The organism is Halarcobacter bivalviorum (assembly GCF_003346815.1).
Taxonomy (GTDB): Bacteria; Campylobacterota; Campylobacteria; order Campylobacterales; family Arcobacteraceae; genus Halarcobacter; species Halarcobacter bivalviorum.
The window spans coordinates 2076175-2537547 of record NZ_CP031217.1 but is presented as its reverse complement, the minus strand read 5'-3'; the positions used below and the strand labels follow the sequence as shown (position 1 = coordinate 2537547).

At 28.0% G+C, this 461373-nt stretch carries 437 protein-coding genes, 3 tRNA genes and 1 riboswitch (2 of these 441 cut by a window edge); of the genes, 286 read left to right on the top strand and 154 right to left on the bottom strand.

The annotated features are described in order from the left end of the window. The 8 genes from ABIV_RS12770 to ABIV_RS12735 form a co-directional block, all read left to right on the top strand. A protein-coding gene (locus ABIV_RS12770; protein ID WP_162918022.1) for an ABC transporter substrate-binding protein crosses the window boundary here: on the top strand, nucleotides 1–71 show its final stretch. 1579 nt of this gene lie to the left of the window's left edge; only the last 71 of its 1650 coding nucleotides appear in the window; the start codon falls outside the window, past its left edge; its stop codon occupies nucleotides 69–71. A gap of 5 nt (nucleotides 72–76) precedes the next feature. Further along, entirely contained in the window at nucleotides 77–1750 is a 1674-nt protein-coding gene (locus tag ABIV_RS12765) for a sensor histidine kinase (RefSeq protein WP_114840257.1), read from the top strand. Nucleotides 1751–1839: 89 nt separating this feature from the next. Next, nucleotides 1840–2703, top strand: a complete 864-nt coding sequence (locus ABIV_RS12760; RefSeq protein WP_114840256.1) for a menaquinone biosynthesis family protein — start codon at nucleotides 1840–1842, stop codon at nucleotides 2701–2703. Continuing rightward, nucleotides 2703–3503: a UDP-N-acetylmuramate dehydrogenase gene (locus tag ABIV_RS12755; RefSeq protein WP_114840255.1), complete on the top strand. Its 801-nt coding sequence runs from the start codon at nucleotides 2703–2705 to the stop codon at nucleotides 3501–3503. The genes ABIV_RS12760 and ABIV_RS12755 overlap by 1 nt, the downstream gene beginning before the upstream one ends. 67 nt (nucleotides 3504–3570) lie before the next feature. Then, complete coding sequence (topA, locus tag ABIV_RS12750; RefSeq protein ID WP_114840254.1) at nucleotides 3571–5925, top strand: type I DNA topoisomerase; 2355 nt, start codon at nucleotides 3571–3573, stop codon at nucleotides 5923–5925. Then, nucleotides 5926–6444: a metallophosphoesterase family protein gene (locus ABIV_RS12745; protein ID WP_114840253.1), complete on the top strand. Its 519-nt coding sequence runs from the start codon at nucleotides 5926–5928 to the stop codon at nucleotides 6442–6444. Continuing rightward, on the top strand, nucleotides 6431–7282 hold the full coding sequence (locus ABIV_RS12740; protein ID WP_114840252.1) for a biotin synthase: 852 nt from the start codon (nucleotides 6431–6433) through the stop codon (nucleotides 7280–7282). Before ABIV_RS12745 ends, ABIV_RS12740 begins: the two co-directional genes overlap by 14 nt. Nucleotides 7283–7296: 14 nt before the next feature. Beyond that, a complete protein-coding gene (locus tag ABIV_RS12735) occupies nucleotides 7297–8460 on the top strand; it encodes a cation:proton antiporter (RefSeq protein ID WP_114840251.1) in 1164 nt (387 codons plus the stop codon). A gap of 14 nt (nucleotides 8461–8474) precedes the next feature. On the opposite strand, the gene ABIV_RS12730 is transcribed toward ABIV_RS12735, so the two are convergent. The 5 genes from ABIV_RS12730 to ABIV_RS12710 all read right to left on the bottom strand — a co-directional run bounded on the left by ABIV_RS12730 (nucleotide 8475) and on the right by ABIV_RS12710 (nucleotide 12186). Next, a complete protein-coding gene (locus ABIV_RS12730; protein WP_114840250.1) occupies nucleotides 8475–9170 on the bottom strand; it encodes an AMIN domain-containing protein in 696 nt (231 codons plus the stop codon). Next, nucleotides 9167–9409 (bottom strand): septum formation initiator, encoded by a 243-nt coding sequence (locus ABIV_RS12725; protein WP_114840249.1) that lies wholly within the window; start codon nucleotides 9407–9409, stop codon nucleotides 9167–9169. Before ABIV_RS12725 ends, ABIV_RS12730 begins: the two co-directional genes overlap by 4 nt. Nucleotides 9410–9412: 3 nt before the next feature. Beyond that, nucleotides 9413–10687, bottom strand: a complete 1275-nt coding sequence (gene eno, locus ABIV_RS12720) for a phosphopyruvate hydratase (RefSeq protein ID WP_114840248.1) — start codon at nucleotides 10685–10687, stop codon at nucleotides 9413–9415. 162 nt (nucleotides 10688–10849) lie between these two features. Further along, nucleotides 10850–11887 (bottom strand): recombinase RecA, encoded by a 1038-nt coding sequence (recA, locus tag ABIV_RS12715; RefSeq protein WP_114840247.1) that lies wholly within the window; start codon nucleotides 11885–11887, stop codon nucleotides 10850–10852. Nucleotides 11888–11982: 95 nt separating this feature from the next. Continuing rightward, nucleotides 11983–12186: a hypothetical protein gene (locus tag ABIV_RS12710; RefSeq protein ID WP_114840246.1), complete on the bottom strand. Its 204-nt coding sequence runs from the start codon at nucleotides 12184–12186 to the stop codon at nucleotides 11983–11985. An 88-nt stretch (nucleotides 12187–12274) separates the two neighbouring features. On the opposite strand from ABIV_RS12710, the gene ABIV_RS12705 reads away from it, so the two are divergent. From ABIV_RS12705 to ABIV_RS12590, 24 genes are read left to right on the top strand one after another with little or no spacing between them, the layout of a single operon-like run. Continuing rightward, the gene (locus ABIV_RS12705; RefSeq protein WP_114840245.1) at nucleotides 12275–13462 is read left to right on the top strand and encodes a UDP-N-acetylglucosamine 4,6-dehydratase; all 1188 of its coding nucleotides are present in this window, start codon (nucleotides 12275–12277) and stop codon (nucleotides 13460–13462) included. Nucleotide 13463: 1 nt separating this feature from the next. Then, on the top strand, nucleotides 13464–14600 hold the full coding sequence (locus ABIV_RS12700; protein WP_114840244.1) for a LegC family aminotransferase: 1137 nt from the start codon (nucleotides 13464–13466) through the stop codon (nucleotides 14598–14600). Further along, the gene (locus ABIV_RS12695) at nucleotides 14597–15175 is read left to right on the top strand and encodes a NeuD/PglB/VioB family sugar acetyltransferase (protein ID WP_114840243.1); all 579 of its coding nucleotides are present in this window, start codon (nucleotides 14597–14599) and stop codon (nucleotides 15173–15175) included. Before ABIV_RS12700 ends, ABIV_RS12695 begins: the two co-directional genes overlap by 4 nt. Next, nucleotides 15172–16170 (top strand): N-acetylneuraminate synthase, encoded by a 999-nt coding sequence (neuB, locus tag ABIV_RS12690; RefSeq protein WP_114840242.1) that lies wholly within the window; start codon nucleotides 15172–15174, stop codon nucleotides 16168–16170. Before ABIV_RS12695 ends, neuB begins: the two co-directional genes overlap by 4 nt. Next, nucleotides 16167–17327 (top strand): UDP-N-acetylglucosamine 2-epimerase, encoded by a 1161-nt coding sequence (gene neuC / locus ABIV_RS12685; RefSeq protein WP_114840241.1) that lies wholly within the window; start codon nucleotides 16167–16169, stop codon nucleotides 17325–17327. The genes neuB and neuC overlap by 4 nt, the downstream gene beginning before the upstream one ends. After that, nucleotides 17324–18205 (top strand): formyltransferase family protein, encoded by an 882-nt coding sequence (locus tag ABIV_RS12680; protein ID WP_114840240.1) that lies wholly within the window; start codon nucleotides 17324–17326, stop codon nucleotides 18203–18205. Before neuC ends, ABIV_RS12680 begins: the two co-directional genes overlap by 4 nt. Next, nucleotides 18202–18861: a PIG-L deacetylase family protein gene (locus ABIV_RS12675; RefSeq protein ID WP_114840239.1), complete on the top strand. Its 660-nt coding sequence runs from the start codon at nucleotides 18202–18204 to the stop codon at nucleotides 18859–18861. Before ABIV_RS12680 ends, ABIV_RS12675 begins: the two co-directional genes overlap by 4 nt. After that, entirely contained in the window at nucleotides 18858–19910 is a 1053-nt protein-coding gene (locus ABIV_RS12670) for a nucleotidyltransferase family protein (RefSeq protein ID WP_114840238.1), read from the top strand. Before ABIV_RS12675 ends, ABIV_RS12670 begins: the two co-directional genes overlap by 4 nt. Next, the gene (locus tag ABIV_RS12665) at nucleotides 19903–20598 is read left to right on the top strand and encodes an acylneuraminate cytidylyltransferase family protein (protein ID WP_205526935.1); all 696 of its coding nucleotides are present in this window, start codon (nucleotides 19903–19905) and stop codon (nucleotides 20596–20598) included. Before ABIV_RS12670 ends, ABIV_RS12665 begins: the two co-directional genes overlap by 8 nt. Before the next feature lies 1 nt (nucleotide 20599). Then, nucleotides 20600–22396 carry a glycosyltransferase gene (locus tag ABIV_RS12660; protein ID WP_114840237.1) on the top strand — a complete coding sequence of 599 codons (1797 nt, stop codon included), beginning with the start codon at nucleotides 20600–20602 and terminating at the stop codon, nucleotides 22394–22396. Next, nucleotides 22386–23309, top strand: coding sequence for a class I SAM-dependent methyltransferase (locus ABIV_RS12655; RefSeq protein ID WP_114840236.1), 924 nt, complete (start codon nucleotides 22386–22388; stop codon nucleotides 23307–23309). The genes ABIV_RS12660 and ABIV_RS12655 overlap by 11 nt, the downstream gene beginning before the upstream one ends. After that, the gene (locus ABIV_RS12650; protein ID WP_114840235.1) at nucleotides 23306–24367 is read left to right on the top strand and encodes a glycosyltransferase family protein; all 1062 of its coding nucleotides are present in this window, start codon (nucleotides 23306–23308) and stop codon (nucleotides 24365–24367) included. Before ABIV_RS12655 ends, ABIV_RS12650 begins: the two co-directional genes overlap by 4 nt. Then, nucleotides 24360–25040: a TylF/MycF/NovP-related O-methyltransferase gene (locus tag ABIV_RS12645; RefSeq protein ID WP_114840234.1), complete on the top strand. Its 681-nt coding sequence runs from the start codon at nucleotides 24360–24362 to the stop codon at nucleotides 25038–25040. The genes ABIV_RS12650 and ABIV_RS12645 overlap by 8 nt, the downstream gene beginning before the upstream one ends. Then, nucleotides 25037–26197, top strand: coding sequence for a class I SAM-dependent methyltransferase (locus ABIV_RS12640; RefSeq protein ID WP_114840233.1), 1161 nt, complete (start codon nucleotides 25037–25039; stop codon nucleotides 26195–26197). The genes ABIV_RS12645 and ABIV_RS12640 overlap by 4 nt, the downstream gene beginning before the upstream one ends. Next, nucleotides 26181–26876 carry a class I SAM-dependent methyltransferase gene (locus ABIV_RS12635; RefSeq protein ID WP_114840232.1) on the top strand — a complete coding sequence of 232 codons (696 nt, stop codon included), beginning with the start codon at nucleotides 26181–26183 and terminating at the stop codon, nucleotides 26874–26876. Before ABIV_RS12640 ends, ABIV_RS12635 begins: the two co-directional genes overlap by 17 nt. Beyond that, the gene (locus ABIV_RS12630) at nucleotides 26873–28231 is read left to right on the top strand and encodes a polysaccharide deacetylase family protein (RefSeq protein ID WP_114840231.1); all 1359 of its coding nucleotides are present in this window, start codon (nucleotides 26873–26875) and stop codon (nucleotides 28229–28231) included. The genes ABIV_RS12635 and ABIV_RS12630 overlap by 4 nt, the downstream gene beginning before the upstream one ends. Beyond that, nucleotides 28231–30123: a methyltransferase domain-containing protein gene (locus ABIV_RS12625; RefSeq protein ID WP_114840230.1), complete on the top strand. Its 1893-nt coding sequence runs from the start codon at nucleotides 28231–28233 to the stop codon at nucleotides 30121–30123. The genes ABIV_RS12630 and ABIV_RS12625 overlap by 1 nt, the downstream gene beginning before the upstream one ends. Before the next feature lie 19 nt (nucleotides 30124–30142). After that, a complete protein-coding gene (locus ABIV_RS12620) occupies nucleotides 30143–30871 on the top strand; it encodes a methyltransferase domain-containing protein (protein ID WP_114840229.1) in 729 nt (242 codons plus the stop codon). A 1-nt stretch (nucleotide 30872) separates the two neighbouring features. After that, a complete protein-coding gene (locus ABIV_RS12615; RefSeq protein ID WP_162918021.1) occupies nucleotides 30873–32006 on the top strand; it encodes a glycosyltransferase in 1134 nt (377 codons plus the stop codon). A 5-nt stretch (nucleotides 32007–32011) separates the two neighbouring features. Beyond that, nucleotides 32012–33028, top strand: a complete 1017-nt coding sequence (galE, locus tag ABIV_RS12610) for a UDP-glucose 4-epimerase GalE (RefSeq protein ID WP_114840227.1) — start codon at nucleotides 32012–32014, stop codon at nucleotides 33026–33028. Between the two features lie 8 nt (nucleotides 33029–33036). Continuing rightward, nucleotides 33037–34785 (top strand): asparagine synthase (glutamine-hydrolyzing), encoded by a 1749-nt coding sequence (asnB, locus tag ABIV_RS12605; protein ID WP_114840226.1) that lies wholly within the window; start codon nucleotides 33037–33039, stop codon nucleotides 34783–34785. A gap of 8 nt (nucleotides 34786–34793) precedes the next feature. Then, nucleotides 34794–35474 carry an O-methyltransferase gene (locus ABIV_RS12600; RefSeq protein ID WP_114840225.1) on the top strand — a complete coding sequence of 227 codons (681 nt, stop codon included), beginning with the start codon at nucleotides 34794–34796 and terminating at the stop codon, nucleotides 35472–35474. Nucleotides 35475–35476: 2 nt separating this feature from the next. Beyond that, nucleotides 35477–36538, top strand: a complete 1062-nt coding sequence (locus tag ABIV_RS12595; RefSeq protein WP_114840224.1) for a DUF354 domain-containing protein — start codon at nucleotides 35477–35479, stop codon at nucleotides 36536–36538. A 15-nt stretch (nucleotides 36539–36553) separates the two neighbouring features. Continuing rightward, nucleotides 36554–38587 (top strand): motility associated factor glycosyltransferase family protein, encoded by a 2034-nt coding sequence (locus ABIV_RS12590; RefSeq protein ID WP_114840223.1) that lies wholly within the window; start codon nucleotides 36554–36556, stop codon nucleotides 38585–38587. Between the two features lie 49 nt (nucleotides 38588–38636). On the opposite strand, the gene ABIV_RS12585 is transcribed toward ABIV_RS12590, so the two are convergent. From ABIV_RS12585 to trmA, 3 genes are all read right to left on the bottom strand, one after another. Beyond that, nucleotides 38637–39533: a flagellin N-terminal helical domain-containing protein gene (locus ABIV_RS12585; protein ID WP_114840222.1), complete on the bottom strand. Its 897-nt coding sequence runs from the start codon at nucleotides 39531–39533 to the stop codon at nucleotides 38637–38639. Between the two features lie 282 nt (nucleotides 39534–39815). Beyond that, the gene (locus tag ABIV_RS12580; protein ID WP_114840221.1) at nucleotides 39816–40712 is read right to left on the bottom strand and encodes a flagellin N-terminal helical domain-containing protein; all 897 of its coding nucleotides are present in this window, start codon (nucleotides 40710–40712) and stop codon (nucleotides 39816–39818) included. Nucleotides 40713–40761: 49 nt separating this feature from the next. Then, entirely contained in the window at nucleotides 40762–41883 is a 1122-nt protein-coding gene (gene trmA, locus ABIV_RS12575) for a tRNA (uridine(54)-C5)-methyltransferase TrmA (protein ID WP_114840220.1), read from the bottom strand. Nucleotides 41884–41962: 79 nt separating this feature from the next. Here trmA and ABIV_RS12570 point away from each other — a divergent pair, with 79 nt between their 5' ends. The 10 genes from ABIV_RS12570 (at nucleotide 41963) to ABIV_RS12525 (ending at nucleotide 54520) form a co-directional block, all read left to right on the top strand. Continuing rightward, nucleotides 41963–43486, top strand: coding sequence for a helicase-related protein (locus ABIV_RS12570; protein ID WP_114840219.1), 1524 nt, complete (start codon nucleotides 41963–41965; stop codon nucleotides 43484–43486). Between the two features lie 61 nt (nucleotides 43487–43547). Then, on the top strand, nucleotides 43548–45488 hold the full coding sequence (locus ABIV_RS12565; protein ID WP_205526934.1) for an ankyrin repeat domain-containing protein: 1941 nt from the start codon (nucleotides 43548–43550) through the stop codon (nucleotides 45486–45488). Nucleotides 45489–45494: 6 nt separating this feature from the next. Next, nucleotides 45495–46790: a bifunctional UDP-N-acetylglucosamine diphosphorylase/glucosamine-1-phosphate N-acetyltransferase GlmU gene (gene glmU, locus ABIV_RS12560; protein WP_114840218.1), complete on the top strand. Its 1296-nt coding sequence runs from the start codon at nucleotides 45495–45497 to the stop codon at nucleotides 46788–46790. Nucleotides 46791–46795: 5 nt separating this feature from the next. Next, nucleotides 46796–48016 carry a bifunctional phosphopantothenoylcysteine decarboxylase/phosphopantothenate--cysteine ligase CoaBC gene (coaBC, locus tag ABIV_RS12555; protein ID WP_114840217.1) on the top strand — a complete coding sequence of 407 codons (1221 nt, stop codon included), beginning with the start codon at nucleotides 46796–46798 and terminating at the stop codon, nucleotides 48014–48016. Next, nucleotides 48009–48701: a di-trans,poly-cis-decaprenylcistransferase gene (locus ABIV_RS12550; protein ID WP_162918020.1), complete on the top strand. Its 693-nt coding sequence runs from the start codon at nucleotides 48009–48011 to the stop codon at nucleotides 48699–48701. The genes coaBC and ABIV_RS12550 overlap by 8 nt, the downstream gene beginning before the upstream one ends. Then, nucleotides 48688–49446: a prepilin peptidase gene (locus ABIV_RS12545; protein ID WP_114840215.1), complete on the top strand. Its 759-nt coding sequence runs from the start codon at nucleotides 48688–48690 to the stop codon at nucleotides 49444–49446. Before ABIV_RS12550 ends, ABIV_RS12545 begins: the two co-directional genes overlap by 14 nt. Then, nucleotides 49443–50459 (top strand): LptF/LptG family permease, encoded by a 1017-nt coding sequence (locus ABIV_RS12540; protein WP_114840214.1) that lies wholly within the window; start codon nucleotides 49443–49445, stop codon nucleotides 50457–50459. Before ABIV_RS12545 ends, ABIV_RS12540 begins: the two co-directional genes overlap by 4 nt. A gap of 1 nt (nucleotide 50460) precedes the next feature. After that, a complete protein-coding gene (truA, locus tag ABIV_RS12535; RefSeq protein WP_114840213.1) occupies nucleotides 50461–51183 on the top strand; it encodes a tRNA pseudouridine(38-40) synthase TruA in 723 nt (240 codons plus the stop codon). Next, a complete protein-coding gene (locus ABIV_RS12530; protein WP_114840212.1) occupies nucleotides 51183–53762 on the top strand; it encodes a PAS domain-containing protein in 2580 nt (859 codons plus the stop codon). The genes truA and ABIV_RS12530 overlap by 1 nt, the downstream gene beginning before the upstream one ends. 38 nt (nucleotides 53763–53800) lie before the next feature. Beyond that, complete coding sequence (locus ABIV_RS12525; RefSeq protein ID WP_114840211.1) at nucleotides 53801–54520, top strand: response regulator transcription factor; 720 nt, start codon at nucleotides 53801–53803, stop codon at nucleotides 54518–54520. Nucleotides 54521–54532: 12 nt separating this feature from the next. Here the strand turns inward: ABIV_RS12525 and ABIV_RS12520 are convergent, their stop codons facing one another. After that, nucleotides 54533–55483 carry a TAXI family TRAP transporter solute-binding subunit gene (locus ABIV_RS12520; RefSeq protein WP_114840210.1) on the bottom strand — a complete coding sequence of 317 codons (951 nt, stop codon included), beginning with the start codon at nucleotides 55481–55483 and terminating at the stop codon, nucleotides 54533–54535. A 195-nt stretch (nucleotides 55484–55678) separates the two neighbouring features. Here ABIV_RS12520 and ABIV_RS12515 point away from each other — a divergent pair, with 195 nt between their 5' ends. The 5 genes from ABIV_RS12515 (at nucleotide 55679) to mltA (ending at nucleotide 60510) form a co-directional block, all read left to right on the top strand. After that, on the top strand, nucleotides 55679–56470 hold the full coding sequence (locus tag ABIV_RS12515) for a heat-shock protein (RefSeq protein ID WP_114840209.1): 792 nt from the start codon (nucleotides 55679–55681) through the stop codon (nucleotides 56468–56470). Between the two features lie 10 nt (nucleotides 56471–56480). Beyond that, nucleotides 56481–57065 (top strand): nucleotide exchange factor GrpE, encoded by a 585-nt coding sequence (gene grpE / locus ABIV_RS12510; RefSeq protein ID WP_114840208.1) that lies wholly within the window; start codon nucleotides 56481–56483, stop codon nucleotides 57063–57065. 77 nt (nucleotides 57066–57142) lie between these two features. Further along, the gene (gene dnaK, locus ABIV_RS12505; protein WP_114840207.1) at nucleotides 57143–59035 is read left to right on the top strand and encodes a molecular chaperone DnaK; all 1893 of its coding nucleotides are present in this window, start codon (nucleotides 57143–57145) and stop codon (nucleotides 59033–59035) included. A gap of 10 nt (nucleotides 59036–59045) precedes the next feature. Next, complete coding sequence (locus tag ABIV_RS12500) at nucleotides 59046–59348, top strand: hypothetical protein (RefSeq protein ID WP_114840206.1); 303 nt, start codon at nucleotides 59046–59048, stop codon at nucleotides 59346–59348. A gap of 52 nt (nucleotides 59349–59400) precedes the next feature. Next, nucleotides 59401–60510, top strand: coding sequence for a murein transglycosylase A (gene mltA, locus ABIV_RS12495; protein ID WP_114840205.1), 1110 nt, complete (start codon nucleotides 59401–59403; stop codon nucleotides 60508–60510). A 19-nt stretch (nucleotides 60511–60529) separates the two neighbouring features. On the opposite strand, the gene ABIV_RS12490 is transcribed toward mltA, so the two are convergent. Next, a complete protein-coding gene (locus tag ABIV_RS12490) occupies nucleotides 60530–60769 on the bottom strand; it encodes a hypothetical protein (RefSeq protein WP_114840204.1) in 240 nt (79 codons plus the stop codon). 147 nt (nucleotides 60770–60916) lie between these two features. Here ABIV_RS12490 and ABIV_RS12485 point away from each other — a divergent pair, with 147 nt between their 5' ends. The 3 genes from ABIV_RS12485 to ABIV_RS12475 are packed head-to-tail and all read left to right on the top strand — an operon-like array spanning nucleotide 60917 to nucleotide 64489. Then, a complete protein-coding gene (locus ABIV_RS12485) occupies nucleotides 60917–61726 on the top strand; it encodes a phosphatidylserine decarboxylase (RefSeq protein ID WP_114840203.1) in 810 nt (269 codons plus the stop codon). 4 nt (nucleotides 61727–61730) lie between these two features. Further along, nucleotides 61731–64205: an EAL domain-containing protein gene (locus ABIV_RS12480; RefSeq protein WP_114840202.1), complete on the top strand. Its 2475-nt coding sequence runs from the start codon at nucleotides 61731–61733 to the stop codon at nucleotides 64203–64205. A 53-nt stretch (nucleotides 64206–64258) separates the two neighbouring features. Further along, nucleotides 64259–64489: a hypothetical protein gene (locus tag ABIV_RS12475; protein WP_114840201.1), complete on the top strand. Its 231-nt coding sequence runs from the start codon at nucleotides 64259–64261 to the stop codon at nucleotides 64487–64489. An 11-nt stretch (nucleotides 64490–64500) separates the two neighbouring features. On the opposite strand, the gene ABIV_RS12470 is transcribed toward ABIV_RS12475, so the two are convergent. After that, a complete protein-coding gene (locus ABIV_RS12470; protein WP_114840200.1) occupies nucleotides 64501–64857 on the bottom strand; it encodes a rhodanese-like domain-containing protein in 357 nt (118 codons plus the stop codon). A 175-nt stretch (nucleotides 64858–65032) separates the two neighbouring features. Here ABIV_RS12470 and dsbD point away from each other — a divergent pair, with 175 nt between their 5' ends. The 9 genes from dsbD to ABIV_RS12425 all read left to right on the top strand — a co-directional run bounded on the left by dsbD (nucleotide 65033) and on the right by ABIV_RS12425 (nucleotide 73301). Beyond that, nucleotides 65033–66793, top strand: a complete 1761-nt coding sequence (gene dsbD / locus ABIV_RS12465; RefSeq protein ID WP_114840199.1) for a protein-disulfide reductase DsbD — start codon at nucleotides 65033–65035, stop codon at nucleotides 66791–66793. Between the two features lie 61 nt (nucleotides 66794–66854). Then, the gene (locus tag ABIV_RS12460; RefSeq protein WP_205526933.1) at nucleotides 66855–67454 is read left to right on the top strand and encodes a MarC family protein; all 600 of its coding nucleotides are present in this window, start codon (nucleotides 66855–66857) and stop codon (nucleotides 67452–67454) included. Continuing rightward, complete coding sequence (locus ABIV_RS12455) at nucleotides 67455–68393, top strand: aminotransferase class I/II-fold pyridoxal phosphate-dependent enzyme (protein WP_114840197.1); 939 nt, start codon at nucleotides 67455–67457, stop codon at nucleotides 68391–68393. It begins immediately after the preceding gene. Further along, nucleotides 68383–68988, top strand: a complete 606-nt coding sequence (locus tag ABIV_RS12450; RefSeq protein ID WP_114840196.1) for a transglutaminase-like domain-containing protein — start codon at nucleotides 68383–68385, stop codon at nucleotides 68986–68988. Before ABIV_RS12455 ends, ABIV_RS12450 begins: the two co-directional genes overlap by 11 nt. A gap of 11 nt (nucleotides 68989–68999) precedes the next feature. After that, on the top strand, nucleotides 69000–70193 hold the full coding sequence (locus ABIV_RS12445) for an McrC family protein (RefSeq protein WP_114840195.1): 1194 nt from the start codon (nucleotides 69000–69002) through the stop codon (nucleotides 70191–70193). After that, nucleotides 70177–71733, top strand: a complete 1557-nt coding sequence (locus tag ABIV_RS12440) for an McrB family protein (RefSeq protein WP_114840194.1) — start codon at nucleotides 70177–70179, stop codon at nucleotides 71731–71733. The genes ABIV_RS12445 and ABIV_RS12440 overlap by 17 nt, the downstream gene beginning before the upstream one ends. Next, nucleotides 71734–72183 carry a D-aminoacyl-tRNA deacylase gene (gene dtd, locus ABIV_RS12435; RefSeq protein ID WP_114840193.1) on the top strand — a complete coding sequence of 150 codons (450 nt, stop codon included), beginning with the start codon at nucleotides 71734–71736 and terminating at the stop codon, nucleotides 72181–72183. After that, nucleotides 72180–72866: an SDR family oxidoreductase gene (locus ABIV_RS12430; RefSeq protein WP_114840192.1), complete on the top strand. Its 687-nt coding sequence runs from the start codon at nucleotides 72180–72182 to the stop codon at nucleotides 72864–72866. The genes dtd and ABIV_RS12430 overlap by 4 nt, the downstream gene beginning before the upstream one ends. Nucleotides 72867–72875: 9 nt before the next feature. Continuing rightward, nucleotides 72876–73301 carry a hypothetical protein gene (locus ABIV_RS12425; protein WP_114840191.1) on the top strand — a complete coding sequence of 142 codons (426 nt, stop codon included), beginning with the start codon at nucleotides 72876–72878 and terminating at the stop codon, nucleotides 73299–73301. Here the strand turns inward: ABIV_RS12425 and ABIV_RS12420 are convergent. The 4 genes from ABIV_RS12420 to ilvD all read right to left on the bottom strand — a co-directional run bounded on the left by ABIV_RS12420 (nucleotide 73285) and on the right by ilvD (nucleotide 78430). Further along, complete coding sequence (locus tag ABIV_RS12420; RefSeq protein WP_114840190.1) at nucleotides 73285–74505, bottom strand: ArsS family sensor histidine kinase; 1221 nt, start codon at nucleotides 74503–74505, stop codon at nucleotides 73285–73287. The genes ABIV_RS12425 and ABIV_RS12420 overlap by 17 nt on opposite strands. Then, nucleotides 74502–75176, bottom strand: coding sequence for a response regulator transcription factor (locus tag ABIV_RS12415; protein WP_228254362.1), 675 nt, complete (start codon nucleotides 75174–75176; stop codon nucleotides 74502–74504). The genes ABIV_RS12420 and ABIV_RS12415 overlap by 4 nt, the downstream gene beginning before the upstream one ends. A 10-nt stretch (nucleotides 75177–75186) precedes the next feature. Further along, on the bottom strand, nucleotides 75187–76605 hold the full coding sequence (locus tag ABIV_RS12410; protein WP_114840188.1) for a Do family serine endopeptidase: 1419 nt from the start codon (nucleotides 76603–76605) through the stop codon (nucleotides 75187–75189). A gap of 136 nt (nucleotides 76606–76741) precedes the next feature. Continuing rightward, entirely contained in the window at nucleotides 76742–78430 is a 1689-nt protein-coding gene (ilvD, locus tag ABIV_RS12405; RefSeq protein ID WP_114840187.1) for a dihydroxy-acid dehydratase, read from the bottom strand. Between the two features lie 203 nt (nucleotides 78431–78633). Between ilvD and ABIV_RS12400 the strand changes: the two genes are divergently transcribed. From ABIV_RS12400 to ABIV_RS12385, 4 genes are all read left to right on the top strand, one after another. Beyond that, a tRNA-Leu gene (locus tag ABIV_RS12400) sits at nucleotides 78634–78720 on the top strand. A 40-nt stretch (nucleotides 78721–78760) separates the two neighbouring features. Next, a tRNA-Ser gene (locus tag ABIV_RS12395) sits at nucleotides 78761–78849 on the top strand. Between the two features lie 256 nt (nucleotides 78850–79105). Then, a complete protein-coding gene (locus ABIV_RS12390) occupies nucleotides 79106–79960 on the top strand; it encodes a DMT family transporter (RefSeq protein ID WP_114840186.1) in 855 nt (284 codons plus the stop codon). A gap of 42 nt (nucleotides 79961–80002) precedes the next feature. Next, nucleotides 80003–80078, top strand: a tRNA-Cys gene (locus ABIV_RS12385). Nucleotides 80079–80090: 12 nt separating this feature from the next. Here the strand turns inward: ABIV_RS12385 and ABIV_RS12380 are convergent. The 4 genes from ABIV_RS12380 to ABIV_RS12365 all read right to left on the bottom strand — a co-directional run bounded on the left by ABIV_RS12380 (nucleotide 80091) and on the right by ABIV_RS12365 (nucleotide 84248). After that, on the bottom strand, nucleotides 80091–81203 hold the full coding sequence (locus tag ABIV_RS12380; protein ID WP_114840185.1) for a hybrid sensor histidine kinase/response regulator: 1113 nt from the start codon (nucleotides 81201–81203) through the stop codon (nucleotides 80091–80093). Between the two features lie 11 nt (nucleotides 81204–81214). Next, nucleotides 81215–81745: an Hpt domain-containing protein gene (locus ABIV_RS12375; protein ID WP_114840184.1), complete on the bottom strand. Its 531-nt coding sequence runs from the start codon at nucleotides 81743–81745 to the stop codon at nucleotides 81215–81217. Between the two features lie 191 nt (nucleotides 81746–81936). Then, a complete protein-coding gene (locus ABIV_RS12370; RefSeq protein ID WP_114840183.1) occupies nucleotides 81937–82245 on the bottom strand; it encodes a hypothetical protein in 309 nt (102 codons plus the stop codon). A 5-nt stretch (nucleotides 82246–82250) separates the two neighbouring features. Beyond that, nucleotides 82251–84248 carry a transporter substrate-binding domain-containing protein gene (locus ABIV_RS12365; RefSeq protein ID WP_114840182.1) on the bottom strand — a complete coding sequence of 666 codons (1998 nt, stop codon included), beginning with the start codon at nucleotides 84246–84248 and terminating at the stop codon, nucleotides 82251–82253. A gap of 175 nt (nucleotides 84249–84423) precedes the next feature. Between ABIV_RS12365 and ABIV_RS12360 the strand changes: the two genes are divergently transcribed. The 15 genes from ABIV_RS12360 to ABIV_RS12280 all read left to right on the top strand — a co-directional run bounded on the left by ABIV_RS12360 (nucleotide 84424) and on the right by ABIV_RS12280 (nucleotide 114116). Continuing rightward, complete coding sequence (locus ABIV_RS12360; protein WP_114840181.1) at nucleotides 84424–86967, top strand: PAS domain-containing protein; 2544 nt, start codon at nucleotides 84424–84426, stop codon at nucleotides 86965–86967. Further along, nucleotides 86960–88060: a response regulator gene (locus ABIV_RS12355; RefSeq protein ID WP_114840180.1), complete on the top strand. Its 1101-nt coding sequence runs from the start codon at nucleotides 86960–86962 to the stop codon at nucleotides 88058–88060. Before ABIV_RS12360 ends, ABIV_RS12355 begins: the two co-directional genes overlap by 8 nt. A gap of 106 nt (nucleotides 88061–88166) precedes the next feature. Next, nucleotides 88167–89444 (top strand): ankyrin repeat domain-containing protein, encoded by a 1278-nt coding sequence (locus ABIV_RS12350; protein WP_114840179.1) that lies wholly within the window; start codon nucleotides 88167–88169, stop codon nucleotides 89442–89444. A gap of 19 nt (nucleotides 89445–89463) precedes the next feature. Further along, the gene (locus tag ABIV_RS12345; RefSeq protein WP_228254306.1) at nucleotides 89464–91674 is read left to right on the top strand and encodes a glycoside hydrolase family protein; all 2211 of its coding nucleotides are present in this window, start codon (nucleotides 89464–89466) and stop codon (nucleotides 91672–91674) included. A gap of 13 nt (nucleotides 91675–91687) precedes the next feature. Beyond that, nucleotides 91688–94801: a Mur ligase family protein gene (locus tag ABIV_RS12340; protein ID WP_114840178.1), complete on the top strand. Its 3114-nt coding sequence runs from the start codon at nucleotides 91688–91690 to the stop codon at nucleotides 94799–94801. Then, nucleotides 94802–97975 carry a hypothetical protein gene (locus ABIV_RS12335; protein ID WP_114840177.1) on the top strand — a complete coding sequence of 1058 codons (3174 nt, stop codon included), beginning with the start codon at nucleotides 94802–94804 and terminating at the stop codon, nucleotides 97973–97975. Between the two features lies 1 nt (nucleotide 97976). Then, a complete protein-coding gene (locus ABIV_RS12330) occupies nucleotides 97977–100364 on the top strand; it encodes a Mur ligase family protein (protein ID WP_114840176.1) in 2388 nt (795 codons plus the stop codon). A gap of 4 nt (nucleotides 100365–100368) precedes the next feature. Then, nucleotides 100369–101550: a hypothetical protein gene (locus ABIV_RS12325; RefSeq protein ID WP_114840175.1), complete on the top strand. Its 1182-nt coding sequence runs from the start codon at nucleotides 100369–100371 to the stop codon at nucleotides 101548–101550. A 1-nt stretch (nucleotide 101551) separates the two neighbouring features. Then, on the top strand, nucleotides 101552–102046 hold the full coding sequence (locus ABIV_RS12320) for a phosphotransferase-like protein (protein ID WP_114840174.1): 495 nt from the start codon (nucleotides 101552–101554) through the stop codon (nucleotides 102044–102046). Then, nucleotides 102039–103184 carry a hypothetical protein gene (locus ABIV_RS12315; protein WP_114840173.1) on the top strand — a complete coding sequence of 382 codons (1146 nt, stop codon included), beginning with the start codon at nucleotides 102039–102041 and terminating at the stop codon, nucleotides 103182–103184. The genes ABIV_RS12320 and ABIV_RS12315 overlap by 8 nt, the downstream gene beginning before the upstream one ends. After that, complete coding sequence (locus ABIV_RS12310; protein WP_114840172.1) at nucleotides 103177–104574, top strand: hypothetical protein; 1398 nt, start codon at nucleotides 103177–103179, stop codon at nucleotides 104572–104574. Before ABIV_RS12315 ends, ABIV_RS12310 begins: the two co-directional genes overlap by 8 nt. Before the next feature lie 30 nt (nucleotides 104575–104604). Further along, entirely contained in the window at nucleotides 104605–105687 is a 1083-nt protein-coding gene (locus ABIV_RS12305) for a pyridoxal-phosphate-dependent aminotransferase family protein (protein WP_114840171.1), read from the top strand. A gap of 1 nt (nucleotide 105688) precedes the next feature. Continuing rightward, the gene (locus ABIV_RS12300; RefSeq protein WP_114840170.1) at nucleotides 105689–106393 is read left to right on the top strand and encodes a phosphocholine cytidylyltransferase family protein; all 705 of its coding nucleotides are present in this window, start codon (nucleotides 105689–105691) and stop codon (nucleotides 106391–106393) included. Between the two features lie 79 nt (nucleotides 106394–106472). Beyond that, complete coding sequence (locus tag ABIV_RS13660) at nucleotides 106473–113267, top strand: DUF4114 domain-containing protein (RefSeq protein WP_205526932.1); 6795 nt, start codon at nucleotides 106473–106475, stop codon at nucleotides 113265–113267. 45 nt (nucleotides 113268–113312) lie between these two features. Next, nucleotides 113313–114116 carry a sensor histidine kinase gene (locus tag ABIV_RS12280; protein WP_205526931.1) on the top strand — a complete coding sequence of 268 codons (804 nt, stop codon included), beginning with the start codon at nucleotides 113313–113315 and terminating at the stop codon, nucleotides 114114–114116. On the opposite strand, the gene ABIV_RS12275 is transcribed toward ABIV_RS12280, so the two are convergent. After that, the gene (locus ABIV_RS12275) at nucleotides 114113–114799 is read right to left on the bottom strand and encodes a response regulator transcription factor (protein WP_114840169.1); all 687 of its coding nucleotides are present in this window, start codon (nucleotides 114797–114799) and stop codon (nucleotides 114113–114115) included. The two genes, ABIV_RS12280 and ABIV_RS12275, sit on opposite strands and share 4 nt — an antisense overlap. 119 nt (nucleotides 114800–114918) lie before the next feature. On the opposite strand from ABIV_RS12275, the gene ABIV_RS12270 reads away from it, so the two are divergent. From ABIV_RS12270 to tkt, 6 genes are all read left to right on the top strand, one after another. Next, nucleotides 114919–116715, top strand: a complete 1797-nt coding sequence (locus tag ABIV_RS12270) for a TolC family protein (RefSeq protein ID WP_114840168.1) — start codon at nucleotides 114919–114921, stop codon at nucleotides 116713–116715. Nucleotides 116716–116735: 20 nt separating this feature from the next. Beyond that, nucleotides 116736–118883, top strand: coding sequence for a type I secretion system permease/ATPase (locus ABIV_RS12265; protein WP_114840167.1), 2148 nt, complete (start codon nucleotides 116736–116738; stop codon nucleotides 118881–118883). Then, entirely contained in the window at nucleotides 118876–120219 is a 1344-nt protein-coding gene (locus tag ABIV_RS12260; RefSeq protein ID WP_114840166.1) for an HlyD family type I secretion periplasmic adaptor subunit, read from the top strand. The genes ABIV_RS12265 and ABIV_RS12260 overlap by 8 nt, the downstream gene beginning before the upstream one ends. A gap of 10 nt (nucleotides 120220–120229) precedes the next feature. Continuing rightward, on the top strand, nucleotides 120230–121564 hold the full coding sequence (locus ABIV_RS12255; protein ID WP_114840165.1) for an ankyrin repeat domain-containing protein: 1335 nt from the start codon (nucleotides 120230–120232) through the stop codon (nucleotides 121562–121564). A 10-nt stretch (nucleotides 121565–121574) separates the two neighbouring features. Beyond that, nucleotides 121575–122330 (top strand): WG repeat-containing protein, encoded by a 756-nt coding sequence (locus ABIV_RS12250; protein WP_114840164.1) that lies wholly within the window; start codon nucleotides 121575–121577, stop codon nucleotides 122328–122330. Nucleotides 122331–122446: 116 nt separating this feature from the next. Beyond that, nucleotides 122447–124357, top strand: coding sequence for a transketolase (gene tkt, locus ABIV_RS12245; protein ID WP_114840163.1), 1911 nt, complete (start codon nucleotides 122447–122449; stop codon nucleotides 124355–124357). A gap of 90 nt (nucleotides 124358–124447) precedes the next feature. Here the strand turns inward: tkt and ABIV_RS12240 are convergent, their stop codons facing one another. Further along, on the bottom strand, nucleotides 124448–126889 hold the full coding sequence (locus tag ABIV_RS12240; protein ID WP_114840162.1) for a transporter substrate-binding domain-containing diguanylate cyclase: 2442 nt from the start codon (nucleotides 126887–126889) through the stop codon (nucleotides 124448–124450). Nucleotides 126890–127066: 177 nt separating this feature from the next. On the opposite strand from ABIV_RS12240, the gene ABIV_RS12235 reads away from it, so the two are divergent. The 9 genes from ABIV_RS12235 to ABIV_RS12195 all read left to right on the top strand — a co-directional run bounded on the left by ABIV_RS12235 (nucleotide 127067) and on the right by ABIV_RS12195 (nucleotide 136390). Next, a complete protein-coding gene (locus tag ABIV_RS12235; protein WP_162918018.1) occupies nucleotides 127067–127897 on the top strand; it encodes an AraC family transcriptional regulator in 831 nt (276 codons plus the stop codon). 112 nt (nucleotides 127898–128009) lie between these two features. After that, entirely contained in the window at nucleotides 128010–128312 is a 303-nt protein-coding gene (locus tag ABIV_RS12230; RefSeq protein WP_114840160.1) for an ArsR/SmtB family transcription factor, read from the top strand. A 3-nt stretch (nucleotides 128313–128315) separates the two neighbouring features. Then, a complete protein-coding gene (locus ABIV_RS12225; protein WP_114840159.1) occupies nucleotides 128316–128672 on the top strand; it encodes a gamma-glutamylcyclotransferase family protein in 357 nt (118 codons plus the stop codon). A gap of 68 nt (nucleotides 128673–128740) precedes the next feature. Then, a complete protein-coding gene (locus ABIV_RS12220; protein WP_114840158.1) occupies nucleotides 128741–129994 on the top strand; it encodes an arsenic transporter in 1254 nt (417 codons plus the stop codon). 242 nt (nucleotides 129995–130236) lie between these two features. Continuing rightward, nucleotides 130237–130638 carry an arsenate reductase ArsC gene (locus ABIV_RS12215; RefSeq protein WP_205526930.1) on the top strand — a complete coding sequence of 134 codons (402 nt, stop codon included), beginning with the start codon at nucleotides 130237–130239 and terminating at the stop codon, nucleotides 130636–130638. Between the two features lies 1 nt (nucleotide 130639). Beyond that, nucleotides 130640–131602, top strand: coding sequence for a permease (locus ABIV_RS12210; RefSeq protein ID WP_114840156.1), 963 nt, complete (start codon nucleotides 130640–130642; stop codon nucleotides 131600–131602). Between the two features lie 88 nt (nucleotides 131603–131690). Beyond that, a complete protein-coding gene (locus tag ABIV_RS12205; RefSeq protein ID WP_114840155.1) occupies nucleotides 131691–131921 on the top strand; it encodes a thioredoxin family protein in 231 nt (76 codons plus the stop codon). A gap of 58 nt (nucleotides 131922–131979) precedes the next feature. Beyond that, nucleotides 131980–132873 (top strand): EamA family transporter RarD, encoded by an 894-nt coding sequence (gene rarD, locus ABIV_RS12200; protein ID WP_114840154.1) that lies wholly within the window; start codon nucleotides 131980–131982, stop codon nucleotides 132871–132873. Nucleotides 132874–132892: 19 nt separating this feature from the next. After that, nucleotides 132893–136390: an acyl-[ACP]--phospholipid O-acyltransferase gene (locus tag ABIV_RS12195; RefSeq protein ID WP_420093563.1), complete on the top strand. Its 3498-nt coding sequence runs from the start codon at nucleotides 132893–132895 to the stop codon at nucleotides 136388–136390. 8 nt (nucleotides 136391–136398) lie between these two features. On the opposite strand, the gene ABIV_RS12190 is transcribed toward ABIV_RS12195, so the two are convergent. The 3 genes from ABIV_RS12190 to ABIV_RS12180 are packed head-to-tail and all read right to left on the bottom strand — an operon-like array spanning nucleotide 136399 to nucleotide 140560. Beyond that, complete coding sequence (locus tag ABIV_RS12190; RefSeq protein ID WP_114840152.1) at nucleotides 136399–138936, bottom strand: [protein-PII] uridylyltransferase family protein; 2538 nt, start codon at nucleotides 138934–138936, stop codon at nucleotides 136399–136401. Next, the gene (locus tag ABIV_RS12185) at nucleotides 138929–139687 is read right to left on the bottom strand and encodes a sigma 54-interacting transcriptional regulator (RefSeq protein ID WP_114840151.1); all 759 of its coding nucleotides are present in this window, start codon (nucleotides 139685–139687) and stop codon (nucleotides 138929–138931) included. Before ABIV_RS12185 ends, ABIV_RS12190 begins: the two co-directional genes overlap by 8 nt. 9 nt (nucleotides 139688–139696) lie before the next feature. Next, a complete protein-coding gene (locus ABIV_RS12180) occupies nucleotides 139697–140560 on the bottom strand; it encodes a hypothetical protein (protein ID WP_114840150.1) in 864 nt (287 codons plus the stop codon). Nucleotides 140561–140839: 279 nt separating this feature from the next. On the opposite strand from ABIV_RS12180, the gene amt reads away from it, so the two are divergent. The 5 genes from amt (at nucleotide 140840) to pyrC (ending at nucleotide 145279) form a co-directional block, all read left to right on the top strand. After that, on the top strand, nucleotides 140840–142054 hold the full coding sequence (gene amt / locus ABIV_RS12175) for an ammonium transporter (protein ID WP_114840149.1): 1215 nt from the start codon (nucleotides 140840–140842) through the stop codon (nucleotides 142052–142054). A 132-nt stretch (nucleotides 142055–142186) separates the two neighbouring features. Next, entirely contained in the window at nucleotides 142187–142525 is a 339-nt protein-coding gene (locus ABIV_RS12170; protein WP_114840148.1) for a P-II family nitrogen regulator, read from the top strand. A gap of 136 nt (nucleotides 142526–142661) precedes the next feature. After that, nucleotides 142662–143849 (top strand): ammonium transporter family protein, encoded by a 1188-nt coding sequence (locus ABIV_RS12165; RefSeq protein WP_114840147.1) that lies wholly within the window; start codon nucleotides 142662–142664, stop codon nucleotides 143847–143849. 61 nt (nucleotides 143850–143910) lie between these two features. Next, a complete protein-coding gene (locus ABIV_RS12160) occupies nucleotides 143911–144249 on the top strand; it encodes a P-II family nitrogen regulator (RefSeq protein WP_114840146.1) in 339 nt (112 codons plus the stop codon). A gap of 1 nt (nucleotide 144250) precedes the next feature. Next, complete coding sequence (gene pyrC, locus ABIV_RS12155; protein WP_114840522.1) at nucleotides 144251–145279, top strand: dihydroorotase; 1029 nt, start codon at nucleotides 144251–144253, stop codon at nucleotides 145277–145279. 5 nt (nucleotides 145280–145284) lie between these two features. Here pyrC and fliM read toward each other — a convergent pair whose 3' ends face one another. Next, complete coding sequence (gene fliM / locus ABIV_RS12150) at nucleotides 145285–146385, bottom strand: flagellar motor switch protein FliM (protein WP_114840145.1); 1101 nt, start codon at nucleotides 146383–146385, stop codon at nucleotides 145285–145287. A gap of 1 nt (nucleotide 146386) precedes the next feature. Beyond that, complete coding sequence (locus ABIV_RS12145; protein WP_228254305.1) at nucleotides 146387–147445, bottom strand: flagellar basal body P-ring protein FlgI; 1059 nt, start codon at nucleotides 147443–147445, stop codon at nucleotides 146387–146389. Nucleotides 147446–147531: 86 nt separating this feature from the next. Between ABIV_RS12145 and ABIV_RS12140 the strand changes: the two genes are divergently transcribed. The 11 genes from ABIV_RS12140 (at nucleotide 147532) to ABIV_RS12090 (ending at nucleotide 156105) form a co-directional block, all read left to right on the top strand. Then, entirely contained in the window at nucleotides 147532–148755 is a 1224-nt protein-coding gene (locus tag ABIV_RS12140; RefSeq protein ID WP_114840143.1) for a hypothetical protein, read from the top strand. 1 nt (nucleotide 148756) lies between these two features. Beyond that, on the top strand, nucleotides 148757–149017 hold the full coding sequence (locus tag ABIV_RS12135) for a flagellar biosynthetic protein FliQ (RefSeq protein ID WP_114840142.1): 261 nt from the start codon (nucleotides 148757–148759) through the stop codon (nucleotides 149015–149017). A gap of 3 nt (nucleotides 149018–149020) precedes the next feature. Beyond that, complete coding sequence (locus tag ABIV_RS12130) at nucleotides 149021–149425, top strand: hypothetical protein (RefSeq protein WP_114840141.1); 405 nt, start codon at nucleotides 149021–149023, stop codon at nucleotides 149423–149425. Between the two features lie 9 nt (nucleotides 149426–149434). Next, nucleotides 149435–149932, top strand: coding sequence for a MotE family protein (locus ABIV_RS12125; protein ID WP_228254304.1), 498 nt, complete (start codon nucleotides 149435–149437; stop codon nucleotides 149930–149932). A 2-nt stretch (nucleotides 149933–149934) separates the two neighbouring features. After that, on the top strand, nucleotides 149935–150459 hold the full coding sequence (locus ABIV_RS12120) for a flagellar basal body-associated FliL family protein (RefSeq protein WP_114840140.1): 525 nt from the start codon (nucleotides 149935–149937) through the stop codon (nucleotides 150457–150459). A gap of 1 nt (nucleotide 150460) precedes the next feature. After that, entirely contained in the window at nucleotides 150461–150892 is a 432-nt protein-coding gene (locus ABIV_RS12115) for a hypothetical protein (RefSeq protein ID WP_114840139.1), read from the top strand. After that, nucleotides 150879–151589 (top strand): flagellar basal body L-ring protein FlgH, encoded by a 711-nt coding sequence (locus tag ABIV_RS12110; protein WP_228254303.1) that lies wholly within the window; start codon nucleotides 150879–150881, stop codon nucleotides 151587–151589. Before ABIV_RS12115 ends, ABIV_RS12110 begins: the two co-directional genes overlap by 14 nt. Before the next feature lie 58 nt (nucleotides 151590–151647). Continuing rightward, nucleotides 151648–153792: a FlgK family flagellar hook-associated protein gene (locus ABIV_RS12105; protein ID WP_114840137.1), complete on the top strand. Its 2145-nt coding sequence runs from the start codon at nucleotides 151648–151650 to the stop codon at nucleotides 153790–153792. Nucleotides 153793–153803: 11 nt separating this feature from the next. Then, entirely contained in the window at nucleotides 153804–155435 is a 1632-nt protein-coding gene (gene fliD / locus ABIV_RS12100; protein ID WP_114840136.1) for a flagellar filament capping protein FliD, read from the top strand. 71 nt (nucleotides 155436–155506) lie between these two features. Then, nucleotides 155507–155866: a flagellar export chaperone FliS gene (fliS, locus tag ABIV_RS12095; RefSeq protein ID WP_114840135.1), complete on the top strand. Its 360-nt coding sequence runs from the start codon at nucleotides 155507–155509 to the stop codon at nucleotides 155864–155866. Then, complete coding sequence (locus ABIV_RS12090) at nucleotides 155842–156105, top strand: hypothetical protein (protein WP_114840134.1); 264 nt, start codon at nucleotides 155842–155844, stop codon at nucleotides 156103–156105. The genes fliS and ABIV_RS12090 overlap by 25 nt, the downstream gene beginning before the upstream one ends. Here ABIV_RS12090 and tilS read toward each other — a convergent pair. Next, nucleotides 156098–157087, bottom strand: a complete 990-nt coding sequence (tilS, locus tag ABIV_RS12085; RefSeq protein WP_114840133.1) for a tRNA lysidine(34) synthetase TilS — start codon at nucleotides 157085–157087, stop codon at nucleotides 156098–156100. The two genes, ABIV_RS12090 and tilS, sit on opposite strands and share 8 nt — an antisense overlap. Before the next feature lies 1 nt (nucleotide 157088). After that, on the bottom strand, nucleotides 157089–158441 hold the full coding sequence (gene rimO, locus ABIV_RS12080; protein WP_114840132.1) for a 30S ribosomal protein S12 methylthiotransferase RimO: 1353 nt from the start codon (nucleotides 158439–158441) through the stop codon (nucleotides 157089–157091). Between the two features lie 156 nt (nucleotides 158442–158597). On the opposite strand from rimO, the gene ABIV_RS12075 reads away from it, so the two are divergent. Further along, complete coding sequence (locus ABIV_RS12075; RefSeq protein ID WP_114840131.1) at nucleotides 158598–159032, top strand: META domain-containing protein; 435 nt, start codon at nucleotides 158598–158600, stop codon at nucleotides 159030–159032. A 19-nt stretch (nucleotides 159033–159051) separates the two neighbouring features. On the opposite strand, the gene panC is transcribed toward ABIV_RS12075, so the two are convergent. Together panC and ABIV_RS12065 are read right to left on the bottom strand one after the other, a co-directional pair. Continuing rightward, nucleotides 159052–159873, bottom strand: coding sequence for a pantoate--beta-alanine ligase (gene panC, locus ABIV_RS12070; protein ID WP_114840130.1), 822 nt, complete (start codon nucleotides 159871–159873; stop codon nucleotides 159052–159054). Between the two features lie 19 nt (nucleotides 159874–159892). After that, complete coding sequence (locus ABIV_RS12065) at nucleotides 159893–160852, bottom strand: ABC transporter permease (protein WP_114840129.1); 960 nt, start codon at nucleotides 160850–160852, stop codon at nucleotides 159893–159895. A 30-nt stretch (nucleotides 160853–160882) separates the two neighbouring features. Here ABIV_RS12065 and acpS point away from each other — a divergent pair, with 30 nt between their 5' ends. Next, nucleotides 160883–161233: a holo-ACP synthase gene (gene acpS, locus ABIV_RS12060; protein ID WP_114840128.1), complete on the top strand. Its 351-nt coding sequence runs from the start codon at nucleotides 160883–160885 to the stop codon at nucleotides 161231–161233. Next, a complete protein-coding gene (locus ABIV_RS13810) occupies nucleotides 161211–162338 on the top strand; it encodes an HD domain-containing phosphohydrolase (RefSeq protein ID WP_162918017.1) in 1128 nt (375 codons plus the stop codon). The genes acpS and ABIV_RS13810 overlap by 23 nt, the downstream gene beginning before the upstream one ends. Nucleotides 162339–162360: 22 nt before the next feature. Here the strand turns inward: ABIV_RS13810 and ABIV_RS12050 are convergent, their stop codons facing one another. From ABIV_RS12050 to ruvX, 3 genes are read right to left on the bottom strand one after another with little or no spacing between them, the layout of a single operon-like run. Next, the gene (locus ABIV_RS12050; protein ID WP_114840126.1) at nucleotides 162361–163224 is read right to left on the bottom strand and encodes a methyl-accepting chemotaxis protein; all 864 of its coding nucleotides are present in this window, start codon (nucleotides 163222–163224) and stop codon (nucleotides 162361–162363) included. Then, a complete protein-coding gene (nrtS, locus tag ABIV_RS12045) occupies nucleotides 163206–163598 on the bottom strand; it encodes a nitrate/nitrite transporter NrtS (RefSeq protein WP_114840125.1) in 393 nt (130 codons plus the stop codon). The genes ABIV_RS12050 and nrtS overlap by 19 nt, the downstream gene beginning before the upstream one ends. 49 nt (nucleotides 163599–163647) lie before the next feature. Then, nucleotides 163648–164028, bottom strand: a complete 381-nt coding sequence (gene ruvX / locus ABIV_RS12040; RefSeq protein WP_114840124.1) for a Holliday junction resolvase RuvX — start codon at nucleotides 164026–164028, stop codon at nucleotides 163648–163650. Between the two features lie 66 nt (nucleotides 164029–164094). Here ruvX and serB point away from each other — a divergent pair, with 66 nt between their 5' ends. The 4 genes from serB to ABIV_RS12020 all read left to right on the top strand — a co-directional run bounded on the left by serB (nucleotide 164095) and on the right by ABIV_RS12020 (nucleotide 168169). Beyond that, nucleotides 164095–164715, top strand: coding sequence for a phosphoserine phosphatase SerB (serB, locus tag ABIV_RS12035; RefSeq protein ID WP_114840123.1), 621 nt, complete (start codon nucleotides 164095–164097; stop codon nucleotides 164713–164715). A 129-nt stretch (nucleotides 164716–164844) separates the two neighbouring features. Beyond that, a complete protein-coding gene (locus ABIV_RS12030) occupies nucleotides 164845–165846 on the top strand; it encodes a transaldolase (RefSeq protein WP_114840122.1) in 1002 nt (333 codons plus the stop codon). A gap of 97 nt (nucleotides 165847–165943) precedes the next feature. Beyond that, nucleotides 165944–167296 carry a class II 3-deoxy-7-phosphoheptulonate synthase gene (locus ABIV_RS12025; protein WP_114840121.1) on the top strand — a complete coding sequence of 451 codons (1353 nt, stop codon included), beginning with the start codon at nucleotides 165944–165946 and terminating at the stop codon, nucleotides 167294–167296. 90 nt (nucleotides 167297–167386) lie between these two features. Further along, complete coding sequence (locus ABIV_RS12020; protein WP_114840120.1) at nucleotides 167387–168169, top strand: hypothetical protein; 783 nt, start codon at nucleotides 167387–167389, stop codon at nucleotides 168167–168169. Nucleotides 168170–168182: 13 nt separating this feature from the next. Here ABIV_RS12020 and ABIV_RS12015 read toward each other — a convergent pair whose 3' ends face one another. Together ABIV_RS12015 and gatC are read right to left on the bottom strand one after the other, a co-directional pair. Further along, nucleotides 168183–168524 (bottom strand): arsenate reductase family protein, encoded by a 342-nt coding sequence (locus ABIV_RS12015; RefSeq protein WP_114840119.1) that lies wholly within the window; start codon nucleotides 168522–168524, stop codon nucleotides 168183–168185. A 15-nt stretch (nucleotides 168525–168539) separates the two neighbouring features. Further along, nucleotides 168540–168830: an Asp-tRNA(Asn)/Glu-tRNA(Gln) amidotransferase subunit GatC gene (gene gatC, locus ABIV_RS12010; protein ID WP_114840118.1), complete on the bottom strand. Its 291-nt coding sequence runs from the start codon at nucleotides 168828–168830 to the stop codon at nucleotides 168540–168542. 168 nt (nucleotides 168831–168998) lie between these two features. After that, nucleotides 168999–169079: riboswitch (cyclic di-GMP riboswitch) on the top strand. Between the two features lie 70 nt (nucleotides 169080–169149). On the opposite strand from gatC, the gene ABIV_RS12005 reads away from it, so the two are divergent. The 10 genes from ABIV_RS12005 to ABIV_RS11960 are packed head-to-tail and all read left to right on the top strand — an operon-like array spanning nucleotide 169150 to nucleotide 178993. Next, on the top strand, nucleotides 169150–169347 hold the full coding sequence (locus ABIV_RS12005; RefSeq protein WP_114840117.1) for a hypothetical protein: 198 nt from the start codon (nucleotides 169150–169152) through the stop codon (nucleotides 169345–169347). Between the two features lie 54 nt (nucleotides 169348–169401). Continuing rightward, the gene (locus ABIV_RS12000) at nucleotides 169402–169839 is read left to right on the top strand and encodes a prepilin peptidase (protein ID WP_114840116.1); all 438 of its coding nucleotides are present in this window, start codon (nucleotides 169402–169404) and stop codon (nucleotides 169837–169839) included. A gap of 9 nt (nucleotides 169840–169848) precedes the next feature. After that, entirely contained in the window at nucleotides 169849–170892 is a 1044-nt protein-coding gene (locus ABIV_RS11995; protein ID WP_114840115.1) for a hypothetical protein, read from the top strand. An 11-nt stretch (nucleotides 170893–170903) separates the two neighbouring features. Continuing rightward, nucleotides 170904–172493, top strand: coding sequence for a CpaE/TadZ family protein (locus ABIV_RS11990; RefSeq protein ID WP_114840114.1), 1590 nt, complete (start codon nucleotides 170904–170906; stop codon nucleotides 172491–172493). Further along, complete coding sequence (locus ABIV_RS11985) at nucleotides 172493–174082, top strand: TadA family conjugal transfer-associated ATPase (protein ID WP_114840113.1); 1590 nt, start codon at nucleotides 172493–172495, stop codon at nucleotides 174080–174082. Before ABIV_RS11990 ends, ABIV_RS11985 begins: the two co-directional genes overlap by 1 nt. Before the next feature lies 1 nt (nucleotide 174083). Next, on the top strand, nucleotides 174084–175010 hold the full coding sequence (locus ABIV_RS11980; protein ID WP_114840112.1) for a type II secretion system F family protein: 927 nt from the start codon (nucleotides 174084–174086) through the stop codon (nucleotides 175008–175010). Beyond that, the gene (locus ABIV_RS11975) at nucleotides 175010–175849 is read left to right on the top strand and encodes a type II secretion system F family protein (protein ID WP_162918016.1); all 840 of its coding nucleotides are present in this window, start codon (nucleotides 175010–175012) and stop codon (nucleotides 175847–175849) included. The genes ABIV_RS11980 and ABIV_RS11975 overlap by 1 nt, the downstream gene beginning before the upstream one ends. Before the next feature lie 10 nt (nucleotides 175850–175859). Continuing rightward, the gene (locus tag ABIV_RS11970; protein ID WP_114840110.1) at nucleotides 175860–177014 is read left to right on the top strand and encodes a hypothetical protein; all 1155 of its coding nucleotides are present in this window, start codon (nucleotides 175860–175862) and stop codon (nucleotides 177012–177014) included. Next, nucleotides 177011–177442, top strand: coding sequence for a Tad domain-containing protein (locus ABIV_RS11965; protein ID WP_114840109.1), 432 nt, complete (start codon nucleotides 177011–177013; stop codon nucleotides 177440–177442). The genes ABIV_RS11970 and ABIV_RS11965 overlap by 4 nt, the downstream gene beginning before the upstream one ends. A gap of 9 nt (nucleotides 177443–177451) precedes the next feature. Beyond that, complete coding sequence (locus ABIV_RS11960; RefSeq protein WP_114840108.1) at nucleotides 177452–178993, top strand: type II and III secretion system protein family protein; 1542 nt, start codon at nucleotides 177452–177454, stop codon at nucleotides 178991–178993. Nucleotides 178994–179073: 80 nt separating this feature from the next. Here ABIV_RS11960 and tgt read toward each other — a convergent pair whose 3' ends face one another. Next, nucleotides 179074–180198 (bottom strand): tRNA guanosine(34) transglycosylase Tgt, encoded by a 1125-nt coding sequence (gene tgt, locus ABIV_RS11955; RefSeq protein ID WP_114840107.1) that lies wholly within the window; start codon nucleotides 180196–180198, stop codon nucleotides 179074–179076. An 83-nt stretch (nucleotides 180199–180281) separates the two neighbouring features. Between tgt and ABIV_RS11950 the strand changes: the two genes are divergently transcribed. From ABIV_RS11950 to nhaA, 5 genes are all read left to right on the top strand, one after another. Then, nucleotides 180282–181709, top strand: coding sequence for a COG3400 family protein (locus ABIV_RS11950; protein WP_114840106.1), 1428 nt, complete (start codon nucleotides 180282–180284; stop codon nucleotides 181707–181709). An 8-nt stretch (nucleotides 181710–181717) separates the two neighbouring features. Continuing rightward, the gene (locus tag ABIV_RS11945; protein ID WP_114840105.1) at nucleotides 181718–182848 is read left to right on the top strand and encodes a succinyldiaminopimelate transaminase; all 1131 of its coding nucleotides are present in this window, start codon (nucleotides 181718–181720) and stop codon (nucleotides 182846–182848) included. Next, a complete protein-coding gene (locus tag ABIV_RS11940; protein WP_114840104.1) occupies nucleotides 182841–183422 on the top strand; it encodes a hypothetical protein in 582 nt (193 codons plus the stop codon). Before ABIV_RS11945 ends, ABIV_RS11940 begins: the two co-directional genes overlap by 8 nt. After that, nucleotides 183422–184729 carry a UDP-N-acetylmuramate--L-alanine ligase gene (gene murC / locus ABIV_RS11935; RefSeq protein WP_114840103.1) on the top strand — a complete coding sequence of 436 codons (1308 nt, stop codon included), beginning with the start codon at nucleotides 183422–183424 and terminating at the stop codon, nucleotides 184727–184729. The genes ABIV_RS11940 and murC overlap by 1 nt, the downstream gene beginning before the upstream one ends. 85 nt (nucleotides 184730–184814) lie before the next feature. Further along, complete coding sequence (nhaA, locus tag ABIV_RS11930; protein ID WP_114840102.1) at nucleotides 184815–186005, top strand: Na+/H+ antiporter NhaA; 1191 nt, start codon at nucleotides 184815–184817, stop codon at nucleotides 186003–186005. Here nhaA and ABIV_RS11925 read toward each other — a convergent pair. Then, the gene (locus ABIV_RS11925; RefSeq protein WP_114840101.1) at nucleotides 186002–186772 is read right to left on the bottom strand and encodes a DNA-processing protein DprA; all 771 of its coding nucleotides are present in this window, start codon (nucleotides 186770–186772) and stop codon (nucleotides 186002–186004) included. The genes nhaA and ABIV_RS11925 overlap by 4 nt on opposite strands. Nucleotides 186773–186990: 218 nt before the next feature. Between ABIV_RS11925 and ABIV_RS11920 the strand changes: the two genes are divergently transcribed. Genes ABIV_RS11920 through ABIV_RS11910 form a run of 3 tightly spaced genes read left to right on the top strand, consistent with a single transcriptional unit; the run spans nucleotide 186991 to nucleotide 188878 of the window. Beyond that, nucleotides 186991–187626: a hypothetical protein gene (locus tag ABIV_RS11920; protein WP_114840100.1), complete on the top strand. Its 636-nt coding sequence runs from the start codon at nucleotides 186991–186993 to the stop codon at nucleotides 187624–187626. A 2-nt stretch (nucleotides 187627–187628) separates the two neighbouring features. After that, complete coding sequence (locus ABIV_RS11915; RefSeq protein ID WP_114840099.1) at nucleotides 187629–188255, top strand: hypothetical protein; 627 nt, start codon at nucleotides 187629–187631, stop codon at nucleotides 188253–188255. A gap of 2 nt (nucleotides 188256–188257) precedes the next feature. After that, nucleotides 188258–188878 (top strand): hypothetical protein, encoded by a 621-nt coding sequence (locus ABIV_RS11910; RefSeq protein ID WP_114840098.1) that lies wholly within the window; start codon nucleotides 188258–188260, stop codon nucleotides 188876–188878. A gap of 84 nt (nucleotides 188879–188962) precedes the next feature. Here the strand turns inward: ABIV_RS11910 and ABIV_RS11905 are convergent, their stop codons facing one another. From ABIV_RS11905 to ABIV_RS11890, 4 genes are read right to left on the bottom strand one after another with little or no spacing between them, the layout of a single operon-like run. Beyond that, nucleotides 188963–190045, bottom strand: coding sequence for a divergent polysaccharide deacetylase family protein (locus ABIV_RS11905; protein ID WP_114840097.1), 1083 nt, complete (start codon nucleotides 190043–190045; stop codon nucleotides 188963–188965). Between the two features lie 50 nt (nucleotides 190046–190095). Beyond that, nucleotides 190096–191118 (bottom strand): ketol-acid reductoisomerase, encoded by a 1023-nt coding sequence (ilvC, locus tag ABIV_RS11900; RefSeq protein ID WP_114840096.1) that lies wholly within the window; start codon nucleotides 191116–191118, stop codon nucleotides 190096–190098. A gap of 47 nt (nucleotides 191119–191165) precedes the next feature. Further along, the gene (locus tag ABIV_RS11895; RefSeq protein WP_114840095.1) at nucleotides 191166–193187 is read right to left on the bottom strand and encodes a sensor histidine kinase; all 2022 of its coding nucleotides are present in this window, start codon (nucleotides 193185–193187) and stop codon (nucleotides 191166–191168) included. 9 nt (nucleotides 193188–193196) lie between these two features. Next, nucleotides 193197–193955, bottom strand: a complete 759-nt coding sequence (locus ABIV_RS11890; protein ID WP_114840094.1) for a substrate-binding domain-containing protein — start codon at nucleotides 193953–193955, stop codon at nucleotides 193197–193199. Nucleotides 193956–194031: 76 nt separating this feature from the next. Between ABIV_RS11890 and ABIV_RS11885 the strand changes: the two genes are divergently transcribed. Then, complete coding sequence (locus ABIV_RS11885; protein WP_228254302.1) at nucleotides 194032–195885, top strand: RNB domain-containing ribonuclease; 1854 nt, start codon at nucleotides 194032–194034, stop codon at nucleotides 195883–195885. Next, nucleotides 195885–196487 carry a methyltransferase domain-containing protein gene (locus ABIV_RS11880; protein WP_114840092.1) on the top strand — a complete coding sequence of 201 codons (603 nt, stop codon included), beginning with the start codon at nucleotides 195885–195887 and terminating at the stop codon, nucleotides 196485–196487. Before ABIV_RS11885 ends, ABIV_RS11880 begins: the two co-directional genes overlap by 1 nt. On the opposite strand, the gene ABIV_RS11875 is transcribed toward ABIV_RS11880, so the two are convergent. Then, nucleotides 196484–196822: a DsrE family protein gene (locus tag ABIV_RS11875; protein ID WP_114840091.1), complete on the bottom strand. Its 339-nt coding sequence runs from the start codon at nucleotides 196820–196822 to the stop codon at nucleotides 196484–196486. The genes ABIV_RS11880 and ABIV_RS11875 overlap by 4 nt on opposite strands. A 20-nt stretch (nucleotides 196823–196842) precedes the next feature. Then, nucleotides 196843–197241 carry a DUF2721 domain-containing protein gene (locus ABIV_RS11870; protein WP_114840090.1) on the bottom strand — a complete coding sequence of 133 codons (399 nt, stop codon included), beginning with the start codon at nucleotides 197239–197241 and terminating at the stop codon, nucleotides 196843–196845. Between the two features lie 119 nt (nucleotides 197242–197360). On the opposite strand from ABIV_RS11870, the gene holA reads away from it, so the two are divergent. From holA to ABIV_RS11835, 7 genes are all read left to right on the top strand, one after another. Next, entirely contained in the window at nucleotides 197361–198341 is a 981-nt protein-coding gene (gene holA, locus ABIV_RS11865; RefSeq protein ID WP_114840089.1) for a DNA polymerase III subunit delta, read from the top strand. 73 nt (nucleotides 198342–198414) lie between these two features. Continuing rightward, nucleotides 198415–198768 carry a 30S ribosomal protein S6 gene (gene rpsF, locus ABIV_RS11860; protein WP_114840088.1) on the top strand — a complete coding sequence of 118 codons (354 nt, stop codon included), beginning with the start codon at nucleotides 198415–198417 and terminating at the stop codon, nucleotides 198766–198768. Between the two features lie 22 nt (nucleotides 198769–198790). Continuing rightward, on the top strand, nucleotides 198791–199321 hold the full coding sequence (locus ABIV_RS11855) for a single-stranded DNA-binding protein (RefSeq protein WP_114840087.1): 531 nt from the start codon (nucleotides 198791–198793) through the stop codon (nucleotides 199319–199321). A gap of 16 nt (nucleotides 199322–199337) precedes the next feature. After that, the gene (rpsR, locus tag ABIV_RS11850) at nucleotides 199338–199595 is read left to right on the top strand and encodes a 30S ribosomal protein S18 (protein ID WP_114840086.1); all 258 of its coding nucleotides are present in this window, start codon (nucleotides 199338–199340) and stop codon (nucleotides 199593–199595) included. 153 nt (nucleotides 199596–199748) lie between these two features. Continuing rightward, the gene (locus tag ABIV_RS11845) at nucleotides 199749–200756 is read left to right on the top strand and encodes a Fe(3+) ABC transporter substrate-binding protein (protein WP_114840085.1); all 1008 of its coding nucleotides are present in this window, start codon (nucleotides 199749–199751) and stop codon (nucleotides 200754–200756) included. Between the two features lie 16 nt (nucleotides 200757–200772). Further along, on the top strand, nucleotides 200773–202353 hold the full coding sequence (locus tag ABIV_RS11840; protein WP_114840084.1) for an ABC transporter permease: 1581 nt from the start codon (nucleotides 200773–200775) through the stop codon (nucleotides 202351–202353). Between the two features lie 6 nt (nucleotides 202354–202359). After that, complete coding sequence (locus ABIV_RS11835) at nucleotides 202360–203364, top strand: ABC transporter ATP-binding protein (RefSeq protein WP_114840083.1); 1005 nt, start codon at nucleotides 202360–202362, stop codon at nucleotides 203362–203364. 25 nt (nucleotides 203365–203389) lie between these two features. On the opposite strand, the gene ABIV_RS11830 is transcribed toward ABIV_RS11835, so the two are convergent. The 3 genes from ABIV_RS11830 to nusA form a co-directional block, all read right to left on the bottom strand. Beyond that, nucleotides 203390–205081: an L-lactate permease gene (locus tag ABIV_RS11830; RefSeq protein WP_114840082.1), complete on the bottom strand. Its 1692-nt coding sequence runs from the start codon at nucleotides 205079–205081 to the stop codon at nucleotides 203390–203392. A 140-nt stretch (nucleotides 205082–205221) separates the two neighbouring features. Then, nucleotides 205222–206622, bottom strand: a complete 1401-nt coding sequence (cysS, locus tag ABIV_RS11825; protein WP_410471242.1) for a cysteine--tRNA ligase — start codon at nucleotides 206620–206622, stop codon at nucleotides 205222–205224. Continuing rightward, nucleotides 206622–207785, bottom strand: coding sequence for a transcription termination factor NusA (nusA, locus tag ABIV_RS11820; protein WP_114840080.1), 1164 nt, complete (start codon nucleotides 207783–207785; stop codon nucleotides 206622–206624). The genes cysS and nusA overlap by 1 nt, the downstream gene beginning before the upstream one ends. A 150-nt stretch (nucleotides 207786–207935) precedes the next feature. Here nusA and ABIV_RS11815 point away from each other — a divergent pair, with 150 nt between their 5' ends. The 4 genes from ABIV_RS11815 to ABIV_RS11800 are packed head-to-tail and all read left to right on the top strand — an operon-like array spanning nucleotide 207936 to nucleotide 211732. Beyond that, a complete protein-coding gene (locus ABIV_RS11815; RefSeq protein ID WP_114840079.1) occupies nucleotides 207936–208178 on the top strand; it encodes an HP0268 family nuclease in 243 nt (80 codons plus the stop codon). 23 nt (nucleotides 208179–208201) lie between these two features. After that, entirely contained in the window at nucleotides 208202–209515 is a 1314-nt protein-coding gene (miaB, locus tag ABIV_RS11810) for a tRNA (N6-isopentenyl adenosine(37)-C2)-methylthiotransferase MiaB (protein ID WP_114840078.1), read from the top strand. Beyond that, nucleotides 209516–210130 (top strand): lysophospholipid acyltransferase family protein, encoded by a 615-nt coding sequence (locus ABIV_RS11805; RefSeq protein WP_114840077.1) that lies wholly within the window; start codon nucleotides 209516–209518, stop codon nucleotides 210128–210130. 15 nt (nucleotides 210131–210145) lie between these two features. Further along, on the top strand, nucleotides 210146–211732 hold the full coding sequence (locus ABIV_RS11800; RefSeq protein ID WP_114840076.1) for a hypothetical protein: 1587 nt from the start codon (nucleotides 210146–210148) through the stop codon (nucleotides 211730–211732). Here ABIV_RS11800 and ABIV_RS11795 read toward each other — a convergent pair whose 3' ends face one another. Further along, nucleotides 211733–212836 (bottom strand): sensor histidine kinase, encoded by a 1104-nt coding sequence (locus ABIV_RS11795; protein ID WP_114840075.1) that lies wholly within the window; start codon nucleotides 212834–212836, stop codon nucleotides 211733–211735. 121 nt (nucleotides 212837–212957) lie between these two features. On the opposite strand from ABIV_RS11795, the gene ABIV_RS11790 reads away from it, so the two are divergent. Continuing rightward, complete coding sequence (locus ABIV_RS11790; RefSeq protein WP_162918014.1) at nucleotides 212958–214826, top strand: sensor histidine kinase; 1869 nt, start codon at nucleotides 212958–212960, stop codon at nucleotides 214824–214826. 23 nt (nucleotides 214827–214849) lie between these two features. Then, the gene (locus ABIV_RS11785) at nucleotides 214850–216127 is read left to right on the top strand and encodes a response regulator (RefSeq protein ID WP_162918013.1); all 1278 of its coding nucleotides are present in this window, start codon (nucleotides 214850–214852) and stop codon (nucleotides 216125–216127) included. Nucleotides 216128–216137: 10 nt separating this feature from the next. Here the strand turns inward: ABIV_RS11785 and mqnE are convergent, their stop codons facing one another. From mqnE to ABIV_RS11755, 6 genes are all read right to left on the bottom strand, one after another. Continuing rightward, nucleotides 216138–217199, bottom strand: coding sequence for an aminofutalosine synthase MqnE (gene mqnE, locus ABIV_RS11780; RefSeq protein WP_114840072.1), 1062 nt, complete (start codon nucleotides 217197–217199; stop codon nucleotides 216138–216140). Between the two features lie 16 nt (nucleotides 217200–217215). After that, entirely contained in the window at nucleotides 217216–217539 is a 324-nt protein-coding gene (locus tag ABIV_RS11775) for a hypothetical protein (protein ID WP_114840071.1), read from the bottom strand. Further along, nucleotides 217529–218179 (bottom strand): carbonic anhydrase, encoded by a 651-nt coding sequence (locus ABIV_RS11770; RefSeq protein ID WP_114840070.1) that lies wholly within the window; start codon nucleotides 218177–218179, stop codon nucleotides 217529–217531. The genes ABIV_RS11775 and ABIV_RS11770 overlap by 11 nt, the downstream gene beginning before the upstream one ends. Nucleotide 218180: 1 nt before the next feature. Then, on the bottom strand, nucleotides 218181–218423 hold the full coding sequence (locus ABIV_RS11765; RefSeq protein WP_114840069.1) for a hypothetical protein: 243 nt from the start codon (nucleotides 218421–218423) through the stop codon (nucleotides 218181–218183). Further along, nucleotides 218420–219514: an aminotransferase class I/II-fold pyridoxal phosphate-dependent enzyme gene (locus ABIV_RS11760; protein WP_114840068.1), complete on the bottom strand. Its 1095-nt coding sequence runs from the start codon at nucleotides 219512–219514 to the stop codon at nucleotides 218420–218422. Before ABIV_RS11760 ends, ABIV_RS11765 begins: the two co-directional genes overlap by 4 nt. Before the next feature lie 179 nt (nucleotides 219515–219693). Next, the gene (locus ABIV_RS11755; RefSeq protein WP_114840067.1) at nucleotides 219694–221301 is read right to left on the bottom strand and encodes a cation:proton antiporter domain-containing protein; all 1608 of its coding nucleotides are present in this window, start codon (nucleotides 221299–221301) and stop codon (nucleotides 219694–219696) included. A 162-nt stretch (nucleotides 221302–221463) separates the two neighbouring features. Here ABIV_RS11755 and ABIV_RS11750 point away from each other — a divergent pair, with 162 nt between their 5' ends. The 14 genes from ABIV_RS11750 to ABIV_RS11685 all read left to right on the top strand — a co-directional run bounded on the left by ABIV_RS11750 (nucleotide 221464) and on the right by ABIV_RS11685 (nucleotide 234210). Beyond that, entirely contained in the window at nucleotides 221464–222147 is a 684-nt protein-coding gene (locus ABIV_RS11750; RefSeq protein WP_114840066.1) for a DUF502 domain-containing protein, read from the top strand. A gap of 1 nt (nucleotide 222148) precedes the next feature. Beyond that, the gene (locus tag ABIV_RS11745; protein WP_114840065.1) at nucleotides 222149–223186 is read left to right on the top strand and encodes an AI-2E family transporter; all 1038 of its coding nucleotides are present in this window, start codon (nucleotides 222149–222151) and stop codon (nucleotides 223184–223186) included. Between the two features lie 2 nt (nucleotides 223187–223188). Then, nucleotides 223189–224166 (top strand): 6-phosphofructokinase, encoded by a 978-nt coding sequence (locus ABIV_RS11740; protein ID WP_114840064.1) that lies wholly within the window; start codon nucleotides 223189–223191, stop codon nucleotides 224164–224166. 67 nt (nucleotides 224167–224233) lie between these two features. Further along, nucleotides 224234–225076: a class 1 fructose-bisphosphatase gene (locus ABIV_RS11735; RefSeq protein ID WP_114840063.1), complete on the top strand. Its 843-nt coding sequence runs from the start codon at nucleotides 224234–224236 to the stop codon at nucleotides 225074–225076. Between the two features lie 137 nt (nucleotides 225077–225213). After that, nucleotides 225214–225996 carry a TOBE domain-containing protein gene (locus tag ABIV_RS11730; RefSeq protein ID WP_114840062.1) on the top strand — a complete coding sequence of 261 codons (783 nt, stop codon included), beginning with the start codon at nucleotides 225214–225216 and terminating at the stop codon, nucleotides 225994–225996. A gap of 1 nt (nucleotide 225997) precedes the next feature. Continuing rightward, nucleotides 225998–226744: a molybdate ABC transporter substrate-binding protein gene (gene modA / locus ABIV_RS11725; protein ID WP_114840061.1), complete on the top strand. Its 747-nt coding sequence runs from the start codon at nucleotides 225998–226000 to the stop codon at nucleotides 226742–226744. Continuing rightward, on the top strand, nucleotides 226741–227142 hold the full coding sequence (locus ABIV_RS11720; RefSeq protein ID WP_114840060.1) for a TOBE domain-containing protein: 402 nt from the start codon (nucleotides 226741–226743) through the stop codon (nucleotides 227140–227142). The genes modA (ABIV_RS11725) and ABIV_RS11720 overlap by 4 nt, the downstream gene beginning before the upstream one ends. Then, nucleotides 227135–227836 (top strand): molybdate ABC transporter permease subunit, encoded by a 702-nt coding sequence (modB, locus tag ABIV_RS11715; RefSeq protein WP_114840059.1) that lies wholly within the window; start codon nucleotides 227135–227137, stop codon nucleotides 227834–227836. Before ABIV_RS11720 ends, modB (ABIV_RS11715) begins: the two co-directional genes overlap by 8 nt. Next, a complete protein-coding gene (locus tag ABIV_RS11710) occupies nucleotides 227833–228684 on the top strand; it encodes an ABC transporter ATP-binding protein (RefSeq protein ID WP_114840058.1) in 852 nt (283 codons plus the stop codon). The genes modB (ABIV_RS11715) and ABIV_RS11710 overlap by 4 nt, the downstream gene beginning before the upstream one ends. 9 nt (nucleotides 228685–228693) lie before the next feature. After that, nucleotides 228694–229398, top strand: coding sequence for a molybdate ABC transporter substrate-binding protein (gene modA, locus ABIV_RS11705; RefSeq protein WP_114840057.1), 705 nt, complete (start codon nucleotides 228694–228696; stop codon nucleotides 229396–229398). Beyond that, nucleotides 229395–230078 carry a molybdate ABC transporter permease subunit gene (modB, locus tag ABIV_RS11700; protein ID WP_114840056.1) on the top strand — a complete coding sequence of 228 codons (684 nt, stop codon included), beginning with the start codon at nucleotides 229395–229397 and terminating at the stop codon, nucleotides 230076–230078. The genes modA (ABIV_RS11705) and modB (ABIV_RS11700) overlap by 4 nt, the downstream gene beginning before the upstream one ends. Nucleotides 230079–230086: 8 nt before the next feature. Beyond that, nucleotides 230087–230938 (top strand): ModD protein, encoded by an 852-nt coding sequence (gene modD, locus ABIV_RS11695; protein WP_114840055.1) that lies wholly within the window; start codon nucleotides 230087–230089, stop codon nucleotides 230936–230938. Between the two features lie 108 nt (nucleotides 230939–231046). Beyond that, entirely contained in the window at nucleotides 231047–231403 is a 357-nt protein-coding gene (locus tag ABIV_RS11690; protein WP_114840054.1) for a DUF2237 family protein, read from the top strand. Between the two features lie 23 nt (nucleotides 231404–231426). Continuing rightward, the gene (locus ABIV_RS11685) at nucleotides 231427–234210 is read left to right on the top strand and encodes a DUF3427 domain-containing protein (protein WP_114840053.1); all 2784 of its coding nucleotides are present in this window, start codon (nucleotides 231427–231429) and stop codon (nucleotides 234208–234210) included. Here ABIV_RS11685 and ABIV_RS11680 read toward each other — a convergent pair. The 3 genes from ABIV_RS11680 to ABIV_RS11670 form a co-directional block, all read right to left on the bottom strand. After that, nucleotides 234194–235582 (bottom strand): sensor histidine kinase, encoded by a 1389-nt coding sequence (locus ABIV_RS11680; RefSeq protein WP_114840052.1) that lies wholly within the window; start codon nucleotides 235580–235582, stop codon nucleotides 234194–234196. The two genes, ABIV_RS11685 and ABIV_RS11680, sit on opposite strands and share 17 nt — an antisense overlap. Nucleotides 235583–235971: 389 nt before the next feature. Further along, nucleotides 235972–236469, bottom strand: coding sequence for a nucleoside 2-deoxyribosyltransferase (locus ABIV_RS11675; protein WP_114840051.1), 498 nt, complete (start codon nucleotides 236467–236469; stop codon nucleotides 235972–235974). Beyond that, nucleotides 236466–236807 (bottom strand): nucleotide pyrophosphohydrolase, encoded by a 342-nt coding sequence (locus tag ABIV_RS11670; protein WP_228254301.1) that lies wholly within the window; start codon nucleotides 236805–236807, stop codon nucleotides 236466–236468. Before ABIV_RS11670 ends, ABIV_RS11675 begins: the two co-directional genes overlap by 4 nt. A gap of 68 nt (nucleotides 236808–236875) precedes the next feature. Between ABIV_RS11670 and ABIV_RS11665 the strand changes: the two genes are divergently transcribed. After that, entirely contained in the window at nucleotides 236876–237877 is a 1002-nt protein-coding gene (locus ABIV_RS11665) for a tRNA pseudouridine(13) synthase TruD (RefSeq protein WP_114840049.1), read from the top strand. A gap of 33 nt (nucleotides 237878–237910) precedes the next feature. Here ABIV_RS11665 and ABIV_RS11660 read toward each other — a convergent pair whose 3' ends face one another. Next, nucleotides 237911–238888, bottom strand: coding sequence for a hypothetical protein (locus ABIV_RS11660; RefSeq protein WP_114840048.1), 978 nt, complete (start codon nucleotides 238886–238888; stop codon nucleotides 237911–237913). A gap of 9 nt (nucleotides 238889–238897) precedes the next feature. Further along, entirely contained in the window at nucleotides 238898–239479 is a 582-nt protein-coding gene (locus ABIV_RS11655) for a tetratricopeptide repeat protein (RefSeq protein ID WP_114840047.1), read from the bottom strand. A 112-nt stretch (nucleotides 239480–239591) separates the two neighbouring features. On the opposite strand from ABIV_RS11655, the gene ABIV_RS11650 reads away from it, so the two are divergent. From ABIV_RS11650 to argS, 9 genes are all read left to right on the top strand, one after another. Then, nucleotides 239592–240884, top strand: coding sequence for a S41 family peptidase (locus ABIV_RS11650; RefSeq protein ID WP_114840046.1), 1293 nt, complete (start codon nucleotides 239592–239594; stop codon nucleotides 240882–240884). A gap of 14 nt (nucleotides 240885–240898) precedes the next feature. Further along, on the top strand, nucleotides 240899–241612 hold the full coding sequence (gene purC / locus ABIV_RS11645; RefSeq protein WP_114840045.1) for a phosphoribosylaminoimidazolesuccinocarboxamide synthase: 714 nt from the start codon (nucleotides 240899–240901) through the stop codon (nucleotides 241610–241612). A gap of 16 nt (nucleotides 241613–241628) precedes the next feature. After that, entirely contained in the window at nucleotides 241629–241874 is a 246-nt protein-coding gene (purS, locus tag ABIV_RS11640) for a phosphoribosylformylglycinamidine synthase subunit PurS (RefSeq protein ID WP_114840044.1), read from the top strand. 4 nt (nucleotides 241875–241878) lie between these two features. Continuing rightward, a complete protein-coding gene (purQ, locus tag ABIV_RS11635) occupies nucleotides 241879–242550 on the top strand; it encodes a phosphoribosylformylglycinamidine synthase I (RefSeq protein ID WP_114840043.1) in 672 nt (223 codons plus the stop codon). Then, nucleotides 242550–243746 (top strand): hypothetical protein, encoded by a 1197-nt coding sequence (locus ABIV_RS11630; RefSeq protein WP_114840042.1) that lies wholly within the window; start codon nucleotides 242550–242552, stop codon nucleotides 243744–243746. The genes purQ and ABIV_RS11630 overlap by 1 nt, the downstream gene beginning before the upstream one ends. Then, nucleotides 243730–244419 (top strand): lysophospholipid acyltransferase family protein, encoded by a 690-nt coding sequence (locus ABIV_RS11625; protein WP_114840041.1) that lies wholly within the window; start codon nucleotides 243730–243732, stop codon nucleotides 244417–244419. Before ABIV_RS11630 ends, ABIV_RS11625 begins: the two co-directional genes overlap by 17 nt. Beyond that, the gene (crcB, locus tag ABIV_RS11620; RefSeq protein WP_114840040.1) at nucleotides 244409–244795 is read left to right on the top strand and encodes a fluoride efflux transporter CrcB; all 387 of its coding nucleotides are present in this window, start codon (nucleotides 244409–244411) and stop codon (nucleotides 244793–244795) included. Before ABIV_RS11625 ends, crcB begins: the two co-directional genes overlap by 11 nt. 71 nt (nucleotides 244796–244866) lie before the next feature. Beyond that, on the top strand, nucleotides 244867–245097 hold the full coding sequence (gene tatA / locus ABIV_RS11615; RefSeq protein WP_114840039.1) for a twin-arginine translocase TatA/TatE family subunit: 231 nt from the start codon (nucleotides 244867–244869) through the stop codon (nucleotides 245095–245097). Nucleotides 245098–245109: 12 nt separating this feature from the next. After that, the gene (gene argS / locus ABIV_RS11610) at nucleotides 245110–246699 is read left to right on the top strand and encodes an arginine--tRNA ligase (protein WP_114840038.1); all 1590 of its coding nucleotides are present in this window, start codon (nucleotides 245110–245112) and stop codon (nucleotides 246697–246699) included. Nucleotides 246700–246869: 170 nt separating this feature from the next. Here the strand turns inward: argS and rsfS are convergent, their stop codons facing one another. Both rsfS and nadD read right to left on the bottom strand, forming a co-directional pair. Beyond that, complete coding sequence (rsfS, locus tag ABIV_RS11605) at nucleotides 246870–247196, bottom strand: ribosome silencing factor (RefSeq protein ID WP_114840037.1); 327 nt, start codon at nucleotides 247194–247196, stop codon at nucleotides 246870–246872. Beyond that, nucleotides 247193–247744, bottom strand: a complete 552-nt coding sequence (gene nadD / locus ABIV_RS11600) for a nicotinate (nicotinamide) nucleotide adenylyltransferase (RefSeq protein ID WP_114840036.1) — start codon at nucleotides 247742–247744, stop codon at nucleotides 247193–247195. Before nadD ends, rsfS begins: the two co-directional genes overlap by 4 nt. Before the next feature lie 90 nt (nucleotides 247745–247834). On the opposite strand from nadD, the gene gap reads away from it, so the two are divergent. From gap to dxs, 8 genes are all read left to right on the top strand, one after another. Next, nucleotides 247835–248833: a type I glyceraldehyde-3-phosphate dehydrogenase gene (gap, locus tag ABIV_RS11595; RefSeq protein WP_114840035.1), complete on the top strand. Its 999-nt coding sequence runs from the start codon at nucleotides 247835–247837 to the stop codon at nucleotides 248831–248833. 8 nt (nucleotides 248834–248841) lie between these two features. Next, a complete protein-coding gene (locus tag ABIV_RS11590) occupies nucleotides 248842–250038 on the top strand; it encodes a phosphoglycerate kinase (protein ID WP_114840034.1) in 1197 nt (398 codons plus the stop codon). Nucleotides 250039–250128: 90 nt separating this feature from the next. Beyond that, a complete protein-coding gene (locus ABIV_RS11585) occupies nucleotides 250129–250839 on the top strand; it encodes a triose-phosphate isomerase (protein WP_114840033.1) in 711 nt (236 codons plus the stop codon). Next, entirely contained in the window at nucleotides 250839–251666 is an 828-nt protein-coding gene (gene fabI / locus ABIV_RS11580) for an enoyl-ACP reductase FabI (protein WP_114840032.1), read from the top strand. Before ABIV_RS11585 ends, fabI begins: the two co-directional genes overlap by 1 nt. A 214-nt stretch (nucleotides 251667–251880) precedes the next feature. Continuing rightward, nucleotides 251881–253089 (top strand): diaminopimelate decarboxylase, encoded by a 1209-nt coding sequence (gene lysA / locus ABIV_RS11575; protein WP_114840031.1) that lies wholly within the window; start codon nucleotides 251881–251883, stop codon nucleotides 253087–253089. A 9-nt stretch (nucleotides 253090–253098) separates the two neighbouring features. Further along, nucleotides 253099–254166 (top strand): chorismate mutase, encoded by a 1068-nt coding sequence (gene pheA / locus ABIV_RS11570; RefSeq protein WP_114840030.1) that lies wholly within the window; start codon nucleotides 253099–253101, stop codon nucleotides 254164–254166. An 83-nt stretch (nucleotides 254167–254249) separates the two neighbouring features. After that, a complete protein-coding gene (gene hisC / locus ABIV_RS11565; protein WP_114840029.1) occupies nucleotides 254250–255371 on the top strand; it encodes a histidinol-phosphate transaminase in 1122 nt (373 codons plus the stop codon). Nucleotides 255372–255377: 6 nt separating this feature from the next. Further along, nucleotides 255378–257180 (top strand): 1-deoxy-D-xylulose-5-phosphate synthase, encoded by a 1803-nt coding sequence (gene dxs, locus ABIV_RS11560; protein ID WP_114840028.1) that lies wholly within the window; start codon nucleotides 255378–255380, stop codon nucleotides 257178–257180. Nucleotides 257181–257325: 145 nt separating this feature from the next. Here the strand turns inward: dxs and maf are convergent, their stop codons facing one another. Then, nucleotides 257326–257874 carry a septum formation inhibitor Maf gene (gene maf / locus ABIV_RS11555; RefSeq protein WP_114840027.1) on the bottom strand — a complete coding sequence of 183 codons (549 nt, stop codon included), beginning with the start codon at nucleotides 257872–257874 and terminating at the stop codon, nucleotides 257326–257328. An 88-nt stretch (nucleotides 257875–257962) separates the two neighbouring features. Between maf and ABIV_RS11550 the strand changes: the two genes are divergently transcribed. Genes ABIV_RS11550 through ABIV_RS11540 form a run of 3 tightly spaced genes read left to right on the top strand, consistent with a single transcriptional unit; the run spans nucleotide 257963 to nucleotide 261110 of the window. Next, the gene (locus ABIV_RS11550) at nucleotides 257963–258910 is read left to right on the top strand and encodes a ketopantoate reductase family protein (protein ID WP_114840026.1); all 948 of its coding nucleotides are present in this window, start codon (nucleotides 257963–257965) and stop codon (nucleotides 258908–258910) included. Continuing rightward, nucleotides 258910–260184 carry a tellurium resistance protein TerC gene (locus ABIV_RS11545; protein ID WP_114840025.1) on the top strand — a complete coding sequence of 425 codons (1275 nt, stop codon included), beginning with the start codon at nucleotides 258910–258912 and terminating at the stop codon, nucleotides 260182–260184. Before ABIV_RS11550 ends, ABIV_RS11545 begins: the two co-directional genes overlap by 1 nt. Beyond that, nucleotides 260184–261110 carry an AEC family transporter gene (locus tag ABIV_RS11540; protein ID WP_114840024.1) on the top strand — a complete coding sequence of 309 codons (927 nt, stop codon included), beginning with the start codon at nucleotides 260184–260186 and terminating at the stop codon, nucleotides 261108–261110. Before ABIV_RS11545 ends, ABIV_RS11540 begins: the two co-directional genes overlap by 1 nt. Nucleotides 261111–261119: 9 nt before the next feature. Here ABIV_RS11540 and ABIV_RS11535 read toward each other — a convergent pair whose 3' ends face one another. Genes ABIV_RS11535 through alaS form a run of 3 tightly spaced genes read right to left on the bottom strand, consistent with a single transcriptional unit; the run spans nucleotide 261120 to nucleotide 264669 of the window. Next, nucleotides 261120–261620, bottom strand: a complete 501-nt coding sequence (locus ABIV_RS11535; RefSeq protein ID WP_114840023.1) for an NlpC/P60 family protein — start codon at nucleotides 261618–261620, stop codon at nucleotides 261120–261122. After that, on the bottom strand, nucleotides 261621–262100 hold the full coding sequence (locus ABIV_RS11530; protein WP_114840022.1) for a hypothetical protein: 480 nt from the start codon (nucleotides 262098–262100) through the stop codon (nucleotides 261621–261623). 1 nt (nucleotide 262101) lies between these two features. Next, complete coding sequence (gene alaS, locus ABIV_RS11525) at nucleotides 262102–264669, bottom strand: alanine--tRNA ligase (protein WP_114840021.1); 2568 nt, start codon at nucleotides 264667–264669, stop codon at nucleotides 262102–262104. Nucleotides 264670–264786: 117 nt separating this feature from the next. On the opposite strand from alaS, the gene trxA (ABIV_RS11520) reads away from it, so the two are divergent. Further along, nucleotides 264787–265104 (top strand): thioredoxin, encoded by a 318-nt coding sequence (gene trxA, locus ABIV_RS11520; protein WP_114840020.1) that lies wholly within the window; start codon nucleotides 264787–264789, stop codon nucleotides 265102–265104. A gap of 24 nt (nucleotides 265105–265128) precedes the next feature. Here trxA (ABIV_RS11520) and ABIV_RS11515 read toward each other — a convergent pair whose 3' ends face one another. Both ABIV_RS11515 and ABIV_RS11510 read right to left on the bottom strand, forming a co-directional pair. Further along, nucleotides 265129–265743, bottom strand: coding sequence for a hypothetical protein (locus ABIV_RS11515; RefSeq protein WP_114840019.1), 615 nt, complete (start codon nucleotides 265741–265743; stop codon nucleotides 265129–265131). Between the two features lie 54 nt (nucleotides 265744–265797). Beyond that, on the bottom strand, nucleotides 265798–267138 hold the full coding sequence (locus ABIV_RS11510; RefSeq protein WP_114840018.1) for an alanine/glycine:cation symporter family protein: 1341 nt from the start codon (nucleotides 267136–267138) through the stop codon (nucleotides 265798–265800). A 252-nt stretch (nucleotides 267139–267390) separates the two neighbouring features. Here ABIV_RS11510 and trxB point away from each other — a divergent pair, with 252 nt between their 5' ends. From trxB to mnmL, 5 genes are all read left to right on the top strand, one after another. Further along, a complete protein-coding gene (gene trxB, locus ABIV_RS11505) occupies nucleotides 267391–268320 on the top strand; it encodes a thioredoxin-disulfide reductase (RefSeq protein ID WP_114840017.1) in 930 nt (309 codons plus the stop codon). 4 nt (nucleotides 268321–268324) lie between these two features. Next, a complete protein-coding gene (trxA, locus tag ABIV_RS11500) occupies nucleotides 268325–268642 on the top strand; it encodes a thioredoxin (RefSeq protein WP_114840016.1) in 318 nt (105 codons plus the stop codon). 183 nt (nucleotides 268643–268825) lie between these two features. Beyond that, nucleotides 268826–269599, top strand: a complete 774-nt coding sequence (gene dapB, locus ABIV_RS11495) for a 4-hydroxy-tetrahydrodipicolinate reductase (protein WP_114840015.1) — start codon at nucleotides 268826–268828, stop codon at nucleotides 269597–269599. A gap of 83 nt (nucleotides 269600–269682) precedes the next feature. Further along, nucleotides 269683–271032 (top strand): amidophosphoribosyltransferase, encoded by a 1350-nt coding sequence (gene purF / locus ABIV_RS11490; protein WP_114840014.1) that lies wholly within the window; start codon nucleotides 269683–269685, stop codon nucleotides 271030–271032. After that, the gene (gene mnmL, locus ABIV_RS11485; RefSeq protein WP_114840013.1) at nucleotides 271007–272011 is read left to right on the top strand and encodes a tRNA modification radical SAM protein MnmL/YtqA; all 1005 of its coding nucleotides are present in this window, start codon (nucleotides 271007–271009) and stop codon (nucleotides 272009–272011) included. Before purF ends, mnmL begins: the two co-directional genes overlap by 26 nt. Before the next feature lie 27 nt (nucleotides 272012–272038). Here mnmL and ABIV_RS11480 read toward each other — a convergent pair whose 3' ends face one another. Then, nucleotides 272039–272938 carry a LysR family transcriptional regulator gene (locus tag ABIV_RS11480; protein WP_114840012.1) on the bottom strand — a complete coding sequence of 300 codons (900 nt, stop codon included), beginning with the start codon at nucleotides 272936–272938 and terminating at the stop codon, nucleotides 272039–272041. A gap of 173 nt (nucleotides 272939–273111) precedes the next feature. Between ABIV_RS11480 and ABIV_RS11475 the strand changes: the two genes are divergently transcribed. From ABIV_RS11475 to ABIV_RS11420, 12 genes are all read left to right on the top strand, one after another. After that, nucleotides 273112–275166 carry an ATP-dependent helicase gene (locus ABIV_RS11475; protein ID WP_114840011.1) on the top strand — a complete coding sequence of 685 codons (2055 nt, stop codon included), beginning with the start codon at nucleotides 273112–273114 and terminating at the stop codon, nucleotides 275164–275166. A 12-nt stretch (nucleotides 275167–275178) separates the two neighbouring features. Then, nucleotides 275179–276027, top strand: coding sequence for a tRNA pseudouridine(55) synthase TruB (gene truB / locus ABIV_RS11470; protein WP_114840010.1), 849 nt, complete (start codon nucleotides 275179–275181; stop codon nucleotides 276025–276027). Then, the gene (locus tag ABIV_RS11465; RefSeq protein WP_205526929.1) at nucleotides 276024–276800 is read left to right on the top strand and encodes a 4-(cytidine 5'-diphospho)-2-C-methyl-D-erythritol kinase; all 777 of its coding nucleotides are present in this window, start codon (nucleotides 276024–276026) and stop codon (nucleotides 276798–276800) included. The genes truB and ABIV_RS11465 overlap by 4 nt, the downstream gene beginning before the upstream one ends. After that, the gene (smpB, locus tag ABIV_RS11460; RefSeq protein WP_114840009.1) at nucleotides 276787–277257 is read left to right on the top strand and encodes an SsrA-binding protein SmpB; all 471 of its coding nucleotides are present in this window, start codon (nucleotides 276787–276789) and stop codon (nucleotides 277255–277257) included. Before ABIV_RS11465 ends, smpB begins: the two co-directional genes overlap by 14 nt. Nucleotides 277258–277425: 168 nt before the next feature. Next, nucleotides 277426–278892: a cytochrome-c oxidase, cbb3-type subunit I gene (ccoN, locus tag ABIV_RS11455; RefSeq protein ID WP_114840008.1), complete on the top strand. Its 1467-nt coding sequence runs from the start codon at nucleotides 277426–277428 to the stop codon at nucleotides 278890–278892. 16 nt (nucleotides 278893–278908) lie between these two features. Then, nucleotides 278909–279592 (top strand): cytochrome-c oxidase, cbb3-type subunit II, encoded by a 684-nt coding sequence (ccoO, locus tag ABIV_RS11450; RefSeq protein WP_114840007.1) that lies wholly within the window; start codon nucleotides 278909–278911, stop codon nucleotides 279590–279592. A gap of 9 nt (nucleotides 279593–279601) precedes the next feature. Further along, nucleotides 279602–279826, top strand: a complete 225-nt coding sequence (locus ABIV_RS11445) for a cytochrome c oxidase, cbb3-type, CcoQ subunit (protein ID WP_114840006.1) — start codon at nucleotides 279602–279604, stop codon at nucleotides 279824–279826. A gap of 1 nt (nucleotide 279827) precedes the next feature. Continuing rightward, the gene (locus ABIV_RS11440) at nucleotides 279828–280721 is read left to right on the top strand and encodes a c-type cytochrome (RefSeq protein ID WP_114840005.1); all 894 of its coding nucleotides are present in this window, start codon (nucleotides 279828–279830) and stop codon (nucleotides 280719–280721) included. A gap of 1 nt (nucleotide 280722) precedes the next feature. Continuing rightward, nucleotides 280723–280968, top strand: a complete 246-nt coding sequence (locus ABIV_RS11435; protein ID WP_114840004.1) for a DUF4006 family protein — start codon at nucleotides 280723–280725, stop codon at nucleotides 280966–280968. Between the two features lie 104 nt (nucleotides 280969–281072). Beyond that, entirely contained in the window at nucleotides 281073–281699 is a 627-nt protein-coding gene (locus ABIV_RS11430; protein ID WP_114840003.1) for a hypothetical protein, read from the top strand. 11 nt (nucleotides 281700–281710) lie between these two features. Further along, a complete protein-coding gene (locus ABIV_RS11425; RefSeq protein ID WP_114840002.1) occupies nucleotides 281711–282280 on the top strand; it encodes a FixH family protein in 570 nt (189 codons plus the stop codon). Then, the gene (locus ABIV_RS11420) at nucleotides 282264–284615 is read left to right on the top strand and encodes a PD-(D/E)XK nuclease family protein (RefSeq protein ID WP_114840001.1); all 2352 of its coding nucleotides are present in this window, start codon (nucleotides 282264–282266) and stop codon (nucleotides 284613–284615) included. The genes ABIV_RS11425 and ABIV_RS11420 overlap by 17 nt, the downstream gene beginning before the upstream one ends. A gap of 138 nt (nucleotides 284616–284753) precedes the next feature. Here ABIV_RS11420 and ABIV_RS11415 read toward each other — a convergent pair whose 3' ends face one another. The 6 genes from ABIV_RS11415 to plsY form a co-directional block, all read right to left on the bottom strand. After that, nucleotides 284754–285899: a porin gene (locus tag ABIV_RS11415; protein ID WP_114840000.1), complete on the bottom strand. Its 1146-nt coding sequence runs from the start codon at nucleotides 285897–285899 to the stop codon at nucleotides 284754–284756. Nucleotides 285900–285983: 84 nt separating this feature from the next. After that, nucleotides 285984–287078, bottom strand: a complete 1095-nt coding sequence (gene prfB / locus ABIV_RS11410) for a peptide chain release factor 2 (RefSeq protein ID WP_114839999.1) — start codon at nucleotides 287076–287078, stop codon at nucleotides 285984–285986. Nucleotides 287079–287081: 3 nt separating this feature from the next. Beyond that, entirely contained in the window at nucleotides 287082–287729 is a 648-nt protein-coding gene (locus tag ABIV_RS11405; protein ID WP_114839998.1) for a c-type cytochrome, read from the bottom strand. A gap of 120 nt (nucleotides 287730–287849) precedes the next feature. Continuing rightward, entirely contained in the window at nucleotides 287850–289070 is a 1221-nt protein-coding gene (locus tag ABIV_RS11400) for a major outer membrane protein (protein WP_114839997.1), read from the bottom strand. A 223-nt stretch (nucleotides 289071–289293) separates the two neighbouring features. After that, nucleotides 289294–289608, bottom strand: a complete 315-nt coding sequence (locus tag ABIV_RS11395) for a dihydroneopterin aldolase (protein WP_114839996.1) — start codon at nucleotides 289606–289608, stop codon at nucleotides 289294–289296. 25 nt (nucleotides 289609–289633) lie between these two features. Then, nucleotides 289634–290257, bottom strand: coding sequence for a glycerol-3-phosphate 1-O-acyltransferase PlsY (gene plsY, locus ABIV_RS11390; RefSeq protein WP_114839995.1), 624 nt, complete (start codon nucleotides 290255–290257; stop codon nucleotides 289634–289636). A gap of 156 nt (nucleotides 290258–290413) precedes the next feature. Between plsY and nadA the strand changes: the two genes are divergently transcribed. The 12 genes from nadA (at nucleotide 290414) to ribD (ending at nucleotide 301689) form a co-directional block, all read left to right on the top strand. Next, a complete protein-coding gene (gene nadA / locus ABIV_RS11385) occupies nucleotides 290414–291403 on the top strand; it encodes a quinolinate synthase NadA (protein WP_114840519.1) in 990 nt (329 codons plus the stop codon). Then, on the top strand, nucleotides 291400–292221 hold the full coding sequence (nadC, locus tag ABIV_RS11380; RefSeq protein WP_114839994.1) for a carboxylating nicotinate-nucleotide diphosphorylase: 822 nt from the start codon (nucleotides 291400–291402) through the stop codon (nucleotides 292219–292221). The genes nadA and nadC overlap by 4 nt, the downstream gene beginning before the upstream one ends. 38 nt (nucleotides 292222–292259) lie before the next feature. Next, on the top strand, nucleotides 292260–293249 hold the full coding sequence (locus ABIV_RS11375; RefSeq protein WP_114839993.1) for a DHH family phosphoesterase: 990 nt from the start codon (nucleotides 292260–292262) through the stop codon (nucleotides 293247–293249). Then, nucleotides 293230–294603, top strand: a complete 1374-nt coding sequence (locus tag ABIV_RS11370; protein WP_114839992.1) for a M23 family metallopeptidase — start codon at nucleotides 293230–293232, stop codon at nucleotides 294601–294603. The genes ABIV_RS11375 and ABIV_RS11370 overlap by 20 nt, the downstream gene beginning before the upstream one ends. Continuing rightward, a complete protein-coding gene (gene lpxC, locus ABIV_RS11365) occupies nucleotides 294600–295505 on the top strand; it encodes a UDP-3-O-acyl-N-acetylglucosamine deacetylase (protein ID WP_114839991.1) in 906 nt (301 codons plus the stop codon). Before ABIV_RS11370 ends, lpxC begins: the two co-directional genes overlap by 4 nt. Next, nucleotides 295502–295954 carry a hypothetical protein gene (locus ABIV_RS11360; protein WP_114839990.1) on the top strand — a complete coding sequence of 151 codons (453 nt, stop codon included), beginning with the start codon at nucleotides 295502–295504 and terminating at the stop codon, nucleotides 295952–295954. The genes lpxC and ABIV_RS11360 overlap by 4 nt, the downstream gene beginning before the upstream one ends. Before the next feature lie 11 nt (nucleotides 295955–295965). Then, on the top strand, nucleotides 295966–296847 hold the full coding sequence (thrB, locus tag ABIV_RS11355) for a homoserine kinase (RefSeq protein WP_114839989.1): 882 nt from the start codon (nucleotides 295966–295968) through the stop codon (nucleotides 296845–296847). Nucleotides 296848–296890: 43 nt separating this feature from the next. Continuing rightward, nucleotides 296891–297160 carry a DUF448 domain-containing protein gene (locus ABIV_RS11350; RefSeq protein ID WP_205526984.1) on the top strand — a complete coding sequence of 90 codons (270 nt, stop codon included), beginning with the start codon at nucleotides 296891–296893 and terminating at the stop codon, nucleotides 297158–297160. Then, entirely contained in the window at nucleotides 297150–299813 is a 2664-nt protein-coding gene (gene infB / locus ABIV_RS11345) for a translation initiation factor IF-2 (RefSeq protein ID WP_114839987.1), read from the top strand. Before ABIV_RS11350 ends, infB begins: the two co-directional genes overlap by 11 nt. A 9-nt stretch (nucleotides 299814–299822) precedes the next feature. Further along, nucleotides 299823–300182: a 30S ribosome-binding factor RbfA gene (gene rbfA / locus ABIV_RS11340; protein WP_114839986.1), complete on the top strand. Its 360-nt coding sequence runs from the start codon at nucleotides 299823–299825 to the stop codon at nucleotides 300180–300182. Further along, the gene (gene rimP / locus ABIV_RS11335; RefSeq protein ID WP_114839985.1) at nucleotides 300179–300607 is read left to right on the top strand and encodes a ribosome maturation factor RimP; all 429 of its coding nucleotides are present in this window, start codon (nucleotides 300179–300181) and stop codon (nucleotides 300605–300607) included. Before rbfA ends, rimP begins: the two co-directional genes overlap by 4 nt. A 74-nt stretch (nucleotides 300608–300681) precedes the next feature. Beyond that, nucleotides 300682–301689 carry a bifunctional diaminohydroxyphosphoribosylaminopyrimidine deaminase/5-amino-6-(5-phosphoribosylamino)uracil reductase RibD gene (gene ribD, locus ABIV_RS11330; RefSeq protein ID WP_114839984.1) on the top strand — a complete coding sequence of 336 codons (1008 nt, stop codon included), beginning with the start codon at nucleotides 300682–300684 and terminating at the stop codon, nucleotides 301687–301689. 358 nt (nucleotides 301690–302047) lie between these two features. On the opposite strand, the gene efp is transcribed toward ribD, so the two are convergent. From efp to pheS, 7 genes are all read right to left on the bottom strand, one after another. Next, a complete protein-coding gene (gene efp / locus ABIV_RS11325) occupies nucleotides 302048–302611 on the bottom strand; it encodes an elongation factor P (RefSeq protein WP_114839983.1) in 564 nt (187 codons plus the stop codon). 12 nt (nucleotides 302612–302623) lie between these two features. Next, nucleotides 302624–304210 (bottom strand): phosphoglycerate dehydrogenase, encoded by a 1587-nt coding sequence (serA, locus tag ABIV_RS11320; protein WP_114839982.1) that lies wholly within the window; start codon nucleotides 304208–304210, stop codon nucleotides 302624–302626. Nucleotides 304211–304222: 12 nt separating this feature from the next. After that, complete coding sequence (locus ABIV_RS11315; protein WP_114839981.1) at nucleotides 304223–305875, bottom strand: 30S ribosomal protein S1; 1653 nt, start codon at nucleotides 305873–305875, stop codon at nucleotides 304223–304225. A gap of 71 nt (nucleotides 305876–305946) precedes the next feature. After that, nucleotides 305947–306780: a 4-hydroxy-3-methylbut-2-enyl diphosphate reductase gene (locus tag ABIV_RS11310; RefSeq protein ID WP_114839980.1), complete on the bottom strand. Its 834-nt coding sequence runs from the start codon at nucleotides 306778–306780 to the stop codon at nucleotides 305947–305949. A 59-nt stretch (nucleotides 306781–306839) separates the two neighbouring features. Then, nucleotides 306840–308117, bottom strand: a complete 1278-nt coding sequence (aroA, locus tag ABIV_RS11305; RefSeq protein ID WP_114839979.1) for a 3-phosphoshikimate 1-carboxyvinyltransferase — start codon at nucleotides 308115–308117, stop codon at nucleotides 306840–306842. Nucleotides 308118–308127: 10 nt separating this feature from the next. After that, nucleotides 308128–310449, bottom strand: coding sequence for a phenylalanine--tRNA ligase subunit beta (gene pheT, locus ABIV_RS11300; protein ID WP_114839978.1), 2322 nt, complete (start codon nucleotides 310447–310449; stop codon nucleotides 308128–308130). Further along, complete coding sequence (pheS, locus tag ABIV_RS11295) at nucleotides 310446–311438, bottom strand: phenylalanine--tRNA ligase subunit alpha (protein WP_114839977.1); 993 nt, start codon at nucleotides 311436–311438, stop codon at nucleotides 310446–310448. Before pheS ends, pheT begins: the two co-directional genes overlap by 4 nt. Nucleotides 311439–311536: 98 nt before the next feature. Between pheS and ABIV_RS11290 the strand changes: the two genes are divergently transcribed. Next, nucleotides 311537–311869, top strand: coding sequence for a histidine triad nucleotide-binding protein (locus ABIV_RS11290; RefSeq protein WP_114839976.1), 333 nt, complete (start codon nucleotides 311537–311539; stop codon nucleotides 311867–311869). Nucleotides 311870–311905: 36 nt separating this feature from the next. On the opposite strand, the gene accA is transcribed toward ABIV_RS11290, so the two are convergent. From accA to ABIV_RS11250, 8 genes are all read right to left on the bottom strand, one after another. Next, nucleotides 311906–312844: an acetyl-CoA carboxylase carboxyl transferase subunit alpha gene (gene accA / locus ABIV_RS11285; protein WP_114839975.1), complete on the bottom strand. Its 939-nt coding sequence runs from the start codon at nucleotides 312842–312844 to the stop codon at nucleotides 311906–311908. Nucleotides 312845–312882: 38 nt separating this feature from the next. Beyond that, complete coding sequence (locus ABIV_RS11280; protein ID WP_114839974.1) at nucleotides 312883–314142, bottom strand: beta-ketoacyl-ACP synthase II; 1260 nt, start codon at nucleotides 314140–314142, stop codon at nucleotides 312883–312885. Nucleotides 314143–314278: 136 nt separating this feature from the next. After that, complete coding sequence (gene acpP, locus ABIV_RS11275) at nucleotides 314279–314509, bottom strand: acyl carrier protein (RefSeq protein ID WP_114839973.1); 231 nt, start codon at nucleotides 314507–314509, stop codon at nucleotides 314279–314281. A gap of 62 nt (nucleotides 314510–314571) precedes the next feature. Then, nucleotides 314572–315315: a 3-oxoacyl-ACP reductase FabG gene (fabG, locus tag ABIV_RS11270; RefSeq protein WP_114839972.1), complete on the bottom strand. Its 744-nt coding sequence runs from the start codon at nucleotides 315313–315315 to the stop codon at nucleotides 314572–314574. A 107-nt stretch (nucleotides 315316–315422) separates the two neighbouring features. Beyond that, nucleotides 315423–316178, bottom strand: coding sequence for a 7-carboxy-7-deazaguanine synthase QueE (locus ABIV_RS11265; RefSeq protein WP_228254300.1), 756 nt, complete (start codon nucleotides 316176–316178; stop codon nucleotides 315423–315425). Beyond that, complete coding sequence (locus ABIV_RS11260) at nucleotides 316165–316698, bottom strand: 6-carboxytetrahydropterin synthase (protein ID WP_114839971.1); 534 nt, start codon at nucleotides 316696–316698, stop codon at nucleotides 316165–316167. The genes ABIV_RS11265 and ABIV_RS11260 overlap by 14 nt, the downstream gene beginning before the upstream one ends. A 3-nt stretch (nucleotides 316699–316701) precedes the next feature. Next, nucleotides 316702–317379, bottom strand: coding sequence for a 7-cyano-7-deazaguanine synthase QueC (gene queC / locus ABIV_RS11255; RefSeq protein WP_114839970.1), 678 nt, complete (start codon nucleotides 317377–317379; stop codon nucleotides 316702–316704). Then, nucleotides 317372–318598: a molybdopterin molybdotransferase MoeA gene (locus tag ABIV_RS11250; RefSeq protein ID WP_114839969.1), complete on the bottom strand. Its 1227-nt coding sequence runs from the start codon at nucleotides 318596–318598 to the stop codon at nucleotides 317372–317374. Before ABIV_RS11250 ends, queC begins: the two co-directional genes overlap by 8 nt. Before the next feature lie 72 nt (nucleotides 318599–318670). Between ABIV_RS11250 and ABIV_RS11245 the strand changes: the two genes are divergently transcribed. After that, nucleotides 318671–319075: a hypothetical protein gene (locus ABIV_RS11245; RefSeq protein ID WP_114839968.1), complete on the top strand. Its 405-nt coding sequence runs from the start codon at nucleotides 318671–318673 to the stop codon at nucleotides 319073–319075. Between the two features lies 1 nt (nucleotide 319076). Continuing rightward, complete coding sequence (locus ABIV_RS11240) at nucleotides 319077–319748, top strand: 16S rRNA (uracil(1498)-N(3))-methyltransferase (protein WP_114839967.1); 672 nt, start codon at nucleotides 319077–319079, stop codon at nucleotides 319746–319748. A gap of 42 nt (nucleotides 319749–319790) precedes the next feature. On the opposite strand, the gene ABIV_RS11235 is transcribed toward ABIV_RS11240, so the two are convergent. The 7 genes from ABIV_RS11235 to ABIV_RS11205 form a co-directional block, all read right to left on the bottom strand. Beyond that, nucleotides 319791–320186: a hypothetical protein gene (locus ABIV_RS11235; protein WP_114839966.1), complete on the bottom strand. Its 396-nt coding sequence runs from the start codon at nucleotides 320184–320186 to the stop codon at nucleotides 319791–319793. Nucleotides 320187–320226: 40 nt separating this feature from the next. Further along, on the bottom strand, nucleotides 320227–321111 hold the full coding sequence (locus ABIV_RS11230) for a c-type cytochrome (protein WP_114839965.1): 885 nt from the start codon (nucleotides 321109–321111) through the stop codon (nucleotides 320227–320229). After that, complete coding sequence (locus ABIV_RS11225) at nucleotides 321111–322358, bottom strand: cytochrome b (protein WP_114839964.1); 1248 nt, start codon at nucleotides 322356–322358, stop codon at nucleotides 321111–321113. Before ABIV_RS11225 ends, ABIV_RS11230 begins: the two co-directional genes overlap by 1 nt. Nucleotides 322359–322368: 10 nt before the next feature. After that, complete coding sequence (locus tag ABIV_RS11220; protein WP_114839963.1) at nucleotides 322369–322872, bottom strand: Rieske 2Fe-2S domain-containing protein; 504 nt, start codon at nucleotides 322870–322872, stop codon at nucleotides 322369–322371. Between the two features lie 148 nt (nucleotides 322873–323020). Continuing rightward, nucleotides 323021–324496, bottom strand: coding sequence for a threonine synthase (gene thrC, locus ABIV_RS11215; protein ID WP_114839962.1), 1476 nt, complete (start codon nucleotides 324494–324496; stop codon nucleotides 323021–323023). A gap of 4 nt (nucleotides 324497–324500) precedes the next feature. Further along, on the bottom strand, nucleotides 324501–325406 hold the full coding sequence (gene argB, locus ABIV_RS11210; RefSeq protein ID WP_114839961.1) for an acetylglutamate kinase: 906 nt from the start codon (nucleotides 325404–325406) through the stop codon (nucleotides 324501–324503). Between the two features lie 68 nt (nucleotides 325407–325474). Further along, entirely contained in the window at nucleotides 325475–327298 is a 1824-nt protein-coding gene (locus ABIV_RS11205) for a GGDEF domain-containing protein (protein ID WP_114839960.1), read from the bottom strand. 111 nt (nucleotides 327299–327409) lie between these two features. On the opposite strand from ABIV_RS11205, the gene ABIV_RS11200 reads away from it, so the two are divergent. Continuing rightward, complete coding sequence (locus ABIV_RS11200) at nucleotides 327410–330139, top strand: RecB-like helicase (RefSeq protein ID WP_114840517.1); 2730 nt, start codon at nucleotides 327410–327412, stop codon at nucleotides 330137–330139. On the opposite strand, the gene ABIV_RS11195 is transcribed toward ABIV_RS11200, so the two are convergent. From ABIV_RS11195 to ABIV_RS11175, 5 genes are all read right to left on the bottom strand, one after another. Next, nucleotides 330136–330702, bottom strand: coding sequence for a thiamine phosphate synthase (locus tag ABIV_RS11195; protein WP_228254299.1), 567 nt, complete (start codon nucleotides 330700–330702; stop codon nucleotides 330136–330138). The two genes, ABIV_RS11200 and ABIV_RS11195, sit on opposite strands and share 4 nt — an antisense overlap. Before the next feature lie 75 nt (nucleotides 330703–330777). Then, entirely contained in the window at nucleotides 330778–331464 is a 687-nt protein-coding gene (locus tag ABIV_RS11190; protein WP_114839959.1) for a F0F1 ATP synthase subunit A, read from the bottom strand. An 88-nt stretch (nucleotides 331465–331552) separates the two neighbouring features. Continuing rightward, nucleotides 331553–332758, bottom strand: coding sequence for a threonine ammonia-lyase (gene ilvA / locus ABIV_RS11185; RefSeq protein WP_114840515.1), 1206 nt, complete (start codon nucleotides 332756–332758; stop codon nucleotides 331553–331555). 97 nt (nucleotides 332759–332855) lie between these two features. Next, the gene (metE, locus tag ABIV_RS11180) at nucleotides 332856–335132 is read right to left on the bottom strand and encodes a 5-methyltetrahydropteroyltriglutamate--homocysteine S-methyltransferase (RefSeq protein ID WP_114839958.1); all 2277 of its coding nucleotides are present in this window, start codon (nucleotides 335130–335132) and stop codon (nucleotides 332856–332858) included. A 102-nt stretch (nucleotides 335133–335234) separates the two neighbouring features. Continuing rightward, entirely contained in the window at nucleotides 335235–335600 is a 366-nt protein-coding gene (locus ABIV_RS11175; RefSeq protein WP_114839957.1) for a hypothetical protein, read from the bottom strand. Between the two features lie 127 nt (nucleotides 335601–335727). Between ABIV_RS11175 and trmD the strand changes: the two genes are divergently transcribed. The 4 genes from trmD to ABIV_RS11155 are packed head-to-tail and all read left to right on the top strand — an operon-like array spanning nucleotide 335728 to nucleotide 338639. Next, entirely contained in the window at nucleotides 335728–336417 is a 690-nt protein-coding gene (trmD, locus tag ABIV_RS11170; protein WP_114839956.1) for a tRNA (guanosine(37)-N1)-methyltransferase TrmD, read from the top strand. A 54-nt stretch (nucleotides 336418–336471) separates the two neighbouring features. Continuing rightward, nucleotides 336472–336828, top strand: a complete 357-nt coding sequence (rplS, locus tag ABIV_RS11165) for a 50S ribosomal protein L19 (RefSeq protein WP_114839955.1) — start codon at nucleotides 336472–336474, stop codon at nucleotides 336826–336828. A 33-nt stretch (nucleotides 336829–336861) separates the two neighbouring features. Further along, nucleotides 336862–337398 (top strand): nucleoside phosphorylase-I family protein, encoded by a 537-nt coding sequence (locus tag ABIV_RS11160; protein WP_114839954.1) that lies wholly within the window; start codon nucleotides 336862–336864, stop codon nucleotides 337396–337398. After that, complete coding sequence (locus ABIV_RS11155) at nucleotides 337395–338639, top strand: SPL family radical SAM protein (RefSeq protein ID WP_114839953.1); 1245 nt, start codon at nucleotides 337395–337397, stop codon at nucleotides 338637–338639. Before ABIV_RS11160 ends, ABIV_RS11155 begins: the two co-directional genes overlap by 4 nt. Nucleotides 338640–338641: 2 nt before the next feature. On the opposite strand, the gene ABIV_RS11150 is transcribed toward ABIV_RS11155, so the two are convergent. Together ABIV_RS11150 and ABIV_RS11145 are read right to left on the bottom strand one after the other, a co-directional pair. Continuing rightward, a complete protein-coding gene (locus tag ABIV_RS11150) occupies nucleotides 338642–340378 on the bottom strand; it encodes an ABC-F family ATP-binding cassette domain-containing protein (protein WP_114839952.1) in 1737 nt (578 codons plus the stop codon). A 110-nt stretch (nucleotides 340379–340488) separates the two neighbouring features. Continuing rightward, nucleotides 340489–340854 carry a hypothetical protein gene (locus ABIV_RS11145; protein ID WP_114839951.1) on the bottom strand — a complete coding sequence of 122 codons (366 nt, stop codon included), beginning with the start codon at nucleotides 340852–340854 and terminating at the stop codon, nucleotides 340489–340491. A gap of 125 nt (nucleotides 340855–340979) precedes the next feature. Between ABIV_RS11145 and ABIV_RS11140 the strand changes: the two genes are divergently transcribed. The 4 genes from ABIV_RS11140 to ABIV_RS11125 are packed head-to-tail and all read left to right on the top strand — an operon-like array spanning nucleotide 340980 to nucleotide 343846. Further along, the gene (locus ABIV_RS11140) at nucleotides 340980–341582 is read left to right on the top strand and encodes a DedA family protein (protein ID WP_114839950.1); all 603 of its coding nucleotides are present in this window, start codon (nucleotides 340980–340982) and stop codon (nucleotides 341580–341582) included. Then, entirely contained in the window at nucleotides 341570–342202 is a 633-nt protein-coding gene (locus ABIV_RS11135; protein WP_228254298.1) for an SDR family oxidoreductase, read from the top strand. Before ABIV_RS11140 ends, ABIV_RS11135 begins: the two co-directional genes overlap by 13 nt. Before the next feature lie 47 nt (nucleotides 342203–342249). Then, nucleotides 342250–343080, top strand: coding sequence for a hypothetical protein (locus ABIV_RS11130; protein WP_114839948.1), 831 nt, complete (start codon nucleotides 342250–342252; stop codon nucleotides 343078–343080). A 1-nt stretch (nucleotide 343081) separates the two neighbouring features. Next, nucleotides 343082–343846, top strand: a complete 765-nt coding sequence (locus ABIV_RS11125) for an ATP-binding protein (RefSeq protein ID WP_162918012.1) — start codon at nucleotides 343082–343084, stop codon at nucleotides 343844–343846. Here the strand turns inward: ABIV_RS11125 and ABIV_RS11120 are convergent. The 3 genes from ABIV_RS11120 to ABIV_RS11110 are packed head-to-tail and all read right to left on the bottom strand — an operon-like array spanning nucleotide 343843 to nucleotide 345825. Beyond that, on the bottom strand, nucleotides 343843–344310 hold the full coding sequence (locus ABIV_RS11120) for a threonine/serine exporter family protein (RefSeq protein WP_114839947.1): 468 nt from the start codon (nucleotides 344308–344310) through the stop codon (nucleotides 343843–343845). The genes ABIV_RS11125 and ABIV_RS11120 overlap by 4 nt on opposite strands. Beyond that, nucleotides 344310–345089: a threonine/serine exporter family protein gene (locus tag ABIV_RS11115; protein WP_114839946.1), complete on the bottom strand. Its 780-nt coding sequence runs from the start codon at nucleotides 345087–345089 to the stop codon at nucleotides 344310–344312. The genes ABIV_RS11120 and ABIV_RS11115 overlap by 1 nt, the downstream gene beginning before the upstream one ends. Then, nucleotides 345082–345825, bottom strand: a complete 744-nt coding sequence (locus ABIV_RS11110; protein ID WP_114839945.1) for an SdiA-regulated domain-containing protein — start codon at nucleotides 345823–345825, stop codon at nucleotides 345082–345084. Before ABIV_RS11110 ends, ABIV_RS11115 begins: the two co-directional genes overlap by 8 nt. A gap of 209 nt (nucleotides 345826–346034) precedes the next feature. Here ABIV_RS11110 and ABIV_RS11105 point away from each other — a divergent pair, with 209 nt between their 5' ends. Further along, a complete protein-coding gene (locus ABIV_RS11105) occupies nucleotides 346035–346268 on the top strand; it encodes a hypothetical protein (protein ID WP_114839944.1) in 234 nt (77 codons plus the stop codon). Nucleotides 346269–346273: 5 nt separating this feature from the next. Further along, nucleotides 346274–346450, top strand: coding sequence for a hypothetical protein (locus ABIV_RS13640; RefSeq protein WP_162918011.1), 177 nt, complete (start codon nucleotides 346274–346276; stop codon nucleotides 346448–346450). A gap of 13 nt (nucleotides 346451–346463) precedes the next feature. Here ABIV_RS13640 and gshB read toward each other — a convergent pair whose 3' ends face one another. Both gshB and ABIV_RS11095 read right to left on the bottom strand, forming a co-directional pair. Continuing rightward, the gene (gshB, locus tag ABIV_RS11100; RefSeq protein WP_114839943.1) at nucleotides 346464–347495 is read right to left on the bottom strand and encodes a glutathione synthase; all 1032 of its coding nucleotides are present in this window, start codon (nucleotides 347493–347495) and stop codon (nucleotides 346464–346466) included. Between the two features lie 67 nt (nucleotides 347496–347562). Further along, nucleotides 347563–350334 carry a transporter substrate-binding domain-containing protein gene (locus tag ABIV_RS11095; RefSeq protein WP_114839942.1) on the bottom strand — a complete coding sequence of 924 codons (2772 nt, stop codon included), beginning with the start codon at nucleotides 350332–350334 and terminating at the stop codon, nucleotides 347563–347565. 223 nt (nucleotides 350335–350557) lie between these two features. Between ABIV_RS11095 and ABIV_RS11090 the strand changes: the two genes are divergently transcribed. The 4 genes from ABIV_RS11090 to ABIV_RS11075 are packed head-to-tail and all read left to right on the top strand — an operon-like array spanning nucleotide 350558 to nucleotide 352784. Then, nucleotides 350558–350890, top strand: coding sequence for a hypothetical protein (locus ABIV_RS11090; RefSeq protein WP_114839941.1), 333 nt, complete (start codon nucleotides 350558–350560; stop codon nucleotides 350888–350890). Beyond that, on the top strand, nucleotides 350877–351503 hold the full coding sequence (locus ABIV_RS11085) for a type III pantothenate kinase (RefSeq protein WP_114839940.1): 627 nt from the start codon (nucleotides 350877–350879) through the stop codon (nucleotides 351501–351503). Before ABIV_RS11090 ends, ABIV_RS11085 begins: the two co-directional genes overlap by 14 nt. Then, nucleotides 351481–352098 carry an ATP phosphoribosyltransferase gene (gene hisG, locus ABIV_RS11080; RefSeq protein ID WP_114839939.1) on the top strand — a complete coding sequence of 206 codons (618 nt, stop codon included), beginning with the start codon at nucleotides 351481–351483 and terminating at the stop codon, nucleotides 352096–352098. The genes ABIV_RS11085 and hisG overlap by 23 nt, the downstream gene beginning before the upstream one ends. Then, on the top strand, nucleotides 352089–352784 hold the full coding sequence (locus tag ABIV_RS11075) for a class I SAM-dependent DNA methyltransferase (protein ID WP_114839938.1): 696 nt from the start codon (nucleotides 352089–352091) through the stop codon (nucleotides 352782–352784). Before hisG ends, ABIV_RS11075 begins: the two co-directional genes overlap by 10 nt. Nucleotides 352785–352788: 4 nt before the next feature. Here ABIV_RS11075 and ABIV_RS11070 read toward each other — a convergent pair whose 3' ends face one another. From ABIV_RS11070 to ABIV_RS11030, 9 genes are all read right to left on the bottom strand, one after another. Then, entirely contained in the window at nucleotides 352789–354132 is a 1344-nt protein-coding gene (locus ABIV_RS11070) for a diguanylate cyclase (protein WP_114839937.1), read from the bottom strand. Between the two features lie 9 nt (nucleotides 354133–354141). Further along, complete coding sequence (trpS, locus tag ABIV_RS11065) at nucleotides 354142–355104, bottom strand: tryptophan--tRNA ligase (protein ID WP_114839936.1); 963 nt, start codon at nucleotides 355102–355104, stop codon at nucleotides 354142–354144. A 54-nt stretch (nucleotides 355105–355158) separates the two neighbouring features. Then, nucleotides 355159–356436: a TAXI family TRAP transporter solute-binding subunit gene (locus ABIV_RS11060; protein WP_114839935.1), complete on the bottom strand. Its 1278-nt coding sequence runs from the start codon at nucleotides 356434–356436 to the stop codon at nucleotides 355159–355161. 71 nt (nucleotides 356437–356507) lie between these two features. Continuing rightward, a complete protein-coding gene (locus ABIV_RS11055; protein WP_114839934.1) occupies nucleotides 356508–357059 on the bottom strand; it encodes a manganese efflux pump MntP in 552 nt (183 codons plus the stop codon). Between the two features lies 1 nt (nucleotide 357060). After that, nucleotides 357061–358227 carry an MFS transporter gene (locus tag ABIV_RS11050; RefSeq protein ID WP_114839933.1) on the bottom strand — a complete coding sequence of 389 codons (1167 nt, stop codon included), beginning with the start codon at nucleotides 358225–358227 and terminating at the stop codon, nucleotides 357061–357063. Then, nucleotides 358224–359435 (bottom strand): MFS transporter, encoded by a 1212-nt coding sequence (locus ABIV_RS11045; RefSeq protein WP_114839932.1) that lies wholly within the window; start codon nucleotides 359433–359435, stop codon nucleotides 358224–358226. The genes ABIV_RS11050 and ABIV_RS11045 overlap by 4 nt, the downstream gene beginning before the upstream one ends. Next, nucleotides 359432–361210 (bottom strand): ABC transporter ATP-binding protein, encoded by a 1779-nt coding sequence (locus tag ABIV_RS11040; RefSeq protein WP_114839931.1) that lies wholly within the window; start codon nucleotides 361208–361210, stop codon nucleotides 359432–359434. The genes ABIV_RS11045 and ABIV_RS11040 overlap by 4 nt, the downstream gene beginning before the upstream one ends. After that, nucleotides 361203–362993 (bottom strand): ABC transporter ATP-binding protein, encoded by a 1791-nt coding sequence (locus tag ABIV_RS11035; protein ID WP_114839930.1) that lies wholly within the window; start codon nucleotides 362991–362993, stop codon nucleotides 361203–361205. Before ABIV_RS11035 ends, ABIV_RS11040 begins: the two co-directional genes overlap by 8 nt. A gap of 97 nt (nucleotides 362994–363090) precedes the next feature. Then, complete coding sequence (locus ABIV_RS11030) at nucleotides 363091–365178, bottom strand: TonB-dependent receptor (protein WP_162918010.1); 2088 nt, start codon at nucleotides 365176–365178, stop codon at nucleotides 363091–363093. A 120-nt stretch (nucleotides 365179–365298) separates the two neighbouring features. On the opposite strand from ABIV_RS11030, the gene ABIV_RS11025 reads away from it, so the two are divergent. Then, complete coding sequence (locus tag ABIV_RS11025; protein ID WP_162918009.1) at nucleotides 365299–366276, top strand: helix-turn-helix domain-containing protein; 978 nt, start codon at nucleotides 365299–365301, stop codon at nucleotides 366274–366276. Nucleotides 366277–366303: 27 nt separating this feature from the next. On the opposite strand, the gene ABIV_RS11020 is transcribed toward ABIV_RS11025, so the two are convergent. Next, complete coding sequence (locus ABIV_RS11020; protein ID WP_114839927.1) at nucleotides 366304–368103, bottom strand: HD domain-containing phosphohydrolase; 1800 nt, start codon at nucleotides 368101–368103, stop codon at nucleotides 366304–366306. 170 nt (nucleotides 368104–368273) lie between these two features. Between ABIV_RS11020 and ABIV_RS11015 the strand changes: the two genes are divergently transcribed. Further along, entirely contained in the window at nucleotides 368274–370343 is a 2070-nt protein-coding gene (locus ABIV_RS11015) for a PAS domain-containing sensor histidine kinase (RefSeq protein WP_114839926.1), read from the top strand. Here ABIV_RS11015 and ABIV_RS11010 read toward each other — a convergent pair. From ABIV_RS11010 to ABIV_RS10980, 7 genes are all read right to left on the bottom strand, one after another. After that, nucleotides 370340–371515, bottom strand: a complete 1176-nt coding sequence (locus tag ABIV_RS11010) for a tetratricopeptide repeat protein (RefSeq protein WP_114839925.1) — start codon at nucleotides 371513–371515, stop codon at nucleotides 370340–370342. The genes ABIV_RS11015 and ABIV_RS11010 overlap by 4 nt on opposite strands. Next, on the bottom strand, nucleotides 371512–372138 hold the full coding sequence (locus tag ABIV_RS11005; protein WP_114839924.1) for an energy transducer TonB: 627 nt from the start codon (nucleotides 372136–372138) through the stop codon (nucleotides 371512–371514). The genes ABIV_RS11010 and ABIV_RS11005 overlap by 4 nt, the downstream gene beginning before the upstream one ends. Before the next feature lies 1 nt (nucleotide 372139). Beyond that, a complete protein-coding gene (locus ABIV_RS11000) occupies nucleotides 372140–372544 on the bottom strand; it encodes an ExbD/TolR family protein (RefSeq protein WP_114839923.1) in 405 nt (134 codons plus the stop codon). A gap of 1 nt (nucleotide 372545) precedes the next feature. After that, nucleotides 372546–373064 carry a MotA/TolQ/ExbB proton channel family protein gene (locus tag ABIV_RS10995; RefSeq protein WP_114839922.1) on the bottom strand — a complete coding sequence of 173 codons (519 nt, stop codon included), beginning with the start codon at nucleotides 373062–373064 and terminating at the stop codon, nucleotides 372546–372548. A 1-nt stretch (nucleotide 373065) separates the two neighbouring features. After that, nucleotides 373066–374382 (bottom strand): MotA/TolQ/ExbB proton channel family protein, encoded by a 1317-nt coding sequence (locus ABIV_RS10990; protein WP_114839921.1) that lies wholly within the window; start codon nucleotides 374380–374382, stop codon nucleotides 373066–373068. Beyond that, nucleotides 374382–375128 (bottom strand): DUF3450 domain-containing protein, encoded by a 747-nt coding sequence (locus ABIV_RS10985; protein ID WP_114839920.1) that lies wholly within the window; start codon nucleotides 375126–375128, stop codon nucleotides 374382–374384. The genes ABIV_RS10990 and ABIV_RS10985 overlap by 1 nt, the downstream gene beginning before the upstream one ends. A 93-nt stretch (nucleotides 375129–375221) precedes the next feature. Next, complete coding sequence (locus ABIV_RS10980; protein ID WP_114839919.1) at nucleotides 375222–375788, bottom strand: hypothetical protein; 567 nt, start codon at nucleotides 375786–375788, stop codon at nucleotides 375222–375224. Nucleotides 375789–375958: 170 nt separating this feature from the next. Here ABIV_RS10980 and ABIV_RS10975 point away from each other — a divergent pair, with 170 nt between their 5' ends. The 3 genes from ABIV_RS10975 (at nucleotide 375959) to ABIV_RS10965 (ending at nucleotide 380545) form a co-directional block, all read left to right on the top strand. Next, a complete protein-coding gene (locus ABIV_RS10975) occupies nucleotides 375959–378061 on the top strand; it encodes a TonB-dependent siderophore receptor (protein WP_114839918.1) in 2103 nt (700 codons plus the stop codon). 94 nt (nucleotides 378062–378155) lie between these two features. Continuing rightward, entirely contained in the window at nucleotides 378156–378839 is a 684-nt protein-coding gene (locus ABIV_RS10970; RefSeq protein ID WP_114839917.1) for a response regulator transcription factor, read from the top strand. Beyond that, nucleotides 378836–380545, top strand: a complete 1710-nt coding sequence (locus tag ABIV_RS10965; protein ID WP_114839916.1) for a sensor histidine kinase — start codon at nucleotides 378836–378838, stop codon at nucleotides 380543–380545. Before ABIV_RS10970 ends, ABIV_RS10965 begins: the two co-directional genes overlap by 4 nt. A gap of 14 nt (nucleotides 380546–380559) precedes the next feature. Here ABIV_RS10965 and ABIV_RS10960 read toward each other — a convergent pair whose 3' ends face one another. From ABIV_RS10960 to ABIV_RS10935, 6 genes are all read right to left on the bottom strand, one after another. Beyond that, nucleotides 380560–381045 carry a hypothetical protein gene (locus tag ABIV_RS10960; RefSeq protein ID WP_228254297.1) on the bottom strand — a complete coding sequence of 162 codons (486 nt, stop codon included), beginning with the start codon at nucleotides 381043–381045 and terminating at the stop codon, nucleotides 380560–380562. Beyond that, on the bottom strand, nucleotides 381045–382610 hold the full coding sequence (locus tag ABIV_RS10955; RefSeq protein WP_114839915.1) for a PepSY-associated TM helix domain-containing protein: 1566 nt from the start codon (nucleotides 382608–382610) through the stop codon (nucleotides 381045–381047). Before ABIV_RS10955 ends, ABIV_RS10960 begins: the two co-directional genes overlap by 1 nt. Nucleotides 382611–382613: 3 nt before the next feature. After that, nucleotides 382614–382934 carry a hypothetical protein gene (locus tag ABIV_RS10950; RefSeq protein ID WP_114839914.1) on the bottom strand — a complete coding sequence of 107 codons (321 nt, stop codon included), beginning with the start codon at nucleotides 382932–382934 and terminating at the stop codon, nucleotides 382614–382616. Nucleotides 382935–383064: 130 nt separating this feature from the next. Continuing rightward, the gene (locus tag ABIV_RS10945; protein WP_114839913.1) at nucleotides 383065–385359 is read right to left on the bottom strand and encodes a TonB-dependent siderophore receptor; all 2295 of its coding nucleotides are present in this window, start codon (nucleotides 385357–385359) and stop codon (nucleotides 383065–383067) included. A 90-nt stretch (nucleotides 385360–385449) separates the two neighbouring features. Next, on the bottom strand, nucleotides 385450–386415 hold the full coding sequence (locus ABIV_RS10940) for a FecR family protein (RefSeq protein ID WP_114839912.1): 966 nt from the start codon (nucleotides 386413–386415) through the stop codon (nucleotides 385450–385452). 9 nt (nucleotides 386416–386424) lie between these two features. Then, nucleotides 386425–386892, bottom strand: a complete 468-nt coding sequence (locus tag ABIV_RS10935; RefSeq protein WP_114839911.1) for an RNA polymerase sigma factor — start codon at nucleotides 386890–386892, stop codon at nucleotides 386425–386427. Between the two features lie 155 nt (nucleotides 386893–387047). Between ABIV_RS10935 and serS the strand changes: the two genes are divergently transcribed. Next, entirely contained in the window at nucleotides 387048–388286 is a 1239-nt protein-coding gene (gene serS, locus ABIV_RS10930) for a serine--tRNA ligase (protein ID WP_114839910.1), read from the top strand. A gap of 6 nt (nucleotides 388287–388292) precedes the next feature. Here the strand turns inward: serS and ABIV_RS10925 are convergent, their stop codons facing one another. The 3 genes from ABIV_RS10925 to ABIV_RS10915 all read right to left on the bottom strand — a co-directional run bounded on the left by ABIV_RS10925 (nucleotide 388293) and on the right by ABIV_RS10915 (nucleotide 391107). Further along, the gene (locus tag ABIV_RS10925; protein ID WP_205526928.1) at nucleotides 388293–388637 is read right to left on the bottom strand and encodes a c-type cytochrome; all 345 of its coding nucleotides are present in this window, start codon (nucleotides 388635–388637) and stop codon (nucleotides 388293–388295) included. Between the two features lie 8 nt (nucleotides 388638–388645). Beyond that, entirely contained in the window at nucleotides 388646–390637 is a 1992-nt protein-coding gene (locus tag ABIV_RS10920) for an EAL domain-containing response regulator (RefSeq protein ID WP_114839909.1), read from the bottom strand. Between the two features lie 95 nt (nucleotides 390638–390732). Continuing rightward, nucleotides 390733–391107, bottom strand: coding sequence for a hypothetical protein (locus ABIV_RS10915; protein ID WP_114839908.1), 375 nt, complete (start codon nucleotides 391105–391107; stop codon nucleotides 390733–390735). 87 nt (nucleotides 391108–391194) lie between these two features. On the opposite strand from ABIV_RS10915, the gene ABIV_RS10910 reads away from it, so the two are divergent. The 3 genes from ABIV_RS10910 to ABIV_RS10900 all read left to right on the top strand — a co-directional run bounded on the left by ABIV_RS10910 (nucleotide 391195) and on the right by ABIV_RS10900 (nucleotide 393538). Then, nucleotides 391195–392157, top strand: coding sequence for a glycosyl transferase (locus tag ABIV_RS10910; protein WP_114839907.1), 963 nt, complete (start codon nucleotides 391195–391197; stop codon nucleotides 392155–392157). Nucleotides 392158–392253: 96 nt separating this feature from the next. Continuing rightward, nucleotides 392254–392865, top strand: coding sequence for a LysE family translocator (locus ABIV_RS10905; protein ID WP_228254296.1), 612 nt, complete (start codon nucleotides 392254–392256; stop codon nucleotides 392863–392865). A 13-nt stretch (nucleotides 392866–392878) separates the two neighbouring features. Next, a complete protein-coding gene (locus ABIV_RS10900; RefSeq protein ID WP_114839905.1) occupies nucleotides 392879–393538 on the top strand; it encodes a VTT domain-containing protein in 660 nt (219 codons plus the stop codon). A 44-nt stretch (nucleotides 393539–393582) separates the two neighbouring features. Here the strand turns inward: ABIV_RS10900 and ABIV_RS10895 are convergent, their stop codons facing one another. The 4 genes from ABIV_RS10895 to ABIV_RS10880 all read right to left on the bottom strand — a co-directional run bounded on the left by ABIV_RS10895 (nucleotide 393583) and on the right by ABIV_RS10880 (nucleotide 397693). Further along, nucleotides 393583–394329 carry an amino acid ABC transporter ATP-binding protein gene (locus tag ABIV_RS10895; RefSeq protein ID WP_114839904.1) on the bottom strand — a complete coding sequence of 249 codons (747 nt, stop codon included), beginning with the start codon at nucleotides 394327–394329 and terminating at the stop codon, nucleotides 393583–393585. Nucleotides 394330–394338: 9 nt separating this feature from the next. Continuing rightward, a complete protein-coding gene (locus ABIV_RS10890; RefSeq protein ID WP_114839903.1) occupies nucleotides 394339–395418 on the bottom strand; it encodes an amino acid ABC transporter permease in 1080 nt (359 codons plus the stop codon). Further along, nucleotides 395418–396602 (bottom strand): amino acid ABC transporter permease, encoded by a 1185-nt coding sequence (locus ABIV_RS10885; protein WP_114839902.1) that lies wholly within the window; start codon nucleotides 396600–396602, stop codon nucleotides 395418–395420. The genes ABIV_RS10890 and ABIV_RS10885 overlap by 1 nt, the downstream gene beginning before the upstream one ends. A 74-nt stretch (nucleotides 396603–396676) precedes the next feature. Then, nucleotides 396677–397693, bottom strand: a complete 1017-nt coding sequence (locus ABIV_RS10880; RefSeq protein ID WP_114839901.1) for an amino acid ABC transporter substrate-binding protein — start codon at nucleotides 397691–397693, stop codon at nucleotides 396677–396679. A gap of 244 nt (nucleotides 397694–397937) precedes the next feature. Between ABIV_RS10880 and moaA the strand changes: the two genes are divergently transcribed. After that, nucleotides 397938–398906, top strand: a complete 969-nt coding sequence (gene moaA, locus ABIV_RS10875; protein WP_114839900.1) for a GTP 3',8-cyclase MoaA — start codon at nucleotides 397938–397940, stop codon at nucleotides 398904–398906. Nucleotides 398907–398910: 4 nt separating this feature from the next. Here the strand turns inward: moaA and ABIV_RS10870 are convergent, their stop codons facing one another. Next, nucleotides 398911–399735 (bottom strand): hypothetical protein, encoded by an 825-nt coding sequence (locus tag ABIV_RS10870; RefSeq protein ID WP_114839899.1) that lies wholly within the window; start codon nucleotides 399733–399735, stop codon nucleotides 398911–398913. Between the two features lie 169 nt (nucleotides 399736–399904). Here ABIV_RS10870 and rpsO point away from each other — a divergent pair, with 169 nt between their 5' ends. From rpsO to ABIV_RS10855, 3 genes are all read left to right on the top strand, one after another. After that, the gene (gene rpsO, locus ABIV_RS10865) at nucleotides 399905–400177 is read left to right on the top strand and encodes a 30S ribosomal protein S15 (RefSeq protein ID WP_114839898.1); all 273 of its coding nucleotides are present in this window, start codon (nucleotides 399905–399907) and stop codon (nucleotides 400175–400177) included. A gap of 149 nt (nucleotides 400178–400326) precedes the next feature. Beyond that, entirely contained in the window at nucleotides 400327–400728 is a 402-nt protein-coding gene (locus ABIV_RS10860) for an RrF2 family transcriptional regulator (RefSeq protein ID WP_114839897.1), read from the top strand. Next, nucleotides 400725–401777 (top strand): DHH family phosphoesterase, encoded by a 1053-nt coding sequence (locus ABIV_RS10855; protein WP_114839896.1) that lies wholly within the window; start codon nucleotides 400725–400727, stop codon nucleotides 401775–401777. The genes ABIV_RS10860 and ABIV_RS10855 overlap by 4 nt, the downstream gene beginning before the upstream one ends. Here ABIV_RS10855 and ABIV_RS10850 read toward each other — a convergent pair. After that, nucleotides 401774–402637, bottom strand: a complete 864-nt coding sequence (locus tag ABIV_RS10850; RefSeq protein WP_114839895.1) for an AraC family transcriptional regulator — start codon at nucleotides 402635–402637, stop codon at nucleotides 401774–401776. The two genes, ABIV_RS10855 and ABIV_RS10850, sit on opposite strands and share 4 nt — an antisense overlap. A 126-nt stretch (nucleotides 402638–402763) precedes the next feature. On the opposite strand from ABIV_RS10850, the gene ABIV_RS10845 reads away from it, so the two are divergent. The 4 genes from ABIV_RS10845 (at nucleotide 402764) to ABIV_RS10830 (ending at nucleotide 406728) form a co-directional block, all read left to right on the top strand. Next, nucleotides 402764–403009 carry an OadG family protein gene (locus ABIV_RS10845; RefSeq protein WP_114839134.1) on the top strand — a complete coding sequence of 82 codons (246 nt, stop codon included), beginning with the start codon at nucleotides 402764–402766 and terminating at the stop codon, nucleotides 403007–403009. Nucleotides 403010–403014: 5 nt separating this feature from the next. After that, entirely contained in the window at nucleotides 403015–404820 is a 1806-nt protein-coding gene (locus ABIV_RS10840; protein ID WP_114839133.1) for a biotin/lipoyl-containing protein, read from the top strand. A gap of 26 nt (nucleotides 404821–404846) precedes the next feature. Next, complete coding sequence (locus ABIV_RS10835; RefSeq protein ID WP_114839132.1) at nucleotides 404847–406163, top strand: sodium ion-translocating decarboxylase subunit beta; 1317 nt, start codon at nucleotides 404847–404849, stop codon at nucleotides 406161–406163. 133 nt (nucleotides 406164–406296) lie between these two features. Then, a complete protein-coding gene (locus ABIV_RS10830; protein ID WP_114839894.1) occupies nucleotides 406297–406728 on the top strand; it encodes a CoA-binding protein in 432 nt (143 codons plus the stop codon). 2 nt (nucleotides 406729–406730) lie between these two features. On the opposite strand, the gene ABIV_RS10825 is transcribed toward ABIV_RS10830, so the two are convergent. Both ABIV_RS10825 and hsrA read right to left on the bottom strand, forming a co-directional pair. After that, entirely contained in the window at nucleotides 406731–408023 is a 1293-nt protein-coding gene (locus ABIV_RS10825) for a sensor histidine kinase (RefSeq protein ID WP_114839893.1), read from the bottom strand. Nucleotides 408024–408049: 26 nt separating this feature from the next. After that, entirely contained in the window at nucleotides 408050–408730 is a 681-nt protein-coding gene (hsrA, locus tag ABIV_RS10820; protein ID WP_114839892.1) for a homeostatic response regulator transcription factor HsrA, read from the bottom strand. Between the two features lie 189 nt (nucleotides 408731–408919). Here hsrA and ABIV_RS10815 point away from each other — a divergent pair, with 189 nt between their 5' ends. Beyond that, the gene (locus tag ABIV_RS10815; protein WP_114839891.1) at nucleotides 408920–409750 is read left to right on the top strand and encodes a peptidylprolyl isomerase; all 831 of its coding nucleotides are present in this window, start codon (nucleotides 408920–408922) and stop codon (nucleotides 409748–409750) included. Nucleotides 409751–409761: 11 nt separating this feature from the next. Further along, nucleotides 409762–410829, top strand: a complete 1068-nt coding sequence (gene fbaA, locus ABIV_RS10810; protein ID WP_114839890.1) for a class II fructose-bisphosphate aldolase — start codon at nucleotides 409762–409764, stop codon at nucleotides 410827–410829. 40 nt (nucleotides 410830–410869) lie between these two features. On the opposite strand, the gene ABIV_RS10805 is transcribed toward fbaA, so the two are convergent. Both ABIV_RS10805 and ABIV_RS10800 read right to left on the bottom strand, forming a co-directional pair. Further along, the gene (locus tag ABIV_RS10805) at nucleotides 410870–411529 is read right to left on the bottom strand and encodes a response regulator transcription factor (protein WP_114839889.1); all 660 of its coding nucleotides are present in this window, start codon (nucleotides 411527–411529) and stop codon (nucleotides 410870–410872) included. Continuing rightward, the gene (locus tag ABIV_RS10800; protein ID WP_162918008.1) at nucleotides 411510–413438 is read right to left on the bottom strand and encodes an FIST N-terminal domain-containing protein; all 1929 of its coding nucleotides are present in this window, start codon (nucleotides 413436–413438) and stop codon (nucleotides 411510–411512) included. Before ABIV_RS10800 ends, ABIV_RS10805 begins: the two co-directional genes overlap by 20 nt. Nucleotides 413439–413642: 204 nt before the next feature. Here ABIV_RS10800 and ABIV_RS10795 point away from each other — a divergent pair, with 204 nt between their 5' ends. After that, a complete protein-coding gene (locus tag ABIV_RS10795; protein ID WP_114839888.1) occupies nucleotides 413643–415139 on the top strand; it encodes an aldehyde dehydrogenase family protein in 1497 nt (498 codons plus the stop codon). A 41-nt stretch (nucleotides 415140–415180) separates the two neighbouring features. Next, a complete protein-coding gene (locus ABIV_RS10790; RefSeq protein WP_114839887.1) occupies nucleotides 415181–415549 on the top strand; it encodes a DUF779 domain-containing protein in 369 nt (122 codons plus the stop codon). Here the strand turns inward: ABIV_RS10790 and ABIV_RS10785 are convergent. Together ABIV_RS10785 and ABIV_RS10780 are read right to left on the bottom strand one after the other, a co-directional pair. Next, complete coding sequence (locus ABIV_RS10785; RefSeq protein WP_114839886.1) at nucleotides 415546–415944, bottom strand: ExbD/TolR family protein; 399 nt, start codon at nucleotides 415942–415944, stop codon at nucleotides 415546–415548. The genes ABIV_RS10790 and ABIV_RS10785 overlap by 4 nt on opposite strands. After that, entirely contained in the window at nucleotides 415941–416420 is a 480-nt protein-coding gene (locus ABIV_RS10780) for a MotA/TolQ/ExbB proton channel family protein (RefSeq protein WP_114839885.1), read from the bottom strand. The genes ABIV_RS10785 and ABIV_RS10780 overlap by 4 nt, the downstream gene beginning before the upstream one ends. Before the next feature lie 48 nt (nucleotides 416421–416468). Between ABIV_RS10780 and ABIV_RS10775 the strand changes: the two genes are divergently transcribed. The 9 genes from ABIV_RS10775 (at nucleotide 416469) to ABIV_RS10735 (ending at nucleotide 425666) form a co-directional block, all read left to right on the top strand. Continuing rightward, nucleotides 416469–417341 carry a 1-aminocyclopropane-1-carboxylate deaminase/D-cysteine desulfhydrase gene (locus tag ABIV_RS10775; RefSeq protein WP_114839884.1) on the top strand — a complete coding sequence of 291 codons (873 nt, stop codon included), beginning with the start codon at nucleotides 416469–416471 and terminating at the stop codon, nucleotides 417339–417341. Nucleotides 417342–417431: 90 nt separating this feature from the next. Beyond that, nucleotides 417432–417956 carry a shikimate kinase gene (locus ABIV_RS10770; protein ID WP_474509139.1) on the top strand — a complete coding sequence of 175 codons (525 nt, stop codon included), beginning with the start codon at nucleotides 417432–417434 and terminating at the stop codon, nucleotides 417954–417956. Further along, nucleotides 417943–419238, top strand: a complete 1296-nt coding sequence (gene hisD, locus ABIV_RS10765; protein ID WP_114839882.1) for a histidinol dehydrogenase — start codon at nucleotides 417943–417945, stop codon at nucleotides 419236–419238. The genes ABIV_RS10770 and hisD overlap by 14 nt, the downstream gene beginning before the upstream one ends. A 1-nt stretch (nucleotide 419239) precedes the next feature. Beyond that, the gene (locus ABIV_RS10760) at nucleotides 419240–419536 is read left to right on the top strand and encodes a DUF2018 family protein (RefSeq protein WP_114839881.1); all 297 of its coding nucleotides are present in this window, start codon (nucleotides 419240–419242) and stop codon (nucleotides 419534–419536) included. Between the two features lie 8 nt (nucleotides 419537–419544). Further along, complete coding sequence (locus ABIV_RS10755; RefSeq protein WP_114839880.1) at nucleotides 419545–420441, top strand: polyprenyl synthetase family protein; 897 nt, start codon at nucleotides 419545–419547, stop codon at nucleotides 420439–420441. Nucleotides 420442–420444: 3 nt separating this feature from the next. Further along, the gene (hemA, locus tag ABIV_RS10750; RefSeq protein ID WP_114839879.1) at nucleotides 420445–421737 is read left to right on the top strand and encodes a glutamyl-tRNA reductase; all 1293 of its coding nucleotides are present in this window, start codon (nucleotides 420445–420447) and stop codon (nucleotides 421735–421737) included. Between the two features lie 10 nt (nucleotides 421738–421747). Next, on the top strand, nucleotides 421748–423472 hold the full coding sequence (locus ABIV_RS10745) for a proline--tRNA ligase (RefSeq protein WP_114839878.1): 1725 nt from the start codon (nucleotides 421748–421750) through the stop codon (nucleotides 423470–423472). Nucleotides 423473–423481: 9 nt separating this feature from the next. Beyond that, the gene (locus ABIV_RS10740) at nucleotides 423482–424297 is read left to right on the top strand and encodes a mechanosensitive ion channel family protein (RefSeq protein WP_114839877.1); all 816 of its coding nucleotides are present in this window, start codon (nucleotides 423482–423484) and stop codon (nucleotides 424295–424297) included. Then, nucleotides 424275–425666, top strand: coding sequence for a CCA tRNA nucleotidyltransferase (locus ABIV_RS10735; protein WP_114839876.1), 1392 nt, complete (start codon nucleotides 424275–424277; stop codon nucleotides 425664–425666). The genes ABIV_RS10740 and ABIV_RS10735 overlap by 23 nt, the downstream gene beginning before the upstream one ends. Here the strand turns inward: ABIV_RS10735 and ABIV_RS10730 are convergent. Then, a complete protein-coding gene (locus ABIV_RS10730; RefSeq protein ID WP_114839875.1) occupies nucleotides 425656–426888 on the bottom strand; it encodes an apolipoprotein N-acyltransferase in 1233 nt (410 codons plus the stop codon). The two genes, ABIV_RS10735 and ABIV_RS10730, sit on opposite strands and share 11 nt — an antisense overlap. Before the next feature lie 28 nt (nucleotides 426889–426916). Here ABIV_RS10730 and yajC point away from each other — a divergent pair, with 28 nt between their 5' ends. From yajC to ABIV_RS10665, 13 genes are all read left to right on the top strand, one after another. Then, nucleotides 426917–427189: a preprotein translocase subunit YajC gene (gene yajC / locus ABIV_RS10725; RefSeq protein ID WP_114839874.1), complete on the top strand. Its 273-nt coding sequence runs from the start codon at nucleotides 426917–426919 to the stop codon at nucleotides 427187–427189. Nucleotides 427190–427262: 73 nt separating this feature from the next. Next, nucleotides 427263–428831: a protein translocase subunit SecD gene (gene secD, locus ABIV_RS10720; RefSeq protein ID WP_114839873.1), complete on the top strand. Its 1569-nt coding sequence runs from the start codon at nucleotides 427263–427265 to the stop codon at nucleotides 428829–428831. Continuing rightward, nucleotides 428831–429799, top strand: a complete 969-nt coding sequence (gene secF, locus ABIV_RS10715; RefSeq protein WP_114839872.1) for a protein translocase subunit SecF — start codon at nucleotides 428831–428833, stop codon at nucleotides 429797–429799. Before secD ends, secF begins: the two co-directional genes overlap by 1 nt. 396 nt (nucleotides 429800–430195) lie before the next feature. Continuing rightward, a complete protein-coding gene (locus ABIV_RS10710; protein WP_114839871.1) occupies nucleotides 430196–431815 on the top strand; it encodes a leucine-rich repeat domain-containing protein in 1620 nt (539 codons plus the stop codon). 130 nt (nucleotides 431816–431945) lie between these two features. Beyond that, nucleotides 431946–432437 carry a hypothetical protein gene (locus ABIV_RS10705; RefSeq protein ID WP_114839870.1) on the top strand — a complete coding sequence of 164 codons (492 nt, stop codon included), beginning with the start codon at nucleotides 431946–431948 and terminating at the stop codon, nucleotides 432435–432437. 82 nt (nucleotides 432438–432519) lie between these two features. After that, complete coding sequence (locus ABIV_RS10700) at nucleotides 432520–432864, top strand: DUF6394 family protein (protein ID WP_114839869.1); 345 nt, start codon at nucleotides 432520–432522, stop codon at nucleotides 432862–432864. Then, nucleotides 432864–435329, top strand: a complete 2466-nt coding sequence (leuS, locus tag ABIV_RS10695; RefSeq protein ID WP_114839868.1) for a leucine--tRNA ligase — start codon at nucleotides 432864–432866, stop codon at nucleotides 435327–435329. The genes ABIV_RS10700 and leuS overlap by 1 nt, the downstream gene beginning before the upstream one ends. 1 nt (nucleotide 435330) lies before the next feature. Continuing rightward, on the top strand, nucleotides 435331–435840 hold the full coding sequence (lptE, locus tag ABIV_RS10690) for an LPS assembly lipoprotein LptE (RefSeq protein WP_114839867.1): 510 nt from the start codon (nucleotides 435331–435333) through the stop codon (nucleotides 435838–435840). Further along, a complete protein-coding gene (locus ABIV_RS10685) occupies nucleotides 435841–437010 on the top strand; it encodes a bifunctional folylpolyglutamate synthase/dihydrofolate synthase (RefSeq protein ID WP_114839866.1) in 1170 nt (389 codons plus the stop codon). Next, nucleotides 437000–437941 carry a M23 family metallopeptidase gene (locus ABIV_RS10680; protein ID WP_114839865.1) on the top strand — a complete coding sequence of 314 codons (942 nt, stop codon included), beginning with the start codon at nucleotides 437000–437002 and terminating at the stop codon, nucleotides 437939–437941. The genes ABIV_RS10685 and ABIV_RS10680 overlap by 11 nt, the downstream gene beginning before the upstream one ends. Further along, the gene (locus tag ABIV_RS10675; protein ID WP_114839864.1) at nucleotides 437887–438324 is read left to right on the top strand and encodes a bactofilin family protein; all 438 of its coding nucleotides are present in this window, start codon (nucleotides 437887–437889) and stop codon (nucleotides 438322–438324) included. Before ABIV_RS10680 ends, ABIV_RS10675 begins: the two co-directional genes overlap by 55 nt. After that, entirely contained in the window at nucleotides 438314–440428 is a 2115-nt protein-coding gene (locus tag ABIV_RS10670) for a DEAD/DEAH box helicase (RefSeq protein ID WP_114839863.1), read from the top strand. Before ABIV_RS10675 ends, ABIV_RS10670 begins: the two co-directional genes overlap by 11 nt. 12 nt (nucleotides 440429–440440) lie before the next feature. After that, complete coding sequence (locus ABIV_RS10665) at nucleotides 440441–442078, top strand: cation:proton antiporter (RefSeq protein WP_114839862.1); 1638 nt, start codon at nucleotides 440441–440443, stop codon at nucleotides 442076–442078. A 25-nt stretch (nucleotides 442079–442103) separates the two neighbouring features. On the opposite strand, the gene ABIV_RS10660 is transcribed toward ABIV_RS10665, so the two are convergent. The 5 genes from ABIV_RS10660 to ABIV_RS10640 form a co-directional block, all read right to left on the bottom strand. Beyond that, entirely contained in the window at nucleotides 442104–442916 is an 813-nt protein-coding gene (locus ABIV_RS10660; RefSeq protein ID WP_114839861.1) for a DUF4198 domain-containing protein, read from the bottom strand. Nucleotides 442917–442926: 10 nt separating this feature from the next. After that, nucleotides 442927–443250, bottom strand: a complete 324-nt coding sequence (locus ABIV_RS10655) for a DUF3325 domain-containing protein (protein WP_114839860.1) — start codon at nucleotides 443248–443250, stop codon at nucleotides 442927–442929. Further along, complete coding sequence (locus tag ABIV_RS10650; protein WP_114839859.1) at nucleotides 443247–444953, bottom strand: PepSY-associated TM helix domain-containing protein; 1707 nt, start codon at nucleotides 444951–444953, stop codon at nucleotides 443247–443249. Before ABIV_RS10650 ends, ABIV_RS10655 begins: the two co-directional genes overlap by 4 nt. A 2-nt stretch (nucleotides 444954–444955) precedes the next feature. Next, the gene (locus ABIV_RS10645) at nucleotides 444956–445219 is read right to left on the bottom strand and encodes a hypothetical protein (RefSeq protein ID WP_114839858.1); all 264 of its coding nucleotides are present in this window, start codon (nucleotides 445217–445219) and stop codon (nucleotides 444956–444958) included. A gap of 105 nt (nucleotides 445220–445324) precedes the next feature. Continuing rightward, nucleotides 445325–447559: a TonB-dependent receptor domain-containing protein gene (locus ABIV_RS10640; protein WP_114839857.1), complete on the bottom strand. Its 2235-nt coding sequence runs from the start codon at nucleotides 447557–447559 to the stop codon at nucleotides 445325–445327. A gap of 165 nt (nucleotides 447560–447724) precedes the next feature. Between ABIV_RS10640 and ABIV_RS10635 the strand changes: the two genes are divergently transcribed. Together ABIV_RS10635 and ABIV_RS10630 are read left to right on the top strand one after the other, a co-directional pair. Continuing rightward, nucleotides 447725–448459 (top strand): response regulator, encoded by a 735-nt coding sequence (locus ABIV_RS10635; RefSeq protein WP_114839856.1) that lies wholly within the window; start codon nucleotides 447725–447727, stop codon nucleotides 448457–448459. Next, the gene (locus tag ABIV_RS10630) at nucleotides 448443–450281 is read left to right on the top strand and encodes a sensor histidine kinase (protein ID WP_228254295.1); all 1839 of its coding nucleotides are present in this window, start codon (nucleotides 448443–448445) and stop codon (nucleotides 450279–450281) included. The genes ABIV_RS10635 and ABIV_RS10630 overlap by 17 nt, the downstream gene beginning before the upstream one ends. Before the next feature lie 13 nt (nucleotides 450282–450294). Here the strand turns inward: ABIV_RS10630 and olsF are convergent, their stop codons facing one another. Further along, a complete protein-coding gene (olsF, locus tag ABIV_RS10625; RefSeq protein WP_114839855.1) occupies nucleotides 450295–452001 on the bottom strand; it encodes a bifunctional ornithine lipid synthase OlsF in 1707 nt (568 codons plus the stop codon). 127 nt (nucleotides 452002–452128) lie between these two features. Between olsF and ABIV_RS10620 the strand changes: the two genes are divergently transcribed. After that, nucleotides 452129–452836: a DUF445 family protein gene (locus ABIV_RS10620; RefSeq protein ID WP_114839854.1), complete on the top strand. Its 708-nt coding sequence runs from the start codon at nucleotides 452129–452131 to the stop codon at nucleotides 452834–452836. Nucleotides 452837–453295: 459 nt separating this feature from the next. Here the strand turns inward: ABIV_RS10620 and ABIV_RS10610 are convergent, their stop codons facing one another. Next, nucleotides 453296–453976, bottom strand: coding sequence for an NYN domain-containing protein (locus tag ABIV_RS10610; RefSeq protein ID WP_114839853.1), 681 nt, complete (start codon nucleotides 453974–453976; stop codon nucleotides 453296–453298). Continuing rightward, on the bottom strand, nucleotides 453973–455745 hold the full coding sequence (locus ABIV_RS10605) for a hypothetical protein (protein WP_114839852.1): 1773 nt from the start codon (nucleotides 455743–455745) through the stop codon (nucleotides 453973–453975). Before ABIV_RS10605 ends, ABIV_RS10610 begins: the two co-directional genes overlap by 4 nt. 338 nt (nucleotides 455746–456083) lie before the next feature. On the opposite strand from ABIV_RS10605, the gene ABIV_RS10600 reads away from it, so the two are divergent. From ABIV_RS10600 to ABIV_RS10565, 8 genes are all read left to right on the top strand, one after another. Next, the gene (locus ABIV_RS10600; RefSeq protein WP_114839851.1) at nucleotides 456084–456266 is read left to right on the top strand and encodes a hypothetical protein; all 183 of its coding nucleotides are present in this window, start codon (nucleotides 456084–456086) and stop codon (nucleotides 456264–456266) included. A 145-nt stretch (nucleotides 456267–456411) separates the two neighbouring features. Further along, nucleotides 456412–457221: a DUF932 domain-containing protein gene (locus ABIV_RS10595; RefSeq protein WP_114839850.1), complete on the top strand. Its 810-nt coding sequence runs from the start codon at nucleotides 456412–456414 to the stop codon at nucleotides 457219–457221. 8 nt (nucleotides 457222–457229) lie between these two features. Beyond that, nucleotides 457230–457820: a siphovirus Gp157 family protein gene (locus ABIV_RS10590; RefSeq protein ID WP_114839849.1), complete on the top strand. Its 591-nt coding sequence runs from the start codon at nucleotides 457230–457232 to the stop codon at nucleotides 457818–457820. A 9-nt stretch (nucleotides 457821–457829) separates the two neighbouring features. After that, nucleotides 457830–458051 (top strand): polysaccharide deacetylase family protein, encoded by a 222-nt coding sequence (locus tag ABIV_RS10585; RefSeq protein ID WP_114839848.1) that lies wholly within the window; start codon nucleotides 457830–457832, stop codon nucleotides 458049–458051. Further along, a complete protein-coding gene (locus tag ABIV_RS10580; RefSeq protein WP_114839847.1) occupies nucleotides 458051–458452 on the top strand; it encodes a TerB family tellurite resistance protein in 402 nt (133 codons plus the stop codon). The genes ABIV_RS10585 and ABIV_RS10580 overlap by 1 nt, the downstream gene beginning before the upstream one ends. Before the next feature lie 451 nt (nucleotides 458453–458903). Further along, nucleotides 458904–460115 carry an ABC-three component system protein gene (locus tag ABIV_RS10575; protein WP_114839846.1) on the top strand — a complete coding sequence of 404 codons (1212 nt, stop codon included), beginning with the start codon at nucleotides 458904–458906 and terminating at the stop codon, nucleotides 460113–460115. Continuing rightward, complete coding sequence (locus ABIV_RS10570; protein WP_114839845.1) at nucleotides 460108–460614, top strand: ABC-three component system middle component 4; 507 nt, start codon at nucleotides 460108–460110, stop codon at nucleotides 460612–460614. Before ABIV_RS10575 ends, ABIV_RS10570 begins: the two co-directional genes overlap by 8 nt. A gap of 43 nt (nucleotides 460615–460657) precedes the next feature. Continuing rightward, nucleotides 460658–461373, top strand: partial view of an AAA family ATPase gene (locus ABIV_RS10565; RefSeq protein WP_162918007.1) — the 5' end (the start) only. 1231 nt of this gene lie beyond the right edge of the window; the window shows 716 of its 1947 coding nt (coding positions 1–716); its start codon is at nucleotides 460658–460660; its stop codon lies beyond the right edge, outside the window.

The window sequence follows — 461373 nt, the reverse complement described above, 5'->3', positions numbered from 1 at the left end:
GGTCGGTAAGAGGAAAAAAAGAGTATAAAAAAGAGCTTCAAGAAGCAGTTAAACCAGAAAGAATAAAGTAGCTATCATGAACTTAATAAAAAATATGAATATCAAATCAAAGTTAGGAATACTATTTAGTATTCTTTGTATTTCAATCGCAATTTTAGCCTATAAGGCTGTAAATATTAGTGAGGATAATATTGAAACTTTAAAAGTAGTCCATAGTAAGTCTCAAGCAATTTTATCTTTACAAAATAAAATTATTACTCCTTTATATAGTTTAAGACAACTAAATCAATCTTTAGTTATGGCTCCAAATAAAGAGATTAGAAAAGAGATTGAAAAAGATTTAAATAAGATTATAGAGAAGTTAGATATAGATTTTGAAAATGTAAAAGTTTATAGTCCTATGCTTTTTGAAATGTGGCAAAGTTATAAAGAGCATATTTTTCAAACAAAAAAATATTTAGAAGAGGAGTTTGAAGAGGGAGCTTATATAAATGTAACAACGGTAAGTAAAAAACAATTTGATATTTTGGTAGAGAGACTTTTCTTTTTACAAAAACAATCTTTAAATAATGCTACTGTAGCTTATAGTGAAGCAGTAAAAAAATCAAAAGAGATAAAACTAGAAGTCTTTATAAGTATTGCTTTAATTCTTTGTTTTGCAGTTGTGATTGGTTGGTTTGTATCAAATAATATTTTAACTTCAATTTATAAAGTTCAAAATGGTTTAAATGATTTCTTTAAATATTTAAATGACAAAACAACAAAAGTCTCTAAAATAGAGATAGATGGACGAGATGAATTTAGGCAAATGGCTGCAATTATTAATAAAAATGTGGCTTATATTAGAATAAATGTAGAACAAAATGAGGCTTTAATTAAAAATGCCACAAGAGTTCTAGAAAATATTGAGAGTGGAAATTTAGGGACAAGACTTACTCAAAATACAAATAATGTTTCATTAAATGAACTTAAAAATATGATTAATAATATGATTGGAAACTTAGAAGAGAAGATTCAAAAAGAGATTAATCAAAGATTACAACAAGAGCAAATACTTATTCAACAAAGTAAATTAGCCGCAATGGGAGAGATGATAGGAAATATTGCCCATCAATGGCGACAACCATTAGCACAGATTTCAGCAATACACATGAATATGAAAGTAACTTATGATTTTGAAAAGTTTACAAAAGAGTATTTAGATACAAAAATAAAAGAGGCTAATAAATTAACTTCTTATATGTCTCAAACAATAGATGACTTTCAAAACTTCTTTAAACCACAAGGAGAAAAGGAGTTGTTTTCTATAGAAAAAGCTTGTAGAGAAGCTTATTTTATTGTGGAGTCTTCTTTAAAATATCATGGAATAGATTTAAGTTTTGATGTAAAAGAAGATAGTGAGGTCTTAGGTTATAAAAATGAGTTTTCACAAGTTATTTTAAATTTGATTAGTAATGCAAAAGATATTATCTTAGAGAGGAAAACTAAAAATCCTCAAATAAATATAGAGATAAAAGCAGGAGAACATTATGCTCTTGTAAAAGTAGAAGATAATGCAGGGGGAGTAAAAGAGAATATTATAGATAAAATTTTTGACCCTTATTTTACTACAAGACATAAAACTCAAGGTACAGGAATAGGTCTTTATATGGCTAAAAATATTATTGAAAGAAATATGCATGGGTTTATAAATGTTAAAAATAGTGAACAAGGAGCAATCTTTATTGTAAAAGTATCAAAAAAAGCTTAGAGATTTTTTCTTAAAAGAGATGTTAAATGAAAAAGTAATCCATAACTTGATACAATCCCTTAGAAAATGAAAATAATTAAGGAAAAGTTTTGAAAGAAATAAGTGTTGCACACTCTCCTGATGCTGATGATATTTTTATGTATTATGCTATAAAGTTTGGTTGGGTTAGTCCTAAAGATGCGGTTTTTAAAAATATTGCAGCTGATATTGAAACCCTAAATCAAGCAACTTTAAAAGGCGAGTATGATATTTGTGCTATTTCATTTGCTCTTTATCCTTTTGTTAAAGATGATTATGCACTATTAAAAACTGCCGTATCTTTTGGTGAAGGTTACGGTCCAAAGTTGGTTAAGAAAAAGAATCAAAAATTAAAAAGAAATTTCAAAGTAGCTCTTAGTGGTGAGTTTACTACAAATGCACTTCTATTTAAAATAGCTTATCCAGAAGCAAGAATTACTTATATGAACTTCTTAGATATAGAGCAAGCAGTACTAGATGGAACTGTAGATGCTGGTGTTTTAATCCATGAATCAATTCTTACTTTTGATGAGAATCTAGAAGTTGAACGTGAGATGTGGGATATTTGGGAAGAGTTAAGTGGTGGTGGTTTACCATTACCTCTTGGTGGAATGTGTTTAAGACGTTCACTTCCTCTTCATAGTGCAATTGATTATGAAAATACTTTAATCAAAGCAGTTGATGTTGCAAATAAAAATAGAAATGTTTTAGCTCCTATGTTATTAGAAAAAGGTCTTATTCGAGTAGATGCTGATACTTTAGATAACTATTTAGACCTTTATGCAAATGATAATTCAGTACAATTAAGTGAACTTCAATATGAGGCTTTAGATAAACTATATGAGTTAGGGTATAAGCATGGTTTTTATACAAGCCTAATAAGAGCAAAAGATTTTTTAATTCCAAGTGAATATGAGGAATTAAGAGCTAATTAATGAACGAAGAAAAAGAAGAATACAAAAACTATTTTAAAGAAGTTGATTTCTCAAAATATTCCTCAATTCATATTGGACCTAAAGCAGAAGTTTTAGTAATAAATGAGATTGGCGAATATACTGATTATACTATCTTAGGAAGAGCAAATAATGTTCTTATTTCAAATACTCATCCAAACTTTGCAGTTTTGGGTGAGGCTTTTGATTATATAAAATTAGAAGATAACCTTTTATATGTAGGTTGTGCTACAAAATCTGGAAAATTACTTTCATATGCAAAAAAGAATGATTTAGCAAATTTAGAGTTTTTGGGAAAACTTCCTGGAAGTCTTGGTGGTTTAGTTAAAATGAATGCAGGACTTAAGCAGTGGGAGATTTTTAATTATATTCATTCTATAAAAACAAAAGATGGTTATATAAAAAAAGAGGATATTGAGTATTCATATAGAGAGACTAAAATTAATACAATAGTTTATGAAGTAGTATTTAATGTAGAGTATGGTTTCTCAAAAGAGCAAGCAGAACTTTTTAAACAAATGAGAGATAATCAACCACAAGTTCCTAGTGCAGGAAGTTGTTTTAAAAATCCTAAAGATGATTTTGCAGGAAGATTGATAGAAGAGGTGGGTTTAAAAGGTTTTAAAAAAGGTGAAATGGGCTTTAGTGAAAAGCACTCTAACTTTTTGGTTAATTATGGAAATGGTTCTTATGAAGATGCAATCTATTTAATTAACTTAGCAAAAAAAAGAATAAAAGATGAGTTTAATATAGAAATCCAAGAAGAAATAATTATCTATTAAGCTTAATAGAATTTTCATTTTTTTATGTTAGAATTCAAAGCTTAAATTTAGTGTAAGGTATGGTTTGGTGAAAAATTTAGTAATAGTAGAGTCTCCCGCAAAAGCAAAAACAATCTCAAAGTTTTTAGGAAAAGATTTCAAAGTAATGGCTTCAATGGGGCATGTTAGAGATCTTCCAAAGTCAAAGTTAGGATTTGATCCTGAGAATAATTTTGAACCAAAATATTTGGTTTCAGCAGATAAGAAAAAAGTTATTAGTGACTTAAAAAAAGAGATTACTAAAGATACAACAATCTACCTAGCAGCCGATGAAGATAGAGAGGGAGAAGCTATCGCATGGCATTTAATTCCTGCACTAAAAATTGAAAAAAACCCTTTAAAAAGAATTGTTTTTCACGAAATTACAAAAGATGCAATTTTAGAAGCTATCAATAATCCAAGAGAAGTAAATCAACATCTTGTAGATGCTCAACAAGCAAGAAGAATACTTGATAGAGCAGTTGGTTATGAACTTTCTCCACTACTTTGGAAAAAAGTAAGATATGGTCTTAGTGCAGGTAGAGTTCAATCTGTTGCAGTAAGAATTATAGTTGATAGAGAGAATGAAATAAGAGAGTTTATCCCTGAAGAGTATTGGAGAATTAAATCTAATTTTGTAAATCCAGAACTTGAAGCATTATTAGCAAAAGTTGATGGGAAAACAATTAAAGTAAGAAATGAGCAAGAAGCAAAAGAGATTGAAGCTTCAGCAAATGCTTCAAATTTTGTATTAGCTGATATTGAAGAGAAAGAGTCTCAACGAAATCCAGCAGCTCCTTTTACAACTTCAACCTTGCAACAAGAAGCAAGTAGAAAAATTGGACTTTCAGTTAAACAAACAATGGTTATTGCACAACAACTTTATGAAGGAAATGTTGGTAATATTCCAAATCACTCTGGAGGTTTAATTACTTATATGAGAACAGACTCATTAAACCTTTCAAAAGTTGCAACAAGTGCAGCAAAAGAGGTTATTGAAGCTGAATATGGAAAAGAATATGCGTTAGCAAAACCTAGAGTTTATAAATCTAAAGCAAAAGGAGCACAAGAGGCTCACGAAGCTATTAGACCTGTTAATATGGCATTAAAACCAAGTGATATTAAACCCTATGTTGAAAATGCACAATATAGACTTTATAGTCTTATTTGGAAAAGAACACTTGCAACTCAAATGGCAGCAGCAACTATTGCAAATACTACATATAAAATTATTGCAGGAAAAGATTCTGAATTAGAGTTTCAAGCAAAAGGACAAAGAATTGTATTTGCAGGATTTATGAAAGCATATACAGAAGGAAGTGATAATCCAGAAACTGCTTTAGATAGTACTGAAAAGATTCTTCCTACTATTAAAAAAGATACAGTTTTAGACTTAGAGACTTTAGATTTAGAGCAGAACTTTACTAAACCTCCAGCAAGATATACTGAGGCTTCTTTAGTTAAAAAATTAGAGAGTGAAGGAATAGGAAGACCATCTACTTATGCTCCAACTATTTCTACTATTCAACAAAGAGAGTATGTAGTAAAAACAGAAGATAAAAAACTAGCTCCAACTCCAACAGGAGAGATTGTAAATAGCTTTTTAGTTGACCATTTCCCAGGAATTGTTGATTTAGGTTTTACTGCACGAGTAGAAGAAGAGTTTGATGATATTGCAGAGGGTAAAATTGCATGGCAACAAGTTATGCATGAATTTTATGGTGGATTCAAAAAAACAATTGATGAAAAAGAGCAGAGTGTAAGTAAAGAGGACTATCTTCAAATTAGAGAAATAGGAATTGACCCTCAAAGTAAAAAACCAGTTAGTGCAAGAGTTGGAAGATATGGTCCATTTGTTCAAATTGGAACTAAAGATGATGAAGAAAAACCAAAATTTGTAGCTATTCCAGATCATTTAAATATGGATACTATTACACTTGATGAAGCACTATTTTTATTTACTCTTCCAAGAGTTGTAGGTCATACTCAAGAAGGAGATGAAATAAAGGCAAATATTGGTAGATTTGGACCTTACTTACAAGTTAAAACTAAATATTACTCTTTAAAAACAGATGACCCTTATACAATTGAAGAAGCAAGAGCAAAAGAGGTTATTAAAGAGCTTGATGAAGCAAAAGCAAAAGCATTAATTAAAGAGTTTCCTGAAGAAAAAATCCAAATTTTAACAGGACAATATGGTCCTTATATTAAAAAAGGAAGAAAAAACTTCAAAATTCCAAAAGGTGTAGAGGCTGAAGATTTAACTTTAGAGCAAACAGTAGAGATTATTGAAAAAGACCCAAAATCAAAAACTACTGCTAAAAAAACTACAGCAAAAAAGACAACTACAAGAAAAAAAGCTACAACAACTAAAAAGAGCACTACTAAAAAAACAACAAAATAGATGAAAATAGGAATCTTATCGGATAGTCACTATAAAAGTGACTATACCAAAGAAGTAATAGAGTTTTTAAAGCAAAAAGAGTGTGAATATTTAATTCATGCAGGAGACTTATGTATTGAAGAAAACTTGAAACTTTTGGAGCAATCAAAACTTAAATATATATCAGTTTTTGGGAATAATGATGCCTCTTTATTATCTTTTGCTAATAAATATAATATAAAACAAGAGCCATATCTTTTTAAGATAGAAGATATAAAATTCAAGTTAATGCATTTACCTTTTTATTTAAATGCAAATGATAGTGATATTATTATTTTTGGTCATACTCATATGTTTGAGACAGAATATAATAATGGAACACTATTTATAAACCCCGGTGAGGTTTGTGCTAGAGAGAAACCTTTAATAGAGTGTGTGATGTTAGAAATTAATGAAAATGAGTATATAATCAACTATTACTCTAAAGATATAAATAAAAACAGTTTTTTAGAAAAAGAGATAAAATATGAGCGAAAATAAAGAGATTTTTTTATGTGCTATTTGTAATATTGAAAGTGGTACATGTAATGAAGATTGTAAGTTTTGTACACAAAGTGTAAAGTATAAAGCTGATATTCAAAGATATAAGAAAAAAGCAATTGAACAAATTGTAGAAGAAGCAAAAAGAGCAAGAGCAAATAATGCAAATGGTTTTTGTCTTGTAACGGCAGGAAAAGGTCTAAATGACAAAAGATTAGAATTTGTTTGTGAAGCAGCAAGAGCAGTTAAAAAAGAGAACTTAGGTTTAATCTTAATTGCATGTAATGGTACAGCTTCTGTTGAGCAGCTACAAACACTAAAAGAAGCAGGTGTTGATGCATATAATCATAACCTTGAAACAGCAAGAGACTTTTATCCTGAGATTGTTACAACTCACACTTGGGATGAAAGATACCAAACATGTAAAAATGTAAAAGAGGTTGGATTAAGACTTGTATGTGGAGGAATTTTTGGTTTAGGAGAAACACAAGAGCAAAGAGTTTCAATGCTTGAGTCAATTGCTTCTTTAGAGCCTATGAATGTACCATTAAACTTCTTCCATCCAAATTCTGCTTTACCAATAGTTGAAAACTCTGTAACAAGAGAAGAGGCTTTTGAATTAATTTCTTTAGCTAGAAAGATGGTTCCAAATGCAATGAAAATTATGGTTGCAGGTGGAAGAGAACTAATGTTTGGAGAGGAGCAATATAAAATCTTTGAAAAGGGTGCTAATGCTTTTGTTATTGGAGATTATTTAACAACAGCAGGTAGAACTCCAGCTGAAGATATTGCTGAGCTTGAAAGACAAGGTATTAAAGTTATTAGAGAAAGAAACTAAAATTAGGGTAATTAATGAGTGAAGAAATTTTAATAATAATATCAATCTCCCTAATAATCTTTACTTCACCATTAATTTCGAAGATTTTAAAACTTCCAACTATTACAGTAGAGATTATTCTTGGTGCAGTTGCTGGATATTTTGCTCTTATTGCAGAACACTCTATTTTAGAGCTTGTTGCTGAGTTAGGATTTCTTTATTTGATGTTCCTTGCTGGACTTGAAGTTGATTTAAAGAAGATTATAAATACCTCTGCAACAATACTAAAAAAATCACTTATGTATAATGTGATTTTGTTTTCACTAGCTGCTGTTATTAGCTTCTATTTAGATATTGGATATATATTTATAGTAATCTTACCTCTTATTTCCATTGGTGTATTAGCTGCTTTAAAAAAAGAGTATGGCGATGTTGATTGGATTAAACTTTCAATTACAGTTGGTCTTATAGGTGAGATTGTATCTATCTTTGCACTTACAACAGTTGCTGCTGCATTAGAGTTTGGTATTAACTCAGAGTTTTATAAAACAATGATTCTATTTACAATCTTTTTAGTAGCAATGCTTGTTTTATATAAATTATTTCATAATCTTGTTTGGTGGTATCCTGAAATTAAAACTTATTTAATGCCAGAAAGAGACCATCAAGAACAAGATATTCGTGTATCAATGGCAATCTTTTTCTTAATGATTTCTGTAATGCTTTATTTACACTTAGAAGTAGCATTTGGAGCATTCATTGCAGGTACATTTATTACCACTTTCTTTGATGAGCATAATAAAGGTTTATCTCATAAATTAGAACACTTTGGATTTGGGTGGTTAGTTCCAATCTTCTTTATCTATATTGGTTCTTCATTTGATTTAACATCATTGACTGAAGATGGTTTAGTTAAAACTGCCTTTTTAATTGCAATAGCTATGATAATTATTAGATTTATTGCTTCATTGCTGTTTGTAAAAGAGATGGGATGGAATAAGTTTTATATGATAGGGCTTTCACACTCTATGCCATTAACACTTTTAATTGCAGTAGCAACGATTGCTTATCATAATCATTCTATTACACAGTTTTATTATTATGCTTTTATTCTATCAGCTATTATGGAAGTATTAATTGTAATGGTAGCAATTAGGGTTTTATCAAATTTTATTAAGCCAACAAAAAAAGTGGCTTAATAAAAAAGTAGTTTTTAGTTATCGTATAACTTTACGATAGTTACTTTATTGTCGTTATAAGATACTTCGTAGTTTTCTGGAAGTTGAGCTAATTCAATTACAATTCTAAAGTAGTTATCTTTTTTATGATTCCCTACTGCAATTTTTGGGAAGTTTGTTGATTCTAAATCTTCTCTTACTGTATAGAAATTTTTCTTAGCAGTATAATCTAAAATAATTTTCTTTTTACCTGGTAGTGTAAGTTTTTTAGAAACTTTGTAATCTGAGTAGATATCAATCTTATCATTATCATATTCAACTTTTACAAAAGGTAAAATCTCTTTTTCGTATGATACATCAAGTCTAGGTTTTACATATACAACTTGCTCAATCTCTTTAGGTTTCTCTTCAACAGCTTTTTTAACAATCTCTTTTGTTTTGTTTTCTGTCTCTTTCTTTGCCTTTTCTATTAACTTTTTAACTTTCTCTTCTGTTAATACAGGTTTTACTTCTTTTGGTTTCTCTTCAACAGCAGGATTATTCATCTTCTCATACACATCATTGATGTAAGATTGCTCCCTTTGATACTCAATTGCATAATCTTCATCCATCTCATTAAGTTCAACCATTCTTGCTGCTTCTTCTTCATAAGCAGCAGTTGGTTGAAAAGGATTTTCTCTAGCAAATAAAGCTACTTGTAAAAGTAGTAACAAGGTTAATAAAGTTTTCATTCTTCTGGCTCCAAATTTTTAAGTTCAAAATACTCTTTTTGTAAATGAGCATTGTCAAGCTGTAATCTTTTTATTTCGCTTTGAAGATACTCTTTTTTATTTTTTAAAGAGGTATAAACCTCTAAAGAGTTATCTCCAAAAAGAATATTTGCTACATGATAACTAAGAAGCATCGTTATAGCAATAGAACCTATTGCTATTAACGAAAATTTCTTTACTTCATGAAGGTTTTCTCTCATAAATTATTTAGAAAAAGGTTGCTTCCCTAAGTATTCAGCATAACCAATTTCTGCACCAATTTCTAATAATCTATTATATTTAGCGATTCTATCAGATCTAGCAGTAGAACCTGTTTTGATTTGACCACAATTTAACGCAACTGCAAAATCAGCAATAAATGCATCTTCTGATTCACCAGATCTATGAGACATTACACAATTATAGTTATTTCTTTGTGCTAATCTAATTGTTAACATAGTTTCTGAAACTGAACCAATTTGATTTGGCTTAATTAAAATAGCGTTACCAATTCCTTTTTGGATACCTTCAGCTAAAATATTTGCATTTGTAACGAATAAATCATCTCCAACTAATTGTACTTTATTTCCAATTCTGTCAGTTAAGATTTTCCATCCATCCCAATCATCTTCTGATAAACCATCTTCAATTGATACGATTGGATATTTGTTACATAACTCTTCATAATAAGAAACTAACTCTTCAGATGTTAATTCTCTATTTTCACCTTTAAGAACATATTTACCTTCTTCATTGATTAATTCAGAAGCTGCAACATCTAATGCGATTGCAATTTGTTCACCAGCTTTATATCCAGCTTTTTCAATAGCTTCCATAATAACTGTAATAGGTTCTTCATTTGATTTTAAGTTTGGTGCAAATCCACCCTCATCACCAACTGCAGTTGATTCACCCATAGTATCAATAACTTTTTTTAAGTGTTGGTAAATCTCTGCAACTGCTCTTAATCCTTCATTGAAATCATCAAATCCAACTGGCATAACCATATACTCTTGGAAATCAACAGAATTATTTGCATGTTCTCCACCATTAATGATGTTAAACATAGGAACAGGCATAACCATTGCATTTGCTCCACCTAAGTATCTGTATAAAGGAATATTTAAAGAAGCTGCTGCTGCTCTAGCAACTGCCATAGATACACCAAGTACTGCATTTGCACCTAGGTTTGAATAGTTGTGTGTACCATCAATATCTTTCATAGTAGCATCAACTTCTGCTTGATTATAAGGACTTAATCCAATTAACTCATTTGCAATAACTGTGTTTACATTTTCTACAGCTTTAAGAACACCTTTTCCTAAAAATCTATCATCACCATCTCTTAATTCTAAGGCTTCTCTTTTCCCTGTACTTGCTCCACTTGGAACAATAGCACTCTCTTTAGTACCATCACTTAATACAACTGTTGCTCTAACAGTTGGATTACCTCTTGAGTCTAAAACTTCATCTGCATAAACATTATCAATAAATACCATTTAGGTCTCCTAAATTTATTAAATCTAAATATTATACAAAAAATTTTATTTTGTGTTGCTTTGATAAATAATAATGATAAAAAAATATATTTTGAAGTAGGGGATATAGTCAGTTTAATTGAGAGAAAAGTACTTCAAAATAGCTTTGAAGTACTCTTGTTTTTATTCGTCATCTTCATCTAATTCAGGTTCACCTTGAATTAAAGTATCATTAACTCCCATAGCTGCAAGGATTTTATCTTCAATCTCTTTTGCAATTTCAGGATTGTCTTTTAAGAATACTTTTGAGTTCTCTTTTCCTTGACCAATTTTAGTATTGTCATAGCTAAACCAAGCACCTGCTTTATCTACAATATCAAGTTTTACACCATAATCAATAAGTTCTCCTGTTTTAGAGATACCTTCTCCAAACATAATATCAAATTCTGCTTGTTTAAATGGAGGTGCTACTTTATTTTTTACAACTTTAACTTTTACTCTATTTCCAATAGAGTTCTCTGCTTGTTTTAAAGTTGCAATTCTTCTAATATCAAGTCTTACAGAAGAGTAAAATTTAAGAGCATTTCCACCTGTTGTAGTCTCTGGGCTTCCATATCCTGTCATACCAATTTTCATTCTGATTTGGTTAATAAAAATTACTGTACAGTTCATTTTATTTAATAGACCAGTTATTTTTCTAAGTGCTTTAGACATAAGTCTAGCTTGAACACCAACTTGTTGGTCATCCATATCACCATCAATCTCTACTTTAGGAGTAAGTGCTGCAACAGAGTCAACTACTACAAGATTTACAGCTCCTGATCTAATAACTGTTTCTAAAATCTCTAAAGCTTGCTCTCCATAATCTGGTTGAGAAACAAGTAAGTTATCAATATCAACTCCTAGATTTTTTGCATAAATTGTATCAAGAGCATGTTCTGCATCAATAAAAGCACAAACTCCACCAGCTTTTTGACATTCTGCAATTGCATGTAAAGTTAGAGTTGTTTTACCAGATGATTCTGGTCCATAAATCTCAATTACTCTACCTTTTGGAAGTCCTCCTACACCTAAAGCTAAATCAAGTCCTAATGAACCAGTAGAAATAGCCTCAACAGGAACAACTTCTTTATCCCCTAGTCTAATAAGAGTCCCTTTCCCAAAAGTTTTATCAATTTGTTTAATCGCTAATTCAAGTGATTTTTTTTGATTTTCATCCATTTTTTTTCCTAAATTGTTGGTCTCTGTTTTAATTATGTTGGAATTTTAACACAATTTTTTTAAAGTTATAAATTTTATTGCAATTTGTAATATTACTAATCTTCTTTTTTATCTTCTTGAGTTATTTTTTCAATTGTCTCAATTGTTTTAATGTGAGAAGTAACTCTTTTTTTCATATTATATTTCTTAATATGCTTTGCTAAGATTTTGGTGTATTTTTTGTAGTTCCTACTTCCTTTTTCAAAGGTAGCAAGTTTCTTTTGTATTTTTAAAATATCATCTGGAATATTATTTGCCATTCTTCACCTATAAATATTATTATAATAAATTATTGCATATCTACTCTTAAAAATTAAAGATAAATAATAATTTAGGTATATTGTTAAAATGAATAAATTAAGTTTAATTGGCAGAACAAAAGAATTATTTATTGATGATATAGGTAATTATAATAATAAACTAATAACAATTGTTAAAAACTCATCTTTTCTTGTAATTGGTGGTGCTGGCTCAATTGGACAAGCCGTAACAAAAGAGATATTTAAACGAAATCCTAAAAAACTGCATGTTGTAGATATAAGTGAAAATAACATGGTAGAGCTAGTTCGAGATATAAGAAGTAGTTTTGGATATATTGATGGAGAGTTTGCCACTTTTGCACTTGATATAGGAAGTATTGAATATGATGCTTTTATAAAAAATGATGGGCAGTATGATTATGTATTAAATTTGTCGGCACTAAAGCATGTAAGAAGTGAAAAAGATCCCTTTACTCTTATGCGAATGTGTGAAACAAATATTTTTAATACGGATAAAACCCTTCAACAATCAATTGAAAATGGAACTAAAAAATATTTTTGTGTAAGTACAGATAAAGCTGCAAATCCAGTAAACATGATGGGTGCAAGTAAACGAATAATGGAAATGTTTGTAATGAGAAAATCAAAACAAATAGATGTTTCGATGGCAAGATTTGCAAATGTGGCTTTTAGTGATGGAAGTTTGCTTCATGGTTTTAATCAAAGAATAGAGAAAAATCAACCAATAGTTGCACCAAATGATATAAAAAGATATTTTGTAACTCCTCAAGAAAGTGGGGAACTTTGTCTTATGTCATGTATTTTTGGTGAAAATAGAGATATTTTCTTTCCAAAATTAAGTGAAAGCTTGCATTTAATAACTTTCTCTGAGATTGCAGTCAAATATTTAAATAATCTTGGGTATGAACCTTATCTTTGTAAAGACGAAGAAGAGGCTAGAAGCTTGGCAAAAACTCTACCTTCTCAAGGTAAATGGCCATGTCTTTTTACTCCTAGTGATACAACAGGAGAGAAAGATTTTGAAGAGTTTTTTACAGACAAAGAAGTTTTAGATATGAGTAAGTTTGATAACTTAGGAATTATTAAAAATGAAGCAATTTATGATGAAAAACTTTTAAATGAGTTTGAAAAAAATATAAATAAGTTCAAAGAAAATTTAAGTTGGACAAAAGAGGATATAGTTAAAGAGTTTTTTAAACTTATCCCAGATTTCGGGCATAAAGAGATTGGAAAATATTTAGATTCAAAGATGTAAAATGAAAGATATAGTAGATTTTATAAAAAATATATTTAACACAGATGACTTTATACCTTTACATGAACCAAAATTTATTGGTAATGAAAAGAAATATTTAAATGAGTGTATTGATTCTACCTTTGTATCTAGTGTTGGAAAGTTTGTAGATAAATTTGAAAAAGATTTTGCTTCTTATGTAGGGAGTAAATATGCAATAGCAACAGTAAATGGAACAGCAGCTTTACATATTTCTTTAATATTAGCAGGTGTAAAAGATGATGATGAAGTAATTACTCAACCTCTTACTTTTATAGCTACTTGTAATGCTATTAGTTATTGTAAAGCAAAGCCTATTTTTATTGATGTAGATATAGATACTATGGGTATGTCTCCTACTTCTTTAAAAGAGTTTTTGGAAAAAAACTGTGAAATAATTGATGATAAATGTATAAATAAAACTACCAAAAAAGTTATCAAGGCTTGTGTTCCAATGCACACTTTTGGACATCCTTGTAAAATAGATGAAATCAAAAATATCTGTGAAAAGTGGAAAATATCTTTAGTTGAAGATGCTGCAGAGAGTTTAGGTTCTTATTATAAAGGGAAACATACAGGAACATTTGGAAAGATTTCAGCTTTTTCTTTTAATGGAAATAAAATAATTACATCAGGTGGTGGTGGAGTAATAGTTACAGATGATGAAGCTTTAGCAAAAAGAGCCAAACATATTACAACAACAGCAAAAATACCTCACTCTTATGAATATGTACATGATGAAGTAGGATATAACTATAGACTTCCTAATTTAAATGCTGCATTATTAGTTGCTCAAATGGAAAACCTTGATAAATTTTTATCTTCTAAAAAAGATTTAGCAACAATATATAAAGAGTATTTTTCAAGTATAAATATTGATTTTGTAGAAGAACCAAATGATTGTAGTTCAAATTATTGGCTTCAAGCAATAAAGTTAGAGAATAAAAAACAAAGAGATGAGTTTTTAGAATTTTCTAATAGTAATAAAGTTATGACAAGACCTATTTGGAGGCTTTGTAGTGAGCTTGAAATGTTTGAGAAGTGTCAAAAAGATGAATTGAAAAATGCAAAATATTTGGAAGAGAGAGTTGTAAATATTCCAAGTTCGGTGAGACTATGAAAAAAGAAAAGATAATTTTAATTGGTGGCGGTGGTCATTGCCATAGTGTTATTGATGTAATTGAACAAGAAAATAAGTATGAAATAATTGGAATTGTAGATATAAAAGAGAATATTGGTAAAAAAGTTTTAAATTATGAGGTTATAGCTTGTGATGATGATTTAGAAGAACTTTTTAAAGAGTGTCACAATGCAGTTATTACAATAGGACATATAGAGTCAAATAGTATAAGAATTAAGATATTTCATAGACTAAAAGAAATAGGATTTAAGCTACCTGTTATAATCTCTTCTTTAGCTTATGTTTCAAAGTATTCAACAATTGATGAAGGTAGTGTGATTATGCATCATGCAATTATTAATTCTAATACAAAAATTGGTAAAAATTGTATTATTAATACAAAAGCACTTATTGAACATGATGTAATAATAGAAGATAATTGCCATATCTCAACTGCAAGTATACTAAATGGGCAAGTTTATGTAAAAGAGAATACTTTTTTTGGAAGTAATGCTGTTTCTAAACAAGGTATTATAGTAGAAGGTTTTATAAAAGCAGGGAGTTTAGTAAAATGAATAAAGTATTTATAATTGCTGAAGCTGGTGTAAATCATAATGGTAAAAAAGAACTTGCAAAAAAGCTTATTGATGTTGCAAGTGAAGCAGGGGCTGATGCTGTTAAGTTTCAAACTTTTAAAACAGAAAATTTAGTTTCAAAGAATGCACAAAAAGCAGAGTATCAAAAACAGACTACCAATAAAGAAGAGTCTCAATTTGAAATGATCAAAAAATTAGAACTTGATGTTGATACTCATAAAGAACTTATCTCTTATGCTCAAGAAAAAAATATTATGTTTTTATCTACTCCTTTTGATCATGATAGTATAGAGCTTTTAGATGATTTAGGACTTGAAATATTTAAAATTCCAAGTGGAGAGATAACAAATCTTCCATACTTAAGACAAATAGGTAAGCTAAATAAGAAGGTTATTCTTTCAACTGGAATGGCTGATATTGGGGAAATTGAGGATGCTTTAGATATTTTAATCTCTTATGGCACTAAAAAAGAGAATATAATAGTTTTACATGCAAATACAGAATATCCAACTCCTATGGAAGATGTTAATTTAAAGGCTATGGTAACTATTGGAAATACTTTTGATATTAAGTTTGGTTATAGTGATCATACTTTAGGAATTGAAGTACCTACTGCAGCAGTAGCTATGGGAGCTTATTGTATTGAGAAACATTTTACATTAGATAAAACAATGGAAGGGCCAGACCATAAAGCTTCTTTAGAACCAGATGAGTTAAAAGCCATGGTAAGGGCAATTAGAAATATAGAAAAAGCTTTAGGAAGTACTTTAAAAAAACCATCAAAGAGTGAAGCTAAAAATAAAGAGATAGTAAGAAAAAGTATAGTTGCAAAAACTGAAATAAAAGTAGGGGAAGTTTTTACTGAAGATAAACTTGCTATTAAAAGACCAGGAAATGGAATTAGTCCTATGCAGTGGGATGAAATTATAGGTACATTTGCACAAAAAGACTATAAAGAAGATGAGTTAATATGAAAATATGTATTGTAACAGGAACAAGAGCTGAGTATGGCTTACTTTATTGGCTTATGAAAGAGATAGAAGCAGATAAAGATTTAGAGCTTCAAGTTATTGTTACAGGAATGCATTTAAGTTCAGAATTTGGATTAACTTTTAAAGAAATAGAGCAAGAGTTTAAAATAGATAGAAAAATTGAAATGCTCTTATCTTCTGATACGCATATAGGTATTTGTAAATCAATGGGCTTAGCTCAAATATCTTTTGCTGAAGCTTATGGAGAATTAAAGCCTAATTTAGTAGTTGTTTTAGGAGATAGATATGAGATTTTTAGTGCAGTAAGTAGTGCAATGATATCAAATATTCCTATTGCTCATATTCATGGGGGAGAAACAACTGAAGGCTTAATAGATGAATCAATTCGGCATAGTATTACAAAAATGAGCCAGCTTCATTTTACATCAATAGAGGAATATAGAAAAAGAGTAGTTCAATTAGGAGAAGACCCAAGTAGAGTCTTTACTGTAGGTGGACTAGGAATAGAAAATATTAAAAGACTAAAACTTTTATCAAGAGAAGAGTTTGAAAAATCTATTGATTTTAACTTAAATAAGAAAAATATACTTGTAACTTTTCATCCAGTTACTTTAGAAAAAGCAACTGCTAAAAAACAGTTTCAAGAACTTCTGTTTGCAATTGATGAACTAGAAGAAACAAATATTATATTTACAAAAGCAAATAGTGATACAGATGGAAGAGTTATTAATCAAATGATTGATGAATATGTTTCAAAGAACTCTGAAAAAGCAGTATGTTTTACTTCTTTAGGTCAATTAAGATATTTAAGTGCTTTACAATATATTGATGCAGTAGTTGGAAATAGTTCAAGTGGTCTTCTTGAAGCTCCTAGTTTTAAAATAGGAACAATAAATATTGGAGATAGGCAAAAAGGAAGAATCTCTTCTGAAAGTGTAATTAATTGTAAAGAGACAAAAGAAGAGATAAATAAAGCATTTAAACAACTATATTCAAAAGAGTTTAAAAAATTATTAGAAAAAGTACAAAACCCTTATGGAGATGGATGTTCAAGTCAAAAGATAGTAAAGATTTTAAAGAGTATAAAATATGATAATCTTTTAAAGAAATCTTTTTATGATATAGGATTTACTTTATGAAAATTGTTTTTATTGGAACAGTTGAATTTTCAAAGAAAGCACTTCAGAAGCTTGTAGATATTGATGTTGAGCTTGTAGGAGTATGTACTAAGGAAAAATCAAGTTTTAATAGTGATTTTGCAGATTTAACACCTATTTGTAAAGAGAATAAAATACCTTTTAATTTTGTAGAGGATATTAATTCAAAAGAGAGTATTAACTGGATTAAAGATTTAAATCCAGATATTATATTTTGTTTTGGTTGGTCAAGTTTAATCAAAAATGAATTGTTATCTTTAGCTCCTATGGGAGTAGTTGGATATCATCCTGCAAAATTACCTCAAAATAGAGGAAGACATCCAATTATTTGGGCTTTAGCTTTAGGTTTAAAAAGAAGTGCTTCTACATTTTTCTTTATGGATGAAAAAGCAGATAGTGGAGATATTATTTCTCAAAAAGAGTTTGAAATATTAGATAGTGATGATGCAAAAACTCTTTATGATAAAATTATACAACTTTCACTTATCCAAATAGAGGAGTTTGTTCCTCAATTGAAAGATAATACGTATACTAGAATAAAGCAAGACCAAGCTCTTTCAAATATTTGGAGAAAGAGAAATAAAGCAGATGGTAAAATTGATTTTCGTATGAGTAGTAAAGCTATTTATAATTTAGTACGAGCTTTAACTAAACCTTATGTTGGAGCACACATAGAGTATAAGGAAAACGATATTTCTATTTGGAAAGTTAAAATAATTGAAAATAATGATACTAATATAGAGAGTGGAAAAGTAATAGAATCTAATGAAGAAAAGCTTATTGTAAAAACTTATGATGCAGCTATTGAAATTTTGGAACATGAATTTAAAGAAGTTCCTAAAGTAGGAGAATATTTATGAAAAATAGAGTTCTAGTCGTAGCAGTTCATCCTGATGATGAAACTTTAGGATGTGGAGGAACCTTACTAAAACATAAAGCAAATAAAGATGAAACTCATTGGTTAATTTGTACTACTCTTGATAAAGAGAATAGCTATTATAAAAAAAGAGAAATAGAGCTTATCAAAGTATCAGAAATGTATAATTTCGATAAGGTACATAATTTAGAACTTAAAACTATGCAAGTAGATGAATATAGTATGAGTGAATTAATAAGCAAAATTTCAAAAGTAATAAATGAAGTTAAACCAAATATAATTTATTTACCTTTTAAAGGAGATGTTCATAGTGATCATAGAAAAATATTTGAAGCAGCTTTTTCTTGTACAAAATCATTTAGATATCCATTTGTAAAAAAAATATATATGATGGAAACATTAAGTGAAACAGAATTTGCTCCAAGTGTAAAGGAAGATAGTTTTACTCCTAATGTTTTTGTAGATATAAGTGATTATTTTGAAACTAAAATTGAGATTATGAAAATCTTTAAGAGTGAAATAGAAGAACATCCTTTTCCACGAAGTGAAAGAAATCTTAGAGCTTTGGCTACTTTAAGAGGTGCAACTTCTGGGTGTGAATATGCTGAAAGCTTTGTATTGTTGAAGGAAATATTATGAAAAAAATAGAGAATTTAAAGCTAAGTGTTAATGCTTCAATAAAAGAGGCTTTAGAGATTATTGATACAGGAGCTATTAGAATTGCTATTGTAGTTGATGATAATGAAAAAGTACTTGGAACAATAACTGATGGAGATATAAGAAGAGGTTTTTTAAGAGGACTAGATTTAACTTCTTCTATAAAAGATTTATACTTTAAAAAACCTACTTTGGCAAATATAAATGATTCAAAAGAGTCTATTATTCAAAAAGCTTTATCAAAAAAGCTTTATCAGATTCCTATTGTTGATGATAAGGGTAGATTAGTAGATATTGAAGATTTAGCAAGTCTTATTAGAGTAACAAAAAGAAGAAATAGAGTAATCTTAATGGCAGGTGGACTAGGAACAAGACTTAGACCTTTAACAGAAGGAATTCCTAAACCTCTTTTAAAAGTGGGAAATAAACCAATACTTGAAACAATTATTGAAAACTTTGCAAAATATGGTTTTGTAAATATTACAATAAGTGTAAATTATAAAGCAGATATGATAAAAGAATATTTTGGAGATGGTTCTAATTTTGGAGTAAATATTGATTATATAGAAGAGACAAAAAGATTAGGAACAGCAGGTGCTTTAAGTCTATTAAAAGAGAAACCTATTGAACCTTTTTTTGTAATGAATGCAGATTTACTTACAAATATTAACTTTACACACCTTTTAGATTTTCATTCTTTTGAAAATGCAATAGCAACAATGTGTGTACGAGAGTATAATTACCAAGTTCCTTATGGTGTTATTGAAACTGATGAAAGTAAAATAATCTCAATTAAAGAAAAACCCATAGAAAAGTTTTTTGTAAATGCAGGAATATATGCTTTATCTCCTCAAGTTTTTGAATATATCCCAAATAATGAATTTTTTGATATGCCAACACTATTTGAAAAATTAATAGAAAAAGAACTTAAAACAATTTCATTCCCTTTACATGAATATTGGTTAGATATTGGAAGAATGAGTGATTTTGAACAAGCTCAAAGTGAGTATTTTAGAGTATTTGATGAATAAAAAATCATTTCTTAGTATTATTCCTGCAAGAGGAGGAAGCAAAAGACTTCCAAGAAAAAATATATTGAAAATTCTTGATAAACCATTAATTGCATATAGTATAGAAGCAGGATTAAATAGTAAATATATTGATAAATTAATTGTTTCTAGTGATGACGATGAAATACTTTCAATATCAAAAGATTATGGGGCAGAGATAATAAAAAGACCTGCAAATCTAGCAGAAGATACAACTACTACATTTGATACATTAAAACATGTTGTTGAAAATATATCTGAAGAATATGAATATATTGTTTTATTGCAAGCAACAAGTCCTCTTCGAAAATCATCACATATTGATGAAGCAATAAAACTTTTAGAAGAAAAAAAAGCTGATGCAATAATAAGTGTGTGTGAAATGGAACATAGTCCTTTATGGAGTAATACTTTACCTAGTGATAATAATATGAAACTCTTTTTAAAAGATGAAATAAAAAATAAAAGAAGTCAAGATTTAGAGAAATATTATAGATTAAATGGAGCAATATATATTTGCCGTACAGATAAATTCTTGGAGAATAAGGGATTTTTTCTAGAAGAGAATATATATGCTTATATAATGGATCGAAAAGATTCAATAGATATAGATGAAGAAATAGATTTTATTATAGCAAGTGAATTTATAAAAAAATCTATAAGGAGTTAAGGTGGAAGATTTAAATAATATTGCAGAAGAAGTAATTACTTTAGCTATTAATAATATAGAAAATAAAAATTTTGAAGATGAAGTAATTGTTGGACTTTATTATATTTGTAAATATATAGAAAATGGCCATTCTCTTTCATCAGAAAATATAATACTTCTAAAAAAAGCTATTTCATTATTAAGTGATAATTTAAAAGATATTAGGTTTGCTATTGTTTTATATCTTCTTCAGACTATAGAAGCTCAAAAAGAGACTAAAGAGATTAAAAGTAAATTTTTTGAAAGCTATTATAACTTTGATAATTTTCAAAATATTTTAGATAATAAAGATTTTATCTTATTAATATTCCCTCAAGAAAAGCTTGAAGAGTATTTAGAATGTTTTAATTTAGAGTTTCTTAATGATAAGAGTTTTTGGAATAAAACAGTTACTGAAAAACAACAAGTTATTTTCAAATTTCATTACATAACAATGTTGATTTATGAAAAGAATAAAGAGTCATTTCATAAAATGTTTGACTATTTATTTAAAATATTTGAAACAGCAATAGAGAAAAAAGACGATGAACTTGTTTTTTATTTATACTCTCCGCTATCATTTTCTTATAATGGTGTTTCTACAAGCTTTGAAGAGTGTTCATATTTTAATAATTTAGTAGAAAAAAAACTTGAATCTTATATTAAAAATCATTTAATACAAAAATATGAAATAAAACCAAATAGAAAAAAAAGTAATAATAAAAAATTAAAAATTGCCTTTATTCAAGAGAGATTGATAGAATATTCAATTTATCAAGTTTTATATAGATTGTTAAAGAGTTTAGTAAATACAGAAGTAGAGATTATTGTTTTTGATTTAAATTTTAAAGAATTGGGAGGCTCTTTTCCTGAAAAGCAAAATGAGTTGAAACTTTTAGGTTGTAAAGTAATAGATTGCAATAAAGAGTTTGCTCAAAATGATTCTGTATTTTATTCAACTGTTCAAAAAAGTTTAAAACTTCGTGAATACATAATAGCAGAAGATATTGATGTTTTAATAGGAATGAATGCTAGACCAGAATATAACTTTTTATTTACTACTAGAACAGCTCCTTTACAAATTTATTGGAGTCATGGAAATCATGCTTATAATATAGAGGAAATAGATAAAAAGATAACTCATTGTATTTTTGAAAAAGAGTTAGATTTTGAACAAATTACTATTCCTTTAGATAAAAAAAATAATTCCTCATTTGATAATATAAAGATAAAAGAGATTAGAGAATGTTTTCCTTTAAATACCTTTATCTTGGGCTCAATAGGAAGATTAGTAAAGATTGATAATTATGATTATCTTGAAACAATAGCTAAAATTATGCACAATAATCCTAATACAATTTTTATTGCTTGTGGAAGTGGAGATCAAAAAGGTATTCAAGAAAAGATAGAAGAACTAGGAATAAAAGATAGATTTTATTTTGTAGGGTATGTTGATCCGCATCTTTATGGTAGTGTTATTGATTTATATTTAGACTCTTTCCCTTTTAGAGGAGGAGAATCTTTTCAAGAATATATTGCAAAACAGAAGCCTTTTGTTTGTTATGTACCTCATTCTACAAAGGAACAATTAGATTCAATTGTTAATGAAGCTAGAAAATATTTTTATCCTAATACTTTAGAAAAGTATGTTGAATATGTATCTTTATTAATTAAAGACATAAAGCTAAGAGAAAGTGCAATATTAAGTTTTTATTCAAAAGAAAAAGAAGATGAAAGCAATTTTCTCAATATAATAAAAAAGGGAACTAATGGGATATAGTTGTGAAGTAATAAAGTTCTTTAATGGTAGCAAAGATATTTTAATTCACTGTGATAGTGTGATTGAACTTGGATCTCAAGATATTGATTGTTTGGAAATAAATGAATTAACAAATTTGAATATAGAATTAAGTGAGAAAAGAAGAAATTCTGCTAAAAAAATTTATGAAAAATTAGGCTTTTCTGAGTATGAATGTATTGATATTGATAAAGAACACAATGCTCATGATTTTGATTTAAATTATAATATACAAGAGAAATATTCCTTTTATAAACAGTTTGATTTAGTAACTAATTGCGGAACAAGTGAACATATTTTTTCACAAAATATAGTATTTGAAAATTTACATAATTTATGTAAAGAAGGTGGTTTATTAATTAATATTTTACCAATTGATAAATGGAAAAATCATTCATTCTTTAATTACCATGAAAGATTCTTTTTTGAATTAGCTGCTGCAAATAATTATGAATTATTGAAGTTTGAATATATTATAAAAAAAGATAAAAATGTATTAGCAGGTGTGATTTATAGAAAAACTAATAAGAAATTTATATTACCAAATCAAGGAGATATATATAGATATAGAGATAAATCTATTATTGCAATAAACTCTATTTTAGAATATTTTTTAGGAAAAAACATAAAAAATATAGCAATTTTTGGATCAGAGAAAGAAGGAAATAGGGTTTATAATTTTTTAAAAGAGTCTTATATAAATGTTAAATATTTTATAGATGATTTTAAAAATGATGAGCTTATTGAGGGAATAAAGATTTTAAATTATAAAACATTTATCAAAAATCAAGATGTCGATATTATCATAAAAGGTCCTTTACAAAAAGGTGAAATTGCAGGGAGAGAGAGTCTAAAGATAGAAGTAAAAACACTTCCTCTCTTTTTATTTGAATGAAAATAGGTATTTTTTCTCCATATTCTATAAATCCTATTCATCCACGATTAGAGTTATTATATAATACTCTATCAGAAGTAGAAGAATATGATGTAGATATCATCTCAAGAGATATAAAAAACATTAGATTGAAAACAAAAATTAATAATTTTTTTACTTTAGGGTTTTATGACCTTTTTAGTTTTTCTAAAATTCCTAAGATTTTTAAATATGATATTATTTATGTCCAAGACATGTTATATTTATGGATAGTGTTCTTTGCAAAACTTTGTGGTAAAAAAGTTATTTATGAAACATTAGACAATAATGTTCATTTAAATTATTATCATTTAGCACAGAGAGTTACTTTTTTTAAAAGATTGCCTATTTTATTAAATATTTTTTCTTTTCTTGAAAGAATGATAGTTTTTAATTTTACTGATAAAATAATTGTAAATTCTGATGCTTTGAATGAGTATTTTAAAAATAAAACAGAAGTAATATATTATGCATCTCCTTTGGAAAAAATGAAACAGAGAAATGATTCAAATAAGGATATTGCTTTTTTATATTTAGGCTGGTTTACTCCAATGAAAGGTTCTAAAGAAATTTTAGATTTAGTTGAAAAATATCCATTATATAACTTTTATATATATGGAACAATTAGTGATAGAGAATTAAGAGAAAGAGTTTTTTCAAATAAAAATATTATTCATAAAATGAGAATGAATTCTACTGAATTAAATCTAGAAATAAAAAAATTATTAGATAAATATTATTTGCTAGGGTTTTCTCTTACAAAGTCAATAAATTTAAGTAATGCAATGCAAGAAATAAATAAAGATATGGATTATATGGCATTAGGAATTCCTATTATAGGTAATAGAAGAATTCCTACAAAAGAAAAAATAGAAAAAGGCTGTGGAATATATTTAGAAAATCTAGAAGAAATTTTAAATTATCAGAATATAAGAAAAAAGATTTCAGAAGATTCAATTAAATATTATTATAAAAAATATTCAATTAGTATTTATCAAAATAAAATACTTAATATTGTAAAGGATATAGTAAATGTATAGTGCAGAGTTTACTGAAAGAGAAAAAGAATTATGTAATTTTGTAAAACCTTATACAATGACAAGTCAATATAAATTATATACAATGATACATTCAATAGAATATATTATTAAAAATAATATAAAAGGTGCCATTGTAGAGTGTGGTGTCTGGAAAGCTGGAAATATGATGCTGGCGGCTAAAGTTCTTAAAGAATTAGGTGATGAAACTAGAGACTTATATCTTTTTGATACTTTTGAAGGGATGAGTGAGCCTACTTGTACAGACGTAGGAATAGATGGACTTAATGCAATAGAACAATTTGAAAAAATGAAAGAAAAGAATAGCAGTAGTTGGTGTTATAGTTCATTAGAAGAAGTAAAAGAAAATATGTCTAAAATTGGTTATGATAAAAATAAAATTCATTATATTAAAGGAAAAGTAGAAGACACAATACCTAATGTATTACCTGATGCTATTTCTTTATTAAGACTAGATACTGATTGGTATGAGTCTACAAAACATGAATTGACATATTTATATCCAAAACTAACTCAAAAGGGTATATTACTTGTTGATGATTATGGGTATTGGCAAGGTTCTAAAAAAGCAGTTGATGAATATATTGAAGAAGAAAAATTGTCTATTTTTTTAAATAGAATTGATTTATTAGGTAGATTAGCAGTAAAAATATGAAATGTCCAATATGTAATAGCAAAAAAATAGATAAATATAAAAAATTACCAACTATTTACACTCATGACAAATTAATAAAAAATATAAAATATGGTTTTTGTAATAAGTGTACTATTATTTTTAATAGAGATATTTTTACCAATAAGGAAAAATATCAAAGATTATTTTTTAAATATATACAAAAAGAGCTTTTCCTAGATAATAATTCTAAGATAGAGTTGAATAATCGTTTAGATGACTATATAAGTATAGCTAAAACTATTGATAGTAATGAGATAAATTCTATTCTAGATATTGGATGTAGAGATGGAAAACTTTTGCATGAATTAGGAAATATTCTAAATACTAATGAGTTAGTAGGAGTAGATTTTAAAGTACATAAAGATTATTCTAATATTAAATATTTTGAAGGAGATTTTTTAGATTTTAATATTACTCAAAAGTTTGATTTAGTGATTTCAACTCATGTAATTGAGCATTTATTATATCCTTTGAAGTTTTTCAAGAAAGTAGATTTATTATTGGAAAATAGTAAGTATTTATTGTTATCTTTCCCTGATGCTTTTTATGAATTTTCAAATAATATTTTTGGTACTGAGACATTAAATATTGACCATAAATTACATTTTTCACTTGAAACTATGAAATATTTATGCAATAAATTTGGTTATGATATTCTTTTTTATAATAGTAGCTTCTATAAGTCTGAGTATAAATATTCAGTATCTCTTAATATTTTGATAAAAAAGGAAAAAAGAAAAAAGAAGTTTTTTTTAAAAACTAAACCAATTAAGTCAGCATTTTTTAAATATCACAATACATATCTAAATTATCTATCATATATAAAAAATTTATCTAAAGAAGGGGAAATTTATCTATATGGCTCAGGACAAGCAGGACAACTATTTAATAAACTATTTAGTAACCATAAAATAACTTTGGCAGGAATAATTGATGATTTTAGTGAAGAGCCTGGTAGGATAAGTTTTGAAGATTTTAAAAATAGAAAATCAGATAAACAAGCTTTTTTACTTATTACTATTTTAAAAAAAAATATATTTGAAAAAATAGTAGATAAAGTTATTAAAGAAGAGTTAGAAAATATAAAAGTAATTGATCTATTTTGGGGAGTTCCTTTTTATGTACAAGAACATTAAAACAATCTATGAAAAAGAACTTTCTAACTTTAATGTATCTGCTTTAGACCCTCAATATATTTTTTTAAATTATTTTTTACCAAGTGAAAAAGAGATAAATATTTTAGATGCTGGATGTGGTAGTGGTAAATATATTGATAATTTATATAAGTCTGGATATTTAAATTCGTATGCAGTAGATTTATTTGAAGAACTTAAATTAGAGCATGGTTTTTATTATAAAAAAGAATCAATTGATAAAATGACTTTTAATAATGATTTCTTTGATTTTATTTACTCTTTTTCTGTTATCTATTATCTTAAAGATATAGACCAAGGAATAAAAGAGTTCCATCGAATATTAAAGAAAAATGGTATTTTAATGATAACTGCTCATACAAAATATTCTTTTTTTACTTTAGAAAGAGTTTTAAAAGGTAAAAAATTAAAACATCTGGAGGGGGTTAATTTTTATAGTGCCAACTATTATAAAAAACTTCTTGAAGAAAATGGATTTGAAATAGTGCATATGGATGGGTTTAATACTTCTTATTTTCTTTATCCCTGGTATAGAAAGTTTGCTAATAGATTTAAGTTGAATTTGCCAAAGATTCCTTCAACTGTAACTAAAAATCATTTTTTATCTTTAGTTCGTTCTGAACTCTCTTATCATAGTGTTATTGTAGCAAAGAAAAAATGATAAAAATAGTAGCTCCTAATACTCATAAAGAAGAAATTAGATATTTGTGTGAAACTATTTTTAAAGACTTTTTAGGGATAGAGTATAACTTATTTTTTGAAAAAAGAGGAAACTATAAAATTTCTTTTAATGATAAGTACTTTATTTTAGAGAATGTTTTATTTAAAAACTATGAAAGTTATTTAGTCTCTGAATCTATTCCTAAAGAAATTGATTATATTGAAGAAACACCTATAATATACGGGAAAAACTATTGGGAAATAATTTCTGATAACAATATAATTGAAGAAAAGAATTGTTATAAGAAAATAAAAGTAGGAATTAATGAAAATATATATTGTGGGTTAGATATATTTGGAAGTATCTTTTTTATGCTAAGTCGATTTGAAGAGTTTTTAATCTCTTCTTATGATCAATTTAATCGAGTAACGAGTCAAAATATGCTTTCAATAAAGTTTGGTTTTGAAAAAAAAGCTGTAGTTCATGAATATTTAGAGATATTATGGAATTTAATATTAAATTTAGATTCTTCTTTTTCAAAAAAAGATCACAAGTTTAAATTTATTCCTACCCATGATATTGATCATTTATATTTTTGGAAAGATTATAATTTTTTTATAACTCGATTAAAAAAATGTTTATTTAAATATAAGAATTTCAAACAAGCATATAAAGAAATATGTTCTTATTTTTTAGTAAGAATAAAATTAAAAAAAGACCCATACGATAAAATTGATTATTTTATTAATAAGTCAGAAGAAATAGGAGTTAAATCAATTTTTTATTTTCTTGTTGGGCAACATTGTGACAAAGATGCAGATTTTGACTTGAAAAAGTTAAAAAGATATTTAGAAAAAATAAAAGAAAAAGGGCATGTTATTGGACTACATCCTAGCTTTTTAAGCTGTGAAGATATTAATATTTTAAAAAATGATAAAGAGATTCTTGAAAATATTAGCCAAAACAAAATTACTTTTTCACGACAGCATTATCTAAGATTTAATGTACCTCATACATTTATTGATTTAGAATCAATTGGTATTTTAAATGATAGCTCTTTTGGTTTTACTGATAGAGTTGGATTTAGAACAGGATGTTGTTATTCATATAAAATATTTGATTTTATAAATAAAAAAACTTTGAATCTATATGAACATCCTTTAATTGTAATGGATGGGGTTATTATAGAAATGAATAAAGAGAAGGCAAAAAAAGAGATATTTGAAGTTATGGATGAAGTAAAAAAATATAATGGACAAATGGTAATTCTTTGGCATAATAGCTCTTTTGAAGTAGATAAGTGGGAAAAGTTTCAAGAGCTTTATAGTGAGATAATAGAAGAGGTAAAAAAATAATGAAAATAGCATATATCTCATTTATGCCAAATCCTATTAATGGAGTAGAAAAGAAAATTATACAAATGGTAAAAGCTTCAAAAGATTATGATATAGATTTTTATATATTAAATAATAATCTTGATAATGTAGAAGACAATTTAATATACAAAAAATTTGATATATTTAATATTCCTTTTTCTCTTAAGTTACAACAACAACTTTTTACGCATCTTTTAATTTCTAAAAATGTAGATTTTAATAAATATGAATATATTGTTTTAAGATATGTAGGAGCTTGTTCTCTAGGGAGTTCTTATTTTTTTTATAAATATGGAAATAAAATTTTTTCCGAACACCATACAAATGAAGATATTGAATACAAAGAATATAGAAAAGGTTTTATAAACTGGATTAAATTTGGACTTGAAAGTTATTGTTCTAAAAGAAATTTAAAATATGTAAAAGGAATTATTGGAGTAACTAAAGAAATTGTAGATATTGAACTAAAAAAAAGTGGAAAAAAATCTTCTTTTACTTTTTCAAATGGAATAAATAATGAAATAATTCCTTTTACTCCTGCAAAAGAATTTGATAATAAAGTATTAAAAGTAATCTTTATCGCAAGTAATGAAGCTTCTTGGCATGGATTAGATAAACTAGTATTAGCAATAAGAGAATATAAAGGTACTGTAAAAATAGAACTTCATATTGTTGGAGGTTTTGATACAACAAGATATGAAGATATTAATATTATCTCACATGGATTTTTACAAGGTAAAGAATTAGATAATCTCTTTATGAAAATGAATATAGGAGTATCTTCTTTAGGTTTAGAAAGACTAGGTTTAAAAAGTGCTTCAGTTTTAAAAAGTAGAGAATATATGAGTAGAGGAATACCTTTTATATATTCTTATATAGATGAAGATTTTTTAGATAGTGATTTAGCTTTATATTTAAATAAAGTTGATATTCAAAGCATAATAAATTATTTAAATAATATTACAGAAGAGCATTTTCAAAAGATGAGAGACTTTTCTTCTTCAAATCTAGATTGGAAACATAAAATAAAAGATTTACATCATTATATTCAAAAACATGAGTGTAGTTTTCAAAATATAATTTTAGATTTTGCTTGTGAAAGATTTATAAATAGAGGAATTTTTAAAGGTTCTTCTATTTTAGAGTTAGGTTTTGGGGAAGGTAATGATTTAATAGAGCTTCATCAAAATGGATTTATTACATATGGAGTTGAAGTCTTAGATTTTAAATATAAAGAGACAGAAAGAAAGTTAAAAGAATTAGGTATTGATGCAGAAAAACTTCAATTAGCAAATTCAAAAAAATTTATATTAAATAATAGTAACAATTCAATAAATGCAGTATTTTCAAATCAAGTTTTTGAACATATTGAAGATATGGAACAAGTTGCTTCTGAATTAAATAGAGTGATGAAGTTAAATGGACTTATATACAGTGAATATGCAGCAACATATCCTTTTATTGATTCTCATACAGGATTGCCTCCTTTACATTTATTAAAAAATAAGAAAGTGATTTATATTTGTTTTTTAATTTTAAAAAAATTAAAAAGATGGGATAGAAAAAATTTTACAAAAGTTTACTTATATTATCGACGTTATTTATATTATCGTAGTTATAAAGAAGTAAATAGTATTTTTAAAAAATATGGTTTTTATGTATCTGACATTACTTATAAACGAAGAGAACATCGTTTACAAAAAGATGGAATAGGTACGTTTATTGAGTTAATAAAGTATAAAATATTTAAGAAGACAGGTAGTTCGCAATCGTTAGGAATAGTTGTTAAAATATATTTAAAAATACATGCTTTTTTATATAAATATACTAAGAATAGAGTTGTATTAATAGAAAAGATAAAAGAATTATAATATTTAAGTGGAGTAAACCTTGGTTAAGTTAGAAATACTAGAAGAACAAATACAAAAATATATGAAAAAGTATGAAACAAAAAGTTATTATGTTGAATATCTAAGAACTAAAAAATTTGGTTATCAAAAAATATTAGAAAACTTTTCAGGAGAAAATGTATTAGAACTAGGAAGTGATGGTGCAGCAACAAGTTCTATTTTAGTGAGATGGTCAAAGAGATTAACAATAGTAGATATGATTGATAAATTTACTTCTTTGATAAAAGAAGATTCTCTTTTAAAAGAAGCTATATTTATAAAGTCAAAATGGGAAGAGTTTATCCCTCAAGAACAATTTACAGATATTATTTTAACAGATTCTTTAGAGCATGTAGATAATCCTGTAGAGATTCTTACTTTAATTAAACAATGGCTTACAAAAGATGGGAAGATACATATAATTGTTCCAAATGCTCTTTCTTTTCATAGACTTATTGGTGTTGAAATGGGCTATTTAAATACACCTTATGATTTTAATGAGAATGATATAAGAGCAGAACATAAACGAGTTTATGATTATGATACTCTTATTCAAGATATAAAAGCTGCTAACTTAGTTGTTTCAAAACTAGAAGGTATACAATTAAAGTTTCTAACTGATACTCAATTAAGTACTTTACCTAATGAATATAAAGAAGCTTTAAATAAAATATCATCTATTGCTAATAAAAACTGTGCAGAACTTTATGCCTGCTGTCAAAAAAGTTAGTATGAAAACTCTTGCAATAATAACCCATAATATGTCTTTTGGTGGAGTGCAAAGAGTTGTAAAAAACCATATTGAGTACTTTAAAGATAACTATAAAATCACATTAATACTTTTTGAAAAGAAGATAGATTTTAAACTTCCTGAAGAGATTGAAATAATATTTTTAGATGAAAGAGTATTTGATTATAAAAAACTAATTCAAGAAAATAAAAATACTATTGTAAGTTTTGGAAAAGAGTTATTTGACTTTAGAGTTAATTCTTTAGTTTCTATTTTAAAAGATAAACAATTTGACACTATTATTTCCCATGAAGATTATAATAATCTTATTGCAACAAAAACAGTAGAAATTTTGAATTACAAAACAAATTTAATTTTAACTTCTCATATACAACAAGACTCTTATAAAAGAAATCTTATTCATCTATTAGATGCAGATTTTTATTATCAATCAATACCTATTTATTATAGAAATTATAAAATTATAACTGTAAGTAAAGGTGTTCATGATTATTTTTATAATAATTATAATTTAGAAACCTATTGTATTGAAAATGGAGTTAATATAAAAGAGGCACGAAAACAAGCAGAAGAAGAGTGCCAAGAGAAAAATTTTATTTTATGCATAGGAAGGATTGAATTTGTTCAAAAAGGACAAGATGATTTATTAAAAGCTTTTAAGCTAATATCTAAAGAAACTGATGTTCCATTACTTTTTATTGGGGATGGGAAAGATAAAGAAAAATTGGAAAAGATGATTTTAGAGTTTAATTTAATGAATCAAGTTAAAATCTTGACATTTGAAAAAAATCCATTTAAATATATGAAAAATGCAAGAGTTGTTGCCTTTCCTTCATATTATGAAGGTTTACCAAATACAATTTTAGAGTCATTAGCTGTAAGTGCTGCATTAGTAAGTTATGACTTTGAACCTTCGAGTAATGAATTATCAAAAGATGGTTATTATTTCCCTTTAGTAAAAAGAGGTGATATACAGACTTTAGGTAGTAAGCTTTTGGAAGTTATCACTAATAATAGTCTTGAAGAAAAAATGAGGCTTTTATCTTTTGAAAGAGCTATGGACTATAGTTTGGATAATATGTTAAATAAGTGGAATATTGTTATAGAAAAGTAGGATAAATGAATATTTTAGTAACAGGTGGAATAGGTTATATAGGAAGTCATGTAGTAAAGCAACTTTCAGAGAATAAAGATTTAAAAATAGTAGTTATAGATGATTTGATTAACAATAACTTTTCTACAGTTAATACTTTAGAAAAACTATTTTTAAAAGAGAATTTTGAGTTTATAAAACTTAATTTAAATGATTTTGAAGAGGTGGAAAAAATCTTTAAAAAGTATTCCTTCTTTGCTATTTTCCATTTTGCTGCATATACACAAGTTATTGAATCGATGAAAGAGCCTATAAAATATTATGAGAATAATACTTTGAATACTTTGAATTTAGTAAAACTAAGTTTAAAATATAAAGTAAATAAATTTATCTTTAGTTCAACTGCTGCTGTTTATGGAAATGTACATAAACAATTAATAGAAGAGAATGAAGTTTGTAATCCAATTAATGTTTATGGAAAGAGTAAATTATTAAGTGAAGAGATAATAAGAGATAGTGCAAAAGCTAATAAAGATTTTAAATTTATTATTCTTAGATATTTTAATGTAGCAGGGGCTAGTTTAGATAATAGTCTGGGTGAAATTCATGAACCAGAAACACATTTGATTCCCTTAGTGGCACAAACTGTTTTAGGAAAAAGAGAGAAAGTTCAAATTTATGGGGATACATATCCTACCGAAGATGGTACTTGTATAAGAGATTATATTCATATAGAAGATCTTGCCTCTGCACATATTCAAGCCTTAGAATATTTAAAAGAAGGAAATGATAGTGATATTTTCAATTGTGGATATGGGTATGGTTTTAGTGTAAAACAAATTATTGAAATGATGCAAAAAGTTAGTAATGTGAGATTTAATATAGAAGTAGTTGAAAAAAGAGAGGGTGAGCCTACAGTTTTAGTAGCAAATAGTAATAAAATTAAAAATAAATTTGCATGGAGTCCTAAATATAATGATTTAGAGCTAATCTGTAAAACAGCTTTAAATTGGGAAAAGAAACTTATGAGTATTTCTAAATAGGAAGTTTTATGTGTGGAATAGTAGGTTGTAATTTTAATACAGATAAATTTATAAAAGCAGTTGAATTAATAAATCATCGTGGTCCAGATAATTTAGGTTATGTTAATTTTGAAAATTTTTCTTTTGGACATACAAGACTTGCAATAATAGATTTAAATGAAGAGGCAAATCAACCAATGTCTTTTGATGATTTAATTATTACTTTTAACGGAGAAATTTATAATTATCAAGAACTTATAAAAGAAGAGAATTTAAATTGTATTACAAAATCAGATACAGAGGTTATAATTCGTCTTTATCAAAAATATGAGAGAGCATTTTTAAATAAATTAGAAGGAATGTTTTCTTTTTGTATTTTTGATAAAAAGAAAAAATCTTTTTTTTGTGCTAGAGATAGGTTTGGAAAAAAACCTTTTTATTTCTACTTCAAAGAAAAAAAATTTATTTATGCAAGTGAAATTAAATCTATTTTAAAACTTTTAGATTCTACTCCTATTTTTAATCAAAATGCATTTTCCGAATATCTTACTTTTTCTACACCTATTAATGGAAATACTTTCTATGAAGGAATAGAAAAACTTGAAGCTGGCTATTTTATATATTTAGACTCTACTACATTTATAAAAGAAAAATATTATGATATTGATAAGATAGAAGTATCAGAACAAAATGAAAAAGACATTGTAGATAAAATAGAAGACTTACTTATTAATTCTGTTAAACAAAGATTAGTTTCTGATGTAGAAGTAGCAACTTTACTTTCGGGAGGATTAGACTCTTCTTTAGTCTCTGCTTTGTATTCAAAATATAGTGATAAAAAAATAAATACTTTTTGTATAGGATATGATGAACATACCCACTATAGTGAGTTACCTTTTGCTAAACTAGTATCAAAACATATAAATTCAAATCACCATGAACTGATTATAGGAAGAAAAGATTTTATTGAGACTATAGATAAAATGTTAGACTTTGTAGATGAACCTTTTGCAGATAGTGCAGCAATTCCTACTTATTTAATAAGTCAGTATATAAACAAACAAGGAATAAAGGTTGCTTTATCAGGAGAAGGAAGTGATGAGAGCTTTTTAGGGTATGATAACTATTTTAAAGTGTTAGAATATTATAAAAATTTTGAGAAACCACAAGAGTTTGAATTTACAAAAGAATGGGAATATAATAAGCGAGCCTATTTTAATGAACCTATATATAGAATGTGTGGTGAAACTTTTTCTGAGGAACAGAAAAAAAGACTTTTATCTACTTATCAAGAAAAAAATCTAATAGAAAAATATAAAGTTGATTATGATCCAACCAGATGGTTAACTTATATAGATTTTAAAATTTGGATTGCTGAGGTTTTAATGACAAAAATTGACAGAATGTCAATGGCTAACTCTTTAGAATTAAGAGCACCTTTTTTAGACCATAAATTAGTAGAATATCTTCTAGGTGTAGATGAAAAAATTAAAAAGGGTAATACAAATAAGTATTTACTTAAAATAGTTGCTTCAAAATACTTACCTAAAGAGATAGTTCATAGACAAAAAAAAGGTTTTTCCTTCCCCTTTATTGAGTGGTTGCATGAAGAGTATAAAGAAGAGATTTTAGATACTATTTTAAAGGTTAATGAGAAAGAAGAGATTTTCAATAAAGACTTTGTAAAATTTATATATAATGAATCAAAAGAAAATAAATTTAAACAATATTTATGGAATTTATATATTTTTGCAAGATGGTTTAACAAGCACTATTAAGGGAGTAAATGCAATTATCAAAAGAAGATTTAACTATATTTAATGAGATAGAAAAAATAAGAGAAGAGATAAAAGCTCAAAGATTACCTATAATTCTTAAAGATTATGGTGCTGGAGACCCTGAAGATAATAGAGATGAAAAGCAGATGTATGAAGGTGTTGAAAAGAGTACAAATTCTTTTGATTTATGTTCTATTGGATTAAAAAATGAGTGGGCACAAAAACTTTATTTTTTAGTAAAAGAAAATAAACCAAAAAGACTTTTAGAGCTTGGAACTTGTTGTGGTTTTTCTAGTATTTATATGTCAAAAGCAAATAAAAATTCAACTATTTTTACTGTTGAAGGTGATTGTAATGTTGCTAAGCTTGCTTCAAATAATATTAAAAAAGCCAACTGTTCAAATATAAAACAATATATAGGAAAATTTCAAGATATTTTAGCTGACGTATTAGAAGAGATAGCTTTTATTGATTTTGCTTTTATTGATGGGCATCATGATAAAGATGCAACAATTAAATACTTTCATCAAATTAAACCTTTTTTAACAGAAAATGCAATTGTAGTTTTTGATGATATTTCATGGTCTGAAGGTATGAAAGAGGCTTGGGAAATTATAAAAAAAGATAGCTCAATTGAAAGAGTTGAAGATTTACAGAAACTTGGCATTTGTTATATAAATAAAGGTTGATTATGATTTGGTTTGATTTAGTTACTCCAAAATCTGTTTTATTTTTTATCCCTATTGTTAAAGAGATTGAAAAAAGAGGTAAAAAAGTTTTAATAACTGCTAGGGAGGGGAAGGATTACTCTGAAGTAGTAGAGCTATTAAAACTTTATAATATAGATTTTGTAAATAGAGGAGAGTTTGGTGGAGCTTGTTTAAAAGATAAACTCCATGCTTCAATTGAGAGACAAAAAGCACTTATGGAGTTTGTAACTATCTATGATATTGATAGGCTTGTCTGCCTATGTTCTGTTGATGCAAATAGAGTGGCATTTGGGCTAGGAATTCCAGTAATCAATTTTTATGATATTCCTTTATCAGACCATAATACAAATTTTAAAAAAGCACTTCCTCAAGCAAGACTTACTTTACCTTTATCAAGTAAAGTATTTAAACCTTTTGTTGTTCCTGATGAGATTTTTCTAAGATTTTCTTTAGATGAAGAACAAATCTTTGATTACAATTTTATTGATCCTGTAATTTGGTTAAAAAATTTCGAACCAGATTTTGAATATGTTAAAGATGTTCTTAAATCATATAATCTTGATTTATCAAAAAAGATGATTATTATTAGAGAAGAAGAGTATAAATCTTCTTATGTTGATAAAAAGTATCCTATTTTATATGAAGCATTAGAAGAGATTTACAATACAACAAATTCAAATATTATTATTATCCCAAGATATGAAAGTGCATATTTAAAAGAAGAATTTCCTTTTGCTACTGTACTTGAAGAAAAAATAGTAATTCAACATCTTTTAGCTTATGCTGATTTATTTATTGGTGGTGGAGGAACATTGAATACCGAAGCATGCTTTTTTAACACACCTACTATCTCAACAAGAAGTTTTATTTGTCATTATGATAAATTTCAAATAGATAATAATTTGATGTATTGGGTGAATACAAAAAAAGATTTATTGGAAACAGTAGAATTATTATTAACAAAGAAAAAAGAAAATAGAAATAATATTTTTTCAACTATGAATCTAGAAATAGATAAGATAGTAGATCAAATTTTAAATTAATTGATAAGGCTAAAAATGACAGAAACAGAGATTCAATTACAAACTGCATTGACAAATACTTTTTTGACAAACCTTGCTTTTTTAAGTGATTATGATAAAGAGCTTTATTTAAGAATTGATGGTTTATCTCAGGCTATAAATAATGGAGAATATAAAGAGAGATATTTTTTAGAATTTATTAAAGAAGAGGGTGAGTTTGATATTTTTGATGAAAAAGAGAATAGTTATATTTATGATAGAAAGCCAAATAAATTAATAAAAAAAGCTAAAAGTCTAGACTTTACTTCTAAAGGAAGTTTTTCAAATTTAAATAAAAAAGTTTTTACTGGACATAAATTTGATTTAGACATAGATTTAGAAAATCCTGTTTCTCTTACAGATGCAGTACAAATGATATTTAATAATACTTCTGAATATGTAGATATTTATAATGATAGAGTTGAAACTTATAGTACAAAAAAGTATAAGGAATTTAATAAGTTTATTATTATGGGAACTTTATTAGGTAGACATATACTGGATATACATAAAAAGTTTAAACCAGACCTTTATTTTATTTGTGAAGAGAATTTAGAGATATTTAGATTATCACTATTTGTATTAGATTACTCTCAATTTTTGAGGCAAGGAAGTGGTATTATTTTCTCAGTGATGGATGATGAAAGTCATTTTGATAGTAAAATCACATCTTTTTTACTTTATAAAGCTTATTCAAATTATTGTGTGAAATTTTTTACAAGTGATTATAATGTTTCTAATTTATTTGATAAAGTTGCAACTGCTTTTTCTTCAAATAATCCATTTGCTTATAGTTATATCTCTTCTTTATACAATCTAGTAAACAATGATAGTAAGCTTATTAGTAAATATAAAAGAGTAAATATTAAAGATATTGATATTGAGTTAACAAAAAAACCCATAATTTTTGTAGGCGCGGGACCTTCTTTATCTGAAGAGATTGATTGGTTACATAAAAATAAAGATAATTTTATAATTATTGCAATGGCAGCCTCTTTAAAAAAGTTAATTAATCATGATATTATTCCAGATATTATTACTACTGTTGATAGTAGTGAAGTGGATGTTTTAAAACAATTTGATTTTGAAAATACTTTAGAGTATATAAAAGATAAAATTGTTCTTGCCTCTTCTATGACTTCATATAATATTCTTGAGAACTTTAAACAAGAAAATGTATTTACTTTTGATGTAATGAGTAGTTTTTATTCTGAAACAGTTTTTTATAATGCTTATAGTGTTGGAGAAATGACTTTAAGTTGGCTTCTATCTTTAGATTGTAAAGAGATTTATCTTTTAGGATTAGATTTAGCTTTAAATCAAGATACAGGAGAAACTCATATTTCTGAACATGCTCTTTCTAAAAAATTAAAATTAGATAGTGATGAATTCTTTGTAGAAAAAGGTGGCTTTTTAAATAGTGATACAATGGAAGTTGCAGGAAACTTTTTAGAAAAAGTTTATACAACAAGAGTATTTCAACTTTCACTTAAAGCTTTAAATAATATAACAGAAGTATTACTTAAAGAAGAACAAAAACTATATAATTTATCAAAGCATGGTGCAAAAATTAATAAGGCAATTACTCTTTCTGCTGATGAAATAAAATTAAAAAAGATTGATAAAGATATTGTTTTATTAAAAGAAAAATTAGATGAAGTTACAAGAAAAAGCTTAACAGAAGAGGATATGGCTAAATTAAAAGATGAAGAAGTTGCTCTTCATGAGATTTTAACTTTTATAGCTGAACAAAAAAGTAGAAAAATAGCAAACTATGATGAATTCAAAGGGTATGTTATTGATTTATACAAATTCTATAATAAACAAGTATCAAGATTAGTTGCATCAAAACGATTTTTATCAATATATACTGATACAGTATTTATGTATATTAATTATTGTTTAAATGATAAGAGTATTAAAAAAGATATTAAGAAAATAGAAAAAACTTTAATTGTATATGAAAAACAAGTAAATAAAATGATAAATGATTATTTAAAATATAGTAAAAGAGTTAAAAATAATTGTTAATTAAAAAAATACAGCAACCTTTCGGTTACTGTATTTATGTATGAGATTATTATTGTAATAATCTTAATACGTTTTGCTGAGTTGCATTTGCTTGAGAAATAGCATATGAACCAGCTTGAGAAATAATGTTTTGTTTATTAAAGTTCGCAGACTCTTTTGCATAGTCAACGTCTCTAATAATAGACTCAGCAGCTTTAACGTTTGTAGCTTGAGTCATTAAGTTTCTAACTGCAGATTCAACTTGGTTTTGAGTAGAACCGATGTCCCCTCTATATCCATTCAGTTTTGAAATCGCATCATTAATTGCATCTTGGAAACCTTCAATATCAGTTCCACCAAAGTTTGAGTTCGATAAGTTTCCTAAAGTAGAACCAGCACTTAAAGCACCAGCTGCAGAAACAGAACTAGCTAAAGAACTTAATCCAAGACCAGTACTATTAGAAGTAATAGCACCTAAATCAATAGTACCACCATTAGTATAACTTTCACCAACTTGGAAAGATAAAGCAGTTGAACTTGAACTTCCTGTAGTGTTACCAATAAGTTGAGTACCATTATAGTTAGTAGATTTTGAAATATTATCTAACTGTCCTAATAATTTATCAATATCTTTAGCAATAGAAACTCTACCAGCTGCAGAAGTAGTATCTGTGTTAGCTTGGATAAGTTTAGCTTTGATAGTATCTAGAATATTAGATTGCTCAGCCATCGATTTATCAGCAATTTGTAATAAAGTAACTGCAGAGTTACCATTATCAATACCTTGATTGATTGAAGTAGCTTGAGTTCTTAATTTATCAGCAATCGCTAAACCAGAAGCATCATCTGAAGCTTTATTAATTTTAAGACCAGAAGATAATTTTTCTAACGAGTTTTGTAAGTTTCTGTTAGTATTTACTGCTGATTCTTGTGCGTTAATCGAAGATATATTTGTATTGATTCTCATAATAGATCCTTTCAATATTATGATACAAAAGTAAACAAATGTTTACAACTTTAAAACCTTCTTGTTTTACCAAGCATAGGACTTAAACCTTCGGAATCCATTGATCCCTAATAAACTTATACTGAAATTATGACACACCAATTCTTAAAGTTAGATTAAATTGAAAATATTTAAAGATTTTTTTCGAGTCTTATTCTAAAATAAATAAAATGGAAAAATAAAAAAGAGAAAAAAAAAGGTTACTTCTAGAAGAAGTAACCTATATAAAGGGTATGTAGAAAACTATTGTAATAATCTTAATACGTTTTGTTGAACATTATTTGCTTGAGACATAGCATAAGAACCAGCTTGCGAAATAATGTTTTGTTTATTAAAGTTCGCAGACTCTTTTGCATAGTCAACGTCTCTAATAATAGACTCAGCAGCTTTAACGTTTGTAGCTTGAGTCATTAAGTTTCTAACTGCAGATTCAATTTGGTTTTGAGTAGAACCGATGTCCCCTCTATATCCATTTAGTTTTGTAATAGCATTACCAATAGCATCTTGGAAACCTTCAATAGCAACACCACCAAAGTTTGCACCTGACAAGTTTCCTAAAGTAGAACCAGCACTTAAAGCACCAGCTGCAGAAACAGAACTAGCTAAAGATGTTAAACCAAGACCAGTACTATTAGAAGTAATAGCACCTAAATCAATAGTACCACCATTAGTATAACTTTCACCAACTTGGAAAGATAAAGCAGTTGAACTTGAACTTCCTGTAGTGTTACCAATAAGTTGAGTACCATTATAGTTAGTAGATCTTGAGATATTATCTAACTGTCCTAATAATTTATCAATATCTTTAGCAATAGAAACTCTACCAGCTGCAGAAGTAGTATCTGTGTTAGCTTGGATAAGTTTAGCTTTGATAGTATCTAGAATATTAGATTGCTCAGCCATCGATTTATCAGCAATTTGTAATAAAGTAACTGCAGAGTTACCATTATCAACTGCTTGGTTGATTGCTGTAGCTTGAGTTCTTAATTTATCAGCAATCGCTAAACCAGAAGCATCATCTGAAGCTTTATTAATTTTAAGACCAGAAGATAACTTTTCTAATGAACTTTTTAAGTTATTATTTGTGTTAACTGATGATTCTTGAGCTGTAAGAGATGATATATTTGTGTTGATTCTCATAATGTAGCCTTTACATTTTGTATATTACTTAATATTATCTAAGCTAAAATTAAATTTTGTTTAAAATAACCCCGCTTTCAATATGTTCTGTATATGAAAACTGATCAAAAAGTGCATAATTAATTATCTTATGTGTTTTTGTTAACTCTTTTAAGTCTCTATGTAAAGTTTCTGGATTACATGAGATATAAATAATTGTCTCAAACTGCTTGCTTAAGGCTCTTGTAGTATCATCTAAACCAGCTCTTGGAGGATCAACAAATATTGTATCAAAGTTGTACATCTTTAAATCAATATCTTTTAATCTTCTAAACTCTCTTTTACTTTCTAAAGCTTCTACAAACTCTTCTGCACTCATACGGATAAAATCTATATTTGAAATATTATTTAGTGAACAGTTTGTCAAGGCTGATTTTATAGAAGTTTTTGAAATTTCTGTTGCAAGTACTTTATTGAATTTTTGACTTAAAGGTATTGTAAAATTTCCTCCTCCACAATAAAGTTCACAAAGATCTTTTTCACTTTTTTCTATATTTCTTAAAACCCATTCAATCATTTTTACATTTACGTTTGTATTTGGTTGTGTAAAACCACCCTCTTTATATTGAAAATAAAAAGGTTTATCTTGGATTATCAAGGTTTCATTTATAAAGTCTTCACTTAATACCTCTTTTTGTTTTCTACTTCTTCCAATAATTTTTATATTCAACTCTTTTTCAAGTTCTTTAGCCTCTTGTAGCCAGCTTTCTTCTAATTTTTTATGGTAAATAAGTGTTACTAACATATCATCTATTGTAGAATTTAAAAACTCAACTGCAAAAAGTTTAAACTTTAATTCTTCATTATTTTTAATTCTTTCTAAAAGTTTTGGCATTAAATTAAAAATTGATTCAGATACGATTTGACATGAATCTATTTCTAAACTATTTTTATTAAAATCATTCATGGCATAAGAGATAGTAGGATTATTCTCATCATCAAAATTTTTCCAAATTCTAAATTCTGCTCTTGTACGGAAATGTTTTTCTTCACTTTTAATTATCTCAATATTTGGAATTTCAAAATCACTAAATCTATTTTTTTCTCTTTGTTTTTTATATTCAAGTTGTTCTTCATATGTTTTATCATAAAGAGTACAACTTGCACATTTTCCAAAATATTTACAATCCATTTTTACCTACTTCTTAAATTTATTTATATTAGATTATTCTTTTAATCTGATATTATATTCTATTTACTATAATACGCCCATGAAAGAAACTTTCCAACAACAATTACAAACACTTTTAAACTGTGATTTAAAAGAACTTTTTCCTCTTGCTCGAAGTATGAATAGAAAACTTAAGTTTTTTGTAGGACCTACAAATTCTGGGAAAACTTATAATGCAATGAAAGAGCTAAAAGAAGCAAACTCTGGTCTTTATTTAGCTCCTTTAAGATTACTTGCTTTAGAAGGACATGAAGAGTTAAAAGAGTCAGGAATAGAGAACTCTTTAATTACTGGTGAAGAACAACAAATAAATGAAGATGCCGCTCATGTTTGCTCAACAATTGAGATGTTAGATTTTAACCTTGATGTAGATGTGGCAATAATAGATGAAGTTCAAATGTTAGATGATGATGAACGAGGTTGGGCTTGGGTAAATGCTATTATTGGTTGTCCTGCAAAAACAGTTATTATGACTGGAAGTGTAAATGCCCTTGATGCAGTAAAAAAAATAGCTTCTTATTTAAATGAAGAGCTTGAAGTAGTAAAACATCAAAGAAAAACACCATTAAAAGTAATGGCAAGACATGTTTCTTTAGATAATTTAGAACCAGCGACTGCTCTTATTGCTTTTTCAAGAACAGATGTTTTAAAGTTAAAACAAAAACTACAAAAAAAGTATAGAGTATCTGTAATTTATGGAAATTTATCTCCTGAAGTTAGACGAGATGAAGCAAGGAGATTTAGGGAAAGAAAAAGTGATATATTAATTGCAACAGATGCTATTGCAATGGGGTTAAATTTACCAATTAAGAATATACTTTTTACAACAGATACAAAATTTGATGGGGTTAGTAGAAGAAAAATCACAGTAAACGAGATTGTTCAAATAGCTGGTCGTGCAGGAAGATACAAACTTTTTGATGTAGGTTTTTTAGGTGCAACAAGAAGAGATGTTTTATCTTATATAAAAGAGGAGTTTGAGCAACCTGTTAAGACTATTAAACCTCCATATAAAGTTAAAATTTCTACAGAACAATTACTTGAGTTAAGTAATCATATAAAAACAAAATCTTTAGTAAAAATTTTAAAGTTTTTTAAAACAAATATGAAGTTTGATGGTCCTTTTATTGCTTCAAATATCTCCTCTTTAATAGAGGCTTCTACTATTGTAGACAAAAGAGATAAATTAGATTTGGAAGAAAAATATTTATTAGCACAAGCTCCAATTACAACTAAATCAAAAATTATTTTACAAGCTTATGAAGCTTATATTGTAGCAGTTATTAAAAATAAAATTTGTAGATATAAACCTTCAATTACTTTACCAAAAAAAGCAGTTACTCAAAAGGATTTATTATTAGTTGAAGATGAAGTAAAAAAAATCTCTTTATATCTTTGGCTTTCTTATAAATTTCCAAATATTTTCGTTGATTATGAAAAGGCTTTAATTCTAAGAAATTCTTTTAATTCATTTATTGAAAAAAGTTTAAAAAGTAATTTAAAAGTAAATAATATTGAAGAGAAAAAAAAGTTTTTTAAACCAAGAAGACCCAGACGAAGATAATTAATTATTTTTTTGGTAGAATATAAGATTTAGGTAAAAGGCAAAACTTGAGGAAACGTATATGTTAGGTATGTTCAAAGGTGATAGTGCAGAGGCTTTACATAAAGAGCTTCTTAAAAACTATATTGATGAAAAGAAAATCCAATCGTTAATAAGCAGCGGTGTTGATATTAATAAAAAAGATGCAAAAGGTAGAACTTTATTATTTGAATTAGCTGCAAAAAGAAGAATTGAATCAATTAAAATATTAATTAAAAATGGTATTGATATTAATGCTGAGGATAATTACGGGAAAACAGTATTAAGTGAAGCTGCTGATAAGATGGATGGAATGATGATAAGATTCCTTCTTGATAATGGAGCTAGCGTAAATCATATTAACTCTTCAGGAAGAACAGTACTTCAAGATGCCGCATTAGAAGAGAATGATAAAGTATTTAAAATCTTAATGGCTCATAATCCAGACCTTTCTATTACTGACCACTATGGAAGAACAGTTCTTTTTGATGCTGTCGAGGGTGGAAATTTAGAAATCATAAAAGAAGTAGTAAATAATATTGAAGATATAAATACTGTTGATAATAATGGACAAACAGTACTATTTCATTCTGTTTTAAAAGATGACGATAATATAACAAAATATTTAATTACAAACGGAATAGATGTAAATATTTTAGATAAAAAAAGACAAAATGTTTTGTTTAATGCTGTTGTTTTAGGTTCTCAAGCAATTTCTACAATTGAGCTTTTATTAGAAGCTGGGGTAAAACTAAATATTAAAGATTATGCAGATAAAACTCTTCTTGACGAAATTTTAAAAATTTTAGCAATCTCTAAATTAGATGAAATAAAAGTAGAAGGTAAATATAGATTTGTAGACCCTACTAGAAACTATTTAAAACTAACAGGATTTCTAATTGATAGTGGACTTGCGATTAATAGAACAGATTCACAAGGAAAAACAGTTTTATACAAAGAAGTTGAAAGAGAGAATTATGACACAATAGATTTTCTTTTAGCTTCTGGTGCAGATATTAATGCTCAGGATAATGAAGGAAGAACAGTTCTTTTTGATGCTGTTTTAAAAGGTCCTAGAAATATGAATATGATAGACCATTTAATTGCAAATGGAGTAGATATTGATCATAGAGATTTTTCTGAGAGAACAGTTATTGATGATTTATGTGAAGCAGTTTTAATTACAAGTAATAATAAAAAACCAAGTTTAAAAAGATTTTTAGAGTTACGAGAAGAAGAGGATTATTTTGGTTTATTAAAGAAGATGCTTCTGTTTAAACCAAAAATCAATCTGCCAAGAGCTGATGGAAAAACATTAATTTTTGATTTAGTAAATGAGAATAATTTAGACTTAATTAAGCATGTAGTTAATGCTGGTGCAGATTTAAATGTAGAAGACAAGGAAGGGAATACTCCTTTATCTTTCATGATTGATAATGGTTTAAAAATTGTAAATCAAAGAGAAAAAGAACATTTCTTAGAAAGATTAGTTTTCTTATTAAAATTTAGAGTTGATATTAATACTGTAGATAAAGATGGAAGAACAATTTTCCATAAAGCAGTTATGGCTGATGATATTGAAGTAGTAGAAAAACTTCTTACAAAAAAAACAAGTTTAGAAATAAGAGATAAGCAAGGAAGAACAGCTTTACATCATACTCAGTGGAAAGGTAATTATAAAATTGCGAGGCTTTTAATTGCAGCAGGAGCTGATATTAATGCTGCTGATTATGCAGGTTTTACTATTTTAAATTATGCTGCAATTTTAGGGCATGCAAGATTAGTAATTGTTCTAATTGCTTCTGGGGTATTAATGTATAACCACAATAAAAAGAGTAAGTCAGTTGCAAAGTTTTTCAAAGAAAGAGAAAGCAATTTAGATAAATTAGTTAATTCAAATATAACTGATGAAAAAATGAAAAAAGCTTTACAAGAAGTTGTGACAAATTTAAAAAAAGAGATAGATGATTCTTTAAAGGGATAATATTTTATGACAAATAAATCAATAATAATTTTAGCTGCAGGTGCAGGAACAAGAATGAAATCAACAACACCAAAGGTTTTACATAAAATCTCTGGTAAACCAATGTTATATTACTCTATAAAAGAGGCTTTAAAATTAAGTGATGATGTAACAGTTGTTTTATATCATCAAGCACAAAGAGTTAAAGAAGAGATTGAAAAATATTTTCAAAATATAAATTTTGTAATACAAGACCATGAAAATTATCCAGGAACTGGTGGAGCAGTTATGGGTATTACACCAAAATATGAAAAAACACTAGTTTTAAATGGGGATATGCCATTAATTCAAGCAAGTGAATTAGAGAAATTTGATATGGATGCAACAATAGTTATGTCTGTATTACAATTAGATGATGCTTCTGGATATGGAAGAGTTGTTATTGAAAATGGGAATGTAAAAAAAATAGTAGAACAAAAAGATGCTTCAGAAGAAGAACTTAAAATTACAAGTGCAAATGCAGGTATTTACCAGTTTGATACAGAATTCTTATTAGAAAACTTACCAAAATTATCAAATAATAATGCTCAAAAAGAGTACTACATTACTGACTTAGTAGAGATGGCAATTAATGAAGGGAAAGCTTTAAAACCAATTGTTGTAAGTGAAGAGAATTTTAAAGGTGTTAATTCAAAAGTAGAGTTAGCAGATGCAGAAGTAATTCACCAAAATAGAATTAAAAAAGCTTTTCTTCAAGAGGGTGTGATAATGAGACTACCTGATACTATTTATATAGAAGAGGGTGTTCAAATTGAGGGTGAATCGATTTTAGAAAATGGAGTTACTCTTCTTGGAAATACTAAAATAGTAAACTCTCATATTAAAACAAATACAGTGATAGAAGACTCTATTTTAATAGATTCAGATGCTGGACCAATGGCAAGAATTAGACCAGGAAGTGAATTAAATGCTACTCATATTGGAAATTTCGTAGAAACAAAAAAAGCAAAACTAACTGGTGTAAAAGCAGGGCATTTAACATACCTTGGGGATTGTGAAATTGATGAGGGTACAAACATTGGTTGTGGAACAATTACTTGCAATTATGATGGAATCAATAAATATAAAACAATTATTGGTAAAAATGTATTTGTAGGTAGTGATACACAATTTGTAGCTCCAATTAATGTTGAAGATGATGTAATTATTGGTGCTGGAAGTACAGTAACAAGTGATCTAAAAAAAGGTCAACTTTATACAACAAGAGCTAAAAAAAGAGTTGTAGAAGGTTATTTCTATAAACACTTTGAGGCAAAAAAGTAGGAATCATGCTTTTAAAAGATAAGAATATTTTAGTTTGCGTAACAGGTTCAATTGCAGTATATAAAAGTTTAGAGTTAATAAGATTATATGTAAAAGCAGGAGCAAATGTAAAAGTTCTTATGACAGAAGCTTCTCAACGTTTTGTAACTAAACTATCTTTTGAAGCAATCTCTCAAAATAGAGTCTTAGATGAGAGTTCTGAATCTTGGGAAAAGAATCAAGAATTAAATCATATTGATATTGGAAAATGGGCAGAAGTTTTAGTTCTTGCTCCTTGTAGTGCAAATACAATAAATAAAATAGCAAATGGAATAGCTGATAATTTATTAACTCAAACAGTATTAGCTTTTAAGGGTAAAAAACTTATCTCTCCTGCAGCTAATACAAATATGATTGAAAATCCAGTTACTTTAGAGAGCTTAAAAAAGTTAAAAACTTTAGATTTTAAAATTATTGATTCTCAAATAAAAGAGTTAGCTTGTAAAGATGTGGGAAATGGTGCAATGGCAGAGCCAGAAACTATTTTTTATGAAACAGCAAGAGAGTTATTAAAAACTAATTATTGGTCAAATAGAAGTGCTATTTTAAGTGGTGGTGGTACTATTGAAAAGATTGATGATGTGAGATATATCTCAAATTATTCATCTGGAAAAATGGCAGCTTCATTAGCTCTTGCTTTATATTTAAAAGGTGCAAAAGTAAGTATTGTAAGTACACGAGGACATGAAAATCTTCCTTTAGGCATAGAAAAAATCAGTGTTCAAAGCTCTCAACAGATGTATGAGGACTTAGTAATTCTTACTAATAAAGCAAAAAAAGAGAATAAAAAACCTTATCTTTTTATGGTAGCTGCTGTTAGTGATTATCTTCCTGAAAATGACTTCTTAGGAAAAATGAAAAAAGAGATGATAGGAAATTCTTGGAAATTAAATTTAAAACAAAATATGGATATTTTAAACTCAATAGATAAAGAGGGTTTAATCTCAATTGGTTTTAAAGCTGAAATGGATGAAGTTGTTGCAGAAGAGAATGCTTGTAAAATGCTTCAAGAAAAATCTCTGGATGGAGTTTGTTTAAATATCTTAAAAGATAAATCCTCTTTTGGTACAAATGATAATGAAATTGAGTTAATTTTAAAAGAAGAGAGTTTCTCTTTTTCTGGAGAAAAAGGTGAACTTTCATTACAGCTTATTGAAAAGCTAGCACAAAAGTTTGCTGATGAGTAATCTTAATCAAATAGTACCTACACATATTGCTATGATTATGGATGGTAATGGAAGATGGGCAAAAGAGAAAGGTTTAAAAAGAACTGCAGGACATGAAGAGGGTGCAAAAACAGTTAGAAGAGTAACAAAACACTGTTCTAAACTTGGAGTTAAGTATCTTACTTTATATGCTTTTTCAACAGAAAACTGGGCAAGACCAAAACTTGAAGTAGAATTTCTAATGAAACTTTTAGAAAAATATTTAAAAAGTGAATTAGAGGTTTATTTAGAGAATTCAATTTGTTTTAAAGCAATTGGAGATTTATCAAAATTTTCAAACTCTTTACAAAAAATTATCAAACAAACAGAAGAGCTAACAGCTAATGGAAAAAATCTTACTCAAATTTTAGCATTAAATTATGGTTCACAAGATGAGATTTTAAGAGCTATAAAAAAGTTAAATGAAAAAAACTTAGAAGTTACAAAAGAGAATTTTGAATCATGTCTTGATACAGCTGGAATACCTGATGTTGATATGCTTATAAGAACAAGTGGTGAAATTAGATTATCAAACTACTTACTTTGGCAAAATGCATATGCAGAACTTTTTTTTACAAATACATATTGGCCCGAGTTTACAACAAATGAACTTGATGATATGATTAGTGATTTTATAAATAGAGAAAGACGATTTGGCGCTATTTAGTTTTATTTTTGGATTAGCTTTTGGCTCTTTTTTAAATGTTTTAATTTTAAGATTGCCAAAAAATGAATCCATTTTAAAGCCAAGTTCTTGTCCTAATTGTAATCAAAAAATTTCTTGGTACAATAATATTCCTCTTATCTCTTTTCTTTTATTAAAAGGGACTTCTTCTTGCTGTAAAGAAAAAATCTCTTTTCATTATCCTTTTGTTGAGTTATTAACTGCTTTGATAACTCTTTTTTTATTTATAAAATTAGAAATAAGTTATAGTTTTTTCTTCTCTCTTATATTTTTTTATATTTTGATTGTTTTATCTTTTATTGATTTAAAATATAAAGCAGTTCCTGATTATCTGTTGTTAATACTTTTTATTTTCTCTTTTTTTATGACAGAACACTCTTTTTTAGAAGCAATTAAAGCAGCTTGTATTATTGCAGGAGCATTTGTTTTATTAAATTTTTTAATCTCTTTTTATATTCAAAATATAAAAGCAAAGATATTAAAAGACGAGAGTTTAAAAACACAAGAGGCTTTAGGAGAAGGAGATATTCCTGTTTTAGCAAGTTTCGCAATAGTCCTTGGAATCAATGCTTCTTTAATAGCTATATTTTTTGCGGCACTTTTTGCTATAATTCCATCAATATACAATACATATAAAAATAAAGATATTGAAATACCTTTTATTCCCTTTTTATCTTTAGGTTTTATAGTTGAATACTTTTTAGAAATTACAAAGGTCATTTTTTGAAATTAAAACAATATTTACTTAATCAGTTTACACATACATTTTTACCTATATTTTTAGGTCTTTATTTTATTACTTCAATTATATTTTTAGTAAAAATAGCAGCTTTAACTTCTGTAATTACTATGAATGTTCTAGAATTATTAAGACTTTATATGTATGTTATTCCTACAATTATTTTTTATACTCTACCTATTTCTTTTTTTATCTCTTTAGTTATTACTTTAGGTAAATTATCAAGTGAATATGAGCTTATAGTTATTACTTCATTTGGATTAAATCCTTTAAAGATTTTAAAAATATTTTTACCTATAACTTTTATTTTATCACTTGCTTTACTATTTATTTCTGTTGGTTTAATTCCAAAAGCTAAATTCCTAAATGAACGGTTTTTAGATCAGAAACAAAAAGAAGCAAACTTCAATATTAGAGCCTCAGAATTTGGACAAAAATTTGGAGATTGGCTAATTTATATTGATGGAAAAAAAGATAAAACATATGAAGAGGTTAAACTTTTTAAAACTGAAAATAATAAAGATCAATTCATTATCTCAAAAAGTGCAAAATTGGTAAATGAGCAAGGTGAATTAAGTTTTAAATTATATGAAGGAAAATCTTTTTTTATAGATAGAGAAGAGTTAAATCAAATCAATTATGCTCAATTAGATATAAATGATTCTGTGAATAAAAACAAACAAAATATTTTTACAGATAGTTATACTTTTTGGAAGCAATCAATAGCAGAAGATTATCAAGTGGATAAATTCTCTTTTTATATTTTAACTTCTTTATTTCCTTTAATCTCACTATTTTTAGTAGTTGCTTTTGGTTATTATAATCCAAGGTATGAGAAAAATAAAGCTGTTTCTTATGCAATGGTTTCAGTTGTTGTTTTTTATATTTTTATGGAAATTTTAACAGAAAATTTACTTCTTCACTCTTTATATATTGTTCCTATTTCTTGGACAATTCTTACTTATTTTGTTTATTCAAAGATGGTAAAACAACAATATTAATATGAATGCTAAATTTACAATTTCATATGATGGAACTAAATTTCAAGGAAGTCAAACTCAACCTAATGGATTAAGTGTTGAGGATAGGCTTCAAGAAGCATTTAAATCAATTAATATAGATACTAAAATTGTTTTAAGTGGAAGAACAGATAAAGATGTTCATGCTACAGGTCAAGTATTTAATGCTTTTCTTCCCTCTTTTTGGAATGATTTAAAAAAGTTAAAAAAAATACTTAATAAGCATCTACCCAACTCAATAAATATTAAAACTATTCAAGAAGTAGAAAAGGATTTTCACTCAAGATTTCATGCAAAAAAAAGAGTTTATAGATATTTAGTCTCTACAAATAAACCTACAGTTTTTAATGCAGATTATATCTCTTATCATGAAAAAATAGATGAAGCAAAAATAAAAGAGGCAATTAAACTTTTTGAAGGTGTTCATGATTTTGAGTATTTCCATAAAAAAGGAAGTGATAAAGAGAATACTGTAAGGGAAGTTTTTTCTACAAAGTTTTATAAGTATAAAGATATTTATGTTTTTCATTTTTGTGCTAACTCTTATTTAAGATCACAAATTAGACTTATGGTAGGTATTTTACTAAAAATTTCTGATGGAAAACTATCTTTAGAGGATTTAAAAAAACAGTTAGAAAAAAAGCAAAACAAGTTTAGAACACCTGCTAGTCCTTATGGTCTTTATTTAGCTAAGGTTTACTACTAATGTTAAAGAAAAGAAAGTTTTATACTCTTAGTGATATAAAAAAACATCTAATCTATACCCCTTTAATCTTTGTTTTTGTAACTGCAATTATCTCAATGGTAGTTATAGTATCAGTTCTTGAAGTAAAACAGAAAAATGAAGAAAAACTTTTAACTCAAAAAGAACAGTTTGAAAAAAGAAATATTTTAGAACAATATGTAAATGATATTAAGTTTAAAGCAAACTCCTCTTTTGATGGGGAAGAGGTTGCTTTAAATGATGCAGTAACTTCATTAAGTGGATTTTTAAAATATTCAAAGAGTGAAGCTAGTTTAAAAGATATTAAAAAATTTATAAAAGAGCTTGAAAAAGATAGTAATTTTGAATTTGTAATTTTTGATAAAGAGAAATTAAACATTATCTATGGTGAAAATGTAATCAATTATCTAAGGGTAATAACTGACTCAAAAATAGAACTTCGAAGATTTCAACGACACATGTTAGAAAATATACTTTATATTGGAAAAGATAATCTAATCTATTGGATTGATAAAACACACCATAAAATTAGACTTAGTTATTTTAAAGATATTACAAATAAGAATTGGTATTTAGGAGCTTTTTCTAAAATAGATGATATGGAAGATTCTATTAGAAGAGTCATCCTTGATTCAATTGTTCAAAAAAGTAAATATTATAGTGATAGTTATTTTTGGTTTTATGATTATAATCAAGGCTATGTATACAACTATTATAATAAAGGTCAAAAGTTAAACGCTAAATATATTTTAGAGCAAGATAGACTTGATAGTTCAAGTGAAATTTTACGAAAATATATGACTCAACATGAAATTAGTAAAAGCCATAAAACTTACAATTTTACAAAATATAATTTTTTAGTATCAATAAAAAGTTATACTCTACCTAGTAAATTATCAAATTTAGAGTATAAATATAATTCTAAACTCTCTGTTTCTATTGCAATAGTTATTTTAATTGCACTTTTTTTAATCTTAGCCTCAACAGTTTTTACAAAATTTATTAACTCTATTTTCTATAGATACAATAAAAGATTAGAGACAAAAAATAATATGTATAAAAAATGGAAAGATAGATATGAGTTAGCTATTATTGCCTCAAATGATGGCTTATGGGATATTGATTTAGATACAAAAAATATCTTTTTTTCAAGAAAATGGCTGGATATGTTTGGTTATCAAAAAGGTGAAATAAGAAATTTACAAGAGTGGTTAAATTTAATTCATCAAGAAGATAGACCAATCGTAGAAAATAGGCTTAGAACACATCTTGAAGGGAAAACTGAACACTTTATTAGTGAATATAGAATTAAAAATAAGTGGAATGAATATAAATGGATTTTAGTTCGAGGAAAAGCTTTTAGAGATAAAGAAAAAAGACCTAAAAGAATGTTAATGATGTCAATGGACATTGAAAGAAGAAAGAGGCTTTCAAAAGAGCTTCAATATGTTGATCTTTTAGTTGAATATGGAAGAATAGTTATTTTTAAATGGAAAAATGATGAGACGTTAACTCCTGAATATGTTTCTAAATCAATAAGTTCTTTTGGTTATGCAACAAAAGATTTTGAAAATAAAAGAGAAAGTTTCTTAAACTTTGTACATAAAGATGACTCTAAAGAGTTACAAGAGGATTTAGGAAAAGCACTTATAAAAGATGAAAAGTCTTTTACAAAAGTATATAGAGTTATTGAAAAAGATGGAACTATTAGATGGGTATTTAATAGAACTATCTTCTTAAAAGATGATTTTGGAAATGTGACTCATCTTTATGGTTATATAACAGATATTACAAAAATGAAGCTAACAGAAGAAGAGTTAAAACTAAAAGTAGAAGAAGAGTTAGCTAAAAATATTGAAAAAGATAGAATCTTAGTTCATCAAAGTAAACTTGCTGCAATGGGAGAGATGCTTGGAAATATAGCACACCAATGGAGACAACCTTTAAATAATATCAATCTATTAACTCATTTTATTAGAGACAATTATGAAAATCTAAAAAAAGAGGATATTGAAGACATTATTTCAGATACAAAACTTCAAATTGATTATATGTCTCAAACTATTGATGATTTTAGAAATTTTTATCAACCAACAAAAGATAAAGTTAAATTTAATTTAAAAGAGTCTATTGAGTCTTGTATAAAAATTGTAGATACTCAGCTTGAAAAAACAAATATGCGAGTTGAAGTTAGTGGAGATAGTATTGAAATACTAAGTTATAAAAATGAATTTCAACAAGTTATTTTAAATATTCTAAACAATGCAAATGATGCAGCTTTAGTAAAAAGTAAAGACAAAAAATTTAAAGCAGAAACAAAAATAAAAATTCAAAGAGAAGAAAATAATGTCTATATTTCTTTAGAAAACAATTGTGGTGAAGTAAATAAAGAGGTTATGGAAAGAATGTTTGAACCATACTTTACAACTAAGTTTGAAGACCAAGGTACGGGAATAGGGCTATATATGGCAAAAACAATTATTGAAAAGAATATGAATGGTAGCATTACTGCTAAAAATATTAAAGATGGTATAGTTTTTACTATTATTTTACCACTTTAAGTATATAATAAAATAATGAAATCATAATGGGAAGAGTGATGAAAAACTATAAAACTAGAGTATTATTAGTTGAAGATGAAGACGTAGCAAGAAAAACCTTATCTTTTTATCTTAATACAATTTTTGATGAAGTTGTTGTTGCTTGTGATGGACAAGAGGCTAGCAATATCTTTAAAAGAGATTTTAAAGAGAATAAAAACTTTGATTTAGTATTAACTGATTTAAAAATGCCAAATAAAGATGGTATCTCAATGATTGATGATATTAGAGAGTTAGTTCCAAATCAGAGATTTATTATTGTAAGTGCACATAAAAATGAAGATGATTTACTTAAATTAATCAACTTAAGAGTATTAGGATATTTTGTAAAACCATTAAATATTGATAATATGATGGATATGCTTAAAAAAGCAAAAGAGGAAGTATTATCTGATTTTGCTTCAGAAAATACCCATGAAGTTTTAATTGCTCTAAATAGAAGATATACATATGATGTGGAAAATGACAAACTTTATAATCAAGAATCTATTGTAAAACTATCTAAAAAAGAGTTAGATATTTTAAAAGTATTAATAGATAATTTAGGAGAAGTTGTTCCTGTAGAGAAATTCAAACAAGATGTTTGGAATGATGTAAACACAAATGATTCTGCATTTAGAACAGTAATGAAAAGATTAAAAGATAAAGTTAAAGAAGATGACTTTATTATCTCACATAAAGGTTATGGATACATAATCGAAAAGCAATTAAAAAAATAAGAAAGAATAACTTTATTTAATAAAGTTATTTTCTTTATAATACTTCACTGCTCCATCATGTAAAGGAGCATTTAACCCCTCAAGTAAAGAGTCTTTTGTAATATATTTATACACTGGATGTAATTGTTTAAATTTTTCAAAGTTCTCTAAAATAGCTTTTACTAAAGTATATACTGCTTTATCACTTACATCTGAACTCGTAATTAATACAGCTTTTGCTCCAAAAGTAGGAATAGTGGTAGATACTCCATTATAAATAGCAGCTGGAATTTCTCCTTTTACATAAAAAGGATTTTTTTCAATAAAGCTATCAATCTTTTCTCCTCTTATAGGTACAAGTTTGATATTTGTAGAACTTGAAGCATCTTTAATATTTGCTGTTGGGTGTCCCACCATATAAAAATATCCATCAAGTTTTCCATCTCTTAATGCATCAGGTGCTTCCCCAACTTTTAATCTTCCAACTTGTGATAGTTCAGATTTCTGAATATTTAAATGTGTTAATAAATTAGAAACTGTAGTCTCATTTCCACTACCTAAATTTCCTATATTTATTCTTTTTCCTTTTATATCATCAATAGAATTTATATTGGCATCGCTTCTAGTAACTAAAGTTAAAAGCTCTGGATAAATAGACATAACAGATCTTAATTTTTTAACTGGAGTATTTTTAAAGTTTTTTTCACCTTTAATTGCTTGATAAACAGCATCTGATTGTGCTATACCAAAATCTAGTTCTCCTATATTTATAGCATTTATATTGTAAATAGAACCACCAGTTGATTCAACTGAGCATCTTATTCTTGTCTCTTTTTTATATTTATTAACTAATCTACAAATTGCACCACCTGTTGGGTAGTAAGTTCCTGTAACACTTCCTGTTCCAATAGTAACAAATTCTGCAGCAGCAAAAAGAGATACTTTTAAAGATAATAGAACAAAAATAGCAGTAAATTTTTTCATTTTAAGCTCTTTGATTATATTTTATTAATTATAGTTACTTTAACTTTATATCAAACTAAAGCATTTAAAAAAGGGCACTTTAAAAGAAATTAGCACTTTTCTTTATCTTTTGCTAAAAACAACTTGACATTTATACACTCATATAGTATAATGTTTTTAGCAGTTTGAGATTACAAGTGCTAAAAGTGAGAAATTATGATTGATAAAAAAGAGTTTTTATTACATTCGATTATTAAAGCCTATATTGAACATTTAGAGCCAATAGGTTCTACACAGCTAAAGTCTATGTATGATATTGCATACTCTCCAGCAACTATTAGAGGATATTTTAAGAAGTTGGGAGATGAAGGATTTTTAGCACAAGAACATGTTAGTTCAGGAAGAACTCCTACAACAGAAGCTTTAAAACTATATTGGAGTAATAAATTAAATTTCAAACTTGATTTTGTTGATAGAAGGGCAATAGAATATTTTTCTAAAGACCTAGGTGTGGCAGTATTTGTGCAAGAGCAAAAATCAGATGTTTTAAAAGATATTTTAAATGTTGAAAATAGATATATGATTTTAGAGTTTAGCACTTTTGCAATTACTGTTAAATATTCTGATGCACTATATAGATTTTTAAGTGATATGCAAGGACTTGAATTAGTACATATTGTAAATATTTCAAAACAAGTTGGAGCATATGAAATCTATGAAAAAGTGAGTCAGCATTTACAAAATAAAAATTTTCATATTTATAATACTAAAGAGTTTTTCTCTTTAGCACTAAAATATAATTATGATGAAAATAGTATAAATGCATTTCTTAAAGGGAATATTTTAGACTCTTTAGAAGAGGGTTTATATTTTGAGGATTTAATTCCTGAAGGTTATATTGCCATTTGTCATAATTGTAAGATTGAAAATAAAGAGATTAAAATGTTAGTAGTTGGAGAGTTATCTAAAGACTACGAATATTTTTATAATAAAATAAGTATGGTTTAGGAGAGATATTTTGAGTGAAAATAAAGAAGAATTAAAAGAAGAACAAATAAATCAAGAAGAAGTTGAACAAAATGTTGAAACACAAGAAGTTCATGAAGAGACAAATGAACCTAAAGAATTAACTTTAGAAGAAAAAATAGCAGAACTTGAAGCTAAATTAAAAGAGAGTGAAGATAAATATTTTAGAGTTCATGCTGATTTTGAAAATATTAAAAAAAGGTTAGAAAAAGAGAAGTATCAAGCAATTGATTATGCTTCTGAGAAGTTTGCAAAAGATTTATTAGCACCAATTGATACTTTAGAGATGGCACTTGCAGCTGAAGAAGCAGCAAAAGAAGTTCCAGCTGAAGAACTTTTAGCAAAACTAAAAGAGGGTGTTGAATTAACAATCAAAAACTTCTATACAGCATTTGAAAAACATGATATTTCAATTGTTGAAACTGAAGGAGAATTTGATCCAAATTTCCATAATGCAGTTATGCAAGTGGATAGTACAGAGCATGAAGATGGACAAATTGTTCAGGCTTTACAAAAAGGTTATCTATTTAAAGATAGGTTATTAAGACCAGCAATGGTTTCTATTTGTAAAAAATAAAAAGCGACCGGAAAGTCTTTAAACTATTGAATATAAAAATAAAAATTTGATAATAAAAAAATGATAAGGATATAGTTATGAGTAAAGTAATTGGTATTGACTTAGGTACAACAAATTCTTGTATGGCAGTTTATGAAAATGGTGAAGCAAAAGTTATTCCTAATAAAGAAGGAAAAAATACAACTCCATCTATCGTAGCATTTACAGATAAAGGTGAAGTTTTAGTTGGTGATCCAGCAAAAAGACAAGCTATTACAAACCCTGAAAAGACAATCTATTCTGTAAAAAGAATTATGGGTCTTATGATGGATGAAGAGAATGCTAAAGAAGCACAATCTAAAGTAGGATATAAAATCGTTGATAGAAATGGTGCAGCAGCAGTTGATATTGCAGGAAAAGTTTATACTCCTCAAGAAATCTCTGCAAAAATTTTAGGAAAATTAAAAGCAGATGCGGAAGAGTATTTAGGTGCTCCTGTAACTGATGCAGTTATTACAGTTCCAGCATACTTCAATGATGCACAAAGAAAAGCAACTCAAGAAGCGGGAACAATTGCAGGTCTTAATGTATTAAGAATTATCAATGAGCCAACAGCTGCTTCATTAGCTTATGGACTTGATAAAAAAGGTGAAGAGAAAGTATTAGTATACGATTTAGGTGGTGGTACATTTGACGTTACTGTATTAGAGATTGGTGATGGAACATTTGAAGTACTTTCAACTGATGGTAATGCATTCTTAGGTGGAGATGATTTTGATAACGCAATTATTGATTGGTTAGCAAAAGAGTTCGAATCTGAAAATGGTTTTGATATTAAAAATGACAAAATGGCATTACAAAGATTAAAAGATGCAGCTGAAAATGCTAAAAAAGAGTTATCTTCTGCTGAATCAACAGAGATTAACTTACCATTTATTTCTATGGGTAATGCAGGACCAGTTCACTTAGTTAAATCATTAACAAGAGCAAAATTTGAGTCTATGACTGAGAATTTAATTAATGAAACTTTAGACCATATCAAAGTAGCATTAAAAGATGCTGGATTAGATAAAGGTGAGATTCAAGAAGTAATTATGGTTGGTGGTTCTACAAGATTACCAAAAGCTAACCAAGTAGTTAGAGAGTATTTTGGAAAAGATTTAAATAAAGGTGTAAACCCAGATGAAGTTGTTGCTGCAGGTGCTGCTGTTCAAGCTGGTGTATTAAGAGGAGATGTTAAAGACGTATTATTACTTGATGTAACTCCATTATCACTTGGTATTGAAACTCTTGGTGGAGTTATGACTAAGTTAATTGATAAAGGAACTACAATTCCAGTTAAAAAGTCTCAAGTATTCTCTACAGCTGAAGATAATCAACCAGCAGTATCAATTCATGTTTCTCAAGGAGAAAGAGAGTTTGCTAAGGATAATAAATCTTTAGGTATGTTTGAATTATCAGATATCCCAGCAGCTCCAAGAGGTGTTCCTCAAATTGAAGTAACATTTGATATTGATGCAAATGGTGTTTTAAATGTATCTGCAAAAGATAAAGGAACTGGAAAAGAGAATAAAATTACTATCTCTGGTTCATCTGGATTATCTGATGAAGAGATTGAAAAAATGGTTCAAGAAGCAGAAGCTAATAAAGAAGCAGATGCTAAGAAAAAAGAGGTAATTGAAATTAGAAACCAAGCTGATGCATTATTACACTCAACTAAAAAGACTTTAGAAGAGAATGAAAATGCAGTTTCTGCTGAAGAAAAAACTGCAATTATTGATGCAGCTGCAGCTTTAGAAGAAGTTCTAAAAGATGAAAATGCAACTAAAGAGCAAATTGAAGAGAAAGTAAAAGCTTTAACTGAGGTTTCTCACAAGTTGGCAGAAGCAATGTATAAAAAAGAAGGTGGTGACCAAGCAGGTGCTGGTGCACAACCAAATCAAAAAGCAAAAAAAGACGATGACGATGTTATCGATGCTGAAGTAGAGTAATCTCTACTTCATGCAAACTCTAATTTTTTTACTATTAACTTTTTTAATAGTAGTCTTCTCTATCTTACTTTACTACAAAAATAAACATTCAAGAGTTGATAAATTAAATAAAGGTATTTGCCCTGCCTGTGGTGATAAAGCAAAAACTTTTTATGATGAAAAAACAAAAACTACTTTTAAAGTAGAAATAATTACTACAAGAGTATTAAAAAATCATGGTTGTTCTGGAGTTATTGATATTGAATACTCTTGCAAAACTTGTGGATTAAAAGAGGTTTATTCTCAAAGCTCACTATCTAATTGTTCTATGTAATCTTCTATTAACTTTCAAATGTTAGAATTCCAAAAAGTTTGAAGGACAAAAAATGAAGCTGATTATTTCATCTACACTTCTTTTTATTTTATTTTTTACAGGCTGTTCTCAAAAAGAGCCTTTAAATTTACAAAAATTAGAAAAAATATCACAAGCACAAGTATTAAAAGTTGATTTAAATACAATTGAAGGTTTTTATGAAGATAACTTAAACTATGCCTTAGAAGTTTTTAAAAAAGACTGTAAACGGTCAAAGAGATTTAATCTATTTAAAAATGTATGTGAAAAAGCACAAGTGGCTACAAATGGTTCTAAATTTTTTACAGAAAATTTTGTTGCTTATGAACTATATAATAAAAATGGTACAAATAAAGGTGTTATCACAGGTTATTATGAACCGTTATTAAGAGGTAGCTTAACAAAAACTTCAAAATATAAGTATCCAATTTATAAGACTCCAAAAGATATGTATATTGTTGACTTATCTTCTATTTATCCAGAACTGAAAAAATATAGGTTAAGAGGAAAAATTGAGGGAAATAAAATTATCCCTTATGATGATAGAGAAGCAATTAATAAAAGAGATGATTTAGAAGCTATTTGTTATGTAGATGATAGATTTGATCTATTTTTCTTACATATTCAAGGTTCAGGAAAAGTATTATTAGATACTGGTGAAACAATAAATGTAGGTTATGCAAATCAAAATGGACATAAATATAAAGGAATAGGAAGAATGCTTTTAGATGAAGGTGTTCTAAAAGGTTATGGAGCTTCAATGCAAGGAATTAAAGCCTATTTAGAAGCAAATCCTAATAGAGTAGATGAAGTTTTACATGAAAATGAAAGTTATATCTTTTTCTCAAAAAGAGGTCAAGGTGCAACGGGGGCTTTAGGAACAGCTTTAACAGCAGAAAGAAATCTTGCTGTTGATAGAAGATATATTCCACTAGGAATGCCAGTTTTTATCAATACAAAAAATTCTGTTACGCAAGATAAGATAGATAGATTAATGGTTGCAGCTGATGTTGGTGGAGCAATTAAAGGGGAAATAAGAGCAGATTTTTTCTATGGAAATGGAGAAGATGCAGAGCTTTATGCTGGAGGGATGAAGGAACAAGGAAAGTTAACAATACTTGTTCCTAAAGAGTTTGCACAGTAGTAATAAATTACTGTGCTTCTTAACTACAGCATCCTGTTCCACAACATGAAGATGGAGCTTCTTGTCTAAAATTGATAACAAAATTATTTCCATGCTCTACTAAATCGAATTCATGTTTTTTACAGAACTCTAAGTTCATTTGATTTTTCATTTGAATTGCTTTACTTAAAGCATCATCTTTTGAGTTAAATTCTAAGTTGTTTTCTAAATCACTTCTTCTAAAACAACCACATTCTGTTTCTACAATAACTTTATGCATTAAAAATTTCTCCTATAATAATTTTTTTTCGAAGATTATCAAAAAAAAATTTAAATAGACTTATAATAATAATTTATGTAATAGCTTTAATAAAATCAAGTAATATTTAGATAAAATATATATTTAGTACAAAAATTAAGGGGAAAGATGCATATTACAAATATTATCTCTCAATACTTTGGAAAGTTTGCAAAAACAGAATTTCCAGCATTTATACAGAAATTTATTAATAAAATATATGTAAAGAGTTTAAAGCTTGATATGAGTGAGTTTAGAAATGAAAAATTCTACAAATCACTGAATGACCTTTTTACAAGAGAGTTAGCAATTGCAAGAGAAATTAATAAAGATGAGAAAGTATTTATTTCTCCAACAGATAGTTTAATTACACAATGTGGACAAGTTGATGGAGATTTAGCTTTACAAATAAAAGGTATGGAATACTCATTCGAAGAGTTGTTAACTTATAATTGTGCAGATAATTTTTCAAAGTTAGTAGATGGAGAATATATGAACTTCTATCTATCTCCAAAGGATTATCATAGATACCATGCACCTAGTGATTTTGAAATAAAAAGATTACTTCATGTTCCAGGAAAGTTATATCCTGTAAATCTAAAATATTTAAATAAACAAATTGACCTTTTTGCTGAAAATGAAAGAGTAATTTTAGAGTGTACTCATGAAGATAAAATCTTTTATATGGTTTTTGTTGGAGCATTAAATGTTGGTCAAATGGTATTTGACTTTGAACCAAGAGTTGAAACAAATACTAAGATTAGAGATATTCAAATTTATGAGTATGAAGATATGAAAATTAAAAAAGGTGACTGTCTTGGTTACTTTAAAATGGGTTCTACCGTTGTAATGTTCTGGGAAAAAGATTTTGTTCAGTTAGAAGAATTAACTGGTCAATCTGTTAAATATGGGCAAAGTATTTGTAAAAAGCTAAATTAATTATATGAAAAACAAAATTTTTCTTAAAATAGGAGCAGTTTTTGTTTTTATTGTCTGTGTATATTTATCTTTTATAATCTTTGTAATATCTCCAAAAGTTACAAAATATTTAGTTGATTTTGAAACCAATCAAGTTAAACAACAACTTGACAAGGTTTCAACTATTATTGCTTCACGAGAAGAACAATTAAATGAATTTAAAACTTTAAAAGAGAGAGACTATCGTCAAAAAATAAGAGAAATCTCTTATCTTGCTTATAATATTGCTTCATCATATAATGAAATGTTCAAAGAAGGACTTTATACAAAAGAGAAGGCTACTAATAGTGCTTTATCTATTATCTCTAAAATAGAGTATGGACATGATGATTATATTTATGTAATAAATACAAAAGGTGAGGTTTTATATCATCCTACTAAAGAGTATATTGGTCAAAATATTTATAATCTAAAAGACTCAAAAGGTAAAATCTTTATTCCTACAGTGATTAAAAACTCTATTGAAGAAAAAGAGACATATACAAGATATAGCTGGGAAAAACCAAATAGTAAAGCTACTTCTGATAAGTTAGTTCATAGTATTTATTTTGAACCATTTGATATGATTATTTCTTCTGCAGTTTATGATTCACATATAGAAATAGAAATTGAAGCTCAAAAAGATAAAACAATCAAAAAACTTAGACCTCTTATAGATTCTTTATTATCTAAAGAAAATAGTTATATTTATATTTTAGATAAAAACTACAATATCATCATGCATCCCAATAAAGAGTTACTAAAAGATAGTTCAGAAAGTTTTGAAAAAGCTATTTCTTTTAAGAGTTTTGAAAATGCTTATAAAAATGGAAAAGTTTGGGAGTATTCTTGGAATAAAAACAATATAGATGATAAAAAGCTAGCTTGGATTAAATATAATGATTTCTTTGAGTGGTATATAGTCTCTTCTGTTTATAAAAAAGATTTAGAAAAAAAAGCAGATGAAATTGATTCTTTAATTATCAATTTATCAGTTATTTTACTGTTGGTTCTTATGTCAATTGCTATACTTTTTGTACAAAAACTTTTACGGCCAATTGAAGTATTAACTAAAAATGCAGAATTAGTAAAAAATGGTAATTTAAATGCAAGAGCAGATATTAATAGTGACGATGAGCTAGGAGTTTTAGCAAGTCACTTTAATAGAATGCTTGATTATATTCAAGAAAATACAAGAAGTTTAGAAGAAAAAATTACTGAAAGAACAATGCAAATAAGAACTAAGCTCTATTATGATGAGTTAACAGGATTAAAAAATAGAGAATCATTAACTCAAGATCTTAGAAAAGATGATATGGTAGCTTTAACTTTTATTGATATTAATAACTTTGATGACATTAATGAACTTTATGGTTTTGAAATAGGAAATGAAGTTTTAATAAAAGTAATGGAAGTATTAAAAGATTTTTCTTTAGAAAATGAGCTTGAATTATATCGTGTAGCAGGGGATATCTTTGCTTTAAAAGATACAAATATTGGAAACTTTATAAGATATGAGCAGTTGCTTTCTGAAATACATGAAATTTTTGGTAAAGAGTTTACTGTAGATAGTTTAGGCATTGATCTATTTTTATCAGTATCTTTAGGAGTTTCAATCTCTCAAAATGACTCAATAAAAAGTGCGAATATTGCTTTAAAAAAAGCAAAACAAATGGGTTATAAAACTATGGTTTATAACAAAGAGATTGATACTAAAGAGAATATCAAAAAAATGATGCATTGGAAAGATAAAATTAAATATGCAATTGATAATGATAAAGTGGTACCTTTTTTCCAACCAATTTTTGATAAAAATGAGAACCTAATTAAATATGAAACATTAATGAGAATAAAAGATGATGTAGATGGAAAAGTTCATTATCTTTCTCCTGGAAACTTTTTTGATGTGGCAATTAAAACAAAACAATATTTTAAATTAAATCAAATAGTTATTAAAAAAGCTTTTGACAATATTGATACTATAGGAAAAATGGTTTCTGTCAATATTAGCTTTTCTGATATTTTAAATTTAGATTTTATGGATTTTATTGAAAGAGAAGTAAGAGTTCTAACAAAAGAACAAAGAGAAAAAATTGTTTTTGAAATACTTGAAAGTGATTTTATTTCTGACCATAAAGTATTAGATGAGTTTATATTAACATATAGAAAAAAAGGTATTAAGTTTGCAATTGATGACTTTGGAACAGGATATTCAAACTTTACTCACGTTTTAAATATTAAACCAGAATATATAAAAATTGATGGTTCTTTAATTAAAGATATAGATAAAAATCAAACTTCATATGAAATGGTTAAATCAATTATTGATTTTTGTAAATCATTAAAAATAATTGTAGTTGTAGAGTTTATTCATAATGAAACAGTTTATAAAATTCTTCAAGATTTAGGTGCAGATGAGTATCAAGGGTTTTATTTAGGTGAACCAGCACCACTTTTTTAACTAATTAAAAGTTATTTTTAGTAAAATTTAAATAAATAAAAAAAGGATTACACATGGCAACAACAGAATTAGGAACTCTTCCTTTAAGTGGGACAAAAAAGGGTATTATTTCTATTTCAAATGTTTCTGAACCATATGGAAAAGGAACACCAGATGTTGTAAGTATTGGAATTTCATTAAATGGAAAAGATATTGAGTGGAAATCTCATATTCCATATGCAAATCTTGATGATGTAATTGCAATTTTACAAGAAGCTAGTGCTAAGAAGAAAGAGGAGCAATAATAGCTCTTCTCTTAGCTAAATATTGTCTGTTTTCCCTCTTCTAACCAATTTGCCATTCCACCTTCTAAATGAGCAATATTTGTATATCCATGATTTTGTATTAAAAAGTCTGAAATAGTTCTTGTTCTATTTGCATGTGCGCAAATTAATACTACAAGTTGGTCTTTTGATTTTACTAATTTTTCAAAATCTCTCATCCAAGTTGCTATATCACAATTTCCAAACATGTCAAAAAAAGTCATCTTATGAGCATTTTTAATAATTCCTGTATGTCTGAATTCATCATCTCTTCTAACATCAATCATTACAATATCTTCATCTATTAATTTTTCAACCTCATTTGGTGATAAATCAATAACTCTATGCATTAGTTACCCTTATAATTAATTATTTAAAATAATAACAAGTTTTTATCAAAAATTATATAACAATTAATTATAATTCTCAAAACTAAGAAATTTATAATTCTTAATTAATGTAAACAAAGACTTCACATTAATTGATTATAATATCAATTAAGATTTTTAAAGGATAGATATATAAATGAAAAAAATATTATTGCTAATGTTAATGGTTGTATATGCTTTTTCTATACAAAGGTCATTTTTAGAGCCACATGAAGCATTTCAAGTAAAACTAGAAGAGCAGCAAGATAAGATTGTTGCTAGTATAAAACTAGGTAAAGATATTTATCTTTATGATGAACAATTAAAAGTTTTTATTACAAAGCCAGAGAAAAAAGAGATTACATCTAAACTTCAGATGCCAAAACCTGAGCCATATGATGAGTTTATTGTTCACTTTAATGAAATCTCTATAGATATTCCTTTTTCACTTTTAAAAGAGGAATTAAAAGCTGATAGTTATGAAGTTCAATTACTTTTTCAAGGATGTTCAAAAGCAGGACTTTGTTATGCACCTATGAGTGAAACTATTTCTGTAAATTTAGCTTCAAACTTAGATGCTTCAAAAATTATTGAAACTAAAAAAGATGTAACTATAAATGAAACAATAGCTAATGAAAATATTTCAGAGAGTGATTCAATTGTAAATACACTTAAGGATAAAAGTGCAATTTTAGTTCTTGCAACTTTCTTTGGATTTGGACTTTTATTATCTCTAACTCCTTGTGTTTTCCCTATGATTCCAATTCTTTCATCTATTATTGTAAAAGCAGGGGATAATGAAAAACTAACAGCTTCAAAAGGTTTTTTCTTATCTTTAGTTTATGTTTTAGCAATGGCTTTAGCATACACAATAGCAGGAGTTATAGCAGGTCTATTTGGAGCTAATTTACAAGTAGCTTTACAAAATCCGTATGTATTGGTTTCTTTTGCATTTATCTTTGTAGTATTGGCTTTCTCTATGTTTGGATATTTTAAATTAGAATTACCACAAAGTTTACAAACAAAACTAAATAAAACGACTGAAGGGAAAGAGAAACAAGGTGTATTTGGAGTTGCTGTAATGGGATTCTTATCTGCACTTGTTGTTGGTCCTTGTGTTGCACCACCTCTTGCAGGAGCTTTAGTTTATATTGGACAAACAGGTGATGCCATCTTAGGTGGAGCTGCTTTATTTGTGATGAGTTTAGGTATGGGTGTTCCTTTACTTCTTATTGGGCTTGGTGCTGGTAAGTTTATGCCAAAACCTGGTGGTTGGATGGAGCAAGTTACAAAAGTATTTGGTATTGTAATGCTTGCAATTGCCGTTTGGATGTTAGATAGAGTATTAGACCCTACATTAATCATGTATTTATGGGCACTATTATTCCTAGGAGCTGGATTATTTATCAAAACTTTCGAGCATGTTTTAGTAAAACTACTTGCAACAGTTCTTTTAATCTATGGTACTGCAACTTTTATAGGTGCTATAAGTGGTGCAACAAATGTACTAAAACCACTTGAAAAGTTTACTTCTTCAAAAGTTGTAGCAACAAGTTCTAGTGATGTGAAGTTTGTAAAGGTTAAAAATCTTGAAGAGTTAGACCAAGCAATAAAAGCTTCATCTAAACCAGTTATGCTTGACTTTTGGGCTGAGTGGTGTGTATCTTGTAAAGAGTTAGATAATATTACATTCCAAGATGAAGAGGTAAAAAAAGTACTTGAAAGATTTACAATTTTAAAAGCTGATGTTACAAAAAATACAGATGAAGATAAAGCTTTAATGAAAAAATTCCAAGTATTTGGACCTCCTGCTTTAATCTTCTTTGATGAAAATAATCAAGAGATGAAAGCAGCTAAGATAATTGGCTATAAAAATCCACAAGAGTTTTTAGAAGTTATAAACAAAAATTTTAAATAACAATAAAATAAATCTACAACTATATTTTGTTATACTTCCTCAATAGTTTTTAGGAAGTATAATGGAATTATTCTTTTCAACATTTTTAAAAATGTTTTTTATCATGACACCTTTTTTTGTATTATCAGTTTTTTTAACAGTAACAACTGATGCTACCTCAAATCAAAAAAAAGCACTAGCTATAAAAGTAACTATTTCAGTAGTTGTTATTAGTTTAATTTTACTCTATTTTGGAAAGCATATTTTTGCAGTATTTGGAATAACTTTAGATGCTTTTAGAATTGGAGCTGGTTCTTTACTATTTTTATCAGCAGTTGAGTTAATCAAAGGAAATAAGGATACTCAAAAAGTAGAGCAAAAAGATATCTCTGAATTAGCAGTTGTACCTCTTTCTATTCCAATCACAATCGGACCAGGTACGATAGGGGTTTTACTTGTAATGGGTGCAAACTTTGATTCAAATGGTTCAATGTTATTAGGTAGTTTAGCTCTTGTTTGTGCAATTTTAGTAATAGGTATTATGCTTTACTCTTCTTCAATAATTGATAGATTAGTTGGAAAACAAGGTTTACTTGTGATTTCAAAGATTACAGGGCTTTTTTTAGCTGCTTTATCTGCACAAATTGTATTTACAGGGATTAAAAACTTTTTAGGGTTGTAGATGTTTGATTTTAGAAGTGAAGTTAATTTTTTAAAGCCAAATATAGAGATTGACTTCAATAAAGTATGTGATGAGAGTTCTTGCTATAAATCTCTTTTATGCTTACTTGAAACCAGATACAGAATAAAAAAAGAGAATATTGAACTTTTTAATGGTTTTTCTTCTTCTATTTATTCACTTCTAAAATATTTAAACTCAAAATATTGTTATATCTATTCTCCTTGTAATTTAGAGTATAAAGAGGCTGCAAATAATCTAGGCTATGAAACTAGATTAATTAATAGATTTGAAAATATCTTTTTACCAATAAAAGAACAAAGTGTTGTAGTTTTTATGAATCCCTCTTTTTTAGATGGCACCTTTTATGAATTAGATAAGCTTTTTGAGTATTGGAAAAGTAAAGAAGCTAAAGTAATTATTGATGAGACTCTTATTGATTTTTGTGGAAAACAATCGAGTGTAGAGTATTTAAGTGAATATGAAAATCTTTTTATTTTAAAGGATTTAAGTAAATTTTACTCAAGAAAAAATTTAAATATTGCAACTGTTTTCGCAAATAATGAAAATATAAAAAACTTGCGAAAATTTGAACCTCAAAATAAAATCTCAAATTTTGAAATAAAATATTTAGAAGAGGCATTAAAAGATAATAAGTTCTCTTCAATTACAAACTCAATCTATATAAAAAATAGAATAGAACTAGAGAAAATATTACAAGAACATAAATATGTAGAATCGATGTTTCAAAGTAATTCAAACTCACTTTTAATTAGGCTTAAAAATATAGATGCAAAAGAGTTTAAAAGTCAGATTCAAAAACATGGGGTTATTATAAACTCTTGTTTAGAGTATGATTTTATAGATGAGTATTTCGTAAGTTTTTATGTGGGTTCACTAAGTAATATAAAGGGATTAAAAAAGGCCTTAGATGCTTTTTGAAAGTAAGTTAGTAAATAAGATTGCACTTATTGTTACTGTAATTTTTTTTGCTATATTGATAAGTTTTTTGTTTAAATCTTTTTTTATCGTTAAAAATCAATTTATAAATATAGATGGGGCAACCTATGTAAATCAAGTTAGGCAAGATGACTATACTTTTAGATTAGGAAATTTTCTAACAAAAAATTGTTTAAAAGATGAACTTTGTGAAGTGCAATCAATGCTTGATTTTGTAACAAGAATACCTTATAAAGTAAATAAAAGTGTTGCAAGAAGTCCTAAACATGTAGTAGAACAAAATTTTGGAGATTGTGATGATAAATCAAACTTGCTTATCTCACTACTTAAAACAAAAGGGTATGAAGCTTACTTTGTATTTGTGCCAAAACATGTTTTTGTGATAGTAAAATTAAAAGAAAAGTTAGCAAATAAAAAAGCTCTTTATGTAAATGGGCAAGCCTTTTATAAACTAGAAACAACAGCAACAAATTCTAAAATAGGATTTCCTTTGAAATATAAGTTAGAAGAGATTGAAGCGATTATAGACCCGTTTAGGAATAAGAAATTAGTAGTTGAAAGTTTGGAGTATAAATAAATTTTAACCCTATGCAAAAATACTTATATGAATACAAAGAAATATCATCATTAAATGAGAAGTTAATCAATCATATTAAAGAAAACAAATCCTTGCATAAGTATTTTAAAGAGGATTGGGGGAAAATAAAGACACGCCAATATTGTGGTATATTAAATTTTGAAGATAATGATTATTATGTCCTCCCTAAAATAGCAGATGAGGAGAGTAAAAACTTAGATATTTTTATTTATATGTTGATGTATGTTTATGATATAAAACTTTCAAATGAACAAATAGCTTCTTGCGAAAATGAAAAGCATACAATTATTGAAGTTTTGGTACAACTGTTTGCTCAAAACCTTTTAAGTGAACTAAAAAAAGGGCTTTATAAAGAGTACATAACAGAACAGGAAAATCTTACTACTTTAAAAGGTAAATATCTAATAAATGAAAATTTGAAATATAATTTTACAAAAAATAAGATATATTGTGAATATGATGAATTTAGTGAAAACAATACTTTAAATCAGTTCTTTTTATATGCAATAAAAGAGTTACAGAAATATGTAAAAAATAAGAAAATTTTAAAACAATGTGAACTTATTTTTGATGAAGTAGAATCTTTTAAAATGGATATAGATAGATTAAATATCTATTTTAATAGAATTAATCAAAGATATAAGACTAGTTTTGAAATGGCACTTTTACTTTTGCAAAAGACAATACCACTTTTTTCAAAAGGTAAGAAATCCTTTGCTTTTCTTTTTGATATGAATATATTGTTTGAAAAGTTTGTAGGAAAAATTATAAATGAGATAGAAGAAGATGTATTTATCCCAAAAAAATATAAAGAGTTTGGAAGCTTAAAACTAAAGCCTGATATTATAGTAAATAGTAAAAATCTTATTATTGATTGTAAATACAAAAGAATAGATATGCAAAAAATAGATAGAAATGATAAGTACCAAATGTATGCATATGGTAATAATTTTCAAGGTATTAAAAAAACAATGCTTTTGTATCCAAAAAATTTAAATAAAGATATTGAACTAAATGAAAGTGTAGTACATAATCTTGGAAATAATGATAAAAAAGTAGAACTCCAAATTAAAAAGATAGATTTGAGTTTTAATGGTAAGTATAGAGAATATATTGAAGATATAAAAAAGAAGATGAAAAAGATATTGGAAGAGAAAGGATGGGAGTATGCCAGATTATACTAAATATGATTTCAATGAGAAAAAAGAATTATCTAAAAATAGATTAGTTTTAGAAGTTGTATGCAAATATGTAAATGAACACCCAAATATTAGTTATGAAGAGTTAAAAAAGGTTTTTCCTGATAGTTTTGGTAAGGCTAACCTTGGAATTATAAAAAATGAAGATGAAATAATAAAATGGGAAGAAGATGGTAGATTAGAAAAAAGAGAAAAACGTTTTTTCTCAAATCATGATGAAGTAATATATTTTGATAACAAAAAATTATATGTTTCGAGTCAATGGGGTGGAGAACGTTTTGATAGATTTTTAAATTATGTTAAAAATGAACTTGGCTATAAAATTGAGAAAAGTAATGATAGTTTGGTAGTTGAAGAACTTTACAATGAAAATAATAATATTAAAACAAAAAACATAATGCTTTATGGTGCTCCAGGAGTTGGGAAAACATACAATTATAAAAAGTTAATTTCTTTAGTTGAAGGTGGAGATTTTAGTGAAAGTGAGATTTTTGATTTTATTGTAAATGATAAAGATGATGAAATAAAAAAAGATAGTATTGAAGAATTATATAAAGATATAAAAAAAGAGAAAAGAATGGAATTTGTAACTTTTCATCAAAGCTATTCTTATGAAGACTTTATAGAAGGTTTTAGACCAACTGAAAGTGGAAATATAAAGCTTGAAGATGGAATACTTAAAAGGTTAGTAAATGAAGCAGAAACAAATCTTTTAAAATCAAAATCAGAAATAACTCAAGCTATTTTTAAAGAAGCACTTGAAGAGTTTTTATCTGATTCTATTGAAAATGAAGAACTTTTAAAAGTTAATTTAAAAAGAAAAGATAGCTACTTTTATATATATGATTATAATGAAAAAACAATTTATTTTGAAAAAAAGAACCAAGATAGAAGTCACACTTTATCTTTAATAACTTTAGAGAAAATGTATTATGAAGAGGCAAATACAATTATTAAAGGTGGATTAGCACCTTATTATAATGCAATTTTAGATGAGCTATTAAAGATAAAAAGAAAGAAACATATAAAAAAAGAAAAACAAAAAAACTTCTACATAGTAATAGATGAAATAAATAGAGGAAATATTTCTAAGATTTTTGGTGAGCTTATTACATTAATAGAAGAGGACAAAAGAGGTAAAAAAGAGTATGAAGTGACTTTACCATACTCAAAAGAAAAGTTTTTAATCCCTAAAAACTTATACATCATAGCTACTATGAATTCTACTGATAAATCTATTGCTACTATAGATATAGCACTTAGACGTAGGTTTACATTTTTAAAGATGACTCCAAAACCTGAACGGGTAACAAATATTGCTGCACGAAATTTAATGATAAAAATAAATGAATTTATTGAAAAAACTAGAGGTGAAGAGTTTATGTTAGGACATAGTTATTTTATGTGTGGTTTGGATTTAGAGTTTATAAAAGAGTATAAAATTAAACCACTTTTAGAAGAGTATTTTTATGGTGATGAAGAAAATTATAAAAAAGTCGTAGAAATTTTAGGAAAAGAAGTATAAATGATAGCAGTTATTCAAAGAGTAAAATCTTCATCTGTAAAAGTAGATGAGAAAATAGTAGGTCAAATAGGGCAGGGGTTAAATATTTTACTTGGAGTTAAAAAAGGTGATACAAAAGAGGATATTCAAAGATTAGTAAATAAAATAGTAAACCTTAGAATTTTTCAAGATGAAAATGACAAGATGAATTTATCTCTTCTTGATGTAGGAGGAGAAGCTTTGATTATCTCTCAATTTACCCTTGCTGGAAATATCAAAAAAGGGCGAAGACCTAGTTTTGATTCAAGTGAAGAACCACGAATAGCAAATGAGTATTATGAAGAGTTTAAAACTTTTGTAGCAAGTCATGGAGTTCATGTTCAAAGTGGAATCTTTGGTGCAAATATGGAAGTAAGTATTCAAAATGATGGTCCAGTTACTTTTATAGTAGATAGTAAAGAGTTAAATTGAAAACTATAATAATAACTGGAGCTTCAAATGGTATTGGAAGAGCCATAGCAAAAGCTTTGAGAAAAAAATATAAGATAATAAATATTGATGTTGTAAAAGAAGATATAAAAGATGTGAGCTTCTATTCTTGTGATTTAAGTTCAAGAAAAGAGCTTTTAGAAACAATAAAAAAGATAAAAGAAGAGCATCATACTATCTATGCACTTATTAATAATGCAGCAATATTCACACACAAACCTTTAGAAGAGCAAACTATTAAAGAGTGGAATAAAATCTTAAATATAAATTTAAGAGCACCATATATACTATCAAAAAAGTTTGCAAAAAGATTAAAAAAATCAAAAGGACATATTATAAATATCTCTTCTACAAGAGCTATTATGTCTGAGAAGGGAACAGAAGCTTATAGTGCTTCAAAAGGAGGTATTAGCTCCTTGACTCATGCTTTAGCAAACTCTTTATCAAAAGAGATAAAAGTAAATTCTATTAGTCCAGGGTGGATAAATACTAATAAAGAGTATATCCCTACAAAAGAGGATAAAGAACAACATTTGAGTGGAAGAGTTGGAACTACTAAAGATATAGTTGATGCAGTAAAATTTTTATTAGAAAATAGAGGTTTTATTACGGGTAGCAATCTAACTATTGATGGTGGAATGACCAAAAAAATGATATATATTTAAGAAGAGAAAATGACATATAATGAATGGTATTTAGAGCATGGGAAAAAACATGCAAAGATAATGGAAAAGTTAAAAGATAAAAGTGTAGATGAGGTAATTGAGTATTTTAGATTTGATAATATGGTTAAAGAAGAGAATGATTTCTGTCCTTTATATAAAGATAATAGAAAGTGCCATGATTATGAAGAGTTAAACTGTTATCTTTGTGCCTGTCCAAATTTTAGATTTGATGATGCTGGTGTAAAGAAACAAGATGATAAGACTCTATACTCTTATTGTAGTATTGATTCAAAAGATGGTGCACAATATATTGGAGAAGACTATATTCATCAAAACTGTGCAGGATGTTTAGTACCACATAAAGAAAGATATATTAAAAAGCATTTTAAAAGAGATTGGTTTGAGGTTATGAAAAACGTTAATCTATCAAAATAGAGAAAATATTTTTACCTTTATTGTGATTATAAACTAGTTTAAAGCCATGTAGATTTGCAATAGTTTTTACAATATATAAACCTAAACCAAAACCATCACTTCTTTTCTCTTCTTGAGAAAATGGTTCTGTATAGTATTCTAAACTCTCTTTTAAAGGTTCACCTTCTGAGATAATATCTATTCTATGTTTATCTGCATTTAGTGTAGCATGAGAGTTTGGAGAAAATTTTATTGCATTATCAATTAGATTTTTAAGTGCTACAGAGAACATTGCAATATCTGCGTTTAATTTAAAATCTTTTATTTTAGAAGTTAATTTATCTGGACTTAAAAGAGCAATATCCAAGGTTCTTGTATAGATTTTAAAAAATGAAGTTAATTCTTTGTATACAAAAGTATTACTTGAAGTAAGTTTTTCAACCATTGCAAGTTCTTTAATAATATCATCCATACGATGGAAAGCTTTTTGAAGCATATCTCTTTTTTTCTCATCTTCTAATGTCTCTGCAATAAACATTGCTTTTGTAATAGGTGTTTTTAATTCATGCATCATATTTCGCATAAATAAATCTTTTGACTTTCTTTGATTATTTATATGTGTTAGGGCTTCATCAAAAGTTTTAGCAATAGTTCCTATCTCATCAGTACTATTAAATTTAATTTTTACATTAAAATTGCCCTCAGAGAATTTTTTTATCTCTTTATTTAATCGTCTAAGTGGTTTTAGTTTTCTTTTTAAAATGTAATATAGTGAAAAGAGTACCCCAAGAGAAATAGCAATTGCTAGAGCTATAATCATTAAATTATGAGTATAACTTTGAGTATCTTTTATCATTAGGTTATACCCATCTCTTTGAATATAAATATATAAAATATCATCTAAAATAAAGATTCTATATACTCCATCAAGAGTATCTCTTAGGATAAGAGTTTTACCATTATTAATAATTCTTAATTTTTGTTCTTGTTCTGTTAATTGAACCATTTTAAACTGGTCAACTATAAATTTTATACCAGCATTATTAGGTTTACCTTCAAGTGATTTTAGTATGTTTTCTGCTACAAGTTCATACTTTTTTTGCATAGTAATATTATATCTTTGCTTATCTAGCTTTATAAAAATTGCAAAAGTAATAGAAACAGCAATTAAAGCTAAAATAAAAATAGTATTAATAAAAGCAGAGATAGAAATATTACGAATCATACTAATTGATAACCAATTCCTCTTACTGATTTTATGTAGGTTTTACTATCATCAACTTTAGAAATCTTTGTTCTAATTCTTGAAATCATTACATCAATATTTTTTAAACTACTATCATCTTCGATGTGGTCACTTGCATAGATAAAATCTTCTCTAGCAATAACAGCTCCATTTCTTTGGATAAGAAGTTTTAAAATATCATATTCTGCTAGAGTAAGATTTAAAATCTCATTTTTAAAAGTAATTTGCATATCATCTTCTTTTAAAATGAAATCACTCTTTTTCTCATCCTCTTTCTTTTTATCGATATTTGTAGTTCTTTTTAAAATAGCTTTGATTCTTGCTTGTAGTTCTCTTGGATTATAAGGTTTTGGAAGATAATCATCAGCTCCTCTTTCTAAGCCCATAACTTTATCAAGAATATCATCTCTTGCACTTGAAATAATAATAGGAATATCTGATTTCTCTCTAATTTTAGGGATAACTTCAAGACCATCAATCTCAGGAAGAGTTAAATCTAAAATGATAAGTTCATATTTTTTTAGATTAAGCATAGATAGCCCGTTATAAGGGCTATCTGTATTAGTAACTTCAATATCTTGTGAAGCTAAATATTCTGTGATGATTTGAGCTAATTCTAAATCATCTTCTATCATAAGTACTTGTATTATAGTAAATCCTTTATTTTATAGCTAGAACTATAGTTTGTCCATATCTATCTATATAGATTCTTTTTAGTTTATTATTATACTTTCTTATTGCTTGTTGCATATCAGGAAAGCTTTTTACTTCAATCTCTTCAATTTGTATAATAACATCTCCTGGTTCAAATCCAACTTTTTCAGCATCTGAGTCTGGCTCAACATTTACTACTAAAACACCTTTTGCATTTGAACTCAATCTAAATCTTTTAATCACATTTGAGTTTAGTTCAGATAATAATAGGCCACCTAAAAACTTTCCATTATTTGCTTCTGAAGTAACAAGACCAGCTCTATTTCCTAGAGTAACATTTAATTTTAACTCTTTTTTATTTCTTTCAAGTTTTACATTGATTGTTTGATTTGGTTTAAATGATGCAATCACATTTTGTAAATCTTTTCTATCTTCAATAGGAATATTATTGATAGAGTAGATTAAGTCACCTCTTTTTAATCCACCTTTTGCAGCAGGCGTATCATTTGCAACATCTAAAATTAAAGCACCTCTTTGTTTTTTATAAAGTTTAGATACTCTTTGGTCTAAATCTCCAATAACAACACCTAAATAACCTCTTGTAACTTTTCCATCTTCAATTAGTTTCTTTACAACATCTTTTACCATTGAAACAGGAATTGCAAATCCAATACCATTGTTTCCCCCAGATTTAGTAATAATTGCACTATTAATACCAATTAAAGCACCTCTACTATCAACTAAAGCTCCACCAGAGTTTCCTGGGTTAATAGAAGCATCTGTTTGAATAAAGTTTTCATATCTATTAATCCCAACATGATCTTTATTTAGTGCAGAGATAATACCTTGAGTTACAGTTGTACCAATACCAAAAGGGTTACCAATAGCAAAAATTAAATCACCAACTTGTAGGTTTTCAGAATAACCAAATCTTATAGCATCAAAGTTATTTCCTTCGATTTTAATTACAGCTAGATCACTATCTGAATCTTTTCCTATAACTCTTGCATTATACTCTTTTGGGTTATCTGCAATTGTGATAATAATTTCATCTGCATTTTCAATAACATGGTTGTTTGTAACAATATATCCATCTTTTGAGATGATTACACCAGAACCTAATGATCTTTGAATTCTATTTTGTCCAAATTGTTCATTAAATTGATCCCCAAAAAATCTTTTTAAGAAAGGGTCATTAAACATTTGAAATGGAATATTTCCTGCATTTGAAGATACTCTTCTTTTTGCAGCAATATTTACAACCGATTTCATAGGGTCTTTAATACTTTCATTGAAAGATAAAATTTGATTTGGATTACTTGGAGCTACTCTTTGTGGGTTTTTTTCTGCCATTTGAAAATCAATTGATTGTGCAAATGAACATGTGGCAATGAATATTACTGTGAAATATAGTTTCTTTAACATTTTCATCCTTTTTTAATTATATTTAAAAGAATTATAATAGCTAAATGTAAACTATTTTTGAATAAATCGTAAATAAAAAATTAATACAATGTAAAATAATTGTGGAAAAGAAGTATGAGAAAACTCATACTCTTTTTTATAAATCAGTTTTTAAAACTGCTCCTGAGCTTGCATTTGTTACAAGTGCTCTATATTGTCCTAACCAAGAAGAGTTAAGAGGTTTTTTAAGAGGTTTAAACTCAGCTTTTCTACTTGCTATTTCCTCATCAGTTAGATTTACAGATAAAATATATTGGTCAACATCGATGTGAATCTCATCTCCATCTTTTAATAAACCAATCATTCCACCTTCAGCTGCTTCTGGAGAAACGTGTCCAATTGAAGCTCCTCTAGTTGCCCCTGAAAATCTTCCATCAGTAATTAATGCAACTTTATCTCCAAGTCCCATTCCCATAATAAGTGAAGTAGGTGCTAACATCTCTTGCATACCTGGACCACCTTTAGGACCTTCGTATCTAATAACAACTACATCTCCAGCTTGAACTTTACCTTCAACAATACCTTTAATAGCTTCTGGTTGTCCATCAAAACATACAGCACGTCCAGTAAATACTCTATCTCCTGTAATACCAGCTGTTTTAATAACTGCACCTTGTTCTGCTAGGTTACCGTATAAAATAGCTAATCCACCAACTTGAGAATAAGGATTATCAATTGTGTGGATAATATTTGTATCTTTGATGTAAGCATCTTTGATTTTTTCTAAAATAGTTTCTCCCGAGATTGTTGGGTTATCTATTAAAATATCATCACCTCTTTTTGTCATCTCTTTCATAACTGCATTTACACCACCAGCTTTATTAATATCTTCCATGTGAACAGTAGATAAAGATGGAGAAATTTTTGCAATATGAGAAACTCTTTTAGAAATAGAGTTAATATCTTCAAGGTTAAAATTAACTTTTGCTTCTTTTGCAATTGCTAACATATGTAAAACAGTATTTGAAGAACCACCCATTGCCATATCAACAGCAAAAGCATTTCTAACTGCATTTTCATTTAAGATATTTGTTAATTTATAATCTTGTCTTGCTTTTTCATCTTTTGCAATCTCACAAATTCTTCTTGCAGCTTTTCTATATAACTCTTCTCTTTCTGGAGTAAGGGCTAAGATTGTTCCATTTCCTGGTAAGGCAATTCCCATTGCTTCCATTAATGTATTCATAGAGTTAGCAGTAAACATTCCTGAACATGAACCACCACTTGGACATGCATTACATTCAATGTCTTTTAACTCTTCTTCATTCATATCACCTTTTTCAAATTTACCAACAGCTTCAAATGCAGTAGCTAAATCAATAGGTTGACCATCTTTAGTGTGACCTTTTTGCATTGGTCCACCAGAAACAAATATTGTAGGAACATTTACTCTTAATGCACCCATAATCATACCTGGTACAATTTTATCACAGTTTGGAATAGCAATCATTGCATCTAATTTATGTGCATTCATTACTGTTTCGATAGAGTTTGCAATTAATTCTCTTGATGGAAGTGAAAATAACATACCATCATGTCCCATTGCAATACCATCATCTACTCCAATAGTATTAAATTCAAATGGAACACATCCATTTGCTTTGATTTCTTCTTTTATGATTTGTGAAACTTTATCTAAAAAGAAATGTCCTGGAATTAATTCTATAAAAGAGTTTGCAACTCCAATAAATGGTTTATCAAAATCTTCGTCTTTTAATCCTGTAGCTCTTAGCAGTGACCTGTGAGGCGTTCTGTCATACCCTTTTTTTATCTCATTACTTCTCAATTAATATCCTTTAATAGCGCTATTATTAATGGTAATTATTATACATTTATTGCTGTTCATTTTTTATTAAAATTTGCAAATTTTGAAATTTTTTGAAATTTTTTGAAAAAACCCTTGACAAATAAAAAAAAACCTATTATAATTCCAGTCCAATTTGAGAAACAAACATCGAAAAACGGTTTTTCAAATTCTACTTTAAGAGTGCGAGTGTGGCGGAATAGGTAGACGCGTGGGACTTAAAATCCCATTCCGGTTTCGGAGTGTGAGTTCGATTCTCACCATTCGCACCACTTTTTTAAATGATGCGAAAGCATCTTTTTTTTTGTTCGTAGAGAGTTGCCAGAGTTGGTCGAATGGACCGGTTTTGAAAACCGGCGAGGTTCACGCCTCCGAGGGTTCGAATCCCTTGCTCTCTGCCACTTTATAACTTTAATCAATCTAAAATTTATTTTAAAATTAAATCATTTTTTAAATCTAGTTGTTTTATTTCTGCAGTTTAAATTTAGTGTAGTTAATAAAACTTCTTTTTTATTTTTATAAATTGTAACATTGAACTATTTTTTAAGATTAAAAAGATAGAATTCCACCTCAAAAATTAGAGCTACTAATTTATGAGTTAAAATATATAAGGAAAATATCATCAAAAATATTGCAGAAAAAGATACTCAAAAGGGTATGTTATTAATGCTTATAGCTGTTTTAGTTATCCCTTTTTCTGATGCAATAGGAAAATGGCTTTCAACTACTTACTCTCCTATGCAAATCACTTTTTTTAGATTTTTTTTACAAGCAATTTTAATATATTTTATAGCAAAAATTTTAAGAAAAAAGATTGCAAGTTTTAAATGGATTTATTTTTTCTTAGCAGTTTTTATATCTTCTTGTATGTTTTTACTTTTTTGGGGATTAATGTACTTGCCTTTAGCTAATAATATTGCACTATTTTTTATTGAACCTTTGATTTTAACACTATTATCAATAATCTTTTTAAAAGAGAAAGTTTCAAAGGAGTTAGTTTTTGTTTTAATTATTGGATTTATAGGAACTTTAGTAATTATTAGACCAAACTGGTCTGCTTATGGTACAGCAGCTATTTTACCTATTTTAGCAGCAGTTTTTTATGCTCTATATCTTATGGCAATTAGAGTTTCAAAAGATATTAAAGATATTGTTTCTATGCAGTTTTGGATAGGTTTTTTAGCTTCAATATTTATAGGGATAATCTATTTAGTATTAAAACCTTTTGAGATAGAAGTAATTGCTTTTCAGCCTTTTGAAATCTCAACTTGGTGGTTATTGCTTTCTCTTACTGTAATAACAGTAGTAACTCAATTTTTAATCTCAAAGGCTTTATATTATGCAAATGCAAGTTTATTAGCCTCATTCCAATATTTAGAGATTATAAGTGCTACACTTCTTGGATGGCTTATTTTTAGTGATATTCCAGATAGTATAACTATGCTTGGAGCAGTGATTGTAATCTTTTCAGGAGTCTATTTAATCAAAGTGGAAAGAAGTATTAAATCTTAAATAAAAATTAAGCTATTTTTGATATAATTTCGTTCACTTTTCGGAGGTATAGCAAAGTTGGTAATGCACCTGATTGCAAATCAGATATTCGTCGGTTCAAGTCCGGCTACCTCCTCCACTTCAAAACTAATTAGTTAAATTTAATCTCAAACTTAGCACCACAATCAACATTTTCAACACTAAGTTTTCCATTATTTGATTCTTCGATTATTGCTTTTGCTAAGTGAAGTCCGATTCCTAGTCCTTCATCTGCTTTTTTTGTAGTAAAGTATGGCAGAAAAATATTATCAATATTATCTTTTTTTATTCCTCCTGCATTATCTGTAATACTTATTTTATTTGTATCTATTTCAATATCTATTTTAGGATTTGTTATAGAGTTTTCTTTTAGTGCATCTACTGCATTATTTAAAATTACTATTAATACTTGAATAATTTCTCCTTCAGTACATAAAACTGTAGAAGTTGTTTTTTCTATAAGATTGCAAGAAATATTGTTTTTTGAGAGTTTAGTATGAATAATAGTTAGGGTTTTTCTTACTATTTCTTTTAAATTATTATAACCTTTATGTTTATTTGGATTTAAAAAGTTACTAAAATCTTCTATTGTTTTAGACATATATTGAGTTTGTATCTCTATTTCTTCAAGTTTTTCATTAATCTCTTCATTGTTAATATGATTTTTCATTAGGCAAGTATCTATTCCCATAACTGCCGAGTTTATTGAGTTTAAGGGTTGTCTCCATTGGTGTGCGATACTATTTGTCATTTCACCTATACTTACAAGTTTTGATTGGTGAAACATGATTTTTTCTTTTATTTTGTTTTTTTCTATTTCTTCTTTTACTTTAGACTCAAGATTATTCTTATAATCTTTTAGCAAAATATGGGTTTTTACTCTTGATAGGATTTCTACTTTTCTAAAAGGTTTTGTTACATAATCAACGGCTCCAAGATTAAAACCTTTTTCAATATCATCATCATTACTACTAGCAGTTACAAAAATAATAGGGATTTCATGTTTATCATGTTTTTCATATACTTTTTCACAAACCTCAAATCCATCCATATGTGGCATGAAAATATCTAATAAAATTAAATCAATTTTCTCATTGTCAATAATTTCTAAAGCGTCTTTTCCTGTAATTGAAACAACTACTTCATAATCATTTGATAAAAATTCAACAAGTATTTTTATATTTGCTTGATTGTCATCGACAATTAGAATTAAAGGTTTAGACATGGGTATCCTAATTATGAAAGAATATTTACAATATTTTTAAAATTATATACTTTAATTTCTTTATCTAGCTTTTCAATTAGGATTTTTTCTTCTTCAGTTAGATTTTTAAGAGTTTTTAATTTTTCAATAGGTTCTTCAACTTTTTTAGGTCGATTTTTTATTGCTCCATTTAAAATTTGTGCAAAAAGTTCTTCTTTAGATTCTTCATTTGTATTTAAAATATTTGTAGTAGTGATTTCTTGTATAGAGACTCTTTCTATTTCACTTAAAACATTAGCTAATATTTCTTGAAGTTCGGTCTCTAATTCTCTATGTTTATTTTTATTCATATCTTCAGCAAGTTTATATAATTGATTTGCTCCAATATTTTTACTAAGTGATTTTAATTGATGAACTTCTTTATAAAAAGAGTTATCTTCTAGTTTCAAGAAGTTTAAATTTGTATATTGCTCTTTAAACCCTTCAAGAATATTTTTATAAAGTTTAATATCATAATCTAAATATTTTAATGCTAAGTCTTTATTTATATATTTTAAATTCATGGATGGATTATAACCAAAATTACATTTTAAACAAATGAAAAATTTAATATTAAGATATATACTATTCTGTATTATAAGTTTAACTTATGAAAAATTAAGTATTATTTCAGAATTATTGGAGTATTCTTACAAAGATTAATTTCATGCATATCTAAAAGGAAGTTATAAGTTTATCTTATGGCTTCCTTTTTTTATTGTAGCTCATTTATGTATGAAGTATAAAAACTTATATAAGGACACTGTTCTTTTATCTTAACTGATAAGTGTTCAACTTCTGTTACAATATTATTACAACCTGAAAGATTCTCTTGAGTTGGATTTACACTTAATAAGCCACTACATAAAGCATAAATATCTTGTAATTTTTTAGCTTCTTCATTTAAAACTAAATAAGTAATTAGTTCTTGTTCCATTTTATAATACAAAAAGTTGATTGCACCATAACTAAATAAAGCACCTAAAATAGCAGCTATTAAAGTTGTTTTAAAAAGTTTTTTCATTTATTTTAACCATTCTTTGGGATTTTGATTTTAAAACAAGCTCCTGTATATTGAACATTGTTGTAGATAAAATCTTCATTTAATACTTCTATTTTACCTAAAAAATGCTTTTCAATTATCTCTTTTGTCATATAAAGACCGATTCCTGTACCTTGGCTTTGGTGTTTTGTTGTAAAATAAGGGTCAAAAACTCTTGGTAAAACCTTTGAGTCTATTCCTTTTGCATTATCTTTTATTTTTAGTATATAGTTATCTTTTATATCTTTAATTACTATAAAAATAAATCTTTTCTCTTCAATTTTTTCTAAAGCATCAATTGCATTTGTAAAGATGTTAATTAAAGCCTGTATCAATTCATTTTCATAGACAAAAATAGTATCTATTTTGATATCTTGTACAATTACAATCTCTCTATTTATAATTTTAGATTTTAAAAATTGTAAAGATTTATTTATTATTTCATAAGTATCTACTGTGGTTGGATTTTTATCTCTTTTAAAAAAGTTTCTAAAGTCTTCAATTGTTTGAGACAGATACATTCCACTAGTAAGAATTTGATCCATAAATTCAAATAGTTGCTCTTGAGATAAATCAGATAGTTCACTTTTTATTTTTACTCCACTAGCTGATGTTGTTATTATAGAAAGAGGTTGTCTCCATTGATGAGCTATATTTTCAAGCATCTCTCCCATTGCAGCTTGTCTTGATTGTTGTATTATAAACTCATTTTGATTTTTTAATTCTAACTCTAAAGTTTTGTTTTCTGTTATATCTTGATGGATTCCAGCCATAATTAGAGGATTTCCATTTTTATCCTTTTTTACAATACTTCCATTAGATAAAATCCATTTTATTGAACCATCTTTTGCTCTCATTCGAAAACAAGCTTCATAATCTTTTTTCCCTCTGATATGATTATCAATAGCTTGTTCTACAATTTTTAAATCCTCTTTTAAAATAAAAGAAAATTGGTTTTTATCTTTGATTTCTTCTTTTGTGTAACCAATTATTTCTGCCCATCTTTCGTTTATAATATTGGTATTTTCTTTTACATACCAAGTCCAAATACCTAATTTTGCACCTTTGATTACTCTATTTAAGTAGTTTTCAACTTTTTTTCTTTTTTCAATTTCATTTTTTAATTTTCTATTTATAAATAAGATACTAGTAAGAACAACAAAAAAGATAATAATGACTTCAACTAAATATTTATAACTTATCTTTTCATATTTTATAGAGAGCCATTTATTTAAAATATTTTGATGGTCTTCATAATTTATATCTTTAATTGCTTTATTTAAAATAGAGAGTAATAAAGGATAATCTTTTCTAACTCCAATTCCTAAATTCCACTTTTGATCAAATTTTCCTACTATCTTTAAATGGCCAATGTACTCTTTTTGAATATGATAACCAACTGTAGAAAGAGTTCCAATAAAACCAAATAACTCTTCTTCATTTACTTTTTTTAATCCTTCTTTTATGTCTTTCACATAAATTAAATTTAGATTTGGGTAGGCTTCTTTTAATATTTCAGCATAAGCATAACCTTTAACAATACCCATACTTCTGTTTACTTTTGTAATATCATCTATAAATAGTTCATTTGTTTTAGTAGCTAATACAAGGGGTATTTCTAAATAAGCTTTTGTGAAATTAAGAAACTTTTTTCTTTCTGGAGTTTCCATAACTAAAGAAAAAATATCACATTTTTTTTCTTTTCCAAAGTTTAATGATTCAAGCCAAGTTTTTGTTGGAATCATTTCTATTTTTATTTGAAGTTTATTTTCAATAAGTTTTAAATAATCAGCTGTCATTCCAATATGTTTACCATTTAAATTTTTTTCAAAGGGCATCCAGTTTGGGTCAATACAAACTTTTAAGATTTTATTATTTTTTAAAAAAGATAACTCTTCTTTAGTTAATTTTGTATCAAAATTATTATTGTTTGCTGTCAAAAATGTCACAATAAATGGAATGAAAAAATAGATAATTTTTTTCAAAATTATTTCCTTCTGTCTTAATTAATAATATTTTATCTGATTTATTATAAAGAATTTACTTTATGTGTTACAAAAGTGACAATAAAATAAAAAATAAATTAATATTTGTAGGTGGATTATTAATAAAAATCCATTATAATAGAATAATATTTTTATTATAAATGAAGAGAAACAAATGAGTCATCTTAAAGCAATTTTAATAACAGTTGGAGTCGTTTTTATTGGATTTTTATTACAAATTTACTATATAAATTTTTCAATATCTAATCAGATTAAAATTTATGAAGATAATATCTTAAAAGAGGCTAGAACAAGTTTTAATAGTTTTTTTGTTACAAAAATGTGGAACACTACCAATAAAGGTGTTTTTATAAAACATGATGAAGAGTATCAAAAAATAAATCCTATTGATATGACAAAACAGATTTTTGACATGTCTAATAATAACAATGTAAAAAGTTATAAAATAACAAGCCTTTTTCCTTTAAATCCAAATAATAAACCAAACTATTATGAAACAAAAGTATTGAAAAAATTTGAGAAAAAAGAGATTTCAGAGAGTTATGAGTTTAATAAAAACTATAAGAAATTTAATTATATGGCAGCTTTAACAGTTACAAGAGCTTGTTTAGAATGTCACAGTGCTCAAGGTTATAAGATTGGTGATATTCGAGGTGGTGTAAGAGTTACTATTGATACCAATGAATTCAGAGATTTTTATCTTATTTCTTCTAAAAAAAGAGAATACTATATGCTTTTTAGTTTCTTTTTATCTTTATTGGTTTTACTTGTTTTAATTCATTTTGTAAATAATATCTATAAAAAACATAGAACAATTATAGAAATCTCAAATAGATATAAGATTTTATCTCAAAGATATGAATATGCAATTAATGGTTCAAATGATGGATTATGGGATTGGAATTTACTTACAAATGAAGTATACTTCTCAAAGATTTGGAAAACAATGCTAGGTTATAAAGATGAGGAGTTAGCAAACTCTTTGGAAACTTGGGAAAAATTAGTTCATCCTGATGATTTTGAAAAAGCTTCCCATGATATAAATGCAAATCATAGAGGAGAAACAACTCATTATGAAAATATTCATAGATTAAAACATAAAGATGGACAATGGGTATGGATTTTAGATAGAGGAAAAACGATTTTTAATGAAAATAAAAAAGCTATTAGAATGGTTGGTTTTCATACAGACGTTTCAAAACAAAAAGAGTTAGAAATAGATTTAAAAAGAAGTGAAAAAAATCTTTTAAAAGCAGAAAAAATGTCACATCTTGGACATTTTAGATATAACTTTAAAAATAATGAGTTAACTTTGTCAAAAAATATAAAAGCTGTATTTGGATTAGGTGATGAAGATAAGATAACTTTAGAAGATTTGATTAAAAACTTTACCCATGATGAGGATAGAGAAGTAGTAATTAGAAAATTTTTCTTAGCTAAACAAACAGGAAAAGCATATAAAAGTGAATATCGAATAATTAGACAATCAGATAGGGAAATTCGATATGTAAACTGCAACATTGAGATAAAAAAAGATAAAAATAAAAATGTATATTCAGTTATTGGTACAATTCAAGATGTAACAGAGTTTGCATTAATTCAAAATGAACTCTCTATTTTAAGACAAGCTGTAGAACAAGCTCCTATCTCTTTTGTGATTACAAATACTCAAGGAGAAATAGAGTATGTAAATACACATTTTACTAAAGTAAGTGGTTATAGTTTTTCAGAAGTTGCTGGAAAAAATCCAAATATTTTAAAAGCAGATTTTCTAGATAAAAAAGAGTATGAACTACTTTGGGAGACAATAAGTAGTGGTGAGACTTGGACGGGAACTTTTAAAAATTTAGCTAAGGATAAAAATGAATTTTGGGAGAGAGCAATTATTTTTCCAATTTTTTCTAAGAAAAGTCAGAAAATTACAAATTATATGGCAATAAAACAAGAAATTACCAATGAGATTAAACTTCAAGAAGAGCTAAAGGATAAAGAAGAGTTAATGATAGCTCAATCAAGACATGCTGCTATGGGAGAGATGATTAGTATGATTGCCCATCAATGGAGACAGCCAATTTCTGTAGTTGCTATGAGTGCAAATAATATTTTGATGGATGTCGAACTTGATACTTTAGAAGCTGAAGCCTTAAAAGAAAATGCACAGGATATTATAAATCAAACTCAATATCTTTCTCAAACAATTGAAGATTTTAGGAATTTTTTTAAACCAAATAAACAAAAAGAGCTTTTTTATATAAAAGAGGTATTTAAAGATGCCTTCTCAGTAATTGGAAAGACTTTAGAAAACAATAATATTAATATTTTAGAAGAGTATTGTTCTACTTGTCAAATTAATAATTTTAGAAAAGAGCTATTACAGGTTTTAATAAATATTTTAAAAAATGCAAAAGAAGTATTAGTTCAAAAAGAGATAGAAAATAGATATATAAAAATAGAAGAGTCATCTTTTAAAGATAGGGTTATAATAAAGATTTCTGATAATGCAGGGGGAATAAAAGAGGAGTTATTGGACAAAATCTTTGAACCATATTTTACTACAAAGAATGAACTTGAAGGTACAGGTTTAGGTTTATATATGTCAAAAATAATTGTAGAAAAACACCTACTTGGAAAACTAAAAGTTTATAATAAAGAAGAGGGTGCCTGCTTCGAGATTACATTAAGGAAAGAGAGTGTCTGAATTAATAAAATTAAAAAATAAAGCAAATCAATATAGTGTTTTAGTTGTAGAAGATAGTAAACATATTCAAAAACAGATGAAAACTTTTCTTGGAAAACTATTTAAAGAGGTTTTTGTTGCTGATAATGGTGTTATGGGATTAGAACTTTTCAAAAAGAATTTACCTGATTTAGTTCTTACTGATTTAACAATGCCACTAATGAATGGGCATGAATTTATTGAAAAACTTTTATTATTTAGCCCTAATACAAGAATCATAATCATCTCTGCACATGCTTATGAAGAAAATATTATAAAGTTTAAAAAATTAGGAATAGATGAGTTTATTCAAAAACCTGTGAATTATGATGTGTTAATCTCTTCTTTATTAAATTCTTTAATGAAACTTGAAAATAAAGATGAAGAAGATTTTGATGATATTTTTAAATTTTTATATGAAGTAAAACTTGAGAATAAACCTTTAGAATTGGTAAATCATTATAAGGGAGTACCTTTCATTCATGAAGCAAAAATTATTAATATACATAAAGATAAAGTTCTATTAAAAACTGAGAATGTACAAATTAAAGCAATTAAGTATGAAGGAGAAACTACTTTACATTTTGAAGATAAAATTTTAGTAGGGACTTTTAGTGAGTATGATGAAGTAAATAAGATTATTACCTTGATAAACTTAAGTGAAGTAGAAACAAGTTCAAAAAATAGAAGAGAAGTGAGAGTTGATCCTGATGAACTTTTTACGGCTTCAATTTTTGCAAATAGTGAAAGATATAATTATAAAGTAGAATCTATTTCAGTCTGTGCAATTGCCTTCAAAGCAAAAAATGTTACAAGTAGATTAAAACGTGGAGATAAAGTAGATTTAGTCATTGGCTTTAAAACTGAGCATGAAGCCTCTTTTGAAAATAAGATTATTCATAAAGAGAGACTTGCTTTTAAAGCATTGGTTTATAAAATAAATAAAATAGATGAAGACTATAGCAAAATAATATTTATTTATGAACTTAAATTTGGAGATAGAAAAATTTTAGAAAATTATATTTCTCAAAGACAATTAGAGTTAGTTAAAGAGTTTAAAGAATTGAGGATTTAACGGATTTTATTTTCTCTTTCTTCTTTTAAATTACCATAATATAATTTTATTTAGATAAAATAAAAGATTATAAAGTAAATTATTTTAAAACTTTAAAAGGAATATAATGTCTAAATATATATTTATAGTAAGTATATTTATAATTGGTATCTTCACAGGATGTACATCAAAAAATGGAAATTATGATGTAAGAATGAATAAAAATTTACACTATGCGATTAGGGTAAATGATATAAGACTAGTAAATGAATTAATTGAAAATAATGCTGACTTAGAAGAAAAAGATGAATATGGTTACACACCATTACACTTAGCGGCAAGATTTAACCACTATGATATTGCAAAAATGTTAATTACAAAAGGTGCAGATGTAAATAGTTTTGATAACTATTTTGATACACCATTACTTGATTCTACAAGAAATGGTTATGCTTTTATTTCTGAGTTATTAATTTGTAATGGGGCAAAGGTAAATATCAAAGATGAAAAAGGTATTTCTGCTTATGATTATGCTGTAAAAGCAACAGATATGAGAACAGCTAAATTGTTAAGTTCTAAAAATATTCAAGCACAATGTGTAGGGAAAGTTGTTACTCCTAAGAAACCTACAAATGTTCAATTTTATAATCAAATCTCAATTGACGAATATGGTGTTTTAACAGATAATAGACCTAATATTTGTGGTGATGTTTTTGATACAGATGTACAAAGAATACAAATTTCTTTTGATTCTGGTGAAAGTGTTATTGAGGCAAATATCTTAGGAAAAAGATGGTGTGCACAAGTTCAAGAGAAACTTTTAAATGGATATTATAGAGTAGATGCTATTTCTGTAAATTCAATGAATGAGAAAGGTTTAGTTTCAGAAGAATTAGAAATTAAAGCTGTTAATAGCTTACCTTCTTTATTAAAAAAAGAGTTTGAAAAAGATTTAAATAACTGGCATGCTACTTTTGATGAAAAGACTTTGACTTTTAGATTTAATAATCCTTCTTTATTATTTGAAAGAGGAAGTAATGATTTAAAAGAGGAATTTAAAACTATCTTAGCAAACTTTTTCCCAAGGTATGTAGAGGCATTAATTCAATATAAAACTTCAATAAAAAAAGTTTATATAGAAGGTCATACTTCTTCCGCTTTTAATAGTGTAACTAGTGAAGAAGAAAAATTTAAAAGAAATATGGTTTTATCTCAGCAAAGAGCAGATGCTGTATTAGAATATTTAAAAACATTACTTGATTCATCTATTATTGAAAATGAAACTTTTATAAATGAAAATTTTGTTGCAAAAGGAAAATCTTCAAGTCAACTAATTCTTAATGAAGATGGAACAGAAAATAAAGAGTTATCAAGAAGAGTTGAATTTAGAATTGAAAGTAAATAGTTAAATTTAGAGGCTAGATATGAACCATTTGTTAGCAAAAACAAGAGAATCTTTGGCATTAGGCACACCATTTAATATTGATAGTAAAAATTTAGAAATCACTTATGATTCTAAAATTTCACAAGTATATATTACTCTTTTTCAAGAGGGCTTAAGGCCTATTAGATGGGGCTCAAAAAAAGAGAGCTTTGAAGAGACAATTAAAAGAATCATTTTTAAAATAAAAACAAATCCTAGTTTTTATTCTTTTAATATCAATGATAGTTCAAAATGTAGGATTCTTTTTGAAATTGTTACAAAAGAGTATCCTTGTAATATTAGAAACTTAACTACTTTAAGAATGAAATCTCCAAATAGATTTGAACCTGGAGTAAATGGACTAAAGTATAAATATGAAGGTATTACAAGATTTTTTATGCCTACAGATGGTTATACAAAATCTATAATGAGTGTAAATCAGTTATTAAACTATTTATCAAAACAGTGTGGAATTGCAAGAAAAACAAATAAGATAAGTGAAAGAGTTCATTTAATGAGAAGAGAGCCAATAGAGTATACTTTTCTTGAATCTGAAGCTTATATTACCTATGAAGATGAGGTATTAAAACTTAATAGAGGTTATCCTGAGCCAGTAGAGTTTTCTAAAGAAATAGTTTATGATAAGATGATTAAAAGCTCTGATTGGTTAATTGAAAATATGAATGAAGATGGTAGCTTCTTATATTTTTATGACCCTTATAAAAATACTATTGTAGATGATTTACACCCTAATATGATTAACCCTTTATATAATAATATTTTAAGACATAGTGGTGGAACAATCACTTTATTGCGAGCTTTTGAATTAAGTAAAAAGAAAATCTATTTAGAAAAAGCAAAAGATTCATTAGACTTTTTAATCTCTACTTTTAGAACACATACTTATAAAAAAGAGTATGCTTGTTATCCTTTTTTTAATAAAAAATCTAAATTAGGTGGAGCTGGAATAGGCTTAGTTGCTTTGATGCATTATTATATACATACAAAAGATGAATCTTATAGAAAATATATAGATGGTTTAGTAAGACATATTTTAAGTAGAGTTGATAAAGATGGGGAACTGATTGGATATTATATACATCCTTTATACAATGAAGGTAAACCATTAATAAATCCTGATGATGAAATAAAGAAAAATCTTTTCTCTTTTTATTATCCAGGAGAAGCCTTATTAGGACTTGCTTTATATTATCATCATGCTAAGAATATAGATAAAAAGTTTAAAAAAGAGATAAAAGAAAAAAGTGAACAAGCACTTGACTTTCTAGTTGATGTAAGACCAATAAAATATGATTATATGTTTGAATCATTACCTGCTGATGCTTGGCTTATGCAGGCAATTGAAGAGTGGGTAAAAGTAGAAGGCTTAAAAAAACAAAGTTATATTGATTTTGTTTTTAATGATACAAAACAGATGTTTGAACATATGTATAAAGATGAAAATACATTCTCTTTAAACAAAGACTATATAGGTGGTTTTTATTATGAATATGGAGACCATGTTTACCACGATGCTTCAAGATGTGAAGGGGTGGTTAGTGCTTATTATTTAGCTAAATATTTAGGTGATGAGCAAAAAGCTTCATGGATAATGGAACATATGATGTTAAGTGCAAAAGGCTTAATGAAAACATTCCATGACGAAAAATCAGTATATGCACATATAAATCCTAAAAAAGCTCTTCATAGTTTTAGATTTAAACTAACACGTCAGTGGGTTAGAGTTGACTCAGTTCAACATGCTGCTTGTTTCTTTGGAAGATTACTTCCTGTTTGGCAAAAAGAAGAAAAAATTATAGAAAAAAAAGCTGCTAAGTGTAAAGTTTATGATTATAGTGAAATAAATAGTTATGAATTATTTGAAGAGTTTTTTCATAAAGTAGAAGAGACTTCATCTTATGGAAAAAAAGTAGTTATTGTATCTGAATTTGTTGATGAAATGAGTGTCCATAGTTTAGATATAGAAAAATATAAAACATTGATTTCTAAAGCAAAGATAGATTCACTTTATACAATTGGAAGTTTTACAAATCATATTGAAGTTATAGAAGATATAAATATTTGGAAAAATCATTCTCAAAGTTTTGATACTTTAGAGAATGAGATTTTAAATGAGTTATCTGAAAATGATATCTTGTTTATAAAAACAAATAAAGATTTAGAAAAGTTTATTCATAAAGTTCAACTATAAGGGAAGTATTAATATGTCTGGAATTAAATATTTAAAACAATTTGATATATCACAATTTTGGAGATTTTTTGTTGATGGAAGATTTCAAAAAAAATATAATGGCTGGGTTGGATATGAAGGTGGTGAAAGAGGAAGTGTTCCTGCTTTATTAAATGGTTTTTGTCATATGCTTGACAACTTTGATATTTCAAATGGTTTAAAAGCTACATATTTAAGAGAGCTTCATAAGATTTGTATGTTAAGTGTAGAAACAACAAATTTAAAATCAAGTCCAGGAGATATAAGATATTTAAATTCTGGGATGCCTTTTTTTGCTAAATCAACAACTTATGAGCATTTAGTAGAAGTTTTTGAGTTGAGAAAAGGAGATGGTACTGCAATTTTTAACTCAAAACAATGGGGTAAAACAGCAGATGAGTTAAATGTAGATGAAGTTTATGACTTTATGTTAAAAGATGGAAAAATTAATTATCGAAACTGGTACCCTAATCTAGATAAGAAACAAGTAGAAGCTTTAGAAGGGAAACTAAGTTTACATGAGTTTTATGAAGCTAAACATTCAGTTCAAATGTTAATGGTTTCAAAAATGGAAGAGATAGTTGATAGATATAATAAAAATATAAAAAAAGCAAAAACTGATGAAGAAAAATTAAGAGTTATATCTTTAGTACCAAGAGAACTTGAATTATTACACCCTTTCCCTGATGGTAATAGTAGAACTTTCTCTTGTGTAACTTTATCTCATCTTTTGATGTTTAATGGTTTTCCTCCAGCATTATTAGATAATCCTAATCTAGATAATGAAGTATCTCATGACCAATGGATAGAAGAAGTAAAAAAAGGGATGAAAAGAACTTTAGAACTAATAAAAAATCCTGAAATCTCTTTATTTAATTATTCAATATTAGATATGGAACCTGAAAATAGAGAAAAGTTTGTGGAAATGTCTTTAGTTTTAAAAGAAAAAATAGATTCTTTTAAAGAGATTTTTTTATCTCCTACTAAATTAGTTGAATATACAAGAGGTGTTTGGCTAACAGATATTAATGATAGTATGACTTTTACAGGTGTGGGAACTTACGGAACTTATTATAGTGGAAATATCTATTTCACAATGGCAATAAGAGACTGGATAAAAGAGAAAAAAGATCCTATGCATGAGCTTAAAAAAGTTCTTAAAAAAGATATAAAAGCAGTTGTTATTGATGATAAAAAATATTTAAAGTATGTTGAGCATTTACCAGTTTTATTAGTTGATGATTGTTTTGAAGCTTTTAAACAGTGTGCAATAAAAGTAAGACAAGAGCATAATCCTTATACTGTTTTAGTAACAGGAACAGAGGGGAAAACTGGTGCAAAAGTACAATTCCATCATATTTTAAATAAACAAATAAAAACTCATGCTGTATTAAATAGTGCAAATACAGAAGTACCTGTTTTAAGATCTTTAATCAATTTAGAAGTAGATGATAAAGTTGAAATCAATGAGGTTTCAGTGGGAAGTGATGAAGCATATAGAGTTGAAAGAGCAATGATGGTAAATCCTAATTTATGCTTTTTTACAAATATTGGTCCAAACCATATGGATATGCACAAAACTATTGAAAATATTATGATTGCAAAATCTTCTGTTGTTGAAGGTTTAAAAGAAGGTGGAAAATGTATTGTAAATTCAAATATAGAACATTATCCAAAATTATTAAATGCAATTTATAAAAGAAAACCAAATGTTGAAATTATAAGTTATGGTATTACAAAGAGTGATAAGGCACAACTTTTAAAACAAACTTTTGATTCAAAAAATATTGGTTGGAAAGTGGAAGCTAATATTGATGGAATAAAAGTTAAATATTTTGTTCCTATGATACAACAACATGCACCATTAGCAAGTGTTGGGATTTTATTAGCCGTAAAAGAGATGGGATTTGATGTTTTAAAAGCTGCTAAAGATTTTGAAGGAATTGAACCATTTGAAACTATGGGAAGAGTAATAAAAATTTCTAAAAAATCAGGAGATGTTTTATTTTATGACCAAAGTAGAAGAGGTGGAATTCATGGAATGAAATCAGCTTTTAATGATTTAAAGAACTTTAAAGTACCAGGGAAGATAATTGCTTTAGTTGGTGGGATTTCAATTAAAAAAGATTCTTCATGGACTCAAGAGTCTCATTCTGAGTTAGCAAAACTAATTAATGAAAGTAATATTGATAGGTTATATACAACAGGTAACTTTATGAATTATGTTCATGAAAATTTAGAAAATAAAAATATTTTAGTTTCTCATGAAGAAGATATTGATGTTCTTGCGAAAAGCTTATATTTAGATATAAAAGGTGGTGATTTATTATTTATAATAGGAAGTGCTTATTTATATCTAGGAAGAGTATCAGATAGAATTTTAAAAATGAAAGATAGAAGTATCTTTGATTATAGAATAAATGATTATAAATTAACAGATAAAAAAATAAATGAATATAAATCTTTAGTAACAATGTTTGAATTAGAGAATTCAACAATAAAAATAAATGATTTATTATATAAATATGAATTAACTGCAAATAGTTTTAAAGAATCTCTTTCAAAGTATAAAAATTTTACAGAATTTAGAAAAACTTTATTATTAGAATTTTTTACAACTATAGATAAATATTTTATTTCAAAAAAGCTAGTAAATGTAAATGAAGATATAAAAAGTACAGGTATGAAATCATACGTTTATAATGAAGAATATTGTGAAATGTGGTTTAATAATTTAGATAAAAAAGTAGAATTACCTAAAAAACAGCTTTTTGGAAGTTTCTATTACTTTGGAAATAAAGAGTATCTTTTACATATTGAAGTAGCAACTTTAAATCTTCATATTGGATTTGTAAAATATGAAAAAGAGAATGGGAAATATAAAGTTTCAAAGATGAATGAAAACGATAGAATTTCCTTAAAAAAATTTATAAATAGTTTAAATTTTGATAAAAAATTTGAAGGCAGAACTTGGGGCTTAGGATGGGTAAGTTTTGACTATGGTAAATTTATTGATTTTATTAATGCAAACAATTATATAACAGCAACAGATTTTAAAAAAAGTGAATTATATAAAGATATTTTAGAGCCTTTATTAGAAAGGTTCTAAATGAAAGTTAATTTTAAAAATATTAGTTTTGTAAAAAAAGAGTATGAATACTGTTTTATAAGTAACCCTTTTAGAATTTTTTATAATCTTTCAAAAGATGATAAAACACCTGCTAACTTAAAATTTAGCTATAAAAAAGATATTCCTGATTACATAATAAATATTTTTAAACTTTTCTTCCAAGCAAATGAAATATATACAAAAAAACTTAAGTTAAGAAATCCACTAAAAGAAGGGATTTATTTTGATAAAGGTGCTGAGTTTATTGATATATTAATAGTAGATATACCTAAACAAAAAGGTTTGGTAGCTTCAGAACTTGTAGATAATAGTGAATACTTTTTAGAAGAAGATATGAAAGGTAAGGCTGTTAAAATCCAAATTCATAATGATTTGATAGAAGATACAGCAACTCCAATACATGAATTATTTCATGTTTTTCAATATAACTACTGTAATTTTAATAATATGTGGTTTATGGAAGGCTTAGCTAGATGGAGTCAAAATTTAATTCATAAACGACAGATGAAAGATGAGATATTACCTCAAACAATAGAAGAGTTAGATTCTCTTTTATTAAGAGCTCATGATGCAGAATATTTTTTTAGAAAACTATTTTTTTATGTTGATGATTTATCTTCTTTTATTAAGAATTTTCTTTTAAATTGTGAACTAGAAGAGAAAGAATTATTAGCTGAATTAAAAATAGAAAAAATACAGAAAAAATCAATAATAAATAATCTTTATGTTTTAAATGCATTATTAAAAACTTTTGAGAATGTAGATTTAAAAAATAAAAAAGAGATAAGAGTTTTTTTAGAAGTAATCGAACTTTATATAATAAGAGAAAGTAAAAAAAATGTCTTACATAATTTAGAAGTGGAAACCTATCACTACAATAGTTATGATAATCTTCATATGATTGAAGGAGATTTAATTATCTCTGATACTAATTTAAAAATATTAGATGGATTCAATAGAATAAAACAGATATCTGGGACTTTAAAGATTAGTGATAATAAAGTTCTTGAAGAAATTAATGGTTTTCATTCTTTAGAATATGTAAAAAATATTGAAATAACACATAATGAAAGTTTAGAAAATATATATGCTCTAAGTAAATTTTTTTTAAAAATAAAAAGAATAGATGGTTATATTAAGATTACTTCAAATAAGAAATTAAGAAGTATTGCTTTTTTAAGAGGTTTAGAACATACGGGATCTTCTTTATATTTACATAATAATAACTTAACTTCTTTAAAAGGATTAGAGTATTTAACAACAGTTGTTGCTAGTCTTTCTTTATCTTCTAATTCAATAAAAAGTTTAGAAGAATTAAATAATTTGAAAAAAGTTTATGGTTTATTATCTGTTGCACATAATAAACTAGTTTCTTTAAAAGGTCTTGAAAATCTTGAATTTTTAAAAACAACAGTTTGGAATTCTCAAAGCAAAACTATTTTATTAAATGGAAACCCCAATTTAAAAGATATAAAAGCTTTAGAAAATATTCTTACTTATGAAAGATATTTAATTATTTATACGGATGATATTAATCAGTATAAAATAAAACCAAATAGCAATTCTAATTTTCATAAAAATATTTTAGAACTTTATGATACTAAAAATAAATGTTTCATTCCAACTTATGAATTTGTTGAAAAAATAAAACATAATTATGAATATTTTGGTAGAACAACTCATAATGAAAAGCTAACTCATCTTTTTGATTTTGAAATGAAAAGTGATATTTTAGTAATCTCTTTTTCTGGATATGGAGGACATTTAGGTGGAGTATTTAATTCTCGTTATCCTTTTATTACAAATGAAGTAATTACAAATAAGATTTTTATTTTAGATAATTCAGATTCTTGGTATCACAATGGCTCAAATGTAATTGCAAATAGTATTGATGAAATAGTAAATCTATTAAGTTATTTTATAAAAAAAGGCAATTATAAAAAAATACTTTGTATTGGCTCTTCAATGGGTGGATATATGGCTTTAATTGCAGGAAAACTTTTAAATGTAACTAATGTTTTAGCCTTCTCTCCTCAAACTTTTATTGATAATAAAACAAGAAAAAAGTTTTCTGATAAAAGATGGAATAAAGAGTTAAGTAAAGTAAATGAAAAATATACAAAATATTTAAATATAAAAGAACTTTATAAAAATAGTAATATTAATAATAAAATTGAAATTCACTATTCTGAAAGTGTCCCTTTGGATGAAGTTCATGCTTTATATTTAGATGATAAAAGAATAAAACTTTTTTCTTATAAAAATTGTGATCATTATGTGAGTGTTTATTTACATGAAAAAAGATTATTGGAAGATATGGTTTTAAAACATTTAGGAATAGAGAAACATAAAAAGAGTAAAAATAAAATACTCTTTGCAGATAAGTGGCAAAGTACATTAAAAAAATGTTCTTTTATAGAAGCTTATCATACAAGTTTTAGTGATATAAAAAAAGTAATTGATTTTGCACTAGATAATAAAATCAATATCTTATTTGGAAATAACTATTCTGCTCAAAAAGCAATTGCTAAAAATGAAAAACTTTTAAAAGAAAAAGGTTTGAAATTTTTAGTTAATACTCAAAAAACATTAAAACACTTTGTCGATAAAAAACTGTTTTATGATTTAATGCTTCAAAAAGGATATGAGCAATATGTTCCAAAATATTATTCTAATGAAAATGAAGTTATCTATCCTTGTATTGTAAAAACTATTTCAGGTGGAGCAGGAAGAGGTATTTTTATAGCTTACTCAAAAGATGAGATTACTTTTAAAGATAAGAATCTAATAATATCTGAATATTTACCTAGTAAGGTAGAGTATGCAACTACTATTTTTATGAAAAAAGGGAAGATTATTGAAGATTTTACTTTTAGTAAAAAAGTGGAAAAAGATTTTTATGTTTTACAAGCAGAAAAAAAAGAAACTATTAAAGTAGAATATTGTGAAACTCCTTTTTTAGAGCTTTTTGAAGAAATAGTATCTTATTTAAGTAGTAATGATGATTATTGCCAGTGTAGTATTAATTTTAAAATAGAAAATAATATTCCTAAAATTTTTGAGATTAATCCAAGAGTTGGTTATACCCTTTCAGGATTCCCTACTTATTTTGAAAAATATATTGACAGATATATAAGTGAGCTGGATATTTGATATGGAACAACTATTTTTTACTCCTAAAGAAATAGCAGAAATAGTTGATGGCTATTGGGAAAATTATGATGATAATCTAAAAATAAATGAGTTTCATCATACTTATCATTATTTAAAAGAAGGTAATGCTTTTGTTGTTATCTCTGATAATTGGCACAACCCTAAAGCTTATAGAAATAATGAAAATAAAATTACTAGAGCTATAAAAAAAGGAGTAAGTGCTTTAATTGTAAAAAATGATTTAGAGATTAATACAAAAATTCCTATACTGAGAGTTGAAAATACCTATCAAGCTTTAAAGAAACTAGCTGAATTTGCAAGTTTAAAAACAGAAGCTAAAAAAGTATTAATAACTGGAAGTTATGGAAAAACAGGCTTTAAATCACATTTATATCATGTAATTAAAAATCAAGCTTCTACTTATACAAGATTAAATAGTGCAAATTATACTGCAAGTAATTATTGTAATTTAGCTTCATTAAAAAAACAGAATAAAGCCTTTTTAATGGAAATCCCTGTTGCTAATAAAAGTAAAATTCAAAGACGAAGTAAACTAATAAAACCCAATATTGCTGTATTAACATCTATTGGACATGAGCATATTGAAAGATTTAAAACAATTGAAAAGATAATTGAAAATAAATTATCAATTGCTACTTCATTAGATGAAAATAGTAAATTTTTAGTAAATGCAGATGATAAACATTATTCTAAAATTCAAAAAGAACTTAGTAAATATAAAAATCTCACAATTAAAACATATGGTACAAAACCTTCAAATAATGCATATATCTTATATAAAAAATTTAAAAATTTTGGTTGGGATGTAATTGCAAAAATTGAAAATAAAGTAGTAGCTTATAGAGTGCCTTTTTTAGAAGAATATGCTCCAACAAACTCTTTAGGAGTTCTTCTTTGTACTTATCATTTAGGATTTGATATTCATGAAGCAGCAAATAGTTTTTATAATATAGAAAATTTAAAAAGTAGTGGTGTTTTTTATAAAGCTTCTTATAAAAATAAATCATTTTTTTTATATGACCAAAGTAATAGAGGTGGAATAGAAGGATATATAAGTTTTTTTAAAACATTAAAGTTAATTTCAAATGAAGAAATAAATAGAAAAATTTTATTGACTTCAGAATTTGTAGATTACAAAGATGGAGAGATGCAATTAATTGATTCTAAATATTTTCAAACGTTAATCAAGGCTTCTGGCTTAGATGTTTTATATAGTGTTGAAAAATTTAGTGAACATATCAATGTCTTAGAGGATAAATCAATTTGGAAAAATCATAGTATAGATTTTGAAAATATAAAAGATGAGGTTCTGGATGAAATTAAAGAGAATGACTTATTGTGTGTAAAAGGTATCTTTGAAAGTAATCTTCCTGCTTTTATAGAATATATAAAAAATTTAGAAGGTTTTAAATTAGAAACAATTAAAAGTACACCAAGAATGAGATCTAAAAATGAGTCTTTACGACAACTAAGAACTTTAGAAGTAAATGATATCAAAGATTTTAAAAAGTATATAAACTTAGAAAAAAAGAGAGCTTGGATATACTATTTCCCTTTTATTTATTTTTGGTCTTTATCTTCAAGTAGAGAAATTCTAATAGAAAAAGAAAAAGATTTTTTAAATTTATTTTTATTAGATAAGTTTAATAGAACCTATCCTCCAAAATTGTCTTTATATTTACCTACCTTACCATTATTAAAAGAGAAATTAAATAGTGCCTTTGAAAGAATTTTTAAATATAAAGGTTATAAGAAAGCTTCAATTATTTGGTTAGATAAAGAAGACGTTTCTATTCTAAAAGAGATGGAGAAAAAAATCACTTTTGAGTATAAAACTTTTGACTATTTATATGACCCTTCTATCTATGAAAATCTTAGTGGAAAAAAATTTAGAAACCTACGACAAGATTTAAATAGTATTGCAAAAAATGAAAAGATAGAATTTTTACCATATTCTTTAGAATATAAGAAGTCTTGCTTAGAAATTTTTGATAAATGGATTAATATTCAACGTTCTAAGTATGGACGATTAAGTGATGAGAAATATACTCGAAATGCAATTTTATATTATAATCTTTTTGATAATGAAGATTTAGAAGGATACGTAGTATTAAATAATAAAAAGGTAGTAGCCTTTGGATTTTCAGGAAAAATGAGTGATGATATAGCAAATATGTTTATTGGCAAAAATGATTTTTCTTTACCAAGAGTTCAATCTTATTTAAAATTTAAATTCTTACAAATAAATAAGGATTATCTATTAGTAAATGATGGACCAGGTTTAAGTAAGGGCTTAGATCACTCAAAGAGAATTTTCTGTCCTGTTAAAAAGCATAAACTATATAAAGCAAATTTAGATAAAAGGTAAACAAATGAGAATTATAAAGATTTTATTTTTTGCTATTTTACTTAGTAATATCTCTTTTGCAAAAGATATTACTGAAAAAATAGAGTATCTTGGAACTCCTTATGCAAAACAATATAAAAAAGCAGAAGATGTATATTCTCGTAATTCATGGGATTTACAAGTATATGATAAAAAACTTTTTATTGGAGCGGGAAATAGTGCTAATGAAGGACCTTCAAAAAACTCTGGACCTGTAAATCTAATGGTATATGATTTAGAAAAAGAGAAGTTTTATAGTGAAGGTAAAATAGATGATGACCAAGTAGATATTTTCAAGATTTTAAATAGTAAATTACTAATTCCTGGGCATGATGCAAAAGGTAGTTGGGATTGGGGGAATTTTTATATTCGAAAAGATGATGATTCTTGGAAAAAATTTAGAAATATACCTAAAGCATTACATGTTTATGATTTAGTATTAAAAGATAATAAACTTTTTGCTGGATTAGGTCTTTATGAAGGTGCAGCAGTTGGTATTACAACAAATCTAGGTAAAACTTGGGAAATTCAAAAAATTGGAAGAAGCAGAGTCTATAGTTTTATGAATTTAGATGATCAATTGTTTGCATTAAAAAAATTTAAAAGAACTTCAAAACCTTATTTTAGTGTAGCTCAATATATTAATGGAAAATTTATTCCAAGGTATGATATTAGTATTTACGATATGTTTCCTGATACAAAATTTAAAATAAAATATTCAAGAGCAACAAGAATTATTAGTTTTGATAGAAGAGCCATTTATATAGGAGCATATAAATACAATAGTCATCAAACAATACCTTTTGGAATATATATTGCTACATTAAAAGATAAAAAAATCATTAGTAAAAAAATTAATTTAGACAAAGGTTTTATAGCAAATGATATTCTAAAAAGAGAAAATGATATTTATATCTTAGCCTCAAAAACTACAAAAAAAGGTGTAAAAAATAGAGTTTATCATACAACAACAAAAGAAATTGATAAATTAAAAACACTTTTTACTTTTGATTATGATACTTTTGCTAGATCATTTGAATTATATAAAAATGATTTTTATTTTGGGATGGGAACAGATGTTTCAGAAGGAGAAGATTGGTCTTTAAAAGAGATTTCTTCAAAAACAGGAGATATTCTTAAAATTGATGCTAGTGAGTGGCTAAAGTAAAATGAAAAAAAATATAATCTGCTACCTAAATGGAGTTAGCTCTAGTGGAAAAACTTCAATTTGCTCTTTTTTAGTAGATTATTTTAGTGAACCTACAATTTATCTAAGTTTGGATAATTTCCATAAGGTATTATGTAAAAAATATTCAACTGAAAAATGGCCTTTATATAAAGAAGAAGTAAAAGGCTTGCATCGTACTGCAAAAGTATGGTATGACATGGGCTTTAATGTAATTATAGATAATGTTTTAGAAACAAGTAGTTTAAAGCAAGATGCCAAAAGAAAACTTCCTTCTGCAAAATATATTGGTGTACACTTATCTTTAAAAACCCTTTTAGAAAGAGAGAAAAAAAGAGGACGAAATGACTTTAAATTGGTTAAATATCAATTTGAAAGAGTACACAAAGATATGGATTATGATTTTTCTGTAGATAGTGAAAAAAGTTCTTCTGAAGAGTTAGCAAAAAGAATTTATGAAGAGATAAATAATGATTAAAAAAAAACTATTTTTCTTTTTTATATTAATCTTTTTTATAAACTTAAATGCAAAAGAAGTTTTACTTTTAGGAAATCCGTACTCTAAATATTATAAAGATAATGAAAATATATATGCAAGAAATATTTGGGATATGCAATTCTTTGAAGGAAAAATATATTTAGGTGCTGGAAATAGTAGCAATATAGGTCCTGCACAAAATGCTGGAAGAGTGACAATTATAAGTTTTAATCCAAAAACAGAAAAGTTTGAGTATGAGTATGAAGTAGCAGAAGAACAAATAGATATTTTCAAAGTTTATAATAATAGATTATATGTTCCAGGGCATGATGCAACACAAAAATGGACTTATGGAAATATTTATAAAAAAGAGAAAGATAAATGGGAAAAATATAGAACACTTCCTAAAGCTTTACATGTCTATGATCTTGTAGAAAAAGATGAACAACTTTTTACTTCAATAGGATTATTAGGAAATAGTGCTGTTTTAATAAGTGATTTAGCAGCTTCTACGTGGAAAGAGATATTACATGGTAGAGGAAGAGTTTATAGTTTTATGCTCTTAGAGGATAAGCTTTTTGCAATAAAAACTTTTAAAAAACAAGTACCTACTGAACTTAGTATCACTCAATGGATTAAAGAAAAAGAGATTTTTTCCTCAAGATTTGATTTAAATGTGAATAGAATGTTTCCTAATACAAAACTTGAAAAAAAAATGATTAAAATCATTAAAACTACAATATTAAAAAGTGGTAATTTGTATATTGGAGCTTATACTCATAATGATCATCAAAATTTACCTTTTGGTTTATATTTTATTTCAAATGATTTACTAATAAATAAAGTAGAGTTAAAAAAAAATGAAATACCTAGAGATATAATTGTTAGAGAAAATAAAGTATATGTATTAGTAAGTGACAAAAATAAAAATATCATTTATTCTTTTGAGTTTAAAAATGATAATTATAAAATAAACAAGATTTTAAGTTTTTCATATAAAACTTTTGCAAGAAGCTTTGAAAAGTATGATAATTGTTTTTATTTTGGAATGGGGAGTGAGATAAAAAACCCTAAAAAATGGGATTTAAAAGAATTGAAAATAGAAACTGGAGATATTTTAAAGGTTTGTAATGATTAAATTAATAGTTTTAGTTTTTCTTCCTTTTTATTTTTTATTTGCAAAGAATGAGAATGTTTATATAAAAGAAGAATTTAGAATTTATTATACTTTAACAGGTAAAAATGCATTACCTTTAAAAAATCAAGAAGATAAAAATAATAATCAAGTACCTGATTATGTAGAAAGTATCTATGAAAAATTAAGATTTGCTTCTGATTTGATAAATAAAAAGCTTCATTTTAAAAGCCCTTTAACTCAAAAAAGATTCCATGGGGCTAAGTATATTGATATTTATTTAATAAATTTAAAAGCAAGAGGTGCTGCAAGTGATATTTTAAATAAAAAAAACAAATCAATAAGTATAAAGTTATCAACAGATTTAATTCCAAATACATTGACACCTCTTCATGAATTTTTTCACTTAGTTCACTATGGTTATACTTATTTTAATAATCGTTGGGTTATGGAAGGACATGCCAGATGGATTGAAAAAATTGCAAAAAATGAGAAAGGAAACTATAAAAGAAAACTTCCTCAGAGTATTGTAGAATTAGAAATCTTACTTAATAGCACCTATTCTTCTAAATACTTTTGGAATAGATTAGCTTATTTATATGATAATAGTTTTGAAAATACACAGTTGTTTTTTTTAAAAGTATTAGAAAAATTAGCTTTATATGATAATAAAGCAGAAGAGTTTTATTTCTATCCTAAACAAAGATGGACAGAAAAACAGCAAAAATCTTTTAATAATAATATATTTATTTTAAATGCTATAAAAGAGACTATCTTAGCTTTAAGAATGAATGAAAAAGAAGCTTTAGATTTTGTAACTTTAATAGATAAATATTTAAATTATATGGAATATGAGAATAATAAAAAAAATTTAACAAAAGAACTAAGAAGAATAGACTTTATCAAATTTAGCAAAAGTTATGATGAAGATTTTATTTTTAAAATTAATAAAATAATCAAAGAAAAACAAATCAAAGAAAGCAAAATTTTCCCTTCTAAGTCTTTATATTACAATAAGAAAAAAACAATCACAAAAGCAGTGATGTATAAAAATGGATATTTATATATTGGTGAATATATAAAAGAAAACTCTTTTGGAGTTTATTTTACTAATAAAAATATCTCAACTTTCGAAGAACTTTCATTAAATGATAATTATATACCTATAGATTTTTTTATAGAAAATGACTATATTTATTTAATGGTTAAAGATAAGACATCTTCATATGAAAGAATAAAAGTTTTAAGAACAAAAAATAAATTTTATTGGGATTTAGTTTTTCAATTTGATAATAATGAAAAAAATCTTAATAAATTTTTTTATGACAAAAGTACTTTTTACTTTATAAATAATGCAGATAAATTACTCTATACTATCAAAAAAGAAATTTGATAATTAATTATATTATTGCAAAGGCCTAAAATGTTTAATTTATATAATAAATATATTTTTACTCCTGGTCCAGTTAAGATGTATGAAAGTACATTAAAACTTGGTTCAATCCAAACTCCTTATTTTAGAAATGAAGAGTTTTCTCAAATAGTATTTGAATGTGAAAAAATCTTACTTGAAATATTAAATGCACCAAAAGGAAGTAGAGTACTTTTTTTAACAGCTTCTGGAACAGCAGGAATGGAAGCTTCTATACAAAATCTTTTAAATACAGAAGATAAAGCATTAGTAATAAATGGTGGAGGATTTGGACAAAGATTTGTAGATATTTGTAATATTCATAATATAAAGAATTATAATCATCAAATAAATGATAATAACCTAAAAAATACTGAAGAGTTAGAAGTTTATAAGGATGCAACAGCTTTATTAGTAAATGCTCATGAAACAAGTGTAGGAATATTATATGATTTAGAAAGTATAGGTAAGTTTACAAAAAAATATAATATTTTAAATATTGTTGATGCTATAAGTATGTTTATCACAGATAAACTTGATATGCAAGAACAAAATATAGATGTGGTAATTACAAGTTCACATAAAGGACTAGCTTTACCTCCTGGTTTAACTATGGTAGTTTTATCTCCTATGGCAATAAAAAAGATTAACCCTAAACATCAGTTATATTTTGATTTTAACAGTTATATAAAAGATGGAGAGAGAGGACAAACTCCTTTTACTCCCGCAGTATTAATAATTTTACAATTACATGACAGATTATTAAATATAAAGAAAGAAGGAATCTCTTTTCATAATAATAAAGCAAGAGACATAGCAGAGTATTTTAGAAAAGAAATTGAGAAATTACCTTTAGAAATATATAGTAATTTCATGCCAAATGCCATGACAACTTTAAGTCCACTTGATGAAAAAAGTGCAAGTGATATAGTAAGAGACTTAGAAAGAAGATATAACTGTGTACTTACTCCAAATGGTGGAGAACTTAAAGATAAGGTTTTTAGAGTTTCACATATGGGAGATATGACAAAAGAGTATGTAGATATATTAATTGATGCACTTTATGATTACTATAAAATAAGCAGGGGAGAATAAAATGAAAGTTTTAATAATGGCAGCTGGAGTTGGAAGTAGAATTAGTAGGCATCTTCAAGGACAACCAAAATGTTGTGTAGATATAAATGGCCAACCTTTAATTAGATACACCATGGAATTATTAAAAAAGAAAGGGATAAAAGAGATAGCTATTGTAACTGGATATCAAGAAAGATATATTCATCAAGCCTTAGAAGGTTTATCTTATGTTAGATATTTCAATCCTTTTTTTAGAGTAGCAAATTCGATCTCATCAGTTTGGTTTGCAAGAGATTTTTTAACTCCAGATGATGATATTATGATTATGAATGGTGATGTTTTTATGGAAGAGAAAGTATTAGATATTTTATTGGCTGAAAAAAGATCACCTCTAATGTTAAGTGATAGTACAAGAATTGAAGATGCAGACTATAGATTTAATTGGGAAGGTGAATTTCTAAAAAAATATGGAAAACATTTAACAAATAATGAAACTACAGGTGAATATGTAGGAATTGGAATTTTAAATAAAAGTGATCTACAAGTATTTAAGCAAAATGTTATAGATGCTGTTTCTAATGAAGATTATAGTTGTTGGTGGGAAGATATCATCTATAGAACTGTAGAAGATGGTAAAAAAGTTTATGTAAATGACATTGCTGGAGTATTTTGGGCAGAGGTAGATTATATAGAAGATTATGAAAGAATTAAAGATTTTATTTCATAAAAATAAAAGCGACTAATAAGCAACTTTTTTATTTTATAATTGGAGTAGGAAATTTTCAGTTTCAAGCGAAGGAAAAAAAATGATTAAATTAATAATTAGACATACAAATGCAGAATTAGAGGAAAAAATAGTTGAAAATGGTATGACCTTTCAACCTCAAGAAGGGGAACAATACTATTTAGTAGGTGCCGATAATTATACTTTTAACTTAACCAATGGTGATAGTTCAATTAATTTAATTCTAAAACAAGGTGATGAAAAAATCAATTTAGTTTTAGAAAATATGGCTGACTTAATAAAAAGCAACAATCCTACTGATCCTTTTGCTTTAACAACTGCTCTTGGAGTATCTTCAACTCAAGACGGTATGAATGAAATTGAAAATGCTTTAAATGATCCTTCTTTAGAAAGCGCAGAAATAATAGAAGTTTTAAAAACTAATTTAGCAGAAAGTACAGTTGCAAATATTGATGGTGCAATTATCGATAATTTTGGTAGTTTAGCTGAGCAATTAGAAGCAGCAGCTGCTGGAACAGTAGTTTCTCAAACTTATTTTGGTGCACAAGAAGATACTGAACAAGAAGTGACTCCTGCTGAAACAGAAAGAAGTGACAGATTAGAAGGTGATACTGATACAGACACGGATACTGACACAGATACTGATACAGATACTGATACAGATACTGATACAGATACTGACACTGATACTGACACAGATACTGACACAGATACGGACACAGACACAGATACTGATACTGATACTGATACAGACACTGATACTGACACGGACACAGATACAGACACAGATACAGACACTGATACAGATACTGATACAGATACTGATACAGACACAGATACTGATACGGACACAGACACTGATACTGATACTGATACTGATACTGACACGGATACAGACACAGATACTGATACTGACACAGATACAGATACTGATACGGACACAGACACTGATACTGATACTGACACAGATACTGATACAGACACTGATACAGACACTGATACTGACACGGATACAGACACGGATACAGACACGGACACAGATACAGACACGGACACAGATACAGACACGGACACTGATACTGACACAGATACAGATACTGATACAGACACAGATACAGACACTGACACAGACACTGATACTGATACTGATACTGATACAGACACTGATACAGATACGGACACAGACACGGATACAGACACGGACACAGATACAGACACGGACACAGATACAGACACTGATACTGACACAGATACAGATACAGACACGGACACAGATACAGACACGGACACGGACACTGATACTGACACAGACACAGATACTGATACAGACACAGATACAGACACTGACACTGATACAGATACGGACACAGATACTGATACGGACACAGACACTGATACTGATACTGATACTGACACGGATACAGACACAGATACTGATACTGACACAGATACAGATACTGATACGGACACAGACACTGATACTGATACTGACACAGATACTGATACAGACACTGATACAGACACTGATACTGACACGGATACAGACACGGATACAGACACGGATACAGACACGGATACAGACACGGATACAGACACGGACACAGATACAGACACGGACACTGATACTGACACAGATACAGATACTGATACAGACACAGATACAGACACTGACACTGATACTGATACAGACACTGATACAGATACGGACACTGATACTGACACAGATACAGATACTGACACAGATACTGACACTGATACAGATACGGACACAGACACTGACACTGATACTGATACAGACACTGATACAGATACGGACACAGACACGGATACAGACACGGACACAGATACAGACACTGATACTGACACAGATACAGATACTGATACAGATACTGACACAGATACTGACACTGATACTGATACTGACACAGATACAGATACTGACACAGATACTGACACTGACACAGACACGGATACAGATACTGATACAGATACTGACACAGATACTGACACTGACACAGACACGGATACAGACACTGACACGGATACAGACACTGATACAGATACGGACACAGACACGGATACAGACACGGACACAGATACAGACACAGATACTGATACAGACACAGATACAGACACTGACACTGATACAGATACGGACACAGATACTGATACAGACACAGATACAGACACTGACACGGACACAGATACAGACACTGATACTGACACAGATACAGATACTGATACAGATACTGACACAGATACTGACACTGACACAGACACTGATACTGACACGGATACAGACACAGATACTGATACTGACACAGATACAGATACTGATACGGACACAGACACTGATACTGACACGGATACAGACACGGATACAGACACAGATACTGATACAGACACAGATACAGACACTGACACTGATACTGATACAGACACTGATACAGATACGGACACAGACACGGATACAGACACGGACACAGATACAGACACAGATACAGACACAGATACTGATACAGACACAGATACAGACACTGACACTGATACAGATACGGACACAGACACGGACACAGATACAGACACGGACACAGATACAGACACGGACACAGATACAGACACGGACACTGATACTGACACAGACACAGATACTGATACAGACACAGATACAGACACTGACACTGATACAGATACGGACACAGACACGGATACAGACACGGACACAGATACAGACACGGACACAGATACAGACACGGACACTGATACTGACACAGACACAGACACAGATACTGATACAGACACAGATACAGATACGGACACAGACACGGATACAGACACTGATACTGACACGGATACAGACACAGATACAGACACTGACACTGATACAGATACGGACACAGACACGGATACGGACACAGACACGGATACAGACACTGATACTGACACGGATACAGACACGGATACAGACACAGATACAGACACTGACACTGATACAGATACGGACACAGATACTGATACGGACACAGACACTGATACTGATACTGATACTGATACTGACACGGATACAGATACAGACACGGACACAGATACAGACACGGACACAGATACAGACACTGATACTGACACAGACACAGATACTGATACAGACACAGATACAGACACTGACACTGACACTGATACTGATACAGACACTGATACAGATACGGACACAGACACGGATACAGACACGGACACAGATACAGACACAGATACAGACACAGATACAGACACAGATACTGATACAGACACAGATACAGACACTGACACTGATACAGATACGGACACAGACACGGATACAGACACTGATACTGACACTGATACTGACACAGACACAGATACTGATACAGACACAGATACAGACACTGACACTGATACAGATACGGACACAGACACGGATACAGACACTGATACTGACACGGATACAGACACGGATACAGACACGGATACAGACACGGACACAGATACAGACACGGACACAGATACAGACACTGATACTGACACAGATACAGATACTGATACAGACACAGATACAGACACTGACACTGATACTGATACAGACACTGATACAGATACGGACACAGACACGGATACAGACACGGACACAGATACAGACACTGATACTGACACAGATACTGATACAGACACAGATACAGACACTGACACTGATACTGATACAGACACTGATACAGATACGGACACAGACACGGATACAGACACGGACACAGATACAGACACTGATACTGACACTGATACTGACACAGATACAGATACTGATACAGATACTGACACTGACACAGACACTGATACTGACACTGACACAGACACTGATACTGACACGGATACAGACACAGATACTGATACTGACACAGATACAGACACTGATACTGACACAGATACAGATACTGATACAGATACTGACACAGATACAGATACTGATACTGACACAGATACAGATACTGATACTGACACAGACACAGATACTGATACGGACACAGACACTGATACTGATACTGATACTGACACGGATACAGACACGGACACAGATACAGACACTGATACTGACACAGATACAGATACTGACACAGATACTGACACTGACACAGATACTGATACAGATACGGACACAGACACAGACACTGATACTGATACAGACACTGATACAGATACGGACACAGACACGGATACAGACACGGACACAGATACAGACACTGATACTGACACAGATACAGATACTGATACAGATACTGACACAGATACTGACACTGACACAGACACTGATACTGATACTGATACTGACACGGATACAGACACGGACACAGATACAGACACGGACACAGATACAGACACTGACACTGATACTGATACAGACACTGATACAGATACGGACACAGACACGGATACAGACACGGACACAGATACAGACACTGATACTGACACTGATACTGACACAGATACAGATACTGACACAGATACTGACACTGACACTGATACAGATACGGACACAGACACGGATACAGACACTGATACTGACACGGATAGTGATAGTGACTCAGATTCAGACAGTGATTCAGACTCTGATAGCGATAGTGACAGTGATTCAGATTCAGACAGTGATTCAGACTCTGATAGCGATAGTGACAGTGACTCAGATTCAGACAGTGATTCAGACTCTGATAGCGATAGTGACAGTGATTCAGATTCAGACAGTGATTCAGACTCTGATAGCGATAGTGACAGTGACTCAGATTCAGACAGTGATTCAGACTCTGATAGCGATAGCGACTCAGATTCAGACAGTGATAGCGACAGTGATTCAGATTCAGACAGTGATTCAGATTCAGACAGTGATTCAGACTCTGATAGTGATAGCGACAGTGATTCAGACTCTGATAGTGATAGCGACAGTGATTCAGACTCTGATAGCGATAGTGACAGTGACTCAGATTCAGACAGTGATTCAGACTCTGATAGCGATAGTGACAGTGATTCAGATTCAGACAGTGATTCAGATGATGACTATGAGTTAAAATATGTTAGCGAAAGTGCTGCATTTAAAAATGTAATTGGTATTTATGAGTTAGATTCTGATGGTAATCCTTCAGGAGAAGCAAAAATTGTAATAGATGATCAAAATGGTATGGCTCCTGATACATTCCTTGCTGATATGGATGCAAGTAAAGATTATGGATTCTTTATCATATCAGATGGAGCAAATAAAGTTGATGATGATAGTGTAATTACATTTGATACAACAGGTGATAAACCAATACTATTAATTGATGGAGAACCATCAAGTAAACCAGTATTCCATGATTCACCAGAATTTAATGCAGATGGAAAAGATCACTTTATTTTTGAATCTGATGGCAATGGTGGAACTAATATTAAAATTGAAGATATCCCTGGATTAGGAGATGCTGATTTTAATGATGTTATTTTAAATGTAAACTATGAGTTAGCAGATAAAATACTTGTACCTGAGACTAATCCAACAGATGTAACGATTAAAATGTTAATAGGAGAAGAACAAGTAGTAAATACTGGTTCAGGACAAGAATCTGGTGCTAATTATTGTGAAGTAGGAAATGAAAATTTAATCATTTCAAAAGGGTGGAATCACAATGAAACAACAGATGGAACTAATAGTGATGATTCTATTTATGTAGGTAAAGGTAATAATCAAACTATTAATGCTGGAGAAGGTGATGATTATATTAAAGCAAAAGGTGGATGGCATAATGATAACCTTACTATAAATGGTGAGGGTGGAGATGATTATATCAAACTATCTACAGGTAATTCTCAAACAGCATTTGGTGGAGAAGGTAATGATACAATAGATGTAAATGCACCTGGATGGATAGACAATGTAGAAATCCATGGTGGAGAAGGTAATGATAAAGCAATTATGCAAAAACTTGGACATGAGAATTACTTTGATGGTGGAGATGGCTATGATACGTTAGTTCTTCAAGGAAGAAGTAGTGATTATAAAATTGTAGAAAATACAGATGGAAGCTATAGTATTTCAGAGTCTAAATGGTATGGAAGTCAATTTAGTATGGTTGCAGAAAATATTGAGAAAATTGAATTTACAAGTGGTGAAAGCATTAACCTTGGTTCAGTTTCTTATGAATATCCTTTAACTTTAGATATAGATGGAGAGACAACAAACTTAAATATCTTAGTAGATAATTTACCAGATGGTACAATTATATCAGGGACAGATGTACTTGATAACAATGATGGTACATTTACTATTATAAGTAAAGATGGAGAGTTTGCTAATGATATTAAAATTGAATCTTCAAGTTCTTTATCTGATGAACAATTAAATGCAATTAGCTCAACAGGAGAACAAGCAATTGAATTATCAGGAAACTCTAGTGAAGATGGAGCAAATGGTGTCAATGATACAATAATAGCTGATGAAGCAGAAGACTTATCATTTGATAATAGTTCAGAAAGTATTGATGCCGGAACAGGGTTTGATACTTTAGAATTAGATTATGAAAGTATCGATTTAGGAGATATTCAAGCTACAAACTTTGAAGTTCTTGATTTAGATAATGACCTTAATCAGACATTAGATATTGATTTAGATGAGTTAATTGATTTAACTGATGATGATAATGATTTAATTATTGTTGGAAATAATGGAGATGAAATAAATCTAAGTGGTTCTGGATGGGAAAAAGGAAGTGAACATAAAACTGTTGATGGACAAGATGGTGAGTTTACTGAATATACAAATGCAAGTAACTCAAATATAACATTATTAATTGATAATGATATAGATGTAGATGATGATATATAATAATATACAAGAATAGGAAACTATTCTTGTATATATGGAATAATTTTGAATAAAAATAGTTTAGAAGAAGAAAACCAAAGATTAAAGCAAGAAATTGAAAATCTTAAAAGTAAAGTAAAACAAGAGATAGAACATAATAGAAGAAATGATGAAATGCTTTTTCAACAAAGTAAAATGGCTTCTATGGGTGAAATGATTGGAAATATTGCTCATCAATGGAGACAGCCACTTATGGAGCTCTCTTCTATTTTTATGCTAATTCAAAGTAGAATTGAATATGAAGGAAAGATTTCAAATACTGAATTATTAAAACAGATAGGAAAATCAGAAGAAATTACTTCATATATGTCTCAAACTATAGAAGACTTTAGAAACTTTTTTGCAAAAGAGAAAAAAAAAGAAGAATATAGATTATCAAAACAGATTAGCTTATCTGTTAGTATGGTAAATAACTCACTTAAACAAAATAATATCAAATTAGAAATCTTATTACATAAAAACCCTAAACATTATGGATATAAAAATGAATATGCACAAGTACTTATTAATATTTTAAATAATGCAAGAGATGCACTTCTTTTAAAAAATATTGAAAATCCAAAAATCACATTAGCTGTTGATAAAATCGATAACTTTAGTATATTGACAGTAGAAGATAATGCTGGTGGGATTACAATAAAACCAATAGAAAAAGTATTTGAACCTTTTTTTACTTTAGATAAAAAAGATGGAACAGGTATTGGTCTTTTTATGTCAAAACTTATTGTTGAAAATAATATGAATGGTAAATTACTCGTAGAGAATGGTAAATATGGAGCAAAATTTATAATAAAAATCCCTCTTTATTAAGAACTCATATTATTAAATTTATAACCCACTTTAGAAATATTTTTTATTGAATTTTTTCCTATTTTTTTTCTTAGTTTATTCATTAGTGATTTAAAAGCAGAATCAGTTGCTTCAAAATCATCTTCCCATACATTTACTTGAATCTCATCTTTTGAAACAGTTCGATCTTTATTTTTAAATAAAAAATCTAAAAGAAGCATCTCTTTTTTTGTAATATCTATTAAAATATTTTCTTTTGTTAACTCTTTTTTTGTAAAATTATATATTATTTCTTCCTCAAATTCGATAATTAAATCTGATTCAACACTACAATTTTCAGCAGCTTTTTTCAATGTGTCTTTTAGCTCTTTAAAATTAACGGGTTTTCTTAGATAGTCTACAAGATTTAACTTTACAGCTTCTAATAAATATTTTGTATCTGTATGTGCAGTTAATAAAATTACAGGAATACTTTTATTAGTTTCTCTTATATGTTTTACAAAGTCTAAGCCATTTTTTCCTGACATACTTATGTCACTCAAAATAATATCAACCTTATTATTTGTAAATTTATTTAAAGCTTCTTCATAGTTTGTAGCTTCATAAACTTCTTCAAACATATATCCTAATATTTCCGTAACATTGGTTCTAATAAGCTCTTCATCTTCTAGATATAATATCGTTAGTTTTTTTAAATTATTCATGTTTTTGTACTTTTAATTTGAAAGAAAATTATTAAATTATAAAAAAAAGTTGCTTAAAAGTTGTTTTTTAATCAAAATTACAATATAATAAATAAATAAATTATTAAATTGGGGCATAGATGAAAAAGTTAGCACATATACTACTTGTAACGGGGATTTCTTTTTCTGCATCAAATGCGGTATCATTAAAAGAGTCTGTTGTAAGGACACTAGATACTAATCCTGATGTATTATCAGAAAAACTAAATAAAGAAGCATATCGAAAATATGTTGATGAAGAGAAAGCAGATTATTATCCTACTCTAGATTTTCAAGCATTTTTAGAAGATACTGAGACTAGAAGTGATAGAGATAATGTCGAAACTGATCCTACTACAGGAAGAAAAGATGGGTGGAATACTTCTTTAACTCTTGAACAAATTATTTATGATGGAGGGAAAACTCCTAGTGAAGTAGAAGAGTTTAGACATAAATATTTTTCAAATAAATATAGAAGTAATCAAAGAGTAGAAGAAATAGTTAAAAGAACTGTTGATAGTTATTTAGATTTAGTAAAATATCAAGAGTTATTAGATCTATCTAATTTAAATCTTAAAATCCATGAAGATTATTTAATTTTAGCTCAGGAAAAAGAAGCAGTAAGTGGTGAAATTTTAGAAACATATGAAGTTAACTCAAAAAAACACTTTTTAATAGATAGATATTTAGAACAAGAAGTAGAACAAAAAGAGATAAAAAATACTTTCTTACAATATACAAGTATAAAAAACGTAGGTAATGTATGTAGACCCCAAATAGATGATAATTTAATTCCTAAAACAAGTGAAGAAAATGTTGAAGATGCTTTAAGAAAAAACTTAAAGATTTTAAAAGCTGTAGAAGATATAAAAGAACAAAGAGAAAATATAGTACAAGCTAATGCCACTTTTTTACCTACATTAAGATTCCAATGGCAAGGGTCATTAGATGATGATTTAGCTTATCCTGAAAATGGAAGACAAGATATTTCAAGAAGTAGGTTAATTTTAAATTGGAATTTATTCGAAGGTGGTAAAAATAAAATTCAAAAAGAGAGAGAAAAATTATTTCTATTAGAAAAACAAAAAATTCTTGATAATGTGGTTAATGAAGTAGTAAAAGAAGCTAATACTAATTATTATAAATATCAAAATCAAAAGAAAAGAATAGAAAATTATAAAAAATATGTACAAGATAATAAAAATATTAGAGATGTATATATTAAGCAGTTAGAAGATGGTACAAGAACATTTATCGATGTATTAAATGCTGAATCAGAATATTATAGATCAGAAATTGATTTATTAAATTATGAATATGAGTTATATCAACTTTACTTCAATATACTAATTGATAGAGGGATGTTAAGTTATTCTGTTTTAACTTCAAATAATCAAAGTTGTAAAGCTTTTATTCCTACAAAGTATAATAGTAGATTTAAAAATCAAAATAAAAAAGATGATACTGAATTAAAAGATTTAGATTTATTAAATGAATTAGGTGCTGATTTAAACTTAACAAAAGAAGAGCAACTATCTGCAGATAAAGAGATTAGTGATATTATCAATGGAAAAAAAGTTGAAGTAGTAGAAGAAAAAGTTATAGAAACTACAAAAGCAGAATTTCCTGAAGGAAAGTATACGATTAATATTGCAAGTATAGATCAAAAAGAGAGTGTAAAAGAATATCTGAATAATTATAAGTTAAATAAAGATAAGATTTTTGCATACAATACTAACAATACAACTAATTTAATCTATGGAAGTTTTGATAATCTAGAAAATGCCATTTCAGAAATGAAAAATATTGATAAAAATATAATAGATAAGAAGATATATATCGATACATTAAGTAAGCATAAACTACTATATGATAAATTTAAAAGTAATAATCAATAAAAAATAAATGAAGGTGTTTTTTGGAAGATAAAACAGTCAATCAAAATGAAAGAAGAGTAGACTCTTTATTAGAGAATCTTTTCTTTTTATCTAAATATTATCAACGAAATAGTTCTAAAGACTCATTAATAGATGGCTTATCTATCTTTAATGAGGTTATGAATGTAAATAATTTTATAAAAGCTTCAAAAAAGATTGGGCTTATTAGTAAATTTGTTACTAGAGAAAAAATAGAAGATATCTCTAAATATACTTTACCAACAGTAATATTTACAAACAAATATGAATCAATGGTTCTTTTAGATTATGATATTGAAAATAATATTTCAAAAGTAATTATTCCTGAATTGAGTGATGGAGAGATAGAACTTCCTTTTGAAGAGCTTGAAAGTTTATATGTTGGAAAAGTAATTATTATAAAACCAGTTTATAACTTTGAGAATCGTGCTTCAAAAATGCTTTCTATTACAGAACCTAAAAAATGGTTCTGGGGAACAATGAAAAGAAATAAAGAGTTTTATACAAGAATTATTGTTGCTTCTATATTCATTAATATCTTTGTATTGGCTTTACCTTTATTTATAATGAATGTATATGACAGAATTTTACCTAATAATGCAATTGAATCACTTTGGGCTTTAGCAATAGGTGTTTTTGTAGTGATGATTTTTGATTTTGCATTAAAATCAATTAGAGCATATTATATAGGTATGGCATCAAAAAGAGCAGATATTGTAATGTCTAATAAAATTTTTGATCATATCTTAAATTTAAGATTAGACTCAAAACCTGCATCTACAGGTATGTTTGTAAATAGATTACATTCTTTTGAAGCCATTAGAGAATTTTTTACTACAGCAACAATTACAGCTTTAGTAGATGTTCCTTTTGTTTTTATATTTGTAGCAATAATTTTTTATATAGGTGGACCGTTAGGTTGGATTCCTGTACTTACAATTATTCTATCTTTACTTTTTTCATATTTTATGCAAACAAAAACAAAAAATCTTGTTGCAAGTACTATTAAAGAAGAACAACTTAAGCAAACATCTTTAAATGAAACAGTAACAGGATTAGAGATTATAAAAAGTGTTCGTGGTCAAAATAGAATGAAAACTCATTTTGATAAATCGTTAGGTCAAACTGCATATTTTGGAGAAAAAGCACAGCTTTTAACTCAAGTTGCAAGTAACTTTACAGACTTTTTATCAAAGTTTTCTAATGTTGCAATTATTGTTTTTGGTGTATATATAGCAACATCAGGAGATATGACAATGGGAGCTATAGTAGCTGCTATGATGTTAAATAGAAGAGCTGTAGCTCCTGCATCAAAAATAGTTACTTTGGTAATCAAATATGATAGAACAGTTGTTGCATTAAAGAATCTTGATGAAATAATGCAAATGGATGTAGAAAAAGAGAATAAAGTATATTTAAGTAGACCTGAATTAAAAGGTGATATAGAATTTAAAGATGTATCTTTTTCTTATAAAAATCATAATTATGAAGTATTAAAAAGTATAAATTTAAAAATTAAGCAAGGTGAAAAAGTAGCAATTTTAGGAAAAATTGGTTCTGGAAAATCTACACTTATTAAACTTATTCAAAATCTATATGTGCCTACAAAAGGATCAGTTCTAATTGATAATACAGATGTAAGACAAATTGATCCAGTTGATTTAAGAAAAGCAATTGGTGTTGTTCCTCAAGAGCCATTTTTATTTATGGGAAGTGTTAAAGATAATATAACAATTGGAGATCCTTTTGCAACAGATGAAGAGATTTTAAATGCTTCAAAAATTAGTGGTGTTCATGATTTTTTAGGAAAGCACGAATCAGGATATGACTTTATTGTTGGTGAAAGAGGTGAAGGTTTAAGTGGAGGAGAAAGACAAGCTATTACTTTAGCTAGAGCTTTAGTTGGAAATCCACACTTTATGATTTTAGATGAGCCAACAAACTCAATGGATAAACAAACTGAAAAAGCTTTTATAAAAAGATTGAATAGTATTTTGTCAAATCAAACAGTAATTGTAGTAACACATAAATTCTCATTACTTTCAATTGTTGATAGAGTAATAGTTTTAGATGATGGAAAAATTATTGCAGATGGACCAAAAGATAAAGTTTTTGGAAATAATAAAGCTGTAAAGAGTCAAGATGAATAGTAATAATGATGTAAGATTTGTCCATAATCTTTATGGTCAATCAAATGAAAGACCTAAATTTAGTGTAGATTTTTTATTTATGTTTATAGTAGTATTTTTAATAGTTCTTATAATTTGGGCAAGTTTTGCAGAAATTGATGAATTAGCAAAAGGAGAAGGAAAGGTTATCCCTTCTTCTAAAATACAAACAATTCAATCTTTAGATGGAGGATTGATTGAAGAGATATTAGTAAAGTCTGGAGAAGAAGTTAAGAAAGGACAAGCTCTAATAAAAATTGATACAACAAGATTTCAAGCCTCGTTAGAAGAGAGCCAAGAAAGCTATAATCAATGGTTAGCTATGCGAGAAAGATTACAAGTAGAATCAAATATTAATCTTGATAAAGAAGTTCCTGAACTTAAGTTTTCTGATGAAGTAAAAAAAATAGCAAAAGATTATATTGAATCAGAAAATGTATTATTTAAAAATAGAATAAAAGAGCTTAAAAGTTCAGTAAATGTTCTTGATTCTCAAAAAAGACAAAAAAAGCAAGAGTTAAAAGAGATTGAAGAAGAAATTAGACAATTAGATACAAAAATAAAACTTGTAAAAATTCAGAGAAATACAATTAAAAAACTTGTTCAAACTGGTATTAAATCAAAAGTTGATTTGATTACTATTGAAAAAGAGTATCAACAATTTATTGGAGATTTAAAAGCAGCAGAATTATCAATTCCAAGAACAAATTATGCTATTACTGAAATCGAAAATAAAAGAGAAGAAAAAATCACTCAGTTTAAAACAGCTGCCTCAAAAGAGTTACAAAGAATTGAAGTTGAAATAAACAAAGCACAAGCTAGATTAGTCTCGGAAACAGATAAAGTTGATAAAACTGTAATTAAATCTAGTGTAGATGGAATTGTAAAAGAAATTTATATGAATACTTTAGGCGGAGTTGTTCAATCAGGTATGAATTTACTTGATATTATCCCTAGTAGTGATAACTTATTAATTGAAGCAAAAATTGATCCTAAAGATATCGCTTTTATTAACCCTTTACAAAAAGCGATTGTTAAAGTATCAGCATATGACTTTACAATTTATGGTGGACTTGAGGGACAAATTGTAGAGATTTCAGCAGATAGTATTATTGATAAAGATAGTAAAGATGCTAAGAGTTATTATAAAGTAATAATTAAAACTGAGAAAAATTATCTTGAGAAAAATGGAGTTAAGCTACCAATTATTCCAGGGATGATAGCAACAGTAGACATTATTACAGGTAAAAAAACAATTATGGATTATATTTTAAAACCAATTTTAAAAATAAAACAAAACTCATTACATGAAAAGTAAAGGATAAGAAATGAAAAGTTTATTAAGTAGTTTAGTAGTTTTACTATTAGTATTTACAGGATGTTCTAGTAAACAAGATAGTGATATTACAAAAATAGATAATAAAAACAATGAAGAAAAAGTATCTAATAGTGATTCAGATTTTATTAGTGAATTAGCTTTACATGATGCAATTAGAGCAAAAGATATAGAGATTGTTAAAGATTTAATTTCTCATGGAGTAGAAATTGATAAAAAAGATTTATATGGATATACACCTCTACATTTAGCAGTTAGATTTGGTTTATATGATATTGTAGATTTATTAATTTCAAAAGGTGCTAATGTTAATAACGTAGATGATTATGAAGATACACCACTTTTAGATTCAACTAGAAATAGTACAAATGACATTTCAAGACTTTTATTATGTAATGGAGCAAATAGTAATGTTATGGATAAACATGATATGAAACCTATTCATAATGCTTCTAAAAATAATGATTTATACATTGTAGAAATGATTCAAAATAAATCTATAATTAATATGTGTGAGAAATTAGATATTACTTTAGATTCATATTCTCAAAAAGATAATAAAATTTGTGGAAAAATAGAAAAAGGAATTGCAAAAAATATTAAAGTAACAATTACTGATGAAAATTCTGAGTCTTTAAAACCACATGAAGAAGTAGAGGCACAAATTATTTTAGATACATACTGTGCACAACTTTCAAAAGAAATTTCTGAAAACAATCCTTATATTGTAACAGTTATAGGTACAAATTCAATTGATAAAGATATTGAAAGTTCAAGTTTAGAAAAAATAAAAATTAAAGAAGTAAAGCAAGAGGTTTTTATTGAAGGTTTATATGAAGACTTAGTAAAAGAATTTCAAAATGATTTTGATACGTGGAATGCAGAATTAGATAAACAAGGACTTGTTTTTAGATTTAAAAAACAAGAAGTTCTTTTTGCTAATGGAAGTAGTGAGGTAAAACAAGCTTTCAAAGATATTCTTGATGAATTTTTTCCAAGATATATTAAAGTTATAGAAAAATATAAAGATGAAATTCTTGATATCAGAGTTGAAGGACATACTTCTTCATCATATGGTGTTATAAAAGATGAGCAAGTTAAATATAATAAAAATAAAGAATTATCTGAAAATAGAGCAAAAAAAGTTTATGACTATACAGTTAATAATATAGTAAATTCACAGGAAGAAATAGACAAAGAATGGCTAAATAAAATATACTCTTATCATGGGATGTCTTATGATGATTTAATTCTTAATGAATTAGGTGAAGAAGATGAAGTTCAATCAAGAAGAGTAGAGTTTAGAATTAATAAAAAAATAAATTAAGGGAACTAACATGAGACAAATATTTATTTTAATAGCTACAATTTTAGTTATTAGTGGCTGTAGTTTTAAGGATAATACAACTGTAGTTTCAGAATCAAATAAGGATGGAGTTATTAATAAGGATGGTGAAGTTATAGTTAAACCTATATATAAAAAAGTATATAACTTTACTACTGTTGAAGATAATAACTATAGTCATCCTCACTATATAAATCTACATTGGTTACATATTGATGATAAAGAGTATGCTGTTGTTAAAAATATTGATAATAAATTAGGAATAATTGATAAAGATGGTGATTTAAAATTAAAAGCTATTTTTGATTCAATTGGACAATTTTTTAATGGTTATGCAAAAGTTGAAATAGCAGGTAAATATGGCTTAATCAATGAAGATTTTGAAGTAGTTTTAAAACCTATTTATGATGAAGTAAGAAATGTAATTGATGGTTCAATTATTGTTAAAAACTATACTAAAAATGGACAAGCAAAATATGCTTGTTTAGACACAGATATGGATATGGTAGCTTCTTTTGATTATGATATGATTTATTTATCAAATGAAGAGAGAATGAGAATTGTAAAAGATGATAAATGGGGATTTATGAATACTGATTGTAAAGTTACTGTAGAACCTAAATATAGCTTTGTTGATGACTATTCAAGAGGAATTGCAAGGGTTAAAATAGATAATTTATGGTCTTATGTTGATTTAAATGGAGATGAGATAACTCCTAAATCTTTTACTGACGCAGATAACTTTTAATTTTTAAAAACCATAGAGTTTATCTTTATGGTTTTTTTACTTCAAATACCATTTAACTATTTTTAGATATAATCGCACAAAATTAATCACAACAAAACACAATAATTAGGATAATTATGTCAAAACAACTACTTCAAAAACAAGCAGATACAATCAGGTTTTTAGCGGCTGATATGGTACAAAAAGCTAACTCAGGGCACCCAGGTGCACCAATGGGTATGGCTGATATTGCAACTGTATTAAGTGCACATTTAAATTTAAATCCATCAAATGATAAATGGTTAAATAGAGATAGATTAGTATTTTCAGGTGGACATGCAACAGGTTTAGTTTACTCTTTATTACACCTTTGGGGATTTGATGTAAGCTTATCAGATATGAAAGAGTTTAGACAATTAAACTCAAAAACACCAGGTCATCCAGAATATGGTCATACACATGGGGTTGAAATTACAACTGGTCCTTTAGGTCAAGGTATTGCAAATACAGTTGGTTTTGCAATGGCTTCTAAATATGCACAAAATATTTTAGGAAAAGAAGTTATTAACCATAATGTATATTGTCTTTGTGGAGATGGAGATTTACAAGAAGGTATCTCTTATGAGGCATGTGCAACAGCAGGACATTTAAACTTAGATAATCTTGTAATTATTTATGATTCAAATGAAATCACAATTGAAGGTGATACATCAATTGCATGGTCTGAAAATGTTAAGAAAAGATTCCAAGCAATTAACTTTGAAGTATTTGAAGTAGATGGACATAATTTTGAGCAAATTGATAAAGCTATTATTGCTGCAAAAGCTTCAGATAAACCAGCACTTATTATTGCAAATACTGCAATTGGAAAAGGTGCAGCTACAATGGAAGGAAGTCATCATACACATGGTGCTCCATTAGGTGAAGATGAGATTAAAGCATCTAAAATCAAAGCTGGATTTGATCCAGAAGAGACTTTTGTTGTTCCTTATGATATTAAAGGTGCTTTTGATAAATTAATTAAAGGTGTAGAGGCTGAAAATGCTTGGACGGAGTCTTTATCTGATGAAGCAAAAGCTAAAATTGAAGAGTTACAAAATCCTAATTTTGATGCAATTAAATATCCAGAGTTTGAAGTAGGAAGTAAAGTTGCAACAAGAAGTTCAAATCATAAAATCTTAAATGCAATTGCAGATGCAATTCCAGGATTCTTAGGTGGTTCAGCTGACCTTGCTCCATCAAATAAAACAGAATTAGCAAATACTGGTGATTTCCCAAATGGAAAAAATATCCACTTTGGGATTAAAGAGCATGCTATGGCAGCAATGACAAATGCAATGAATCTTTACGGATTATTTAGAGTATTCTCTGCTACATTCTTTGTATTCTCAGATTATTTAAAACCAAGTGCAAGAATTGCAGCATTAGCTTCAATTCCACAACATTTTGTATGGACACATGATTCTATTGGTGTTGGAGAAGATGGTCCAACTCACCAACCAATTGAACATTTATCTCAATTTAGAGCATTACCAAATTTTTATACATTTAGACCTGCTGATGCAAGTGAAAATGTTGAGTCTTGGAAAGTTGCTTTTAAAATGAATGCTCCAACTGCATTTGTATGTTCAAGACAAGATTTAGAAGTTCTTAAAGATGAAAGAGCATATGGTAATGTATCAAATGGTGGATATTTATTAAAACAAAGAGAGGGTGCAACAGTTACAATCATGGCTTCTGGTTCAGAAGTTACTTTAGCACTTAAAACTGCTTGTGAATTAGATAAAGAAGGTATTAAAGCAAATATTGTTTCAGTTCCTTGTTTTGATTTACTTGTTGAGCAGGATAAAGAGTATATCTCAAAAATTATTGACTCAAATACAAAAGTATTTGCAGTAGAAGCAGCTAGAGGTATGGAGTATTATAAGTTTGCTGATGTAGTATTTGGTATGGATACTTTTGGTGCTTCAGGACCTGCTGGAGACTTATTCAAAGAGTTTGGATTTACAGTAGAATCTTTAGTAGAAAGAATTAAAAACGAATTATAATAAAAAGTAGGAATTTCCTACTTTTTAATCCTCAAAAAGTTTTGTTGGTTTTCCATCAAAACTAAACTGATTTTTCTTTTTCATAAAACATTATTTGTGCATTTTCACACAGTTTCTATTGCTATTTTTTGCTTCATATAAAGCTTTATCTACATTTTTTAAGCATATATTACTCTCTTCATTTGTACACTCAGCAACACCAAAACTTGAAGTTATTCTTATATTATCATAGAAGATATGTGTTTCTATGATTTTTCTAAGCTTTTCTGCTAAATTGTAAGCATTTATTCCATTTGTATTAGGAAGAATAAGTAGAAACTCTTCTCCTCCCCATCTACCAAAATGGTCTGTTTCTCTTATATTTTTACTAATTATATTTGCAAATTCTTGAAGTATTTTATCCCCATGTAGATGTCCATATCCATCATTTATTTTTTTGAAAAAATCTATATCAAGTAATATAATACTAAGGTCTTGACCATATCTTTTTTTTCTATTTATTTCTTCTTCAATTAATGAGTCTAGTTTAAATCTATTATAGATATTAGTAAGTTTATCTGTTTGTGAAAGTTTTTTTAATATTCTATTTGAGTTATAAATTGTATATATAATGATAATGGCAGATAATATTAACACTAAAGAGATTATTTGAATAAATAGTTTTGTGTTTAATTTTTCTTCTTTTATAACGGTTAACCATTTATCTAATACTTGTTCTTTATCTTCTTCTTTTACACTATTTATTGCTTTATTTAAAATACTTTGTAGAATATATTCATCATCTCTAATTGCAATTCTTGCATTCATCTCAATAGAAGTTTTACCTGTGATTTTCACATTTTCAATATTTTGTTTTTGGAGTATTTGTGCAATAGTAGGGAATAGTCCAATAAAAGCAAATATTTCTCCTTTACTTACTTTTCTTAAACCATCAAGAGCACTATTTACTTCAATCATATTAATATCTGGATATTTTCTTAAAATTAACTCTTTTGAAGCATGATCTCTTACAACAGCAATTTTTTTATCTTTTAGCTCATCTAATGAGTTGATAAATATTTCATTGTCTCTTGTAGCAATTACATTTGAAAAAGTATAATACTCTTTTGTAAAAATCAGATAATCATTTCTACTTGTAGTTTGTATAGCAAAAGGTAAGATATCACATAGTTTATTTTTTACAGCATTAAGAGAATCACTCCATGATTCTTTTCCTAATACTTCAAATTTTATTCCTGAATTTTTTGATAATACTTCAATATAATTTGCAATAATTCCTGTATATTCACCTTTTTTTGTTATAAATTCAAAAGGTGAGAAGTTAGGTGTTACACACATAGTAATAGCACCTTTAGTATTTAAATACTCAATTTCTTTTTTTGTGAATAGATAATCTTTACTTCTTTTTTTTGTTTCTTTAAATTTTTTAAACCATTTTTTATTTAAATCATCAATATCTTTTTTTGAAATTAATTTTTCTGCTTTTTGGATAATACTTTTTAAAATAAGATTCTCTTTATTGTATGCAAAATAAAAACCAAATTCATCATCATCTATATTTTTCATAGTCTTTAGGTTTGATAAAAAGTGTTTATTTATATTGTAGTCAAGAACAGACTTAAGTCCATAGGCTCCATCTGCTTTTCCTTGTGCTACAGCTTTCATCATAGATAAAGTATCTGCAGTAGGGTATATATTTATATGAGGATAATCTCTTTTTACTCTATCATAACTATGGTACCCTTCTACAAGTGCCATAGTTTCTCCTTCCATTTCTTTAAAAGTATGAACATCTTTATGTTCAATTCTAGTAAGCATGGCAAGGGGAGATGTTACAAAAGCTTTGTTTGAAAATAAAAATCTTTCTTCTCTCTTTTTTGATTTTAAAACATTTATCATTAAGTCTAATTCTTCATTTTCTAACATATTCATAAAATCATTCCATTTTCCAGGAACATACTCAATTTCTATAGCTAATTCATTTGCGATTAATTCTAAATAGTCAATTGCATATCCTGTTGGAACACCATTTTCATTAAAGTTGTAGGGAGGTAAACTAGCATCATTTTGTACTCTTAACACTTTTTTATTTTGAAGATAATTTAATTCTTGTTGAGTAAAGTTTATTGTGTTTTGAAAATAAACTATTAATGTAGCTATTTTTTTCCCTTGAATATTATGAATATCTTTTTTATATAACTCTTTTCTTTCATTAAAATCTTGAGGTAATTCTTTATCTTTTTCTAAAGTCATAATCTCATCATTTCTAAAAGAACTATAGATTACTTTATTGTTATTATTTATAATCTCAATTGCAGAAATTTTTTCATAATTTTCATAATAAACTTTAAATAGATTTGAAATATAAATATCTCTTTTAGCTGTATTGGTTTGAAAAAATAATTCTACTTGGTTGGCGAGAATATCGATATTTGACTTAATATTGTTTGATAGTTTTAAAGAAGTGTTTGCAATGACAAAATTAAATAAAATCATAGAAATAAAGATAATCTTCAAGATACTATTTTGCATAAATTTTCTTTCGTTTTTTTTAGAAGTATATAATAAAAAAAAGTAGATGTAAATTAATATTTTGAGATTAAGTTATAATATTCTGATTTTGTGTAGATTTTTAAATAAGACAAGATAGGACAAGATAATTTTCTTCAAATATTTTATACTACTTCTATTAAAAATAAAAGAGAAATGATGAATAAACAGATTTTGAAAGTATTACACTATATAGAGACTCATTTAGATGATGAACTTAGTATAAATACTTTGGCAAAAATTGCAGGATATTCTCCTTTTTATTTTTGTAAAATTTTTAAAGCAAGTGTTGGAGAGTCAGTAATGTCATATGCTTTAAGATTAAAAATAAACAAAGCCTCAACAAATATTATCAATACAAAAAACTCAATTATTGAGATTGCTTTTGATATAGGATTTGAAACCCCTAATGGTTTTAATAAAGCATTTAAAAAAGTTTTTAATATGACTCCCACAGAATATAGAAGTAAACATGTTGAATTACTATGTAAATATAAGGAGAATAGAATGAAACAACCAGAAATTAAGTATAGAGAAACAGTATATGTAATATATAATACAAAATATGGAGCTTATGAGAATAGTGTATGTACAGCTTGGGATGAATTAATTTGGAAACTTGATTCTCAAAATAGAATAAATATTCTAAGTAATAGTGAACTATTTGGTATTTGTTATAGTGATCCTGAAACAACACCTGAAAATGAGATACGATATGATGCCGCAATTTCTTGTAAAAAAGAAGAAGTTGATACTTTTATTGAGAAAGGGTTTTATGTTAAAAAAATAGAAGGTGGAAAGTTTGCTACTTTATCTTATTTTGGGAAGGATGAGACAAATAGAGTTTGGATGGATTTGTTCTCTTGGATAGTAGAAAATAATTTATCAAATCAATGTAAAAATATTCCACCTTTTGAAAAGTACTTAAATTGGTCTCCTGAAATTAGTGATGAAGAGATTATTAAAGAAATTTATATTCCTTTAGACTAGCTTTCTAAATAAACATTTGTAATAAATCTTTTAGAAATACAATCTTATATATCAAGATATATTGATATATAAAGATAATTTTGATAATATTCTAAAAATTTAGGAGCATTTTATGGATATTTTTTTAAAATCTGCATCTGCATTGAATGATGAGACAAGAGTTAAATTATTAAAATTTATAAATATTCATGGAAAATGTTGTGTATGTGATTTAGAGAATTCTTTTAAAATGATTCAATCAAGATTATCAAGGCATTTAAAAATATTAAAAGAAGCAGGTTTTTTAAGAGTAGATAGAGAAGGTCGTTGGGCTTATTACTCAGTTAGAATACCCCTTGATGAATTTAGACAAGCAAGTATAAAAGAAATTATGACTTTAGATATAGAATTACCAGATTTAAAAAAGGTTTGTTAGAAAATGACAGAAACATTATTTGTTTATGGAACACTAATGCCAAATTGTCCAAATGGTCATGTTTTAGAAAATATTGTAGGTAAATTTGTACCTGCGACAGTAAAAGGAAGATTAATTGATGCAGGTTGGTCTGCTTCAATGGGATACCCAGGTATTAGGCTTGATGCAGGGGATGATACTATTCATGGTTTTCTTTTTTACTCGTCAAATTTAATCAATCACTGGGACTATTTAGATGAATTTGAGGGTGAAGAATTTGAAAGAACACCTGTTATAGCAGAAAGGTATGACGAGTTAGATGTGGATACTTTTATTTATACTTTAAAACAAGAAGTATTAGATATGGAAGAGGACTCATAAGAGTACTCTTTTTTTTTAAAAATATATCAAGACATCTTGATATATTGAATTTAAATTAGGGAAAAAATATGATATTAGCAAGTTCAATTTTTTTGATTACTTTAATATTTGTTATTTGGCAACCAAAAGGTCTTCAAATAGGAACAACAGCTGTTCTTGGTGCAATAGTAGCTTTACTTGCTGGAGTTGTTAGTTTTGAGGATGTGTTAGTTGTAAGTGATATAGTTTGGGATGCAACTTTAGCTTTTATAGGAATAATAATTCTTTCGATGGTTTTAGATGAAATTGGTTTCTTTGAGTGGTGTGCTATTAAAATGGCAAAACTTTCAAGGGGAAATGGGCATTTAATGTTTGTATATGCCTTACTTCTTGGAAGTTTTGTTTCAGCACTTTTTGCAAATGATGGTGCAGCATTAATTCTAACACCAATTCTTTTAGCAAAAATGAGAATACTAAAATTAAATGCAAAAACAATTTTAGCCTTTTTACTTGCTGGTGGTTTTATTAGTGATTCTGCTTCTTTACCATTTGTTTTTTCAAATCTTACAAATATAGTTACAGCTAACTATTTTGATATAGGTTTCTTAGAGTATTTATCACGTATGTTTGTTCCATATGTTGTAAGTACAGTAGTTACTATCTCTTTTTTATGGGCTTTTTTACGGAAAGATATTCCAAGAGAAATTGATGTAAGTTTACTTAAAAATCCAGATGAAGTGTTAAAAAATAAAACTCTTTTTAAATTTTCATGGCTTTTTTTAATACTTTTATTAGTAGGTTATTTTATTGGTGATAACTATGACTTACCAGTTTCTGTATTTGCTTTAGGTGGTGGTTTGATTTTCTTAGCTATTGCAAGTTATACAAAAAGTGCAAGAGCTTGGCTTACTATTAAAACAGCACCTTGGCAAGTTGTATGGTTTAGTATTGGTCTTTATATTGTAGTTTATGGTTTAAAAAATGCAGGTCTTACTGATTATTTAGCATCTATTTTACAAGATTTAGTTCAAAGAGGTGATGTGATTGCTATTTTAGGAACAGGTTTTATATCGGCATTTTTAAGTGCAATTATGAATAATATGCCAACAGTTATGATTATGGATATTGCTTTAACTGATATTCCAAATGAGACATTAGCTTATGCAAATATTATTGGATGTAATTTAGGACCTAAGATGACACCATTTGGTTCTTTAGCAACTTTACTATGGCTTCATGTTTTATCACAAAAGGGTGTTAAAATTGGTTTTTGGCAATATAGTAAATTTGGTTTAATAGTAACTCCACCTATTTTATTTGTGGTGTTATTAACATTAGTATAGGGTAGTTTAGTTTTATATTATTTTGTTTGCACTAAGGCTTCATGGTGGGTACCCAGAAATCAAAGATTTCTACCCTTCCATTGCAGAATCGTTTAAACAAAATATATAAAACTCTAATCCAAAATGATTTACACTAGTTGTTAGAATGCTTCTGCAACCATTAGGTCAAAACTTTAGTTTTGGGTACCAATGGTGAAGCCCTAATGAAAACAACTAGTGTAAATTATTAATTAGGAGTTTTGATGAAAAAAGTATTAATTTTATGTACAGGAAATTCTTGTAGAAGTATTATCGCTGAAGCACTTATAAATGCAAAATTAGATGGTGTAAGTTCTGATTCATCTGGTGTAAAAGCAAGTGGAAGAGTTAATCCAAATGCACAAAAACTATTAGAGCAAAAAGGCATTTGGAAGGAGGAGTATCATTCAAAAACTATTGATAAAGTTTTAGACAATGAGTATGACTTAGTAGTAACTGTTTGTGATCATGCAAATGAAACTTGTCCAATGTTTCCTTATGCAACTAAAGTTATTCATATTGGTTTTGAAGATCCAGATGGAAAAGATTTTTCTGCATTTCTTAATACATATGAAGAGATTGAGACTGTGTTATTACCAAAAGTTAAAGAGACTTTAGGTTTATAAGATGTTTTTCTATTGGGAAAAGTTCGTAGACTTTTTAGTTTATGATTCATTAGGTCTTACAAAAGGTGAGCATTTAGCAGATGCACTTCATTTTTTTATTTATGATACAATTAAAATATTTATTCTTTTAGTGACTATTATCTATATAGTTAGTTTTTTAAGAAGTTATTTTCCTGTTGAAAAAATAAGAGATTATCTAAGTGGAAAACACAAACTAATAGGTCATGTCTTCGCTTCATTTTTTGGAATGTTAACTCCTTTTTGTTCTTGTAGTGCAATCCCACTTTTTTTAGGATTCTTACAAGCAAGAATTCCTCTTGGGGTAACTTTCTCATATTTAATTTCAGCACCACTTAGTGATGCGGTTGTTATTGCACTTTTGTTTTCTCTTTTTGGAGTTAAAATTACTCTTCTTTATATCGGTACAGTAATTCTTTTAGCAATAATAGCTGGACTTGTAATAGGAAGTTTAAATTTAGAAAAAGAGGTTTTAATAGAAGTAAAACCAGTTGCTTCTTGTTGTGGAAATGAAAATATACAGAGTCAAAGTTTACAAAATAGAGCAAAAGATGCTTGGGCTGCTAGTATGGATATCTTTAAAAAAATTTATATTTATGTAATAATAGGTATAGGAATTGGAGCGTTTATCCATGGATATGTTCCAGCTGAAACTATTGTGAAGTATGCAGGTGGAGATGCTTGGTGGGCTCCACTTATGGGTGTAATCATGGGAATACCTATGTATTCAAGTGCTGCTGGAATGTTACCTCTTATTGAAGTTCTTACTTCAAAGGGAATGTTACTTGGAACTGCTCTTTCATTTATGATGGCAGTTGTTGCACTTAGTCTTCCAGAAGCATTGATTTTAAAAAGAGTATTGTCAATGAAGCTTATTTCAATATTTTTTGGAACAGTAGGTGTGGCAATATTTATAGTTGGAGTTGTCTTTAACTCTATTTTATAAAGAACAACTCATTGTTCTCTTTAGAGTTTGCTACTTTAGTGGTTTTTTATAAACCGTGTTAAAAGTAGATATTATAAGAAGGAAAAATATGAAAATTGAAATTTTAGGTACAGGTTGTACAAAGTGTGAAGCATTACTTCAAAATGTAAAACAAGCAGTTGCAGATGAAAAAATATTTGCACAAATAGAAAAAGTAGATGACCCAATTAAAATTATGGAATACCAAGTTTTATCAACACCAGCATTAGTTGTAAATAAAGTTGTAAAAAGCAGTGGGAAACTACTAAATAAAGAAGAAGTAAAAGAGTTTTTAAAATAGTAATTGTAACTTTCACTCAAATTTAGATATAGTTTCAAAAAATTAAAAAGATTATATATTGAGTGAGAGTCGATTAGGGCAGATTTATGCCATTTTAGCATTTTTATTTTGGGGTGGAATAGCTCCTATCTATTTTAAACAAGTGGCAAATGTAGATGCTTTCGAAGTACTTATTTATAGGGTACTTTTTTCTTGTTTGACATTACTTCCTTTTTTTCTTTTTAGAAAAGAGTTACAAGCTTTAATTGTGGCAATTAAAGATTTTAGGACAATAAAATATCTCTTTTTCTCAACTTTTGTAATCTCTATAAACTGGTTAACTTTTATTTGGGCAATTGCAAATGATAGAATATTAGAAGCCTCTTTAGGATATTACATAAATCCTTTGGTAAATGTAGGCTTAGGTTTTTTAATTTTTAATGAAAGAATGACAAGAAATCAATATCTTGCAATTTTTATTGGATTACTTGCAGTTGCATATCAACTTTTTGCTTTAGGTTATTTACCTCTTGTATCTTTGATATTGGCTTTCTCTTTTGGTTTTTACGGAATGCTTAGAAAAAAGGTAAATGTAGGCTCTATTGTGGGGCTTTTTATTGAAGTTATCATCTTATTGCCTTTTGCTTTAGCTTATTTATTTTATCTATACCAATATGAAGTGGTAGCCTTTTTTGAATCAAGCTCTTTTTATACTTCTTTTATGCTTGCTCTTAGTGGGTTAGTTACCGTTATTCCTCTTTTACTTTTTAATGGAGCTACTACAAGAATGAAACTTACTACAATAGGCTTTTTCCAATATATAGGACCTACAGTAGCTTTTTTTGTGGCAATTTTTATTTATAAGGAAGAGTTTAACTTTGATAAACTAGTAACCTTTATACTTATTTGGATTGCTCTTTTTGTGTTCTCTTTAGGTACAATAAATAAATTAAGAAAAGGTGTAAATAGATAAGTAACCAAGTTGTTTCTTAATTTTTGTATTATCACAAAAAATAAAAGGAAATAAAATAGCTGATTTAAGGGTTATAAAGCTAGCATTTTTGTTAGTTGTTTTTTGTAATGTAGCAGTTGATATTTCCCATAAAATACTTTTACAAAATATAGCATTTAAAGTATTTGATGGAAGTGAACAAGTTGTTTGGGTTTCAATTATTAATCTTCTAATAATAGTTCCTTTTCTTCTTCTTTTTTCTATTAGTGGTTTTCTAAGTGATAAATTTCATAAAAAAAATATTCTAATTTATGGGGCTTTATCCTCTTTTTCTTTATCTGCTTTAATGCTAATTGCTTATTTTATAGGTTCTTTTTATTTTGCAATGTTTGTTCTTTTTTTACTTGCAATTCAAAGTGCCATATACTCTCCTGCAAAGTTTGGTATTATAATTGATATCTATGGGAAAAGTGAACTCTCAAAGGGAAATGCGAGTCTTCAAGCTATTTCAATTATCGCTATTTTAGTCTCAATGGCTACTTTTTCTTTCATTTTTGAAAACTTCTTTCAATTTAATAATTTGCATAATTTAAGCACTAAAGAACAGCTTTTAAAAGCTTTATTACCATTAGCTTTATATGTTTTACCAATTGCAATTTTAGAGATGTTTGTTTCATTTGCCGTTTTAAATAATATAAAAACAAAGGTAAAAAGAGATAAAACTTTAAAACTTGAGATGAAAGCTCTGTTTTGTGGAAAACTTTTTAAAGAAAATTTTAGTGATATTTTAAATAGAAAACTTATTTTGTTTTGTGTGTTAGGACTTGGATTATTTTGGGGAATTTCTCAAGGAATGATAGCCACTTTCCCTGCATATGCGAAGATGTATTTAGGGATAACAGATGTTTTTGTTATTAACCTGGTTATTGCTGCATCTGGTATTGGTATTGCTTTAGGAAGTTATGTTTACTCAAGATATTCAAAACATTATATAGAAGTAGGGACAATCCCTTTATCTGCTCTTGGTATGAGTATGATGATTTTCATCTCTACTTTAGTAGTTAACCCAAATGCTTTAGCTTTTACTTTTTTATTATTTGGTTTTTTTGGGGGTCTATTTATTGTTCCTTTGAATGCATTAATTCAGTTTAACTCTCCTAAAAGAAGATTAGGAACTATTTTAGCTGGAAATAATTGGTTTCACTCTTTATTTATGTTTGCTATTTTAGCTCTTACAACTTTAGTCTCTTTATATAATCTAAATCCACTTTATACAATTTATTTAATTCTTACTTTAATGTGCATAGGAAGTTTTTTTGTAGTGATTTCTCTTCCTCAATCAATGATTATTTTCTTTTTGAAGTGTTTAGTTGGTTTAAAATATAAACTTGAAATACAAGGGCTTAAGAATATTCCTTCTTCAAATGGAGCTTTACTTTTAGGAAATCATGTTTCATGGTTAGATTGGGCTGTTATTTATTTGGCAACACCAAGAGAGATAAAGTTTGTAATGGATAAGACAATCTATTCAAAATGGTATTTAAATTGGTTAATGAAATTTTTTAAAATTATTCCAATTAGTACTAAATCAAGTAAAGAGAGTATTAAACAAATTGCAAAAGAGCTTGATGCTGGAAATGTCATAGTTTTATTTCCAGAAGGAAGTATTACTAGAAATGGTCATCTTGGAGAGTTTAAAAAGGGTTTTGAAAAGATTTTAGAGAAGACAAATAGTGATATTCCCGTTGTTGCTTTTTATATTAGAGGTTTATGGCAAAGTATGTTTAGTAGAGCAAATGAAAAGTATAAAAAGTCTTATCGAACAAATACTATCACTATCTCTTTTTCAGAAGTAATTAAAAAACATAATGCAACGGCGATAAATATAAAAAATGAGATTAAGTTACTCTCTGCTAAGTCTTGGAAGAAACATATAGAAGAGCTAGACTCTATTCCTGAAGTTATTTTTGATAGATTAAAACAAGTAAAAAGAAATATAATATTTGCAGATTCTACAGGAGTTGAACTTTCTGGATATAAGTTTTTAACAGCTTCTATTTTATTTAAAAATCTTTTGAAGTATAGAATTAAAAATAAAAATATTGGATTACTTTTACCTTCTAGCTGTGCAGGTGCTTTTATAAATAATTCTATTTTAATGTTAGGAAAAACTGCTGTAAATTTAAATTTTACAGCTTCTGTTGACTCTTTAAAAGTAGCAGTAGATAATGCAGAAATTAAAACAATAGTCACTTCAAGAAAGTTTGTAAATAAGTTACAAGAGAAGGGCATAAAAATAAATGAAGTTCTAAGTATTTGCGATATTGTATATTTAGAAGATTTAAAAGAACTTATCACTAAATCTACAGGTTTAACTACTTTATTAAGTGTTATTTTTCTTCCAAGTTTTATTTTAAAAGCAATTCATATTAAAAAGGTTTCTAAAAAGCAGACAGCACTTATTATGTTTAGTAGTGGAAGTGAAGGAATTCCTAAAGGAGTAGAATTAACTCACAAAAATATTTTAGGAAATTCTCAACAAATAGCTTCTATTTTGAATGTAAATGATGATGATATTATTGTAGGTTCTTTACCTCTGTTTCATGCATTTGGAATAGTTGTAACAAATTTCTTACCATTAATTGAAGGAATTAAATGTGTTGCTCATCCTGACCCAACAGATGGTTATGAAATAGGAAAGCTTATTTCAAAATATAGAGCAACAGTAATGCTTGGAACATCAACTTTTTTTAGATTATATACAAAAAATAAGAAGTTAAAAAAACAGATGTTTGAATCTTTAAGATTAGTTGTTGCAGGTGCAGAAAAATTATCTTCTAAAGTTCGAGAAGAGTTTGAAGAAAAATTTGAAAAAGAGATTTTAGAAGGTTATGGGACAACTGAAACTACACCAGTTGCTTGTTGTAATCTTCCAAATATTAAAGTAAAAGGTGAAACACAAATAGGAAATAAAATTTCTAGTGTAGGTATGCCAATTCCTGGTACAAAAATTAAGATTGTAGACCCTGAAACCTTTGAAGAATTACCAGTAGAGAAAGCAGGAATGGTTCTTATTTCTGGGGTTCAAGTTATGAAAGGTTATCTAAAAAATAAAAAGAAAACAAAAGAAGCCTTAGTAAAACTTCAAGGGCGAAAATATTATATCACAGGGGATAAAGGTTACTTAGATAAAGATGGTTTTTTATTTTTAATTGATAGGTATTCAAGATTTGCTAAACTAGCTGGGGAGATGATAAGTATGGGAGAAGTTGAACAAAAAGTAGAAAAGCTTATTTCAAGGGATGACATAGAGTTTGTAGCTACTTCAAGACCTGATGAAAAAAAAGGGGAACAAATAGTTTTATTACTTTCTAATATAAGTGAAGAAGAAGTAGAAGAGTTAGAAAAAAGTATTAAAAAAGAGTTTGATAATAAGTTAATGATTCCTTCTTTATATAAAATAGTTGACGAGGTTCCTAAACTTGGTAGTGGAAAAATAGATTTTAAAAAAGCAAAAATGTTAGCAGCAGAGCAATAGATAAGATTTTATTTATCTTGTCTATTGCATAGGTGTTTTATTATCTCTTCTTGTTGTCCACAAAAGTTTCCATTTTTTTCAATTAAAAATAGATCTTTTGCCATCCCTTTTATTGAACTAAGTTTAGCAGTTTCTATCTCTATTCCAAATTCATCAAAGATATTAGCAATATAAGCAAAAAGACCTTTTTGGTCTTTTGCAGTTACTTGCATAGAGGCTAAATAAGTTGTGTGATTACAATTTATTTCAATACCTTTTTCTTCAATCTCTGGAATTAGAAGTTTAGTCTTTTTGCTCATATCAAAAGAGCTTTCAATAATCTGTTCAATATATGGAATATCCTCATCATCAACTTTTTCAGAAAAGTTTATTTCAAAGAATTTCTTTTCATCATATAGTTTGAAAATATTCATTGTAGAGATATTTAGAAACTCCAATTTACCTAATAAAAAACCTAAATTTAAGGGAATAGCTCTAATAATTTTTATTGATAAATGGTCTTTATTTATAATTTTATAAGTGAAATCTTTTACTTCATAAGCTCTTATTGCAATATCAATAATTTCATCAGATTTACATTTTAAAAACATTTGATTTGAAGAGATATAAGTGATTTTTTTCTTCATGATATTTGATAAGTCATTATACCTTGAAGATTGTTTTATTCTATTTTGTTTTGCAATTCTTCTTGCATTTTCACTTAATAATGAAGTATTATTAAATGCAGGCAAAGATTGTAAGTATAACTGCTTTAGAAGTGAAGCAGTTGAACTTTTATAAACAGATTCTCCCACAGCTGAGATATCTGCATAAGTTACCACATATAACATTTTAAGAGCTAATTGAGTTTGTAGTAAAGCAGTAAAAGCTAGAATAACTTTTTCAGAATAGATATCTTCACTTGAAGCAACTTTACTCATCATATTATGGTGTCTAATTAATAAAGAACCCAATTGAATATGCTCTTTTTCTAATTCAAAAGAGTTCATCATATTTTTAAAAAGTTTTTCTCCTGCAAGATGATGGTCTGTAATTCTTCCTTTTCCTACATCATGGAAAAGACAAACTAATCTAACAAGAGTCTTCTCTTTTGCATCAAAGGAATCAAAAATATTTTTTACATAATCATCTTTTATATTTGTTAATTTTTTTAAAGTTTTAATTGAATGAATATCAACTGGATGTTGATGATAACCATCAAATTGTGGTTGATTTATGATTTTTTTAGTTACAGGAAGTACTGTTTGAAACAATCTTGCATTATATAAAAGTTTGATTATTGGATAAAGATTACTTTTATAAAGTAGTTGTTTGATTGTCTTTTTTAACTCTTTTGTTTGTTTATTTGGCAACTTAGTTCTACTTGCATACTCCACATATGATCTATCAAAGTGTTTAACCTCTCTTGGTAAAGAGATTAACTCTTTTAGAAGATTGTTTAGAGTTTTTGGTTTTGCATTAAAAGAAGTATAAAGTTTATTTTCATAAATATATAGATTCTGCTTTAATCTATATTCCCTTAATCTTGAAATATTTTTAGGGTCAAATAAAACCTTTCTAGTAAACTTTTTTACCATAATTGTAGAGAAGAAGTGAACATTATGAAGAGATTCCACAAGTTTTGCCATACATTGTCTATCTTTATTTAATCTAGGTTTATTTTTAAAGCCTAATTTTGTACTTAGTTCAGGAAGAATATCAAAATTTACAATATCTAATTTCTTTTTTGAAATACTATGTAAATAGTTTCTTACTCTAAAGATAAATTCTAAAGAGCTTCGATATCTTTTATACTCTTCTTCTGAAAACTCTTTTCCCATAAGTTGTTTTATATCACTTACTCCATAAGCAATAGTTGCCATCCAGAAAATCATATTTGATTCTCTCATCCCTCCATACCCATCTTTAATATTAGGTTCCATTTTTAGAGGATATTTTAATAATCTTTTTTTATGCTCATCAAGTTTGTCTAATACAAACTCTTTTTGATTTGTTTTTCTAATTTTCTTTAAAATATTTTGATAACCATACCAAAGATGTTTTGAACCATAAATCATTCTTGATTCTAAGATTGAAGATTTAATAGTAATATCTTCTTGTACAGAAAATTCAATATCCTTTACTTCATGAACCCTTGAACCTAGTTTTAAACCACAATCCCAAGCTAAAGTTACAAGCTCTTCCATAATGGCTTTTAGGTTATAACCTTTTATATCTTCATAAAGAATCATTAAATCAACATCTGAGTAGATACATAATTGTTCTCTTCCATAACTTCCTAAGGCAATTAATGTAATGGGAATTGAGGTACTCATTGGCTGATAATCACCAAAATGTTTTCGTAAGATATATTTGTATAAAAGGATAATAAATTTATCAGTATGTTTTGTATGTTTTACGAAAAAGTCTTTTCCACCAGTCGTTTCAAGAACTTCATCTATTGAGTTTACATAAGACTTAAAGTAAGTTCTAAATACTTTAGAAATCTCAAAGTCTTCAGCCCCTTTAGTAATTAGTTCTTCAATCTCAATATTTAATTCAGTCATCTAAAAAACCTTTATGTATATCAAGTTTTTTTCTAAGAGTAATTCTATTTAAACCTAAATGTTTAGCCATTTGAACTTGTGACTTATATCTCTTTTTTGCTGCTTTTAATAGAGGTACTTCAAATAAATATGAAAAATCTTTATATGAATTCTCACCTTTTAAATTTGCAAACATATAGTTTTCCATAAACATTAAAATCTCATCTTCTCCAATTGTTTCAAAGAGATATGAAAAGTAGATAGACTTTCTAAGGCTATGGGCATTATTTGATAAGTTTATCATAAGTTTTGATGGAAGGATTGGTTCTAAATCTAAAGTGCTACTAGCTTCTTTAGAGAATTTGGAGATAAGAAGTTTTACATCTTCTTCTCTCTCTTTTAAAGGGGGAAGTTCTATTGTAATTGAAAAAAGATCATTTAGCTTTGAGTTTAATTCAGATTTTAAGCTAGTGGCTATGATTCTAATATTGTTATGATTTATCCAATTAACTACTAAATCAATATTTGTAAGATTTTCTATCTTATCTATAATTATTGATTCATTTTGAATAGAAATTAGATTATCACTAATATCTTGCTGTAGATTTTTTGCTTTATATATCTTTACATTTGGTAAGATGTATTTTGCTAATGACTTTTTTCCTACACCTGTCTCTCCCATAATAAGTGCATTAATTTCAACACTTTGTAAAAGTTGAGCTGAGTTTAGTATCTCTTTTGAGTTTTTAGATTTTGCAATATATTCTTCCATCTTTTAGTCCTAGTTCTTTTTCTTCGTTAAAAATATAAATATAGATAAAGCAATTAAAATTAGTGAAATCCCTGTTATTAAATATAGGGCATTAATCATTTTATCATAGTCTGTAAGTGCAATTTTAAATACAACCATAAGTGCTTCAATAGATAAAGCAATAATAATAGCAATAAGAAATTTTGTAATAATTTTTGTTTCTACTTTAGAGTTTTTTGAATAGCTTTTAAAATATACTTCTTGCTCTAAGATAGTTTTTGCAAGGTCAAAAATAGCAATTCCTAGAGTAAGTGCAATAACAGGTTTAAAAATAGCATCTAAGTCAAAAATACCCTTTACTAAGAATGAGTGGGCAAAGTCATATATTGAATAACATACAATAAAAAGAGCTAGAAAGAACATTGAGTACCCAGCAATTAAATAAAAAGTTTTTGTTAGAGTATGGAAGGGTTTGTTTAATTCAATTAAGTCTAATCTTTCAAGTAAAGTTTCAATTCTAAAATCAAAAAAGATAATATCTTCTCCTTCTTTTATTGAAACAGTAATACAGTTATGTTTAGTTGCACTACTTATATAAGGAGAACTAAAAGCAATTTTACATGCTTCTTTGAAATGAAGTTTAGAGATTAGATATTCTCTTGAAATATTTTGTTCTTTAATATCTTCTTTAAATCTATAGAAGTTTGGAGAGCTTTGTTTTTTTGTATCTTTGTTTACTATATAAACAAGTTCTAATGAAGGAAAAATTTTAAATAGAGTTCTAAATTTATCTGCTTCATGTTTTTTAACTTCTCCAAATTTATTTAAACTCTCTTCTATAAACTCTTCAATCCTCTCTTGATTTTGCAAATAGACTTCAAAATACTCTTTCATAAATCCCTCCTATAAGCCTGTGTCCTATTAATTATAACATATAAAGAAAAAGCAGCTATGTATAAAAAATAGACAATTATCTAAAAACTAAATATTTGTAAAAAATATTAATTTTTTGTAATTTTTTTATATATTTTAAACTTGCCAATATTTAGGAATTTAGAAGATAAAAAATATAAAATGATAAGAGTTATTGTATAAAATATATACATAAAAAGTGTTTATCTTCTTTTCTTAATCTGTTACAATTTTTCCATAATTACTTTGAAAAGGAAGAATATGGAAAATTTTAACGACTTAAAGTACATATTAGATGGATTTCTTTTTGTATTTTCAGGTGTATTAGTAATGTGGATGGCTGCAGGTTTTGCAATGCTAGAATCTGGTTTAACTAGATCAAAAAATAATGCAACAGTGTTAACTAAGAATATTGCATTATTTGCAATCTCTTGTATTATGTATTACTTTATTGGTTATAACTTAATGTATGGTGAGGGTTCTTCATTTATGGGAAGCTTTTCAACAATAAGTATGGAAAATGCTGCTGATGCTTCATATCCAGCAGCTGCAGATTTCTTTTTTCAAGTTATGTTCGTAGCAACAGCTGCATCAGTTATCTCTGGTACAGTAGCTGAAAGAATGAAATTATGGCCTTTCTTAATCTTTGTTGTAGTTTTAAGTGGTCTAATTTATCCAATTCAAGGACACTGGTCATGGGGTGGGTCTGAACTTGGTGGTCTAATTGCTGGGTTCTCTGATTTTGCTGGTTCAACTATTGTTCACTCTGTTGGTGGATGGGCTGCTTTAGCTGGAGTATTAATACTTGGAGCTAGAAAAGGAAAATATACTAAAGATGGTAAAGTAAGACCAATCCCTGGTTCTAATCTTACACTTGCAACTTTAGGTACATTCATTTTATGGATGGGATGGTTTGGATTTAATGGAGGAAGTCAATTAGCATTAGGTTCAAAAGCTGATATTGATGGTATTGCATTAGTAGTTGCAGATACAAATATGGCAGCTTGTGCGGGAGCTATTATGGCAGCACTTTTAACTCAATTACTATACAAAAAAGTTGATTTAACAATGGTATTAAATGGTGCTTTAGCAGGACTTGTATCTGTAACTGCTGGTCCAGATTTAGGTATGTTAGTTTCCTTTATTGAAGGTATTGTTGGTGGAGCTTTAGTTGTATTTGCAGTTCCTTTCTTTGACAAGTTAAGAATTGATGATCCAGTAGGTGCATTATCTGTTCACTTAGTTGCAGGTATCTGGGGAACATTAGCTGTTGGTATTTTCAATCCAGAAGTTACTCTTCTAGCACAAATAAAAGGTATCGTTGTAATTGGAGCATTTGTTTTTGTTGTTTCATTTATTGTTTGGAAAATCTTAGATTTAGTTGTTGGACTAAGAGTAGATGAAGAGACAGAGATTACAGGATTAGATATTCATGAAACAGGTTTAGAGTGTTATCCTGAATTCAAAAAAGCTTAATATATTAAGAACAAGCAACTCGTTGCTTACTTTAGAGTTTGCTTCTTTAACTGGAGTTTTACTCCAGTGTAAAAAGAAGTTATTATAAAAATAAGTTCCCTAAAAAAATGGGACATTTTTTAAGGAAGTAGAATGAAAAAAATTGAAGCAATTATAAAACCTTTTAAACTAGAAGATGTGAAAGAGGCATTGGTAGAAAATGGTGTTTCTGGTATGACTGTATCAGATGTAAAGGGATATGGAAGACAACAAGGACATTCAGAACTTTATAGAGGTGCTGAATATGTAGTTGATTTTTTAGCAAAAATAAAAATAGAAGTAATCGTAAATGATGAAGAGGTTGATTCAACTATTAGTGTAATTGTAGAAGCAGCTAAAACAGGAAAAATTGGTGATGGAAAGATTTTTGTTACTTCAATTGATGAGGTAGTAAGAATTAGAACAGAACAAAGAGGAAGTGATGCTGTTTAAAAATTTAAATTAAGGAGGATTTTTTCTTCCTTGATTTAAAGCTTAACACCTGTATATTTTTTATACATATATTCTCTATATAAACTCACAAAAAAAATATATAATGTTTCTTAAGAAAACTTAGGAAGGGTTAAATATGGACTTACAATCAGTTAGCTATGTAATAGATACATTTTTTGCAATCTTTGCAATGACACTAATTATTTTTATGGTTCCAGGTTTTGCTATGCTTGAAGCAGGACTTGTAAGAACAAAAAATGTTACAGCAGTATTAATGGTAAACACAATGATTTATGCAGTAGCTTCATTGGCATTTTTACTTGTTGGTTATTCAATTGCTTTTGGAGATTTTGGCAGTGACACAATGTCAAAATGGGCAGCATTTTTATTCCAAATGGCATTTGTTGGAAAAGTTATTAATATTATGTCTGGTGGTGTAAGTGAAAGAGCAAAAGTTTTACCTTTAGCTTTATTTACAATTATTATGGGTGGATTTATTTATCCAACAGTAGTTAACTGGTCATGGGGAAGTGATATGTTAGCTGGAACATTTTTAGATATCTCTATGTATGATTTAGCTGGTTCTACAGTTATTCACTCAACTGGGGGATGGGCTTTACTTGCTGCTATTTTAATTATTGGAGCAAGACGAGGAAGATATCCAAAAGAGGGTGGGGTTAGAGTAATTCCTGCTTCAAATATTCCTCTTGTAACTTTAGGTGCTTTCCTTTTATGGATTGGTTGGTTTGGATTTAATGGTGGTTCAGTTGGTTCAATTGCTTCTAAAGAGAGTGCAGATGCAGTTGCTTTAACTATTATGAATACAAATACAGCTGGTTTATCGGGTGCAATTATTGTTGGTGCATTTATGTATTTTAGATATAAAAAGCTTGATATTACAATGGTATTAAATGGTGCTTTAGGCGGATTAGTTGCAATTACAGCTGGACCAGATCTTTATGATATTTATACTCCAATTTTAATTGGTGCAATTGGTGGAACATTAGTTGTATTTGGTGTATCATTTTTTGATAAATTAAAGCTTGATGATCCAGTGGGTGCTTTATCAGTTCATTTATTAAATGGTATTTGGGGAACATTAGCAGTTGGTATTTTTGCAAGCAATGGGGATACAATTACTTTTCTGGGACAATTAAAAGGTGTAGCGGTTGTAGCAGTATTTGCTTTTGTTGTTTCATATGTTGTTTTATTCCTAATTAATAAAATAGCACCATTAAGAGCTCACAATGATGAAGAGATGCAAGGGCTAGATGTAGAAGAGTGTGGTTTAGAAGCATATCCAGAGTTTAAGAGAGCATTTTAGGGTATAATTTGATTTTAAAATTATTTTGTTAAAATATATAGATTAAGAAAAAGGATTAATAGTGAAAAAAATTGAAGCAGTGATTAAGCCATTTAAATTAGAAGATGTGAAAGATGCTTTAACAGAAGCTGGAATTACAGGAATGACAGTATCTGATGTTAAAGGTTATGGAAGACAACAAGGACACTCAGAACTTTATAGAGGTGCTGAGTATGTTGTTGATTTTCTACCAAAAATTAAAATTGAACTAATTGTTGCAGATGAGAATGTAGATAATACAATTGATATTATTATCAATGCAGCAAAAACAGGAAAAATTGGTGATGGTAAAATTTTTGTTTCACCTATAGAAAAAACAATCAGAATTAGAACTGGTGAAGAAGATGAGGATGCAATATAATATGCAAACAATATTTGAAATAGATTCTGCTTTAGATATGCACCTTCATTTACGTGATGGTGATATGTTAAAACTTGTTGGTCCTTTAACTTCAGAAACTTTTAGTGGTGCATTAATTATGCCAAATTTAGTTCCTCCTGTAACAACTAAAGAGGCAATGCTTTCTTATAAACAAAGAATTCAAGAAGCATGTAGTGAAGATAAATTTACGCCACATTTAACACTATTTTTTCAAAATAACTATTCATATGAATTTCTAGAAGATATCAAAGATGAAATTATTGGTATAAAACTATATCCAGCAGGAATTACAACTAACTCTGAAACAGGTGTAGCTTCTATGGATGTGGAAGTTTTAAGACCCACATTAGAATCTATGAGTAAGTTAGGTATTCCTCTTTGTATCCATGGAGAGACAAATGGATTTGTAATGGATAGAGAAAAAGAGTTTATGCCTATATATGAATCAATTGCTCAGGCATTTCCTGATTTAAAAATCATAATGGAGCATATTACAACAAAAGATGCAGTAGAGTTACTTGATAAATATGATAATCTTTATGCAACAGTAACTTTACATCACCTTCTTATAACTTTAGATGATATGGCAGGTGGAATGTTAAAACCTCATTTATTTTGTAAACCAATTGCAAAAAGACCAGAAGATAGAGATGCTCTTTTAAATGCAGCACTTAAGGCTCACCCTAAGTTAATGTTTGGAAGTGACTCAGCTCCTCATCCAAAACATAAAAAAGAGTGTTGTGGTTGTGCAGCAGGAGTATTTACTTCTCCTATTGCTTTACAAGCTTTAACTCAACTTTTTGAAGAGAATGATTCTTTAGAGAATTTAAATGCTTTTGTAAGTTTAAATGCAAGAAGAATTTATAATTTAAATCCTGTATCAAAAAAAGTAAAATTAGTTAAAAAAGATTTTATTGTTCCAACAACTTATAATTTTAAAGGGGAAAGTGTAGTTCCAATGTATGCTGGTGAAGTATTAAATTGGACTATTCAAGCTATTGAAGACTAGGAAACTTAAATGTTTCCATGTCTTTCTTTAAGTAGTCTTCTTATATTATCGCTAGACTCTTTAGCTTTTTTAATTCTATCTTCTCTCATTGCTCTTAGAGTATCTAGAGTCTCTTGTTTTTCATGATCTATATTTGCTTGAATCTGAATAGCTTTTCTATTATTTTGAATACCAGATACAGCAACAAATTTTTCAGTATTATTTACATAAACTTTAGATGAAGGAGAAGTAGCATTTTTACTAAATACAATTACATCATCAGCTTTCAAACTTAAAAGCTCAGATACAGTCATTTCTGTTTCAGCCATAATTGCTTCAATACTCATTTTTGCACCAGAAATTAAAGTTGTGATATCTTTTTTTCTACTTGCTTTTTTATTTCTACCTTCAGAAAAGATTCTTTCAACAATTTTATTTAAAAGAGTTTCAATATATGAAATAGGATAACAAATAGATAAAAATCCAGACTCTTCATCAATTGTAATTTCAAGAACAACTAATAAAACAATTTCGTGGTCTGAGATAATTTGAATAGCATTTGCATTTGTATCTCTTGATTCAATTTTAAAGTTTAAAGTAGTAACTTCATCCCAAGCTCTATAAAGATGTTTTACAAACATTTTATAGAAGTGTTCAAAAATATTAACTTCAATTTCTGTAAGTTCTCTATCTAAATTATCACTTGCTGCAACGGCACCACTTCCAAGTAATTCTGCAATAATTTTGTGTGAAATTCCAGGGTTACACTCAATTACAATTCTTCCTTCTAAAGGTTTAATTGAAAGTGTATTAAGTGATGTAAGTTGAGGAATAGAAAGAATAAACTCTCCATAAGTCATCTGCTCAATTGAGTATAATTTAATATCTACAATTTTTCTAAGCATAGCTGAAAGGTCTGTAATTAAATCCCTTAACATCTTATCATGAAGTGTAGAGAAAGCTTTAAATTGCTCATTAGAGATTCTATTAGGCTTTTTAAAATCATAAATAGAGTAGTTTTTTTCTTTTGATACAATCTGGTCTTCGCCAACTGCTTCAATCTCTTCCCCGGCATCGGCTATATCTAAGAGTGCATCAATTTCATCTTGACTTAAAAATTCAGCCATTTTATCCTCTTATCTCAAGTTCAACATCTAAAGCACCAAGTTCTTTTATCATTTTAAGTGTATCAATGATTTCAGTAATTGGTAGTTTCATAACTTTCATAGCTCTTACTAAATCAGATACTGTTGGTACTTCTTTTGTATTCATCAATGTATTATTGATATTTACTGCAACGGGTTTGTTCTCAAGTCTTACGTTATCTCCAATATCTTGGCCTTTATTTACTTTGTTATCTTCCCATTGTGTTTCACTTAAGTTAGATTTTTTTATTCTAATTGTGAAATCTTTTTTTGCAACAGTTACAGGACCAATAGGAATATCAAGTCCAGCAATAATAGTCTCTCTAGCTACATCAATTATAATTTTCTTTTTAAATGTAGAATCTAATTGAATACTTTGAATATCAGATAAAAATTTTACAATAGAGCTATTTTGAGGCTTTTTTACATATATTGTTCTTGTATCAATTGCAACTGCTAAAGGTTTATTAAAAAATTCATTAATCTTTTTTTCTACTAAGTATGCTTGTTTAGCATCATTTTTTAGAAGACTTAGTTTTATACTATCTTCATTTTTAAGTGAATAATCTACTTCGTTTTCTACTGTAGCACCTTCATAAATAAAACCAGTAGTTGGATTTGCAGATTCTGCTACAATTGAACCTTGTGCTAGAGCATAAACTTGACCATCAACAGCTTTTAGTTGAGTTAATAATAATTCACCGTTATCAATTGATTTTGCATCACCAATAGCAGAGATTTTTACTTTTATTTTATCACCTTGCCTTGCAAAAGGAGGAAGTTCAGCAGTTACCATAACTGCTGCAATATTTTTAGATTTAATTGAAGAAGCAGGAATTTTTATATATGAATTTCTAAGTAGGTTTTGTAAACTTTGCATTGTAAATTGAGATTTATCACCAGAGCCTGCAAGTCCTACAACCAGACCATATCCAATTAATTGGTTGTCTCTAATTCCAACAACATTTGAAATGTCTTTAATAGTTACTGCATAAATAGTTTGTAAAAAAAATAATAAAACTATAAAAAATTTCAATACCACACCTCTTTCATAATTGGAAATATTTTATCTAAAATTTTATAAAAACAAGGTATAATTTTTATAAAAAATAATTTTAGGGCAATCTTTTGACTATATATATCTACGGTAGTGATAGTTTTAAAAATGAAATCAATGATGTTTTAAGACATTCTAATATAAAGTTTAGACTTGATGATAGAGGTGAAATTAAAGAGTTAAATACTTTAAATGAACTAAAAAATGCCATAGAAGAGAACCCTAATAATATATACTTAATTGATGATTCAAAAATAATAAAAAAGAGTATATTAACTGATAAAATAAAATTTTTAAAACCAAAAGACGGAATAGAACAAGAATATTTACTTGACCATGGAATTGGAGATGTATCAGTTGATTCTATTGAAGAACTTTCAAAACATATTATAAGAAGACTAGATTCAGTTCTTGGTAAAGAAGAGAATATAGAAGATATTCAAGATTCTATTATAGAAATTGTTGAAGGTGCGTATGAAGAAGATTCAAATAGTAATGCTTCAGAAGATTTAAAAATTGAACAAGTATATGAAATAAATGCTGAGCCAGAAGAGTTTTCTTCAGATGAAATAGAAGAACATATTGAGCTGGATGATGAATTAAGTGCATTATTAGCTTCTTCTAAAGATGATGATCCATTTTTTGAAGAAGAAGGACCTCAAATAAGTGATGAAGAAGCTTTAGCTGATATTTTAAACCAAGTTGAAGAAATCGAAATTGCTGAAAAGCAAGATAAAGAGAATCAACTAAAAGAAGAGAATGAAAATTTTAATCCTTCTTCTAACTTAGATGATTTATTAGTTCAATTAGAAGAGAGTCATCAAGGACAAATATTAACAAGTGATGAAAAAACTATTGATAATGATGATTTAAGTGATTTACAGGATGTGTTGGATCAGATAGAAGAATCAGAAATAACTGTAGATAATAAGATTGAAGAAAATGAAGTAGACCCATTAAAAGATTTGAGTTTTGATGATAATTTAGATAATATAATTAATGATGAAAAGAGTATTGATGAAGATTTTAATATTAGTACTCAAGGAGAAAAAATGTCAGATCAGTTTTCAGAATTTGATACATTAAGTGAAAATGAGATTTTAGCTGCACTTGATGGTGTTGAAAATTTAACTATTACTAAAGAGAGTGAAGAGAAAAAAGAAAATTCTGTAGTAGCTTCAAATAATTCAAATAACTTAAGTGTAGATAGTGCAAATGCAGATGAAATTGCAAAATTAATTACTCAGTTATTAAATAATAAAACACTAGAAATTACAATTAAAGTTAAAGACTAGTATGGATTTAATAGGGATTGCTGAAAATACGGTAAAAATTATTCTTATTTTAGGATTACCGTCATTAATTGTAAGTATGGTAATTGGACTTATAATTTCAATTTTTCAAGCAGTTACACAAGTATCAGATGCTTCATTAAGTTTTGTTCCTAAGATTATTGTTGTATCTATTTTTGTTTTAATAACTTTACCTTGGGTAGGAGATCATATTACAACATATACGAAGGATCTTTGGGATTTAATATTAGTTTTTGGAGAGTAAAGTATGATTGATAAATTATATAATTTAAAAAAAACTCAAACTGATCAAAAACTTATGCAAAGGGCTCAACTTCAGGCAAAAATTAATCATATTGATGCCGAGATTATGCTTACTCAAACTCAAATAAATACTGCAAGTGTTCAAAAATTTGGAGCAATCTCAGATTTTTCAGTTTTGGCAATGCATAAAAATACAATGAAAGAGCATATAAGAAAGTTAGAAAATGAAAAAATTGGACTTATACGGCAGATGGAAGTAATAATTGAAGAGATTATTCAACTTCAAAAAGAGACAGAACAATTTGAATACATTTTAGATGAATTAAAACAAGAAAAACAATTAAAAATTATAAAAGCTGAAATGGAAGCTTCAGAAGAATATATACAAAGTAAATACATAAGTGGATAAGGAGTAAAGGTGATAAGAGTTGTATTTTTATTTTTAATTTCATTTATAGTATTAAATGCACAAGAAGAGAGAGTAACTAGTGCAGCTTTAATTAAACAAAAAATTGAAGTAAAAGAGTTAAAAAAAGAGTTAAATACTTTTTATAATAAAAAAGAAAAAGAGTATCAAGAAAGAAAAAAAGAGCTTCTTGATTTAATAAAAAAAGTTGAAACAGAAAAAAAAGCAATAGAAAAAATAAGAAATGAGAATCTTCAACTGCTTCAAGATATAAATGGTGAAGTTGAAGCTAAAACATCAAAGATATATAATAAAATGAAACCAAAGGTTGCAGCTTCTATTTTTAATGAGATGATTAATAATGGAAAAGTTGAAGATGTTTTTGATATAATCTTAAGACTAAAAGAAAATAATGTAACATCATTAATGAAGTTTTTAAGCCCAAAAAATGCAGCAATACTAACATTAATGTTAAAAGAATATAGGGCTAAAAATCAAGACGAAGGGTAATTATGGCAGAAGAAAATAACGAAGTAAAAAAACCTGGTGGTGGAAAAGGATTAATGGTAGTGCTTATCGCACTAGTGGTTATTTTACTACTTGCAGTAGGTGTTGGTGGATATTTAATATTCAGTAGTGGTGTTCTAAATGGACAGCAATCACAACAACAAGTGCAAAAAGAAGAGTCAGGTAATACTAATGCTACTTATAAAGCAGCAATAAATGATTTAGTTCTTAATATTACGAATGCAAAAGGTAGAGAGAAGCTAATGAAATTATCTTTTCATCTAAAAAGTACAGAACCATCAATTGAATCAATTGTTGAAGAGTATAAACCTGAAATAGTAGATGCTGTAATTGCACAAATTAGTTCTAGAAGTTCAGAAGAGCTATTAACAGTTGGTGGTAAAGCACTTTTAAAAGAAGAGCTTTTAGAAGATATTAACAACATTATTAATGAAGTAACTTCAAGTAATGATGATATTAAAAGAAATAGTGTTCAAAATATTTTATTTACAACATTTGTAATCAAGTAAAATGATAGTAGCAGTTAAAACAAATAATAAAAAAAGACTTCTAATTAAATTAGCATCTGCTGTAGCAGTTGCAATTATGTTTATTGCTTATTACTTTCATATGAGTAATGAGTTTGCAATACAACAGCAAAAAGAGCAAGAACAAAAATTAAAAGCTATTGAAATAGACAATAAAAAAGCAATGCAAAATAAATTAGAGAGAATAATTTATAGAGAAGTTGAAACTGCTGTTGATTTAATTGGTCAAAGAAATATTCAAGATGTAAAAATTATTTCGGATAGGGTATTAATAGTAGCAGATGTAGGAACAAATCTTGATGCTTTAAAAGTTAGATATGGAAGTACAGCTTTAATTAAAAATGATTTAAAAGATGTAAAAATAGCTATAGATTTAAAATATGTAGTAGAGAGTAAGTTTGATGATGCAGAGTAAATATCTAATACTAATAATTTTACCTATTTTTTTAACTGGATGTGTAGAACAACCAGAAATTAAGTTTGAGAAACCAACTTTACAAGTTCCTAAAACACAACCAGTTGTTCAAAAGAAAAAAGGTTCTTTATACTCAATGAGAGGACCTTCTTTATTTGCTGATAAAAAAGATTTACAAATTGGTGATATCATTCAAGTTAGAATTAGTGAATCATTAAATTCTAATACAAAAAATAAAAGAGAGATCAGTTCTGATAGAAATGCTAACTTAGGTGGTGGATTAATTTCTCAAATGGATGCAAATGTTCCTCTTGCTTCTTCTGTTAAAAAGTATGCTGATAAATTTAACTCTTATGCAGGAGTTAATTTTGGAACAGAGAGTACAAGCTCAAATACGGGAGAAGTTAAAACAAATCTTAGTGAAACATTTTCTACAAATGTATCTGCTATTATAGAAGAGACTTATCAAAATGGTAATTATTTAATTCGTGGAACTAAAGAGATGCTTATTGATGGTCAAAAACAATCTTTAGTTTTAAGTGGAGTAATTAGGCCTTATGATATAACTCCTGAAAATTCTGTTTCATCTTCACAAGTTGCTAATTTAAAGATTCTTTATATAAAAGATGGTGAAGAACAAGATGTAATGAAAGTTCCTTGGGGAATGAGAATTATTAAAACATTTTGGCCTTTTTAATCTAATTTTAAGAAATGTAATGCGATAATTTGTAAAATTATCTGCAAAAGGAGTATATATGTTAAAGTCATTAAATGTGGCTCAAAGTGGTCTTAATGCCTCTAAAATAGCTATTGAGAATGTTTCAAATAATATTGCTAATGAAAATACTCCTGGGTATAAAAAAAGAGTTGTACAATTAAGTGAACTTGAATTAATTGACTCAAGATTTACGGGTCGTGGAGTTAGAGCAGATACCGCTTATAGAATTACTTCACAATATCTGTATGATAATATGATGAATGAAAATACAAAATCAAATTACTATGGTGCAGTTTCTAAATTAGTTGGAAATATTGAAGTAATGTTTACAGAAACTGACGAAAGTGGTTTCTCAAGTGATTTAGATAGATATTTTCAAGCTATAGAAAATCTAAGAACAAACCCAAGTTCAGAAATTTATAGAACTACTTATAAAACTCAAGGACAAGTATTAGTTGATTCTTTACAAAACCTTTATAAAGGAATAGAAAAAGAAGAAGAATTAACAAAAATTTCATTAGAAGAAAACGTAAAAAAAGTAAATAATCTAATTAATGAAATTGGTGCAGTAAATCAACAGTTAGGCCAACATGTCGAAGCTTCTAATGATTTATTAGATAAAAGGGATCAATTAGAAAGAGAACTATCACAATACGTAGATATTGAAGTTGATAGAAGTAATAATGAATATATGCTAAAAGTTGGTGGTGAAGTTGCAGTTAGATATAATACTAATATTCGTGAAATAAATCTTGTAGAAGAGTTTAGTCCACAAGTAGATAGATTCTCAACTAATCCAGCTACAGGAAAACCAGGTGACTTAATTGGTGAAAACCATGATATTGGAATTGGAGATAAAATTTCATATAAATTTAATAATGAATATGAAGTTTCAATTCAAATTGGTAGTAATAAATATACAGATGGTCAAGGTAATGAATATGAAATTGACTTTGATGGAGATGGAGTAGCCGATACAGTTGATGAAACAAACTATATTAGAGCTTTATCTTTTGCTGTTAATAGTCATCCTAAAATTTCAGAGCAAGTAATTGCTTATAATGGAGACTATTCTGTTGATAAAGATGGAAATATTGTTGATAATATGGGAAGAGATGAGTTCTTATTATTAGAAGCAAGAAATCATGGTGAAGATGGAAAGTTTCAAGGTAGAATTGTCGTTGAAGAAGCATCAAATCCAACGGTTCAATCATCAAACTCTGTATTACCAACAGATCTAGTTGACCCAGCAGGTGGAGACATAACTATAAATGTACCAGGTGTTGGAAATAAAGTATTCCCTGTAGGTCCAGCAACTACATATCAAGACTTAATAAATAGTATTAATGCTGACCCTGATTTAAGTGCTGAATTAAATGGTAGTGGAAATTTAATTATAGGAAATAAAAGTAATCCTAGTGAAGGGATAACTGTAACAGATAATCTAACTACATCAATTGGATTTGTTGATACTCCTAAAAATAATGATTCACTTTTTAGAAATGAGTATTCAAGTAAAGATGGTGAAGATAAAGTATATTTAGCAGTTTATGATAAAGAAATTAATATTAAATCAGGAATTTTAAAAGCTCAAACAGAGAACTTAACTACAAGCTCTCCAAATAATAAGATTATTGATTATAAAGAAAAATTAGATAATTTTGCAAGATCACTTAGTGATTTATTTGATAAGTTTGTTAAAACAACTGCTGATGGTGATTATATTTATGGGCACGTGGCATCTGATAATTATACAGGTGATAGAGAAATTAAAAATTTAAATTTATTTAGTGGTATGGACGTAATGTCTTTAAAATTTAATGCAGATGCAGTTAATGATTTAGATCAAGTAGATTTAGATTATATGTCAACAATGCAATGGAAAAAAGATATAGAATTTGATGGTTTTGCACAAGATGGATCTAGTATAAATGCAACATCACTTTCTGAATTCTTTCAGGAAATTAGAGTAAATATCTCTTCTGATAAAGAAAATAATGACTTTTTATTTGAAACTCAAGCTACAGTTTTTCAAGCTGTACAATTTAAGTTTGAGCAATTAACTAAAGTTGACCCAGATGAAGAGATGATAAACCTTATGAAGTTTCAAGCAGCATATACAGCTAATGCAAAAATTGTTACTGCTGTTGATGAAATGATACAAACACTTCTTGGAATGTAAAGGAGGAAGTCATGGCTGAAGGTATTTTAGGATTAGGAAGCGCAGGTTCAACAGGATTAAATCAAGAATTACTTGAAAAATTAAAAGAAGCAGAAAGAAAGTCTACTGTAGGACTAATTGAAAGCAGACTTGAGAAAATTACTCAAGAGGGTGGAGAAAGCGAAAAATTAGCTGAAATTATGGCAAAAGTAAATGAACTGCTAGAGACACTAAAACCTTTTGACTTATTTGTTTCAACTGGAGTAAATGCATTTGATCAAAAAAGTGCAAGTGTTGCAGGTTCTTCAGCAATATTTGATGCTGTAGATGTTAGTAATATTGACCAAGGTACAACTACTGTTAAAATAAACCAACTTGCTCAAAAAGATGTATATCAAACAAATACATTTGCAGATAAAACAGAACAAGTTGCAGGTGGTAATGATGCAGGAGATATGCTTGTTTTAACTCAAGCTGGAAGACCTGTTTATCAAAGTGATGCAACAGTCGCAGTGGGTGATATTGTTGATGCAAATGGTGGAAGTATTACTATTAATCTAAATGGAGTTGATAAAACATTTAATGTTTCAGCAACAACTACATATCAAGACTTAATAAATGATATTAATGCTGATGGTGAATTAAATGCAAAAATTACATTATCAGGTAGATTGTCTATTACTTCTGCAGATGAAAAAACTCCTTTAACTATTACAGAAAGTTTAACTACTTCAATAGGTCTATCATTAGGGGAGAAATATTCAACTGTTGGTAAAAGCTATGAAGATTTAGCAAAAGATATAAGTAAAAACTCTAACTACAGTGCTTCAATTGAGAGTGTAGGAACTGATACTAACAGATTAGTTATTAAAAGTGCTGATACTGGGTTAGATAACAAAATTACAATAACTCAACAAGGTTTTGACCTTGGATTAAATGATGCAGCAAATAATACAGTTAAAGCACAAAACTTACAAGCTTCTGTAGATGGGATTGATTATGATGTATCATCAAATGTTTTAGTTGTAGGTGGATTAAAAATTACTGCTGTTGAAGTTGATACAGCAGACTCATCTTCAACTATTTCAATACAAAGTGATACTGTAAACCTATCATCTTTAGTGGAAAATATTGTTACAAAATATAATGAGTTAGCTAGTTTAGTTGATAACGAACTATATTCAGCAGATAGTCCAATTCAAGATAGATCTGCTTTAAGAAGTATGATGGAAGGAATTAAAAGTAAATTATTTGATTCTTATGGAGATAACAAAGAGTTAAATATGTTTAACTTTGGTCTAAATATTGATAAAAGTGGTTTCCTTACGTTAGATACAGAAACTTTTAATGAAGCAGTAGAAAATAATTTAGAAGATTTAAGATCTTTATTTGTTGGAACAGCAGAAAGTAGAGGTTTAGGGACTCAATTAAAAGAGTATGTTGATGCTTTAGATTCTTTTGATGGAATATTATCAAAATATCAAGAAAATATTTTAAAAAGAAAAGATACTTTAGAGGAAGAGAAGACTAAAGCACAAGAGAGTTTAGATTCTAAATATTCTCTTTTAGCACAACAGTTTGCTTCTTATACAGCAATTATTACGCAATTTGAAGCACAATTCTCTGGTTTAAAACTTATGATACAACAATCTACAGCATCATAATTTTTATGCTTAGATTAGTTCTACTTAAGTAAAGTTATAATATACTTTTTTAATATTAACTGGAGAATTTAATGGGAATTGAAGCATATCAACAACAAGGTGCAGTATCTAACGATCCATATATGCTTGTATTAAAGTTATATGAAGGAACTTTGAAGTATTTATCTTTTGTGAAACATGCAATGGAAACTGGAGATATAGAACTAAAATTCACTAATATTAATAAGGCTGTTGCAATTTTTGATGAATTAAGAAATGTCCTTGATTTTGATAATGGAGGAGATGTATCTTATTATCTAGATGGATTATACTTATATCAGATTGAGACACTTTTCACAGCAGGAATTGATGATAATATTACTGCAGTAGAACAGGTAATGAAAGTTGTTCAAGGTTTGATTGACGCATGGAAAGAAGAGACAGGTCTTTAACTGCTCTAAATGAGTTAATTTATATTGACTCATTAGACTCATATGAAAGAGCTGATGCTCTTGTAAACTGGTATAATAAATACTTATCTAATGAAGATATTAGTAACTTCGATTTAGAGCTTTCTGATTTACAGCAACTACAAGAACTTTTTTATAAAAATATCAACTTTTTAAAAGAACATAAAGAGCAAACGAGAAAAGATATGATAGAAAATAGAAAAGTTAGAAAATTTACTTAATCTTTTTTAAAATAGAATCAAGCAACTCAAACCTATAAATATAAGCTCTGCATTTTTTAGGAATCTTATTTATTCTACAAAGCTCTTTAAACTCTTTTGTTAGGGTTAAATTTGTAAGATAAGGGCAAATATATATAAACTCTTTTTCTATACTTATAGCTATTTTATGCGAAACTACAAGCTCTTTTTCTTTTATGATTTCTTCTCTTTGTTTTTTACTTAATAAAAGACCTCTTTTTTTTAAACTTTTATCAATTATTCTAATATTTAGATTATCATCTTTACTATTTTCAAATATTTCTAGTTCTTCTTTATTGTAAAGTAAAACTTCTTTCTTTTCTAAGGATTTTAAATCTTCATTTAAATAAATAAGACTATTTTTAATACCAGTTTCAAACTCTTTAAGTAGTCTATTTGAAAAGTTTCTTCTAAAATAGTTTCTCTTAAAAATTTCATTATTATTTGATTCATCAATAAAATATTTGATTTTGTTTTTATTTAAATAGTTAAGTAAAGTCTCTCTTGAGATATTAACTAAAGGTTTAAAAATTTTATAGTTTTTTCTTTTTGATACTTCTTCAAATGATAGTAGTTCATTTAAACCAGCACCCTTAGTAAATTGCATTAAAAACCACTCTAATTTATCATTTAATTGATGAGCTGTAATTAATGCTTCATAAGAGTGGTCATTAATTATTTCATCAAAAAATTTATATCTTATATCTCGTGCTTTTTTTTCAAAGTTTGATAGTTTTTCAAAAGAACTCTCTTTTATATAAATCTTTTTATCATATTTTAAAGCTAATTCTTTTGCATATGCAACTTCCTCTTTTGATTGTTTTCTATAATTATAATCAACAATAGCAAGGTCAAAAGGAATATTGTTTTCAAGTAAAATAAAAAATAAAGCAGAAGAATCAACACCAGCAGAAAAAGCTAGTAGATTTCTTTGAGTGTTGATTAGATTTAATGAAAGTTGCATTTTATTTAATAACTGTTGCTAAAAGTTTATCTCCCACAAGTTCAGTGATTCTTACAGTATATTTCCCACCAAATTCAATCTGTTTTGCTTCTCCAGCTTCATTTAGTAGTTCATTATCATTGATATAAATTTCTCCATCAATATCAGGTGCCCAAGATACTTTTCTTGCACTTAATAGATATTCATGTTCTTCACTTTCCCCATCAACATAAACTTCAACTTCATTTCCAATCTCTTGTTCTAAAGATTGAATTGTAGTCTCTTTAATTATCTCTCCTAAGAAGTTAGCTCTTTCATCAATAATCTCTTGAGGAACTTTATCTAACATCTCATAAGCAGCAGTTCCATCTTCATCAGAATATGAAAAAACATTTGCACGATCAAATTTATAATCTCTTACAAATTTACATAACTCTTCAAAATCCTCTTGAGATTCTCCTGGATGTCCTACAATAAAAGTTGTTCTTACAAAAGAGTTTGGCACAGCTTTCATACTGTTCATAAGCTCTTTTAACTTCTCTACACCTTTTCCTCTTTTCATGATTTTTAAAATATTTGAAGAGATATGTTGTAAAGGCATATCAAAATAGTTTTCAAATACTGTTGAGTTTTTGATCTTCTCAATTAGAGAAAGAGAAGTTGTACTTGGATAAAGATAAAGAATTCTTGCACTTTGAATTCCTTCAATTTTTTCAACTTCTTCAACAAGTTTTTCTAAACCATCTCTTTCTCCTAAATCTCTTAAATATGAAGAAGAGTCTTGAGAAACAAAAGAGAAATCTTTATAACCATTTGATACAAGATTTTTTACCTCTTTTATTAAAGATTCTAAAGTTCTAGAATGAAGTTTACCTTTAAAGCTTGGAATTGCACAGAATGAACAGGTTTGATTACATCCTTCACTTAATTTGATATAAGCATGATAAGAAGAACCAGTAATTACTCTGTCATTTGTCTCATTTAATAAAAATACTTCATCAGTAAAAGCAGATCTTTTTTCATTTACAAGTTTATCTATTTTGTCATAATCTCCAACTCCTGTAAAAATATCAATTTCTGGTAACTCTTTTTGAAGTTCTTCTTGATATCTTTGAGTTAAACAACCAGCCATTACAAGAACTGATTCCTCTTTTCTTTCATCATGAAGATTTAAAATTGTATTTATACTCTCTTCTTTTGCACTATCAATAAATCCACAAGTATTTACAATAATTACATCAGCAATTGTTGGGTCATTTGTAATTTCATACTCTTTTAATTTTCCTAGCATAATCTCAGAGTCTACCAAGTTTTTTGTACATCCAAGACTTACTAAATGTAAAGTTTTTGTAGGTTTTGTTTCAGTAAATTTCATTCTTTTGTATCTTTATAAAGTTTTTTGCGAATTTTAGCATAATATGAAAATTTTGTAAATTAGATTTGCTGAAAATTTTATATTAATTTAATATTATAAATCATTTTTCTATGTTACTCTTTCAAAGATGATTCAAAATTTAAAAAAGGAGTAATCATGTTAAATAAAATCATTTTTTTGGGACTTTTTGTTGTGGCTATATTTTTTACAGCTTGTAGTAATACAACTGTTGAGAAAGTAGAAATAAAGCCTAATGTTTCTTTACTAAATACATATTGGAAAGTAAATAGTTTGTATGGTAAAGAAGTAGAAGTTTTTGTTAAAGAAGCACACTTAAAATTTAAAGATAATAATCAAGTAAATGGAGCTTTAGGCTGTAATAACTTTTTTGGAAAGTTTGAGCAAAAAGACTCTTCATTAAGTTTTATAAACGTAGCAAGTACAAAGATGATGTGTCCAAATATGAAAACAGAAGATGCTTTTTCTAAAGTACTATTTGAAACAAGAACTTATAAAATTAGTGGTGAAACTATGACTTTTTTTAATGAAAATAAAGAAGAAATAGCAAAATTTAAAGCGGTGTACTTTTAATAGTACACCCTAAAATAGCTTAAAGCCAAATATTATCAAGTAATCTTGTATTTCCAAATTTTGCAACTACAAGAATAATAGAGTTTTTTAATTGAATCTCTTCTATTTCATTAAAGTTTCTATCAACAATTGCCACATATTCTACTTCTAAAGTTTGCATAACATCATACATTTTATTTTTAATTACTTCAGAAGACTTTTCACCTTTCCCTACTAGTGATGCAGCAGAATATAGTGATTTTGAAATTAAAAGGGCTTTTTGTCTTTGTGTTTGGCTTAAATATACATTTCTAGAACTAAGAGCTAGACCATCTTTTTCTCTTACAATTTCACAAGGTACAATTTCAATTGGTAGAAATAGATTTTTTACCATTTGTTGAATAAGAGTTAATTGTTGAGCATCTTTTTTACCAAAATATGCACGAGTTGGTTGAACTAAATTAAACAGTTTTAATACAACTTGAAGAACTCCATCAAAGTGACCTGGTCTAGTTTTTCCTTCTAAGACATAACTATTATTATTAGCTTTGATTAAAACCTCTTCGTCTGTATACATAGTAGAGATTTCTGGCATAAAAATATAATCAACTTTACATATTTGACAAATTTTTTTATCTGCTTCATCCTTTCTTGGATAGGCATCTAAATCTTCTCCTGGAAGAAATTGGGTTGGATTTACAAAGATTGAAACTACAACAATTTCATTTTCATTTCTAGCTTGTTTTATTAAAGAGATATGACCATCATGAAGAGCTCCCATTGTAGGAACAAAACCAATAGTCTTATTTTTGTTAGAAGCAGTTACTTCTTGTAATTCTTCAATAGTTTTTAAAATATTCAAATTTTTTCCTTAAGGTTAATTATTTTGCATCATAGTTTGGATTTAGTTTTAAAAGTATTAAATCAGCAATCATATTTCCAAGTAAAGTAAGTAGTGCTCCAATGATTAAAATACCCATAATTACTGGGTAGTCATGGCTCAAAGCACTTTGAAAAAAGAGTAAACCCATTCCATTTATTGAAAAAATTGATTCTAAAATAACACTTCCACCAATTATTCCAGGAAGAGATAAACCAAGTAGAGTTATAACTGGTGGATATAGATTTGGTAAGATATAGTATCTTAAAATTTGACTCTTTTTTAATCCTCTTGCTTTTGCAAAGAAAATATAGTCTGCTTTTAATATCTCTATTACAAGTGACCTAACATATAAAGTTAAACTACCAATTCCTGCGAAAGTAATAATTGAAATTGGTAAAATTAAGTGCCAAGCATAATCTAAATAGTAAGTTAAACTTCCATCATCAGGCACAGAGTGAAGTCCTGCTATAGGTAAAAGTTCTAAATATATTGAAAAAATCATTATAGCTATCAAAGCTAAATAAAATGAAGGCATTGAAAAGCTAATAAGGGATAATTGACTTACAAATCTATCAAAAAAAGAGTTTTTATTTAAAGCAGCTTTAATACCTAAATATAAAGAGATTACAAATATTAAAAACATAGAGATAATATTGATTGTTAAAGTTACAGGAATTCTTTGTAAAATTTCATTTTTTACAAGCTCTCCACTTGCAAAAGAGATTCCAAAATCAAGTTGTAAAATTGCCATTACCCATGAAAAATATTGTATATAAAGAGGTTTGTCTAAACCATAAATAGCTTTAAGTTGAGCAATTGACTCTTCTGTAATATTAGGGTTCAACTCTCCACTTGCAAAAAAAGAGTTTGGTGCTAAATTTATTGCTACAAAAGAGATTAGGCTTATAATAAATAGCATAATGATTAGATATAATAATTTACGTAAAAATATTTTCATGAAAGAATTATACAAAGAGATAGGTTAAAAATGATTGGAATTGATATAGCTTCTATAGATAGAATTAAAAATATGTATGAAAAGTTTGGTATAAAAGCATATGAACGATTTTTAGATGAAGAAGAGATAGCGTTAATTAAAAGAGTAGAAACAGCAGCTGGTTTTTGGGCAGCAAAAGAAGCAGCAAGCAAAGCAATTGGTACAGGTATTGGAAAAGAGTGTTCTTTTCATGATTTAAAGATAAAAAAGAAAAAAAATGGGGCTCCTAAATTGAAGTACTCAAAGGCTTTACAAAAAAAGTATAAAATAAAAAAAACATATCTTTCAATCACGCATGATCAAGGAGTTGCCATTGCAGTTGTTCACAATATTAAAAAATAAAATAGAAGAGTATAACACTAAAAGAGTATGTAACATGAGTAGCGAAGAGAGCTACTTAAGAATCGCTATTGCAATACTTTTATTTTCTTACTCTTTAGTTGGTAATTTTACTTTACTAACAATTTTCTCTGTTATTTTAGGTTATACTGGTGTTACTAGATATTGTACTATTTATAGGATTTTTGATATAAATAGAAAAATAGCTTTAGAGACTATTTATTTAAAGTACTTACCTAAATATAATCCTGAACCTGTAATGATTTTGGATAAAACTTCAAATATAATTTTTAAAAATGAACCAGCTAAAAAAAATCTAAATATAAGTAACTTTTCAAAACAAATAAAAAATCCAATAGAGATAATAAATGAAGAAAAAACTTTTACAATACAGTATGAAAGTAGTGATAAAAAAGTTTATTTAATAAATCTTAGAGGAGTTAAAAAGATTGGATATATTTTAGCTTATGCTACAGATATTACAGAAGTTTTAAACGCTGAAAAAGAGATTATTGATATTCAAAAAGATGTAGTTTATACTATGGGAGCTATAGGTGAGACTAGATCAAAAGAGACAGGGAATCATGTAAAAAGAGTTGCAATATATTCTGAAATACTTGCTTTAAAATATGGCTTATCAAAAGAAGAAACAGAACTTTTAAAATTAGCTTCTCCTATGCATGATATAGGAAAAGTAGGTATAAAAGATGAGATTTTAAATAAACCAGGAAAACTTACTGATGAAGAATTTAAAATTATGAAAGGGCATGCAAGTTTAGGTTACAAAATGCTTAAAAATTCAGAAAAGCCTATTTTAAAAGCGGCAGCAATTGTTGCACATGAACATCATGAAAAATGGGATGGTACAGGGTATCCTCGAAAATTAAAAGAGAATGAAATACATATTTTTGGGCGAATAACTGCAATTGCTGATGTATTTGATGCTTTAGGTAGTGATAGGGTTTATAAAAAAGCTTGGCCTTTAGAAAAGATTTTTGAATTTTTCAAAGAGCAAAGAGGTAAACATTTTGACCCTAAATTAGTAGATATCTTTTTTGAGAATTTTGATGAAATAAATGAGGTAAGATTAAAATATCAAGACAAATAAAAAGAAGTTAGTTTTCTTCTTTTTATTTTTTTAAGTTCTCTACTAAATTTTCTCCCAAATTTATATTATTTTGAGAACCATCAATAGCTTTTTTTGTATCCTCTACAAGATGAGTTATTTTATCTTTTATAGTATCAGAACTTTGTAATTGTTCATTTACATTACAAGATATTGTATCAGAGTTTGTACTATTTTCTTTTGCTACTTCAATTAAAGATTTTAATTTTTCAATAGCCTCTTTTGAAAGATTTACACTATTTTTTACTAAATCTTTTACAGCTTCTTTTTTTGTTAAAACAAATTTTGTCATAGATGTGATTTTATCTATTTCATTTCCAATATCTAAAGTTGATTGTTTTGAAGAGTTAGCTAATTTCTTTACCTCACTTGCAACAATAGAAAAACCTCTTCCATACTCTTTTGCTTTTGAAGCTTCTATTGCAGCATTTATAGATAAAAGGTTTGTTTGCATTGAGATTTTATTGTTAACTTGTACTAACTCTGTAATTGATTCATTTTTTTCATTAAGTTGCTCAATTATAGATGAAAATTCATCAATTGTAGTAGACATATCATTAATAAGATTGAAAAGTTTCTCTACTAAAATAATTACATTTTCACTCTCATTTGAAGTAACTTTTGATGATTCTAGTGAGTTTTCAGAAAGTATTTGGATTTGGTTTGAACGCTCTATAAACTCATTTACTAAAGATTCAATATTTTGTATTTCAGTTAATCTTGTTTTAGAAGCATTATTTACATTTTTTGCATTGTTTGTTATGTTTTGAGCAATATTTAAAGAGTCTTCAATTTTTAATTCGTCTAAAAGTTTAGCTTTTTGTAATAGGGTTTGTAATACTTGCGAATCTATTTCTTGTGTTGACATTTTTTATCCTTAAAAGAGGTAAGCTTCCAATTTGTTTTTTCTGCACATTTATAACAAAATGGAACTATTTGGTCTTTTTTTACTTCAAGACAGCCATTACAATTAGTACATCTTAAAAGGACATGCTCTGCTGCTTTTTCTCCCACTTGGAACTTAAGCTTCATACTAATTGCTGTGTACATTGAGACACAAAAAGGAACACAAAAGGTAAGAATAGATTTAAAATAGTTGATTTCATTAAATAATAAAGAGACTATTTTGTCTCCTTGATTAATAAGATTTAAAATAATACCAACAACAAAAGCAATTTTTAGAGCTTTTTTTATTAGAGATTCTGAGAATGCAATTGAGCTTATAAGTCTTAGCCTTGTCAAGATATTCCTTCACTTAAACTAAGAAGCATTCTAACAAAAAAAGTGTTTACTAAGTGTTTACTAAATATCTTTCTAAAATAATTTTTGCAGCAAGAGAATCTACTCTTCCATCTCTTTTATATTTGATATTACCTTTCATTAAATCTTGGGCTTCAATAGAACTCATATTTTCTTCTTGAAAGGTAATTTCTTTGTCAAAATCAAGTAGTGTTACAAAATGTTTTACTCTTTTTTGCATATCTTCACTTGCACTTGGAAATCCTACAACTAGCTTCTCAATTTCCCACTCTTTTAAAGTCTTTAAAACATCATTTGAAGCTTGGTTTCTATTTTTTCTTAAAATAGCTGGAAGAGGCGTAACTATGTCACCTTGAAGACAAATTGCAACTCCAATTCTTTTTAAACCAATATCAATGCAAGCTAGTTTCAATCAGATTCCTTTAGTAAAATTTGGATAATATTATAACCTTAAAAGAATAAAACTAGGAAAACATATATGAAATTAGCTGTATTTGATTTCGATTCAACCTTAATGGATGGAGAGACAATAGACTTTTTAGCTAAGCCTTTAGGCTTAGAAGAAAAAGTTGCAAGTATTACTGAAAAAGCAATGGCTGGAGAGCTTGACTTTTTTGAATCTTTAGTGGAAAGAGTATCTTTACTTAAAGGTTTAGAATATGCAAAAGCTGTAGAGATCTGTAAAGATTTACCACTTATGCCTGGAGCTTTTGATTTAATTAGTGAGCTAAAAAAACAAGATTATAAAGTAATTTGCTTCTCTGGTGGTTTTAGAATTGGAACAACTCCAGCAAAAGAAAAACTAGGCTTAGATGCAGATTTTTCAAATATTTTACATGAAAAAGATGGAGTTTTGACAGGTCTTGTTGGTGGAGATATGATGTTTGGTTTTAGTAAAGGTGATATGATTCAAAGAGTTCAATCAATGCTTGGTGTATCACAAGAGGATACTTTAGTAGCAGGAGATGGAGCAAATGATGTTTCTATGTTCCCCTATGCAGCAAAAAAAGTTGCATTTTGTGCTAAAGATATATTAAAAAAAGAAGCTAATATTATAGTTGATGAGAAAGATTTAACAAAAATATTAGATTATATATAACAAGTAACAAAGCGTTTTCTAACGCTCTTTAGTTTTTACTTCTTTTAGTAGGAATTTATTTCCTAGGCTAAAAAGAAGAAATAAATTTAATGGTTCCCTAAAAAATGGGAATCTTTTTTAGGAGAAAATATGAGTTTAAAAGAAGATATAAATTACTCTTTATGGTGTGATTTTATAGAAAGAGATTTTTTAGAAAATAGATTTCAAGATATTATTAGAAATGAAGTAATTCATGGAGCAACTTCTAATCCAGCAATTTTTGAATCTTCAATTACAAATTCAGCTGCTTATGACCAACAACTTCAAATGTTAAAAGCAAATGAACCAAAAACAATTTATGAGGAATTAGCAGTTTCTGATATTAGAAGAGCTGCTGAGCTTTTAAATGATTTATATTTAACTGATAATAATGATGGGTTTATCTCTATTGAAGTTGACCCAACACTTTGTGATGATGCAAAAGGTACTATTGAAGAGGGAATGAGATTAAATTCATTAATTGCCGCAGATAATGTAATGATAAAAGTTCCTGCAACCCAAGCTGGATATGAAGCAATGAAAGAGCTTACAAGTGCTGGTATTCATGTAAATGCAACTCTTATTTTTTCTCCTGAACAAGCAATTAAATGTGCAGAAGCTTTAGATGCGGGTATTAAAGCTTCTAATAAAGATATTAAAGCAGTAATCTCTGTTTTTGTTTCAAGACTTGATAGAATGTGTGATAATAAAATGATTTCAAAAGGTTTAGAAACTGCTAAACTTGGAATTATCAATGCAACTAAATGTTACCATGAAGTTGAAAAATTTAAAAATAAAAATATAAGAACACTATTTGCAAGTACAGGTGTAAAAGGTGATGAGTTACCTGCAAGTTATTATATTGATACTTTAATCTATCCAAATTCTGTAAATACTGCACCTTTAGCTACTATTGAAGATTGGTTAGAAAATGGTAAAAAAACTCCTTCTAAAATTATTAGTGAAGAAGATTGCAATAAGTATTTCAAAACATTAGAATCAAAAGATATTAATGTAAATGAAGTTTATACACAATTATTAAATGATGGCTTAGAATCATTTAAAGACTCTTTCGCTGATTTATTAAACAAACTTGCAAAAAAAGCAGATTAAAGTAGTTTTAACTACTTTAATCTCTACTATTTTCCACTCTACTTAAGTTCATTTTGGATAAAATTTTTCCAATTTTAATATTAATAAAGGTTATATAATGAAAGCTTGGAATCCGAATAGCTGGAGAGATTTCCCAATCAAACAGCAACCAACTTACAATGATTTAGATAAATTAAAAAAAGTTGAGACTGAATTAGCTTCTTATCCCCCTTTAATTTTTGCGGAAGAGGCTAGAAATTTAAAAGCTCAATTAGCAGATGTTGTAAATGGAAAATCTTTTCTTTTACAAGGTGGAGATTGTGCTGAGTCATTTACTTCGTTTAATGCAAACAATATAAAAGATTTATTTAAAGTAATGATGCAAATGGCTGTAGTTTTAACTTTCTCTGGTGGTTGTCCAGTTGTTAAAGTAGGTCGTGTAGCAGGTCAATTTGCAAAGCCAAGAAGTGCAGATTTTGAAGAGATAAATGGAATAGCATTACCTTCATATAGAGGTGATATTGTTAATAATATTGATTTTACAGAAAAAGATAGAATACCAAAAGCAAAAAAACTTTTAAAAGCTTACAATCAAAGTGCAGCAACACTAAATCTTTTAAGAGCTTTTGCAAGAGGTGGAATGGCTGATTTAAGTAAAGTGCATTCATGGAACCTTGATTTCGTAAAAGATAATAGATTAGGTGAAATGTATGAGCAATTAGCTAATAAAATCTCTGAAACTTTAGATTTTATGCAAGCATGTGGAATTACTGCTGGAAATACAGCTCAATTAAGAGAAACAGTTTTATATACTTCTCATGAAGCTCTATTATTAAACTATGAAGAGGCTCTAACAAGAAGAGATTCTCTAACAAATGATTGGTATAACTGTTCAGCACATATGTTATGGATAGGGGATAGAACAAGAGAACTTGATGGGGCTCATATTGAATACTTTAGAGGTATTAAAAACCCTATTGGTTGTAAAGTTGGTCCTTCTATGAAAGAGGATGAACTAATTAAATTAATCGATGCTCTAAATCCAGAAAATGAAGCTGGAAGATTAAACCTTATTGTTAGAATGGGTAATGAAAAAATAGCAGACAATTTCCCTAATTTACTTAGAAAAGTAAAAAGTGAAGGTAAAAATGTATTATGGTCATCTGACCCAATGCATGGAAATACAATCAAGACGGACAATGGTTATAAAACAAGAGATTTTGAAGCTATTTTAGGAGAAGTAAAACAATTCTTCCAAATTCATAAAGCAGAGGGAACTTATGCAGGTGGTATTCACCTTGAAATGACAGGACAAAATGTAACAGAGTGTACAGGAAGTTCAAGTTCAGCAATTACAGCTGAAGGTCTAGCAAGTAGATATCATACTCAATGTGACCCAAGATTAAATGCTGACCAAGCATTAGAATTATCATTTATGATTGCTGAAACATTAAAAGAAGCGAGATCTTAATATTTTTATAAAGGAGAGTAAAAACTCTTCTTTATATTTTAATACTCTTTATCATATAATAATTTCAATTACTTTTCAAAAGGATATTGTATGTATAAAGAGATATTCAAAAGAGCACTAGATTTATTATTAGAGAAAAAAAATATTTTAATAAAAGCTCTACTTATTCCTTTTATAATCCTAACAATAATAGAAAACTATTATCCTTCTGATATGCAAATTGTTAATTTAAATATTAATAATGGTTTATCTCTTTTTTTAATTGTAATCTCTTTTTTAATTAGTGTTTTGGTCTCAATTACAGTTCATAGAATACTTTTATTACCTGAAAATCAAACACCAACTTTTGGAATTTTAACTTTATCAAAAAGAGAGTTTTCTTTTATATTAAAAGTAATTTATATGACAGTTTTTTTAATTGTATTTGCTCTTATATTATATGGAGTTCTATTATTATCAAAGCCAATTATTGAAGTATTATTCGGCTCTTTAGTATCAAATATTTTTGCCATTATAAGTGTAGTAGTTATTGCAGTTTCTGTATTAGTTCTATTTTCAAGAATGTCTTTAGCTTTTCCAACAATTGCAGTTGATAAGCCTATAGGCTTATATGATTCTTTAGCTTTAACAAAGAATCATAAGACTTTAGTTTTTTTTACCGTAATAGTAATACCTTTAGTTTTAGCTACCTTACTTGGTTTTGTTTATGGATTGGTAATTGAATTTTTAATGGCATTAATTTCACAAAAACTTTCTATGTTATACTCTTTATTAAATATTTTTATAACAGTTCTTGTAATAGCCTTTATATCTGTTACTTATGAATATCTAATTAATAATCAAGCTGAAAAAAAAGAAGAAAAAAAAGTTTAAATATATAAAGAGACTATAAAAAAGTCTCTTTATAAATCTCTTCATTGAAACCTATCATTACATCATCATTATATTCAATAACAGGTCTTTTTAAAAGCATAGGCTCTTTAATAAGCCACTCAAGTTTTCCCTTATCATCTAAGTTTAACTCTTTTAGTTGAAGCGTTCTATATTTAGTTCCCTTTGAGTTAAAAGCTATATCTATTCCAGCTTTTTCAACCCAAGTTGTGATTGATTCAGCTAAAGGAGCTTCTTTTCTTATGTCAGAAAATTCTACTTCAATATTATTATCTTTAAAAAACTTTAATGCATTTCTTACTGAATTACAAGTTTTTATTCCATAAACTTTTATCATATCTTAATTCCTATTTTACTCAATGATTTTTGGTACGATGAAATATCCATCTTCACTTTTTGGAGCATTATCTAAGATATGTTTTGATAGTTCTAAATCTTGTTTTGCTTCATCTTCTCTTAATGGAGTTCCACCTTCAACAGTATTGAAAGTAGCTTCAATATTTGAAACATCAATCTCATTTAAATTTTCAACAAAATTGATAATATCAGCTAGTTCTGATTTAAGACTTTCTTTTCTTGAATCTTCAATCTCTAAGCTTGATAACTTTGATAGTTTATCAATTAGTTTATCATCTACAGTCATAACTTTCCTTAGCTTGTAAAATTATTCGATTATACCTAAAAAACTGTTTTAAAAGCTTTAAAATATAAAAAATAATATTCATATAGATAAACACCAAAAATGTTACTTTTATGATACTATCTTTATGTAATATTAAGTTTTACTATGTGACAATTCAATTAACAAACTATATTAACTAGCCAAACTTATCGTGAGGTAAGGACGGAAAGCTACGGGTCTTGTTGTAAGTAAGATAGCCGGGTTGCAAATAATATTAGATTTAATATGTTGCAATTTCACTATCTGACATTAAATTAAACTTTTAAGTAAGGAGATTATTATGTTAGAGTTTTTAAAAAGAAGATTAAAAAGTGAAAAAGGTGCAATGGATAAAATTCTTGTAACTTTACTACTTGTTATCGTTGGTGTAGGTGCAGTAGTTGGATTAAATAGCTGGATTGGTACTGAAACTGAGACAGTTAAAACTTCGGCAACATCTAAAATTACAGAAGTTACAGGTGACGCTGCAGGTAACTAATTTTAGTGATAAGAGAAGAGATTCTCTTCTCTTTTGTATAAAAAGGCTTGAATTATGTTTACTATAGTCTTTTATATATTTTCCTCATTTCTTTCTTATTTAGACTGTAAAAAGTTTTTAATCCCAAATAATATTTTATTAGCAATGACTTTAATGCTATTAATATTTGGAACTTTAGAATCGAAAATATATATAAGCTCTATAGTTTTGAGTCTTTTAGTATTACTTTTTTTTATCATAGTATTACTTTTAAATAGAACTCAAATTCTAGGTGGTGGAGATATAAAGTATATGATGGTTATCGCTTTATATCTTGGCTTAAAGCCTTTTGCAGTCTTTTTGGTGATTACTGGTTTAGTACAAACAATGAGTTTAGTTTATAAACAACTATTTTTAAAAAGAAGAGTTGCTCCTATGGCACCAGCTATGTTTTGTTCTGTAATCATAGTTGATTTGATGATATATTTCAAAATATATCCCAATCTATTCTAAGGAATGAAAATGAAAAAAGCATTTATTGACCAAATCCTTTTAGGACTTTTTTTATTTGTTGCTTTAATTGGTTTAGGTGCAACTATAAGTGATAATATGCAAGCAAGGGATAAATATTATAATCTTAAAAAAATAACAGACAATGCAGTTTTAACTCTTGCAAAATATTATGTAAAAATTGAAGAAAATACTACTACAGCAGAAAATATCTATAATGAAATGCTTCTTGAAACAAAATTAGGAAGTGAAATAAAAGATAAAATTGTTTATAGCTGGGATTTTATTTCTGAGCCAAATACTGTAACGGCTACAATTAATAACTATCAAGAAGAGACTTTTTGGTTAAAGTTTTTAGATTTAGATTTTTTAACATTAAATGTTGAATCAAGGGCAACTATTACAAGTGTTGATTTGCCAACTCCTACAACTTCTTACTCTTCAGGCTTAGCTCCTTTTGCAATCAATGATAGAGTTTTTAATATTGGTGATGCAATTGAAATGAATTACTCTTTAACTGCAGATTGGCAGTTTTCTGATAAAGACACTTTTTATCCTGTTATTACAGATTGTGACTGTGATTGTTCTTTTGCTTTAAGTAATAAGTTTGATTTCTCTGATTTAGGTTTTGATGTTGATAGTTGTAATGCCTCTTTGCCTGGCTGTACAACAAGTGGACAAAGTGAATTTTCTCATTATAGTAATCTTTTAAATGATATATATCTCTCAAGCCAAAGTATTAATTTTGAAAATGGTAAAACAGAAACACCACTTTGTTTATTAGGAACTTATTTAGGAAATGATTACTCAACTTGGACAACTCAAATAAATCATCTTTCAGATGGAATTTTCGATATTATCGGACCTTCAGGTTCAAATTTACCTTTAGACATGGATATTATTACTTTAAATGATAGTGCCATAGCAAATGGAATAGTAAGAGTGAGAGTTACTGGTTATGATATTGTTGATAATGGTACACCTGCAAGTAGATATATTAGATTAATTACTGAAGTTGTTCCAGCAAAAACACCAGAGATTGAATTAGTTTATTAATAGGATATATTATGAATTTAAATGATTATCAAGAAAAAATTGAAGCTTCAAAGATAAAAAGATCATTAGATGAGCATATAAGTGAGCTGTTAGAGTTATTTGTTGATTTAGCTGACCTTAATTTTATATCTTTTTACAAATTTGATTATGAATACAATGTTTTTGATTATGAATATACAATAAATAATCATGGAGAAATAATTGAAAAACCTGAAAATACAAATAAAAAATATAAGATAAAAATCAAAAAAAATAGAGTTATCTATGGTTATATTTTATTAAATAAAAGAATTAAATCAAAAAAAGTTTTAAAAAGATTACTTAATAAAATTAGAAATCATTTTCATAAACAAAGACAAATAGAAAAGAGTTTATATGATGCAGACTCTTCATTTAATATCTATTTAGTTTATGAAGAAAATCTAAAAAACTTTTGTGAAAACCTAAAATCTGGGCTAAAAGTTCTTTTTAATACAGATGTAATTAGTACTAAAGAGATAACTTTATATTCAAAAGAGTTAAAAAGCAAAGATAAAAAACATATTATTATCTATCTTGTTGATGGACAAGAAAAAATAGTTCAAGATGAAGATATTATAAAAAATTTAAATGAGCTAATAATTGTAATTGGTCCTAATGACCATAGAATATCTATGTATTGCGGAAAATTAGGTATTGAAAATTATATTTCAATAAATGAATTTAAAGCAGAAAATATTAAAAATATTGTTTTAGATACAAGAAAACAACTTTTAACTAAAAATAGATATGGGAATAAAATTATAGGTTTAACAGGTATTTCAGGGGGAATAGGAACAACAACTATCTCTATGAATGCTTGTGATTTATTAGCTAAAAATATTCCCGATAAAAATATTTTATATATTGATTTAACTAATACAAAAGCGATTAGTAATCTATTTTTAGAAGAGAATCCTCTTCCTGAAAAAACAATAATTGACTTAATAAATAGTAGTGAGTTTAATATTGAAAGTAATTTAGATAATGGGCTTATTAAAAAACGAGAGAACTTTTATTGTATTACGGGAATACAAAAACATATTGATAAAGAGTATATAGAAAAAGATGTTTTTATAGAAAAACTTTTAGAATATATTTCAAGCTCTAGTGACTATTTTAATTTTATTGTAATTGATTTAGGAGAAGCAGATGCTTCAAATTTAAAATCAACACTTTATGATGTAGTTAATGATTTATGGATAGTTACAGAGATGTCTTTACCTCATATTTCAAAATTAAAAACTTTTTATTCTTTATTAAAAAGAGCAGGTTTAAAAGATAAAACCTCTTTTATAGTAAATAGATTTGATTCACAAAATGCAATCTCTATTTCAGATGCGACTTCTATTTTAAATATGAATGATGATGAGAAAAAACTTTTTAATGATATGAAAATACCAAATGATTATCAAGATTTAGGTCAATGTTGGAACTACTGTAAGTTAGCTACTGAGTATGCTAAAAATTCTTTATTTGTTAAAAAACTAGATTCAATTTTAGAGAATAAAGGTTTTTATAAAAAAGAGGAAAAATCAGAAACAAAAAACTCTTTATTTTCATTTTTTAAAAAGAGTGAATAATGAAAAATTTAAAAGATTTAATTGATGAACAAGAAGAAAAAGTAAGCTATGACAAAATAAAAGATATTGAAGAAGTTGTAGATTCTGTAGAGATTACAAAAACAAAAATCAACAATATCAAGAGAAATATAAAAAATGATGAGTTAGTTTTTCCAGAAATCTATACAAATAAAGATTTATATGATTTAGCCCAAAAAATCAATGATACTTTTATGATGAATCTAAAATCAGACCAAAAAATCACAAAAGATAATTTAGATGAAGTTCTACCTGAATTTATTCTTTCTTTTTCTGAAACTAGAACTTTAAAAAGAGAAATCTTAGATGATATAAAACAGATGATTACAAATAATATCATAGGCTATGGACATATCTCTACAATTTTTTCAATTGCAAGAGATGGCTTAAATGACGTAATTGTTAATACAAAAGATTACATAGATATTATTTATAATGGTAAGACTTTAGAGACCCCTTTTACTTTTAGAAGTGAAGAAGAACTTAGAAAAATTATTGACAAAATGCTTGCTGAAAACAATAGAAAAATTGATGAAGCTCATCCTATTATTTCAAGTAAATTAAATGATGGTTCAAGGGTTGAGGTTCAAATTCCTCCAATTGCTGCAAATGGGGGAAGTTGTGTAACTATTAGAAAATTTAATGAGATACCACTTTTACTTGAGATGTTAATTGATGGTGGGCAAATGGATTATAAGATGGCTTACTTTCTTGTGAAAGCAGCAAAAGGTAAGTGTAATATTATTGTATCTGGTGGTACTTCAAGTGGTAAAACAACATTTTTAAATGCAATGACAAGATTTGTAGATGAAAATGAGCAACTTATGGTTATTGAAGATACAAGAGAGATGCAACCTCAAATGCCTTGTCACTCAATTAGGCAATATGAAGCAAGAATGGCAAATGAAGAGGGAAAAGGTGCTATAACTTTAGACTTTTTATTAAGATCAGCTTTAAGGTCATCTCCAAGAAGAATTATTGTTGGGGAGTGTAGAGGACCAGAGATTGTTGTAATGCTAAATGCAATGAATACAGGACACCCTGGTTCGATGACTACAGTTCACGCAGATAATACAAAAGAGGCTTTAGTAAGAATTGAAAATATGTATTTAGAGGCTAGACCTAGTGCAAATATCAATTTTATTCGTACACAAATGGCTTCAGCAGTGGATTTAATCATTCAACTTGTGAGATTCCCTGATGGAACAAGAAAATTAATTGCCATCTCAGAAATAGAAAGAAGAATGGAAGATAATGGAGTTATTGCTTTAAATGATATTTTCAAATTTAAAAGAGACACTAGTGATTTAAAAAAGACAAAAGGAGATTTTGAAGTATTATCAACTCCAAGTAGAACAGTTGACCAGATGAATATGTTTGGGGTTGATATTGATAAAAGAGTTTTTGACCCTAATTTTGAAATGCCAAAACAGATGTTGATTGAAGCTTTAGAGAATGATTTACCTTCAGTTATGTGTGGTTGGAGAGATGAGTTTATTCATGCCTTTTTAGAAAAAGACCCTCAACTATTCCATAAGTGGCCACATTTTCAAAAGATAACAGGATATTAAGATGAATGAAGTAGTTCTATTTTTTATCATTACTATTCCAGTTTTACTAATAACTTTTTTAACATATTTATATTCATTTTATTTAAGATTAAATAATCAAAGAAAAATTATAAATATTTTAGTTAATACAAATAGTAAAATTCTTGATAAAAAAAGAGCTAATAATAAGGATAATCAAAAAGTTAATTGGCTTACAAAAAAACTTTATTATGCAGGTTTTACAGCTTCAGGAGCAGAATATATTTTTGTATTTATCTCTGTAGTTTTCTCTTTCTTACTTAGTTTTTTTGTCTTTTTTATAGTTCAATCAAAAATTGTTTTTATCTTTACTTTTATTGTGTTCTCTTTTTTACCTTATTTAGTTCTAGTGAAACTAATAAAAGTTAGAGAAGAGGAGTTTAACTTTAATCTAAAAGAGATAATCGACAAAGTAACAAGTATGATGAAAAGTGGTGTAGGTTTTGAACAAGCTTTGAAAAAATCAATTGTCACTTGTAAATCAGAATTTACAAGAAAAGTATTTAATATTTATATGAATGAAAAATCAGTAATTGGTGAAGATAAATGTTTTGAAAAAATGTTTAGATTAGTAGAGTCAAAAGAGCTTAGAATCTTTTATCTAACAATTTCTATTGGTAGAAAATCGGGAGGTAAATTTTCAAATACTTTAGAAAAACTAAGAAAAACTTTACATGACCAAGGGGAGATAAAACAGGAGATAACCTCTTCAACAAAAGAGATTAGAGTTGGTACTTATATGATTATTGGGCTTATCGTTTTTACTTATATTATGATGGATAATGCTTTAAACAATTCTTTAAGTGCACACTTTTTTGGAAGTGATATTGGTAAAGTGCAGATGTTTTTTATTATAGCTTGGATTGCACTTGGACTTTTTATAAATAGTTTATTAACAAAGATAAAATGATGGATAAAACAGCTTTAATATTTATATTAGCACCACTGTTACTTGCAGTACTTATTATTTCAGTACTTTTAATTCTACAAAGAAGAAAACAACAAAAAAATATTATTCTTCTTTCTCAACTTGATAATAAAGCTATTATTGATGCTCAACATAAAAATAAGAGAGTTGATAATGATTTTAATTTAAAATTAATTCAAGCTGGAATTACTCAAAAAGAATATATGGAAGCAAAATTACTTTTCTCTTTAATTGGAATAATAATCCTTGGAGTTTTACCATTTTTTCTTCCTTTAATGTATGGAATAATCAGTGTTGTTGTTGGAGTTTTAGCAATTGTTTTTGGTGGAAAAATCTATATAAATATTGCAAAAGCAGAGAGAGTAGAAAAGATAGATAGAGATTTAGGTGTATTTTTAGATTTAGTAAATGTTATTTTAGAAGCTGGAGGAAGTTTAAAAAATGCCTTTTTTGAAGTTTCACGAAGGGCACAAGGAATAATTGATAATGAGTTATTAAAAGAGATATCAATTTTAGAGTATGAGATGACAAACTACTCTACAAAAGTAGCATATGAAAATCTAAAAAATAGAGTTGATAGTAAAGAGTTAGCAAAAATTATTGATTTTTTAATTTTAAGTGAAGAGACAGGAATTGGTGTAAAAAATATTTTTGCAATGCAATCAGATGAGATGAGACAAGAGAAATTTTACAAAATAAAAGGAAAGGTAAACACTTTAAATATGTATTTAATGCTTATTATTTTTCTTTTTGTTTTACCAGCTTTTGGAGCATTTATAGTTTTCCCTATTATGGGGGGAACATTAACTATTGGAATATAAAGGATACAACATGCAAGTAAATAGACAACTAATAGTAATTTTAATACTAGCCTCTTTGCTTCTTTCAGCTCTTGGAGCAGCTTTTTATTTTTATAAAAAAGGTGTTGAAGAGAAAAAAAGTGTAAATGAGTTAGTAACAGTATATATTGCTAAAGATAATATTGAAAAAGGAACTTTACTTCAAGTAAAACATCTTGCACAAACACAAATAGCAAGACAATTTATTTTAAATGAACCTTTATTAAAAAAAGAGATATTAGGAAAATATACAAAAGAGAATATTTATAAGCATGAAATCTTTTTAAAACAGAAGCTAACAACAAAAGTAGAGAAAGAAAAAGCAAAAGTTATACCTTTTGAAAAGAGTAGTTATAACATAAAGTTTGACCTTTTTGAAAACCCTAATTTTTCAATTAATCAAGGTGATTATATAAATATTATCTCAGTTTTACCAAAAGGTAAGATAGATAAAAAAGGTAAATATAGTGATTATGATGTTCAGTATGTTGCTAAAAATATTAAGATATTAGGCTTTTTAAGAAATGGTTTTAGGGAGTCTGAAACTATTACAAAACAAAAAGTTAAAAAGATTGTAAAAAAGCAAGAGATTGAAGAGTTAATTGATGTAAAAGCAGAAGAGCTAATCTTAGATGTGGATTTAAAAGTTCTTTTAAAACTTATCAAAGATTATAATAAAGGAAATCAACTTTGGATGGTAAAAACTAAATTTGCTCCTGAGATAAAAGCTTTTAAAGATGAAGATAAACAAGCAGTAAAAGAAAAAACAAATAAAACAAAAAGTTATAGGTATAAACTTTTTGTTCCAGAATTTAAAGAGTTAAAAACAAGTGCTGTAATCCAATATGCAAATGATGAAAAAGGTGAAAAATCAAAATCAAAAAGTGTAAATATCGCAGTAGATTATCGAAAACAATGTAGTGAGATAAAAGATAGATTTGTAGTTGGAAATGTAAGCTCTTTTAATATTAGAGAAAATTCAAATACAAAAGCAAAAGTAAAAAGAGTTTTATCAAAAAATACAATTATCCCTTTTATCAAAGAGGTTGAGGATTGGTATTTACTTTGTGATAATAATTATGTTCACAAAAATGTTGTAAAACAAGTGAATGCAAAATTTGTACAAGAGAAAGTTGGTCTTAAATGAGAACTTTTGAAGAAAATAAAAAACGAGCAGTAGTAGACCAAATACTATTATGGATAGTACTATTTATTGTATTTGTAGGTTTTTTATTTTTTGTAATTGATTATTCTAATGCAATTAAAGTTAAAGACAATGGAGATGCTTTAGCAGATTATGCAGCGAGAATGGTTGCTTTAGGAAAAACAAATAGTGAAGTTGTTGAGGGCTTAAATAATATTAAAGAGGATTATATTGCAACAATTTCAGAAGATGATTTAAATTGCGTAGAAGATGCAGCTTCTACAAATTATCAAGTAATTGTAAATATCTATGCAAGTTTAAATAATAGTTTTATTTCAGCAGGAAACAACAATGTACATTCACGAACAGTTGTTTTTAATGAAGCAAGTGAAGTTCAAAAAGAGTGTTCTTTAACACTAACTTTTAATTAGGAGTTTATTATGTCAAGTTTAATTAAATATTTTTTATCAGTTATCTTAGTAAGTTCAATTCTTTTTTCAAATGAACTGCTACAAAAAGAGTTGTATGACCAAAATCTTTCAATAGCAAAAGGTTCATTCAAGGTTTTTGAGTTTGAAAAAAGAATTCAAAGTATAAAAGTTAGTGATGAAACTTTTTTAGAAGTTGATTTTATAAATGACTATAATAGACCTCTTCAAGCAATTAAAGTCTTTACAAAAAAACTAGGTAATGGAAATATCTTAATCACTTTTGCAGATGCAAGTTCTTTACATATTGATATAAATATTACAGAAAATTTAAAAAGTATAGTTGAGGTTGCAAGACAGATAAGTCCTAACTTAGTTGTAAAACAGACTAATGGAAAGATAATCTTACAAGGGAAAACTCAAAATCAAAAAACAAAAGAGAAAATTCTTGATTTATTTTCAAAAGCAGGAGTTAGTCTAAAAGAGGATTTAGTAGATTTAGTAGAACTTGAAAATCCAGATAAGATGATTAGGGTAAAACTTTATGCTGTTGAGATTAACAATGATAAAGGTTTAGACTTAAAAAATAATTGGTTTGTTTCAAGTAAAAACTATATGAAAGTAGAAACTGATGCTGGAAAATATTATAATGAACCTTTAGATGCTTATGGAGCAGGTTATAAAACACAATCATATAAAGAAGTAACTGATGTAAATGGAAACACTTATATTGTTCCTGAATCATGGTCAACAATCAGCTCAAAAGATAGAAGTCTTGCAAATAATCAAAGAAATGTATTAGTAAATGATGCCATTGATAATTTAATGAAAGAAGCAGTATCATTAACTGGTGGATTAACAGGTGCTGCAAACTATTTAGGTAAATATTTTAATGTAGGACTTACTTTAAACTATCTATCTACAAAAGGGGTTGCACAAGTTTTAGATGAAACAACTTTATTAACTTTAGAGAATAAAGAAGCTTCATTTTTAGCTGGAGGAACTTTAAATATTAAGACCCAAACAACAACAGCAGAAGGTCTACCAACAACAGCATTAAAAGAGATTAAGTATGGTTTACAACTTGATATAAATGCTCAAAATATTGTAGATGATAATTTTATTAATTTGAATATAGTTACAAAATCTAGTAATGCAGATTTTGCAAATACAGTTGATGGAATACCAAATATTACAGAGAAATCAATTGTAACTAATGTAGTTGTTGAAAATAGATCAACAATTGTTTTAGGTGGTTTAATTAATAGAACAAGTGCTGATGATATTGAGAAAATACCCTTACTTGGAGATATTCCTATCTTAGGATTTTTATTTACAAGTAAATCTTTTAAAGAGGGTAAAAGTGAATTAGTATTTTTTATTACTCCTGAGATTGTAGACCCAAGGTCAAATAATCAAGGAGATGAATTTAAAGATAAAACTTCATTTACTGAAATCATTGACAAAAAATTTGATGCAGAAGTAGATGAAATTAAAAAAGAAAAAGGGATAAAAGAAGATGAAAAATCAAAAGATGAAAAGAGCAGCAATTGATAAAACTCTAGTTGTTTTAATTGTTTTAGTATTGATTTTTTCTTATATTGTAATTAAAAACTTTATCGCATAAAGAGGAATTATTTTCCTCTTTTTGCATAAAACTCTTTTTTAAACTCTACCCAGTTATCAGCTAAAATAGCCTCTCTTGCTTTTGTCATAAGATTTAAATAGTATCTAATATTGTGCATTGATGCAAGTCTAAAGTAGGTAATCTCATTTGCTTTGAAAAGATGATTTAAATATGCTTTTGTAAAGTTTTGACAAGTATAACAATCACACTCTTCATCCACTGGTGAAGCATCTTCTTTATACATAGCTTTTTTAATATTTACTCTTCCAATACTTGTAAAAAGTGTTCCATTTCTAGCATTTCTTGTTGGCATAACACAATCGAACATATCAACACCTCTTTCGATGTTTTCAATTAAATCCTCTGGTGTTCCAACTCCCATTAGGTATCTTGGTTTATCAAGTGGCATAAAATCAGTTGTCCATTCAACTGTATCATACATATCTTGATTTGGTTCTCCAACAGATAAACCTCCAATAGCAAAACCATCAAAGTCAGTTAAAGCACAAAGTTGTTGGGCACTCATTTTTCTAAACTCTTTATCTGTTCCACCTTGGATAATTGCAAAGATATTTTGCTCTACTCCAATACCTTTTGCTTGTTGCTCTTTATGATAAGTAATAGCTTCTTGTGCCCATTTAGTAGTTCTTTCAATAGACTTTTTAATTCTCTCTTTTGTATTAGGTAAAGCTACAAGGTCATCTAAAATCATCATAATATCACTTCCTAAATCATATTGTGTATCAAGCACACTTTGAGGAGTGAAATAGTGTTTACTTCCATCTATATGAGATTTAAACATAATCCCATTTTCATCAGGTTTTGAGTTATCACTTAAAGAGAAAGCTTGGAAACCTCCTGAGTCTGTTAAAAATGAGTTTGGAAACTTTGAAAATCCATGAAGTCCACCAAATTTTTTTACTAATTTACTTCCTGGTCTTAAATATAAATGGTAAGTGTTTCCTAAGATGATTTTTGCACCCATAGATAGCAGGTCATTTGCATCAAGAGCTTTTACAGTTGCTTGTGTTCCAACAGGCATAAAAACAGGAGTTTTTATCTCACTGTGTGCTGTCTTAATTGTACATGCTCTTGCTTTATGATGTGAAGTTGCATCAATTTTAAATTCCATAAAAAATATTCCTTTTGTTATTAAAAATATGATTATATCTAAACAAAAGTAAATGATTAGAGATAAAAAGATATAATCTTGCCATGAAAAAGATATTAATTATTCTTGATGGAATTGTTGCTAAGAAATTAATGCGTAGAATTGTTGAGTCTAATACGACTGAAAACAATTATGATGTAGTTTATATGAATGATGCAATTGTTCCAGATCAAAAACCATCAAATTTTACATTTTATAAATTTGATCCAACATCTGAATCTAAGTTAGCAATGGTACTTGACAAAGATATTCACGTACAAGCCTTAATTGCACTTAATTCAAAAGATGAAATGTTAAATGTTATTAAAAATATTAAAGCTAGAAAAAATACTTTACATATCTCTATTTTAGATTATTGGGGGATTGAAATAGAGGATCCGTATATTAATATTTATAAAGGGATTGAAGTATTAGCAAATGGTATGGTTGAAAGACTTCCGAATATTCCTGTAATGGCACAAAATATTGGATTAAAGCAGGGTGAGATTATGGAGATTAAGATTCCATTTGGAAGCTCATATGCTTATAGATATATTGGCTCAATTGAACAAAATGAGTGGAAGATATTTGGTCTTTATAGAGGGGAAAGATTAATAAATATTAAACCTTCTTTGATTTTAAAACCAAATGATACAATTCTTGTAATTGGTAAACCAACAGTTTTAATGCAAGTTTATAATGCAATAGGAAAATCACAAGGACAGTTTCCTATGCCATTTGGACATCATCTTTATTTTTATTTAGATATGTACATCCAAACAAAACAAAGAATTATGGATGTGGTAAAAGAGGTTAAATATCTAAATCAAATGTTTAAAAATACTAAGATGATTATTAGAATTACACGACCTACAACAGTTGGTATTTTAGACTATATTAAAGAGAGTTTTAAAGATGATGACTCTGTTTTAATTAGAATAGATTATCACTATATTGATATGCGAAGACATTTAAAAAATGATATGAAAAAATATGATATTGGTATGGTGATTCTTACAAATGAGATGTTTAGAGTTAAAGAGTATGCAAGGGAGATAAAAACTCTAAAAGTACCAATTTTTAAATTAGGTGAAGAGCTAACTGGAAGTATCAAAAAAACAACAGTTATCGTAAATGATATAAATTCATATGAACAGATTTCTCCTGTTATTTTTGATGTGGCAAGTCAATTAAAAACAAAAACAAAGATTTTTGATATGGACCCAATAGGGGAAGAGACTGATAAAACAACTCTTTTAAACCATTTTGAAAATTTAGCAAAAATATTTAATCAAAAAGTAGAAATAATCTCAAATGACGAGAATCCTATTAGAGAGTTAAAAAAACAGAGTAATACTCTACAAATTTTACCTCTAAAAGATGAGATGTTTAAACAGAGATTCTCTTGGAAGTTTTTATATACAAACCCAGATTTGATCTCATTTGATATGAAAAAATATAGCCAGTTATTAATCCCAGTTATTGAAGAGTAAGGAAAAAAATGAAATTTGAACAATACCCTTTTGAAAAGTTAACAGAACTTTTAAAAGATATTACACCAAATGAAAACTATGAGTTATCAGCTTTAACAATAGGTGAACCAAAATTTGAAACACCTCAGTTTATTCAAGATGAATTAAAAAATACAACATCACTTTTACAAAAATATCCAGCAAGTGCAGGTTTACCAGAACTTAAAGAGGCAATGCTCTCTTTTGTAAAAAACAGATTTAATGTAGAACTTGAAATGAGTGAAATAATACCTACTTTTGGTACAAGAGAGGTACTTTTTAATTTTCCTCAATTTGCATTATTTGATAAAAAAAATCCAGTAATTGCTTTTACAAACCCTTTTTACCAAATTTATGAAGGTGCCGCAATAGCAAGTAGGGCAGAGGTTATTCATATTGATTTATTAAAAGAGAATAATTTCAAAGCAGAACTTAGTGATGAAGAGCTAAAAAGATGTGATTTAGTTATTTTAAATTATCCAAATAATCCTACATCAGCAGAGATGACAAAAGAAGAGTTAGGTCTTTGGGTTAAAAAGGCTTTAGAGTTTGATTTTATTTTAGTAAATGATGAGTGTTATTCAGAAATCTATTTTGATGAGAATAATAAACCAGTATCTTTACTTGAAGCAAGTATTGAAGTGGGAAATAGCTCTTTTAAAAATGTACTTGTAATGAACTCTATCTCAAAAAGAAGTTCGGCTCCAGGTCTAAGATCTGGTTTTATTGCAGGGGATAAAAATATTTTAGAAGAGTATATGCAATATAGAACTTATGTAGGTTGTGCTTCTCCTGTTCCCTTACAAAAAGCAGCCGCAGTTGCTTGGAATGAAACATCTCATGTAGATGAATTTAGAAAAATTTATAAAAGAAATTTTGAACTTGCATATGAGATTTTAGGAGTAAAAGCTCCTCAAGCTACTTTTTATATCTGGCTTGAAGTAGAAGATGAGCTAGAGTTTACTAGAAATCTTTATAGAGAAAAAAATATAAAAGTTTTACCAGGAAGTTTCTTAGGAAGAAATGGAATCGGTAAAGGATATGTAAGAATTGCACTTGTAGAAAATGAAAAGAAAACTGAAGAAGTATTAAAAAGATTAAAGGATTTTATTGATGGATAAAGAAGAGTTACAAGAGGCTAGGACTAATCCAGAGTTCTTAGACTATTTAGAAAAAACTAGAATCAATGCAATTGCAGCAAGAGATATTTCAGCATTATATGAAGTATTAGATTCTATGTTGATTTTAGATTTAGATGAAGAAAAGATTAACTCTGTTTATCAAACAATTTTAGAAACATCATTTGAGAAAGTAGAAATTATTGTTAATAATAATCAAAAACTAACTTTAGATGATGACCATATGTATTATATAAGAGCTCTTTATGAGCATGGAATTGAGAAGTGGAGTTATGATAACTTTGATGGAGCAAAGGATTTACTATTTGTTCTTTCAAATATTGTTGAAGATGAAATTTTAGTTGATTCTTTACAAGTTCATATTATTGCCCTTGCAAATAAAACTAAACTTGATGATTTCTATGAAAATGAAGTAGATTTAAACTCTTGTAATAGTGAAGAAAAATATGGATACTTTATCACTTCATTTAATAAAGAAGTAAAGAGTTATTTAGAAGAGAATAAAACTTTACTAAAAGAAGAGTATGAAAATTTAAAACATCTACTGGAAAATTAATGAAAGTACATTTTATAGGTATTGGTGGAATAGGTCTTTCTGCCTTAGCAAGATTTTTAAAAAATGATGGTTATGAAGTTTGTGGTTCAGATATAAAAAGTTCACCAATTACTAAAGCTTTAGAAGAAGAGGGGATTAAAGTTTCATGCCCTCAAGATGCAAAAAATATTAGTGATGATTTAGATATTGTAATCTATTCTGCTGCTGTTACAGATGAAAATCCTGAGTTAATAGAAGCAAGATTAAAACAGATTAGAACTATTTCAAGAAAAGAAGCTTTACCTATTATTTTAGGAGATAAGAAAAACTATTGTGTTGCAGGAGCTCATGGTAAATCAACTACAACAGCAATCTTAGCTTCAATCTTAGAAAGTTCAGCTTTAATTGGAGCTATCTCAAAGGATTTTGGTTCTAACTTTAGATATGTAAATGATTTAGTATCTTTTGAAGCTGATGAATCTGACGCAAGCTTTTTACTTTCAAATCCTTATTGTTCAATTGTTACAAATGCTGAACCAGAACATATGGAATACTATCAATATGATTATGAAAAGTTTTTTGAAGCCTATAAAAAGTTTATTAATTTAGCTGCTAAAAGAGTCTTAAATGCAGAAGATGAGTATATTAAAAAACTTGAAATAGAAGAGGCAACTTATCTTTATCCAAGTGTAGATATTAAAAACTTATCATATCTTCTAAAAGATGGAGAACCACATACTAGATTTGAGTTAAAAGATTTTGGTTCTTTTGAAGTTTGGGGGTTTGGATACCATATTGCAATAGATGCTTCTTTAGCAATTTTAGCTGCTTTAAATGAGATAGATATTGAACAAATTAGAAAAAATATTTCTAACTATAAGGGAATAAAAAAGAGATTTGATATTGTTCAAAAAAATGATAAGCTTGTGGTAGTAGATGATTATGCACACCATCCAACAGAAATTGAAGCTACAATGAAATCTGTTGAGGTTTATGATAACTTAACAAATATTGATAAAAGAATAGTTATTTGGCAACCACACAAATATAGTAGAACACATGATAACTTAGAAGGTTTTAAAAGGTGTTTTAGAAGATGTGATGAACTTGTAATTTTACCTATCTGGACAATTCCTGGAGAGCAAAAATTAGAGATTGATTTTGAAAAAGAGTTTGCTTTATATAATCCTATTTTTGCAGATAAAATAAGAACAAGTGATGGAAAAGTAGAACTTATTAAAGATGAAAAAGTTATTCACGAATATAGTGATGGAATAGTTCTTGGTGTTGGTGCAGGAGATATAACTTATCAATTAAGACACAATTAATAACCTTAAAAAGATAATAATTTAATTTTCTGTAAAGTTTTTAATAATAAAATAGAATTATTATCTTTGAAGTTAAGGTATTAAAATGAAAATATTAGTTAAAAAATTTATGAAAAATGAGTCAACCTCTGGACTTATTTTAATTTTCGTTACAATAATTGCTTTAGCTCTAAGAAATTCTGATTTCTCAGGATTTTATACCACATTCTTACATACACAAATTACTTTTAAAATAGGTGCAATCTTAGATATTGATAAACCTTTAATTCTTTGGATAAATGATGGATTAATGGCAATTTTCTTTTTACTTATAGGTTTAGAAATAAAAAGAGAACTTCTTGCTGGACACCTCTCTTCAGCTTCCAAAGTAGCCTTGCCTGCAATTGCTGCTTTAGGAGGAATGGTTGTTCCTGCAATTATCTTTTTAATCTTTAATTATGGAGATGATTTTGCCCTAAGAGGTTGGGCAATTCCAACAGCTACTGATATTGCCTTTGCTCTTGGTATTTTATCTCTTTTAGGAAAAAGAATCCCAACAACTTTAAAAATATTTTTAATGGCACTTGCTATTTTTGATGACTTAGGTGCTATTTTAATTATTGCAGTTTTTTATACCGCTGACTTATCTTTTCATGCAATCTCAATGGCAGTTATCTGTATCTTATTTTTAATTATATTAAATAGATTTCATGTAACAAGATTAGGCTTTTATTGGATAACAGGTGCTGTTCTTTGGATTTTTGTTTTAAAGTCAGGAGTCCATGCTACCTTAGCTGGAATAATTGTTGCTTTTACTATTCCTTTAAATGCAGTAAATGAAAAACGAAAAAGAGTCTCTCCTGCTAAATCCTTAGAACATCATATTCATTATTGGGTTGCATTTTATATTTTACCTCTTTTTGCTTTTGTAAATGCAGGAGTAGATTTAAGTGGAATCTCTTTTGAAAAAATAACTACAGGGGTATCTTTAGGGATTATTTTAGGTTTATTTGTAGGAAAACAAGTGGGAGTATTTCTATTTACTTATTTAGCAGTAAAATATAAATTAGCAAAATTACCTAAATGTGCTACTTGGTCTCAAATATATGGAGTATCCATCTTGACAGGAGTAGGTTTTACAATGAGTCTGTTTATTAACTCATTAGCTTATAATGAATCAGATATCTTTTATCATACAGATAAATTAGGAATTTTAATAGGTTCTTTTTTATCTGGAATCTTAGGTTATTTGGTTCTTCGTTTTACAAAATCAAAAAGAGTTTGTAATTTAGATTAGAAAAGGGGTTTAATAAATCCTCTTTCTATTTTAATTTTACCTTCCAATTCAAGTTCAAAAATTTTACTTGCATATTTACTTACCGCATCTTCATAAGTAGGAAAAGTTTTTAGGTATTTTTCAAAGGCATTATCATTTTGTTTCTCTTCTCCGAAACTGTTAAGAAATTTTTCAATTGAATGAATAGGAGTAATTAGACCTTCATCAAGTAGTTTTTGTGTTCCCTTACTCTCTTCTAATCTATGGGGTATAGTATAGACTTTTTTGCCCATTTTAAGTGCATAATTAATAGAGCTAAGAGTTCCACTATTTTCATCTGCATAAGTTACAATAAGAATCTCACTTAAAGCAACAACTAGTTCATTTCTTTCAATAAAAGTATATACCCTTGCTTTCTCACCTTTTTTATAAGAACTAAGCATTAAGCCATCTTTTTCAATCTCTTCAATAAGTTTTTTATTTATAGCAGGATATCTTATATCTAAACCATTTGCAACAACTGCAATACTATTTTTTGCTCCAGCAGCTTTATGGGCAATACTGTCAACGCCAATAGCAGCACCACTTACAATAGTCATATCTCTTTTACTAAGTCCACTTGCTAGAAGGTGAGTCATCTTTTGAGCATATAAATTAGGTTTTCTTGAGCCTACCATGGCTATTTTTCTTTTTTTTAGTAATTTTAAATTACCAATATAAAATAGTTCTTTTGGGTAGCTTTTCATTGAGTTCAGTTCATTAATTTTAAATTCAATTTTATTTATCATTATAAACCTTTTAAAAGATAATATAAAAAATAAACTTCATGAATAATAAAAAATGTTATAAATTTGGAAGTTGATTAATGTAGATTAGTTCTAAATCTTTAAGTAGTTTATATTTGTAAGTCATAAAATATAAATATCTATGATAATATATTACATCTAATATTATTTTTAATGTTTAAGATTATACAATATACTATTATTTCAAAATAGGATAAATAATGGAAATCAGTACTAAATATCAAACTTATACAAACTATCAAACTCAAAGTAATAATTCTACTTCTAAAACTCAATCAAATAACGACTTTTCAAGTGCTTTAGAAAACTTTGAGTCTTACAAAGCAGAAAAATCAACAAAAGCTGACTCAAAAGAAGAAGAGTATGATGAAAAATATCAACTTGGATTACAAAGATATAATGCTTTTCAAGATGGAGGGAATAAATGGTTTGAAAATTCAGTATTTGAAAAAGATCAAAATGCTAAAAATGAATTTATTAACTATCTATCTAACTTGTCAGTAGATGACTATATGTTTTTAAATGGAAATTTTATGAATTCTTTTGCTGATTTAGAACTTATTCCTGATGGAAAGGGAAATGCTATAACAAAAGAAGGCTCAGCTCAAAAAAACCCTGCAAAAGAATTTTCATCAATTGGAAGTGCCATAAACTATTTTAACGATGAAATTAACGAACTTATAGAAGGTGCAAGAAAATTTGGTGGAGATCGATCGTATATAATTGATCTTTTAACAAATGTTAAAAACTTCTTTAAAGACTACCAATCAAAAGAACAAGAGGATAACTATAAAACATTAGGAAGTAATAATCCACCTTTATTTTCAAAGGATTAAAAATGAATATAACAGAGACCCAACAAAGATATACAAGCTATCAAACTCAAAGTAATAATTCTACTTCTAAAACTCAATCAAATAACGACTTTTCAAGTGCTTTAGAAAACTTTGAGTCTTACAAAGCAGAAAAATCAACAAAAGCTGACTCAAAAGAAGAAGAGTATGATGAAAAATATCAACTTGGATTACTAAGATATAATGCTTTTCAAGATGGAGGGAATAAATGGTTTGAAAATTCAGTATTTGAAAAAGATCAAAATGCTAAAAATGAATTTATTAACTATCTATCTAATTTGCCAGTAGAGGACTATATGTTAATAAATGGAAAACTTCATTCATCTTTGGGAGCTAAATTAATGGAGGATGAAAATGGAAATATAGTATCTGGAAAATATGAAAAAAACCCTTCAAAAGAGTTTTTTTCAATAGAAAGTACAATTAATTATTTTGAAAATGAACTTAACGAACTTATAGAAGGTGCAAGAAAATTTGGAGGAGATTCATCATATATGACTAATCTTTTAACAGATGTTGTAAACTTCTTTAAAGACTACCAATCAAAAGAACAAGAGGATAACTATAAAACATTAGGAAATAATAATCCACCTTTATTTTCAAAGGATTAAAAATGAATATAACAGAGACTCAACAAAGATATACAAGCTATCAAACTCAAAGTAATAATTCTACTTCTAAAACTCAATCAAATAACGACTTTTCAAGTGCTTTAGAAAACTTTGAGTCTTACAAAGCAGAAAAATCAACAAAAGCTGACTCAAAAGAAGAAGAGTATGATGAAAAATATCAACTTGGATTACAAAGATATAATGCTCTAGGTATTGCAAATGGGGAAAAATGGTTTGAAAATTCAGTATTTGAAAAAGATCAAAGTGCTAAAAGTGAATTCATTAACTATTTGGCAGAACTAGATATAAAAAAATTTATGTCCATTAGTACAAACCTTTGGGAGTCATTTCACAATACACTTGCTGAAGATTTAAATGGAAATGTTACAGAAAGTGGCCCTTCACAAAAAAATCCTAAAAAAGAGTTTATATCAGTTGAAAGTACAAAAAACTATTTCCAAGATGAAATAAATAGACTAGAAGAAGGAGCAAGAAAATTTGGAGGAAATCCATCTGAGATGATAGAACTTTTAACAGATGTTGTAAACTTCTTTAAAAACTACCAATCAAAAGAACAAGAGGATAAATATAAAACATTAGGAAGTAATCAAAATGCAAATTGATAAAGAAAAAATTAAATTGGCTATCTTTTTTATCCCTTTGATAATATTAGTAGCTATTGGTCTTGAAAAAAGATTATAAGATTGTTATAAATTTGGAAGTTGATTAACGTAGATTAATTCTAAATCTTTAAGTAGGGGTTTTGATTCTCTTAAAACTTTTATTGTTATATCATAAGGATGCCCAATTGCAATAGCATGTCCTCTTTTTTTAGCAATTCTAATTGCTTGTTTTAATTGGTTTTGAATATAATTAAAATCTTGTTCATTATCTAAAAAGATATTTCTTGCAAGATATGGCATATTATATTTTTCTGCCATAATTTTACCTACACTTTTACTTGTAGTTCTACTATCCATGAAAGTAAAATTATATTTTTTTAAAGCTCTAAATAGTTTATCCATAGCTTCTTTATTTTCAGTAAATTTACTACCTGTATGGTTATTTGTAAATTGTGCATTTGGATACCAACTTCTCATTTGTGCAACTCTTTTTTCAATTTGCTCATATGAGTCTTTAATATGAAGAGTATATTGCTCTTCTCCTTTAAAGTATTTTGCTTCCATAGGAAAGTGAATCATATAAAAAGGTAAATCTTTAACCATCTCTGTAGTACTTCCATTTCTTGAAGTAGGAGGTAGTATTGATAGAGTTGTTTTATATCCAACATTAAGTAGTTTATTAATTTGATAAGTAGTAGTTACATCATCAATTACGATTGCTAATTTAGGTTTATTTGTTTTTATTGGAAGAGCTTTATGGAATACAGGTTTCTCTTCTGTTTGTAGAGTCTCTTCTTCTTTTTTTGTATCTTCTTTAATAGGTTCTTTTTTAGTCTCAGTTTTTTCTGGAATATACTCTTTATATAAATCTTCTGTATACTCTTCAAAATCATCTTTTTTTACATCTTTAAAATAATTGTTTAGTTTATCTTCACTTGTTTCTTGTATTTTATTTAGGTCTTCTTTAATTTGCTTCTCTATTTTGATAATCTCTTTTTTAGATTTTTCAACTTTCTTAGCATCAACTAAATAGATTAGAACTCCTATTGCAATTAATAGGGCAAGGATTATTAATAAAAGGATATTAATTAGTTTAAAATTAATATTTTTAATATTAGAAGGTTTTTTTCTTGTAGTTTTTCTTTTTGTTACTTTTCTTTTTGCCATAGATAGAAAAAAAAGTAAGAGAAAATTCTCTTACTTTAATTAATTATAGATTAGTTTTTATCTTGATCTACGATTTTTTTAGCAGCAATCCAAGGCATCATTGATCTTAATTGTGCACCAGTTTGCTCAATTAAAGAAGCTCTTGAATTTTTTCTTTCAGCATTCATTCTTGGGTAACCAGCTTGACCTTCTAAGATAAAGTCTTTAGCGAATCTACCATCTTGAATCTCTTTTAATAGTTCTCTCATTGCAGCTTTAGACTCATCATTGATAACTCTTTTACCTGCAATATAATCACCATATTCAGCAGTATTAGAAATAGAATATCTCATATCAGCAATACCACCTTCATACATTAAGTCAACGATTAATTTTAATTCGTGTAGACACTCAAAGTATGCCATCATTGGATCATAACCAGCTTCAGTTAATGTTTCAAATCCAGCTTGAACTAACGCAGTAGCTCCACCACATAATACAGCTTGCTCTCCGAAAAGATCAGTTTCAGTTTCATCTTTGAAAGTAGTTTCAATAATTCCAGTTCTTCCACCACCGATTGCTGAAGCATATGCTAAAGCTACATCTTTAGTGTCACCAGAAGCATCTTGATGAATAGCGATTAAATCAGGAATACCACCACCTTTAGTAAACTCAGATCTTACTGTGTGACCTGGAGCTTTAGGAGCAACCATCATTACGTTTGTGTTTGCAGCTGGAACAATTCTTCCATAGTGAATGTTAAACCCGTGTCCGAATGCTAAATAAGCACCTTCTTTAAGGTTTGGTTTAATTTCATTTGTATAAATATCAGCTTGATTTTCATCTGGTAATAAAATCATTACAACATCTGCAGCAGCAGTTGCTTCTGCAACAGTTTTAACTTCAAAACCTTTAGCTTCTGCTTTAGCCCAAGATGAACCATCTTTTCTTAAACCAACAACAACTTCAACACCAGAGTCTCTTAAGTTTTCTGCGTGCGCGTGACCTTGTGATCCAAATCCAATCATTGCAACTTTTTTAGATTTGATTAATTCAATATTACAATCTTTATCGTAGTAAACATTTAATGCCATTACTGTGTTCCTCTTCTCAAAATTTTGAGGATTATATCTAAATAAAGTTAAAGTTTTGGTAATTTTATTTTAAAGCAAGCACCAAAATAGTGATACTCATTTATAAAAAAGTCAGAATTATAGGCTGTTAAAGAACCTTTCATATGCTTTTCAATTATATCTTTACTCATATAAAGACCTATTCCTGTACCTTGTGATTTATGTTTTGTAGTAAAATATGGGTCAAATATTTTATCTTTTATATTTGAAGAAATTCCTCCTGCACTATCATAAAATTCAATTATATTTTGATTTTCATTTTCATAGGCTTTTATATAAACTTGTCTTTTCTCTAGTTTTTTCTCTTTTAGAATATCTTTTGCATTATTTAAAATATTTAAAAAAGCTTGTGCTAACTCATTTGGGAAGCCTACTGAACAAAGCTCTTTTTTTTCTAAATCTAAAGTGACTGTAATAGCATTGTCTTTATATACGGCACTTGTAATACAAAGAGAATTATTAAGTACATCAATAACATTAAACTTTACAGCCTCTTTATCTTTTCTAAAAAAACTTCTAAAATCTTCAATTGTTTGATTTAAAAATTCTACATACTTCATAACAGAACTATAAGAGTTCTTTATATCATCTTTTGTTGCAATATTTAATTCAATTTGTAATTGCATAGAAGAAACTGTTGAAGAGATTGCTGACAGAGGTTGTCTCCACTGGTGTGCAATATTTCCTATCATCTCTCCTAATGCAGCAAATCTTCCTTGTTGGATAAGAGCTTTATCTTTTTCTCTATTTTTTTCAACCTCTTCTTTGATTTTTATCTCTAAGTTTCTATTTAAGTCTTTTAGCTCTTTTGTTTTATGGTCAATTATATTTTCTAAATTATTATTTAAAGCTTTTAACTCTTTTTGTGCCTCAATCTCTTTTGTAATATTGTTTAAAGCTACAATTACTATAAAGTTATTTGTATCTAAAACTTTTTTTGAAGCTGAAATTGTAAAATAATTTAAGACTTCTTGTTTGTACATAGCAACTTTGTGCAACTTACTAGGATTGTCTAAGATATATTCAAACCACATCCTTCCATCATAATCTTTATCAATTACATAATCATCGTCATTTATATCTACAAAAAAATCACAAATACAAATATGCTCTTTTTGAAAATCATCAAAACTATTATAACCATCAAAGAAATCTACAAGAGCCTGATTTGCATCAATCATATATTCGCCATTACTTACAACAACTATATTTTTTTGTGCATCAAGAATCCCCCTTGTAGAACGCTCTTGTATCTCTAAGTTTTTTGTATTTTTATTTATTTGAATAGCAATTAAAAAACCAAGAATAGCAACTATAAAAATAATAATTAAGATTAAAAGCAGTTCAAGGTTTGTATATTGTTTTTTTTGTTTTTTAATTTCATCTTGAAGTTTTTTTAACTCAATTGTCCCTTCATAAAGTAATCTATTTGCATTTTCTGTAATTCTTACAAAAAAAGCAGGAGTACTTTTATAAAATCGTTTTATTTTTTTATTTTGCTTCATAAAACCAATTGGGTCATTTTCTTGTTTTAATGCAATTTGTTTTTTCAATAAGTTATTTAAAGTTTGAAGCATCTCTTCAAATTCGATAATTTTAGGACTTAAATCTATAACCTCTAAAGAAATATTGTTATCATCTTTATTGTAATGAATGACTTTTTCTGTATCATTATGCCCTACAATATTTAGTCTAATTACTCTTTTTAAAACACCACCATTTTCTAAAATATTTAAGCCATCTTCAATATTATTTATTCTTTGCTCTATTCTATTATTTATTAATTCAATACCTTTAAGATTTGTTGTAGAAGTTGCTAATTCATAAAAATCTGAACGGATTTTATGTAAATCATCTACAATAAACTCTCCAATTTCCATTTTTGCTTTTAGGTTTTCAGTTTTTTTATCTAAATTGTCTATTAAGTTTAGGAAAAAAATATGTAAAGAGATTAAAAATATTAATCCAAAAATAAAGACTAAAAGTAATAAAATAAGGTTTTTTAGAGTATACGTGAATTTTCCGAACAAGTTTATATCCTATAAGAAGCCATATTTTTTCATAATATCTTTACCCTCTTGTGAAGAAGCAAAATTCATAAAAGCCTTTGCAATCTCTTTATTTTTTGAAAATTTAAGTAAAGAGATTTCTAATTTTTTCTTTTGTGCAAATTTTTCATCAATTTCAACTATTTTTATATATTTATTGTTTTCTGGCCAATACCCTGTTGACCTCCAATTAATAGTAATATCTGCTCTTTTTTCAATTAAAGCCTTATTTAAATTTCTTGAATCTGTTCCTATTTCTACAGCATTATCAAAAGCATCATAAAAGAACTCTTCTCCTTTATATTTTGTAAGAATATTTTTTGTTTCTCTTCCTATGCTTCCAGATTTTGGAGTACAAAGAATAGAAGCAAGAGAGGTATCAATAAAAGAATCAAGTGAAGTTATCTCTTTTTTTAAATCTTTTCTTATGAAAATTGCAGCTTGGTTATAACCTATTTCAACAGCTTCTAATAAGTAGCCATCTTTTAAATTGTTTTTTCTATATGAGTTGCTACCAGGTAGATATAAATCTCCTACTTTAGAGTATTTTAAAGCGTCATAAAGGTCTTTTGAACCTCCTTGTGAGATTTTAATTGTGCAGTTATATCTTTGTTCAATAATTTTTGCCATCTCTTTAATTGGTTTTACCATTGTGATGCCACAATAAAATATAAGTGTAGGTTTGCTACTATTTGCCTGAAGTGAAGTGCTGAATAACAGAATAAGAGTAAAAATTATTTTGAAAAGCATTTAGTTTCCTTATGAATAACTTTAAAAAATAAATTATATCATAATATTATATTAAGAAAGAAAAGGAATAGTTTTGTTGAAAAAAATTTTTACTAAAATTGTAAAAGGTATAAATGATTTCTCAAATAGCGAAAAAGAAGTACTTCAAGAGTTTATAGATGAAAATATAATTATAATTGGAAGTAATGATTTATATGAAATAAATTCTAAATATAAAGTTGCTATTGTAAAAATCAATAAAAATAATGCAACCTTAAAAGATTTAGCAAATGAACATAAAGATGTAAAAATAGATTTTGAAAATTTATCTGGTGCATATGATAAGGATTTAGTATTAGCAAAAAGAGTTTTTAATCCAAGAAGTAAAACAAAAGCAAAAGTTATAAGAGTTTTAGAAGGAAATAAAAAAGAGATACTAATTTATAAAAGAGATAATGCTTTTTTTACTTTAAAAGAGAATATTGAACTTCAAGTTAAAAAAGAGATTGAAGCTAATGAAAATGATATTTTATTAATAGATGATAAAAACTTTGAAGTAATAAAAAAGCTTGGAAACATTTCTGATGCAAAGATTGATGAACAAATATCTTTATATCTATATAATGAAGAGTTTAGACTAAATAAGCCCCTTGAAGTAGAAGCAAAAATGGATGATACCAAACAAAGAGTTGATTTAACTCATTTAGCTTTTACAACAATCGATCCAGCTAGTGCAAAAGACCATGATGATGCAATTTATTATGATGAAGAAAATGAAATTCTTTATGTTGGAATTGCTGATGTCTCTTATTTTGTAAAAGAGGGAAGTGAACTTGATAAATTAGCTTTTTTAAAGAGTACTTCTGCATATTTACCAGGAAAAGTTTTACCAATGCTTCCAAATGAACTTAGTGAAGATATGTGTTCATTAAAAGAGGGTGTTGAAAGATACTCTTATGTATTTAAAATCTATTTAGATATTGAAAATAAAGCAGTACTAAAATCTGAAGTTTTTGAAGCAATAATAAAATCAAGAAGAAAGTTTTCTTATGGAAGAATTGATAGAGTATTAGAGAAAAAATTTGATACTTATACTGAAGAGGAAAAAGAGATTTTTGATACTTTAATCTCTTTATATGAGGTTACAAAATCTTTTAGATATGAAAGACTTAAAAAGGGTTATGATTTTAGAAGTGTTGAGTATAGATTAAAACTTAATAGACAATATGAGTTAGAAGGTATTGATGTTGAGACCTCGTCACCTTCTCACCAGTTAGTGGAAGAGTGTATGCTTTTAGCAAATATTGAAGCTAGTAAAAAAGTAAACTCTGTAGGAATCTTTAGAATACATGAAGAACCACCTTTTAAAGCTATTTCGAAATTAGTTGATGATGTAAATGCTTTAGGTATTAAAGCAAAACTACAAAATGATGTGCATGATACAATTACACATATTCAAGAGAAAGCAAAACATTCTGTAATAAAAGATGAGATAGATGAGTTAATTATTCATGCACAAACACAAGCAAAATACTCTTCTAAAAACTTAGGACACTTTGGTTTAGGTTTCTCTTCTTATTCGCACTTTACGAGTCCAATTAGAAGATATTCTGATTTAGTATTACACCGTATGCTTAAAACAAAAGAGACTCCTAAAAATATAGATGAAATCTGTGAACATATCTCAATTCAAGAGCGAAAAATAGATCAAATGGTTTGGGATTTTGAAGATAGAAAATATGCTAGATGGGCTGCTAAAAATCTTGGTCTTGAGATAAAAGTTAAAATAACAGATGATGAAAAAGGTGTTTGTGTCTCTTATGGCATAATGCCAGGTATGAAAATCTATTTAGATAATTATAAGGGACAAGTACTTTTTTCTAAACAAAAAGTTGTTATAAAATCAAGTGATATTCTTACTAAAAAAATTGTAGGGTCATTAAAATACTAATGGAAAAGCAAAAGCACTGGGATAAAATTTTTAATACACAATGTGAAGAGATTTTAGGTTGGTTTGAGAAAGATTTTTCTCAAACTTTAAAATATTTACAGAAGATAGAAAAGTTAGAAAATAAAGATGTATTTGTGAGTGGAGTAGGAACTTCAAAGATAGCAGACATTTTAGCTCTAAGAGAAGGTAAAACAGTTTTAAATGATATAAGTTTAGAGGCTTTAAATATTTTAAAAAAGAGAATCAAAGGTAAAAATGTAGAGTTTTTTCAATTTGATATTTCAAAACCTTTTAAAAAAGAGTGTGATGTTTGGATTGATAGGGCAGTTCTTCATTTTTTGATTGAGGAAGATGAAATAAAAAACTATTTTGAAAGTTTAAAACAAAGTCTTAGAAAAGATGGTTTAATTCTATTTGCTCAATATAAAAAAGGAACAGCAGAAAAATGTGCAAGTTTACCTTTAAAGCAGTATGATATAGAAGAATTTAATTTTTATCTTGGCAAAGCTTTCAAACTTTTAGAGTCTGAAACTTTTGAATTTACGATGCCAAGTTTAGATAAAAGAGAGTTTATTTATGCGCTATATAAGAAAATAGATTAAACAGTAAGAATTGTATCCCCTGATTTAATCCATTGACTTAGAAGTTCTCCTGTGTAATAAACATTAATATCGCAAGCTTCTAATGTTGAGGTTATCTCTAAGTTATCAGCACATTTTAAACAAGCAATAAATTTAACTCCATCTTTTGACATCTGTTTGATTTTTTCTTGAATCTCTTTGTCTTCATGGATTAACTTCTGACTTGCTCCCCAAACTAAAATAGTAACTTCTTGCATCCAAGCTTTTAGTTTTGCATTGTGTGCATATAAAAGTACCATATTTTCAACTGTTTCTTTATTGTCACTTGTCCATAAAATTTTTGCTTCAGTTTGCATAATAACTCCTAATAAGTTTTTTAACTACATTTTTCCATTAAATCTTTTAATTCAAGATTTAAAGCATTTGATGAAATATAAACTTCCCAAATAGAGATACCAAGTGATAAACACATAGAGATTAAACTTAATCCAAAAATCTGTTTACCAAAAATATAAAAGCCTAAAAAAAGACAAAACATAGAAATAGTACACATAAGAAGTGATAAAGCTCCAAAAAATTGCATCCATTTTGTTAGTTCTAATCTCTTTTTTAAGTTTTCAATCTGTCCTCTAAACTCTCCAATTTCTCCCTTTCTAGCTTGTGAACTTAAAGCTCTAATTAGTTGGCCTGTTGTTAAAAATCTATTTGTATAAGCTAGTAATAGTAAAGAGACTGCTGGAAATAGTAAAGCAGGGGTTGAAATTTCAATCTCCATAAATAACCTTTTTTTATTTTTGATATTGTAACTAAATCTGAAATAATAAAAGATATAAGAAGAGTTATTTAATAAGTAAAAAAAGTACAAAAAAAGCAAGTTTTAGTTATTATTGCAAAATGTATAGAAATGAATTTGATAATAAATTAAAACAAAACGAAGTTTTTAATGCCTATATGTTTTATGGGCAATCATCTTTTTTAATTGAGTATTATACTAATTTAGTAGCTAATCAATTGGGAAATAAAGATGAGATAGAAAAACTCTACTTTGATGATTATAATTTTAAATATGCAAAAGATAAATTACTTCAATCATCACTATTTTCTTCAAATAATATTCTTATTATCAAAATAGATAAAAAACTTCCTAAAAAAGATGTAACTGAGCTTCTTGAAGCTTGTTCTATAAATCCTGATTCAAAAGTTATTTTTGCTTGTATGGGAGATAGTGACTTTAAAGCTATGGATGGATATTTTACACCTAAATTAAATGCAGTTAGTGTAAGATTTTTTTCTCCTTTTGCAAATGAGGCAGTAAAACTTATAGAGACTCATGCAAGAAAGTTAAACTTAAATTATGAAATTTCAGCACTAAATCATCTTTACTTTATGCATAGACAAGATCTATCTTTATGTGTAAATGATTTAGAAAAACTTGCAATTTTAAATGAAAAAATTACTACTGATAAAGTAAATGCTCACTGTTTTGGGATAGGAGCTGTAAATTTTGAAGAGTTCTTACATAACCTTTTATCTTCAGAAGATATTAGTGATGATTTAGAACTTCTTTTAGAAGAAGGAATGAATGAAATTTATCTTCTAACTCAAGTGACTTCATTTGTACAACAACTATTTATGATAAGTTCATATGCAAGAGTTCATGGTGTTCCAAATGCAAAAGAGATATTAGGTTTCGTTCCTCCTAAAAATGTTTGGGAAAAAAAGACAAGATTAGCAATAAATATAAAACCAGAGAAGTTCTTAGAGATATTAAATTATTTGCTTTCTATAGAACTAGAACTAAAATCTTCAAAAATTCATGACTCAAATCTCTATTTACAAGCTTGCCTTAGAAAAGTTTCAGTTTTAATTAGATAAAATCAGCAACTTTACAAAAAAGTCCTTGCTGATATTTGTAAAGATACCGGCACAAACTATAAGGAGAAAATAGATGTCAAAATTAAAACATTATGAAACAATGTTTATTGTTAAGCCAACTCTTACAGAAGAAGAGACTGCGGCACAAATCGAAGCAGTAAAAGCTTTAATCACTAAGAATGGTGGAGAAATCGTTGCTTGTGATGATATGGGTTCAAGAAACTTAGCTTATGAAATTCAAAAACACAAAAGAGGTTACTACTTTGTTGTTTATTTCAAAGGTGAGCCAACTTCACTAAAAGAAATCGAAAGAAACTATAGAATCAATGAAAATATCATTAGATTCATTTTCATTAAATATGAAAATAAAAAAGAAATCGCTGCATGGACAAAAATGAGCGATGAGGCAGCAAAAAAAGCTAACTAATAAAAATAAATAGGAACATCTTATGTATAATAAAGTAGTAATGGTAGGAAATCTTACAAGAGATATCGAATTAAGATATATGCCTAATGGAGCAGCCCTTGCAAAAGGTGCAATCGCAACTAGCCATAGATATAAGACTCAAACTGGTGAACAAAAAGATGAAGTTTGTTTCTTAGATTTTAATATCTTTGGAAGATCTGCTGAAGTTGCTAACCAATACTTAAGAAAAGGTTCAAAAGTTTTATTAGAAGGTAGACTTGTTTTTGAACAGTGGACTGCTCAAGATGGTTCTAATAGAAGTAAACATGCTCTAAGAGTTGATACTATGAAAATGTTAGATACTAAATCTGAAGCACAAAATGTAGGTTATGAAAATACTCAAGGTGGTTATGCTCCTCAAAGTAATTATAATCAAGCATCACAAAATCAATATAGTCAACCACAGCAAAATGCTGGGCAAAATAGTTATGGTGGTATGAATCAAGGGCAACAAAATGCGCCAGAACATAACATACCTGAAATCGATATCGATGACGATGAAATACCGTTCTAGAAGATAAGGATAAAAAATGGCTGAAAGAAGAAAATACGGAAAAAAATTTTGTAAATACACTGAAATGAAAGTTGATTTCATTGATTACAAAAACACTGATTTATTAAAAATTTCTATGAGTGAGAGAGGTAAGATTATGCCTAGAAGACTTACTGGTAACTCTAAAAACTCTCAAGAGATGGTAGAAAAAGCAATTAAAAGAGCTAGACACATGGCACTAGTTCCATATATTGTAAATACTCAAGACGTTACTGACGCAGCATACGCAAAGTAATTTTATTAGTAAAGTATTAAAGGGGAGGTTTAAAAACCTTCCCTTTTTTTATGTCTTCATTATATTATGATAATCGTTCTTAATATTAAGGAAGAACTAAGAGATTATTGATTAATATTTCAATAACTATTATCATTAACAAAAAGGACATAAATGTTAAAAAAACTAGCATTAGGAACACTTGTACTTGCAAGTTCGTTATTCGCGGCAAATGAAGTAAATGTTTACTCTCATAGACATTATGATACAGATAAAGAACTTTTTAAAATGTTTGAAGATAAAACAGGAATCAAAGTAAATGTTGTAAAAGCAGATGCTACAGCATTAATTAAAAGAATGGAAACAGAAGGTGAAAATTCTCCTGCGGATGTTTTAATTACTGTAGATGCTGGAAATTTATACCAAGCAAAACAAAAAAATCTTTTCCAATCAATTGATTCAGAGTATTTAACAAAGAATATTCCTGAAAAATTAAGAGACAAAGATAATCAATGGTTTGCACTTACTAAAAGATCAAGAGTTGCTGTATATAGAATTGGAAGTGGAATTGAAAATGAGTTAAAAACTTATGAGGATTTAGCAGACCCTAAATTTAAAGGGAAAATTATGGTTAGATCTTCAAACAATGTATATAATCAATCTTTATTAGCAGCAGTGATTGCACATCATGGGGAAGAGAAAGCTTTAGAGTGGGCTAAAGGTGTTGTTGCAAATATGGCAAATAAACCAAAAGGAAATGATAGATATCAAGTAAAAGCTATTGCTAACAAAATTGGTGATATTGCAATTGCAAATACTTACTACATTGGTAAAATGGTAGACAATAAAGAGATTGCTCAAGCTGAAGCAGTTAAAAAAGTTAAGATTATTTTCCCTAAATTTGAAAATGGTGGAACTCATATTAATGTATCAGGAGCAGGTGTTGCTAAATATTCTCCAAATAAAGAGAATGCAATTAAATTTGTTGAGTTTTTAGCAAGTGCAGATGCACAAGAATTATTTGCAAAAGGTAACTTTGAATATCCAGTTTTAAAAGGTGTTAAGCCTTCTGAACTTGTTTCTTCTTGGGGAACTTTTGAAGATGATACAATTTCTATCAATACTTTAGGTGAAAATAATGCTAAAGCTGTTAAAATCTTCGATCGAGCAGGTTGGAGATAAGAGGCTTTAGATAGATTTGAAACATATTAATAAACTTACAGTAAGTAGTGTTTTTATAACACTACTTATTTCAGTACCAGCAATTATTTTATTTACAAATATATTCATAGGTGGAGAGAATTGGAAACATCTAGTAGAAACTGTATTATTTGAATATATTTTTAACTCACTATATATTATGGTAGGAGTAGCTGTAATTACAGCTATTTTAGGCTTTACTACAGCATATTTGACCTCACTTTTTACCTTTACTGGTTCTTCATTTTTTCATTATGCTTTGATTTTACCTTTTGCAATTCCTACATATATTGTTGCATATATTTATGGTGGAATGTTTGATATTACGGGTAGTGTGACAACTTTTATTTTAGAATTATTAGGAAAAGACTTATCTGAAGTTTACTTCTTTGACATTATGTCTATTGAAGGTGCTATTATTGTTATGTCTTTAGTTTTATATCCATATGTTTATATTGTATGTAAAACTTATTTAAGAGCAGAATCTTCTTCTATTATTGATGCTTCAAAGACTATGGGATTAAACAATTTTCAAATCTTTTATAAAGTAGTAATTCCTATTTCAAGACCAGCAATTGTAGCAGGTGTAATTCTAGCAGTAATGGAAGCAGTAGCTGATTTTGGTGTAATGGATTATTATGGTGTAGCAACTTTTGTAACAGGTATTTTTAGAACTTGGTTTGGAATGGGAAGTGTAGAAGATGCTTCTAAACTTGCTTCAATGTTAATGCTTTTTATTTTTATATTAATCTTTTTAGAGAGATTTCAAAGAAGAAATAAAAGATATAAAAGTAGTGGAAAAGATTTTAAACCTATTGCAAAGCAGAAACTAACTGGATTTAGTAATTTTTTTGCTTTTATTGCTTGTTTTATTCCATTTTTCTTTGGATTTTTATTACCATTTTCTCAAATGACAGTTTGGTTTTATCGATCATATGAAGAGGTAATAGATGAAGACTTCTTAACGATTCTTTATCAAACACTATCTATTGGTGTATTTTCAGCTACATTTATTACAATTTTAGCTTTTGTATTAGTTTATAATGTAAGATTACATAAGAGTAAACTTGCTGACAATTTAATGCAAATCTCTAAATTGGGTTACTCAATTCCAGGAGCTGTTGTTGCTGTTGGGATATTAAGTTTCTTTGCTCTGATTGACAAGAGTTTTAATATCTTACTAAGTGGTACAATTATTGCAGTTATATTTGGTTATACAGTTAGATTTATAGCAATTTCAATTAACAACTATGAGGCTGGTTTTTCAAAAATTCCTCAAAGTTATGATGATGCTTGTAAAACAATGGGAATAGGTTCTTTCCAAACATTTTTAAAAGTTATGTTTCCATTGATAAAAAATTCAGCTATGGCAAGTTTTATTGTAATTTTTATTGAAGTAATTAAAGAGTTACCTCTTACAATGATTTTAAGACCTTTTAATTATGATACACTTGCTGTTTTATCTCATGAGTTAGTAACTCAAGCACAAGTAGTAGAATCAAGTGTTCCTGCTATGTTTATTGTTTTATTAGGTATTGTTTCTGTTTTAATATTAGTAAAAAAAATGATTAAGGATTAATAGTTTATGATAGGAATTAGTGTAAATGACTTATCAGTTTCTTTTGGTGAAACTAAAATTTTAGAAGATATCTCTTTTAATGTTGAAGCTGGAGAAATTGTAACGATTCTTGGTCCTAGTGGTTGTGGAAAAAGTACTATTTTAAGATGTATAGCCTCTTTACATTCAGAGTATAAAGGGGAAATATTTTTAAATGAAACTTGTTTAGTAAATAATGGTAAACATGAATGTAATACTGATATTGGATATATTTTTCAAGATTATGCACTTTTCCCTCATTTAAATGTAAAAGAAAATATAGAGTTTGCATTATATAAATTAAAACAAGAAGAGAAACAAAGAAGAGTTGATACTTTATTAAAGCAATTTGACTTATTTGACCATAGATATAAACAAATACATGAATTAAGTGGTGGACAACAACAAAGAGTCTCTATTGCAAGAGTATTAGCTTATGAGCCAAAAGTTTTATTACTTGATGAACCTTTTTCAAACTTAGATACAATCTTAAGAAATAAGACAAAAGTTTGGTTAAAAAAGATGATTAAAGATTTAGGTCTTAGTGCAATCTTAGTTACCCATGACCAAAAAGAAGCTTTAAGTATGTCTGATAAAATTGCTATTATTAATAATAAAAAAATAGAGCAATTTGGAACTTCACAAGAACTTTTTGAAAAACCAAAATCATATTATGTAGCAAATTTTTTAAATAGAATTAATAGACTCCCTTATAAATTAGTTGAAGATTTAGGCTCAACTATTTCTTTGGAAAACCTTGCTGTTATTCCTATTGATAAAATTGAAGTTACTGCTGATGAAACAAAAATAAAAGCCTCTATTTTAGATATCTCTTATTGTGGAGACTATTATGAATTAGAAGTTTCATTGGATGATTATGAAAATATGGAACTTACTGTAAAAGCTTTTTGTATTGATTGTTTAACTAGTATGCAGAATTGTTTTTTAGATATTAAATTAGAAGATATAAAAATAGTAAGAGAGAAAGTTTAAACTATAAAGGCTTTTGCCTTTATAGTTATTTCATTAATGGGTCAGTTAAACCTAACACATACATTCCAATAAGACCTAAAATCCCCGCAACTAAACAATAGTAAATAGTAGGGATAATTGTTCTTCTTAATGTTTCACCCTCTTGGTCAAGTAAACCAACTGTAGCTGATGCTGCAACTACATTGTGAATAGCAATCATATTACCTGCTGCTGCTCCAACTGCTTGAAGTGCAATCATAAATGCAGTAGAAATACTTAAAGCATCTGCTACACCAAATTGAAATTGTGATAACATCATATTTGAAACTGTATTGCTTCCTGCAATGAAAGCACCTAATGCTCCAACTAGAGGTGCAAATAGTGGATAAATATCTCCAACTGAAGTTGCAACAAAGTTTGCCATAGCAACAGGCATAGAATCAAATCCTGACTCATTAATTCCTGAGTTAATTAAAATTCTAACTAAAGGAATAGTAAATACAAGTACAAATCCTGCACCAATCATTACTTGCGAAGATTCTCCAATTGCAGCTTTCATCTCTTTAAATTCCATTTTATGTAAGAAATAAGTTACAAGAGCTACAAATACTAAAATACCACCTGGTAAATATAGTGGAGTTATAGCATATCCTAAACCTTCTCCCATAATATCTTTGAATGGAATAACCCAAGAAGAAACAAAGGCTTTAGCTTCTGAAGAAACTCTTGTTATAACAAGAATAATCGCAACTAATACATATGGAATCCAAGCTTTAGTTAATGACATATTTGCTTTTGTGCTCATTGCATCAAGTTTAATCTCTAATTTACTTACCCAATGAACTGGCCACTCCTCTTTTGGAGCAAAGTCCCAAGTTGTTTTTGGTAATAAGAAACCTTTTTTAGCTGCGAATACAACAATTGGTAAACCAATAAGTGCCCCGATTAATGATGGGAACTCTGCACCTAAGAAGATACCTGTTAAAGCATAAGGAATTGTAAATGCTAAACCACCAAAAATAGCAAAAGGAATAATATTTAATCCTTCTGTCCAAGATTTGTTTTTACCAAAAAATCTTGTTAACATCATTACCATAAATAGAGGAATTAATGTTCCAGTAATAGCATGAACAATAGCAACTTCACTTGTGATAATTTGTAAATAAGTTTCCCAACTAGAACCAAGGTTATCTAAAGTAGTACTAATTGCAGCACTATCTAAACCTTTGTTTACACCGATTAAAATAGGAGTTCCTACAGCTCCAAATGATACTGGTGTACTTTGAATCATCATACCAACCATAACTGCTGCCATAGCTGGAAAACCAATTGCAACTAAAAGTGGAGCTGCAATAGCTGCTGGTGTACCAAAACCTGATGCACCTTCAATAAATGAACCAAATAACCAAGCAATAATAATTACTTGAACTCTTCTATCTGGACTAATATTGTTAAATCCTTGTCTAATTACTGCAATTGCACCAGAGTGTTTAAGTGTATTTAATAATAAAATAGCACCGAAAATAATCCACAGAACCGCAACTGTAATAAGTAGACCTTGGATTGTTGAAGCTAAAATTCTATTGAATGTAACTTCCCATACTAAATATGCAACTGCTGTAGTTGCAAGATAAACAATAGGCATTGCTTTTTTAGCTGGAAATCTAAATCCAACTAATAAAATTGCAGCAATGAATATTGGTAAAGCAGCAAAAAGTGCTTGTGTCCCAATTCCCATAGTGACTCCTTCTAATAATATATCTTAATGATAAATAGAAGTTATGATATTTGTATGATAATTAATAGTAGCAATAAAATAGCAGAAAAAAATGTTTAGTTTTGTAGCAGAAAATTCTTAGTAAATTGTATGAAAAAAGCTTATAGCTTTTCCCATACTACGCCATTTGGCGTATCCATAATAGAAATATTTAAGGCTGAGATTTCATCTCTAATCTTATCAGCAGTTTCAAAATCTTTGTTTTTTTTGGCTTCTGTTCTTTTTAAGATTAATTCTTCAATTTTTTGAATATCATCGTGACTAATTCCAAATTGAAAATATTTATAAGCATCGTTAAAACCAACACCTAATAAATCATTAATAAATTCAAAACTTGCAACTAACTCTTTTTTGATATTTTTATTTTTTGGTTCTTTATCTAAAGTCTCATTTGCTTTAGTTATATATTCATCTATTATAGCTATTGCTTTAGGAGTATTCAAATCATCATTTAAAGCTTTCATTAAATCATTTTGAAGCTCTTTATTTACAGTTGATTGTCCCACTCCATAAACTCTTTTTTTAACTCTATAAAATTTATCAAGTCTTTTTTTAGAAGCGATTAAATCCTCTTCATTAAAATTAAAATTTGTTCTATATTGAGCTGTTAAAAGATAGAATCTAATAACTTCTCCTGAATAGGCTTTAACAATATCTTTTAAGAAAAATGAGTTTCCTAAAGATTTACTCATTTTTTCTCCATTTATTGTTACAAAACCATTATGCATCCAATATTTTGCTAGATGAGCTTTTGTTGAACATCTTGTTTGTGCAGCTTCATTTTCGTGGTGAGGGAAGAGAAGGTCAGCTCCTCCACCATGAATATCAATCTGGTAAGTTTCATCTTTATATGCAAGATGTTTATTTATCATTGCACTACACTCAATATGCCAACCTGGTCTTCCTTTTCCAAATGGGGCATCAAAACTTACATCATTCTGTTTTTCAAACTTCCAAAGTGCAAAATCACTAGAGTTTCTTTTTTGAGTATTTACTTCAACTCTAGCTTGAGAGTTTTCATCACTTGCTCTGTGGGAAATATTTCCATATTCTTTATCTTTTGATACATCAAAATATACCCCATCAGAGATAGCATAAGCAATATCTTTAGAGATTAAATCTTCAATCATTTCAATCATTACATCAAGATTTTCTGTAGCTTTGGGCTCTAAAGTATTATCTAAAATATTTAAAATATTCATATCATTTTTATATGCTGTGATATAGTAGTTAGTAACTTCTTCTAAAGATTTATTTGTATCATTCATTTTTTTAATGATTTTGTCATCAATATCAGTGAAGTTTTTTGTCATAGTTACATTATAGTTGTTTGCTTTTAGTGTTCTGTGTAGTATATCAAAGGCAATTGCAGATCTAGCGTGACCTAAGTGTGAATCATCATACACTGTAGGTCCGCAAACGTAAACTTTTACGTCATTGTTTTTTATAGCTTTAAACTCAACTTTTTCTTTTTTTACTGAGTCAAATATAAAAAGTGCCATTATTTAAATAGTGCCTCTAAACTTGCAGTATCAGTTGTTTTATCAGCTTCTTGATTTTCAGAACCTGCTGAAGCTGATACTCCACCAACTTCAACTAATTCAATTTCATATTTAGTTAACATTGAAGCAAGTCTGATGTTTAATCCAGCTTTTCCAATTGCTTTTGATTTTTGGTCACTTGGAATTGTTACTACTGCTTTTCCTTTTACATTTCCTTCAGCAGGAGTTTCAATTTTTACACTTTGAATAATTGCAGGAGATAAAGCTCTTGAAATAAACATTTCAGGAATTGCTGAATACTCAACACAATCGATATTTTCTCCACTTAACTGTTTTGAAACGGCACCAATTCTAACACCTTTCACACCTACAATTGAACCAATAGGGTCAACTGAAGCATCAGTAGTTGCTAAAGCAATTTTAGCTCTACTTCCAGGAATTCTTGCACTTGCTTCAATAGAGATAATTTCATCTTTTAATTCAGGAACTTCTGCTCTTAAAAGTGATTCTAAGAATTTAGGTGATGTTCTTGAAATTTCAATGATTAAGCCATTTGCTTTATCAATATTTACAGCTTTTACTACAGCTTTTACTGTATCTCCAATTCTAAAAGATTCACCTTTAATTCTAGATTTTCTAGGAAGCATTCCTTTAACTTCACCAATCTCTACAAAAGTATTTTCTTGTCTGTCAACTCTAGTTACTGTTCCGCTAATAGTTTTTCCAATTTTATTTTTATATTTACTAACTAAAGTCTCTTCTAAATATCTTTGTACTCTGTATTCAAAATTACTATGTAAAATTGTTGCAGCATTTCTTCCCATATTCTCAAATTCTAAGTCATAATCAACTGTATCCCCAACTTCTAAATCTGGGTCTATTTCTTTAGCTTCACTTAGTTCAATGAAGTTTTCAGGGTTTACGTTATTACCTTCTTCATCAAGTCCTAAAGATCTACTATCTCCATCTGGTACAACTTCAACTTTTTGTGAAAGCTCTAATTTTTTATTTGCTCTGTCAATATTTGCATCAAAAGTTAAAGTTTCATCCACCATTTTTTCAGCAGTTTTAATAAGTGCTTCTTTTAGTGCTGTTTCAACTTCCTCTATCTTAAGGCCTTTTTCATAGGCAATAGAGTCCAATATATCAATAATCTTATCCATTAATATTACCTTCTTATTTTAACATTGAAATGTAATGTTTTTTGATTTTCAATGTGAGTAGAACAATATTATATCAAAAAGTTCTTTTATACAAATTAAAGCAACTTTAAGATAAACTATTTAGCTAATTAAAAACAAAAAGGTATTTAAATGGAATTATTATTTGCAAGAAATGAACTTACTGAGAAACCAAAAAAAGTTCAACTTGATAAAATCAAAGAAGAATTAACTAAAAGTGGTGAAAAAATATTCTATTTTGATAGAGACAACTCTCACAAAGATATGATGTCTTTAGTTGATGCGTTAGAGGATGAGGGGTATAACGTATATTTCAGAGAAGTAAAGTATGGGCTTGCTGATGAAGAATACATGTATGAGGTACATGCTTTATAATAATAAAAAGTGAATAAAGATAAATGAGTAAAGAAGAAAAGAAACTATTTATACAAACGCTAGGGTGTCAAATGAATGACACTGATAGTCAACATATTATTGCTGAACTAAAAGAGCATAAAAACTATATTACAACAGATCAGATGGAAGAAGCTGATTTAATTATTATTAATACTTGTTCAGTAAGAGAGAAACCTGTTCAAAAACTTTTTTCTGAAATTGGACAGTTCAATATTAAAAAGAAAAAAGATGCTAAGATTGGTGTTTGTGGATGTACTGCAAGCCACTTAGGTGAAGATATTATAAAAAGAGCTCCTTATGTAGATTTTGTTGTTGGAGCAAGAAATATTTCAAAGATTAAAGATGTAGTTGATAAAAAAGGTTCTGTTGAGATAGATATTGATTATGATGACTCAACTTACCAATTTGCACAAAATTCTAATTCCTTATATAAAACATCTGTAAATATTTCTATTGGATGTGATAAAGAGTGTACTTACTGTATTGTTCCTGCAACAAGAGGTGATGAAATCTCTATTCCACCAGAGATGATTGTTGAACAAGTTCAAAAAGATGTTGCAAAGGGAGCAAAAGAGGTTACTTTATTAGGTCAAAATGTAAACTCTTATGGAAGAAGATTCTCTGATGGAAGAGAAAAAACAAACTTTACTAAACTTTTACAAGAAGTGTCAAAGATTGAAGGTTTAGAGAGAATTAGATTTACTTCTCCTCATCCTTTACATATGGATGATGAGTTTATTGAAGAATTTGCAAAAAATCCTAAGATTTCAAAATGTATTCATATGCCTTTACAAAGTGGTTCAACACAAGTATTAAAAGCTATGAAAAGAGGATATACAAAAGAGTGGTTTTTAAATAGGGCTAAAAAAATTAGAGATTTAGTTCCTAATGTTAGAATCACTACTGATATTATTGTAGCTTTCCCAGGTGAGTCTCAAGAAGATTTTGAAGATACAATTGATGTAATCAAACAAGTTAAATTTGACCAAATTTTTAACTTTAAATACTCTCCAAGACCAAATACTAAAGCTTTAGAATTTAAAGATTTAGAGATTGAAGATGAAATTGGAAGTGCAAGACTTATAGAGGTTATTGAACTTCATAAATTACATCAAAGTGAATTAATGGATTCAAATATTGGAAAAACTGTAGAAGTTTTATTTGAATCTTTAAAACCAAATGGTGAAATTGCTGGTTTTACAGATAACTATTGCCAAGTTTTTGTAAAAGGTAGTGATGAGTTATTAGGACAAATCGTAAAAGTTAAGATTACTGATGCAACAAGAACGGCATTAAAAGGTGAAGTGGTAAACTAAATGAAAATTTTTTTAATTACAAGAGTTGTACCTTTTTTCTTACAACTCTTTGTAAAGTTCATATATTTTACAAGTAAAAAAGTTTTTCATCACCCTAAGATAGATGAAAATGAATCTTTTGTTGTGGCTTTTTGGCATGGAGAGCTTCTAATGCAACCATTTAATTATAGGAAACTAAAATTAAATGGGAAAGTTAGTGCTTTAATAAGTCAACATAAAGATGGGGAAGCTATAACAAGAACAGTTGAATATTTAGGTATTCACTCTATTAGAGGTTCAAGCAGTAAAGGTGGAGCAAAAGCTCTAATTTCTGCTATTAAAGAGATAAAAGCAAAAAATGATGTAGCAATAACTCCTGATGGTCCAAGAGGACCAAGACATTCAGTTGCTGACGGGATTGTTGCTATCTCAAAGAAAACAAATGCTAGAATTTTGATATTTAACTATAAAGCAACTAAATATTGGCAATTTAACTCTTGGGATAAGTTTGTTTTACCAAAACCTTTTGGTACTTTAGAGTTCTTTATTCAAGAACCTTTAGATATTAGCAATATGGAAATGGAAGAAGCAAAAGAACTTATAAAAGAAAAAATGCTAGAAAACGCCATGCAATAAAGGTTGAGTTTTAAAATGTTTTCCAAAGAATCATTATATATTAATGCAATAAAATATACTAATCAATTAAAAATAAACTATAAGAGACTTAGCAATAATGATATTGTTGAGACAAATAGTTCTACTTTTATTGCAAAAGATGATATCTTAGGTAGAGACATTGCTACAAAACTTAATAATCATGCTTCAGAAATAAATAATACCTATATTTCTACACTATTAATTGCTGATGATACTGCCCTTATAAAAAAGAAAGGTGCAAAACCAAAAGATTGTGAAATCACATCTTTAAATAATGATTACAATATCGCAGTTTCAAAAAATACTCTTTTTGAAACAAAAAACTATTTTGAAAAATGTGGAGTTGATTATATCTTCTCTGCATATCATATTTTAAATCTACATATAGAGCAAAATCCTTGCAATAATAATTTAGTAGTTTTACTTTTTAATGACCAAGCTTTTTGTGTAGTTTTAAATGAAAAAAATGAGATAGTTTTCAATAAAAAGATTCAATTAACTGCTTTTGATGATATTAAGCAGAGTAAATTTTATGAAAATGAAGTTTTAGGACAAAAGCTATTTGATGAAGTATATAGCTTAGAACTACATGAGGCAATTCAAAATACAATTGAAGAGTTTTATGAAGGTAGTAAAAATATTTTTATTGAGAAAATATCACTTTTATATAATATTAAAATTTTAACAAGTGAACAGATATCACAAATGAGTGAAGAGTTTATGATAGATGTAACTTATCATCCAATATCTGTAGATGAAGAGTTATTTCAATTATCAAAAGATACTCATTCCCATAAAAGTTTTATAAAACCAAGACCTAAACCTACAAATACAGTTAGAAACTTTATTATAGTTTTAGCTATTTTTGCTGTAGTTTTTGCAGCAAGTGCTTTTGTTTTACCATATAAGAAATGGTTAGGAATTGAAGAGAGTAAAAAAGAAGTAGTTCAAAAACAAGAAGTTGTAGTTAAACAGGAAATAAAAAAGAAGATAATTCTTCCTAACCATTTATCTTTAAATTCTGATGTAGAGTTTAAAGTATTAAAAGCTTTAGAAGTAATCCCTTATGATGTAGTATTAACAGAATTAACAGTTGATAATGATAGATTATTACTTGATATTAATATGTTAAATAAAGATACTTTTATTAAGGTTATCAAGCCAGAACTACAAAAAGAGTATGAGAAAATAGATATTGAATTTAAAGAGAGTAAAAAACCAGTATTAAAAGCAAGTATTAATGTTGAAGGTTTTAAAGCTAAAAAAGAGCAAGAGACAAAAGAGTATAAAGAGATATATTTATCAAATGAATTTATGTCTATTATTACTGTAACAGAGCAACTTAAAATGCTATTTTCAAAAGAGACAAGACTAAACTTTAAATCAAGTTCTAAAAATGAGTTTGTAACTTTTGATTATTTAGTAAATATGCTTGTACAATCTCCTTTAGAATTTTTCAAAATTATTGAGATTTTAAATAATGAAATGTATTCAATAAATATTGCCTATCCAATTAATTTTGTGAAAACTGAAGCTGGTATAGAAATAGAATTTCTTCTACAATTTCATCAACCAAAATAGTTAAAATTGAATTACAAATCTAACTCCATTTTTAGAGTTTTCAATTTTTAAATTAGCGTTAAAACTATTTTTTATTACAAGTTTTACCATATATAAACCAATACCTGTGCCATCCTCTTTTGTCGTGTAATAAGGATCAAATATCTTTTCTAAATTGCTCTCTTCTATTCCACCTGCATTATCACTTATTACTAAATAGTTTTTTTCATTTTTAGTAAAAGAGATTATTTCAATATTTCTTTCTTTAATATCTTTTTCAATAAAGGCTTGAATAGAGTTAGTAATTAGATTAATAAGAACTTGAGATAATTCCATTTCTATACCATTTAAAGTATAGTTTGAAAGAATTTGAGTCTCTATTTCAACTTGATTCATCTCTATTTGAGGAGTTAGTAACTCTTTTGTTTTTTCAATAACTTTTTTTATCTCAAAACTATTTTTATTTTTATCTTCTTTAAAAAAGTTTAAAAAACCATCAATTGTATCTCTCATATAATGGATTTGTTTTTTAGTGTTTTCAGAAAAGTCATTAATAACTTCATCATTTAGTTCATTAAAAGTATAGGCAAATTTAATATCATCACAATAGATTGACAAAACATTTAAAGGTTGTTTTAGTTGATGAGAGATTACGCCAATCATCTCTCCAATACTTGCCATCTTTGTATTATGTACAGCAAGCTTATTTGCCTTTTCTAAAGAGGATTTTATCTGTTTATTTTTATTAAATAATTCAATATATGCTTTTAATTTAGAAGTTAAAAGAACATCATCTATAGGTTTTGAGATATATTCAATTGCGCCTAAATCATAACCTTTCTTTTGATAGAAATCTTTATCATAAATTCCGGTGATAAAAATAACTGGTATATCTTTTAGTTTATCTATATTTTTTATATATTCTACAAACTGAAATCCATCTATATCTGGCATTTGTATATCACAAAGAATTAAATCTATATCTTCTTTCATAAGAATATTAATAGCATCATTTGCTTTTAAAGCTGAATAGACATTAATATCTAAGTCTTCAATTAATAACTCTAATGAATAGATATTATCTTGTACATCATCAAGTATTAAAATAGAAAAATTATCTTTCATTAAATATCCTTTGTAATTTAAATCTTATAAAATTATAATGGAAAATGATACTATAATAGTATTTTTTAATAATATAATGATTAATAAAAAATATAGGAGTGAAACTTTAAGTTCAAAAGTGATGTTAAATATAATAGAAAGATTTAAAAATAGTATTAGTTCAAACTTATTTAAACAAGTATATCTTACATATTTTATTTTTGTATTTATTTTTGTTGTCTTTCAAATATTCACAGAATATACAAATGAAAAAAGAAAACTAGAAAAAGTATTTATAAAGATTGAAAAAGTATATAAAGATATATTAATTAATAATACAGAAAAAAAAGATATTAAAGAGTTAAGTTCTATTGCCCATGCAATAGAAGCAACTACAGATATTTCAGGTCTAGCTATTATTGAGGAGAAACAAAGGTTTCTTTTTTTACATGGAGTAGTCTCATCTAATATTGAAAATATAAAATCGGTAATTAGACTTCCTAACTTAAAATATAGTTTTTCTAAAAATTTATTAACTCATGGAATAGAGTTTTCTCACAATAATAGAAATTATTACATCTTTTTATTTATTAAAGAATCAGAAATTTTTGAGAATATGGAAGAGTCAATTTATTTAATTTTATTAAATATTCTTGCAAGTATGATTACTTTAGGAGTTCTATTTTTAATCTTCTCGACTAAACATTTAGTAGAACCTCTTAATATTATTATTGATTCAACAAAAAAGTTTGATGTTGTTGAGCATGAGTTAATTGAAATTAAATTAGGCAATATTGAAAAAAATGAGTTACATACTCTTGCTAATACTTTTAACAAAATGTCAAAACGAATTAATGAAGCTTATATCAATATGCAACAATTAACTATGATAAGAGAGATTCAGAAAAATAAATTAGAAGAACAAAAAAAAGAGCTTTTAGATGCAAATAAAGCAAAAGATGATTTCATGGCTAATATGAGTCATGAGTTAAAAACACCTCTTAATTCAATCAATGTAATAAGTAATGTAATGATGAAAAATAAAAGAGGTATTTTAAATGAAAAAGAGATTAAAAATTTAGAGATTATAAATAGATGTGGAAAAGATTTACTCTTTCTTATTAATGATGTGTTAGACCTTTCAAAACTAGAAGCAGGGGAGATAACTTTAAATAATGATAAAATTGATTTAAAAGAGTTAATGCATGGTATTTATGATATGTTTAACCTTCAAGTAAAAGAGAAAAATATTGATTTTGTTTTCCATATTGATAAATCATTGAATTATATATTTAGTGATAAAGATAGAATTAACCAAATAATAAAAAATCTATTAAGTAATGCTTTAAAATTTACAGAAAATGGACAAGTAAAGTTTTTAGTGGTTGATGAAAATAAAAACTTTAAAGTTATTGTTGAAGATAATGGAATAGGAATCTCAAAAGATAAGTTAGAACATATATTTGATAGGTTTAAACAAGCAGATGGGAGTACTACAAGGAAATATGGTGGTACAGGTTTAGGTTTAGCTATTTGTAAAGAGTTAACAAAATTATTAGACGCAAAAATAAGTGTAGAAAGTGAAGTAGATAAGGGGTCAAGGTTCTCTGTTGTTTTTCCTAAAAATAAACACTTGTTAGAGAGTATGAATCTTTTAGAGATAAAAAGTACAAATAGTGAGGATGTTTCTACTTTAATAGAGAGAAAAGAAGAGATAATAGTTTTAAATAATGACCCCGTACTATTTTTTAATTTGGTAATTGATTTAAATAAAAAGTATAAAGTTCTTCAAGCTTTCTCTTTTGATGAACTAAAAAAATATATGGAAAGAGATGAAAAGCTAATTGTTGACATAGATAAAATGACAGAAGAGGAGTTAGATTTTTTAGTGAATAATTCAGAAAATAAACTTATTTTAATTTCTGAAAATGAGATAGAACAAAAGTATAAAGAGTTAGCTTATCGAAGTTTAAAAAAACCAATTGATAGTGATTTAGTAGATAAGCTATAGATATCTTTTTTAAAGGATTTATGATGATAGAAATAAATGAAAAAATTAAAAGTTTAAAAGTTTTATATGTAGAAGATGAAGAGTTAGCAAGGGAAAAATTAGGTAAATTTTTAGAGCGAAAATTTAGTACAGTTAAACTTTGTTCTAATGGTTTAGATGGCTTTTTAGCTTTTCAAGATGCTTATTCAAAAAATGAAAAATTTGATTTAGTAATTAGTGATATTAATATGCCTAAAATGGATGGCTTAGAGATGTTTGAGAAGATTAAAGAAATAGATAAAGATATTCCTTCTATGTTAATTACAGCAAGAACGGAGACAGAACAACTATTACAAGCTATATATTTACATATTGATAGTTATATTATGAAACCAATTGATTTAAATATTATAAATGAGAGGTTAGATAGGATTTGTAATGATATATTTTATAAAAAAAGTTATGAAAATCAAAAGAAAGAGTTACAAACTTATTTAGATATTTTAAATCAAGAAGCAATTGTCTCAAAAACAGATTTAAGTGGCAAGATTACTTACGTAAATGAAGGATTTTGTGTTGTTACTGGCTATGAAGAGAGTGAGTTAATTGGTAAATCTCATAAGCTAATAAGGCATCCAGAGATTTCAAAGGATTTTTTCAAAACTTTATGGGATACTATTCAAAGTGGTAAAATTTGGAGTGGTACTTTTAAAAACTTAGCAAAAGATGGTTCTACTTTTTTTGTAAATACTAAGATTATTCCAATCTTTGATTCTTCTAATAAGGAGATTAAAGAGTATATAGCAGTTAGATTTTTAGTAACAGAAGATGAACTTAAAAAAAGAGAGAGCTATAAAAAATATTTAGAGCAAGTAACTCAGTATAAAAAAGCAATAAGTCAATTAGTTAGTGAAAAAGAGCTTTTGAATAAAAAGATAATTGATCTTTCAAATGCTAATATTTCATTGGAGAATAAAGCTTCTCAAAATGAGTTAAAAAGAAAGCAGTTACTTAATCAATTAGAAGCTTATGAAAAAAACAATTTAGAGTATGATAAATTAAATTTAATGACAAAACAAGATAAGAGTAAGCAGTTTGATCAGATGTATAGAGCTTTAAATAGTATTAAAAGTTTGAATAAAAGACAAGAGAAAACAATAAATGATTTAGAAACAATGTTATCGGCAAAGACAGGAGAATTAGATTCTTTTATTAAAAAAGATTTAGAAAATAAAAAAAGAATAAATGATTTAAAAGATTTAGTTACAAATCTTCAAAAAGAGAATGAAGAGTTAAAGAAACAGAAAAAGTCAATTTTTTAATGAGATAAAGTTACCAAACTTTTATCTCATTATAAACAGAATCTCTTTCTACAGGAGTAAATCCAGAGTTTTTAATTAAATCAACAAATTGTTGAAGAGGCATTCCATTTGCACTTTTAGCTCCAGCTGCACTTTGAATAGACTCTTTTTCAATAGTTCCATCTAAGTCATTTGCTCCAAATTCTTGTGCTAAAAGAGCTAATTTTACTGTTGAAGTTACCCAATAAGCTTTGATATGAGGAATACTATCTAATAAAATTCTTGCAATTGCCATTGTTTTAAGAATTTCTTGACCAGTTAGAAAATCTTTTACTTTTAAATAGTTATTCTCTTTTTGGTATACAAGAGGAATAAATGCATTAAATCCTCCAGTCTCATCTTGTAAATCTCTTAATCTTAACATATGGTCTATTCTATGCTCTCTTGTCTCAATATGTCCAAATAGCATAGTTGCATTACTTTCATGTCCAGCTTTGTGCCAAAGTTTGTGAATATCAAGCCATTGTTGAGATGTAACTTTCCCCCCACAAATTCTTTTTCGCACTTTTTCATCAAAAATTTCAGCACCACCACCTGGCATAGAATCTACACCACTTTCAATCATTTTTTTAATAATCTCTTCATAGCTTAGCTTATATTCTTGTGCTAAAAAGTGGATTTCTGCTGCTGTTAAAGCTTTTACATGAATTTGAGGGAATTCCATTTTTATTTTTTTGAAAATATCTAAATACCATTCAAGACCAGTATCTGGATTATGTGCTGAAACAATATGTACTTCTTTAATACCATTTTTAGATGAGTTTTTCACTATTTCTAAAATTTGTTCATGGCTCATTGTATAAGGATTTGGATTTTTTCTACTTGCACTATATGCACAAAATTGACAAACATCTTTACAAATATTTGTAGGGTTGATATGTCTATTTATATTAAAGTAGGTCTTATCTCCATGTTTTTCTCTTCTAATATCATTTGCAATAGATGCTAATTCAAAAAGGTCTAAATCATATAATTTTATAGCATCTTCAAGTCCAAGTCTTTGTTTATTTTTAATCTTTTCTAAAACACTCATTATCTCTTCTTATTTATTATTTACAGTCTATATCTTTAGTGTAGTTTCCTTCATTACTTCTATGTACAAAACCTATACACTCTTTATTTAAAGTCTTATCAAAAAAAGTAACTTTATAAACTGTACTTTTTACTTTTGTTTGCGTATCTTCAACACTCATTCTATTTACTACTTTAATGCTAGAAATATTTTTGTGTCCAAGATTATTTAAGACTTCTTCCATTTTTAGGTTTTTTGTAATCATTACAAAGCCAAAACCTAAAATTGTTACTATAGACATAATGGCAATTATAGCAACAGTTTTTTTAGGAAGTCTTCTAACTTCTGGATTATGGTTCATATGTAAACTCACTTAAAGGTTTAAATGTATCATCACTACTATCAAAATAATCTATTTTAGCAGTTTGGATGTCATAATACCATCCATGAACTTTAAGTTTCCCCTCTTCAAGTAATCTTTTTACATCTGGATAAGTTAAAAGATTTTCAAGTTGGTATCTAATAGAGTTTCGCTCCGTAGCTCTATATTTCTCTTCTTCTGTATTAAATTTTTGGTTTTTAAGAGTTCTCTCTTTTGCTTTTGCCCCAAGTTTTAACCAAGTTTTTACATGAATTAATGATTTTGTATCTGGTATTTCCTCATATAAAGACTTACAAGCTCCACAGTGTGAGTGTCCACATACAATAATATGTTTTACTTTTAAAACAGCAACTGCATACTCAATAGCCGCAGCACTACCATGATAATCTTCATCATGTTTATAAGGGGGAACAAAATTCCCAACATTTCTTAAAATAAACATATCTCCAGGTTTTGAGTTAAGCATTAAATCAGGTGTAACTCTACTATCTGAACATCCAATAAAAAGAACTTCAGGTTTTTGTCCATGTTCAACCAATTCTTGTAAGTCATTTTCTAACTCCAAGAATTGATTCTGTCTAAAGTTCTCATTTCCTTTGATTAATTCATTTAATATCATGCTATTTTCCTACATTTTTTATTATTACTTGGCTTTTAGGTGTTACAACCGTAACCTTTTTTATTCTATCTTTCTCTTCATCATCAATATTTCTGTACTCAACTAAGTAATCCATTTGATGGCAAGAGATAAGTGTTGTTAGTTTTGAAAGCACTATACTTTCACAGTTCTTCATGTTTACAAAAGTATTTTCACTAGCAAAGGCTGTAAGTGAAAAGGCTAAGATTAAAAGTAGTTTCTTCATTTTGCTTCCTTTAAAAAATTACAAACATACTCTAAGTCACTTTGTTTAATATCAGTTTTTGCAATAAGTCTTATTATTGCACTTTTAACTGTAGGTTGTCTTATTGCTCCTACAAGATAACCTTTTTGTTCTAAACTTTTTTGAAGTTCTAAAACTTTTTTGTTATCTGCTATTTGCACAGGAATAATTAAACTTTGAGAGTTTAAACCTAAAATATTGTTTACAAGTTGTAAGTTAGAATCAATTTTCTCTTTAAATTGTTCTTTATTTTCTTGTATATATTTTAATGATTCATGGCCTAAAACTATATCAAATAAAGATGGAGCAGTTGTGTAGATAATGGCTTTTGCTCTATTTACAAGAAAATCAATTATAGTCTTTGAAGCAAGAATATATGCTCCATAACTTCCATAGGCTTTTCCTAAAGTTCCCATTTTTATATGATTTTCTTTGGGTTTGATTTTATATAAATCAAAAATTCCTAAAAGCTTATCTCCTAAGATTCCAGAAGAGTGTGCTTCATCAACTATTAGTAAAGCATTTTTTTCATTTGCAAAATCAAAAATTTCTTTAGGAGCTAAATCACCTTCCATAGAATAAACTCCTTCTATGGCAATAATTTTTCGTCCCTTTGCATCTTGATTTTCAAATTTCTTTTTTAAGTCTTGGCAGTCATTATGTTTGAAAATAACTACTTGATTTTTATTTAGAAGTCTAGTTGCTAGCATTCCACTTGCATGATAGTTTTCATCAATAAATAAAATATCACCCTTTCTTACAAGTGCTTCAATCATTGAGATATTTGCTAAGAAACCACTTCCAACTACAACTGCATCTTCAAAACCATTGTATTTTTTTAAATCATCTTCAAAATCTTTATGAAATTGGCTATATCCTGTTACAACAATTGATGCTTTTGGTGAAGTGAATTTTTCTTGATAGAGTTTTTTGTAAGTATTTTCAAAAAGTATTTTTTGAGAGGCAAGACCTAAATAGTCATTTGAGGCTAAATCAACAAGATTAGTATCAAAGACCTTTCTAGTACGATATCTATTAGCTTTTTTGATTGAGTTCAACTCTTTTTCGTACAATATTACTCCTAATAATTTTATAATTATATACAAAAAATTTTTAAAAATTGTTAAATTTTTTCTAAATGCTACTGTTTTGCTATAGTGAGTAGTTATAATTTCTTCACCTACTAATTAAACGTCCTTCATAGTAGTATAGAGCAGAGATTTTTCTTTGCTCTTTTTTTATTTTAGGCTTATTAGCTTATAGCTTCTAAACTTTTTTGAATTATTAAGTTAGCTGTCTCTTGTTGAGCATGAATAAAATTTTTAATATTTAAATCACTTAAATATTGTTTTTCACTTTTTGAATCAATTTTTACTATTAAATTTGCATTTTCATCATATTTTAAAATTGCTTCACAAATCAGAGATTTTTTAGAGATATTGCTAAGTGTTATTATAATACTTGAAGCATCTTCTACTTTTAGTGATTCAATAACAGGTAACTTTTCTAAGTGTCCAAAATATGCCATATATCCATTTTTTCTTGCAAGAACTACATGCTTTAAATTGTCTGAAATTATTACAAACTCTTTTTTTTGTTTTTCTAACTCTTTTGCAATAATTCTTCCTAAAGTTCCATAACCACAAATAACGATATGGTTCTTTTTATTAATAGGAGTAATCTTATCTGACTCATAAAACTCAACAATAATATATGAAGAGAGTTTATAAATATTATTGATAATAAAAGGTGTTAAAATCATTGATAGAACAGTAACTAAAATAAGAAAATTACTAAGATTTTCTTCTAATAAACCATCTGCACTAGCAAGAGCAAAAACAGCAAAAGAGAACTCTCCAATTTGGCATAAAGCAAGAGCTGCTTTAATAGAGTCACTCTTATTTGAATCTTGTTTAACAATAAAATATACAACAACTGCTTTTATTAGCATTACAAGAACTAAAACAGCAAATAGATAAAAAATATTTTCAATAAAATAAGAGATATCTATTTTAGTTCCAACTGAAAAAAAGAATGTTCCAAGAAGTAAATCTTTATAACTTGAAATATCTGATTCAACTTTTATATGATATTTAGTCTCAGCAATAATCATCCCAGCAATAAAAGCTCCAAGTGAATAGGTAAAACCAAACTCATGGGCTAATAAAGAAGCACCTAAAACAATCGATAAAACCGAAGCTAAGAATAGTTCTTCTAATCTGGTGTTTGAAGAAAACTGTAATAAATAACCCATAACTTTTTTACCAATAGTAAACATAAGTGCAATAATTACTAAAGCAGAAATAAATGTTTTAAACAAAATTATCTCAATAGAACTTCCCTCAGATGAAAGAAAAGTAATAAGTAATAAGATAGGAATAACTGCTAAGTCTTGAAAAACTAAGATAGCAGTAGATTTTTCTCCGTAGGGAGTATAAATATCTTTTGATTGTTTTAAATAACTTAATACAATAGCTGTTGATGATAAAGAGAAAGCTAGTGAGATTATTAAAGATGAAGTGAAATCAAGTTTAAATATAAAATGAGTAGTTACAAAGATGATTATTGCACTAATACAAACTTGTAAAAGACCATTTCCAAAAAGAAGTTTTTTTAATTTTTTTATTCTCTCTAAAGGCATCTCTAAACCGATAGTAAACATTAAAAAAACAATACCAAATTCAGCAATTAATTCCAAAGTATGAAGAGTACTCTTCTCATTAAAATTAAATATTGTTGCAACAATAGTTCCTGTTAAAATATATCCAATAATATGAGAAATAGATAGTCTTTTTAAAATTAGATTTAAAATAGTTGCTAACGCAAGTGAAACAAATATAATTAATAGTGTATTTTCCATAAAGAAATTTTATCTTAAATGAATAGGAAATTTAATTAACAGCTGTATAAAAATTATTCAAAAAATTTGTGCACTTAATAAAAAATATGATAAATCTATATATTTTTAGTGAAATAAAGCCTCTAAATGGTTATAATAATCTTTTATTTAAGAAGGGAAGAAATGGTAAAAAAAACTAAAAAATATTTTTCTCATGGAAAAGACCATGTTATCACAGTAATTTTAAAAGGTCTTTTTTGGTTAGCTCCTATTGCAGCCATCACAATAATTGTAATTTGGGTTTATGAAAAAATAAATCAATTAACTGGAAATATGTTTGAACTATTTGGATTTGAGCCTGAGAAATATCCTTTTTTATGGACTATCGTTGGGGTATTTATTATGGGAGCTTTTGCATATATTATAGGAGTATTTGCAGAAACGAAACTAGTTGATATAGTACAAAAAGTTTATTCTAAAATTCCAGGCTATGCTACTATAAAAGAGTTAATAAATATTTTTAATACCTCAAAATCTGGAGAGAAAAAAGTACTTGTTGTTTTAATAAGAGGTTTTTCTAAAGATGATTATAATGTTGGTTTGATGTACTCAACAAAAGAGTCTATTATAAAAGATCATTATACAGTTGTTTTATCGATGACACCAATTCCAAATGGGGGTTATATGTTTGAAGTACATAAAGATAAAATTAAAGTTATTGAAGAGGCAACTTTTGATTCAAATTTACAATACCTTTTGTCAATGGGAGTTAAGTCTTTAGCTGATATAGTAAAAACAGAACCAAAAAATATTGAAGATTTTAAAACATTGTCACAGTTTTTAGAAGAGAATAACAAGGAAGCTTAATTTGGATGCAATAAATATTAGACACTATTTTTTTTATTTAGCCTCTTTAGTAATTATCATTGCAGGTTTAAAAGTTGCAAGTGAAATTGTTGTAATTTTATTTTTAGCAATTTTTATTTCATCAATTTTTTCTACACTTTTAAGAATTTTAGAAAGAAGACATATCCCTAGAGTAATCTCTTATATCTTAGTAATTTCAATTTTTATTTTAATCTCTTTACTGCTTGCATATATTGTAAATATTTCACTTAAGAACTTTATTTCAAATATGCCTCAATATGAGCAACAACTTCAAGGTTTAGTTGTAAAAATAATTGCTCTTGGGGAGACTTATGGAGTAGTTGTTGATAAAAAGATGATTTTAGATGCTTTAAATTTTAGCTCTTTCTTTGGTTTTACTACAAATATTATAGGAAGTATTGGAACTTTTCTTTCTAAGTTTTTACTAATAGTAATTGGAGTTGCTTTTATCCTGGCTGAGTCAAAATCATTTGAGAGAAAACTAAAAGTAATCTTTAAACAAAATAGTGAAGAGTTAGAGCACTTTAATCTTTTTTCTCACAATATCCAAAAATATTTTTTAGTAAAAAGTACAACAAGTTTTTTAACAGGATTTATTATTGCCGTAGGGCTTATTATTTTTGATGTAGATTATCCAATTCTTTGGGGTGTAATTGCAATGTTATTTAATTTTGTTCCAGTTGTTGGGTCTATCATAGCTTCAATACCAGCAATACTTTTATCTCTTGTTAGTTTAGATTTAAATACAACTTTATTTTTAATAGTTTTTTATGTGGTAATAAATATCTCGATTAGTAATATTATTGAGCCAAAACTAATGGGTAAAGAGTTAGGTTTATCTCCTTTAGTTATCTTTTTCTCACTTATTTTATGGGGTTGGGTTCTAGGAATTGTTGGAATGTTCCTTGCTGTTCCTATTACAATGACATTAAAAATAGCTTTTAGTTCAAATAAGAGTACACAATGGTTAGCAGTATTGATGTCAGATATTCCAAGTAAAAAAGAAGCAAAAGGTTAAAAATGGCAATAGCAATATTAACATCAGGTGGAGATTGTGCAGGAATGAATCCTGCAATTAAGCAGTTTGTAGATTACTGTTTTAATAAAAAAATTGAACCTTTTTTAATTTATGATGGCTTAGAGGGGTTGATTGATGGAAATATTAAAAAAGCCTCTTATGATGATGTAGCTGGAATAATGCATGAGGGTGGAACAAAAATAAGATCTTCGAGGTCAAAAAGATTTTTCGACTTAGAGTATAGAAAACAAGCCTTTGAAAACTTACAAAAACATGGAATTGATAAACTTATAATCTTAGGTGGAGATGGTTCATTTAGAGCCTTAGACCAATTTTATAAAGATTTTGGAATAAAATTTATTGGAATTCCAGCTACTATTGATAATGATATCTTTGGAACAGAATATTGTTTAGGTGTAGATACAGCTTTAAATATTATTAGAGAAGCAACCGATGCTATTAGAGATACTTCGGCTTCTTTTAAAAGAGCTTGTGTAATTGAAACAATGGGAAGAGATTGTGGTTATTTAGCTCTTGTTTCTGCTATTACTTGTGGAGCTGAGGTTTGTATGATACCTGAGCTTGATTATGATTTAGAAGTGATTGGAAAAAGATTAAAACAAGAGTTAAAAGAGGGTAGAAAATATATAGTTTGTGTAGTTGCAGAGGGTTGTTCAAAAAATAGATGTACAACTACAAATGAGCTTGTAAGGTGGCTTGAAGAAGATGTTGGAATAGAGACAAGAGCAACAATTTTAGGTCATATTCAAAGGGGAGGAAATCCTACTGTATATGATAGGCTTATGGCTTCTGAGTTTGTAACTTTTGCAATAGAGGAGATTTTAAAAGAGGACTCTGAAAGTAGCGTAATTGTATATAATAAAAGTGAGTTCCAATTTGTTTCAATTGATTATGTAAACTCTTCAAAATATGAGATAAAAAAAGAGTTACTTGATTTAGCAAGAAGATTGGTAAACTAAGCTATATAAGCTTTTAATCAATTACTTGATATTATAAAATTTAATAAAATAGAAAAGGCTAAGATTTATGATTGCAGTTTTTAATGCCATTACAAATATTGCAGAAGATATAGAAAAAAATGTATTTGTTGATTGTGAAAAGTTTTTATCAAGTGGATTAACTGAACGACAAATGCATGATAGTATTCATGATTATTGTTCAAAAATTATTGAAAGAGAATTTAAAAGAGTAAAATCAGTACATGGATTTATAGGAAAAGATAGTAAAGATTATACAACTATCAATGAAAATGGAAAATATAAAATCTCTTATGTTGCTATTGATAATGTTGATTTATTAGATGTAGATTTTTCATTAGGAACTATTTTTGGAATTTATGAACATCAAATGGATGCTTTCCACTTAAAAGCAGCTATGTATATTACCTATGGACCAACTTTTCAATTAGTATTCGCTTCAAAATCGGAAGGTGTGATTTATTTTTCATATGAAGATGGAGAGTTTATAGAACAAGACCCTTTAACTTTAGAGAAAAAAGGAAATATCAACTCAACAGGTGGAGTTGCTAGTGAGTGGACAAAAGAGCATAAAGAGCTAATTGATAGCTTTTTTAATGAAGGATATAGATTAAGATATTCTGATTCTTTAGCCCTTGATACTCATCAGATTTTATTCAAAAGAGGTGGTTTATATACCTCTCCTGCAACAAAATCTTTCCCAAATGGAAAACTAGAAGTACTATTTGAAGCTTTTCCTATCTCATATATAATTGAACAAGCAGGTGGAAGAGCAATAAGTGAAAGAGGTCGTATTTTAGATATGACTAATGTAGAACTTCATGATAAAACACCTATTTATTTTGGTTCCTCTTCTGAAGTACAAAAAGTAGAAGATTATATAAATAGTTAAAAGTAGCCTCTTAAGGCTACAAAAAATAATTAAGATTCAATATGTATTAAGGTATATAACGCTACGATTTTGATGCATGAATCTTTTTTTTATGCAACGCGTTGTTTACTATAGTATATAAAGAAAAAAGGAATGCATTGGAAATTTCATCAAATTTAACTTTAGAATTGTTAGATCAACCTTTTTTATTAGAAAAAAGGATTGACTTACTTTTTGCAATACAAAAATGTGGTTCAATAAGTCAAGCTGCAAAAGAAGTACCCATGAGTTATAAAAAAGCATGGGAAGCAGTTGATACTATGAACAATCTATCTTCACAAGCTGTAGTAACTACAGAAAAAGGTGGAAAAGGTGGAGGAGGAACTTCATTAACCGTTTATGGTGAAAATCTATTAAAGACATATCTATTTTTAAAAGAGGAACAAAAAAGTTTTTTAAATAGATTAAAACAGATGACTGATATAGATACAGGAACACTTAAAACAATAGGGAGATTAGCTATGCAAATTAGTGCCAGAAATCAAATTCAAGGTATTGTTGAATCAATAATACTTTCAGAAGTAAACGCCCAAGTCCTTATCAAACTAAAAAGTGGAAATACGCTAATCTCTAGTATAACTAAAGCTGCTGCTCAAGATTTAGATATAAAAAAAGGTGATGAAGTTACTGCATTTTTTAAATCAAGTAATGTACTTATAAGTACAGATACTAATATTGTATTAAGTGCTAGAAATAAATTTGAAGGAAAAGTGTCAGCTATTACAAAAGATGTAATAAACTCTGAATTAGTAGTTGATATAGGAAATGGAGATTCTGTAGTATCTGTGATTACTACGAACTCCATTAAAACATTAGACTTGAAAGAAGAGATGCCTGTTTGTGCAATTATTAAATCAAGTGACATAATGATAGGGAAGTAAGATGAGAAAATTATTGTTTTTGATGTTTGTTTTAGCTTCTAGTTTAGTAGCAAGCACAATTAACATTGCAGTTGCAGCAAATGTAAGTTATGCAATTGAAGATTTAATTAAAGAGTTTAATAAACAAAACCCAGATACAAAAGTATTAGTTACTCTTGGAAGTAGTGGAAAATTAACAGCACAGATAAAAAATGGAGCACCATATCAATTATTTATGGCTGCAAATATGAAATATCCTATTACTTTAGATAATGATGGTTTAAGTTTAACAAAACCTTTAATTTATGCTCAAGGAAGTCTTGCAATTTTAAGTTCTAAAGAGCAAGATTTTTCAAAGGGAATCAATATTGTAAGTGAAAAAAATATTGAAAAAATTGCAATTGCTAATCCTAAAACAGCACCTTATGGAAAAGCTGCTGTTGAAGCTTTAAAAAATGCAAAACTATATGAAGATATAGAGAAGAAATTTGTTTATGCTGAGTCTATTTCACAAACTGTTTCATATGCAATTACAGCAGCCGAGCTTGGTTTTATTGCAAAATCATCACTATATAGTGATAAGATGAAAAAATATAAAGAAGGAATTAATTGGACTGATGTTGACCCAAAACTTTATACTCCAATTAATCAAGGAATAATCATCTTAAAAAAAGCAGAAGGAAATAAAGAGGTTAAAGCCTTTTATGATTTTATTCTAAGTGAAAAAGCAAAAGAGATATTTAAACAATTTGGATATTTAGTACCATGAATAAACTAGAGGCAAAAGTTTTAAAAATAAAAAGTAAAGAGAGTTTAAATTTAGTCTCTTTCTCATTTAACTCAAAAACTCTTTCAATGATAAGTTTAGATTTAAATGAAGAGATAAAAGAACAAAAAAAAGTTTTATTATCAGTAAAACCTACTAATATTACCTTAGCAAAAAATTTTGAAGGCTTTTTAAGTTCTTCAAATAGACTCCTTGGAAAAATAGCAAATATAGAAATAGGGGAACTATTAAGTAGTGTAACTTGTGATGTAGATGGAACATTTATTGAAGCAATTATTACAACAAACTCTTTAGAACAAATGAACTTGGCTTTAGAAGAAGAAATTATCTTATTATTTAAAGCAAGTGATTTAGCAATTTTGGAAGTGTTAAATGATTGAAGCAATAATAAATTTAGATTTAAACCCTTTGCTAATCTCTTTTAAATTAGCATTTATCACTACTATTATACTTTTTATTTTATCTTTGCCTCTAGCTTGGTATTTGTCTCAAACTAAATCAAGAGCAAAACCTTTTATAGAAGCAGTTACAGCTTTACCAATTGTATTACCTCCTTCTGTAATAGGTTTTTATATTCTTTGGGCTTTATCTATAAACTCACCAATTGGTGCTTTTTTTGATGAAGTATTAGGAATAAAACTTGTTTTTAACTTTACGGGTGTCGTAATAGCAAGTTGTTTTTACTCTCTTCCTTTTATGGTACAACCTTTACAAAGTGGTTTTGAGAGTATAAATAAAAATATGCTTGAAGCAAGTTATATAGCAGGAAAAAGTAAGTTTGAAACTTTGATAAAAGTAGCTCTACCAAATATTAAACCAGCACTTTTAACAGCACTTATTGTAACTTTTGCTCATACTGTTGGAGAGTTTGGTGTTGTTTTAATGGTTGGAGGAAGTATCCCTGAAGAGACAAAAGTAGCAGCTGTAGCAATCTATGAATTTGTAGAGATTATTGATTATAGTTCAGCTCATATTTATAGTGCAATAATGTTAGTAATAAGTTTCATAGTTTTACTTTGTGTATATATTTTTAATCAAAAATATAATAAAAAATTTACGGGACTTCATAGATGATAAAAATAGAGATAAAAAAAGAGCTTCATGGTTCAAATGGAGTGATGAATTTAGATGTAAATTTAGATATTAGAAGTAAAGATTTTGTTGCTTTAACTGGACTTAGTGGAAGTGGTAAAACAACTCTTCTTAGAAGTTTAGCTGGACTTGAAAAAGCGCAGGGAATAATTAAAGTTGATAATGAGATTTGGCAAGATGAAAAAGAGTTTTTACCTGTACAAAAAAGAAAAATAGGTTTTGTTTTTCAAGATTATGCACTTTTTCCTAATATGACAGTTTTAGAGAATCTATTTTTTGTAAATAAAGATAAAGAGTTAGCAAATCATCTTCTAGAAATCACAGAGCTTTGGGAACTTAAAAATAGGTTACCAAATAGCTTAAGTGGAGGTCAAAAACAAAGAGTTAGTCTTTGTAGAGCTTTGATGAATAGACCAAAACTTCTTCTAATGGATGAGCCTTTATCAGCACTAGACCCAACTATGAGAATAAAACTACAAGATGAGATATTACAACTACATAAAGAGTTTGAGACCACAACTATTTTAGTAAGCCATGACCCAAGTGAAATTTATAAACTTAGTAATAGAGTAATTGTATTAAAAGATGGGAAAATTGTAGATGATGGAACTGCAAAGAGTGTATTACTTAAAACAAGTGGAAGTGCAAAATTCTCTTTTGAGGGAAAACTTCTTGATATTATAAAAGTGGATGTAATTTATGTTGCAATTATTGCAATAGGACAACAACTTGTTGAAGTTACAATTAGTTCAAATGAAGCAAAAGAGCTAAGAGTAGGACAAGATGTTCGAGTAAGTACAAAAGCTTTTGCTCCAACAATTCATACATAGAAGAAGAAAATGAAAAAAATAGTATTTATAGTATGTGCTTTCTCTTTATTTTTGAATGCACAAAATCTTAAAGTAGCTGCTGGTGCAGGTTATAAAAAACCTTTAATGGAAATAGTTGCTAATTATGAAAAAAAAGATAAAAAAATAGATGCTTTTTTTGGGAATATGAAGCAAGTAAGTGCACAAGCAAAACAGACTAATATCTCTTTAATTATTGGGGATAGAAATTTTTTAGAAAAGAAAAGTGCATTGGTTTTTAAAAATTTTTATAATCTTGGAAAAGGAAAATTAGTAATTGCTTATTCAAAAAATACAGAGCTAGAAAATATCGAACAATTAAAAGAGTCTAAAATAAAAAAAATCTCTATTCCTCAAAGTAAAAAAGCTATTTATGGAATTGCAGGAGAAGAGTTTTTAAAAAATTCAAAGCTATATGAAGAAGTTAAAAATAGACTTTATACAGTAGCTACAGTTCCTCACTCAATGACATATATTATTACAAATGAAGTAGATGTTGGAATTGTTAATCTAACAGCAGCTCTTGCAAATAGAGATAAAATAGGTGGTTTTTTTGAAGTTCCTCAAAAATACTATTCTGAAATTAATATTGTTGCAGGGGAATTAGAAAATTGTAAAACAAAAAAGTGTAAAGAGTTTTTAGCCTATTTATTATCAGATGAAGCAAAAGAAGTCTTTAAAAAATATGGATTATGATTGATATAGAGTTTGAATATATTTGGCATCCCTTACTTTTAAGTGCAAAAACAATAGGTGTAAGTGTAGTTCTTTTATTACTTATAGGTACACCTTTAGCCTATTTTTTAGCGAAGGAAAAACTTAAGTTCAAATGGTTGTTGGATACGATTGTTACACTTCCTTTGATTTTTCCTCCTATTGCTGTAGGTTTTTTCCTTCTTCTCCTTTTAGGTAGAAATGGTTTTATTGGGTCTTTTTTTCAAAGCTTTGATATTAGTATTATTTTTAGTTTTACTGGTTTAGTAATTGCAAGTTTTATTGCAGGACTTCCTTTAATGGTAAAACCTCTACAAGCAAGTATTGAACAGTTTCCTACTCAGATAAAAGAAGCCTCTTTTTTAAGTGGAAAGAGTGAACTTAAAACTTTTTTATTTATTGTTCTTCCTACAATAAAAAGCTCTTTATTTGTTGCTCTTTTAATATCAGCAGCAAGAGCTTTAGGTGAAGTTGGGATAACTCTAGTTTTAGGTGGAAATATTGTAGGCAAGACAGATACTATCTCTTTAGCAATTTATAATGCAGTATTTGATGGAGAGTATGATTTAGCATTAGCTTTGAGTGCTATTTTAGTTGTAATATCTTTAATCTTTTTTATAAGTTTAAATATTTTACAAAAGAAAAATAAAAAAATTATATAGGAAAAAAGATGAATATAATTAGTGATTTTGAGTTACAAGAGTATATAAAAGAGGATTTACCATATTTTGATTTAACTACTTATCTTCAAGATTGTAAGGGTAAAAAAGCAAAACTAAAAGTTTTTACAAGAGAAGATATTACAGTTTCTTCTACTGAAGAAGCAGCTAGAATTATTAAACTTTTATCTTGTGAAGTATTATTTTTTGTCCCTAGTAAGAGTAGACTTAAAAAAGATGAGACTTTAATAGAGTTTGAGGGAGATTATAATAGTGTTCATCAAGCTTATAAATTAGTACAAGTTTTATTGGAATATAGTTGTAAAATAGCGACAACTACAAATAAAATGGTAACTTTGATAAAAGAGATAAATCCTTCATGTGAACTTCTTACTACAAGAAAAAGTTTTCCTTTTGCTAAAAAATTTTGTATAAACTCAATTTTAAATGGGGGAGCAATGCCTCATCGTTTGGGTTTAAGTGAGACAATACTTTTTTTTAAGCAACATAGAGAAATATATACTTCAAATAAAGAGTTTTATCAAAAAATCAATAGCTTTAAAAAAATGGCTCCTGAAAAGAAAATAGTAGTTGAGTCATCTTGTTTTGAAGATATAAAAGCTTTGATGGAGTATGGGGTTGATGTTATTCAAATAGATAAAGGAAGTTTAGAGTTAATTAAAAAAGCAGTTTCTCATAAAAATAGATATTGTTATGAAAATATAAAATTATTAGCTGCAGGAGGAATTAATATTTCAAATGTGCAAGAGTTTGTACAAACTGGTGTTGATGGTATTGTAACTAGCTCTTTGTATAATTGTGGAATGGCTGATTTAGGAACAAAACTTACTATATCAAAATAACTTTCAAATAATAAAAATTATAAAAAGATAAATTTATTAATAAAGTTTAGAAACTTTTTTTATCCTAAAGTTTAAAAGTATAAAATCTTGCAAATAAAAGGATAGAAAATGCAAACAAATATTTTAGGAACAAATTTACAAGTTTGTTGTACTTCTCCTATGACAGGATTTTATAGAGATGGAGTATGTAGAACAACTCCTGAAGATTTTGGAACACATACTGTATGTGCAATTATGACAAATGAGTTTTTAGAGTTTTCAAAATCAAAGGGAAATGATTTATCAACTCCTGTACCTCAATTTGATTTTCCAGGTCTAAAAGAGGGTGATAAATGGTGTTTATGTGCTTTAAGATGGCAAGAGGCTTATGAAGCAGGTTGTGCTCCTAAAATTGATGCAGAAGCTACATCAAATGCAACAACAAAATTTATAAAAAAAGAGATACTTTTAGAGTATAAAATCTAAGAAGGAAGACTCTTTTTAACTAAATGAAACTAATTACAAACTCTTCTAATAAAAATTTTTATAATCAATTTACCTCTTTACTTCAATCTTGTAAGGCTTTTTATTTTAATGTTGCCTTTATCAACTACTCTGGTCTTCAACTAATTTTAAATGATTTAAAAAAGTGTGAAGAAAAGGGAGTAAAAGGAAAGGTTTTAAGTTCTACTTATCTTAATTTTACCGATGAAAAAGCTTTAGCCAAATTAAGAGAGTTTGATAATATAGAGCTTAAGGTTTTTGACTGCTATTCTACTTCTATTGGCTTTCATCCTAAAGCATATCTTTTTGAGTATGAAGAGGAGTATAAAGTTTTAATTGGCTCTTCAAATTTAACTTCAAGTGCTTTTAAATCAAATATAGAGTGGAATATAAAAACTGTTTTAAAAAAAGATGACCTTTTTATAAAAGAGTTATTTTCTGATTTTAATAGTTTATGGAGTAGTTCAATTGATGTTAGTGAAGAGTTTTTAAGTTCATATAAAAAATTTAAAACAGAACAAAAAAGTATAGAGAATTTCTCTTTTAAACAAGAGTTTAAACTAAATTATATGCAAGAAAAGGCTTTACAAAAATTAGACTTTTTAAGAAATAATGCAGAAAATAAAGCCCTTGTAATAGCTTCTACAGGAATAGGAAAAACCTACTTAAGTGTTTTAGATATAAAACAGTTTAATGCAAAAAAAGCTTTATTTATCGTTCATAGGGAAGATATTTTAATTAGTGCAAGAAAAAGTTTTGAAACTATGATAAAAGATAGAACAATGGGCTTTTTTACAGGAAATAAAAAGGATATAAATTGTGATTTTATTTTTGCAACAGTACAAACTCTTAATAAATATTATACAAAGTTTGGAAAACAGGAGTTTGATTATATTGTTGTAGATGAGGCTCATCATATAGCAAGTAAGAGTTATGAGTTTATAAATAAATATTTTAAGCCAAAGTTTTTGCTTGGTTTAACTGCTACTTCAAATAGAACAGATGAAGTCTCTATTTTCGATTATTTTGATGACAATGTAGCTTGTGATATTGGTTTAACTGAGGCTTTAGATAAATCTTTAGTGAGCTCTTTTCACTATTTTGGAATAGAAGATATTAAAGAATTAGATTATGAGAATATTGATTTAAATAATATAAAAAAACTTTCAAAATTTTTAATGATAAATAAAAGAGTAGATTTTATCCTTGAAAAAATGAATTTTTATGGATTTAGTGGAGATAAAAGAAGAGTTTTAGGTTTTTGTGCTTCAAAAGAACATGCAACTTTTATGAGTGAGGAGTTTAATAAAAGAGGAATAAAAGCAATCTCTTTAACAAGTGAAGACTCTATTATAAAAAGAGAAAACTCAATTAAAAAACTTCAAAGTAGTACAAATGAGTTAGAAGTTATTTTCACTGTAGATATTTTTAATGAAGGTGTTGATATTCCTAATGTAAATACAATACTTATGCTTCGACCTACAAACTCTTCTATTATTTTTGTACAGCAATTAGGGCGTGGATTAAGAAAAAATAGTGATAAAGAGTTTTTAACAATACTTGATTTTATAGGAAATCATAATAGAGCTTATCTTATTGCAATAGCCTTAATGGGGAAAAAAAGATTTGATAAGGATAGTATAAAACTCTCTGTGAATAATAACTTTGCAAACTTTCCAAATGCTTATATTATTATGGATGAAATTTCTAAAAAAAGAGTTTTAGCTCAAATAGATAGTGAAAATTTTAATACTCTTAAATATCTAAAAGAGAAGTTTTTAGAGTTTAAAAATTCTCTAAATCTAAAGACAACTCCAATGATGAGTGACTTTATACATTATGATGAATATATAAATGTTTTAGATTTTATCTCTTATTCAAAATCCTATGAAGAGTTTCTTTGTAAAGTAGAAAAAAATGAAGAGTACAACAGAGTTTGTGAAGATGAAAACTTTTTAAAAGCACTTAGATTTATCCAAGGTTTACTTCCTATAAAAAGAGTCTATGAATTTGCTCTTTTAAAGTATCTTATTTTAAATGAGTCTATTAATTTAAAAGAGGCCCAAAACTATTTAACTAAGTATTTAATTAATGTTTCTAAAGATACTATTTCTCACAGTTTTAGATTTTTAAATGAAGAGTTTTTTGATAGTGCACAAAAACAAAGAGTTTTAAAACTGGTTTTTATAAAAGAGAATACTCTTTATTTAACAGTAGACTTTAAAAGAGTTTTAGAAGATAAATTAAAAAAAGAATTCTTTTTAGATAGTTTAAATTATGGGCTTATTAGATATGAAAAAGAGTTTGGAAACATTGATTATGGGTTACCATTTTTAAAACTTTATGAAAAATATAATATGTTAAATATTGCACAATTATGTAATTTTGAGAAGATTCATAGCTCTTTTAGAGGAAGTGGATTTTTAAAATATAAAGATGATTTTTTCCTTTTTATTACTATAGAAAAAGATAAGTTTACAAAAGGGGCTAAGTATCAAAATGCTTTTTTATCAAAAGAGATTTTTACTTATTCAAGTAAACCCTCTATGAGTAGTGAAAAAGGTGATGGAAAAAGATTAGTTGAAAACAAAAAATTTGGAGTTAAACTGCATATTTTTGTAAGAAAATTTTCCCATGTAGATAAAAAAGTTCAAAATTTTATCTACTTAGGTTTAGCAAATACACAGAGTTTTGAAAACAATAAACCTATTAATTTAAAACTAAAATTAGATACTGCTCTTTTAGATAACCTTTATGAAGAGTTTACAAAGGTTATTGAAGAGGAATAGTAATAGTAAACTTAGCACCTTTTTTAGTATTTTGTACTTCTAGGGAACCATGAAGGTGCTTTTCTACAATAATTTTACTCATGTAAAGTCCTAAACCTGTCCCATGAAATTGATGTTTTGTAGTAAAATAAGGATTGAATATTTTAGGTAAAACCTCTTGGTCTATACCTTTTGCATTATCTTCAATAGTAATTTGAAAAGAATTTTTCTTCATGATTAAATCAAGAGTAATAGCTCCTTTTTCTATTTTTCTTTGAATAATTACATCTTTTGCATTATTTAAAATATTGATTAAAACTTGAGCTAACTCTTCTCCTACAATCTCTACTTTTAAGCTTTTTGAATAATCAACTTTATTAATAAGTTTAATATGATTATTTTCTAAACTTGCTTTTATTATTTTTAGAGTCTCATCAATCTTTTCTTGAATAATTGTATCTTTTGTATCTTTATTCTCTTTTATAAAATCTCTAAAGGTATCAATTGTTTCTGAAAGATATTTAGCATTAGTAACTATAGTATCTGTAAATTCTGGGATATCTTTACTCTCTAAAAGTCCAAACTCCTCTTTCATTTTTAAACCACTTGCTGCTGTACTAATCATTGAAAGAGGTTGTCTCCATTGATGGGCAATATTCCCTATCATTTCTCCCATTTGAGCAAGTTTCATCTGCTCTAGAAGTTGTTTATCTTTTTTTATAATTTTATTTAGGTTCTCTTTTTCTATAATGCTTCTTGAAATTTGAAAATAAAGAGCTAATAAAATAGCAGCACATAAAAAAATAAAAAGAACAAGAATTAATCTATAGTTATTTGTAAGACTAATTAATCCCTCTTCTTTACTTAAAATAGCTAAAAAAGCCTCTTGTTTATTTGTAAGTTTATTTATAATTGGAATAGTTGTTGTAGTTAGATTATCCTTATACATGAAGATTGAATTAGGTTCTTTTTTCATAGCTTCTTTATATATTTTCATAGAGATGTTTTTTGTAGGTTTAATCTGTAAAATATCTTTTCTTGAAATATTCTGTAACTCTTTTACAATAGAAGTATTATGTAAAAAACCTTCAAAATGAGCTGCTTTATATTTTTCTGTTTTTTCTAAATAAGAAGGTGAAAAATTATCTGTTTTGATAATAAAATTTGTTAAAACATAGTATTGTTTCATTAAAGAAGAAGTAAGTCCTTGTTCACTAAAAGTAATAGCTAAAAAACCTACTACTTCATTACTATTTTTTATTGGATAGATAAATTTAAAACCAGTATCTTCATCTTTTATTTCGAAAGTATCAATCTCTTTTTTATACTTTTTAATATAATCAATTGTTTCACTTGTACAAATTTTATGAGTTTTATCAAAAGGATTATGCATATCAAGGAAAATTTCTCCATTTGGAAGTAAATAGGTAATATTTGCAAGATATTTATTTTTTAAAGTATTATATCTTTGTATAGTTTGTAAATATAGTTCTTTTTGTATTTGTTCTTTGTTATTTTTATTTATATTATCAAATCTATTTTGTACATTTGTCAGTTTTAAAAGTCCAGTATAAATTACAAAAGAGAGTTCTTTATATTGATTATAAATAGTATTATAAGCTCTTTCATAAGTTATTGTTCTTTGGTCTAAATGATATTCATTTGTTTTTGTTGATACATAATTAAAAACAATAAAACTAAAAGCAGTTAATGCTATAAATAAAAGTGTAAATCTAATTTTTAATTTGTGAATGGTGCTATTTTTTTTATAATTTCGTATTGTTAATCCTTTAAAGATTTTAATACATCTTCAAAACTTCCTACAATGATATCTTCAACAGAACAGGCAATCATTAAGTTAACTGGATAATCAAAATCTTCAATTGTTCTTCCATGTAAGTCAACAAAACCTTCTTTGTTTGACATTTTTTCTTCATTTGAAAATTGGTCTTGATATGAAGTGTCTCTATTTAAATATCCATAAACTTTTTTTCCTAAAGCAGTTGCATATCCACATTCCCAAATAGTTCCACTGTCGCTTTCTTTCCCTCTAAATGAGTTCAAATTTGCAATTACAATATCACAAGAATCAATTAGTTTTTTATTTGCTAAATAGATATCTTTTGCTATTTTTCTTTTTTCTTGTTTAAAATCAACAATATTATCTAAAGGGTATAAACCTTTGTAACCATACTTTTTGCATAGTTTTACATAGTTTTTACCAATCTCAATAGAGTCTTGTTCAAAAACATCTGGACCTGCAATATATATTTTTTTCATTGTTTTTTTCCATACTCTATTTTATTTCCCTTTTCATCAACTAAGGGATATTTTTTTTCATTTAATTTCATCTTTTCAAAAATAGCTTCTTCTAAATTTATATCTAACTTCATACACATTCTTATTAAGTAAATTGCAATATCAGCTATCTCTTGTTTTGCATGCTCTTTTTTATCACTTGAAAGATTTTGTGCTTGTTCTAGGGTTAACCATTGAAAAATCTCAACTAATTCTGAAGCTTCTACACTAAGTGCCATAGAAAGATTTTTTGGATTATGAAACTCTTCCCAATTTCTATTTGTAGAAAACTCTTTGATTATAGTTTTAATTTTTTCCATATCCATATGTTAATCCTTTTGAAGAATAAATTGTTATATAATACCAAAAAAATAAATAAAGATAGCAGATGATAAAAAGAGAATTTATACAAAAACATAAACCAATTAATTTTAAATTTTACCAAAATATAGATGATTTCATTGTTGTGGAAAACCCAATTAAGTTTACAAATCGTGGAAATTTTATTATTGCAAAAATAAAGAAAAAGAGTCTTGGAACATGGGATTTATTAGAGAGTTTATCTAAAGGATTAAGAATTTATGAAAATGAGTTAGGTTATGCAGGATTAAAAGATAAAAATGCAACAACAACTCAATATATATCAATACCTAGAAAATATGCAAAGGATTTAAATAAATTTAGACATCCCAAAATAGAGATAAAAGAGACTTTTTTGCATAGTACAAAACTAAACATTGGAGATTTGGAAAGTAATAGTTTTGAGATAACTTTACATGAAGTAAAAGAAGAAGATTTATATAAAATAGAGAAACTTTTAAAAGAGATTTCTAAAGCTGGTATGCCAAACTATTTTGGTTTTCAAAGATTTGGACATGATGCCCAAGAAAACTTAGATAAAGCAAGAAGATATATTTATGGGGATTTACTTATCAAAGATAGAAAACTAGCGAAGATGTTAGTTTCTGCCTATCAAAGTGATTTTTTTAATAAATGGTTAGTAGCTAGACTTGCTCATAGTAATGAGGAGTTTAAAGCTTTAGCAGGAGATGTTTTTAGAAGTTATAAAGATGATAAATTCTTCACTCCTAAAAGTTTAACAGAAAATATACTTGAAGATTTTAAAAATAGAAAAATAGTTCCTACAGGTCTTTTACCTGGAAGATATGCTTTTAGAAGTACTAATAAAGCAAGAAAAATTGAAGAGAAATATGATGATACTTATATTCAAGAAAAAGGGTATAGAAGAGATGCAATTGTATATCCAAAGGATATTAATATCTCATATAATAAAGAGACTTCAAAATGTACTTTAAAGTTTACTTTACCTAAAGGTTCGTATGCAACAGTATTAATTGAAAATATTGCAAATAGGAATTTAAGAGTTTAAAAAGAGTTCAAAAGAACTCTTTTTTATAGAAGCTTATTTAAGAGTAATAGCCTCATCATTGTAGTAAATAGTATCACCAATAGCTATTACTTTTTCTTCATTATCAAAGTCAAAATCATAGATTGTATCTGTTTTAAAATCTTTAGAAATTTTAATTAAAAAACCTTGTGATTCTAAAGCATATAAAGATTCGCCAAAAGCTAAAGAGTAAATTTTTGCAAATTTATATTTTCTTCTATCAATAATATTAAGTGAAATATCTGTTTTGATAATTTGCCCATCAATTGTTGCAATATAGATATTTTTATCTTTTGTAATAATATCTCTAATATTGTAATCTTTAAGGTTTAATACACCTTGTCCCACAGAAATAACTTTATTTCCAGTTGCAGCAACTAATGTGTCATCAACAACATCTAAGAAAATGATATTGTTAAATTGTCCATTTGGGTCAACAACGATATTTCTTACTACTTTATTTGTAGAATCAGAAACAACAATAATTTTCCCATCTAAAGTAGGGAATAGAATAATATTACTCATAAAGTATGGATTTGCAATTCTAGTATCATTTACAAATGAGTGTGTATAATACTCTTTAAGAAGAGTTTTTTCTGTATTCATATCATATAACATAATTGAGTTATCTGAGAATAGTAGGGCAAGTTTATTATTGTTTACTGTTGCTGCAACAACAACAGAGTCAACTTTAATCTCTTTATCTCCTACAAGTACAGTATCTTTGTAGTTAGATGCAATAACAGTATCTTCAACAATATTTAGAAATTTATAACCTTCAGGTATTTTAAAATTAGAAACACCTCTTTTAGTAATAATATTTTGGCTATCTAAAGTTGCCCCATCTTTATTAATATAAGTGATACTCCCACTTAAAGCTGTAGATTTAGTAGAATTATAGTCTCCTACTGTATCTTCTGGTTCATAATACTCTTTTGAAGAGCATCCTGCAAATAGAAAAAGTAAACTTGCTAGTAAAAGTAAGTGTTTCATTTATATTCCTTATTTTGTAACTAAGTAGTGGTTTAATGCTGTAACTAAATCATTAACTTGTGAATCAGCTGGAATTAGTTTTAAAGTTGCTTTTGCATCTTCAAATTTTCCCTCTTTTGCTTGTAATAATGCTTTATTAAAAATTGCAAACTCTTTTAATAAAAAGTCTTTTTCCATAGAAACTGTATTTAATTTTTCAATACTATTCTCTTCTAAAGCTTTTTGATAAGCTACTAACTCTTTAAAATATTTAAGTTTAGTATCATTAAATTTTCCATCTTCTAAAGCTTGAGCATATAAAGCTACTTCATAAAGTTGTAAACTTTTATCTTTTAAAATATTTTGTGCTTCAGTATCTTTTGGATTTTCCATTACTTTATTAAATGCGATATTAGCTTCTAATTTATTTGAAGCTTGAATCTGTTTTGTAGCAAATATCCCTATAACTAAACCAATTATAACAATAACAAGTAAAATAATTATCATTTTATATTTTTTATAAAATCTTTCTATCTTAACAAAGCTTTCTAAGAACTTTTCTTCACTACTTAATTCATTTTTTACATAATCAACATTTTCTTTAAGACTCATTTAAAACCTTCTTTAAAATTTAGGTTTAAATAATACAAAAAAAATTATAAAACCTTACTTTTATAAAAAATTTTATATAATCGTGTTCTTATTAAAGAATTAAGGTTGATTAATGAATAGATTTATATTAATTTCAGCGATTGTTTTACTATTATCTCAATCAATTTTTGCAAATGAAAAACAAGAAGAAGAAAATAATCAAACAAGATTTGAATCTCTGTCAAAACTAACACAAGTAATTGGTACTGTTGAAAAATACTATGTAGATGATATAAAGCTACAAGAAATAGTTGATAAAGCACTAAAAGGTCTTATGCAAGAACTAGATGCGCACTCTACATATTTAGATAAAAAATCATCAAAAGAGATGAGTATTCAAACTCAAGGAGAGTTTGGAGGACTTGGAATTACTGTAGGTATGAGAGATGGAGCTTTAACAGTTATTGCTCCAATTGATGGTACACCAGCATATAAAGCAGGTGTAAAAGCAGGGGATATAATTTTAAAAATAGATGATCATTCTACATTAAATATGACTTTAGATGAAGCTGTATCATTAATGAGAGGAAAACCAAAAACTCCTATTAGCTTAACATTGGTAAGAGAAGGGAAAAATAAACCTTTAAAAATCGATATTGTAAGAGATATTATTAAAATTCAATCTGTATTTTCTAAAACAATTGAAAATGAAGATTTATTATATGTAAGAATTTCAAGTTTTGATAGAAAAGTTACAACAAATTTAAAGAAAGCTATTAAAGAAAATCCTAAAACTAAAGGTATTATTTTAGATTTAAGAAATAACCCAGGTGGATTATTAACACAAGCAATAGGAGTAGTTGATCTTTTTGTTGATGAAGGAATTATTGTTTCTCAAAAAGGAAGAAACAGTGAAGAAGAAGAGAAGTTCAATGCAACAATAGCTGAAACAATTACTGATGTACCACTTGTAGTTTTAGTAAATGGTGGTTCAGCATCAGCTTCAGAAATTGTAAGTGGTGCTTTACAAGACCATAAAAGAGCTGTAGTAATTGGAGAAAAAACTTTTGGTAAAGGTTCAGTTCAAGCAATTTTACCTATTACACAAGATAGAAGTGAAAATATTAAAATAACTATTGCAAAATATTATCTTCCAAGTGGAAGAACTATTCAAGCGACAGGAATTACACCTGATGTAATCTCTCACGAAGGTGAAGTTGTTGCTGAAAAAAATGCTGAGTTTAAATTAAAAGAAGCAGACTTAAAAAAACATTTAGAAGTTGAACTTGATAAAGAGAATGGTGTAAATAAAAAGAGTGAAGAAAAAGAAGAAGATAGTAAAATCTTAACAGAAGAAGATATTGCTAAGGATAATCAATTAAATACATCAATTGGTATTTTAAAAAGTTTAATAATTATGAAATAAAAGGAAACACACATATGAACAAAACTGAGCTTTTATACGAAGGTAAAGCGAAAAAAATCTGGAAGACAGAAGATGAAAATCTTTTAATTTCTGAATTTAAAGATGACTTAACTGCGTTTAATGGTGAAATGAAATCAAGTGAAGCAGGAAAAGGTGCTTTAAATAATAAAATCTCTACAGAACTTTTTAAGTACTTAAAAGAGAATGGAATTCAAACACACTTTGTTGAAATGCTTGATGATAATAATATGCTTCATAAAAAATGTAAAGTTATACCTATTGAAGTAATTATTAGAAATATTGCTACTGGTTCATTAACAAGAACTTTAGGTATTGAAGATGGAAAGATTTTACCTTTTACTTTAGTAGAGTTTGATTATAAAAATGATGAATTAGGTGACCCAAAAATAAATGACCAACATGCATTAATTTTAGGATTAGTTAAACACCAAGATGAGCTAGACAAATTAAGAAGAGTAGCAAGAGAAATTAATGATATTTTAAAACCTTACTTTTTTGAAAAGGGGCTTAAATTAGTAGATTTTAAACTAGAATTTGGTTATGACAGTAATGAAAATATAATTTTAATTGATGAGTTATCTCCTGATAACTGTAGATTTTGGGATGTAGAATCAGGTGAATCTATGGATAAAGATAGATTTAGAAAAGGAAAAGGTGGACTAAAAGTTGCCTATGAAAACGTATTAAATAGAATTTTAAATAAATAAAAAGGAAATAGACTAGATGAAAGCAATCGTAAATGTAGCATTAAAACAAGGTGTACTTGATGATCAAGGAAAAGCAACTCACCATGCTTTAGATACTCTTGGATTTAAAGAGATTGTAAAAGACGTTAGAGTTGGTAAACAAATTATTATGGAATTAAACTCTTCAAATGAAGAAGAAGCTAGAAAAGAAGTTACAGAGATGTGTGAGAAACTTCTTGCTAACACAGTAATTGAAGATTATCAAATCGAAATTTTAGGTTAATATTATGAATGTATCTGTATTACAATTTCCGGGTACTAATTGTGAATATGACACAAAATATGCTTTTGAAAAGTTAGGTTGTGAAGTAACAATAGTTTGGCACAAAGATAAAGAAATTCCAGCAAATACTGATCTTTTAGTAATTCCTGGTGGATTTTCTTATGGAGATTATTTAAGATCTGGAGCAATTGCTAGATTTGCAAATGTAATGGATTCTGTTCAGGCATATGCTTCTAAAGGTGGAAAAGTTTTAGGTATTTGTAATGGATTTCAAATCTTACTTGAAGCTGGTTTATTACCTGGTGCTATGAAAAGAAATGACTCTTTACATTTTATCTCTAAATATAACCACTTAAAAGTTATAAATAATGACAATATCTTTTTATCTTTATTAAAAAAAGATGATGTAGTAAATATTCCAGTTGCACATCATGATGGAAATTACTATATTGATGAGCAAGGATTAAAAGAGCTTGAAGCAAATGGTCAAATCCTTTTAAAATATTGTGATGAAAATGGTGAATTAATGAACTTAAATGGTTCAGTTGCAAATATTGCAGGTATTTGTAATAAAGAAAAGAATGTATTTGGACTTATGCCTCACCCAGAAAGAGCAATGGAAGAACTATTAGGTTGTGATGATGGTGTTGCAATGTTAAAAGGGTTTTTAAAGTAGTGAAAAAAATATTAGTATTAGTATTAGTTTTTTTTAGTATTGTTTTTGCAAATGACTTTACAAAAGAGGAGAGTTCTGTTTTTAATGGAAATACTAATACGGCTCCTTCAAATAATACAAACGTTTTTTTACAAGATAATGATTTAACAGTAGGAGCACAAACTCCTCCTGTTGTAAGTAAAAATTTATACCTTTCTTATATAAACTATCCAAAACATATATACAAAAACCAAAGATTTGAAATTGATATAAAAGCATTAATTACAAGAACAAATTATGATAGAATTGAAACACATTTTATAGATGGTGTTAATATGCTTCCACTAAATGCACAAAATAGTTGGAGTTTAACAGCAAATTCTAAAAATGTATATACAAATAAATACTATTTTAAAGCCTATGATTCAAACTTTTTATTACCTACAATTGAAGTAAGACTATATGATAATAATGTATTAATAGAGAGTAGAAAACTATTTTCTCCTAAAATTACTTTTTCAGAAGTTGCAAAAGGAGATGAACTTTTTTCTAATGTAATAGCAAAAGATTTAACTCTATTAAATACAAAAGCAAAACAATATACAAATAAAGAAGCCTTAGCAATAATTGATTTAGAAGCAAACTATTCAAACTTTGAAGACTTTTATATTAAAGGCTTTGAAGAACAAGGTGTAACGTTAATTGAAGATAATTATCCAAATCAACATATGATATATTATGTGGTAATTCCAATTCATCAGAAAGTTATCTCATTTAACTATTTTAATACAACAAAAAATAGATTAGAAAAAATTACTATTCCAATTAAATTTGAAGAAGAATTAGTAAGTACTCAAACAGATTTAAACCCAAATAATTCTAGTTTTGAGTTTTATAAAAAAGTTGCAATTGGTGTAGTTGCTCTTGTTTTCTTAGTTTTATTTATTTGGAAAAGATCATATCTATATTTAATTTTATTTTTAATCATGGCAATAGCTTTTATGTTATTTGCAATGCCTAATACAACTGTAAAATTAAAAGAGAATAGTGTTATATATATTTTACCTACAAAAAATTCTACAATCTTTCAAAAGATGACAGATACTGTTACAGTAGAAGAGATGAAAAGAAAAAATGGTTTTGTAAAAATTATGTTTAAAAGAGGTGAAGAAAAATATATAGGATGGGTAAAGGAGCAAGATGTTATCAAGAATTAGAGGTTTAGTAGTACTTATCCAGTTCTCTATTACAGTTGCAATTGTAGTTGTTGCAATGTATCTTTTTAGAAATAAGACTCATGAAATTATTAAAGTTTGGATGAAGATTCAAATATTTTTATTAGGAATTAAATTAGAGATAGAAGGTAGTGTTGATGAGTCATGTGATATGGTGGTAATGAATCATCAAAGTCTATTAGATATTATTATTATGGAACATATTCATGCAAAAAATTTAGCATGGGTTGCTAAAAAAGAGATAACAGACTTATTCTTTTTTGGACATATTATAAAAGCACCTAGAATGATATCTATTGATAGAGATAACAAAGCAGGAATTATTCATCTATTAAAAGAAGCTAAAGATAGATTATCAAAAGGAAGGCCAATTGCTATGTTCCCTGAAGGAACAAGAAGTAATGGAGAAGAGATGTTAGATTTTAAGCCAGGGGCTCAAATGATAGCAAATAAATTAAAATTAAAAATTCAACCTGCAATAATTTTAAATACAAGAAATATCTTAGATTCAAAATCTTTAAAACAAAAACCAGGAGTTGTAAAAGTGATTTTTTTAGAACCAGTTCAAGCTGAAAAAGGTACAACTTGGTTTGAAGATTTAGAGCAACATATGAAAGAAGTTTTTCAAGAAGAGTCAAAGAAAAATGTCTCTTAGCTGGCAAACACTTTTAGCAGTAGGATTAGGTGGTTTTTTAGGTGCAGTTGCACGGGCATATGTAGTTCATATGACAAATAAACACTTTCCTATTGACTTGCCAGTTGGAATATTACTTGTAAATGTAGTTGGAAGTTTTATTATAGGGTGTCTTTTTGCAATAATTGCTCATAATATGATTTCTGATATCACAAAGTCTTTTTTAATTACTGGATTTCTTGGAGCCTTAACTACTTATTCTACTTTTGCTATAGAGAGTTTTTTTCTATTACAAAGCTCTTTTTTCTTAGGAATAACAAATATGTTTTTAAATCTTTTTGGAACAATTCTAGCTGCAGCAAGTGGCTATAAACTACTACATTTTCTTATAAAATAGAAAAAATCTTCTCATTTTTTTTAAGCTTTAAGAAGCTATAATATCTCAAAATTATACATTAAGGATTTAACATGGGTATGCCAGGTGGTATGGAATGGGTATTAATTGCTCTAGTAGTACTTTTACTTTTTGGTGGAAAGAAAATTCCAGAGCTAGCTAAAGGTTTAGGAAGTGGTATTAAAAACTTCAAAAAAGCTGTTAAAGACGACGATGATGAAGTAGCATCAGCTGATAAAAAAGAAGAGATTGAAAAAAAAGAAGAAACTAAAGTTGAGTCAAAAGACGAAACTAAAACTGTTTAATGTGAGTGTGTGTTGCAAGAAATAGTTAAGAATCATATAGAAAGTATATTAGAAAAAGAGGTTGTATTAGAAAAACCTAAAGATATTTCTCTTGGTCACTTCGCAACGCCAGTTGCTTTTTCTTTAGCAAAAGAGTTTAGAAAATCTCCTATGGTTATAGCAGAAGAGTTAGCTAATAAATTTTCAGAATCAACACTATTTGAGAAAGTTGAATCTGTAAAAGGATTTATTAACTTTACTCTTTCAAAAAGCTTTTTAGAAGAAGAGACAAATAAAGCCTTAGCATTAAAAGATGAATTTGCAAAAGAGAATTTAAAAGATGAAAAAATTCTTTTAGAGTATGTAAGTGCAAATCCAACTGGTCCTTTACATATCGGACATGCAAGAGGAGCAATTGCAGGTGATGCATTAGCTAGAGTTGGAAGACATCTTGGCTATGATATTACAACAGAGTATTATGTAAATGATGCTGGTGCTCAAATGGATCTACTTGGATTATCTTTAGCTCTTGCTGGACAAGAGACAATTCTAAATTTAGAAGTTGAATATCCAGAAAAGTATTATAGAGGTGATTATCTTTTTGATATTGCAAAAGAAGTTGCACAAGAGTTAGGTACAGATATTTTTACAGATGAATCAAGACAAATGGAACTTGCTTTATTTGCAAAAGAGAGAGTTCTAGAACTAATTAAAAAAGATATGGCTGATTTAGGTATTGTATTTGATAACTATGTTAGTGAAAAATCTTTATACTCATCTTGGGATAGTACAAAAGAAGCTTTAGAAAAAAATGGTTCTTTATATGAAAAAGATGACAAACTATGGATCAAGTCTTCTGAATTAGGTGATGATGTTGATAGAGTTGTTGTAAGAGACAATGGTATTCCTACATATTTAGCTGGAGATATTATTTATCATAAAAATAAATATGATAGAAACTATGACAGATATATCAATATTTGGGGAGCAGATCATCATGGTTATATTGCAAGGGTAAAAGCTGCAATTAAATTCTTAGGAAATGATCCAGAAAAATTAGAAGTTTTACTTGCTCAGATGGTTCAACTATTAAAAGGTGGAGAGCCATATAAGATGAGTAAAAGAGCTGGAAATGTAATCTTAATGTCTGATATCGTAGAAGAGATTGGTAGTGATGCTTTAAGATTTGTATTTTTAACTAAAAAAAGTGATACACATTTAGATTTTGATATTGATAAATTAAAAAATCAAGATAGTTCTAATCCAATATTTTATATTAATTATGCATATGCAAGAATTAACCAAGTTTTCAAAAAAGCAGAAAAAAGCTTTGAAAATGTAGTTAATATTTCTTATGAGAATTTAAATAACGATTCTATAAACTTAGTTTATGAGTCATTACTGTTACCTTCAATCTTAAATGAGGCATTTAATAAAAGAGATATGCAAAAGATAACTGATTATCTTTACTCTTTAGCTTCTTCAATTCATAGATTTTACAATGAACATAAGATTGTTGGAAATGAAAGAGAAGATGAGTACTTAAAAGTTTTAAGTTTATGTTCACTTTCTATAAAAACAAGTTTAAATTTATTAGGGATAAGGCCTAAGGAGACAATGTAAAATGAAATGGTTTATTATTATTTTTGTAATAATAGTTGGCATTGCAATACTTACAGATAATATGGGTGGAGCGAGGGATGCTACCGCAAACTATAATAAACTTTTGACAGGAAGGTAGTAAAACTTACTACTTATAAAAAAAGGAAAGAAGAAAACTTCTTTCCTTTTTTTTATTCTTTATTAGATTTAATCTCTTCTAAGAACTCTTCTAAAGAGTATTTTTCTCTAGCTTTTTCACTCATAAGATTGATAAACATATCTCCTAAATCGCAGATTGTCCATTCATCATCTTCATCAACTCTTAAAAACTCTTCACCAAGTGGTTTTAAATCAGTTCTTAAGTGATTTAATAAAGCAAACCCATGTTTTGGATTTAATGTTGTTGCAATTACTACAAAATCAACAATATAATCTTTTCCAGTTAAATCAATAACTTCAACATTTTCTGCTTTTTTATCTTCAAGTATTTTTTTTATTGTTTCAATTCTTTTATTCAAACTTTACCTCTTTTTTTCCAAATTTTTTTAACTTCATCTCTGATTTTTTTAGGAATATATGATATTTTAAAAGTATTTCTAAGTTCTGTAGAACTTATTTTAATATTTACTTTTAATCTTTTAACTTCATCATTTATTTCATACTTATAACCTTCTCTTGTTACCACAACTAAAGTTACAAGCTCTTTTATCTCTTGATAACTATCCCATAGATGAAATGTCTTATAGTTATCTGCACCAATTACTAAATATATTTTTGAAGGATTATACTTCTTTTTTATATATTTAATAGTCTCAATAGAATAAACCGCTCTTTGCTCTTTTATTTCATACTTAGAAACTTTAACTTTTTTAAATTTTGAAAAAAGTTTTTTAAGAAGATTAAATCTTGTTTCTGCATCTAAAAATGATTTTACTTTAAGAGGATTTAAAAAAGCAGGCACAACAATTAAAAGGTCAATGTCAAGTTTTTTAATCGCCTTTTTAACGATGGTTTGGTGGCCTATATGAGGTGGGTCAAAACTACCCCCAAAAATAGCAATTTGCACCTATTTTTTTCCTTTGATTTATGATTAAATATTATTATAGCAACTTTTGGATAAAATATCTACCAAATTAATATTGACAAAAGGGTAAATATGGCTGTTAAAGTTGCAATTAATGGTTTCGGAAGAATTGGAAGATGTGTAGCAAGAATTATTGCACAAAGAGAAGATATTGAATTAGTGGCAATTAATGACACTGCTACACCAGAGATGTTAGAATATATTACAAAATATGATACTGTACATGGAACTTTTGATGGTGAAGTAAAAGTTGAAAATGGTTTCTTAAAAATGGGAAAAGTAAATGCTAAACTTTATTCTACAAGAGATGCAGGTGCTTTAACTTTTACAAAAGAATGTGGTGCAGAAGTTATTTTAGAGTGTACTGGTGCTTACCTTACACAAGAAAAATGTCAAATTCATATTGACAATGGAGCTAAAAAAGTAATTATGTCTGCTCCTGCAAAAGATGATACACCAACTTTTGTAATGGGTGTTAATAATGATGATTATGCTGGTCAAGCTATTATCTCTAATGCTTCATGTACTACAAACTGTTTAGGTCCAGTTGCTAAGATTATTGATGATGCATTTGGAATTGAAAAAGGTTTAATGACTACAATTCACTCATATACAAATGACCAAAATATTTTAGATGTTAAACATCAAAAAGATAAAAGAAGAGCAAGAGCTGGTGCTCAAAATATGATTCCAACAACAACAGGTGCTGCAAAAGCTATGAAATTAATTATGCCTCAATTAGATGGTAAATTACATGGTCAATCAGTAAGAGTTCCAACTCCAAATGTTTCAATGGTTGATGTAAACTTTGTTGTAAGTAAAAAAACAACAAAAGAGGATGTAAATGCTCTATTTGAAGCTAAAGCAAAAGAGTTAGCTGGAATTGTAGCTGTTGATAATGAAATGTTAGTATCTTCAGATTTAGTTGGAAATACAAATTCAACAATTATTGCAAGTGACTTAACACAAGTTATTGGTGAAGATATGATTAAAGTTATGACTTGGTATGACAATGAGTGGGGTTACTCGTCAAGACTTGTTGATATGGCAGTTTTTGTTGCAAAAAATTAAGGAAGAGAATGAAACTACAAGAGATTAGAAATATTAATATAGATGGGAAAAAAGTATTTATTAGATGTGATTTTAATGTTCCAATGGATGAATATAATAATATCACAGACGATAGAAGAATTAGATCTGCTTTAAATACTATTAGATATTGTATTGATAGAGATTGTTCAGTTATTTTAGCATCACATTTTGGAAGACCAGCAGATGAGAATGATGAAAAATACTCATTAAAGCCAGTAGCAAAAAGACTACATACTCTTTTAAAACAAGAGATTAAAATGGCAAATAATGTAGTTGAAGATGATACTCTTGAGTTAGCAAATAATTTAGAAGCTGGGGAAGTTCTATTATTAGAGAATTTAAGATACCACCCAGGTGAAAAGAAAAATGATGATGAATTTGCTAAAAAATTAGCTTCAATGGCTGATGTTTATATTAATGATGCTTTTGGTGTATCTCATAGAGCCCATGCCTCTGTTGAAGCAATTACAAAATATTTTGAAATGAATCAAAAAGCAGCTGGATTTCTATTAGCAAAGGAAATAAAATTTTTCCATCATATAGTACATAATCCCAAAAGACCTTTTGTCTCTGTAGTTGGTGGTTCAAAAGTTTCTGGAAAACTTGAAGCACTTTATAATTTAGTACCAAAAGTTGATAAAATTTTAATTGGTGGAGGAATGGCTTTTACTTTCTTAAAAGCTTTAGGACACGAAGTTGGTAAATCATTAGTTGAAGATGATTTAGTACCAGAAGCAATTAAAATTATGGATCAAGCAAAAGAGCTTGGAGTTAAAATATATTTACCTGTAGATGTTGTTGCAGCAGAAGCTTTCGACGCTGAAGCAATTGCAAAACTTGTAACTATCCAAGAGATTCCTGAAAAATGGATGGGATTAGATATTGGACCTGCAACAGCACAACTATTTAAATTAGCACTTGCAGATGCAAATACAATTTTATGGAATGGACCAATGGGTGTTTATGAAATGGAAAAATTTGCAAAAGGAAGTACAAGATTATCTCACACTATAGCACAGTCATTTGCAACAACTGTAGTTGGTGGTGGAGATACAGCAGATTTAGTTAGAGTTACTGGTGATGAAGATGATATGACATTTATCTCAACTGGTGGAGGAGCTTCTTTAGAATTAATTGAAGGAAAAATCTTACCAGGTGTAAAAGCCTTAGTATTAGAAAACTAAAAATAGCTACACTTTTATAGTTTTCCTACTTTTTAATAGTAGTTATAAATAGAATGGTTCTTTTTTAAAGAACTAATTTAAAGGAAATAAATGGCAATAATTGCTTCAAATTTTAAGACAAACCATACTAGAAAATCAACAGCAGCTTTTATTGAAGAAGTAAATACTTTTTTAAAAGAAAAAAATATTACTAATGAAGTTCTTGTTTTCCCAACAGCAACATCATTAGATAGTTTTAATACAGTTTCAAATTTAACTGTAGGAGCTCAAAATGCATATGCTACACAAAAGGGTTCTTTTACAGGAGAGATAGGAACTGAGCAACTTGATGAATTCAATATCAAAACAATTTTAATTGGTCATAGTGAAAGAAGACATATTCTTGGAGAATCTCAAGAAGAGATTGCTAAAAAATTTAATTTTTATAAAGAATTAGGATATACAATCGTTTATTGTATAGGAGAACCTTTAGAAGTTAAAGAGCAAGGAATTGAACAGACTTTAGAATATATTTATGAGCAATTTGTAGGAATTGATACAAATTATGAAAATCTAATTTTAGCATATGAACCTGTATGGGCTATAGGTACAGGAGTTACTGCAACAAATGATGATATTAAAGCAGTTCATAGTGCAATAAAAGAAAAAATCTCTAAACCTTTACTTTATGGTGGAAGTGTAAAGGTAGCAAATGTTCATGAAATCTGTTCTCTTGATGGAGTTGATGGTGCATTAATTGGAACAGCTTCTTGGCTTGTAGAAGATTTTAAACAAATTATAGAAAATACAAAGGATTTATAATGGTAATGAAGGGGAAGAAAGGTGTAATTTTAGGAGTTGCAAACAATAAGTCTATTGCTTATGGTATTGCACAAGCTTGTGCCGCTCAAGGTGCACAAATTGCATTTACATATTTAAATGACTCTCTTAAAAAAAGAGTTGAGCCAATCGCAGCTGAGTTTGGAAGTGCTGATTATGTATATCCATGTGATGTATCAAAACCAGAAGAGATTAAAGCATTAAAAGAGTCTTTAGAAAAAGATTTAGGACAAATCGATTTTATTGTTCACTCAATTGCTTTTGCTCCTAAAGAGGGACTATCTGGAAGATTTATGGATATTTCTAAAGAGGCTTTTGATATTGCTATGGACATCTCTGTTTACTCTTTAATTGAAGTAGTAAGAGAATTAAAACCTCTATTATCAGAAAATTCATCTGTATTAACTCTTTCTTATTATGGTGGAGTAAAATATATTCCAAACTATAATTTAATGGGTGTAGCAAAAGCTGCATTAGAGATGACAACTAAATATTTAGCTGAAGATTTAGGAAAAGATGGAATTAGAGTTAATGCAATCTCTGCTGGACCTATTAAAACTTTAGCAGCAGCTGGAATTGGTGATTTTAGATTCATGTTAAAATGGAATGAAGCTCACTCTCCACTTAAAAAGAATGTAACTATAAATGAAGTAGGTAATTCAGGTATGTATTTATTATCTGATCTTTCAAGTGCAGTTACAGGAGAGATTCACTATGTGGATAGTGGATTTAACATTATGGGAATGCCAGCAGTTGATTTTGATGAGAATGGAAAGCCTTCTATTGCATGGAATGGAACAGACAAATAGTCAATTAGCGTAAGCCTTTGACGAATTTCTTCGTTGTTGAATAAGATTTTAGACAGTTACTTACTTCAGTAAGCTTCTGCCTAAAACTTGTTCGCCGCCTTGAACTTCATTCAAAATTTTGCACTTCTTGACTATTTGAAGCTATAGAAAAATAAAAATTTTATTTAGAATTTTAAGAGTTTTAAATTAAATTTTTAAAGAGTATAGGAAAAAAATGAATATAAATTTTAAAGAATTAGCAAATAAATATCAAACACCTTATTATGTTTATGATTTTGATCATATTACATCACAATATAATGAATTAAAAAGTGCTTTTAAAGCAAGAAAATCTTTACTTGCATATGCAGTTAAAGCAAACTCAAATTTAAGTGTTATTAAACATCTAGCCTCTTTAGGTGCAGGAGCTGATTGTGTTTCAATTGGTGAAGTTAAAAGAGCTTTAAAAGTAGGAATTCAACCTTATAAAATCATTTTTTCAGGGGTTGGAAAAATTGATTCTGAAATAAAAGAGGCTTTAGAGCTTGGTATTTTAATGATAAATGTTGAAAGTGCTGCTGAGCTAGATAGAGTTGAAGCTATTGCAAAAGAGCTTGGAAAAGTTGCTAGAATCTCTATAAGAGTAAATCCAAATATTGATCCTCAAACTCATCCATATATTTCAACAGGTTTACATGAAAATAAATTTGGAGTAGATATTGATACTGCAAAAAGAATGTATATCCAATGTAAAAATTCTGATAGTTTAGAGCCTACAGGAATACATTTACATATTGGTTCTCAATTAACACAGTTAGACCCAATTAAAGAGTCAGTTCAAATAGTTGCTGATTTAGTAAGAAATCTTGCAGCAATTAAAATTGAACTATCTTTCTTTGATGTTGGTGGTGGATTAGGTATCGTTTATGATGATGAAAAACTAATTGATACAAATGAGTATGCACAATCAATTTTAGAGTCTTTATTTGGTTTAGATATTACAATTGTATGTGAACCTGGAAGATTTTTAGTTGGGAATTCAGGAGTTTTTGTTACTAAAGTACTTTATGAAAAAATAAATGGGGATAAAAGATTTGTAATTGTAGATGGGGCTATGAATGATTTAATTAGACCATCTTTATATAATGCTTACCACAAAGTTGAAGTTCTAAATGAGAATAAAGAGTTTAGTGATTGTAACTTAGTAGGTCCAGTATGTGAAAGTGGAGATTTCTTCGCAAAAAATATTGAGTTACCAAAAACAGAACATAATGATTTAGTTGCAATCTATTCAGCAGGAGCATACTGTTTTACAATGGCAAGTAACTATAATACAAGAGGAAAAGTTGCTGAAATTGCTGTTGAAAATGGAAAAGATAGATTAATTAGAAAAAGAGAAACTTTTGAAGATTTAATTGCTTTAGAAGAGGAATACCTAAAATAAAGGGATAAAATGAGTGAAGCTGGTTTAAAAGAACTTAGAGACAAGTTAGATACTATTGATAATAGATTATTAGATTTAGTAAATGAAAGAATGGATATTGTTCATCAAGTTGGGCTTTTAAAAGCTCAAAGTGGTGGTTCTATTTATAGGCCTGAAAGGGAAAAAGCTATTATAGATAGATTAGAATCTTTAAATAATGGAAGATTAAATAGAGCTGCAATTGAAGCACTATTTTTAGAAATTTTTGCTATTTCTAGAAATATTGAACTTCCAGAAAATGTAGCTTATCTTGGTCCTGAAGGAAGCTTTACTCATCAAGCAGCAGAGGGAAGGTTTGGTGCAATGAGTTCATATGTATCAATCTCTTCAATTAAAGGAATCTTTAGAGAAGTTCATACAGGAAAAGCTAAGTTTGGGGTTGTTCCTATTGAAAACTCTTCAAATGGAATAGTAACTGATACAATAAATTGTTTAAAAGAGTATGATTTAAAAATTGTTGCAGAAGTTGTACTTGATATTCATCATACTTTAGCTTCAACTTGTGATAAAATAGAGAATATAAAAAGAATCTATTCAAAAGATATTGCTTTTGAACAGTGTAGAAAATTCTTAACAAATTTTGGTCTTAATGAAGTTGAATTAATACCAATTGAGTCAACAACAAAAGCAGCAAAATTAGCAGCAAGAGAACCAAATAGTGCTGCTATCTGTCCTCATGTTGGGGCAAAGCTAAATAATTTACCAATTCTATTTGAAAATATAGAAGATAAAGATAATAATAAGACGAGATTTTTTATTATAAGTAACTTTGAAAATGCACAAAGTGGTAATGATAAAACTTCTATCTTAGTTGAGCTTCCAGATAGACAAGGGACTTTAGTTGAATTTTTAACAGATTTTAATAATTCAGATATCAATTTAACTAAAATTAAATCACATATTGTTGAGGGTAATTCAATCTTTTTTATAGATTTTGATGGACATCAATTAGATGATAATGTAAAAGATGTATTACAAAGACATAAAGATACAATTAAAATACTTGGGTCTTATGTAAAAGAGATAAAAGATATATAGTTTAAAAGTAACTATTTGCGTTCTTATTTAAAAAATTATAATATAAAAGTTCCTAAATTTGGGGACTATTCTGAGGAATATAAATGAAATTTAATAAGCTATTAGATAATTGTAAAATTTATGAAGCTGGAAAACCAATTGAGTTAGTTGTAAGAGATTATGGAGTTGATACAAAAGATATTATTAAATTAGCATCAAATGAGAATCCATATGGAACATCTCCTAAAGTAGTTGAAAAAATTGCTTCTTTATCAAAAAATATGTTTATGTATCCAGATGATTCGATGTATGAATTAAAAGAAGCATTAGGTAAAAAATTTAGTGTTACAAGTGATAATATTATTATAGGTTCAGGAAGTGACCAAGTAATTGATTTTCTTGTTAAAGCTAAATGTAGTGAGAACTCTAAAATGCTTATGTCTAGAACAACTTTTGCAATGTATGAGATTTATGGAAGACAAGCTGGTGCACAGATTATTAAAACAAAAGATGATGAACACAATTTAGCACAATTTGAAGAGATGTATGAAAGTCAAGGTGCAGATATTATCTTTTTATGTTTACCAAATAATCCATTAGGTGAATGTTTAGATAGAGATGATGTGTATGCATTTCTTGCAAAAGTAGATAAAGAGACTTTAGTTATCATTGATGGTGCATATCAAGAGTATGCTTCATTTAAAGATTCTAAAAAAAGAATTGATCCAGCTGATTTAATTGAAAAATTTCCAAATGCAGTATATTTAGGAACTTTTTCAAAGGCTTATGCTTTAGGTGGAATGAGAGTTGGATATGGAATAGGTCAAACAAGTATTATTAAAACTATGTATAAATTAAGACCTCCTTTTAATATTAGTACTCTTTCTTTAGCAGCAGCAATTGAAGCAATAAAAGATGAAGAGTTTGTTCAAAAATGTATAGCTTTAAATTTTGAAGAGATGACAAGATATGAAGAGTATGCAAAACAAAGAGGTTTTGAGTATATTGAAAGTTATACAAACTTTATTACAATTAAATTTGATAGTAATTACTTATCATCAGAAGTTGCACAAAAGCTACTTGAAAGAGGAATTATTATCAGAGATTTAACTGGTTATGGGTTAAATGCAATTAGAATTACAATTGGTTCTAAGGAACAAAATACAAGAGTATTTAAAGTACTTGATGAAGTATTAGAAGATTTAAAAAAAGTAGAGAACTTATAAAATATTATGGAAGTACAAGATAAAAGTTTAGCGGAATTAAAGCAAGTATGCTCTGATATTAGAGAGCGTATTATTGATGTTGTATCACGAAAAGGTGGACACTTTTCATCAACTTTAGGTGCTGTTGAATTAACAGTAGCAATGCATAAAGTATTTGATGTAAAAAAGGACCCCTTTATTTATGATGTTTCACATCAGTGCTATGCCCATAAACTTTTAAATGGAAGATGGGAAGAGTTTGAAACTATTAGACAATATAAAGGTTTAAGTGGTTTTACTAAACCTAAAGAGAATGAAGCTGATTATTTTGTAGCAGGACATAGTTCAACTTCTATTTCTCTTGCCGTTGGTGCAGCAAAAGCTATTCAGCTAAAAAAAGAGAATAGAGTACCTGTTGTAATGATAGGTGATGGTTCTATGACTGCTGGGATGGTTTATGAAGCTTTAAATGAATTAGGCGATTTAAAACTTCCTGTTGTAATTATCTTAAATGATAATGAGATGTCAATTGCAAAACCAATTGGAGCTATCTCAAAATACCTTTCAAAAATTCTTGCTGGTAAATATTACCAAAATTTTAAAGGGAAAGTAGACTCTTTTATTAGAAATAATATGCCAGAAGGAACAACTTATATTGCAAAAAGAATGGAAGAAGCAATGAAGTTAATTACTCCTGGAATTTTATTTGAAGAGATGGGTCTTGATTATATTGGTCCAATTGATGGACATGATTTAGAAGAGATTATTGATACTTTAGAGATTGCAAGAGATATGAAAAAACCAGTTATTGTTCATGCCAGAACAGTAAAAGGAAAAGGTTATAAAATAGCTGAAGGTCAACATGAACATTGGCATGGAGTAGGTCCATTTAATGTTGAAGATGGAGAGTTCACTAAAAAAGCAGCAGCTAAATCGGCGACAGCAGTTTTTGCAGATGCTTTAGTAGAATTAGCAGAAAAACATGAAAATGTTGTTGGTGTAACTGCTGCAATGCCAAGTGGAACAGGAATAGATAAACTTATTGAAAAGTTTCCACAAAGATTTTGGGATGTAGCAATTGCAGAACAACATGCAGTTACTTCTATGGCAGCTATGGCAAAAGAGGGTTTTAAACCTTTTATTACTATCTATTCTACTTTTTTACAAAGAGGTTTTGACCAAATTATTCATGATGTATGTTTAATGAAGCTTCCTGTTGTTTTCGCAATTGATAGAGCAGGAATTGTTGGAAATGATGGAGAAACACATCAAGGTGCCTTTGATATCTCATATTTAAGATTTATTCCAAATATGATTCTTTGTGCTCCAAGGGATAATGAGACATTAAATCACTCTTTAGAGTTTGCCTATGAAGCAAAAGGACCTTGTGCAATAAGATACCCAAGAGGAGCTTTTGGTGAAGTTGATTTCCCTTCAAGTAAGTTTGAACTAGGTAAAGCTGAACTACTAAAAGAAGGTACTTCTAAAAAACTATTTATTGGTTATGGAGCAGGAGTTTCAAGAGCCTGTCAAACTGAAAAATTACATGAAGAAGATATTGCAATTTTAGATTTAAGATTTGTAAAACCTTTAGATGAAACTTTATTAAAAGAATTATCATCTAAATATGATGATTGGTATGTTTTTTCTGATTCTCAAAAACAAGGTGGAGTTGCAAGTGCAATTTTGGAATTTCTAAATAAAGAAAATCTTTGTGTAAATCTTACTTCTTTTGAGTATGAAGATGAGTTTATTCAACACGGAGATACTAAGTTAGTAGAAGAAGGCTTAGGTCTTCATCCTCATCAGCTAGTAGAAAAGATTAAGTAGCTTTTCTTCTCATGTAAGAGGATTTTCTCCTCTTTCCTAAGAACCAAAATACTTCTCAATAAGATGAAAATCTTCCCCTATATGTTCTAAAAAATTGGTATATTGTTTATTTCAAATTGTAAAGGAGGCATTTAGACTCCTTTTTTTAATTTATAAACTGTAATAGTTTTTCAGCACATAAGCCCATTGCTGTACTTTCATAACCTTTTACACTTTTTATATAAGGTTTACAAAAACCTTCAACCATTATAGCTCCTGCTTTTCCAAAACATTCACCAGACTTAATATACTCTTCCATATGTTTTTCATCAAATTTATCAAATACATAAGTTGTGATAGAGATATCAATACACTCTTTTTTCTTTGATTTGTAAATCATACATGTTATAACTGATGTTTCACTTCCACTTTGAAGTTCTAACATTCTTTTTGCATCTGCTTCATCTTTTGCTTTTCTAAGTAGCTTGCCATGTGATGTTACAACAGAGTCAGATACAAGAAGTGGCATTTCTTCAATTCCATACTTTTTATATAGTTCGTCAAATTTTCCTTTTGTAGCTTCATAACAGAAAGACTTAGGATTTGTAGTTAATATTGTATCTTCATTAAAATTTCCACCATTTTGGATAAAATCAATTTTGAAGTTTTTTAAAATAAGTGCTCTAGTTGGTGAATTCGAACCTAGTCTAATCAAAATAATATTTCCTTCTTTTTTATTTGAATTATACTCAATTAGTATATAATACTTGTTTTAAAAATAGAATGTAATATTAGGAAAATTTATGAATATAGTTGTGATAGGTGCTGGTGGAATAGGGGCTTTTTATGGAATGATTCTTCATAATATTGGCTGCAATGTTAAATTTGTAGCAAGAGGTGAAAATCTAAAATATTTAAAAAATAATAAAATTAAACTAACTCATCCTAACTATGTCATCGAAGATAAAATAGAGACTCTAAGTATTGAAGAGTTAATAAAAGAGAATCCCAAAAGAGTTGATGCAATTTTTATTGCAACAAAATCTATGAGTACTGAAAACATCTCTAAATCTTTAGCTTCTTGGATAAAGGATGCTAAAAAAATACCATATTATATCTCTTTGCAAAATGGTGTAGAAAATGAAGATATTATGTCTAAATATTATCCTAAAGAGTATGTAATAGGAGGACTTACAAGACTTATTGCTGCTCATACAATGTCTTTGGGTATCATTGATTCAACAGGGGAAGTTCAAACTTTACTTGGTGCTATATCTCCAAATAATCAAAATCAAAAGTTTTTAGAGCAGTTAAAACTTTTATTAGATAAAACATCCACTAAAACTATACTTTGTGAAGATATTAAATTAGAGCTTTGGAATAAGCTTATAATAAACAATGGAGTAAATGCAATTTGTGCATTACTTCAAGAGTATTCAGGTATTTTAATTAGAGATGAAAAGGTATCAAAGCTTATTTATGGTCTTATGAGTGAAGCTGCCCTTGCTTCAAATGCAATTGGTGTTAATCTAACCCAAGAAGATGCAAACAAAATGTTTGAATTAATGACAAATTTTGAATCAATAAAACCTTCAATGTGGGTTGATACAGAAAATAATAGAGATTTAGAATTAGATGAAATTTGTGGGGCAGTTATTAGAAATTGTGAAAAACAAGGTTTAGATGCTCCTTATACAAGAAGTGTATCAACTATTTTAGAATTTTTATACAATAAAAAAAGAAGTAAGTAGTGCAAAGATTTTCAGGAAGTTTAATATTTTCTTCTTTTCTTATAACTATTTTTGCTTATTTTTTTAATAATGAGTATATATTCTTAGCTGGTATATTGGCTTGGTTTGCTCTTATAACTCTATTTAAAAATGTAAATGGTAAATCTCTTTTATATAAACTCTTAGCTTTAAGTTTTATTGCTTTTTCTTACTCTTTTTTTAGTGGCTTTGAAATAGATTATATAAAGGTTTTCAGTGTAAACCAATATCTATTAACACTACTAATTGGAGTGGGCTTTTTAAGATTGATTGCTACCCCTAAAGCCAAAAATGTTAAGTCTTTACCAAGTGGAAAAAAGAGCTTTTTTAAAACCTATTTAGGAGTACATCTTTTTGGTTCTGTGATTAATCTTTCTTCTTTGATTATTGTTGCAGATAAACTATATGAAAAATCAAAATTAACAAATTTACAAGTAATTACACTTACACGAGCTTTCTCTTCTGATGCTTATTGGTCTCCATTTTTTGTAGCCTTTGCAGCAGCAATTACTTATGCTCCTAAACTATCCTCTTCAATAATATTAATGATGGGGATTATTTTAGCTTTTATTGCTTTTCTTGTAACTTTCTTTGAAATTAAAAATGAACCAAGTTTAGATGAATTTAAAGGTTACCCAATAGAGTTTGAAACACTATATTTACCCTTTTTATTAGCTATTTTAGTATTAGTTACAAACTACATTTTTCCAAGTGTGAAAGTGATTTTACTTATCTCTATTTTCTCTTTACTACTTACTTTTTTTATTTTACCTCTTAAATACAAAGTGAAAAAAAGTAAAGAGATGTTAATTGCTCATATAACTTTTGAACTTCCAAAAATGAAAAATGAGATAGCACTATTTTTAATTGCTGGTATGTTTGGAGTTAGTATCAGTTCTGTATTATTAGGAATGAATTTATCTTTGCCAATTGAACAGTTAAATGGCTTATATGCTTCAATCTTATTGTTTATTTTAATCGCTCTTTCATTTGTAGGAATTCATCCTATTATTTCAATTGCTGTTTTAGGTAATTGGGTTGACCAGTTAAATCATACTCTTTTAGCAGCTACTTTTTTAATGTCTTGGGCAACAGCAGTTTCTACTTCTCCTTTTAGTGGTTTAAACCTTACAATGCAAGCAAGATATGAATTAAAGGCAAAAGAGGTTTTTAAAATCAATTTACCTTATGCTATAAAGATGTATTTCATTTGTGTTATAATGCTTTTCGCTTTATCAAATTACTTAGGACTTTAATGAATATATTTTTTATTATTTTAGGAAAAATTGCACCCTTATATTTAAATATAGGAATTGGATATCTTTTAGCTAGATATTTTAAAATCAAAAGAGAACAAATCGCTTTTTTATTAGTTTATATTTTAGGACCTATAGTAATCTTTTTTGCAGTTTTATCAATTGAAATTAATATGCAATTGGTATTTTTACCTCTTTTTATTTTTATCTTTGGAAGTACGATTGCTTTTTATATTTTGAAAAAATATAAAAATGAGTGGAATGATGCAAGTGTAAATACTTTAGCTTTTACTTGTGGGACAGGAAATACTGGCTATTTTGGTATTCCCTTAGCTATGATTTTATTAGAACCAAGTGTTGCAAATATCTTTATTTTTGGTACATTAGCTTCACTTTTATATGAGAATACAACAGGTTTTTATGTTACTGCAAAGGGAAGTTTTACAGCAAGACAATCTATAATGAAGGTATTAAAACTACCACTTCTTTATGCTTTTATTGCAGGACTTTCATTTAACCTTGTAGGATTTAGAACTCCTGAGATTATTGTTCCTTATTTTGAGAATTTAAAGTGGGCATATGGGATTTTAGGAATGATGATGTTAGGTATGGGAATGAAAGGCTTTAATTTAGAAGCAGATTTTGATAAAAAATATATAAAAATCTCATACTTCTTTAAATTTATTTTTTGGCCAGCAGTTGTTTTAGCAATAATTTTTGTAGATAAAACATTTATCAATTTTTTAAATGAAGAGATTTATAAAGTTATGTTTTTGTTTTCAATTGTACCACTTGCAGGAAATACTGTAACTTTAGCTGTATTACTAAAAGCAAAACCTGAAAAGGCTTCATTTACAGTACTTTTATCAACAATAGTTTCTGTTGTTTATATTCCAATAATGTTAGCCATTTATGGAGGCTTTTAATTAAAATTTTTAGTTAAAAACTCTTTGGATTTTCCATATCTGTTTTATATAGTATGGATTATCTAAACTTGAGATAGTAACTCCAACTTTTGTAGAAGCATGCATAAACTCTCCCCCACCAATATAAATACCTACATGTCTTGTTTTATATCCAGTTTTAAAGAAGATTAAATCTCCAATTTGTAAATCAGCCATTCCAATTTCTTGACCAACTTGAGATTGAAGTTTTGTAGTACGAGGAATTTTTATTTTTAAAGCATTTCTATAGGTATTTTGTACAAAAGCAGAACAATCAATACCTTTTTTTGAATTACCACCATACTTATATTTTACACCTTTCCATTGTTTGTAGTGTGCAAGAAGTTGATTATAAAGTTTTTGATTTTCTTCATAATCTCTAAATTTTAAATTTGGATTTGGTTTAGGGTTAAGTGCTACGGAGTTGCTTGAAAAACAACCCGTAAATAGGATAAAAACTATTGAAGTAAGTAATAGTTTAAATACTCTCATTTAGAATCCTCTTAATGTAACACCTAAATAAATAGCTACTAATCCCAATACTATATTTAATGGAATTAGAAAACTAGCAATTGGTTGAAGCTTTTGTTTTGCAAGGGGAAACTCTCCTTTGTCAAAAGCTTTTTGTGCTTGATTTCTTTTTATATAAACAAGTGTAAATATAATTGTCATCACAACCCATACAACTTCTTTTGCAATTACAAAAGCATAAAGTTCTGTACCTTTAAATTTTAAAGCTATAATCATAATGATAGCTGTTAATAGCAAAATTATTATTGAAGGAATAACCATAGAAAAAAATCTTTTTAGATTTTCTAAAGTTCTTCCTAATTTGATTTGAGGTTCTTCTACACTTTGCATAGAGTAGTGAACGGCAAATCTAATTACAATCATTCCTCCTACCCAAACTACAGCAGAAAGAACATGTAAAAATACTATAAGCGAAGAAAAATTGTTAAACAATGTTTCCATCTTATAAGTTTTCCTTTACAAAGTTAAGTGCAGCTTCTTTTGCTTCTTTTACTTTAGAAACATCTTTACCACCTGCTTGTGCGAAGTCTGGTCTTCCACCACCTCCCCCACCAACGATTGGTGCAATTGCTTTAATCCAATCACCTGCTTTGATATTTGTATTTTTGCTTCCAGCTACTAACATTACCTTATCACCTTTTGCTTGGATAAGTAAGATAGCAACTTTTTCATTTCCATTCTTATAATCATCAACAAGTTTCTTAAGGTCTCCATTTTCAATAATATCAACAACTATTTTTGTATCATTAATAGTCTCTTCTGAAATAGGAGTTTGAATAGAGTTTTGTGCATCATCAAGCTCTTTTTTAAGCTCTTTGATTTGTTCTTTTAATTTTTTGATACCAGTTATTACATCACTATTTTTAACTTCAGCTTTAACTTGAGCCATCTCATTAATAATTGCTTTTGTATAGTTAATTGCAGCAAGTCCACAAACTGCTTCAATTCTTCTAACACCAGCACTTACTCCTGACTCTTTAGTAATATAAAAAGAACCAATATCTAAAGCATTTTTTACGTGTGTTCCTCCACAAAATTCTACAGAAACATCACCGAAACTTACAACTCTTACAACATCACCATATTTTTCACCAAACATAGCAATTGCGCCTTTTTCTTTAGCTTCTTCAATTGGAAGTTCTTCAATATTACCTTCTAATCCTCTTGCAATCATAGAGTTTACTAAATCTTCAACTTCATCTATTTGTTCAGTTGTCATAGCTTTAGGATATGTAAAGTCAAATCTTAATCTTGAAGCATCATTTAAAGAACCTGCTTGAGAAACTGTATCTCCTAAAACCATTTTTAAAGCACTTTGTAAAAGGTGAGTTGCTGAGTGATGTTTTGCTACTTCACCTCTATTTGCAACAATAGCATTAACCTCTTCACCTACACAAATATTTGATTTCTCAACTTTTACTTTAGAAAGGTTAATTCCATGGAACTTTTCTGTTGCTTCAATAATTGCAATATGCTCATTATCTTCTAATGCTCCAATATCTCCCATTTGTCCACCAGATGTAGCATAAAAAGGAGTTTTGTCTAGCATAACCCAACCTTTTGTTCCTTTTTCTAAAGTTGATACTTCTTTAAAGTTCTCATCAAGTAAAGCAATAATCTTACTTTTTATAGTGATATTTTTATATCCTACAAACTCATTTACACCATATTTTTCTAAAATAGCTTTAAAGTCACCTTCAGATGCAGTGTCTCCACTACCTTTCCATGAAGCTTTAGCTTTAGCTTTTTGTTCTGCCATAAGTTCATCAAACTTTTCTACATCTACATCAAGATTTCTATCTCTAAGCATATCTTGTGTTAAATCAAGGGGGAAACCTTTTTCATCATAAAGTTTAAATGCAACTTCTCCACTAAATTTATCTTTAGTGTTTGCTAATTCTTCGTTAAATAGAGTCATTCCTGATTCAATTGTTTTAAAGAATCTCTCTTCTTCTAGTGTTAATTGCTCTTTTACATACTCTTTTTGTTCTACTAATTCTATATAGTGAGAACCCATAATATCACATAAAGTATCGTAAAGTTTTGCCATAAATGGTTTTCTAAATCCAAGTAAATAACCATGTCTAACAGCTCTTCTCATAATTCTTCTATTTACATAAGGTCTTCCCTCATTCCCAAAAAGAATCCCTTGTGATAACATAAATGAGTTTGCTCTTAAGTGGTCAGCAATTACTCTAAAAGAACCAATAGTCTCTTTATCAGCTTTTTTCTTAGCTAACTCTTCAAGTTTTTTAATAATTGGTTGGAAGTTTGAAGAGTCAAAGTTATTAAATACACCTTCTTTAATGGCAATAACTCTTTCTAATCCCATTCCTGTATCAATTGATGGTTTTGGAAGTTCTGTTCTTGTGATAGTTCCATCTGCATTTTTTGTTTGCTCATATTGCATAAATACAAGGTTCCAAATCTCTAGGAATCTATCTCCATCTCCACCTAAATAATCTTCAGAAGAAGAAAAGTGTTCTTCTCCTTGGTCATAAAAAATCTCAGAGCATGGTCCACAAGGTCCAGTATCTCCCATTGACCAGAAGTTATCTTTATCTCCGAATCTTTTGATTCTTGAAGCATCAATATGTTCTTTCCATAACTCATATGCTTCATCATCATCATTATGAATTGTAACCCATAATTTATCTGTAGGAAGTGCAAGATTTACAGTTACAAATTCCCATGCATAAGCAATTGCTTCTTTTTTAAAATAATCACCAAATGAGAAGTTTCCTAACATCTCAAAAAGTGTATGGTGTCTAGCTGTGTAACCAACATTTTCTAAGTCATTGTGTTTTCCCCCAGCTCTTACACATAGCTGACATGATGTTGCAGTTGGATTACTTGGCTTTGGAACAGCACCTGTAAAAATGTCTTTAAACTGTACCATTCCAGCATTTGTAAACATTAATGTGGGATCATCAGGTACTAAAGGCATAGAAGATACTACTTCGTGTCCTTTGCTTTTAAAAAACTCTAAATACTCTTTTCTAATATCCATATAAATCATCCATAATAAATTTAAGATATATTCTATCTAAAAGTTTATTTAGCCAAGTTTATTTAAAGTTTTTGACTGTATAATCTTGTTACTTTAGACAATAAAAAGGAATTAAGAATGGGTAAATATATAGATTTAACTCCAGAAAATTTTGATGCAACTGTAAATAGTGGTGTATCTTTAGTTGACTTTTGGGCTCCTTGGTGTGGACCTTGTAGAATGATAGCTCCTGTAATTGAAGAGTTAGCAGAGGATTTTGAAGGTAAAGCAAATATTTGTAAAGTAAATACAGATGAACAACAAGATTTAGCAGTTAAATATGGAATTAGATCTATTCCAACAATTCTATTTATGAAAGATGGAGAGATTGTTGACCAAATGGTTGGAGCAAGCTCAAAACAAGCATTAGCTGAAAAAATTAACTCACTTGTATAAATAATCTAAAGCTTTGGCTTTAGATTATTTATAGTTTACTTCTTTACTTTCAACTTTTAATAGATGAAATATTTTGTCCCCAGTATAATAATTAAATATAAAAGATTTTATTTTTCCACTTTCATTTAAATAATAATTGTATTCAATTGATTCATTTATTAAATTATTAGAAGATATATATTTAATTAAGATTTTTAAACAAAGTTCTTCCTTTTCTTTAAAAAGTTCCCAATTACTTTTTATCATTTCACCTTGAGTAGTATAAAGTGTAGGAAGGTCTCCTTTATCTCCTAATTCTAGGTTTTTAAATGAAGCTTTGTAGTTTTGGTTTTTTATAGAGTACTCTTTTGAAGCAGACTTATATTTAATTCTAATACCATTTTTATCATACCAATGATAAGCTATTTCTTTTAAGTTCCCATTCTCATAGTCTTTATCCTCAACTTTAATTTCTGAAGAGTTCTTTTCAACAACTCTTGTTTCATTAGTCCATGAGTTTTTAACATTGGCAGGAACAACTAAAACTTCTGCCTTAAAGTCAAAGTTTTGAGTAAAAATACTACTTAAATCATACTCTTTAGCAAAGATACTTTTTGATAATAATAGTAGTAAAACTATATAAAACAACTTACTTTTCATAATGTCTCCTTAAAATAAAAGAAGACATTATAAAATAATTTTTATTAATATTTATTATTTTTTATATAATTTTTTTTCTTTAAAATATCTATTGGTCTCTTCTGAAACAACTTTAGATAATAGAAGTAGAGCAATTAAGTTTGGAATAGCCATAAGGCCATTTGCTAAATCAGAAAAATTCCATACAAGTTTTAATTCAATCATTGCTCCAACAACGATAAAACTTACAAAAACAATTCTATATAATTTAATAGATTTTTCTCCAAAAATATACTCAAAAGCTCTTTCTCCATAATAAGACCAACCTAAAATAGTAGAGTACCCAAAAAGTACAGTAGCAAGTACAATTATAATTGCTCCAAAATCCCCTAAGAAGTATTCAAAACTTTTTAAAGTCAACTCTCCTGCACTTCCGCCTGTTTGCCAAACTGGTGCCATAAGAATAATAAGAGCAGTCATTGTACAAACAACTAAAGTATCAATAAAAGTTTGAGTCATAGAGACAAGAGCTTGTTTTGCTGGGTCATTTGTTTTAGCAGCTGCAGCAGCAATTGGAGCAGAACCAAGTCCTGATTCATTTGAAAAAACACCTCTTGCAATACCATATCTTATAGCAGCAGCAACAGCAGCTCCTGCAAAACCTCCACCAGCAGCAATTGGATTAAAAGCATAATAAAAAATCATACCAAAAGCATCACCCACTTTATCAAAGTTTGTAAAAATAATTGTTAGTGAAGTACCTAAATAGATAATAATCATAAAAGGAATTAAAAAAGATGTAGTTTTACCAATAGACTTAATTCCTCCAATTACAACAAAAGAAGTGATTGTAAGTAAAATAATACCTGTAACCCAATTAGGAGTTTCAAACTGTGCAAATAAAGCATTTGAGATAGCATTAGATTGAGTCATATTTCCAATACCAAAAGATGCTAATACTGTAAAAAGTGCAAAAAGAAAGGCAAGTTTAGGCATATTTAAACCTTTTGATAGGTAGTACATAGGACCACCTTTAAAACCATTTTTACCTTTTTCTCTATACTTTACAGCTAATATTGCTTCTGAATATTTTGTAGCCATTCCTACAAGACCTGTAACCCACATCCAAAATACTGCTCCTGGTCCCCCAAAAGTAATAGCCGTCGCAACCCCTACAATATTTCCAATACCGACAGTTGCTGCTAATGCTGTCATTAATGCTTGAAAATGAGAAATATCTCCATCTGCATTTTTCTCTTTTGTAAAAATTAATTTAACAGCGTGACCTAATGCCCAAAATTGCATACCTTTTAATCTAATAGTTAAAAATAGTCCTGTACCAACTAATAAAACTAGCATTGGTACTCCCCATACAAAATCTGAGGCGGTAGATATCATCTTTTCTAATATTTCCATTTTATACCCCTTAAATTTGAAAGCTTGTATAATACCTTAGAGTTAGTTAAAAAAAAATGAATAATTATTCGTCAAAGCAAAGCCTTAGAAATATTAAGGTTTAATACGATAAAATTTACTAAAGGAAAAAAATTATCTTCTAAGAAAAGGTTAAACGAATGCTTAACAAAACTATAGTATTATTACGACCTTAAAATACTAGAAGTAGTTATTTCATTTGGTACAAAATAAAATGCACAAAAAGGATAATATATGTTAGATTTAGCAATTATTGGTGGAGGACCTGCTGGTTTAACAGCTGGTTTATATGCAACTAGAGGTGGACTAAAAAACGTAACAATGTTTGAAATGGGTATGCCAGGTGGACAAATTACTGGAAGTAGTGAAATTGAAAACTATCCAGGACAAGAAAAAGTTGTATCTGGGATGGATTTAATGCAAACATGGCCAGAACAAGCGATGAGATTTGGACTTAAACATGAAATGCAACAAGTTTTAAAAGTAAGAAAAGCTGGTGATAACTTTGAAGTAGAATTAGCAGATGGTTCAAAGCAAGAAGCAAGAGCTGTACTTTTAGCAACAGGTTCAGTTCCTAAAAAAGGTGGATTCAAAGGTGAAAAAGAGTTCTTTGGAAGAGGGATTTCAACTTGTGCAACTTGTGATGGATTTTTTTATAAAAATAAAGAAGTAGCGGTAATTGGTGGTGGAGATTCTGCTTTAGAAGAAGCGGTATATCTTTCAAAAATTTGTTCAAAAGTTTATTTAGTACATAGAAGGGATACATATAGAGCTGCTCCAAGTACAATTGAGCATATGAGAGCTTGTGAAAATATTGAAGAAGTAACTAATGTAACTGTAGAAGAAGTTATTGGTGACAATATGGGAGTAACAGGTTTAATTGTTAAATCAAAAGAGAATGATGAGTTAAGACAATTAGATGTACCTGGTGTATTTGTATTTGTTGGTAGAGATGTTTTAAGTGATGCTTTAAAACAAGATGATGGTTCATATCTTTGTGAAGTAAATGAGCAAACTGAAGTTGTAGTTGATCTTAAAATGAGAACAAATGTTCCAGGTCTTTATGCAGCAGGTGATGTAAGAATTGAAGCAGCAAAACAAGTTGTATGTGCAGCAGCAGATGGTGCAACAGCAGCAGTTGATATTATAGAATATTTAGGATAATAAAATGGGAAAATATATAGATTTAACACAAGATAATTTTGAAGCAACAGTAAATAGTGGTGTTTCTTTAGTTGATTTTTGGGCTCCTTGGTGTGGGCCTTGTAGAATGTTAGCTCCAGTAATCGATCAGTTAGCAGAAGAGTTTGAAGGTAAAGCTAATATTTGTAAAGTAAATACAGATGAGCAACAAGATTTAGCAGTTAAATATGCAGTTAGATCGGTACCTACAATTCTTTTTATTAAAGATGGAGAAGTTGTAGACCAAATGATTGGAGCAGCTTCAAAACAAGCTTTTGCTGATAAGCTAAACTCTTTAATCTAATTAAAAAAACTAAAAAGGCAAGAGAAATCTTGTCTTTTTTTTATGCATGAAATTTAATTAACCTTATACTTAATATTTTTTAAGTACTATACCACCTTTATTAAACTTTTTAAAATAGTAACTAGTATAATATGAGTTGCTAAATTAATATTATTGAATTATAAAATATAAAAGGAAAATCTTATGATTAATGTAGGAATTGTAGGAAGTACAGGAAGAGTAGGTTCTCTTTTAATTGATGATTTAGCAGTTGATAATGAAGCTAAGTTATCAGCTTGTCATGTTTTTGACACGCTAACAAAAAGTGTTCCAGAAAATACAGTAGTTACAAATGATATGAAAGTATTAGTAGACACTTGTGATGTTGTTATTGATTTTTCAGCTCCAGTTGCTACACAAAGCCTACTAGAAGAGATTGTAGAAAATGGTGGAACTAAACCATTGGTAATTGCTACAACTGGTTTTAATAAACATCAACAAAATTTATTACTTGAAGCTTCAAAAAAAGTACCAGTTCTTTATGCTACAAATATGAGTTTAGGTGTTGCAGTTTTAAATAAATTAGTATCACTTGCAAGTAAAGCATTAAGAGATTTTGATTGTGAAATAGTTGAACAACACCATAGATATAAAGTTGATTCTCCATCAGGAACAGCTTTAACTTTAGCAGAACATGCAGCACGTGCAAGAGACCTAGATTTAGATGCAGTTAGAGTATCTGGTAGAGATGGTGAAATTGGTGCAAGAACAAAAGATGAAATTGGTGTTATGAGTTTAAGAGGTGGTGATATTGTTGGTAGACATACTGTTGGATTATACAATGACGGTGAGTTTATTGAGTTACATCATACTGCAACTGCAAGAAATACTTTTTCAAAAGGTGCAATTAGAGCTGCAAAATGGCTTGTAAATCAAGAGCCAGGGCTTTATTCAATTAATGACTGTTTAGGTCTATAAAATAAAAAATAAATTAATATTAAAAATGAAAAGAAATTTCAGCACTCAAGTTCACTTTTCATTTTTTTTTAAAGGTTAAATAAATGTGTGCGATAGTTGGAATCTATGGTAATGAAAATGCCGCTAGACTTGCTTCTTTAGCTCTATTCTCTATGCAACATAGAGGGCAAGAAGCAACTGGAATCTCATCATCTTGTGATGGAAAAATTTATACTAAAAAAGATAGTGGATTAGTTTCTGAAGTATTTACTGAGGATGCTTTAACTTACCTAAAAGGTAATATGGCTATTGGTCATAATAGATACTCTACTGCGGGTGGAGAGTCTATTTTTGATGCACAACCAGTTTCTGCTAAGTATAAATTGGGGGAAATGTCTATTGTTCATAATGGAAACCTTATTAATAAAAATGAGGTTAGACAAGAGTTAATAGAAGAAGGTGCAATTTTTCAAACAGAAATGGATACAGAAAACTTAATCCATCTAATTGCAAAAAGTAGCCATGAAAGATTAAGAGATAGAATTAAAGAGGGACTTAATAAAACAATAGGTGCATATTGTTTTATTATTCAATCTAGATCTAAACAGTTTGTAATTAGAGATAGATATGGAATTAGACCTTTATCTTTAGGAAAATTAAAAACTGGTGGATATATTGTTGCAAGTGAGACTTGTGCTTTTGATTTAGTAGATGCTGAATTCATTAGAGATGTAAAACCAGGAGAAATGTTGATTTTTGCAGATGGTTATGATGAGCCAGAATCAATTCAGTTATTTGAACCAGAATATAGACCTTGTGCTTTTGAATATGTATATTTTGCAAGACCAGATTCTGTAATAAATGGTAAAAATGTATATAGAACAAGAGAGAATATGGGAAGAGCTCTTGCTAAAAATGATAAAAAAGATCCTGTAAAAGTTGATATGGTTGTTCCTGTTCCTGATTCAGGAGTTCCAGCTGCCCTTGGTTATGCAGCGGAGAGTGGAATTCCTTTTGAATATGGGATTATTAGAAACCACTATGTTGGAAGAACATTTATTGAACCAACACAAGAGATGAGAAATATGAAAGTTAAAATGAAACTTTCACCAATGAGATCTTTAATTGATGGTAAATCATTATTAGTAATTGATGATTCAATTGTTAGAGGTACAACTTCTAAAAGAATTGTAAAAATGTTAAAAGAAGCGGGAGCAAAGGAAGTTCACTTTAGAGTGGCAAGTCCAGAAATTAAGTTCCCTTGTTATTATGGAATTGATACTCCTAACCAAGAGGAATTAATCTCTTCAAGAATGACAAAAGATGAAATTTGTGAATATATTGAGGCAGATACATTAGAGTATTTATCTATTGAAGATTTAAAAGAATCAATAGGTAATGATGCTAATTATGCCCTAGAAAGCTTTGATGGTGACTATTTCGTTACAAAATAAAAATAATAAAAAAATTAAATATAAAAATAAAGAAGTTCTAACAATAGGAAGATACTTCAAAAATAAGTTTGGACACAAGGTATATAAAGTACCTATTTCAATAGGTGGTTTTACTTGTCCAAACATTGATGGAACAGTAGCAAAAGGTGGTTGCACCTTTTGTGAAAATGACTCCTTCTCTCCTAATCTAACTGAGAGAAAACCTAAATTTAAATTAAATCCAACAGTAAAAGAGAACCCTTTTTTAGATAATCAACTAAAACAACTTGAGCTACAATTTAATGCTACAAGAGATAGATTGAAAAATAAATTTGGGGTAAAAAAATATATTGTTTATTTTCAATCTTTTACAAATACTTATGCTCCATTGGAGACATTAAAAGCTCTATATACAAAAGCTCTATCTTTTGAAAATGTAATTGGTCTTTCTATTGGTACAAGAACGGATTGTATGACGGAAGAGATATTAGATTTTTTAGTAAACCTTAGTAAAGATAAAGAGATTTGGGTTGAGTATGGAATACAATCTTTTTATGATGAAACCTTAGTAAAGATTAATAGAGGAGATGATGCTTCTAATATGAGGTATTGGATTAAAAAGACTAAAGAAAAAGGATTAAATGTTTGCGGACATTTAATTTATGGTTTACCTGATGAAAATAAAGAGATGATGTTAAATACTTTAGATGAAACAATTGCTTTAAATGTAGATTCTATTAAATTCCACCCTTTATATGTGGTTAAAAATACACTTCTTACAAAAGATTATAAAAGAGGTAGTTTTACTCCTATCTCAGAAGAGTTATATATTCAAACAGTAGTTGAGTCAATAAAAAGATTACCTGATAATATCTCTATTCAAAGAATCACAGCAGGAATTGATGATAGTACTTTATTAGCTCCTATGTGGTGTAAAAATAAGCATGAACAAATTTCAAAGATAAGAAAAGCTTTATTAAAAGAGGGACTAAAGTATTAAAGGGATTACTAAGAAATTTTCTTAGTATTATCCTTTGATTTTAAGAAGATAGTCAACTACATTTTCAATAAATGCATCATGCTTTCTATCTTTTCTATATGCAATATATAACTTTCTAGACATCTTATGATTTCCAATTCTAGATTCATATAAAGCACCAGCTTTAAGTAATGATTCAATTGCATTTCTTGATACAATAGAAACAGTTGGTGTTTCATTTTTATCTGAGTGTAAAACAGTCTGTACAATTGTTGTTGCACTTGTAACTTCACTTGTTACATCAAATGTATCACAATCTGGATAGTTGGCTTTTTCTAATGACTCTTTAAAGATTAATCTTGTGTGTGAATCAGGGTTTCTACATACCCATTTATAAGATAGTAAATCACTAGCTTTTGCTTTTGCTGGAAGTTTTTGATTTGAGAAAATTACAATCTCATCATCCATCCATTCTCTATAAATAATATCATCATCAGGAATATAGTTTTCAACTAAAGCCATATCAATTTTTTTATCTAATAAATCTTCGATTGCTTTGTGAGAAACAGAAACATTGATTGATACATCATTGTTGATATTCTCTTTTAAGTTATTTAAAAATCTTGGAAGAATATAGTTTCCAATAATAAATGAAGCTCCAAATAAAAAAGTTACATCTTTATTCATTATTTTAAGTAACTCTTTTTCTGCATTGTTCACACATCTTTCAACTTTTTGTGCAATAGTGTATAGCATTTGACCCTCTTTTGTAAGCCTAATACCATTTTTTTTCCTATCAACAACTTGCACATCAAGATAATCTTCTATGAACTTCATTTGTTGAGTAACAGCTGGTTGAGAGATACCTAACTTGGCAGAAGCTTTTGAAAAAGACTTCTCTCTAACGACTGTTAAAAAAGTTTCGAGTTTCGCAAAATCCGTTAACATTCTTGTTGCCTTTAAAAATTTTAATGATTATAATAACATTTGTTTATAAATAAAAAAATTAAGAAGAGTAATTAATTTAAACAAATTATGCTATAATCTAATATATTACCTTATTAAATTAATAATCAATATTTAAAACAGAATATTTTTTTTTGGTAAATTTTGGAGTAAAAATGTTAGAAAATTCTTTATCATCATTAAATGAGTCTCAAAAGGAAGCAGCACAACATATTGATGGTTCTCTTTTAATTCTTGCAGGTGCAGGTTCAGGAAAAACAAAAACAATCACAACAAGACTCGCATATTTAATCTCAATTGGTATTGACCCAAGTTCAATTCTTACATTAACATTTACAAATAAAGCTGCAACAGAGATGAGAGAAAGAGCTTACTCTATGATTGATACAACAATAGTAAATACTCCACCACTACTTTGTACTTTTCATAAGTTTGGACTTCTATTTTTAAAGTTTCATATGAGTGAATTAGGTAGAAAAAACAACTTTATTATAATAGATACTGATGATAAAAAAAGAATTTTAAAATCAATTGATAAAGAGATAACAACTTCACTTTTAGTAAGTGAGATTTCAAAATACAAAAATACTTTAATCTCTCCAAGTGAAGCTAAAACAGCAGCACAATTAAAAATCTATCAACAAATTGCAGATATATATGAAAAATATGAAGCTTATTTATTAAAAAATAACCTAGTGGATTTTGATGATTTATTATTACTTCCTTATAAGATTTTAGAAAAAAATGAAGAGTTAGCAAAGCAGATTAGTCAAAAATACCAATATGTAATGGTAGATGAGTACCAAGATACAAATGAACTACAATATAAACTTTTAAGAAAACTTTGTTTAACTCATAATAATCTTTGTGTTGTGGGTGATGATGATCAATCAATTTATGGTTGGCGTGGGGCAACAATTAAAAATATTTTAAACTTCTCAGAACACTTTGAAAATACAAAAGTTGTAAAACTAGAGAATAACTATCGTTCTACAAATATAATTTTAAATCATGCAAATCAGTTAATTGAGCATAATAGAGATAGACTTGGTAAAAAACTTATAGGTACAAGAAAAGAGGGTGATAGTATTAAAGTCTATGAATCTTCTGATGAAAATGAAGAGACTAGAAAAATCACAGATGATATTAAAAAATTAATTGCAAGTGGTGAAAGTGCTAAAGATATTGCCATTTTATTTAGAGTTAATGCCCTTTCAAGATCTTTAGAAGAAGGTTTCAATAAAGCAGGACTTAATTATAAACTTATTGGTGGAATGAAATTCTATGAAAGAGCAGAGATTAAAGATTTAATTGCTTATTTTAGAATTCTTACAAATACTACTGATAACTTCTCTTTAAAAAGAGTTATTAATAAACCAAAAAGAGGAATAGGTAAAACTACTATTGATAAGTTAGATGCAAAATCACTTGAATTAAAAAAACCTATTTTTAATATTTTAGAGGATTTTGAACCAGATGAGTTAGCTGCAATAGTAGGAAAGAAAAACTCACGAACATTAAAAGTATTTATGGCTTCAATTATGGATTTAAGAGATACAATGGAAGAGTCTAAAATGAAGTTTTTAGATACCTTTGAAGATACTTTTGATTATAGAGCATCATATGATAATGTTCCTGATGGTTTTGATAGACAAGCAAACATTGACGAATTTTATGGATATATTAGAGATTATTTTATCCAAAATCCTCATTTAAATTTAGAAGACTTTTTAAATGAAATAGCCTTAGAATCAGAACAAGGCGAATTAACTGACCAAGCAGTTTCAATGATGAGTATTCACTCTTCAAAAGGTTTAGAGTATAAACATCTATTTATAATAGGATTAGAAGAAGGTTTCTTCCCAATTATTGGAGATGGAAGTGATATTGAAGAAGAAAGAAGATTAGGTTATGTTGCAATAACAAGAGCTATGGATACTTTGACTCTTTCTTTTGTACATTCAAGATTTTATAAAGGGAAAAGGACATCTTTATTAAAAAGTAGATTTTTAAGTGAGAGTGGACTTATTAAAGGAAGCCTAACAATCGAGAAAACTTCATCATATAAAAAAGGTGATTTAGTTCAGCATAAAATTTTTGGTATGGGAAGAGTTCAAAAGGCTACAAAAGCAGGTAAGGATTATAAGCTTACAATTAATTTTGGTGGAACAAGAAGAGATATATTATCTTCATTTGTAGAAAAGATTTAGTAAAAATATATAATGCAAAAAAGACTTTATGATAATAAACATTTAAATAAATTAATTGTAGTACATAAACCTATGTTTAGGTCATCAAACTCTTATTTAAATCAAATAAAAAGAAAATATAGAAATAAAAAAGCAGGCTTTTCTGGAACACTTGACCCTTTTGCTTGTGGATGTTTAATTGTTGCTTTTGGACAATACTCTAAACTATTTCAGTTTCTAAAAAAAACCCCTAAAACTTATAGAGCTGTTATTTGGCTTGGCACTACTTCTGAATCTTTAGATATTGAAAATATTATTAGTATAAAAGATGAAAAAAAATTAGATGAAAAACAAATAGAACAAGAGATAAAAAATCTTGTAGGAGTACATGAATATTATCCTCCTAAATTTTCTGCTAAAAAAATTGATGGGAAAAGAGCTTATGAAATGGCTAGAGAAGGAAAAGATGTGAAGATGAAGAAGTCTTCAATGCAGATTTTTGATACGAAATTTATCTCATACAATCATCCTTTTATAACTTTTGAATCTACAGTTAGTGAAGGTTCATATATTAGAAGTTTAGCTCAAATTCTACTTGAAAGTTTAGATGCAAAAGGAACACTCTCATATTTAAATAGATTAAATGAGGGAATGTTTTTTTATGAAAATGAAAAAGAGTTAAACCCTTTAGAGTATTTAGATATGGAAGAGAATATCTATAGTGGTGAAAAAAGCTATTTTGAAAATGGAAAAAAGATTTCTCTTGATTTTTTAGAAAAAAAAGAAGAGGGTATTTATATAGTTAAGTTTGAAGAGTTTTTTAGTATAATCCAAATTTTAGATAATGAAGTAAAATATCTTTTAAATAAGGTAAATCTATGATACTTACAAAAAAATCATATGCAAAAGTTAATATTTTTTTAAAAATAATGGGGAAAAGAGATAATTATCATGAATTATCTTCTCGTTTTGTAAGAGTACACTCTTTATTTGATATAGTTAGTTTTAAAAAAGAGAGTTGTACAGAGTTTACATTAGAAGGTAACTTTGGATGTGAAACTAAAAAAAACACTATTTATAAAGCCTACTTATTATTAAAAGATATTTCAGCGAAAGTAGAAGAGTATTTTAAAAATCATAAAGTAATTGTAGATAAAAAGATTCCTGAATTTGCAGGTTTAGGTGGTGGAAGTTCAAATGCTGCAACTTTTATGCTTATGGTAAATGAAGAGTGTAATTTAGGTTTAAGTAAAGATGATTTATGTGAAATTGCAGTAAAAATTGGTGCTGATGTTCCATTTTTTGTTTATGAATATGATAGTGCAAACGTAAGTGGCATTGGTGAAAAAATTGAAAAATTTGAAGAAGAAATTTTAGATATAGAAGTCGTAACACCAGCAATTATGTGCAATACAGGAGAGATATTTTCTGCATTTAGAGATAAATTCTATAGTGAATTTAAAGAGTGTGAAGCGATTAAGCTTTATAAGCTAAAATCAACAGAAATATTAAAAGAACATAGCATAAGCGAAGCAAATGATTTATATAAGCCAGCAAAATCAATCTACAAAGAGTTAGAAAAATATGAAAAAAAAGATTGGTTTTTTAGCGGAAGTGGCAGTTCATTTTTTAGGATAAACAATGGCAAAAAATAAAGAAAAAAATTTAACATTTAAAAATAAAAAAGCATATCATGACTATCATATATTAGAGACACTTGAAGCTGGAATTATGCTTCAAGGAAGTGAAGTAAAAGCTATAAGAGATAGTAGAGTTAATTTAAAAGATACACATATTAGAATTATCAAAAATGAAGTTTATGTTTTAAATATGCATATTACACACTTAAGTACGGCACATACGACATTTAGACCAGATGAAAGAAGAAGTAGAAAACTACTTTTGCACAGAAAACAAATAGAAAAATTATATGCAAAAGTGACAAAAGAGGGTGTGACTTTAATACCTACAAAACTATATTTTAACTCTAAAAATATGGTTAAAATTGAAGTAGCTGTGGCAAAGGGTAAAAAGCTACATGATAAAAGGGAAGACTTAAAACAAAAAACATTAAAAAAAGAAGCTTCTCAAGCTTTAAAAAACAACTACTAAATTTACAATTATAATTGATATCATTATGCAATAGATAAATTTGTAAAATTAAACAAAACTTAAAAAAAAAACTAAAATATTAAGCTTAAATTTATTGCCGTTTAGCTAAGATTTTGATGATAAGTGACAAAAAAGTGACTTGTATAAAAAATTAGTAGGAGGAGATTGATGCAAAACGGTTCACAAATCGAGTACGATTACTCAATTGCAAAAGCCTTTACATTTGCAACAATTCTGTTTGGTATCATTGGTATGACTATTGGTGTTATACTAGCGTTTCAACTTGCATTTCCAGGTTTAAACAACCTAGCAGGTGAATATGGTACTTTCAGTAGATTAAGACCTTTACACACAAATGGTGTTGCTTTTGGTTTTACTCTTAGTGGTATCTTTGCGTGTTGGTATTATATTGGGCAAAGAGTTTTAAAAGTATCTTTAAAAGAGTCTCCATTCTTAATGGGTGTAGCAAAGTTACACTTTGTACTTTACTTCATTACTATTCTTTTAGCTGTAGTTACATTATTTATGGGTATTACAACTTCAAAAGAGTACGCTGAATTAGAATGGCCTTTAGATATTTTAGTTGTTGTTTGGTGGGTATTATATGGTATCTCTATTTTCGGTTTAATTGGAATTAGAAGAGAAAGAACATTATATATCTCAATTTGGTATTTTATTGCTGGGTTTATTGCAGTTGCTATGCTATACCTATTCAATAATATGGAAGTTCCAACATACTTTGTATCTGGTTATGGTGCTTGGTATCACTCTGTATCTATGTATGCAGGTACAAATGATGCATTAGTACAATGGTGGTATGGACACAATGCAGTTGGATTTGTATTTACAGTTCCAATTATTGCTATGATTTATTATTTCTTACCAAAAGAGTCTGGACAAAATGTTTACTCTTATAAATTATCAATCTTAGCTTTCTGGGGTCTATTATTTGTTTACCTATGGGCAGGTGGACACCACTTAATTTACTCTACTGTTCCAGATTGGATGCAAACAATGGGTTCTGTAATGTCAGTTGTATTAATCTTACCATCATGGGGATCAGCAATTAATATGCTTTTAACTATGAAAGGTGAATGGCAACAATTACAATCTAATACTCTGATTAAGTTCATGATTTTAGCTTCAACATTCTATATGTTATCTACAATCGAAGGACCAATTCAGTCTATTAAATCTGTAAATGCAATTGCTCACTTTACTGATTGGATTCCAGGTCACGTACATGATGGTGTTTTAGGATGGGTTGTATTCATGATTATGGCAGCACTATATCACATGGCACCAAGAATGTATGGAAGAGAGATTTACTCTAAATCGTTAATGGATACGCAATTCTGGTTACAAACTACAGGTATTGTATTATACTTTACTTCTATGTGGATTGCAGGTATTACTCAAGGTATGATGTGGAGAGCTTATGATGAATATGGTTCATTAGTATACTCTTTTATTGATACTGTAACAGTACTACAACCATACTATACAATTAGAGCTGTTGGTGGATTAATGTACCTAATTGGATTCTTTATGTTCGCATATAACATGTACAAAACTGCAACAGCAGGTAGAGTACTTGATAAAGAACCAGTAAATGCTACTCCAGTAGCGGCTTAAGAAGGAGGGTGTAATAATGTTTCATTGGTTTGAACAAAGACCGTTTTTCTTTGCGGTATTAGTATTTGTATTTATTTCTTTCGCAGGAATTATTGAAGTTATTCCTGATTTTGCTAAACAAGCTAGACCAACTGTTGGTACTAAACCATACAGTGTGTTAGAGTTAGCAGGAAGACAAGTATATATTAAAGATTCATGTAATGCTTGTCACTCACAGTTAATTAGACCATTTAAATCAGAGACTGATAGATATGGTATGTATTCATTATCTGGTGAGTATGCATATGATAGACCATTCTTATGGGGATCAAAAAGAACTGGTCCAGATTTAATGAGAGTTGGAAACTATAGAACAACAGATTGGCATGAGACACATATGATGGATCCAGCTTCAGTTGTACCTGGAACTGTTATGCCAGCATATCCACATCAGTTTACTAATATAGCTGATTTAGATACTGCTTATGCAGAAGCATTTACTGTTAAAACTGTATTTAAAACACCATATGATCAAGACTTAGATGGTGATGGAAAAATTGATGTAGAGTTAGGTAATTATGAAAGCGCTATTGCAAAAGCTAAAGAAGATGCAAAAGCAATTGCTGCTGATATGAAAAACCAAGCTGTAAAAGATGCCGTTGCAAACGGTCAAGTTCCTGAAATTGTTGCATTAATTGCATATTTAAATTCTTTAAAATAAGAGGTTAAAATGGATCAAGAGACTCTTCTTACTATACAAGGTTATGCGAAATTTTTCCTAATCTTGGCAGTATTCATTGTGTTTTATTCGTATGCTTTTTCTATATATAGAAGAGATAAAAAGGGTGAAAGGGATTTTGAAAAATATTCAAACTTAGTTCACGATGATGCGATAGAGTCTGATCCTCTCGAAGATAGAAATAAAGAAGAAAAGAATAAAGAGAAGGAGAAATAATATGAAATCTATGGTAATAGGTGGTATTATTCTTATCATTGCTCTAATCTCAGGAACATATATTGTTGCTGGTGATGCTTTTAGCTTTGGTGAGGATTATATTAATGACCTTACGATGTTAGCTGCTATTGCAATTATTACTATTACTGTATTTGTTGCATTAAAGTATGTTAATCAAATGAAAAATGATACTGCGAGTGGTGAGTTATCTGAAGAGAACTGGGACGGTATCGGAGAGTATAAAAACCCTATTCCAACTGGTTGGGGATTAGCGTTTATTGGTACTTTAGTTTGGCTATTTTGGTACTGGACAATTGGTTACCCAACATCTGGGTTCTCTCAAATTGGTCAATGGAATGAAGAAGTAAATGAGTATAATGCTAGATTTGCTTCAAAATGGGAAAATCCATCTAATGAAACTTTAGTTGCAATGGGTGAATCTACATACTTAGTACAATGTGCACCTTGTCATGGTGTTGATGCTGAAGGTATCAATGGAAAGGCACATGATTTAACTAAGAGAATGGCAAAAGACCAAGTTGCATATGTAATTACAAATGGTGCAAATAACTTCCCAGATGTATATCCAGCAGGTATGCCTCCAATGATGTTAACTGAGCAAGCAGATATTGATGCAGTATCTTCTTATGTAGCAGGTGGATTTAAAGGTGAGCAACCAGCAGCATATGCAGTATGTGCTTCTTGTCACGGTGCAGATGGTAAAGGTATGGCTTATGTTGGTCCAAACATTGTTGAGTATGATGATGCAATCGTAGCTACTGTTTTAGAAAATGGTAAAAAAGGTACAATTGGTATGATGCCTTCATTTAAAGGTAGATTAAATCCTACTCAAGAAAAAGCAGTTGCTGCTTATATTAGAAGTTTAGGAGAGTAAAATGGCTGGAAATTCACAAATGAATGAAAATGAAAGAGGACTATTTTCTCTTCTTCATGGAATTACAGGAATGTTAATTGCAACAGTTTTACTTCTAACAATCTTAGGAGTACTAACGTACAATGCGATTGTAGTTCAACAAAATGAGTCTACAAATTTTTATAAAATCAATCAAGATTTAAATGCTTTAAAATTCAATAGTACTGAAAATTTAAAGCACTATGAACTTGTTGGTAAACCTCAATAAGGAGAGATAAAAATGGATAAAATTATTGGAATCTTATTATTAGCAGCAGCTGGACTGTCTGCATATTTATCTTTCTTTGACTCAGCAAGAGTTTATGTAGGTTAATGAAAAATTTTAACTTTATTAAAGTAGCAGTTTTTTCACTGCTACTTTTCTTATCTTCAAATCTTTATGCAAGCAAATTCGTTTTAAGTGATGATGGTTTAATTGACCAAAGAGCTATTGGTAAAATAGATGAAATTGGTAATGAAACATTTTCTAAATTAGGTGTAAATATTTATGTTTATGCAAAAAGTACTTTAGGTCTTGATGCTAATATCTCAACAAAAGATAAAATTAAATATATTAAAGAGTATGAATCAAATATTATAAGTAATCTAGCTGAACCATATGTTTTATTAAGTATGGCTGTTGAAGATACTCATGTAAATTTAATTGTATCTTCAAGTTTAAAAAATGTTGTTGATAAAAATGAGATTTTAAATAGTTATGTTGTACCATTACTTGCCTCAAAAGATAAGAACTCAACTTTTGCAAAAGCAAGTGCTGCAATTTTGAATGGTTATGCTGCAATAGCAGATACAGTAGCTGAATCAAAAAACATCAAACTTGAAAGTAGCATTGGAAGTTCAGGTAAAGTTGCAGGAACAGTATGGAAAGTCTTTATGTACTCATTAATTGTTGCAGGACTTTTATTATATGTGTATGCAGTTTTAAGAAGAAAAAAATAGGAAACTAATTCATGAAAAAAAGAAATTTTTGGCCTCTATTATTTATTGGTCTTTTTTCATTTACTTTTTCAATGATTATTTGGACAATTTACTCAGCTGTAAATACTCCAGTTCATGAAGATGAAACTTTTTTAAAGTCTTATCAAGATTTAGATGAACATTTTAATGATGTTGTTAATTCAAATAAAGCTTTTTCAAATAAATATAATTTTCAAATTGTATTTAATGATGATAAAAAATTTGATTTAATAATTGATGATATGTTTAAAGCTCAAAGAGTTATTGAAAAGACATCTTTACATAAAAATAGTTTTGTAAAAGGTAAAAATAAAGTTGCTGTATTAGTTACAGATAAAGATGGAAATATTGTTAATGATTTAGAGATTAACTTTAGAATTTCAAGACCAACGAACCATAAGTTTACTATGGATTTTAAAACAGAAGATTTTAAATTAGAAAATGGAGAGTTTGTAACTTATTTAGAGTTGCCTCTAAAAGGGAACTGGAATGTTACTGCTAATTTTAAAACTTCAACTGATACAGGATACTTATACATAAAATCAGATGCTACAGAGCAATAATTTATTAGTATTACCTACTTCAAGATCAATAAGAGAGTATTTTGATAAAGATAAACTATCAAATACTCTTTTACCTACAGTCATCACAATTGATGAGTTTTTTAAAAAATCACTTTTTTTTGAAAATAAAAAAATAATTGATGAAGAACAAAGATTTTTATATTTAAATGAAGCTGTTAAAAATGTAAATTTAAAAGCTTTAGGAATATCATCAAGTTTCAACTCTTTTTTAAAACAAAGTGATTATATATATAGATTTTTTTTAGAGATTTCAAGTGAAAATGTAAGTATAGAATCAATTGCCAGTGCAGATACTTATTCATATTATGAAGAGCATTTAGAGATTTTAATTCAAATTTATAAAAATTATTTAAAAATATTAGAAAAGAATAGTGCAATAGATAGAATTAATATGCATCTATTTTTTAATTTAAATAGAGATTTTATTGAAAGATATAAAAAAATAAAGATATTTTTTGAAGGATATTTTACTCAGTTTGAATTTGAACTTGTAAAAGATATTTCTCAAATTGTTGATTTAGAAATAGAGTTTATTTCTAATGAATATAATAGAAAATCAATACAAAAATTTATAGATTATGGCTTTGAATTAGAAACAGATAAGAAGTATTTAATAAATTTATCAAAGAAAGAGATTGTTCTAAGTGAATCTTTAAATGAAGAATTAGACAGTTTGAAAATAGAGGGCTTCTCTTCAAGAATAAATCAAATAGCTTTTATAAAGAATTCAGTTGTTGAATTTATTAATAAAGGGCTTGATCCTTCTAAAATAGCCTTGATTTTACCAGATGAGAGTTTTGCTAAGGTTTTAAGACTATTTGATAATGAAGGGTACTTTAACTATGCAATGGGTATTGATATTTATGATACTAGATTATATAAAACTTTAGATGCAATAAATAGCAGTTTAGTTGATGATGAAATAAAAGTTATTAAAAACCTTGAATATATAAATATAGATTTTGAATTTTATAATGAGATTTTTTCAAATAGCTCAAAGTCATTTTTAACAAAAGATAAGTTTGATAAAATTTGTGAATATTTAAGAAGTTTAGAAGAGAATAGGGAGCTATTAGAAAAGTTTGATGAAGTCTGCTTTAGATATGAAAAACTTATTTTTTCACAAGAACAGGCAATTCTTTTAAAGGATGCTTTTAAAATATTTTTTCAAAAAGTATCTTCTTTAACACTTGATGATATAAACTCAGGTAAAATCACTGTAATGGGATTATTAGAAAGTAGGTTAATTAATTTTGATGCAATTATAATTTGTGATTTTAATGAGTCCTTAATTCCTAAAAGAAGTTTAAAAGATAAGTTCTTATCATCGGCATTAAAACAAAAAGTAAATCTACCTACTGTAAAAGATAGAGAGGACTTACAAAAATATTATTATCAAAGATTGATTTCTAATTCAAAAAATGTAGCTATCTCTTTTGTAAAAAATGATTCAGACCAAATAAGTAGATTTGCTAATAGATTGTTTGAAATAAAAATTTCTGAAAAACTACATGACAATGAATATAAACATATACTTTATTCACAAAATAGTTTAAAGCATTTTAACGAAGATATTGTCTTAGATATAGACTTATCAAAACTTATTTGGAGTGCAAGTTCATTAAAAGAGTTTTTAGAGTGTAAAAGAAAATATTATCTAAATCATATTCTAAAAATAAAAGAGCATAATATCTCTTTAAAGCCAAGAGGCTATGAATTAGGAAATATTGTGCATGATAGCTTAGAAGAGTATTATAAGCAAGATAAGAGAGGTTATGAGGCTTTATTATCAATATTTAATAAATATAGAAGTGAGAATCCATTTTTAAATCTTGATTTAGAGATTTGGAAAAGAAAATTAAAAGATTTTATTGAGCAAGAAGAAAAAAGATTTGAAAAAGGGTATAAGATAATTGCTTTAGAAAAACCTTTTCTTTGTGAATATGAGGGAGTAAAACTTCAAGGAAAGATAGATAGAATAGATGTATTAGCAGATGAATATTTTGTTATTGATTATAAAACATCATCAAATCTAAAAATTTCTACAAAAAGAACTTTTGAAAATGCAACAGATTTTCAACTAGAATTTTATTTTTTAGCTTTAGAAAATCTTTATAACTCTAATAATATTAATACCTTTTATTATGATTTATATAATATGAAACTATTAGAAGAAGTAGCTTTAAATGAAAAATTAGAGCTTTTAAAGAGTATTATAAATGGATTTAAAACAACATCTGTCTCTTTTGATAAATGTGAGAATAATCAAACTTGTCAATATTGTGTATATAAAGTAATTTGTAATAAAGAATAGTTTTTATACAGTTTAATTTTATTTAGATTAAAAGATTTTGTTAGAATATACTTATCTCTTAAGTTTACAAATTTGACATAAAAAAAGGTTAGGATTTCTCCTAACCTTTTTTTGTTTATAACTTAAATTAAGAAGTTATTAGAAAGAGTATTGTACGTGAACTCTTCCCATTGTTCCATCTTCGTTTGAATTATCAACATCTAAGTCTCCAAATCTAACGTAAGTTCCAAAGTTTTTAGACATTTGGTATTTTGCTTGAACATATACTTCGTTAATATCATTACCTTTTTTGTAATCAGCTTGAGAATAGAACAGACCTACATTTACTTTTTCTGTTACATCTGCTGTTGCATGAACATATAAGTATTCAGTATCTGCTGAACCGTCAGCTGTTACTCTCCAGTGGTAATCCATATTTGTTTGAGAACCAGAATCAATGTAAACATTTCCACCCTCATCATCAGACTCACCATATGCAGCGAAAGCAGAGAAAATTCCTAATTGTGCATTTAATCCAACTTGCCATAATGCATTATCTTTTGATGATTCATCTAAATCTAATGAAGAATATCTAGCAAATGGAGAAAGTTTAACTGATGCAACATCATAAGATGCAGCTAACCCAATTGTATATGCGTCAAAAATATCTTGTAAATCAGCATAGAATGCATCTAAAGTAATTCCAGCAAAAGAAGCTACAGCTCCTAATACATAAATATTTTCAGAACCATCAGTATTTAATAAACCACTTGTTTCTGCTTGAGAAAAGTTTGTTTGATTAAAGTATGCACCAACAAAAGTTGCAGGTCCTACAGAATATTGTGCAAGGATACCAGTTCCTGTTTGCTCGTCACCCATAGCATCTCTTGATACAGTCCATGGAGTTGCAATACCTTGTTTACCAAATGTTACAGATAAACCTTGAACACCTGTATATGTGAAGTTAACCTCAGAAAGTGTTAAATCAACATTTGCATCACTATCAGTTGATGTTCCTAAGCTTGCAGCATCAGTTTTTGAACCAATAATAAATCTTGTATTTGCAGTAATATCATCATTTACTTTTGATTTTAAGTTTACTGCAATTTTATAATTGTTTGTTGCACTACTGCTATTAGCATCAGCTTTAGCACCTTTAGCTTGATCTTCATAATCATTGTATCTATACGCAACTGTACCAGATACATCTACGTTTTTGATTGCTTCTGCTAGAGGTTGTGCAGATGCAGCAGTTCCTGCTACAGCTAATGCTGCAACTAAACTCATTTTTGCGAATTTTTTCATTTTTGTCCCTTTTGTGTTAAATGAACCTATATTATATATAAAAGTTATTAAAAAAGTGTTTATAAGTTGTAAAAAAAATATACATTAACTCTTTTGAGAAATTAAAACATCTTCAATTATTTTTGTAATATCTCCATCTAAGATAGCTTCAACATTAGAATAACCAATATTACTTCTATTATCTTTTACTTGCTGATAAGGCTGTAAAACATATGATCTAATTTGATGTCCCCATCCAATTTCACTTTTTTCTGTTCCATTTTTTTCTGCATTTTGTTTTTCTAACTCTAATTCATAAAGTCTAGATTTTAACATTTTCATCGCACTAGCTTTATTTTTATGTTGAGATCTATCATTTTGACATTGAACTACAATATTTGTAGGAATATGAGTAATTCTAATGGCAGATTCAGTTTTATTAACATGTTGACCACCAGCACCACTTGCTCTATATGTATCTATTCTTATATCTTTATCTTCTATTTCAATATCAATATTATCATCTATTTCAGGACTTACCATAACAGATGCAAAAGAAGTATGTCTTTTAGCATTTGAATCAAAAGGTGAAATTCTTACAAGTCTATGAATACCATTTTCTGCTTTTAAGTATCCATAGGCATTTTCACCTTTAATAATAAAAGAAACATCTTTTATTCCTGCTTCTTCTCCATCTTGATAATCAAGTACTTCTATTTTAAAGTTTTGTCTTTCTGCCCATCTTAAGTACATTCTATAAAGAATTGAAGCCCAATCTTGAGATTCTGTTCCTCCTGCTCCTGGATGAATAGAAATTATTGCATTTGAAGAATCATCTTCTGAACTAAGCATAACTGCAATTTCTGTTGATTTAATAATAGTTTCTAACTCTTTCGCTTCTTCAAAAAGAAGTTCTAAAGTATCTTCATCATTATCATCTGTTGCCAATTCATAAAGTTCATTAGTTCCTGATAATGCTTCATTTGCTTTATTAAATTTACTTAAAGAACTTAATAATCTATTTTTTTCAATACCAATTTTAGTAGCAGTTTCAACATTATTCCAAAAATCTTGTTGAGATTCTAATTCTTCAATCTCTTTTAATCGTTTTTTTAACTCTTCAGGCTTTAAAATATTTTTAATATTTTCAAGCTTTTTATTTAATAGTTTTAATAACTCTGAATATTCGTAATTATCCATTAACTATTTATTTTCCTCTTGTTTTTCTTCATTCTTTTGATTTATACTTCTTAAATAAACATAAACATTTTTAATATCATGGCTATCCATTAAAGTTGCATATGGTTTCATAACAAAAGCCATTCCTCTATCATAATCACCGTTATTATACCCTCTAATAGATAGAGTAAAGTCTTGTAGGTTTAAATCTTTGATTGGTCTTGACATACCTCTTGCTTCTAGTTCTCCATTTTGACCATGACATGAAATACATTTAGAATTGTATAGTTTTTCTCCAGATTTACTTTTTCTGATATATGCTTCTTTTTTCTTAGTAGCAATCTCTTGTTTTTTTCTCTCTTCTAATCTATTTAGAATTTTTTCTTCTAATGCTTTTTCATCTAATGAAGAAATGCTTTTTTCTTCTTTTTTGAAAATATAGATATAGTTTGAACCATTTTCTGTCTTTTCAATATTAATATCTGCTACATTCCATCCTTCATTTTTCATATCTTGAACAGACTTTTGATTTTGGCACTCTCCACCACTTAAATTTGTAGTTTCTATTGTTGTCATATTTTTATGATTTTCTTTAAAACACATTGTAGTTTGTGCACTTAGAACAGTTGTAGTTAAAATAGATGTTAAAGCAATGCTTGATAGAAGTTTCATTTATATCCTTTTATTAAATTAAGGATATTTTAGCATAAATAAAATAAATAATATTTGAGTAAAAAAAAAGGCTAGAGAGAAAACTCTCTAGCCTTAGGAAAAGTAAATTAAACTTTCTTATTAGAAAGAGTATTGTACTTGTAATCTTCCGATTGTACCATCGTTATCTTTAGATTTTCCGTTTTCAGTATAGTCATTTTCAAATTCTGCTTGACCAAATCTGATGTATCCACCAAAGTTTTTAGACATTTGGTAATCAGCTTGTAAGTAGTATTCAGTATCAGTTGAATCTTCTCTTGTAGTTACACCATTGTTAGACATTTTATCTTTATCTAATTGGTGGTAGTTAGCAGAGATTTTTAAAGATGGTAATACTTGTACACCAGCTTTAACTTGTAAGTACTCAGCATCAGCAACACCGTTTAATTGAACAGTGTATCCTTGCATACCAGTCTTAGCATCATCATCTAAAGCAGCTAAACCACCTTCAGAATCAGTCCATCCATAGTTAACGTCTGCAGAGAAAATACCTACTTTAAGACCTAACATAACTTTTGTTAAAGAGTTGTCATCTTTGTGGTTAATTCCAAGAGTATTATCTTTTTCAGCATCCATTTCAGTGTGTCTTGCACCAATAGATAATTTAACTGCATCTAAATCAAATTTAGCCATTGCACCTAAAGTGAAAGTATCAAATTGATCTTGTAAATCTAAGTACCAACCATCTAATGCAACTGGACCAATGTTAGCCATTGCACCTGCAGTGATAACATTCTCATCACCTTGGATTGCACCTTTACCATTTCCAGAGTTGTTTAAGTTAGTTTGGTTGAAATATGCACCAGCTAAAGTAACAGGTCCTACATTTGTAAGAGCTAAGATACCAGTACCAGTTTGCTCATTTCCATCAGCATCAACAGCTACAGTCCATGGAGTAGTTAACCCTTGTTTACCTACATTAATTGTAGTATTAGCAATACCAGTGTATGAGAAGTAAACATTTGATAAAGAGATATCAGCTTGTCCATCTGATCCATTTGTTGCATCTAAAGATACAAAACCAGCATCAGTTTGAGAACCAACGATAAATCTAGTAACTGCAGTTACATCATCATTTACTTTTGCTTTTGCAGTTAAACCGATTTTATAGTTGTTTTTTCCAAGATCTCTGTTTTTACCATTATCTCTTGCATCATCTTCGAAAGCTCTATCATCATATCTATATACAACTGTACCAGATACGTCAACATTTTTAATAGCTTCTGCTAAAGGTTGTGCAGATGCAGCAGTTCCAGCTACAGCTAATGCAGCTACTAAACTCATTTTTGCGAATTTTTTCATTTTTTCTCCTAAGTTTACAAATTTGTAAGCAGTTAACCGGACGCGCGAACAATCTATATGAATAGACTTTTTCCGGATGACCGTTGCACAAATTCTACATCAGCAAAAATAAAAGTTTTCTTAAATTGGACTTTTCTTGACCTATTGATGGGAAATTTAAGCTAGGTTTCAAATATAGATAAAAATTATATTTTTTAATAAAAAGAAATGTTATACATCTTGTTTAATTTTCTAATGAAACAATGCAATTTTTTAAAATATTAGGTTTTGATATTTTAATTTTTAGGTTTTTGATAGGATAATTTTCACTTAGAAACTTTTCAATATATAAAATTGCTTCTTCAAGAAGTTCAAACTTTTCTTTCTTCATAATCTTTTCAACTTTAGAAGAAATTTCTGAATAATCTATAAAAGTATCATTATTAATATAATCATAATTAAAGAAAATATCTATAATAACTTTTTGTTTTTTTACTCTTTCAAAATCAAGTATTCCAATAATACATTTAAAAGTTAAATTTTCAATTGAGATTTTCATTAGTGATTTAAAAGAAGAAGTTATCTTAGATAACTTTTTTCTCTTCTCCTTTTATAAGTCTAAGAATATTTGGAATATGTTTATAGTAAATAATAAAAGCAATTAAATACATAGGAGCATTACTTCCTATTTCTAAACCATTATTTAAAAATAGTGCAGCTATTACAACAGCAGTAAGACCTAAAAGTGATGATAAAGATGAAACTTTAAGAACTTTTGCACAAAAAATCCAAACAACTGCACCAATTAATGTTGGTATTGGAATTAAAACTAAAAATACTCCAAGTCCAGTTGCAACACCTTTCCCTCCTTCTAATCCTAAGAAGATAGAGTAACAGTGACCTAAAATTGCTAATACTGCAATTGCCCAAAGTGTAGAAGTACTTGCATCTAACATCATTGCAATTAAAATTACAATAGTTCCTTTTAGTGCATCTAAAATAACAGTTGCAACACTCAGTTTTTTTGCTAAAGAAGGATTTGTCTCTTTTACCACTCTTAAAACATTTGTAGCACCTATTGATTTACTTCCATGTTCTTTAATATTTACACCTGCAAAAACCTTTGCAAGAAGTAATCCAAAAGGAATAGAACCAGCTACATAAGCAACAATATAAAATAGGATATTAAAATTAAATAGAAAATCCATTTAAAACCTTGAAGTTAAATTTGAAGCTGAATTATACCTAAAGTTTGTTTAATCGTTTTTACTTTAATTAGTTATAACTAAAATTTTGATATATTCCCACTAAATTATTTGATGAAATATCATAGATAAAATAAAAGGCAAAAGTTGAACTTAAAGATGGACTTAAAAGAGGAAATTTTAAAACTAAAAGAAGAGTTAGATGTAACTTTAGTTGCTCACTTTTATCAAAGAGATGAAGTTTTTGAATTAGCAGATATCACAGGAGATTCTTTAGAACTTGCAAGAAAAGCGAAAGAAACAGATTCAAAATATGTTGTTTTTTGTGGGGTAGGTTTTATGGGGGAGAGTGTAAAGGTTTTATCTCCTGAAAAGACAGTATTAATGCCAAAAATTGCCTGTTGTGCAATGGCAAGAATGATTGATGAAGGTTATTATGAACAAAACCTTAAGCAAATCAATGAAGCTGGAATTGCTAATGAAGATATCTTACCAATCACTTATATTAATTCAAGTGCAGCAGTAAAAGCAAAAGTTGGTGAAATGGGAGGTATGGTTTGTACTTCTTCAAATGCATATAAAATTATTGAAAAAGGTTTAGAATCTGGAAAGAAGATATTCTTTGTACCAGATAGATGTCTTGGACAAAACTTTGCAAAACAGATGAATCTAAAATCAGCAATTGTTGGTGATGGAAGTGATTTAAAAGAGGCTGATATTATTTGTTATAACGGTTTTTGCTCTGTTCATCAGTTATTTACAGTTGATGATGTAGAGTTTTATAGAGAAAAATATCCAAATATTTTAGTAGCAGTTCATCCTGAATGTGACCCAAGTGTTTGTGATGCCGCAGATTTTGTAGGTTCTACTTCTCAGTTAATTCAATATATTAAAGATTTACCAATAGAACAAAAAGTTGTTGTAGGTACAGAGTTTAATATGGTAAATAGACTTAGAGATAAAAATACTTATATTTTAAGTTCTACAAAACCTGAATGTCCAACTATGAATGAAACTACTTTAGAAGATGTTTATAGAACATTAAAATCTATTAAAGATAATAATATTAGTGAAGAGACACTAATCAAAGTAAATGATGAAACAATTAAATGGGCAAGAGTTGCTTTAGAGAGGATGCTTGAAGTATGATAAATATTAAAAAATTTGTTAAAAATGCTATTATCGAGGATAATGGTAGAGGAGATCTATTTTTTGATGTAGCTCCAAAAGGAAAATTTACTGCACGTGCAATTGCAAAAGATGATGGAATTTTAGCAGGTGAGCTTTATGCTAAAGCATTAGCTAAAACTGAAAAGTTTGATTGCAAATTTTTAAAACATGATGGAGATGTTTTAAAAAAAGGTGATGTGATAGCAAAACTTGAAGGGAAAGCTTCTATTTTATTATCATCTGAAAGAACATTTTTAAATATGCTTCAACATGCTTCTGGAATTGCAACTATGGCAAATAAATTTGCAAGTAAAATTGAAGATTTAGATGTTGCTTTACTTGATACAAGAAAAACAAGACCACAACTTAGAGATTTCGAAAAATATGCAAGTAGAATTGGTGGAGCGATTAATCATAGACTTGGACTTGATGATTGTTTAATGATTAAAGATACTCACATGAGAACTATTACAGATCTTGAAGAATTTATTAAAAAAGCAAGAAAAAGAATCTCATGGGTTACAAAAATCGAGATTGAGTGTGAAACTTTTGAACAAGTAAAAGAAGCAATGAAAGCTGGTGCTGATATTATTATGTGTGATAATATGAATCCAGAGCAAATCAAAGAAGTAGTAAAATATAGAAATGAAGTTCATCCTCATGTTTTATTAGAAGCTAGTGGAAATATCAATTTAGATACTGTTAGAGAATATGCTTTAACAGGAGTTGATGCGTTAAGTTCAGGAAGTATTATTCATCAAGCTACATGGCTTGATTTTTCAATGAAATTTGACTAATTTACTATTGGTTAATTCTTTTAGAGTATAGTGAGAAGATGAAAAAAGACTTTATACTTAGTAATAAAATTAATATGACAGATTATGCAAAAGCTTTAGAACTGATAGAAAAGAGTAGATATATTCTTATAGTTACTCATGTGAACCCTGACCCTGATTCTATTGGTTCAGCTCTTGCTTTATCAAATTTTTTATATGAAAATAGAATTAAGCATAAGGTTTTTAATGTTAGTTCAGATCTACCTCAAAATTTAGATTTTATTCCAAGATTTGAAAAAATAACAGACCAATTACCAAAGTTTTATGATTTGGTAATCTCTTGTGATTGTGGAACATATGGAAGATTAGGATTTGATGTACCAAAAGATATTCCTATAATCAATTTTGACCATCACAAGTCAAACAATGGTTTTGGTAAGATTAATATTGTTGATTCTCTGAAGAGTTCAACAGCAGAGATTGTTTATGATTTTTTTAAACATAATGGTCTTTATATCACAAAAGCTAGTGCAACAGCATTATATGTAGGAATCTATGATGATTCTTTAGCTTTTTCTCTTGGAAGATGTGATGAATTAACATTTGATAAGGTAAACCATTTAGTTAAGTTTGGAGCAAGTCCCTCTGAAATTGCAAATAAGCTTTTAAGAAGAGATTCTTTAGCTAAATATAGAATTATCCCTAAAGTATTAGAAAGTCTTGAACTTTATAAAGAGGGTGAGGTAGCTTCTATTTACGCAAAAACAAAATGGTTTAAAGAGACAGGAGCTCATAATAGAGATTGTGAAGATGCTCTTGATATGATAATGAGTATGCATATTGTAAAAGTTGCATTTTTTGTTAGAGAAGTAAATGGTGTATCAAGAATTTCTTTACGTTCAAAGGGAAAGATTGATGTATCTAAAGTAGCTGCTAAATTTGGCGGAGGTGGTCATCTTAATGCAGCGGGTTGTTCCCTTGATACAACTGATATAGAAAAAGCAAGGAAAAAAGTTTTAAAGGAAGTTCTTGAGACGACAAAAAAATAGTTTTGGAAAGTTAGTTATCTTTTTAGTTTTAGCAATTGTTATAGCAGCAGCAGTATTTGTTTATTTTTCACCACAGTTTGAAAAAGAAAGCCCAAAAATTACAACAGAAAATAGTTTATATTGGAATGGAAAAGATAAATTAACTATCTCTTTATATGATGATAGTGGTATTAAATCTTATAGTGCTTATTATGTTAGTAATAATGGACCAGTTGTAATTAATAATCAAAAATTATCATCAAAACAGACAAATGTGACTTTTAATTTAGGTGATATTAGATTAGACCCAAATGCTAAAAGTGTAAAGATTATAATAGAAGTAACAGATAGAAGTAATTGGAATTTCTTCCAAGGAAATAGTGTCTCAAAAGAGTTTATTCTTGAAGTAGATAGAAAAAGACCAGTTGCGAATGTAATTACAAACTCTTATAATATTAGACAAGGTGGAAGTGCAGCAGTTGTTGTTGAGGTAAAAGATGAAAACCTAAGTGATAAATATATAACTTTTAATAATGAATATAGATTTGAATTAATTCCATATAAAAAAGAGAATTTTTATATGGCAATTATTGCTTGGCCTGTTTGGGAAGAAGAGTTTTCAAGAGTTAATCTTGTAGCTATAGACAAAGCAAATAATAAAACTATTTCAAAAGTACCTCTTTATATAAAAGATTTAAAAATTAAGAATGATAAAATAAAAATCAGTAAGGATTTTGTTGAAAAAATCTCTATACCTGTTTTACAGAAAAGTGATTATGAAGTTCCAACTAATAGTGTAGATATCTTTTTAAAACAAAATAAAGAGTTAAGACTTAATAATGTTGCAACAATAAAAAAAGCATCAGTTGAAAATATGTCAAGAGAGCAGGTTGAAAAGTTTACTTTGAAACCTTTTTTAAGACTTACTGGTTCTAAAACATTTGCAGGCTTTGCAGAGAGAAGACATTATTATTATGAGGGTGAAAAGATTGATGAAGCTTGGCACTTAGGAATGGATTGGGCAAGTATTAAACATGCAAATATAAATATCTCTAATCCAGGTAAAGTTATTTATAATGATTATTTAGGAATTTATGGAAATACTTTAATAATTGATCATGGATATGGAGTTCAATCTTTATATGCACATACAAGTAAATCTTTCGTACAAACAAGTGAAGATGTAAAAGCAGGAGATAAAATTGCTACAACAGGAAGTAGTGGAGCTGTATTTGGAGACCACTTACATTTTGGAGTATTAGTTCAAGGAATTGAAGTAAATCCTTTAGAATGGATGGATAGAAATTGGATAAAAACAAGAATTACAAATATTCTTCAAGAAGCAGATTATGCAATTAAAAGTAGTGACAAATGAAACAAAGAACAATAGCAAATAGTGTAGAAATTGTAGGAATAGGACTTCATAAAGGAGTTCCTGTTAAGATGAAACTTGAGCCTTTAGATTCTAATATGGGAATTGTTTTCTATAGAGAAGATGAAGGTGTAACTATTCCTTTAAAAATAGAGAATGTAGTTGATACAAAAATGGCGACTGTAATTGGAAAAGATGGGGTAGTTATTTCAACTATTGAACATCTTTTATCTGCTGTTTATGCTTATGGAATTGATAATTTAAGAGTAGTAATTGATAATGATGAAGTTCCTGTCCTTGATGGTAGCTCATCTGGATATTGTATGCTTATTGAAGAAGCAGGAATAAAAGAGTTAGCTGCTTCAAAAAAAGCAATTAAAATTAAGAAAAATGTTGAAGTTACAACAGAAGATGGTAAAAGAGTTGCTTTAAAACCTTCTAATCATATTATTTATGATTTTTCAATTGATTTTGACCATCCTGTAATAGGACAACAAGAGTTTAGATTTGATTACTCAATTGAAGAGTATAAAGAAAATATAAGCCGTGCAAGAACATTTGGCTTTTTACATGAAGTTCAATATTTAAGAAGCCAAGGTTTAGCTCAAGGTGGTAGCTTAGAAAATGCAATTGTATTAGACCAATCAAAAGTACTAAATCCTGAAGGTCTAAGATATAATGATGAGTTTGTAAGACATAAAATTTTAGATGCAATTGGTGATATGGCTCTATTAGGATATACTTTAGTTGGAGAGTATGATGCTCATGCAGGAAGTCACTACTTAAATCATTTACTTACAAAAAAAGTATATGAAAATGAAGAAAATTATGAGATACTTGATTTAGAAATTGCAAATGAAGAAGCACAAGTATTTGAAATGGCATATTCTAAGGTTCAAGCTTGATAGAAGCTTTAGTTATAAGTATAGCCAATCCTCTTCTAATTGGAATTTATAAAGATAAAGTTTTAATTGAAGAGATAAATAAAGAGGGTATGACTTCTGATATTTTACCTACAATTTTTGAGAATTTATTAGAAGAATATGATATAAAAAGAGTTACATATGTAAATACTCCAGGTTCATATATGGCAATTAAAGTAGCTTATGTATTTTTAAAAACAATATCAATCACTAAAAATATAGAGTTTTTTGCTTGTAGTGGTTTTGAGTTTAATGAAAATAGTCCAATAAAAGCTTTAGGAAAAAAGTATTTTATAAACTCAGCAACTGGTATTAAAGTAGATTTTTTAGATAAAGATACTAAAATGTCGGATTTTAAATTGCCAAAGCAACTAAATAGTATAAATTTTAGTGATGAGACTTTGCCAATATATAATTTACCTGCGGTATAAAGGAAAATAGATTGAGAATTAGTGTTCCAGCAACAAGTGCTAATTTAGGACCAGGATTTGATACACTTGGTTTAGCAATTTCATTACATAATCAAGTAATAATAAGACCTTCAAAATTCCATAGTGTGTCATTAAGAGGAGAGGGTTCTAATAATCCAGTTCTTAAAGATAACAATATGTTTATTGCTATTTTTAATGATTTCTATCATAATCTTTCAAAAAGAAAAAGACATTTTAGATTTGAATTTACAAATGAAGTTCCATTATCAAGAGGATTAGGAAGTTCATCAGCAGTAATTGTTTCAGCAATTGCAAGTGCATATGCAATAGAAGGTATTAAGTTAGATAAGCAAAAGTTATTAAACTTAGCCTTAGCATATGAAAATCACCCTGATAATATTACGCCAGCTGTAATGGGTGGATTTAATGTTGCAACAGTACAAGATAATGAAGTTAAGTTTATTAGAAAAACTTTACCAAAATCATTAAAAGCGATTGTTGTAATTCCAAATAGGCCTATTTCAACTCAACTTGCAAGAAAAGCATTGCCTTTTAAATATTCAAAAGAAGATACAGTATTTAATATTTCACACTCTTCTTTATTGACAGCAGCATTTATGACTGAAAATTGGGATATGTTAAGAGCAGCTTCATTGGATAAAGTACATCAAAAATATAGAATGAAACAGATGCCTGAGCTTTTTGATGTTCAAAAAACGGCACTTAAAAGTGGTGCACTTATGAGTACTCTTTCTGGTTCGGGTTCAACTTTATTCTCTATGTCACATAGAGATGATGCTCAAAGAATTGAAGCTGAACTTAAAAAAAGGTTCCCTCATTTTAAAGTTATCTCTCGTAACTTTGATAATGATGGAGTTAGAGTAGAAGACTAAAAATAATAAGTTTAAGTAAAAATTAGGTATTATATTGACTATTTTGAAAAAGCCCATTAGAACATGTATTGTTTGTAGAAACAAATTTGAACAAAATGTGTTGCTAAGATTTAAGAGCAAAGATAAAAAAATTTATGCTTTCGATAACAAAGGAAGAAGTTTTTATATCTGTAAAGAGTGTATTTCAATTTTAGAAGAAGAGACTGAAAACACTAAAAATATAAAAAAACTAGAAAAAGCACTTTGTAGAGAGTGTAAAAATAAAGATAACTACATAGGACAACTTAAGGAGATTTTAACGCATGTCAGATAACGTAAGAGTATATGAAATTGCTGAAGAAGCAGGAGCTAGCAGCACAGAAGTAATTGCTAAAGCTAAAGATTTAGGAATAGAACTTAAATCACCTCAAACAGCAGTTTCATTTGAAGATGCAGAAGAGATTGCAAACTACATTATGACTGGGAAAAGTGATAAACTTGCAAAAAAACCAGCAGCTAAAAAAGTAGTTAAGAAAAAAGAAGAGCCAAAAAAAGAAGAAGAGCCAAAAAAAGTTGAAACTAAAACTGAAGAAAAAGTAGAAGTAAAAAAAGTTGAAACTTTAGAGACTAAAACTGAAGAAACAATTGAGCCAAAAAAAGAAGAAGAGCCAAAAGAAGAAAGCGTTAAAAGTGTAGCTCCAAAAAGAGTTGTTCCAAAAAGAAGAGGGCTTAAGATTATTAAAAAGAAGAAGCCAAAAGATGATTTAGTAGATAATATATCTTTAGAAAATAAATCAGTTGAAACTCAACCTAAAAAGGCAATGAAATCTCTTAGTGAAATTTTAGGTGGTAATGAGAAAACAGAAGAACCTAAAGAAAACTTAGATTCAAAAGCACAAATGCTAAGAATTGCTAAGAAAAAAGAGAAGAAAAAACAACCTCCAAAAGCTCATGATCATGGTAAAGTAATTGATATTGAAAGAACAAATGAATCTGAATTCTCAAATAGTAGTGATGAGTCTTTATTAGGTGAAGAAGTTGTATTACTTGATATGGGATTAACAGATAGTTCTAAATTATTTGATGAGCCAAAAAATACGTCAAATGATAAAAAACAAAGTAGATCTTCTAGACCAGCTGCATTTGGTAATAGACCTCAAGGTTTAAAAAGAGGAAAAAGAAAGAAAAGAATCAAAAGAGAAGTTGAAGAAGTAGAAATCACAGAAATAACAATTCCTGAAGATGTAAGAGTATATGAATTTGCAGAGGCTTGTGGAAAATCACCAGCTGAAGTTATCACTGTATTATTTGGTCTTGGAATGATGGTTACTAAAAATGACTTCTTAAAACAAGATGAATTAGAGATTCTTGGTGAAGAGTTTGGAATTGAAGTAACTGTTAAAGATGCTTTAGAAGATGCAAACTATGTTGGAGATTATCAAGAAGAAGAGATTGATGAGACTAACTTCAAAACAAGACCACCAGTTGTTACTATCATGGGACATGTTGATCATGGTAAAACTTCATTATTAGATAAAATTAGAACATCTAAAATTGCAGCAGGTGAAGCGGGTGGAATCACTCAACATATCTCTGCATATACAATTGAACAAAATGGTGAGAAAATTACATTTGTAGATACACCAGGTCACGCCGCTTTCTCAGCAATGAGAGCAAGAGGTGCAGAAGTAACTGATATTATTATTATTGTTGTTGCAGCTGATGATGGTGTAAAACAACAAACAGAAGAAGTTATTTCTCATGCAAAAGCTTCAGGTTGTCCTATTATTGTTGCAGTTAATAAAATTGATAAAGAAACTGCAAATATGGATATGGTAAAAGCTCAAATGGCAGAAAAAGAGATGACTCCTGTTGATTGGGGTGGAGATATTGAGTTTATTGGTGTTTCTGCACTTACAGGTGAAGGTATTGATGATTTATTAGAAAATATTTTACTTCAATCTGAAATCTTAGAACTTAAAGCTGATCCAGAAGCAAAAGCAAAAGCAACTGTAGTTGAAGCATCATTAGAAAAAGGTAGAGGACCTGTTGCTACAATTATTGTTCAAAATGGAGAATTAAAAGTTGGTGATAATATTGTTTGTGATACTACTTTTGGTAGAGTTAAAGCAATTACAAATGATATGGGTCAACAAGTTAAATCATTAGGTTTATCTGAGACAGGTACAGTATTAGGATTAAATGAAGTTCCAGTTGCAGGTGCTATTATGGTTGCTCAAGATTCTGATAAAGAAGCAAGAGAAATTGCTACAAAAAGAGCAGAACATGCAAGAGCAAAAGAGTTATCAAAATCTACTAAAGTATCATTAGAAGAGATGAGTGGACTTATTGCAGAAGGTAAATTAAAACAGTTACCAGTTATTATTAAAACTGATGTTGCTGGTTCTTTAGAAGCAATTAAAGGTTCTTTAGAAAAAATCCAAAATGATGAAGTAAAAGTAAAAGTAGTTCACTCTGGTGTTGGAGGAATTACAGAATCAGATTTAATCCTTGCAGGTGCATCTGAGGGTTGTATTATCTTAGGATTTAATGTAAGACCTACTGGTTCAGTTAAAAATAAAGCAAAAGCTGATGGTATTACAATTAATACATATTCAATTATTTATGATTTAATTGATGATGTAAAAGATACTCTTTCTGGTATGATGAGTGCAGTAATTAGAGAAGAAAATACTGGACAAGCAGAAGTTAGAGATACATTTGTTGTTCCTAAAATTGGAACAGTTGCAGGATGTTTCGTAACTGATGGTAAAGTAATCAGAGGCGGACATGCAAGAATCATTAGAGATGGTGTTGTAACTTATACTGGTAAAATTTCATCATTAAAAAGATTTAAAGATGATGTTAAAGAAGTATCAAATGGATTCGAGTGTGGTATTATGTTTGATAAATTCAATGATATTAAAGTTGGAGATTTCATCGAAACATTTATTCAGATTGAAGAAAAAAGAGAAATTGAACTGTAAGGTAGTTTAGTGAAAAGTATTAATCTTCAAAGAACTGAATCTTTACTGATGGAGCTTATTCCAGAAGCTCTATCTACACTTAGTGATGAAAGAATAAGATCTCTTCCAATTACGGGAGTAAACTGCAAAAATGGTAAATATGATGCAATAGTTTATTTTGATGGAAGCGATTTTGAGGACAAAGAAATTCCAGGTGTAATTTCAGCTTTAACAAAAGCAAGTGGTAGAATTAAATCATATGTTTTAAGTGCTACTGGTTGGTATAAATGTCCTAATTTTAAATTTGTAAATGATAAATCTTTAGAGTCATCAAAAAGTATTGAAGATTTATTTAGACAAATACAAAAAGATAAAAAGAGTGAATCATGAATTTAGAAGAATCAATTGAAATTGCAGTACAAGGATGTGGTGCAGAGGTTTATGATATTGTTACTTTAAAAGAGAATGATGCAAATATTTTTAGAGTATATGTAACATCTAAAGATGGAATTAATCTTGATAAATGTGCAGAGATATCAAGAATGATTTCACCAATTTTAGATTTAGATGAACCAATGAATGGAAAATATAATTTAGAAGTTAGTTCTCCAGGAATTGAAAGAAAATTAAAAAATCCTAGACACTATAAAGCCTCAATAGGTGAAAAAGTAAAATTAAAAGATTTTGAAAAAAATACTATTTCAGGAGAATTAATATTTGCTGATGATAGTGAAGTTAAAATTAAAACAGAGCATGGTGAAGAGATTATAACTTATGATGAAATTTCATCTGCTTCTACTTACTTTGAATGGTAAAAACAGTATAAAATAATCTAAAAAGGGAGTTGATATTTCAACTTCCTTTTTTTTTACATAAAAATGAGGGCAAAATGAAAATTGATGATAATTTTTATATGAAGTTAGCAATAGATGAAGCATGGAAATATCAGTTATTAACTTATCCTAATCCTGCTGTTGGATGTGTAGTAGTTAAAAATGGTGAGATATTAGCAATTGAAGCTCATAAAGAAGCTGGTAAACCTCATGCAGAGGTTAATGCTTTAAAAACAGCATATTTAAGTAAATATCCTAATGATGTACTTAAAACAAAAAGTTCTAGCCATGATATTCATGATTATTTAATTAGAAATCATAATAACTTTTTTGAAGATTGTACTATTTATGTTACTTTGGAACCATGTAATCATATTGGTAGAACTCCTGCATGTGCAAATCTTTTAAAAGAATTAAAGCCTAAAAGAGTTGTAATAGCACACGAAGATATAAATAAAGAGGCAAGAGGTGGCTGTGAGACACTAAAATCTGCAAATATAGAAGTAAGCATTGATTGTATGAAAAAAGAAGCATATGAGCTTTTATATCCTTTCATAAAATGGACACAAGGTACTTTTATTTTTTATAAGATGGCTCAAACACTAAATGGCTCTATAGATGGAGCTATCTCTTCTCATATTGCAAAAGCATATGTACATACTTTAAGAGATAAGATTGATTTAATGCTTATTGGTGGTAATACAGTAAGAAGTGATAAACCCACCCTTGATGCAAGATATATCGCTGGGCGTGCACCAAATATAATGATATATTCTAAAAATAAAGTCTTTGATACAAATATCCCACTTTTTAAAGTACCTAATAGGGAAGTAATAATAAGTGATGATTTATTTAAATTACTTGATTATAAATTTATTATGGTTGAGGGCACTTATAATTTAATGGATAAGTTAAAAGAAAAAATTGATTATTTAGTATTACTTGTAAGTCCAAAGATTAGAAAAGGTGTAAATGCTTTAAATGATTTGGATATTGATTTTAAGATTGTGCATGAAAATTATATAGGTGAAGAGAAGATAATTTATTTAAAAAGAAAAGGCTAGAATAAAAGCCATCTTTTTAGCAATCTCTTCGTCAAATAAGAAAATTTAATCAGTCATTTACTACAGTAAATTCTTTCATAAATTTACTTCTCTTCCTTGACCTTACTTAAAAATATGACTTTTGTAGTTTTATGAAATAAATATAAAAATTAAGAGTTAGCAAGTTAGCGAACTGTTAAAAATAAGAGAGGAGGAAGTTTTGAGATAGTTCTATCTCACAATGTCTTGCTTTGTTTCACTCAGCTTCGACAATACGCTCTAGCGAGCTAGTTCACATCTGCCTTTGTTGTGTTTTCTTAAAACACAAAACAAAGTCTAAAATAGTTGAAAAAAGAGAAACTATTCTCTTTTTTCTAAACTATTTTACTTTTTCTAAGTACTCACCAGTTCTAGTATCACACTTAATGATATCACCTTCTAGTAAGTGAAAAGGAATTTGTACAACAGCACCAGATTCTAAAGTAGCAGGTTTTTTACCACCTTGAGAATCACCTTTAAAGTTAGGTGGTGTTTCTACAATTTTAAGTTCTACAGTCATTGGAGGTTCAACTGTGATTGCTTTACCGTTGAAGAACATCATATCAACATTCATTCCATCAATAATCCAATCAAAAGCTTCTCCAACTTGGTCATAAGTTAAACCAATTTGTTCATATGTATTTGTGTCCATGAACTGAAGCATTTCTCCATCATCATAAAGAAATTGCATTTGTTTTTGTTGTAAATCAGGAGTAGTACATTTATCTCCAGCATGGAAAGTTTTTTCAATAACTTTTCCATTGATAAATGATTTAATTTTACATCTTACGAATGCAGCACCTTTCCCTGGTTTTACATGTTGATATTCAGTAATTTTATACGGAATACCATCAAGTTCAATTTTTAAACCTTTTTTTAAGTCACTCATTGAAATATTTGCCATAGTTACTCCTAATTATACTTCTGCATATGCTACAGAAATTGCAGCCTCTAAGCTATTAATTTTATTTAATAGATTATGGTTAATTGATTCATCAACTAAAATTACAGCTAATGCAGAATCTTTTCCACGAGCTAATCTAAAGTCTGAGATATTAATTTTGTTATCACCTAATAATTTACCAACTTCTCCAATTACACCAGGAACATCAGTATTTCTCATAATGATTAATTTTCCTTTTGGTTCAATATCGAAGTCAAAACCATTTAATTCAACAATTCTTTGTACATCTTCATCAAATACAGTACCAGAAATAGTGTTAACACCTTTTTCTGTAGTGATTTTGATAGTTACTTTATTACTATAACCTGTACAATGATTTAATTCACAATTATCAAAAGAGATACCTTTCTCTTCTGCAATAAATTTAGCATTTACATAGTTGATTTCAGCTGTATCACTTGAAGCTGTTAACGCACCAACTGTTGCAAATGTAGATAATGACTCAAGATAATCTTTGATTTCTCCATGAGCACATACAGAAATAGATCTAATAGCTGATTTATCAATTTGTGCTGTTAAATAAGCCATTTTTTGTGTTAGTTCAATATATGGTTTTACAAATGAAGGAATTTTACTCTCATCAATTGGAAGGTTAAGTGCATTTGGATATGCAATCCCTCTTGCTGCTTCAATAGCATTCTCTGCTGCTTGAGTAGCAATTTTCTTTTGAGATTCTTTTGTATTTGCACCTAAGTGTGCAGTTACAGTTACATTGTTTAAATCTAAAAGAGGATGATCTGTTGCAGGTTCTGTTTTGAACACATCAATACCAGCCATTGCAATTTTCCCAGATTTTAAGTTATTATAAAGTGCTTCTTCGTTGTATAAACCACCTCTAGCACAGTTAATTAAAATAACTCCATCTTTCATTTTAGAAATCTCTTCTTCTCCAATCATATCAATTGTTTCTTGATTTTTTGGAGTATGAATAGTAATAATATCACAAGCTAAGATATCTTCAAAGTTTGTAGTATATTTAATACCTAAATCAGTTGCTTTTGTAGAAGGAATATAAGGATCGTAAGTAACTACATCCATTTCAAAAGATTTAGCTCTTAGTGCAACTCTATGACCTATGTTACCAAAACCAATAACACCAAGTTTTTTACCATAAAGTTCATTTCCATACCAATCTTCTCTTTTCCAGATTCTATCTTGTTTTAATTGGTTGTGTGCATAAGGGAATTTTCTCATACAAGACAGCATATGAGCCATAGTAAGCTCAACTGCTGCAATTGTATTTGCAGTAGGAACGTTCATAGCAATGATTCCTCTTTTGCTACATCCTTCCATATCTACGTTATCGTATCCTACTCCAGCTCTGATTACTGCTTTAAGATTAATTGCTGCATTTAAAAACTTTTCATCAACATCAGTTGAAGATCTAGTAATAGCAACATCTGCATCTTTAATTACATCTAAAAGTGCTGTTTTATCAATATCCGCTGCATATACATAGTTTATGTCTTCAGTGTTTTGTAAGATGTTTAAACCATCTTCATGAATATGATCACAAACTACGATTGTATGTTTACTCATTTGCACAAATCCTTATTTAATTTGATCTTTTAGTAAATCACCTAAAGTCATAGATGTATCATCATTAACAGCTTTTAAAACTTCTCTTTCTTGTTGTTGCTCTAATCTTTTTACTGATAATCTTACTCTATTTTTCTTAGTGTCAATATTTACTACTACTGCTTCTAATTCATCACCAATATTAACTTCTTCAACATTTAATGGACCAAAATCTTCATTTCTGATTAGACCATCTAAATTATCATCAAGTTTAATGAAAATTCCGAAATCTTTTTTATCTTTTACTGCACCTTTTACAATATCACCAATTTTGTGCTCATTTTGGAATTTTTTAGCAGGAGATTCAGAAATTTCTTTTACAGATAAAGAGATGTTCTCTTTTTCTCTATCAATTTTAATAATCTTAACTTCTACTTCATCACCTTTTTTATAAAGTGATTTACATTTTGCATTAGATTCCCAAGAAGCTTCTTCATTGTGTAATAAACCATCAACTTCACCAATTGTAACGAAAGCACCAAAATCAGTTAATGTAGCAATTTTACCTTTGATTACATCTCCAACTTTGTTTTCTTTTGTAAATTTAGCGAATGGTTTTTCTTGTAAGTTCTTTAAAGATACTCTTAATCTTTTTTTATCAACATCAAGTTCGATAACTTCAACGTTAACTTCTTCACCTAAAGTTAATAAATCTTTTGGATTTTTAAGATTTTTATTCCATGAAATTTCAGAAATATGTAATAAACCTTCAATATCATTTCCTAAATCAACAAATGCACCGTAAGATTCAAAGTTAGAAACTGTAACAGTAATTGTATCACCAACTTCTAATTCATCTTTAATTTCATCCCAAGGATTTGGTAATGCAGCTTTAATTGATAATGATAAGTGTTGTTTTGCTTTATCATAAGATAATACAATAACAGATACTTCATCACCTTCACTATAGTAATTAGCCGGATTAACTGGTCCTTTATAAGAGATTTCATTGTAGTTTACTAAACCATCAATTCCACCTAAATCAATGAACATACCATAAGAAGTGATTTTTTTAACTGTACCAATTACTGGTTCATTTTTTTCTAAGATTTCATTTACTTTAGAATCTTTTTCTACTTTAGATTCTTCAATAAGTTTTTTTCTAGAAACAATAATAGAGTTTTGAGCTTCGTTTACTTTTAAAACTTTAGCTTTAACTTTTTTACCAATTGCTCCATGAGCTTTTAAGTAAGATTGTGCCATTGGCATGAAGTATTCTAATCCAGAATCATCTTCAATAATAAAACCACCTCTGTTTTTTACAGAAACAATTTTACCTTCAATTGTAACGTCTTCAACGTTTTCTCCGTGCTCTTTAACAAAAGCATCGAATTTTTCTTTTTGTAATACTTTTTTGTAAGAAATATTTGGTCTTTCACCTTTATTTCCCATTAACATTACAGAAATTGTATCACCTGCTTTAAATTGAACTTCACCACCGATTGTGATTTCAGAAAGGTTTAATTTACCTTCAATTTTTTGTCCAACATCAACAAGTACACTATCATTAGTAATTTCAACAATTACACCATCAACTACAGAGTTATTCTCAGCATTCTCAAAAGACTCATTAAGCATTTTCTCAAAATCAAAGTCTTCACCTAATTCAATATCATCGATACCCATTTTATTCCTTCGTATTAACCGTTTTTTATAAATGGCTATGATTCTATCTAAATTTTACTTAAACTAAGAATTTAATATTTTTCTATTTCATTGACTACTTGTTGAATAATCCAATCAGGCGTACTTGCACCAGCAGTTATACCGCATAAGTGTTTATTTTTAAACCAAGTAGAATCAAGTTCTTTGGCATTTTCAATTAAATAAGAATCTATACAGTTTTCTACACAAATGGAGTGTAATTGTTTTGTATTTGAAGAGTTTTTACCTCCAATTACAACCATTACATCTACTTCTTTTGAGAGTTCTCTTGCTGCATCTTGATTTTCAAAAGTAGCATCACAAATTGTATTAAAAACTCTTACTTCTTTATTCTTTAAAATAAGATTATTTACAATTTCTAAGTAAGTCTCTTTCTTTTTTGTTGTTTGTGCAACAGTAGCAATTTTGTCATATTTAAAGTTGATATTTTTAAGTTCATCTATATCTAAAACTACATGTACATCATCTTGGTCTTCACCATAAGATTTTACACCTTTAACTTCAGGATGATCTTCATCTCCAAATATTAAAATTGAGTATTTTTCTGCAGACATTTTTTTTACAATTTGTTGAGGAGTTGTAACAAAAGGGCAAGTTGCATTTATAACTTTTGCATCTTTTTTACGTAAGTCTTTTAAATCATTTTTTGGAATACCATGTGTCCTAATAATAACTGTATCATTAGGTTTTACATCTGTAAGATTATTATATAACCCTACATTATAATCATTTTTTAGTCTATCAATTTCATTTTGATTGTGTATTAGTGGTCCCATTGTTGCAGAATTTTCATATTTTTCTGCAATTTCAATTGCTCTTTTAACTCCAAAACAAAAACCATAGCTTGATGCTAGTTTTACTTTCATAAAATGTATCCTTTTTTGATGTCCCATCAAAAAAGGGGACTAATCAATTAATTTCTTTTTTAATATAAAGAATCAAGGATTTCTTTGAAGTTAGGAAATGATGTTAAAATACATTCAACATCATTTATTTCCATATCACATAAAGTACCTGCAATTGCAAAACTCATTGCAATCCTATGGTCTCCATGAGAATCAATTGAGGCTTTATTTAAAGTTCCTCCTATTATTTCATATCCATCTTCAAATTCAGTATAAGTGACACCACATTTTTTTAGATTTGAAACAACAGCTTCTATTCTATCTGATTCTTTAACTCTTAACTCTTTTGCATTTTTTACTAATGACTTTCCATTTGCGACTGACATAGCAATTGAAAGAGCTGGAAGTTCATCAATTAACCAAGAGATATTATCTTCAACAACAACTCCATTTAGTTCTTTGTATTTAACTTCAATATCTCCAATAGGTTCATAAATATTCTCTTTTTCAATAAAGTTAACTTCTGCACCCATTCTTTTAAGAACTTGATAGGCTTCAATTCTAGTTGGATTTAAAGATACATTTTTTATTACAACTCTTGAATCTTTAGTAATTGCAGCTGCAACTGCAAAAAAGAATCCAGAACTAGGGTCTGTTGGAACTGTAATATTTAATGGCTTTAAATGTCCTTCTAAAGGATGAATATTTATAAACCCTTCATTATCTATTTCTAATTTAGCTCCCATACCTGTTAACATTCTTTCTGTATGGTCACGTGTAAGCTCATTTTCTTTATATTTTGAAATACCATTGGCTCTAAGTGCTGCAAGAATCATTGCAGATTTAACTTGTGCTGAATCAACAGGAGAGTGATAAGTAAAAGGTTTTAATTCTTTTACTCCACGAATAAATAGTGGAGCTTTATTACCTTTTTCTCTTCCATCAATATTTGCACCAATACTTCTTAAAGGGTCAGCTACTCTTTTCATAGGTCTTTCTCTAAGATATTTATCCCCAGTTAGAGTAAATGCTCCATCAATTGAAGCAAGTAAACCACAAAATAGTCTCATTGCCGTTCCTGAGTTACCACAATCTAGAATATCTTTAGGTTCAGTTAACTTATCTGTAGGTGTAATCTCTACAGTAGAACCATTACGTGTGATTTTAGCACCTAATTGTTCTACTATGCTTAAAGTATTTAATGTATCTTCTGCTGTAAGGTAATTTTTAATATATGAAGTTTCATTTGAAAATAGTGAAAACATTGCACATCTATGTGATATAGATTTATCACTTGCAATTGAGTCAATCTCTATGTTAAAAGGTTTAGACAGTTTTTTAATGTTAAATGTTTCCACTTTATTTTCCTTATCTTAATTCAATATTTAATTTTTCTTTTAATGCTTCTAAAATACTACTCATTGTAGAAGTAATATCTTCTTCTTCTAATGTTTTTTCATTGTTTTGCAGAATAAATCTAATTGTTAAACTCTCATTATCTCCAAGTTTTTCATCTGTATAGATATCTATTAAGTTATATTGTTTGATATTTTTATTATCTAAAGAGTTAATTACTTCTTTAATTTTATTAAATTCCATATCTTTTGGAACAATTAAACTTAAATCTTTTCTTGATGCTTGGAATTTTGAATAACTATCAACTTTTATTAAATCATTTGAAATTGAATCAAAATCAATTTCTGCAATAAAAGTATCACTTAAGTCATACTCATTTGCTACACTTGGGTGTAGTTTAGAGATATATCCAGCAACTTTACCATCAATAATAATATCTGCACTTTGGTATGGATGAATTAAATCATTTGAGATTTTTTTCATTGGTTCTAAATCAAATTTTCCAACACTATTTAATACTCTTTTTGCAAAGTTGAAAAAATCAATATTTTCAGGTTTTCCTGCATTTGAAATCTCTTCTAACTCTTTTTGTCCAGAGAATACAAAAGAAACAACAGTTTTTTCTTCCCTTTTCATATTGAAAATTTTTCCAATTTCAAAGAATGCAGCTGCTTTAAATCCAAGTTTTGCATTATTTGCACAAGCTTCAATTAGATTTAATGAAATAGTTGTTCTAAATGTATCTAACTCTTTTACAATAGGGTTTAGAAGGTCAAGTCCTTCTTGTACAGTTGGTAAAGAGTATTTAGTTAATTTATCTCTATCTGAGAATACATATGTAACTGTTTCAAAGAAACCATTTTCAATAGCTTTTGCTCTTAATTTGTTTTTCTTAATTAAGTCAATTGAAGTTTTATTTACTCTATTTACTTCATCAATTGCTAAAGGTTTTGCTTTAATATTATCAATTCCAATAATTCTTACAACTTCTTCTGTAACATCAGCTATATTTTTAATGTCATGTCTATAGTGAGGAACTTTAATTGATAATACATCAGTTGAATTATCTTTTACTTCAAAACCTAAGTCACTTAAAATTTTATCAATTTTAACTTTTTCAATATTTTCACCAATAATTGCATTGATTTTATTTACACTTGCATCTATTGTGATTTTCTCTTCATAATCAATTAAAGCTTCATTTCCATTATAAACTTCAGCTCCATATTGAGAAATTAAAGAACAAAAAGATTTCATACCTAATTCAATATCTGGTTCACTACCTCTTGAACTTCTATAATAAATTTCTCCTGTCTCTTTTTTTGTTTCAAAAACTTTTTTTGATAAAAGTTCAGGATTAATATAAGAAGCTTCAATGATATATTCATTGTTAGTATCTTTTTCTACTTCTGAGTGCTCAACACCAACAGTGCTTAGCTTTTTTTCTCCAATGATTACATCAAAACCTTGTTTATCTTTTTGGATGTGAATTGTTGCTAAACCTTTTATATCTTCAGCATCTTTTTTTGCATAAGCATTTAAAATTACACCAGTTGAGTGCGTAATATAACTTAAAGTATCAACTAAATCATTCTCTTTAAATTTATCAATTGTTCCTACTCTTAATCTTTGTAAAACTGGTAATGAGAAGTTTTCTGAATTAATTACTGTATAAATATATTTAGATTCAATTGTACTTAAACTCTCTACTTCTAATACTTGACCAATACCTAAGTCATTGTAATTGATTTTAAATTCTTGCTCTTTAAAAGGAATAGAATAAAATGCTGATAACTCTCTTGCTACACCATTTATACTTAAACAGTCCCCTCTATTTGCAGTTAATTCAATTTCGATAATATCATCATTTAATGCTGGATATTCGCTTAACTCTTTACCAATTTCTAATTTTCCAATTGATTCATCAAGTTCTAAAATTCCATCATTTAATTTTGCAAGTCCTAATTCAGTAGAAGAACAAATCATACCATTTGACTCTAACCCTCTAAGTTTTGCTTTTTTGATTTTAAAATCTTCACCTAAGTTACATCCAACTACAGCAACTGGTACAAATTGACCTGCCGCTACATTTTTAGCACCACAAACAATTTGAACAACTTCAGTTCCTATATCAACTTGACAAACATTTAATTTGTCTGCATCTGGATGTTTCTCTTTCTCTAATACTTTTCCAACTACTACTTTAGGAGCTATTCTTTGTTTTTCTACACTATCAACTTCTAGACCAATTGAGTTAAAAGTTTTACAAATATCTTCAGTTGATATTTTTGAAATATCTATATATTCTTGAATCCACGATCTAGTAATAATCATTTGAACTGTCCTAATAATCTTAAATCACTCTCAAAAAGAGATCTTAAATCACCAATATTATGAATTAGCATTGCAAATCTTTCAACACCTAATCCAAAAGCATATCCTGATTTATTTTCATATCCTACTGCTTTGAATACATTTTGGTCAACAACACCACAACCAAGTACTTCTAACCAACCTGTTTGTGAACAAACTCTACATCCATCACCTTTACAGAATACACATGAAATATCTACTTCTGCTGATGGTTCTGTAAATGGGAAAAATGAAGGTCTAAATCTAACTTCAACATCTCCAAACATATGATGTAAAAATTCTACTAATACATGTTTTAAGTTTGCAAAAGAAACTTTATCTGCTTCATCAACTACTAATGCTTCAACTTGATGGAACATTGGAGTATGAGTTAAATCAAAATCTCTTCTAAATACAGTACCTGGAGCAATCATCCTAATAGGTGTTTGCTGACTTAACATTGTTCTAATTTGTACAGGAGAAGTGTGCGTTCTTAATAGAGTATAATCTTTATTATAGAATGTATCTTGCATATCTCTTGCTGGGTGGTGTTTAGGAAGATTTAATGCTTCAAAGTTATGAAAATCATCTTCTACTAATGGACCTTCTTCAACTGCAAAGTTAAGGTTTTGAAAATATGTAATAATTCTGTCCATTGTTAAAGCAACTGGGTGAGCTGCACCACATGTTAATTCATTATTAAACTTTGTAACGTCAATAGTCTCTTCTTGTAGTTTTACCTCAAGAGCTTGCTTTTCTAAAATCTCTTTTTTATTTTCTAGAGCCTCTGTAATTTCTGTTTTTTGCTTATTTAAATTTTCAGCAAAAGCTTTCTTTTCTGGCCCTGGAACATCTTTCATTTTTGCAAATTCTGCAGGGATAATACCTTTTTTACCTAAAGTTTCAATTCTTAAATTCTCTAGAACTTCAAGTGAATCAGCATTATCTATTTTATCAAGCCATTCTTTCACTTTTATTCTCCTGTTGTTTATTTATAAAGGTATGGATTATACTTTAAAATTTATTAGAGTTTGGTTATAATATTTTCCAAACTAAAAAAGGTGAATATATGTGTATTTTTTGCAAAATAGTTAAAGGTGAAATCCCTAATCAAACTATCTTAGAAGATGAAAACTTTTTAGCATTTAATGATATTAATCCAGCTAGAAAAATTCATGTTTTAATTATCCCTAAAGAGCACTATGATTCATTTGATGTTGTTCCTCCAAAAATTATGGCGGCAATGACAGAATTTATGCATAAAGTTGCTTCTAAATTAGGTATTAGAGAGAGTGGATATAGATTAATTACTAATATTGGAGATGATGGTGGACAAGAAGTACATCATTTACATTTTCATATGATTGGTGGAGAACCAGTTGGTAGATTAGTAAGAGATTAAAAAGTTGTAGAGTTTCTACAACTTCTTATCCTTTTTTTATTTCTCTTCGAACTTTCCTAAGTTCATAAGTTTTTCATATTTCTTTTCATATCTTTGCGCAGGTGTTAATTGTTTTAATTCAGCTAATGAAGTTAAAAAATAGTCACCTAAAGCTTTGATTGCTTCTTCTTTTTTTCTATGAGCACCAATTAACGGCTCATTTACTACATCATCAATTAGACCTAATTCTTCTAATGATTCAGCAGTAATTTTAAGTGCATTTGCAGCAGTTTCAACTTTAGCAGGGTCATTCCATAAAATAGCAGAACAACCTTCAGGAGAGATTACTGCATAAACAGAGTATCTCATCATTGCTAATTTATCTGCCACTGAAATAGCTAAAGCTCCACCTGAACCACCTTCTCCAATTACAACTGAAACAGTTGGAGTTTTAAGTTCAGAAAATTCATATAAGTTTTTGGCAATTGCTTCACTTTGATTTCTCTCTTCTGCACCAATTCCAGGATATGCACCTGGAGTGTCAACAAGCATAAGAATCGGTAAGTTAAACTTTTCAGCTAATCTTGCTGCTCTTAAAGCTTTTCTATAACCTTCAGGAGAGGGCATACCAAAGTTTCTTTTTAACTTATCTTTAGTTCCTCTTCCTTTTTGTTCTCCAATTACTACAACTTTTTCATTTCCAATGTAACCAAGGAAACATACAATTGCATGGTCATCATCATAATGTCTATCCCCATGAATTTCGTAATAATCAGTCATTAATCCCTTGATATAATCCATCGCATATGGTCTATCAGGGTGTCTAGCTAATTGAAGTTTTTGATAATCACTAAGGTTTTTAAATGTTTTTTCAACCTCTTTTTCTAACTTCTTTTCTAGTATCTCTACTGCATGTTCATCATTTCTTGTTTTTGCAACTGTGATATCTTCTTCAATTTTTTTTATTTTGTCTTCAAAATCTAAATAAGTTGCCAAATATTATTCCTTTTTAAAAAAGAGTTTAAACTCTAGTCTTAGTCTTTTAATTTTCTAAAAATTACAGAACCGTTAGTTCCACCAAAACCAAAGTTATTACTCATTACAGTATTTAATTCTACTTTTCTAGGAGTATTTGGAACGTAATCTAATTTACACTCTTCATCTTGGTTTTCAATATTAATTGTTGGAGGAATAATTCCTTCTGTTAATGCTTTAATTGTAAAAATTGCTTCAATCGCACCAGCTGCACCTAAACAGTGACCAACTTGACCTTTTGTAGAAGTTACAGGAGGACAGTTTTCAAGACCATTAAATAATTCAACGATTGCTTTTGATTCATTAACATCTCCAACAGGAGTTGATGTACCGTGTGCATTGATATAATCAATTTTAATATCTTCATTTGTATTAGCTTTTGCCATTGCAAGTGCTGCTTTCATTGCTCTTAATGGACCATCAATAACTGGTGCTGTAATATGGTTAGCATCACCTGACTCACCAAAACCAATTACTTCACAATAGATTCTTGCTCCTCTTGCTTGTGCTGATTCTAATGTTTCAAGAACAAGTGCTCCAGCACCTTCTCCCATAACAAAACCATCTCTGTCTTTATCAAATGGTCTTGAAGCAGTTTGCGGACTATCATTTCTTGTAGATAATGCTTTCATTGCAGCAAATCCACCGATTCCTGCTCCACAAATTGCACTCTCTGCACCAACAACTAAAACTCTATCTGCACCATTTGTAGCAATAGTTTTTACTGCATCTGCTAAAGCGTGTGTTGAAGCTGCACAAGCTGTTACGTGAGATAATGAAGGACCTTTTAATCCATGCTCAATTGAGATAAATCCACCTAACATATTAACTAATGATGAAGGAATAAAGAAAGGAGAAATTCTTTTTGGTCCTTTTATTTCACAAGTAACAGAGTTTTTTTCAATTGTTGCTAATCCACCAATTCCTGAAGCTGAGATAACTCCAAATCTTTCACAAATTGATTCATCAACTCTTTTATTCTCTGCATTGATGTATCCTGCATCATTCATAGCTTCATTTGCTGCTTTGATTCCTAATTGAATGAATCTATCAGCTTTTTTTACTTCTTTTTTATCCATTACAGTTGTAGGATCAAAATCTTTAACTTCTGCTGCAAACTGCACAGAATATTCACTAGCATCAAATAGAGTGATATTATTTACACCACATTTACCATCTAAAACGGCATTGAATGAATCCTCTACGTTATGTCCTACTGAATTGATTGTTCCTAAACCTGTTATAACAACTCTTCTCATTAAATATGCTCCAAAATTAAGTATTTAAATAATTCAATTCTTAAAATAAATATTAAAAATTCAACAATTCAAATAATTTTTATTAAAAAAAAGCCAGTATAGAATACTGGCTTATACTATAAGAATAGCGTAGAAATTACGCGTTATCTTCGATGTATTTAATAGCATCAGCAACAGTTAAGATACCTTCTGCATCTTCGTCTGGAATTTCGATATCGAATTTCTCTTCTAACGCCATAACTAATTCAACAACGTCTAGTGAGTCAGCACCTAAATCTTCAATAAATTTAGACTCTTCCTTAACTTCTGCAGGATCACAATCAAGTTGCTCAACTACTACTTCTTTTACATCATCAAATAATGCCATATTCTTTTCCTTTTTTAAAATTATCGCCAAATTATACCATAAAAAGATTTAATAAATCTTTTTTAAACGTATAATCCACCATTTACTTTTAGTATTTCACCCGTAATATACGATGAATGATCACTCAATAAAAATGCTACTGCGTCCGCAATTTCTTTAGGTTGACCAAATCTACTAAGAGGGATATTTCTCTCATATTCTGCTTTAACTTCCTCTTTTAATTCATCAGTCATATCTGTTTGAATAAAACCAGGAGTAACAGCATTATATCTAATTCCTCTAGCTGCTGCTTCTTTAGCAAATGATTTAGTCATTGCATTTAAGCCACCTTTAGAAGCAGAATAGTTTGTTTGACCTGGATTTCCCATTTCTCCAACAATTGAAGAGATATTTACAATAGAACCAAACTTCTTTTTACCCATAACTTTTAAAGCACCCTTACATCCAATAAATGCAGATGTTAAGTTAGCAGCAATTACATCATTAAAATCTTCAACTGACATTCTTAGTGCTAATTTATCTTTTGTAATACCAGCATTGTTTACTAAATAAGAAAGTTCTCCATCAGCATCAACAATAGTTTTAATAGCAGCAGTAAATTCATCTTCTTTTGTTACATCAGCTTTAACAATCGCAGCAGTTCCACCAGCTGCTTCAATCTCTTCTTTAATTTTTTCTGCAGCTTCAGCACCGCTTCTATAGTTAATCCAAACTTTTAAACCATAAGAAGCTAGAGTTTTTGCAATTTCAGCACCTATTCCTCTACTTGCACCAGTTACTAGTACATTTGATCCACTAAATTTCATTCAATTAGTCCTTAAAATAGTTTCTTTGTAGAAACCTTAGTATTTTATTTCTTTAATGAAATAACACATTAAATTCATGTTAAAGCATATATTATATCTAAAGTTTGTTAAACACCTCTTTTATTGTCCCAAACTCTAATATGCAATCTATCACAATATTTATATCCATTTTCAATAGCTAAGTTAATTACTGCTTCACTATTTTTATTTATTTGTTCCGCTGTATCACCCATTGGCATAAGGAAAACATCAACTTTTGGTATAGAAGAAAGAATATTTTGTATCTCTATATTTGCTTCTTCTTTAAAGCCTTCATCTATAACAAATTTTAAGTATGAACCCTCTGTTTCAGTTATGATTTTTGTTAGAGTATTTACATTAACTCTTTTCTTTAGTGGTTCTAAAGAGTTTGATAGTTTTACACTCATTGAAAATAGAATTTGTTTCTGATAAGTTTCTGTTAAATCAATATTTAATGACCCATTTGTTTCAATAGTTACTTTATAATTATTCTCAATATAGTGTTTTAAAAGTTTTTGAAACTCTTCATTTTTCCAATATAAAAGTGGCTCTCCCCCAGTGATAACAATATCAATTTTATAGTTTGGTTCAAGGAGTAAAACCTCTTTTATAATCTGCTGTGCATTCATTTGTTGCCACTGCTCTTTAAATGCCATATCAACTGCATAATATGAGTCACAAGAGCATTTTTTTATCCCACTAGGAGTTTCATACTCTACATTAAAACCTTCACATTTAAAGTTACATTTACCCAGTCTTATAAAAATAGAGGGAGTACCAACTAATTTTCCTTCTCCTTGAATTGTTGGCCCAAATATCTCATTTACTTCAAGCAAAGACATGGCTTTTACTTTTTGGAGTTTCTGCAAACTCTACACTTGAAACTTTTATACCAAGATTTTTCATCTTTTCACTTGCAATTTTTAAAAACCAAGCAGATAGATTTTCACTTGTAGGTACAAAATCAACTATTACATATCCTTCATACATCTCTTTAATATGAAGTGCTTCTTCTTTGATTTTATTCATATCAGGAATATAATAACCTTGTTCAAAGTAGATTAAATCTTCTTTTTTAAAATGTGGAAGTAAAGTAGGGTAAAGAGGATCATTTATATCGATAATAAATTTATGGTCTAGTACATCATCTAAAAATTGTTTGAACCAGTTTAAGTGTTTAAAATCTGTTACCATCCCATCTTTTAACTCATTTGCTTCTAAAAAGATAACAATTTGTCCTTGATGTCCATGTAAATGTCTACACTTTAAACAAGGGTCTAAAGAGTATTCACTATTTAAAGTTTGAGACCAAACTCTATGTCCATAACAAAAATCAAAAGATTTTGAAATTTTCCAAGTCAAAACTTATTCCTTATACTTTATTGGATCTGTAGCATTCGCTTTTTTGAAACCATTTAATCTTAATCTACATGAGTCACAAACTCCACAAGCTTCACTCTCTTCTTTATAGCAAGACCAAGTATGCTCCAGAGGAACATTTAATTCTAAAGATTTTTCAACAATCTCATTTTTCATTAAATGTACAAGGGGAGTTTTAATCTCTATCTTAGTTGACTCTTTTGTTCCTTGATTTATGGCATTTGTCATTTTAGAGATAAATTCATCAGTACAATCAGGATAACCTGAACTATCCTCTTCTACAACTCCAATAAATAAAGCATTTGCTTCTTCTTTTTCTGCAATTGCACTTGCAATTGAAAGAAAGATACCATTTCTAAAAGGAACATAAGTAACTGGAACACCTTCTTCTACACCATTTGTTGGTACATCAATTGATGAATCAGTTAATGCACTTGCTCCAATTTGAGTAAAAAAAGGTATATCAATTTCATATTTTTCTTTTATTTGTAGGTCAGCACAAATATCTCTAAAAGCTTGTAACTCTCTTTTTTCTGTTCTTTGACCATAATTAAAGTGAACAGCAATTATCTCATATCCTTCATTTTTTGCCATATATGAAGCTAAAGTAGAATCCATCCCTCCACTTAGAATACAAACTGCTTTTTTAATAGTTTTATTCATATGTTAAATAGTCCTTATAATCTTTTCTAAAAAATTTCCAATTAATTGGTAGAAGTTTTACATTTGAGTCTTTTTTTAATAGAGCAACATTCTCATCTAATACTATAATACAATTACTTCTACTTAATGTTGCAACCATTCCTGGTAGACGTTTATCTTCTGGAAAGAAAAACTCTCCATCAAACCAACCTGGAATTATAGTAATTCTTCCTTTTTTATTTTTTAAATCTACACCTAACTTTGCATTTATGCAATTAGGATAAAGTAGATTTGAACCTAATAGTTTTTGAATTAGAACTTTTCCAAAAAATTCAAAAATTAAAGCTGAAGCAAGAGGATTACCTGGTAAATTTAAAATATAGGTATTATTGATTTTTCCAAATATTGTTGGTTTACCTGGTTTTATCTTAATTCCTTTAAAAATCTCTTCAAAACCTAAATTTAAAAAAGCTTCATTTGTAAAATCAGCATCCCCAACAGATACTCCTCCTGAAGTGATAATTAAATCAGCATCAAGTGAGTTTTTTATTAAACTCTCTAAAGATTCAACACTATCTCTTGCTTGACCTATAAAAGTTACATCACAATTTAGTTCTTTACATCTTGTAAGAAGAGTAGGAGTATTTGAGTTATAAATTTGGTGATCTTCAATTTTTTCATAATGAAGTTTTAGCTCTTCTCCACTTGCAAAAACAATAACTTTAGGTTTTTTATAAACTTTTATATATGAGATACCCTGAGAACTAAGTAGAGTAATATTTGCAAAGTTTATTTCATCTCCTTTGCTAAGTATTTCCTCTCCACTATTTACATCTTCTCCTACAAATCTAATATGAGAAAATTTTTTTAACTCTTTATCTTCTATTTTTATTTTTTCATTACTTATTTCAATACAGTTTTCTTTTGGAACAACTAAAGTTGCATCTTGGGGTACAACAGCACCTGTCATGATTTTTACACAGTTTGCTTCTTCTAAGTTTATATCTTTATTATCTCCAGCAAATACTGTATCTATAACTTTAATCTCTTTATCTATATCTTCAAATTTTAAAGCATATCCATCCATTGCAGAATTGTTAAATCTTGGTAAGGGAAGTTTTGCATAGATTGTCTCTGCGCAAATTCTATTTGTAGACTCTTCAATTGGAATTATTTCAAAATTAGGTTCAATATTTAATTCTATGATAGTTTTTAATGCATTATTTACACTTAATGCCATGTAGTTCCTTTTTTACTAATACCTTATGACAATTAAGCTATAATACCCAAATTTTTTAAAAGTGAGTTTAACATGGATTTAATGAGTGATGCCGTAGTCACACACGTATTTGCAATATATTTCTTTTTAGCAGTTATGATTTTTAATTTATACTCTGTTTCAACTGCAAAAGAGTTTTTACCCCTTGCAAAAAGATTAAAGTTTATGACACCTTTATACCATTTAACAAATGCAATTGTAATGTATACTGGTGCAATAGTTTCTGCTTATGCTAAGCATTTCTCTTTTACTGTTGTTTTAATGATTGCTGCTGCAATTTTTTTACTTGTAATTGAGATTAAAAGATATAAAAAAATGAGAGTTATTAAAACTACTGATATCCAATTACAAGAAGAGTTTATGGTATATGCAAAAAAGATATATACAATTGAAATTTCTGTTTTAGTTGCAGTATATATTATCTCAAAGATTTTCTAAAATGCAATTTACCTATCATGAAAATGCTTCTGAACAGTTTTTAACTGTAGATAATGAGGTTTATAAATATCTTTTTAAAGCAAGAAGACAAAAATTAAATGATGAGATATATTTTAGAAACTTAAATGATAAAAATATCTATCTTTATAAAGTTATTGAAATAAATAGAAAGGATGCAAGATTAGAACTTGTATCTTTTGAAGAAAAAATAGTTGAAAATAAAAAGAGTTTACATCTAGCTTGGTGTGTAGTTGACCCTAAAACAGTTGAGAAGAGTATTGCCTCTTTAAATGAATTAGGTTTAGAAAAAATTACTTTTATTTATTGTGAATATTCTCAAAAGAATTTTAAACAAAATTTAGAAAAGTTAGAAAAAATACTTATTAACTCTTCTTCTCAATGTGGGAGAAGTTCAATTATTAAACTTGAAGTTTGCAAGAGTTTAGATGAGTTTTTATCATTAAATGATGAGGTATATTTATTAGATTTTTCAACTTTAAATGTTGAAGATAAAAAGAGTGAAATTAAAACTTTACTTCTAGGTTGTGAAGGTGGTTTTTCAAAAGATGAAAGAAAACTTTTTCAAGAAGATAAGATTGTAGGTTTTGATTCTAGTTTGATTTTAAAGAGTGAAACAGCTGCGATTAGTGCAGTTTCTAAAATTATAATTTAAGAGTAATAAAAAGATAAACAAAAGTTTATCTTTTTATTTTAATTACCAACTTCTAACAATTGAGTGACATCTAGCACATGCATTCATCATATCAGAATATGCATTAGCTGCGTCAATATATGCTTTGTTTTCTAGATTTAATTCTAAAACGTTAGCATCAAGTTTAATTCTTTCTGCTGCATTTGCTGCAATATTAACCATGTGTCTTTTGTTCTCCGGTAAGTATTGAGCAATTACTTTCTTGTCAGAAAAAAGTTCATTTCCTTTTCTAACTTTTTCAGTACCACTTTTAATTAAGTCTACATTGTTATTTAAGAAACCTTGTTGAATTTCACTCATTCCTTTTTCCATGATATTCATAGATTTTTGCATAACATCTTGTGCAGAAGAGATAGTAACAGTTAGTGCCACTGCTGCTAAAATATTTAATAATTTCATTTATAAGCCCCTATGAGTTTAATTATTAGAAAAGAAGTTCTTAATGAACTTCTCTCCATTTACTTGCTTTCCATAACCAAGCGAAAATTGCGAAAATAACTAGATAAATTAAGAATTTAGGTCCTAAAGCTTCTCTTTCAGCTTTTTTAGAATCACCAACTTCTTGCATATATTTAATTACTTGTGTTTCAGCTTCCTCAGTTAATCCAACTCTAGGCATTGCTGTACCCTCTAAATGTTTTTGAGGATCATTAACAAATGTATGTAAGTAAGACTCACCTCTTGATCTAATGTATTGTGATAAATCTGGAGGTAATTTACCCATATAAGCTTTAATGTTTTCATCTGGAGTTTTAGCTGCCATTGAACCACCTTTCATATCACCATATTTGATACCGTGACATCTTTGGCATGCGTCAACAAAAACTTCTTTGTTTGTCATCTCTTTTGGAGAAATAGATTGTAAGTATGCTACCATATCTGCAATCTCTTGTGCTTGCATCCAACCATAACCTGGCATTGGATGAACTCTACCATCTTGGAACTTGTGAGCAACTTTTGAAGCTTTTACAGGATCTTTAATGAATGCTGCTAAATAATCAGCACTATAAATTTTACCTGCAGAACTTAAATCTGGTGGAACAACACCATAAGCTGCTGCTGCACTTGCGTTATCCATTAATTGAGGGAAACCTTCTTTTTCAATAGAGTGACAAGCTGTACAGTTTGCTTGAACTAATGCTGCACCATTTTGAGCATCACCAGTTAAAGCATTAACATCTTTTACATCTTCTTGTACATCAGTGAATTTATAATCCGCTGGATCTACATGTGGATGCATTTGAGAGTGTGCGAATGGCTCAACACCCCAGTAAGTAACAAGAGTAAATGCTACTACTACTGCTAATATTTTTAATTCTCTCATTATGCACCTCTCTTTTTAGCATCTGCTTTCGTAATGAATGGTAATGCTACGAATAATAAAATAAATACTGAAGCTGAAGCAAATCCAACCCAAGCATTAATACCTGTTGGAGGTAATTTTCCATAAACAGTTAATACAATTAAGTCAACCATTAAAATCCAGAACCATACTCTAAATCCAGGTCTTTTGTGAGCTGGTAAAATTGCAGGGTCTCTATCTAACCATGGTAATACTAAGAAAATAACGTTTGCAAATCCAAATGCCATTAAACCAATATCAAATGCTTTAACTGGACCAACATCAAAGAAGAAACCTCTTAATACTTCATATGACCATAAGAAATACCACTCTGGGTAAATGTGCGCAGGAGTTACCATTGCATCAGCTGGGTCGAAGTTTACTGGGTCCATTGCAAAATTATAATGGAAGAATACTAAGTAGAAATAGAAAATTAAGAAAATACCTAAAATAGCAAAGTCTTTAGAGATAAAGATAGGCCAGAAAGGAATAACTTTAGCTTCTTTTTTATTTCCTGCTAAATATTTTTCAGCTTCTGCATCATAATCAATATCAGCACCCTCTTGGTTGTTAACGTGAGGAATTCTTAATGTATAGAAGTGTAATCCAATAATACCCATAATAACGATTGGTAATAAGAATACGTGTAACATGAAGAATCTTGTTAATGTAGCATCAGCAACGTTAAAGTCACCTCTAATCCATACCACTAATGCATCACCAATAACTGGAACACCACCAAATAAGTTTGTAATAACCATTGCAGCCCAGTAAGACATTTGTCCCCATGGTAACATATATCCAGAGAAACCAGCAGCTGAGAATGTCATGAATAATAACATACCAGAAATCCAGATCATCTCTCTACCTTGCTTATAAGAACCATAGTAGATTCCTGTAAACATGTGAATATAGATAATTAAGAATACAACCGAAGCTGCAACACCATGCATATGTCTAAATAACCAACCATAAGCAACTTCTTGCATAATTGTATAGTTTACAGAATCAAATGCTAATGCAACATCTGGTTTGTAGTACATCATTAAGAATAAACCAGAAATAACTAAGATTTTAAATGTTACTGCTAAAAGAACACCCATTGCCCATAAGAAGTTAATATCTTTTGGAATCCAATACTCAGTCATTAAAACTTTAGTTAATGCTGTAGTATTAAGTCTTTGGTCTAACCACTCACCTACAGAGTTAGCTTTTTCAAATTTTGCCATAAACTACTCCTTATGCCGTTGCCATCGCAGCAGCGATTTTTTTGTATTCAGGTCCTTCTTCACCAAGAACAAGCTGAGAACCTTGAACAGCGAATGGAGGTAAATCAAGAGGTCTTGGAGGAGGTCCAAAAGTTTGTTTACCACTTGCATCAAACTCACCACCGTGACATGCGCATTTCCATTGTGTTTTTTTCCATGCTGGAATACAACCTAAGTGAGTACAAAGACCAATAGCAACAGTGTATCTATCTTCACCGATGATTAAATCTCTATCTGATTTTTCCATATCTGCAGTTTTCTTAAGAACAAAAATTGGTTTACCTCTCCACATAACAGTGATTGGTTCACCAGCTTTAAGTCCATTAAGCTCAACATTCGTAAATCCACTAGCTAATACACTTGGTAATGGATCCCACACTTGTTTCATACCAACAAGTGAAGCAGCTCCACCAACTGCCGCAACAGCTGCAAATGTATAACCTAGAAAATCCCGTCTATTTGTTTCGTTAGACATTTAGCTTCCTTATTTTAAAATTAAATCTACACATTATATAGTTAATTTACTTAAAAAATTATGATTAAGGTCAAATAATACCGATTTATTGAGAGGTGTGTAGTTAATCTACACAGTAGTTTTATAAGATAAACTTATTAAAGACATTTTAGTCTTTAATAAATTTTATGATTTCTTCTTCAATTTTTTCTTTTTCTATGATAATATTATGCATTACTTTTGCCTCAAAAAGTGAAGATATAGATTGAGGTAATGTTGCATTAAATTTAGAAGAAATCTCTTCTAAAGCTTCTTTATCTGCATAAGTTTTATTATCTTGATTTAAAGCATTTAAAACTGTTGGAGAGAATTTTGTCCACTCCGCAGTTGAGTAGATTACTGTTTTTAAATCTTTTTCTCTTAAGTTTTCATACGCTTTTATACAAGTTGCAGTATGAGGGTCCATTAAATATCCATCATCTAAATATGATTTAATAATTTTTGCTCCATATGCATCATCAGAGTTAATTGCAGAAAACTCTTCTTGTAAAAGTTTTGTTTCATCTTCTGTTAGAGTAAAAATATTATTGTTATTTAAGTCATCAAATAACTCTTTTGTTCTTTTTGCCCCATATAATGAGAACATAACTCTTTCAATATTTGAAGATTTTAAAATATCCATTGCTGGTGATTTTGTAAGAATAAGTTCTTTATTTCTAATATCGTAAACACCAGTATTAATCCACTCAGTTAAAATATTATTTTCATTTGAAGCAACTAATAGCTTTTCAACTGGAACACCCATATGTTTTGCATAATATCCACCTAGAACGTTTCCAAAGTTACCCGAAGGAACTACTAAATAAATTTTTTCTCCAAAAGATATTTCTTCTTGCTTAAGAAGTTCTATATATGACCAGAAGTGATAAATTATTTGAAAAATAATTCTTCCAAAGTTTACAGAGTTTGCAGCACTTAACTTAATACCATCTTTTTCTAATTCATCTTTAAAAGTTTGAGAACTAAGTAGATTCTTTAATGCCGTTTGTGCATCATCAAAATTTCCTTTTATTCCAATAATTTTTTGATTTTCTCCATCTTCACATACCATTTGAAGTCTTTGAACATCAGAAGTTCCTCCATCTGGATATAAGCAAGCAATTTGAATATTCTCTTTATTTTTAAAAGTATTTAATGCAGCAGGACCAGTATCTCCTGATGTTGCAGCAAGAATTAAATACTTTTCATCTCTTTTTTTAGCAATTGAAGAAAGAATTGAACCAAAAGGTTGTAAAGCCATATCTTTAAAAGCTCTTGTTGGTCCATGATATTGTTCATGTACAAATAAATCTTCTTTTACTTTTACTACTGGACAAGGGTTTGATGCATCATCAAAATTATCGTATAGGTCAAGGGCTTTTTTGATTTCCTCTTCTTCAATATCAATTTCAAAAGCTTTTAAAATATCATATGCAAGCTCTTTATACGAAGAGTTAATGTGATTTTGTAAAAAGTTTTCTTCTAATTTTGGTAATTGTTTTGGAACATATAATCCACCAAATGATGCACTTGGATTTAAAATTGCATCTGAAAAGCTTACCTCAAGTGGTTTTACTCCATCATTTCCTCTAGTTTCTATAAACATTTTTTTATCCTTCATCATTTAATAGTTTTTCCATATCGATACCATTATTAGGATTATCTTTTCTTAAGAATTGTGTTCCAATTCCATCACTTGTAAATAATTCTAATAAAATAGAGTGTTCAACTCTTCCATCAATTATGTGTGCTTTATTAACACCATTATAAATTGCGTCTATGCATGAATCAACTTTAGGTATCATTCCTCCTGCTATTGTTCCATCTGCTTTATATCCATCAACATCTTTTTTATCTAAAGAGTTTAAAAGTTCTCCTTGTTTATCTAAAACACCAATTGTATCTGTTAAAAATAGAACTTTTTGTGCTCCAATTGCTTGAGCAATTTTACTTGCTGCAACATCAGCATTGATGTTAAATCCTGGATGATTTGGTGTTGCACTATCTGCAATAGGAGCAATTACAGGAATAAATCCCTCTTTAATAAGATTATTAATCATTGCACCATTAACTTCAGTTATAACACCTGTATATCCAAATTTACCATTATCTTTTGGAGTAGCTTTGATAATAGCTGAATCTTTCCCTGAAATACCAATTGCTTTAGCACCGTGATGATTTAATAAAGATGTGATATTTTTGTTGATTTCTCCACTTAGTACCATCTCTACAATTCTCATTGTCTCTTCAGAGGTAACTCTGTGTCCATCAACAAATTCTGAATGGATTTCAAGTTTTTCAAGTAATTCTGAAATTCTTGCTCCACCACCATGAACAATAACAGGCTTAATTCCAACAAGTGAAAGTAAAACAATATCTTCTGCAAATTTTTCTTTTAATTCAGGAGAAGTTTGTGCAGAGCCACCATATTTAATTACAATAGTTTTTCCATAGAATTTTTTAATATGAGGAATTGCATCAAGAAGGGTTTGTACTTTGTGTTGTTTTTTTTGCATAGAAGTTCCCTAAGATTATTATTTTTAAGGCAAATATTTTACCTAAAATAATCTTAAGGTATTAATTTTTAAAGAAGTGTTCTCTCAAACTTTATAACTTTGTTTCTTCCTGAATTTTTAGCTTTGTATAAGGCTAGGTCAGAGTATTTAATACACTCTTCTAAATCTTGAGCATCTTCAGGGAACATTGAAACTCCAATACTCATTGTTTTTCTAATTGTTGTTGTTCCACCTGTAGGAATATCTTTTTTAGAGAAGTTGATTCTTATTTTTTCTGCAACATCTAAAGCACCTTTTTCATCACAGTTATATAATAAGACAATAAACTCTTCTCCTCCATATCTAACAGCCATATCTGATTCTCTTATATTTTCATTTAATGTTTGTGCAACTAATTTTATTGCATTATCTCCCACATCATGTCCATATGTGTCATTTACCATCTTAAAAAAATCAATATCTAGTAAAAGTACTCCATAAGAGATTCCTGACCTTTTTGTCTGAGAAGTTATTTTAGAAACAGCATCTTCTAAATATTTTCTATTTTTTAAGCCTGTTAGTGCATCTGTTTGAGCATTATATTCAAGAATATTCATAAGCTTTTTACTTACTATTACTGTTTTAGCTGCATCAACATAATCTTGAATATAAGGAATCATTTCTCTTACTTCAATTGTTTGATTTACTGTTTCAGTATAAATTGAGATAATTAAATCAAGTTCATTTGAAATAGCATAAGGAACACAAAAATAGTTTGTTTTATCACAAGAAGGACAGGCTGGACAAATATCTTTAAATTGTGTTGAGTCAATTGTTGTATTTGTTCTATCTGCTCGACATCCTTGTTCAAAAATATTACAAATAACATTTGCTTCACTATGAACTAAGATTATCTCATTTGTAATGGTATTTATTTCGAAGAAATTAAATTTAGTGATACCAAGTTTTATTTTTAGAACTTCTGCAAGTCTATTATATACATCATCAATAGTTTCATCATATTCAATAGTTTTTCTAAATTTATAAACATCTGATAATCTATCTACTGTATTTTTTACATTGATTAAGTGGTCTTTGTCCGTAACTTTATGATTTTCAGATAAGAAGATTGATATTTTTGAGTCAATAGCCTCAAGGGTAATTTCAAGTTTTTCAAGTAAACCATTAATCCAAAGAGCAACATCTTTTGCTTCTTTTCCTTTAGGATTTTGAATTCTATATGAATAATCCCCTTGTTGTGCTTTATTCATAACTTTTTTAATTGAATCAAATAGTGAAAGAAAAGGTGAGATTATAAAGTTAAGTAAAAAGATAATAACAATCATAAGAACTAAAGCGATTAATAGAGTATCTGTAATTGTTCTCATACCAATTTGTTTTGAATCATCAATAGACATTTCAATAGAAATAGCACCTAAGGTATCACCTTCATTTGCATTTGTATGACATGACATACAATTAATTTTGCCTTTGCTTGTTGCATTATATGGAATAGTAATTCTATAAGTACTTTGAGAAAAGATTTGATCATTAACAACTCTTTTAGTTTCTCCTGTTCTTAATACTTCTTTATCAACTTCATCTCTAGCTGTTTCATTATTAAAACCTTTTCCATACATGTCAATAACTTTTTGACCTCGGCTTAACCAAATTTTATCAATATTAGGGATATCTTCTAGTTGACTTAAAAAAAGTTCTCTATCATCAATTACTCCACTTACCATTTGTGAAGTTAAGGAGTGTTCAATTGTTTTAGCAACTGCTTTTGCTTTATCATCAATAGATTGAATACCATAATTTCTAAAGTTATAAACCATATCTATAGTTATTAGAAAAAAGGTAAAAGAGATTATCGAAATTACAAGTAGTATGATTTTGTTTTTTGTTGGCATTTGGTAACTCTTCTTCGCTGATAATAATTTAAAAATACATTATAACAGTAAAAATATAAAATATCTTATATTTATTAATTAATCTAAATGATATTTTTGTATTATTCTTTTATGAAAAAATATTTAGCATTAAAAGCAAGTGCAGGAAGTGGTAAAACTTTTGCCTTAACAGTAAGATATATAACTTTATTATTAAAAGGTGCAACTCCTAAAGAGATTCTAACTTTAACTTTTACAAATAAAGCAGCAAATGAAATGAGTGAAAGAATTTATAAAACACTTCTTTCGTTGGGAGAAGATGAAGCCTATTTAAACGCTATTGCTTTAGAGTCTGAATTATCAAAAGAGCAAATTCTTTCAAAAAAATCATATTTAGTTAATCTTTTTAGTAATGCAGCTCTTTCAATTTTTACTATTGATAAATTTGTAAATAAAATATTAAGAGAGTTTAGTGGATATGCAGGAATAAATGATGACTTTGAAATTAAAGAGGATGATGTAGAAAAACTTAGTAGCAAGTTTTTAGAGTCTTTATCTTTAGAAGAGTTTGATAAGTTGATTGATTTTTCACTTTTTGAAAATAAAAAATATAACTCTATTTTTGAAGTTTTTAAAAATATGTTTGAAAAAGCAGAAACTATTGATGTTGTTAATATTGATTTATCCCTAATTGAGATACAAAAAAAAGAGGCTTTACAAGAAGCTTTAAAAATAAAAGAGTTCATCTTAAACTGCCCAAATGCTTCAAATAGTGCTATAAAAGCAGTTGATTATGAAAACTTTGAAGAGTTGATTTCTAAAAAATGGTTAGAAAAGGATAGGGCAGAAGAGTACTCATATTTTAAAAAATGTTCAAATGAACTCTTAGAAGAGTTTTTTTCTAAAACAAAAGAGGAAGTAGGAAACTATTATAAACTTAGGTCAGCTTTCTCTCTTAGTAGATTGTTTGAGTTATATAATCTTTTTAAAGAGTACAAAAGAAGATATAACAGCTCTAAAAATTATTTACACTTTGATGATATTTCAAATATTTGTTATGAGTTATTAAGTACTAAAATTGATAAAGAGTTTCTATATTTTAGATTAGATTCTAACTTCTCTCATATTTTGATAGATGAGTTTCAAGATACTTCACTTTTACAATATAAAATATTAAAACCTTTGATTGAAGAGATACTTTCAAGTTCTGAATTTAAAACTTTTTTTTATGTTGGAGATACAAAACAATCTATTTATAGATTTAGAGGTGGGAAAAGAGAACTTTTTGATTATGTATTAAAAACAAACCCCATGGTAAATGTTGAGGTTTTAAATACAAACTATAGGTCTTGTGAGCAAGTGGTAAACTATGTAAATCAGGCTTTTAATAAGTTGAACTCTTATGAATACCATGACCAAATATCTGTTCATAAAGATGGTTATGTTGAGGTTTTTGAAGATGAAGCTTTATTAAGTGAAGAGAAATATGAGAACATCGCTAAGAAAATATCTGAGCTTATGCAAAAGGGTGTAAATAGTAATGATATTGCAATTTTAACCTATACAAATGATGATGTGTTAAATCTTTATTCATATTTAAAAAAGATGTTTCCAAGTCTTAAAATTAGTACAGAGATGACTTCAAAACTTATAAATCAAGAGAATGTAAAAGCTATTATTAATGCAATTAAATATCTATATTTTCAAGAAGGTATTTATAAAGAGAATTTAAATGCAATTATAGGTAAAGCCCCTGAGAGTTCTTTTGAGTTAAATATAGATTTAAAATATAGAAGTGTACAAGAGTCAGTTTTAAAAATAGCACAATTTTTAAATGTAACAGATGATAATGTTATGAAGTTTGTAGAACTTTGTTCTTCTTATAAAAATATTGTTGATTTTGTTTATGAGATAGATGAGTTAGATGCTTCAATTGAAAACTCTGAACAAGTAGGGTTACAAATATTAACAATATTTAAATCAAAAGGTTTAGAGTTTCATACAGTTTTACTCTTAGATAGAATAAAACAAAAAGTAGCAAATAGAGATTATTTATTATTTGAATATGATAATGTTAATCTAAAAAATATCTACTATAAAATTGGTGGTTTAGATAACTATAGTATAGAGTATAAAGAGGCTTTAAAAAAAGAGAAGGCTTTAGAGTTTGAAGATGAGTTAAATATTTTATATGTAGCAATGACAAGAGCTAAAAAGAATATGATAATCTTTAAAAAGAAAGAAAAATCAGTTTTTGATTTACTTGATTTAAAAATAGCAGCTTTAGGTGAGGTTATTAAAAGTGATAATAAAACTAAAAATTATGAAAAAAGTGAAAAAGTAATATATAAAGCTTTAGATTTAGGAAAACAAGAGAAACCAATAAAAGTAGAAGAGGATAATGATAATGCATATACTCTTCATGCAAAATATTTTGGTATAGCAACTCACTTTTGCTTAGAGATGATGAATAACTTTGATGAGAAATCTTTACATTTAGCAATAAATCTTGTAAAAAATAGATATTCAAACTACTTAGATGAGAGTGATATAGCAAACATAAAAGCTAGAGTATTTCAATTAATAGCCCATGAAGAGTTTTTAGCTTTAACTTCAAATGCAAATTATAGTAAAGAGCAATCTTTAATTTATAAAGGGGAGTTAAAGATAATTGATTTATTAGTTGAAAAAGAGGGTAAATATTTTATCTTTGATTATAAAACTACAAGAGATGAACTGCAAGAGCATATAGAACAAGTAAGCCATTATGAAAAAGCTATTAAAAATATATTAGTAAATGATGAGGTTTATTCTTTTATTATATATTTAAATGAGAAGGGAGTTAAGCTCAAAAAGGTCTAAAGAAAATACCTAATTGATGCAAAACCATAAGCTCTTGTATTTGAAATTAGTTTTAAATTGTCTTCATTAACAATTCCACCTAAGGCAATTACATCTAAATCTTCATAAGATCTAATTACTTCTCTTAACTTTGTTATACCTTTTGGTTCACCCTTATTTGGTGTATCAAAGATTGGAGAGTATGTAACTGCATTAACATGCTTTTTTTGTGCATTTTCTACATCTGTAAAGCTATGACATGAGATAATAGTATAAAGGTCTAACTCTTTTGCATTTTTTATCTCATCAAACTGTTTAGATGTCAAATGAACACCATGGGCATTTAATTCACTTGCCAGTTTGTAGTTTTCATTTAATAAGATTCTTCCTATATTAAAATCTTTACAAACTCTTACAAAAACTTCTGCTAACTCTTCATAGTTTGAAGACTCTTTATCTCTAAAACAAGCCATATCAACTTTTTTTGTTTTTAAAATTTTACTTAAGTTTTTTTCAAAAAGTATTACATCATTTGAATAATACTTAGGATCAGTTATTAAATAACTAATCAAATCATCTCTCATGTTTTCCTCTTATTTAGACAAAAAAAAAGGAAGAGTCAAAAAAACTCTTCCTCTTTATATTTTTTGAAGACTTATTTAGTGATCTTCATGCTCCATCATAACTGAACCTGCGATATAAACGTAAGTTAAAATCATGAAAATGAATGCTTGTAAAACACCAAAAGCAGCTAACATAAAGAAACCAGCTAATGGAACTAACCATGGTACTAGCATTAATAATACCATTAAGAACATGTCATCCCCTCTTACAGAACCAAAAAGTCTGAATGATAATGAGATAATTCTTGAAAAGTGAGAAATAATCTCAATTGGGAACATTAATGGAGCTAAGATTGGCATAGGTCCCATAAAGTGTTTGAAATAATTTACAAAACCATTTTTCTTAATACCTACATAGTTATAGTAAATAAATACGATAAGTGCTAAAGATAAAGTAAAGTTAATATTCGCAGTTGGTGATTCAAAACCTGGAATAACACCAGTCATGTTACTTAAGAAAATTACTAAACCTAATGAACCAATTAATGGTAAATATCTTCTAGCGTTTTCTTCTCCCATTGAATCTTTTCCAATAGATACAACACCTTGGATGTACGCTTCTAAAACATTTTGTGTTCCAGTTGGAACAAGTTGCATTTTTTTAGTAGATGCTCTAGCTAGTAAAAAGATAACTCCTACTACTAGTACGAAGTGTGATAAAATGATCCACTCTTGTCCGTGACCACCGATCGAACCCAAGAATGTAAACAGTCTTCCTTCCATTTTCTTCCTTTTTTTTCATTGATGACTAAAATATAACGCACATTATATATTTTGTTTACTAAATTTTTTATAAATGTTAATTAGAAAACTAAATTTGTTTAAATCTGTAACCATTCTGTTTCAATTTTTCCCCAATTACTCTTTGGTGTTCTTCACCTTTTGTCTCTAAAGATATAGTAATTTGGGCTTCTCCGAACTCTAATTTAACTGAGTCTCTATCATAATCTATTTGTACAATATTTGCACCACATTCTTTAAAAATCTCACTTAGTTTAGTTAAAGAACCAGGTTTATCCATAAGTTTTATAATTAGATTCATTTTTCTATATGACTTCACTAAACCTTTTTCAATAATTTGAGAAAGCATAGTTACATCGATATTTCCACCTGAAATAATTGCACAAACTTTTGAGTCTTCTATCTCAATTTTATCATGCATAATAGCAGCTGTTGCAACTGCTCCAGCACCTTCAACTACAAGTTTGTGTTTTTCAAGTAAAAATAGAATTGCATTTGCAATTTCATTATCTGTTACTTCTACAATGTGGTCTACATAATCAATAATAATATCTAAAAGTTTTGGGTTTACATCTCTTACAGCAATTCCATCCGCAATTGTTCTAACACTTGCACTATCAATAGGAGATTGTGATTTATAAGATTCTTTCATTCCTCTTGCACCACTTGCAACAACCCCAATAATTTTAATATCTGGATTGATAGCTTTAGCAGCAATTGCAATACCTGCAATTAAACCACCTCCACCAATTGGTACAATAATCTGTTTTAAATCAGGAATTTCTTCTAATAGTTCTAATGAGATTGTTCCTTGCCCAGCAATTACATCATCATCAGCAAAAGGATGAATAAATTCAACTCCATTTTCTTCTTTATATTTCATCGCAGCTGCATAAGCTTCATCGAAATTTTCCCCTGTAAGAACAACTTCTGCTCCATGAGATTTAACACCACTTACTTTTGTTAGAGGTGTTGCTTCAGGCATAAATATTGTTGCATTACAACCAAACTGTTTTGCTGCATAAGCTAAACCTTGTGCATGATTTCCTGCACTTGCTGCAACTACACCTTTATCTCTTTTTTCTTGAGATAAGTTTGCAATTCTATTGTATGCTCCTCTTAGTTTAAAGCTTCCTGTTAATTGAAGATTCTCTTTTTTGAAGTAGATTTCACTTCTAAAAAGTTCGCTTAATATTGGAGCTAAAGTTAAAGGAGTATTTTGTGCAACATCTTTTAAGTTCTCTTTTGCTTCTTTTATATTATCTAGGGTAACCATCTTTTTTCTTTTCATTTAATTTCCTTGCAATACTATCTAAAAAGAGTTTTTAGATTGATAAATAAAGACTCTTTTTAAATAGATAGAGCCTAAAGCTCTATCTAATTTCTTCTCTTATTTCTTTTACTGCTTGAACCATATTTTTTAAACTAGGAATTACCTCTTCCCATTTTCTTGTTTTAAGTCCACAATCTGGATTTATCCATAACTGCTCTTTTGGAAGAACTTCAAGTAGAAGTTTTATTTGTATTTTTAACTCTTCTACACTTGGAATTCGAGGACTATGAATATCATAAACTCCTGGTCCAACTTCCTGTTTATAACCAACCTCTTTAAATATTTTTAATAACTCATTTCCACTTCTTGCTGTTTCAATAGAAATAACATCTGCATCCATAGCTTCAATAGTTTTTATAATGTCATTAAACTCACTATAACACATATGTGTATGAATTTGAGTTTCAGGATAAGCACTACTTACTGAGATTTTAAAATCTCTTGTTGCCCAAGATTCATAGGCTTTAATATTCTCCTCTCTTAAAGGGTAACCCTCTTTAAAAGCAGCTTCATCAACTTGTATTATTTTGATTCCACTCTTTTGTAAATCATCTATTTCATCACTTAATGCTACTGCAATTTGTTTTGAAACTTCATCTCTTGCTTTATCATCTCTAACAAATGACCAGTTTAAAATTGTAACTGGACCTGTTAACATCCCTTTCATAATTTTATTTGTTTTGCTTTGTGCATAAGTAATCCAATCTACTGTCATAGCTTTTGGTCTACTTATATCTCCATAAATAAATGGTGGTTTTACGCATCTACTTCCATATGATTGAACCCAAGCATTTTGAGAGAAAGCAAAGCCATTTAATTGTTCTCCAAAATATTCAACCATATCATTTCTCTCTGGTTCACCATGAACAAGTACTTCAAGCTCACACTCTTCTTGAAAAGCAATACACTCATCAATATATTGTTTCATCTGCTTCTCATACTCTTCTTTTGAGATTTCTTTATTTTTAAAATCTCTTCTTGCTTTTCGTACCTCTGCTGTTTGAGGGAAAGAACCAATTGTTGTAGTAGCTAAATCTTCATATTTTAAAAGCTCTTTTTGTATTTTAATTCTTTGCTCAAAGCTTTTTTCTCTTGAAAATTTTGTAAAGGTTTCAACTTTTTGTTTTACTTTTTCATCATGGATTAAAGGTGAAGTTTTTCTATTATTATTTGCTTCTATATTTTTTTCTAAATCTTTTGCTTCTATTTCATTTAGACTAGATTTACCTTGAAAAAATAGTTTTGAAAGTAGATGAATCTCATCAAGTTTCTCTTCTGCGTAACTTAGCCAAGATTTTATCTCTTTGTCTAGTTTATCTTCATATCTTAAAGTAAAAGGTGTATGAAGTAATGAACAAGAAGAAGATACTAAGATATTCTCTTTTTCTACTTTTTTTGAAATCTCATCTAAAAGAGCAAGGCTTTTTTTAATATCATTTTTCCAAATATTTCTTCCATCAACTACCCCTGCGATTAGTTTTTTATCACTGTTTGCAATAAGTTCTAAGATATTTAAATTCTTTTTTCCATATAAAAAGTCTAGGGCTAAACCAAAAATAGGAGTATTTACTAATACTTTAGTAGCTTCATTAGAGTGTTCAAAATATGTTGCAACAACAATTTTGATATTTTTACTTACATTTGCTAATTTATCATAGCTTGGTTTGATTAGGCTTAATACTTTTTCTTCATTATCTTTTACGAAGATAGGCTCATCAATTTGAACTATAAGTTCTTCATCCAATTTTGATATCTCTTTTAGAAGTTCTTCATAGATTGGAAGAATTTTAGAGTGCAGTTCATAGGTATCTTTTCTATCAACTCTTTTTGAAAGACCTAGAAAGGTAATTGGTCCAATAAGATTGATTTTTGTTTTTATTCCTAACTCTTTTGCCTCTTTATACTCATTTATAATTTTTGAGGCATTTAATTTATAGTCATCTTCTAATGAAATTTCTGGAACTATGTAGTGGTAGTTTGTATTAAACCACTTTGTCATCTCCATAGCAACACTATTTTTATTTCCTCTTGCCATTGAGAAGTATAGTTCTTCATCTTTTAAGTTTTTAAATCTTTTTGGGATAGCATTTAATAAAATACAAGTATCTAAAACATTGTCATAAAATGAAAAGTCATTTGATGAAATATATTTTATACCTGCATCTTTTTGATATTTCCAATGTCTTTTTCTTAAAGCTTTTGCCTCTTTTTCTACTTCTTCAAATGAACAATTTTTTGACCAATAGTTTTCTAATACTTTTTTTAATTCTCTTTGTTCTCCAATTCTTGGAAAACCTATTACATATGATTTTGACATCGTTTTTTATCCTCAATAGTCATGCACCAGTTATGGTGTCTAAATATCATTCTGCATTTGCAGAAACAAATAAAGATAAATAATTATCTTCGTGCGTAAAATTTAAATAGTATGATTTGTGATATTTAGAATATGTAATGGTGGATGTACCCCTGTTCGTCTAAATGCAAAAAACTTGCAATAAAAAGGGCAACGAGGTATGAATTTGAAAAGTGCAACTGCTAATTTTGTTTTTCTTTTAAAAAAACAATCACAGTGACAAGGTTTATTAAAATTGATTGATAAACATAAAGTGACCTCTTCTAGTGGAGGGTCATTTTCATCAAACTCATCATTTTCAGAAGATAATTTTTTCTGTAATGTATGTTTTGCCTTTATTACAAGGTTTTGCAATTTTGCTTCAACAGAGTATGCTAAGATACTAGCAAATGTAAAATAGTTTTTTCCAAAACCTTTAGGCGACTTCACTTATTTCTCCTTTCTTAAAATTAAAAAAGAAACATAGCTAATATAAACTTAAAAGTAATAAACATTATAAATCTAAGTAATTTAAATGAAATTAGGTTAATATTTCAAAAAATAATTAAGGTCAATTTTGAAATTTACTTTTGTAACTTTATTCTCTAATTTAATAGAACCATATTTTTATGATTCAATATTAAAAAGGGCAATAGATTCAAATTTCATATCTTACGAGTTCTATAATCCTAGGGATTTTACGAAAAATAAACATAAAAAAGTAGATAAACAAATGATAGGTGGAGGCGCAGGAATGCTTATGACGCCTCAACCTCTTTTTGATTGTTTAGATGAGATTAAAAGAAAAAATCCTGAAGCTTATATTATCTTTCCCCTTGCTGCTGCAAAACCTTTTAAACAAAATGATGCAAAAAGATTGGCACAAAAGAAAAATATAGTTTTTGTATCTGGAAGATATGAAGGAATTGATGAAAGAGTTATTGAAAAATATGCAAATGAAGTATTTTCAATTGGAGAATTTATTTTAACTGGTGGAGAATTACCTTCTTTAGTTATGGCTGACGCAATCGCAAGAAATGTTGAAGGAGTACTTGGCAATTCAGATTCTTTAGTAGAAGAGAGTTATGAAAATAATCTTTTAGAAGCACCTTCTTTTACAAAACCAGAAAATTTTCAAGATTTAAGCGTCATTAAAGAATTCTTAAAGGGAAACCATAGTAAAATTGCCACCTTAAAATATAACTTGGCTATATGCAAGACAAAATATTTTAGACCAAGTTTAATAACAAATAAAAAAACAAAATAATAAGTGTGATACCCCGCGTCTTGCAAAGGCGGGCACTTTCACCAAAGGGAACACATGAAAAATAGATACATTGCAAGCTTTGAAGCAGCACAAATTGTTGAAAAAGAAATTCCTCAGTTTAGAGCTGGAGATACAGTAAGACTTGGTGTAGAGATTAAAGAAGGTGAGAAAAAAAGAGTTCAAACTTTCGAAGGTGTAGTAATTGCTAGACATGGAAACGGTGTTGATGCAACATTTACAGTAAGAAAACTTGGAGCTAACTCTGTTGGTGTTGAGAGAATTTTCCCTCTATACTCTGAGTCTTTAAAATCTTTTGAGGTAATCAGAAGAGGTAGAGTAAGAAGAGCTAAACTTCACTACCTAAGAGGACTAAAAGGTAAAGCTGCAAGAATTAAAGAGCTTAAAAAGTAATTTAACTAAGGCTTTTGCCTTAGTTTTACTTATATGAGTAAAACTTTAATTCACTGTGCCTTACTCTCAGAAGCACAAACTTTTATTAACTTTTTAAAACTAACACAAAACAACACTATTCAAAACTTACCAATTGGTACAAAAATATATGAAGATAAAGATGAGAAAATACTCCTATTAGTATCTGGAATAGGAAAAGAAAAAACTATTGAAGCTTTAGAATTTGTATATAAGAACTATAATATAACAAAGGCTATAAATATTGGTATAGCTGGTTGTAGTGATAGCTCTATAAAAATTGGAACATTTTTTTGTACAAATAAACTCTTAAAAGAGATTAATTTTGCTTCTATTACAACGGTTGATACACCTTTAGAAAGCGATGAAGATTTAGAGACTTTACTTGTAGATATGGAAGCTAAATATTTTTTAGAAATTTCAAAAAAATATTGTGATAACTGCTTTATTTTTAAAGTAGTTTCAGACCACTTGGATATTGAAATTCCTAAGAAATCTTTTATAATATCACTTATACAAAATGTATATCCTAAAATAAAGATATATTTATGACTTATGAAGAGAAATTTAAATCAAATATAGAAAAAACAAATTTTAAAAACCTAGATGAAAGAAATCAAAACTTTATAAAAAAAGTTGCTTTTGAGTATGAGTTCTCATATCAAGAGTTAAAACAACTTATTGATTTTGCAATTGACTTTAAGATGTGGCATGAAGATGAACTTGAAAAGCTTTTTAAAGATGAATATGCAAATAGAAAAGAGTGTTTTAATGATATTAGAAACAAGTGGAATGAGTATAAAAATAGACCTAACTCATATAGTAAGTTTACTAAAGAGTTATATAAAGATGATGTAAGAAAGTTCACTTTTACAACTTTTGAAGGAGAAAAAACAGCTTTAGGTTCATGTCCCGTTGCAAGTCCTAATACAAGGTGTTGTAATCTTCTAACTCTTGATGCAGTCCAATCATGTGGTTTTGATTGCTCTTACTGTTCTATACAATCTTTTTATAATCAAGATAAAATAGGTTTTGATGTTAATTTCAAAAAGAATTTAGAGAATTTAGAACTTGACTCAAATTTTATTTATCATATTGGAACAGGGCAGAGTTCTGATTCTTTGATGTGGGGAAATAAAGAGGGAATTTTAGATGCTCTTTTTGACTTTGCTAGAAAAAATCAAAATGTGATACTTGAATTCAAAACAAAATCTAATAATATTAAATACTTTTTAGAAAATGAAGTTCCTAAAAATATAATTTGTACTTGGTCTTTAAATACGCCAACAATTATTGAAAATGAAGAACACTTAGCAGCAAGTTTAGAAAAAAGAATTGAAGCTGCAAAAAAAGTGAGTGATAAGGGTGTACTTGTAGGTTTTCACTTTCATCCAATAGTTCATTATGAAAATTATTTAGAAGAGTATGAAGAGGTATATAAAACTTTAATAGCTACTTTTGATCCAAAAAAAGTAGCTTTGGTATCTTTTGGAACACTTACTTTTATAAAACCAGTTATTCAAAAAATAAGAAGTAGAAATTTTAAATCAAAAATACTTCAAATGCCTTTTGAAGATGCAAATGGAAAGCAGTCTTATCCTTTAGAGATAAAAAGAGAGATGTTCAAGTCAGCTTATGATACTTTTAAACCTTGGCATAGTGAAGTATATTTTTATCTTTGTATGGAAGATGTCTCTTTATGGAAAGATGTTTTTGGTTATGAATACATCTCCAATAATCAAATGGAAGAGTTTATGAAGATGTCTTATATGAATAAGATAAGGAAGTTATAAAACTATACTTCCTTCATCCTTTTTTCAAACTCTGCATTCATTTTTTCTAGTTTAAGTTGTAGTTCAAGTAGTTGTGATTCTTTTTGAGATTTTTCTGTTGCTTTTAATGTTGGAATTAAAGCTTCAAGTTCTACTATCTCTTTTTTTATTGGAGCTGTTTCTTTACTTTTTTGAGCAACTATTGCAGCTCTTAATCTTTTGCTCTCTTTTTTATTTACTTTTGGTTTTGCAACTGGTTTTTTCTCCGTTGTTGCATCATCATCCCAACCAATTTTTTCTAAGAACTCATCATAAGTTCCATTAAAATAGTCTGCTTTATCATTTGTAAATACAATTAATCTATCACAAACAGCTCTTAATAGTTCTTCTGAGTGAGTTACTATAATACAAGAGCCCTCAAAAGCTTTTATTGCATTTGTTAAAGCTTCAATTGAGTCAATATCTAAGTGGTTTGTTGGCTCATCTAGGAAAAGTAAGTTTACATCTTGTGCAATGATTTTTCCAAGCATTACTCTAGATTTTTCTCCCCCTGAAAGAAGAGAGATTTTTTTCTTTGCATTATCTTTACTAAACATCATTAGCCCACAAATACTTCTAATTACAGGCTCAGCAAGTTTATTATTCACACTATATATCTCATCCATAATAGTATTATTTTTATTTAAGTGAGAGATATTTGTTTGTCCAAAGTGTCCAAAAACACAACTTGGATGATAATCAACACTTCCAGATAATTGTTTTAATTCTCCTGCTATTACATTTAAAAGTGTAGATTTACCCTTACCATTTTTTCCTATGATTCCTAAAGTTTCTCCTCTACTTAATGCAAAAGTTATATCTTTAAATAAAATATTTTCAGGAGTATAACCAAAGCTTAAGTCTTTAACTTCAAGTAAAAACTTAGCAGCAGTATCTTTATAGTTAAAATCAAATTTTAAGTTTGAATCATATTCTAAATCATCCATTATGTCCATTTTCTCTAGGATCTTAACTTTTGATTGAGCTAGTGTTGCTGTTGCAGCTCTTGCTTTATTTTTTGCAATAAACTCTTCTAGATCTTTAATTTTTTTCTCTTGAGCAACTTTTTGTTTTTCATAATGTTCTTCATTACTTGCAAGTTGTTCATAGAATTTTCTAGTTCCACCTTGAATCATAAATGCTGATTTTCTAATAATTCCTAAAGTATGAGTACAAACACTATCCATAAAATCTCTATCGTGAGTAATAAGGATTACTTCTCCTTTAAAAGATTTTAAAAAGGCTTTTAGCCATCTAATTGATAAGATATCTAAGTAGTTTGTTGGCTCATCTAGTAAAAGCATATTTGGTTCTGTTAAAAGAAGTTTTGCAAGGTTAATTCTAATTTGATAACCTCCTGAAAAAGATTTTGGGTCTTTTTCTAAATCTTCTTGTGTAAATCCAAGTCCAAATAGTATTTTTTCAGCTTTATAAATATTATATTTATCTTCTTCACTTAAGGCTAATGCTGTTTCATCAAGTAGTGTTTTTTCACTAAAATTAAAGTACTGTTTTAAAGCACCAATTTTATAACCTTTTGGAAAGTTTATATCTCCACTATCTGCTGGTTCTTCACCTAAAATAAGTTTAAATAGAGTTGACTTTCCTGTACCGTTTCTTCCTACTAATCCAACTTTGTCTCCTGAATTCAATCTAAGATTAAGTTCACTATAAAGTTCATTTGTTGGATAGCTTTTTGATATATTTATTAGTTCTATCATGATTTTCTTTTTATATGAGATTTTTCATTTTTTAAGTGCGCAATTATAAAATATAAAGGGTTATATGTTCATAAATTTGCTATTTAGAAACTATTAATTTTATTCATTTTTTATAAAGTTTTTCCTACTTTTTGTAACTGTTTGTAAAATAGAATAAAACTAATAAGATTTAAAATCAATATAGGAGCAAAAAATATACTTAAAATAGAAGTAAAAAACCATATCCAACTATAAGTTGCTTTATAGAAATTCTCTATTTTTTTTAGTTGTTTGTTTATTTTTATAAGTGTTATAGGTATAGCAATAAAAGACCAAAAAGGAATTAGTTGTGACCAAAGCCAAAAAGGGTTTATTTTTATAAGTTTTCGTTCTTTTAAAATAAGTATAAATATGCAAATAGTTAAAACTATGATTACTAAAATAAGTAAAAAAAAATTTAACAAACTTTCTGCTGTTGCGTTTGATATTCCTCCCATAAAAATTCCTTTCATTTAATAAAATAAGCTTATCTACTATTTTCTTTTAATAATCTTTAAAAGTATAAATCCATCATTAACAAAATTTTTGCTAATATTTTAAAAATTTTAAAAAGAGAGTAGTTTTGTTAGAACCTATTATAAATTATATTGTTGATACTGTTGGTGCTTTAGGATATATTGGAATATTTTTAATGATGTTTTTAGAAAGCTCTTTTTTCCCTTTTCCAAGTGAAGTAGTTATGATTCCAGCAGGATATTTAGTTTATAAAGGTGAGATGAATATGTTTATGGCTATTTTTGCAGGTATTGCAGGAAGTCTAGCGGGAGCACTTTTTAACTACTTTTTAGCTATTAAATATGGAAGAGCCTTTTTAATAAAATATGGAAAATATTTTTTTATTAGTGAAGATACAATTGCAAAAGTAGAAGGTTTCTTTAAAGAGCATGGACATATCTCTACTTTTTCAGGAAGACTTATTCCTGCTGTAAGACAATATATCTCTTTTCCTGCTGGTTTAGCAAAAATGAATTTAATTACTTTTTCTATTTATACAACTTTAGGTGCAGGAATTTGGGTAGTTATTCTAACAATGTTAGGATATTTTATTGGTGGAAATGAAGCTTTAATAAAAGAGTATCTAAGATATATCATAATTGCAATTCTTATAGGGCTTGTAGCTATGGGATATTGGTATTATAAAAGAAAAAAATCATGCGTGCGATAGTTACAGGCTATAGTTCTGGAATAGGGCAAGCAATAGCAAAAATTCTAGAAGAGAACTCTTATGAAGTTATTAGGTTAAATAGTCGATTAAATGATAAAAAAGCCTTAGAAAAAGAAGTAAAACAAGAGCTTAAAAAAGCTGAGATAGATTTACTTATAAATTGTGCGGGAGTAGGTGTTTTTAAACCCCATGAAGAGATTAGCTTAGATAAAATTCAGGAACTTATTGATGTAAATTTAACTGCTCCTATTGTTTTAACAAATCTTTGTCTTAGAAGTTTAAAAAAAACAAAAGGGCATATTATAAATATCTCTTCAATAGAAGCAACAAGACACTCAAAGTTTTCAGCACTTTATACTGCTACAAAAGCAGGACTAAGAAACTTTTCTCTTGCTCTTTTTGAGGAGTTAAGACGTTCTGATGTAAGAGTTACAAATATAAATCCAGACCTTACAAAAACAAATTTTTTTGAAGAGTTTAATTTTGAACCTTCAAATAACAAAAATGCACATTTAAATCCAGATAATATAGCTAAACAAGTACTTGAAATAGTACAATTTGATGGCGTGATTACTGATATAACTTTAAGACCACAAAGACTTGAAATAAAAAAGAAATAACTTAAATCTTTAACTTTTTTTTCATTCAAAAGTGCTACACTTTTAGAATGAAAACTTTTATCTTAAAAAACTGGAATAAACTTTTATTATCTACTTTTACTATTATTGCTGTTATTTGTGCAATAACTTTTACAATAGATGCAAATGCAAAAAAACTTATAGATGACTCTTTCTCTCAAGCAATTATTGTTTTTGGGAGTGCAAAGGCTTTAAATGCAGTTATCTCTTTAGCACAAGGTACGGAGATATCTTTACCTTTTTTTGTAGTAGCAATTGGAGAAGTTCTTGATCCAATAAATGATTTAGTAGAACAATTTTCTCTTGTAATGCTTGCAAGTATGACTTCACTAGGAATTCAAAAAATCTTTTTAAATTTTGTTACAAATGATATTTATAACTATATTCTATTAGTTGGAGTTATTATTTTAAATATCTGGTTATTTAAACGCTTTAGAAAAGATGATAAGTTAAGAGAAATATTTTTTAAAATAGTATTTATTTTACTTTTTTTGCGTTTTGCAATACCTATGATAAGTTATGTAAATGATATCTCATATAACTATTTTGTAAAACCACAATACAATATTGAGAACTTAAATGAGAGTATTGTAAAAGTTAAAGAGGATGTAAGCAAAGTAAATGAAGCTACTTTAAATGAGAAAAAAGAGAGCTCTTTTTTTGATAAGATTGTAGAGAAATTTGATAGTGAATATTATACAAAAAAGGTTGATGATTATAGCAAAGCAGTTGATAATTCAAGTGAATATATTATTGATTTGATTATAGTTTTTATCTTTCAAACTATTCTTTTACCAATACTATTTTTATTTGTTTTATATTGGTTTATTAAATCTATTTTTAATATGAAAAGGGCTTAAAATGATAGATTGGCAGAACACTTATGCAAGTATTTACCGTGCAAGAAAAGAGAGACTTAAACCAGTTATTTACTTAGATAAAATATCTTTAGTTGATTTAGTAGGTATAGAAAAACAAAAAGAGGCAATAATTGAAAACACAAAAAGATTTTTAGAAGATTTACCTTCAAACAATGTACTTCTTTGGGGTGCAAGAGGTACTGGAAAATCCTCTTTAATAAAAGCACTACTAAACGAATATAAAGATGAAGGCTTAAGAGTTATTGAGATGGATAGAGATGATTTAGATGATTTAATTGAAATCTCTGACCAAATAAGAGAAGAGCCTTATAAGTTTATAATCTTTTGTGATGATTTATCTTTTGAAGAAGGAGAAAAGGGTTATAAAGGACTAAAAAGAATTTTAGAAGGTTCAATTGAAGCTCCTGCAAGTAATATTAAAATCTATGCTACTTCTAATAGACGACACCTTATAACAGAATATCAAAGGGATAATATAGGAACAGTAGTTTCAAATAATGGAGAGATACATTATTCTGATAGTGTTGAAGAAAAAATCTCTTTAAGTGATAGATTTGGGTTATGGTTATCTTTTTATCATGGAACTCAAAATGATTATTTAAAAGTTATAGATAGCTATTTTAAAGAGTATCAAGGAGATAAAGAGAATTTACATAAGTTAGCCCTACAATTTTCTCAAAGTAGAGCCTGTAAAAGTGCAAGAACAGCAAAACAGTTCTATAACACTTTTTACAAAAAAGTTTAGATAATAGGTCTATTATATCTCATTAAAAATAAAGAGGGTAGAGCTAATCCAAAACCAATTGCACTTAGGATAATTACTGCTTTTAAACCATTATCTATAAACATAGTAATAAGTTCAGGTGAAACACCTTGTGCATTCATTTGAAGAAGATTTATAATAGCTGTAAAAGCATATGTTCCTGGAAGTAAAGGAATAATAGAAGCAATTGTATAAACAGGTCTAGGAACTATATATTTTCTTGACCAATAAAGTGCAACTATTCCAACTAAAGTAGAAGCTAAAAAAGTAGCAAGCTCTATTGGAACATTAAACTCCATTAAAGCAAACCTTGTTGAATATCCAATTGCTCCACCAAAAGCACAAAAAATTAAAGCACTTCTTGGAACATTAAAAACCATCGCAAAACCAACTGCTGGAATAGCAGAAAATAGGGCATTTATTAAGTATTGAGTTAAAATTTCCATTACCAACCTTTCATACTTAATAAAGCAAAAGCTAAAATAATACCAATAGACGTAGCAACACTAAGCAAAAGTGCTTGCATCCAACGACCCCAACCCATAGAGAGATAACCTTTTACTGCATCTAAAACAGAGTTTACAAAAGGAAATCCAGGAGCCAATAAGATAACACTTGCAGTCATAACAACATTTGGGGTAGCACTTAAATTATATATTTGAGAAATGCTAGCTATCAAAGTTGCAATAAAAGCTGTAATTCCAAAACTAATAATAAGTACATATTTTCTAATAGCAAGTTCATGTCTTACATACATCGCAACACTTGAAGCAAGAAAGGTTATAAGAAAACCATTTAAATCTGCTCCATAAAGATATGCAAATGAAGCACATGAAAGTCCAACCATAAAAACAACTAGCCATCTATTATATTGGTTTGGTTGAATATTTTTTATAGTTTCAAAAACATAATCAACATCTTTTTTATATTTTTCAACATCAATGCACATCTTTTGAACATCACAAACTATTGACATATTTATAGGTTTATGGTGTGCTCTTCTTGTTGTAGTAACTGATTGTGTTTGATTATTACTAAGCGTACTTAGTACGATTGCAGAAGGGATTAAAGAGACTTCTACGGAATCTACACCTAAAGCAGAACCAAGTCTTTGAGCTGTTTCCTCTATAAGTTTACTTTCTGCTCCAAACTCAAGCATTAAAACGGCTGCTTTAATTATCGCTCTTGTTACTTTTGTTTGTTCTTCATAATTAAGGTTATTCATTTATTTTTAACTTTAAAATTTGTCCATTATCATCGGCTATATAAAGCCTACCTTTTTTATCAAAAGTTATTCCCTCTTGGGCATATTTTTTTGATAATTTATACTCTTTTACAACTTTTTTTGAAGTTATATCATATTTTATTAACAAATTAGCATCATCGCTTATTAAATACAGATAATCTTTATAAAAAGTAAGTCCTGCAATATCTTTATATTTGTGGTCTATAATATCAACTATCTCAAGTTTTTTTTTCATTTTATAATCTAAGATTACAATAACTGAAGAATCTTCTTTAGGATAAGGCTTATTTGATTGATTTGAGGCATATATTTTGTTTTTATATAAAGTCAGACCTTCTATTCCATCTTTACCTTTTTTAATTATCTTATTTCCTTGATAAGTACCTTTTATTTTTATTTTATTTAAAATAGTAAAATCTTTAATATCTACAACTAAAAGTTCATCTTTTTCTTCATTTGCAATAAGAAGAAGATTTTTTTCTTCATCTATTGTAATAGCTTCTAAATCATAAGTACCAAGTTTATACTCTCTTTTTATTTCACCTTTTAAACTTAATTCATAGATTGTACCTTCATCATTTACCACAAAAAGAGTATTTGAGTTTTCGCTATATACAATTCCTGAAGCTTCGGGAATTTTTGCTATTACTTTCTCTTTAGCAATTAAAGTTTGAAAAGAGAAAAAAAGAATTAGTAGAAAAAAAGAGTATTTCATTTTATTTTGCCTTGTTTTTGAAATTTTATACTAATTTTTATAACGAATTAATTAATTATAGAAAATAAAAACAGGAGTGTTACCCTTGTACTGAGTCGATAAAATCAAGCTTTTGTAAAATGTAACATTGACTTAAGGTATCTTTTAGATACTTTAGTTCATTTATGGATTATAATTATATTAAAATCAATTTATTTTTGGATTCTATTATGCAAGAAGATATGCCTAATTTTATATCTAATTTTAAAGAAGAAGACCCTATTAATAAGATTATATTTAATATAATCTCCCTGATAAAAACTAATCACGACTATGAATTGGCAATAGATTTAATTAAACAAAATAATATTAAGTTAGAAGACATAGTTTCAAGAAGTGTTAGATTATCTCTCGTTGACTTTGTAAAATTAGCTGACTTAATGATTTTAAATAAAGGTAAATAATATATATGAATGAAACAGTTAGTAAGATAGTATATTTAATAAAAAAAGAAGATGACTATGAGCAAGCTGCAACTTTGATGATACAAAGTAATTTAACTATTTCAAAACTTTCTGAACAAACATTAAAATTATCGCAAATTGAGTTAGCAAGGCTTGCTGATAAAATTTTGCAAAAAAAATAAGCTAAGAGAGAGTTTACTCTCTTAACTCACTAAGTCTTTTTAGAAGATATTCTAACTCAGCTCTTTTTTCAACTTTCTCATGAACTTTTTCTTCTAAGAAATCAACTACATTTTTATGTAATTTTAGTTTTGAAAGTTTATTGATATTTGTAATTCCACCTGGATTTAAAACATTTACTTCTAATATTTTATCTCCAATCATATCTAGACCTGCAAAATAAATTCCATCAGAAAGAAGTTTTTTACCTATTTTACTACAAATTCTTTTTTGTGATTCTGTAAGTGTATATTTATGTGCAGATCCTCCAGTTTGGATATTTGCTCTAACTTCTCCTTCTGCTGGTTTTCTATGATAAGCTCCAATTGCTTTACCATTTAGCATCATAACTCTTACATCCCCATTTTCTGCACCTGAAATATACTCTTGTAAAATTACATAGTTTTCTCCAGAGTTATCAATATAAAAATCTAAAAGAGAGTTGATATTTGATTTTGCATTTTTTTCTAAAACGATAACTCCTCTTCCTCCTGAACCATCAAGAGGTTTTAGAATCATCTTCTCTTCTTCTGAGTCTTCAATAATTTTTTTAATATATTTCTTACTTCCTGAAACATGTGTTTTTGGTAAATATGTATTACCTGGGTCATGAAATGTTGTAGTATATAATTTATTATTTGCTTTTCTAATTCCATCTACATCATTAATAATAATTGTTTCATCTTTTACTGAATCTAAGAAGTTAAAAACAATAGGAGAAATAGGAGGGTCTTTTCTAATCATAATACAATCAAAAGCGTGTAAAGCAGTTAATTTAATTTGATATTCACATTTTTTATAAAAAGAGACTACAGATTCTGGAATCTTTCCTTCATATTTCAGTGATTTAGCGAAACCATGAACAATATTATTTCTTACTGTTAAATCATTTGTATATAAAACAGAAACTTTATGTCCTCTTTGCATACACTCTTTAATAATAGCAAGTGTAGTACTTTTTGTTGGCTCTATATTGTTCCAATGTTCAATGATAAACGCAACATGCATTTTTTTTCCTTTAAGTAAATTCAATCTATTATTATACTTTTTTTTTGATTACAATTTGTACTACTTTTTATGTAACAAGAGGAAATATGATTTTAAAATTTGCACCTTTATATATTTTATTGTTAAATGTAAATTCTTCATTTTCAAGTTTTATTGAACCATTTAAATGTTTTGTAATAATTTGTGAAGACATGTATAATCCTATACCTGTACCTTGTGATTTATGTTTTGTTGTAAAGTAAGGTTCAAAAATTCTATTTTTTATCTCTTTTGGAACGCCTCCTGCATTATCTTTTATACTAATAAAAATCTTGTCATCTTGTTTTTTTGCTTCTATAAAAATTAGTTTATTTTCAATCTTTTTTTGATTTAAAGCATCTATTGCATTATTAAAAATATTTAATAGAACTTGTGTTAATTCACTCTCTAAAGTAGAGATAGTTGTATCTTCCATCTCTTTTATTAGTTCAATTTTTGAAGAGTTTATTTTTGATGTAATAAGATAGAGTGATTTATTTATACAAGAGTCTATTTTAAAAGTTGTTTTCTCTTTATTTGGATTAAAAAAGTTTCTAAAATCATCAATTGTTTTTGATAAATATTGAGCATGTTCATTTATTGTTTTTATATTATCTAAGACCAACTCTTTAGAGATTTTATTTTCTATTTCTAAGGTTAGTTGCATTCCTGTAGAAGCAGTAGAGATTACAGATAAAGGCTGTCTCCATTGGTGAGCAATATTTTCTAACATCTCTCCCATTGCAGCCATTTTTGATTGTTGAGCTAAAATAGTATCTCTTTCTCTTTTTTCTTGCTCTAGTTTTTTGATTTTTGTAATATCTAAAACTGTTCCAACTATTAAAACAGGGTCACTTTTTTCATCAACCTTCGTAATCTTAGAACTTATTTGCAGATATTTAATAGTATTGTTTTTTAGAACTATTCTAAATTCATTTATTAGTTTACTTCTAAAAGAGAAGAGTTTTTTGATATGGTTTTTTATAAGTTTTTTATCTTCTTCGTGTACATAAGATAAAAATAGCTCAACTGAAGGTTTAACTTCTTCCGCTGATAGTTCAAAGATTTTAAAGTGTTCATTACTCCAAAAAAGTTCATCTTTTTTTATATCATATTGAAAACTTCCTAGATGTGCAATTTTTTGTGCTTCATCTAAAAGGTAGTTTGCTTTTTTTAGTTCTTTTGTTTTCTCCTCAACTTTTCTTTCTAAAGATTCATTTAGTTTTTTTAACTCTTTTGTTCTCTCTTCAACTTTTTCTTTTAAAATTTTATTTCTTTTGATAGTTAGCTGATTTAAATAAACAAGAATAGTTATTATTAAAATAATTATAGAAAGGACAATCCATATCATTTCATAATCAAAATGATTTTCAAACTGTATATTTTCCCATTTGTTTATTATATTTTGTATCTCTTGCTCATCTAGATTATCTATAGCTTTATTTAAAGCACTTTGTAAAAGTTGATAATCATCTCTAATCATTATGGTTAAATTGAAATTTAGCCCTGTATTTCCAGATATTTTTAAATTTTCAAAGTCAAGTTTACCTATATTGTATGTTAAATTTGGTTTTATATCAATATATGCATAAGCTTGTTTATTTTCAACTGCTTGAAGACCTTTTTTTATATTTGGAACTAATAAGAAATCTAGTTTTGGATATTTTTCTTTTAATAATTTATGTGCAGTAAAGTTTCTTCCTACCGCAATTTTTTTATTTTTGATTTGTTCTATATTTTCAATAAAGTTTTCATCTTTTAAAGTAACTATCGAAATAGGAAAAGAGATATATGGTTTTGTGAAAATTGAATATCTTTCTCTATCTATTGTTTTTCCCGTACTAAAAATAATATCTTGTTTTTTATCTTCTATGCTTTTTAATTGTCCTGTAAAGGTTTTAAAAAAAGTATATTTAGTTTTTAGGTTTAGTTTCTTACTTAATAGTTCCCAAACTTCAGTTGAAATACCAATTGGTATATTTGAAGAAGATTTAAAAGAGAAAGGTTTCCAATCCTCTGAAATAGAGAGTCTAAACTCGTTTTTTCTAATGAACTCTTTTTCTTCTTCATTTAAAGTAAACTCTTTTATTCTATTATAATATTTAAACTTATCATTGATAATCCATTTACTCTCTATATCATAAAGTTCTTCAGGTGTTAGTTTATTAAAACCTTTATTGAAAATATCAATTAATTTCTGATTTAAGGCAATAGCACTTGTTTCAGATATTTTTGAAAAGAGTTCAATTGATTTTATTTCATGGAAATGTCTAGTTTGAAGAGTATAAAATTCAATAGCAATTTTGTCATCATAAAGAAGGTCGATTTTTTTTGATATAAGATTATTAATAGCCTTATCGTAGTCTTTGTAAATTATAATCTCAGAATTAGGGAAGTTCTCTTTTATAACTTGTTCGTAATCTTTTCCTATGATACCTATAATATAAGAAGCATTTTTAGTAAAATCTTTACTTGTTTGTTTGTGAGTAAATAAAGCAGTTCTTCTTTTATAAAAAACTTTTGAGCCATGCATCCAATCTTTATAAACTTCAGTTCCAAGGAAAAAATCTACTTTCCCTTCTTTTAAAAGTTGAATTGAATTATCCCAAAGTTTTCCATTTATAAATTTGATTTCATAGTTGTTTTTTTCTGCCCAAAGTTTCCAATAATCAATCAAAAGACCTTGAGGTTCTTGATTTTCTAAATAAGAAAAAGGTGCATAATTAGGGTCATAAGAAACAGTGAAAGTTTTTTTAAATGGTTTTGCATATAAAAAGCTAACAAAAAATAAAAAAATTATAAAAGTCTTTAGTTTTAACATCTATTAATCCAATTGTTGCCAAAGTGAAAATATTATATCAAAAAAAGTTTCTTACTTAATTTGTAATTGTTTATTTAATAAGCTTAGATAAAATTTAATTTATAAATAATAACTTAAAAAATAAATCTAATTATTTGTTTTAGGATTATATATGATTGGAGTTTAATAAATACTAAATATGCTTTGTATATAATATCTAAAATATAAGAGAATAAGGGATATATTGAAAGATATAACAAGATATTATTTAGACAAAGATATTCTATTTAAAGAGATAGAAGAGATTAGCCCCAAAGAGTTAAAAAGTAGAAAAAAAATTAAAATATTTGTATCAACATCTGTTAAAAAAGAGTATTACGCAATATTTATTGTTGATTCAAAGAGTAGATTTATAAGAAAAAATGCAGAAGATTTAATGCAATTAGAGTTTGACTTAGCACAATATAAAGAACATAATTTTAAGAAAAAAGAGTTACTTATTAGCTCTGCTTTATGTTCAAAAGCTAAAAAGTTATTAGAAGATAATAAGTGGAGTGTAAGAGTTGATTTTATGTGATATTGGTAATACAACTTTTCATTTTAATATCAATGGAGAAGAACAAAGATATTTAGTAAACTCAGAAATACCAGATTTTAAGGAGAGAATCTATTATATCTCTGTAAATGAAAATGCAACTGCAAAATTAAAACACAAAAATGATGATATTATAGACTTAGAACCATATTTAGAGTTTAAGACAAAATACGTGGGGATGGGATTAGATAGAAAAATTGCTTGTTGTTTTTTAGAAGATACAATTTTAGTAGATGCAGGAAGTGCTATAACAGTTGATATTATGAAAAAGAAAAAACATAAAGGTGGTTTTATACTTCCTGGGCTTAAAGCTTTTAGAGATATTTACCCTCAAATTTCACATAAACTAGATGTTGATTTAAATACAAAGGTAAATTTAGATAAAATCCCCCTTTGTACTAAAGATGCAATCTCTTATGCTATATTAAAATCAATTATAGAACCAATTAAAAAAGTAAGTAAAAAGAAGCAGATTACTTTTACTGGTGGAGATGGGGAATTTTTAAGTAAATTCTTTGACAATAGCATCTATAAAAAAGATATAATTTTTGAAAATATGAGAAGGATAATTGATGCTAACAATTGCATTACCTAAAGGAAGAATTGCGCAAGAGACTCTTTCTAAGTTTGAACAAGCATTTGATGAAGAGTTCATTTTTGAAGATAGAAAACTTATTTTAGAAAAAGCTGGATTTAGATTTTTAAATGTAAGAAATCAAGATGTACCTACTTATGTAATGCATGGAGCAGCAGATTTAGGTGTAGTTGGACTTGATGTATTAGAAGAAAAAGAGTATGACTTAATTAAACTACTTGACTTACAACTAGGCTTTTGTAAAGTTGCTTTTGGACTTATCAAAGGACAAGAACTTGATATGACAAAAAGTAAAATTACTGTTGCTACAAAACATGAAAAAATTGCAAAAAGATATTTTGAAGAAAAAGCAATGGCAGTCGATATTATTAAACTTTATGGTTCTATAGAATTAGCTCCATTAGTAAATCTTGCTGATTGTATCGTTGATATTGTAGAAACTGGTGCAACAATGAAGCAAAATGGGTTAGAAGTAGGGCCTACAATTATGGAAAGTTCTGCTCACTTAATTGCAAACAAAAACTCTTATTATGCAAAAAAAGATAAGATTTTTGATTTAAAAGAGAAGTTAGAAGCTGTTATTCAATGGGATTAAATTTATACTCTAAGATAGAGCCTTTTTTAGACTTTCAAGATGAGGTTTATAACTTACATAATGAGTTTATGTCTATTGTTTTTGATAAAGAGTTAGACAATATTTTAGATGTAGGTTGTGGACAAGGTTTTTTTATTGAAAGTCTTAATCTAAATCAAAAAAAAGCATATGGAATTGATTTAAGTAGTGAACAAATTGAAGCTTGTAAACAAAGAGGTGTAGAAAATGTTGCATGTATTGACTTAAAAGATGTAAAAGAAAAATATGATTGTGCAACAGCTATTTTTGATGTGATAAATTATATTCCAAAAGATAGTTTAAAAGAGTTTTTTGAGAACATTTACAAAGCTTTAAATGATAAAGGATATTTTATCTTTGATGTAAATACTCTTTATGGTTTTGAAGAGATAGCACAAGGTTGTATAACTATAGATTTTGAAGATAAGTTTATAGGAATTGATGCAATTTACGAAGATGAAAAATTAATTACTAACTTAACACTATTTACAAAACAAGAAAATGAAAACTTTAAAAAAGAGAGTGATTTTATAACTCAATATTATCATAGTAAAGATAGATTAAAAAAGATGCTAAAAAAGGTTGGTTTTGAAGTTGAAGAGTTAAGAGACTTCAATCTTCATAGTGATGAAAAAGCAGATAAACAAATCTATATTTGTAAAAAATAGAAGTTTAAACATTACAAGTTAAAACTTCTATCTCTATTCTATTTCTTCCTAAAGCTTTTGCTTTATATAAAGCATTATCTGCTCTATTAAAAACTTCTCTTTTTGTATCATCTTTATGAAACTGAGAAATACCTATAGAACAAGTCAATTCAAGATTATCTTTAAAGTCATGGATTTCTACTGTAGAACGAAGTTTTTCTGCAACTAAAATTGCTTCTTCAACCCCTGTGTGAGGAAGAAGAACAACAAATTCCTCTCCTCCCCATCTTGCAACAACATCACTTTGTCGTGAGCTAAGTTTTAATATTTTTGCAAACTCTTTTAAAACAGAGTCTCCTTTTAAATGTCCATATGAATCATTGATTCTTTTGAAATGGTCAATATCAACTAAAAGCAAAGTAAAACTTCCATTATCATATCTATTTAGTTTATTTATCTCATACTCTAAAAAAGATTCAAACTTTTGTCTATTGTATATTTTAGTTAAATAGTCTGTTGCTGCAACTTCTTCAAGTTGGCTTTTTGTTTGGATTAACTCTTCATTTGTTTTAGAGATTTTATTTCCCTCTTTTTTCATAAGTTCAATCCACTTATTATAAACAATTCTTAAAAGTTCTTTTTGAGAGATTATCCCTGTAACAAAACCTTGTTCATTTTCAATTATTATTCTTTTGAATTTTTGTTTTCTAATAAAAGCTAAGGCTTCCGCAATAGTTGAATGCTCATTTAAAGTTTTAATTGGGCTTGTCATAAACTTTGAAATACTTTGAGTTAAATCACAATCTAAGTGAATAAGGTTAATAAAATCTTTTGACGTAAAAATCCCTACTGCTTTTTCATCATTGTCTTTGATTATAACTGCATCTGTTCCACTATTTTTTATAAGTTTTACAGCATGAAGTGCTGAAGAATTTTCATAAGTAAAAACAGCTTGATAATTTAAAATTAAATTACCTAAAGTCTGTTTTTCCATTAAAATTTGAGGGTCTATGTTATTTATAATATCAGTATATGAAAGAATACCTGCCAGCTCATTATTTTCATCTTTCACTACCATGTACTCTTCTGTAGAATTGATTTCATTTAGAAGGTTTATAAGATTTAAATTCTTGCTAATCTCTTTTACTCTTTTTAATTTTAAATCTTTTAACTTTGTAGAGTAGTTTACTCTTTCTAATTTAAAATCTATTAATTGAGCAGTAGTTAAAATCTTATACGAGGAAGTATCTTTTATAACAATAGTCCTTAAGTTTGAAGCAGCCATTATTTTTACAGCCTCTTCTAAAGGTTGATTTGCATCTATTGAAACAACATCTTTAATTGCTATATCTAATACTTCAGGTATCATTTTTTATCCTTACAGACCAACTATTGATCTAATTTTATCCATTTTTGCATTTGCAATTTTTCTTGCTTTGCTAGCACCAAACTCTAAAATTTCTTTTACTTCTTTGGGATTATTTAATAGATGTTCTCTTCTTTCTTGATATGGAGCAAAGTGTTCATTTATTTTATCAAGTAAAGTTAATTTGAAATGTCCATATCCTTCTCCAGGAGTAGCATATCTTCCTTGTAAATCTTTTAGTTCTTGCTCATTCATAAATAGTTCACAAAGTTTATAGATATTACAGTTTTCATAATCTTTTGGTTCATCTAACTCTTTTGAGTCAGTCACAATTCCCATAACTTGTTTTTTAATACCTTTTTTTGTTCCAAACATATCGATTGTATTTCCATATGATTTCGACATTTTAGCTCCATCTGTTCCTGGAACTGTTGCTACTGTTTCATCAACTTTTGCTTCAGGTAAAACAAAAATATCTGTATTATAGTGATGATTAAAGCTATTTGCAATATCTCTTGTCATCTCTACGTGTTGAATTTGGTCTTTTCCTACAGGAACTAGATTTGAATCGTAAAGTAGAATATCAGCAGCCATTAAAACAGGATAAGAAAATAGTCCATGGCTTGCTACAATACCTTTTGCTACTTTATCTTTATATGAGTGAGCTCTTTCAAGAAGTCCCATTGATGTATGGTTTGATAATATCCAGTATAATTCAAGTACCTCTTTAACATCGCTTTGTACCCAAAATGTTGATTTCTCAGGGTCCATTCCTAAAGCTAAAAAGTTAACTACTGCTTCAAAGATATTTTTTTCTAAAAGTTCTTTTTCTTTAACTGTTGTTAAAGCATGATATGAGGCAACAAATGCAAATAAATCACCTTGATCTTGTGATTCGATAATTCTTTTTATTGCTCCGAAGTAGTTACCAATATGTAAAGTTCCACTTGGTTGAATTCCAGATAATATTCTCAATTTATACATCCTTAAAATTTTTTAAAGATGCATTATATCTAAAGAGTTTTTAAACTATGAAGAAAGCTTTTTCTCTATCTTGGTTTCGATTAAATCGAGGTGTAGCTGTAGATTGTAATATTCACCCATAAAAGAGAGTGGAACTCTTGTCTCTTTTTGTATTTCACTCTTTAGGTTTTGAATATTTAATAGCTCTTCTTCTAACTGTTTTTTCTCTAAAGTTTCTATATTATTATCTAATTTTCTAACTTTTTCATACCATTTATAGATTTTAGAACGCATAGTCCAAGTGTAAAGTGGGAAAAATCCTTTAAATAGAGGGAAAAGTAGAGTTAATAAGGGAATAATTAAAAGCTTTAATCTATCAATATTTGAAGCAATCCAATAGGGAAATATCTTCTCTAACCAAGTATCTCCATACTCAAAATACCTTTGAGCTTCTTCATGCATTTCAAGTTGCATATTTATATTATTTGGAAACTGTTGTGGTTTTGCAAATAGGTCTTTTTTCTCATGTACTTCTTTTACTTTTTTTAAAACTAATCTAATAAGTTCTTCTGAAAAATCACTTTTTACAACTAAATTTGCAGTTGTAGCTAAGAGGTTTATATTCTCATCTGGTAAGTTTTTATATAAATCTAAAGTACCTTCATATAGAGTTAAAGCCTCTAAAAATGGATATTTTCTACTATAGGCTTTTGCTCTTTTAAAACTTAAAACATTTATTTTAGGATTAGAAAGTAACTCTCTTATCGCCTCTGAATTATGTGAAGAGACTACAAACATAGCATCAATATTTCCTTTTATAAGTTCATCTTTTGCTCTATTTGCATCATAATTGAAAATTTGAGAGTTTTCTTTATTTATTCCATTATCTTCCAAAACTTTTAATGCTAAATCTTTTGTTCCACTACCTTCTTTTCCAATAGATATTTTTTTAGAAATTAGTTGAATAACATAGTTTATTGAAAAACCTTCATTTCTATAAAAAACCCATAAAGGTTCATAATAAATAGAGGCTAAAGATTTAATATCTTCTTGATGACTTTTAATTGTTCCATTTTGTAAAAAAGCAATATCAGCTTTATTTTCTTTTAGTAGTTTTATATTATCAATAGAACCTTCTGAAGTTAAAAGGTTTACTTTTACATTCTCTTTTTCTAGAAGTTCTTTATAAATTAGTGCTGTTTTATAGTAGTTCCCATTTTTTGTGCCTGTTGCAATAGTTATCTCTTTTTTTGGAGCAGGTTTTATAAATTTTGAAGTGATATAAAATGAAGCGATTACAAGGAGTAAAATAGGAATAGATATTGTAAAAAATTTATATTTCATTTGTTTCTCTTTTTATTATTTTCTTTTATTATAACTTAGAAAAACAAAAATATAAAGAGGCAGAAACCTCTTTATACTAGTAGATTTTGTAAAAGAATTTTAAATCCAATAATGATTAGAATAACTCCACCTAGAATTTCAGCTTTGCTTTCATATTTTGCTCCACCTTTAGAACCAAGATATACACCAAAAATACTGAAGATAAATGTAGTAATACCGATAATTGCTAAAGATAAATAAACATTTAGGTTAAATAGATGTAAAGTAAATCCTGCTGCCATAGCATCAATACTTGTAGCAATTGCAAGAGTTAATAAAATCTTATGAGAAACCTTTGTAATTTCCTCTTCTACAGGTTCACCAAAGGCTTCATAAATCATTTTCCCACCAATTAAAAGAAGTAGAACAAAGGCAATCCAATAGTCATAACCACCAATTATATCTTTTAATCCTACTCCACCTGCATAACCAATAAAAGGCATTAGAGCTTGAAAAATACCAAAATAAAGACCAGCAATAATTGCAAGACTTTTTATTTTTTCTTTATTTTTTATTCCTAAACCAATTGAAACAGCAAAAGCATCCATACTAAGTGCAATTGCTAAAATAACAACTTCTAACATTTTATAAGCCTTTCTTATATAAAAACGCAATTATAGTCAATACAGAAAAAAGAAAAGCTGAAAATAAGAAAGGATAAGTAGGATTTATCTCATAAAGTATAGTACTAAAAAGTGGACCAATTATAATACCTAAACCTTGTGAAGCAGATACTGTACCTGCTGCAACTCCTTGTTCATGAGCTTCTACACTATTTGCAGTAATTGCCATAAAAGCAGGCATGACCATGCCTAAACCTGCAACTCCAATTGCAAGACCCAAAGTTAATTCAATTTTTGTTGATATAAAACTAATAAAAAAATAACCTATTGTTGTCAAAATAGAACCTATAAGTAACCAGCTATAAGGGTTTATATTTTTTAGTTTAGAAACTATTATTTGCGTAATAATAAAAACTATACCTGTAATAGCTAAGATATAACCTGTTACTTTTGCTGCATCAATAGAAGAGATATTAAATTTATCTAAAATATAAAAACCCAAACAAACTTGAGAAGTAACAATACAAAACATAGTAAAAAAAGAAGCAAGCATTGGTATTCTAATTCTTTTATCAAAAAATTTAAGTACTGAAGTTTCAGTTTTTTCTATTTTTTTATTTGGTTCTAAAAATATTATTAATATAAAAACTGCAAGCAAAGGTAAAATTGCAGCAACATATAACGGTACTGCTAAACCATAAATTGCTAGTGCTCCTCCTATAATTGGTCCTAAAACCATACCAATACCATTTGCAGCTCCTAAACTAGCCATATAAGAAGTTCTTTTTTTTATTTCCACTTTATCTGCAATTAATGCATTTGAAACAGGTGGAATAGCAGAATAAAATACTCCAATCATAACTCTTGTAAAAATTAATATACTAAGAGAAAGGATAATAGTTGGTGGTGTAATAATTGCATAATTTACAAAAAGAGCAAGTAATAAGTATGAAAAGAAAAATCCAATACTTGCGAAAACTAAGATATTTTTTCTTCCATAGAAATCACTTTTTTTACCCCAAAATCTTGATAATATAAACCATGCAACTCCTGCAAGTGCGACCATAAGCCCAGCATGCCACTCTTGTAACTTTAGTTCTCTAATTATTGGACCAACAACAGCTAAAAAAGCCATCATTGATGAAGCACACAAGATAGTAATGAGCATTAAAGGTTTAATCTCTTTCATCTTTTTTCTCCTTTTATAATAGTTTCAATTTTTGTTGAAAAATAGATTGAAAATAAGCCTATAAAGGCACAAATTAGAATTATCTTTTCATATCCTAAAATACCAGATAAGGAAACAGACATTGAACTAAAGAAAATTCCTGAAAACATATAAATACTATGTTGTATTGCAAATTGTGAAGCAGGAGATTTATTTGAAGATAAATCCATCATTAAAGTTGTCATTAATACTTGTGAAGGAGTATAAAATAGAAATATAAATCCTACAACAAACATAACAAGGAATTCATTTTCATGATATTTGAAAATTAAAAATAGCATTAAGATACCAATTATTTGTCCTATTGCTGCAACTATCAGAATAATTTTTCTTCCAAATTTGTTTATTAGAAATGAAGTGGCAAATGAGGCTAAAAAACCTATTCCATAACCTACAATGTGAACAGCAAAACCTATTTTGTCTAAACTCCAATTTAAATCAACTAATAAAGGGGTAGTTATTCCAAATGCTGAGGAGATAGTTATTGGATAAAGGAAAAGTAAAATAAACCATAGTTTTTTCTCTTTTGTTTTCCAAAAGGTAAGATATTGTTTGTAATCCACTTTTTCAACAAAGTTTGCATGTTTCATCTTTGGTTCTGTATAAAAAAATATGTGAATAAGAGATATTGCTGTAAAAATAGTCATCACAAACATAGTAGAGTGCCAACCTACTTTAGAATAAAGAATTAACCCAAATCCTCCACCTAAAATCATTCCAATTAATCCACCTGCAGCTTTAATTCCATTTATCAAAGAACGTTCTTTTTTAAAAGTTATTTTAATAGCAAAGGCATCTAAAGCGATATTTTGTGATGCTGCAAAAAAAGCAAAAAATATGGATAGAACTATTATTAAAAGTAGATTCCTATCTATATGTAATAAGGCTATAAAAAAAAGTGTAAGAACCATTAATGATTGGAAAATAAGAATCCAAGCTCGATAATGTCCTATTTTTTTAAAATAGATTTTATCAATAAAAGGAGCCCACAAAAATCTAAATACCCAAAAAAGACCTAGCATATATATAAAACCAAGATTTTCTAAAGAGACTCCGTTTTGCCTTAAAATTCCAATAAAGGCTTCTATAAAGAAGCCTAATCCTAGAAATTGAGTTGTATAAAGACTAAATAATAAGAATAAAGTATTCCAAGTTAATTTCTTTTTCATTCTATATTACTCTTTACATCCCACTCTTTTACTCTTTGTTGAGCTTGAAACATTGAATAATATTTCTCTTTTTTTTCAATTAGTTCTTGGTGTGTACCATACTCTTTTATTTGTCCATCTTCTACTACTAAAATATTATCTGCATGGGAAATAGTAGAAAGTCTATGGGCTATTACAATTACAGTTTTATTTTTAATAAGTTTGTCTAAAGCATTTTGAACAGCTACTTCACTTTCGGTGTCTAGTGCTGAGGTAGGTTCATCAAGTATTACAATAGGTGCATCTTTTAAAATTGCTCTTACTATAGAAATACGTTGACGTTCTCCTCCACTTAAACTTCCACCAATTTCTCCAACCTTTGTTTCATATCCATGGGGAAGTCTTGAAACAAACTCATGACAAAATGCAGCTTTAGAAGCTACTAATACTTCTTCATCACTTGCATTTGGTTTTCCCATACGAATATTATTTAAAATAGTATCATCGAATAAATAGACATCTTGAAATACTACAGAGATATAACTCATTAAAGTAGTTTGTTTCATTTTTCTAATATCTACACCACCAATTTTAACCACTCCTTTTTGTGGATCATCATATCTCATAATTAGTTTTGTAATTGTTGTTTTACCACTTCCAGATGGACCAACTATTGCAGTAAGTGATTTGTCTTTGATTTCAAGGCTTAAGTTTTCTAAACTATTTTTTGTATTTCCTTCATATGCAAAATCTACATTTTCAAAATTAATATTAAACTCTTTTGGTCTTTGTTTTGGCTCTTTTACAAAAAACTCTTTTACTTCCAAAAGCTTTTGAATATTTTTAAAAGAAGCCTCCATAATATCTAAAACACTTGCTACTGCTAAGAAGTTTGCTAATGGTTCAGATAATCTTCCTAAAATTATAAGTAAGGCAATTAAAGCTCCTATACTAAACTCTCCTTTAGTAATATATATACTTCCTAAAACAAGAATAAATAGAAATAGAAACTCAATAAGAGTATTCATTATAATCATTGGAAAGGTTGAAGCAAAAAGACCTTTTTTTTGTACTTCTCTTAAATTAGCAATTGATTTTTGAAGGTTCTGTGCATTTTCACCTACTTGATTTACTGCTCTTAAAATAGGTAAACCTTGAATATATTCAATAGTATCTGCTTCAAGGTTTGCGTGGGCTTTTATTCCTTCTGTTTTATCCCATTTTGTTTTCTTTCTACTCCAATTATAAATAGGAATTGCAAAAGGAAAAGCAATAAGAAGAGCTATTGCCATGCTTGGGTCTATAAAAAATGTTGCAATGATTATTACAAGAGGCACAATAGCTACTTCAAAAAACATTCCAGAAACTATTCCCATATGTAAAATTGACTCATCAACATTTTGTGCTAAGATAGAGTTTAATTCTCCTGTTCTATATCTATATAGGCTTTGAAGAGGCATAGTTTTTATCTTTTCTCCAAGTTTAACTCTTAGGTTATGGGTTATTTGAACAATCTCTTTTGAATATTGAAAATTAGAACCTAGCCATCGAAAAAAGAAAGAGCATAGACTAAATATACAAATTGCTCCAAGCCAAAAAAGAGTCTCTTTTAAATTAAATTCTATTTGGAAAATATTATTTAAAAGAGGGAAAAAAAGAGCAAAAGCTATACCTTGAAAGATATAAGCAATAATAAAATATAAAAAACTTCTTTTTACTAAATTGGAACTTTTGCCTGCAATATTTAGAGTTGTTTTATAAGACTCTTTAAATGAAGATACTTTTTCACTATTCATTTGTTTTTCCTTTTTCTAAATTCCATTGACTTGCTTTTTCATAGTTTTCCCATAGTTTTTTGTAGATACCTTTATTTTCTAACAACTCTTCGTGTTTACCTATTTCACTTATTTTTCCTTGGTCAAATACTACTATTTGGTCGGCATTTTTTATAGTTGAAAGACGGTGAGCTATCATAATAACTGTTTTGTTTACAGTTAAATTTGCCAAAGCTTTTACTATCTCTTCTTCATTTTCTGGATCTGCAAAAGCGGTTGCTTCATCAAGTACTATAATAGGAGTATCTCTTAAAATAGCACGGGCTATTGTGATACGTTGTTTTTGACCTCCTGAAAGATTTGTTCCTCTATCTCCTGCTTTAGATTCATATCCTTTTGGTAAACTCTCTATGAAATCATGTATTTGTGCCGCTTTTGCTGCTTTTATTACTTCTTCTTTTGTTGCCTTTGGGTTTGCCATTTTTATATTGTTGTAAATTGTGTCTTGAAAAAGAAAGGTATCTTGAAATACGAAAGAGACTGTGTTCATTAAAATCTGTGGTTCTATTTCTTTAATATTTACTCCACCTATACAAATCTCTCCTTTATTTACGTCCCAAAATCTAGGAATAAGTTTTGCGATAGTACTTTTTCCTGCACCACTTGGACCTACTAAAGCTGTGACACTTCCACTTTCTATTCTAAAGTTTATATTTTCTAAAGCATAGTTTTTTTCTACATTTTCATATTTAAAAAATACATTTTTAAACTCTAAATCAAAACTTGTTGGAGTTTGTCCATTTTTAGAAATACTTAGAGTAGGGATATCTAATATTTCTTGAATCTTTAATGCAGAGGCTTGAGATTTTTTAATGAAATTTTGAAGCCACATTATTGGCATCATAGAATCAGCCATGCCTGTACTTAAAAAAAGTGCAGTAATTAAAGCAAAAAGTTCCATTGAATCATTATTTAAAAGAATGACTCCTGTAAATAATACTGCTAAAAGAGTAGGTAAAGGACTTAATATTATCATTCCAAGTTTTGCAGGAATTGCACTTGTTCTCATCCAATTATTTAAGTTTTCTTTATAGGCATGAAGTGCATTGTTATATCGTTTGAAAGAGCTTGTTCCATCATCAAAAGTTCTTACTACAGGCATAGCTTGTGCAAATTCTATTACTGCTTTATTTATATCATTTTGGCTTTGGTCATATTTTTCTCTTAACTCTTTTGAATCTCTCATAGCGTAAGCCATAGTAAGCCAACCAAGAATTAAAATAGAGATGCTAGCAAGAGCTAATCTAAAATCTATAATAAAAAGTACTATCAAGGTTGTAAAAGGGGCTACTATACTTTTTGCTATCATAGGAACACTGTCTGCTACAAAAGTGTGTAGACTTCTTACATCATTTTGCATTACTTTTTTAAGTGTTCCTGAACCATTTGAAATAATGTATCCTAAAGGAACTTCTGCTAAGTGTTGGGCTAAATTAGTACGTAAAATTTGCTCTAATCTAAATGCTCCTAAGTGAGAAACTACAAAAGCATAAAATCTTGATAGAAAAGCGATAACTGTCATAATTGCTAATAATATAATTGTATTTACAAGGTCAAGTTTTATACCAAAGATTTCTAAGGGAGTATCTTGCATAATATTTGATAAGGTTAAAGATAAAACTATAAGAGTTGTGATTAAAGATAAGCTTCCAATTGCTGCTAAAAGCATTGCTAAACGTATTTCAAACATTACAGGTTTCATAATAGCCCAAAGACCATATTTTTTTTCTTTTTGTTTTTTCATTATTAATTCCTAAGATTATTTTGAGCTGAATAGATATTGATGTTTTTATCAATATCTATCCTGTTTTTTTAAGGGTTTTTATAAAAGTGTTTTTTGATTAAAAGCTATATTTAAAGCCAATTCCAATTTTTCTAGGATCTCCAAAGTGAACTCTTCCTAAGTTATAAGCACCACTATAAGCTTTTATATAATCTTCATTAAAGAGATTTTTCCCATAAGCATAGATATCCCACTTATTGATTTTAAAACCAAGCTTCAAATTTGCTGTGAAATATGAGTTTGCTTTATCCATGATATTTCTATCACTATTAAAATAAGCAGTTTCTCCTTGGAAGTTTAAATCAGTTCGTCCATAGAAACCATCATTTCCATAATAAGCAAGACCTATTCTTGCCATATATTCTGGAGTATGTTGAATTTTTTGTCCATCAAGTTTTGCTGTACCATTATCATAATCTTTATATTCTGCATCAATAAAACCTAGACTTGCATTTAATTCCCAATTATCATTTAAAAAATGAGTAGCTTCTAATTCAATACCTTGAGAAATAGCTTTTTTTGCATTGTCTGTAAGCCATCTTGCTCCTTCAACCTTATAGATATGAATATCTGTAATATCCATTCTAAAAGCTGATAGCATTAAATTTGTATTCCCAAAATTTCCTTTAATACCTACTTCATAATTAGTTGATTTTTGTGGGTCAAAAAGTGCATCATTAATATTATTTGAGTTATTATAAAAGTTAAATCCTCCTGGTAAATAACCTTTTGAATAAGAGATGAAAGAAGACCAATTATCATTTATTTTATAAGATAATGCAACTTTTGGAATAAACTCTGTCCATGTTTTATCTCCTTTTGAACTTGCAATTGGAGTATTTGGTTGAGATGATGTTTTAGGATACATAAAAACATCAATATCCGCTTTTTTCTTAATTTTTTGATACCTTCCTCCTAGGGTAAATTCAAAATCTTCTGCAAAGGGAATCATTACTTGACCAAATAAAGCATAAGTATTATTATCTAAAACAGAAGGAATATTTTGTCTCATTGCTCCAAAATCCATTCCATAAAAAGATGATTTTTCTTCTTCATTCTCATAATATAATCCTGTAACCCATTTAAAAGAATCACTTGAAGAACTTGATAATCTAATTTCTTGTGTTAAACTTTTTGTATCTTTATAGTCAAACATTAAATTTCTGTTTAATGGGTTATCTGTATAGTCTCCATCAAACTCTGCTTCGGTTTCATATTTTTTATGTGTAGAGACTGATGTAAGATCAAAATTATCAAAAGCATATTTAAGAGTTATACTTTGAGAGTTGTTTGTATACTCTTCAAAGGTTTCATCATCATACCTAACTTCATTATCATATTTATCTCTTTTTATATCTTTAAGTGCTGTTTGTGTATCAGTAACATAGCCATCTTGCCAATATACATTTTCTTTATTTGAAGAGATAGATAGTTTAGTTGTTAATCTATCTGTAGGTTTAAATGTAAAATAAGTATTTAGTTTTCTTTTTTTATTTCTGTTTGCATTATCATCCATATTAGAAGCAGTATTTGTAATCCAACCATCATCTCTTTCTAACTCTCCATTCAATCCCCAAAAAAGTTTGTTTTCAATTAGAGGGCCATTTATATTAAATTTTGTAAGATTATATTTATCTGTACCAAATTCAAAATTTACTGCTCCCATCCAGTAATCGTAGTCTTCTTTTGTAATTATATTTATAACTGCACCAATTGCATCTTTTCCATAAAGAGTACTTTGAGGACCTCTTAAAATCTCCACTCTTTCAATATTTGCTAAAGAAGGGTCAAAATCAAATTTATTTGAAGAAGGAATACCATTTATATAAATAACTACAGGATTATTTCTTGTAAATAATGAAGTATTTAAGCCTCTAAAATTTATAGAAGTACCATTATCTGTAGCCGCATACATTCCTGGAACTTGATTAATAATATCAATTACATTTTTTAATCCTTTTTCTTCAATTATTGTTTCATCCATAACTGTAATACTTTGGGGAACATCTTTTATATTTTCTTCTACTTTGTTGGCTGTAACAGTAATACTATCTAAGCTAGTAGTTTTTTTATTTGAGTTATTATCAGCATAGATAAATGTACTGCAAATTAAAGAAAGTAGAATAATTTTTCTATTTATTTTCATTATTTTGTCCTTCATTATAAAAGCTTATGCTTTAAAATGTTAGAATTATAATGATAATCATAATTAAAAACAAATCAATTTTTAAGAAATATGGATTTTTTTTTAATAAAAGGGTATTTAATGTCATATAAAGTAGATTTAAAAAATTTTGATGAGTTTATGCTTAAAACAGATGATTCTGAAACTATCAATTTTAAATTACCAAAAAATATGGGAAGTTTTTCAAGTACAAAAGAGATAATAAATAAAGATGTTCTTCTTTTTAAAACAAATACCAATATAAAAGAGAGTTTAACACTAAATTCAAAATCATTTGTTTCAGGGCTTTCAATTATTATTAATTTAGAAGGAGAGTTCAAATATTTTGATAAAAGTAATAAAAGTGCATTAAATGTGAGAAAGAATAGTGTAATTACTAAATATGTAAATAAATATGATTCTGTTATGAATTTTGATAAGAATTCTAAAAGTAGTAATTTATGTCTAATTTTAAGGGATGAATTTTTAGAAAAATACTTTTTAAATAAAATTGAGAATAGAGATGAATTATTTAGTAACTATGAGAATAATATCTCAACAGATTTTGAAAAAAGGTTTGAAAATTATAAGGTTGTTTCTCTTGCAAAGGAATTATACAATTCCCCTTTTGAGGGAGAATTAAATGATTTGTATACACAAAGTAAAGTTTTTGAATTAATATATGAAGAGTTAACTACTATTGTAAATGAACATAATAATTTATGCACTTGTGGATGTTCAAAAATAAATCACGAAGATAGAATAGCTTTATATAAAGCAAAAGAGTTAATAGAAAAAGCAGATGCTTTTTATACTTTAGAACAACTTTGTAAAAAAGTAGCAATAAATGAGTTTAAACTAAAGCTTGGCTTTAAAGAATTATTTGATACAACACCTGGGGCTTTAGTTTTAAAAACTAGAATGGATAAAGCAAAAATTTTATTGAGTAGTGGGGAATATAATATTGCAGAAGTTTCAAATTTAGTAGGATATAAGTATCAACAAAGTTTTTCTACTGCTTTTTTTAGGCATTATGGAGTTCTTCCTAAAGATTTAATCAAAAAAAGGAAGTATTATTAAAGCTAAGAGTTTCTTAGCTTTATTAAATTAAAATCTTCCTTCATAAGCATTTTGAATTTCTAAAAACTCATCTAAGTTTTCTAAGAATAAATCAATTAAAGTAGGGTCAAAATGTTTAGCTCTCTCTTCTTTAAATAGAGCAATAATTCTATCTAGTTCCCAAGCTTTTTTATAAGGTCTTTCATGTGCTAAAGCATCAAAAACATCACAAATAGCTGTTATTCTTCCAAAGATATGAATATTTTCACCACTTAAACCTCTAGGATAACCACTTCCGTCCCATTTCTCATGGTGTTCATAAGCAACAATAGCTGAAGCTTTTAAGATATCTCTAGTTGAATTTTTAAGAAGTTCATATCCTATTTGAGTATGCTCTTTCATCTTATCATACTCTTCAATTGTTAGTTTTCCTGGCTTGTTTAAAATAGAATCAGGAATACCTACTTTTCCAATATCATGCATAGGACTTGCTAATCTTAAAGTCTCTGCTTCACTCTCACTTAAACCATATTTTAAAGCTAAAAGTTTAGAGTATTCTGCTACTCTTTTTACATGGAAACCTGTCTCTTTTGACCTTGTTTCTCCAATTTCACCCATTGTATAGATTATCTCTCTTTGAGTCTCTTCTAACTCTTCATGTAAAGCAATTACTTTTGTAATATCTAATCTAATTCCAAGGTATTCAATTAGATTGTTATTTATATCTTTTATACTAACAATAGTAGAAATATAATGAATATCTTTTTTATCTTTTGTAATCCCTTTTAATTGCCCTTTCCAAATACCATCTTCTCTTGCCGAGATAAAGGCTTTTTCAAGAAGGTTTTTTTGAGTTTTTGGATGTTTAATTGTCCAATAAGATTCACCAATTAACTCCTCTTTTGAGTAACCTGTAAGCTCACAAAACATGTCATTTACATATTTTATTTTCATATCACTTGTAACTCTTATAATAATACTACTTTTGTCAAAGGCATCTTCATAAATTCTTGATAAAGAAGAGGCATGGGTATATTTCTCAGCAGTTACTTTATAAGCATCTTCTAGTTTTAGCTTAGTCTCTTCAAGTTCTGTAATATCAGAACGAACAGCAATAAACTCTAAAATATTTCCATCTTCATCTAAAATAGGATTAATTACTGTTTTAACATAATAAGAACCACCATCTTTTTTCTTATTTTTTATTTTCCCATACCAAGGTTTTTTCTCAATTTTTATTGTGTGCCACATCTCTTTAAAAACTTCAGATGATGTATCTTCATGTCTTACTATATTATGAGATTTTCCTAAAAGTTCTTCTTTTTTATATCCAGAGATATTTTCAAATTGTTCATTTACAAAAGTGATAATTCCTTTAGGATTTGTTTTTGAAACAATTGAACTTAAATCTACTGTTTTTTTATACTCATCAAGTAGGTTATTTATTTTATTTTTTTCTTTTTTTAGTTCTACTATTTCAGCAATTTTTTGAATATTGTCAAAAAGTTCTTCTATATTAACAGGCTTTGTAATATAAGCATCAATATTTAATTTTATTGATTCAAGTAAGTATTCACTCTCATTGAAAGCAGTTAATAAAATAATTCTAGCAAATGGGTCGAATTGTTTGATTTTTTTACTCATTGCAATACCGTCTAACTTAGGCATTTTAATATCACTTAAAACTAAATCTGGTTTTTTGCTTTTATAAAGTTCATAACCTTCTTCCCCATTTGAGGCAAAATATAACTCATCAATATGATAAGATAAAATTGAAGATAATCCTTCTCTTGTGAGTTCATCATCTTCTACATAAAGTAAAGAAATATTATATTTTTTATTGATCACTTTTTATACACCTATATAAATAATTAATAGATTTTATAGAACTTTTAATAAAGTATCTATTAAAGTAACACCCTAGAAACCGAAAAACTTTAATATAAGTTAATTAATAATTTTTTAAAATGTTTTCTTATACAATCGTATTACTATTAATCTATTTTTAAAAGAAAAAAATGCTAAAAAAAATTCTTAAAATCAAAGAGAAAAAAACTAGAATAATCTTATTTTTTTATTCAATTTTTATACTTATTGCTTTTGTTGCTGTAGATAAAATATTTTTTTATAATAATATTCAAATTCTTATAGTTGAAAATGGAAAAAATCAAATTGATGAGAGAGAAGAGATTTTAAAACGCTTTATAAATAAGTCAATGATTGTTTTAGAAAATCTAAGGAATACAAATGTTTTTAATGAGTATTTACATAATAAAGATGAAAAATATTTAAATCATTTAAAAAAGATGTTTTTATTGATTTCAAATACTCACTCTAATTTTATGCAACTAAGATATATCGATAAATCTGGAAATGAGATAATAAGAGTTGAAAGAAAAGAAGAAAATGGGAAAGTCTATGAATCAAATAATTTACAAAATAAAGCTTCAAGATACTATTTTAGTGAATCAAAAAAAAGAGAGCTTGAAAAGGTTTGGTTTTCTAATTTAGATTTAAATATAGAAGATGGGAGAGTTGAAAAGCCTTATAAACCTACATTAAGAGCTATTCTTCCTGTAAAAAACAATGAGAGTTTTGATGGAATTATAATTATCAACTTTTTTATGAATGATTTTTTAAAAGCTTTTGACGATATTACTTTATATAATTTAATTTTAGTTGATAAAGAAGGGAATACTTTAGTTCATTATGACTCAAAAAAGAGTTGGGGGCTTTTTAAAGAAGAGAAATATAATATTAAATCAGAGTTTAATAATTATAAAACAATTTTAGAAAATAAGATTTATACAAGTGAAGAGTATATTTCTAAAAAGTTAGATGTTCCTATTGCCAATATGCCAATTTTAATTTTACAACCTAAAAAAGAGTATTTAGAGAAGTTATATAGTAATCAAAATATTCAATATCTTTTTACTATTTTAATTGTTTTACTACTGACTTATTTAGTAAGTTTTTTTATCTTAAGAGCTTTAAAAAATCTATATTTTGATTTAAGTATGACAAAAAAATTAAATAAAAAATTAAATAGACTAAATGAAAAATTCACAACTATACTTAATACTACTAATGATATGGTATTAATCATAAATGAAGAAAAAATTATTGAATTTTCAAATAGAGCTTTTTTAGAACTTACAGGTTTTAGTGAAGCTGAGATTTTAAGAAAAGAGATAAATCAATTTTTAAAAGAAAAAAGTGAGGAGTTTCTTGAAAAACTTGAGCTTAGTTTAAATAATGAGGCTCAAAAGTTTGAGTATTCATTTCTTTCAAAAGATAATAAAAATATAACTTTGTTAATCAGTTTAATCAAAATTAAAAAACAAAATAAAGTTTTACTTATTGCTAAAGATATAACAGAGATAAAAGAGCAACAAGAACTTTTTATACAACAATCAAAATTAGCCTCAATGGGGGAGATGCTTTCAAATATAGCTCATCAATGGAGACAACCTTTAAATATTTTAAACCTTACGGCTGTTGATTTAAAATATAAATATGAGTATGCAGAACTTGATAAACAAAAAGTTGAAGAAATCTCTTTAAAACTGCAAAATCAAATAGAATATCTTTCTCAAACAATAGATGATTTTAGAGATTTTTTTACTCCCAATAAGAATAAAGAACTTTTTAAAATAAGTGAAGCAGTTTCAAGTACTTTAAATATTATTGGTAGTTCTTTGAAAGAGAATTTTATTGATATAGAGTTAGAACTTGATGAAAGTATAGAAATGAACTCTTATAAAAACCAGTTGGAACAAGTATTAATAAATATTTTAAATAATGCAAAAGATGCAATAGTTTTAAATAAAATAAAAGAGCCTTGTATTAAAATCAAAGTATATAACGATAAAAAAAATATAATTGAAATCTCAAATAATGGTGGAGCTATAAAAGAAGATATTATTAATAAAATTTTTGAGCCATACTTCTCTACAAAATTTAGTTCTAAAGGTACAGGGTTAGGACTTTATATGTCAAAAACAATAATAGAGAAAAATATGGGTGGAAATTTAAGGGTAAATTCTAAAGAAGAGAGTACTACTTTTGTAATAAGCTTTGAGAGTTAACTCTCAAGGCTTTTTAGAATACTCTTTGCTCTTTTTTTATGGTGAGGGTTATTTAAAGCTTGTTTTAAAATTTTGATTGAAGTTGTTTTATCATTTAATTCATAAAAACATAAAGCTTTTAAAATATCTTTTTCTCCAGAGATATCACTTTTATGTTTTGCTTTTATTTCATCTAAGATAGAGATACTTTTTTTATACTCTTGTTTATTGAAATATAAGTTTGCAAGAATCAATCTATATTTATCCTCTTTTGCAAATTTAGAATTAGTGATTTTTTTAATAGCAAGTTCATTATCTTTTGCATTTATGTGAGTTGAAATAAGAAGTTCAAATATCTTTTTATCCTCTTCAATAAGACCATCTTTAACTGCTTTTGCTAATAATAGATTTGCTTTTTTATATACACCATTTTGTAAAGAGATATTTATAAAATAAAGAATATTGTTTTTGTTTTTTAAAATACCATTTTTATATGCTAATTCAAGGGTAGAAAGAGAATCTTTTAATCTATCTTTCTCTTGATATAAAGAAGCTAGTTGTACCCAATAACTCTCATTTTTGCTAAATAGTTTAACCATGGTTTCCATAGTTTTTATTGCACCATTATAATCTTTGATTTCAACATAAGAGGAATAAAGAATTTTGTACCATGATTCATTAATTTTATCTTTTAGTGAAAAATATTTTTTAGAGTATTCAATACTTTGTTTATATTTTTTTGTATAGTAAAAAGCAAGAATAAAAGATTCATAAAGCTCTTCTTTTTTAATCACTTTACTATTAAGAAGCTCATTTGAAAGTTTTAGACTCTGCTTATATTTTTCTAGGGATAAATAGATTTTAGATAAAGAGAGTTTTATTCTATCAAGGCTATCTTTTTCAAAGGCATTATAACTTATGATTTTTTCATAAGCTTTTGCTACTTTTTCATATTTATTCTCTTGAATATAGATATTACTTATAGTTTGAAGAGCATAAGATTTCTCATATTTATTTTTAGAGTCATTTGCAAAAATTTTTTCTAATATGCTCTTAGCTGTTTTATAATCCTCTTTTTCCATAAGTTTTTGTGCTTTAAGTAAACTATTATATGTACCTTTTGACATTTGCATTTGTGCAAAAATATTTGTGCAAAAACAAATAAGTGTTAAAAATAGTATTTTTTTTATCATTTTGCCAACCTAAAATTAAATGTAATTGTTGCATTTTTGAAGCTTCCAGGAATATCATCTTTTGCTGGTTTAAATCGCCATTTTTTGATTGCTTTACTAGCTTCTTCATCAAATACGCCTTTTGGATTTGAATCTACAACTTGAACTTCAGAAACAAAACCACTTGAATCAATTTTAAAAGCCAATTGAACAAACCCTTCTTGTCTTTTGATTTTTGCTCGTCTTGGATATCTTGGATTAACTCTTTTAAGTGCAGTTAACATATTTGCATCTAAAAGATTTGAGCCAATATTTATTTGTGCACCAGTTAAAGAGTTGATAGATGAAATATCAATGTTTTGGCTAATATCTAAAGGTTTTATTTTTACATTTTTATTTAATTCTTGATTTAAATTTGTTTTCATATCCAGTTTTTTAGGCTCTACTTTTTTAACTGGTTCTTTAGGTTTAACCCTTTGTTTTTTTTCTACAACAGTATCTTTTTTATCTCTTAAAAAGTTTAGTTCCACTGATTTTGTCTCTTTTTTTATTGCTTCACTTTGTGTTGAGGTCATCTTTTGCATTAAAATAAACATTCCCACAGAAATAATAAAAGATACAGCTACTGCAATTAAAATACGCATCTTAATTCTTTAGTGTTGAAACAGAGATATTTGTTATGCCTGCAAGTCTTACTTGATCCATAACTTTTACTAAAACACCAGTTCTTGCATCTTTGTCTGATTGAACTACAACACTGCTTTCAGTATTTGAAGCTTTAAGCCTCTCTATATTAGACCTAACAGCTCTTATATCAACCATTCTTTTATCAATCCAAATCTCATCATTGTTTTTAATTGCAATTAAAATATTTGCTTCTGTTTTTTGTTGACTAGTTTTTGCACTTGGTCTATTTACTTCTATTCCTGCTTCTTTTACAAAAGAGGTTGTTACAATAAAGAAAATTAACATAATAAAAACAACATCAAGCATTGGTGTTAAGTTTATTTCTGTCTCTTCTTTATTGTTTTTTTGTGAAAATCTTCTCATTTTATAAAACCTTTGATATTTCTAAATATAATTTATCTGTATGGTACTTTATTGATAGTTCTAATTTTTTTTCAAATAAAATTCCACTAAGTGCTACAACCATTCCTGCCATTGTTGGAATAGTTGCCATTGATACACCATTTGCCATAGATTTAACATTACTTGTACCATTTAGTGCCATCACATCAAAGACTTCAATCATCCCTGTAACAGTTCCTAAAAGACCAACTAAAGGACAAACTATAATTAAGGTCTTAATAAAACTAAGACCTGTTTTTAGTCTAATATTAGAGTCTTCAATTAGATACTTTTTTATCTCTTCTTTAAACTTTTGATTGAATTGTTGTTTTGATAAATCTTGTTTTAAAGCCTTTGCATACTTTTTGTACTCAAAACTAATATAGATATATCTTTCAATTAACAAAGCCCAAAGAAATAGGGCAATTGCAAATACGATATATAAAACAAAACCACCTTTATCAAAAAAGTTAAAGAAGTTATCTATATATAAATCAATCATATTATTTAAGTGTTTTTGCTAACATTCCTATACTTTGCTCTTCTAATACAGATACAATAGCTTCAGCTTTTGAAGAGATATATGTGTATGCAAAAAGTAAAGGAATAGCTGTAACAAGACCTAAAACTGTAGTAATAAGTGCAGTTGAAATCCCACCTGCCATAAGTTTTGGGTCACCTGTACCAAATAAAGTAATAGCTTGGAAAGTTGCAATCATCCCTGTAACAGTTCCTAATAATCCAAGTAGTGGAGTTACTGCTGCAAGAAGCTTTACAAAGCTTTGACCTTTTTTGATATGGTTTGTTTCTTTTAAAATTGCTTCCCCAATTTTGATTTCTAAATCATTGATTGAGTCATTTACATTTTTATAAAATACCCCTGCAATTTTTCCTAAAGAGTTTGTCTCATCATAGTTTTCTAAGTTCTTTTGTTGTTTTTTAATTTTTGTATGAATTAGGTTTAAAAATAGAATTTTATAAGCTGCAAATAGAAGACCTAAAACACCTAGTAAGATGATTATATATCCTACAATCCCACCTTGATGAATTCTATCCATAAATGTTGGTTTATTTCCAAGCATCTCAAATAGTGTACCTCTTGTAGGGTCTACAAGTACAGATTTAATCTCTGCTTTACTTGCTTCAAAATCCTTTGCATTTGATATAAATGTTGAAGGAGGTTGTGTTGATAATTCAATTAAAGAGTTAATATCATCTGAATATTTTAAAAATTGTCCTTTTGAAAATGCAGAAAAAATACCAATTCTAGTAACATCTTGAAGAGTTCTCTCTCCATCTTGTAAGATTACACTTGCTTGATAAGTTGATACTTTTCCACTTTGAATAATTTCATCTAACATTGTATGCCAAAATAGAGTTAGTTCTTCTATTGTTGGAAGTTTTTTAGAGTTTGAAAATTTTGTAAAAATCTCTTCTTTTTGTGGAAACTCAGATGCTGTAAAACTTCTTTGGTAATTTGTTAAAAAGTCTGCTGAAGTTTGTCTAACACTTCCAAACATCTCTCCTAAGTCACCAATTTTTAGATTTAACTCAGCCTCTTTTTCAGCTAATACTTTTTCATTCTCTTCAATAATCTTTTTTAATTTTTTAGTTTCAAGATTTTCAATTTTTAATTCATTTGTTACTTTTATTAGAAGCTCTTTTTGCTCCTCTTTATTTTCAATAAAATTTTTTAATCTTTGTTGTTCAGCTATTAATTCTTGATTTGAGGTAGTTTTTACATTTTTTAATAAGTTCTCTAAATCAAGTGCAAAACCTTGGTTTATAAATAGTAGTGTTACTAATAAATATTTTAACATTAGTTATCCTTCGATGTAAGAAATGGAAGATTTAAGAAATCTACATTTTGATGTTTTTGAGCAATTTTAATTCCTCTTCTAATATTTGATTTAGCATTAGAACTATCAATTTTTTCCCAAGTTTTTGTTTTATTATTCCAATATCCATAGTTTTTAAAATCTAAACTTTGATAATATAAAGCAGTTCTTCCAAGTCTAAGAAAATCATATGTTTTTCCATCGATTTTATCTTGGTATGTCTCTATACTATTTGCATAGTCATACTCAATTTTAAATGCTTCTAAAATAATTCTATATTTTTCTGCTGTTTTAATATCTGCTTTATCTAAGTTTGATTCAAGTTGTTTAATTCTTGTAGTTCTCTCTTCAATTAAAAATGGAGTGTCCATCTCTACTAATTTTTTTAGACTCTCTACCATACTAATCATAAGTGGGAAAATATTTTTTTGAGTATTTTCAATATCAATAATTTGTTGATTCATATTTTTTAACTCTTCTTGTTGTGATTGAAGAATTTTTCTTAGTTGTTCATTGTAAATTTTAGTACTTTTTAATTCAGCATTTGTATATTTATACTTACTTAAAAGCTCTTCTCTTTGGTACTCTACATTGTCAATCTTATTTTGATAAGTCTTAAGTTTAGTATTTGTATTTTCTATTACATCTAATGACTTATCTATCTCATTTGAAAATAGGCTTGATGTCAGAAATAATGAAATGAAAATAGTTTTAAATAACTTATTCATCTAATTCCTTTTAGTATTAATTTTGAGAATTATAATCAATTGAAAATAAAAATAAACTTATATGTTTATTAAATAGTAACAATGAATTTTACCTTAGATAAAAAGGCTAGATAAATTCGAGAATATAGGAGTATTCTTATTGTTGAATCTAAAAATAGATTCTTTAATATGAGTGTTAATATTATTTTTATTAATACCTCTGAATTTTTTTAATCTTTCAGAAATATAGGTATTTAAACTATTTTTTTTATTCATATATCCTAATAATAAATAGGTATTTTTATTTTCATTTAATAATAATTTTGCACAATTGATTTTTCTATTGTTTAATAGGCTCTTTTTAATCTCTTCTTGTATTGAGTACCTAAAATCATTTAATAAAATAATTTCACTATTGTGTTCAATGTAAAAAATCATATTTTTATTAAAATTAAAATATTTTAAGTAGCAATATTTAGGAGAACTATTTAAAGTATGGCAATAGTATAGGTTAATATAGTTTCTTAGAATTTTGTAGTATTTATTAATTGTTACTCTACTAATATCTATTTTAGTTGAGGCTTCACTTGCAGTTAAATCTTCGCTAAAACATTTACAAATATTTGTAAAAGAGTTTTTATCTATTTTTTTATATTTATTCTGTGCTTTAAAAGAAATCATAGACTATTCTAATTAAAAAAAATGTGTAAATTATGTGATTAAAATAGTTAATGAATAGTTCTTTTTTTTGCTTATCATGTATTTATTACTCATAATTTTATTCTAAGTTTAAATCCGAAATAATTCCAAAATATCTTAATTCTAATAATTGTTATCAATAAGGAGTATAAGTGAAATTAAGTAAACAAAAAATATTAGGGCTATCTTTTTGTACAGCCTTTTTAATCCATGGTTCAGTATTCGCAGCTGAAAATAATAAAGAAAAAACATCTCTTGGAACGGTAGAAGTAGTTAGTTCAAATGATTCAGAAACTACAAATTCATATACTGTTGATTCAATGAATAGTGCTACAAAGTTGAATTTATCATTAAGACATACACCACAATCAGTAAATGTACTTACAACACAAAAGCTAAATGATTTAGGAATAACTTCTTATCAAGAGATGCTTACAAATGTTACAGGAGTATCTTTAGATAGATGGGATGAGAGGTTAAAAACTACAGCAAGAGGTTTTGAAATTGATTATTATAAAGTTGATGGTATGCCAACTTATATAACTTATAATGATAGAGATTTAGACCTTGCTATGTTTGATAGAGTTGAAATTGTAAGAGGTGCAAATGGACTTACTACTGGTGCAGGTAATCCTGCATTGAGTATAAATTTAGTTAGAAAAAGAGCAACAAGTAAAGAGTTTAAAGCAGATGCTTCTATTTCTGTAGGTTCATGGGATGCTTATAGTTTTATGACAGATATTTCATCAGCTTTAAATAGTGATGGAAGTATTAGAGGTAGACTTATTGCAAAACATCAGGATAAAAACTCTTTTATGGATGGATATGAAAAAGAGAATAATCTTTTATATGGTGTTGTAGATATGGACTTAACTGATTCTACTTTTGTATCAGTTGGTGCAAGTTATCAAAATATTGAAAGAAAAGGTGTTAGATGGGGTGGTCTTCCTGCTTTTTATAGTGATGGAAGTAAAACTAATTTTGATAGGTCTTTAACTGTTTCTGATGATTGGACATATTGGGATACTGAAGTAAAATCAATATTTGCAAATTTAGAGCAACTTTTATATAAAGATATATCTTTAAACCTTGCTTATTCATATGATGAGATTGATAATAAAAATGCAATGTTATATTTTAAAGGAAAAGTTAATAAAGCAGATGGAAGTGGTATTTCATATATGGATTGGGAGTCAGATAAAACTAATAAACAACATAATTTAGATTTAAATTTAAAACTTCCTTTTGAGTTTGGAAACTTAGCACAAGAGATTATTATTGGAACTTCATATAATAAAGATAAAACAAGTAACTATAAAGGTAGATATCCAAATGGTTATTATTCATCATTACCAAACTTTTTTAATTATGATTTAACTTTAGCAAAAGTTTCAAATGCTGATATACCTTATATAGTTGAGCCAGAAGAAATTGAGCAAAAAGCTATTTATTTAGCTGGAAATTTTTCTCTTACAGAGACTTTAAAGCTAATTGCAGGAGCAAGAGTTTCAAGTTGGGAATATTCAAGTACAGATGAAACAAAAGAAAAAAGAAAATTTGATAATGAGTTAACACCTTATGTAGGAGTGGTTTACGATTTAGATAAAAACCACTCTATTTATGCAAGTTATACAAGTATTTTCAAACCTTCAGATAAGAAAAATAGAAGTGATAACTTTTTAGACCCAATTGAGGGTAAAAACTATGAAACTGGTATAAAAGCAGAATATTTTGATGGAAAATTAAATGCTTCTTTATCTGTTTTTAGAATAGAACAAGATGGAGCTGAAGAAGATGGTACTCCAATTGCTGGGAAACAACCTTATAAATTAGTAAGTGGTGTTGTTAGTAAAGGTTTTGAATTAGATTTAAATGGACAAATTACTGATAATTTAAATCTTAGTTTTGGAGTTGCAAACTATAAGGCTGAGACAGCAGAGGGAGAAAAGTTTGATACAAAAGCTTCAAGAACAACAGCAAATCTTTTTGCTAAATATAGTATGAATAAATTTCAAGTTGGAGCAGGTGTAAATTATAAAAGTAAATTTTATACAGGAGCTGGTGCAGAAAAAATTACACAAAAAGCTTATGCAATAGCAAATGCAATGGCCTCTTATAAGCTTAACAGTAATACAAATCTTCAATTAAATGTGAATAATGTTTTTGATAAAAAATATTACTCAGGAATAGGGGCAAATAGTATGACATATGGGGATCCAAGAAATGTTATGCTTACTTTAAAATATACTTTCTAAAACAATTAGCTAAAAAGGAGCTTTCCTTTTTAGTTAAACTCTCAATTATGATAATAACTATTAATTTTAATTAAAATATACTATAATTCTTTTTATGTTAGAAGAAAAGTATAAAAAATTAAAAGTATTATATGTAGAAGACCAAGAATTAATAAGAGTAAATGCAATCTCTTACTTAAAAAGATTTTTTAGTGAAGTCTATGAAGCTAAAGATGCTTTTGAAGCTATAAATCTTATTGAAAAAGAGCATCCTCATTTAGTAATTACTGATATAAAGATGCCAAAATTAAATGGTCTTGATATGATTAGACAGGTTAGAAAAGAGGATAAAAAAACTCAATTTATTGTTTTGACAGCATTTACAGATAAAGAGTATTTATTAGATGCTATTGATTTAGGTTTAGTTAAATATTTAAGTAAACCTATTAGACATGAAACTATTTTCCCTTTACTTTTACAATGTGCAAAAAACTGTTTAGAAGCTGACTCTAATAAAAAATTTTTTGATAAAAAGAGTTATTTTAATCTATTTGAATCTAAATTAGTGGTAGATGAAGAAGAGATTAAATTAACAAAAAGTGAAATCAAACTTTTAGAACTATTATGTAGAAAATATCCAAATATTGCCTCTTATGATGAACTACAAGACTATATTTGGTTTGATGAATATATGAGTGAAAATGCAGTAAGGCTTTTAGTTCGAGATTTAAGAAAGAAACTTCCTAAAAATAGTATAAAAAATATATCTAAATTGGGTTATAAGATAGAAATTTTATGAGGAAAATAGTTTTTATTTTTTTTATTTTTTATTCTTTTTCTTTTGCTTCTGATAAATTTGGAATAATTGATAAGGTATATATTTCTGAAGATTTTAAAACTTATAAGTTAGCAAAATATAAAGATTATAAAAATAAAAAAGTAGAACAGTTCTCTATAAAAGTAGAACTAAACAAAAATAAGATTTCAAAAAAAACTTATTATTTAAGTGTTGTTTCGGATTATGACAACTTACTCTCTTCAAATATTAAATATATAAAAACCCCTTATCAAATGTTAATTAAATTAGATGAGAAAACCCCTGATAATTTACTCTTTTTTTATAAGTATGAAAATCCTAAAAGAGTAGGTTTTAGGTTAAAAGCAATTAGTGAATTTGAATATAAATACCTTCTTCCTATTGAAGGTATTATTTATGGTTTAGCTTATGGAATAATCTTTTGTGCAGCACTTTACTATTTTATCATTTATCTTTCTATGAAAAAGAGATGTTTTCTTTTTTATTCAACTATGCAACTTTTTGTTCTTTTATCTTTATTTGGTTTTATGATTGTTAGTTTTAAACCCTATCCTTCAGTTTTTGCACAAACAGTAATAGATATTTTTGAAAATCTTAGTTTTATTTTCACTATACTCTTTGCAAAAGAGATATTAAATATTAAAAAAATATACCCTTCTGCTCTTTTTATAATAAAGCTTTTTTTATTTATAAATTTTATAGATATAGGAATAATTCTTGTTCTAAATTACTCGTTACTTTATGAGTATATGCCTTTTTATATTAGTTTTTTAATACCTACATTATTAGGAGTTATTTCTATTTTAAAAGGAGATAAAAAAGCTATAGTTTATACTTTTGGTTGGGCTTTTATGCTTAGCTTTATTTTTATGGCAGAAAAAAATTTAATATCAATAAGTGGTATTTATACTATTCATTTTGTGGCACCTATGGAGTCTTTGATTTTTAGTTTTGCATTAGCTTTTACTTTAAAAAGTTTTGTTCAAGAAAAAAATGAAAAAGAGAAACTTCTAATTCATAAAAATAAGTTAGCCTCAATGGGGGAAATGATAAATAATATTGCTCATCAATGGAGACAGCCTTTGATGCACTTAAGTTTTATAAATATGAATTTACAAATGGCTTCCTATGATAAAAAACTTTCAAAAGAGTATTTAGCAGAAAAAATAGAAGAATCAAATAAGCAATTGGAGTTTATGTCAAATACAATTGATAGTTTTAGAGATTTTTATAAACCACAAAAAGAGAAAGAGAATTTTTTTATATCAAAGGCTGTAAAACAAGCAGTAGAAATTATGTCTGTTTTATTAAATAAAGAAAATATAGAAATAGAAGTTGAAGTAAAAAAAGATAAAGAGATTTGTGCTTATGCAAATGAATATTCTCAAGTAGTATTAAATCTAATTACAAATGCAAAAGATGTTTTAGTACAAAGAAAAATAGCAAAGCCTAAAATAAAAATTACCATAGATAGTTATTCTAATAAATCATTTACCACTGTTTGTGATAATGCAGAGGGAATAAATAAAGTACATATAGAAAAAATATTTGAACCATATTTTACTACAAAAGAGAGTGGAAGTGGAATAGGGCTTTATATGTCTAAAACAATAATCAGCTCACACTTTAAAGGGGAGTTAAAAGTAGAAAATAAAAAAGAAGGTGCTTGTTTTACCATAGAGGTCTAACTAAAAAAGTAGGTCTACTTTTTTAGTTGAGAAGTTAGCATTTTTGTATTTTTTGCACTAAAATATAAAGTAAGGACAAGAAGAACAAAGGCTATTGAAAATAGTACTATAACAGAAGTGTTGATTAATGCACCATGTTGATTTTGAGAAAGCTTTTTACTTGTTTGTGTTTTATCTGTTTTTTTAGTAAAACCTTCCAGAGGTGCAAAACCTTCTTTTACAACTGTATGCCCAGGTCCTCCATCAAGAACTACTTGATACTGCTCTTTTGGAATCTCAATTGTAAGTTCACTTTCCTTGGGAAGTCTTTTTTGATATAAAACCTCTCCTGTAATTAGTGATTCAAGTTTTACTAAAGCCCCTACAGTTTTTTCTCCTGTACTAAAGGCTCCAACTACTGTTATCGTATTGTCTTCATTATCAATAATATCCATAATCAAAGTATGAGCATTTAGATTTAAGCTTAATAGTAAAAGTACAAGTATTGATTTTATTTTCATTAGTTATCCTTTTTTTTAGAAAATAGAAGTTTAAATTCTTCTCTATCTTTTGGTATTTTAAAGCCTATAAATAGAAGTAAAAGTCCAAAAATAAATAGAGCAATATCAACATTTAAGATGATAAACATATTGTTTGTAAATAGTTCAATAGGAGAAAATCCTGACATATAAAAATGAATAAATGGAGTTATCATAAATAAAATTGCACCTAGAACTAAAAACTCTTTTGCTGCTTTAAAAGAACAAACTCTATAAAAAGACCAAGTTAAAGTACTAAGCCAAGCAATAAAAAATAGTCCTTTTTGCCAAAACATTCTCTCTTGCATATCAAATGGTAAAAGCCATTGAAGTAAAAAGATAAAACCAGTTGCAGGAATAACTCCAATCATAACTGTTAAAGATAGTTTTCCAAACCAGTGATAAAAGGGAATTTTATTATCAAACTTTTTAGCTTTTTTCTCTAAGAAAAGCATAACTGCAAAACCAATTGCAACTCCACAAATAGCCATGATAATTGCAATGATAGTTCTTACAAAAATATCAACTCCAAAAAGCAAGTGTAAGAAATATAAAGTATCTGCAAACATACTTGTCCAGTTTCCATCAAGTACTTTTTTGTACTCAATTAAACTTCCATCAACTCCACTTAAAACAACAACTGGATTATTAAATACTCCATTTAGAAAGGGAAAGTTTGGATTATATCCTGTAAGTTCAATTTGTGCAGAGCTATCTTTCCAGTTTATTAGTTTTATTTTGTCAAAGTTGATACTTGGATTTATATCTTCTGCTTTTTGAATTAATTCACTAATTGGAAGCATAGAAACTTGCTCATCATTTTTTTCAACTAAAGCCCTTTGAGGTTTCAATACTGGACCAACTGCTTGCCAAGTATTTGAGATCTCTCCTTTTGAAGAGATATAGGTCATTAAAGTTGAGCCTGAATATCCAATATTCATATAAGCTCCTGTAAGAGTAACTATTACAAAAGGAGCAAATAGCCAAATAAATACTTTTCTATGATATTTAGAGAACTTTCCTTGGTGATTTTTTGGATTATTATTGTATTTTAAATAATAAACTTGAATTAACCCTCCAATAATTAAAAGCATAACCGCTACTGCAACAAGACCAAATACAAAATATCCAACACTCATAAAAGGTCTTCCATAGTGCATATGATTTAAGAACTTTGCTAGCTGAGAATTATCACCTTCATCATTAACTTTTTCCATAGTTTTTGGGTTGAAAACTACTGGCTCTACAAACATATGAGTTACTTTTAAAGCAGGGTCATTGAAGTATCCAGGAAGTTCTATAATAATATTGTTTGTAGGAAAGTTTGGGTCACTAATAACTGGGTCAATCATTTTAGAATAGTTTATCTCTTTGATATTTGCAGCTTCAAAGTGTCGTGAGGGTTTTTCCCATGTTTGAATATAGGGTAAAAAAATTGCAAAAATACCAAAGAAAACACACAGGTACATAAATAAGGAAGCACTAATTCCTACACTTACATGTATTCTTTGAAGTCTTTGTTTAAATAGTTTACTTGCATTTTCCATAGATTAACTTCCTAAAATAAATAATAAGATTCCAATAGCACATATTAAACTAGGAATAAAAACCCTTTTAAGTGCAATTAGTTTTGTATATGAAAGTGCTATCCAAAAAGATAGGACTGCCCATAATAAAGTATAAAGATAAATAGGTATTACAAGTGATTCTCCTAGTGGAGCAGGAATTAAAAAAGTTAATAGAGTCATAAATAAATAAGAGACCAATAGTCCACCAAAAATAGAACATAAAGTTCTAAACAACCCAATTTTTTTTCCGCTGTTTTCAGGTGTTGAGAGATTTTTATATATAGTTTTACAATTTGAATTCAACAATAATACCTTTATTTAATTTTGAGAATTATAATCATTTAACTTAAATTAATACTTAATATCAAAGCTATCATGATAAGTGATTATTTTAAGTTGAGTCTACTCTTTAGTAGAACTCAACTTTAAGATATTAGAAATTTATTTGAGCAGAAATAATAAATGTTCTTCCTTGTCCTGCAACTCTACCAATAGGGCTTACATCAACACCTCTAAAGTAATAATCTTTATCAAAGATATTATTAACTCCAAAGCTCAAATCAGCTGTAAAGTCACTATTGATTTTAACTTCTCTTGAAACTTTTGCATTCCATAAAGTATATGAAGGAACTTCTCCATATTGTCCATTTGCTGATTCTTCTTTTGTATTAGTACTATCAGAAAATGCTTTACTAATATAAAGCCCTGTTAGATTGAATTTATTTTTATCATATTCATAGTCAGATGAGATACTAAATTGATGTTTAGCTACCCAAGGAAGCTGATTTCCTCTATTATCCCCTGTTAATTGTTCTGTATCAAGATATGTATATCCTAAGGCAAACTGTGTATTATCACTTGGTTTAAAATTGATTTGAGTTTCAATACCTTGGTGTCTTGTCTCTCCAAGGTTTTTAAAAGATTGAGTACTTGCTACATATTCAATTTGGTCTTCATAATCAATTCTAAAAAGTGTACTTCCAATACTAAATTTACTATTTGGCTCATATCTAAATCCAAGCTCATAGTTCCAAGCAAGTTCAGCTGCTAAATCGCCATCTTTTCTTACTTGAGCAACTTGTGGAGATTTAAGAGATCTTTGTGCATTTGTAAATAAAAACAGGTCATTTGTTGCTTGATACCCAATACTTAACCCAGGAAGCCAAGACCTCATATCTTTTCTCTTATCTGCAAGTGGGTCATTACTTAAGTTATCACCAAAATCAGTATCAATTTTTTCGTATCTAATCCCTGGTGTAACTTTTAATCTTCCATCCATTAAAGAGATAGTATCACTTAAATAAGCTGCAACAGCATCTGTTTTGATTTTCCAATCTCTAAGTGTATCTTGAACTCCATCACTAAATTTCATTTGATGTAATAAATAATCAACATCTTCTTTTACATATCTTGTTCCAAAAGTAACTTTGTGATTAGCTTTTTCAAAAGTAAATCTAGGTTCTGTTCCAAAAACATCAATTTCTCTATCGGCAACTCTTACAGAATTAGCTGTTCCTGGAGTAAATGAAGAACCTGATGTATTCCAACCCCAATCAAATCTTCTTTCACTTTTTTGTGCATAGTTCATCCAGTAAAACTCTGTATCTTCAGTGAGATTTAACTTATAAGTGATAGAAGCTCTTTTTGTTTTTCCATGAAACTCATCATGAGGTCTTTGTGAAGAACTTTTGTCATCTTTATAATCTTTTGGAAGTTGTGCTCCTGGTAAGTTGGCATCTGCTTTGTAGTATTGAATATTTGATTTTATTTCACTATTATCTGTTGGAAAATACTCTAAATCAAAAATAAAGTTATTTACATTTGTATCAGAATGATCTCTAAATGATTCTCCATTTATATTATTGTATTGAAGTTGTAAACCTAAATTATCATTTATAAAACCACCTGTTCTAAAATAAGTATCAGTTAAAATATTTCCATTATCAGCTGATTGTACAGTTCCTTTTATCGTAGAAGAAGGTTTTGTAGAAATAGGTTTTGTAACAAAGTTTACAACTCCTCCAACATTGTTTGGACCATAATGAACAGCTGCTCCACCTCTTACTATATCAATAGTTTCTAAAGTTTCCATTGTAATTGGAAATAGTGAGAAACTTGAGTGGCTATAAGGAGCAATTGAAGCTGGTATTCCATTTACCATTGCATTTAAATTTGCACTTCTACCAGGTTTTAATCCTCTTAATGAGATATTTGGTAAAACTCCTGTTCCTGTCTCATCTTGAATTTGAATACCTGGTACAACTCTTAGTGCATCTTCAATATTTTTTACAGCAGTTTTACTTAATGTTGCTGAATCAATAATTGTTCTTGCTCCACTATATGTTTTTACATCTTCATAACTTGAATTACCTAACCACTCTCCTTGAACTTCCACTTCTCCTAAGTTATTCGAGCTATTTTTTTCTTTTTTATCTACTATTCTTTTTCTAATTAAGATAGTATTATCTTCAATAATTGCCTCAAGGTTTGTGTTTTTTAATAATTCTTCAAAAGCTTTTTCAATACCTTCTATATTTTTAAAGTTTGATGCTTTTTGATTTTTTAATAGTTTTGCATCAAGCATATATGACATATTTGAATCTTTTGATAATTGTTCAATTGCCTTTTGTAGGGATAAGTTTTCTACTGAATATTGTTTTGCGTATAAGCTTGTTGATAAAGCAAGAGCTAACATTGGTGCAATCAATGTTGATTTCTTTTTAATCATTTGTGTCCTTTAGTTTCTTTTTAGTATTAAGAATGATTATTAAAATTATTCTTTTCGATAATAAGACGGATGAATAAAAAAAATCAGACATCAATTTTTAAAAAATTTTATTTTTTTGTTTTTCTTTTCTATTTTAAGTGCATAAATTTTTGGTAAAGCTTTAATAAAAGAATCAAATTCATTTAGTTGGAATTTACCTGTTATAGCAGTTTGAGAAATATCATAATTTTCAAAGCTAGCTTCAATTTCATTGTATCTTGAAAATTGTTTAATAGCCTCTTGTAAAGGAGTGTCATTAAATAAAATATATCCTTCTTCCCAATTTGCTATTTTATTTATTTGAATTTTATTTAAAGATAATATATTTGAGTTTTCATCTAATAAAAGAGAATCCTCCTTTTTCAATAAAGCGATTGTTTCATATTTATTATTGTTGTTTTCCTTTGATATTTTTACAAGACCTTCTTTTACTTTTATAGAAATCTTTTTATCAAACTTATCAACTTCAAAAGCAGTACCTAAAACTTTTATCTCAGTATTTTTTATATCTATTGTAAAAACTTTTGTTTTATCTTTTGCAACATAAAACATTGCTCGACCTTCATTAAACTTTATTTCTCTTTTATTTTTAAAATAGTTAATTTCTATATCAGAGTTTTTATCTAAAACTATTTTTGTATTATCAGGTAAAAGAATATTCTTATTAATACTATTTTGTGAAACTAGATGATTTGAGTAAGTAGGAGAAACAAACTCATTGTATTTGAAACTTCCAAAACCAAGGGCTAAAATAAATATTGCCGCTGCTGCTAATGGTTTTATTTTTTCAATTATCTTTGTTTTTTTTGCTCCTTTTTTCGCTTTACAGGCTAATTCATCTTTTAATTGAGAAGGAAGAGATTTAAATACCCTTCTAATAGATTTATTTTCTTCATATATCTTTTTGTGTATTTCATTTGAATTTAACCAAAAGTTTAATTCACTTTTTTCTTTTTTATTTAAACCTTCTTCTTCTCTTGTAAGCCAAGATATAGCTATTTGTTCGATATTTTTCATATTTGGCTCCTAATAATTGTTCAATTTGTTTTTGATTTTTTCACTGGCTCTTAGAATATTTTTCTCAACAGCAGCAATGCTTATACCCATTTTTGAAGATATTTCTTTTCTAGAGTATCCTTCAATTACGTGTAAAATAAAGGCTTGTTGACATTTTGGTGGAAGACCTTGAACTATTTTCATTATTTGTTCATATTGGTTTGATTGTACAACTTGTTCTTGGGGTTGTTCTTCTTGGGGAATAGTATGTTCCTCTTCTTCATATAAAGTTACAGATGAATTTTTCTCTTTTCTTGATTGGTCTATTACAATATTTCTTGAGGTTTTGTATAAATAGGCTCTTTCATTATCAATATTTGAGTTTTTATTTACATATAATAATCTGCTATATGCTTCTTGAATAACATCTTTAGCTTTCTCTTTATCACCTATCATTCTTTGAACATAATATATTAACTCTTGATAATATTGAACCACTTTTAATAGAATCCTTTTTGATTTTGAGAAATATTATCATAATTAAAATTTAAAAAAAGTTAGAATTCAAAAGAAATTATTTGAATAGAAACTTGCAAAGCAATCACATAGAAAAAATTAGATATAATCACGAAAATTAAAACTGAAAGATTGATATGATTGACGTAAGACTATTACAAAAAGATTTTGAAACAGTTGCAAATTCACTTACTAGAAAAGGTGTTGAGCAAGAAGTATTAGATAATTTAAAAACTATCTCTGAAGAGGCTAAGGCTAAAAGAAAAGAGATGGAAGATGTAACAGCAGAGCAAAATAAACTTTCAAAAGAGTTTGGAAGATATAAAAAAGAGGGGCTTGATATTGCACCTTTACAAGCAAATATTAATGAATTAAAATCTAAAAAACAAGAGTTAGAAGAGGAAGTAAGAGTTTTAGAAGAGAATTTAACTTCTATAGCACTTGGTGTTCCAAATCTTCCTGATGAAAATGTACCTGATGGTATAGATGAAACTGAAAATATTGTTTTAGAAGTAATTGGAGAAAAGCCTCAATTCTCATTTGAGCCAAAAGAACACTGGGACTTATCTTGTGGTTGGTTAGATTTTGAAAGAGGTGTAAAACTGGCAAAATCTAGATTCTCTGCAATAAAAGGAGAGGGTGCAAGATTAGAAAGAGCTTTAATCAACTATATGCTTGATTTTAACAGAGCAAGAGGTTTTGAAGAGTGGTATGTTCCTTTTATGGCTAATTCAAATACTCTTCAAGGGACAGGACAGTTACCTAAGTTTGAAGATGATTTATTTAAGATTGAAGGAGAAGATTTATATCTTATTCCTACAGCAGAAGTTTCATTAACGAACCTTTATAATGATGAGATTCTTCCCGCTGAAGAGTTACCTCTTCTTTTAACTTCATATACTCCTTGTTTTAGAAAAGAAGCTGGGAGTGCTGGTAGAGATACAAGAGGATTAATTAGACAACATCAATTTGATAAAGTGGAAATGGTTGCTATTACAAAACAAGAAGAGTCAGATGAAATATTTGAAAAGATGGTAAATTGTGCAAGTGATTTATTATCATCTTTAGGTCTTGCTCATCAAAAAGTTATGCTTTGTACAGGAGATTTAGGATTCTCAGCAGCAAAAACTATTGACCTTGAAGTTTGGCTTCCTGGACAAAATAAATATAGAGAAATCTCTTCTATCTCAAATACAAGAGATTTCCAAGCTAGACGAGCAAAAATTAGATATAAAGAGGATAAGAAAAATCTTCTTGCTCATACTTTAAATGGTTCATCATTAGCAGTTGGAAGAACATTACTAGCTATTATGGAAAACTATCAAAATGAAGATGGAACAGTAAGTATTCCAGAAGTGCTTAAAAGATATTTCTAAGAAATCTTACTTTTCTTCATCAAAATTCATATCATAAAGATAACTTGAAATTATTTCAAGTGTATCTTTATCATAGCCTAATTCAGGCATAAGTTCATATTTACTAATCATATCTAACATAATAGATGTCTCTTCTTTAGGTTTTACAACCCAAGTACTCATATAAGAAACAAAATCTTCTTTTTTTGCAAAGGCTTCTTTATATCTTGTAACTATCACTTTTAATGAAGGGGCTGATATATTTTTTGTTTTATGATGACAAGTTGTACAATTTCCTTCTAAGAGTAAATTCCCATAGGAGTTAGCTTCTAAAGATAAAGAAATAAGAAAAGTTAAAAAAATGTATTTCATAATATTTATTATATCAGTTTTTCAGGTTTACCAAAAAAGTAACCTTGTGAATAATCAACACCAATTTCATTTAAAATATTATATATATTTTCATTTTCTACAAATTCTGCAATTGTTTCAATATTTTGTTTTTTTGCAAAAGTTACAATAGTTTCTACAAGACTTCTACTAAATTCATCTGTTTCAATATTTTTTATTAAACTTCCATCTATTTTTAAAATATCAGGTGTGTACTCTAATAGTCTTTCAAAATTAGAATAACCACTTCCAAAATCATCAATTGCAATTTTGACATTCCCCACTTTTTTTACATGGGAAATAAAGTTTTTAACATTTTGAAAATTTTTTATATTTTCATCTTCTAAAAGTTCAAAGGTAACTCGACCTTTATATTTATCTTTTGAGACTAAATTAATAAGTTTATTTCTAATTGCATTGTTCTCTATATCCAGTACGGAAAGGTTAATACTAACATTATGTTCAATATGGTCTAAAATATTAAAGGAGCTTTCTATTACTCTATTTGTGATTTTTGTATAATAGGCACCTTTTTTTGAAACATCTAAAAAATAAAAGGGAGAGACTGTTTCTCCTTCTTCATTTATAAGTCTTACTAAAGACTCATATTTGATTATATTCTTTGTTTTATTATCAATAATAGGTTGAAAATAAGAGATGATTTTAAAATTATCTAAGGCTTTTTTTACCATATGAATTGTTTCAATATTTTTTTGTGCAGTTTTTTGAGCCTCTTCTACAAGATTATTTGCAAAGATTAGATTCATATTTGTATCAATAGCTCTTTCAATTCCATATTTTGCATTTTCAAAAAGATTTTTTTCTCCAATACAATAACTTACTACAATAGAGATATCATACTCGATATTATCAAGTTTTATTGTCTCTTGTTTTGTATTTATAATAAGTTCACTAAGAGTATTTTCTACTTTTTTATCTGCTTTTTCAAGCCTTGAATAGTCACAACTTAAAGCAAATAAACCATCTCCAAGTTTATATATTTTCTCAAAAATCTGACCCTCTTTAGGTAATAAAGCTAAAATAGCATTACCTAAGATAACTTCTATTTTTTCAACACTTCTTGTATCATAAAATTTATCTAAAATATCAAAGTTTTCAATTTGTATTAAAGCTAAGAAAGATTTACTACAAGACTCTAAACTAGCAATAAGTTGTTTCTTTTCACTCATAATTTCAGTTATATCATCTCTTAATGCCATATACTCTATTATCTCGCCTCGATTATCTAAAATAGGTTTTATTGTAGATTTAACAAAATAGCTTTTTCCATCTTTTGTGAGGTTTTTGATAATTCCTGCCCAAGGCTTTTTATCAACTTTAATTGTTTTCCATAGATTTGCAAATAGCTCTTTTGGATTATCTGGATGCCTTACTATATTATGAGGTCTTCCTATTAATTCTATTTCACTATATCCTGAGATTTTGCAAAAATTGTCATTAACAAAAGTAATCATTCCATTTGGATCAGTTTTTGAGATAATAGAACTCTTGTTTGTAATATCTTTATATTGATTTAAAATAGCAAGATTTTTTTCATGTTCTTTTATAAGTTTACATTTCTCTGTTACTTTTAATAGGGTATTGTAAAGTTGCTCTAATTTAATTGGTTTTAATATAAAACCATCAATTCCAGCCATAATTGCTTCATCAATTAATTCTCTTTCATTATGAGCTGTAATTATTATTGAAGGTATATTATAATTGATTTTTCTTGCTTCTAAAATGAGTTTAATACCATTCATAATTGGCATATTTATATCAGTTATGATTAAATCAAAGTTTTTATTATTTTTAAATATTTCTAAAGCTTCATGACCATTTTGGGCTAAAGTTATATCAGTAAAAATTGAAGAAAGAAGTTTCAGTATATTTAATCTAACTTCTTCGTCATCTTCGACATATAAAACTTTTATATCTTCTGCTTTATTTATTAATTCATTTAATTGTACTTTATCAATCATAAGTAACTCTTCTTTTATAAAATTAAATTATTTTACAAAAAAATAGCAGAAAAATCAAAATTAATCGTTATATTTTAGTTATATTTTATAAATAATCATTTGATAAATGTTTTCATATCATAAAGTTTGTCATAAATTGTTATTTTTAAATAACCTTTTCTTATATTATAAAGTTTAAATACCATTATCTCTCCAACTTTAATTTTATTTTTATAAACAGACTTTGAAGATTTAAAATGTCCTATTGCTGTACCAATTGTAACTTTTGGCATTTCTACTTTATATTTTGTATTTACAAAGATTTCTACAAAACAAGTACCATTAAAATCAGAATCAGTTTCTCTTTTGTTTTGGATATGCTCTTTTTTCCCATTTTCATCTGAAATAGTTAATGCGTAAGCATTATATATTTTGGGTGAAGCAAAAAGAAAATTAATAAGTAGTAAATTTATTAGTAAAACTTTTATCATGTTGTATTCTACAATATAATTGTATATTTTTTGTATTTTAGTTACTATTGTGTGTTAGAATACAAAAAATATTTTTTTAGGATAATTATGAATTTTTTTAAATATATTAAAGCAGTAGGAACGGGACCAAAATCAAATAGAGATTTAACAAAAGAAGAGATAATAGAGGCAATTCAAGGGATTTTAGAACAAAAGTGTGAAAATGAACAAGCTGCAGCTTTTTTAATGCTTTTAAGAGTAAAGCTAGAGAGTGAAGATGAGTTAGCAGGTTGTTTACAAGCTTTTGAGAAATATATAAAAAGAGATAATATTCCTGAATCAATTGAGTTAGGATTTTCATATGATGGTAAAACAAATCAGCCATATCTTTTCCCTTTATATGGAAAGATATTAAAAGAGTTTTTTGAGAAAAACAACCAAATCAAGCCTTTAGATATTGTAATTAGTGGTGATTATTGTCAACCTGCAAAAGAGGGGCTTACAGTAAAAGATATTGCTACAAATATAGAATTAGAAGATAATATACATTTTTTTGATAGAAAAGATTACTTTAAAGAGTTATCTGATTTAACTGAACTTAGAAAAAAACTATATATGAGAACAGTTTTTAATACAACAGAAAAACTATTAAATCCTGCAAATTCAAAATACGCGATTACTTCAGCTTTTCATAAACCTTATGTAGAGAAATATACAACTTTATTTGCAAGTAATTATAAAAACTTTTTAGTATTAAAAGGAAATGAAGGTACACCTGAAGTTTTCTCTAACTTTAAATATTGGGTTAAAGAAAATGGGAAAATTGAAGAGAAAAGTGTTGATTTAAAACAGTTAAATATAAACTATACTAGAAAATTTGAAAATATCACACTAGAACAAGCTATTGCTTTTATTCAAAATCCAGATAAAGAGACTATGAAATTAGCTAAGCTAAATGTTGCAATTTTACTTTTTGCTGCAAAGAGAGTAGGTTCAATAAATGAAGCATATAATATGTTAGTTGAAGAGAAGAAAGGATTTTTAAGTTTCTTTAAAAACCTATTTTCATAAAAAATAGACTTAATATCAAGTCTTAAACAAAAAAAATACTCCTTTTTTATATAATTCATTTATTTAAAAGGAGAACCCCTGTTTGATCTGCTAAATTTGACACTTCTTGCTGTATTTATTCCAACTTTTTTTATTGTTTCAATTACACCAGGAATGTGTATGACTCTTGCTCTTAGTATGGGAATGAGTATTGGACTTAAAAGAACATTTTTTATGATGTATGGTGAATTAATTGGTGTTGGTCTTGTAGCAAGTGCTTCGGTAATTGGAGTAGCTACAATAATGTTAAAATATCCAACAATATTTTTAGTTCTAAAGTATGGTGGTGGAGCTTATTTAATCTATTTAGGTATTCAAATGTGGATGTCAAAAGGGAAAATGGCCATAAACCTTGATGAGTGTAGTTTTAATGTTTCTAAAAAAAGTTTAGCATTACAAGGTTTTTTAACTGCAATAGCAAATCCAAAAGGGTGGGCTTTTTTTATCGCTTTATTACCTCCTTTTATTGATAAAAATTTAGAATTAGCACCACAACTTTCTGTATTACTTGCAATTATTTTATTATTAGAGTTTATGTGTTTAATTATATATGCAACAGGTGGAAATACTCTAAGAAGACTTTTACAAAATAGTAATAATGTAAGATTGATTAATAAAATTGCTGGAATTATGATGATAGGAATAGGAATTTGGTTAGCTTCAAGCTAAGTAAAAAGTTATAATGAAACTATTAATAAAATCTATTTTAATTTTAGCTACTATTTTTACAGCTACACTTCTGATAATAAAATTTAGTGGAGTATTGACAGTTCAAGATATAAAAGAGATATTTGCAACTTTAAAATCTCAGCCTTCATATATTTTAGGTGGATTAATAGTATTACTTCTTTTTGTAGATTTATTTATTGCTGTTCCAACTATGACAATAATTATTTTAGCAGGATATTTTATTGGTTTTGAGTTAGCTGTACTTTATACTTTTATAGGTCTTTTTTCTGCTTCAATTACAGGATATTTATTATCAAGAAAACATGGTAAAAAGATTCTTGATAAACTTTCAAGTGATGAGCAACAAAAGATGGAGATGACAGAGCTATTTAATAAATATGGTGTTTTAGTTTTAATTCTTTCAAGAGCTGTTCCTATGCTTCCTGAAATCTCGTCATGTTTAGCAGGAACTTGTAAAATGTCTTTTAAAAGATTCTTTTTTGCTTGGTCTTTAGGGACAATCCCTTATTTATGTGTTATTGCCTATGCCGGTTCTATTTCAAATTTAGATAATCCAATGCCAGCAATTTATGCAGCTTTAGGTGTAACTTTTGTTTTTTGGTTGTTATGGTTAATTTTTATGAAGAGAAACAAAATTAAATTAAGAGCTTAATATTTTAATTCACAAAGATAAGAGTTCTTTGTGAATTAAGTTTTTTAGTGGTCTAAAATTTGCTCTAGGAAGAGTTTTAATCTATCAGATTGTGGGTTTTCAAAGAACTCTGTTGGAGTATTCTCTTCTACAATTTGTCCAGCATCCATAAAGATAACTCTATCTGCTACTTTTTTAGCAAAGCCCATCTCATGCGTAACACAAACCATAGTAATACCTTCTTCAGCAAGTTCAACCATTACATCAAGAACTTCTCCAATCATCTCTGGGTCTAATGCTGATGTTGGTTCATCAAAAAGCATGATTTCTGGATTATTACAAAGGCATCTAGCAATAGCAACTCTTTGTTGTTGACCACCAGATAATTGATTTGGATATTTATGAGCTTGTTCTGCAATTTTTACTCTTTCTAAATAGTGCATTGCAGTCTCAATTGCCTCTTTTTTGGGTCTATTTGAAACCCAAGTTGGAGCAAGGATTAGATTTTCTAAGATTGATAAATGTGGGAAAAGATTAAAGTGTTGAAATACCATTCCCACATGTGTTCTAATCTCTCTAATTCTTTTTACATCTTCTGTTAACTCTAAACCATTAATTATAATTTGTCCCTCTTGGAATTGTTCAAGTCTATTCATACATCTAATAGTTGTAGATTTACCTGAACCAGAAGGTCCACAAATTACGATTCTCTCACCTTTTTTTACTTTTAAGTTAACATCTTTAAGAACATGAAAATCACCATACCACTTATTTACATTGTTCATTTCTATCATATATTCTAATTCACTCATTATCTTTTCCTATCTATGATCTGTATTAAATTTTTCTTCTAATGATTTAGCATATTTAGACATACTAAAACAAATTACCCAATAAATTAGTGTTACAAATACGTAACCCTCTGTCTCAAAACCTAACCATTTTGGATCAGTTGATGTTAATGTAACCATCGCTAAGACATCAAATAAACCAATAATTAGTACTAAGGTTGTATCTTTAAATAATGAAATAAAAGACCCAACAATATTTGGAATTGATATCTTAAGTGCTTGAGGTAAGATAATTAATCCCATTGTTTGCCAATATGTTAAACCAATTGAATCAGCAGCTTCATATTGACCTTTTGGAATTGCTTGTAAACCTCCTCTTATAACTTCTGCAATATAAGCAGCTTGGAAAAGAGTAATACCAATTAAGGCTCTAAGAAGTTTATCAAAATCCATATTTTCTGGAAAAAATAGAGGTAAAATTACAGAAGACATGAATAGAAGGGTAATTAAAGGAACACCTCTAATAAACTCAATATACATAATACTGATTGTCTTTATAATTGGCATTTTTGATTGTCTTCCTAAAGCAAATAAAATACCAATAGGAAAAGATACAATAATACCAACAGCTGCAACAACAATAGTAAGTAATAAACCACCCCATTTAGTTGTAGGAATAATCTCTAATCCAAAACCACCGTATAATAAAACTACAGAGATTACAGGAAATGATAAAACAATAAAAGCCCGAACTAAAGTATTATTTATTTTCTTAAATCCATAAATATATAAAAGGAAAATAAATAGAACTAAATTTGGTCTATAATATTGGTCTTCTGGATAAAAACCATAAATAAATTGATTGAATTTTTCAAATATAAAAATCCATCTTGCACCATCTTTAGTAATCTCTTCTTTTGTTCCTGTCCATGTTGCATCAAAAATCATCCAATCTAATAGTGGTGGAATTGTAAGATATAAAAGAACAAAAGATAGTATTGTTAAAATTGAACTAGTTATATCTGAAAATAGATTTTCTCTTAACCAGTGCGTGATCCCTTTTGTATTTCTAGGAGCTGGTCTAGCTTGTTTTGATTCAAAAGTAGCCATTATCTCTCCTTTATCTTCATTTTTTCATTAGCATAGTTCATAATAAGTGAGATAACAATACTAATAGTTAAATAAACAGCCATTGTCATTAAGATAATTTCAATTGCTTGTCCAACTTGATTTAAAGAAGTTCCTGCAAATATCGTTACTAACTCAGGATATCCAATTGCAGTTGCAAGTGATGAGTTCTTTGTTAGATTTAGATATTGATTAATTACAGGAGGAATAATAACTCTAAGTGCTTGAGGTAAAACTACTTTTTTTAAGATAATATGATCTTTTAAACCTAAAGCATGAGCTGCCTCTTTTTGTCCTTTTGGAACTGCTTCAATTCCTGCTCTTACTGCTTCAGCTATATAAGTAGCTGTATAAATACTAAGAGCAAAGGCTAGGGCTAGTAACTCAGGAATTAGAGTCCAACCACCTTTAAAGTTGAAGCCTTTAAGTTCGGCATACTCTAAAGTTGCAGGAGTTCCACTTACAAAAAATACTAAAGTTGGAGCTACAATTAAAATTGCTAATGAAGTCCAAACTACAGGAAATTCTTCTCCTGTTTCATCATGCTTAGTTTTAGCCCATTTTACTAAATAAGCACAAGCAATTAGTCCTAAAATAAATGCAATTATAACTGCAATAAATCCACTTTCTAAAATAGGTTTAGGAATATAAAGTCCTCTATTATTTAAGAAAATTGAATCAAAATAAGAGAATGATTGTCGTGGATTTGGGAGTGAAGCTAATACAACATTATACCAAAACAGTATTTGTAAAAGAATAGGAATATTTCTGAATGTTTCAACATAAATCATACAAAGTTTTGAAACCATAAAGTTTTTTGAAAGTCTTCCAATTCCAATTAGTAAACCAATTATTGAAGCAAAAAATATACCAATTGCTGAAACTAAAAGAGTATTTAAAAGTCCAACTATAAAGACTTTTCCATGACTATTAGATTCATCATATTCAATCAAAGATTGTAAGATACCGAATCCTGCTTCACTACTTAAGAAGTCAAATCCTGTATTAATTCCACGTTTTTCAATATTTGTAAACATATTATTTAAAATAAAATATGTAAAGATAAATATTGCTGCAAGTGCAAGTATTTGATAAATGATAGCTCTTTTTTCAGGATTATTATAAAAGGCTACATTTTCTTGAGGCTCTTTTCTATATTTTTTCATTTTATTACCTTGATATTTAAAGAAAAAGGAAAATCCTTTCTCTTTTATTAAATAATTAAGTATTTCTACTTTTATTATCTAATTGGTGCTCCATATTGAAGACCACCATCTTTCCAAAGTTTATTTAAACCTCTATCAATTTGTAAAGGAGAACCTTTCCCTACATTTCTTTCAAAAACTTCTCCATAATTACCAACTTGTTTAATGATATTGTATGCCCATTTCGCATCTAATCCCATTTGCTCACCAATTTTTCCTGATACTCCAAGAAGTCTTTGAATACTTGGATTGCTTGAATTTAACATTTGGTCAACATTTTGAGAGTTTACTCCTAGTTCTTCTGCATTTAACATTGCAATATGTGTCCATCTTACAATATTAAACCATTTATCATCACCTTGTCTAACAACAGGCCCTAAAGGCTCTTTTGAAATAATTTCAGGTAAAACAAATGCTGAACTTGGATCTTTTAATTGAGTTCTTAATGCATATAATTGAGAAGCATCTGATGTTACAACATCACATCTACCAGCTTTAAACCCTTCAATAACTTGTGCTGCTGTATCATATGTTACAGGAGTATATTCCATCTTATTTGCTTTAAAATAGTCTGTTAAGTTAAGTTCTGTTGTAGTTCCCGCTTGAATACAAAATGCAGCTCCATCTAACTCTTTTGCTGATTTTACACCTAGCTTTTTAGAAACAAGGAATCCTTGCCCATCATAATAGTTAGCACCAATAAAGTTTAATCCTAAAGAAGTATCTCTTGTTGCTGTCCATGTTGTATTTCTTGCTAAAACATCAATTTCACCACTTTGTAAAGCAGTAAATCTCTCTTTTGCATTTAAATGAGCATATTTAACTTTAGATGCATCACCTAAAACTGCTGCTGAAACAGCCTTACAAAAATCTACATCAATACCTTTCCAAACACCATCTGTATCAGGAGCAGCAAAACCAGCAAGACCAGTATTTAGTCCACAACTTAAATAACCCTTTTTCTTTGTATCATCTAATGTATCTGCCATAGATACCGTTGCAGTCATTGCTAAAGCAGCAAGACTTAATGTAGCAGTTTTAAATAATTTCATCTTTCTATCCTTTTTTTAGTTTCACAATAATTATATAAACTAAATATAGCAATTGTGTAGCAATGACAATTATATTGTATAAAATTACCAACTTTAAAAAATTTTTGTATAATTAATGAGCAATTTTGACACTATTTATAAATTACATTTAATACATTATTAATATGTAAATTACTAAAACTATGTTTGTCAAATTTAAGCAGTTTTATAATAAGCTTATGAAATTTTTCATTTTGGAGAGTTAATGCTAGTAGATGGATTTGGTAGAAAAGTAGACTATTTAAGGGTTTCTGTAACGGAAAGATGTAATTTTAGGTGTCAATATTGTATGCCTGAAAAACCATTTTCTTGGGTTCCAAAAGAGGAATTATTAAGTTATGAAGATCTTTTTGAATTTATAAAAGTTGGAATAGATGAAGGTATTAAAAAAGTAAGAATTACTGGTGGAGAACCTTTATTAAGAGAAGGATTAGAAAACTTTATCCAAATGATAGCATCATATAAAGAAGATATAGACTTAGCATTAACAACAAATGGGTTTTTATTAGACCAAGCTGCACAAAAATTAAAAGATGCAGGACTTAAAAGAATAAATGTCTCTTTAGACTCTTTAAAAGATGAAGTTGCAGCTAAAATTGCACAAAAAAATGTTTTAAAGAAAGTATTAAAAGGTATTGAAGCTGCTGATAAAGTAGGATTAAAAATTAAAATTAATTGTGTACCTATGAAAGGTATCAATGATGATGAGCTTGTAGATATTTTAAATTTTTGTAAAGAGAAGGGTTATCCTGTAAGATATATTGAATATATGGAGAACTCTCATGCAAAAGATACAGCAAAAGGTCTTACAAGTGAAGAGATTCAAGAGATAATAAAAAAATCATATAACTTTAAAAAACAAGAAAGAACAGGACCTTCTCCTTCTCAAGATTATAAATTAGATGATGGTTATGTTTTTGGAATAATTGAACCTCATAAAGATGATTTCTGTGCTACATGTAATAGAATAAGATTAACTGCAAGTGGAGTATTAATTCCATGTTTATATTTTGAAGATGCACAAAGTATTAAAGAAGCAATTCAAGCAAAAGATATTAAAAAAGCAGCAGCAATATTAAAAGATGTTTTAGCAAATAAACCTGAAAAGAATAAGTGGTCTACAGAGGATAATAGTGAGACTTCAACAAGAGCATTTTATGAGACGGGAGGCTGATAGGTTAGAAACCTATTTTTTTTCTCTTCCCTAGCTCTTTTAATGTTTTAAGTTCTTGTTTTCTACTTACATTATAAAATTCTACAAATAATCCAATAGCATTTGATTTTAAATGAATATGTGAATCTTTAATTGTATCACTTGCAACTAAATATTCATTATTTACATTTTTTTCTACTTTTTTATAATCATCATAAAGAGTTTCAATTTGTATTCTAAGAGATAAAAACTCTTTTTTGTTATCTGAAATGATTCCTACATAATATGAATTTCCAGCTTTTTTAGTAAATTTTTGATTTATTTTGCTTATATCAATATTTAACTCTTTAATAAGTTTAGCAAATTTAATATCTTGTTCTTCTCCTAAGTTATTATCTAAAAGAAATCTACATACCTCTTCTGCTTTTTTTAATCCAAAGTCATATATTAATCCATCAGTTAAAATAATTTCAGAATCATCTTTTAATAAAAAAGTTACTTGAAAAGAAGAATAGAAATTTCCAAGTAAATAGTTTATCTCTGTTTTAATATCTTTTATATTTTCTAACTCTATAGAATGTTTTTTATTTTTTTTATTATTGTCTGAAAAATTCCAAAAAATAGTATTATCACTAATTTCAATATCAATAACTCTTTTTACAAATGTTACATAAATTGTTGCAGCAATTTGAAAAGCACAAAGACCAAGAGCTATAAAAAATAAAACAGAATAAATTCCACCTTGTTGGATATGTCCTTGATACATTACTGATGCAAAAAGAGAAAATGCAACTAGCATAAATATTTTGTATGAATAGGCTTTATCAAGTGTAAGATTAAGCTTTTGCATTATTTACCTTTATATTTAAATTGGCGTATTATAGTTTACTTTGATTAAATTTTACTAAGAGTTAACTCTAAAATAAATATTTTCCTTAAAGAAAGATTAATAATCATTAAGATAAAATGCGGTTCCACTTTTAATATAAGTGAGAATATATACCTATTAGGAGGTCATTATGGCTTTAGATCAGGACGTAAAAGCAGAAATTATTGCAAAATACAGAAGAGAAGATAAAGATACAGGTTCAGCAGAAGTACAAATTGCACTTTTATCAGAGCAAATTAAAGTATTAACTGAGCACTTAAAAATTAACAAAAAAGATCACTCATCAAGATTAGGTCTTTTAAAAATGGTTGGTAAAAGAAAAAGACTTTTAGCATATTTAAGAAAAACTGATTATACTAAATTCACTTCATTAGTTGCAGACTTAGGAATTAGAGCTAAGTAATTACTAGCTTTTATAAATAAAAAAGGTTGCAAGGTTTTCTTGCAACCTTTTTTTTTGAATTAAACATAAAGATAAAAATTAATTTCTAATAATAATAAATATTAATAAATCTTCTTGTAGAATATTTAAAAAATAATTTTAGGGAAAAAATGTTACTTACAAAAAAGAGTGAATATGCCTTACTTTCTTTAATTTCTATTGCGAAAAGTGATAGTCCTAAGAATGTTGATGTATTATCAAAAGAGTTAAATATTCCAAAATCTTTTTTAGCAAAAATAATGCAAAATCTTGCAAAAAATGATATTGTGCTTTCTCAAAGAGGAGTAAATGGAGGTTTTGTTCTTAAAAAACCTTATGATGAAATTACTATCTTAGAGATTACAACAGTAGCAGAAGAAAAAATACCTTCAGTATTTGAGTGTTCTCCTTCTGTAACATCATGTCCTCAAGATATAGCAAATGCATGTAGCGTTTGGCCACTACTAAATAATCTACAAGGCAAAATCAATGACTTTTTAGGAAGTCTTACATTAAAGGATATTGCTACATGAAGCTTTTTCATTTATCTCATACAGATTTAGATGGATTTAGTTGTCAATTAATCACAAAAGAGTATTTTAAAGAGGCTTTCTTTTATAACGCAAATTACGGAGTAGAAGTAAAACTTTCACTTAAAAAGATTTTAGAAGATATTGAACCTTTTAAAGATGAAGATATTCTTTTTTTAATTACAGACTTAAATTTAACAATTCAAGAAGCAAAAGATTTAAATAAAAATATTGATGAACTAAAAGCAAATGGTTATAAGATTAAATTACAATTATTAGACCATCATGCAACAGGTGAAAAAAGTGCAGCTAAATATGACTGGTATTTTCTTGATATAAAAAGATGTGCAGCAAAAATAACTTATGATTATATGCTTGAAGAATTCAATGCTTTTGATGAAAAGACAAAAGAGTGGTTGAATCCTTTAATAAATAGTGTAAATGCAATTGATATTTGGCTTGACAATGAAATAAAGAATTTTGAATTTGGAAAAGTTTTACTCTCTATGATAAGTAGAGTTAGAGAGATAAATAATGTACTTTTTGCTGATTTAAACAGAGATTTGAGATTTTATTTATTAAAAGAGTCTGCAAAATATTTAGAAAAAGAAGATGGAAATATTCTTTTAGATAATAGTATTCATACTTTAAAAAAAGAGTTTTTAAAGTTAGATGAAAAAGATGATACTATAGATAATCTTGCGGCAAAATATTTAGTTAGTTCTTTAGCTGATTTAAAAGAGAATTTAACAATTACATATAAAGAACATAAAGGGCTTTTAACTTATACTTTAGGTTCTATCTCTATTCCAGCAAATGCTTTTTTAAGAGCTAATAAAGACTATGATTTTTTTATTGATATTAGTAAAAAAGGTAATGCTTCTTTCCGTGCTGATGGAAAAGTTGATGTATCTATGTTGGCACAAAAACTTGCAAATGGCGGTGGTCATGTTAATGCAAGTGGTTGTAAATTTGATGATTTTAAAGAGACTATTAACTACGAAGATGTAAAAAAATATATTCAAGCTAAACTAGATTCTTTAGCTAGCTAGAATTTTACTGATACATAAAAACTCAATTCAAACTTATCATCATCGCTTAGAAAGTTATTCTTTTTATAAACAGCGTATGATGGTTTTGTTGTTGTTTCATATCCACTTTTGATTAACCATTCATGATAAACCCAGTGAATGAACTTTAACATATCTCCATGATTTCCAACTAAATCAAATTTCGCATAAACACCATTTGCAATTTTAAATTTAGGTAGTTTATCATTATCTGCATCAGTCATAATACAAGCAATATATTGACACTCATTTAAGTGGGTAATTGTAGGATTATCATGTAACAAAGCTATTTGCTTGTAGTTTTTAATATCAGAATTTAATATCCAAGTTTGAAGTTTTTGCCAAGTCTGTTTAATATTTACATTATAACCTTTGTTTCTAATATAATAACTCTCTAAATAAGGCATCTTCACAATTTTTGGTTCTAGATTTGTAAAGTTTGCGGTTGATTTTAAAGCAAATTCTGATTCTTCTAAAATCTTATTTGAATACTCTTTATAACCATTATTTCTCCACTCTTTTGGTGAAAAATCAAATCTATTCTTAAAAGCTTTGATAAAAGAAGATTGAGAACTATATCCACAAGAGCTTGCAATTTCTGAAATTGTTGAATATCTATTTGTAAGAAGTAGGTTTGCAGCTTTTTGAAGTCTAATAGATTTTATACTCTCATAGATATTTTTTCCAAAAGCCTCTTTAAAAATACGATGCATATGATATTTACTAATATGTAAGTCATAACTTAATTCTTCAATATCAATGTGCGTGTCGATATGAGTGTAGATGTAGTAAAGAATATCATTTGCAATTCTTGTTCTTTTTTCCAGAGTATCTTTTTTCATAAAAAATTATAGCACTATTAAACTAAAAAATTAGCACTAATGAACAATAAAATTAGCAAAAAAGAAGAAGAAAAAGTTTTATTATTACATTACAATAGATTATCTAAATTGAACTAGAGGAAAAACATGGAAACAAACTTAGTTGCAGAAGCGATAAAGTTTATGGTCTTGGGGATGGGGATAGTATTCTTATTCTTGATCGTAATGGTCTATGCTTTAAAACTGCAAGCAAAAATAATTGGTAAGTATTTTCCGCAAGGAGAGACACCAGCACCTACAAAGCCAAGAACTACAGAGGCTTCAAAAGAGAAAACTGCAAAGATAGCGGCTATAGTAGCAGCTGTTCAACATCATAAAAATCTAAAAGGTTAAATTAAATGTCAAAAAAATATATTGATGTTATGGATACTACATTTAGAGATGGATTCCAATCTGTCTTCGGAGGTAGAGTTTTAATGGAAGATTTTTTTCCAGCTGTTGAAGCTGCGAAAGAAGCAGGTATCAATCATTTCGAGTTCGGAGGAGGAGCAAGATTCCAATCTTTATTCTTCTATCTACAAGAAAACGCATTCGAAATGATGGATAAATTTAGAGAAATTGTAGGACCAGAAGCGAATCTACAAACCCTAGCAAGAGGTATAAATACAGTAATGCTAGATACAGGTTCAAGAGAACTAGTAGAGATGCACGCAAAAATGTTTGCAAAACATGGTGTAACAACAATAAGAAACTTTGATGCATTAAATGATGTACAAAACTTAGAATATAGTGCAGAATGTATAAAAAAATATGGACTAAATCATGAAGTAGTAGTAACATTAATGGACTTACCTCCAGGATGTGAAGGAGCTCATGATGTACCATTCTATGAAAAGACATTAAGAAATATCCTAGATAGTGGCTTACCATTTGACTCTATTTGTTTTAAAGATGCAAGTGGAACATCTTCTCCACAAAAAGTATTTGATACTATTAAAATGGCAAGAAAATTAGTAGGTGAAGATACTCATATTAGATTACATACACATGAAACAGCAGGAGTATCAGTAGCTTGTTACTTAGCAGCATTAGATGCAGGAGCAGATGGAATAGACCTAGCAGCATCTCCTGTAAGTGGAGGGACATCTCAACCAGATATCCTAACAATGATGCACGCAGTAAAAGGTATGAATTATGATTTAGGTGGATTAGAAATCTCTAAAGTATTAAAATATCAAGATACTTTACAATCTTGTTTAAAAGATTACTTTATGCCACCAGAAGCAACACAAGTTTCTCCTTTAATCCCATTCTCTCCAATGCCAGGTGGAGCATTAACAGCAAATACACAAATGATGAGAGATAATGGAACTTTAGATAAATTCCCAGAAGTAATAAAAGCAATGCAAGAAGTAGTAGAAAAAGGTGGATATGGAACATCAGTAACACCAGTTTCACAATTCTATTGGCAACAAGCATACGCAAATGTAATGTTTGGACCATGGAAACAAATTGCACCAGGTTATGGAAAGATGGTATTAGGATACTTCGGTAAAACACCAGTTGAACCAGACCAAGAGATTGTTAAATTAGCTTCTGAAAAACTAAAACTTGAACCAACAAGTGAAAACCCACTAGATATAGCAGATAGAGATGAGAAGAAAACTATGTCTTACTGGGAAGGAAGATTAAAAGAAGAGAATATCGAAACAAGTGATGAGAATATCTTTATAGCAGCAGCTTGTGATGAAAAAGGAATTGCTTTTCTAAAAGGTGAAAGCCCATTAAATGTAAGAAAAACAAATGATGCAACATGCGAAAATGATAAAGAATGTAAATTAGGAGAGAAAAATAGTATGAGTAATGCAACAGGAAACTATACAGTAGTTGTAGATGGACAAAAATTTAATGTAACTGTAGCTGAAGGTAATGCAGATATTCAAGTAACACCAGTAGAAACATCAGCATCAGCAGCACCAGTAAGTGGTGGTGGAGCAGAAGTTGGAGCAACTGTTGCAGGAAATGTATGGAAAGTAAATGTTAAAGTTGGAGATACAGTAAAACAAGGTGATATCGTAGCAATTCTAGAAGCAATGAAAATGGAAATTGATGTAGAAGCTCCTTGTGATGGAACAGTAAGTGCAATTTTAGCTAATCCAGGTGATGCTGTTGAAGAAGGTCAAGCAATAGCAACAATTAGCTAAGCTATAAAGAACTGGAGAAATATTTAATGAATAAAAAAATACTAGCTTCAATGCTACTGTTGTTTTTTACACTATTCACAACAAACTCTTTTGCAAGTGCAAATGCAGCACCTGCAGAAGAAGTAAAACATGAATATCATGAAAAATCATTAGGTCAATTATTAGAGTCATTCTATAAAACAACAGGGATTTATGCTTTTACAAATCCAAGTGATGATGTAATGACTTCAGAAGCTCATGCCGAAGATGCAAGAGTTATGACTACTTTTGAACAAACTTGGGGTAGATTAATAATGATAGCAATTTGTCTATTCTTATTCTACCTTGCAATTGCAAAAGGATTTGAACCATTATTATTAATGCCAATAGCCTTTGGTGGTATCTTAGCTAATATTCCACTAGCTGGAATTGGTGGAGAGACTGGAATGCTTGGTATTATTTATAATATGGGTATTGCAAATGGATTTTTCCCATTATTAATTTTTATGGGAGTTGGAGCAATGACAGACTTTACTCCACTATTAGCAAATCCAAAAGCAGCAATCCTAGGAGGAGCAGCACAGTTTGGTATCTTTGGATCACTAGTAGGTGCAGTAGTTTTAGGATTTGATTTACAGTCTGCTTCAGCTATTTCTATTATTGGTGGAGCTGATGGACCAACATCAATCTTTATTGCAAATAGATTAGCTCCTGAATTATTAGGTGCAATTGCAGTAGCAGCATACTCTTATATGGCATTAGTACCAGTAATTCAACCTCCAATTATGAAGGCACTTACTTCAGAGGCTGAAAGAAAAATCAAAATGCCAAAATTAAGAAAAGTGCATAAATTAGAGAATTTAACACTGCCAATTGTTATATTATTGTTAGCAATTCTGTTCTTACCAGAGTCAACTCCACTAATTGGAGCATTTTGTTTAGGAAATTTCTTCAAACAATCAGGAGTTGTTGAGAGACTTTCTGATACAATGCAGAATTCATTAATCAATATAGTAACAATTTTCTTAGGATTAGGGGTTGGTTCAAAACTAGCTGCTGATAAATTCTTAGTGTTAGAGACACTTGGGATTATGGTTATTGGATTAATTGCATTTGCAGCAGGAACAGCAGCAGGTGTAATCATGGCAAAGATCATGAATAAATTTTCGTCTGATGAGAATAAGATTAACCCTCTTATTGGTGCTGCAGGAGTATCAGCTGTACCAATGGCAGCAAGAGTTGTTAGTAAAGTTGGACAAGAATATGACAAATCAAATGTATTATTAATGCATGCGATGGGTCCTAATGTTGCTGGTGTTATTGGCTCTGCCGTAGCTGCTGGTGTACTTTTATCGATTTTTTAAAAAACAACATTTAATAAAACATATAAAGCCAAACTTGAAAGAGTTTGGCTTTTTTTATGCCTAAAATATAATTCTTTCTTGCTTTACTAAACACTATTTTGCTAATATTTATCATAAAAGAAAAGGAGATAAAATGGAATGTGAATTTCCTACTGTAAACAGTAATATTGAAGAGATAAAAGAAATTTTTGAAAATACAAAAACAATTGCAATTATTGGGCTTTCTCCAAATGAAGAAAAGGCTAGTAATAGAGTTGCAAATTACTTAAAAAATGCAGGGTTTAAGATTGTTCCTGTATATCCAAAAGAGGATGAAATCTTAGGAGAAAAAGTATATAGAAGTTTAAAAGAGATACCTTTTAAAATTGATATGGTAGATATTTTTAGAAAGCCTGATGTAATAGGGCAAGTAGTTGATGCTGCAATTGAAAGAGGAGATATTGATACAGTATGGACTCAATTAGGTTTAGTAAATAATGAAGCTGCACAAAAAGCTGAAGCAGCAGGTATGAAAGTAGTACAAAATAAATGTACTAAAATCGAACATAATAATATATTTAACTAAGATTAACTTTTACTTTGGGGTGTTTTGTTATTTAAAACTAAAGTAGCAATACATCCTGTTTTTCCATCAGTTCTATTTTTTAAACTTATAGTTGCTCCCAGTGCATCAGCAGCATTTTTTGCTAAGAAAAGACCAAGTCCTGCACCACTTTCTTCACCCATTCTTTTAAATGGAGCAAAAAGATCAATTGATTCATCAATTCCACTTCCATCATCAGTAATAGAAAGAGTTGTAGTATCTTTTGTTTTTTCTAATCTTATGGCAATTGCTTTATTATCAGGTGTAAATTTTATAGCATTTTGTACAAAGTTTTGAATAATTTGATTTAATAGTGTTGGTTGTAAATATACTTTATGATGATTTACATTTGAAAAGAAAGTAAGAATAATTTTCTTTTTTGCACTTAACATTCTATAATCATTTGTTTTTCTTTGCATATATTGAACTAAATCTATCTCTTCAGGTTTTTCAAATTGTGCCCCTTCAGCTCGTCCAATATCTAAAATAGAAGAGATCATTTTATTCATATCATTGATTTGTTCAACTGTAAGTTTTAATGTATCTTTATATTTTTGAGTCTCTCTATCTTTCATTAAAGTAACTTCATTTTTTAGTTTCATTACTGCTAGAGGAGTCTTTAATTCATGAGCAACTCCAATAAATAACTCTTTTTTAAATTTGATATTTGTCTCTATTCTTGTAGTTAAAGAGTTAATTGAGTCTGCTAAAGGATGAAACTCTATAGGAAGGTTATTTTTATTTATTTGAGTTAGATAGTTTTCATCCATATTAGAAAGTTTTTTTGTAATTTGAATAATTGGTCTTAATAGTGTTTTTGAAACAGTAAAAGCATAAAGAACAACCATTATTAAACCACCAAAAGAGATTAAAAGAATGTTGTTAAAAATTTTTGTAAGCATCTTTATTGATGAGTTAATATTCTTTACAATTTTAATATATTGATTTTTTTCAAGATTAAAAGGATAAAGAATTTGCATAAAATGATTATCATTTAGCTTGTAAGTTGAGTAGGCTACTTCAGGAATGTGTTTTAAAGTAACAAGGTCAACATTAATTCCATTATGAGTAATAATATTAAAGTTTCTAGAATTTACATCAGCATTTTGACTAATTTTAAAAATTAGTTCTGCATCAGAAAGAAGAGACTCTTTCAGCTCTTCATAAATAGTTGATTTAGTATATCCGTAAAAAATAAATGAGAGAATAATAATAAAAAGCGAAGTAGCAAGAATTAGTTTTTGGTAAAACTGTTTATAAATGCTCTTCGCTTGCATAGTTTATTTAACCTTTTTTAGGTTTCTTATGCTTCTTCGTCAGTATCAGGGTAACAGAATCTGTAACCTCTTCTTCTAATCGTCTCAATAGTAGAGATGTTTAATGGTTTATCCATTTTTTGTCTAATTTGGTTAATTGCAACTTCAATTACGTTTGGAGTTACTAATTCTGGTTCTTCCCAGATAGCATCTAATAATTGTTCTTTAGATACGATTTGATCTCTGTGTCTTGCAAGGTGAGTTAATACTTCAAAAGGTTTACCTTTTAATTCAATCTCTTCACCGTTATATTCGATTTTTTCTTCATCAGGGTTAATTGATAAATCTTCAATTTCGATTACATTTGTTCCACCGAATCTTAATCTAGCTTCAATTCTAGCTAATAGAATATCGAAGTCAAATGGTTTTTTAATATAATCATCAGCACCAGATTTTAATGCTTCAATTTCAGAATCTTTATCATCTCTTGCAGATAAAATAACAACTGCAGTTCTTGAGCTTCTGTTTTTAACTATTTTACATAACTCAATCCCATCTCCGTCTGGTAACATCCAGTCAGTTAATACTAAATCATAATTTCTAATATCAATGAAGTACTCTGCATCTTTATAATTTTCTGCTGCATCTACTTGGTATCCGAAGTCTGTTAGACCTTCTTGCAGAGTTCTATTTAACGTAATCTCATCTTCAATAATTAATATTCTCATATAGATTTTCCTTATACTCTCGTAACTTAAATTTAAGTTAAGTTTAAAATTTGCCGTATTATATCATAAATATAGTAAAAATTAAAGGTTTTTTAAGGTAAATTTTGAAATTTAGACAAAAAGTGCGAATTAACTTCATGTTAATAAAATAAAGATACAATATTAAAATCAAAATTATTAAGGAATATAATGATTAAAGTTACAAGCAAAAAATTAGTTACAAGCCTTATTGCAACAGTTGCAATAACAACAAGTTCATTATGTGCTTCTTCTGATGTTTTAGCAACAGTGAATGGTGATAAAATCACAAAACAAGATATTGCTATTTTATTAGGAAATCCAAATATTGATTTCGATTCTTTACCAAAAAAGAATAAAAATCAAATTTTAGATCAAATTATCAACAATAAACTTTTAACAGAAAAAGCTGTAAAAAGTGGTGTTGAAAAAGATGCAGAATATAAAGAAAGCTTAGAAAAATTAAAAAAAGATTTAGCTTTAAGAGTATGGTTAAAAAAAGAGTCTGAAAAAGTAACAGTATCTGAAAAAGATATGAAAGATTACTATGAGCAAAATAAAGCTCAATTTAAAGTTCCAGCTACTTTAGAAGCAAGACATATTCTTGTAAAAACTGAAGCAGAAGGAAAAGAGATTATCAAAACTTTAGATAAAGCTTCAAATAAAAAAGATAAATTTGTTGAGTTAGCAAAAACAAAATCAGTTGGTCCAACTGGTCCACAAGGTGGTTATTTAGGTAAGTTTCCAGAGACAAAAATGGTTAAAGAATTCTCTGATGCTGCAAACGCTTTAAAGGTTGGTAATTATTCTAAAAGCCCAGTTAAAACACAATTTGGGTATCATGTTATCTACTTAGAGGATAAAGAAGCAGCGAAAACTTTAGAATATGATAAAATTAAAAATAGAATTAAACAAGTTTTATTACAAGAAAAGTTTAGAAACTTCCTTGAATCTGAAGCAAATAAATTAAGAGATAAAGCAAAAATAGTTATCAAATTATAAGGAGAAAATGAGTGGCTGTATTAGATATTGTTAAACCTGGTGTTTTAAGTGGAAGCGAAGCAAAAAAACTTTTTGCATATGCAAAAGAGAATAAATTTGCAATTCCTGCTGTAAATGTTGTAGGAACGGATTCTGTAAATGCAGTATTAGAAGCTGCAGCAAAGGTAAACTCACCAGTAATTATACAATTTTCAAATGGTGGAGCACAATATTTTGCAGGAAAGGGTCTTAAAACTGCTGATGCAGCAGTTTTAGGTGGAATAAGTGGAGCAATTCATGTACATACAATGGCTGAAGCTTACGGTATTCCTGTAATTTTACACACTGACCATGCGGCAAGAAAACTTTTACCATGGATTGATGGTTTATTAGAAGCTGGAAAAAAACATTTTGAAAAAACTGGTAAACCTTTATATACTTCTCATATGTTAGACCTTTCAGAAGAGTCTTTAGAAGAGAATGTAGGAACATGTGTTGAGTATTTCAAAAAAATGAATGAACTTGATATGATGATTGAGATTGAACTTGGAATTACTGGTGGAGAAGAAGATGGTGTTGATAACACAGATGTTGACAATGCTTTACTTTATACTCAACCAGAAGAAGTATGTTATGCATATGAAGAGTTATCAAAAGTTTCTGAAAACTTTACAATAGCTGCATCATTTGGTAATGTTCATGGAGTTTATAAACCAGGAAATGTTGTTTTAAGTCCAAAAATTCTAGATAATTCTCAAAAATTCATTGAAGAAAAACATGGTACAGATACAAAGCCTGTTGACTTTGTTTTTCATGGTGGTTCAGGTTCTGAGTTACATGAAATCAGAGAAGCAATTGAGTATGGTGTTATCAAAATGAATATTGATACAGATACTCAATGGGCTTTTTGGGATGGTGTAAGAGCTTATGAAGCTAAAAATAAAGATTATTTACAAGGTCAAATTGGTAACCCAGAGGGTGAAGATAAACCAAATAAATCTTATTATGACCCAAGAAAATGGTTAAGAGCTGGACAAGAGACTATGATTTCTAGACTTGAAGTTGCATACTCTGACCTTTGTTCTATAAACAAAAACTAATTTTTATAAAGTGATAGCCCTATAATCTTAGGCTATCATTTTATTGTGGTGTTTTTATCATATAACCACTTCCTCTAATATTTATAATAAAATCCTCTTTCAATATTTTTTTGATTCTATTTATTTCTGATCTTATTGTTGAAATATCTACTTCATCTCCATTATAAGCATACTCTTTAAACATATCATAATCTACAACTAAGCTTCTATTTCTTGCTAAAACTTCTATAATTTTAAGTTGTCTTCTTGGCAGGATATGTGGTTCATTATTAAAATATAGGGTCATTGATTCAATATCAAAACTATATGATTTAGAGAGCCTTTTATGTTGCTTAGGTGTAATTTGGTTTTTAAGTAGTCTATTTATTCTAATAGTAAGTTCTTTTAGATGAAAGGGCTTTTTTAAATAATCATAACAGCCTATATCAAAAGCTCTTGAAATATCTTCAATATCTATTAAGGCAGAGATATAAATAGTTGGTATTTCTCTTTTTTGTTGATGTAAAGTCTCTAAAATAGTAAAACCATCAATATCAGGAACATTTATATCTAAGATAAGTAGGTCAAACTCCTCTTTTTGTAATAAGTTTAAACATTCACTTCCTGTACTTGTAGTTACAACTTTGTGTCCTGTAGAATTTAGATAATTACCAATCATCTCATTAAGCATAAAATCATCTTCAAGTAGGAGTATTTTCATTAGTTATATCCTTAAATGTATAGATAAATGAAGCTAAGTTTTCATTTGATTCTAGTTCTATTTTTACACTCTCTTCTTCACATATTCTTTTTACTAAATTTAGTCCTAAACCAAAACCATTTTGACTAGTTTGTTCTTGATAATACTCTTCAAATATCTTTTTTTTATCTAATATCTGTTTTGAAGGGCTTGAGATTTTTAAGATAACATCTGCTTCTTTTATTTTTATTGAAACATCAATTATATTGTTTGCAAAAGTATATTTAATTGCATTTGTGAGATTATTATCTACAATTCTTTGTAGTTTTGTTTCATCAAAGTAGATAAATATCTGCTTTTTTGAAGTCTCAAAATTAAAATCTAGTTTTGCTTTTTTTGCAATAAGAGAGAAAAAATCAATGCGACTTCTTAGAAAATCTACAATATTTATATTATGTTTGACTCTATTTATATGGTCTTTTCTAATTAGGTAGCTTAAATCATCATAGATATTAAAAAGTGTTTTCATTGCTATTTCAATATTTGAGATATATCTGTTTTTACCAAACTCCATTTTATACATATCTATATTTCCCATTATTACAGATAAGGGTGTATTTGTTTCATGTACAGAGTGTTTTAAAAACTGTTTTTGTAAGTTTAAAAGTTGTTGAGAATAAAGGGTTTTTTCTTCAAGTTCTTTTGATTGTTTATTATAATCATTTGCAGATTGTTGTATTAAATGAGTTAAAGCTTGTAGACTTCTTGCATGTTCACTAATTTGATTTTCTTCTTTATTAGGAAGTTCTTTATTTATAAAAGCCTCTTCTTTTTCACTTAAAGCAACTACAGTTAGGGTTTGATTTAAAAACTGATTACTCTGCTTATTTTTATCATAATAAAATTCTCCATAAGTAAAAAATCCAGAAGTAGGAGCAATTTTAGAAAAGGGCTCAATCTCTAAATCAATAATATTTGGCATATACCTTCTTCTTGCCATACAAGAGTAGATAAAAAAGCTTTGAGTATTATTTATATTTGAAGATTTAAAAAGAGATTTTAAAGGGTTATTCATTATCAATTCAATATTCCCAAAACCTAATTTTACTCTATCATTTTTATGTAAATTCCCAGCAAAACTTAGGCTTCCATCTTTATGTTTTTTTATTACAGCTCTTGCTAGGGATAAGCCATTTCTTTTTACTATTAAAGGAAACTCAATTCCTGTTGCTGGTAAAGATTTAGCAACATACTCTCCTAAATATTTTTCATAAAAATCTAAAGATTTTAGTCCTGAAATTTTATAAACACGATTTCCTTTCACTTCATCTATTTTATGTGATATTCCAATTGCAGACCAGTTGAAGTTAAAAGCAGTCTTTACATCTAATATTTTAGAATTAAGAACAATAGCAACAGCCCCTTTTGTATAGATATTATTATCTAAAGCTATAAAAGTTTGAGTAAAACTTGCATTATCTGCTGCCATACCTCCACAAACAGGGATCTTATTATTTGTCTCTTCAATCCCTTTTAAGAACTCCTCTCCATTTGTTTTTTCTCCATCTGTAAAACAGATAAGAAGTTTTGAATCCTCTTCAATTAAAGTTTTCGCTATTTTTATGCCATTTTTAAAAGAGGAATTTTCATTTACATAAAGGGCTTTAAAAGTTGTGTTTTCAAAAGAAGAGATACTTATAATGGTACTTAGGGTATTAACACTTGCTTCATAAATTTCTCCATCAGTAGAAGAGGCAATTATAAAAGAAGAGGGAAGATTCTTTTTTATTTCATCTAATATTTTTTGTAAGCTATCTTTGGATTGCCCACAAAAAACTTGGATAAGTAAGTTTTTATGGGATTTAAATTTATTAAAATCAATAATATCATCTAAGCGATTATTTTTAATTATAAAATTAAATGTTTGCATAAATGATTGTAGCATAAAAAAAGATATTATTTAGCAAAAAAAATAAAATAAAATTTTCTTTGAAAGCTCTATTTAATGGTGCTTTCCTTCTTCAAAATTTAAATGCTATTTCAATGCTATGCTTTTGCTAAAGATAGGCTATTTTTTTTCTCTAAAATTTTTAAAAGGAAAAGTTTCTTTTCAAAAAATCAATAAGGAAAAAAAATGACTTATGCAAAACCAGAATTTAAATCACAATATGAAAACTTTATAGGTGGACAATGGATTGCTCCAAAGAGTGGAGAGTATTTTGAAAATATTTCGCCAGTAGATGGAGAGGTTCTTACAAAAATTCCAAGATCAAATGAAGAAGATATTGAGTTAGCAGTCTCTTCAGCAAAAGCTGCTTTTGAGACTTATAAACATACTTCAGTTGTAGAAAGAAGTGCTTTATTAAATAAAGTGGCAGATGCAATTGAAGCAAACTTAGAAAGACTTGCCGTTGCAGAGACTTTAGATAATGGTAAAACTGTAAGAGAGACTTTAAATGCAGATATTCCTTTAGTTGTTGACCATTTTAGATATTTTGCTTCAGTTATAAGAGCAGAAGCTGGAACAGTAGCTGATTTAGATGCAAATACTATCTCTCAAGAGGTTTATGAACCATATGGAGTAGTTGCTCAAATTATTCCTTGGAACTTCCCACTTTTAATGGCTGCTTGGAAATTAGCTCCTGCTTTAGCAGCTGGAAATTGTGTTGTTATGAAACCAGCAAGTGCAACACCAATGTCTATTATTTTAATGATGGAGATTATTGGAGATATTTTACCAGCAGGAACAGTTAATATTATAAATGGTGCCGGAGGGAAAATTGGTAAATATTTAACTACTCATCCAGATGTTAAAAAAGTTGGTTTTACAGGTGAAACTACAACTGGTCAATTAATTATGCAATATGCAACAGAAAATATTATCCCTTCTACTTTAGAACTGGGTGGAAAATCTCCAAATGTTTTCTTTGAATCAATTATGGACTCAGATGATGAGTTTTTTGACAAAGCAATTGAAGGTTTAGTTCTATTTGCATTTAACTCAGGAGAGGTTTGTACTTGTCCTTCAAGAGCTTTAATACAAGAGTCAATTTATGAACCTTTTATGAAAAGAGTATTAGAGAGAATCGAAGCAATTAAATTAGGAGACCCACTAGACCCAGAGAATATGATGGGAGCTCAGTGTTCGCAAAATCAAAAAGATAAAATTTTAGAGTATATTAAAATTGGTAAAGAAGAGGGAGCTGAATGTTTAATTGGAGGAGAAGCTTTAGAAAATAGCAAATATCCAAATGGTTTTTATATTAAACCAACTGTTTTTAAAGGACACAATAAAATGAGAATCTTCCAAGAAGAGATTTTTGGGCCAGTTTTAGCTGTGACTACTTTTAAAGATGAAAAAGAGGCAATTGAAATCGCAAATGATACTATGTATGGTCTTGGTGCAGGTGTATGGTCAAGGGATGCACACCAACTTCATAGTATGAGTAGAGCAATTCAAGCAGGAAGAGTTTGGGTAAATTGTTATCATTTATATCCTTCTCATGCTTCATTTGGTGGATATAAGAAATCTGGTATTGGAAGAGAGACTCATATGATGATGTTAAACTCTTATAGACATACAAAAAATATTTTAACTTCATATAGTAAAAATGCTTTAGGGTTTTTCTAAAAAATAAAAAGAGGTTTTAACCTCTTTTTAAAGGAGATAAAATGAGTGTTAAAAGAGTTGAAGTAACCCAAGAAGCAAAAGAAGTTATAGAGATGCTTAAAAAAGAGCATGGAGAATTAGTCTTTAATCAAAGTGGAGGTTGTTGTGATGGAACAGCCCCAATGTGTTATGAGAAGAATGATTTTTATGTTCCAAGTAGAAATGTAAAGTTAGGCGAGATTTGTGGGTGTGAATTTTTTATTGATAGGGAACAGTTTGAGTATTTTAAACACTCCCAAATAATAGTTGATGTAAAAAAGGAGCAAGGAGCTTTTGGAAACTCTTTCTCTTTAGAGATAGACCATGGTTATCAATTTATTACAAAATCTAGGATTTTTACAGATGAGGAGTATAAAAGCTTAGAAGATTAATCTTCTTTGCTTTTAGCTTCGTTTGTTACAAGGGCTAAGTTGTTTAAATTATATTTTTGAAGTAAATCTAATACTTTAACAACTCTTTCATATTCTACTTTTTTATCAATTCTTACTATTATTGGTTTTTTCTTATTTTTAATCTCTTTTAGATTATCTTCTAAAGATTCAAAAGATACTTCAATACCTTTTATTGCTAATTTGTTTTTATTTAGTTCTATAAAAACTTGTTCTTCATCTATCTCTACTGCTTTTGCATTAGCTTCTGGTAAATCAAGCATAAGTGCAAGTTCATCTTTTTTGAAAACAGAAGTAACAATAAAAAAGATTAAAAGAATAAAAACAACATCAATAACTGGTGTTAAATCTATTCCTAAATATTCTCTTCTTTTCATAATTTACCAATAATCTCTTTTTTTGCTTTTAATTCAATTGAATCGATAATTGAAATAAAGTGGTTATAAGCAATATGGTGTGGAATTGCTACAATAAGACCAGTAATAGTTGTAATAAGTGCAACTGAAATCCCACTAGAAAAAATAGTTGGATCTCCTAAACCTTTTTGTGTAATTGCTTCAAAAGCTTTATATACTCCATAAACTGTTCCAAGAAGTCCTAAAAGTGGAGCAACAGAAGCTATATTTTTGATATAAGTTAAACCACTTTCTAATCTTTTTACTTCATACTCTATTTGAACTTCTATAGTAGCAAGGTTTTCTTCGTTTATCTTTTTTTGAATTTTTTCTACCATTGCTTTTTTTCTAGGTATTGTTAAAAACTTCCAAATTATAATTGTAAATCCAATAATATTTAAAAAGATAAGAATATATACAATTATCCCACCCTTATCAATATATTCCATAATATTCATTTATATTTCCTAATTTTCTTTTCGTGTAATTTTAGTATAATAAGCTTAATGAATTATATAAACTCTCCAACAGAAAAAATTAAATTTAAAAATAAAGAAATTTATTTAAAAAGAGATGACCTCCTAGATAAGCACTTTAGTGGAAATAAAGCACGAAAATTTTATTACTACTTAGTTAATGACTTAACAAATATAGATAAAATCATTAGTTTTGGTTCTGCTCAAGCAAACTCTTTATATTCACTTTCTGTTTTAGGAAAGATAAGAGAGATTAATATTGATTTTTATGTAAACCATATAAGTTCTTATTTAAAAGAGAACCCTCATGGCAATTATAAAAAAGCTATAGAAAATGGTGTAAATATTATTGAAGATAAAAATTTTGATTTTAAAACTTATGAGTTAAAAGAGAATGAAATCTTAATAGAAGAGGGTGCAAGAGTAAAAGAAGCCCAATTTGGTATAAAAATTCTAGCCCAAGAGATTACAAAATGGGCAGAAGAGAAAAAAATAGAAAAGCTAAAAATATTTTTACCAAGTGGTACAGGAACTACTGCTTTATTCTTACAAAAACATTTAAAATTTGAAGTTTATACAGTCTCTTGTGTAGGTGGAAGTGAGTATTTAAAAAAGCAATTTTTCTCTTTAGAAAAGGATGAAAAATATCATCCAAAAATAATAGATATGCCAAAAAAATATCATTTTGGAAAGCTTTATAAAGAGTTTTTTGAAATCTATAATGAACTACTAGAAACAACAAAAATAGAGTTTGATTTACTCTATGACCCTTTAGGTTTTTTAAGTTTAGAACAATATTTAAAAAGCTCAAAAAAAGAGGAAGAAATTTTATATATTCATCAAGGCGGAATATTAGGAAATGAGAGTATGAAGCCTAGATATGAACGAAAATTCAATAAGTAGAAAAAATTTAACAAGAGTCATTTATTTTTTTACTTTAATTTAGATATAATCTAGGATTTTTAAAAGAGATATGTTTATCAGGAAGAAGTGTTGAGTAAAAAAAATAATATTATTCTTATTGGTTTTATGGGAGTAGGTAAAGGAACTGTTGCAAGAGCCCTTGTTAAGGCAAGTGATTATTTTGCAATTGATACTGATGATTTAATTGAAAGTATTGAAAACAGAAGAGTTAAAAAAATCTTTGAAGAAGAGGGTGAACCTTATTTTAGAAGTTTAGAAAAAAGATGTGCTCTCTGGCTTGAAAAGAATGTAGATAATACAATTATCTCAACGGGTGGAGGTTTCTTTAGACAAGAAAATATCCATACAATAGGAACAATAATCTATTTAGAGTCTAGCTTTGAAGGGATTTTAAATAGAATTAATTCTTCACCTAATGCAAAAGCAAAACTTAAAAAAAGACCCCTTTTAAGTAACTTAGTAGAGGCTAAAAAACTTTATAATCAAAGAGTTGAAGATTATAAAAAGGTTTCTGATATAACAGTAAATGTGGAAAATAAATATATTGATTTAGTAGTAAAAGAGATTTTAGGAAAAGTAAATGAAAATAATTAATACAAATGATGCAAATTTTAAAGAAGAGTTTGAAAATATTTTAGCAAGAGCTAAAACTGATATCAAAGAAGTATCATCAATTGTAACTTCAATAATTGATGAGATTGTAGAAAATGGAAACAGTGCTTTAAAAAAACATATTGAAAAATTTGATAAATGGGAAGTAAAAGAGGATTCTCAACTTCAAATTTCAAAAGATGATATGAAAAAAGCTTATGAAAATATTGATGAAAAACTAAAAGAAGCTTTACATATCGCATACAATAGAATTAAAACATATCATGAAAAACAATTACCAAAATCTTGGATTGATTTTGAGAAAAATGGAACAATCTTAGGACAAAAAGTAACTCCTGTAGATAGAGCTGGTTTATATATTCCTGGTGGAAAAGCAGCATATCCAAGCTCACTACTTATGAATGCAATTCCAGCAATAGTTGCAGGTGTTGAAGAGATTGTTGTATGTACTCCAACTCCAAACAATGAAGTAAATGAACTATTACTTGCAGCATGTCATATTTGTGGTATCGAAAAAGCATATAAAGTTGGTGGAGCATCTGCTGTTGCTGCTATGGCTTATGGTACTGAAACTATTCCAAAAGTTGATGTAATTACTGGTCCTGGAAATATTTTTGTTGCAACTGCTAAAAAATTAGTATTTGGAGAAGTTCATATTGATATGATTGCAGGTCCTTCTGAAATTGGAATTTTAGCTGATAGTTCGGCTAAACCAAAATATTTAGCAATTGACCTTTTATCTCAAGCAGAGCATGATGAGATGGCAAGTTCAATTATGATTACAATAGATGAAGAAGTAGCTAAACAAACAAGTATTGAAGTAGAAAACTATTTACAAACTCTAAGTAGAGAAGAGATAGCTAGAAAATCTATTGAAGATAGAGGAGCTATTATTGTTGCTTCTTCTATGGATGAGGCAATTGAACTAATGAACGAAATTGCACCAGAACACTTAGAAGTAATGACAACAAATGCTTTTGAATTATTACCAAAAATTAAACACGCAGGTGCAATTTTCTTAGGTGAAAATACTCCTGAACCAATTGGTGACTATATAGCAGGACCAAACCACACCCTTCCTACAGGAAGTACAGCTAAATTTTATAGCCCATTAAATGTTGAAAATTTCTTAAAGAAGAGTTCAATTATAAACTTCTCAAAACAAGCAATTGATGAGTTAGGAGAAGCTTGTGCCTTATTAGCTGATACAGAAGGTTTAACTGCTCACGCAAAATCAGTTAGAGTAAGATTAGAAGATAACTAAGATGAATAAGAATTGGTTTTTAGAAGATGAAGATGATATCTTTACTGGAACACCAAAATCAAAATATTTTGATGTAGCTAGACAAGCAACAAAAGAGATTGTCGAAGATGAGTTCGATAAGTTCTTAGAAAGAGTTGCTGTTATGGAATTACTTTTATCAGAAGAAAAAGGCGAAGATTTTGATATTAATAAGATACTTAATAGATATATCTTAGAGAATAGTGAAAAAGTAGAAAAAATAAAAAAAGGTCTGTATTTAGAACTTACAGGCGATATTATTTGTAGATTAGATTCATAAGGTTAAAAGTGGAAGAGTTACAAGAAGTTAAAAATAAAATAAGAAGTTTTATAGAAGAGTGTAATGACGAAAAGAGTTTAGAACTGTTAGACAAACTTGCAACTGGAAAGATGTTAAGGTCAAAACTTATTTTAAAAATTGCAGGAGTAAATGAAGAGTCAATCAAACTATGTGCAGTAGTTGAGATGATTCATGCAGCTTCTTTATTACATGATGATGTTATTGATGAAGCTGATACAAGAAGAGGTAAACCTTCAATCAATGCTTTATATGATAATAAAACTTCAATCATGTTTGGAGATGTTTTATATTCAAAAGCCTTTACTGAACTTTCTCAAATGAATAAAGAAGTTGCATACAATGTTTCAAATGCAGTAACACTTTTAAGTATTGGAGAGATGTTAGATGTAAATTTAACAAATGAGTTTAACTCTTCTTATAAAAAATACCTTGATATGATTTATAAAAAAACTGCTTCATTAATAGAAGCAAGTGCAAAATCAGCAGCTATTTTAGCAGGACTTGATAAAGAAAAATATGCACTTTATGGAAGAAACTTAGGACTTGCTTTCCAAATGATAGATGATATTTTAGATATTACACAAGATAGTGAAACTTTAGGAAAACCTGCAATGCTTGATTTTGTAGAGGGTAAAGTTACTATTCCTTACCTTTTACTACATGAAAGAATTGAAGATAAAACAAAATTAGAAGCCTTATATAAAAAAGAGTTATCACAAGAAGAGAGCTCTTGGATAAAACAAGAGATGATAAATACAAAAGCTTTAGCTGATTCTATTACAAAAGCAAAAGAGCTTGGCCTAGAAGCTATAGAAGCTGTAAAAGAAGAGAAGAATGAGTCTTTAGTTCAAATTATGAGTGCAATGATTGAAAGAGAGTTTTAGTTTATGAGTTATTTATGTATTAGTTTCTCTCATAAAAATACAGATATTCAAACAAGAGAGAAGTTAGCTTTTCCAAATGAGGAAAACAAAGATAGATTTTTAAAACAAATTTTAGTTGATAAAAATATTGAAGAAGCAATTTTACTTTCAACCTGTAATAGAGTAGAGATTATCGCTGCTGTTGGAAATACAAAACTTGCTTCAAAATCTATAATTGAAAAACTTTCAAATTACTCTAAAATAGAGTTTGAAAACCTTTTTGATAGAGCAGATATTTATGAAAATGATGGAGCAATTCATCATCTTTTCTCTGTAGCTTCTGCTTTAGATTCACTTGTAATTGGTGAGACTCAAATTGTAGGGCAATTAAAAGATGCCTTTAGATTTTCATTAGCAAAAAAATATTGTGAACAAAATCTTCCAAGAGCACTTCACTACTCTTTTAAATGTGCAGCAGCAGTTAGAAATGCTACAAGCTTAGGTACAGGTTCTGTTTCAGTTGCTTCTACAGCAGTTGCAAAAGCAAAAGAGATTGTAGGAGATACAAGTGGAGTAAAAGCACTTGTAATTGGAGCAGGGGAGATGAGTGAACTTACTATTAAGCATCTATTATCTTCTGGCTTTGATGTAATTCTTACAAGTAGAGATACTAAAAAAGCTCAACTATTAGCTGATAGTTTTGAGCAACATATTCAAGTTGAAGAGTATTCAAACTTAGAAAAACTTTTAAACCATGTTCCTGTAATGATTACAGCAACAGCAGCACCATACCCAATTATAAAACAAGAGATGGTATCTGAGTGTGCTTTTGATAGATTTTGGTTTGATATAGCAGTTCCAAGAGATATTGATGATATTGAATCATCGAACTTAGATATTTATTCAGTTGATGATTTACAAGATATTGTTGATGAAAATATGACTTTAAGAGCAAAACAGGCAAAAACTGCATACTCAATTGTAAATAAGATGTCTATGGAATTTTTTGAATGGTTAAAATCACTTGAAGTAGAACCTGTTATAAAACATATGTATCTAAAAGGTGATGAGGTTATTGATAAAAAAATCAAGAATGCTATAAAAAAAGGTTTTATAAAACAAGAAGACCAAGAGAATATTAAAAAACTTTGTCAAACTGTTTTAACTGAATATTTACATGAACCTTCAACAAGATTAAAAGGAATATCAAAAGATAGTCAATGTGATGTTGTTGTTGGAACAGTTCAATCTATTTTTGGACTAAAAGATACAGACTTTTTAAATAAATGCGAACACGCAACAAAAAATAATGAATAGGATTTATTAAATGAAATTTTCTCGAATGTTTATACCAACTACAAAAGAGACACCAAGTGATGCTACTTTACCATCACATCAATATCTAATAAGAGGTGGATTTATTTCTCAATCTGGTGCAGGACTTTATGATTTTTTACCTTTAGGAAAAATAGTTCTTGATAAAATCAGAGCAGTTGTAAAAGATGAGATGGATAAAAGTGGAGCAAATGAAATGTTATGCTCTTTTGTAACACCTATGTCTTTTTGGGAAGAATCAGGTAGAAACTTAACTATGGGTTCTGAATTACTAAGATTCAAAGATAGAAAAAGTGGGGAATATGTATTATCTCCTACAAATGAAGAGTCTGTAGTAAACATGGTAAAAAATAGAATTACTTCATATAAAAACCTCCCTTTAAACCTTTATCATATTAATACGAAGTTTAGAGATGAAGCTAGACCAAGATTTGGACTTATGAGAGGAAGAGAATTCCTTATGAAAGATGCTTACTCATTTCATGCTTCACAAGAGTGTTTGATAAAAGAGTTTAAGAATATGGAAGAAGCTTATAAAAGAGTTTATACAAGACTAGGGCTTGATTTTAGAATTGTTGATGCAGATTCAGGAGCTATTGGTGGAAGTGGTTCAAAAGAGTTTATGGTACTTGCAAACTCTGGTGAAGATACAATTGTTATTTGTCCTGATTGTGATTATGGAGCAAATATTGAAGCTGCAATTAGAGCTAAAAAAGTTGTTCCAAATTGGCAAGAGACTACAAATACTCCAATTGCACAAGAGAAAGTATTAACACAAGGTATGAAGACTATTGAAGAGGTTTCAAACTTCTTAAGTACTTCACAAGCTCAATCAATCAAAGCAGTTATGAAAAAAGCTGTTTATGAAGATAAAACTGAAGTAGTTGTGTTCTTTGTAAGAGGAAATGATGAGTTAGAAGAGACAAAAGCTTGTAATGCAGTAGATGCTTTAGAGTTAGTAGATGCTTCAGAAGAGGAAATCAAAGAGAGTGGTTTAGTTGCAGGATATTGTGGACCATTTGGTTTACCAGAAGCAGTTACTTTTGTAATTGATGAAGAGTTAAAAGATGAAGTTGGATTAGTTTGTGGAGCAAATGAAGAGGACTATCACTTTACTGGAACAGACCTTTCAACTTTAAAAGATGCAAAATATTTTGACCTTGTAGCTGTTCAAGAAGGGGATACTTGTTCTTGTTGTGGTGGAAAACTAGAGTACACAAAAGGTATTGAAGCAGGACATATTTTCCAATTAGGTTCAAAATATTCTTCTGCTATGGATGCAACATTTTTAGATGAAAATGGAAAAGCAAAACCATTTGAAATGGGATGTTATGGGATTGGAGTATCAAGACTTGTTGCTGCTGTAATTGAACAAAACCACGATGATAAAGGTGCAATTTGGACAAAAGAGACTGCACCATTTTTAGTTGATGTAATTGTTTCAAATGCTAAAAAAGATGAAGAATTAGAAGCTGGTTTAAAAATCTATGAAGATTTAAAAGCTTTAGGTATTGAAACAATTATTGATGATAGAACAAAAGAGAGATTTGGTTTTAAGATGTCAGATTTTGAACTTATTGGTTTCCCTTATGCTGTAGTTGTAGGTAAAAGACTAAGTGAGGGATTTGTTGAGATTATTGATAGAAAAACTTTAGAAAAAGAAGATGTTGAAGTAAGTAGAGTTACTCAAGTTCTTTTCGAAAAATTAAAAGCTTAAGGAGAAAAAATGGAAACTAGTATTCAAACTGTTTCAGATGTGATTGGTGTTTATGCTTTAAATATTGCAGCTGCAATAGTTATTTTTGTTATTGGTAAATTTCTTGCTAGAAAACTTACTGATTTTTTTGTAAAACTAATGAATAAAAAGAAAAATGTAGATGAAACACTTTTATCATTTTTAGATGATATTGTTTATTATATTTTAATGGTAGTTGTTATTTTAACTTCTTTAAAACAAGTTGGAGTAGATACTACATCATTCTTTGCAATCTTAGGTGCTGCAGGTCTTGCTATTGGTTTAGCACTAAAAGACTCTTTAGGAAACTTTGCTTCTGGTGTTATGATTATTTTCTTCAAACCTTTCAAAGTAGGGGATTTTGTAGAAGCAGGTGGAGTTGCTGGAACAGTTCAAGAAGTAGGTATTTTTAATACTGAATTTAAAACTGGAGATAACCAAAAAATCATTGTGCCAAATGGAGCAATTACAGGTGGAAATATTAAAAATGTAAATGCACATGATACAAGAAGAGTAGACTTAATTGTTGGTATTGGTTATGACGATGATATTAAAAAAGCAAAAGATGTTTTAAACCAAATTGTTGAAGCAGATGAAAGAGTTTTAAAAGATAAAGGTATTACAGTTGCAGTTTCTGAATTAGCTAACTCTTCTGTAAACTTTGTAGTTAGAGCTTGGGTAAATACTCCTGATTACTGGGCTGTAAAATTTGATTTAACAGAAAATATTAAACTTACATTTGATAAAGAAGGTATCTCAATTCCTTTCCCTCAAACAGATGTACATGTATACAAACATAAAAGCTAATATTCCTTCAATATTAGTTGATATTTTAAAAAGCTTACAAGAAGTAGGAATCAAACCTATTCTTGTAGGTGGCTGCGTTAGAGACTCTTTATTAAATATTCCCAACAAAGATTTTGATGTTGAACTTTTTAATTGCGATGATTTAAATATAGTTCAAACTATTTTAGAAAAATATGGAAGTGTAAAACAAGTTGGAAAATCATTTGGTGTAATGATTTTAAATGTAGCTGGTTATGATTTTGATTTTGCCCTTGCAAGAGAAGAGAAAAAAATAGGTCATGGACACAAGGATTTTGAAGTAACAACAAATCCAAATCTAAGCTTTGCACAAGCTAGTCTAAGAAGAGATTTTACTATAAATTCAATTGGTTATGACTACTTTAAAGATGAATATTTAGACCCAAATAGAGGTTTAGAAGATTTAAAAAGTAAAACCTTAAGACATATAAAAGATGAAACTTTTGTGGAAGACCCTTTAAGAGTCTATCGAGCAGTTCAATTTGTATCAAGATATGAGTTAACTTTAGATGAAAAGACTTTTTCTTTATGTAAAGAGATGGTAGATGATGATGAGTTAAAATATTTACCTAAAGAGAGAGTCTATGAAGAGTTTAAAAAACTATTTTTAAAATCAAGAAAACCTTCTCTAGGTTTTTATCTTCTAAAAGAGTTAGGAATTTTAAAATATTTCCCAGAATTAAAAGCTTTAGATGGATGTATTCAGGATAAGCAGTTCCATCCTGAAGGTGATGTTTGGGTTCATACACTAATGACTTTGGATGAGATGGCTAAATATAAAACAGGAGATGAGTATAGAGACCTTTATCTTTTTTATGCACTTCTTTGCCATGATTTAGGAAAACCTTTTTGTACTGAAACTACAAAAGAGGGGAGAGTAACTTCTCATAAACATGAAGCTTTAGGTGTTGAGCCTACGATTAGTTTTTTAAGTAGATTAACTGATGAAAAAAAGCTTATTGAAAAAGTTGTTCCACTTGTAAAAAATCATCTTGCTCCTTTTCAACTTTATAAAGCTGAATCTAGTTTAAAAGCAGTAAAAAGACTCTCTTTAAAGTGCTCTATTGAAGACCTTTGCCTTGTTTGCCTTGCTGACTGTAAAGGAAGAACAATTCCTGATAAAGATAAATGTGATAAGGCTATTACTTGGGTTTTAGAACAAGCAAGACAGATGAATATTTCAAATGAGGGATTAAAGCCAATAGTTCAAGGAAGAGATTTAATAGCTTTAGGGATGAACCCAGGAAAAGAGTTCAAAGAGATATTAGATTATGCTCTAAACCTTCAAATAGATGAAGATTTAGAAAAAGAAGAACTTCTAAAAGCCATAAAAGAGAAGTTTAGGGTCTAACAATATAATTTTCACTTCCATTTATAGAGTGAAAAATAGTTATTCCATATTTATTAGCATAATATTTTAAAAGTATTTTCTGAAGAGTTGGTTCAATAGAGGGTGTAAACCAAGCATTGTTTGAAGTAACAATCATATATTTTGTATCTTTTAAATCTTGATATATTTTTTCACTTGTTGCTTCATAACAAATAGCATTTCTAAAGTTTATACCTTTGATATTAAAATCAGTTGGTTTAGAAGCAGTTTTATAGTCTTGCGCTCCATTATAAAACTTCTCATTGATAAAATCTACTAAAAATTGAGGTAAAGGAATCTCTTCCCCAAAAGGAACTAAAACCACTTTCTTTGCAATATTTAAATTCCCATTTTTGAAATGATAGGTAGCGTTATAATAGTTTTTATCTTCATAATAAATAGCTCCTGCAACAATATCAATCTGTTCTGATTTTTTTAGTAAGACCTCCATTAAAAACTCTTCTGTATTTAAAACAACAGGAAAAACAGTCTCAGGTAAAATAATTAAATCATTTTTTTCTATGATTGCATTATCAATTAAAAGTAAATTGTCATCTATTGTTTTAGCTAGATTGTTTTTTAACCACTTTTGTTCTTGTGGAGTATTTAGTTGTGGCATAGAGATTTTTAGACCTGTTGAATCAATATACGTTCCTTGTGAAGTAACAATTAAAAGCAGAGGCAGAGGTGCAAGAAATCTTTTAAAACCATTTATTTTAATAAACATATAAACAAGAGCTAGTATTAAAGCAAAATGAGCTTTAGAATAAGGCAAATAACTATTTACAAGTGTTAGCTCAGGAATAAACCAATTAAAACCTATAGGATGAATAAAAGAGATTAAAAAAAGAGCAACTGCTCTATAAATAGTTTTATCAACAATTGTCATAAAATAGAATAATAAAGCATAACCTAAACCAATACAAAAAATTATTGGATATTTTAAATATGCTAAGTCATAATACTGAAAACTATTCCCTATCCAGTAAAACCAAAAAATCCCTGTAAAAAAACCAGCAATAACAAAGCTTTTTTTATTTATTGTTAATAACATATAAAAAGAAAAAAGTGCTAATAAAGTGTTTAAAAGTTTTGAGAATATTGCATAGTGTTCTAAGTATATAAAAGAGCACAAAAATAATGCTGTTATGAAGCCTTTTATTATATTAGTTTTGTTAGAATAAGCCCGTTTTACTAAAAACATAGAAAAATACTTTTTAAAAGGAAATTTGATGGAAGGTCAAAGTGCAGATTTAATAAGCTCATTGTTACCCCTAGTTGCATTATTTGCAATTTTTTATTTCTTAATTATTAGACCACAGCAAAAGCAAGCGAAAAATCATAAAGAGATGATCGCTGGACTAAAAAAAGGCGATAAAATTGTAACAAATGGTGGCTTAATGGTAGAAATTACAAAAGTAGAAGAAAGCTACTTAATCGTAAAAAACCACGATAACACTGAAATGAAATTAGTAAAAGAGTTTGTTGCAAAACTTTCTGAATAATTATTTTTAAAACATGTAAAGAGCTTTTACATGTTTTAAAATCTATGTTTACTTCTTATTTTAAGGGATTAACTTGAAAATCTTTAATTATAGACTTATTATATTTTTCTTAAGTATAATTTTTGGAGTGGTATTTTCTGTACCATCTTTTTTACAAACTGAATCTGGGAAAAAAATCTCTTTAGGTCTTGACCTACAAGGTGGACTTCATATGCTTCTTGGTGTAAATACAGATGAAGCAGTAACTTCAAAAATCAAATCAATTGCTACAGCAATAAAATATTTTTCAAATGATGAAGATATTTTAATAGATGGCTTAAGCATCAAAGACAATGATAGAATTGTTTTTACAGTATTAGACGCTGACGAACTTCCAAAAGTTGATAAAATGCTTGAAGAGATAAATGGACTGAATGTTTCAAAAACTGAACTTGAATATTCTATTACATTAACTCAAGACGAAGAGGTTAGAACAAAAGATCAAGCTGTTGCACAAGCAGTAGAAACTATTAGAAACAGACTTGACCAATTTGGACTTGCAGAACCAAATGTTGTAAGACAAGGTGAAACTGATATTGTGGTTCAACTTCCAGGTATCAAAACAGCAGAAGATGAAAAAGCAGCAAGAGAACTTATCTCAAAACCTGCAAATTTAGAACTTATGGCTGTTGATGAAGAGCGAATAGACCAAGTTTACAGTATGACAAGAGCACAAGCAGCACAATATGGTGATGTGATTTTAGAGGCTACTGATAACCCAAATGTTAAGTATCTTGTAAAAGAGATTCCAATTTTAAATGGAAGCCAAGTTGTAGATGCACAAGTTGCTTTTGACCAATCAAATCAACCAATTATTAACTTTACTCTTAACTCAGCCGGTGCTAGAATTTTTGGAGACTTTACAGGTAAAAATGTAGGTAAAAGACTTGCAGTTGTACTTGATGGAAAAGTTTACTCTGCTCCAAATATTAGAGAGAGAATTGGTGGAGGAAGTGGTCAAATTTCTGGTGGATTTACAGTTGTTGAAGCTGGAAATGTTGCGATTGCTTTAAGGTCAGGAGCTTTACCTGCTTCTGTAAACTTACTTGAGAAAAGAAGTGTAGGACCATCATTAGGTGCTGATTCTATTAAAGCTTCTACAATTGCACTTGTAGCTGGGTTCTTAATGGTATTTATCTTTATGATTATTTATTATAGAAGAGCTGGAATTATTGCAAATATTGCACTTGTTACAAATATTTTTATTATTATTTCAGTAATGGCAATGTTTGGAGCAACTTTAACTTTACCTGGTATGGCTGGTATTGTATTAACAGTTGGTATGGCAGTTGATGCAAACGTAATTATCGGAGAAAGAATTAGAGAACTTCTAAGACAAGGAGTTTCTATACCTAAAGCTATTGAAGATGGTTACTCAAATGCAATGAGAGCAATCCTTGATGCAAATATTACAACTCTTTTAGTTGCAGTAATTTTATATGCATATGGTACAGGACCAATCAAAGGTTTTGCAGTAACAATTTCTATTGGTATTTTAGCATCTATGTTAACGGCTATCTTAGGTACACATGGTATTTATGAAGCTTTATTACCTAAAATAGCAAAAGATAAAAACTTAAATAAATGGTTTGGGATTAAATAATGGAAATATTCAAAGGTAATAAAATTCATGATTTTATGGGTAAAAGAATCCCATTTTTAGGTCTTTCAGCTGTTTTAGTTATTGCTTCTATTGTAATACTTTTTACAAAAGGTTTAAACTTTGGTATTGATTTTGCTGGTGGAACTTTAGTACAAGTTCAATATGAGCATAAAGCACCAATTGATAAAATCAGAAAAGTATTAAACGCAACAGAGTATAAAGGTTCTTCTATTACTAAATTTGGTAGTGAAGAGGAAGTAGTTATTAGAATCTCAGGAGTATCATCAAACTTAACAAATGATATTGGTGATGAGATGCATAAATTACTTGATTCTACTGGTAAATTTGAAATCAGAAGAGTTGATATGGTTGGACCAAAAGTTGGTGGAGAGCTTAGAGAAAAAGGTATTATGGCCTTATCTTTATCTCTTATAATTATTTTAATTTATGTATCATATAGATTTGAATGGAGATTTGCCGTTGCTTCTATCTTAGCTCTTGCACATGACGTTATTATTGCACTTGGGGCAATATCACTTGTAGGTGTAGAGGTAAACTTAGATATTCTAGCTGCAATTCTTACAATCTTAGGATACTCATTAAACGATACAATTATCGTATTTGATAGAATTAGAGAAGGTGTTCAAACCTCTAAAGAGTCTGCACTTAATAGTGTAGTAAATAACTCTGTATCAAGAACACTTTCAAGAACAACTCTTACATCATTAACAACATTCTTTGTTGTTGTGACACTATATTTCTTTGGTGGAGAGATTATCAATGGATTTGCCTTTACATTACTTGTAGGTATTATTGTTGGTACATATTCATCTATCTTTATCGCTGCTTCATTCTTAGTACAGCTTAGATTCTCTATTGAGAACTTTAGAGCTAAAGAGGCTGAGAAAGTTAAGAGGCAGAAAGAGAAGGAAAAACTGCGTGCGATGTATGAAAAAGGAACTGTTTAGGAGCGATAGCTTCTAAACAGTCCTTTTCATAAATTATTCTACTTCATAACAAAAAAATCACTCAGTCATTTACTTCAGTAAACTCCTTCATAATTTTTTCATTCTTCATTGACTAATTTCAAAAATTCCAATTTATAAGCTATCTCTCAAGACTTCATAATATAAAAAGGTATCGATTTATATTTTTAGGTTCAAAATTTTATAAATAAAAAGCGTTAAAAAATTGTAACTGTTTGAGACGAAGTCGAGTTTTACAATTTTAGCTTTGCGTGAATAAAATTCCTAAAAATCTAACTTTCGATACGATTTTTTGTTTTACTTTTTATAAAAAAAGTAATAAAAGAGTATAAAGGGTAATTTCAATATAATAAATCTAATAATTTATTTAGGAATGAAATGTCAGAAAATATTTGTAGTATATGTGGTAAAGAAGTTGACGAAGAAGAATTTAAATTAACAAATGACAAAACTAAATGTATTTTACATTGTGAAAAAAAAGATTGGGAAAATTTACCAAAAAAACAAAATAATTATAATAAAAATTCTTTTTGGATTGAATTAGAAGGTACTATTGACAAGATAAATAAATCTAATAAAGAATTGGAAGAGGGGGATTATAAAGCTTATGAATTTAATGATATAGAATTCCCTAATTTTAATAGAAATAAGAAAGCTATATATTCACCTTTTGAAGATACATCCATTAATATTTTATCAAATATCAAGACTAATGCTCCAGTTATTTTTAATAATTGTACTTTTTTAGAAAATGTAATCATCCCAATTAATTGTATTTCAAATCAGTTTGTATTTCAAAAAAATTGTAAGTTTATCCATTGTACTATTAATACAAATGAGAAAGAGGTTGTATTTATAGGTTGTGAATTTTATAAGAAATTTTCAATAACTAATAATTTTAAAGAAATCGATAACTCTTTTATTTTTCATAACTGTAAATTTCATGGGATAGTTTTATTAAATTCTTTAAAAGAAGAAAAACTTTATATATCATCAAAGTTATTTAGAGAATGTCATTTTGACGAAAGGCTAGAATTTTGTAAAGTTTATACCGAATCTAATGCTTTAATTAAAAACTGTATCTTTAACTCTACTGAAGTCATGTTTTCAGAATCAGATATTAATTCTAATATAGATTTTGATACTTATATTGATTCAAAGATAAAAAAGTTAATTATTATAAAAACCATATTTCAAGGTTCTGTTAGTATAAAAGATAATAAAATAGAAAAACTTTGTTTAAAAGATTCTGTTTTTAGTAAAAATTTAAAACTGTCAAATATTATTATAGAAAAAAATACAATTGAAACTTCATCTTTTAATAATTTAATAGCATTGAAAGAAGTTAAATTTAATTCAAATGTTGATTTATCTACAAACTTTTTTGAAAAAGCAAATTTCTTAAAATTTAAATTTTTTGGTATTAAAAACCGTGAAACTGCAAGAATTATAAAAGATTCTTTTGAACAACAAAACAATATAATTGAAGCAAATAAGTATTATGCAATAGAAATGGAAAAAGCAGAAGATGACTTTATAAAAGAGAAAAAGTGGTTTGACTGGGTTATTTTTAAAACTCATAGTCTAGCTTCAAATCATTCTCAAGAATGGTTACTAGCTTTATTTTGGATAATAAATCTAACTTTTATTACAACATATTTAAGCCATGAATTATTTTGTGCAGATATTGTTAAACATATCGATAAAGGATTAGTTTTTTTTGGAGGTTTACTTCTAGTTGGTGTTATTATCTCTAAGTTTAATGAGTTTTATCGAAATATTGCAATTATAATTTCAACAATTTGTATTTACCTCTTTTATTCAAATAGTTATGTTAATGATAGCAATTTAAAAGAGTTTTCAAATATGATTAATCCATTTTCTATTATGACAAAAGGTGAAGAGTTATCTTTTGGAACATTAATTTATAAAATCATAATCGCCTATTTAATCTACCAATTAATAGTCTCTATCCGCCAAAATACAAGGCGAAAATAAACATTCCACATAAACCACACACAAAATGGACAATAAAACTATAAAATAAAAAAATTTAAGTGTGGTTTATCAGTAATTTTTATTTAATAAAGTTTAATATAAAATTATCGTTAGCCCAATGGAGAAGGACATGGAAAAAACTATGCAAGTAGAATCAAGAAGTCTATTATACTATTTTGATAGAATTACATCAAACAATGGAAGAGACTGGTTTTTAGCCCTAACATGGATTTTTGTTTTTGAACTTATCTCATCATTAATTGAGTATAAATACCTAACAATAGCAAGAACATATGTAATTGATATTCAAGAAGGAATCTTCAAAGAGTTATTAATAGCAGCCTTTGTGAGTTTTTTTGTTTGGCACTTTATTTATAGTATTGTAAATATGCATAGAAATCAATTTTACTTTTTAATAATGTATGGCTTATTAGGTCTATATTTTTATATCACAAAAGATATGACTTTTAACTTATTATTTCATAACATTATCAATCCTTTTGAGTTTGAGTTCAATGGCTTTGGTGCATATACAGTAGTTCAATTTGCTATCAAATTAATTATCATTTATCTAATCTTTAAAATGTTTCAAGGTTTCAAATACTCAAAGCAAATGAAATAGCTAGAAAGCCTTTTTTTATCCTTTTTTAGATAATATATTTGCTTAAAATTACAAAGTAAAAATCTATAAAAGGATAATTATCATGGATTGGGGTAAAGTAACCTATATATTCTTTTCATTAATGTCGTTAACAACTACAGCAGGTTTTCTATATGAGCCAAATGCAGTAGCCCTCTTCCTCGCAGCAGGTGTTAATGTTATTTCAACAATTTTAAAAATAGGTGTTAAAAATCTTTTAGCAGCAGAATTATTAGCAAGTTCTTTAGTTGCAGATTTACACTTAATTCCAGCATTTATGGTGTTAACTTTTATAGGTGACGAACCGATGGCAATAGCCTTAGCAATTGGAGCTGTTGTTGCAAATCTTTTCTCAATAGCATTAGCTTTAATTGAGAGTGCAAAAAGTCAAGATAAGGAAGATTATTAATGGAATATAGTCCAAAGAGTATTGAGTCAAAGTGGCAAAACTTCTGGGTTGAAAACAAATCTTTTGAGCCTAGTGATGATTATAAAAAAGAAAAAAAATATATTTTAAGTATGTTCCCATATCCAAGTGGTAGAATTCACATGGGACACGTTAGAAACTACTGTTTAGGTGATGCAATCGCAAGATTTTTTAGAAAATCTGATTTTAATGTTTTACATCCAATTGGATGGGATAGTTTTGGTATGCCAGCAGAAAATGCAGCTATCAAACACAAACTTCACCCTAAAAAATGGACTTATGAAAATATTGACTATATGAGAGATGAGCTGAAAGCTTTAGGACTATCTTTTTCTGAACAAAGAGAGTTCGCAACTTCTGATGAACTTTATACAAAATGGGAACAAGAATTCATTATCAAAATGTTTGAAACAGGTTTACTTTATAGAAAATCTACAACAGTAAACTGGTGTGAACCATGTCATACAGTATTAGCAAATGAGCAAGTAGAAGAGGGTTGTTGTTGGAGATGTGATACTCCTGTTCAACAAAAAGAGATGCCAGGATATTATGTAGGTATTACAAAATATGCTCAAGAATTATTAGATGATTTAAAAACTTTAGAAGGGCAATGGCCATCACAAGTTTTAACTATGCAAGAGAACTGGATTGGTAGAAGTGAAGGTTTAGAGTTTAATATGCTTTTATCAAAGCAATCAAAATATAAATTAGATAATCAATTCTCTTCATATCAAGTATTTACAACAAGACCAGATACAATTTATGGAATCTCTTATTCAGCTTTAGCTCCTGAGCATCCAATTGTTAAGTATATTGTTGAAAACAATCTTTTACCAGAAAGTAAAATCAATGCTATTAAAGCAATGCAAAAAGTGAGTGAAAGAGATAGAGCAACTATGCCAAAAGAGGGTGTATCTTTAGAGATTGATGTAATTCATCCACTTACTGGTGAGTCTATTCCTGTATGGGTTGCAAATTTTGTACTTGCTTCTTATGGTGGTGGTGCAGTTATGGCAGTGCCAGCACATGACCAAAGAGACTTTGAGTTTGCAAAACAGTATAACTTACCAATCAAACAAGTAATTGTTGGAAAAGATGGTGTTTTATCTAATCAAACTGAAGCATATACAGATGAGGGTGAGTTAATCAACTCTGAAAGTTTTACAGGTCTTAAAAACAGTAAAGCAAAAAAAGCTATTATTTATCATTTTGAGCAAAACTCTCTTGGTAAAAAACAAATCAATTTTAAATTAAGAGATTGGGGAGTTTCAAGACAGAGATATTGGGGAGCACCAATTCCATTTGTACATTGTGATGATTGTGGATTAGTTCCTGAAAAGATTGAAAATCTTCCTATTGCACTTCCTGAAGATGTAGAAATTACAGGTGAGGGTAACCCACTTGATACGCATCCAACATGGAAACATACTTCTTGTCCTTCTTGTGGTAAGCCAGCAATTAGAGAGACTGATACTTTAGATACTTTTGTCCAATCTTCTTGGTACTTTCTAAGATATGCAACAAACAACAAAAAGTGGGAAAAAGAAGGAATCTCTAAAAAAGATTCTGATTATTGGATGGATGTTGACCAATATATTGGTGGCATTGAACACGCTATTTTACACTTACTTTATGCAAGATTTTTTACAAAAGTATTAAATGATTTAGGATATACAAACTCAAGAGAGCCATTTAAAAAGTTACTTACTCAAGGTATGGTACTTAAAGATGGTGCAAAAATGTCTAAATCTAAAGGTAATGTAGTAGATCCTGATTCTATTGTTGAAAAGTATGGAGCTGATACAGCTAGAATGTTTATTCTATTTGCTGCACCTCCAACAAAAGAGTTAGAGTGGAATGATTCAGCAGTTGAAGGTTCATTTAAATTTATTAAAAAATTCTATGAAAGATCAGTAAATGTTACTGAGAATTCAGCTGCTAACTTTAAAAATATTGACCATTCATCTTTATCAAAAGAGGAAAAAGAAGCTAGAAGAAAAGTATATGAAGCTTTACAAAAAGCAGATGATGTATTCAATAAAACATATACGTTTAATACTTTAATTGCAGCTTCAATGGAAGCTATGAATGCACTTCAAGCACAAACAAATGAGCTTGTATGGGCAGAAGGTTATTATATTTTAACAAATATCTTAGAGCCAGTAATTCCTCATACTTGTTGGGATTTAGCTGATAGCTTATTTAAAAGAGAAAATTTCTCTTCAAAAATTGAAGTTAAAGAAGAGGTATTTACTTTAGATTCAATTATTTTAGCTATTACAATTAATGGTAAAAAAAGAGCAGAACTTGAAGTAGCTCCAAGTGCAACAAAAGAAGAGATTTTAGCAGAAGCAAAAACTCTTGCAGCTAAATGGCTTGATGGTAAAGAGTTAATCAAAGAGATTGTTGTACCAAATAAGTTAGTTAACTTAGTTATTAAGGGTTAATATGAAAAATGGTCTATTAGTATTATTAGTTGTGTTTTTGTTTACTGCTTGTGGTTATAAACCTTCAAGTCACTATGCAAAAAGGCAATTAGAAGGTTCTATTTTTGTTAATTTAATTATTAACTTAGAAGACCCAAGAAATGCCGTAATTATTAAAGATGCAATGCATGAATTAATAGTACATAGATTAGATTCAAATCTTGTATTTGATAAAAAACTAGCTGATACTATTCTTGATGTAAAACTTAACTCTGTAGGAATGCAAGAGTTACAAGATGATGAAGATGGTTATAATAACTTATATAGAGCGGTTGTAACTATTTTAGTAGCATATCATAAAGATGGAGCTAAAAAGTCATTTACAGTAAGTGGTGATTATGAATTCTCAATTAATAAAGGTTCAACTATCACAGATTCAAAAAGATTTGAAGCAATTAGAAATGCTGCTACAAAAGCTTTAGAAGAGGTTATTTCTAAATTAGCTGTTCAATCTTTTGAAAAAAAGAAATAGATGCTAATTGATTTTAAAACTGCCTCTTTAACAGAGGTATTAGAACATAAGACTATGTACTATGAGAAAATAGATTTCTCAATAGTACAAAAGTCTTGGGAAATTCTATCTTCTTCTTTATCTCTTCCCTTTGTAATTCATATTGTAGGAACAAATGGAAAAGGAAGTACAGGAAGATTTTTATCTCATTATTTACATAAAAAAGGTTTTAAAACCTTACATTACTCTTCTCCTCATATTTTAAAATTCAATGAAAGAATTTGGATAAATGGAAAAGATAGTTCAGATGAAGAACTAGAAAAAGCTAGTAAAAAACTACAAGAATTTTTACCTCTTTCTTTATTAGAAAAGCTTACTTATTTTGAATATACAACACTTTTAGCACTGGTTTTAAGCTCAAATCTTGATTATTTGGTTTTAGAAGCTGGGCTTGGTGGAGAGTTTGATGCTACAAATGTTGTGAAAAATGATTTATCTTTAATCACAACTATTGGTTTAGACCATCAAAGTTTTTTAGGTAATACAATAGAAGAGATCGCAAGAACAAAAATGCGTTCTGTAGATACAAAAATGCTTATTGGTTATCAAGTTTCTAATAAGGTTTATGAAACAGCTTTAAAAGTAAAAGAAGAACTTAAAAAAGAGTTTGGAAAAGAAATAGTTATACAAACTGTAAAAGAGTTTGATAAATATGATTTAGATGAGAAGTTTGCTTCTTATTTAAAACTAAATTTACATTTAGTTATTGAAGTTTTAGAAGAGCTTGATATTGAAATTGATACAAAAATCTTCAATGATGTAAAACTTTCAGGAAGATGTGAAAGAATCAAAGATAATATAACTATTGATGTAGGTCACAATCCCCTTGCTGCAACAGTTTTAGCTAGAGAATTTAATAATAAAAAAGTGCATTTAATATATAATTCTTATAAAGATAAGGATTATGCTGAAGTTTTAAGGATTTTAAAACCCATTATTACACAAATAACTATTCTTGAACTTGATGATAATAGAATAGTAGATAAAAATAATTTATTAGAAATTTGCCATAATTTAAATATAATAGTAAATTCTTTAGAAAAAATTGACCCAAAAGAAGAGTATTTAGTTTTTGGTTCATTTTTAGTTGTTGAAAAATTTTTAAGAAATATGGAATTAAATGAAGAATAGATTAATTATTACTGTTACTGATGTTCATGGAACTAGAGCGTTTAATGTCCATCAAATTGCTAAAAAACTTATTGTATTTATTATTCTTTTTGTAATACTTATTATTGGTGGTGGTTCTTGGTTTATCAATAATCTAAGTGATAGAATCGAAACAATAAAAATACAAAAAGAGAAAGAGTTAGATAAAAAAGAGCAAGAAATAGAATTAAAAGAGAGTGAAATTAACTCTTTAAATGAAAAAGAGCAGAAACTTCAAGCTCAAAATAAATTTTATTCAATGCAAATTAAAAGTAAAGTTGAAGATATTGATGCACTTAGTTCAAAGCTTGACGATATTGAAGCTATGATTGGACTAAAAGATGAAAAGATTGAACAACTTACAAAAGAGACTTTAGACTCTATTAGTGATAATACAAAATATTTTACACTTTTAACTATACCAAATGGAAGTCCTATTCAAAATACAAGAGTTACATCTGCTTATGGATATAGAATACATCCTATTACTAGAAAAAAGAAATTTCATAGAGGGATTGACTTAGAAGCTAAAATGAGAACACCTATTAAAGCAACTGCAAATGGAGTTGTAGTTTATGTTAGGTCAAAAGATAGAGGCGATTTTGGTAGGGTTGTGAAATTACAACATAGTTTTGGATTTATGACAATCTATGCTCATTTAAATCAAACAGATGTAAAACTTGGAGATGTAATTAGAAAAGGTCAAGTTGTTGGTTTAAGTGGGAATAGTGGTCGAAGTAATGGTCCACATCTACACTATGAAGTAAGATATGGTGGAAAAATTTTAGATCCAAAAGACTTTATAAAGTGGAATTTTAAAAATTATGATAAAATCTTTACTAAACAAAGGAGAGTTAAGTGGGAATCTTTGGTAAGGCTAATAAGCGAGCAGCACAAAATGGTGCTACAGTAATTGCCCATGGAACTTGTATTATAGGTGGAATTACTACTGAAGGTACAGTTCATATCGATGGAAAATTTGAAGGTGTTATTTTAGAAGCTGATGTTATTTCAATTGGTAAAACAGGAGAAGTAATAGGTGATATTAAAGCAAATAACTTAATTGTTAGTGGTCTTTTAGATGGCAAAATTGATTGTAATGAAGTACAAATTCTTTCAACTGGAAAAGTTATTGGAAATATGAAATACAATGAATTAAGCATTGAAGAAGATGGTAAGTTTGAAGGGCATGGTGTTAGAAAAGGCTCAAAACTAAAAAGTAGATATGATGAAATTGAGAATAAACTTAATAATATCATAATTACACCGTCTCACCAAATTGAGCATGAATCATAAAAAAATAGAAGAAAGATTAAAAGAACTTTATGAACAAAAAATAGCTATAGAAGAAGAGATTAAGACTCTTGAAACTATAGTACAGCAAAATAGAAATAAAAATCTTACTAAAGATGAAAAAATAGAGCTTTTTAAATCTCTGTTTTTTGCAAGAACAGATATTTTTGCAAAAAAATGGATTAGTAAAGATGGCTCAAAACAAACCTTTTATCCCTTAACTCAAACTTTTAGAGGTAATGATTATTTACCTCTAACAAACAAAGATGTAGAACTACATTTAAGAGGTAAAGTTCAGCTTGCCTCATATTTAATTAACTCTTTAAATCAAAGTAAATATTTAGTTTTAGAAGTTTTACAAAAAGATATTCCCACCTTACTTAAAACTTTTTCTTCTATAAATATTGAGGCTATTTTTGAATATACTTCATATAACTCAATTTTTGTTTGGATATTTTTTGAAGAGTATCTTGATACAAAAAGTGTAAGAACTTTTGCTCAATATATTTTAAAAAAATCAAATATCACAGCTAAGATATTTCCCACAAAAGATTTTGCAACTTTAGGAAATTTTGATGAAGCAGTTGAATTACCTCTTCATTTAGTATTTAGAGACTCTAATAAAACTGTATTTTTTGAACCAAATACAAAAGAGGTATATAAAGACCAATGGAGGCTTTTACAAAATATTAATAGAGTTTCTAAGAGCATAGTTTTAAAATATAATGATTTTGAAAAAGTAAATACAACTGACTTAATGTTTGAAGATATAGAGTTTCCTCTTTTTAAGTTAGAGATAAAACTTTACGATTATTTGTATATTCCGACTTTGAACTTATCAAGAAGTTTTATAACTAAGTTAAAATCCTTTGCCTCTTTTGATAACCCTCAAATAAAAGTTTTATTAAGTCTTAGAAAACCTTTATATAATACTCCAAAAGTGATAAAGAATTTTGAAGAAGATGAAAACTATTTAAAACTACCAAGGGGTTTATTATATAAAATTTCAAAATATTTTGAAGAGAATCAAGTTGCTTTTAAAATAGATGATAAAACTTATTTTGAAGCAGTTGAGACAAAAAAAGTTTTATATGAATTAAGGGAAGAACAAAAAGAGGCTATTTCTAAAATCTTTAAAAAGAGATTTTCTATTTGTGTTGCTCCTCCTGGTTTTGGTAAAACTCTTCTTGGTGCAAAAATGTTTGAGCAACGAGCTTGTTCTACTTTGATTATTGTAAATAAGAATATGCTTTTAGACCAGTGGAGAGATAGGTTTGTTGAATATTTTGATTATAAAAAAACAGATATCGGTTATTTGGGAAAAAGTAAAAATAAATTAAATGGAAAAATAGATGTTGCTACAATGCAGAGTCTAAAAAACATACCAGATATCATAAATAACTACTCATTTGTAATAGTTGATGAGTGTCACCATATTCCAGCAGTTACTTTTGAACAAATAGTTAAACAGTTTTTCGGAAAATATATCTTAGGACTTAGTGCAACACCAAAAAGAAAAGATGGATTAGACCCTATTTTATTCCAACAATTAGGGGATATTTCTTATGAGTATAAAAAGAAAAAAACTTTTAATAATAAATTAGAGATAATACGAACTGACTTTGTTAGTGAAGCTGATAACTATGCAACACTCATAAATGAGTTGTGTGTAGATGAAAAAAGAAATAATTTAATTATTCATCAAATAAAGCTTCATCAAAAAAGAAAGATTTTAATTTTAACTGATAGAATTGAACATATCAACGCTTTAGAACGGCTGTTAGAAAAAGAAGAGCTTGATTATGTTTCTATTCATGGAAGTATGACTAAAAAAGAACAAAGCGAAAAGATTAAACTAATTGAAGAAAAAAGTTTAATTTTAGCAACTACTTCATATTTTGGTGAAGGAATAGATTTCCCTCATTTAAATACGATTATATTTGCTACTCCAATCTCCTATTATGGAAGATTGATTCAATATTTAGGAAGAATTGGAAGAGGAAATCAAGAGTGTTTAGCAATTGATTTTCTAGATAACAAAAATGCTATGCTTAATTCAGCTTATAAAAAAAGGCTTGAAGGGTATAAGCAAATGCACTATTTATAAAAGAAGGAAGAGATGTTAGGAATTATCGTTTGGACACTATTCATAGCAATAGTAGTTAATCTTATCTTAAAAAGATTTCATTTACCAACAATTATTGGGTACATTTTAACAGGTACAATTATTGCTTATGCTTTTAATTTACACGCGGCTGTAAATAATCATGATTTAAAAGAGATTGCAGAGTTTGGTGTAGTATTCTTAATGTTTACCATAGGTTTAGAGTTCTCATTAGAGCATTTAAAACGAATGAGAAAAGAGGTGTTTTTTACAGGAACACTTCAAATTGTAGTAACTACAGCTTTTGTAATTACTATTTGTATGTTTATTTTTAGTTTTGATTTTAGAACTTCTCTTATTATTGGAGCTGCTTTATCTTTATCATCAACAGCCATTGTTTTAAAAACATATAATGAAAATAATGAGATTAAAAAAAGACATGGACAAAGAGTTCTTGGAATTTTAATTATGCAAGATATTGCTGTAATTCCAATCTTACTTATGATTTCACTATTTGCAGCAGATGATGATAAAAGTATAACTTCACTAGTTTTTGAAACAACAGTTGCTGCTGGTATTTTACTTGCACTTTTATATATTGTAGGAAAATACTTATTAGAACCATTTTTTGAACATGTTTCAAAATCAAAATCTGATGAACTATTTGTTGGGTCTGTTTTATTAGTTGCAATTGGAGCTTCATATTTAGCTCACTATTTTGGATTTACTTACTCTCTTGGAGCTTTTGTTGCTGGTATGATGATTAGTGAAACAAAATTTAAACATCAAGTAGAAGCTGACCTTACACCATTTAGAAATCTTTTATTAGGAGTTTTCTTTATTACAGTAGGGATGCAGATTAACTTCAAAGTTATTGCAGATAATATAGTAATTATTTTAATCTTATTACCAGTTTTAGTATCTTTAAAATATTTAATCATCTATTTACTTGTAAGACTTGATGATACAAAAAGAGTTGCTTTTAAAACAGCAATTTCTTTAGTCCAAATTGGAGAGTTTTCACTGGCTATTTTAGAGCTTGCAAGAAGTAGAAGTTTAATTGATCCAACTTATTCTCAGATACTTATTGTAACTATTGTTATTTCAATGATTTTAACACCAATTATTTTAAAAAATATGTCTTCATTAGCAGCTAAACTTCTAACAGAAGATACTCTTAAATTACCAGAAACATATAATATTGACAAAGATACAAAAGGTCATATCGTTGTTTTAGGTTTTGGACATTTAGGTCAAGAGATTGCTCATAACTTAAGAGAAGATGGACATAATTATGTAATTATTGAACACAACTTAAAATATTTTGAGATAGGATATAAAGATAATGAGCCTATCATCTTTGGAAATGCAGCTCATAAACATATTTTAGAATCTGTAAATATTAAAGATGCTTGTGCAGTTATAGTAGCTATTGATAACCCTGAAAAACTTCATTTAATTTGTGAGGTTATTGATGATTTAACTCATAATACAAAAACTATTGTAAAAGTAACTAGATTTAGTGAAAAACAAGAGTTAGAGTCTTTACACTTAGAGCATATCATTGTTGAAGATGATGTAGTTGCTAGAGCTCTTGTTAATGAAACAAAAATTTGTAAAGTTGATTTTATAAAAGAGCAAAAAGAGGATTAATCCTCTTTATAAAGTAGGAAAATTCCTACTTTATATTTATTGTAGCACTTGCTGTATTTGAAATAATAATACCTTCTACTTCTTTTTTATTTTGTATTGTAAACATCCATTGCCCAAAGTTTGTTAATACAAATTTTGCTTGACCTTTTCTAACATTTGCAAAAAGAGCATTATCTTCTTTTGCTAAAGCACTTTTAGCTGTAACATATCCACTTTCTAAAGGTTTACCTTTATATAAAACTTTAAAAGTAATAGTCTCTCCTATATGTAGTTGTGAAATATCACTTGTAGGGATTAATTCTAGCTCATGTCCTATTGCTTTTGGTTCACTCCAAATTTTGTTTACAAAATAGCTTTTTGCATAAATTGTACTTTTAGTAGTAGATAAAATCTCTTTAAGATTTCTAATCTCCTCTTTAGCCTTTGTAGTAAATCTCTCTTTATCATTTTTATCAAGATATTTAATAAAAGTATTTGTTTTAGTAGCTAAAGCTGCTGTATAAGTACCTTCTTTTGACTCTTTATTAAAAGAGATTTTTTGCATAGCAAGATTACTAGGGATAATATTTAGATTATCTTTATTATAAATCTCTTCTAAACCTCTTTTAGGTTTTTCTAAAGCAATAGCTTCTCCTTTTGGCATGATTAAATCAAAAGAGTTAAGCTCAACTCTATCAGAAATAGAGTCTTCAATTGTTGGGTTATGTCCAGTTCCTAAACCTACAGTCACAAGTTTACTTCCATGTGAAGTTGCTTCAAAAGCATTTATCCAAAGTCCATGAGCGAATAAACTACTTGTAGTTATTGCTCCTATTAATAATAGTTTTTTTATCTTCATTTTTTTCCTTTTATATAAGATTTATTATTCCTGTTAAAACTAAAAGTGAAACAGATATTTTGATTATGAGTTGAGGTTTATAGCTATAGATAAAGGCAATAAAAATTGCGACAATAGTTAATAAACCTAGCCAATAAGTTATTGCTAATGAATAAGTAAGTACTTGAATAAAAATATAAAGTGAAAGGCTTAAAAATATTGTTCCTAAAGCTTTTACAAAATATTTTATTTTTTTGTTTATTGTTTTATTTAAAATTTGTTTATAGTGTTTCTCTAAAGAAAAAGAGAAAAACAGCATGCCTAAATAGGTTAAAAAACTAGCAAGAAATATCATTTTATTCTCCTTTGTTTTTTTATTAAGATAAATCTAATAAGTAAACAAACTAAAGCCATAAAAATAAAAAACAAATCAAAATAGATAAAGATAGAATCTCTTGTAAAAACTTGAGAAAAACTATCTAAAACTGTAAAAACATTTATAATAGGTAAGGCTAAAAATAAAATCGCAGTTAATAAAAGTTGTTCCTTCCAAGCTTTGTTTGTCTCTCTTAAAAAAGCATAAACATATGAACAAAACCAAGCAATAAAAAAGGCATTTATCTCCCATTCTCTTCTATTTATCTCCTCTAAAGGAATAACTCTATTTGCAATAAAATAAACAGCAAGAGCTAATATAATCCCAACAATTGTTCCTAAATTTAGTTTCTCTACAAGCCAAAAACCAAAACTTTTTTTAACTAAGTTTTTCTTTTTTCTTTTTTGTGTCCATAAAATAAGTCCAGTTCCTACAAGAATAATTCCTAAAATTCCTGAGATAAAAAAGATAAATCTAAGAGTTGAGTCAGCAAATTTTGCTTCATGTAAACTTCTAAGTGAGGTACTTGTATTTATAATTGAACTACTTAGAATAGGAAGTTCTGATTTATTAATAAGTTCAAGAGTTTTTCCATCATAAATAGCAACTTCTCTTTGCATCTTGTAGTTAAATATAGTTGTGGCAACTTTAGGACTAATTTCTACTGAAAAGTTATTGTTTTTCTCTTTTATAAGTGTAAATGAGCCAATATTATTAGGCCAGATTTCATCTGCTTTTTTTATTATGGCTTGAAGTCTTTGTTTTGTTATGATATTTTCTTCTTTATATCCATATTTATAAAGCTCTTTTTTTGCCTTTATAAAACTATAGTTTTTTGCATTATTGGAATTTTGACTTTCTCTTAGTGCTTTTGTATTTATTGCTTTATAAATAGAGGCTTCTTTTTCATGTTCCTCTTCTCTAATAGAGGCTTTAAGAAGTTCTATTTTTTTTGTATCTATTGAATGAAGTTTTATATACTCTTGTTTGTAAGCTCTAAAATCATCTCCATAAAAAGTTTTTATTGCCCAAGGCATCAAAGTTCCACCTAAAAGTATAAGTCCTGAGTAAGTAATCATTATTAAAAAAGGTAAAGCTGCTACTGCTGGAAGAATATGTGCATCCATCCAACCTCTTGTATTGTTTTTAGGTCTAAATGTAAATATATCTTTGAAGATTCTTTTATGAATTAATATTCCAGTGATAATAGCTACAAACATTGCCATAGTAGCAATTCCTACAATCCATCTAGATATATTTCTAGGTATATTATAAAGTTCAAAGTGAAATCTATATAAAAATTCTCCACCTGCTGTTTTTGTTTTATCTTCTATCTTTTCCCCACTACTTGCATTATAATAAGTAGCTGGCACTCTTCTTCTATCTTGTTTTTTACTTGAATTATTTTCAACTCTTAGAGCTAAGAGATTAGTTCTATTATTAGGTAAAACAACACTTACTTTATCATTTGTTTCTATATTTTTAATTGCTTTATCAATAGCAATATCAAGAGTTTTTTCATTTGCTATTGATTTATGAAACTCTGGTTTCATCCATAAAGTAATTTCATTTTTATAATAAGCACTTGTTCCTGTTACAAAAATAGCAAATAAAAGCCATCCTAAGATTAGACCACTATAAGTATGAAGCCATCTCATTGATTCATTAAAGTTTTCTCTCATACTTAAGCCTTTATTGCTATTAAACAGGTATTGATTAAATAAAGATTTGCACAAAGTAGACTTAACTGTATTAATAGAGATTTTAATTTTATATTAGAGTATGAATAAAGAATAAAGCTTAACCAAACTAAAAAAGAGAGCATAGTTGAAAAAGAGATAGCTTCAATCTTATTTGAAAAAGGTAGAGCAAGGCTTAGTGTGACTGTAACTAACGAGGCTAATAAATATCCTCCTGCTCCTGCAATTATTAATCTAAGTATTTCCATTTTACTTCCATAATTTTTTTAGATATTTTAGTCATAGATAATGACTAGAAAATGATAGTTTAATGTCTAAGCCAAAATTCGCAAAAGGCTTAGACATTAATGAGTTTAGAATGTATAATTTAGACTAAGCCAAAGGTTTCTACCAGCTGTGATATTACTATATTGGTTGTAGTAATAAGGTGTTCTTCCAGAACCCTTTGCAACAGCATTGTATTCCATAAAGTCTTTATCAAATAAGTTATTAACTTTTGCATTGAAAGTTAAGTTTTTATTTACTTTAAATGAAGAACCTAAGTTCCAAATAGAGTAGTCTTTGTAGTATAAATCTTTATATTTATCCCCTGATTTATATCTTGTATTGAATCTATCTTTTTCTCCTGAATATTGTAAATAAGTATTAAATTTAGGAGTTGCTTGATAATCTAAAGTTGCACTATACATATGTTTTGGACTACTTGTTAGAGGTCTTCCATTTGTAGAGTCCTCACTTGATTCAATCTCTGAATCCATATATGTCCAGTTTGCTTTGATTGATAAATTATCTAAAATAAAATATTTACCAGAAAGTTCAAGACCTAAAATCTCAGCTTTTCCAACATTTTGTTTCATTTTAGGATCATAACCTAAATCAATCCACTCTTGAGAGATTCCACCAATTGCATCATCATCTTCAATTTTATCTTTAAAGTTGTTTTGAAATAGTGTTATATTGAAATTGTGTCTATCTGGGTGTTCATAATAAACTGCAATCTCTTTACTTAAACTCTCTTCTGGTTTTAAATCAGGATTCCCAATAAAAGGAGAAGTACCTTGTCCACCAAAACCAGTAACTCCCTCTTGTAAGTCAGAAGTTTTTGGAGTTTTATATCCTGTTGCAACTCCACCTTTAATTGTCCAATTATCATTTAGTGTATAAGTTAAATAAGCTCTAGGACTTACATGACTTCCAAAATCTTCATGTTTATCATATCTAGCACCAATTGTAAGAGTTAATAACTCAGCTAAATTCCAACTATCTTCTGCAAAAAATGAGTATTGATAATACTCTTTTTCTCCATTAGTTTTTCCTTCATTCATACCAAAAACACCATCTTGCATTTTAGCTTTTAAATATTCTGTTCCTAATACAAGATAGTGTTTATCTAAAGGAAGTTCATATTTTGCACTAAAAGTAGTGTTTTTTGATTTTAATGTTCTATCTGGTCTTGGCATTAAAGCTGCAAAAACAGGGTCTGCTAAAGCTGCATCTAAATCTGCCCAAGAACCTTTCTTATCTTTTATATATTGTCTTTGGTCAGCTGTTAAAGGTAAACTTCTTCCTAAGTTTTCACTTTCTATATGATGAATACCAAGTGTACTTTTACCTAAGTTCCAATCTGCTTCCCAAGATAAAGAGTATTGTTCCCTTTGCATTCTTTGATATTCTGCATAACCAACTCTTTGATTTTTATATAAAGTTTCATAAGAATCTAGTGTTCCAACACTACCTTCTGTATTATCATATTTTTGTTTTGCAATATCAAAATCAGCTCTAATAGTATGGTTATCAGTTGGAGTAAAAGTTAAACCAGCTCCTAGAGTCCAGTTTTGATTATCCATAGTTTTACCATTTCCACCAAAACTATCATTTGATTTACTAGAGTCTTCAATTACACCATTATTGTTAAATGTATCTTTGTCCCATTCTGGATTTGATTTCTCTTTATCGTAATAACTTCCTCTTAGGCTTAATCCTAATTTATTCTCAATAATTGGACCCATAAGAGCTACATCTGTAGTAGCTTGATTTCCCCAATAACTTTTTGATTGAAAAGTTTGTCCTTTTGTAATAGACCCTGTCCATTCATTAGAAATCTTTTTAGTGATAATATTAATAACCCCACCCATGGCATCAGCACCATAAAGAGTACTCATAGGTCCTCTTATAACTTCAATTCTTTCAATCATTGATAAAGGTGGAATATTTGCAAATTGTAAACCACCAAAGTTATTAGGATAGATATCTCCATTATTGTTTTGTTTTCTACCATCAATAAGTACTAATGTATAATCAGATCCCATACCTCTAATACTAACTGTACCTTGTCCAGATTTATCTGTGCTTTCTCCAATATCAACACCTTCAATATCTTTTACTGCGTCTAAAAGATTAGTATAGGGCTTTTTATTTAAGTCCTCTTGTGAGATAACAGAAATACTTGCAGGAGCAGTTACAAGTTTTTGCTCAAATCCACTAGCACTTGTAACAGTGACATTTCCTAGGTTTGATTCATTTGCATATAGATTACTTAATGCAGCTACTGCTACAAATGAAAGTAAACTTTTCCTTTTTAAATTCATTTTAATCCTTGTGTGAAAAATTGTTAATCGTATTGTAATAAGAAAAAATGATACAATAATGATATTTTGATAATTGGTATCAAAATCATTTAAAAGTTTAAATTAATCTACTTTTAAATAGAATACTGAGAATAGTTATCAGAATATAAATAAAAGGTTTAAAAAGTGTCAAGCAATTTATTAGCAAATAAAAACTTTGATGTACTTATTGTTGAAGATGAACCAATTTTAGCTGTGGCAATGGAATTGAAGTTAAAGAAGTTAGGATTAAATGTAAGTGGAATAGCAACTTCTCCTGAACATGCAATTTTAAATGCTCAAAATACTTATCCTGATATTGCAATAATTGATATAAATTTAAATGCAAAAAAGACAGGAATAGATGTGGCAAACTATTTATGGAAAAACTTTAATATTCCAATTATCTTTTTAACTTCATACTATAATGATAATATTTTAAATCAAGCTATGGAAGCTGAGCCTTATGCTTATTTAATAAAACCTTGTAGAGATGAGGAACTCAAAGTAGCAATAAATACAGCAATGCATAAACATCAATTCTTTTTTAAAAATAAAAAGGTTTTAACCAAAGAGAAAAGTGATTTTATATATTTAGGAAATAGTGCAAAATATGATAAAACTACTTCTGAATTATATATAGATGATGAGGTTTTTAAACTAACTAAAAATGAGAGAAAGCTTTTTGAAATACTTACAAAAGACGCAGGTAAGGTAATAAGCTTTGACACTATTTTTAATTTTATTTGGAGAGAAGATGTTTATGATTTATCAAAATTAAGGTCTTTAATTTATAGATTAAAAAATAAAATAGGATTTAATCCTTTTGAAAACTTATATGAAGAAGGTTATAGGGTAAAGATAGTTGGCAAGAATCTTTAAACTAAAAAACTACTCTTTTACTACAAAAGTAGTCTTCTCTTTTTTTATTATGATACTTATCATTTATGGAATAAGAACTCTTTTAACCCTTCCAAAAATTCATAATGAAAATGAAAAAGAGGTTATAGAACAAATTACTAGAACTTTGATGATTATAAAAAATCAGTTTATGATTATAGGAAAATCAATTGGAATGCAAGCTAATCTTGAAGTTGAACTTACTCAAGAAAAAATTGCCCATGAATTAAAAAAGAATAAAGAGCTTTTAAATATTTTTGATAAGCAAGAGTTAATTACTTTTTTTGCTCAAAATAAACTTCTTGAAAAATGTTCTTATAAGATTGAAAAAGAAGAGTTTATTTTTAAAAAAATCAATAAAATAAAGGTTTTTGATAACTCAAACCTTTATGAAAAATGGATATTAGTAGAAGAGGCTTCTGTTTCAAAAGCTTATAGAAAAACAAAAAACTATTTTTATAATATTCTTTTAGAAAATAAAACTAAAATCTTACTTGCTTGTAGTAGAGCAAATTTAAATCCTGGACATAACTCTTTTGAGAAAGATTTAAAAAAGCATTTTCATGAAAAGTTAGTTTTAGGTTCAACAATAAGTGATGCTAAAACAGCTCTTTTTTGGTTAAATCCTGAGTTTAAAGATTATGGGGTAAGTTTTTATTCTCATAATGAAGAACAAAGAAAACAAAGGTATGTTTTAAGTAATCTCTCAAATGTAGAAAACCTTCCAACAGGAAATTTAACTCTAAAACAGATACTTCAAGCAGATGAAAAAAAACCAATTGAACATAAAATAGAGGATAAAGAGGTTTTAACTTGGGTTATAAATCTGACTTTAGATTCTACTAAAAGTAGATATTTTATTCTTGTTTATAGTATAAATAAAGAGGAGATTATAAATAGAAATAGCGAGGATTTAATCTCTTTACTTAATGAAACTCTTCTTACTATCGCAGTTAGTTTTCTACTAATTTTTCTTTTGTTTAGAAGAATTTTAAAGAACATTGATACTATCACAAGTAGTGCAATAAAAGTTAATCAAGGAGAAAAGAATATAAGAAGTAAGGTAACAGGTGATGATGATATTGGTATTTTAGGACAAGCCTTTGACTCTATGTTAGATTTATTTGAAAACAATATTAAAATTTTAGATAAAAAAGTTGAAGAGAAAACTCAAGAGATAACAAAATCCTTAGAAGAGAAAGAACTACTTTTAAAAGAGATACATCATAGAGTTAAAAATAATCTTGCTTTAACAATTGGATTAATTGAACTTCAACAAGAAGAGATAGAAGATGAAAAAACAAAAAAAGTCTTAGTTGATATTCAAGAAAGAATCTTTACTATGGAGTTATTACATAGAAAACTTTATGAATCAGAAAATATAAATGATATTCCTTTTAAAACTTATATAAAGGATTTGGTGGGAGTTATTTCTCATTCATATGATATAAATAATAAAGTTAATGTAAAAATTGATATGGATGAAATAGCTTTAAATATAGAAAAAGCAATGCCTTGTGGACTTATTTTAAATGAGCTTATTACAAACTCTTTTAAATATGCTTTTTGTAAAAATGAAAATCCAAAATTAGAGATTTCAATCCATAAAAAAGAAGAATTTTTAGTAATGAGTATAAAAGATAATGGAGGTGGCTTAGAAGCTGATTTTGAGACACTTAATAGTAAAACTTTAGGCTTAAAACTTATAAATACAATTGTAAAGTTTCAACTTTTTGGAACGATTGATTATTTTTATGAAGCTGGTGCAAAGTTTATTATAAAAGCTAAAATTAATGAGTTATAAAGATATATAGGTTTTATCCTATATATCTTTTTCTTGCACTATCTTTGATCTTACTTACATCAACTAAAATAAAACCATCTACACAATCAGAAAAGTCTGGGTCAACATTAAAACCTAAAAATTTAACTCCATCTTCTTCACAAATATCTGAGTATTGTTTAAAGAGTGTTGGTACAGCAACTCCTATACTATTAAGACTAGATTTTAAGATTTTGAAATCCTCTTTTTTATCATTAAATTCAAATATATCTTTTAAGTCTTGACTATGAGAAGAGTATTGATATGGAATTTTTGCTTCAACTAACTCTTCATTATTTGAATAGTAGTATGAATAATGAAAAATCATTAAATCTTTTGCTGCACTTGGAAAACTTCCAGAAATAGAGACAGGACCAAACATATATTTTATTTGAGGATTATTTTTTAAATATGCACCAATTCCATACCAAAGATAATCTAAAGCTCTTGTTCCCCAATATTTTGGTTGAACAAAACTTCTTCCTAATTCAATTGAATCATTTAAATATGGAACAAAGCTATTATTATATCTAAAAAGAGTATTTGAATAAAAACCTTTTACTCCTAAGTTTTCATTGATAAATTTACCATTTCCTATTCTATAAGAACCAACAATCTCTAAATCATTTTCATCCCAAAGAATGATGTGTTGGTAATAAATATCATATTTATCTGTATCCCTTTTTTGATTTATTCCCTCTCCAACTTTTCTAAAAGATAGTTCTCTTAATCTTCCAAGCTCTTTTAAAACTATTGAGTCCTCTTCATAGTCATACAGATAGATTTTTTTACCATCTTTTGTTTCTCCAATTAGTTCTGCTTTTTTTAACTCTTTGATTAAGTCATCTTTTTTTTGTGGGTGAGCGATTGCTTTTTGTGTTTCAAAAAAAGATTTTTTCCCTTTTTTTAGAGCATAAAGATGCTTTTTATAAAGGTTTACTAAATACTTTTTATCTAAACCTTTGGGTTTTATATTCTCATTTGGAATTATCTCTCCAACTTTTATATTGATATTTGTAGATTTCTTTTTAAACATCTCATGTGATAAAAGTAGAGTAGAAAAAGTCTTATTTATTACAGACATAGTATAAAAAGTTTTAGAGTTTTTCCCACCAATAAAAATAGGTAAAATTGGTGCATTTGCATTGATTGCAAAATTTAGAAAACCTTTATTCCAAGAAGGGTCTTTCACTCCTTTTGCACTAGCACGACTTACTTCTCCAGCAGGAAAAATAATAACTGCTTCATCATTATTTAAAGCATTATAAACAGCTTGAATATCTTTTTTTGATTGTCTCATTTTATAATTATCAATAGGAATAAATAGTGACTTCAAAGCCTCAATTCCTACTAAAAAATCATTGGCAACAATCTTTACATCTGTTCTTACTGTACCTACTAATCTTAGAAGAGATAATGCATCTAATCCACCTAAAGGATGGTTTGCTATTATCACTACCTTTCCAGAGCTTGGGATATTTTGTAAATCATTACTAGAAACTGTATAGTCAAAGTTAAAATAGTCTAATACAGCATCAACAAACTCAAAACCTTTTAAGTGAGAGTTTTTTTCTAAAAATTCATTTATTGAGTTTTCATGTACAACTTTTTTAGCAATGTTAATTAAAGATTTTTTTAAGAAGTTTGGGTTTTTATTTATATTTGGAAACTTCTTTGCTATCTCTTTTTGAACATCAATCATTTTTACTCCTTAGTTTAGAAATTTTAAGCTAAATCTATTACAAATAAGTTACAGCCTTATTAGTATTTAGGTAATTAATAACTTACATAAATTATGTTAGAATCCAAAAATAAATAAGGAGAGGTTTATGAGTAGAACAAATATTACAAACTTGGTAACTTTGCTTATCATGGCAGTTGGCTATTTAAATGAAAATAATACAATTTTTATGATTGGTCTATTTGCTTTAAGTGGCTCAATTACAAATACCTTAGCTATTCATATGCTTTTTGAAAAAGTTCCATTTTTATATGGAAGTGGGGTTATTGAAAAGAAGTTTGATGCTTTTAAAGAGGCAATTCATAATCTACTTATGCATGAATTTTTTACAAAAGAGAACTTAACAAAGTTTTTTAAAGAAGAGGTTTCAAGTGCAAAAAGCACAATAGATTTTGAAAAGCTTTTAAATAAAACAGATTTTACACCTGCTTATGATTCTTTAAAAGAGTCAGTTGTAGAGTCACCTTTTGGTGGAATGCTTGGAATGTTTGGTGGAGAAGCTGCTTTAGAGCCATTAAAAGAGCCTTTTGTAGCAAAACTAAAAGCTTCAATTATAAAAATATCTCAAACAGACTCTTTTCAAGCAGTAGTAAATGAAGCCTTAACATCTGAAGATTTAAGTGAAGATGTATATGAAAAGCTAAGTAAAATAGTAAATACAAGATTAAATGAATTAACACCTAAAATGGTAAAAGAGTTAGTTCAAAATATGATAAAAGAGCATTTAGGATGGCTTGTGATTTGGGGTGCAGTATTTGGTGGACTAATAGGACTAATCTCAACATTAGTAATATAGTCCTTAAATTAGGGATTTAGTAAAACTTATTAAAAAATTTTACAACATTTTTTTACAACAAATGGTAATAAATCTGCTAATTTTTGAATAAATCTGCAAATGTTATGATTTTTTATAATCTATCATTCGCTTTTTTATAAACTTCCATATCATCTCTTTTACCAATAGCAATTGTGTAAATGAATAACTCATCATTTTGAATCTGCTTTAATTTTTTAAAAACTTGTATTTGAAGTGCATTATCTAGCTCTTTTAAATCATCTTCTACTTTAGGATGTAATTTTAGTTCATATATCTTTTAATATGATTAAAAAGTTTTCATGAAAAACTTGACGAACCGATTACGAACTGGTTCGTTTACCGATAAAATAGAGATATATTTAAAATAGAGAATTGTAAATAGGAAATGAGTGATAAAGACAAAACCTATAATTATAAGTTTTGTCTTTATATAAGTAGCTATTTTATTCTAACAAGCATTTTACTTTTTTTTGAATCTGCATGGGAAACTTCAAAATAATTATCATATTTTTTGATTATATCTCCCCATGTGCTAGCACCATAATTTTTTGCATTAAAAGATGAGTTTTTACGTTTTAAATATGAACCTATGTTAGAAGCATAAGCAAATCCACTTTCATCTTTTTGGTTTTCTATTGCATCTTTTAATAAACTTATTGGGTCTTTAGTATCAATTTTTTTATTTTTAACTTTTATAGGAAGTTCAAAAAAATCAGAATAACTATTACGAATAGGAGCTTTTGTTATTGATTCTCCAAAGCCAATTGATGTAAATCCCTTTGATTTAATTGTACGTGCTAAATCTATGAAATCACTATCACCTGATACGATTGCTATTGTATCTACAACAGATGAAGTCATAATCTCCATTACTCCTCGTACAATTCTTAAGTCAGCAGTATTTTTTCCTGCTTTATAAGGAAATACTTGAATAGGTTCAATTCCATGTTCTTCTAATAGTCCTTGATTCCAGTCCTTATGATGAGGGCTAGTCCAATCTTTTATTGCTTGTCTAATAATCACTTCACCAATATTAGCTAACTCATTAAATACATCATCTATGTATTTTGCATTTATATTATCACAGTCAAAGAATACAGCTATTTTTTTATCATTCATTTTATATCCTTTGGTGTCTCATAACATACTCTAAAACCAACTTTTCTATATTTATATTTCATAGTTGATGAAGCTAAAACCCAATTATTTTTATCAATATAATATTTAGCACTTACAAATTTTGAATGACCACCTCTAAACTCATTTGTCCATTCATTAAACCTTTCATTAATACAAAATAATAGTTCATTATTTTCTATAAATTCTAATGGCTTAGCCCATTTCATAACTACATTTTCAAAATCATTCATGTAAGGGGGAGGTGAAGATAGTTGCTTCTTTTCATAGAAAAAATTTAATTCATTTTCTATGTCATTAGTAAATGGAGTATATGATTTATTTAGTTCATAATTTAAATTCATATCTATGTCTTCACGATTGTATTCTTTATTAATTAAAGATGGACAAATTAGTTCAAACTCATCTTGAAATAACAGTCGTGCATGTACATTATATTTATTTTCAATATATCTACAATAAGCAATTGCATCATACCAAGTTACACTAATAGGTGCATTTTCATCATCTTCTGCATTTATCATCGATAAATCTTCAAGTGTATTTAGTCTAGTTTCTTGATAGCTTTGATTATCTTTATCTTTTTCTATATAAAACTCTGCAAAGTCTTTTATTGTAATTAAATTCGATACATACAACACTTTATTTTCTAATTCAAATGGTTTAAAACCTTCTAAAATCTCTTTTGTTTCTTTTTTATAATAAGAATAAGTTCCTTTTTTAGTGTAATAATCTTTGAGTATACTATTTTGACCAGGATAGTCTTGAAGTGTATTATTTTTGTAATATTCTACCTCTGATAAATGAGCATCTCTTTCAAGCCAAATATCAAAAGGTTTAATCTCTTTTATGTTTTTATTCTTTTCTTTAAATCCAAAATATAGCCATCTGTCAAAGTCATACTCTTCATTAAGTAGGGATGGTATGTTTTTTGTTCTAATATATTTTCCAAATTCAGAAATAAAAGGTTTATCTCTTAAACTTCTAAAAACAAAATCATAACTTCCATCTTTTGCTTTTAAGAAAACAAGGTTTTTATTAAATGGAATTATTTCTATCCAACCTTTTTCTAATTCTTTTAATTGTTTATGAATTATTTCTGCAACACCTTTAAATCTATCTTGTTCTATTAATCCTAGTTTACTCTCATATGTCATAGATAGATGTTCTTTGGTATTATTACCATCTATAACAAATGTGTCTCCCACAAGATTCATTAAAGTGCAGAAATCAAACAAACTTATCGGAATTAGATAATCTAATTCTTGTTCTTCTACTATACTAAGATAATCATTAGACTTAATAAGTGATTCCAAATAGTTTGCATCTAGATAAAGGTCATAGTTATTAGTACAAAGACCTTGATAATACAAATAGTTATCTGTTCTACAACCATACCCTGTAAATATCTTTTCTGGGATTGGTTTTTGGGATAAAAATATTCTATCAGCTATTTTCCTATATGAAAATAATATATCATGCTCTGCTTTATACAATTCAATTTTATGCTCAGGCGCATATTTTTTTAAACCATTTTTCTCAAGAAATGGAAGAATTCTATTAGTGTATTCTTTCTGGTATTCTGTCCAATCTTGAAATCCTAAAGTTTTAGATACTAAGTTCAAGTATCTTACTTTTTTTATATCATATCTTGATAAGTCTTTTGAATATGATTTTTTAATCTCATCTGGAGATAAACTATTTAGCGGACAACTACAATATTCTTTTGTAAAGAAGTATTTTAAGTACATAGGTTTTTCCTCGTAAATTTTATTTACGATATAAAAAATGTGGAAATATAGTTTTCTTTGTAGAAGGAATTTGTCATAACCATTATATCAGTGGTATGCAGCAGGTTCCTAAACCTTGAGAAGACATTTTAATGGAGACAACCTTAAAGATTACTTATCTATATAGTTAAAATCATTTCTTTTCAATCATATATCATCAACATAGACAAAGTGTACTACCACTTTGAAAACTCAATAAAGGAGCAACCAATGTTTCAAAAAAGAAAAGAGTTCTATGTGTTTACTACTAAACCATCGTTTGATGAATTGATGTGTGATTGTAAAATAAGAGGTGCATTATGAGATTTAATAAGCAACTAAAAAAACAAGATGAAGGTACAAATTATAATCCATCATTTGAAGAGTGGCTAAATCTTTTTTCAAAAGAACCCACAAGTAAAGAACTTGATGATATGGAAAATGAAGTTCGTAAGAATAAACCTCAAAATAATCCATACTATCAACCTCTAAGAGGTGCATAAATGAAGATTCCTCCAACTGTACTAATAGCTATTGTTATTGCTTCATCAACTATTATCAAAGAATACCTAGACACAAAAGAAAATCAATAAGTTTTAGTCAACTGACTTTCAACATAAAACAATAAAAAATAATAAGGATAAAACAATGTCAAAACCAATTAAACCATTGACTAATGAAGAGTTAAAATCAAAAGCACCAAGTCTGTTTCAAGAACAACCATACCATGAAGTAAGCGAGAAATACCACTTCATACCTACAATTGAAAATCTAAGAGAGCAAAGTTGGTTTCCTGTAAGTGTAAGTGAAGCAGGAGTTAGAGATATAGCAAAAGATGGATTCCAACAACACTATGTAAGATTTCAAAATTTTGCAGATTTGATTAATCCAAGTGGAAATGTAGTTGAACTACTTTTGTTTAATAGTCATGATAGAAGTAAAGCTTTTACAATTAGTGCAGGTATTTACAGATATATATGTTCAAATGGTCTTGTAATCGCTGATTCAGTCTTTGATAGCTATAAAATCAAACATTTAGGCGATAGAAACAATGATGTAGAAAATGCAGTTGCAAGAATAACAGAAGTAAAACCAAAACTACTTTCAAAAATTGCAAAATTTGAATCTATCAAGCTAAACAAAAGTGAAAAAGAAGCTTTTATGCAAAGTGCTTTACCATTGCGATTTGAAAACCATTTAGAACTAGATAATCCAAATGATTTATTAAACCCACTAAGAACTGAGGATATGAAAGATGATTTATATACAACACTAAATGTACTTCAAGAGAATTTATTATCCTCTAAAATTAGTGGATATAACAAAGATACAGGAAGAAGATTTACAAGTAAAGAGATTACATCTATTTCAAAAGATGTTGAGATAAATAAAGGTCTTTGGGATATAGCAGAAAGAATTGCTAGTATCAAAGACTCTTCTTATGCAATGGCTGCTTGAGGTGCAATATGAAACTAGTTAATTATGCACTGCAAAACCAAATTGAATATCTTAGTGAAGATAAAACAAACAACCATTTTAAAGAGTATCTTCAAAACATCCTTGAAGATACTTCAAAACCATATTATCAAAGAGCTGACTACATTGGTTTATCTCTAAATGAGATTAAATCAAAAATTGATTATCTCTCAAAAGATATATCTGAATTACAGGCTTTAAAGAAGAAGCTTACAAATGCGTTAGAGATAGCCAAAGAGCAAGTTGCAACTATATTTGAAGCAAATGGAATAGATAGAATAGATGGGAACATTATTTCATCTTTAACCATTTCAAAATCAACCACGAAAGAGAAAAATATAGTCAATATTCTAGATGAAAACAAAATCATGGGATTAGGCTTTGTTAAGTTCTCTGTGGATGTTGAAGCTGTTGAGAAAGCAATAACAACAAAACAAGGACAAAAGGAGCTTAAGGGATTGGTTGAAGTTACACCAATGAGTATAACAACACCAGCAAAAGTAAAAGTTAACATGAAAAGAGCATCGGTAAACAATAGTGAAACAGATGAGATTTTAATTATAGAAGAACAAGTGGCATAAGGAGTTAATATGTTCAATGATAGTCAAATACAACAGCTCTCAAAGGCAATAGACCAGCAGAGAGTTAAAACAAAAGGTAGAGAAGCTACACTTTTAGTTCCTCCATTATGGGCTTTAAATGCAACTTTACAACTTGGGCATACTATTATGACATGGGACCCTGATTGGGTTATATATAAAAATCTGTTTGGTTCTAAAATAGAAGTTAAATATTTTGGAAAGGATGCTTAATGTTTTTAAATAAACTAGATAATGATTCAAAAGAGATATTTTTATATTTAGCTCATCATATGGCAAGATGTGACAAATCTTTTTCTGATATGCAGAAGAACTTGATAGGTGGATATTTAAAAGAGATGAATATTCAAGATGTAGATTTCAAAGAAGATGAATTTTCACTAATTGATTGTTTAAAAAAGGTTACAAATAAAGAGTATCAAAAAGTTATCCTAATAGAACTACTAGCTATTGTTTATTCTGACAATATTATGCATGAATCAGAAAAAGAGATTATTGATACTATGGTTGATACATGGGGAATAAACTCAAGTTTAGTTGTAGTGTATGGGGAATGGTCTAGAAGTTTACTTTCTCTTTACATACAAGGTGAAGCACTGTTAGAATTAAACTAATAATTTAAAAATATTACTCCTTCCCCAATAGATAGAGGGCTAACGCCCTCTATCCCCCATCCTCATAGAGAATAGGTTATATATTTTATTTCAGTGTCTATTTCATGCATGGCATCTGATATCTCTCGTGCTACTATTACCTCTAATCCTACGTCTAGAATCTCGTCTAGACTCAAAGTAGTGTTTAGTTTTATATTATGCATGAAATGAGACTCGAACCCGATTTATAGTTTCCAAACAAACTAATACATTATATGTATCATATAATATATATAAATATGTTTTATTTCATATAGTAATACCAATATCTCTATTTAGTAACAAAATAGTTTAATCTCTATTTAGATAAAATAACTAAAAATTATATTTAGGTTAAATTAGTTTGATGGTCATGCAAACAACTATAATATGTTTGAGGGTTTAAGATGATAAGTGAAGATAAAGGGATAGTATGATTGATTTTGTACAAAAAAATAGTAATGATAATTTAATATTATTTATACATGGATTGAGTGGTAGTAATGAAACATGGAAAAATGAAGTTACCCAAAATACATTTCCAGAATTGTTACTTAAAGATTCTGAAATTAAAAATAATTTTGATATAGCATATTTTGAATATTATACTAGTTTAGTTAATGCTAAAGAAAAACTTGCAATTTTAAAAACATTATTTTCTAAAGATAAATCTGCACCTAAAAATATATCTGTTAGTGAAATTGCAGATGTATTAAAAACAAGAATTAATCATCAGTTAGATGAATATAGTAGTATTGTTATTATTGCTCATAGTATGGGTGGAATCATAGCTAAAAGTGTAATATTAGATTATGCAGAAGAAGGTAATTCAAGAATTAAATTATTTTTTTCTCTAGCAGTTCCTCATCTAGGTTCTAACTTAGCAGACTATGGAAGGTTTATAAGTTCTAATATTCAAATTAAGCACTTGGCACCTTTTCAAAATGAAAGTATGTTATTAGTAAATAAATGGCTTAAATCTTCAATTCTTCCAACAACTAAGTATTTTGCTGGTGTATATGAGGGAACAGTTCATATTAATAGTGCAATCCCTCCAAATACAAATAAACATGATATTGTTAAAGTAGATGAAAATCATAGAACAATTGCTAAACCAAAAGACGAGAATGATATTGTAGTAATAAGTATATTAAAGTATTTAAAAGAGTTTTTAAAAAACAGTAAAGTTGATGATATTGATTATGAAAAAATTATGTCAGAGGAATATAATGATGAGTATTTTGTTGTAAAGCTTTTAATTGCAGATGTTCATAATAGTCTAGTAGATGATTCAAAAAAACATTTTTATTATTCTGAAGAAATAAGAAAAATATTTACATCTAGTAGTGATAGAAAAATACTGCAAGAATTATATGCAAAGATTGAAAGTTTATACAAAAACTTCTATGGGGATTTAATTACTAAAAAAATAACATCATCAAATGAACTTGTAAATGAAATACATAAAAAAATCATAGAAGATGATAGAGATTTTTTAAATACAACCCTATCTAAAATAAATGGATTACATAAAAAAGGTATGATTCATTTATTAGCAAATGATTTAAAAAGAGATATATTTTGGGATGAGAATAAATATTCACAAAATGAATTAGACACCAAAAAAGGTAAGGGTTATGCTTAAAAATCTACCTTTTATAACTCCAGAAGATGATTTTGAATTAAATTTATTACTGACATTTCAAATTGTTTATTTTTTAAATTCTACAGCTAGGGGCTTAAATATATTAGATATTGAAAGATTAAGTATCTATGTTTATTTGTTAAAAAATCCACATATTTTACATAGAGTATTAATTAAATTAGGCAAAAAAAGATTTACTTTAAAAAGTTATGAAACTTCATCTTATAAAAGTGAGAGAAATGATACTGAAACTTTTTATGATAATAAAATAGTGAGGTATTATACTCAATTACTTGCTAGTAATAATCTAATTAGTATAACATATAACGAAAAGATAGGTTTTGTATTTACTCCTAATAAAGATACGGAAAAATATATAAATGCAGATAGTGAATATTTTAAGCGAAATATAACACTAATTGAAAAAATAAAACAAATAAGTTCTACATCTGTATCAAAAATCAATACAGCAATAAAAAGCATTTTAGAAGAGAGGTAATTGTTAAATGGATGTTTTCTCAAAGTTAATAATAAAGAAATTAATGTTAATTGGTCATAGAAAGAATTATGAAGTTCCCTTCTTCCCAGGTGTTAATATAATTTATGGTGAAGAAGATTGTGGAAAGTCGAGTATATTAGAGTTGATTAATTACTTATTAGGTGCAAGTAGTTTAGATAAGTATGATGAATTAGAACAATCAGTAAAATATGCAATTTTAGAATTGAATTTGAATAATGAAATTTATTGTATAAAAAGAGATATTTTTGATGCAAAAAAAGATATTGAGGTTTATATGTCAAGTTATGAGAATATTGACCTTGTATTTCCTTCAAAATACAAACCTAAACTTGATAATACAATAGATGGAAAGTTTTTTTCAGACTTTTTATTAGATACACTTAATTATCCAAAAATAAAAATTAAAAATGCTCCAACACAAGATAATTCAACTTTATCAAGATTGAGTTTTAGAGATTTATTTAAGTTTTGTTATATAAATCAAGATGATGTTGGAAGTAAAAACTTTCTAAGTAATCAATATCATCCTCTATATCATAAAGTTAAAGAAGTTTTTAAATACATTTTTAATCTAAGTGATGAAGAGATATCTGAAATAAACCAATTAATTTCTGAAAAGTCAAATTTAAAAAATAAGTTATCTACTAAGATTTCTAACATACAAGAGTTTTTAGAAACTATTGAAATAGAAACGTTAGATTTTATTAGTACATTTCTAGAAGATATCAAAACTAATTT

Coding starts and splice junctions, on each gene's coding strand:
- ABIV_RS12765 (WP_114840257.1), top strand. CDS start 77: ATGAACTTAATAAAAAATATGAATATCAAATCAAAGTTAGGAATACTA.
- ABIV_RS12755 (WP_114840255.1), top strand. CDS start 2,703: ATGAACGAAGAAAAAGAAGAATACAAAAACTATTTTAAAGAAGTTGAT.
- ABIV_RS12745 (WP_114840253.1), top strand. CDS start 5,926: ATGAAAATAGGAATCTTATCGGATAGTCACTATAAAAGTGACTATACC.
- ABIV_RS12740 (WP_114840252.1), top strand. CDS start 6,431: ATGAGCGAAAATAAAGAGATTTTTTTATGTGCTATTTGTAATATTGAA.
- ABIV_RS12735 (WP_114840251.1), top strand. CDS start 7,297: ATGAGTGAAGAAATTTTAATAATAATATCAATCTCCCTAATAATCTTT.
- ABIV_RS12730 (WP_114840250.1), bottom strand. CDS start 9,170: ATGAAAACTTTATTAACCTTGTTACTACTTTTACAAGTAGCTTTATTT.
- ABIV_RS12725 (WP_114840249.1), bottom strand. CDS start 9,409: ATGAGAGAAAACCTTCATGAAGTAAAGAAATTTTCGTTAATAGCAATA.
- eno (WP_114840248.1), bottom strand. CDS start 10,687: ATGGTATTTATTGATAATGTTTATGCAGATGAAGTTTTAGACTCAAGA.
- recA (WP_114840247.1), bottom strand. CDS start 11,887: ATGGATGAAAATCAAAAAAAATCACTTGAATTAGCGATTAAACAAATT.
- ABIV_RS12710 (WP_114840246.1), bottom strand. CDS start 12,186: ATGGCAAATAATATTCCAGATGATATTTTAAAAATACAAAAGAAACTT.
- ABIV_RS12705 (WP_114840245.1), top strand. CDS start 12,275: ATGAATAAATTAAGTTTAATTGGCAGAACAAAAGAATTATTTATTGAT.
- ABIV_RS12700 (WP_114840244.1), top strand. CDS start 13,464: ATGAAAGATATAGTAGATTTTATAAAAAATATATTTAACACAGATGAC.
- ABIV_RS12695 (WP_114840243.1), top strand. CDS start 14,597: ATGAAAAAAGAAAAGATAATTTTAATTGGTGGCGGTGGTCATTGCCAT.
- neuB (WP_114840242.1), top strand. CDS start 15,172: ATGAATAAAGTATTTATAATTGCTGAAGCTGGTGTAAATCATAATGGT.
- neuC (WP_114840241.1), top strand. CDS start 16,167: ATGAAAATATGTATTGTAACAGGAACAAGAGCTGAGTATGGCTTACTT.
- ABIV_RS12680 (WP_114840240.1), top strand. CDS start 17,324: ATGAAAATTGTTTTTATTGGAACAGTTGAATTTTCAAAGAAAGCACTT.
- ABIV_RS12675 (WP_114840239.1), top strand. CDS start 18,202: ATGAAAAATAGAGTTCTAGTCGTAGCAGTTCATCCTGATGATGAAACT.
- ABIV_RS12670 (WP_114840238.1), top strand. CDS start 18,858: ATGAAAAAAATAGAGAATTTAAAGCTAAGTGTTAATGCTTCAATAAAA.
- ABIV_RS12665 (WP_205526935.1), top strand. CDS start 19,903: ATGAATAAAAAATCATTTCTTAGTATTATTCCTGCAAGAGGAGGAAGC.
- ABIV_RS12655 (WP_114840236.1), top strand. CDS start 22,386: ATGGGATATAGTTGTGAAGTAATAAAGTTCTTTAATGGTAGCAAAGAT.
- ABIV_RS12650 (WP_114840235.1), top strand. CDS start 23,306: ATGAAAATAGGTATTTTTTCTCCATATTCTATAAATCCTATTCATCCA.
- ABIV_RS12645 (WP_114840234.1), top strand. CDS start 24,360: ATGTATAGTGCAGAGTTTACTGAAAGAGAAAAAGAATTATGTAATTTT.
- ABIV_RS12640 (WP_114840233.1), top strand. CDS start 25,037: ATGAAATGTCCAATATGTAATAGCAAAAAAATAGATAAATATAAAAAA.
- ABIV_RS12635 (WP_114840232.1), top strand. CDS start 26,181: ATGTACAAGAACATTAAAACAATCTATGAAAAAGAACTTTCTAACTTT.
- ABIV_RS12630 (WP_114840231.1), top strand. CDS start 26,873: ATGATAAAAATAGTAGCTCCTAATACTCATAAAGAAGAAATTAGATAT.
- ABIV_RS12625 (WP_114840230.1), top strand. CDS start 28,231: ATGAAAATAGCATATATCTCATTTATGCCAAATCCTATTAATGGAGTA.
- ABIV_RS12615 (WP_162918021.1), top strand. CDS start 30,873: ATGAAAACTCTTGCAATAATAACCCATAATATGTCTTTTGGTGGAGTG.
- galE (WP_114840227.1), top strand. CDS start 32,012: ATGAATATTTTAGTAACAGGTGGAATAGGTTATATAGGAAGTCATGTA.
- asnB (WP_114840226.1), top strand. CDS start 33,037: ATGTGTGGAATAGTAGGTTGTAATTTTAATACAGATAAATTTATAAAA.
- ABIV_RS12600 (WP_114840225.1), top strand. CDS start 34,794: ATGCAATTATCAAAAGAAGATTTAACTATATTTAATGAGATAGAAAAA.
- ABIV_RS12595 (WP_114840224.1), top strand. CDS start 35,477: ATGATTTGGTTTGATTTAGTTACTCCAAAATCTGTTTTATTTTTTATC.
- ABIV_RS12590 (WP_114840223.1), top strand. CDS start 36,554: ATGACAGAAACAGAGATTCAATTACAAACTGCATTGACAAATACTTTT.
- ABIV_RS12585 (WP_114840222.1), bottom strand. CDS start 39,533: ATGAGAATCAATACAAATATATCTTCGATTAACGCACAAGAATCAGCA.
- ABIV_RS12580 (WP_114840221.1), bottom strand. CDS start 40,712: ATGAGAATCAACACAAATATATCATCTCTTACAGCTCAAGAATCATCA.
- trmA (WP_114840220.1), bottom strand. CDS start 41,883: ATGGATTGTAAATATTTTGGAAAATGTGCAAGTTGTACTCTTTATGAT.
- ABIV_RS12570 (WP_114840219.1), top strand. CDS start 41,963: ATGAAAGAAACTTTCCAACAACAATTACAAACACTTTTAAACTGTGAT.
- ABIV_RS12565 (WP_205526934.1), top strand. CDS start 43,548: ATGTTAGGTATGTTCAAAGGTGATAGTGCAGAGGCTTTACATAAAGAG.
- glmU (WP_114840218.1), top strand. CDS start 45,495: ATGACAAATAAATCAATAATAATTTTAGCTGCAGGTGCAGGAACAAGA.
- coaBC (WP_114840217.1), top strand. CDS start 46,796: ATGCTTTTAAAAGATAAGAATATTTTAGTTTGCGTAACAGGTTCAATT.
- ABIV_RS12550 (WP_162918020.1), top strand. CDS start 48,009: ATGAGTAATCTTAATCAAATAGTACCTACACATATTGCTATGATTATG.
- truA (WP_114840213.1), top strand. CDS start 50,461: ATGAATGCTAAATTTACAATTTCATATGATGGAACTAAATTTCAAGGA.
- ABIV_RS12530 (WP_114840212.1), top strand. CDS start 51,183: ATGTTAAAGAAAAGAAAGTTTTATACTCTTAGTGATATAAAAAAACAT.
- ABIV_RS12525 (WP_114840211.1), top strand. CDS start 53,801: ATGAAAAACTATAAAACTAGAGTATTATTAGTTGAAGATGAAGACGTA.
- ABIV_RS12520 (WP_114840210.1), bottom strand. CDS start 55,483: ATGAAAAAATTTACTGCTATTTTTGTTCTATTATCTTTAAAAGTATCT.
- ABIV_RS12515 (WP_114840209.1), top strand. CDS start 55,679: ATGATTGATAAAAAAGAGTTTTTATTACATTCGATTATTAAAGCCTAT.
- dnaK (WP_114840207.1), top strand. CDS start 57,143: ATGAGTAAAGTAATTGGTATTGACTTAGGTACAACAAATTCTTGTATG.
- ABIV_RS12500 (WP_114840206.1), top strand. CDS start 59,046: ATGCAAACTCTAATTTTTTTACTATTAACTTTTTTAATAGTAGTCTTC.
- mltA (WP_114840205.1), top strand. CDS start 59,401: ATGAAGCTGATTATTTCATCTACACTTCTTTTTATTTTATTTTTTACA.
- ABIV_RS12490 (WP_114840204.1), bottom strand. CDS start 60,769: ATGCATAAAGTTATTGTAGAAACAGAATGTGGTTGTTTTAGAAGAAGT.
- ABIV_RS12485 (WP_114840203.1), top strand. CDS start 60,917: ATGCATATTACAAATATTATCTCTCAATACTTTGGAAAGTTTGCAAAA.
- ABIV_RS12480 (WP_114840202.1), top strand. CDS start 61,731: ATGAAAAACAAAATTTTTCTTAAAATAGGAGCAGTTTTTGTTTTTATT.
- ABIV_RS12475 (WP_114840201.1), top strand. CDS start 64,259: ATGGCAACAACAGAATTAGGAACTCTTCCTTTAAGTGGGACAAAAAAG.
- ABIV_RS12470 (WP_114840200.1), bottom strand. CDS start 64,857: ATGCATAGAGTTATTGATTTATCACCAAATGAGGTTGAAAAATTAATA.
- dsbD (WP_114840199.1), top strand. CDS start 65,033: ATGAAAAAAATATTATTGCTAATGTTAATGGTTGTATATGCTTTTTCT.
- ABIV_RS12460 (WP_205526933.1), top strand. CDS start 66,855: ATGGAATTATTCTTTTCAACATTTTTAAAAATGTTTTTTATCATGACA.
- ABIV_RS12455 (WP_114840197.1), top strand. CDS start 67,455: ATGTTTGATTTTAGAAGTGAAGTTAATTTTTTAAAGCCAAATATAGAG.
- ABIV_RS12450 (WP_114840196.1), top strand. CDS start 68,383: ATGCTTTTTGAAAGTAAGTTAGTAAATAAGATTGCACTTATTGTTACT.
- ABIV_RS12445 (WP_114840195.1), top strand. CDS start 69,000: ATGCAAAAATACTTATATGAATACAAAGAAATATCATCATTAAATGAG.
- ABIV_RS12440 (WP_114840194.1), top strand. CDS start 70,177: ATGCCAGATTATACTAAATATGATTTCAATGAGAAAAAAGAATTATCT.
- dtd (WP_114840193.1), top strand. CDS start 71,734: ATGATAGCAGTTATTCAAAGAGTAAAATCTTCATCTGTAAAAGTAGAT.
- ABIV_RS12425 (WP_114840191.1), top strand. CDS start 72,876: ATGACATATAATGAATGGTATTTAGAGCATGGGAAAAAACATGCAAAG.
- ABIV_RS12420 (WP_114840190.1), bottom strand. CDS start 74,505: ATGATTCGTAATATTTCTATCTCTGCTTTTATTAATACTATTTTTATT.
- ABIV_RS12410 (WP_114840188.1), bottom strand. CDS start 76,605: ATGTTAAAGAAACTATATTTCACAGTAATATTCATTGCCACATGTTCA.
- ABIV_RS12390 (WP_114840186.1), top strand. CDS start 79,106: ATGTTATTAATGCTTATAGCTGTTTTAGTTATCCCTTTTTCTGATGCA.
- ABIV_RS12380 (WP_114840185.1), bottom strand. CDS start 81,203: ATGTCTAAACCTTTAATTCTAATTGTCGATGACAATCAAGCAAATATA.
- ABIV_RS12375 (WP_114840184.1), bottom strand. CDS start 81,745: ATGAATTTAAAATATATAAATAAAGACTTAGCATTAAAATATTTAGAT.
- ABIV_RS12370 (WP_114840183.1), bottom strand. CDS start 82,245: ATGAAAAAACTTTTTAAAACAACTTTAATAGCTGCTATTTTAGGTGCT.
- ABIV_RS12360 (WP_114840181.1), top strand. CDS start 84,424: ATGAGTCATCTTAAAGCAATTTTAATAACAGTTGGAGTCGTTTTTATT.
- ABIV_RS12350 (WP_114840179.1), top strand. CDS start 88,167: ATGTCTAAATATATATTTATAGTAAGTATATTTATAATTGGTATCTTC.
- ABIV_RS12345 (WP_228254306.1), top strand. CDS start 89,464: ATGAACCATTTGTTAGCAAAAACAAGAGAATCTTTGGCATTAGGCACA.
- ABIV_RS12340 (WP_114840178.1), top strand. CDS start 91,688: ATGTCTGGAATTAAATATTTAAAACAATTTGATATATCACAATTTTGG.
- ABIV_RS12335 (WP_114840177.1), top strand. CDS start 94,802: ATGAAAGTTAATTTTAAAAATATTAGTTTTGTAAAAAAAGAGTATGAA.
- ABIV_RS12330 (WP_114840176.1), top strand. CDS start 97,977: ATGGAACAACTATTTTTTACTCCTAAAGAAATAGCAGAAATAGTTGAT.
- ABIV_RS12325 (WP_114840175.1), top strand. CDS start 100,369: ATGAGAATTATAAAGATTTTATTTTTTGCTATTTTACTTAGTAATATC.
- ABIV_RS12320 (WP_114840174.1), top strand. CDS start 101,552: ATGAAAAAAAATATAATCTGCTACCTAAATGGAGTTAGCTCTAGTGGA.
- ABIV_RS12315 (WP_114840173.1), top strand. CDS start 102,039: ATGATTAAAAAAAAACTATTTTTCTTTTTTATATTAATCTTTTTTATA.
- ABIV_RS12310 (WP_114840172.1), top strand. CDS start 103,177: ATGATTAAATTAATAGTTTTAGTTTTTCTTCCTTTTTATTTTTTATTT.
- ABIV_RS12305 (WP_114840171.1), top strand. CDS start 104,605: ATGTTTAATTTATATAATAAATATATTTTTACTCCTGGTCCAGTTAAG.
- ABIV_RS12300 (WP_114840170.1), top strand. CDS start 105,689: ATGAAAGTTTTAATAATGGCAGCTGGAGTTGGAAGTAGAATTAGTAGG.
- ABIV_RS13660 (WP_205526932.1), top strand. CDS start 106,473: ATGATTAAATTAATAATTAGACATACAAATGCAGAATTAGAGGAAAAA.
- ABIV_RS12275 (WP_114840169.1), bottom strand. CDS start 114,799: ATGAATAATTTAAAAAAACTAACGATATTATATCTAGAAGATGAAGAG.
- ABIV_RS12270 (WP_114840168.1), top strand. CDS start 114,919: ATGAAAAAGTTAGCACATATACTACTTGTAACGGGGATTTCTTTTTCT.
- ABIV_RS12260 (WP_114840166.1), top strand. CDS start 118,876: ATGAATAGTAATAATGATGTAAGATTTGTCCATAATCTTTATGGTCAA.
- ABIV_RS12255 (WP_114840165.1), top strand. CDS start 120,230: ATGAAAAGTTTATTAAGTAGTTTAGTAGTTTTACTATTAGTATTTACA.
- ABIV_RS12250 (WP_114840164.1), top strand. CDS start 121,575: ATGAGACAAATATTTATTTTAATAGCTACAATTTTAGTTATTAGTGGC.
- tkt (WP_114840163.1), top strand. CDS start 122,447: ATGTCAAAACAACTACTTCAAAAACAAGCAGATACAATCAGGTTTTTA.
- ABIV_RS12240 (WP_114840162.1), bottom strand. CDS start 126,889: ATGCAAAATAGTATCTTGAAGATTATCTTTATTTCTATGATTTTATTT.
- ABIV_RS12235 (WP_162918018.1), top strand. CDS start 127,067: ATGAATAAACAGATTTTGAAAGTATTACACTATATAGAGACTCATTTA.
- ABIV_RS12230 (WP_114840160.1), top strand. CDS start 128,010: ATGGATATTTTTTTAAAATCTGCATCTGCATTGAATGATGAGACAAGA.
- ABIV_RS12225 (WP_114840159.1), top strand. CDS start 128,316: ATGACAGAAACATTATTTGTTTATGGAACACTAATGCCAAATTGTCCA.
- ABIV_RS12220 (WP_114840158.1), top strand. CDS start 128,741: ATGATATTAGCAAGTTCAATTTTTTTGATTACTTTAATATTTGTTATT.
- ABIV_RS12215 (WP_205526930.1), top strand. CDS start 130,237: ATGAAAAAAGTATTAATTTTATGTACAGGAAATTCTTGTAGAAGTATT.
- ABIV_RS12210 (WP_114840156.1), top strand. CDS start 130,640: ATGTTTTTCTATTGGGAAAAGTTCGTAGACTTTTTAGTTTATGATTCA.
- ABIV_RS12205 (WP_114840155.1), top strand. CDS start 131,691: ATGAAAATTGAAATTTTAGGTACAGGTTGTACAAAGTGTGAAGCATTA.
- ABIV_RS12190 (WP_114840152.1), bottom strand. CDS start 138,936: ATGACTGAATTAAATATTGAGATTGAAGAACTAATTACTAAAGGGGCT.
- ABIV_RS12185 (WP_114840151.1), bottom strand. CDS start 139,687: ATGGAAGAATATATTGCAAAATCTAAAAACTCAAAAGAGATACTAAAC.
- ABIV_RS12180 (WP_114840150.1), bottom strand. CDS start 140,560: ATGAAAGAGTATTTTGAAGTCTATTTGCAAAATCAAGAGAGGATTGAA.
- amt (WP_114840149.1), top strand. CDS start 140,840: ATGGAAAATTTTAACGACTTAAAGTACATATTAGATGGATTTCTTTTT.
- ABIV_RS12170 (WP_114840148.1), top strand. CDS start 142,187: ATGAAAAAAATTGAAGCAATTATAAAACCTTTTAAACTAGAAGATGTG.
- ABIV_RS12165 (WP_114840147.1), top strand. CDS start 142,662: ATGGACTTACAATCAGTTAGCTATGTAATAGATACATTTTTTGCAATC.
- pyrC (WP_114840522.1), top strand. CDS start 144,251: ATGCAAACAATATTTGAAATAGATTCTGCTTTAGATATGCACCTTCAT.
- fliM (WP_114840145.1), bottom strand. CDS start 146,385: ATGGCTGAATTTTTAAGTCAAGATGAAATTGATGCACTCTTAGATATA.
- ABIV_RS12135 (WP_114840142.1), top strand. CDS start 148,757: ATGGATTTAATAGGGATTGCTGAAAATACGGTAAAAATTATTCTTATT.
- ABIV_RS12130 (WP_114840141.1), top strand. CDS start 149,021: ATGATTGATAAATTATATAATTTAAAAAAAACTCAAACTGATCAAAAA.
- ABIV_RS12120 (WP_114840140.1), top strand. CDS start 149,935: ATGGCAGAAGAAAATAACGAAGTAAAAAAACCTGGTGGTGGAAAAGGA.
- ABIV_RS12115 (WP_114840139.1), top strand. CDS start 150,461: ATGATAGTAGCAGTTAAAACAAATAATAAAAAAAGACTTCTAATTAAA.
- ABIV_RS12110 (WP_228254303.1), top strand. CDS start 150,879: ATGATGCAGAGTAAATATCTAATACTAATAATTTTACCTATTTTTTTA.
- ABIV_RS12105 (WP_114840137.1), top strand. CDS start 151,648: ATGTTAAAGTCATTAAATGTGGCTCAAAGTGGTCTTAATGCCTCTAAA.
- fliD (WP_114840136.1), top strand. CDS start 153,804: ATGGCTGAAGGTATTTTAGGATTAGGAAGCGCAGGTTCAACAGGATTA.
- fliS (WP_114840135.1), top strand. CDS start 155,507: ATGGGAATTGAAGCATATCAACAACAAGGTGCAGTATCTAACGATCCA.
- ABIV_RS12090 (WP_114840134.1), top strand. CDS start 155,842: ATGGAAAGAAGAGACAGGTCTTTAACTGCTCTAAATGAGTTAATTTAT.
- tilS (WP_114840133.1), bottom strand. CDS start 157,087: ATGCAACTTTCATTAAATCTAATCAACACTCAAAGAAATCTACTAGCT.
- rimO (WP_114840132.1), bottom strand. CDS start 158,441: ATGAAATTTACTGAAACAAAACCTACAAAAACTTTACATTTAGTAAGT.
- ABIV_RS12075 (WP_114840131.1), top strand. CDS start 158,598: ATGTTAAATAAAATCATTTTTTTGGGACTTTTTGTTGTGGCTATATTT.
- ABIV_RS12065 (WP_114840129.1), bottom strand. CDS start 160,852: ATGAAAATATTTTTACGTAAATTATTATATCTAATCATTATGCTATTT.
- acpS (WP_114840128.1), top strand. CDS start 160,883: ATGATTGGAATTGATATAGCTTCTATAGATAGAATTAAAAATATGTAT.
- ABIV_RS12050 (WP_114840126.1), bottom strand. CDS start 163,224: ATGTCAACACAAGAAATAGATTCGCAAGTATTACAAACCCTATTACAA.
- serB (WP_114840123.1), top strand. CDS start 164,095: ATGAAATTAGCTGTATTTGATTTCGATTCAACCTTAATGGATGGAGAG.
- ABIV_RS12030 (WP_114840122.1), top strand. CDS start 164,845: ATGAGTTTAAAAGAAGATATAAATTACTCTTTATGGTGTGATTTTATA.
- ABIV_RS12025 (WP_114840121.1), top strand. CDS start 165,944: ATGAAAGCTTGGAATCCGAATAGCTGGAGAGATTTCCCAATCAAACAG.
- ABIV_RS12020 (WP_114840120.1), top strand. CDS start 167,387: ATGTATAAAGAGATATTCAAAAGAGCACTAGATTTATTATTAGAGAAA.
- ABIV_RS12015 (WP_114840119.1), bottom strand. CDS start 168,524: ATGATAAAAGTTTATGGAATAAAAACTTGTAATTCAGTAAGAAATGCA.
- gatC (WP_114840118.1), bottom strand. CDS start 168,830: ATGACTGTAGATGATAAACTAATTGATAAACTATCAAAGTTATCAAGC.
- ABIV_RS12005 (WP_114840117.1), top strand. CDS start 169,150: ATGTTAGAGTTTTTAAAAAGAAGATTAAAAAGTGAAAAAGGTGCAATG.
- ABIV_RS12000 (WP_114840116.1), top strand. CDS start 169,402: ATGTTTACTATAGTCTTTTATATATTTTCCTCATTTCTTTCTTATTTA.
- ABIV_RS11995 (WP_114840115.1), top strand. CDS start 169,849: ATGAAAAAAGCATTTATTGACCAAATCCTTTTAGGACTTTTTTTATTT.
- ABIV_RS11990 (WP_114840114.1), top strand. CDS start 170,904: ATGAATTTAAATGATTATCAAGAAAAAATTGAAGCTTCAAAGATAAAA.
- ABIV_RS11985 (WP_114840113.1), top strand. CDS start 172,493: ATGAAAAATTTAAAAGATTTAATTGATGAACAAGAAGAAAAAGTAAGC.
- ABIV_RS11980 (WP_114840112.1), top strand. CDS start 174,084: ATGAATGAAGTAGTTCTATTTTTTATCATTACTATTCCAGTTTTACTA.
- ABIV_RS11975 (WP_162918016.1), top strand. CDS start 175,010: ATGGATAAAACAGCTTTAATATTTATATTAGCACCACTGTTACTTGCA.
- ABIV_RS11970 (WP_114840110.1), top strand. CDS start 175,860: ATGCAAGTAAATAGACAACTAATAGTAATTTTAATACTAGCCTCTTTG.
- ABIV_RS11965 (WP_114840109.1), top strand. CDS start 177,011: ATGAGAACTTTTGAAGAAAATAAAAAACGAGCAGTAGTAGACCAAATA.
- ABIV_RS11960 (WP_114840108.1), top strand. CDS start 177,452: ATGTCAAGTTTAATTAAATATTTTTTATCAGTTATCTTAGTAAGTTCA.
- tgt (WP_114840107.1), bottom strand. CDS start 180,198: ATGGAATTTAAAATTGATGCAACTTCACATCATAAAGCAAGAGCATGT.
- ABIV_RS11950 (WP_114840106.1), top strand. CDS start 180,282: ATGAAAAAGATATTAATTATTCTTGATGGAATTGTTGCTAAGAAATTA.
- ABIV_RS11945 (WP_114840105.1), top strand. CDS start 181,718: ATGAAATTTGAACAATACCCTTTTGAAAAGTTAACAGAACTTTTAAAA.
- ABIV_RS11940 (WP_114840104.1), top strand. CDS start 182,841: ATGGATAAAGAAGAGTTACAAGAGGCTAGGACTAATCCAGAGTTCTTA.
- murC (WP_114840103.1), top strand. CDS start 183,422: ATGAAAGTACATTTTATAGGTATTGGTGGAATAGGTCTTTCTGCCTTA.
- nhaA (WP_114840102.1), top strand. CDS start 184,815: ATGAAAATATTAGTTAAAAAATTTATGAAAAATGAGTCAACCTCTGGA.
- ABIV_RS11925 (WP_114840101.1), bottom strand. CDS start 186,772: ATGATAAATAAAATTGAATTTAAAATTAATGAACTGAACTCAATGAAA.
- ABIV_RS11920 (WP_114840100.1), top strand. CDS start 186,991: ATGGAAATCAGTACTAAATATCAAACTTATACAAACTATCAAACTCAA.
- ABIV_RS11915 (WP_114840099.1), top strand. CDS start 187,629: ATGAATATAACAGAGACCCAACAAAGATATACAAGCTATCAAACTCAA.
- ABIV_RS11910 (WP_114840098.1), top strand. CDS start 188,258: ATGAATATAACAGAGACTCAACAAAGATATACAAGCTATCAAACTCAA.
- ABIV_RS11905 (WP_114840097.1), bottom strand. CDS start 190,045: ATGGCAAAAAGAAAAGTAACAAAAAGAAAAACTACAAGAAAAAAACCT.
- ilvC (WP_114840096.1), bottom strand. CDS start 191,118: ATGGCATTAAATGTTTACTACGATAAAGATTGTAATATTGAATTAATC.
- ABIV_RS11890 (WP_114840094.1), bottom strand. CDS start 193,955: ATGCTTTTCAAAATAATTTTTACTCTTATTCTGTTATTCAGCACTTCA.
- ABIV_RS11880 (WP_114840092.1), top strand. CDS start 195,885: ATGGAAAAGCAAAAGCACTGGGATAAAATTTTTAATACACAATGTGAA.
- ABIV_RS11875 (WP_114840091.1), bottom strand. CDS start 196,822: ATGCAAACTGAAGCAAAAATTTTATGGACAAGTGACAATAAAGAAACA.
- ABIV_RS11870 (WP_114840090.1), bottom strand. CDS start 197,241: ATGGAGATTGAAATTTCAACCCCTGCTTTACTATTTCCAGCAGTCTCT.
- holA (WP_114840089.1), top strand. CDS start 197,361: ATGTATAGAAATGAATTTGATAATAAATTAAAACAAAACGAAGTTTTT.
- rpsF (WP_114840088.1), top strand. CDS start 198,415: ATGTCAAAATTAAAACATTATGAAACAATGTTTATTGTTAAGCCAACT.
- ABIV_RS11855 (WP_114840087.1), top strand. CDS start 198,791: ATGTATAATAAAGTAGTAATGGTAGGAAATCTTACAAGAGATATCGAA.
- rpsR (WP_114840086.1), top strand. CDS start 199,338: ATGGCTGAAAGAAGAAAATACGGAAAAAAATTTTGTAAATACACTGAA.
- ABIV_RS11845 (WP_114840085.1), top strand. CDS start 199,749: ATGTTAAAAAAACTAGCATTAGGAACACTTGTACTTGCAAGTTCGTTA.
- ABIV_RS11835 (WP_114840083.1), top strand. CDS start 202,360: ATGATAGGAATTAGTGTAAATGACTTATCAGTTTCTTTTGGTGAAACT.
- ABIV_RS11830 (WP_114840082.1), bottom strand. CDS start 205,081: ATGGGAATTGGGACACAAGCACTTTTTGCTGCTTTACCAATATTCATT.
- cysS (WP_410471242.1), bottom strand. CDS start 206,622: ATGGCACTTTTTATATTTGACTCAGTAAAAAAAGAAAAAGTTGAGTTT.
- nusA (WP_114840080.1), bottom strand. CDS start 207,785: ATGGATAAGATTATTGATATATTGGACTCTATTGCCTATGAAAAAGGC.
- ABIV_RS11815 (WP_114840079.1), top strand. CDS start 207,936: ATGGAATTATTATTTGCAAGAAATGAACTTACTGAGAAACCAAAAAAA.
- miaB (WP_114840078.1), top strand. CDS start 208,202: ATGAGTAAAGAAGAAAAGAAACTATTTATACAAACGCTAGGGTGTCAA.
- ABIV_RS11805 (WP_114840077.1), top strand. CDS start 209,516: ATGAAAATTTTTTTAATTACAAGAGTTGTACCTTTTTTCTTACAACTC.
- ABIV_RS11800 (WP_114840076.1), top strand. CDS start 210,146: ATGTTTTCCAAAGAATCATTATATATTAATGCAATAAAATATACTAAT.
- ABIV_RS11795 (WP_114840075.1), bottom strand. CDS start 212,836: ATGAAAGATAATTTTTCTATTTTAATACTTGATGATGTACAAGATAAT.
- ABIV_RS11790 (WP_162918014.1), top strand. CDS start 212,958: ATGTTAAATATAATAGAAAGATTTAAAAATAGTATTAGTTCAAACTTA.
- ABIV_RS11785 (WP_162918013.1), top strand. CDS start 214,850: ATGATAGAAATAAATGAAAAAATTAAAAGTTTAAAAGTTTTATATGTA.
- mqnE (WP_114840072.1), bottom strand. CDS start 217,199: ATGAGTGTTTTAGAAAAGATTAAAAATAAACAAAGACTTGGACTTGAA.
- ABIV_RS11775 (WP_114840071.1), bottom strand. CDS start 217,539: ATGAACCATAATCCAGAAGTTAGAAGACTTCCTAAAAAAACTGTTGCT.
- ABIV_RS11770 (WP_114840070.1), bottom strand. CDS start 218,179: ATGATATTAAATGAATTAATCAAAGGAAATGAGAACTTTAGACAGAAT.
- ABIV_RS11765 (WP_114840069.1), bottom strand. CDS start 218,423: ATGAAGAAACTACTTTTAATCTTAGCCTTTTCACTTACAGCCTTTGCT.
- ABIV_RS11755 (WP_114840067.1), bottom strand. CDS start 221,301: ATGGAAAATACACTATTAATTATATTTGTTTCACTTGCGTTAGCAACT.
- ABIV_RS11750 (WP_114840066.1), top strand. CDS start 221,464: ATGGTAAAAAAAACTAAAAAATATTTTTCTCATGGAAAAGACCATGTT.
- ABIV_RS11740 (WP_114840064.1), top strand. CDS start 223,189: ATGGCAATAGCAATATTAACATCAGGTGGAGATTGTGCAGGAATGAAT.
- ABIV_RS11735 (WP_114840063.1), top strand. CDS start 224,234: ATGATTGCAGTTTTTAATGCCATTACAAATATTGCAGAAGATATAGAA.
- modA (WP_114840061.1), top strand. CDS start 225,998: ATGAGAAAATTATTGTTTTTGATGTTTGTTTTAGCTTCTAGTTTAGTA.
- ABIV_RS11720 (WP_114840060.1), top strand. CDS start 226,741: ATGAATAAACTAGAGGCAAAAGTTTTAAAAATAAAAAGTAAAGAGAGT.
- modB (WP_114840059.1), top strand. CDS start 227,135: ATGATTGAAGCAATAATAAATTTAGATTTAAACCCTTTGCTAATCTCT.
- ABIV_RS11710 (WP_114840058.1), top strand. CDS start 227,833: ATGATAAAAATAGAGATAAAAAAAGAGCTTCATGGTTCAAATGGAGTG.
- modA (WP_114840057.1), top strand. CDS start 228,694: ATGAAAAAAATAGTATTTATAGTATGTGCTTTCTCTTTATTTTTGAAT.
- modB (WP_114840056.1), top strand. CDS start 229,395: ATGATTGATATAGAGTTTGAATATATTTGGCATCCCTTACTTTTAAGT.
- modD (WP_114840055.1), top strand. CDS start 230,087: ATGAATATAATTAGTGATTTTGAGTTACAAGAGTATATAAAAGAGGAT.
- ABIV_RS11690 (WP_114840054.1), top strand. CDS start 231,047: ATGCAAACAAATATTTTAGGAACAAATTTACAAGTTTGTTGTACTTCT.
- ABIV_RS11685 (WP_114840053.1), top strand. CDS start 231,427: ATGAAACTAATTACAAACTCTTCTAATAAAAATTTTTATAATCAATTT.
- ABIV_RS11680 (WP_114840052.1), bottom strand. CDS start 235,582: ATGCATAATCCTTTTGATAAAACTCATAAAATTTGTACAAGTGAAACA.
- ABIV_RS11675 (WP_114840051.1), bottom strand. CDS start 236,469: ATGAAAAAAATATATATTGCAGGTCCAGATGTTTTTGAACAAGACTCT.
- ABIV_RS11670 (WP_228254301.1), bottom strand. CDS start 236,807: ATGGAAAAAATTAAAACTATAATCAAAGAGTTTTCTACAAATAGAAAT.
- ABIV_RS11665 (WP_114840049.1), top strand. CDS start 236,876: ATGATAAAAAGAGAATTTATACAAAAACATAAACCAATTAATTTTAAA.
- ABIV_RS11660 (WP_114840048.1), bottom strand. CDS start 238,888: ATGAAACACTTACTTTTACTAGCAAGTTTACTTTTTCTATTTGCAGGA.
- ABIV_RS11655 (WP_114840047.1), bottom strand. CDS start 239,479: ATGAGTCTTAAAGAAAATGTTGATTATGTAAAAAATGAATTAAGTAGT.
- ABIV_RS11650 (WP_114840046.1), top strand. CDS start 239,592: ATGAATAGATTTATATTAATTTCAGCGATTGTTTTACTATTATCTCAA.
- purC (WP_114840045.1), top strand. CDS start 240,899: ATGAACAAAACTGAGCTTTTATACGAAGGTAAAGCGAAAAAAATCTGG.
- purS (WP_114840044.1), top strand. CDS start 241,629: ATGAAAGCAATCGTAAATGTAGCATTAAAACAAGGTGTACTTGATGAT.
- purQ (WP_114840043.1), top strand. CDS start 241,879: ATGAATGTATCTGTATTACAATTTCCGGGTACTAATTGTGAATATGAC.
- ABIV_RS11625 (WP_114840041.1), top strand. CDS start 243,730: ATGTTATCAAGAATTAGAGGTTTAGTAGTACTTATCCAGTTCTCTATT.
- crcB (WP_114840040.1), top strand. CDS start 244,409: ATGTCTCTTAGCTGGCAAACACTTTTAGCAGTAGGATTAGGTGGTTTT.
- tatA (WP_114840039.1), top strand. CDS start 244,867: ATGGGTATGCCAGGTGGTATGGAATGGGTATTAATTGCTCTAGTAGTA.
- gap (WP_114840035.1), top strand. CDS start 247,835: ATGGCTGTTAAAGTTGCAATTAATGGTTTCGGAAGAATTGGAAGATGT.
- ABIV_RS11590 (WP_114840034.1), top strand. CDS start 248,842: ATGAAACTACAAGAGATTAGAAATATTAATATAGATGGGAAAAAAGTA.
- ABIV_RS11585 (WP_114840033.1), top strand. CDS start 250,129: ATGGCAATAATTGCTTCAAATTTTAAGACAAACCATACTAGAAAATCA.
- fabI (WP_114840032.1), top strand. CDS start 250,839: ATGGTAATGAAGGGGAAGAAAGGTGTAATTTTAGGAGTTGCAAACAAT.
- lysA (WP_114840031.1), top strand. CDS start 251,881: ATGAATATAAATTTTAAAGAATTAGCAAATAAATATCAAACACCTTAT.
- pheA (WP_114840030.1), top strand. CDS start 253,099: ATGAGTGAAGCTGGTTTAAAAGAACTTAGAGACAAGTTAGATACTATT.
- hisC (WP_114840029.1), top strand. CDS start 254,250: ATGAAATTTAATAAGCTATTAGATAATTGTAAAATTTATGAAGCTGGA.
- dxs (WP_114840028.1), top strand. CDS start 255,378: ATGGAAGTACAAGATAAAAGTTTAGCGGAATTAAAGCAAGTATGCTCT.
- ABIV_RS11550 (WP_114840026.1), top strand. CDS start 257,963: ATGAATATAGTTGTGATAGGTGCTGGTGGAATAGGGGCTTTTTATGGA.
- ABIV_RS11540 (WP_114840024.1), top strand. CDS start 260,184: ATGAATATATTTTTTATTATTTTAGGAAAAATTGCACCCTTATATTTA.
- ABIV_RS11535 (WP_114840023.1), bottom strand. CDS start 261,620: ATGAGAGTATTTAAACTATTACTTACTTCAATAGTTTTTATCCTATTT.
- ABIV_RS11530 (WP_114840022.1), bottom strand. CDS start 262,100: ATGGAAACATTGTTTAACAATTTTTCTTCGCTTATAGTATTTTTACAT.
- alaS (WP_114840021.1), bottom strand. CDS start 264,669: ATGGATATTAGAAAAGAGTATTTAGAGTTTTTTAAAAGCAAAGGACAC.
- trxA (WP_114840020.1), top strand. CDS start 264,787: ATGGGTAAATATATAGATTTAACTCCAGAAAATTTTGATGCAACTGTA.
- ABIV_RS11515 (WP_114840019.1), bottom strand. CDS start 265,743: ATGAAAAGTAAGTTGTTTTATATAGTTTTACTACTATTATTATCAAAA.
- ABIV_RS11510 (WP_114840018.1), bottom strand. CDS start 267,138: ATGGAAATATTAGAAAAGATGATATCTACCGCCTCAGATTTTGTATGG.
- trxB (WP_114840017.1), top strand. CDS start 267,391: ATGTTAGATTTAGCAATTATTGGTGGAGGACCTGCTGGTTTAACAGCT.
- trxA (WP_114840016.1), top strand. CDS start 268,325: ATGGGAAAATATATAGATTTAACACAAGATAATTTTGAAGCAACAGTA.
- dapB (WP_114840015.1), top strand. CDS start 268,826: ATGATTAATGTAGGAATTGTAGGAAGTACAGGAAGAGTAGGTTCTCTT.
- purF (WP_114840014.1), top strand. CDS start 269,683: ATGTGTGCGATAGTTGGAATCTATGGTAATGAAAATGCCGCTAGACTT.
- mnmL (WP_114840013.1), top strand. CDS start 271,007: ATGGTGACTATTTCGTTACAAAATAAAAATAATAAAAAAATTAAATAT.
- ABIV_RS11480 (WP_114840012.1), bottom strand. CDS start 272,938: ATGTTAACGGATTTTGCGAAACTCGAAACTTTTTTAACAGTCGTTAGA.
- ABIV_RS11475 (WP_114840011.1), top strand. CDS start 273,112: ATGTTAGAAAATTCTTTATCATCATTAAATGAGTCTCAAAAGGAAGCA.
- truB (WP_114840010.1), top strand. CDS start 275,179: ATGCAAAAAAGACTTTATGATAATAAACATTTAAATAAATTAATTGTA.
- ABIV_RS11465 (WP_205526929.1), top strand. CDS start 276,024: ATGATACTTACAAAAAAATCATATGCAAAAGTTAATATTTTTTTAAAA.
- smpB (WP_114840009.1), top strand. CDS start 276,787: ATGGCAAAAAATAAAGAAAAAAATTTAACATTTAAAAATAAAAAAGCA.
- ccoN (WP_114840008.1), top strand. CDS start 277,426: ATGCAAAACGGTTCACAAATCGAGTACGATTACTCAATTGCAAAAGCC.
- ccoO (WP_114840007.1), top strand. CDS start 278,909: ATGTTTCATTGGTTTGAACAAAGACCGTTTTTCTTTGCGGTATTAGTA.
- ABIV_RS11445 (WP_114840006.1), top strand. CDS start 279,602: ATGGATCAAGAGACTCTTCTTACTATACAAGGTTATGCGAAATTTTTC.
- ABIV_RS11440 (WP_114840005.1), top strand. CDS start 279,828: ATGAAATCTATGGTAATAGGTGGTATTATTCTTATCATTGCTCTAATC.
- ABIV_RS11435 (WP_114840004.1), top strand. CDS start 280,723: ATGGCTGGAAATTCACAAATGAATGAAAATGAAAGAGGACTATTTTCT.
- ABIV_RS11430 (WP_114840003.1), top strand. CDS start 281,073: ATGAAAAATTTTAACTTTATTAAAGTAGCAGTTTTTTCACTGCTACTT.
- ABIV_RS11425 (WP_114840002.1), top strand. CDS start 281,711: ATGAAAAAAAGAAATTTTTGGCCTCTATTATTTATTGGTCTTTTTTCA.
- ABIV_RS11420 (WP_114840001.1), top strand. CDS start 282,264: ATGCTACAGAGCAATAATTTATTAGTATTACCTACTTCAAGATCAATA.
- ABIV_RS11415 (WP_114840000.1), bottom strand. CDS start 285,899: ATGAAAAAATTCGCAAAAATGAGTTTAGTTGCAGCATTAGCTGTAGCA.
- prfB (WP_114839999.1), bottom strand. CDS start 287,078: ATGGATAATTACGAATATTCAGAGTTATTAAAACTATTAAATAAAAAG.
- ABIV_RS11405 (WP_114839998.1), bottom strand. CDS start 287,729: ATGAAACTTCTATCAAGCATTGCTTTAACATCTATTTTAACTACAACT.
- ABIV_RS11400 (WP_114839997.1), bottom strand. CDS start 289,070: ATGAAAAAATTCGCAAAAATGAGTTTAGTAGCTGCATTAGCTGTAGCT.
- ABIV_RS11395 (WP_114839996.1), bottom strand. CDS start 289,608: ATGAAAATCTCAATTGAAAATTTAACTTTTAAATGTATTATTGGAATA.
- plsY (WP_114839995.1), bottom strand. CDS start 290,257: ATGGATTTTCTATTTAATTTTAATATCCTATTTTATATTGTTGCTTAT.
- nadA (WP_114840519.1), top strand. CDS start 290,414: ATGGACTTAAAAGAGGAAATTTTAAAACTAAAAGAAGAGTTAGATGTA.
- nadC (WP_114839994.1), top strand. CDS start 291,400: ATGATAAATATTAAAAAATTTGTTAAAAATGCTATTATCGAGGATAAT.
- ABIV_RS11375 (WP_114839993.1), top strand. CDS start 292,260: ATGAAAAAAGACTTTATACTTAGTAATAAAATTAATATGACAGATTAT.
- lpxC (WP_114839991.1), top strand. CDS start 294,600: ATGAAACAAAGAACAATAGCAAATAGTGTAGAAATTGTAGGAATAGGA.
- infB (WP_114839987.1), top strand. CDS start 297,150: ATGTCAGATAACGTAAGAGTATATGAAATTGCTGAAGAAGCAGGAGCT.
- rimP (WP_114839985.1), top strand. CDS start 300,179: ATGAATTTAGAAGAATCAATTGAAATTGCAGTACAAGGATGTGGTGCA.
- ribD (WP_114839984.1), top strand. CDS start 300,682: ATGAAAATTGATGATAATTTTTATATGAAGTTAGCAATAGATGAAGCA.
- efp (WP_114839983.1), bottom strand. CDS start 302,611: ATGGCAAATATTTCAATGAGTGACTTAAAAAAAGGTTTAAAAATTGAA.
- serA (WP_114839982.1), bottom strand. CDS start 304,210: ATGAGTAAACATACAATCGTAGTTTGTGATCATATTCATGAAGATGGT.
- ABIV_RS11315 (WP_114839981.1), bottom strand. CDS start 305,875: ATGGGTATCGATGATATTGAATTAGGTGAAGACTTTGATTTTGAGAAA.
- ABIV_RS11310 (WP_114839980.1), bottom strand. CDS start 306,780: ATGAAAGTAAAACTAGCATCAAGCTATGGTTTTTGTTTTGGAGTTAAA.
- pheT (WP_114839978.1), bottom strand. CDS start 310,449: ATGATTATTACTAGATCGTGGATTCAAGAATATATAGATATTTCAAAA.
- ABIV_RS11290 (WP_114839976.1), top strand. CDS start 311,537: ATGTGTATTTTTTGCAAAATAGTTAAAGGTGAAATCCCTAATCAAACT.
- ABIV_RS11280 (WP_114839974.1), bottom strand. CDS start 314,142: ATGAGAAGAGTTGTTATAACAGGTTTAGGAACAATCAATTCAGTAGGA.
- acpP (WP_114839973.1), bottom strand. CDS start 314,509: ATGGCATTATTTGATGATGTAAAAGAAGTAGTAGTTGAGCAACTTGAT.
- fabG (WP_114839972.1), bottom strand. CDS start 315,315: ATGAAATTTAGTGGATCAAATGTACTAGTAACTGGTGCAAGTAGAGGA.
- ABIV_RS11265 (WP_228254300.1), bottom strand. CDS start 316,178: ATGTCTTTGCTTGAAGTAAATGAGATATTTGGGCCAACAATTCAAGGA.
- queC (WP_114839970.1), bottom strand. CDS start 317,379: ATGAATAAAACTATTAAAAAAGCAGTTTGTATTCTAAGTGGAGGGATG.
- ABIV_RS11250 (WP_114839969.1), bottom strand. CDS start 318,598: ATGGCATTAAGTGTAAATAATGCATTAAAAACTATCATAGAATTAAAT.
- ABIV_RS11245 (WP_114839968.1), top strand. CDS start 318,671: ATGGATTTAATGAGTGATGCCGTAGTCACACACGTATTTGCAATATAT.
- ABIV_RS11240 (WP_114839967.1), top strand. CDS start 319,077: ATGCAATTTACCTATCATGAAAATGCTTCTGAACAGTTTTTAACTGTA.
- ABIV_RS11235 (WP_114839966.1), bottom strand. CDS start 320,186: ATGAAATTATTAAATATTTTAGCAGCAGTGGCACTAACTGTTACTATC.
- ABIV_RS11230 (WP_114839965.1), bottom strand. CDS start 321,111: ATGAGAGAATTAAAAATATTAGCAGTAGTAGTAGCATTTACTCTTGTT.
- ABIV_RS11225 (WP_114839964.1), bottom strand. CDS start 322,358: ATGGCAAAATTTGAAAAAGCTAACTCTGTAGGTGAGTGGTTAGACCAA.
- ABIV_RS11220 (WP_114839963.1), bottom strand. CDS start 322,872: ATGTCTAACGAAACAAATAGACGGGATTTTCTAGGTTATACATTTGCA.
- thrC (WP_114839962.1), bottom strand. CDS start 324,496: ATGTTTATAGAAACTAGAGGAAATGATGGAGTAAAACCACTTGAGGTA.
- argB (WP_114839961.1), bottom strand. CDS start 325,406: ATGCAAAAAAAACAACACAAAGTACAAACCCTTCTTGATGCAATTCCT.
- ABIV_RS11205 (WP_114839960.1), bottom strand. CDS start 327,298: ATGCCAACAAAAAACAAAATCATACTACTTGTAATTTCGATAATCTCT.
- ABIV_RS11200 (WP_114840517.1), top strand. CDS start 327,410: ATGAAAAAATATTTAGCATTAAAAGCAAGTGCAGGAAGTGGTAAAACT.
- ABIV_RS11195 (WP_228254299.1), bottom strand. CDS start 330,702: ATGAGAGATGATTTGATTAGTTATTTAATAACTGATCCTAAGTATTAT.
- ABIV_RS11190 (WP_114839959.1), bottom strand. CDS start 331,464: ATGGAAGGAAGACTGTTTACATTCTTGGGTTCGATCGGTGGTCACGGA.
- ilvA (WP_114840515.1), bottom strand. CDS start 332,758: ATGGTTACCCTAGATAATATAAAAGAAGCAAAAGAGAACTTAAAAGAT.
- metE (WP_114839958.1), bottom strand. CDS start 335,132: ATGTCAAAATCATATGTAATAGGTTTTCCAAGAATTGGAGAACAAAGA.
- rplS (WP_114839955.1), top strand. CDS start 336,472: ATGAAAAATAGATACATTGCAAGCTTTGAAGCAGCACAAATTGTTGAA.
- ABIV_RS11160 (WP_114839954.1), top strand. CDS start 336,862: ATGAGTAAAACTTTAATTCACTGTGCCTTACTCTCAGAAGCACAAACT.
- ABIV_RS11155 (WP_114839953.1), top strand. CDS start 337,395: ATGACTTATGAAGAGAAATTTAAATCAAATATAGAAAAAACAAATTTT.
- ABIV_RS11150 (WP_114839952.1), bottom strand. CDS start 340,378: ATGATAGAACTAATAAATATATCAAAAAGCTATCCAACAAATGAACTT.
- ABIV_RS11145 (WP_114839951.1), bottom strand. CDS start 340,854: ATGGGAGGAATATCAAACGCAACAGCAGAAAGTTTGTTAAATTTTTTT.
- ABIV_RS11135 (WP_228254298.1), top strand. CDS start 341,570: ATGCGTGCGATAGTTACAGGCTATAGTTCTGGAATAGGGCAAGCAATA.
- ABIV_RS11130 (WP_114839948.1), top strand. CDS start 342,250: ATGAAAACTTTTATCTTAAAAAACTGGAATAAACTTTTATTATCTACT.
- ABIV_RS11125 (WP_162918012.1), top strand. CDS start 343,082: ATGATAGATTGGCAGAACACTTATGCAAGTATTTACCGTGCAAGAAAA.
- ABIV_RS11120 (WP_114839947.1), bottom strand. CDS start 344,310: ATGGAAATTTTAACTCAATACTTAATAAATGCCCTATTTTCTGCTATT.
- ABIV_RS11115 (WP_114839946.1), bottom strand. CDS start 345,089: ATGAATAACCTTAATTATGAAGAACAAACAAAAGTAACAAGAGCGATA.
- ABIV_RS11110 (WP_114839945.1), bottom strand. CDS start 345,825: ATGAAATACTCTTTTTTTCTACTAATTCTTTTTTTCTCTTTTCAAACT.
- ABIV_RS11105 (WP_114839944.1), top strand. CDS start 346,035: ATGCAAGAAGATATGCCTAATTTTATATCTAATTTTAAAGAAGAAGAC.
- ABIV_RS13640 (WP_162918011.1), top strand. CDS start 346,274: ATGAATGAAACAGTTAGTAAGATAGTATATTTAATAAAAAAAGAAGAT.
- gshB (WP_114839943.1), bottom strand. CDS start 347,495: ATGCATGTTGCGTTTATCATTGAACATTGGAACAATATAGAGCCAACA.
- ABIV_RS11095 (WP_114839942.1), bottom strand. CDS start 350,334: ATGTTAAAACTAAAGACTTTTATAATTTTTTTATTTTTTGTTAGCTTT.
- hisG (WP_114839939.1), top strand. CDS start 351,481: ATGCTAACAATTGCATTACCTAAAGGAAGAATTGCGCAAGAGACTCTT.
- ABIV_RS11075 (WP_114839938.1), top strand. CDS start 352,089: ATGGGATTAAATTTATACTCTAAGATAGAGCCTTTTTTAGACTTTCAA.
- ABIV_RS11070 (WP_114839937.1), bottom strand. CDS start 354,132: ATGATACCTGAAGTATTAGATATAGCAATTAAAGATGTTGTTTCAATA.
- ABIV_RS11060 (WP_114839935.1), bottom strand. CDS start 356,436: ATGAAATATAAATTTTTTACAATATCTATTCCTATTTTACTCCTTGTA.
- ABIV_RS11055 (WP_114839934.1), bottom strand. CDS start 357,059: ATGTTAGAAGTTGTTATTTTAGCAATTGCACTTAGTATGGATGCTTTT.
- ABIV_RS11050 (WP_114839933.1), bottom strand. CDS start 358,227: ATGAAAGAGATTAAACCTTTAATGCTCATTACTATCTTGTGTGCTTCA.
- ABIV_RS11045 (WP_114839932.1), bottom strand. CDS start 359,435: ATGAAAAAGAAATTAACTTGGAATACTTTATTCTTATTATTTAGTCTT.
- ABIV_RS11040 (WP_114839931.1), bottom strand. CDS start 361,210: ATGAATAGTGAAAAAGTATCTTCATTTAAAGAGTCTTATAAAACAACT.
- ABIV_RS11035 (WP_114839930.1), bottom strand. CDS start 362,993: ATGAAAAAACAAAAAGAAAAAAAATATGGTCTTTGGGCTATTATGAAA.
- ABIV_RS11030 (WP_162918010.1), bottom strand. CDS start 365,178: ATGAAAATAAATAGAAAAATTATTCTACTTTCTTTAATTTGCAGTACA.
- ABIV_RS11025 (WP_162918009.1), top strand. CDS start 365,299: ATGTCATATAAAGTAGATTTAAAAAATTTTGATGAGTTTATGCTTAAA.
- ABIV_RS11015 (WP_114839926.1), top strand. CDS start 368,274: ATGCTAAAAAAAATTCTTAAAATCAAAGAGAAAAAAACTAGAATAATC.
- ABIV_RS11010 (WP_114839925.1), bottom strand. CDS start 371,515: ATGATAAAAAAAATACTATTTTTAACACTTATTTGTTTTTGCACAAAT.
- ABIV_RS11005 (WP_114839924.1), bottom strand. CDS start 372,138: ATGCGTATTTTAATTGCAGTAGCTGTATCTTTTATTATTTCTGTGGGA.
- ABIV_RS11000 (WP_114839923.1), bottom strand. CDS start 372,544: ATGAGAAGATTTTCACAAAAAAACAATAAAGAAGAGACAGAAATAAAC.
- ABIV_RS10995 (WP_114839922.1), bottom strand. CDS start 373,064: ATGATTGATTTATATATAGATAACTTCTTTAACTTTTTTGATAAAGGT.
- ABIV_RS10990 (WP_114839921.1), bottom strand. CDS start 374,382: ATGTTAAAATATTTATTAGTAACACTACTATTTATAAACCAAGGTTTT.
- ABIV_RS10985 (WP_114839920.1), bottom strand. CDS start 375,128: ATGAATAAGTTATTTAAAACTATTTTCATTTCATTATTTCTGACATCA.
- ABIV_RS10980 (WP_114839919.1), bottom strand. CDS start 375,788: ATGATTTCTTTTAAAGCACAGAATAAATATAAAAAAATAGATAAAAAC.
- ABIV_RS10970 (WP_114839917.1), top strand. CDS start 378,156: ATGTTAGAAGAAAAGTATAAAAAATTAAAAGTATTATATGTAGAAGAC.
- ABIV_RS10965 (WP_114839916.1), top strand. CDS start 378,836: ATGAGGAAAATAGTTTTTATTTTTTTTATTTTTTATTCTTTTTCTTTT.
- ABIV_RS10960 (WP_228254297.1), bottom strand. CDS start 381,045: ATGAAAATAAAATCAATACTTGTACTTTTACTATTAAGCTTAAATCTA.
- ABIV_RS10955 (WP_114839915.1), bottom strand. CDS start 382,610: ATGGAAAATGCAAGTAAACTATTTAAACAAAGACTTCAAAGAATACAT.
- ABIV_RS10945 (WP_114839913.1), bottom strand. CDS start 385,359: ATGATTAAAAAGAAATCAACATTGATTGCACCAATGTTAGCTCTTGCT.
- ABIV_RS10940 (WP_114839912.1), bottom strand. CDS start 386,415: ATGAAAAATATCGAACAAATAGCTATATCTTGGCTTACAAGAGAAGAA.
- serS (WP_114839910.1), top strand. CDS start 387,048: ATGATTGACGTAAGACTATTACAAAAAGATTTTGAAACAGTTGCAAAT.
- ABIV_RS10925 (WP_205526928.1), bottom strand. CDS start 388,637: ATGAAATACATTTTTTTAACTTTTCTTATTTCTTTATCTTTAGAAGCT.
- ABIV_RS10920 (WP_114839909.1), bottom strand. CDS start 390,637: ATGATTGATAAAGTACAATTAAATGAATTAATAAATAAAGCAGAAGAT.
- ABIV_RS10915 (WP_114839908.1), bottom strand. CDS start 391,107: ATGATAAAAGTTTTACTAATAAATTTACTACTTATTAATTTTCTTTTT.
- ABIV_RS10910 (WP_114839907.1), top strand. CDS start 391,195: ATGAATTTTTTTAAATATATTAAAGCAGTAGGAACGGGACCAAAATCA.
- ABIV_RS10900 (WP_114839905.1), top strand. CDS start 392,879: ATGAAACTATTAATAAAATCTATTTTAATTTTAGCTACTATTTTTACA.
- ABIV_RS10895 (WP_114839904.1), bottom strand. CDS start 394,329: ATGAGTGAATTAGAATATATGATAGAAATGAACAATGTAAATAAGTGG.
- ABIV_RS10890 (WP_114839903.1), bottom strand. CDS start 395,418: ATGGCTACTTTTGAATCAAAACAAGCTAGACCAGCTCCTAGAAATACA.
- ABIV_RS10885 (WP_114839902.1), bottom strand. CDS start 396,602: ATGAAAAAATATAGAAAAGAGCCTCAAGAAAATGTAGCCTTTTATAAT.
- ABIV_RS10880 (WP_114839901.1), bottom strand. CDS start 397,693: ATGAAATTATTTAAAACTGCTACATTAAGTCTTGCTGCTTTAGCAATG.
- moaA (WP_114839900.1), top strand. CDS start 397,938: ATGCTAGTAGATGGATTTGGTAGAAAAGTAGACTATTTAAGGGTTTCT.
- ABIV_RS10870 (WP_114839899.1), bottom strand. CDS start 399,735: ATGCAAAAGCTTAATCTTACACTTGATAAAGCCTATTCATACAAAATA.
- rpsO (WP_114839898.1), top strand. CDS start 399,905: ATGGCTTTAGATCAGGACGTAAAAGCAGAAATTATTGCAAAATACAGA.
- ABIV_RS10860 (WP_114839897.1), top strand. CDS start 400,327: ATGTTACTTACAAAAAAGAGTGAATATGCCTTACTTTCTTTAATTTCT.
- ABIV_RS10855 (WP_114839896.1), top strand. CDS start 400,725: ATGAAGCTTTTTCATTTATCTCATACAGATTTAGATGGATTTAGTTGT.
- ABIV_RS10850 (WP_114839895.1), bottom strand. CDS start 402,637: ATGAAAAAAGATACTCTGGAAAAAAGAACAAGAATTGCAAATGATATT.
- ABIV_RS10845 (WP_114839134.1), top strand. CDS start 402,764: ATGGAAACAAACTTAGTTGCAGAAGCGATAAAGTTTATGGTCTTGGGG.
- ABIV_RS10840 (WP_114839133.1), top strand. CDS start 403,015: ATGTCAAAAAAATATATTGATGTTATGGATACTACATTTAGAGATGGA.
- ABIV_RS10835 (WP_114839132.1), top strand. CDS start 404,847: ATGAATAAAAAAATACTAGCTTCAATGCTACTGTTGTTTTTTACACTA.
- ABIV_RS10830 (WP_114839894.1), top strand. CDS start 406,297: ATGGAATGTGAATTTCCTACTGTAAACAGTAATATTGAAGAGATAAAA.
- ABIV_RS10825 (WP_114839893.1), bottom strand. CDS start 408,023: ATGCAAGCGAAGAGCATTTATAAACAGTTTTACCAAAAACTAATTCTT.
- hsrA (WP_114839892.1), bottom strand. CDS start 408,730: ATGAGAATATTAATTATTGAAGATGAGATTACGTTAAATAGAACTCTG.
- ABIV_RS10815 (WP_114839891.1), top strand. CDS start 408,920: ATGATTAAAGTTACAAGCAAAAAATTAGTTACAAGCCTTATTGCAACA.
- ABIV_RS10805 (WP_114839889.1), bottom strand. CDS start 411,529: ATGAAAATACTCCTACTTGAAGATGATTTTATGCTTAATGAGATGATT.
- ABIV_RS10800 (WP_162918008.1), bottom strand. CDS start 413,438: ATGCAAACATTTAATTTTATAATTAAAAATAATCGCTTAGATGATATT.
- ABIV_RS10795 (WP_114839888.1), top strand. CDS start 413,643: ATGACTTATGCAAAACCAGAATTTAAATCACAATATGAAAACTTTATA.
- ABIV_RS10790 (WP_114839887.1), top strand. CDS start 415,181: ATGAGTGTTAAAAGAGTTGAAGTAACCCAAGAAGCAAAAGAAGTTATA.
- ABIV_RS10785 (WP_114839886.1), bottom strand. CDS start 415,944: ATGAAAAGAAGAGAATATTTAGGAATAGATTTAACACCAGTTATTGAT.
- ABIV_RS10780 (WP_114839885.1), bottom strand. CDS start 416,420: ATGAATATTATGGAATATATTGATAAGGGTGGGATAATTGTATATATT.
- ABIV_RS10775 (WP_114839884.1), top strand. CDS start 416,469: ATGAATTATATAAACTCTCCAACAGAAAAAATTAAATTTAAAAATAAA.
- hisD (WP_114839882.1), top strand. CDS start 417,943: ATGAAAATAATTAATACAAATGATGCAAATTTTAAAGAAGAGTTTGAA.
- ABIV_RS10760 (WP_114839881.1), top strand. CDS start 419,240: ATGAATAAGAATTGGTTTTTAGAAGATGAAGATGATATCTTTACTGGA.
- hemA (WP_114839879.1), top strand. CDS start 420,445: ATGAGTTATTTATGTATTAGTTTCTCTCATAAAAATACAGATATTCAA.
- ABIV_RS10745 (WP_114839878.1), top strand. CDS start 421,748: ATGAAATTTTCTCGAATGTTTATACCAACTACAAAAGAGACACCAAGT.
- ABIV_RS10740 (WP_114839877.1), top strand. CDS start 423,482: ATGGAAACTAGTATTCAAACTGTTTCAGATGTGATTGGTGTTTATGCT.
- ABIV_RS10735 (WP_114839876.1), top strand. CDS start 424,275: ATGTATACAAACATAAAAGCTAATATTCCTTCAATATTAGTTGATATT.
- ABIV_RS10730 (WP_114839875.1), bottom strand. CDS start 426,888: ATGTTTTTAGTAAAACGGGCTTATTCTAACAAAACTAATATAATAAAA.
- yajC (WP_114839874.1), top strand. CDS start 426,917: ATGGAAGGTCAAAGTGCAGATTTAATAAGCTCATTGTTACCCCTAGTT.
- secF (WP_114839872.1), top strand. CDS start 428,831: ATGGAAATATTCAAAGGTAATAAAATTCATGATTTTATGGGTAAAAGA.
- ABIV_RS10710 (WP_114839871.1), top strand. CDS start 430,196: ATGTCAGAAAATATTTGTAGTATATGTGGTAAAGAAGTTGACGAAGAA.
- ABIV_RS10705 (WP_114839870.1), top strand. CDS start 431,946: ATGGAAAAAACTATGCAAGTAGAATCAAGAAGTCTATTATACTATTTT.
- ABIV_RS10700 (WP_114839869.1), top strand. CDS start 432,520: ATGGATTGGGGTAAAGTAACCTATATATTCTTTTCATTAATGTCGTTA.
- leuS (WP_114839868.1), top strand. CDS start 432,864: ATGGAATATAGTCCAAAGAGTATTGAGTCAAAGTGGCAAAACTTCTGG.
- lptE (WP_114839867.1), top strand. CDS start 435,331: ATGAAAAATGGTCTATTAGTATTATTAGTTGTGTTTTTGTTTACTGCT.
- ABIV_RS10685 (WP_114839866.1), top strand. CDS start 435,841: ATGCTAATTGATTTTAAAACTGCCTCTTTAACAGAGGTATTAGAACAT.
- ABIV_RS10680 (WP_114839865.1), top strand. CDS start 437,000: ATGAAGAATAGATTAATTATTACTGTTACTGATGTTCATGGAACTAGA.
- ABIV_RS10670 (WP_114839863.1), top strand. CDS start 438,314: ATGAATCATAAAAAAATAGAAGAAAGATTAAAAGAACTTTATGAACAA.
- ABIV_RS10665 (WP_114839862.1), top strand. CDS start 440,441: ATGTTAGGAATTATCGTTTGGACACTATTCATAGCAATAGTAGTTAAT.
- ABIV_RS10660 (WP_114839861.1), bottom strand. CDS start 442,916: ATGAAGATAAAAAAACTATTATTAATAGGAGCAATAACTACAAGTAGT.
- ABIV_RS10655 (WP_114839860.1), bottom strand. CDS start 443,250: ATGATATTTCTTGCTAGTTTTTTAACCTATTTAGGCATGCTGTTTTTC.
- ABIV_RS10650 (WP_114839859.1), bottom strand. CDS start 444,953: ATGAGAGAAAACTTTAATGAATCAATGAGATGGCTTCATACTTATAGT.
- ABIV_RS10645 (WP_114839858.1), bottom strand. CDS start 445,219: ATGGAAATACTTAGATTAATAATTGCAGGAGCAGGAGGATATTTATTA.
- ABIV_RS10640 (WP_114839857.1), bottom strand. CDS start 447,559: ATGAATTTAAAAAGGAAAAGTTTACTTTCATTTGTAGCAGTAGCTGCA.
- olsF (WP_114839855.1), bottom strand. CDS start 452,001: ATGATTGATGTTCAAAAAGAGATAGCAAAGAAGTTTCCAAATATAAAT.
- ABIV_RS10620 (WP_114839854.1), top strand. CDS start 452,129: ATGAGTAGAACAAATATTACAAACTTGGTAACTTTGCTTATCATGGCA.
- ABIV_RS10610 (WP_114839853.1), bottom strand. CDS start 453,976: ATGAATGATAAAAAAATAGCTGTATTCTTTGACTGTGATAATATAAAT.
- ABIV_RS10605 (WP_114839852.1), bottom strand. CDS start 455,745: ATGTACTTAAAATACTTCTTTACAAAAGAATATTGTAGTTGTCCGCTA.
- ABIV_RS10600 (WP_114839851.1), top strand. CDS start 456,084: ATGAGATTTAATAAGCAACTAAAAAAACAAGATGAAGGTACAAATTAT.
- ABIV_RS10595 (WP_114839850.1), top strand. CDS start 456,412: ATGTCAAAACCAATTAAACCATTGACTAATGAAGAGTTAAAATCAAAA.
- ABIV_RS10590 (WP_114839849.1), top strand. CDS start 457,230: ATGAAACTAGTTAATTATGCACTGCAAAACCAAATTGAATATCTTAGT.
- ABIV_RS10585 (WP_114839848.1), top strand. CDS start 457,830: ATGTTCAATGATAGTCAAATACAACAGCTCTCAAAGGCAATAGACCAG.
- ABIV_RS10580 (WP_114839847.1), top strand. CDS start 458,051: ATGTTTTTAAATAAACTAGATAATGATTCAAAAGAGATATTTTTATAT.
- ABIV_RS10575 (WP_114839846.1), top strand. CDS start 458,904: ATGATTGATTTTGTACAAAAAAATAGTAATGATAATTTAATATTATTT.
- ABIV_RS10570 (WP_114839845.1), top strand. CDS start 460,108: ATGCTTAAAAATCTACCTTTTATAACTCCAGAAGATGATTTTGAATTA.